The sequence below is a fragment of the Dictyoglomus thermophilum H-6-12 genome, from assembly GCF_000020965.1.
GTDB lineage: Bacteria > Dictyoglomota > Dictyoglomia > Dictyoglomales > Dictyoglomaceae > Dictyoglomus > Dictyoglomus thermophilum.
The window spans coordinates 1-461,373 of record NC_011297.1 but is presented as its reverse complement, the minus strand read 5'-3'; the positions used below and the strand labels follow the sequence as shown (position 1 = coordinate 461,373).

The 461,373-nt window shown below is 33.0% G+C and carries 441 protein-coding genes, 1 tRNA gene, 9 pseudogenes, 3 CRISPR repeat arrays and 1 riboswitch; of the genes and pseudogenes, 159 read left to right on the top strand and 292 right to left on the bottom strand.

Going from position 1 to position 461,373, the window contains the following annotated elements; genetic code table 11:
- Nucleotides 1-90 precede the first annotated feature (90 nt).
- Nucleotides 91-1,386: a glycosyl hydrolase gene (locus DICTH_RS02190; RefSeq protein ID WP_012547646.1), complete on the top strand. Its 1,296-nt coding sequence runs from the start codon at nt 91-93 to the stop codon at nt 1,384-1,386.
- A 79-nt stretch (nt 1,387-1,465) separates the two neighbouring features.
- On the top strand, nt 1,466-2,332 hold the full coding sequence (locus tag DICTH_RS02185; RefSeq protein WP_012547743.1) for a GH12 family glycosyl hydrolase domain-containing protein: 867 nt from the start codon (nt 1,466-1,468) through the stop codon (nt 2,330-2,332).
- A gap of 32 nt (nt 2,333-2,364) precedes the next feature.
- Here DICTH_RS02185 and DICTH_RS02180 read toward each other — a convergent pair whose 3' ends face one another.
- Genes DICTH_RS02180 through queD form a run of 6 tightly spaced genes read right to left on the bottom strand, consistent with a single transcriptional unit; the run spans nt 2,365 to nt 9,080 of the window.
- Nucleotides 2,365-5,523 (bottom strand): tetratricopeptide repeat-containing diguanylate cyclase, encoded by a 3,159-nt coding sequence (locus tag DICTH_RS02180; RefSeq protein ID WP_012548366.1) that lies wholly within the window; start codon nt 5,521-5,523, stop codon nt 2,365-2,367.
- 14 nt (nt 5,524-5,537) lie between these two features.
- Nucleotides 5,538-6,263: a creatininase family protein gene (locus DICTH_RS02175; RefSeq protein WP_012547600.1), complete on the bottom strand. Its 726-nt coding sequence runs from the start codon at nt 6,261-6,263 to the stop codon at nt 5,538-5,540.
- A gap of 43 nt (nt 6,264-6,306) precedes the next feature.
- Nucleotides 6,307-6,774 carry a 2-amino-4-hydroxy-6-hydroxymethyldihydropteridine diphosphokinase gene (gene folK, locus DICTH_RS02170; protein WP_012548184.1) on the bottom strand — a complete coding sequence of 156 codons (468 nt, stop codon included), beginning with the start codon at nt 6,772-6,774 and terminating at the stop codon, nt 6,307-6,309.
- Nucleotides 6,750-7,952: a dihydropteroate synthase gene (folP, locus tag DICTH_RS02165; protein ID WP_012548005.1), complete on the bottom strand. Its 1,203-nt coding sequence runs from the start codon at nt 7,950-7,952 to the stop codon at nt 6,750-6,752. The genes folK and folP overlap by 25 nt, the downstream gene beginning before the upstream one ends.
- A complete protein-coding gene (gene folE2, locus DICTH_RS02160; protein WP_012546920.1) occupies nt 7,949-8,722 on the bottom strand; it encodes a GTP cyclohydrolase FolE2 in 774 nt (257 codons plus the stop codon). The genes folP and folE2 overlap by 4 nt, the downstream gene beginning before the upstream one ends.
- Nucleotides 8,703-9,080 (bottom strand): 6-carboxytetrahydropterin synthase QueD, encoded by a 378-nt coding sequence (gene queD, locus DICTH_RS02155; protein WP_012547966.1) that lies wholly within the window; start codon nt 9,078-9,080, stop codon nt 8,703-8,705. Before queD ends, folE2 begins: the two co-directional genes overlap by 20 nt.
- Before the next feature lie 148 nt (nt 9,081-9,228).
- On the opposite strand from queD, the gene csx2 reads away from it, so the two are divergent.
- Together csx2 and DICTH_RS02145 are read left to right on the top strand one after the other, a co-directional pair.
- A complete protein-coding gene (gene csx2 / locus DICTH_RS02150; RefSeq protein ID WP_012548577.1) occupies nt 9,229-10,428 on the top strand; it encodes a TIGR02221 family CRISPR-associated protein in 1,200 nt (399 codons plus the stop codon).
- 57 nt (nt 10,429-10,485) lie between these two features.
- A complete protein-coding gene (locus DICTH_RS02145; RefSeq protein WP_012547224.1) occupies nt 10,486-11,358 on the top strand; it encodes a damage-control phosphatase ARMT1 family protein in 873 nt (290 codons plus the stop codon).
- Here DICTH_RS02145 and DICTH_RS02140 read toward each other — a convergent pair.
- A complete protein-coding gene (locus tag DICTH_RS02140; protein WP_012548138.1) occupies nt 11,339-11,926 on the bottom strand; it encodes a hypothetical protein in 588 nt (195 codons plus the stop codon). The genes DICTH_RS02145 and DICTH_RS02140 overlap by 20 nt on opposite strands.
- A gap of 82 nt (nt 11,927-12,008) precedes the next feature.
- On the opposite strand from DICTH_RS02140, the gene DICTH_RS02135 reads away from it, so the two are divergent.
- The 3 genes from DICTH_RS02135 to DICTH_RS02125 all read left to right on the top strand — a co-directional run bounded on the left by DICTH_RS02135 (nt 12,009) and on the right by DICTH_RS02125 (nt 16,799).
- The gene (locus DICTH_RS02135; RefSeq protein ID WP_012547367.1) at nt 12,009-15,086 is read left to right on the top strand and encodes a M6 family metalloprotease domain-containing protein; all 3,078 of its coding nucleotides are present in this window, start codon (nt 12,009-12,011) and stop codon (nt 15,084-15,086) included.
- Nucleotides 15,087-15,117: 31 nt separating this feature from the next.
- Entirely contained in the window at nt 15,118-15,990 is an 873-nt protein-coding gene (locus tag DICTH_RS02130) for a PorV/PorQ family protein (RefSeq protein WP_012548235.1), read from the top strand.
- A 101-nt stretch (nt 15,991-16,091) separates the two neighbouring features.
- The gene (locus DICTH_RS02125; protein ID WP_012548514.1) at nt 16,092-16,799 is read left to right on the top strand and encodes an SOS response-associated peptidase; all 708 of its coding nucleotides are present in this window, start codon (nt 16,092-16,094) and stop codon (nt 16,797-16,799) included.
- Here the strand turns inward: DICTH_RS02125 and DICTH_RS02120 are convergent.
- Genes DICTH_RS02120 through DICTH_RS02110 form a run of 3 tightly spaced genes read right to left on the bottom strand, consistent with a single transcriptional unit; the run spans nt 16,796 to nt 20,811 of the window.
- Nucleotides 16,796-17,557, bottom strand: a complete 762-nt coding sequence (locus DICTH_RS02120; protein ID WP_012547702.1) for an alpha/beta hydrolase — start codon at nt 17,555-17,557, stop codon at nt 16,796-16,798. The two genes, DICTH_RS02125 and DICTH_RS02120, sit on opposite strands and share 4 nt — an antisense overlap.
- A 24-nt stretch (nt 17,558-17,581) precedes the next feature.
- Nucleotides 17,582-19,345 carry an SLBB domain-containing protein gene (locus tag DICTH_RS02115; protein ID WP_012546966.1) on the bottom strand — a complete coding sequence of 588 codons (1,764 nt, stop codon included), beginning with the start codon at nt 19,343-19,345 and terminating at the stop codon, nt 17,582-17,584.
- Nucleotides 19,346-19,356: 11 nt separating this feature from the next.
- Nucleotides 19,357-20,811, bottom strand: a complete 1,455-nt coding sequence (locus DICTH_RS02110; RefSeq protein WP_012547647.1) for an SLBB domain-containing protein — start codon at nt 20,809-20,811, stop codon at nt 19,357-19,359.
- Nucleotides 20,812-20,975: 164 nt separating this feature from the next.
- Between DICTH_RS02110 and DICTH_RS02105 the strand changes: the two genes are divergently transcribed.
- Nucleotides 20,976-21,368, top strand: a complete 393-nt coding sequence (locus tag DICTH_RS02105) for a HEPN domain-containing protein (RefSeq protein ID WP_012547221.1) — start codon at nt 20,976-20,978, stop codon at nt 21,366-21,368.
- Nucleotides 21,319-21,681 (top strand): nucleotidyltransferase family protein, encoded by a 363-nt coding sequence (locus tag DICTH_RS02100; RefSeq protein ID WP_012548067.1) that lies wholly within the window; start codon nt 21,319-21,321, stop codon nt 21,679-21,681. The genes DICTH_RS02105 and DICTH_RS02100 overlap by 50 nt, the downstream gene beginning before the upstream one ends.
- Nucleotides 21,682-21,799: 118 nt before the next feature.
- Here DICTH_RS02100 and DICTH_RS02095 read toward each other — a convergent pair whose 3' ends face one another.
- From DICTH_RS02095 to DICTH_RS01990, 24 genes and pseudogenes are all read right to left on the bottom strand, one after another.
- Complete coding sequence (locus DICTH_RS02095; protein ID WP_012547980.1) at nt 21,800-22,432, bottom strand: hypothetical protein; 633 nt, start codon at nt 22,430-22,432, stop codon at nt 21,800-21,802.
- A 92-nt stretch (nt 22,433-22,524) separates the two neighbouring features.
- Complete coding sequence (locus tag DICTH_RS02090) at nt 22,525-22,722, bottom strand: PIN domain-containing protein (protein WP_012546905.1); 198 nt, start codon at nt 22,720-22,722, stop codon at nt 22,525-22,527.
- Nucleotides 22,723-22,775: 53 nt separating this feature from the next.
- A complete protein-coding gene (locus tag DICTH_RS09830; protein WP_236608289.1) occupies nt 22,776-22,925 on the bottom strand; it encodes an AbrB/MazE/SpoVT family DNA-binding domain-containing protein in 150 nt (49 codons plus the stop codon).
- A gap of 511 nt (nt 22,926-23,436) precedes the next feature.
- The gene (locus DICTH_RS02085; RefSeq protein ID WP_012547540.1) at nt 23,437-23,640 is read right to left on the bottom strand and encodes a toxin-antitoxin system TumE family protein; all 204 of its coding nucleotides are present in this window, start codon (nt 23,638-23,640) and stop codon (nt 23,437-23,439) included.
- Complete coding sequence (locus tag DICTH_RS02080; protein WP_041723173.1) at nt 23,637-23,819, bottom strand: hypothetical protein; 183 nt, start codon at nt 23,817-23,819, stop codon at nt 23,637-23,639. Before DICTH_RS02080 ends, DICTH_RS02085 begins: the two co-directional genes overlap by 4 nt.
- Nucleotides 23,791-24,081, bottom strand: coding sequence for a hypothetical protein (locus tag DICTH_RS02075; protein ID WP_012548651.1), 291 nt, complete (start codon nt 24,079-24,081; stop codon nt 23,791-23,793). Before DICTH_RS02075 ends, DICTH_RS02080 begins: the two co-directional genes overlap by 29 nt.
- A 565-nt stretch (nt 24,082-24,646) precedes the next feature.
- Nucleotides 24,647-25,246, bottom strand: coding sequence for a sugar transferase (locus tag DICTH_RS02070; protein ID WP_012548266.1), 600 nt, complete (start codon nt 25,244-25,246; stop codon nt 24,647-24,649).
- Nucleotides 25,243-26,400, bottom strand: coding sequence for a DegT/DnrJ/EryC1/StrS family aminotransferase (locus DICTH_RS02065; RefSeq protein ID WP_012547229.1), 1,158 nt, complete (start codon nt 26,398-26,400; stop codon nt 25,243-25,245). The genes DICTH_RS02070 and DICTH_RS02065 overlap by 4 nt, the downstream gene beginning before the upstream one ends.
- Before the next feature lie 131 nt (nt 26,401-26,531).
- Nucleotides 26,532-27,761: a glycosyltransferase family 4 protein gene (locus tag DICTH_RS02060; RefSeq protein ID WP_012548193.1), complete on the bottom strand. Its 1,230-nt coding sequence runs from the start codon at nt 27,759-27,761 to the stop codon at nt 26,532-26,534.
- Nucleotides 27,762-27,789: 28 nt separating this feature from the next.
- Nucleotides 27,790-28,911, bottom strand: a complete 1,122-nt coding sequence (locus tag DICTH_RS02055; RefSeq protein ID WP_012548337.1) for a glycosyltransferase family 4 protein — start codon at nt 28,909-28,911, stop codon at nt 27,790-27,792.
- Nucleotides 28,908-29,855, bottom strand: a complete 948-nt coding sequence (locus tag DICTH_RS09690) for a hypothetical protein (protein WP_158301528.1) — start codon at nt 29,853-29,855, stop codon at nt 28,908-28,910. Before DICTH_RS09690 ends, DICTH_RS02055 begins: the two co-directional genes overlap by 4 nt.
- A 371-nt stretch (nt 29,856-30,226) precedes the next feature.
- Complete coding sequence (locus DICTH_RS02045; protein ID WP_143707859.1) at nt 30,227-31,582, bottom strand: phenylacetate--CoA ligase family protein; 1,356 nt, start codon at nt 31,580-31,582, stop codon at nt 30,227-30,229.
- Between the two features lie 474 nt (nt 31,583-32,056).
- Nucleotides 32,057-32,293, bottom strand: a complete 237-nt coding sequence (locus DICTH_RS02040; protein WP_012547373.1) for a hypothetical protein — start codon at nt 32,291-32,293, stop codon at nt 32,057-32,059.
- Nucleotides 32,294-32,362: 69 nt separating this feature from the next.
- Nucleotides 32,363-32,947 (bottom strand): acyltransferase, encoded by a 585-nt coding sequence (locus DICTH_RS02035; protein WP_012547296.1) that lies wholly within the window; start codon nt 32,945-32,947, stop codon nt 32,363-32,365.
- Between the two features lie 12 nt (nt 32,948-32,959).
- Nucleotides 32,960-33,106 (bottom strand): four helix bundle protein, encoded by a 147-nt coding sequence (locus DICTH_RS09825; RefSeq protein ID WP_262370110.1) that lies wholly within the window; start codon nt 33,104-33,106, stop codon nt 32,960-32,962.
- 45 nt (nt 33,107-33,151) lie between these two features.
- A complete protein-coding gene (locus tag DICTH_RS02030; protein WP_012548096.1) occupies nt 33,152-33,361 on the bottom strand; it encodes a DUF2283 domain-containing protein in 210 nt (69 codons plus the stop codon).
- A complete protein-coding gene (locus DICTH_RS02025) occupies nt 33,348-33,629 on the bottom strand; it encodes a DUF4258 domain-containing protein (RefSeq protein WP_012547092.1) in 282 nt (93 codons plus the stop codon). Before DICTH_RS02025 ends, DICTH_RS02030 begins: the two co-directional genes overlap by 14 nt.
- Nucleotides 33,626-34,579, bottom strand: coding sequence for a Gfo/Idh/MocA family protein (locus tag DICTH_RS02020; RefSeq protein WP_012547151.1), 954 nt, complete (start codon nt 34,577-34,579; stop codon nt 33,626-33,628). The genes DICTH_RS02025 and DICTH_RS02020 overlap by 4 nt, the downstream gene beginning before the upstream one ends.
- Nucleotides 34,580-34,642: 63 nt before the next feature.
- Nucleotides 34,643-34,912: a hypothetical protein gene (locus tag DICTH_RS02015; RefSeq protein WP_012548307.1), complete on the bottom strand. Its 270-nt coding sequence runs from the start codon at nt 34,910-34,912 to the stop codon at nt 34,643-34,645.
- 25 nt (nt 34,913-34,937) lie between these two features.
- A complete protein-coding gene (locus DICTH_RS02010) occupies nt 34,938-35,210 on the bottom strand; it encodes a hypothetical protein (protein WP_201763766.1) in 273 nt (90 codons plus the stop codon).
- Between the two features lie 3 nt (nt 35,211-35,213).
- Nucleotides 35,214-35,618, bottom strand: a complete 405-nt coding sequence (locus DICTH_RS10400) for a UDP binding domain-containing protein (RefSeq protein ID WP_407919140.1) — start codon at nt 35,616-35,618, stop codon at nt 35,214-35,216.
- 129 nt (nt 35,619-35,747) lie between these two features.
- Nucleotides 35,748-37,967 (bottom strand): annotated as a pseudogene (locus DICTH_RS09820) (nucleotide sugar dehydrogenase); the annotation flags it as partial.
- Complete coding sequence (gene wecB, locus DICTH_RS01995; protein WP_012548010.1) at nt 37,964-39,049, bottom strand: non-hydrolyzing UDP-N-acetylglucosamine 2-epimerase; 1,086 nt, start codon at nt 39,047-39,049, stop codon at nt 37,964-37,966. The pseudogene DICTH_RS09820 and the gene wecB, both read right to left, overlap by 4 nt.
- A 5-nt stretch (nt 39,050-39,054) precedes the next feature.
- Nucleotides 39,055-40,938 carry a polysaccharide biosynthesis protein gene (locus DICTH_RS01990; RefSeq protein WP_143707857.1) on the bottom strand — a complete coding sequence of 628 codons (1,884 nt, stop codon included), beginning with the start codon at nt 40,936-40,938 and terminating at the stop codon, nt 39,055-39,057.
- A 187-nt stretch (nt 40,939-41,125) separates the two neighbouring features.
- On the opposite strand from DICTH_RS01990, the gene DICTH_RS01985 reads away from it, so the two are divergent.
- Entirely contained in the window at nt 41,126-41,803 is a 678-nt protein-coding gene (locus DICTH_RS01985) for a peroxiredoxin (protein ID WP_012548678.1), read from the top strand.
- A 30-nt stretch (nt 41,804-41,833) separates the two neighbouring features.
- Here DICTH_RS01985 and DICTH_RS01980 read toward each other — a convergent pair whose 3' ends face one another.
- Complete coding sequence (locus tag DICTH_RS01980) at nt 41,834-43,006, bottom strand: MFS transporter (RefSeq protein WP_012547822.1); 1,173 nt, start codon at nt 43,004-43,006, stop codon at nt 41,834-41,836.
- Nucleotides 43,007-43,124: 118 nt separating this feature from the next.
- Here DICTH_RS01980 and DICTH_RS01975 point away from each other — a divergent pair, with 118 nt between their 5' ends.
- On the top strand, nt 43,125-43,589 hold the full coding sequence (locus DICTH_RS01975; RefSeq protein WP_012547943.1) for a DinB family protein: 465 nt from the start codon (nt 43,125-43,127) through the stop codon (nt 43,587-43,589).
- A gap of 231 nt (nt 43,590-43,820) precedes the next feature.
- Here DICTH_RS01975 and DICTH_RS01965 read toward each other — a convergent pair whose 3' ends face one another.
- The 5 genes from DICTH_RS01965 to murJ are packed head-to-tail and all read right to left on the bottom strand — an operon-like array spanning nt 43,821 to nt 49,874.
- The gene (locus DICTH_RS01965; RefSeq protein ID WP_012547657.1) at nt 43,821-45,614 is read right to left on the bottom strand and encodes an ABC transporter ATP-binding protein; all 1,794 of its coding nucleotides are present in this window, start codon (nt 45,612-45,614) and stop codon (nt 43,821-43,823) included.
- A complete protein-coding gene (locus DICTH_RS01960; RefSeq protein WP_012548649.1) occupies nt 45,615-47,354 on the bottom strand; it encodes an ABC transporter ATP-binding protein in 1,740 nt (579 codons plus the stop codon). It abuts the gene before it with no gap.
- On the bottom strand, nt 47,341-47,889 hold the full coding sequence (locus DICTH_RS01955; RefSeq protein WP_012547403.1) for a hypothetical protein: 549 nt from the start codon (nt 47,887-47,889) through the stop codon (nt 47,341-47,343). Before DICTH_RS01955 ends, DICTH_RS01960 begins: the two co-directional genes overlap by 14 nt.
- The gene (locus DICTH_RS01950; RefSeq protein ID WP_012548475.1) at nt 47,889-48,239 is read right to left on the bottom strand and encodes an SMR family transporter; all 351 of its coding nucleotides are present in this window, start codon (nt 48,237-48,239) and stop codon (nt 47,889-47,891) included. The genes DICTH_RS01955 and DICTH_RS01950 overlap by 1 nt, the downstream gene beginning before the upstream one ends.
- A 27-nt stretch (nt 48,240-48,266) precedes the next feature.
- Nucleotides 48,267-49,874, bottom strand: coding sequence for a murein biosynthesis integral membrane protein MurJ (murJ, locus tag DICTH_RS01945; RefSeq protein WP_012547955.1), 1,608 nt, complete (start codon nt 49,872-49,874; stop codon nt 48,267-48,269).
- Between the two features lie 114 nt (nt 49,875-49,988).
- On the opposite strand from murJ, the gene DICTH_RS01940 reads away from it, so the two are divergent.
- The 3 genes from DICTH_RS01940 to DICTH_RS01930 are packed head-to-tail and all read left to right on the top strand — an operon-like array spanning nt 49,989 to nt 52,177.
- The gene (locus DICTH_RS01940; RefSeq protein ID WP_012547118.1) at nt 49,989-50,888 is read left to right on the top strand and encodes an ABC transporter substrate-binding protein; all 900 of its coding nucleotides are present in this window, start codon (nt 49,989-49,991) and stop codon (nt 50,886-50,888) included.
- On the top strand, nt 50,866-51,618 hold the full coding sequence (locus DICTH_RS01935; RefSeq protein WP_012547841.1) for an ABC transporter permease: 753 nt from the start codon (nt 50,866-50,868) through the stop codon (nt 51,616-51,618). Before DICTH_RS01940 ends, DICTH_RS01935 begins: the two co-directional genes overlap by 23 nt.
- A complete protein-coding gene (locus tag DICTH_RS01930) occupies nt 51,599-52,177 on the top strand; it encodes an ATP-binding cassette domain-containing protein (protein WP_012547619.1) in 579 nt (192 codons plus the stop codon). The genes DICTH_RS01935 and DICTH_RS01930 overlap by 20 nt, the downstream gene beginning before the upstream one ends.
- On the opposite strand, the gene DICTH_RS01925 is transcribed toward DICTH_RS01930, so the two are convergent.
- From DICTH_RS01925 to DICTH_RS01900, 6 genes are read right to left on the bottom strand one after another with little or no spacing between them, the layout of a single operon-like run.
- On the bottom strand, nt 52,164-52,820 hold the full coding sequence (locus tag DICTH_RS01925) for a redox-sensing transcriptional repressor Rex (protein WP_236608276.1): 657 nt from the start codon (nt 52,818-52,820) through the stop codon (nt 52,164-52,166). The genes DICTH_RS01930 and DICTH_RS01925 overlap by 14 nt on opposite strands.
- Nucleotides 52,780-54,780, bottom strand: coding sequence for a [FeFe] hydrogenase, group A (locus DICTH_RS01920; protein WP_012548684.1), 2,001 nt, complete (start codon nt 54,778-54,780; stop codon nt 52,780-52,782). The genes DICTH_RS01925 and DICTH_RS01920 overlap by 41 nt, the downstream gene beginning before the upstream one ends.
- 15 nt (nt 54,781-54,795) lie before the next feature.
- Nucleotides 54,796-56,670 carry an NADH-ubiquinone oxidoreductase-F iron-sulfur binding region domain-containing protein gene (locus DICTH_RS01915; protein WP_012547391.1) on the bottom strand — a complete coding sequence of 625 codons (1,875 nt, stop codon included), beginning with the start codon at nt 56,668-56,670 and terminating at the stop codon, nt 54,796-54,798.
- On the bottom strand, nt 56,663-57,148 hold the full coding sequence (gene nuoE, locus DICTH_RS01910) for an NADH-quinone oxidoreductase subunit NuoE (RefSeq protein ID WP_012548490.1): 486 nt from the start codon (nt 57,146-57,148) through the stop codon (nt 56,663-56,665). Before nuoE ends, DICTH_RS01915 begins: the two co-directional genes overlap by 8 nt.
- Nucleotides 57,149-57,161: 13 nt before the next feature.
- On the bottom strand, nt 57,162-58,301 hold the full coding sequence (locus DICTH_RS01905) for a SpoIIE family protein phosphatase (RefSeq protein ID WP_041723171.1): 1,140 nt from the start codon (nt 58,299-58,301) through the stop codon (nt 57,162-57,164).
- Nucleotides 58,288-59,916, bottom strand: a complete 1,629-nt coding sequence (locus DICTH_RS01900) for a [Fe-Fe] hydrogenase large subunit C-terminal domain-containing protein (protein ID WP_041723169.1) — start codon at nt 59,914-59,916, stop codon at nt 58,288-58,290. The genes DICTH_RS01905 and DICTH_RS01900 overlap by 14 nt, the downstream gene beginning before the upstream one ends.
- Before the next feature lie 245 nt (nt 59,917-60,161).
- On the opposite strand from DICTH_RS01900, the gene DICTH_RS01895 reads away from it, so the two are divergent.
- Complete coding sequence (locus DICTH_RS01895; RefSeq protein ID WP_012548328.1) at nt 60,162-60,752, top strand: carbohydrate binding domain-containing protein; 591 nt, start codon at nt 60,162-60,164, stop codon at nt 60,750-60,752.
- Between the two features lie 42 nt (nt 60,753-60,794).
- On the opposite strand, the gene mgrA is transcribed toward DICTH_RS01895, so the two are convergent.
- The 4 genes from mgrA to DICTH_RS01875 form a co-directional block, all read right to left on the bottom strand.
- Nucleotides 60,795-61,784, bottom strand: a complete 990-nt coding sequence (gene mgrA, locus DICTH_RS01890) for an L-glyceraldehyde 3-phosphate reductase (protein ID WP_012548195.1) — start codon at nt 61,782-61,784, stop codon at nt 60,795-60,797.
- A 13-nt stretch (nt 61,785-61,797) separates the two neighbouring features.
- Nucleotides 61,798-63,111, bottom strand: a complete 1,314-nt coding sequence (locus DICTH_RS01885; RefSeq protein WP_012548071.1) for a TldD/PmbA family protein — start codon at nt 63,109-63,111, stop codon at nt 61,798-61,800.
- A complete protein-coding gene (locus DICTH_RS01880; protein WP_041723167.1) occupies nt 63,111-64,475 on the bottom strand; it encodes a TldD/PmbA family protein in 1,365 nt (454 codons plus the stop codon). The genes DICTH_RS01885 and DICTH_RS01880 overlap by 1 nt, the downstream gene beginning before the upstream one ends.
- Before the next feature lie 68 nt (nt 64,476-64,543).
- The gene (locus DICTH_RS01875; protein WP_012548753.1) at nt 64,544-65,446 is read right to left on the bottom strand and encodes a GGDEF domain-containing protein; all 903 of its coding nucleotides are present in this window, start codon (nt 65,444-65,446) and stop codon (nt 64,544-64,546) included.
- A gap of 116 nt (nt 65,447-65,562) precedes the next feature.
- Here DICTH_RS01875 and DICTH_RS01870 point away from each other — a divergent pair, with 116 nt between their 5' ends.
- The gene (locus tag DICTH_RS01870; RefSeq protein ID WP_012546977.1) at nt 65,563-66,030 is read left to right on the top strand and encodes a peroxiredoxin; all 468 of its coding nucleotides are present in this window, start codon (nt 65,563-65,565) and stop codon (nt 66,028-66,030) included.
- Between the two features lie 3 nt (nt 66,031-66,033).
- On the opposite strand, the gene DICTH_RS01865 is transcribed toward DICTH_RS01870, so the two are convergent.
- The 4 genes from DICTH_RS01865 to DICTH_RS01850 are packed head-to-tail and all read right to left on the bottom strand — an operon-like array spanning nt 66,034 to nt 68,914.
- On the bottom strand, nt 66,034-66,435 hold the full coding sequence (locus DICTH_RS01865) for a DUF86 domain-containing protein (protein WP_012547851.1): 402 nt from the start codon (nt 66,433-66,435) through the stop codon (nt 66,034-66,036).
- A gap of 13 nt (nt 66,436-66,448) precedes the next feature.
- Entirely contained in the window at nt 66,449-66,907 is a 459-nt protein-coding gene (locus DICTH_RS01860; protein ID WP_012547737.1) for an arsenate reductase ArsC, read from the bottom strand.
- A gap of 10 nt (nt 66,908-66,917) precedes the next feature.
- Entirely contained in the window at nt 66,918-67,253 is a 336-nt protein-coding gene (locus DICTH_RS01855; protein ID WP_012548164.1) for a DUF4388 domain-containing protein, read from the bottom strand.
- Between the two features lie 47 nt (nt 67,254-67,300).
- A complete protein-coding gene (locus DICTH_RS01850; RefSeq protein WP_012547015.1) occupies nt 67,301-68,914 on the bottom strand; it encodes an alkaline phosphatase in 1,614 nt (537 codons plus the stop codon).
- A 146-nt stretch (nt 68,915-69,060) separates the two neighbouring features.
- Here DICTH_RS01850 and DICTH_RS01845 point away from each other — a divergent pair, with 146 nt between their 5' ends.
- Both DICTH_RS01845 and DICTH_RS01840 read left to right on the top strand, forming a co-directional pair.
- On the top strand, nt 69,061-70,179 hold the full coding sequence (locus tag DICTH_RS01845) for a glycoside hydrolase family 18 protein (protein WP_012547410.1): 1,119 nt from the start codon (nt 69,061-69,063) through the stop codon (nt 70,177-70,179).
- 2 nt (nt 70,180-70,181) lie between these two features.
- Nucleotides 70,182-71,345: a GNAT family N-acetyltransferase gene (locus tag DICTH_RS01840; protein WP_012548506.1), complete on the top strand. Its 1,164-nt coding sequence runs from the start codon at nt 70,182-70,184 to the stop codon at nt 71,343-71,345.
- Nucleotides 71,346-71,387: 42 nt separating this feature from the next.
- Here the strand turns inward: DICTH_RS01840 and DICTH_RS01835 are convergent, their stop codons facing one another.
- The 12 genes from DICTH_RS01835 to DICTH_RS01775 all read right to left on the bottom strand — a co-directional run bounded on the left by DICTH_RS01835 (nt 71,388) and on the right by DICTH_RS01775 (nt 81,165).
- Nucleotides 71,388-72,203 (bottom strand): ABC transporter permease, encoded by an 816-nt coding sequence (locus DICTH_RS01835; protein WP_012548780.1) that lies wholly within the window; start codon nt 72,201-72,203, stop codon nt 71,388-71,390.
- 10 nt (nt 72,204-72,213) lie between these two features.
- On the bottom strand, nt 72,214-73,071 hold the full coding sequence (locus DICTH_RS01830; protein WP_012547469.1) for an ABC transporter permease: 858 nt from the start codon (nt 73,069-73,071) through the stop codon (nt 72,214-72,216).
- A gap of 2 nt (nt 73,072-73,073) precedes the next feature.
- A complete protein-coding gene (locus DICTH_RS01825) occupies nt 73,074-74,180 on the bottom strand; it encodes an ABC transporter ATP-binding protein (protein ID WP_012546931.1) in 1,107 nt (368 codons plus the stop codon).
- A 63-nt stretch (nt 74,181-74,243) separates the two neighbouring features.
- A complete protein-coding gene (locus tag DICTH_RS01820) occupies nt 74,244-75,401 on the bottom strand; it encodes an ABC transporter substrate-binding protein (RefSeq protein WP_012547993.1) in 1,158 nt (385 codons plus the stop codon).
- Between the two features lie 255 nt (nt 75,402-75,656).
- Nucleotides 75,657-76,151: a hypothetical protein gene (locus tag DICTH_RS01815; RefSeq protein ID WP_012548623.1), complete on the bottom strand. Its 495-nt coding sequence runs from the start codon at nt 76,149-76,151 to the stop codon at nt 75,657-75,659.
- A 516-nt stretch (nt 76,152-76,667) separates the two neighbouring features.
- A complete protein-coding gene (locus DICTH_RS01805) occupies nt 76,668-77,153 on the bottom strand; it encodes an HD domain-containing protein (protein WP_012548425.1) in 486 nt (161 codons plus the stop codon).
- A gap of 320 nt (nt 77,154-77,473) precedes the next feature.
- Complete coding sequence (gene lpdA / locus DICTH_RS01800) at nt 77,474-78,865, bottom strand: dihydrolipoyl dehydrogenase (RefSeq protein WP_012547801.1); 1,392 nt, start codon at nt 78,863-78,865, stop codon at nt 77,474-77,476.
- 14 nt (nt 78,866-78,879) lie between these two features.
- Nucleotides 78,880-79,158, bottom strand: a complete 279-nt coding sequence (tusB, locus tag DICTH_RS01795; protein WP_012548555.1) for a sulfurtransferase complex subunit TusB — start codon at nt 79,156-79,158, stop codon at nt 78,880-78,882.
- A 15-nt stretch (nt 79,159-79,173) separates the two neighbouring features.
- Nucleotides 79,174-79,533, bottom strand: a complete 360-nt coding sequence (locus DICTH_RS01790) for a DsrE family protein (RefSeq protein WP_012547688.1) — start codon at nt 79,531-79,533, stop codon at nt 79,174-79,176.
- A 14-nt stretch (nt 79,534-79,547) separates the two neighbouring features.
- Nucleotides 79,548-79,901 (bottom strand): DsrE/DsrF/TusD sulfur relay family protein, encoded by a 354-nt coding sequence (locus DICTH_RS01785; RefSeq protein WP_012547402.1) that lies wholly within the window; start codon nt 79,899-79,901, stop codon nt 79,548-79,550.
- Between the two features lie 12 nt (nt 79,902-79,913).
- A complete protein-coding gene (locus tag DICTH_RS01780; protein ID WP_012548696.1) occupies nt 79,914-80,906 on the bottom strand; it encodes a YeeE/YedE family protein in 993 nt (330 codons plus the stop codon).
- A gap of 22 nt (nt 80,907-80,928) precedes the next feature.
- The gene (locus DICTH_RS01775; RefSeq protein WP_012547714.1) at nt 80,929-81,165 is read right to left on the bottom strand and encodes a sulfurtransferase TusA family protein; all 237 of its coding nucleotides are present in this window, start codon (nt 81,163-81,165) and stop codon (nt 80,929-80,931) included.
- A 124-nt stretch (nt 81,166-81,289) separates the two neighbouring features.
- On the opposite strand from DICTH_RS01775, the pseudogene DICTH_RS01770 reads away from it, so the two are divergent.
- The 3 genes and pseudogenes from DICTH_RS01770 to DICTH_RS01760 form a co-directional block, all read left to right on the top strand.
- Nucleotides 81,290-81,772, top strand: a pseudogene (locus DICTH_RS01770) (carbohydrate ABC transporter permease); the annotation flags it as partial.
- A 61-nt stretch (nt 81,773-81,833) separates the two neighbouring features.
- Entirely contained in the window at nt 81,834-83,885 is a 2,052-nt protein-coding gene (locus DICTH_RS01765; protein WP_012547067.1) for a beta-galactosidase, read from the top strand.
- Nucleotides 83,886-83,888: 3 nt separating this feature from the next.
- A complete protein-coding gene (locus tag DICTH_RS01760; protein ID WP_012548258.1) occupies nt 83,889-85,742 on the top strand; it encodes a glycoside hydrolase family 127 protein in 1,854 nt (617 codons plus the stop codon).
- A 27-nt stretch (nt 85,743-85,769) separates the two neighbouring features.
- On the opposite strand, the gene DICTH_RS01755 is transcribed toward DICTH_RS01760, so the two are convergent.
- From DICTH_RS01755 to DICTH_RS01740, 4 genes are all read right to left on the bottom strand, one after another.
- Nucleotides 85,770-87,083 (bottom strand): DUF3887 domain-containing protein, encoded by a 1,314-nt coding sequence (locus tag DICTH_RS01755; protein ID WP_012547223.1) that lies wholly within the window; start codon nt 87,081-87,083, stop codon nt 85,770-85,772.
- 23 nt (nt 87,084-87,106) lie between these two features.
- On the bottom strand, nt 87,107-87,871 hold the full coding sequence (locus tag DICTH_RS01750; RefSeq protein WP_236608275.1) for a hypothetical protein: 765 nt from the start codon (nt 87,869-87,871) through the stop codon (nt 87,107-87,109).
- A gap of 18 nt (nt 87,872-87,889) precedes the next feature.
- Nucleotides 87,890-88,885 carry a hypothetical protein gene (locus tag DICTH_RS01745; protein WP_012547570.1) on the bottom strand — a complete coding sequence of 332 codons (996 nt, stop codon included), beginning with the start codon at nt 88,883-88,885 and terminating at the stop codon, nt 87,890-87,892.
- A gap of 65 nt (nt 88,886-88,950) precedes the next feature.
- Nucleotides 88,951-89,658: an SDR family NAD(P)-dependent oxidoreductase gene (locus DICTH_RS01740; protein ID WP_012546995.1), complete on the bottom strand. Its 708-nt coding sequence runs from the start codon at nt 89,656-89,658 to the stop codon at nt 88,951-88,953.
- Nucleotides 89,659-89,835: 177 nt separating this feature from the next.
- On the opposite strand from DICTH_RS01740, the gene DICTH_RS09685 reads away from it, so the two are divergent.
- On the top strand, nt 89,836-90,900 hold the full coding sequence (locus DICTH_RS09685) for an Ig-like domain-containing protein (RefSeq protein WP_012548207.1): 1,065 nt from the start codon (nt 89,836-89,838) through the stop codon (nt 90,898-90,900).
- A 168-nt stretch (nt 90,901-91,068) separates the two neighbouring features.
- Nucleotides 91,069-91,725: a phosphate signaling complex protein PhoU gene (gene phoU / locus DICTH_RS01730; protein ID WP_012548021.1), complete on the top strand. Its 657-nt coding sequence runs from the start codon at nt 91,069-91,071 to the stop codon at nt 91,723-91,725.
- On the opposite strand, the gene pstB is transcribed toward phoU, so the two are convergent.
- From pstB to DICTH_RS01695, 7 genes are read right to left on the bottom strand one after another with little or no spacing between them, the layout of a single operon-like run.
- Nucleotides 91,726-92,484, bottom strand: a complete 759-nt coding sequence (gene pstB / locus DICTH_RS01725) for a phosphate ABC transporter ATP-binding protein PstB (RefSeq protein WP_012547466.1) — start codon at nt 92,482-92,484, stop codon at nt 91,726-91,728.
- 21 nt (nt 92,485-92,505) lie between these two features.
- Nucleotides 92,506-93,336 (bottom strand): phosphate ABC transporter permease PstA, encoded by an 831-nt coding sequence (pstA, locus tag DICTH_RS01720; RefSeq protein ID WP_012548012.1) that lies wholly within the window; start codon nt 93,334-93,336, stop codon nt 92,506-92,508.
- The gene (pstC, locus tag DICTH_RS01715; protein ID WP_012547660.1) at nt 93,333-94,241 is read right to left on the bottom strand and encodes a phosphate ABC transporter permease subunit PstC; all 909 of its coding nucleotides are present in this window, start codon (nt 94,239-94,241) and stop codon (nt 93,333-93,335) included. The genes pstA and pstC overlap by 4 nt, the downstream gene beginning before the upstream one ends.
- Before the next feature lie 53 nt (nt 94,242-94,294).
- Entirely contained in the window at nt 94,295-95,569 is a 1,275-nt protein-coding gene (locus tag DICTH_RS01710) for a M28 family metallopeptidase (RefSeq protein WP_012548238.1), read from the bottom strand.
- On the bottom strand, nt 95,566-97,113 hold the full coding sequence (locus tag DICTH_RS01705) for an MBL fold metallo-hydrolase RNA specificity domain-containing protein (RefSeq protein WP_012546903.1): 1,548 nt from the start codon (nt 97,111-97,113) through the stop codon (nt 95,566-95,568). Before DICTH_RS01705 ends, DICTH_RS01710 begins: the two co-directional genes overlap by 4 nt.
- Nucleotides 97,114-97,128: 15 nt before the next feature.
- Complete coding sequence (locus DICTH_RS01700) at nt 97,129-97,905, bottom strand: 4Fe-4S binding protein (protein WP_012547417.1); 777 nt, start codon at nt 97,903-97,905, stop codon at nt 97,129-97,131.
- A gap of 43 nt (nt 97,906-97,948) precedes the next feature.
- On the bottom strand, nt 97,949-99,079 hold the full coding sequence (locus tag DICTH_RS01695) for a hypothetical protein (RefSeq protein ID WP_012548404.1): 1,131 nt from the start codon (nt 99,077-99,079) through the stop codon (nt 97,949-97,951).
- Between the two features lie 107 nt (nt 99,080-99,186).
- On the opposite strand from DICTH_RS01695, the gene DICTH_RS01690 reads away from it, so the two are divergent.
- The 8 genes from DICTH_RS01690 to DICTH_RS01660 all read left to right on the top strand — a co-directional run bounded on the left by DICTH_RS01690 (nt 99,187) and on the right by DICTH_RS01660 (nt 103,607).
- On the top strand, nt 99,187-99,408 hold the full coding sequence (locus tag DICTH_RS01690; RefSeq protein WP_012547587.1) for a DUF1659 domain-containing protein: 222 nt from the start codon (nt 99,187-99,189) through the stop codon (nt 99,406-99,408).
- A 34-nt stretch (nt 99,409-99,442) separates the two neighbouring features.
- The gene (locus DICTH_RS01685; RefSeq protein ID WP_012548640.1) at nt 99,443-99,673 is read left to right on the top strand and encodes a DUF2922 domain-containing protein; all 231 of its coding nucleotides are present in this window, start codon (nt 99,443-99,445) and stop codon (nt 99,671-99,673) included.
- 49 nt (nt 99,674-99,722) lie between these two features.
- On the top strand, nt 99,723-99,953 hold the full coding sequence (locus DICTH_RS01680) for a hypothetical protein (RefSeq protein WP_012548036.1): 231 nt from the start codon (nt 99,723-99,725) through the stop codon (nt 99,951-99,953).
- Nucleotides 99,946-100,278, top strand: a complete 333-nt coding sequence (locus DICTH_RS01675; protein WP_012547749.1) for a YcbK family protein — start codon at nt 99,946-99,948, stop codon at nt 100,276-100,278. Before DICTH_RS01680 ends, DICTH_RS01675 begins: the two co-directional genes overlap by 8 nt.
- 2 nt (nt 100,279-100,280) lie before the next feature.
- Nucleotides 100,281-100,439 (top strand): YvrJ family protein, encoded by a 159-nt coding sequence (locus tag DICTH_RS09815; protein ID WP_012548603.1) that lies wholly within the window; start codon nt 100,281-100,283, stop codon nt 100,437-100,439.
- 99 nt (nt 100,440-100,538) lie between these two features.
- Nucleotides 100,539-101,795: an Nramp family divalent metal transporter gene (locus DICTH_RS01670; RefSeq protein WP_012547528.1), complete on the top strand. Its 1,257-nt coding sequence runs from the start codon at nt 100,539-100,541 to the stop codon at nt 101,793-101,795.
- The gene (locus DICTH_RS01665) at nt 101,792-102,628 is read left to right on the top strand and encodes a 5'-methylthioadenosine/S-adenosylhomocysteine nucleosidase family protein (RefSeq protein WP_012548372.1); all 837 of its coding nucleotides are present in this window, start codon (nt 101,792-101,794) and stop codon (nt 102,626-102,628) included. The genes DICTH_RS01670 and DICTH_RS01665 overlap by 4 nt, the downstream gene beginning before the upstream one ends.
- On the top strand, nt 102,597-103,607 hold the full coding sequence (locus DICTH_RS01660; RefSeq protein ID WP_012547261.1) for an SPL family radical SAM protein: 1,011 nt from the start codon (nt 102,597-102,599) through the stop codon (nt 103,605-103,607). Before DICTH_RS01665 ends, DICTH_RS01660 begins: the two co-directional genes overlap by 32 nt.
- Here the strand turns inward: DICTH_RS01660 and DICTH_RS01655 are convergent.
- Nucleotides 103,600-104,856 carry a glycoside hydrolase family 1 protein gene (locus DICTH_RS01655; RefSeq protein ID WP_012547332.1) on the bottom strand — a complete coding sequence of 419 codons (1,257 nt, stop codon included), beginning with the start codon at nt 104,854-104,856 and terminating at the stop codon, nt 103,600-103,602. The two genes, DICTH_RS01660 and DICTH_RS01655, sit on opposite strands and share 8 nt — an antisense overlap.
- Before the next feature lie 160 nt (nt 104,857-105,016).
- On the opposite strand from DICTH_RS01655, the gene DICTH_RS01650 reads away from it, so the two are divergent.
- Complete coding sequence (locus tag DICTH_RS01650; RefSeq protein ID WP_012547919.1) at nt 105,017-105,670, top strand: HAD family hydrolase; 654 nt, start codon at nt 105,017-105,019, stop codon at nt 105,668-105,670.
- On the opposite strand, the gene DICTH_RS01645 is transcribed toward DICTH_RS01650, so the two are convergent.
- The gene (locus DICTH_RS01645) at nt 105,667-106,866 is read right to left on the bottom strand and encodes an L-lactate MFS transporter (RefSeq protein WP_012547066.1); all 1,200 of its coding nucleotides are present in this window, start codon (nt 106,864-106,866) and stop codon (nt 105,667-105,669) included. The genes DICTH_RS01650 and DICTH_RS01645 overlap by 4 nt on opposite strands.
- 128 nt (nt 106,867-106,994) lie before the next feature.
- Entirely contained in the window at nt 106,995-107,438 is a 444-nt protein-coding gene (locus DICTH_RS01640) for a hypothetical protein (protein WP_012548026.1), read from the bottom strand.
- 187 nt (nt 107,439-107,625) lie between these two features.
- Here DICTH_RS01640 and DICTH_RS01635 point away from each other — a divergent pair, with 187 nt between their 5' ends.
- Entirely contained in the window at nt 107,626-108,648 is a 1,023-nt protein-coding gene (locus tag DICTH_RS01635) for an aldo/keto reductase (protein ID WP_012546962.1), read from the top strand.
- Between the two features lie 2 nt (nt 108,649-108,650).
- Here the strand turns inward: DICTH_RS01635 and DICTH_RS01630 are convergent, their stop codons facing one another.
- Entirely contained in the window at nt 108,651-110,291 is a 1,641-nt protein-coding gene (locus DICTH_RS01630; protein WP_081428026.1) for an MASE3 domain-containing protein, read from the bottom strand.
- A gap of 140 nt (nt 110,292-110,431) precedes the next feature.
- Between DICTH_RS01630 and DICTH_RS01625 the strand changes: the two genes are divergently transcribed.
- The 5 genes from DICTH_RS01625 (at nt 110,432) to DICTH_RS01605 (ending at nt 114,125) form a co-directional block, all read left to right on the top strand.
- On the top strand, nt 110,432-111,379 hold the full coding sequence (locus DICTH_RS01625) for an AEC family transporter (protein WP_012548517.1): 948 nt from the start codon (nt 110,432-110,434) through the stop codon (nt 111,377-111,379).
- 23 nt (nt 111,380-111,402) lie between these two features.
- Nucleotides 111,403-111,489: transfer RNA gene (locus DICTH_RS01620), tRNA-Leu, on the top strand.
- A gap of 20 nt (nt 111,490-111,509) precedes the next feature.
- Nucleotides 111,510-111,713 carry a hypothetical protein gene (locus tag DICTH_RS01615; RefSeq protein WP_012548121.1) on the top strand — a complete coding sequence of 68 codons (204 nt, stop codon included), beginning with the start codon at nt 111,510-111,512 and terminating at the stop codon, nt 111,711-111,713.
- A gap of 13 nt (nt 111,714-111,726) precedes the next feature.
- A complete protein-coding gene (locus DICTH_RS01610; protein WP_012547267.1) occupies nt 111,727-112,050 on the top strand; it encodes a YbjQ family protein in 324 nt (107 codons plus the stop codon).
- Nucleotides 112,051-112,235: 185 nt separating this feature from the next.
- Entirely contained in the window at nt 112,236-114,125 is a 1,890-nt protein-coding gene (locus tag DICTH_RS01605) for a carbohydrate binding domain-containing protein (RefSeq protein ID WP_012547404.1), read from the top strand.
- 81 nt (nt 114,126-114,206) lie between these two features.
- Here DICTH_RS01605 and DICTH_RS01600 read toward each other — a convergent pair whose 3' ends face one another.
- Together DICTH_RS01600 and ltaE are read right to left on the bottom strand one after the other, a co-directional pair.
- Nucleotides 114,207-114,914, bottom strand: coding sequence for a polysaccharide deacetylase family protein (locus DICTH_RS01600; RefSeq protein ID WP_012548158.1), 708 nt, complete (start codon nt 114,912-114,914; stop codon nt 114,207-114,209).
- 71 nt (nt 114,915-114,985) lie between these two features.
- A complete protein-coding gene (gene ltaE / locus DICTH_RS01595; RefSeq protein WP_012547255.1) occupies nt 114,986-116,017 on the bottom strand; it encodes a low-specificity L-threonine aldolase in 1,032 nt (343 codons plus the stop codon).
- A 128-nt stretch (nt 116,018-116,145) separates the two neighbouring features.
- Between ltaE and DICTH_RS01590 the strand changes: the two genes are divergently transcribed.
- Nucleotides 116,146-116,340: a YgaP family membrane protein gene (locus DICTH_RS01590; RefSeq protein WP_012547950.1), complete on the top strand. Its 195-nt coding sequence runs from the start codon at nt 116,146-116,148 to the stop codon at nt 116,338-116,340.
- 166 nt (nt 116,341-116,506) lie between these two features.
- On the opposite strand, the gene DICTH_RS01585 is transcribed toward DICTH_RS01590, so the two are convergent.
- The 14 genes and pseudogenes from DICTH_RS01585 to rfbD (DICTH_RS01525) form a co-directional block, all read right to left on the bottom strand.
- Nucleotides 116,507-116,707 (bottom strand): hypothetical protein, encoded by a 201-nt coding sequence (locus DICTH_RS01585; RefSeq protein WP_012547112.1) that lies wholly within the window; start codon nt 116,705-116,707, stop codon nt 116,507-116,509.
- Nucleotides 116,708-116,818: 111 nt separating this feature from the next.
- Nucleotides 116,819-117,688: an IS5-like element ISDith1 family transposase gene (locus tag DICTH_RS01580; protein WP_012547704.1), complete on the bottom strand. Its 870-nt coding sequence runs from the start codon at nt 117,686-117,688 to the stop codon at nt 116,819-116,821.
- 100 nt (nt 117,689-117,788) lie between these two features.
- Nucleotides 117,789-118,310, bottom strand: a complete 522-nt coding sequence (gene purE, locus DICTH_RS01575) for a 5-(carboxyamino)imidazole ribonucleotide mutase (RefSeq protein WP_041723448.1) — start codon at nt 118,308-118,310, stop codon at nt 117,789-117,791.
- A 399-nt stretch (nt 118,311-118,709) separates the two neighbouring features.
- The gene (locus DICTH_RS10320) at nt 118,710-119,198 is read right to left on the bottom strand and encodes a penicillin-binding transpeptidase domain-containing protein (protein WP_012547522.1); all 489 of its coding nucleotides are present in this window, start codon (nt 119,196-119,198) and stop codon (nt 118,710-118,712) included.
- Nucleotides 119,180-119,398, bottom strand: a complete 219-nt coding sequence (locus DICTH_RS10315; RefSeq protein WP_041723160.1) for a penicillin-binding transpeptidase domain-containing protein — start codon at nt 119,396-119,398, stop codon at nt 119,180-119,182. The genes DICTH_RS10320 and DICTH_RS10315 overlap by 19 nt, the downstream gene beginning before the upstream one ends.
- Nucleotides 119,398-120,525 carry a penicillin-binding transpeptidase domain-containing protein gene (locus DICTH_RS10310; protein ID WP_041723159.1) on the bottom strand — a complete coding sequence of 376 codons (1,128 nt, stop codon included), beginning with the start codon at nt 120,523-120,525 and terminating at the stop codon, nt 119,398-119,400. The genes DICTH_RS10315 and DICTH_RS10310 overlap by 1 nt, the downstream gene beginning before the upstream one ends.
- Complete coding sequence (locus DICTH_RS09810; protein ID WP_012547147.1) at nt 120,522-120,983, bottom strand: AIR synthase-related protein; 462 nt, start codon at nt 120,981-120,983, stop codon at nt 120,522-120,524. Before DICTH_RS09810 ends, DICTH_RS10310 begins: the two co-directional genes overlap by 4 nt.
- Nucleotides 120,952-121,269, bottom strand: coding sequence for an AIR synthase related protein (locus DICTH_RS09805; RefSeq protein ID WP_407919139.1), 318 nt, complete (start codon nt 121,267-121,269; stop codon nt 120,952-120,954). The genes DICTH_RS09810 and DICTH_RS09805 overlap by 32 nt, the downstream gene beginning before the upstream one ends.
- Nucleotides 121,270-121,319: 50 nt before the next feature.
- Nucleotides 121,320-121,508 carry a phosphoribosylformylglycinamidine cyclo-ligase gene (locus tag DICTH_RS09800; RefSeq protein WP_012546987.1) on the bottom strand — a complete coding sequence of 63 codons (189 nt, stop codon included), beginning with the start codon at nt 121,506-121,508 and terminating at the stop codon, nt 121,320-121,322.
- On the bottom strand, nt 121,480-122,394 hold the full coding sequence (locus DICTH_RS01550; protein ID WP_143707855.1) for a hypothetical protein: 915 nt from the start codon (nt 122,392-122,394) through the stop codon (nt 121,480-121,482). Before DICTH_RS01550 ends, DICTH_RS09800 begins: the two co-directional genes overlap by 29 nt.
- 207 nt (nt 122,395-122,601) lie before the next feature.
- Nucleotides 122,602-124,095 (bottom strand): phosphoenolpyruvate carboxylase, encoded by a 1,494-nt coding sequence (gene ppcA, locus DICTH_RS01545; protein ID WP_012547720.1) that lies wholly within the window; start codon nt 124,093-124,095, stop codon nt 122,602-122,604.
- Complete coding sequence (gene rplI, locus DICTH_RS01540; RefSeq protein ID WP_012548620.1) at nt 124,092-124,541, bottom strand: 50S ribosomal protein L9; 450 nt, start codon at nt 124,539-124,541, stop codon at nt 124,092-124,094. The genes ppcA and rplI overlap by 4 nt, the downstream gene beginning before the upstream one ends.
- A gap of 86 nt (nt 124,542-124,627) precedes the next feature.
- Nucleotides 124,628-125,501: pseudogene (locus DICTH_RS01535) on the bottom strand (transposase).
- A 103-nt stretch (nt 125,502-125,604) separates the two neighbouring features.
- Nucleotides 125,605-126,450, bottom strand: a complete 846-nt coding sequence (gene rfbD, locus DICTH_RS01525; RefSeq protein WP_012547775.1) for a dTDP-4-dehydrorhamnose reductase — start codon at nt 126,448-126,450, stop codon at nt 125,605-125,607.
- A gap of 248 nt (nt 126,451-126,698) precedes the next feature.
- On the opposite strand from rfbD (DICTH_RS01525), the gene DICTH_RS01520 reads away from it, so the two are divergent.
- Nucleotides 126,699-127,448: a glucose 1-dehydrogenase gene (locus DICTH_RS01520; RefSeq protein WP_012548160.1), complete on the top strand. Its 750-nt coding sequence runs from the start codon at nt 126,699-126,701 to the stop codon at nt 127,446-127,448.
- On the opposite strand, the gene DICTH_RS01515 is transcribed toward DICTH_RS01520, so the two are convergent.
- The 17 genes from DICTH_RS01515 to DICTH_RS01435 all read right to left on the bottom strand — a co-directional run bounded on the left by DICTH_RS01515 (nt 127,445) and on the right by DICTH_RS01435 (nt 146,645).
- Nucleotides 127,445-128,530, bottom strand: coding sequence for a zinc-binding dehydrogenase (locus tag DICTH_RS01515; RefSeq protein ID WP_012547388.1), 1,086 nt, complete (start codon nt 128,528-128,530; stop codon nt 127,445-127,447). The genes DICTH_RS01520 and DICTH_RS01515 overlap by 4 nt on opposite strands.
- 2 nt (nt 128,531-128,532) lie before the next feature.
- On the bottom strand, nt 128,533-130,299 hold the full coding sequence (locus tag DICTH_RS01510) for an FAD-binding protein (protein ID WP_012547615.1): 1,767 nt from the start codon (nt 130,297-130,299) through the stop codon (nt 128,533-128,535).
- Nucleotides 130,286-131,458: a 4Fe-4S binding protein gene (locus DICTH_RS01505; protein ID WP_012548399.1), complete on the bottom strand. Its 1,173-nt coding sequence runs from the start codon at nt 131,456-131,458 to the stop codon at nt 130,286-130,288. The genes DICTH_RS01510 and DICTH_RS01505 overlap by 14 nt, the downstream gene beginning before the upstream one ends.
- Before the next feature lie 12 nt (nt 131,459-131,470).
- Nucleotides 131,471-132,235 carry an IclR family transcriptional regulator gene (locus DICTH_RS01500; protein WP_012547703.1) on the bottom strand — a complete coding sequence of 255 codons (765 nt, stop codon included), beginning with the start codon at nt 132,233-132,235 and terminating at the stop codon, nt 131,471-131,473.
- Entirely contained in the window at nt 132,232-133,191 is a 960-nt protein-coding gene (locus DICTH_RS01495; protein ID WP_012548510.1) for a sugar kinase, read from the bottom strand. The genes DICTH_RS01500 and DICTH_RS01495 overlap by 4 nt, the downstream gene beginning before the upstream one ends.
- An 18-nt stretch (nt 133,192-133,209) precedes the next feature.
- Nucleotides 133,210-134,346 (bottom strand): hypothetical protein, encoded by a 1,137-nt coding sequence (locus DICTH_RS01490; RefSeq protein ID WP_012547956.1) that lies wholly within the window; start codon nt 134,344-134,346, stop codon nt 133,210-133,212.
- 12 nt (nt 134,347-134,358) lie between these two features.
- Nucleotides 134,359-135,741 carry an alpha-glucosidase/alpha-galactosidase gene (locus DICTH_RS01485; RefSeq protein WP_012547004.1) on the bottom strand — a complete coding sequence of 461 codons (1,383 nt, stop codon included), beginning with the start codon at nt 135,739-135,741 and terminating at the stop codon, nt 134,359-134,361.
- 15 nt (nt 135,742-135,756) lie between these two features.
- Nucleotides 135,757-136,596 carry a carbohydrate ABC transporter permease gene (locus DICTH_RS01480; protein ID WP_012548107.1) on the bottom strand — a complete coding sequence of 280 codons (840 nt, stop codon included), beginning with the start codon at nt 136,594-136,596 and terminating at the stop codon, nt 135,757-135,759.
- Nucleotides 136,596-137,504 carry a carbohydrate ABC transporter permease gene (locus tag DICTH_RS01475; protein ID WP_012547272.1) on the bottom strand — a complete coding sequence of 303 codons (909 nt, stop codon included), beginning with the start codon at nt 137,502-137,504 and terminating at the stop codon, nt 136,596-136,598. Before DICTH_RS01475 ends, DICTH_RS01480 begins: the two co-directional genes overlap by 1 nt.
- A 62-nt stretch (nt 137,505-137,566) precedes the next feature.
- Nucleotides 137,567-138,841: an ABC transporter substrate-binding protein gene (locus DICTH_RS01470; RefSeq protein WP_012547847.1), complete on the bottom strand. Its 1,275-nt coding sequence runs from the start codon at nt 138,839-138,841 to the stop codon at nt 137,567-137,569.
- Nucleotides 138,842-139,128: 287 nt separating this feature from the next.
- Entirely contained in the window at nt 139,129-140,136 is a 1,008-nt protein-coding gene (locus tag DICTH_RS01465; protein ID WP_012547760.1) for a pectate lyase family protein, read from the bottom strand.
- A gap of 137 nt (nt 140,137-140,273) precedes the next feature.
- The gene (locus DICTH_RS01460; protein ID WP_012548767.1) at nt 140,274-140,663 is read right to left on the bottom strand and encodes a class II SORL domain-containing protein; all 390 of its coding nucleotides are present in this window, start codon (nt 140,661-140,663) and stop codon (nt 140,274-140,276) included.
- A gap of 77 nt (nt 140,664-140,740) precedes the next feature.
- Nucleotides 140,741-142,222, bottom strand: coding sequence for a rhamnulokinase (gene rhaB / locus DICTH_RS01455; RefSeq protein WP_012546985.1), 1,482 nt, complete (start codon nt 142,220-142,222; stop codon nt 140,741-140,743).
- A gap of 11 nt (nt 142,223-142,233) precedes the next feature.
- Entirely contained in the window at nt 142,234-143,427 is a 1,194-nt protein-coding gene (gene rhaI / locus DICTH_RS01450; protein WP_012547977.1) for an L-rhamnose isomerase, read from the bottom strand.
- Between the two features lie 111 nt (nt 143,428-143,538).
- Nucleotides 143,539-144,384, bottom strand: a complete 846-nt coding sequence (locus tag DICTH_RS01445) for a carbohydrate ABC transporter permease (RefSeq protein WP_012547243.1) — start codon at nt 144,382-144,384, stop codon at nt 143,539-143,541.
- A gap of 3 nt (nt 144,385-144,387) precedes the next feature.
- Complete coding sequence (locus DICTH_RS01440; protein ID WP_012547238.1) at nt 144,388-145,296, bottom strand: carbohydrate ABC transporter permease; 909 nt, start codon at nt 145,294-145,296, stop codon at nt 144,388-144,390.
- A gap of 80 nt (nt 145,297-145,376) precedes the next feature.
- Nucleotides 145,377-146,645 (bottom strand): ABC transporter substrate-binding protein, encoded by a 1,269-nt coding sequence (locus DICTH_RS01435; protein ID WP_012548031.1) that lies wholly within the window; start codon nt 146,643-146,645, stop codon nt 145,377-145,379.
- A 191-nt stretch (nt 146,646-146,836) separates the two neighbouring features.
- Between DICTH_RS01435 and DICTH_RS01430 the strand changes: the two genes are divergently transcribed.
- Nucleotides 146,837-147,562, top strand: a complete 726-nt coding sequence (locus DICTH_RS01430; RefSeq protein WP_012546961.1) for an SDR family oxidoreductase — start codon at nt 146,837-146,839, stop codon at nt 147,560-147,562.
- Here the strand turns inward: DICTH_RS01430 and DICTH_RS01425 are convergent, their stop codons facing one another.
- The 23 genes from DICTH_RS01425 to DICTH_RS01315 form a co-directional block, all read right to left on the bottom strand.
- The gene (locus DICTH_RS01425) at nt 147,563-148,231 is read right to left on the bottom strand and encodes a class II aldolase/adducin family protein (RefSeq protein WP_012548754.1); all 669 of its coding nucleotides are present in this window, start codon (nt 148,229-148,231) and stop codon (nt 147,563-147,565) included.
- Nucleotides 148,221-149,210: a sugar phosphate isomerase/epimerase family protein gene (locus DICTH_RS01420; RefSeq protein WP_012548276.1), complete on the bottom strand. Its 990-nt coding sequence runs from the start codon at nt 149,208-149,210 to the stop codon at nt 148,221-148,223. The genes DICTH_RS01425 and DICTH_RS01420 overlap by 11 nt, the downstream gene beginning before the upstream one ends.
- 4 nt (nt 149,211-149,214) lie before the next feature.
- Complete coding sequence (srlD, locus tag DICTH_RS01415; protein WP_012547005.1) at nt 149,215-150,012, bottom strand: sorbitol-6-phosphate dehydrogenase; 798 nt, start codon at nt 150,010-150,012, stop codon at nt 149,215-149,217.
- Complete coding sequence (locus tag DICTH_RS01410; protein ID WP_012548570.1) at nt 150,005-151,276, bottom strand: zinc-binding dehydrogenase; 1,272 nt, start codon at nt 151,274-151,276, stop codon at nt 150,005-150,007. The genes srlD and DICTH_RS01410 overlap by 8 nt, the downstream gene beginning before the upstream one ends.
- A gap of 2 nt (nt 151,277-151,278) precedes the next feature.
- A complete protein-coding gene (locus tag DICTH_RS01405; RefSeq protein WP_012547723.1) occupies nt 151,279-151,983 on the bottom strand; it encodes a dihydrolipoamide acetyltransferase family protein in 705 nt (234 codons plus the stop codon).
- 13 nt (nt 151,984-151,996) lie between these two features.
- Nucleotides 151,997-152,257 (bottom strand): biotin/lipoyl-containing protein, encoded by a 261-nt coding sequence (locus DICTH_RS01400; protein WP_012548607.1) that lies wholly within the window; start codon nt 152,255-152,257, stop codon nt 151,997-151,999.
- A gap of 17 nt (nt 152,258-152,274) precedes the next feature.
- Nucleotides 152,275-154,659: an alpha-ketoacid dehydrogenase subunit alpha/beta gene (locus DICTH_RS01395; RefSeq protein ID WP_236608273.1), complete on the bottom strand. Its 2,385-nt coding sequence runs from the start codon at nt 154,657-154,659 to the stop codon at nt 152,275-152,277.
- Nucleotides 154,660-154,714: 55 nt separating this feature from the next.
- Nucleotides 154,715-155,089: a sensory rhodopsin transducer gene (locus tag DICTH_RS01390; RefSeq protein ID WP_012548455.1), complete on the bottom strand. Its 375-nt coding sequence runs from the start codon at nt 155,087-155,089 to the stop codon at nt 154,715-154,717.
- Nucleotides 155,090-155,111: 22 nt separating this feature from the next.
- Nucleotides 155,112-156,068, bottom strand: coding sequence for an ABC transporter permease (locus tag DICTH_RS01385; protein ID WP_012547601.1), 957 nt, complete (start codon nt 156,066-156,068; stop codon nt 155,112-155,114).
- The gene (locus tag DICTH_RS01380) at nt 156,065-157,072 is read right to left on the bottom strand and encodes an ABC transporter permease (RefSeq protein WP_012547000.1); all 1,008 of its coding nucleotides are present in this window, start codon (nt 157,070-157,072) and stop codon (nt 156,065-156,067) included. The genes DICTH_RS01385 and DICTH_RS01380 overlap by 4 nt, the downstream gene beginning before the upstream one ends.
- 15 nt (nt 157,073-157,087) lie before the next feature.
- Complete coding sequence (locus DICTH_RS01375) at nt 157,088-158,602, bottom strand: sugar ABC transporter ATP-binding protein (protein ID WP_012548227.1); 1,515 nt, start codon at nt 158,600-158,602, stop codon at nt 157,088-157,090.
- A gap of 71 nt (nt 158,603-158,673) precedes the next feature.
- Nucleotides 158,674-159,678, bottom strand: coding sequence for a rhamnose ABC transporter substrate-binding protein (gene rhaS / locus DICTH_RS01370; RefSeq protein WP_012547895.1), 1,005 nt, complete (start codon nt 159,676-159,678; stop codon nt 158,674-158,676).
- 233 nt (nt 159,679-159,911) lie between these two features.
- The gene (locus tag DICTH_RS01365; protein WP_012547076.1) at nt 159,912-160,850 is read right to left on the bottom strand and encodes an ABC transporter substrate-binding protein; all 939 of its coding nucleotides are present in this window, start codon (nt 160,848-160,850) and stop codon (nt 159,912-159,914) included.
- Nucleotides 160,851-160,919: 69 nt separating this feature from the next.
- A complete protein-coding gene (locus tag DICTH_RS01360; protein WP_012547907.1) occupies nt 160,920-161,906 on the bottom strand; it encodes an ABC transporter permease in 987 nt (328 codons plus the stop codon).
- 17 nt (nt 161,907-161,923) lie between these two features.
- Entirely contained in the window at nt 161,924-163,408 is a 1,485-nt protein-coding gene (locus DICTH_RS01355) for a sugar ABC transporter ATP-binding protein (RefSeq protein WP_012547072.1), read from the bottom strand.
- 44 nt (nt 163,409-163,452) lie between these two features.
- Nucleotides 163,453-165,273, bottom strand: a complete 1,821-nt coding sequence (locus DICTH_RS01350; protein ID WP_012548147.1) for an L-fucose isomerase — start codon at nt 165,271-165,273, stop codon at nt 163,453-163,455.
- A gap of 20 nt (nt 165,274-165,293) precedes the next feature.
- On the bottom strand, nt 165,294-166,322 hold the full coding sequence (locus DICTH_RS01345; RefSeq protein WP_012547342.1) for a LacI family DNA-binding transcriptional regulator: 1,029 nt from the start codon (nt 166,320-166,322) through the stop codon (nt 165,294-165,296).
- 520 nt (nt 166,323-166,842) lie between these two features.
- Entirely contained in the window at nt 166,843-169,608 is a 2,766-nt protein-coding gene (locus DICTH_RS01340; RefSeq protein WP_012548615.1) for an alpha-L-rhamnosidase, read from the bottom strand.
- A gap of 42 nt (nt 169,609-169,650) precedes the next feature.
- The gene (locus DICTH_RS01335; RefSeq protein ID WP_012547667.1) at nt 169,651-170,637 is read right to left on the bottom strand and encodes an ABC transporter ATP-binding protein; all 987 of its coding nucleotides are present in this window, start codon (nt 170,635-170,637) and stop codon (nt 169,651-169,653) included.
- The gene (locus tag DICTH_RS01330) at nt 170,634-171,650 is read right to left on the bottom strand and encodes an ABC transporter ATP-binding protein (RefSeq protein WP_012547882.1); all 1,017 of its coding nucleotides are present in this window, start codon (nt 171,648-171,650) and stop codon (nt 170,634-170,636) included. The genes DICTH_RS01335 and DICTH_RS01330 overlap by 4 nt, the downstream gene beginning before the upstream one ends.
- Nucleotides 171,647-172,513, bottom strand: coding sequence for an ABC transporter permease (locus DICTH_RS01325; RefSeq protein WP_012546956.1), 867 nt, complete (start codon nt 172,511-172,513; stop codon nt 171,647-171,649). The genes DICTH_RS01330 and DICTH_RS01325 overlap by 4 nt, the downstream gene beginning before the upstream one ends.
- Before the next feature lie 11 nt (nt 172,514-172,524).
- Complete coding sequence (locus DICTH_RS01320; RefSeq protein WP_012547767.1) at nt 172,525-173,526, bottom strand: ABC transporter permease; 1,002 nt, start codon at nt 173,524-173,526, stop codon at nt 172,525-172,527.
- Nucleotides 173,527-173,601: 75 nt separating this feature from the next.
- Nucleotides 173,602-175,491 (bottom strand): ABC transporter substrate-binding protein, encoded by a 1,890-nt coding sequence (locus DICTH_RS01315; RefSeq protein WP_012547279.1) that lies wholly within the window; start codon nt 175,489-175,491, stop codon nt 173,602-173,604.
- A gap of 332 nt (nt 175,492-175,823) precedes the next feature.
- Between DICTH_RS01315 and DICTH_RS09915 the strand changes: the two are divergent.
- From DICTH_RS09915 to bcp, 5 genes and pseudogenes are all read left to right on the top strand, one after another.
- Nucleotides 175,824-176,276: pseudogene (locus tag DICTH_RS09915) on the top strand (IS481 family transposase); the annotation flags it as partial.
- Nucleotides 176,277-176,503: 227 nt separating this feature from the next.
- A complete protein-coding gene (locus DICTH_RS01310; RefSeq protein WP_012548423.1) occupies nt 176,504-177,277 on the top strand; it encodes a DeoR/GlpR family DNA-binding transcription regulator in 774 nt (257 codons plus the stop codon).
- A gap of 69 nt (nt 177,278-177,346) precedes the next feature.
- Nucleotides 177,347-178,114 (top strand): enoyl-ACP reductase FabI, encoded by a 768-nt coding sequence (locus tag DICTH_RS01305; RefSeq protein ID WP_012547181.1) that lies wholly within the window; start codon nt 177,347-177,349, stop codon nt 178,112-178,114.
- Between the two features lie 25 nt (nt 178,115-178,139).
- Entirely contained in the window at nt 178,140-179,213 is a 1,074-nt protein-coding gene (locus DICTH_RS01300) for an NAD(P)H-dependent flavin oxidoreductase (RefSeq protein ID WP_012547557.1), read from the top strand.
- A 15-nt stretch (nt 179,214-179,228) separates the two neighbouring features.
- Complete coding sequence (gene bcp / locus DICTH_RS01295) at nt 179,229-179,690, top strand: thioredoxin-dependent thiol peroxidase (protein WP_012548387.1); 462 nt, start codon at nt 179,229-179,231, stop codon at nt 179,688-179,690.
- Here bcp and DICTH_RS01290 read toward each other — a convergent pair.
- On the bottom strand, nt 179,685-180,578 hold the full coding sequence (locus DICTH_RS01290; protein WP_012548430.1) for a fumarylacetoacetate hydrolase family protein: 894 nt from the start codon (nt 180,576-180,578) through the stop codon (nt 179,685-179,687). The two genes, bcp and DICTH_RS01290, sit on opposite strands and share 6 nt — an antisense overlap.
- A gap of 144 nt (nt 180,579-180,722) precedes the next feature.
- On the opposite strand from DICTH_RS01290, the gene melA (DICTH_RS01285) reads away from it, so the two are divergent.
- The 6 genes from melA (DICTH_RS01285) to DICTH_RS01265 all read left to right on the top strand — a co-directional run bounded on the left by melA (DICTH_RS01285) (nt 180,723) and on the right by DICTH_RS01265 (nt 183,751).
- A complete protein-coding gene (gene melA / locus DICTH_RS01285; protein ID WP_012547346.1) occupies nt 180,723-182,012 on the top strand; it encodes an alpha-glucosidase/alpha-galactosidase in 1,290 nt (429 codons plus the stop codon).
- Between the two features lie 112 nt (nt 182,013-182,124).
- Entirely contained in the window at nt 182,125-182,586 is a 462-nt protein-coding gene (locus tag DICTH_RS01280; RefSeq protein WP_012547961.1) for a tetratricopeptide repeat protein, read from the top strand.
- Nucleotides 182,587-182,753: 167 nt separating this feature from the next.
- Entirely contained in the window at nt 182,754-182,969 is a 216-nt protein-coding gene (locus DICTH_RS10090) for an ArsR family transcriptional regulator (protein WP_012547077.1), read from the top strand.
- Between the two features lie 19 nt (nt 182,970-182,988).
- Nucleotides 182,989-183,150, top strand: coding sequence for a hypothetical protein (locus DICTH_RS10085; protein WP_012548592.1), 162 nt, complete (start codon nt 182,989-182,991; stop codon nt 183,148-183,150).
- A gap of 14 nt (nt 183,151-183,164) precedes the next feature.
- Nucleotides 183,165-183,401, top strand: coding sequence for an ATP-binding protein (locus tag DICTH_RS01270; RefSeq protein WP_012547958.1), 237 nt, complete (start codon nt 183,165-183,167; stop codon nt 183,399-183,401).
- The gene (locus DICTH_RS01265; RefSeq protein WP_012548327.1) at nt 183,398-183,751 is read left to right on the top strand and encodes a hypothetical protein; all 354 of its coding nucleotides are present in this window, start codon (nt 183,398-183,400) and stop codon (nt 183,749-183,751) included. The genes DICTH_RS01270 and DICTH_RS01265 overlap by 4 nt, the downstream gene beginning before the upstream one ends.
- Before the next feature lie 273 nt (nt 183,752-184,024).
- On the opposite strand, the gene DICTH_RS01260 is transcribed toward DICTH_RS01265, so the two are convergent.
- Nucleotides 184,025-185,452 carry a right-handed parallel beta-helix repeat-containing protein gene (locus DICTH_RS01260; RefSeq protein ID WP_012547694.1) on the bottom strand — a complete coding sequence of 476 codons (1,428 nt, stop codon included), beginning with the start codon at nt 185,450-185,452 and terminating at the stop codon, nt 184,025-184,027.
- Nucleotides 185,453-185,781: 329 nt separating this feature from the next.
- Between DICTH_RS01260 and DICTH_RS01255 the strand changes: the two are divergent.
- The 4 genes and pseudogenes from DICTH_RS01255 to DICTH_RS01240 form a co-directional block, all read left to right on the top strand.
- Nucleotides 185,782-185,952, top strand: a pseudogene (locus DICTH_RS01255) (IS481 family transposase); the annotation flags it as partial.
- Between the two features lie 194 nt (nt 185,953-186,146).
- A complete protein-coding gene (locus DICTH_RS01250) occupies nt 186,147-186,689 on the top strand; it encodes a C40 family peptidase (protein ID WP_012546949.1) in 543 nt (180 codons plus the stop codon).
- Nucleotides 186,690-186,715: 26 nt separating this feature from the next.
- Entirely contained in the window at nt 186,716-188,542 is a 1,827-nt protein-coding gene (locus tag DICTH_RS01245) for a hypothetical protein (protein WP_012548054.1), read from the top strand.
- Nucleotides 188,543-188,657: 115 nt separating this feature from the next.
- Complete coding sequence (locus tag DICTH_RS01240) at nt 188,658-189,857, top strand: prolyl oligopeptidase family serine peptidase (protein ID WP_012548061.1); 1,200 nt, start codon at nt 188,658-188,660, stop codon at nt 189,855-189,857.
- Between the two features lie 59 nt (nt 189,858-189,916).
- On the opposite strand, the gene DICTH_RS01235 is transcribed toward DICTH_RS01240, so the two are convergent.
- The 7 genes from DICTH_RS01235 to mntA all read right to left on the bottom strand — a co-directional run bounded on the left by DICTH_RS01235 (nt 189,917) and on the right by mntA (nt 197,152).
- The gene (locus DICTH_RS01235) at nt 189,917-190,975 is read right to left on the bottom strand and encodes a radical SAM protein (RefSeq protein ID WP_012548741.1); all 1,059 of its coding nucleotides are present in this window, start codon (nt 190,973-190,975) and stop codon (nt 189,917-189,919) included.
- Nucleotides 190,976-190,980: 5 nt separating this feature from the next.
- Nucleotides 190,981-192,750 carry a glycoside hydrolase family 3 protein gene (locus DICTH_RS01230; protein ID WP_012547396.1) on the bottom strand — a complete coding sequence of 590 codons (1,770 nt, stop codon included), beginning with the start codon at nt 192,748-192,750 and terminating at the stop codon, nt 190,981-190,983.
- A 191-nt stretch (nt 192,751-192,941) separates the two neighbouring features.
- Nucleotides 192,942-194,060: a hypothetical protein gene (locus tag DICTH_RS01225; RefSeq protein ID WP_012547517.1), complete on the bottom strand. Its 1,119-nt coding sequence runs from the start codon at nt 194,058-194,060 to the stop codon at nt 192,942-192,944.
- A 322-nt stretch (nt 194,061-194,382) separates the two neighbouring features.
- Complete coding sequence (locus DICTH_RS01220) at nt 194,383-195,084, bottom strand: class II glutamine amidotransferase (protein ID WP_012548422.1); 702 nt, start codon at nt 195,082-195,084, stop codon at nt 194,383-194,385.
- 119 nt (nt 195,085-195,203) lie between these two features.
- The gene (locus DICTH_RS01215; protein WP_012547787.1) at nt 195,204-196,532 is read right to left on the bottom strand and encodes a glycoside hydrolase family 140 protein; all 1,329 of its coding nucleotides are present in this window, start codon (nt 196,530-196,532) and stop codon (nt 195,204-195,206) included.
- Nucleotides 196,533-196,590: 58 nt separating this feature from the next.
- Nucleotides 196,591-196,770: a HepT-like ribonuclease domain-containing protein gene (locus DICTH_RS01210; protein ID WP_012548638.1), complete on the bottom strand. Its 180-nt coding sequence runs from the start codon at nt 196,768-196,770 to the stop codon at nt 196,591-196,593.
- Entirely contained in the window at nt 196,757-197,152 is a 396-nt protein-coding gene (mntA, locus tag DICTH_RS01205) for a type VII toxin-antitoxin system MntA family adenylyltransferase antitoxin (protein WP_012548464.1), read from the bottom strand. The genes DICTH_RS01210 and mntA overlap by 14 nt, the downstream gene beginning before the upstream one ends.
- Before the next feature lie 221 nt (nt 197,153-197,373).
- Here mntA and DICTH_RS01200 point away from each other — a divergent pair, with 221 nt between their 5' ends.
- The 14 genes and pseudogenes from DICTH_RS01200 (at nt 197,374) to hepT (DICTH_RS01145) (ending at nt 210,240) form a co-directional block, all read left to right on the top strand.
- Nucleotides 197,374-198,636: an MFS transporter gene (locus tag DICTH_RS01200; protein ID WP_012547784.1), complete on the top strand. Its 1,263-nt coding sequence runs from the start codon at nt 197,374-197,376 to the stop codon at nt 198,634-198,636.
- A gap of 494 nt (nt 198,637-199,130) precedes the next feature.
- A complete protein-coding gene (locus DICTH_RS01195; RefSeq protein ID WP_012547285.1) occupies nt 199,131-200,030 on the top strand; it encodes a hypothetical protein in 900 nt (299 codons plus the stop codon).
- Nucleotides 200,020-200,949, top strand: a complete 930-nt coding sequence (locus DICTH_RS01190) for a DNA-methyltransferase (RefSeq protein WP_012548139.1) — start codon at nt 200,020-200,022, stop codon at nt 200,947-200,949. Before DICTH_RS01195 ends, DICTH_RS01190 begins: the two co-directional genes overlap by 11 nt.
- A 915-nt stretch (nt 200,950-201,864) precedes the next feature.
- Nucleotides 201,865-202,914: a glycosyltransferase gene (locus DICTH_RS09795; protein WP_012547867.1), complete on the top strand. Its 1,050-nt coding sequence runs from the start codon at nt 201,865-201,867 to the stop codon at nt 202,912-202,914.
- Between the two features lie 30 nt (nt 202,915-202,944).
- A pseudogene (locus tag DICTH_RS10340) lies at nt 202,945-203,443 on the top strand (ATP-binding cassette domain-containing protein); the annotation flags it as partial.
- Nucleotides 203,420-203,971 carry an AAA family ATPase gene (locus DICTH_RS01180; RefSeq protein WP_236608287.1) on the top strand — a complete coding sequence of 184 codons (552 nt, stop codon included), beginning with the start codon at nt 203,420-203,422 and terminating at the stop codon, nt 203,969-203,971. The pseudogene DICTH_RS10340 and the gene DICTH_RS01180, both read left to right, overlap by 24 nt.
- Nucleotides 203,968-204,762: an ABC transporter permease gene (locus DICTH_RS01175; protein ID WP_012547472.1), complete on the top strand. Its 795-nt coding sequence runs from the start codon at nt 203,968-203,970 to the stop codon at nt 204,760-204,762. Before DICTH_RS01180 ends, DICTH_RS01175 begins: the two co-directional genes overlap by 4 nt.
- Nucleotides 204,752-205,540, top strand: a complete 789-nt coding sequence (locus DICTH_RS01170; protein ID WP_012547544.1) for an ABC transporter permease — start codon at nt 204,752-204,754, stop codon at nt 205,538-205,540. The genes DICTH_RS01175 and DICTH_RS01170 overlap by 11 nt, the downstream gene beginning before the upstream one ends.
- Nucleotides 205,541-205,873: 333 nt before the next feature.
- Nucleotides 205,874-206,551 carry an ATP-binding cassette domain-containing protein gene (locus DICTH_RS01165; RefSeq protein WP_012548370.1) on the top strand — a complete coding sequence of 226 codons (678 nt, stop codon included), beginning with the start codon at nt 205,874-205,876 and terminating at the stop codon, nt 206,549-206,551.
- A gap of 8 nt (nt 206,552-206,559) precedes the next feature.
- A complete protein-coding gene (locus tag DICTH_RS10230) occupies nt 206,560-206,706 on the top strand; it encodes a hypothetical protein (protein ID WP_012548369.1) in 147 nt (48 codons plus the stop codon).
- Nucleotides 206,707-206,899: 193 nt separating this feature from the next.
- On the top strand, nt 206,900-207,349 hold the full coding sequence (locus tag DICTH_RS09905; protein ID WP_012547759.1) for a hypothetical protein: 450 nt from the start codon (nt 206,900-206,902) through the stop codon (nt 207,347-207,349).
- A gap of 329 nt (nt 207,350-207,678) precedes the next feature.
- The gene (locus DICTH_RS01155) at nt 207,679-209,388 is read left to right on the top strand and encodes an ABC transporter ATP-binding protein (RefSeq protein ID WP_081428044.1); all 1,710 of its coding nucleotides are present in this window, start codon (nt 207,679-207,681) and stop codon (nt 209,386-209,388) included.
- 7 nt (nt 209,389-209,395) lie between these two features.
- Nucleotides 209,396-209,824 (top strand): nucleotidyltransferase domain-containing protein, encoded by a 429-nt coding sequence (locus tag DICTH_RS01150; protein ID WP_012547512.1) that lies wholly within the window; start codon nt 209,396-209,398, stop codon nt 209,822-209,824.
- Nucleotides 209,824-210,240 (top strand): type VII toxin-antitoxin system HepT family RNase toxin, encoded by a 417-nt coding sequence (hepT, locus tag DICTH_RS01145; RefSeq protein WP_012547123.1) that lies wholly within the window; start codon nt 209,824-209,826, stop codon nt 210,238-210,240. Before DICTH_RS01150 ends, hepT (DICTH_RS01145) begins: the two co-directional genes overlap by 1 nt.
- Before the next feature lie 9 nt (nt 210,241-210,249).
- Here the strand turns inward: hepT (DICTH_RS01145) and DICTH_RS01140 are convergent, their stop codons facing one another.
- On the bottom strand, nt 210,250-211,761 hold the full coding sequence (locus DICTH_RS01140) for a hypothetical protein (RefSeq protein ID WP_012548237.1): 1,512 nt from the start codon (nt 211,759-211,761) through the stop codon (nt 210,250-210,252).
- A gap of 430 nt (nt 211,762-212,191) precedes the next feature.
- Between DICTH_RS01140 and DICTH_RS09675 the strand changes: the two genes are divergently transcribed.
- The 9 genes from DICTH_RS09675 (at nt 212,192) to DICTH_RS09660 (ending at nt 218,040) form a co-directional block, all read left to right on the top strand.
- A complete protein-coding gene (locus DICTH_RS09675; RefSeq protein WP_012547773.1) occupies nt 212,192-213,568 on the top strand; it encodes a ligand-binding sensor domain-containing protein in 1,377 nt (458 codons plus the stop codon).
- A gap of 13 nt (nt 213,569-213,581) precedes the next feature.
- Nucleotides 213,582-213,914, top strand: coding sequence for a hypothetical protein (locus DICTH_RS10080; RefSeq protein WP_012548660.1), 333 nt, complete (start codon nt 213,582-213,584; stop codon nt 213,912-213,914).
- A 585-nt stretch (nt 213,915-214,499) separates the two neighbouring features.
- Nucleotides 214,500-214,877: a 4Fe-4S cluster-binding domain-containing protein gene (locus tag DICTH_RS01125; RefSeq protein WP_012547242.1), complete on the top strand. Its 378-nt coding sequence runs from the start codon at nt 214,500-214,502 to the stop codon at nt 214,875-214,877.
- Between the two features lie 635 nt (nt 214,878-215,512).
- Nucleotides 215,513-215,752, top strand: a complete 240-nt coding sequence (locus DICTH_RS10395) for an ATP-binding cassette domain-containing protein (RefSeq protein WP_201763768.1) — start codon at nt 215,513-215,515, stop codon at nt 215,750-215,752.
- Nucleotides 215,753-215,789: 37 nt separating this feature from the next.
- Nucleotides 215,790-216,143 carry an ATP-binding cassette domain-containing protein gene (locus DICTH_RS10220; RefSeq protein WP_012547020.1) on the top strand — a complete coding sequence of 118 codons (354 nt, stop codon included), beginning with the start codon at nt 215,790-215,792 and terminating at the stop codon, nt 216,141-216,143.
- On the top strand, nt 216,131-216,481 hold the full coding sequence (locus tag DICTH_RS10215; RefSeq protein ID WP_012547800.1) for an ATP-binding cassette domain-containing protein: 351 nt from the start codon (nt 216,131-216,133) through the stop codon (nt 216,479-216,481). Before DICTH_RS10220 ends, DICTH_RS10215 begins: the two co-directional genes overlap by 13 nt.
- 6 nt (nt 216,482-216,487) lie before the next feature.
- The gene (locus DICTH_RS10390) at nt 216,488-217,249 is read left to right on the top strand and encodes an ABC transporter permease (RefSeq protein WP_012548579.1); all 762 of its coding nucleotides are present in this window, start codon (nt 216,488-216,490) and stop codon (nt 217,247-217,249) included.
- A 23-nt stretch (nt 217,250-217,272) separates the two neighbouring features.
- Nucleotides 217,273-217,683 (top strand): hypothetical protein, encoded by a 411-nt coding sequence (locus DICTH_RS09665; RefSeq protein ID WP_143707851.1) that lies wholly within the window; start codon nt 217,273-217,275, stop codon nt 217,681-217,683.
- A gap of 105 nt (nt 217,684-217,788) precedes the next feature.
- Nucleotides 217,789-218,040 carry a hypothetical protein gene (locus DICTH_RS09660; RefSeq protein WP_012548411.1) on the top strand — a complete coding sequence of 84 codons (252 nt, stop codon included), beginning with the start codon at nt 217,789-217,791 and terminating at the stop codon, nt 218,038-218,040.
- Between the two features lie 45 nt (nt 218,041-218,085).
- Here DICTH_RS09660 and DICTH_RS01100 read toward each other — a convergent pair whose 3' ends face one another.
- The 3 genes from DICTH_RS01100 to DICTH_RS01085 all read right to left on the bottom strand — a co-directional run bounded on the left by DICTH_RS01100 (nt 218,086) and on the right by DICTH_RS01085 (nt 219,814).
- Entirely contained in the window at nt 218,086-218,490 is a 405-nt protein-coding gene (locus DICTH_RS01100) for a HEPN domain-containing protein (RefSeq protein WP_012547197.1), read from the bottom strand.
- Entirely contained in the window at nt 218,487-218,831 is a 345-nt protein-coding gene (locus DICTH_RS01095) for a nucleotidyltransferase domain-containing protein (RefSeq protein ID WP_012547861.1), read from the bottom strand. Before DICTH_RS01095 ends, DICTH_RS01100 begins: the two co-directional genes overlap by 4 nt.
- A 572-nt stretch (nt 218,832-219,403) precedes the next feature.
- Nucleotides 219,404-219,814 (bottom strand): hypothetical protein, encoded by a 411-nt coding sequence (locus DICTH_RS01085; RefSeq protein WP_012547377.1) that lies wholly within the window; start codon nt 219,812-219,814, stop codon nt 219,404-219,406.
- Between the two features lie 219 nt (nt 219,815-220,033).
- Here DICTH_RS01085 and DICTH_RS10305 point away from each other — a divergent pair, with 219 nt between their 5' ends.
- The 12 genes from DICTH_RS10305 to DICTH_RS01030 all read left to right on the top strand — a co-directional run bounded on the left by DICTH_RS10305 (nt 220,034) and on the right by DICTH_RS01030 (nt 230,177).
- Nucleotides 220,034-220,165 carry a hypothetical protein gene (locus tag DICTH_RS10305; RefSeq protein WP_012548745.1) on the top strand — a complete coding sequence of 44 codons (132 nt, stop codon included), beginning with the start codon at nt 220,034-220,036 and terminating at the stop codon, nt 220,163-220,165.
- Nucleotides 220,166-220,251: 86 nt separating this feature from the next.
- Complete coding sequence (locus DICTH_RS10195) at nt 220,252-220,389, top strand: hypothetical protein (RefSeq protein ID WP_012547030.1); 138 nt, start codon at nt 220,252-220,254, stop codon at nt 220,387-220,389.
- 68 nt (nt 220,390-220,457) lie between these two features.
- Nucleotides 220,458-221,855, top strand: coding sequence for a radical SAM protein (locus DICTH_RS01080; protein WP_012547856.1), 1,398 nt, complete (start codon nt 220,458-220,460; stop codon nt 221,853-221,855).
- Entirely contained in the window at nt 221,798-222,499 is a 702-nt protein-coding gene (locus DICTH_RS01075; RefSeq protein WP_012546943.1) for an ABC transporter ATP-binding protein, read from the top strand. Before DICTH_RS01080 ends, DICTH_RS01075 begins: the two co-directional genes overlap by 58 nt.
- Nucleotides 222,500-222,501: 2 nt before the next feature.
- A complete protein-coding gene (locus tag DICTH_RS01070) occupies nt 222,502-223,194 on the top strand; it encodes a hypothetical protein (RefSeq protein WP_012548129.1) in 693 nt (230 codons plus the stop codon).
- Nucleotides 223,195-223,668: 474 nt separating this feature from the next.
- Nucleotides 223,669-223,857 (top strand): hypothetical protein, encoded by a 189-nt coding sequence (locus DICTH_RS01065; RefSeq protein WP_012548498.1) that lies wholly within the window; start codon nt 223,669-223,671, stop codon nt 223,855-223,857.
- Nucleotides 223,858-223,885: 28 nt separating this feature from the next.
- Nucleotides 223,886-224,071 (top strand): hypothetical protein, encoded by a 186-nt coding sequence (locus DICTH_RS01060; protein ID WP_041723147.1) that lies wholly within the window; start codon nt 223,886-223,888, stop codon nt 224,069-224,071.
- Between the two features lie 57 nt (nt 224,072-224,128).
- Nucleotides 224,129-225,541 carry a radical SAM protein gene (locus DICTH_RS01055; RefSeq protein ID WP_012547443.1) on the top strand — a complete coding sequence of 471 codons (1,413 nt, stop codon included), beginning with the start codon at nt 224,129-224,131 and terminating at the stop codon, nt 225,539-225,541.
- Complete coding sequence (locus tag DICTH_RS01050; RefSeq protein WP_012548569.1) at nt 225,525-226,214, top strand: 4Fe-4S cluster-binding domain-containing protein; 690 nt, start codon at nt 225,525-225,527, stop codon at nt 226,212-226,214. The genes DICTH_RS01055 and DICTH_RS01050 overlap by 17 nt, the downstream gene beginning before the upstream one ends.
- Before the next feature lie 568 nt (nt 226,215-226,782).
- Nucleotides 226,783-227,712 (top strand): ABC transporter ATP-binding protein, encoded by a 930-nt coding sequence (locus tag DICTH_RS01040; RefSeq protein ID WP_012546900.1) that lies wholly within the window; start codon nt 226,783-226,785, stop codon nt 227,710-227,712.
- Nucleotides 227,713-228,465 carry a hypothetical protein gene (locus DICTH_RS01035; protein WP_012547986.1) on the top strand — a complete coding sequence of 251 codons (753 nt, stop codon included), beginning with the start codon at nt 227,713-227,715 and terminating at the stop codon, nt 228,463-228,465.
- 2 nt (nt 228,466-228,467) lie between these two features.
- Nucleotides 228,468-230,177 (top strand): ABC transporter ATP-binding protein, encoded by a 1,710-nt coding sequence (locus DICTH_RS01030; RefSeq protein WP_012548611.1) that lies wholly within the window; start codon nt 228,468-228,470, stop codon nt 230,175-230,177.
- Between the two features lie 465 nt (nt 230,178-230,642).
- Here the strand turns inward: DICTH_RS01030 and DICTH_RS01025 are convergent, their stop codons facing one another.
- The gene (locus tag DICTH_RS01025) at nt 230,643-232,166 is read right to left on the bottom strand and encodes a hypothetical protein (RefSeq protein WP_012547732.1); all 1,524 of its coding nucleotides are present in this window, start codon (nt 232,164-232,166) and stop codon (nt 230,643-230,645) included.
- A 235-nt stretch (nt 232,167-232,401) separates the two neighbouring features.
- On the opposite strand from DICTH_RS01025, the gene DICTH_RS01020 reads away from it, so the two are divergent.
- From DICTH_RS01020 to DICTH_RS00980, 9 genes are all read left to right on the top strand, one after another.
- Complete coding sequence (locus DICTH_RS01020) at nt 232,402-233,040, top strand: hypothetical protein (RefSeq protein WP_012548323.1); 639 nt, start codon at nt 232,402-232,404, stop codon at nt 233,038-233,040.
- Nucleotides 233,037-234,233: a glycosyltransferase gene (locus DICTH_RS01015; protein ID WP_012547525.1), complete on the top strand. Its 1,197-nt coding sequence runs from the start codon at nt 233,037-233,039 to the stop codon at nt 234,231-234,233. The genes DICTH_RS01020 and DICTH_RS01015 overlap by 4 nt, the downstream gene beginning before the upstream one ends.
- The gene (locus DICTH_RS01010; protein WP_041723144.1) at nt 234,220-235,470 is read left to right on the top strand and encodes an RIO1 family regulatory kinase/ATPase domain-containing protein; all 1,251 of its coding nucleotides are present in this window, start codon (nt 234,220-234,222) and stop codon (nt 235,468-235,470) included. The genes DICTH_RS01015 and DICTH_RS01010 overlap by 14 nt, the downstream gene beginning before the upstream one ends.
- The gene (locus tag DICTH_RS01005; RefSeq protein WP_012547251.1) at nt 235,460-236,659 is read left to right on the top strand and encodes a tetratricopeptide repeat-containing glycosyltransferase family 2 protein; all 1,200 of its coding nucleotides are present in this window, start codon (nt 235,460-235,462) and stop codon (nt 236,657-236,659) included. The genes DICTH_RS01010 and DICTH_RS01005 overlap by 11 nt, the downstream gene beginning before the upstream one ends.
- The gene (locus DICTH_RS09785) at nt 236,649-237,734 is read left to right on the top strand and encodes a glycosyltransferase family 2 protein (protein WP_012547842.1); all 1,086 of its coding nucleotides are present in this window, start codon (nt 236,649-236,651) and stop codon (nt 237,732-237,734) included. Before DICTH_RS01005 ends, DICTH_RS09785 begins: the two co-directional genes overlap by 11 nt.
- Complete coding sequence (locus DICTH_RS00995; protein ID WP_012547970.1) at nt 237,728-238,753, top strand: ABC transporter ATP-binding protein; 1,026 nt, start codon at nt 237,728-237,730, stop codon at nt 238,751-238,753. Before DICTH_RS09785 ends, DICTH_RS00995 begins: the two co-directional genes overlap by 7 nt.
- Nucleotides 238,750-239,544, top strand: coding sequence for an ABC transporter permease (locus tag DICTH_RS00990; protein WP_012546939.1), 795 nt, complete (start codon nt 238,750-238,752; stop codon nt 239,542-239,544). Before DICTH_RS00995 ends, DICTH_RS00990 begins: the two co-directional genes overlap by 4 nt.
- On the top strand, nt 239,534-240,340 hold the full coding sequence (locus tag DICTH_RS00985) for an ABC transporter permease (protein WP_012547124.1): 807 nt from the start codon (nt 239,534-239,536) through the stop codon (nt 240,338-240,340). The genes DICTH_RS00990 and DICTH_RS00985 overlap by 11 nt, the downstream gene beginning before the upstream one ends.
- Nucleotides 240,341-240,674: 334 nt before the next feature.
- The gene (locus DICTH_RS00980; protein ID WP_236608271.1) at nt 240,675-241,172 is read left to right on the top strand and encodes a hypothetical protein; all 498 of its coding nucleotides are present in this window, start codon (nt 240,675-240,677) and stop codon (nt 241,170-241,172) included.
- A gap of 491 nt (nt 241,173-241,663) precedes the next feature.
- Here DICTH_RS00980 and DICTH_RS00975 read toward each other — a convergent pair whose 3' ends face one another.
- From DICTH_RS00975 to DICTH_RS00945, 7 genes are all read right to left on the bottom strand, one after another.
- A complete protein-coding gene (locus DICTH_RS00975; RefSeq protein WP_012548156.1) occupies nt 241,664-242,161 on the bottom strand; it encodes a hypothetical protein in 498 nt (165 codons plus the stop codon).
- 208 nt (nt 242,162-242,369) lie between these two features.
- Nucleotides 242,370-243,440, bottom strand: a complete 1,071-nt coding sequence (locus tag DICTH_RS00970) for a LamG domain-containing protein (RefSeq protein ID WP_012548512.1) — start codon at nt 243,438-243,440, stop codon at nt 242,370-242,372.
- A 345-nt stretch (nt 243,441-243,785) separates the two neighbouring features.
- Nucleotides 243,786-244,142 (bottom strand): hypothetical protein, encoded by a 357-nt coding sequence (locus DICTH_RS00965; protein ID WP_012547448.1) that lies wholly within the window; start codon nt 244,140-244,142, stop codon nt 243,786-243,788.
- A gap of 418 nt (nt 244,143-244,560) precedes the next feature.
- Nucleotides 244,561-245,715 (bottom strand): O-antigen ligase family protein, encoded by a 1,155-nt coding sequence (locus DICTH_RS00960; protein ID WP_012548728.1) that lies wholly within the window; start codon nt 245,713-245,715, stop codon nt 244,561-244,563.
- Nucleotides 245,716-245,752: 37 nt separating this feature from the next.
- Nucleotides 245,753-246,871: a hypothetical protein gene (locus DICTH_RS00955; protein ID WP_012547607.1), complete on the bottom strand. Its 1,119-nt coding sequence runs from the start codon at nt 246,869-246,871 to the stop codon at nt 245,753-245,755.
- A 280-nt stretch (nt 246,872-247,151) separates the two neighbouring features.
- Nucleotides 247,152-247,331 (bottom strand): type II secretion system protein, encoded by a 180-nt coding sequence (locus DICTH_RS00950; protein WP_012547983.1) that lies wholly within the window; start codon nt 247,329-247,331, stop codon nt 247,152-247,154.
- A gap of 247 nt (nt 247,332-247,578) precedes the next feature.
- Nucleotides 247,579-248,598, bottom strand: coding sequence for a transglutaminase-like domain-containing protein (locus tag DICTH_RS00945; protein WP_012547150.1), 1,020 nt, complete (start codon nt 248,596-248,598; stop codon nt 247,579-247,581).
- Between the two features lie 205 nt (nt 248,599-248,803).
- On the opposite strand from DICTH_RS00945, the gene DICTH_RS00940 reads away from it, so the two are divergent.
- Nucleotides 248,804-250,231, top strand: coding sequence for an outer membrane protein assembly factor BamB family protein (locus tag DICTH_RS00940; protein WP_012548672.1), 1,428 nt, complete (start codon nt 248,804-248,806; stop codon nt 250,229-250,231).
- A 355-nt stretch (nt 250,232-250,586) separates the two neighbouring features.
- On the opposite strand, the gene DICTH_RS00935 is transcribed toward DICTH_RS00940, so the two are convergent.
- The gene (locus tag DICTH_RS00935) at nt 250,587-251,225 is read right to left on the bottom strand and encodes a class I SAM-dependent methyltransferase (RefSeq protein WP_012547793.1); all 639 of its coding nucleotides are present in this window, start codon (nt 251,223-251,225) and stop codon (nt 250,587-250,589) included.
- Between the two features lie 260 nt (nt 251,226-251,485).
- Between DICTH_RS00935 and DICTH_RS10385 the strand changes: the two genes are divergently transcribed.
- Together DICTH_RS10385 and hepT (DICTH_RS10380) are read left to right on the top strand one after the other, a co-directional pair.
- A complete protein-coding gene (locus DICTH_RS10385; RefSeq protein ID WP_158301530.1) occupies nt 251,486-251,788 on the top strand; it encodes a nucleotidyltransferase domain-containing protein in 303 nt (100 codons plus the stop codon).
- Between the two features lie 28 nt (nt 251,789-251,816).
- The gene (gene hepT, locus DICTH_RS10380; protein WP_081428043.1) at nt 251,817-252,080 is read left to right on the top strand and encodes a type VII toxin-antitoxin system HepT family RNase toxin; all 264 of its coding nucleotides are present in this window, start codon (nt 251,817-251,819) and stop codon (nt 252,078-252,080) included.
- 5 nt (nt 252,081-252,085) lie between these two features.
- On the opposite strand, the gene DICTH_RS00930 is transcribed toward hepT (DICTH_RS10380), so the two are convergent.
- The 14 genes from DICTH_RS00930 to DICTH_RS09775 form a co-directional block, all read right to left on the bottom strand.
- Nucleotides 252,086-252,907, bottom strand: coding sequence for an NAD(P)-binding domain-containing protein (locus tag DICTH_RS00930; RefSeq protein WP_012547585.1), 822 nt, complete (start codon nt 252,905-252,907; stop codon nt 252,086-252,088).
- 145 nt (nt 252,908-253,052) lie between these two features.
- Nucleotides 253,053-253,502, bottom strand: a complete 450-nt coding sequence (locus DICTH_RS00925) for a GNAT family N-acetyltransferase (protein ID WP_012547235.1) — start codon at nt 253,500-253,502, stop codon at nt 253,053-253,055.
- 155 nt (nt 253,503-253,657) lie between these two features.
- The gene (locus DICTH_RS00920; RefSeq protein WP_012548201.1) at nt 253,658-254,881 is read right to left on the bottom strand and encodes a DUF438 domain-containing protein; all 1,224 of its coding nucleotides are present in this window, start codon (nt 254,879-254,881) and stop codon (nt 253,658-253,660) included.
- A gap of 135 nt (nt 254,882-255,016) precedes the next feature.
- On the bottom strand, nt 255,017-256,045 hold the full coding sequence (locus DICTH_RS00915; RefSeq protein WP_012547329.1) for a zinc-dependent alcohol dehydrogenase family protein: 1,029 nt from the start codon (nt 256,043-256,045) through the stop codon (nt 255,017-255,019).
- 20 nt (nt 256,046-256,065) lie between these two features.
- Complete coding sequence (locus tag DICTH_RS00910; protein ID WP_012548143.1) at nt 256,066-257,349, bottom strand: TM1812 family CRISPR-associated protein; 1,284 nt, start codon at nt 257,347-257,349, stop codon at nt 256,066-256,068.
- The gene (gene csm5 / locus DICTH_RS00905; RefSeq protein ID WP_012547494.1) at nt 257,342-258,418 is read right to left on the bottom strand and encodes a type III-A CRISPR-associated RAMP protein Csm5; all 1,077 of its coding nucleotides are present in this window, start codon (nt 258,416-258,418) and stop codon (nt 257,342-257,344) included. The genes DICTH_RS00910 and csm5 overlap by 8 nt, the downstream gene beginning before the upstream one ends.
- 19 nt (nt 258,419-258,437) lie before the next feature.
- Nucleotides 258,438-259,439: a type III-A CRISPR-associated RAMP protein Csm4 gene (gene csm4 / locus DICTH_RS00900; RefSeq protein ID WP_012548282.1), complete on the bottom strand. Its 1,002-nt coding sequence runs from the start codon at nt 259,437-259,439 to the stop codon at nt 258,438-258,440.
- 17 nt (nt 259,440-259,456) lie between these two features.
- Entirely contained in the window at nt 259,457-260,206 is a 750-nt protein-coding gene (csm3, locus tag DICTH_RS00895) for a type III-A CRISPR-associated RAMP protein Csm3 (protein ID WP_012548313.1), read from the bottom strand.
- On the bottom strand, nt 260,206-260,661 hold the full coding sequence (gene csm2, locus DICTH_RS00890) for a type III-A CRISPR-associated protein Csm2 (RefSeq protein ID WP_012547133.1): 456 nt from the start codon (nt 260,659-260,661) through the stop codon (nt 260,206-260,208). The genes csm3 and csm2 overlap by 1 nt, the downstream gene beginning before the upstream one ends.
- Nucleotides 260,658-263,090 (bottom strand): type III-A CRISPR-associated protein Cas10/Csm1, encoded by a 2,433-nt coding sequence (cas10, locus tag DICTH_RS00885; RefSeq protein WP_012547990.1) that lies wholly within the window; start codon nt 263,088-263,090, stop codon nt 260,658-260,660. Before cas10 ends, csm2 begins: the two co-directional genes overlap by 4 nt.
- 4 nt (nt 263,091-263,094) lie before the next feature.
- A complete protein-coding gene (gene crn3, locus DICTH_RS00880; RefSeq protein WP_012548748.1) occupies nt 263,095-263,400 on the bottom strand; it encodes a CRISPR-associated ring nuclease Crn3/Csx3 in 306 nt (101 codons plus the stop codon).
- 8 nt (nt 263,401-263,408) lie between these two features.
- Nucleotides 263,409-263,621 (bottom strand): DUF7424 family protein, encoded by a 213-nt coding sequence (locus DICTH_RS10445; RefSeq protein WP_456236220.1) that lies wholly within the window; start codon nt 263,619-263,621, stop codon nt 263,409-263,411.
- Between the two features lie 159 nt (nt 263,622-263,780).
- A complete protein-coding gene (locus DICTH_RS00875) occupies nt 263,781-264,890 on the bottom strand; it encodes a beta-alanine-activating enzyme beta-propeller domain-containing protein (protein WP_012547148.1) in 1,110 nt (369 codons plus the stop codon).
- A 261-nt stretch (nt 264,891-265,151) separates the two neighbouring features.
- Complete coding sequence (locus DICTH_RS09775) at nt 265,152-266,555, bottom strand: outer membrane protein assembly factor BamB family protein (protein ID WP_012548074.1); 1,404 nt, start codon at nt 266,553-266,555, stop codon at nt 265,152-265,154.
- A 206-nt stretch (nt 266,556-266,761) separates the two neighbouring features.
- Between DICTH_RS09775 and DICTH_RS09885 the strand changes: the two are divergent.
- The 4 genes and pseudogenes from DICTH_RS09885 to DICTH_RS00850 all read left to right on the top strand — a co-directional run.
- A pseudogene (locus DICTH_RS09885) lies at nt 266,762-267,024 on the top strand (IS481 family transposase); the annotation flags it as partial.
- 455 nt (nt 267,025-267,479) lie between these two features.
- Nucleotides 267,480-268,820 (top strand): ammonium transporter, encoded by a 1,341-nt coding sequence (locus DICTH_RS00860; RefSeq protein ID WP_041723142.1) that lies wholly within the window; start codon nt 267,480-267,482, stop codon nt 268,818-268,820.
- Nucleotides 268,817-269,155: a P-II family nitrogen regulator gene (locus DICTH_RS00855; RefSeq protein ID WP_012548317.1), complete on the top strand. Its 339-nt coding sequence runs from the start codon at nt 268,817-268,819 to the stop codon at nt 269,153-269,155. The genes DICTH_RS00860 and DICTH_RS00855 overlap by 4 nt, the downstream gene beginning before the upstream one ends.
- 232 nt (nt 269,156-269,387) lie before the next feature.
- Nucleotides 269,388-270,728 carry a glutamine synthetase family protein gene (locus DICTH_RS00850; RefSeq protein WP_012548659.1) on the top strand — a complete coding sequence of 447 codons (1,341 nt, stop codon included), beginning with the start codon at nt 269,388-269,390 and terminating at the stop codon, nt 270,726-270,728.
- A gap of 81 nt (nt 270,729-270,809) precedes the next feature.
- Here the strand turns inward: DICTH_RS00850 and DICTH_RS00845 are convergent, their stop codons facing one another.
- From DICTH_RS00845 to DICTH_RS10035, 17 genes are all read right to left on the bottom strand, one after another.
- Nucleotides 270,810-272,432 (bottom strand): NAD+ synthase, encoded by a 1,623-nt coding sequence (locus DICTH_RS00845; protein WP_012547725.1) that lies wholly within the window; start codon nt 272,430-272,432, stop codon nt 270,810-270,812.
- A 28-nt stretch (nt 272,433-272,460) separates the two neighbouring features.
- The gene (locus DICTH_RS00840; protein WP_041723409.1) at nt 272,461-273,201 is read right to left on the bottom strand and encodes a GltB/FmdC/FwdC-like GXGXG domain-containing protein; all 741 of its coding nucleotides are present in this window, start codon (nt 273,199-273,201) and stop codon (nt 272,461-272,463) included.
- Between the two features lie 20 nt (nt 273,202-273,221).
- Nucleotides 273,222-274,475: an NAD(P)/FAD-dependent oxidoreductase gene (locus DICTH_RS00835; RefSeq protein WP_012547829.1), complete on the bottom strand. Its 1,254-nt coding sequence runs from the start codon at nt 274,473-274,475 to the stop codon at nt 273,222-273,224.
- Nucleotides 274,476-274,488: 13 nt separating this feature from the next.
- On the bottom strand, nt 274,489-274,944 hold the full coding sequence (locus DICTH_RS00830; RefSeq protein WP_012548111.1) for a 4Fe-4S dicluster domain-containing protein: 456 nt from the start codon (nt 274,942-274,944) through the stop codon (nt 274,489-274,491).
- 3 nt (nt 274,945-274,947) lie between these two features.
- Entirely contained in the window at nt 274,948-276,456 is a 1,509-nt protein-coding gene (locus DICTH_RS00825; RefSeq protein WP_012547094.1) for a glutamate synthase-related protein, read from the bottom strand.
- Nucleotides 276,453-277,550, bottom strand: coding sequence for a class II glutamine amidotransferase (locus DICTH_RS00820; RefSeq protein ID WP_012547398.1), 1,098 nt, complete (start codon nt 277,548-277,550; stop codon nt 276,453-276,455). Before DICTH_RS00820 ends, DICTH_RS00825 begins: the two co-directional genes overlap by 4 nt.
- Before the next feature lie 268 nt (nt 277,551-277,818).
- A complete protein-coding gene (locus DICTH_RS10040) occupies nt 277,819-277,986 on the bottom strand; it encodes a hypothetical protein (protein WP_158301526.1) in 168 nt (55 codons plus the stop codon).
- Nucleotides 277,987-278,448: 462 nt separating this feature from the next.
- Nucleotides 278,449-282,886: a CRISPR direct-repeat array (repeat unit 30 nt; unit sequence GTTTCAATCCCTTATAGGCACGCTACAAAC).
- A 404-nt stretch (nt 282,887-283,290) separates the two neighbouring features.
- A complete protein-coding gene (cas2, locus tag DICTH_RS00810) occupies nt 283,291-283,554 on the bottom strand; it encodes a CRISPR-associated endonuclease Cas2 (protein WP_012547900.1) in 264 nt (87 codons plus the stop codon).
- Nucleotide 283,555: 1 nt separating this feature from the next.
- A complete protein-coding gene (gene cas1b / locus DICTH_RS00805; RefSeq protein WP_012546968.1) occupies nt 283,556-284,551 on the bottom strand; it encodes a type I-B CRISPR-associated endonuclease Cas1b in 996 nt (331 codons plus the stop codon).
- On the bottom strand, nt 284,548-285,042 hold the full coding sequence (cas4, locus tag DICTH_RS00800) for a CRISPR-associated protein Cas4 (RefSeq protein ID WP_012548102.1): 495 nt from the start codon (nt 285,040-285,042) through the stop codon (nt 284,548-284,550). The genes cas1b (DICTH_RS00805) and cas4 (DICTH_RS00800) overlap by 4 nt, the downstream gene beginning before the upstream one ends.
- A 16-nt stretch (nt 285,043-285,058) precedes the next feature.
- On the bottom strand, nt 285,059-287,464 hold the full coding sequence (locus tag DICTH_RS00795; RefSeq protein ID WP_012547526.1) for a CRISPR-associated helicase/endonuclease Cas3: 2,406 nt from the start codon (nt 287,462-287,464) through the stop codon (nt 285,059-285,061).
- A gap of 1 nt (nt 287,465) precedes the next feature.
- Complete coding sequence (cas5b, locus tag DICTH_RS00790) at nt 287,466-288,218, bottom strand: type I-B CRISPR-associated protein Cas5b (protein ID WP_012547538.1); 753 nt, start codon at nt 288,216-288,218, stop codon at nt 287,466-287,468.
- A gap of 16 nt (nt 288,219-288,234) precedes the next feature.
- Complete coding sequence (gene cas7b / locus DICTH_RS00785) at nt 288,235-289,188, bottom strand: type I-B CRISPR-associated protein Cas7/Csh2 (protein WP_012548538.1); 954 nt, start codon at nt 289,186-289,188, stop codon at nt 288,235-288,237.
- Entirely contained in the window at nt 289,189-291,153 is a 1,965-nt protein-coding gene (locus DICTH_RS00780) for a TIGR02556 family CRISPR-associated protein (RefSeq protein WP_012547930.1), read from the bottom strand.
- Entirely contained in the window at nt 291,143-291,925 is a 783-nt protein-coding gene (gene cas6, locus DICTH_RS00775) for a CRISPR-associated endoribonuclease Cas6 (RefSeq protein WP_012547353.1), read from the bottom strand. Before cas6 (DICTH_RS00775) ends, DICTH_RS00780 begins: the two co-directional genes overlap by 11 nt.
- Before the next feature lie 72 nt (nt 291,926-291,997).
- Nucleotides 291,998-292,696, bottom strand: a complete 699-nt coding sequence (locus tag DICTH_RS00770; protein WP_012548769.1) for a helix-turn-helix transcriptional regulator — start codon at nt 292,694-292,696, stop codon at nt 291,998-292,000.
- A 128-nt stretch (nt 292,697-292,824) separates the two neighbouring features.
- Complete coding sequence (locus DICTH_RS10035; RefSeq protein ID WP_012547031.1) at nt 292,825-292,989, bottom strand: hypothetical protein; 165 nt, start codon at nt 292,987-292,989, stop codon at nt 292,825-292,827.
- A 148-nt stretch (nt 292,990-293,137) separates the two neighbouring features.
- Here DICTH_RS10035 and DICTH_RS00765 point away from each other — a divergent pair, with 148 nt between their 5' ends.
- Entirely contained in the window at nt 293,138-294,142 is a 1,005-nt protein-coding gene (locus DICTH_RS00765; protein WP_012547449.1) for a glycosyltransferase family 4 protein, read from the top strand.
- Here the strand turns inward: DICTH_RS00765 and DICTH_RS00760 are convergent.
- The 15 genes and pseudogenes from DICTH_RS00760 to DICTH_RS09770 all read right to left on the bottom strand — a co-directional run bounded on the left by DICTH_RS00760 (nt 294,139) and on the right by DICTH_RS09770 (nt 304,842).
- Nucleotides 294,139-295,119 (bottom strand): glycosyltransferase family 2 protein, encoded by a 981-nt coding sequence (locus DICTH_RS00760; RefSeq protein ID WP_012548560.1) that lies wholly within the window; start codon nt 295,117-295,119, stop codon nt 294,139-294,141. The two genes, DICTH_RS00765 and DICTH_RS00760, sit on opposite strands and share 4 nt — an antisense overlap.
- Nucleotides 295,116-296,189, bottom strand: a complete 1,074-nt coding sequence (locus DICTH_RS00755; RefSeq protein WP_012548522.1) for a glycosyltransferase family 2 protein — start codon at nt 296,187-296,189, stop codon at nt 295,116-295,118. The genes DICTH_RS00760 and DICTH_RS00755 overlap by 4 nt, the downstream gene beginning before the upstream one ends.
- Nucleotides 296,182-296,856, bottom strand: coding sequence for a class I SAM-dependent methyltransferase (locus DICTH_RS00750; protein ID WP_012547418.1), 675 nt, complete (start codon nt 296,854-296,856; stop codon nt 296,182-296,184). Before DICTH_RS00750 ends, DICTH_RS00755 begins: the two co-directional genes overlap by 8 nt.
- Nucleotides 296,853-297,863, bottom strand: a complete 1,011-nt coding sequence (rfbB, locus tag DICTH_RS00745; RefSeq protein WP_012547318.1) for a dTDP-glucose 4,6-dehydratase — start codon at nt 297,861-297,863, stop codon at nt 296,853-296,855. The genes DICTH_RS00750 and rfbB overlap by 4 nt, the downstream gene beginning before the upstream one ends.
- Nucleotides 297,860-298,726 (bottom strand): dTDP-4-dehydrorhamnose reductase, encoded by an 867-nt coding sequence (gene rfbD / locus DICTH_RS00740; protein ID WP_041723403.1) that lies wholly within the window; start codon nt 298,724-298,726, stop codon nt 297,860-297,862. The genes rfbB and rfbD (DICTH_RS00740) overlap by 4 nt, the downstream gene beginning before the upstream one ends.
- Nucleotides 298,723-299,307 carry a dTDP-4-dehydrorhamnose 3,5-epimerase gene (gene rfbC / locus DICTH_RS00735; protein ID WP_012548442.1) on the bottom strand — a complete coding sequence of 195 codons (585 nt, stop codon included), beginning with the start codon at nt 299,305-299,307 and terminating at the stop codon, nt 298,723-298,725. Before rfbC ends, rfbD (DICTH_RS00740) begins: the two co-directional genes overlap by 4 nt.
- 3 nt (nt 299,308-299,310) lie before the next feature.
- A complete protein-coding gene (locus tag DICTH_RS00730; protein WP_041723401.1) occupies nt 299,311-300,036 on the bottom strand; it encodes a sugar phosphate nucleotidyltransferase in 726 nt (241 codons plus the stop codon).
- Between the two features lie 50 nt (nt 300,037-300,086).
- Nucleotides 300,087-300,863, bottom strand: a complete 777-nt coding sequence (locus tag DICTH_RS00725; protein WP_012548041.1) for an MBL fold metallo-hydrolase — start codon at nt 300,861-300,863, stop codon at nt 300,087-300,089.
- Entirely contained in the window at nt 300,841-301,209 is a 369-nt protein-coding gene (locus tag DICTH_RS00720; protein ID WP_012546969.1) for a NifB/NifX family molybdenum-iron cluster-binding protein, read from the bottom strand. The genes DICTH_RS00725 and DICTH_RS00720 overlap by 23 nt, the downstream gene beginning before the upstream one ends.
- A gap of 2 nt (nt 301,210-301,211) precedes the next feature.
- The gene (locus DICTH_RS00715; protein WP_012546976.1) at nt 301,212-302,033 is read right to left on the bottom strand and encodes an Mrp/NBP35 family ATP-binding protein; all 822 of its coding nucleotides are present in this window, start codon (nt 302,031-302,033) and stop codon (nt 301,212-301,214) included.
- On the bottom strand, nt 302,023-302,223 hold the full coding sequence (locus DICTH_RS00710; protein ID WP_012548248.1) for a hypothetical protein: 201 nt from the start codon (nt 302,221-302,223) through the stop codon (nt 302,023-302,025). Before DICTH_RS00710 ends, DICTH_RS00715 begins: the two co-directional genes overlap by 11 nt.
- Nucleotides 302,224-302,308: 85 nt before the next feature.
- Nucleotides 302,309-302,533: a DUF5320 domain-containing protein gene (locus DICTH_RS00705; RefSeq protein ID WP_012547174.1), complete on the bottom strand. Its 225-nt coding sequence runs from the start codon at nt 302,531-302,533 to the stop codon at nt 302,309-302,311.
- Nucleotides 302,534-302,537: 4 nt separating this feature from the next.
- Complete coding sequence (locus DICTH_RS00700; protein WP_236608286.1) at nt 302,538-302,921, bottom strand: PadR family transcriptional regulator; 384 nt, start codon at nt 302,919-302,921, stop codon at nt 302,538-302,540.
- A 237-nt stretch (nt 302,922-303,158) separates the two neighbouring features.
- Nucleotides 303,159-304,469 (bottom strand): glycerate kinase type-2 family protein, encoded by a 1,311-nt coding sequence (locus DICTH_RS00695; RefSeq protein ID WP_012547386.1) that lies wholly within the window; start codon nt 304,467-304,469, stop codon nt 303,159-303,161.
- A gap of 29 nt (nt 304,470-304,498) precedes the next feature.
- A pseudogene (locus DICTH_RS09770) lies at nt 304,499-304,842 on the bottom strand (NAD(P)-dependent oxidoreductase).
- Nucleotides 304,843-305,659: 817 nt separating this feature from the next.
- Between DICTH_RS09770 and DICTH_RS00685 the strand changes: the two are divergent.
- The 6 genes from DICTH_RS00685 (at nt 305,660) to DICTH_RS00660 (ending at nt 314,475) form a co-directional block, all read left to right on the top strand.
- Nucleotides 305,660-306,901 carry an ABC transporter substrate-binding protein gene (locus tag DICTH_RS00685; protein ID WP_012547405.1) on the top strand — a complete coding sequence of 414 codons (1,242 nt, stop codon included), beginning with the start codon at nt 305,660-305,662 and terminating at the stop codon, nt 306,899-306,901.
- 208 nt (nt 306,902-307,109) lie between these two features.
- On the top strand, nt 307,110-307,994 hold the full coding sequence (locus tag DICTH_RS00680) for a carbohydrate ABC transporter permease (protein WP_012547629.1): 885 nt from the start codon (nt 307,110-307,112) through the stop codon (nt 307,992-307,994).
- A gap of 14 nt (nt 307,995-308,008) precedes the next feature.
- A complete protein-coding gene (locus DICTH_RS00675; protein WP_012548457.1) occupies nt 308,009-308,830 on the top strand; it encodes a carbohydrate ABC transporter permease in 822 nt (273 codons plus the stop codon).
- Nucleotides 308,827-310,485 (top strand): amylo-alpha-1,6-glucosidase, encoded by a 1,659-nt coding sequence (locus DICTH_RS00670; RefSeq protein ID WP_012547459.1) that lies wholly within the window; start codon nt 308,827-308,829, stop codon nt 310,483-310,485. Before DICTH_RS00675 ends, DICTH_RS00670 begins: the two co-directional genes overlap by 4 nt.
- The gene (gene ebgA / locus DICTH_RS00665; protein WP_012548204.1) at nt 310,478-313,570 is read left to right on the top strand and encodes a beta-galactosidase subunit alpha; all 3,093 of its coding nucleotides are present in this window, start codon (nt 310,478-310,480) and stop codon (nt 313,568-313,570) included. Before DICTH_RS00670 ends, ebgA begins: the two co-directional genes overlap by 8 nt.
- Nucleotides 313,570-314,475, top strand: coding sequence for a DMT family transporter (locus tag DICTH_RS00660; RefSeq protein WP_012548233.1), 906 nt, complete (start codon nt 313,570-313,572; stop codon nt 314,473-314,475). The genes ebgA and DICTH_RS00660 overlap by 1 nt, the downstream gene beginning before the upstream one ends.
- Nucleotides 314,476-314,488: 13 nt before the next feature.
- Here the strand turns inward: DICTH_RS00660 and DICTH_RS00655 are convergent, their stop codons facing one another.
- Nucleotides 314,489-315,481 carry a LacI family DNA-binding transcriptional regulator gene (locus DICTH_RS00655; RefSeq protein WP_041723138.1) on the bottom strand — a complete coding sequence of 331 codons (993 nt, stop codon included), beginning with the start codon at nt 315,479-315,481 and terminating at the stop codon, nt 314,489-314,491.
- A gap of 295 nt (nt 315,482-315,776) precedes the next feature.
- On the opposite strand from DICTH_RS00655, the gene DICTH_RS00650 reads away from it, so the two are divergent.
- A complete protein-coding gene (locus DICTH_RS00650) occupies nt 315,777-316,757 on the top strand; it encodes a polysaccharide deacetylase family protein (protein WP_012547496.1) in 981 nt (326 codons plus the stop codon).
- On the opposite strand, the gene DICTH_RS00645 is transcribed toward DICTH_RS00650, so the two are convergent.
- On the bottom strand, nt 316,732-317,604 hold the full coding sequence (locus DICTH_RS00645; protein ID WP_012548072.1) for an SPL family radical SAM protein: 873 nt from the start codon (nt 317,602-317,604) through the stop codon (nt 316,732-316,734). The genes DICTH_RS00650 and DICTH_RS00645 overlap by 26 nt on opposite strands.
- 396 nt (nt 317,605-318,000) lie before the next feature.
- On the opposite strand from DICTH_RS00645, the gene DICTH_RS00635 reads away from it, so the two are divergent.
- The 4 genes from DICTH_RS00635 to DICTH_RS00620 all read left to right on the top strand — a co-directional run bounded on the left by DICTH_RS00635 (nt 318,001) and on the right by DICTH_RS00620 (nt 320,549).
- Nucleotides 318,001-318,279 carry an RNA recognition motif domain-containing protein gene (locus DICTH_RS00635; RefSeq protein ID WP_012547761.1) on the top strand — a complete coding sequence of 93 codons (279 nt, stop codon included), beginning with the start codon at nt 318,001-318,003 and terminating at the stop codon, nt 318,277-318,279.
- 129 nt (nt 318,280-318,408) lie between these two features.
- Nucleotides 318,409-319,332 carry an LCP family protein gene (locus tag DICTH_RS00630; protein ID WP_012548619.1) on the top strand — a complete coding sequence of 308 codons (924 nt, stop codon included), beginning with the start codon at nt 318,409-318,411 and terminating at the stop codon, nt 319,330-319,332.
- Nucleotides 319,332-319,682, top strand: coding sequence for a ribosome silencing factor (rsfS, locus tag DICTH_RS00625; protein ID WP_012547208.1), 351 nt, complete (start codon nt 319,332-319,334; stop codon nt 319,680-319,682). Before DICTH_RS00630 ends, rsfS begins: the two co-directional genes overlap by 1 nt.
- Before the next feature lie 3 nt (nt 319,683-319,685).
- Nucleotides 319,686-320,549 (top strand): Clp1/GlmU family protein, encoded by an 864-nt coding sequence (locus DICTH_RS00620; RefSeq protein WP_012548049.1) that lies wholly within the window; start codon nt 319,686-319,688, stop codon nt 320,547-320,549.
- A gap of 50 nt (nt 320,550-320,599) precedes the next feature.
- Here the strand turns inward: DICTH_RS00620 and DICTH_RS00615 are convergent, their stop codons facing one another.
- Nucleotides 320,600-321,040: a hypothetical protein gene (locus DICTH_RS00615; RefSeq protein WP_012548398.1), complete on the bottom strand. Its 441-nt coding sequence runs from the start codon at nt 321,038-321,040 to the stop codon at nt 320,600-320,602.
- Between the two features lie 247 nt (nt 321,041-321,287).
- Between DICTH_RS00615 and DICTH_RS00610 the strand changes: the two genes are divergently transcribed.
- Nucleotides 321,288-321,836 (top strand): DUF2202 domain-containing protein, encoded by a 549-nt coding sequence (locus tag DICTH_RS00610; protein ID WP_012548292.1) that lies wholly within the window; start codon nt 321,288-321,290, stop codon nt 321,834-321,836.
- Between the two features lie 34 nt (nt 321,837-321,870).
- Here DICTH_RS00610 and DICTH_RS00605 read toward each other — a convergent pair whose 3' ends face one another.
- Nucleotides 321,871-324,087 carry an ABC transporter permease gene (locus DICTH_RS00605; protein WP_012548704.1) on the bottom strand — a complete coding sequence of 739 codons (2,217 nt, stop codon included), beginning with the start codon at nt 324,085-324,087 and terminating at the stop codon, nt 321,871-321,873.
- Nucleotides 324,087-324,785 (bottom strand): ABC transporter ATP-binding protein, encoded by a 699-nt coding sequence (locus DICTH_RS00600; RefSeq protein ID WP_012547581.1) that lies wholly within the window; start codon nt 324,783-324,785, stop codon nt 324,087-324,089. Before DICTH_RS00600 ends, DICTH_RS00605 begins: the two co-directional genes overlap by 1 nt.
- A gap of 148 nt (nt 324,786-324,933) precedes the next feature.
- On the opposite strand from DICTH_RS00600, the gene DICTH_RS00595 reads away from it, so the two are divergent.
- From DICTH_RS00595 to DICTH_RS10375, 3 genes are read left to right on the top strand one after another with little or no spacing between them, the layout of a single operon-like run.
- Nucleotides 324,934-325,956 carry a zinc-dependent alcohol dehydrogenase gene (locus tag DICTH_RS00595; RefSeq protein ID WP_012548760.1) on the top strand — a complete coding sequence of 341 codons (1,023 nt, stop codon included), beginning with the start codon at nt 324,934-324,936 and terminating at the stop codon, nt 325,954-325,956.
- A gap of 4 nt (nt 325,957-325,960) precedes the next feature.
- Nucleotides 325,961-326,557: a sugar kinase gene (locus tag DICTH_RS00590; RefSeq protein WP_012547904.1), complete on the top strand. Its 597-nt coding sequence runs from the start codon at nt 325,961-325,963 to the stop codon at nt 326,555-326,557.
- Nucleotides 326,488-326,751: a carbohydrate kinase family protein gene (locus DICTH_RS10375; protein ID WP_201763767.1), complete on the top strand. Its 264-nt coding sequence runs from the start codon at nt 326,488-326,490 to the stop codon at nt 326,749-326,751. The genes DICTH_RS00590 and DICTH_RS10375 overlap by 70 nt, the downstream gene beginning before the upstream one ends.
- Nucleotides 326,752-326,755: 4 nt before the next feature.
- Here the strand turns inward: DICTH_RS10375 and DICTH_RS00585 are convergent, their stop codons facing one another.
- The 6 genes from DICTH_RS00585 to DICTH_RS00565 all read right to left on the bottom strand — a co-directional run bounded on the left by DICTH_RS00585 (nt 326,756) and on the right by DICTH_RS00565 (nt 332,109).
- Nucleotides 326,756-327,982 carry a class II D-tagatose-bisphosphate aldolase non-catalytic subunit gene (locus DICTH_RS00585; RefSeq protein WP_012548536.1) on the bottom strand — a complete coding sequence of 409 codons (1,227 nt, stop codon included), beginning with the start codon at nt 327,980-327,982 and terminating at the stop codon, nt 326,756-326,758.
- A 10-nt stretch (nt 327,983-327,992) separates the two neighbouring features.
- The gene (gene melA, locus DICTH_RS00580) at nt 327,993-329,318 is read right to left on the bottom strand and encodes an alpha-glucosidase/alpha-galactosidase (RefSeq protein WP_012547710.1); all 1,326 of its coding nucleotides are present in this window, start codon (nt 329,316-329,318) and stop codon (nt 327,993-327,995) included.
- 126 nt (nt 329,319-329,444) lie between these two features.
- The gene (locus tag DICTH_RS00575; RefSeq protein ID WP_012547379.1) at nt 329,445-329,921 is read right to left on the bottom strand and encodes a carbohydrate ABC transporter permease; all 477 of its coding nucleotides are present in this window, start codon (nt 329,919-329,921) and stop codon (nt 329,445-329,447) included.
- Complete coding sequence (locus DICTH_RS10075) at nt 329,878-330,027, bottom strand: hypothetical protein (RefSeq protein WP_012548542.1); 150 nt, start codon at nt 330,025-330,027, stop codon at nt 329,878-329,880. Before DICTH_RS10075 ends, DICTH_RS00575 begins: the two co-directional genes overlap by 44 nt.
- Before the next feature lie 100 nt (nt 330,028-330,127).
- Nucleotides 330,128-330,829 (bottom strand): carbohydrate ABC transporter permease, encoded by a 702-nt coding sequence (locus DICTH_RS00570; protein WP_162466978.1) that lies wholly within the window; start codon nt 330,827-330,829, stop codon nt 330,128-330,130.
- Between the two features lie 110 nt (nt 330,830-330,939).
- Nucleotides 330,940-332,109, bottom strand: a complete 1,170-nt coding sequence (locus DICTH_RS00565; protein WP_012548302.1) for an ABC transporter substrate-binding protein — start codon at nt 332,107-332,109, stop codon at nt 330,940-330,942.
- A 321-nt stretch (nt 332,110-332,430) separates the two neighbouring features.
- Between DICTH_RS00565 and DICTH_RS00560 the strand changes: the two genes are divergently transcribed.
- The 4 genes from DICTH_RS00560 to DICTH_RS00545 are packed head-to-tail and all read left to right on the top strand — an operon-like array spanning nt 332,431 to nt 336,447.
- Entirely contained in the window at nt 332,431-333,189 is a 759-nt protein-coding gene (locus DICTH_RS00560) for a DeoR/GlpR family DNA-binding transcription regulator (protein WP_012547297.1), read from the top strand.
- Nucleotides 333,190-333,201: 12 nt separating this feature from the next.
- Nucleotides 333,202-334,191, top strand: a complete 990-nt coding sequence (locus tag DICTH_RS00555) for an SIS domain-containing protein (protein WP_012547695.1) — start codon at nt 333,202-333,204, stop codon at nt 334,189-334,191.
- Nucleotides 334,192-334,228: 37 nt separating this feature from the next.
- Nucleotides 334,229-335,200 carry an N-acetylglucosamine kinase gene (locus DICTH_RS00550; protein WP_012548625.1) on the top strand — a complete coding sequence of 324 codons (972 nt, stop codon included), beginning with the start codon at nt 334,229-334,231 and terminating at the stop codon, nt 335,198-335,200.
- A complete protein-coding gene (locus DICTH_RS00545) occupies nt 335,197-336,447 on the top strand; it encodes a Gfo/Idh/MocA family protein (protein ID WP_012547079.1) in 1,251 nt (416 codons plus the stop codon). Before DICTH_RS00550 ends, DICTH_RS00545 begins: the two co-directional genes overlap by 4 nt.
- 5 nt (nt 336,448-336,452) lie before the next feature.
- Here DICTH_RS00545 and DICTH_RS00540 read toward each other — a convergent pair whose 3' ends face one another.
- The 13 genes from DICTH_RS00540 to DICTH_RS00480 all read right to left on the bottom strand — a co-directional run bounded on the left by DICTH_RS00540 (nt 336,453) and on the right by DICTH_RS00480 (nt 353,815).
- Nucleotides 336,453-336,788 carry a sigma-70 family RNA polymerase sigma factor gene (locus DICTH_RS00540; RefSeq protein WP_392389368.1) on the bottom strand — a complete coding sequence of 112 codons (336 nt, stop codon included), beginning with the start codon at nt 336,786-336,788 and terminating at the stop codon, nt 336,453-336,455.
- A 182-nt stretch (nt 336,789-336,970) separates the two neighbouring features.
- Nucleotides 336,971-337,555, bottom strand: a complete 585-nt coding sequence (locus DICTH_RS09645) for a winged helix-turn-helix domain-containing protein (protein WP_012547139.1) — start codon at nt 337,553-337,555, stop codon at nt 336,971-336,973.
- A gap of 2 nt (nt 337,556-337,557) precedes the next feature.
- Nucleotides 337,558-338,997, bottom strand: coding sequence for a BREX system Lon protease-like protein BrxL (brxL, locus tag DICTH_RS00530; RefSeq protein ID WP_012547430.1), 1,440 nt, complete (start codon nt 338,995-338,997; stop codon nt 337,558-337,560).
- The gene (gene pglZ, locus DICTH_RS00525) at nt 338,994-341,159 is read right to left on the bottom strand and encodes a BREX-4 system phosphatase PglZ (protein WP_012548521.1); all 2,166 of its coding nucleotides are present in this window, start codon (nt 341,157-341,159) and stop codon (nt 338,994-338,996) included. The genes brxL and pglZ overlap by 4 nt, the downstream gene beginning before the upstream one ends.
- The gene (locus DICTH_RS00520) at nt 341,156-345,337 is read right to left on the bottom strand and encodes a hypothetical protein (RefSeq protein WP_012547648.1); all 4,182 of its coding nucleotides are present in this window, start codon (nt 345,335-345,337) and stop codon (nt 341,156-341,158) included. The genes pglZ and DICTH_RS00520 overlap by 4 nt, the downstream gene beginning before the upstream one ends.
- 1 nt (nt 345,338) lies before the next feature.
- Nucleotides 345,339-345,854, bottom strand: a complete 516-nt coding sequence (locus DICTH_RS00515; RefSeq protein ID WP_012548712.1) for a DUF4007 family protein — start codon at nt 345,852-345,854, stop codon at nt 345,339-345,341.
- Nucleotides 345,838-346,107 carry a hypothetical protein gene (locus DICTH_RS00510; protein WP_012546925.1) on the bottom strand — a complete coding sequence of 90 codons (270 nt, stop codon included), beginning with the start codon at nt 346,105-346,107 and terminating at the stop codon, nt 345,838-345,840. The genes DICTH_RS00515 and DICTH_RS00510 overlap by 17 nt, the downstream gene beginning before the upstream one ends.
- Nucleotides 346,108-346,114: 7 nt before the next feature.
- Nucleotides 346,115-346,900: a DUF4007 family protein gene (locus DICTH_RS00505; protein ID WP_012547311.1), complete on the bottom strand. Its 786-nt coding sequence runs from the start codon at nt 346,898-346,900 to the stop codon at nt 346,115-346,117.
- A 70-nt stretch (nt 346,901-346,970) separates the two neighbouring features.
- The gene (locus tag DICTH_RS00500; RefSeq protein WP_012548159.1) at nt 346,971-347,153 is read right to left on the bottom strand and encodes a hypothetical protein; all 183 of its coding nucleotides are present in this window, start codon (nt 347,151-347,153) and stop codon (nt 346,971-346,973) included.
- Nucleotides 347,154-347,271: 118 nt separating this feature from the next.
- Complete coding sequence (locus tag DICTH_RS00495; RefSeq protein ID WP_012546922.1) at nt 347,272-347,883, bottom strand: hypothetical protein; 612 nt, start codon at nt 347,881-347,883, stop codon at nt 347,272-347,274.
- A 55-nt stretch (nt 347,884-347,938) separates the two neighbouring features.
- Entirely contained in the window at nt 347,939-349,405 is a 1,467-nt protein-coding gene (locus tag DICTH_RS00490) for a clostripain-related cysteine peptidase (RefSeq protein ID WP_012547715.1), read from the bottom strand.
- 174 nt (nt 349,406-349,579) lie between these two features.
- Nucleotides 349,580-351,958 (bottom strand): phosphoketolase family protein, encoded by a 2,379-nt coding sequence (locus DICTH_RS00485; protein ID WP_012548730.1) that lies wholly within the window; start codon nt 351,956-351,958, stop codon nt 349,580-349,582.
- A 33-nt stretch (nt 351,959-351,991) separates the two neighbouring features.
- Nucleotides 351,992-353,815 carry a DUF2207 domain-containing protein gene (locus DICTH_RS00480; protein ID WP_012547370.1) on the bottom strand — a complete coding sequence of 608 codons (1,824 nt, stop codon included), beginning with the start codon at nt 353,813-353,815 and terminating at the stop codon, nt 351,992-351,994.
- 98 nt (nt 353,816-353,913) lie between these two features.
- On the opposite strand from DICTH_RS00480, the gene DICTH_RS00475 reads away from it, so the two are divergent.
- On the top strand, nt 353,914-355,050 hold the full coding sequence (locus DICTH_RS00475; protein WP_012548452.1) for an acyl-CoA--6-aminopenicillanic acid acyl-transferase: 1,137 nt from the start codon (nt 353,914-353,916) through the stop codon (nt 355,048-355,050).
- Between the two features lie 17 nt (nt 355,051-355,067).
- Nucleotides 355,068-355,526: a COG2426 family protein gene (locus DICTH_RS00470; RefSeq protein WP_012547339.1), complete on the top strand. Its 459-nt coding sequence runs from the start codon at nt 355,068-355,070 to the stop codon at nt 355,524-355,526.
- Nucleotides 355,527-355,528: 2 nt separating this feature from the next.
- Here the strand turns inward: DICTH_RS00470 and DICTH_RS00465 are convergent, their stop codons facing one another.
- The 13 genes from DICTH_RS00465 to DICTH_RS00405 form a co-directional block, all read right to left on the bottom strand.
- Nucleotides 355,529-356,878, bottom strand: a complete 1,350-nt coding sequence (locus DICTH_RS00465) for a hypothetical protein (protein ID WP_012547999.1) — start codon at nt 356,876-356,878, stop codon at nt 355,529-355,531.
- Nucleotides 356,878-358,929 (bottom strand): efflux RND transporter permease subunit, encoded by a 2,052-nt coding sequence (locus DICTH_RS00460; RefSeq protein ID WP_012546950.1) that lies wholly within the window; start codon nt 358,927-358,929, stop codon nt 356,878-356,880. Before DICTH_RS00460 ends, DICTH_RS00465 begins: the two co-directional genes overlap by 1 nt.
- Nucleotides 358,930-358,947: 18 nt before the next feature.
- On the bottom strand, nt 358,948-359,535 hold the full coding sequence (locus tag DICTH_RS00455; protein ID WP_012547728.1) for a TetR/AcrR family transcriptional regulator: 588 nt from the start codon (nt 359,533-359,535) through the stop codon (nt 358,948-358,950).
- A 119-nt stretch (nt 359,536-359,654) separates the two neighbouring features.
- A complete protein-coding gene (ptsP, locus tag DICTH_RS00450; RefSeq protein ID WP_012547981.1) occupies nt 359,655-361,277 on the bottom strand; it encodes a phosphoenolpyruvate--protein phosphotransferase in 1,623 nt (540 codons plus the stop codon).
- Nucleotides 361,278-361,281: 4 nt separating this feature from the next.
- A complete protein-coding gene (locus DICTH_RS00445) occupies nt 361,282-361,551 on the bottom strand; it encodes an HPr family phosphocarrier protein (RefSeq protein WP_012546938.1) in 270 nt (89 codons plus the stop codon).
- 66 nt (nt 361,552-361,617) lie between these two features.
- Nucleotides 361,618-362,883 (bottom strand): PTS ascorbate transporter subunit IIC, encoded by a 1,266-nt coding sequence (locus DICTH_RS00440; RefSeq protein WP_012548429.1) that lies wholly within the window; start codon nt 362,881-362,883, stop codon nt 361,618-361,620.
- Nucleotides 362,884-362,914: 31 nt separating this feature from the next.
- The gene (locus DICTH_RS00435; protein ID WP_012547136.1) at nt 362,915-363,205 is read right to left on the bottom strand and encodes a PTS sugar transporter subunit IIB; all 291 of its coding nucleotides are present in this window, start codon (nt 363,203-363,205) and stop codon (nt 362,915-362,917) included.
- Between the two features lie 3 nt (nt 363,206-363,208).
- Nucleotides 363,209-363,670, bottom strand: coding sequence for a PTS sugar transporter subunit IIA (locus DICTH_RS00430; protein WP_049751853.1), 462 nt, complete (start codon nt 363,668-363,670; stop codon nt 363,209-363,211).
- 143 nt (nt 363,671-363,813) lie between these two features.
- Nucleotides 363,814-365,268 carry a BglG family transcription antiterminator gene (locus DICTH_RS00425; RefSeq protein ID WP_143707848.1) on the bottom strand — a complete coding sequence of 485 codons (1,455 nt, stop codon included), beginning with the start codon at nt 365,266-365,268 and terminating at the stop codon, nt 363,814-363,816.
- 7 nt (nt 365,269-365,275) lie between these two features.
- A complete protein-coding gene (locus DICTH_RS00420) occupies nt 365,276-365,656 on the bottom strand; it encodes a hypothetical protein (protein ID WP_012547554.1) in 381 nt (126 codons plus the stop codon).
- Between the two features lie 24 nt (nt 365,657-365,680).
- Nucleotides 365,681-366,133, bottom strand: a complete 453-nt coding sequence (locus DICTH_RS00415) for an HNH endonuclease (RefSeq protein ID WP_012548414.1) — start codon at nt 366,131-366,133, stop codon at nt 365,681-365,683.
- Nucleotides 366,134-366,159: 26 nt separating this feature from the next.
- Nucleotides 366,160-366,840, bottom strand: a complete 681-nt coding sequence (locus DICTH_RS00410; protein ID WP_012547200.1) for an RluA family pseudouridine synthase — start codon at nt 366,838-366,840, stop codon at nt 366,160-366,162.
- On the bottom strand, nt 366,825-367,325 hold the full coding sequence (locus tag DICTH_RS00405; protein ID WP_012548520.1) for a nitroreductase family protein: 501 nt from the start codon (nt 367,323-367,325) through the stop codon (nt 366,825-366,827). Before DICTH_RS00405 ends, DICTH_RS00410 begins: the two co-directional genes overlap by 16 nt.
- A gap of 61 nt (nt 367,326-367,386) precedes the next feature.
- Between DICTH_RS00405 and DICTH_RS00400 the strand changes: the two genes are divergently transcribed.
- Nucleotides 367,387-368,934, top strand: a complete 1,548-nt coding sequence (locus DICTH_RS00400; protein ID WP_012547202.1) for an MBL fold metallo-hydrolase RNA specificity domain-containing protein — start codon at nt 367,387-367,389, stop codon at nt 368,932-368,934.
- 95 nt (nt 368,935-369,029) lie between these two features.
- A complete protein-coding gene (locus tag DICTH_RS00395) occupies nt 369,030-370,217 on the top strand; it encodes an HD-GYP domain-containing protein (RefSeq protein ID WP_236608269.1) in 1,188 nt (395 codons plus the stop codon).
- On the opposite strand, the gene DICTH_RS00390 is transcribed toward DICTH_RS00395, so the two are convergent.
- Nucleotides 370,212-371,399, bottom strand: a complete 1,188-nt coding sequence (locus tag DICTH_RS00390; RefSeq protein WP_012548788.1) for a class I SAM-dependent rRNA methyltransferase — start codon at nt 371,397-371,399, stop codon at nt 370,212-370,214. The genes DICTH_RS00395 and DICTH_RS00390 overlap by 6 nt on opposite strands.
- Nucleotides 371,400-371,451: 52 nt before the next feature.
- On the bottom strand, nt 371,452-373,170 hold the full coding sequence (locus DICTH_RS00385) for a lamin tail domain-containing protein (protein WP_012546930.1): 1,719 nt from the start codon (nt 373,168-373,170) through the stop codon (nt 371,452-371,454).
- Between the two features lie 147 nt (nt 373,171-373,317).
- Between DICTH_RS00385 and DICTH_RS00380 the strand changes: the two genes are divergently transcribed.
- Entirely contained in the window at nt 373,318-373,755 is a 438-nt protein-coding gene (locus tag DICTH_RS00380) for an OsmC family protein (protein WP_012548018.1), read from the top strand.
- 54 nt (nt 373,756-373,809) lie between these two features.
- Here DICTH_RS00380 and DICTH_RS00375 read toward each other — a convergent pair whose 3' ends face one another.
- The 6 genes from DICTH_RS00375 to DICTH_RS00350 form a co-directional block, all read right to left on the bottom strand.
- The gene (locus DICTH_RS00375; RefSeq protein WP_012546892.1) at nt 373,810-374,433 is read right to left on the bottom strand and encodes a glycerol-3-phosphate acyltransferase; all 624 of its coding nucleotides are present in this window, start codon (nt 374,431-374,433) and stop codon (nt 373,810-373,812) included.
- Complete coding sequence (locus tag DICTH_RS00370; RefSeq protein ID WP_236608268.1) at nt 374,423-375,364, bottom strand: glycosyltransferase; 942 nt, start codon at nt 375,362-375,364, stop codon at nt 374,423-374,425. Before DICTH_RS00370 ends, DICTH_RS00375 begins: the two co-directional genes overlap by 11 nt.
- Nucleotides 375,365-375,486: 122 nt before the next feature.
- Complete coding sequence (locus tag DICTH_RS00365; RefSeq protein ID WP_012547182.1) at nt 375,487-376,788, bottom strand: cryptochrome/photolyase family protein; 1,302 nt, start codon at nt 376,786-376,788, stop codon at nt 375,487-375,489.
- Between the two features lie 12 nt (nt 376,789-376,800).
- A complete protein-coding gene (locus DICTH_RS00360) occupies nt 376,801-377,400 on the bottom strand; it encodes a glycerol-3-phosphate acyltransferase (protein ID WP_012548500.1) in 600 nt (199 codons plus the stop codon).
- Nucleotides 377,390-378,322 (bottom strand): glycosyltransferase, encoded by a 933-nt coding sequence (locus DICTH_RS00355; protein ID WP_236608267.1) that lies wholly within the window; start codon nt 378,320-378,322, stop codon nt 377,390-377,392. Before DICTH_RS00355 ends, DICTH_RS00360 begins: the two co-directional genes overlap by 11 nt.
- Before the next feature lie 187 nt (nt 378,323-378,509).
- Nucleotides 378,510-379,700, bottom strand: coding sequence for an iron-containing alcohol dehydrogenase (locus DICTH_RS00350; RefSeq protein WP_012547938.1), 1,191 nt, complete (start codon nt 379,698-379,700; stop codon nt 378,510-378,512).
- Between the two features lie 200 nt (nt 379,701-379,900).
- On the opposite strand from DICTH_RS00350, the gene cas6 (DICTH_RS00345) reads away from it, so the two are divergent.
- The 8 genes from cas6 (DICTH_RS00345) to cas2 (DICTH_RS00310) are packed head-to-tail and all read left to right on the top strand — an operon-like array spanning nt 379,901 to nt 388,014.
- On the top strand, nt 379,901-380,704 hold the full coding sequence (cas6, locus tag DICTH_RS00345) for a CRISPR-associated endoribonuclease Cas6 (protein WP_012548496.1): 804 nt from the start codon (nt 379,901-379,903) through the stop codon (nt 380,702-380,704).
- A 1-nt stretch (nt 380,705) separates the two neighbouring features.
- Complete coding sequence (cas8a1, locus tag DICTH_RS00340) at nt 380,706-382,382, top strand: type I-B CRISPR-associated protein Cas8b1/Cst1 (protein ID WP_012548304.1); 1,677 nt, start codon at nt 380,706-380,708, stop codon at nt 382,380-382,382.
- A 15-nt stretch (nt 382,383-382,397) separates the two neighbouring features.
- The gene (gene cas7i, locus DICTH_RS00335) at nt 382,398-383,297 is read left to right on the top strand and encodes a type I-B CRISPR-associated protein Cas7/Cst2/DevR (RefSeq protein ID WP_012547637.1); all 900 of its coding nucleotides are present in this window, start codon (nt 382,398-382,400) and stop codon (nt 383,295-383,297) included.
- Nucleotides 383,284-383,985 (top strand): type I-B CRISPR-associated protein Cas5b, encoded by a 702-nt coding sequence (cas5b, locus tag DICTH_RS00330; RefSeq protein ID WP_012548486.1) that lies wholly within the window; start codon nt 383,284-383,286, stop codon nt 383,983-383,985. Before cas7i ends, cas5b (DICTH_RS00330) begins: the two co-directional genes overlap by 14 nt.
- The gene (locus DICTH_RS00325) at nt 383,963-386,230 is read left to right on the top strand and encodes a CRISPR-associated helicase/endonuclease Cas3 (protein ID WP_012547914.1); all 2,268 of its coding nucleotides are present in this window, start codon (nt 383,963-383,965) and stop codon (nt 386,228-386,230) included. The genes cas5b (DICTH_RS00330) and DICTH_RS00325 overlap by 23 nt, the downstream gene beginning before the upstream one ends.
- A 20-nt stretch (nt 386,231-386,250) precedes the next feature.
- Nucleotides 386,251-386,763, top strand: coding sequence for a CRISPR-associated protein Cas4 (gene cas4 / locus DICTH_RS00320; protein WP_012548768.1), 513 nt, complete (start codon nt 386,251-386,253; stop codon nt 386,761-386,763).
- Between the two features lie 4 nt (nt 386,764-386,767).
- A complete protein-coding gene (gene cas1b / locus DICTH_RS00315; RefSeq protein ID WP_012547158.1) occupies nt 386,768-387,748 on the top strand; it encodes a type I-B CRISPR-associated endonuclease Cas1b in 981 nt (326 codons plus the stop codon).
- 2 nt (nt 387,749-387,750) lie between these two features.
- The gene (gene cas2, locus DICTH_RS00310) at nt 387,751-388,014 is read left to right on the top strand and encodes a CRISPR-associated endonuclease Cas2 (protein ID WP_012547976.1); all 264 of its coding nucleotides are present in this window, start codon (nt 387,751-387,753) and stop codon (nt 388,012-388,014) included.
- Nucleotides 388,015-388,230: 216 nt separating this feature from the next.
- A CRISPR array of direct repeats spans nt 388,231-390,356; the repeat unit is 29 nt; unit sequence GTTTGATCTGAACTATGTGGGATTTAAAC.
- 462 nt (nt 390,357-390,818) lie between these two features.
- On the opposite strand, the pseudogene DICTH_RS10370 reads toward cas2 (DICTH_RS00310), so the two are convergent.
- Nucleotides 390,819-390,986 (bottom strand): annotated as a pseudogene (locus DICTH_RS10370) (TetR/AcrR family transcriptional regulator); the annotation flags it as partial.
- Nucleotides 390,987-391,478: 492 nt separating this feature from the next.
- Between DICTH_RS10370 and DICTH_RS00305 the strand changes: the two are divergent.
- Nucleotides 391,479-392,465, top strand: coding sequence for a LacI family DNA-binding transcriptional regulator (locus DICTH_RS00305; RefSeq protein WP_012547047.1), 987 nt, complete (start codon nt 391,479-391,481; stop codon nt 392,463-392,465).
- Between the two features lie 20 nt (nt 392,466-392,485).
- On the opposite strand, the gene DICTH_RS00300 is transcribed toward DICTH_RS00305, so the two are convergent.
- The 4 genes from DICTH_RS00300 to DICTH_RS00285 form a co-directional block, all read right to left on the bottom strand.
- Complete coding sequence (locus tag DICTH_RS00300) at nt 392,486-393,943, bottom strand: glycoside hydrolase family 32 protein (RefSeq protein WP_012548155.1); 1,458 nt, start codon at nt 393,941-393,943, stop codon at nt 392,486-392,488.
- 45 nt (nt 393,944-393,988) lie between these two features.
- Nucleotides 393,989-394,825 (bottom strand): carbohydrate ABC transporter permease, encoded by an 837-nt coding sequence (locus tag DICTH_RS00295; RefSeq protein WP_012547747.1) that lies wholly within the window; start codon nt 394,823-394,825, stop codon nt 393,989-393,991.
- Nucleotides 394,825-395,700 carry a carbohydrate ABC transporter permease gene (locus tag DICTH_RS00290; RefSeq protein WP_012547878.1) on the bottom strand — a complete coding sequence of 292 codons (876 nt, stop codon included), beginning with the start codon at nt 395,698-395,700 and terminating at the stop codon, nt 394,825-394,827. The genes DICTH_RS00295 and DICTH_RS00290 overlap by 1 nt, the downstream gene beginning before the upstream one ends.
- A gap of 102 nt (nt 395,701-395,802) precedes the next feature.
- On the bottom strand, nt 395,803-397,086 hold the full coding sequence (locus DICTH_RS00285; RefSeq protein WP_012547482.1) for an ABC transporter substrate-binding protein: 1,284 nt from the start codon (nt 397,084-397,086) through the stop codon (nt 395,803-395,805).
- A gap of 265 nt (nt 397,087-397,351) precedes the next feature.
- On the opposite strand from DICTH_RS00285, the gene DICTH_RS00280 reads away from it, so the two are divergent.
- Both DICTH_RS00280 and DICTH_RS00275 read left to right on the top strand, forming a co-directional pair.
- Entirely contained in the window at nt 397,352-397,858 is a 507-nt protein-coding gene (locus tag DICTH_RS00280; protein ID WP_012548576.1) for a flavodoxin family protein, read from the top strand.
- Nucleotides 397,859-397,861: 3 nt separating this feature from the next.
- The gene (locus tag DICTH_RS00275; RefSeq protein WP_012548216.1) at nt 397,862-398,977 is read left to right on the top strand and encodes a hypothetical protein; all 1,116 of its coding nucleotides are present in this window, start codon (nt 397,862-397,864) and stop codon (nt 398,975-398,977) included.
- Between the two features lie 62 nt (nt 398,978-399,039).
- Here the strand turns inward: DICTH_RS00275 and DICTH_RS00270 are convergent, their stop codons facing one another.
- Nucleotides 399,040-399,546, bottom strand: coding sequence for a hypothetical protein (locus DICTH_RS00270; protein ID WP_012548330.1), 507 nt, complete (start codon nt 399,544-399,546; stop codon nt 399,040-399,042).
- Between the two features lie 118 nt (nt 399,547-399,664).
- Between DICTH_RS00270 and DICTH_RS00265 the strand changes: the two genes are divergently transcribed.
- Genes DICTH_RS00265 through DICTH_RS00255 form a run of 3 tightly spaced genes read left to right on the top strand, consistent with a single transcriptional unit; the run spans nt 399,665 to nt 402,317 of the window.
- Nucleotides 399,665-400,228 carry an anthranilate synthase component II gene (locus DICTH_RS00265; RefSeq protein WP_012548740.1) on the top strand — a complete coding sequence of 188 codons (564 nt, stop codon included), beginning with the start codon at nt 399,665-399,667 and terminating at the stop codon, nt 400,226-400,228.
- Nucleotides 400,225-401,559, top strand: coding sequence for an aminodeoxychorismate synthase component I (gene pabB, locus DICTH_RS00260; protein ID WP_012548068.1), 1,335 nt, complete (start codon nt 400,225-400,227; stop codon nt 401,557-401,559). The genes DICTH_RS00265 and pabB overlap by 4 nt, the downstream gene beginning before the upstream one ends.
- 5 nt (nt 401,560-401,564) lie before the next feature.
- Nucleotides 401,565-402,317 (top strand): aminotransferase class IV, encoded by a 753-nt coding sequence (locus DICTH_RS00255; protein WP_012548273.1) that lies wholly within the window; start codon nt 401,565-401,567, stop codon nt 402,315-402,317.
- On the opposite strand, the gene DICTH_RS00250 is transcribed toward DICTH_RS00255, so the two are convergent.
- Nucleotides 402,295-403,218, bottom strand: a complete 924-nt coding sequence (locus DICTH_RS00250; RefSeq protein WP_012547206.1) for an ARPP-1 family domain-containing protein — start codon at nt 403,216-403,218, stop codon at nt 402,295-402,297. The genes DICTH_RS00255 and DICTH_RS00250 overlap by 23 nt on opposite strands.
- 190 nt (nt 403,219-403,408) lie before the next feature.
- Between DICTH_RS00250 and DICTH_RS00245 the strand changes: the two genes are divergently transcribed.
- Nucleotides 403,409-406,192, top strand: coding sequence for a glycoside hydrolase family 3 C-terminal domain-containing protein (locus DICTH_RS00245; RefSeq protein ID WP_012548261.1), 2,784 nt, complete (start codon nt 403,409-403,411; stop codon nt 406,190-406,192).
- Between the two features lie 12 nt (nt 406,193-406,204).
- On the top strand, nt 406,205-408,532 hold the full coding sequence (gene yicI / locus DICTH_RS00240) for an alpha-xylosidase (RefSeq protein ID WP_012548151.1): 2,328 nt from the start codon (nt 406,205-406,207) through the stop codon (nt 408,530-408,532).
- Nucleotides 408,533-408,609: 77 nt separating this feature from the next.
- Here yicI and DICTH_RS00235 read toward each other — a convergent pair whose 3' ends face one another.
- Together DICTH_RS00235 and DICTH_RS00230 are read right to left on the bottom strand one after the other, a co-directional pair.
- A complete protein-coding gene (locus tag DICTH_RS00235) occupies nt 408,610-408,972 on the bottom strand; it encodes a fluoride efflux transporter FluC (RefSeq protein ID WP_012547085.1) in 363 nt (120 codons plus the stop codon).
- Complete coding sequence (locus DICTH_RS00230; protein ID WP_012547918.1) at nt 408,969-409,367, bottom strand: fluoride efflux transporter FluC; 399 nt, start codon at nt 409,365-409,367, stop codon at nt 408,969-408,971. The genes DICTH_RS00235 and DICTH_RS00230 overlap by 4 nt, the downstream gene beginning before the upstream one ends.
- A 57-nt stretch (nt 409,368-409,424) precedes the next feature.
- Nucleotides 409,425-409,488: riboswitch (Fluoride riboswitch) on the bottom strand.
- A gap of 67 nt (nt 409,489-409,555) precedes the next feature.
- Here DICTH_RS00230 and DICTH_RS00225 point away from each other — a divergent pair.
- A complete protein-coding gene (locus DICTH_RS00225; RefSeq protein WP_012548705.1) occupies nt 409,556-410,962 on the top strand; it encodes an alpha-L-fucosidase in 1,407 nt (468 codons plus the stop codon).
- 76 nt (nt 410,963-411,038) lie between these two features.
- A CRISPR array of direct repeats spans nt 411,039-415,060; the repeat unit is 30 nt; unit sequence GTTTCAATCCCTTATAGGCACGCTACAAAC.
- Between the two features lie 412 nt (nt 415,061-415,472).
- On the opposite strand, the gene DICTH_RS00220 is transcribed toward DICTH_RS00225, so the two are convergent.
- A complete protein-coding gene (locus tag DICTH_RS00220; protein ID WP_012546889.1) occupies nt 415,473-416,963 on the bottom strand; it encodes a response regulator transcription factor in 1,491 nt (496 codons plus the stop codon).
- Complete coding sequence (locus DICTH_RS00215) at nt 416,953-418,689, bottom strand: sensor histidine kinase (RefSeq protein WP_012547275.1); 1,737 nt, start codon at nt 418,687-418,689, stop codon at nt 416,953-416,955. Before DICTH_RS00215 ends, DICTH_RS00220 begins: the two co-directional genes overlap by 11 nt.
- Nucleotides 418,690-418,839: 150 nt before the next feature.
- On the opposite strand from DICTH_RS00215, the gene DICTH_RS00210 reads away from it, so the two are divergent.
- From DICTH_RS00210 to DICTH_RS00200, 3 genes are all read left to right on the top strand, one after another.
- Complete coding sequence (locus DICTH_RS00210) at nt 418,840-419,754, top strand: ABC transporter permease (RefSeq protein WP_012547413.1); 915 nt, start codon at nt 418,840-418,842, stop codon at nt 419,752-419,754.
- Between the two features lie 10 nt (nt 419,755-419,764).
- A complete protein-coding gene (locus DICTH_RS00205; protein ID WP_012548541.1) occupies nt 419,765-420,655 on the top strand; it encodes a carbohydrate ABC transporter permease in 891 nt (296 codons plus the stop codon).
- Between the two features lie 97 nt (nt 420,656-420,752).
- A complete protein-coding gene (locus tag DICTH_RS00200; protein ID WP_012547692.1) occupies nt 420,753-422,453 on the top strand; it encodes an ABC transporter substrate-binding protein in 1,701 nt (566 codons plus the stop codon).
- A gap of 44 nt (nt 422,454-422,497) precedes the next feature.
- Here DICTH_RS00200 and DICTH_RS00195 read toward each other — a convergent pair whose 3' ends face one another.
- Together DICTH_RS00195 and DICTH_RS00190 are read right to left on the bottom strand one after the other, a co-directional pair.
- Nucleotides 422,498-423,427, bottom strand: coding sequence for a calcium/sodium antiporter (locus DICTH_RS00195; protein WP_012547612.1), 930 nt, complete (start codon nt 423,425-423,427; stop codon nt 422,498-422,500).
- Nucleotides 423,424-424,632 carry a glucuronate isomerase gene (locus DICTH_RS00190; RefSeq protein ID WP_012548484.1) on the bottom strand — a complete coding sequence of 403 codons (1,209 nt, stop codon included), beginning with the start codon at nt 424,630-424,632 and terminating at the stop codon, nt 423,424-423,426. The genes DICTH_RS00195 and DICTH_RS00190 overlap by 4 nt, the downstream gene beginning before the upstream one ends.
- A 122-nt stretch (nt 424,633-424,754) precedes the next feature.
- Between DICTH_RS00190 and DICTH_RS00185 the strand changes: the two genes are divergently transcribed.
- Nucleotides 424,755-425,588: a hypothetical protein gene (locus DICTH_RS00185; protein WP_012546927.1), complete on the top strand. Its 834-nt coding sequence runs from the start codon at nt 424,755-424,757 to the stop codon at nt 425,586-425,588.
- Between the two features lie 55 nt (nt 425,589-425,643).
- Here the strand turns inward: DICTH_RS00185 and DICTH_RS00180 are convergent, their stop codons facing one another.
- The 18 genes from DICTH_RS00180 to DICTH_RS00095 form a co-directional block, all read right to left on the bottom strand.
- Nucleotides 425,644-427,212 carry an FMN-binding glutamate synthase family protein gene (locus DICTH_RS00180; RefSeq protein WP_012548799.1) on the bottom strand — a complete coding sequence of 523 codons (1,569 nt, stop codon included), beginning with the start codon at nt 427,210-427,212 and terminating at the stop codon, nt 425,644-425,646.
- A 194-nt stretch (nt 427,213-427,406) separates the two neighbouring features.
- Complete coding sequence (locus DICTH_RS10190; protein ID WP_012548559.1) at nt 427,407-427,559, bottom strand: hypothetical protein; 153 nt, start codon at nt 427,557-427,559, stop codon at nt 427,407-427,409.
- Nucleotides 427,560-427,722: 163 nt separating this feature from the next.
- Nucleotides 427,723-428,700, bottom strand: a complete 978-nt coding sequence (locus DICTH_RS00175; RefSeq protein ID WP_012547734.1) for a TRAP transporter substrate-binding protein — start codon at nt 428,698-428,700, stop codon at nt 427,723-427,725.
- A gap of 59 nt (nt 428,701-428,759) precedes the next feature.
- A complete protein-coding gene (locus DICTH_RS00170) occupies nt 428,760-429,941 on the bottom strand; it encodes a Gfo/Idh/MocA family protein (protein WP_012547354.1) in 1,182 nt (393 codons plus the stop codon).
- A gap of 12 nt (nt 429,942-429,953) precedes the next feature.
- Nucleotides 429,954-431,057: a M24 family metallopeptidase gene (locus tag DICTH_RS00165; RefSeq protein WP_012547394.1), complete on the bottom strand. Its 1,104-nt coding sequence runs from the start codon at nt 431,055-431,057 to the stop codon at nt 429,954-429,956.
- A 16-nt stretch (nt 431,058-431,073) separates the two neighbouring features.
- Entirely contained in the window at nt 431,074-432,549 is a 1,476-nt protein-coding gene (locus DICTH_RS00160) for a tripartite tricarboxylate transporter permease (protein ID WP_012548551.1), read from the bottom strand.
- A 22-nt stretch (nt 432,550-432,571) separates the two neighbouring features.
- The gene (locus tag DICTH_RS00155; protein ID WP_012547433.1) at nt 432,572-433,024 is read right to left on the bottom strand and encodes a tripartite tricarboxylate transporter TctB family protein; all 453 of its coding nucleotides are present in this window, start codon (nt 433,022-433,024) and stop codon (nt 432,572-432,574) included.
- A gap of 63 nt (nt 433,025-433,087) precedes the next feature.
- A complete protein-coding gene (locus DICTH_RS00150) occupies nt 433,088-434,059 on the bottom strand; it encodes a tripartite tricarboxylate transporter substrate binding protein (protein WP_012547168.1) in 972 nt (323 codons plus the stop codon).
- 317 nt (nt 434,060-434,376) lie between these two features.
- On the bottom strand, nt 434,377-435,546 hold the full coding sequence (locus DICTH_RS00140; protein ID WP_012548483.1) for a glycosyltransferase: 1,170 nt from the start codon (nt 435,544-435,546) through the stop codon (nt 434,377-434,379).
- Nucleotides 435,547-436,317 (bottom strand): ABC transporter permease, encoded by a 771-nt coding sequence (locus DICTH_RS00135; RefSeq protein WP_012546913.1) that lies wholly within the window; start codon nt 436,315-436,317, stop codon nt 435,547-435,549.
- On the bottom strand, nt 436,314-437,210 hold the full coding sequence (locus tag DICTH_RS00130) for an ABC transporter ATP-binding protein (RefSeq protein ID WP_012548225.1): 897 nt from the start codon (nt 437,208-437,210) through the stop codon (nt 436,314-436,316). The genes DICTH_RS00135 and DICTH_RS00130 overlap by 4 nt, the downstream gene beginning before the upstream one ends.
- A 1-nt stretch (nt 437,211) precedes the next feature.
- On the bottom strand, nt 437,212-437,412 hold the full coding sequence (locus DICTH_RS00125; RefSeq protein ID WP_012548591.1) for a PLD nuclease N-terminal domain-containing protein: 201 nt from the start codon (nt 437,410-437,412) through the stop codon (nt 437,212-437,214).
- Between the two features lie 116 nt (nt 437,413-437,528).
- Complete coding sequence (locus tag DICTH_RS00120) at nt 437,529-439,451, bottom strand: ABC transporter substrate-binding protein (RefSeq protein ID WP_012547721.1); 1,923 nt, start codon at nt 439,449-439,451, stop codon at nt 437,529-437,531.
- 352 nt (nt 439,452-439,803) lie between these two features.
- The gene (locus DICTH_RS00115; protein WP_012548343.1) at nt 439,804-440,820 is read right to left on the bottom strand and encodes an ABC transporter ATP-binding protein; all 1,017 of its coding nucleotides are present in this window, start codon (nt 440,818-440,820) and stop codon (nt 439,804-439,806) included.
- Nucleotides 440,821-440,832: 12 nt separating this feature from the next.
- Nucleotides 440,833-441,795 (bottom strand): ABC transporter ATP-binding protein, encoded by a 963-nt coding sequence (locus DICTH_RS00110; protein ID WP_012547729.1) that lies wholly within the window; start codon nt 441,793-441,795, stop codon nt 440,833-440,835.
- On the bottom strand, nt 441,795-442,649 hold the full coding sequence (locus DICTH_RS00105) for an ABC transporter permease (protein ID WP_012548275.1): 855 nt from the start codon (nt 442,647-442,649) through the stop codon (nt 441,795-441,797). The genes DICTH_RS00110 and DICTH_RS00105 overlap by 1 nt, the downstream gene beginning before the upstream one ends.
- The gene (locus DICTH_RS00100; protein WP_012547210.1) at nt 442,646-443,632 is read right to left on the bottom strand and encodes an ABC transporter permease; all 987 of its coding nucleotides are present in this window, start codon (nt 443,630-443,632) and stop codon (nt 442,646-442,648) included. Before DICTH_RS00100 ends, DICTH_RS00105 begins: the two co-directional genes overlap by 4 nt.
- Nucleotides 443,633-443,664: 32 nt before the next feature.
- Complete coding sequence (locus tag DICTH_RS00095; protein WP_012547530.1) at nt 443,665-445,452, bottom strand: ABC transporter substrate-binding protein; 1,788 nt, start codon at nt 445,450-445,452, stop codon at nt 443,665-443,667.
- A gap of 214 nt (nt 445,453-445,666) precedes the next feature.
- Here DICTH_RS00095 and DICTH_RS00090 point away from each other — a divergent pair, with 214 nt between their 5' ends.
- The 3 genes from DICTH_RS00090 to DICTH_RS10365 all read left to right on the top strand — a co-directional run bounded on the left by DICTH_RS00090 (nt 445,667) and on the right by DICTH_RS10365 (nt 447,494).
- Nucleotides 445,667-446,692, top strand: a complete 1,026-nt coding sequence (locus tag DICTH_RS00090) for a LacI family DNA-binding transcriptional regulator (RefSeq protein ID WP_269087849.1) — start codon at nt 445,667-445,669, stop codon at nt 446,690-446,692.
- Between the two features lie 293 nt (nt 446,693-446,985).
- On the top strand, nt 446,986-447,351 hold the full coding sequence (locus DICTH_RS00085) for a DUF996 domain-containing protein (RefSeq protein ID WP_012547254.1): 366 nt from the start codon (nt 446,986-446,988) through the stop codon (nt 447,349-447,351).
- The gene (locus tag DICTH_RS10365) at nt 447,318-447,494 is read left to right on the top strand and encodes a DUF996 domain-containing protein (RefSeq protein WP_081428042.1); all 177 of its coding nucleotides are present in this window, start codon (nt 447,318-447,320) and stop codon (nt 447,492-447,494) included. The genes DICTH_RS00085 and DICTH_RS10365 overlap by 34 nt, the downstream gene beginning before the upstream one ends.
- A 17-nt stretch (nt 447,495-447,511) precedes the next feature.
- Here the strand turns inward: DICTH_RS10365 and DICTH_RS00080 are convergent, their stop codons facing one another.
- Genes DICTH_RS00080 through DICTH_RS00070 form a run of 3 tightly spaced genes read right to left on the bottom strand, consistent with a single transcriptional unit; the run spans nt 447,512 to nt 450,578 of the window.
- Entirely contained in the window at nt 447,512-447,928 is a 417-nt protein-coding gene (locus DICTH_RS00080) for a secondary thiamine-phosphate synthase enzyme YjbQ (protein ID WP_012547877.1), read from the bottom strand.
- Between the two features lie 15 nt (nt 447,929-447,943).
- Entirely contained in the window at nt 447,944-449,713 is a 1,770-nt protein-coding gene (locus DICTH_RS00075; protein ID WP_012547187.1) for a YgiQ family radical SAM protein, read from the bottom strand.
- The gene (locus DICTH_RS00070) at nt 449,703-450,578 is read right to left on the bottom strand and encodes a cation diffusion facilitator family transporter (protein ID WP_012547565.1); all 876 of its coding nucleotides are present in this window, start codon (nt 450,576-450,578) and stop codon (nt 449,703-449,705) included. The genes DICTH_RS00075 and DICTH_RS00070 overlap by 11 nt, the downstream gene beginning before the upstream one ends.
- Before the next feature lie 138 nt (nt 450,579-450,716).
- Here DICTH_RS00070 and DICTH_RS00065 point away from each other — a divergent pair, with 138 nt between their 5' ends.
- From DICTH_RS00065 to DICTH_RS00055, 3 genes are all read left to right on the top strand, one after another.
- The gene (locus tag DICTH_RS00065) at nt 450,717-451,229 is read left to right on the top strand and encodes a flavodoxin (RefSeq protein ID WP_012548384.1); all 513 of its coding nucleotides are present in this window, start codon (nt 450,717-450,719) and stop codon (nt 451,227-451,229) included.
- Nucleotides 451,207-451,599 carry a MerR family transcriptional regulator gene (locus tag DICTH_RS00060; RefSeq protein ID WP_012547748.1) on the top strand — a complete coding sequence of 131 codons (393 nt, stop codon included), beginning with the start codon at nt 451,207-451,209 and terminating at the stop codon, nt 451,597-451,599. Before DICTH_RS00065 ends, DICTH_RS00060 begins: the two co-directional genes overlap by 23 nt.
- Nucleotides 451,600-451,676: 77 nt before the next feature.
- On the top strand, nt 451,677-453,086 hold the full coding sequence (locus DICTH_RS00055) for a glycosyl hydrolase (protein ID WP_012548519.1): 1,410 nt from the start codon (nt 451,677-451,679) through the stop codon (nt 453,084-453,086).
- Between the two features lie 51 nt (nt 453,087-453,137).
- Here the strand turns inward: DICTH_RS00055 and DICTH_RS00050 are convergent, their stop codons facing one another.
- The 8 genes from DICTH_RS00050 to purE (DICTH_RS00015) all read right to left on the bottom strand — a co-directional run bounded on the left by DICTH_RS00050 (nt 453,138) and on the right by purE (DICTH_RS00015) (nt 461,326).
- A complete protein-coding gene (locus tag DICTH_RS00050; RefSeq protein WP_012547152.1) occupies nt 453,138-454,145 on the bottom strand; it encodes a glycoside hydrolase family 5 protein in 1,008 nt (335 codons plus the stop codon).
- A 4-nt stretch (nt 454,146-454,149) separates the two neighbouring features.
- Nucleotides 454,150-454,887, bottom strand: a complete 738-nt coding sequence (locus DICTH_RS00045) for a tetratricopeptide repeat protein (RefSeq protein ID WP_012547788.1) — start codon at nt 454,885-454,887, stop codon at nt 454,150-454,152.
- A 13-nt stretch (nt 454,888-454,900) separates the two neighbouring features.
- Nucleotides 454,901-455,653: a class I SAM-dependent methyltransferase gene (locus tag DICTH_RS00040; protein ID WP_012548683.1), complete on the bottom strand. Its 753-nt coding sequence runs from the start codon at nt 455,651-455,653 to the stop codon at nt 454,901-454,903.
- A gap of 110 nt (nt 455,654-455,763) precedes the next feature.
- Nucleotides 455,764-457,656, bottom strand: a complete 1,893-nt coding sequence (locus tag DICTH_RS00035; protein ID WP_012548038.1) for an ABC transporter substrate-binding protein — start codon at nt 457,654-457,656, stop codon at nt 455,764-455,766.
- Between the two features lie 167 nt (nt 457,657-457,823).
- Entirely contained in the window at nt 457,824-458,561 is a 738-nt protein-coding gene (locus DICTH_RS00030) for an MBL fold metallo-hydrolase (protein WP_012547289.1), read from the bottom strand.
- Between the two features lie 17 nt (nt 458,562-458,578).
- Nucleotides 458,579-459,226: an MgtC/SapB family protein gene (locus DICTH_RS00025; RefSeq protein WP_012548270.1), complete on the bottom strand. Its 648-nt coding sequence runs from the start codon at nt 459,224-459,226 to the stop codon at nt 458,579-458,581.
- Nucleotides 459,227-459,843: 617 nt separating this feature from the next.
- A complete protein-coding gene (purC, locus tag DICTH_RS00020; protein ID WP_012547203.1) occupies nt 459,844-460,860 on the bottom strand; it encodes a phosphoribosylaminoimidazolesuccinocarboxamide synthase in 1,017 nt (338 codons plus the stop codon).
- Entirely contained in the window at nt 460,853-461,326 is a 474-nt protein-coding gene (purE, locus tag DICTH_RS00015; RefSeq protein ID WP_012548339.1) for a 5-(carboxyamino)imidazole ribonucleotide mutase, read from the bottom strand. Before purE (DICTH_RS00015) ends, purC begins: the two co-directional genes overlap by 8 nt.
- Nucleotides 461,327-461,373 lie beyond the last annotated feature (47 nt).

Sequence of the window (461,373 nt, the reverse complement as noted above, 5' to 3'; positions counted from 1 at the left end):
TTAGTTATATAATACAGTATAGCATTTAAAATGTCAACAACTTGGAGTATAATTTTTAAAAACCCTTAGAAAAGGAGTAAATAAAAGACTATGAGAATATCAAAATTTGAAGAAAAAAAGATAGATCTCTACTCAAGAGAGATAAGAATATTAGAAGCAGAATTCAAAATTGAAAGTTTTGGATATTATGACTTTTACTTAAATTATGAACCCATAGAAAATTTTTCAAAAAGCTATGTTTTTATAAACAATTTAGCTTATGGAGAGGTACAATTTTACGAGGGAAAGAATTATTCATACCTGGGAGAATTAAAATTAAAACCTGAAAAATATACATTTCAAATTGCATTTCCCTACGAGGATTTCAAAATAAATTTTCTTGAAATTAAAGAGAAAGATCAATCAAATTCTAAAATTAAAAATTTTAAGATAAGGAACAACCTTTCGGATAATGCTAAAAGAATACTAGAATTTTTTCAAAAAATCTATGCCAATTATATAATCGCAGGACAACATACAAATACATCAGCAGGTCCAGAAATAGCCTATATAGAATATATCACAGGAGAAAAACCAGCCCTTCGTGGATTTGACCTATTAAGTTATACTCCAGCCACAAAAACTCAAGAAATGACACCCCATGCCATCATTGAAATTGAAGGGAATAAGGGATCTATAGAAAAAGCATTAGAATGGGGAAGAGATTTTGGTGGTATCGTAACATTCTGCTGGCACTGGTACGCTCCTTTAGGAGGAAAAGACAAAACTTTCTATACCATAAACACCGATTTTGATTTAGAAAAAGCCCTTATAGAAGGTACAGAGGAAAACAAAGCCCTTTTAAGAGATATTTATATGATTGGAGAAAAACTTTCCATATTTAGAGGTCTTGACCTTCCAATCCTATGGAGACCTCTTCATGAAGCAGATGGAAGGTGGTTTTGGTGGGGTGCAAAAGGTCCAGAAAATTATAAAAAACTATACCATCTTCTTTATGAGATTCTCACTGAGAAATTTAAGTTAAATAACCTAATATGGATATGGAATGCTCCCCACCCTGATTGGGAAATTGAAGAAGACTTATATGATATAGCAGGCATCGATAACTATGTACCTCCTGGAAATCATGGTCCTATGAAATTCTCCTATGATCTATTGCTAAAACTCACTGACTATAGAAAATTGGTAGCTTTAACAGAAAATGGACCTATACCTGACCCTGATCTACTTTTTGAATATGAAGCCTATTTCCTTTGGTTTATGCCCTGGTTTGGAGATTTCGTCTTCAATGAAAGCTTCAATTCAAAAGAACACTTGAAAAAAGTCTATAATCATGAAAAGGTAATAACTTTGAATAAATTAAGAAAACTTTTTAGCATGAGATAACTTCCCTCATATTTGACTTTTCTTCTCTTTTCATAATAAAATAATTTCAGTAAAAAATTATTTATGGGGAGGCAAATTTATGAAAAAATCTTTACTTTCTCTTATCCTCATACTTCTTCTTATTACTCTCTCCTTTAGCCAAACTCCAAAATACAAAGACGCATTTATACTTAAAGCACCTTCCTCAGGCGATGTCATAACTAAAAATCTTCCTCTCACCTTAGAACTCAACTTTTGGAATATTGCAAACTATGAAGGAAATACATGGATGGCATTTTATAAAGAAGAAGATACTGTTGAATATTATGCCGACATAAAAAACATAGTACTTAAGGATAAAAATTCATGGGTACATGGATATCCTGAAGTCTACTATGGGTACAAACCATGGGCTGGCCATGGGAATTCCATTGAGAAATTGGCTCTTCCTAAAAAGGTATCAGAATTTCCAGACGTTCTCTTCAATCTAAAATACAACATATGGTACGAGAAGAATCTTCCTATAAATTTTGCTATGGAAACATGGATAACAAAAGAACCCTATCAGAAAACCGTTACTTCAGGGGATATAGAAATGATGGTATGGCTATATGCTAATAGACTTTCTCCTGCAGGGCGAAAGGTAGGAGAAGTAAAAATACCTATCATCCTAAACGGTACTCAAAAAGACATTATCTGGGAAGTATATCTTTCCCCTATGAGCTGGGACTACGTGGCCTATAAATCAAAAGAAAATATTCTTCAAGGACAGGTAAAAATACCAATAAATGAATTTTTGAAACACCTAAGAACAATTTTAGCCAACAATCCAAGTAGAATAACCCCAGAGAAATTTGATCAGATGTATGTGACAGTCTGGGAAATTGGAACAGAATTTGGCGATCCATATACTACTGAGGCAAAATTTGGATGGACTTTCTCAAATTTTGATATTGAGCTTAAATAAAAAAGGGGCCCCAACCTGGGCCCCTTCTTAAATTATTCTTTTTTGCTATTCTCTAAATCCTTTAATTTTCTAAACTTATGAGCATACATCTTTACATCTGCCCTATCTATAAGCTCCCTATAAGAAGACGTTTCTTTAGAAGTTGTCTCAATACCATAACTAATTCTTATCTCACCTTTACTAACACTTTCTATCCTATCTTTTATTCTATTTACCACTTTCATTGCCTCATTATAGTCTGCCCTTCTCAAAAGAATTAAGAATTCATCACCACCCCACCTTACGGCAGAATCACTTTGTCTTATAGAGTTCCTAATTGCAGTTGCAATCTCTTTTAATACATAATCTCCATAAGAATGTCCCAAAGTATCATTAATCTTCTTAAATCCATCTATATCTATAAAGATAATACTAAAGTCTTCATTTTCACGTACAAAATCTAAAAAGGCCTCTTCAAGTCTTCTCTCTCCATAAGATCTATTAAATAACCCTGTCAAAGGATCAAATATACCATACTTTCTTTCCCAGAAAACAATAAAACTCTTAAGAAGATTCCTTATAACAAAAAATAAAGAGGGAGACAAATTTTTAAGAGAGTAAACACTTACTGAAAATGGAGGCTTTTTATAGAAAAATCTGAATTTGTTAGTAGCAATAAGTTCATTACCCCTTTTCAAGGTTCTATCTCCAATCCTTAACACCACTAAAAAGTTATCTATAAAATCAGAAATAACCCTATATATAAGTTCCATAGCCTCCTCTTCAGTTTCGGAATCCATGATAGCCTTTCCTACATAATCCTCCAAAGCCTTTATCTTCGAATGCTCTTTAATCAATCCTGTATAATCTAAAGAGATCTCCTTTAACTGATCCTCCAATTCCTTTTCAAGACCTAAAAGAATAGCAAGCCCCACAACCTCAAGTTTTATGTATGGAACAAACACTTTCAAGTTTTTATCTCTTTCAAGGTTTTTCATTAAAAGTTTATAGGAATAAAAAGCATCTAAAAACTCCCATCTTTCCAGCATCAAATCTATGTAAGAGATAAGATTAAAGAAGCTTTCTCCCAAAATATAACCCTTTAAAAAATTATGTATTGGATAATCGGTTGGATAATCTCTCAAAGATTTGGAGATTCTTAAACCTTTCTCAGCCACTAATTTCATATAGAGAGTCATTATCTGCTCTTCTTTAGTTTCTAATACTTCCTCTTCTGTTATTTCAATTTCTCCAAAAAAGCTTCTTAAAATTCGCACCAAAATCTTACTCTCTGAAATGGTCTTTAAATCTTCTAATTTCTTAATAACTTTATCCAATTCCTCCCTTTTACCATAATTAAGATATGCAATTGCCAACCTCCTATATCCCGAATAAAGGAAATACTCTAATTCTATTTCAGATACCAGCCTCTCCAACTCAAGTAACAAATCCTCTACTTCTTTTAGATTAGAATATTGCATCTTGCTTTTAATTAAATTTCCAAGACTTATAACCATCAAATTCTTTGAAAGAGATTTGGATATATCGTAGGCTCTTTGATTAATTATTACAGCACTCTTAGGACCATAGAGATAATTTCTTAGATCTCCGAGATTATTAAGTAATTTATGTAAAACTACCTTATCTCCAGATTTTTCTGCCAAAACAAGTCCATTTTCAAATACAGAAATTGCTTTTTCAAATTTACCATCAATAAGATTTAGAAGACCTAAGGCGTTATAAAAATTGGCCAGGTATTTAGGAGAAGAAGTCAGTCGTAATATGTCTTCCAGATATTTATTTAATAAGAATAGCGCATCAGTAACCTTTTTAGTCAAAAAATGATAACTAACTATCCTTGAAAGAATTTGAGGAAGATTATAATCCATCTCTAAACTGTCAATAATTTCCTCTATTAACTTCTCCGCCTCTTCATACTTACCAAGATATGATAAGCACCTAACTTTATTGGCAAGATCAAGCAAGTTTTTATCTTCGATAAACTCAATTATATTAATAGCTTTATTAAATTTCTGAAAATCTATGAGAAGATTTATTAGTCTTCGCTTATAGATATTCCCATCATCCTTGCCCTTTTCAACAATTTCTTCTAAAATCTCCATTTTCCTTTGAATATTATAAGAAGATCTAAACTCTTTTATTTTGGCATATTTCCAATATTTCTCATCCTCTTCTGATAATAACGCTACTCTTCCCCATATGTCTGAATAATTAAAGGACGAAAGCTTTTTTACAAATTCTTCTTTTAATTGAGAAAAATTATAAGGCATACTTTCTCTCACATAATTCAAAACATCTTCAGACACAAACCTCCAAAGAGGATACTCCCATCTCATTAATTTAGAGTCAACAAAATCCCTAATAAACTTTAAAGGACCATAAAGCTCTTTCACTGCCTTTACAGTAGTGGAAGAAAAAGTTTTACCCACAAAAGTAAGTGTATATAGAGCCTTTTTCTCATTTTCTGATAAAGAATTAATTTTTTCCCACACAATATCCCAAAGAGACTTAAAATCATTCTTATATATCACTATGGCATTGTTCCAATTTCCATTGCTCATCTCAAAAAGCCTTACTGCTTCTTTATTATCTAAATTAAAGGCTTTCTCCATCTCTTTTATAGTGGTATCTACATTAAGAGGAACTAAGAGATCATCTATTTTTATCTCATAAGATTCCATATTAAAATCCTTTCCAGTGATAACAAATGCCATATTATATTTTTTACTCAAATAAGGTATTAGCTCTTTAAAAACATCGCCATAGTACAAAAATTCTTGCCAATTATCAAAAATCCAATATTTAATCTTTCTTTTCTCAAGAATAAAAGAGGCAATATCAGCTATTTGAGCTACCTCTACATCCAAGGATATTACTTCTTCAGCCTTGTACTTTTCCAGATGAGATAAAAATCTTGGATGAATATATCTTCTCAATATAGGGCCAACAATATCTCCTTTCTCTTTTAAAAAAGAGTTCTTATCTATTAGGGAAAGAAGTGTTATAAAAAACTCACCAACAGGAGTTCGATGAGATGCATAGTGGGTAAAAAGAGAAGAGGATTTATTTCTTTCAAAGAAAGATTTCAATAAATAAGTTCTTCCACTTCCAGTAGGAAGGTTCAAGTAGACTATGGGTTCCTTCTTTAAGACTTCTTCAATATAATTTAAATTTTCCAACACAGAATCCATTATTTATAAATAAATTAACTCTCTTTATTATAACATTTTAGAATCTTTTTAATAAGCTCCTCAGCCTCAAAATTAAATCTGCTTTCCCCAAGCTTTTCACTTATGTTTTCTAAATTACCCTTAGTCAAACCAACCTTTCTATCCACCTCCATACCTCCCACCCTATCAAGATCCACATAAGAAAGATCAATACTTAAGATCTCACTACTCTCCTCTACTCCTGCATGAAGGGGATTATTTGTAACAAGTTCTTCAGGATATTTTACCTTCCCCCAATGCCAAGAAATCACCTTCATACTTCTTTCCATATATTCCTCTTCAAGCTTTTCTACCACCTCTACCTGTGGTTTTGCCATATGTCCTGTGCACAAAACACATAATTTAAATCCTGTTCTCTCAAGAAAATTAAGCATATCCTTCAGTAAGTTATAAAAAGTCTCCTTTCTCACAAAAACACTTCCTGGTATCTTCTCCTTTGCAAACATCTCCATTCCCCAAAATTCCTCTCCATCTTCCACTATAGTTCCATCAGTACCTACATAAAGAGTAGGCATCATAACTCCACCTAATCTTTCCCAAACAATTTCCAAAACCCTTCTTGCTCTAAAAGGATCAGTACCAAAGATAAGATGTTCTCCATGCCACTCAATAGGACTTACAGGAAGATAAACTATAGGATTCTTCTCAAGCACCTCCCTAAGTTGATAGGGAAACATAACCTCATACCTATATTTAAGCATACCTATCCCCCTTTTGATAGAGTTAATATAAGTAAAACAATTTTTAAAAATTCCCTTCGATAAGTTTTAAGTATATATCCTTTACCTTTTTATTAAGAACAGGGTGCACAAAATCAGGATCTATTTCAGAGAGAGGCCCCATAACAAAGGTTCTGTTATGAGCATCGGGATGAGGAATTTTTAAGTTATCAGTATTAATAACCAGATCATCATAAAAAATTATGTCAAGATCAATATTCCTCGGCCCCCACCTTATCTTCCTCTCTCTTCCCATCTCCTTCTCTATATTCAAAAGAAGATTAAGAAGATCAAAAGGATCTAAATCAGTTTCTATTAAGATCACACCATTTAAAAATTTACCTTGCTCTTTAAATCCGTAGGGCTCCGTTTCAATAATAGAAGATTTTTTAATAATTCTTAAGCCATAATCTTCCATTTTTTTTAATGCGACCTCTATATTTTTCATTCTATCTCCAAGATTACTTCCTATTGCAATGAAGACCTTATGCACTTTATTTCCTCCAACACTTTAACCACTCTTTTGTTTTCCTTAACATCATGCACTCTAATAATATCCACATCATTCAATACACACAAAGCAGTAATCCCAAGAGTTCCTTCAAGTCTTTCCTCAGGAGGAAGATCGCCCAAAGCTTTTCCAATAAAGCTCTTTCTCGATGCTCCTATAAGTATAGGCTTCTTAAGACTCTTAAATTCCTTTAACCTTGCCATAATCTCAAGATTATCTTCATATCTTTTTCCAAAACCAATCCCTGGGTCAATAATTATTTTCTCCGGATCAACTCCATTCTTATTGGCATATTCTATTCTCTCTTCAAAAAACTCTATGATCTCTCTTATCACGTCATCATAGTAAGGATTTTTTTGCATATCCTTAGGAGTTCCCTTCATATGCATAAGAATATATGGCACCTTTAACTCAGCCACCACCTTAACAAGACTTTCATCAAACCTAAAAGCGCTTATGTCATTTACTATATCTGCCCCCTTTTCAACAGCCAACTTTGCCACCTGTGAATAATATGTATCAACAGAAATTAACACATCAGGATAATTTCTCCTTATATTCTCAATAGCAGGAATAACCCTTGATATCTCCTCTTCTAAACTTACAGGCTCAGATCCAGGACGAGTAGATTGTCCACCTATATCAATTATGTCCACACCATTCATTATCATATCTTCAGCAGTCTTTAGAATCTCATCAATTTGCATCTTCCTTGATCCACTATAAAAAGAATCAGGAGTTACATTTATTATCCCCATGACTAAAATTCTGTTGAAACTTATAACCCTACCCCATGGAGAAGAAATCTCTCTAACTTTCTCTTTTAATAAATATTCCTTTAACTCTTGAAAAACCCTTGGAAGATCAAAGTAATTATTTTTCTCTAACTTTTGAAGCAAAAGCTCATAATGTTTTTTAGTACCAAGAAGAATAATATCACTATTTTCTACTTTACAATTTATAACATTTTTATGGACTATAGCATCCCCACCTAAGGAAAGCATCTCCTGCTTAATTATGTTTGCAGTAGGAGAAGATATATTAAAAATCTTCAAAGGAATAATTTGAGCCTTTCTCTCAAAGATTTCAAAGGAAACTGGATGAGCCCCTACTCTTGCCATCTCTTTTTCCAAAAATTCAGGAGTAATCTCTACTATCATTTTTTAACCCACCCCTTTTCTACGCATGCAAAAGCATTATGATTATGAATACTTTCAAAACTTGTAACCTCAACCCTATACCAACTAATTTTAGGCTCCTTTTCTAATTCTGAGACAATATCCCTTACCACATCTTCAACAAACTTTGGATTATTATATGCCATCTCAGTAATATATTTTTCATCAGGCCTTTTTAAAAGAGAATATATGGGAGCACTGGCAGATTTTTCAGAAATCTCTACCAAGTCTTCAAACCATATTAACTTTTTGGATCTTACATAGATTTCGGCTACTCCTCTTTGATTATGAGCCCCATACTCACTTATCTCCTTGGAACAAGGACAAAGAGTATGAATAGGCACTTTAACCCCAATAATCATATCAAGCTTTTTACTAAGCTCAGCATCAATAACACACTCTACCATATTAGGAGAACTTATCTGAGAAACAGGAGCTTTTTTAAAAATAAAATAAGGAAAAGATATTTTGATATGACTGCTATCTGCTCTTAATTTCTCCCTTACTTCCTGCAATATCTTACCAAGATTTTCTGGATGAAGAGAATCAATACCATTTAAGACTTCTACAAATCTACTCATATGAGTTCCCCTTAAATCCTCTCTCAGATCCACAGAAATATCAATACTGGCAACAGTACTCTGGTAATCTCCGCTTTTGGTAACAATCTTTATAGGCCAATGTATATTCTTAATGCCTACTTTTCTCAAATATATTCCCCTATAATCTTTTTCATTCTGAACGTCTCTCAATTTTTTCACCCCTATAAATTACTCCACTATCTTCTGTCTCCCATACTTGAATCTCATAAAGATGACAGTTTCCTCTTTTCAACTTCTCTTCTAACCTCTGCCATATCCATATGGCTATGTTCTCTGCCGTCGGCTGCTTTATTATCTCATTGATATAAGAATGGTCAAGAATATCAATCACTTCTCTCTTAACAATATCCTTCAATTCTACAAAATCTATAATCATGCCTTCCGAATCTGGAATCCCCTCAACAATAACTACCAATCTGTAAGTATGCCCATGTAATCTTTCACACTTACCTTTATAACTCTCCAAATTATGGGCAGCATCAAATTTAAACTTACGTATAACAAACATCTTTTACTCTCTCCTCAATTTTTTGTAGATTATAACATTTAAAAAGATAAAAAATCTAAAGAAATACTAACAATAGCAGTATGTTTACACCTTTGCTTTTTTATGATATATCATCCTTAACTTAAATTTGAAATGATGCTTTTGGATTATGGGGGAAGTAAAAAACATTTTGTTATCCTTAATTGGAAGAGGAAAAGTATTGGAAAATATATCGCAAGGATATAAAAGGACTAGTTATAGATTTAAAACTGGTGAAATTTTTGAAACTGGATTTTTCGGATCTGCCTTATGGAAATATATCTCCCAAAAAGAAAAGATTAATTACTGGTATATATTTGGAACCTCTACCTCTTCTTGGTCTGAAATAATCTACGCTTTAGATGAACAAAAAATGTCTAAATTTCAAGACCTCGCTTATGAGATATATGAGGCAGAAAATATAGGTATTAAAGGAGATCTTTTGAAAAATTGGGAAGAGGCCTTATCATCGGAGATTCCAGGTATAAAACTCATCCTAATTGATCCTCTTGACTACAAATTTTTCTCAGAATTTCTATTGGAAAATTTACCTGAAAATGACGACTTAAAAATTATCCTGGATATAACCCATGGTTACAGATATTTACCTTTAATTTTAAGCTTCTCCATTATGTACGTAAAAAACTTTAAGAACATAAAAGAGCTCAAAATATACTACGGTGCTCTCGAAATGAGCCAAGATAACGCTCCTGTTTTAGAAATTGATCATATAAATGAAATTTTTCAACTCTCCACAGCCTTTGAGCTCTATAAAAATTCTGGCTACTTCCCTGAGCTCCTAAAAAATTTAGGCTTAAACAGAAGAGAAGATGTATATTTCTCCATCGAGATGAACGAAAGGCCAAGAGAGGAATTAGAAAAAATAATAGAGGAATTAGAAAGTATAAAAGAAAAACACAAAAAAGTACCTGCAAAAGCCTTGGTAGAAGACCTTATACCTCTTTGCAGAGAAAGATACTTAGAAGACCGAATGGTGGAGAGAGCAAAATTCTTTTTCAAAAAGAAGCAATATTTGAAAAGCCTTATCTTACTTTATGAAGCTCTAACCATAATTATTCTGAAGAAGGCAGGCTATAGAGATCTATCTAACATAATAAATAGAAGAGAAAAAGCGAGGGAAGTATATAGCAAAGTCCTCACCGAGGAATGGACAAGAGAGACCTTTAATAACCTTGAGAAAATAAGAAATTCTGCTGTCCATGGAAACTTAAGAGAATCCCAATCTTCTATAAGAAATTTTGAAGATTTCAGCAATCTCTTTCAAAAGTCCTTAGAATTATATCATCATCTTAGAAAAAGCCTAAATTAATTTTAAAATTATATTAATTGACTTTTAGGAAATTTTAAGATAAAAACTATTTTTGCTATGAAGACGAGATGGGAATGCTTTACCTGTTTTTTTAGACAAGCAGAATCTGCCTTAAAAAGAATAAATATACCTAATGAAAAAAAGATAGAGATAATTAAGGCGATAGCAAAAGATTTAGAGAATTTTTCTCCTGAGGACACACCCTCCTACAATACATATTTAATTTTTAAAAAGATATATGAGCTCTCAGGCTCAACGGATCCATACTTTGAAGAAAAAAAGTATTACAATCAACAAGGATTAAAACTTTACGAAGCCCTGAAAAATATAGTAGATAGTTCTCAGGACCCCCTCTATACAGCAGTAAAAGTGGCCATAGCAGGAAACGTTATAGATCTTGGCATCTTGAATATTTCAAAACTCAATCTTGGCGAATATATTAAAGAGATCATAAATATTCCCCTTGCCATTGATCATTATTTTTACTTTAAGAATGAATTATCGAAAACCAATGAGATTCTATATCTTTTGGATAACGCTGGAGAAATAGTATTTGACAGAATATTAATAGAGGAACTTTCTAAAGAGAAGAAAATAATAGCTGTAGTTAATGAATATCCTATAATTAATGATGCCCTCATGGAAGATGCCATTGAAGTAGCACTAAACAAATATGCAAAGATTATCACTACTGGCTCAGGCTCAGTAGGAAAACCCCCAGAACTTGGGGGAGAAGAGTATAAAGAAGTCTTCAACAATGCCAAACTTATAATATCAAAAGGACAAGCAAATTATGAAAGTTTAGAAGGAAGAGGCTATAATATCTTTTTCCTCCTTAAAGCAAAGTGCGAGGTAGTAGCAGAAAACTTAGGAGTAAAAGAAGGAGATTTGGTATTCTTATACGAAAAGGCTAAAAATAATTTAAAATAACATAACTTTTATCAAGAATTATAGTGAGTTTTTTATTGTCTAATATTATTTCCACCCTATAATTTTCACCATCTTTAACTACCTCATACTTCAACTCCTCCTTGTCTTTTATAAAACCCTTTGCCTTCAAAAAACTATAAATTACATCTTTCAATAATCCCTCATTTACCTCAATAACTCTTTCAATATCTCTTATAACCCAACCCCTTTTTGCTTCATCTCCCACAAATTCAATCTCTGCCTTTACCAAATCTCCAGGTTTTAAAAAGTAGCAGGTATAAAGAACTTTTTTCCTAAAATCATCAACATTTTCTAAATTAGCATTTAATGACAAAGGATAGAGAGGTATTATATCCCCAACTTTTGCAAAATTTTTAAAACCTTCTACACTCTCACTTCTCACAACCTCAACCACAATCTCTGAAAATGGAAACTCCTTATGAACAATTGCCTTAACCTTTGCAATTACTATACTCCTGTTTTCAACTACTGGTATCATATTTCCAAAAGCAACTTGAATAAGAATTAAAAAAATAATTAATATTAAAAAATATCTTAATATCTCCATAATTTATCCTCCAATTTTAAAACTCTTTCTTACTTTTATAGTATAATATCAGTTAAATATTCACAAACATAGGGAGGGAGATATGGGTAAAAAAATTGTACTAATTCTTAGCCTCTTTCTTGTTTTAGCTCTCATATTAAACACTTCCTTTGCCCAAGTATTACCATTAACAAAAGTTCACATTATGCCACCCCACGAAAAACTCCTTGAAAAAAAGGTCAAACTTCCAAAGCTTCCTGAAGTTTCACCATCTAACATTCCTCAAGGAATAAAAATTTATGGAACCATTGAAAGAGCTCAAGGCACAGGCAAAGCAATTGTAATACCAGTAGAGTTTACGGACAAGCCAAGACAACCTGAAAACGTAATACCATCAAACTACTTTGACATACTCTTTAATAGCATAGGTGCAGATTGGACTACTATAAATCCATATAATGTAGGTAGCGTAAGAGAATTTTATAAAGAAAACTCCTATAATCAATTTGACATTACAGCAACAGTTTTACCATGGTATACTGCAACGTATACATATGGATACTATATAAATGACAATAACTATGGATTTAATGGGGGAGTGTTTGTCTTAGTAAAGGAAGTTCTTCAAAATGCGGTAAATCAAGGGTATGATTTAAGAAATTACGACGTTATATTTGTTATTCACTCAGGACAAGGAGCAGAATGGACAGAAGATCACAATGATATCTGGTCTCACGCCTCTACTATATATGTCACCATTGATGGTCAAAAAGTGCCCATAAGATATTCCATTGAGCCAGAATATATGGAAGATTACGATTCTCAAGGAAATCCTGTAATTGTTCCTCAAACGGTAGGTGTATTTGTCCATGAAATGGGACATTCCTTTGGACATCTTCCTGATCTTTACGATAGAGACTACTCCTCCTTAGGACTTGGTAGATGGAGCCTTATGGCAGGAGGATCTTGGAATGGCCCGGCAGGACCTGGAGGATATAGCTTAGGTGGAGGACCTTCTCACTTTGATGCTTGGTGTAAAATCCAGCTTGGGTGGGTAACTCCTATCGTTCCTAAGGAGGATTTAAGTAATGTAAGCATACCACCTGTGGAGACAAATCCTGTGGTATATAAGCTCTGGACCGATGGAGTAGAAGGTCCTGAGTATTTTTTGATTGAGAATAGGCAAAAAATAGGATTTGATGAATATTTGAGGGGGTCAGGACTTCTTATTTATCATGTAGACGAAAATATGCGAAGCTTCCAAAATGATTATGAATGGTATCCAGGCCTTGATCCATCAAGACATTATTTAGTAGCCTTAGAGCAAGCAGATAGAAAATGGGATTTAGAAAAAAAAGTTAATAGTGGAGACAGTGGTGATCCATATCCAGGATCTACCAATAATACAACTTTTGATGAAAATAGTACTCCAAACAGCAAAGCCTATGGAGAGATTCCAACCAGCGTTGCTGTTAGAAATATACAACTTTCAGGAGAAAACATTATATGTAATATTTATGTAAAAACTCAAAATGCGCCACAATCTACTTCCTTTATAAAGCATTTAGCATGGACAGGAGATAACCCTCTCACCATAAGACCATTATTTAAATGGGAAGCCATTCCTTATGCTACCAACTATAGATTACAAGTTGCTACAGATAGTAATTTTAACAATATAGTGATAGAAGTAACTACAGAAAAAACAGAGTACAGGCCAACTCTTGATGAAACCTTATATCCTGGCAAAACTTACTTTGCAAGAGTAAGAGCAGAAAACGAAAGTGGTGCATCATCTTGGACAACTATATCCTTCACAACTCCAACTTCTTTTGAAGCTCTACTTGTTGCCGATGATGGTGGAGAATACGGAATAGCTCCATATTTTGAAAAAGCCTTACAAGATATAGGTGAGACATATTTCATCGTAGACGTATATTATGACAATGCTGTACCGTATGCATCCTTTATGAGTAATTTTAACTGGGTAATATGGGGTGGAGATTGGGGAGCAATCTATGATCCATCAGTCCAAAACGAGATAATAAATTATCTTGATAGTGGTGGAAAACTTTTCATCTCAAGCCAAGATTTAGGCTGGGGATATTCAGCAGGATATATAAGTAGTACTTTCTACAATACATACTTGAGAGCCAACTTTATACAAGATAATGTAGGAATATATTCTGTAAAAGGCACAAGCACGAGCGAATTTGCAGATTTATCCTTCACTTTGAATGCAGAAGGATCTCTCAAAAATCAAGCATATCCTGATGAGATAGATCCACTGGAAGGAGCAAGACCAATCTTAGTCTATAATCCTTCTGGAACTTCTCCTATACCTATAGAGATCAAACTCCCAGAAAAGATAAAGGAGCAAAAATCGCAGATAGTTATAAACAAGGAAATTGCATCTTCTGGAACAGCAGGCCTTTTCTATGCGGATCCTGAAAAACATTATGGAGTAGTATATTTTGCCTTTGGACTTGAAGGCCTTTCTCCTGATATAAGTGGTGAGGTCTTAGGAAGAGTAAAATATGCATTGTTCTCCTCTCCAGATATAACTGCTACCGTCACTTCAAGTTTTAATCCTAATAATAACGAAAACTGCAATATTAATTTAACAGTACAAGACAATGTAGGATACGCATATATTACAGTAAAAATCTATAGTACTTTAAATAATCAAAAGAAAGATTTAATAAGGACTCTTGTAGAAAATACAAGAGTTGATAATGGAACATATAATTTCGCATGGGATGGAAAGGATGAAAATGGAAAGGTAAATCCAGGAAGATATATGGTAGAAATCTCTGCAAAGGATGAACTAAACAACATTACTACAAAAACCTACTACATTACCATTCCTTATGGAGTCCCATTATCCTTCCTAAATGTAACAAAATTCTCAAAAACCTTTAATCCCAATAAAGAATTTGCAGAGATTTACTTTACAATAACCCAGGATGCTTCTGTAAAATTCATAGTATATAGCCTTGCTGGAGTAAAACTTTACGAAAAAGACCTTGGATATCTACCAGCAGGAGACTATAGCATAATATGGGAAGGAATCAACTTAAAGGGCGAAACACTTAAGAACGGACTTTATGTATTCCAACTTGTAGCAACATCCTCAGAAGGAGAAGCAAGAATAAACAGATTTATAGGAATACTGAAGTAATTAAAAGAATTCAAAATAGGAGGAGACTAAAATGAAAAAGAGTTTAATAGTAGGATTTTTAACGATAATATTTCTTCTGTCTATAACCTTTGCCAGCGATACTGGGGGAGTATTCTCCCCCATGATATTCAATGCAAGATCAGCAGGAATGGGAGAGGCCTTTACTGCCATATCCGAAGGACTCTCTGGCTTAGTTTATAATCCTGCTGGATTAACCTTTGAAGAAAAAGCAATGGTGGGTTTTAGCCATACACAACTTCCTCAAAGTTTCACAAGGGTAGAATTTGTAGGAGGAGCAATAAACTTTGGAGTCTTTAATGTAGGTTTAGGATTTCAAGCAACAGGAGTAACAAATCCCGATGAACTATTATTCCCATATTATGATGCTACCCTTAATCTCACCTTAGCTAAAAAAATTAATGAAAAATTAAGCATTGGAACATCTCTTCACTCATATATAGCTAAATTAGATACAGGCGAAGCTGAAGGATTAGGTGTCGATATAGGAACAATCTATGAGATAATTCCAAACTTAAAAATTGGAGCAGTATGGTACAATCCTATAAGTTATATCAAGTGGAACACAGGTACAGTAGAAACTGCAGGAAGACAAGATTTAGTTATAGGAGTCTCCTACAAACTAACCTTAGGAGAATTTCCTTTGAACTTTGCCTTTGATTTCAGCCTTTACGACAAAATATACTTCTACCAGAGGCTTCATTTGGGTTTAGAAACCCAAATACCAAAAACTCCAGTATTTATTAGAACAGGATATAACGGGGAGAAAAATACTATAAGTTTTGGCCTTGGGGTAAACATAAACAATATAGAATTCGACTATGCATTCCTCTATACAAAAGATCTATCAAATCAACACTTATTCAGCCTCTCATTAAAATTCTAAGAAATCTTTCACAAAGCCTCCCTCATATGAGGGAGGCTTTTTTGCTTTATTAAAATTACTTGTATAATAATCAAAACAAGCTCAAAAAGGAGATGAGTTAAATGTGCGGAAGATTTACCCTTGTTCAAGTTGAGAAAATTCCTACAAGATTCAATGCTCAGATAATAGGAGAGATAAACTTAAGAAAAAGATATAATATCTCTCCCAATCAGCCAGTGCCTATTGTTTTTCAAGAAAGTCCAAACAAAGTAGAAGAAATGATATGGGGACTAATTCCCCATTGGGCAGAAGATCCTAAGATTGGAAACAAGCTCATCAATGCAAGAGCAGAAACTCTTCTTAAAAAGCCAGCTTTTAAAGAGTCTTTCTTAAGAAGGAGATGTCTTGTACCTGCCGATGGATTTTATGAATGGAAAAAATTAGGAAAAGAAAAAATCCCCTATTATATAAAAATGAAAGATTCATCACTCTTTGCCTTTGCAGGCCTCTATGATGTTTGGAAAAGTCCTGATGGAAGATTAATAAAAACCTTCACCATAATAACAACCGAGCCTAATGAGCTGGTAAAAGAAATACACAATCGAATGCCTGTTATCTTAAGAAAAGAATATGAAGAGATATGGATAAATAAGGAAGAAACTGACGTTAAAAAACTACAATCTCTCCTTGTTCCATATCCTGCAGAAGAGATGGAAGCATACCCTGTATCAAAAAAGGTAAATAGCCCTTCTTATGATAGTGAAGATCTTATAAAACCCGTAAAAATTTATATCATTCCCAAAAACGAGCAAAGTCAATTTGATATTTAATTATGACTTTCTATCCAATCATAGATATTTTTATAAAACTCATCCTTATACTCTTCATCCTCAAAAAGCTCATGATATCCACCAGGAAATTCTATTAATTTTTTGTCTTCATGAGTTAACTTTTTAAAAAACTCTCGAGCTCCATTAGGATCCACATATCTATCCTCGGTAGGCACTAATATAAGTATAGGTACATTAAGACTTGAAGCCTTTTCATGAGCTATTTTTATGTTTTCCATCATAGAGAGTCCTAATCTAAAAGAAATTTTGCTATGCATAAGAGGATCATTCATACACTTTTCAATCACCTTTTTATTTCTCGACAGATATTGAGGATCTAACTTATTGTTTATAGTTACACTTGGAAGAATTTTTCCAAAAGCCTTTGCAATAAAATTTGTAACTGGATCTACTTTAACTCCCAAGGCAGGAGCAGAAATCACAAGAGATTTTATTTTATCTTGTCTCTCCTGAGCATATCTTGTAGCAATTAATCCTCCAAGACTATGCCCAAAAAGATGAAATTTAGGGATATCAGAGGTCAAATTATCAATTATCGAAACAATTTCTTCAATAGATGTATCCCCTCTTTTTCCATCACTTCTACCATGCCCTGGATGATCAAAACCAATAACTCCATAATTCCTTTCTACTAAATCATTTACTATCTTCTCGTATCTTCCAATATGTTCTCCAAGCCCATGTACAATTACAACCCACCCCTTCTGTGGCTTACCAATTCTAAAAGAATAAATCATACCCTTCTCACCCCCAAGGAAAAATTACCATCCTACAATAGGCTTAAGAAGTGAGTACACATAGAATATTCCACTCAATATGTTCACAATATCCTGCCATCCTTTTATAAAAACTTCAGGAACAAAAATTATGTCATTTTCTTCTATTGTAATGTCAAGATCACTTCTTCCTTTATTCACTATCTCATTAACATTTATAGGTATAACTTTTGTCTCGCCATTTATTTCCCTTACAATAGCAATCCTTGAAAGATCTGCCCTATCTTTAAATCCACCTGCCATACTGATATATTCCGTAAGTTTCCTACCCTCTCTGTACTCATAAGCAGCAGGATTATTTACCTGTCCAAGAACATATACCAATCTTCTTAATTCAGGTATATACAATGTATCTCCATCTTTTAACTCTAAATTATCTTTTTCTATACCTTGCAAAGCATTTACTACGTTAAACTTATAAGTTAATTTTTTCCCGTTTTCCAACCTAACAAGCTCTCCACCTTCTCTTGCAGCTTTTTCTGTAAGCCCTCCTGCTTTTAAAAGTATCTCTCTTATCCTATCTCCCTCTACAATTTCATAAACCCCCGGATTTCTTACCTGTCCCAATATCTTTACACTCTTCAATACAGGAGGTACATATATGACATCTCCTGGATTTACTTTTATATCCTCTTCACTTTCCTCTCCAAGTACAAGCACTCTATATAGATCTATAATGATCTTATCGCTTTCCTTTCCACCACGTCTAAGCTCAATTCTTCTCGTACTTCCATTAGGAAGAACTCCCCCTGCTTCTTTGATAAGCTCGCTTATTTTTGCCCCAACTACTGCCTGAGTTACTCCTCCAATCTCCTCCCCCTGAGGACCTGTTTTTATCTCCTCTACAAGTTGAATTGGTCCTGGATTTGCTACAAAACCAAGCACATATACCCTCTTCGTCTCTGTAAGCACAGTAATACTATCTCCATCTTTTAATTCAATATTTGCCTTATCTTTTCTTTCTTTATCTCCATAATATAATCCATAAAGGTCAAGATAAATTCTAGTACCATCTACTCTATCAAGAGTAGCATCAAATAAGGAAGCATTTATTGCAAGCCCCCCAGCCATATCAAGCACATCTTTCAATCTCTCCCCATCCTTTACTTCGTATTCTCCGGGGCTTTTCACTCTCCCAAGTATCTTTACTCTATCGCCCATAAGAGGTACGTATATAAAATCTCCTTCTTCTACATATGGATTCTGAGAGGTATCTCCATATTTCAAAAATTTTAGATAATCTAATTCTAATACTTTTTCTCCCCTCTTTATAAATATTCTCCTATAGGAAGCAGAAGCCTTTAATCCTCCAGCTATTTTTAATACATCATCTAAGGTACTTAAGGCAGAAACTTTGTAATTTCCAGGATTTGCAACCTCCCCAGTAATCAAAATATTTACTTTTTTCACATTAATCAAATCCACATAAATATTTGACCTGGGATAAAATCTAACAAGCTGTCTTGAAATCTCCTTTGTAGCATCGGAAAGGGTAAGATTAAGAACTTTAATACTACCTACAAGAGGAAGAAATATAAATCCTGTGGGAGACACTGAAACAGTAAAACTTTCTGTTTTATTATTTTCTTGCACTACAAATATCCTTAAAACATCTCCTGGCCCTAAGACGTACTTATCAGGTTCAATAACCTTCCCAGAATAAACTTCTCCTAAAGAAGGAGCTTCCTGAGCATATATTAAAGAGAAAGAAGCAATAAGTAGTATTAACACTAAAATGGCTCTTTTCATTTTTTCACCACCTACTCAGTCTTTATAGGAATGTTAATTATATCACCATCCTCAAGAATTATATTTACACTTTCATCTCCTTCTTTATAAAGTTTTGTTAAATCAAGTTGTATTACTTCTTTTTTCTCAGTAATATATCTTTCTACCGTTATATTCTTAAGATCTGCCCTTACTGTAAACCCTCCAGCCATCTCTATCACATCTTTTATTCTCTCTCCAGGCTTAATTTCATATATCCCTGGATCTTTCACCTCACCAAGGACCTTTACAGTCTTCTCTGCCAATGGCACATACACTATATCCCCAGGAACTAATTTAACTTTTTCCTCCTCCACATCTCCTTTTACAAGTACTTTAAATAAATCAACTTCTTTTATTACTTGACCATCTCTTATAACTTGAACTCTTCTTCTACTTCCATTAGGAAGCACTCCTCCAGCCTTACTGATAAGCTCACTTATTTTTGCCCCCTCTTTTATCTCACTTTCTCCTATAGCACTCTGTCCTCCAACCTCATTTTTAAATTCTCCAGATACAATAGTAAAAACCTGAGGCTTAGCCACGTATCCTATTACATAAACTTTATCCACTTTTAAAGGTATAACTATAGAATCCCCATCTTTAAGCTCTAAGTTTTCTTTGTCATCTTTCTGATAAATTAACTTAAGAAGATCTATACTTATTATCTGCTTATTCCCATCAATCTGTCTTTCTATATAGCTTCCGAAAAGATCTGCTTTTTCTGTAAGGCCTCCAGCCATATCAAGTACATCTTTTAACTTTTCTCCTTCCTTTATCTCATATATTCCAGGATCTTTTACTTCACCAAGCACCTTAACACTCTTCCCCATAAGAGGTACATATATAATGTCTCCCTCTTCTACATATGGATTTTGAGAGGTATCTCCATATTTCAAAAATTTTAAATAATCTACCTCTATAGTTTTATTTCCTCTTTTTATCTGAATACGACGTAAAGAGGCAGAGGGTTTTAATCCTGCAAGCTTAATAGCATCATCTAAGGTACTTAGTGCAGAAATTAATTGAGTTCCTGCCTTTTCTACTTCACCTAAAACATATATTTTAAACTTGCGAGGATAAACGAGATCTATGAATATAGTGCTTTTAGGATAAAACCTAATAAGACGCCTCGAAATTTCTTTTGTGGCTTCAGAGAGAGTTAAACCAGCAATTTTTAGCGATCCTACAAGAGGCAAACTAACAGCTCCCGTAGGTGAAACTACAGCATCAAAAGAAATAGGCTCTCCCGCTTGCTGAATTAAATAAATTCTTATTACATCTCCAACGCCAAGTATATACTTATCAGGTTCTGCAATTCTTCCAAAATATATTTCCCCCGTTACAGTAGTTTGGCTCTGAGTAGTAGTTTGCCCCTGAGTAGTTTGTGCAAAAGCACAAGAAAAAAGAAATAAAACAAGAGCCAAAATAATTCTCAACTTATTCATTAAATTTACCTCCCAAAAAGCCTCTCTTTTAATTTTAGCACATACCCTGAGAAATAGTTGACAAAAATCTAAAGAAAAGATGGATAAGGCTCTTTTTACAATTTTTGATGTTCTTCATCTTAAGCCAAACACACTCTAAAGTCAACCCATGTTATAATATAACCATGAATAGAGCTTTTGATTGGCTAAAACAGGCTAAAAGAGATTTAGAACAAGCGATAGATTCACAAAAAGCAGGAAGGCATGAATGGGCATGTTTTTCTGCACAGCAATCTGCGGAAAAAGCAGTAAAAGCATTACATCTATTTTTAAATCAAGAGGCATGGGGACATGTAATTGCAAAACTTCTCTCAGAACTTCCTGAAGAAATCTCTGTTCCCCAAGAGCTAATAGAAAAAGCAAAAGTATTAGACAATTTCTATATACCTACAAGATATCCTAATGGACATCCCGAAGGAGCACCCTTTGAACACTATGGACCATTGCAAAGTAAGGAGGCAATAGAATATGCCAGTGAGATCCTTGAATTCGTCAGTTCTAAAATGGGCAGACCGTAAAAAGATCGAAGAAGAATTGGAAAACTGGATAGATAAAGTAGTTAAGGAAAAAAGAGGAGTAATAAAAATAGGATACTTTGGCTCTTATGCTCGAGGAGATTATGGGGTAGGAAGCGACCTGGATATAATCATAATTTTAGAAAGTTCCTCCCTTCCTTTTGAAAAGAGAGGTATAGAATGGGATACTACAAATTTTTCTGTACCAGTAGACCTCTTAATATATACCATAGAAGAATGGCAAAAACTTGAAAAAGAAAATTCCTCTTTTTACAAAAAAGTAAGCAAAGAGGTTATTTGGTTGTTTACGGCTTAATATATTAAAACTTAGGACTAAGCAAATTAAAAGTAGGTTTTCTTTTCATTAACTCTTTTCTATTAAAAATTAACAAAAACCTTTACCTCTTTTTTAAGACTCGTTACTTATTACCCATCTAATCTCCTGGAGAATAATATGCAAATATTTTAACTACCTTCTTTTTCATCAATTCAAAACGGAGTCCAAATTCGGAAGAATACTTCTCATTTAGTACCTTATACCAAATTTCATTTATCTCTCCTTTATCATTATATATAACAAAACCTAACATTTTCTCTTCATTGTTTTTCTTAACTTCATATAATTTTACATTATGAAAAGCCCTTTCATAAATCTCTTTAACATCACACCTAAAACTTTCAATTACTCTTTTATAATCTTCTCCTATTCTTATCCCTCTCGGTCCAACAATCTTTTTACCTGTGATTTCTATTTCTTCTATAGGCCTTTCCAAATCCTTATGAGGAGCTGGAGGAGGAGAAAGCAAAACATATCCCCATTCATAATAGCAATATTCAACCTCATCTCCATATGCTCCCCAATACTCTTTCTTTGTATTTTTAGGTTTTCCTAATTTCCTTAACATTCTATCCTTGGTATCTAACAATTTAAGACCATTTATAATTTCTTCTTTCTCTGTAAAAACAGGTTTTCTATCCACAAAAGAGCTGAGAGATAAAGATACAGAAATATTAACTACGACTAAAAACAAAACAAATCCTAATAAAAACAATTTTCCTATTCTCACTAACTCTCACCCCCTATTATCTTACTCTTACCACTCTTTCTAAAACTCCTACTACTTCAACTCTTACTTGGAATCCTTTCCATAAGTGCTTCCTACTCAAATATATCCTTATAATCCAATTTTAAGCCTCTAAGATTTAATATAGGAATAAGTAAATCTCTAATCTCTTTTCTGGGAAGTTTATAATAACTTTGAAGCATAAAAATTGTCTCAAAAATAACTAAAGGACTCGTTAAAACCCTATCATCTTTAGTGAAATATTGCAACAATAGGTTATCCAAAAATTTCATACTTTAGACCTCTTTTAAAACCTCCTTAGCAACTTCTTTCTCTATAGCTTCTCTTATTTTTTATAATATTCTAGCTTCCTTTTAGGTTTTACTCTACCAAAACACTCATCTAACTTTGAATGTATAGGAACAAGTTTTACTATATCATTCTCTATAACAAACTCAACTTGATCTCCAGGCTTAAGATTTAAAAATTCCCTTATCTTTTGGGGTATGGTAATTTGTGATTTTTGGGTTAGAACTGTTTTATCCGTAATCTTAGGAATTTTTTTCTTACCTCCTCTTTAGTAATACAAAATCTTAAGTATTATTATAAGCTAAAAGATATTCAAAAATAAGAAATCTATCACAATAAAAGGCATAAATAACTACAAAAACAAGTAAAAAACTACTAATAAGGCGGATCATAAGAGGATAGAAGAATTAAAAATTGGATAAATAATTAAGATATTTTGGCTCTTATGCTCGAGGAGATTATGGGGTGGGATAGGTGATATATACCTTCACTCCAAAATACTTGCCATACCATGGTGGTGGCTATAAGCTTCTTTTTATCTACTCCAACACCAACTGAAAATTTTAACAGTTTAGGTATCTAAAAATTATTTTATAAGTTCACTCCAAATGTCCTTAAGCTCTAAATCAGAGTAATATTCAGATAACTTCTTTTCATCTACCTTTTTCACCTTAACTTAAATTATAGTATATCACTTATCATTCAAGTATTTTATCTCTTATAAAATTTAGGAACTCTCTTATTGCCTCCTCAGGATTATTAGAAATGTAGCTCTCAACTACATTTTCTTCTGTCCCCATATGAAAATGCTTTGGAAAAGTTTTTACTTTCTTCCAATTCTTATGAGGAGCATTATCGTGCCTATATATGGAACTATCAATAAACCTCCTCTCCAGATTCAACAATATTTTCCTGACTTTGAATAAAAAATATCCAAGAAACTTCCATCATAAAAGTATAAACGCAACTTCCATGGTTCTTGGCTCTGAGTATAGATTACCTCTCCAGATTCAACAATCGAATTATATTCCTTTAATACGGTATCTAATAAACTAAGATATACTTCTGATATCTTCTTCAATTATTTTAATAGTCTCCTCAAGATTTTCTAAAAGAATTAAGTCCTCCCATGCAGGATGCTCTGAAATTTCTCCTTTAAAAATCTTTTCCTCAAGTTCTCTTGAAGAAGAAACTTTATATCTATCAAGAATTCCTAAAATATCTATCTTCATCTTCCTCCTTTTCTCCTGCAAGAAAGCTTTCAGACTTTCTTTAGTAATCTCCTCAAAATCAATACCTAAATCATTAGCTATCTTCTTTATGAGATCTTCAGCTATACTCATTTTTCTCACCTCAACTTAAATTATACCACATCACCCATCACTTATTAGTTGCTTTCGACCTTTCAACTTTTTGCATGATAGAGAAACTAAACATACCTACCTCTTTTACATATCAAATTTTCCAACCCAAACGACCTTGAACTTCATACCAATAACATCTTCCATAAGAAGGGTCTTTCTAATTTCCAAATTCCTTTTTATTAGCTTTTAGATTATTTTGAATATTCATGTGTCATATGAGTTATATAAGTGGTAGCCATAAGCCTTAAAAATTTCATCTCAATTGAGAATTCTATATAAAGTTCACAAGATAAAAAGTATTCATAAACCCTCAACTTAAAGACTATACTTTTACAGTAAAGTTTCTTTTGTGTGAGAAAGCCTTAAAAAATTTATCTTAAAAACTCAGATCTAAAGTCTGTGAAAAATTTCTTTATAATAAGATCAATTTCTTATTCAAATTTACTTACAACTTTCTCCAGAACACTCACTACCTCTTCAACCTCTGCCTCACTCAAATTATTGTGAAAAGGCAAGGCAAGAGTACGCTTTGAAATATCCTTAATCAAATCTTTATCAAATTGAATATTGTTTTTAATATTACTAAAAAATCAGTCCATAAATTAGATCTTTCCAAGTATTTTAAACTTTGTTTGACTTTTAAAGGTAAAATTTCTTTTATATATTTTTCCTCTGGATCTTCAGCTTTGGCTAAAACTTCGCTTTCATCCAAAAAATTTAAAGATGTCGGATCTGTCATCCCTGGAACATACTCTAGTATTCTCCGCATTTCTTCATCGTAAAATTTTAAATACTTGGGAACCTCAGGCCTTGGTCCAACCAAACTCATTTCTCCTTTCAACACATTTATTAATTGAGGTATTTCATCGATCCTAAATTTTCTTAACCAAAAACCCACTTTAGTTATTCTCGGATCTTTACCAACTGTTATAAGCCTCCCTAAACTATCTGCATTTACAACCATTGTCCTAAATTTCCATATGTGAAACTCCTTCCCCTTATACCCCACCCTCTTTTGCTTATAAAATATAGGGCCATTATCCTCTAATTTGATGAGTAAACTTACAACTAGAAAAATTGGTATTGTAATGAACAAACCTAATAAACTAAGCATAAAATCAAATAATCTTTTACTCTTTTTCATCTTCTATATTTTTTAACTACATCTATAACAGCTTCAATAACATCATATACATCTTCATTTGACATTCTAGGATAAAGAGGAAGACTTATTATTTTGAGATAATTTTCATATGCCACAGGAAAGTCATTAGGCTTAAAACCATACTTATCTCTATAATAAGGATGAAGATGGATAGGTATAAAATGTACTGATGTCCCTATATTTCTGTTTTTTAATTCCTCTATAAATTGATTTCTATCTATTCTTAACATTTCTAAATTTAACCTTAAAACATAAAGATGCCAAGAATGTTCTACCTCAGGTCTTTCAATTGGTGTTCTCAAGGCTTCTATATCTTTAAAAGCAGAATTATACATATTGACTATTTCTCTTCTTCTTCTTTGAAAATTTTCTAATTTATTAAGTTGCCACAACCCTATAGATGCCTGTATATCTGTCATATTATACTTAAATCCTGGATATACTACTTCATAATACCAACTACCCTCTTTGGAATATCTCTTCCAAGCATCTTTACTCATACCATGAAGACTTATTATTCTTGCCCTCTCAATAAAATTTGGATCCCCTGTTAACATACCACCTTCTGCCGTAGTTAAGTTTTTAGTAGCATAAAAACTAAAGCAAACAGGATTATTTGAAGATCCAATAAATCTCCCTTTATATTTAGCATGAATAGCATGAGCAGCATCTTCAACCACATATAGGTTATATTTTTCAGCGATATCATATATAGTATCCAACTCTACAGGATGCCCAGAATAATGCACAGGAAGTATTGCTTTAGTTTTATTGGTAATAGCTGATTCTATTTTATTAGGATCTATATTTAAAGTATCTGACTCTACATCAACAAGTACAGGTTTTGCTCCAACATGCTCTATCACATTCACAGAAGCACAAAAGGTCATGGGAGTAGTTATTACCTCATCTCCAGGACCTATCCCTAAGGTTACTAAAGCAGTGTGTAAAGCTGCCGTACAAGAATTTAGAGCCAAAGCTGAAGGAGAATTAAAATATCTACAAAACTCTTCCTCGAACTTTTTAACCTTAGGTCCTGTAGTAATCCAATCTGATTTTAAAGTATCAACAACTTCATTTATTTCTTCCTCTCCTATCCATGGCGGTGAAAAGGGTATAAATTTATTTCTCATTTTTAACCTCCCAATTTAAAAATATCTTTATAACTCCTGTTAACCATCTTAACATATTTTAACTCTTTAAACCTAGTTTCAAAACAAACTTCAAAAAGTATAAAAGCACAATCATCATAGTAAGTGGAAAGTTAAATATTAATCACTTCCAAAAATTTCCTTGCTAATATTTTATAATCATGGTTTTTTATAACATATTCTTTACCTCTTAATCCCATCTTCTCTCTTTCGTCTTTTGACATACTTATAAGTTTTCTAATAGCATTTGCAATAGCAATAGGATCCTCTGGAGGAACAGACATGCCACAGCCACTTTCTGCTACCAGATCATTTCCTGCTTCTACTGCATGTATAATAGGCTTTCCTGCCATCATGTAATCAAAAAGTTTATTAGGGCTTACCCCAAATCGGTATAGAGGACTCCTTCTCCAACCAATGTAAAAAATATCAATTTTATCCAATAATTCAGGAATGGATTTTTTAGGCACAGGTGGTAAAAAAACTACTTTATCTAGTTTATTTTCCTCTACATATCTTTGTAGTTTCTCTTTTTCAGGACCCTGCCCAACAAGAACGAGCGCAACTGGTAAATCTTTAAGATACTTTGCTGACTTCACAAAATAATCAAGAGCATTTGCTACCCCCAAAGAACCTGCATATCCCACAAGAAATTTTCCCTCATTCTTAAATCTTTCAATTACACTCTTATGTTCCTCCGGTAACGGATCAGTAAAAGACTGCCACTCTTCTATATCGATACCATTAGGAATGTGAACAAACTTCTCAGGTTTTAAACCTCTGCTTACCATATAATCTAAAGCCTTAGGAAGAATAGAAACAACCTTATCACATTTTCTATAAGCAAAATCTTCTGCTATTTGGAGAATTATTATAAATGGATGCCATTTAGGCATTCCTCCAAGCTCTATAGGTGTTAGTGGCCATAAATCATGCACTTCAAAGATCAACTTTGCCTTTGAAAAACGAGAAATTAAATAAGCTGGGTATATATCTAAAGGATATGTAGATGAAGCAATAACCACGTCTGGTTTAATCTCTTTTGAAAACCTCCTACTATTTTTAATTAGCTTAAATACAAAACTAAAAATGTTTATAACTCTTTTAATTCCATTTCCCTTATATCTTGGAGTTTTTATCCAAATATATCTCATTCCATCAATTAGCTCCTCTTTTATCTCACTATCAATTTCTGGATTCTTGCTTCTTACATGAGAAAAAGAAGAAGCGATTATTGTTACTTGATGTCTATTCTTGACCCATTCTTTCCCCAAATAATAAGGCCGATACTCCATTCCATATTTAGGCGAACCTGCATAATGATTAATAAGTAAGATGTTCATTTTCTACCCTCATCTTGAAAATTTTAATCTATGTCTTAATCTCTCCTTTTAGTAACTCTTTATACAAATCTAATAACTTTTCACTCTCTTTTTCCCAATTATACTTCTCTAATACAGCCCTTCTTCCATTATCTCCCATTTTTTTTGCCTCTTCAGGATGCGCTATTATATACCTTATAGCATCTGCTATTTCTTTTGGATTTAAAGGATCTACACATATGCCACAATTGTCTCTCTCAACGATTTCTCTCCAAAGAGGAAAGTTAGATGTAATAACAGGAAGTCCAGCAGACATATATTCAAACATTTTATTAGGCTGACTATTAATATGATTAGGCAAAGGAGAAAAAATAACTACTCCAGCCTTAGATCTTGCCATAATTTCATAAACATTTTCTCTTCCTACAAACCCATAATAGTTCACTTTCTTCCAACCTTTCATACCTTTAATTCTCTTCTCTAATTCTGCACTTTCAAAATTTCCAGCAAGATTTAGTCTTACATTATCTACAAATTCTAAAGCCTTTATTAACTCATTAATTCCCCTTATTTGAGAAATGCCTCCAATATAACATATCTCATTCATTTTATTCTCATTGTAATTATGATATAAAAATTTAGATTCTTCCAGTAGTGGATAATTATTTACATTAACACTATTAGGATTAATCTTTAAAAATTTCTCTGTAATTGAGGGTGTTGCACAAACTATCCCATCAAAATACCTACAACTATATTTTTCAAATATGGAAAACACCTGGGATAACATTCTTAAAGCAAACCTATTAAGATATGGCTTTGACAAAAGTTGAAGAGGTACATCCTCGTGTGAGTCAAAAATTACCCTTTTCCCCAATAATTTTAATATTAGTCCTATAGGAATTAACTCAGGATCATGTAAATGATAAATACTTGAATTAGTCTTTAATGCCAATCTTAACGCTCTCCAAGGCTGTTTAATGACTCTCTCAAGTCTACTGCCTACCTTAGGTAAAGGCAGTATATGAACCCCATCAATAACTTCTTCCTTATGATGTTGAACAATAAGATAAACATAATACCCTGACTTTGCTAATGTTTTACACTCTTTGTGAAATATACGAACATCAAAAGAAGGGTGAACGGTTGTTATATGACAGAGTTTAATCATCCTTCACTCCTATACTTTATTCTATTTTTAGGTATTATTATTGAAAACAAAAGCAATATTAAAAACCCATGCGTAGTCATGACAGTCAATAGGGCGCTATTTGTAAATGCATTGGCAAATACAGCCAGAGGACCTATTAATACTTCATTTTTATCCATATCACAAAAACTATCTAAAATTTTAAAAAATAAAATTAAGACAAAACTCCATAAAATAGCTCCCAAAAAACCAAAATTCATATAGCTATCTCCTAAAATGCCATTATTAGCTCCCATCTCAGGTGTTCCAAAATAAACACTGCCTATTAAATGAGGAGGATTTAATGAGTAAGGATATTTTAAAAAACCACCAAATAATCTATGCTGAGCAAGATACGTAAAACCTCTAGAAGTAAAAAAATCATAATAATAAAATGACAATAAAGCAGGAACATAGAAAGTTCGCCTTGTCAACAACGAAGAAACCCATATGTCTCCCATTAAAAAGTAAGATAAAATACCTAAAGCTACAGTAAGTCCTATTAATAGTGTGGTTAACAAATAAAGTTTTTTACTACCATATTTTTGATATAACCAATTAACGCCTAAAACCAAAATGGGAACAAATAAAAAGCTTTTTAATCCTGTTTGGGAAAATAACAACAATTGAATAAATATAGAAAAAATAAAAGTAAGCCATTGTCTCTTGTTAAAAACATAACTTAAAAATAAGGGATTTATAGCATAACCAACCCAGTTAAAAAGATAGCCTGCAAACGGTATATTACTTTCTACATACCTAGATCTAATCTCATATACCAGTGAAAGATCAAAATTAAAAGAAATTCCAAGATATTTAAATATTAAAAATAGAACAGCCATATTAAAAAGAATAGTGCAAGTCAAAAATAGAAACTTAGAAAATCTAACCCTTCTAACCTTAAATATTGGAAAAACGTAATACATAAAAATAAGTAAAAACCAAAAAAAAGTACTATAATAGAAAAACAACCTTGGTTTATCACATAATGCGTACAAAGAACCTAACGGAATATATGTAAAAAGAAAAAGTAAATATAAAAGAAATTCGGAAGGAAAAACTCTAATCCGAAAATAAATAAAGACTAATATAAAAGCACCTAAAACAATTAAAAAAAGGTATGACTCTAAAACCTTAAGCTTATTGATAATCAAATAATACCCTTCATAGTTAAAAAATCTACTTATAACCAAGATATAACTCAAATCTAAAACTAACCTATAAAGTACTATAACTAAAAAGGATCTAAAAAAAACACTAAGTTCTATTTTATTACTACTACCATTCTTCATTTTTCTTAGCTTTCATTATAATCAGATAATTTATTTATTACAAATTTATATTTTCCACCACTAGTATAAGACAAAGATTCTTCATTAACAAGCTTAATACTAACTTTAAAACCTTTATTTTCTAATATTTTAGTAATCTTCTTTACATCAATTCTGTCAATATGGTCCCAATCATCGGGAACAATATTGATCAAAACTTCTCCAACATTTTCCTGAATAACCTGGAATTGTTTTACATTATCTATTTCCCAAAAAATATGAGTGAAAAACTCACCATGAACTTTACTGCCTAAAGAGGATACAACAAATTCCTGCGAACGCCCAACTAAACCCTTCAACAGATAACTTGCCCTACCGCATTTACAAAATTCAGAAGATATGATCCCTATATCTCCTGTGTCATATCTAATAAGTGGCATAGCAAAGTTATATAAACTAGTAGCTAAAATCTTCCCCTCTCCCTCTTTAAGCTGTTTACCAGATTCGTCTACTACTTCTAATATTGCTCTTTCGGTATCTATATGCAAACCATTATGCTGTTCACATTCATATGCCGATATTCCACCATCATTCAAACCATAATTATCAAAAACTTGAGTTTTAAATACTCTTTCTATACTTTCTCTCATCTTAAAAGTTAACTTCTCAGCAGTAGAAAAAATAGCCTTTGGCACAAAGGATAAGGTAATTCTATTTTGCTCAATAAATTTAGCCATAAGATAGATAGAAGAAGCATATCCTCTTATAAATTTAGGATTCCAACAATTCATATCTTCAATATATCTTAGTAAATTTTCCTCACTCATATCAAAAGATGAATAATAACGAAAGTTTAATAGACTCTCCTGAATCTTTCTCTTCATACTAAATCTCAAACTTGGGACCAATGACGAACCTCCAATAACAGCAACTTTGTCCCCCAATTGATAACCAGCAAACCCCCACCCTCTATACAACAAAGCTATACCTCTCTCATAATCTTCTAAAGACATCCTATATTTAAATGGCTCTCCAGTAGATCCTCCAGTTTTGCCTTTAATATATCTAATACTATTTAAATTCTGAGGGAAAAAATCTTCCCAATTACGTTTAATCTCTCTTTTAGTTAAAATAGGGAGTTTTTGTAAGTCCTCAACTTTGTTTATATCATCAGGAGATATAGAAAGAGATTTAAAAAGTTTTTTGTAATAAGGTACATTTTCATAAACAAATTCTATCATTCTCTTCAGTTGTTTCTCCTGATTTCTTATTAGCTCATCACGTGTCAAATACTGAGACTTTTTAAACTCATCGTAATAGTCTAAAACTTTACTACCCCTTAACTTATAATAACTCCTAAACAAAAAACTTCTAGTGCTCATTCTTGCCCCCTTCAAAAATAGAATTGCCTCCTAACCTTTAATCTAATAAAAAATCTTTCATACGACCTTTGATCTACAGATAAAATCCTAATAGTATCCAAGCAAAGAATTATTATGCGCTTAAAAATTTCAATTTACTTATTCAAGTTTACCATTAAGTAACTCATTAAAAAACCCTCCCTGTTTTTTAATTTCAATTAAATAAAAACCCTTAATTATTCACTTCTCATATATCTAATCAAACCTCAAACTTTTTCAGGTTCATGATCTTTCTTCAACAAAAACCCTATAAAAATCCTTTTGCCCAAAATTAAGTACTTTTTTATTAAAAATTTAATCATCACTTTCTAAAATTACTTTTTTAACTTTCTTTACAACTCTCAATATCTATGAGATTAATATTAAAATCTTCACTCATAGAAGTAACTTCAGCTACAGCATTAAGGTATAAGTCATTATAAATTTCTAATATAGCTATATTATTATCAGACCATTCATTAAAGGATAAGACATCTGTAAGAGAGCCAAAAAAACTATTACCTCTCTTACCTTATATTTTTCATAAAGTATTCTAGAAATTTCTTTTACTAATCCCCAAGTCTTGCAAAGTTTCCTCTTAAGAGCCTCTTTTCTTTTTACTTCCCTTTTTATTAAAGCTTCACGATATCTCTTCTCTTCCTCAGTAGTTAAATCCTTAAAAGTTTTTAACATAAGTATTTCCTTATACTGCCCTTAGTAAAAATTCTAACAAAAATTTTGATAAAAAAAACAAAATGTTTTTTAAAATGTTGTTTCCACTCTACCCTCTACCAACCTATACTTCTCCCCACAGCTCTTACAAAGCGCTTCTCCTTTCTCATCAAACTCAAGCCTTACACCACACTTGCATACCCATCCAATCTGCCTTGCTGGAACCCCTACAACAAGAGCATAGGGTGGTACATCCTTTGTTACTACTGCTCCCGCCCCTACAAAAGCATACTCCCCTATCGTTACCCCACATACAATCGTAGCATTTGCTCCTATTGTAGCACCTTTTTTAACTATTGTCTTCTTAAACTCATGCTTCCTCTCTATAAATGCCCTTGGATTTATTACATTGGTAAATACACAAGATGGTCCACAAAAAACATCGTCTTCAATCTCTACTCCCTCATATACACTCACATTGTTTTGTATTTTTACATTATTTCCTATCTTTACCCTTGGCCCTATCATCACATTTTGACCTATAACACAATTCTTGCCTATTACAGTATGAGGCAATATATGACAAAAATGCCAAATTTTTGTTCCCTCTCCTATCTCTACAGGCTCATCCACATAAGAACTTTCATGAACAAAGTATTTTTTATTTGTGAGCATGAAACACCTCCCTTAATAAATAGAAATAGCTGATCTCCTTATTTGTTGAATTATTCCATATATTTCATCTTTGGGGAAATCTTGAGTTAGTTTATAGATTTCTTTTACAAGCCCCATTGATTCTTTCCATACCTCTAAATCCTTATGAGTCCTAACAATATCCCCTCCTTACTCCTTCCCCGTCACCTATTACAGTTAACTTACTTATGGAATTATAACTTCCTCCTCTTTTAGTAAACTTGAAAGGGAATTTATTATAAAATCTTTAGCATCCAATATTTCTATAAGCACAGGTTCTCCTTCTTTAGAGAAATGAATTATCAATTGCCCTTCTTCCTCGGCATAATCTATAGGCTTATCAGACAACTCAATTAAAAGTATATCAACATCTTTACTATATTTAATCTTTCTCATACCTATCTCTCCTTCCTGGATAAAAGGTTATAACAATAATACAGTCTGGAAACTCCTCATAAATTACTCTTATTACATGCTCATTATCTAAATGCTTTTGAGCGATAATTCTTCCTTTATACCCTTTCTCAATCCTATCAGGATAAAGTATTGTATTCTTGACAAATTCTTCATTGATAATTATACCATGTGCTTCTAATACTTTAAATTTTAACAAGGCATGATTACTAAATCTTATCTCTTTCACTTTTCCCTCGCCATCTATCACCCGTCACTCGTTATCTTCTCAAGTACTTTAAGTACTCTCAATCCCTCATATCCATCTGTTCTTGGAGTTTTTCTCTCTTTCACACATTCAATAAAATGCAAAAGCTCTTCTTTCAAGGGCTCCTTTTTCTCCACAGGAATTACTTGCATTTCCTCCTTCTTAGCAACAGGTATCCCATTATTCCACTCTACTTTATGAGGATATAAAAATAGTTTCTCTTCCGTAGTGTCATCAAAAATAAGCATTCCTTTTGAGCCTATTGTCACCAATTTTTGTTCCTTATAGGGATGCCACCAACTTACAAAGATATGTCCCCTAATTCCATTATCAAATTCAAGAGAAGCCAAAGCAATATCATCTATTCCTTTTGTGATATATGATGAACCCTGATAATATATCCTCTTAGGCATCCTCCCAGTTAACATAAGAATTAAAGATACATCGTGAGGAGCAAGACTCCACCATACATTTTCATCAATTCTTATTTTACCTACATTAACTCTATGAGAATAAATATATATTATCTCTCCTATTAAACCCTGAGAAATAAGCTCTTTCAGCTTTGTTACTGCAGGATGATACTGCAATATATGTCCTACCATAATAATTTTATTTTTTTCCTCTGCTATCTTTACAAGTTCTTCTCCTTCTTTAACAGAAGTAGTCATTGGCTTTTCCACGAATACATCTTTTCCAGCCAATAGGGCCTTCTTTGCAAGCTCATAGTGAGTAACAGCCGGAGTTGCAATTGCTATAGCCTTTATCTCAGAATTGCTAAGAAGATCATTAAAATCTGTAGTATAACTTACCTCAGGAAAGCTTCTTCTTCTCTCCTCAACAACTTCGTGACTAAAATCACAAGCAGTATGAAGTACTCCAAGCTCATATAAATTTCTTAAAATATTCTTACCCCAATATCCAAGACCAATAAGTCCAATAAATCTATCCATATTATTCTCCTTCTTTCTACCCCCTCTATCACTTATAACTTATCACTAATCACCCACTATTAGTTACTTGTTACTTGACTTCTCATATACCTCTATATTTACACCATATCCAAGTCTTTCCAGGAATCTTTTACAATCTTCCCATGTAAGGCCAAAAGCAGCAACATCTGAAAGGCCAATATAGGCTAATATTTCTCTTATCGTATCAAAATGTTCTTCCTCAAATTCTTCTTCCATAAAAGCTCTTTCTGCCCAATCTACTAGTTCCCTTAAAGAGATCTTATTGTAAATATAGTCTATCAGTTTATTTGCCAAGTCTCTCGTTGTGATCATGTTAAATCACACTCCTTTTTTCTCATCAAGTTTTATCTTTGAGCCTAATGTGTCCCTCATCTATAGGATACTTATGATGAACCTCTATTTGCCTACCGTCATTATCATAAATTTCCTGGTAAAATCTTAATGTGTTTTCATTAATATCTACTTCTTTGACATATCTTGCTTTCCAACCTAACTTACCCTCTACTTCATACCAATATCTTCTCCCCCATTCAAATTCTTCCCAGTTTTTAAATTTCTTTTCGTTCAGTTTTCTTTTATCAACCATAAATAATGAATTATTACTTATCACTCGTTATTTTGACACCCCCAAAATAGTTACTCTATCATCTACTTTAATTCCCCTTTTTCTCAGAGCATTACGTGTGTCTACAATCAATTTTGAGTTTTTGAATATCATCTCATAATCAATGTTATCATGATCAGTTATAATAAGAACACAATCAGCATTTCTCACTTTTTCCTCATCCAACACGCAAGACTTCATATATTTAACTTCTTTTGTTTTGTTATTCTCAATCTTAATCTCTGAGATATATGGATCATAAAATTCTACTTCTCCATTAAGTTCCTCAAGTAAAGGAATAATTTTCAATGCAGGCGATTCTCTTGGATCTCCCACATTAGGTTTATAAGCAACACCAATAATAAGTATCTTAGATCCATTTACAGCTTTCTTATGCTTATTGAGAGCTTCCATTACTAGTTGAACTATATACCTAGGCATATTATCATTTATCTCTCCTGCAAGCTCTATAAATCTAACTCCTAAATCATATTCCTTTGCCTTCCAAGAAAGATAAAAGGGGTCAATGGGAATACAATTGTGTACATATATTCCACTTCCAACAGCAAAAGTATGCGTATTTTCAACCTCTAACGAATATACATCTATGTTATCAACGCTTTCAAATTCAATCTTTTTAACACTAACCAGAGGAATTGGGAAGTTATTTCTTTTATTATTTATCTTCTTTAAGCTAAATCTAAAGTAATTACTATATTTTCTTCCTTTTTCATCCAAAAACCAATCTGTAAGTTTCTTTAAATTATCATAGCCACTAATTTTGAGATGGTTTTTATTTTTAGAAATAGAGGGATATATACCCATCTCTTGGAGTAGGTATATAATCTGATAGAAAAGAACATCACTAATGGAGAAATATCCAATTACTAAAGAATTGTTGCGGTGATTATACTTTTTACCGTTTTTAATGTAATTTCTCCTCTCATTCCTATAATGGATATCGCCATCTCCTCTAAATAGACCTTTAAGTAATTCTTCCTTTAAATCCAAAGATGCAGACATTAACTCATCAGGTATTCTCATAGAATATGAATCTTTACCACATCTTAATCTATCAATTAATAACCATCCCAGAAGTGGTGAGTTAATACGAATAGTTTTGGCTTTAAATTTAGGAGATAAATATATAGAATGAGTCAGACCTAATTTGTTAAGTATAGATTCTATATCACTAAATAATTCTTTCTCATCTTTATTTATAGTTAATCTAATCCTATAATATCCTCTTTCTTTAGTAGCACAACCTTCAGATAGATAATATCCAATAAACCTTGCTAAATCTTTATCTATTTTAACTACTGCAGGAAATTTTGCGGTAGACGGTCCTCTTCCTGTAAGTAATATCAAAGAATCATGCTCTATATTTATCTTCTTCTCTCTCTCAAGTCTTCTGAAAATACCAAGAGGGAGATAATCACCTTTTATATAATCATATTTTCTATCGGTTTTGCATATAGAATATATCTCTGCCTTATAGTTTACCCACGAGCCATTTATTATCTTCACCCTAACCCTATTCTCCCACTCTTCACTTAGTTCCTTAATAAGATCAACAACAACTTCTCTAATTTCTATCTTTTCCTCAAAATTCTCTTTAAACAGAGGTAATAAATCTCCTACTTTTAAATCTCTTGCCTCTACTACTTCAACGCTTCCATTATCAAGACGTAGCATGGGATGCTTCTCAGTTACAATGAGTTTCCTATTATCTTCGGTAATTATCTTTACAAGATCACCCTTATATTTCCTTTTAAAAAGATAAGAAACAGGCATCCAAGAAGAACTTAGATTACTATCATTTAAACTATTAACAAAAAGATCATTGGTTTTTAAAACTTCTAAATCACCTATCTTATATACTTTATTTTCTTTGCTCTCTAACTTAAAAAGCTCTTCCAACGAATAAACATTCGATATCTTAGAATTTTTAACCAAGATTTTTTCTTTTCCTAATAAACAGTGTCCTCCCAAGCCTGGCCCAGGATAAAAAGGCATAAATCCATATGGCTTTGTAGATGCAGCTTCAATTACTTCCCATACATCTATACCCATTTTTCCACATAAAATAGCAAGTTCATTTATAAAGGAGATATTTACAAGACGAAAGATATTTTCCAAAAGTTTTTCCATTTCGGCAACCTTTGGAGAAGAAACTTTATGAACTTGCGGAACAATAAGAGAATAAAGCTCTGCTGCCTTTTCTGTAGAAACTTCATTTATTCCTCCTACAACCTTTGGAATATCTTTTGTAGTAAACTTTTTATTTCCAGGATCTACCCTCTCGGGAGAGAAGGCAAGATAAAAGTCTTCTCCTCCTTTAAGTCCACTTTTCTCCAAAATTGGAAGAACTACCTCTTCGGTAGTTCCAGGATAAGTGGTACTTTCTAATACTATCAATTGTCCTTTCTTTAAAAACTTAGAAATCTCATTAGTAACATTTACAATGTATGATATATCAGGCTCCTTGTGAGCCCCCAAAGGAGTAGGAACACAAATTATTACTGCATCAGAATCTTTTACCGACCCAAAATCTACAAAAGCTTTGAGAACACCCTTATTTACTACTTCTGAAAGTTCCTCACTTTTTACATCATCGATATATGAAATTCCTTTATTAACCATTTCAACCTTTTTAGGATTCTGCTCAATTCCATAAACTATAAGTCCAGCTTTTGCAAATTCCAAAGCTAAAGGAAGTCCTACATATCCGAGTCCTACAACGGAAATTTTTTCAAAACTCATCTATCATCCTCCCTTCTCCTCTCTAATTCCTTTATTAAAACTTCTCTCATCTTAGGTGATGCGTAGTCATTCTCAAAGCTTATTTCTTTTCCATTTTTTATATTCTTTATAGCCTCTAATATTCTTTCTTTATTTGAACCTACTAATATATTCCACCCGTATTTTAAAGTTTCTACCCATTCAGTTTCTTCTCTCAAAGTAATACAAGGTACTCTAAGCCAAAAAGCCTCCTTTTGTACTCCTCCAGAGTCTGTTAAAATTGCCAAAGCATTTTTCTCAAGCTCTATCATATCTAAGTACCCAACTGGATCTATTATTCTTACCCTTCCCCTTAAATAACCTTCCAAACCAAGCTCTTTTAATCTATTTTTAGTTCTAGGATGTATCGGGAAAATTACTTCCTTATCTAATTCTGAAATAGCAGAAAAAATATTCTTCAACCTTTCAGGATTATCAGTATTCTCTGCTCTGTGAACAGTAATCAAATAATAATCCTTAGGATTAAGAGAAAGCTTCTCTAAAATTTTACTTTTTTCTTTTGCCAATTTAGAAAAATGCATAAGAGCATCGAACATTACATCTCCTACTAAATATACACCTTTCTCTATACCTTCCCTTTTAAGATTCTCTACAGCAGTCTCTGTAGGACAGAATAAGATGTCTGATAAATGATCAGCCACAATTCTATTTATCTCTTCTGGCATCTTTTTATTAAAACTCCTAAGTCCTGCCTCTACATGAGCTAAAGGAATGTGAATCTTAGCACTTGCTAAAGCACCTGCTAATGTTGAGTTAGTATCTCCATATACTATTACTACATCAGGTTTTTCTTTTACTAAAACCTCTTCTATTCCTATAAGCATCCTTCCCGTTTGCTCACCATGAGAGCCTGAACCTATTCCAAGATTATAATCCGGCTCTGGAATTTCAAGTTCTTTGAAAAAAAGTTCACTCATATTTTCATCATAATGCTGACCTGTATGAAGAATGACTTCTTTTATCCCATTCTTCCTAAGTTCAGCCGAAAAGGGAGCAAGCTTTATAAACTGAGGACGAGCACCTACAATAGAAACTACTTTCATCTTCCTTATACAACCTCTTCTTTGCTCTTATAATTTTTTCTACTTAATTCCACAATCTCTTTTAAAGCCTTCCATATTTTTTCTTTATCTCTTGTTCCTGCTATTAATTCTAACTCTTTAATTTTTTCTCCTATAGAGTAATAGTCTATATTGTTATCAGCTAAAATTCTCAAAATCTTAGGATGCTCTGTTCTTTCCACAACTTCTTCCTTTTCCCAAAGATCCTCCTTTAACTTCTCTCCAGGACGAAGGCCTGTAATTTTTATTTCTATATCATCAAGAGAATAACCAGAAAGCTCTATGAAATTTCTGGCAAGATCAATGATTTTTATAGGTTTTCCCATATCAAGAACAAAAAGATCTCCTGACCTTCCTATAGCTCCTGCTTGAAGTACAAGGCCTACAGCCTCGGGAATTGTCATGAAGTATCTTTCCATATCCTCGTGAGTAACCGTAATGGGACCACCTTTTTCAAGTTGTTTTCTAAATACCTCCAGTACACTTCCTCTACTTCCTAAGACGTTTCCAAACCTTACTGCAATATACTCTGTTTTGGAATGAGAATTGTAATATTTAATTAGAATCTCACCTACCCTTTTGGTTGCTCCCATTATGTTTGAAGGATACACTGCCTTATCAGTAGAGATAAATATAAATTTACTTACTCCATACTCTTTAGAGGCATCCATTAAATTAATTGTGCCAAAAACATTATTAAATACAGCCTCATCAGGATTTTCCTCCATCAAGGGCACATGCTTGTGGGCAGCAGTATGAAATACAATATCAGGCTTTTCTACAGAAAATATATAAAAAATTCTATCTCTATCTCTAATATCTGCGATATAAGACTTAATGTCCAACTTTGGATAGATACTCTTAAGCTCTAATTCAATATTAAATATACTATTTTCACCTCTTCCAAGAAGAATTAATTTTCTCGGCTTATAACTTGCAACTTGTCTACAAATTTCTGATCCTATAGACCCTCCAGCTCCAGTAACAAGTACTTTCTTACCCCTTAAATATTCTCCTATTCTCTCAGAATCCAAATTTATAACATCTCTTTCAAGAAGATCTTCTATTTTTACATTTCTAATTTTGCTTATGGTTACTTTTCCATCTATAAGTTCCCATATACCTGGTAAAGTCTTTACAGGAATTCTTAATTTAGAAGTCATACTTACAATATTTCTTAAAAGAGAAGGGGGAGCAGATGGAATTGCAACAAGAATTTCTTGAACTCTTTTCTCCACTACAACCTTAGGTAAGGAAGATATAGGACCTAATATCTTCACACCATGAATAGTCTTTCCAATCTTCTTTGGATCATCATCCAAGAACCCTGCTACCTCATAATTTATCTCTCTATTAGTTTTTATTTCCCTTAATATCTTCTCTCCTGCATCTCCTGCCCCCACAATTACTACCCTTTTAGGTGAAGCATATATATTTTTGCTTTTTATTTTACTACTTTCATGATACCAACGAGAAAAAGCCCTCACCGAGAATAAAAACAAAAGAGAGGTAAAATAGGAAATAACTACAATTGACCTTGGAAGACCTGAAATTGGGAGAAGTAAATGAGATAAGAAGAATATAACTTTTTCTAAAGTAACGGCAAGAGTTAATTCTTTTAAAGCCTCTAAGCTAAAATATTCCCACAAAGTACGATGAAGTTTAAATAGAAAAGTATAAAGAAAGAAAAAAATAGCCAGCTCTCTAAAAATAGCCTGAAGAAGGATATTCCAATAATTGGGCGGTAAGGCAAACTCAAATCTTATTAAAAAAGAAAAAAATATGGCAAATATAAACAAACTATAATCTATTATCACTCTTATCAAAGTTGAAAATGGTACTCTTGAAGACTTATCTACATTCAATTTCATCCCTCATAGTCTTATTTTATAAATGTTCTTCCTATACATATATTTATATCATAAAAGCACTCCATATTAAACCTCTAAAAATAAAAATAAAAAACCCCTCTTGCAAAAATTTTTCATTTATAGTAATATAAAATCGAAAATGAAAATAATTATAAATAAGAATAACTTTTAAGAGGAGGTGTTCATAATGGAGAATTTAGAAAGAAAAGGAATTCCACTTTTAGGTGAGCCATTTCCCAAAATAGAAGTACAAACAACTCATGGAGTAAAAAATCTTCCCGATGACTATAAAGGAAAATGGTTTGTACTTTTTAGCCATCCTGCCGATTTCACACCCGTATGTACCACTGAGTTTGTAGCTTTTCAAAAAAGATACGATAAGTTTAGAGCTCTTAATACAGAGCTTATTGGACTTAGTATTGACCAAGTATTCAGCCACATTAAATGGGTAGAGTGGATTAAAGAAAAATTAGGAGTAGAGATTGAATTCCCAATTATTGCAGATGATACAGGAAAGGTTGCAGAAAAACTTGGATTAATTCATCCTGGAAAAGGTACAAACACAGTAAGAGCAGTATTTGTGGTAGATGACAAAGGTATAATAAGACTTATCCTTTACTATCCACAAGAGGTTGGAAGAAATATTGATGAGATTTTAAGAGCAGTAGAGGCATTACAAGTTACCGATAAATATGGAGTAGCAACTCCTGCTCAATGGCCAGATAGTGAGGTAGTTGGTAAGGATCATGTAATTATTCCTCCAGCTAAAGATGTAGAAACAGCTAAACAAAGATTAGAATCGGCTAAAAAAGGCGAAATTGAGTGCTTTGACTGGTGGCTCTGTCATAAAAAGTTAGAAAGGTAAACCCTCTCTTCCCAATTCTTTAAGGCGTCCTCAATTTGTGGGGACGCCTTTGTTTTTTGACTCTTTTAAAGAAGTTATTGCAAGTATTGTAGACACTAAGGCTACAAAGGTTAAAAAGCGATACATTCCTACAAGACCTGTAAGATCTGCTACAACTCCTGAAATTAGTGGCCCCAAAGTAGATGAAAGAGCCATAGACATTCCCAACAAACCTTGAGCTGTTGCCCTCTCTTCAGGAGGTACAAGATCATTCATATAGACTACAGGAATAGTTCCTATCACTGCAAAGGTTAGAGAATGCATCAGTTGAATAAGTATAATATGCCAAGGATTATTAGTTAGGGTATAAAGAAAGATTCTGATAGGAAGTATTATAGAGGTAAATACAAGTATGGGTTTTCTTCCTAATTTATCTGAAAGATATCCCCATATAAGCATAAAAGGAATCTCTGAAAAAGAGCTGGCAGAATAGGCAAAACTTATATGTCTATTCTCTCCTCCTAAAGATCTAATTAAAAGGTTAACATTAGAAGATGCTCCAAGAAGAGCAATGTAATAGATTATGTAAAAAATTAAGAAGTTTCTTATTTCAGGCCTAAATGTAAGCTTTTTTACACTCCTAAAATCTACTCTTGAGATACCACTTTTTATGGGTGGCTCTTTTATCATTACACTTACAATAAAGCCTAACAAATAAATTAAACCAATCATAGGAAACATAACTTTGGGCTCTACTAATTTTGGGAAAAATCCAGTTGCAAGCATAACAAGTAAAAATCCTATGCTTCCCCATATCCTTACAGAGGCATAATGACTCCCTGTATTATTTGATACCGCATAATCCATAACAAGGACATTTGCCAGAGTAGTAATAATACTTGTAGCCATGCCAGCAACAAAGTAAATAATTAAGAAAGACCAAAAAGTTTTTAAGTAAGGAAAAACAAAAGTGTATATAAATATAAGAACAACAAAACTTATAAGAATAAAGGGTTTTCTTTTACCTAATTTATCTGAAAGATATCCCACATAAACCTGAAAAATAGCACCCGCAAGAGAAGATATGGCAGACAATAATCCAATCATACCTATGGAAAAATTTATTACCTCTCTCAAATAAACAGGAATAAAAGAGAAGATAAATACCCATGCAGAGAAATATATAAAAAAGAAAATCTTTAATAAAAATATCTCTCTTTTCATGATGTATTATTTTACAAAAAAGAAGATTTTAAAACAATTATTCTTTTATTTATGTTAAACTATTAAAAGAATCTTCTCCAAAACCCGTAAATTAAATTTTAAAAGGAGGTTTAAAAAAATGACTACAAGGATTGAGAGAATCCTAAAATATATGGATGATGCCTTTAAAAAAGATAGAGGTCTTTGGTCTCACTCAGTTATGGACGTTTTAGAAAACGTCTCCTCAAAAGAAGCAACGTTTAAAAAAGAAAATACTCATAGCATATGGGAAATTGTCAATCACCTTATCTTTGGAAAAGAATACCTAATAAGTATACTTGAAGGAAAGGAACTTCCTTCCGAGGATGATTTTAAAACTCCTACAGATACTTCTGAAGAAGCATGGAAGAATACCGTTAAAAAACTTGAAGAAACTCACAACAAACTCATAGAGATTTTAAAATCAAAAACCGATGAAGATCTGGGTAAAAATTTGGGCGAGTACGGAACCTTAGAAGACAATCTTTATGGTATAATAAGCCATGATTGTTACCATGCTGGTCAAATTGTATTACTCTTACAGCTTATGGGTATTAATTTATAGTTGTTAACAATTTTTTAAAATATTTAATATAACTTTAACTCTATTTTATTGACACCCCCCTCAATATTTGATATCTTACTTAACGAAAGTTGACGGAAATATAAAAAAATTTTGGGAATAAAAAATAAAGTTTGTGAGTCTAAAAAATTGAAAAAAGAAAATAAATAAGCAAAGACACCTCCCCCTCTCACCCCCTCCCCCTGAGTCCCCCCTCTCAGGGGGTTTATTTTTTTAAGATACAACTTCTCTTTCTTCTTCCCAGAATTTAAACTGAGACATAAACATATTGTAGTAAATGCCTTTTCTTCTCATAAGCTCTTCATGATTTCCTTCTTCTACTACTCTTCCATCCTCTATGACCAAAATTCGATCTGCATTTTGAATGGTAGAAAGCCTGTGGGCAATAATAAAAGATGTTCTTCCCTTAAGTAGTTTTTCAATTCCCTTTTGAAGAAGTCTTTCCGTATGAGTATCGATACTTGCCGTAGCTTCATCAAGAATGAGTATCTTTGGATCAGCAATAAGAGTTCTTGCAAGAGAAACAAGTTGCCTTTGACCTGTAGAAAGTCTTAATCCCCTTTCTTGTACTTTTGTGTCATAGCCTTTCTCCAAGGACATTATAAAATCATGTGCATAAACCTCTTTTGCCGTACTTATCACTTCCTCATCAGAGGCAGAAAGCCTTCCATATCTTATATTTTCCTTTATGCTCCCTGAGAAGAGAAAAGTATCTTGAAACATCACTGCAACCTGCCTTCGCAAACTCTCAAGCTTTATCTTTTTAATATTTACTCCATCAATCAAAATTTCTCCTTCGTCAGGATCATAAAATCTGCAGAGAAGATTTACTATGGTGGTTTTACCCGCACCTGTATGACCTACAAGGGCAACCCTCTCTCCCGGATTTACCTTAAAACTTACATTCTTAAGAACTTTTTTCTTTCCATCATAGGAGAAAGACACATTTCTAAATTCCACTTCTCCCTTTATCTCTAAATCTCTGGCATCTTCGTCTTCCACAATGTTAGGATTAATATCCATAATCTCAAATATTCTTTCTGCACTCGCCATACTAGTTACCAAGTTGTTGTAAAAATTACTAAGATTCATGATAGGTCTCCAAAACATGGCAATGTAATTAGAAAAAGCTATAAGAAGTCCTACCGTTATGCTTCCTGATTTAATCATTTTTATTCCGAAATAGAAGGTTATTATAGAACCTATACCCCAAGAAAATTCCACCATGGGCCAGAATAGATCATTAATTCTTACAGCCCTTACAAAGGCCTGTCTTACATCCCAAGCAAGCTCAGAAAAAATATTTTTCCTATAATTTTCTGCATTAAAATACTTTACCACTCTAATGCCAGAATAGTTCTCATGGGTAAAGGCATTTAAAGTAGAATTCTTTTTTCTTACTACCTGCCACCTCTTTCTACTTATGGTCTGAATAGAAAAAAGAGTAATTAAAAGAAATGGAAACATCAAAAGACCATAAGTAGCAAGCCTTGCATTTAAATAAAACATAATTCCTGCAGTGGCAATTATGGTAAAAGTATCAGGAATAAGATTAGTCACACTCATATTAAAAAGGTTAGTTAAAGAGTTCACATCACCTATAACCCTCGCAAGTATCTTTCCTACAGGTCTCTCATCAAAGAAAGCAAAGGATAGTTTTTGAATATGATTAAAAAGATCTTGTCTTATATTTAAAATTACTCTATGGGTTATTCCTGCTATCCTCTCGGTTCTTTTCTTAGCACAAAAGGCTGAAATTAAATTCAGAAGTAGAACTACAAATCCAACAGTGATAAGTCCTCTTGGATCTTTATTTTTTATAAATCTATCAATAGCAATTTTCATAAGATAAGGATTTGCAAGATCTACTATCATAACCACAAAGATAAGAAGGAGAACAATTAATATCTCTTTTTTATAGGGTTTGAGATATCTAAAAAGCCTTCTTAATATATCAATACTTATTTTTTCCTCTAACTTTTCATCTTCTCTTAAACTATAAGGCATTTAAACAGGTTCCTCCTCCATAAATACATATTTTCCATATTGTTCTTGATATGTCTCATAATACCTTCCTTTAAGAGATAGAAGCTCCTCGTGAGTTCCTCTCTCTACGATCTCGCCTTTTTCAAGGACGATTATCTCATCGGCATTTTTAACAGCAGAAACTCTATGGGCTATGATAATCTTTGTAAGATTATACTCTTCCAGAGCTTTCTGAATATAAAGTTCTGTCTCCATATCAAGGGCAGATGTTACATCATCCAGTACAAGAATTTTTGCAGATCCAATAAGCACTCTGGCAAGTGCTCTTGCAATAGTTAACCTTTGTTTTTGTCCACCCGAAAGTCCTAATCCTCTTTCTCCAATTATAGTTTCGAGTCCCTCGGGAAGATTTCTCACAAACTGTAGAGCTTTTGCATCTTTTAATGCCTTTTCTATAATCTTTTCATCTAACTCTTTTCCAAGCTTAATATTTTCCCTTACAGTATCGGAGAAAAGAAAAACATCTTGAGGAACATAAGCTATATTCTCTCTTAAAGTTTTAAGATCAATTTTCCTTATATCCATACCATCAATTAAGATTTCTCCTTCCCAAGGCTCATAAAATCTCCCAAGAAGATTTACTATAGTAGTCTTTCCAGAGCCTGTAAGCCCCATTATGGCAAGAGTTTTTCCGGGCTTTATATGAAAAGTAATATTCTTCAGTACATATTCATCTTTGTATTTGAAAGAGACATTTTTAAACAACACTTCTCCTCTTATCCCTTTTACCTCTATTCTCTCCCCTATAAAATCTTTCTCTGGTCTCTCCCTAAATAATCTCTCAATCTTCTTTAAAGAAGCCACACATTGGGCAAGCATATTGACAATCCATCCTCCAAGTCTCACAGGCCATACAATCATGGAGACATAACCAGAGTAAGCCACCAAAGTACCCACCGACATCTTATCCCCTATGACCCATAAACCTCCAAGAGTTATGGCAAGAGCAATAGAGATATTGGTAAGAAAATCCATCCATGGAAAATATTTAGCAAATATCTTTGCTTGTTTTACGTTTAACTCAAAATTCTTCTTGTTTTCCTCAAAAAACCTCTCTATCTCATACTTTTCCCTGCCAAAGGATTTTACTACTCTTATTCCTGCTATATCTTCTTGAGCAGTAGTATTTAGTCTTACTCCCTGATCTGATATCTCTCCATAAACCTCATCGTTCTCCCTCTCAAGCTTATAAGCTATGTATCCTATAAAGGGGATAAGAGTAAGAACTATGAGAGTTAACTTCCAATTTATGGAAAACAGGATAACACTTGCAATTAAAAAGTAAAAAAGCTGTTCTATGAAAAACACCAAACCAAACCCAAAAGTAAACCATACATTGTCAATATCTTCCTTAATCCTTGACATAAGTTCTCCCGTATTTATGCCATCAAAAAAGGAGAAGGGAAGCTTTTGAAGATGCTCAAAAAGATCCACTCTCAACTCATAGGCAAGTCTTGATCCTCCAAGATCCATAAAATATTCCTTAAAGTACCCAAGAATGACTCGAGAGAAGGTTATAAGAGTCATAAATAAAAGAAGACGTGGAAGAAGCTCCATATTATTCTTTATGATCACCCTATCCACAATCAGCTCTACAATCTTAGGATTAAACATGTCTAAGGATAGGGCTAAAATGGCACAAAATATGGCAGATATAAAAAAATGTAAATTATGTCTTATATACTTTTTAAGTCTCTTCATAAGTACTCCTTATTATATCCTTTCTTATAAATAATTTATATCTCTTTCCTTTCCAAAAGTCTTTTCCTTTCAGACTATTAGGATTATAGGCATATATTAGTAAAAAACTATAACAATTTTGAAGAAATATAAAAAATTTTTGAAATATATTTCTTCCTTCTATAGGATACACCTCAAATCCTATTTTCTTCAAAAATCTTACCACTTTATACTGATCTTTAAAAAAGAAGGCAATCTCTCCCATAAACCAATCCGCATCTTTAAAGGAAGAATTTTCTATAAAAATCATCAATTCTTTCAAAGAATTGAAAAATAATTTTTGAAATCTTTTTCCCCAAAAAAGATCTGTCCCATCGGGAGGAACCTGAGGAATATGTTCATTCCAAAGATGAAGCTCAATTAATATCTTACCATCTTTTTTTATCACTTTATATCTCAAAATACATTCAGGATTATCTGTAAAAGTTTTTACTCCTTGAAGCTTGCTGAGAAAATGATCAAATTTTATTAATATCAATCTTAATAGTTTACCCATTATTTAGTCTTAACTAAGAAAAGAGTTCCAATAATTATGAGTATTATTCCAATCCATTGAGAAAAAGATATCTCTTCTTTAAAAAACCATTTTGAGCCAAAAACCTGAACAAAAATCTGCCCAAAAGCCGTTGTCAAAGCGTATCCTATATAAAATGGCACTAAGGTGAGCAAATAAGTATAAGCAATGACCGATAAAAATCCCGTTAAATTACCCACGATTTGCCAAAAGATAAAATTTTTGAGATCTCCTTTTTCCTGCACAGAAAGTTTGAAGCTCACATTGGAAACAACAGTAAATATAATACACAAAATAAAAGATATAAAGATAGCTATATATCTTTTACTCACACCCTCCCGCCCCTTTTATCTAATCTTCTACTTAACTAAGTGAACGATTAACTCTAAATTCTTCTTTATAATGTTAAATATCCTTTTTGACTCTTCTATGCCCCATCTAAGTCCAAGGAGAAGATAGATTACCACAGCTATGCCTACAGAGACAAGCAGTGAAATAGCAAGCCCTAACTGTCCATGAGAAAAGATATGTCCATAAAGAAAGTTAAAAGATAATAAAGCAACAATACCTATAAACAAGCCACCTAAAGTAAATTTAAAAACATTAACTAATAAATCCTTTGAAAACACACCTGAAATTTTACTTCTTAAAGATCTTATGAGAAGAACACTTGAGATAAGAGAGGCAAGTGAGGTAGCAAGAGCAAGCCCCATATGAGCAAGAGGCTTTATAAATATGGTATTTAATACTATATTGAATAGTAGAGCAATAATAGAATTCTTTACAGGAGTCTTTGTATCATGAAGAGCAAAAAACCCTCTTGTGATAATCATATTAATACTCATAAAAACTAATCCTAAAGAATAAAATATAAGAGATTCGGAAGTTCTCTTAGTGGCAAGAGCATCAAAGGCTCCTCTTTCAAAGGCAAGCCGAACGATAGGTTTGGCAAGAAATATAAGGCCAAAAGAAGCTGGAATTAAAAAGAAAAGCGCTGCTCTTAAACTCTTATTGAGAGATAATTTAAACTGATCTAAGTTTTCACTTTGGGCCTGAAAGGCAAGATCCGTGTATATAGCTGTAGCAAGAGCGTTTACAAAAAGATTTATAGGAAGTTGATATACTCTACTTGCATAGTTTAAAGCTGAAATACTACCTTCAGGAAGAAAAGACCCAAATATTCTATCTACAGCCATATTTAAAAGTCCTATACTTTGTCCAAGAAAGATTGGAGTTATAAGAACTAAGGCCTTCTTGAGCCCTTCATATCTGAAGTTTATCTCCCAAGTTATTTTCACTCCTATTCTTCTCAAAGCAGGAAGAAGTAAAAGATATTGTATAACTACATTAGCAAGATATCCCCAGGGAAGAATATATGCTCCAAAAGTATTGTGAAGGAAGAATATGGCAAGTATAAAAACAATACTCCCAAGAACCCCTGCTAAGTTTGGAATGACAAAACTTTTATGAGAGTTATATAAACCTGTAATAATACCATAAGTACCCCAGAATATAATTCCAGGAAGCATAATATAGGTAAAATCAAGGGCTAATTTTCTTGTTTCTCCAGAAAATCCAGGGGCAAGAATTTCAATTATCAAAGGAGAAATAACATAGGAAAAAACAGTTACTCCTAAAAGCAGAATAAATAAGTCCGAAACAAGGATAGATGCAAATCTTTCTGCCTCTTCTTTCCCTTTCTTCTCTCTCCATTCTGCATAAAGAGGGACAAACACCGAAGACAAAGCCCCTGCTACAAGTCCTGCAAGAATTCCTGGAATAGCTTGAGCCACCACAAAACTGTCTGTAAACTTCTTAGCTCCAAAAAAGGCAGCAATCATCATCTCCCTGAAGAATCCTATAACTCTACTTATCGCAGCAAGTAGGGTAATTAAGATTGCTGCCTCAGTAACATTCTGTCTTATAAATATTCTTTTTACTCTTTGGATAATATTACTCTTATCCATAAACAAAAGTAATTATAGCAAAAGAAGGATGGTGAATAAAGTTTTAACATATTTTAAAAATTTTCTTGCTATAATTTATCGTGAAATAATTAACGATTTAAGGAGGATGAAAAAATGAATAAAAAATTATTGCTCTTAGCAATGTTATTTTTATTACTTATTCTAAATCCTGTTTTCTCCCAAAACAAAAAGATAGAGGTGTTAATTCCTTTAGGCCCAACAGTTATACCCTTTTCTACAATGATGCTTGAAAATCCTGATTTTAACTTCACCATCTGGAGAACCATTGATGAACTCGTAATAAAAGCTAAAGATAATAAATACGATGTAATAATAGCTCCCTTTACAACCTTAGTTAATCTATATAATAAAGGTATTAATATAAAATACCTTGCCACCTTTAATTTTGCCTCCTTTTATCTGGTGAGCAATAAGGCTAAAAAATTTGAAGAAATTATTGGAGACAACGTTTATATTGCTCAAAAAGGATCTACCCAAGATATAATCTTTAACATTTACCTACAAGAAAAGAACTTAAAGGACAAGATTAATATTTATTACTCTACTCCTCAAGAGATAGCCTCCCTCTTTATAGCAGGAAAAATAAACAACGCATTACTTCCAGAACCTTTTGTCTCCATGTGTGTAAACAACGGAGGGAAAATAATTCTTGACATACAAAAAACCTATAGAGAGATAGCAAAGGCAAGACTTCTTCCCATCACCTCTATAGCTGTAAGAGGAGATATAGATAAAAAAGAAATAAAAAGAATTGATCTCATATTCAGAGAAAACTTTAAGAGACTTTCTCAAAATCCAAAAGACTATATAGAAAAAGCCTCAGAAATACTAAAATTAGATAAAAAAATTATAGAGCTTTCTCTAAAGAGATTATCCTTTATTTATCAAGGAATCTCCATCAAAAATGATCTAATGAAATATTTGGAATTCATATATGAAAAAGCCCCACAAACTATAGGGAATATACCTGATGAGAAATTCTTTAGTTTTTAAAATAAGTTTTTGGATAATATTTATTTTCATATGGTACCTTATGGGGAGTGCCATAAATTCCAAGCTTATTCTTCCCCTTCCCCATAAGGTACTATATAAGGTTTTAGAACTTTTTAGTGAGAGAAATTTCTACCATCATCTCTTTATAACCCTCTTAAGATCTGTAGGAGGGTTTACCCTTGCTCTATTTTTGGGTTTTCTCCTTGGATGTATTAAAAATAAATTCCTCTACAGTGCTATTAGAAATATCATTGATATTTTTCAGAGTAATCCACTAATCGTATGGATTACTATAGCTTTATTTTGGTTTGGCTTTGGAAACAAAACTATTGTGTTTACCGTATTCATTGTTCTATTCCCCAACTTTTACCTTATTACCTATAACGCTATAAATAATATTCCTAAAGAATATATAGAGCTTTTCAAAATATACCCGATAAGCAGAAAAAAGTATTTGACAAAATTTTTAATTCCCTACCTCAAACCCTTCTTGCTTCCCACTCTTGCCAATTCCATAATTTCCTCTTTAAAAATAACAGCAATGGCAGAATTTCTGTCGGGAGAAAGTGGAATTGGCTTCCTTCTGAGCTATGCAAAGACCTTTTTAAATACCGAAGAGGTTTATGCCTATGCAGTAATTTTATTTGTCTTTAGCAAAATTCTTGAATTTATCTTTATAAGGTTGGGCATTTTGAAAGGAGATAGGAATTATGGTTTTTCTGAGAGTTAATAATGTAAAAAAGAGCTTTGATGGAAAGAAAGTTCTTGACAGAGTATTTATGGAAGTAAATAAAGGAGAAAGAGTTATAATAAAAGGACCTAATGGAATAGGCAAAACTACCTTACTTAAAATTATTGCAGGAATCATTACCCCCGATGAAGGTAGTGTAGAGTTCTATGAAAAACCTAAGATATCCTTTCAATTCCAAAACGCTGTCTTTCTTCCCTGGCTCTCTATGAAAGAAAATTTAGCGCTTTTTGCTAAAGACACAGAAATGCTAAATAATTTAATAGAATATTTTTCCTTAAAAGATTTTCTACATCTTTACCCATCAGAGCTTAGCGGAGGATACCAGCAAATATTTTCTTTTGTAAGAACACTATCTGTCCCTCACAACCTGCTTATTCTTGACGAACCCTTTAAATCTCTCGATCCAGAAATGAAAAAGAAAGAAAAAAACATTCTAAAAAAACATCTTGAAGATAAAAAAATAACCCTCCTGATGGTAAGCCACCAGGAGGGAGAAGAGGATAAAGAAATTGCAGACCAAATTTTTACCCTTGCTTAACTTGGGTATTTTTTACTTCAAGCATATGTTTTAAAGTCAAAAGTCCTAAAGTTATATCCTCATTTCTGACTATCACATCTTCGGGCACCTTTATTAGAGCAGGAGCAAAATTCCATATAGCCTTTATACCATTTTCTACTAAAAGATTTGCTACCTCTTGGGCTGACTCTTTTGGAACACATATTACTCCAATCTCTACATCAAATCTCTTTATAACCCTTCCCAGATATTCCAAGGGTAAAACTACAAGATCCCCCACTTTTCTGCCAATCTTTGCAGGATCATTATCAAATATACCTACTATTTCAATGTTGTAATTGGAAAAACCAGGATAATTAGTAAGAGCAGTACCAAGGTTTCCTGCTCCAACTATTATTACTTTCACATTTTTGTCTAATCCAAAAAGTCTATTTAGTTCTTCAAGTAAACTCTTAACGTGATACCCTACCTTAGGCTTTCCCTTATATTCAAGATATGACAAATCCTTTCTTACCTGTTCAGGTGGAATGCCAAGCCTCTTACCAAGCTCCTCAGAAGATATATACTCTTCTTTCTCCTCAGAGAGGAGCCTATGATAGAGCTTAAGCCTTTCAAGGGTTGCTTTAGGAAACATCAGATACTCCTTCTTGCTTTCTCCTAACATACTCTCTTAACATCTCCTTCACTTTATTGGTGTCTGCCCCACTTATAAGTATATCATCTATAAGAACATTAGGGGCATTACTACAATTTTCGGTACAAAAAGTACCTACTACCTCCACATTTTTAGCCCAATCTTCTTTTCTTACAACTTCAATGAGATCAGAAAGAATCTTATAAGATCCTTTAATATAACAGGATGTTCCAAGACATATCCTTACTTTAATCTTTTCTTCCTCAGGAATTGGAAGAGGTAATATCTCTACTTCCTGTTCTGGTACTCTTCTCTTTGGAGAGTAAGAAGTATGCAATATCTCGTGGGTCTTGTGACTCAAAGGATGCTCTAAGTACTTCTCATAAAGCTCCATGAGATATGGATTTTCCTGAGGAGATGTTATAGGATTTATGTTCACCATATCAGAAAGAATCTTTGCCCTTCTTTGCCTTACTTTACTATCATTAGGATAAGGCTGTCCACCACCTCCAATACATCCAAAACTGCATGCCATAACCTCTATTATGTCCACATTAAGAATACCTTCTTTTATATCCCTCAGTACTCTTTTTGCCTTACCAAGACTATGCACGGCCATAGCTCTAACATTTCTACCATTCTCTAATTCCACATTAAATAGTCTTATTCCCTTTTCAATTTCCTCCTCTTTTACATTTTTAATCTTTACCTTATGATTTATTACTGCAAGTACTGTCCCAAGCACTCCTCCAGTTTTACCAAAATCAAGTCCTCCTTGAGAGTAGAGATTAAATGGCTTATCAAAAGGCTCAGGCTTTAAAGAAGATATGTCAATACCACTTGCTTTGATCATCTGAGCAAGTTCTTTTGTAGTAATTACAAGATCTACTACCCCTTTGTGTTCCTCCCTTTCAGCCTCGAACTTTTTAGATGTACAAGGCATTATAGATACCAAATAGATATCCTCTTTAGGAATACCTATTTCTTTAGAATAAATCTCTTTTATGACACTTCCCATAGCTTGTTGAGGGGATTTCACTGTAGAGAGGTTGTCAATATATGTGGGATAAAATTCCTCCACATATTTAACCCAAGCTGGACAACAAGAGGTAAACTGGGGAAGTTTCTCTCCCTTTTCCAATCTATCGAGAAATTCATGAGCCTCTTCATAAGCTACAAGATCTGCTCCAAAGGGTACTTCAAAAACCTTTGAAAAACCAAGCATCTTTAGGAAAGTATTTAATCTCCCAGCAATGAAAAGATCAGAATCAAGCTTAAATTCCTCTTGAATAGCAGACCTTACTGCTGGAGCAATCATTCCTATGACTACTTTTTTCTTACTCTTCAAAACTCTGTAGAGTTTGTCTATATCATTTCTTATAGAAAGAGCTCCTGTAGGACAATAAGCAACACACTGCCCACAATACACACATTCTACATCGGCAAGACTATGTCCAAAGGCAGGAGTTACCTTTGACTGAAAACCTCTTCCTGCTATATCTATAGCAGCAACACCTTGAACCTCTTCACAAACCCTCACACAATCACCACATAGAATACACTTTGTGTTATCTCTAACTATAGGTGATTTATCATCTACTCCGCCATCTTTAATGACATTATCAAATCTTATTTTCCTTATTCCAAAAGCTTCTGCATATTCTTGTAATTTACAGCTACCATTTCTCTCACAGGTAGTACAATCCCTATTATGGGAAGCAAGGAGAAGCTCAAGAATTCCCTTCCTTATTTCATATATCTCAGGAGTATTCGTTCTAACTACCATTCCCTCATAAGGTTTTAAATTACAAGAAGTAACTATGCTTTTTCCATCTACTTCCACAAGGCACAACCTACAAGCGCCATAAATTGAAGTTTCCGAAAGATAACATAGGTTTGGTATTTCAATACCTACATTTTTTAAGGCCTCAAGAAGATTTCTCTCATCATCTCTTATTATTACTTCTTTTCCATCCACATATATCTTCATAACTATTCTTCCTCCTTACCTAATTTCAATTGCCTTAAACTTACACTTTTCAACGCAAATTCCACATTTAGCACACTTCTCTTGATCAATTACATAAGGTTTTCCTCTTTCACCAGAGATGGCAGATTGAGGACAAGATCTTGCACAAAGACCACATCCCTTACAAAGTTCAGGATTTATCACATATTTCTTGAAGGCAGTACACATTCCACTAGGACATATTCCTTCAATATGAGCAATGTATTCATCTCTGAATAGTCTCAATGTACTTAATATAGGGTTTGGAGCTGTTTGCCCAAGACCACATGCAGATGCGGTTTTTATAAGCCCTGCAAGAAACTCCAGATTTTCTAAATCTTCATAAGTTCCCTTCCCTTGAGTAAATCTTTCAAGGATACGGTAAGATTGCATTAACCCCTCACGACATGGAATACACTTACCACAGGACTCTCTCTTTGTAAAATCAAGGAAAAATCTTGCAACTTCTACCATACAAGCCTTCTTGGAAAGGACCACAATACCTCCTGAACCTACCATAGCTCCAGCAGACTTTAAAGAGTCATAGTCCAATGGAAGGTCTAAGAATGCCTCAGAAAGACATGCACCAGAAGGACCGCCTATCTGCACTGCTTTAAACTCGTTATCATCAGTAAGCCCTCCACATATGTCATATACGATCTGTCTCAAAGTAGTGCCAAATTCTACCTCTATTATTCCTGTAAGTCTTACTGGCCCAGTTACAGAGAACATTTTGGTACCAGGAGAATTAGGAACTCCTCTCTTCCTATAATTTTCAGCACCGTCTCTTATGATCTTAGGTACATTAGCATAAGTCTCTACATTGTTTATAAGAGTTGGATAACCCCAAAGACCTACTTGAGCAGGATAGGGTGGGCGTGGACGAGGAACTCCTCTTTTTCCTTCAATAGAAGCAAGAAGTGCAGTTTCCTCTCCACATACAAAAGCTCCTGCTCCTTCTTTTATCTCTATATCAAAGGAAAAACCAGTGCCAAGAATATTTTCTCCCACAAGGCCTAATCTTTTTGCATCCTCTATAGCCTTTCGGAACATCTCCACTGCTACAGGATATTCTGCTCTAATGTAAGCATATCCCTTTTGAGCCCCTATAGTGTAAGCTGCAATAAGCATACCTTCTAAAACTGCATGAGGATCTCTTTCTAAAAGAGTCCTATTCATAAAAGCTCCAGGATCACCTTCATCTCCATTACACACTACAAACTTCCTATCTCCTTTACTATTTTTGGTTATCTCCCACTTTACTCCCGTAGGGAAACCTGCTCCACCTCTTCCACGAAGCCCTGAATCTTTAATAGTCTTTACTACCCAATCAGGATTCCCTTCTTTGAGAACCTTAATGAAGGAGAGATATCCTCCTCTTCCCATATAATCGTCAATACTATCACACTCACACTTTCCTATATCCTCCATAATATAGAAGGATTGTGCTTTATAGAATTTTGCATCTTCCAATCTTTCTACCCTCTCGCCTGTGGCAGGATCTGTAAAGAGTAGTCTCTCCACAGGTTTACCCTTAAGTATTGTTTCTTCATAAATCTCTTTGACATCCTCAGGTTTCACTTCAGAGTAAAAATATCCATAGGGCATAACTATTACCCAAGGCCCTGAGGAACATCTTCCACAACACCCTGTTTTTCTAACCCTTTCCTCATTATCATCTAATTTTTGTAAATTAACATTTACATTATTCTCTTTAAAAATCTTTTTCAGCGCTTCATAAACCTTTAATGATCCTTTTGCAGCACAACCTGTACCCACACAGACATAAACATTAAGATCTTCTAATTTCTTCTTTCTCTCAATCTTTTTCTCTTCGATATACTGAATAGCTTCATCTATAGTTCTAAGCATTTTCCATCTCCCTTTCTTTCAAATTTCTTAAAATTTCCTTTACTTTCTCAGGAGTAAGATTTCCATATACTTCTTCATTTATGACCATCACAGGTGCAAGAGCACAAGCACCAAGACACCCTACCTGATCTAAGCTAAACATTAAATCCTCTGTAACCTCTCCAGGACCAATGTTTAATTCTTCCTTTATTGCGCCAATAAGAGAAGTAGAACCTGCCATATGACACGCAGTACCATCACAAACAAGAATGGTGTACTTACCCTTAGGTTTCAAGGAGAATTGAGCATAAAAAGTAGCCACACCATAAATTTTTGCAGGAGAAATATCAAGAGCAACACCAATATAATTTATTACATCCTCTGGAAGATAACGATATTCTTTTTGTACATCTAAAAGGATTTTTATTAAATTATCTTTACGATATCCATGCTTCTTAAGAATCTCTTCTACCTTTGCAAAATTTCTTTTAAGCTTCACCTTTCTACCTCCTTTAATAAGCTTCAATATTAACGATCTTTCCTTTTCTTTCTAAAATCTTGGCAATATCATTAACAATCTTAAACTTTAAGGACATATCGTAGCTAAAAAGAGGATTCTGATAAGCAGGATTTATAGCTTTGCCTACAATAAAGCAAACCTCATCTGCTTTTTCTATAAAGTCAACAATAAGACTTGCTCCATAGCCAACCTTATTGGTTTGACCATCAAGATATCTAAATACCTGAGTAAGAGTAATTATTCCTTCGGTTACTAAATCTACTCCCTCCATATATCCCACAGGAGGAGAATCCTCTGATATAGTTTTTAGGTCAAGAGAAATCTCCCTACCTATCACCTTACCTACTATCTGTGCAGTAGTACCTCCGCATATCACCCTCCTTCCTGGCATATTTATAAATCTATTAACCACATACTCATCAAGATTAGAATCTGACGGGGGCCCAACCATAATATTCAACCTATTAAAAGTCCTAAAATGTAGAGCACAACAGAGAGCATCGTCACCTTTTATCCCTTTATCCAATCTTTTTGCCTTATCAATAAGATGATTTACAATCTCTTTTGGAGAAAGCTTATATCTGATAAGATTAAAAATTTCTCTTTTTATATTCTCTATTCCCAACCCTAAAGGATAAAGCTTACTGCCAAGGCCTGCTTGTGAAACCCCATCGGTCATTATAAATAATAGATCCCCCTCTTGAGGGGTAAAGTAACTTTCTTTTATCTCCCTATCCTCTACAAATAATCTTTCTTTTTTAAGTTCAATAAAGTCATCCTTTCTGAACAAAAGAACCACAGGAAACTCATATTCTGCTATATAGCAGATATTTTCTTTAGCTTTAAAAAGCACACTACAAAAGTTGGCATAACTTATATCCCTTACTTTACATTTGGGCAAAGTTGCAAGAATACTCTTCATTACCTCATCTACAGGCATATCGTTAAAAAGCATAGTAGTAGTTAAAGAGGCAGTAAGAGTAGAAAGAATGCTTGCTTTTATACCACTTCCAAGTCCATCAGATACGGTAACCACTACTCTATCCTCATTCCTCTTAATCTTAATGGAATCTCCGCAAACTTCCTCTCCCTCTTTACTTTTAAAGGCAAAATTCACATCACAAGTTAGCATCCTCTTCTAACACCTTCCTAAACTGAGCAAACTGACTCTTAGTCTCTGCAATAGATTCTCCAAGTAAACTTGCAATCTCCTGAGCAAGAAGCATCTGACGATTTATCAATTCTTCTATTTTCTCTGCACTTTCTTTCTTTAACTTATTCAGCTCATCTTCTCTCTTTTTCTCATTGGTGATATCTAAAAGTAATGCCACTTTACCGTTATCATCGGGTAAATTAAAAGTCTTTACAAAGAAGTAATATTCATCGCCATCAATACTTATCTCTAAAGGATTTTTTCCGCTATCTATTTCTTCAATGACAAAGTCTAATAAAGCCTCTTTGTTATAGAAGAAATCCTCTCCGGCTGGATTTAAATAAATAGGCTTTCCATTTTTATATATAATGACAATATTTGGAAACTCTTCAATAATTGCATTGCTTACCGAACTCACCTTATCAATAAGATAAGTAATACACATCTCTTTCTCTGCTTTTCCAAGAATCACAGCTATGGCTTTATCTCTACAAGTTGGATAACCACAAGCCCCACAATTTAATTCTTTTTTAGGATTGTCTTTTCCCATCTCTCTTAAAACTTTGCGTATTCTTTCCTCTGGAATCTCAATAATCTTTTTTTGAGAAGAGAAATTTCTTTTTATATCTAAATCAATGAGTTGAGGCTTTATTGACTCTCCTTCTACTTCCCTTAATTTTTCCATATAGGAAAGAATTCTTCTTCTCTTCTCTAAAATTCCAATATCTTTCCTTATAGCTGGTCCGTTTATACACCCTCCAAAACATGAAGAAGCTTCAATTACAAAACCTTCCCCATAGGAAGAGATATTTTCAAAAACTCTTATGATGTTTTCTACTCCCTCAACCACAAGATAATTTTCCCAGCTTCCCTCAAGAGTAGAATTTATCCCCCCACTTACTGGATAAACTCTTCCCCTTTGAGGATAAGGAGGTGTGGGAAAAGATTCTTCAAGTTCTTCTATATTAACGTTACTTCTTTCTATATAAGAAGAAAGCTCCTCATAAGTCATTGCAAGATCTACATAATCTTCCCCATCTCTCTTTTTAGCTATGCATGGACCAAAATAAACTACAGGGAAGTCACCAAAATAGTTCTTCATAAAAATAGCATGCACATTCATAGGAGAAAGAAAAGGTGCCAAATAAGGAATTACCTCTGGATAATATTTCTCTGCAAGTTCAAAAACTACCGGGCAAGCAGTAGTGATAAATGTCTTTTTTCTCCCTTCAATGAATTTTTTATAATGATGAGAAACTATATCAGCTCCTACTGCTGTTTCTTGTACTGCAACAGCCCCAAGATTCTTTAAAAAGGTAATAACCTTAAAAGGCTCATCAAAATGAGCAAAAAAAGAAGGAGCAATGGATACTAAAAAAGGCTTTCCCTTAAAACTATCTAACAAATGGGTACTTCTTACATAAGTCCTAGCCCTCTGAGGACATACTTCGATACATACTCCACATAAAATACACTCGTCATCAATAACATAGGATTTGCCCCTGTTGAACATAATAGATTTAACGGGACAATTTCTGAGACATTTATAACAATATTGACAGCTTATCTCTTGTGTTAAAATCAATTTTTTCATTTTTATACCCCAACATATCGTTCTAATTTTATCGTTATATTTTTCACGATATATTTTAAAAAGAGATGAACTCATATTTCAATTAAAGTTTTGTTAAAACTGCATTGAAGAAAATTTAAAGTTGTAATATACTTTAAAAAGTTAATAAGAGAGAGAGGTGAATTAATAAGGGGATATTTTAAATTTTATTTTTTTACTTATTTTTGTAACTAATTACAAATTTTTTTCAGAAGGGGGTTTTGTATATGAAGAAAATTTACATCTTTTTGTTGCTAATTAGTTTCATCCTATTTATTGCAGGATGTGCAGGCTCACCCCAAGTAACCCAACAAGAAACTGCTCCCGGAGTAACGGAAGTAACTACTCCTGAAGGAAAAGCTCAAGTAATTAACGTGACCAAACTTGGAGTCTTTAATGAAAATCTAATGTTTTCTGCTCCTTCCAATTGGTATATTGTGGTTCAAGGAACAGCAGAAGTAGAAGAATATGGAGCTAAAGGTGGATTTTTCTATGTAAAGATTAAAAATCCTGGGGATGCTTTCTGGCATATACAGTTTGGAACCCATGTTCCTCTTCCTGCTAACAAAAAATATAAGCTTACCTTTGAAGCAAAAGCAGATGCAGAAAGAGACTTACAAGTTAGGGTAATTCAAGATCAAACCTGGGAAATTGTAGAAAGCACAACCTTCAACTTAACTCCTGAGGTACAGAAATTTGAGTGGGAATTTACTCCTAAAAAAGATGGGCATATTATAGTTTTTGATATGGGGAAAATTAGTGAAAAAAGTATTGCAACAACAATCTATATTGCTAATGTAGAACTTGTAGAAGAGTAAAAAAATTAGGGGGGAGAAATAAATTCTCCCCCCTTTAAGGAATCATCCTAAAATCTCATCTATTCTCTTTAATTCCTCTTCTGAAAAATCTAAATTATAAATTGCCTTGACATTTTCTTCTATTTGCTCAGGCCTACTTGCTCCTATAATTACAGAAGAGACAACTTTATTTCTTAGAATCCAAGATATAGCAAGTTGAGCGACACTTTGCCCTCTTTCCTTTGTTATTTGAGATAATTTCTTAACTTTTTCAATCTTCTCAGGAGTTATGTCACTCTCTTTTAAGAAAATACCCGATTTTCTGACCCTTGAATCTTCAGGAATTCCGTTAAGATACTTTTCAGTAAGAAGCCCCTGAGCAAGAGGAGAAAATATGGTAGCTCCTATGCCCAGCTCCTCCATAACATTAAAAAGCTTTTCTTCAGGCTTTCTAAAAAACATGTTATACAGAATTTGATTTACAATAAGCCTTACTCCCATCTTAGATAAAGTCTCATAAGCGAGCCTTGTTTCTTCGGGACCATAATTAGAAATTCCTACATATAGAGCTTTTCCCTGCCTTACAATCTGATAAAGAGCCTCCATCGTTTCTTCCATTGGAGTCTCAGGATCTGGCCTATGATGATAAAAAATGTCTACATAATCAATTCCCATTCTTCTCAAACTCTGATCAAGACTTGCAATCAAATATTTTTTACTCCCAAAGTCACCATATGGTCCATCCCACATTTTGTATCCTGCTTTCGTAGAAATTACAATCTCATCCCTATAAGGCTTTAAGTCAAGTTTTAAAATTCTTCCAAAATTTTCTTCAGCAGAACCAGGAGGCGGACCATAATTATTGGCAAGATCAAAATGAGTAATGCCAAGGTCAAAAGCTTTTTTAACCATATTTCTCATATTCTCAAAGGAATCATTGTATCCAAAATTATGCCAAAAGCCTAAGGATATAACAGGAAGCTTTAGCCCACTCCTTCCACATGGCCTATATATCATATTCTCATATCTCTTAGGATCAGCAACATAAATCATTTTTTTATCCTCCTTATTCTCTTATGGCTACACTCACATCCTCAAAGATAGTAGATGGAAAAACTCCCATGTTACCCACATAATTTTTATTTTCAATAGCTACTACTTTCTTCATAACCTCATAAATATTTCCAGCCACCATTGCATCCTTTACATGTCCCACAATCTCTCCATTTTCCACATACAATCCTGGAGAAAGTCCAATGGAAAAATCGCCATTAGGAATATTTCCACTATGTGCTCCTAAGGCTTGTGCTATTATTATTCCTTTGTCTATAAGCCTTATCATCTCATGAAAATCCTTATCTCCTGGCTTCATATAAAGATGTTCCAGGGCTGGAGTAGGCCTTACTCTAATAATTTCACCACCCCAATCAGAAACTTTATAGCCATTCCCTGTGGATCCAATCCCCATCTTACTCCCATAATAGAGGTCATAATAAAAATTCTTCAAAACCCCATTCTCCACTATAGGAAGGACTCTGCTTTCTACACCCTCATCATCAAAAGCCCTTGCACCAGGTAGAGAATCATTAAAGGGATCATTATATATGGTGATGGAGGAATCAAAAATTTGAGTACCTATCTTGTCAATTAATGGAGTGGTTCTTTCGTACACATTTTTACCATTGGTACCATAAATAAGCCTCCAAATTAATACATACATGGTAGTAGGTAAAAACATTACTTTCATTCTTCCACTTTTCGCTTTTACTTCTTTTTTAGAATTATTGTAAAGAAAAGTTATATACTCAAAATCTTCTTTTGAAAACTCTTTGAATTTTTTATCTACAATTATCCTTGAGATTGAGGAATAAGATCCCGGATACATTGCAGCAGCATAACACATATAGGAGGAATTTTTTGTGCTATAATCAACCCCTTTGCTATTTATTATTCTTATCTCTGATACTGATTTAACAACTCCCACATTAATCTGTGTATTTGTAGCCTGCGATAATATCTCAGAGATTCTTTGGCCTTCTTCTACCATCTTTGTGTTTGTAAGATTTTCTATTTCAGGATCGTAGGTATTAAGTACTTTTAATTCTCTCCTCTCAGGAAAAGAGAATTCAACCCTTATATCTCCTTTTAAAGAATCAACAGCATTCTTTACTAATCCTTCTGGATCAAGAAGGTTTTTAGTATATGAAAATCCTAATTTTCCATCTTTAATTATCCTTAGCGATATCCCTGATTGGATAGAACTATCAATATCCTTTAATATCCCATTTTCAAAAGATACCCCTGATGAAAAACTATTAATTTGATATATCTCAACCTCATCAGTATATCTCTTGCCTATTTCAATTAATTTTTCAAGCATTATTTGACACCCCCTATAACTACATTTTTAACCAATATATGAGGACCACCATGACAAGATCTTATATTAAGCTGTCCTTTACCACAACCGCCAACCTCTGAAAGCTCAAAGTCTTTTCCAATAGCCACAATGTCCATTAAAGTTTTGTAAAGATTACCTGAGATGTTTATATCTCTCAGTAATTTTCCTATTTTCCCATTTTTAACCTCAAAAGCATATTGAGCACCAAAGGTAAAATTCTCACCAGAAGTCTGACCACCTTTTGCATCCAATATGTACAGACCATCGCCAAGAAGCTCTAAAAGTTCCTCAAAGGATTTATCCTTGGGTTCAATAAATATATTCCCCATCCTTACAATAGGAGGATATCTATAATCCTCTGCCACACAGTGTCCTGTAACAGGCTCACCAAACTCTGCCGCCGTTCTCCTTGAGTGAAGTCTTCCCACCAATACACCATCTTTCAATAGATAAGTCCTTCTTGCTCTAACTCCTTCATCATCGTATTTATAAAAACCTAACTGATTTGGTATAGTAGGATCATCGATTATGGTCAAAATATCATTGCCAAGTTTAGCCCCTATCTTCATTCTTTCCCTCATAGATGGATTATCTTCGATCAAATCCGCCTCAGAAAAATGTCCAAAGGCCTCATGAGTAAAAACTCCTGTCATATCTGGATTTAATATCACATTATATACTCCTCCTATCACTGGCTCTGCCTTTAAAAGGTCTAGAACAATTTTTGTCTTCTTTTCAAACTCCTCTTCTCTATTTCTCAATCTATAAAATCCATCACTTCCACCTATCCCTACCCTTACGTTCTGCACCAAAGAGCCATCTCTACTTATAAGCATTCCTCTTATTCCAGTAGTTATTAGATCTTCTCTTATCTCTGTGCCCTCCGAACTTACAAAATACTTCTCTCTTACAACTTCAGTGTACTGCATATTAGTAGTAATATTTTCAAACTTTAAGGGAATCTCATTATAGTGCATCAAAAGTTCAAGTTTTTCATCTATAGAAACGGCTCTTGGATCCTCCTTCAAGTTGGGTATAAAAGTGTCTTTTACAACCTCTACTTCTGCAAGCCTAACCTTTTTCTTTGAATTTTTTGAGATTAATTCAGCATTCTCAAGACAAATCTTCAGAGCTTTCTCTGCATCCTCAATTCTTGTAAATGCTACAGAAGAAAATCCACCATTTTTAAGTATTCTTACCACAAATCCGTCTCCCGTATTAGTACCTAACTGGAATATTTCTCGGTTGTTTAAAACAATCTTCGTCTCACTCATCTTCTCATATCGAATATCCACGTAGTCTGCACTAACCTTTGAGATCAACCCCCTCAAGACATCAAACATTCTTCTTTTTGCCTCCTTTCCTTTACTTTTTCTAAGAGTCATTTTAAGAGTATATCAAATATTAAAACTTACAAGGAAATCTTATATAAGTTTTTACCTTCCTTTTTACTCTGATACATCAGTTCATCTGCTCTCTTTAATAGGGTGTTCATTGTGTCATTTTCCCTAATTAAAGTTCCTCCAACAGAGACAGTAATCTTTATAATTCTTCCAGCCTCCTCTAAAAAAGAGTTTTCAATAAGATTTTTTATCCTCTTAGTTAAGCTCTCCAAAGTATTAATATCTCCAACCTGTAGGATAACTACAAATTCATCTCCACCATACCTAGCTACCATATCCTCTGTTCTCAAATTATTCTTTAAAGTTTCTGATAGCATTTTTAAAACTTTGTCCCCTACATTATGCCCATATCTGTCATTTATTTCCTTGAAATTATCAATATCCATAAACAAAACCCCAAAAGCCTTTTTATTTTTTTTAAAATTATTAATTTGCTTTCTAAGGAAAAAATTAAGTCCCCTTCTATTTAAAACCCCCGTGAGTTCATCAATATAAGTAAGCTCTCTCAACTTTTCCAATTCCTTCTTTAAATTTGTAAACTCTATCGCCTCATTAAAAATCTCTATAGCTCCAATGATTCTATTCTCCTCATCCTTAAGAGGCAAAACCCTAACAAAGACAGGAACTCTCTGACCATTTTTGTGGTGAAGATATACTCTCTTTTCTATATACTTATTATTTTCTATGGCATACACTAATGGGCACTTATCCTTACAAAGCTCTCTACCTTCGTCATCCATATGTCTTAAAATATTATCATAGCAATGAGAATTTATTATTTCTTTCCTTTTATATCCAGCTATTTCTTCTGCCTGTTTATTCCAATACAAAATCTTTCTCTCAGTATCTACAAAATAAACCCCATCAGAAACTCTATCAAAGATTTCTTGAAACCCTTCTGGCAGTTTCATTTAAAAAATTCCCCTTTCTAAACTTGCTAATATTTTACGTTATTTTAAATTATAACAACCATTAAATTTGTGGTAAAATAAAAATGATATTACTTTTTAATTTGGGAGGTTAAAAAATGCAAAAAAGAGGTTTAGAAATTGGCTCTCAAGCCCCTGATTTCTCTTTGAAAGATCAAAATGGAGATGAATTTAAACTTTCCAATTATAAAGGGAAAAAGATACTTCTTTCTTTTCATCCCCTTGCTTGGACTTCTATATGTTCTAAACAAATGTTATCCCTAGAAGAGAACTATAACAAATTCTTAGAACTCAATACTATCCCTGTGGGAGTAAGTGTTGATCCAGTACCTTCTAAAAAGGCTTGGGCAGAAAATTTACAATTAAAAAATTTAAAAATTCTCTCTGATTTTTGGCCACATGGTAAAGTAGCAAAGCTGTTTAATATATTCCGTGAGGAAGATGGATTCTCAGAAAGAGCGAACATAATAATAGATGAAGAGGGAAAAATAGTTTTCTTTAAAATATATCCCATAAGAGAACTTCCTGATATAAATGAGATAATAGAATTTTTAAGTAATAAATAAAAGCTAAGTAAAGTTCTTGACCTTACTTACGAAATCTCTAAAAAAGTCAAGCTTTTCTGTAAAAGAGTAGAGCTTCTCAAGATCTACATCAATGTAAGGTCTCTTTAACATATCTCTTATATTTACATAATTTATTAATTTTTCTGCAGACATTCTATCAAGAATATCATTATCCCCTAATATAGCAATACACTCTTTATAATTTTTGGCATTACCTAAATTTCTCTCATTCACAATACCACAGGCAATTTCCCCTATACCTGTTATACATAAATATAACCCATACTTCAAAGCCCATTGAATTATCTTATCTTTTTTAACATTCTCCAAGGAATACCTATTTTTAAAATCCTCAAGAATAGTAATATTCTCCTCAAGCTTCTTAACTCTATCCCTAATAACCATATTCTCTCCCCTTTTAAATCTTATTTATTGGGGTAAAGAAAGAGACTCCTTCATCTTTATTCTCAATAAAATAACTTTTTATCCAATCCATGATCTCATCCCTAACCTTTCTAAAAGCGTAAAGCTTCTCCTCATAACTTCCCTCCACGCTTGCAGGATCCATAAATCCCCTATGAATATATTTTTTACCTCCGGGAAAGAAGGGACAATTCTCCTTTGCATTATCACAAACAGTAACCACATAATCGAATTCCTGCCCTTTAAACTCTTCTATACTTTTGCTTCTGTGATGAGATATATCAATTCCAATTTCTTTCAATACCTCTATGGCAAGTGGATTTACCCCTCGTGGCTCTGTACCCGCAGAGTATGCTTCATACTCATCTCCATATAAAGCATTTACAATTCCTTCCGCCATTTGAGACCTGGCGGAATTATGGGTACATACAAAGAGTATTTTCTTCTTTGCCATTTTTTACCTCCTATACCAAAAGAAGATCTTTGTTATTATTTTCATCAAAAATCTTCATAAGTTCAAGTATTAGAACTTCAGACTTTTTATTGATTGTATTATTTCTAGAAATATTACTTTGATAAAAGCAGAAATTCACTGCTGAATGGTTTAATATAAGATGAACCAATGCTTCTTCTCCTCTTTTGTTCTCTAAAAAAGCATCAACTATTTCTCCATTACTAAAAAATATAGCTCCCTCGCTATGATTTGCATTCAACATAAGAATACCACTTTTATTAGAATAAGAAAGAAAACTTATTAGAGTAAGAAGATCAAGAATTTCTATGCTTCCCTGAACAATCATTTTAATACCCTCCTTTTAAAAAGGGGAGGAAAAATCCTCCCCCAAATTTACTTACTAAACACCAACTCTCTAACTTCAGCTGAAGATAATACATTGTCCTTATAAGGATCTTTTCCTATCAAACTCATTAGCTTTTTATAAAGATCAGTGTTGTCATAATATCCATTGAAGATATAAGATCCAGCACCAATAGCATAAACAGGTACAGGCATACCAGTGTGAGAATATGATGTCCAAGATATTCCTGCCTTTTGATTTAGAATACGAGTCACAGTAATAGTTAAAGGATCATAGCCACCATATAATAGATAACTCTTAGCATCGTTAGGTCTTTCTTTTGGATCCATCATGGAAAGTTTAAAGGCTTTTTCAAGCTCTTCAATTTCACTTTCATTCAATGCAAGTTGTAATCTTATTTTTGCCTCTTTATCTCCAGCTTTTGCCCTATTTTCAAGTTCCTTCCTTACCTCAGGGCTTAATATCTCAAGACCATAGTATTCTTTAATTTGAGGCAAAAGATCAGAAAGTTTAGCCTCTTCTCTTTTTACTTTGCTCTTATACTCGTTAACAACCTTTGTAAACTCATCGTAGGATATTTTTTGACGTGAAAGTACATCAAGGTATACCTCATATCTTGTTCCTGCATAACCTATACTCAAGCCTCCTGTTTCATGATCTGCTGTAACAATGATAACTGTCTCAAAGGGTCTCTTCTTATAGAACTCTAACGCCACTTTTATTGCTTCATTGAAATCTAAAACATCATATATAACTGAACCTGCATCGTTAGCATGAGCAGCCCAGTCAATTTTTCCACCCTCTACCATTATAAAGAAGCCCTTAGGATTGTCTAAAAGCTCTATAGCCTTTTTAGTAAAATCTGCAAGAGAGAGTCCCAAATTTGCTCCTCTTAAGCGGTTTATAGCATAAGGTAGTGCCTTTGAAGAATCAAGTATAGGATTGATAGCGACTATTTTATTATCTCCTTTTCTCAACTTCAAAAAATCCTCAATCTTATCCACAATCTTATATCCTTTTTCTTTTGCAATCTCATATACATCCTTTTGTTTTCCATCCTTACCCTGAGGCTGTAAGAATCCGCCTCCCCCAAAATAGTCAAAATTACTTTCAAAAAGTTCAAGAGCTATAGCATAGTAATTATTTCTACTTGGTTGATGAGCATACATGCCAGCAGGAGTTGCATGGTCAATAGATACACTGGTTAAAACCCCTACTTTATATCCTAAATCCCTTGCCTCCTCAGCAACACTCTTATATTTAAACTTAAGAGTTGGATCCATATTAATTACTCCATCATTAGTCTTCTTACCTGCTGCCATAGCAGTAATAGCAGATGCAGAATCAGTAATATAACTATCAGCAGCATAAGTTGTCATCAAACCCACATTAGGAAACTGAGTAAAACTTAACTTCTCTATAGATGGACTATTGGATTTCCTGCCAAGAAACGCTTCTGTCAGATATACATGATTTAATCCCATTCCATCCCCAATAAACCAAAAGATATACTTTACAGGCTTTCCTTTATAGAGGGAAGAGGAAGACTGAAGAGCTACCCCAAAAGAAGAGGAAAAGAATACAAAACCTAACACCAAAATAAATATTAGGAGAACTTTTGAAAACACCCTGTCAAACCTCACTTTTAAATACCCCCTTTCAAGTTTTTGGGAATTTTCTCTCCATAATAAAGCATATAAGTTTTGTTTTAAATAGCAGTTAAAACCAAATAAAAAATAAAAAAACATATGTTAAAATAAAATTAATATTTCATAAAGGAGGTTTACAAATGCCTCAAAAAAGAGTAGTTGCCTATTTTCCTGAGTGGAAAGTAAGGGATGAATATTTGGGTTATTCTATAGAAGATATTCCTTGGAAATTCTTAACTCATATTAATTATGCTTTTGCCAAGATAGTAGATGGAAAAGTACATCCCATTGACGAAAATCTTTTTTATTCAAATATGAAAAAGATAAAAGAATTTAAAAAAGAATACAAAAAAGTAAAAGTATTAATCTCAGTTGGAGGATGGACAGACTCTGGAGAGTTTTCTGATGTGGCGTTAACAGAAGAAAATAGAAGAAAATTTGCTAAAAGTGCCCTTGAATTAATAAAAGAATTTAATCTTGACGGAATAGATATTGATTGGGAATTTCCTGTAAGTGGCGGACTGCCCACCAATAAAGCTCGTCCTGAAGATAAAGAAAATTTTACCTTACTTCTAAAAACCTTAAGGGAAGTATTGAGTGAGGAAAATAAAGATCTTCTTCTTACCATAGCTGCTCCTGCAAGTTATACTCAAATTCACAATACTGAGCCAGACAAGTACCATGTATTTCTTGATTTTATTAATCTCATGACCTACGACTTTCATGGCGTTTGGGATAAATACACCAATCACCATTCTCCTCTTTACGGAACCCCAAAAGATCCTGATGAAAAAAGCCGAGAAAGAGCAAACTGTGACTCTGCAGTAAGAGAATATTTAAAATTTAAGGTACCTTCCGAAAAGATTGTTCTTGGAGTTCCCTTTTATGGAAAGGGATGGATTTGTGAGGATGAAGGCTATAATGGACTTTTTGCAAAAGTAAAGGGAATTCCCTATGGGATATTTGATAGTGAAGGCCATCCCTCAGGAAGTAATCCCTTTTTCTTTATAAGAGGAGTACTAGAAAATGATCCAGATTACATAAAATTTAGAGATGAGTACGCAAAAGTCCCCTGGCTATGGAATCCCAAAGAAAAAATTATGTACTCCTATGATGATGAAGAATCCATCTCAGAGAAATGTGACTATGTAATTAAAAATAACCTCGGGGGAATTATGTTCTGGGAAGTCACACAAGACTACCCCTTTAAAGGGTACACCCTTGTAGAGCTTATTCATAATAAACTTATGGAGGGATAAAAATGGAGATAATAAGATTAAACCCCTCATATATTGATGATTTAATTGAGCTTTGGAGCCAATCTTTTGCTTTTCCCTATGAACAGGTAAGTACATGGGTAAATGAGAAAAGTATAAGAAATTGTATAGGAGCAATCGAAAATAACAAATTAGTCTCAGCCCTCAGCATCATACCTATGGAGGGATATGTAAGAGGAGAGCTCTTTTCCTTCTCAGGAATAGGAGGTGTAGCTACCCTTCCAGAAAAAAGAGGAAAAAATTATGTACATTATTTACTAAGAGAGGCTATTAGAATATCAAAAGAAAATGGCAGTACTTTTTCCTCCCTTTATCCTTTCTCCTTTGAATTTTATAGAACCTTTGGATGGGAGCTCGGAGGATTTCAAAAAAGATATCGTAGAAAAACCTACTCCATTCCTAAATTTCCTGAAATGGAAAAGGTAAAAAGAATTCCTCTTGAAGACTGGAAACTTATAAAACCTGTATATGATAAATTTTCTAAAAACTTCTCTGGCTCCATAAAAAGAACTGATGAAAGATGGGAAAGCCTAATTTTTAGAACCCGCACCCTAACGTATCTTTATATTTATGAAGATAAAGAGATAGAAGGATATCTCCTTTATAGTGTAGAAAAAACGAATATAAATAGAATTGTTGTAAGGGAAATGATAACTTTAAACACCTCTGCATATAAAGGATTTTTAAGTCTATTTTCAAGACAGGCCATGACTATAGAAGAAGTAGAATGGACTGCCCCTCTTGATGATCCTCTACCCTTTATTCTTCCCAATCCAAGGGGAGAATGCTCTATTGAGCCAACCTTCATGATAAGAGTTATAGATGTAGAAAGGGCACTTTCGTCATTAAAATACGATGAAAATATAAATATCAAAATTGCATTAAAAATTAAAGACGAACATGGAGAATGGAATGATGGAATATGGAATTTAGAAATAGAAAATGGGAAAGGAAATTTAGAGAAGAAAGATGGTTTAGAGTATGACATAGCAATAAACATAAACACTTTATCTCAGATAATTACAGGAACCATATCTCCAAAAACGGCTTATAACCTCGGATATATAGAAGTTAACAACTTTAATGCTCTTAACGACTTTAATAAACTGTTTTCAGAGTATCCAACCTTCTGCTGGGACTACTTCTGAGAAGTATGATACTAAGGGGGAAACACCAACTTTGTCTCCCCCTTATTTTCCTCTATAAACAAATTGAGTTGGGCTTGCAAATCTCAAAGCAATTACAAGAAAAGTCATAGTAATTAAGAAGTATACAACTGCTAAAGCATCAATAGCCTGAGGAGGACGTGTTCCAGCAGCATAAGCATCATAGTAGAGAGCTACAACTACTGTTTGAGATTTTGGCCCTGCTACTAAAAACGTTAATTCAAACATAGCAATTGTCCTTACAATGGACAGAAGCGCAGCAGTAAAGATTCCCGGTACGGTTAGAGGGAGAAGTATCTTCAAAAAGGTTTGCAATCTGTTAGCCCCTAAAACTCTTGCTGCAGATTCATAACTGACATCTATCTGTTCAATAAAAGGAGTCAAGATTAAGGTTACATAAGGTACTACTGGTACAAGATTAGCAAGTATAACTCCAGGAAGCCTTGTAGCAAGTCTTAGTTTGTACAATAATGCAGCAAGAGGAATACCATAAGTCATCGGTGGTATAAGCATAGGCAATAATAAAAGAGATAAGATCACATTTTTAAATCTAAAATCATATCTTGCTAAAACATATGCCGTAGGAAGGCCAATTATTAAAGCTATCAAAGCTACTGATATTGCAACTACAAAGGTGGCATAAAGAAGCTGAGGAAGATCATGTTCTCTTGCCATATAAGCATACCACTCAAAAGTAAATATTTTGGGCAACAATTCACCATACCATTCTTTACTTAAAGAATTTAAAACCACTGTAAGAATAATACCAAGAATATTAAAAGAATAGATCACTATGGCAAACCAAAATAACGCTTTTGATAGACCTACTCTATTCCTCATCTTAATCCTCCTATCCTTTTCCTGCCACTGTAGAGCCTCTGTATAACCCTTGTCTAATAAACATAACTATAAGTATAAAAATTAACTCCACTATACCCATGATTATTGCCACAGCAGAAGACATATGAAAATTAAATTTCTCAAAAGCCCATTGAAAAGCAGAAATAGATATTACTCTTGTAGGACCAGAGGGTTGTCCTAAAAGGACCGCAGAAGGAAAAACTGTAAAATTCATAACAAAATTTAAAGACATGGCCATAGTAATCCCTGGAAGCCACAAGGGAAACATTACCTTCCAAAATATCTGCCATCTATTTGCCCCTAATACACTTGCAGCTTTTTCTAAATTAGGGTCTATACCAGAAATATAACCAAGTAGCATGAGAAAAACGAAAGGAAAACCTTGAATAATAAGAGCTATTAAAACTCCCAAATAATTATGAGTTAATTTTAAAGGTTTATCAGTTATTTTTAAAAATATTAAAAGCCTATTCAACCAGCCATTAGGCCCCATGTAAGTAAGCATACCCTCAGCAATAAAGACACTCCCCAGAGTTATAGGAAGAATCAATAACATAGTAATAAATTTTTCACCCTTTATACCATGTCTCATGTAATATGCAAGAGGGATGGCAATTAATATACTTAATAAGGTAGCAGGTATAGCGATTTTTAATGTAATCCAAATAGTATTAGCATCCCAAGGATCACTAAAAAAACGTATAAAGTTGTTTAAGGTGAAATTACCTCTTTCATCAGTTAGGCTAAGATTTAAGCCGTATAAAAAGGGATAAACAAATAAAAAAGTTAAATACACAAAGGCAGGAAGTAGAAATAATATTATAGTAAGAGTGTTACGTCTTCCCATATTTAGTCCTCCTCTGAGAAGATTAGAATTCTCTCAGGAGGTATCCATATTTTTACACTATCTCCAGGTTCTAAACTTATATTCGATTCCTTAGATACCTCTATATTTATCCCATCAGAAGTTACTCCCCAGAATTGTTTATGATGTCCCAAATATTCTATAACTTCAATCTTTATTTCTATATTATTCTCCAAACCTTCTCCTATTTCTATATCTTCAGGTCTTACTGAAATATATGCTCTTTTATTATTCTCAAAAATATTTCTTATATGACTCTTATATTTATCCTGAAGAGTAGCCTTTAAATTTACACTTCCAAATTTAATATAAGCCACATTGTCACCTTCAAGCTTTAATATCTTTACCTCCCATATATTCCTAAATCCTAAAAAGTTTGCCACAAATAAATTAGAAGGATAAGAATAAATCTCTTCAGGAGTACCTATTTGTTGAATTTTACCTTTATTAAGTACTACAATTCTATCAGATAAAGCTAAAGCTTCTTGCTGATCATGAGTAACATATATGGTAGTTATTTTTAACCTTTCATGAAGAGCCTTGAGCTCATATCTCATCTCAATTCTTAAAAGAGCATCTAAATTAGAAAGAGGCTCATCAAGAAGCATCACTCTTGGCTCCATAACAATACATCTTGCAAGTGCAACTCTCTGTTGCTCTCCCCCCGAAAGTTGCCTAGGATATTTATTAACATGCTCTTCTAAATGAACCATCCTAAGGGCACTTATAACTTTCTCTTTAATTACCTCCTTAGGTAGCTTTCTCAATCTTAGACCAAAAGCCACATTATCAAAGACACTTAAATGAGGAAACAAGGCATAATTTTGAAAAACCATTCCAAAATTTCTTTTCTCAGGAGGCACAAAATTTTTACCATCATCGAGACATTCGTCGTCAATGTATATACTTCCCCCATCTATAGGAATTAAGCCTGCTATACAATTTAAAACTGTAGATTTACCAGAGCCAGAAGGGCCTAATAAAGTTACAAATTCTCCATTTTTTATGGTCAAATTAAAATTGTCGACAACTTTTTTATTCCCATAATATTTATTTAATCCTGTAATCCTAAGCTCCTTAAATTCTCTCATCTTTTGCCCCCTATATTCCTAAGATTTCTATATACCCCCCTCCTTACTCAGTATACTCTTTTATTACTTAACTTTTGCCCCTATCATTCTATCCCACATATCAAAAGCTTCTACAAGTTCTTTTGCTCCAAGCTGTGTGGTAGATGGAAATTCCTTTATTGCTTTTTCATATTCAGGCCTCATTGCTGCTTTTATCTTATCTTGAGTTTCCTTTGGAGCACTGCTTAATGGTACACCCTTAATGGCAGGTCCAGGATAGAAATAACCATCATCATAGGTTAAAGCTTGCATTTCTGCTCTTAAAAGCCACGCCATAAGCTGTAAAGTAGCTTTCTTTCTTGCCTCATCAAGTCCCTTAGGCATACACATAAAGTGGGCATCTGTCACCCAAGTCGTATTCTTTAAGAAAAAGCCTTTAAAATTAGAAGGTATTACCCCTAAAATTCTCTGGTTCATGTCCCAACCAAGATGGCTTGCTATAATCCATCTTGTACCTTCTGCTAACTCTCTGAAGGTTATTGCTGTTCCTGTAGGATAATAATCTATATATTTATCAAGCTCTTTTAGATATGCCCATGTCTTATCCCAGGTTTTAGGATCCTTGGGATTCTTATCTCCAAGAATATAAGGTAAACCTTGTAAGAAAGCCCTTCCAGGTCCAGAATTGGCAGGTCTTGCATACATAAACTTTCCTGGATTCTGTTTTGCCCACTCCAGGAGCTCCTCAGCTGTTTGTGGAACCTTTTTAACCTTTTCAGGGTTATAGGTAAACATTGGACCACCAGGACAATATGTAACTACTATTCCATACCCCTTAAAAAGATCAAATGCAGCTTTTGCTCCTGGTAAATACCTACTTTCTAAATTGGGAAAATATTGTTTATAAGTAGGATAAATATTCTCCCAAAGATCCATTTCAAGACCAGAAGCCATAGCATCATATCCTGTAAGTACCATCGTAGTTGTAATATTCCCTGCCATTTGCTGTGCTTTTATCTTAGCTGGAAGTTCTGGAGCCGTAGCCTTTAAATACTCTATATCTTCAATTAAATCAGGATTTGCCTTTTTAAAAGCCTCAATAGCTGGTTTTGTTAATTGCAAATTACCTGCTACATCTATAATACTAAGTCTTACCTTTTTTGTCTGAGCTCCTAAATTGGCGATCATTAAAAAGAAAAGAATAACTGTAAGGACCCCAAAAAGAATACTTTTCTTTTTCATAGTACACCTCCCCAATTAATTTGTGTTAGTATACCACATTAACGAATTTTTAAAAATATACACTAAGAATTAATTTAAAGATGATAAAGAAAAAAATAAATAAAAGGAATAGACAGGATTTAAAAGAGTTTTTAAAAAATATTTTAAAGTAATAATTTTTACACAACAAGAAATTATTTTTTTACTTAAAGACAAAAGTAAGAAGATTAAAAGGGGAGAGAGTGTATCTCTCCCCTTCCATTTAAGAATGAGGAACTATCGTAAATTCATCCTAGAAGTAAGTATATTGATACAATCATTTACTGCTCCTTTTATTACAGAACTTCCTGATACAAAATCTCCAAAGAACCACATTCCGTTTCTTACAGCACCAGTTTGATCAAATAATACCTCATTCCCTGCTTGATCATATATCCTCAAAGCCACTATTGCTTCGCCCTGAACGGTAGTAAATGGTACAAGAGGCCAGGCAGGGAAAATAAGAATCAGCCAGTTAAAACTCCTCTTGCTATTTGCACTTACAATTACAAGATCAATTAAATAATTCGCTTCATCTTTTTTCTCAGTAATTACAAATCCCTTTCCCATCAACTTGTTAATTAGTTGTGACTTTGCAGGCTCAATTAATCCCCCATCTGGACTATTAACTTTGTTAATGTAAACCTTAGTCCCTGTTTGGGCAAAACCAGTAGTAAAGAGGAAAAGTGAAATTAAAAGGATACTGAGAAGAAGATTCACATACTTTTTCATAAACTCTCACCTCCAAATTTTAGTTTCACCCCCTATAATAAAACCTCACAAGGTCAAAATCAGTCCTTAAAAATTTTTAATTAAAAACTTTGGAATAAAAAAGAGAATCAGGTTTTAATTTACAAAACTCGAGATTTCTTGTGAACAATATAAAATCCTATAAATAGTCCACCCAGAATTAATTCTAAAATTAGAAGGATAGCCTCTTTATAAGATAAGGGGGTTCTTAAGAGTAAATATGGTGTAAATTGAAAAAGAAACAAGATTATTAGCTGTATACCCGTTACTAATAAAAATTTTAAATAAGATTTTACGCGCTCTCTTTTCCTATAAAAACTTTCAAAATAAATAATAAAACCTAAAGCAAAAAAAGAGAGAATAATAAATAAAAACTTATCTATCACGTTTATCAGATAAAAGTCTCGTACTAAAACAGAGAAAATTTTTAAATAAAAGCCTCTTGAATATAAAAGTAAGTATATGGTTATTACTGAGGAAATTAACCAAAATAAGTAATTAACCATACATTATATTCATTAAATACTTCCCTGTCTCAGTCTTAAAATACTTTTCTTTTATATACTCGACAGTACTTTTATCTATATTATCTTCAAAGATATTTACAAGAAAATCTGCTTCCACAAGAATTTGAAAATCTATATTATCAATCTTCTCATAGGAATGATGATTTCCTATGAGAAATAGCACTCTTTCTAATATCCTATTGTCTAAGGGATATTTCTCAAGAATTTTAATCGCTTCTTTAGGCCCTTCAAGTTCTTGTAAATTTCCTGCTGTAGAACCATATCTTTCCTCACAAACCTTTATACCAATGTCATGAAGTATTGCAGAAATTTCAAGTATTAGCTGAGTCTCTTCATTTAAGGCTTCTCTTTTCCCTATAATTCTCGCAAAAACCCAAACTTTAGTAGCGTGATTTATCCTTTTTACATCTTTTCCAAAATAATTCACTAAGTCATAATATATATCTTCGATTACCATTCCCTTTCCTCCCAAATAAAAAAGGTGCCACAGGCTCAACGGACCCTACTCAGCTTCTCCCTTGCACCCTCCCGAGACCTCTCATCCCAGGGTTTTACCAGATTTCACAGAGGTACCGGGCTTTTCCAATACCCCTGTTACCTTCTGGCCTCCAAGTACTTAGTAAGGATTTTACTCCTTACCTTTCCTTGGCCCCTGAGACTTACTCAGTCCCAGTCAGGCACATCAGGGAGCCTTTCGGACCCCTTGATGCCTGTGGCAATTATAATTTTAACATAGTTTTAAAATTTGTCAAGGGGTCCGAAAAAAATTTTTCTAAACTATCTTCTTAGGTAAATATGTACTACGCTTCCAAGAGGTACTTTCACAGCTTCCATTACAGCCTCTGGTAGTGTAGGATGGGTATGAACAGTATCTGCTACATCATCCAAAGTTAAATTATTTTGTATGGCAAGGGCAAGTTCAGCAATCATAACTGATGCCTCCGGACCTATAATCTGTGCACCTATTATTACCTTATCCTCTTTCTTAGCAACTACCTTTACAAAACCATCAGTAGCATTCATTGATACAGCCTTACCATTAGCAGAGAATGGGAACTCTCCCGTTACTACTTCTATACCTTGCTCTTTTGCTTCTTCTTCAGTAAGACCACAAGCAGCAATCTCTGGAGATGAGAATATAGCCCATGGAACTACTCTATAATCCATCTTTTTATTCTCACCTGCAATGATTTCCGCTACCACTTCTCCTTCCTTCATAGCTTTATGAGCAAGTAATAGCCCTCCTATCACATCTCCTATAGCATATACATTCTTAACATTTGTTCTGAGATACTCATCTACTACTATTCTTCCTCTATCCACATTTACACCTATATTTTCAAGCCCTATATTGTCGGAGTTCAATTTTCTTCCTATAGAGACTAAAACCTTTTCACTTTCTAAAACTTCTCCAGTAGACAAGGTAGAGTACACTTTTCCATCCTTTACTTCTACACTTTCTATCTTTGCTCCCACTTTTACCTCAATGCCTTTTTTATTCAATATTCTTTGAAGATAACTTGCTACCTTCTTATCCTTTAAAGTTGGCACAACTTGAGGCATCATTTCAACAATAGTAACCTTTGTCCCAAAGGTGCTATAAAAAGTTGCAAACTCAATACCAATGGCTCCCGCTCCTATAATTACTATGTCTTTGGGAATTTCTCTTAAATTCAAAGCATCATCAGAGGTTAATACATTCTTTCCATCGATCTTAAATGTGGGAATCATAGCTGGCTCAGAACCTGTAGCGATAACAATATTATCCCCTTGAACTATCTCTTTCCCTTCTGGGGTTTCAACCTCTATTGTTTCATTATCAATAATTCTTCCTCTTCCCTTCTTTATTACTACTTTTCTTGACTTCAATAAATACTCTACTCCTGATACTAACTTTTTCACTACATTTTCTTTCCAAGAATAGATACCATTTACGTCAAAAGAATAAGCATCAACATTTATTCCAAAAGTTTTTGCATCCTTTACTGTGTGAAATACCTCTGCACTCTTTAAAAGAGCTTTTGTAGGAATACATCCTCGATTTAAACAAGTACCACCAAGCTCCCTTGCCTCAATTATACATACTTTCTTCCCTAAATCTGCTGCTCTTATAGCCCCTACGTAACCTCCAGATCCTGCTCCCAAAAATATCACGTCAAACCTTTCCATTTTTACTGATCCTCCTACGAAATTATTTTTTCATTCTTTTCTATTAATTCTACCCATCCTTCATAATCTACACAAGAAAAAAGACTCAAACTTTCCGAATATCCTCTTGCTTCTAAATCTTCTTTTAAAACAAAAACCGAAACTCCATTCTTAACTAAGTTTTTAGTATTCTCATCTATGGCATGTAAAACCCCATCCTGAACAAAGAGAATAGTGTCTCCCTCCATAGCAAGATCTATCATTCTTCTACTAATATCTTCTGTTGGACTTTTCTTTACAATTATTAATGCCATCTTCATTCACCTCTTTTAGAAAAATATTACTCTGTCAAAGGAATGAATAAACTCAGAAAGCTCATTATTTGATATAATTTTTGCTTTCCACGTTGGCTCAATATCCTCTTCTTTTATTTTTCTCTTTTCTAAATCCTCTTTTACCACATAAATTGGTGTCCCGTATCTTTCAAGATATTTAAAGGACATGCTTAGAGAGAGACAACCTAAATTTTCAGGATGGGTATTCTTATTTACTGCTACCACAGCATCTCCCATAAAAAGAATGGAAGGCTCAAGATCTTCTCCATACATACCAAAAGCGCTTCTTAACGCCTCATTTACCCATATTGATCCAGCAGGGCTCTGATAAACTACAAAGAGCACTTTTTTCATTAAATTTTCCTCCCTTACGGCATTAAGTTCATATATCTATCTGCGTTAAATATCAAAGATGCCATTTCAGGTACCCCAGAAAATTTGGGGCCCTCCACTGTATTTTCAGAGTTGATTCCCCTGTACTCTGCACAAAGTCCACAAATGTGTACTTCAACTCCCTTTTCACACAGTTCCTTCATCTTTAAAGGAATGTTTCTATCAACTCTTAAAGGTTTTACTTTAGAATTTACAGAAAGCACAGAATCAGCAAATAGAAAGATAGAAACCTTATGCCCTCTCTTTAGTGCTGCCTCTGCAAGGTGTATAGCCGTATCTAAATCTTCATAAGTATATGGTGGAACATTTACTTGAATAGCAATATGCATTCTTTTTCCCTCCTACTTTCTTGCATATAAATACCAAAACATGAACCAGTTGCCAAGCACAAAGAAAATAGTAGCAAGAATAGAACTTAAAGCAAGGTGAGGAAGACCAGATAATATATGGCCTATATTACAACCCGCAGCAACACCTGCACCAAACCCCATCAATATTCCTCCAAGAATAACTTGCAAATATGTCTTAGGATCCTTTGGAACTCTTAATTTGAATTCCTTAGATATAAGAGCAGATACAAAGGCTCCTATTATTATCCCAAGGACTTCCATTCCAATCCAATTATATGCTACTCCTGAAACTGTACCTCTTAATAGATTTACCCATCCACCAGTAATTCCAAGAGCATAACTCTTTTGAGATAGATATCCAAGAATACCTACAATACCAAGAGCAACTCCACCTGTAAGCCAATTTAACCCTGAAACTTGTCTCTCAGTAGTCTTTGTACCCCAAATATAAATAGCAAGAAGCACTGCAAAAACAATAGCTACAATCCATGGATTTATGCCTAAAACATTTGCAATAGTTGGGCTAACTTTACCCTCTACTGCATTATATATACCAGGATCTTGCATAGTTACAGTAATTGGAGACCCAAACCATGAATTAACAAAGTTTAAAACTCCACCTCTTACTGCCGAAGCAGTAATTCCATAAAAAAGTCCAGCCAAAATAGCTGTGATGTAACCTTCGCCAATTCTGTAAGTTACACCACTAGCACATCCACCTGCAAGAACCATGCCCATTCCAAACAAAAATCCACCTATAATTTGGGCTAATGGAATAAAAGGAAGAGGATTAAGTTTTATCCATCCTAAAGATGCTACAAGATGAAAACCAAGGGTTTCTATAAGTATTGCCACAGCTGCCATCTTTACAAGGTAATTATCCTTATTGAATTTAATATCTCTTATAGCAGAGTTAAAACACATTCTTGATCTTTGTAAAACTACTCCAAAAAGAATACCAACTAGCAAGCCTTGCCAGATCATCAATAAATCCCTCCCTTTTCATTTATAATTTTTTAATTAAAATTCTCCACTCACTTGGTCCAATCTCTTCAATAGCTAAAACTTCTCCTCCTACTTCTTTAACTCCTTGAGGAATCCTTTCCTTTGAAAGGGGATAATCAATAAGCACTTCAAGAACCTCTCCAGACTGCATTGTCTTTAACTTTCTTTTGGTCTCCACATCGGGAACTGGGCACACCTCTCCTCTCACATCAAGAGTGTAGTTGGGCTTTACATCCATGAGAATCACCTCCAAATTGTTAAAAATTTAACGATATATATTATAGAGTATGCATATTTGTGAAGTCAATTTATTAATGAATTTAATGAATAGTATAAAACATAGTATTAGATTATAAAAGGTTATGATGATTCCCTTTGCAGCCCTTATGGTTCCACTATTTAAACTAATGACTTCCTTTAATCTGATTGATTCTCACTGGGGAGTAATCCTTCCCATGCTCTCCTCAGTATTTCTCATCTTCTTCTTCAGACAGAACTTCAAAATGTATCCTAAAGAAATCATTATGGCAGCAAGAGTCGATGGAGCAAACGAACTAAAAATATTTTTCTCTATTGTTTTTCCATCCATGAGATCAGCCTATGCTGCTGGGGCTATTTGGTCTTTCATGAATAGCTGGAACTCTTATCTATGGCCTTTAGTAATATTACAAAGCGAAAATAAAAAGACTATGACTCTACTTATATCCACATTAGCCTCTGGTTATACCCCAGATTTTGGTGTAATAATGACTGCAGTAGTTATAGCAACACTACCTATGATTATAGTATTCTTCACTTTACAAAATTACTTCATACAAAGTATATTAGGGTCAATGAAGCAATAAAAATCTTTACATTAACCTACAATTTGGTCTATTATCATTAAAAAAACAAGGAGGTAGCTCTATGATAAATCCCAAATTACCGTATATTTGGTACGGTGGAGATTACAATCCTGAACAGTGGGACAAAGAAGTATGGAAAGAAGATATTAGACTATTTAAACTCGCAAAGATAAATATTGCCACAGTAAATGTCTTTTCCTGGTCACTTTTACAACCCTCAGAAGATGTCTATGATTTTTCCATGTTAGACGAAATTATAGATAATCTATGGAAAAATGGTATATACATATGTCTTGCTACTTCTACAGCCTCTCAGCCTCATTGGATGTCGGTAAAATATCCTGAAATTCTCCCTGTAGATATCAATGGACATAAAAGAGAACATGGAGGAAGAGTAAATTTCTGCCCTAATAGCAAAATATACAGGTACTTTGCAGGAAAGCTCGTAGAAAAACTTGCAGAAAGATACGCCAATCATCCAGGAGTACTTGTATGGCATATTGCCAATGAATATGGAACATATTGTTTCTGTGAAAATTGTGTAAAAGAGTTTAGAGATTGGCTAAAAAAGAAATATGGAACTTTAGAGGAATTGAACAAAAGATGGTACACTACATTCTGGAGCCAGACCTTCTACGATTGGAATGAAATTAATGCCCCTACCCTAAGAAGTGTCATGTTTCATCATTGGTGGACAGGGAAATTATCTACTGTAGCACAGGGAATGGTCCTTGATTACTATCGCTTTATGTCAGAAAGTATTTTAGAATGCTATCTAAACGAATACAACATTATTAAGAAATATAATCCTGACATACCTGTAACTACAAATCTCATGGGAGCTTTTAAACCCCTAAATTACTTTGAATGGGCAAAGCATATGGATGTGGTCTCTTGGGATAGTTACCCCTATCTTACCGATGATTACGTAAATATAGCCTTCAGGCACTCCCTTATGAGAGGGCTAAAACAAGGAGAGCCCTTTATGCTTATGGAGCAAACCCCAAGTCAAACCAATTGGCAGCCTTATTGTTATATCAAAAGGCCAAAAGTTATGAGACTTCAAAGTTATCAAGCTGTAGCTCATGGAGCAGATACTGTGATGTTCTTCCAACTTAGGCAATCTAAAGGTGGACCTGAAAAATTCCATGGTGCAGTAATATCCCATGCAGGACATGAAAATACAAGGGTATTTAAAGAGGTGAAAGAGTTAGGAGAAGAATTACATAAATTAGGTGATACGCTTCTTGGAAGTAGAGTAAAATCACAAACAGCAGTGATATTTGATTGGGAAAATTGGTGGGCTCTTGAGAACTCTCAAGGTCCAAGTACTGCTATAAATTACGTAGAAGGAGTAGAAAAATACTTTAGAGCATTATTTGAAAATACCTTAGGAGTAGATGTTATAGGAATTGAGGATAATTTTGAAAAATATAAATTGATTATTGCGCCTCTCTTATACATGGTAAAGGAAGAATGGGCCGAAAAGATAAAAGATTATGTAAGAAAAGGTGGAATTTTTGTAACCACAACTCTAAGTGGACTTGTAGATGAGAATGATTTAGTTTATCTTGGCGGATATCCAAAACCCTTAAGAGATCTTCTGGGAATTTGGGTAGAAGAATTCGATGCTCTTCCCCCTGAAATGAAAAACGAGATCATTATACAAGATGAATATAGGAAAGAATTTACAAAGGAAAAATACGAATGCAACTTAGTATTTGATGTAATTCATTTAGAGGATAGCACTGCAAAGGCAATTGGGGTTTACAGTAAAGATTATTATAAGGAACAACCTTGTATAACAGTGAATAAATATGGAAATGGTTATGCCTACTATATCGGTACCTTTCCATCTAATGAGTTCTTAAAAGAGTTTGTAAGGTATCTATCAAAAATACATCAAATAGAGCCAATTTTAAAAGATGTACCTTATGGAATAGAGATTACCCAAAGGATAAAAAATGGAAAAACCTTCACCTTTGTATTAAACCACTCGGAAGAGACAAAAACCATAAATATAGGCCCAAAAAAGAAAGATCTACTTTCTGGAAGAGAGTTAGAAGGATTAATTGATTTACATCCAAAAGAGGTTTTAATATTGGAGGAATAAATTATGCCTAATACATTCTTAATAAATACTACCAATAGTCCTCATTCAAAGTTGCTTCCTGTAGCCGTATCGGAAGTAAGAATAACCAAGGGACTTCTTGCAGAAAGAATGAGAACAATAAAAGAAGTAACCATTCCGACTCAATATGAACTCTTAGAACAAACCCAGAGACTTTTCAATTTTAGAAGAGCAGCAGGAAAAGCACAAGGAGATTATTTTGGATTCTTTTTTAACGATACTGATGTTTACAAATGGGTTGAGGCAGCATCCTATTCCTTAATGTGGGAATGGGATGATCAATTAGATAAACTGTTAGATCAAGTGATTGAGGAAATTAAATCTGCACAAGACGAAGATGGATACCTTGATACTTATTTTACTTTTGAAAAGAAGAAAGAAAGATGGACAAATTTAAAAGACATGCATGAGCTATACTGTGCAGGACATCTTATTCAAGCAGGTATAGCTCATCATAGAGCAACGGGAAAGACCAATTTGCTTGAGGTAGCAATCAAATTTGCAGATCACATTAATTCGGTCTTTGGTCCAGGAAAAAAAGAAGGCACTTGTGGACATCCTGAAATTGAGATGGCTCTTGTAGAACTATTTCGAGAGACAAGAGATTACAAATATTTAGGGTTAGCAAGATTTTTTATAGACGAAAGAGGAAAAGGCCTTGTGGGAGGGGATTTGTATCATATAGATCATAAACCCTTTAGAGATTTAGACGAGATAGTAGGACATGCTGTGAGGTCTCTTTATTTAAATTGTGGAGCAACGGATCTTTATTTAGAAATAGGAGATAGAAGTATATTAGAGGCCTTAGAAAGACTATGGCATAGCTTTACAGAGAGAAAGATGTATATTACAGGTGGAGCTGGAGCAAGATATGAGGGAGAAGCCTTTGGAGAGGATTATGAACTTCCTAACGAGACAGCTTATGCAGAAACCTGTGCAGCTATTGCAAGCTTCATGTGGAATTACCGAATGCTTTTTGCAATGCCTGAGGGAAGGTTTGCAGACATTATGGAACAAACCCTTTATAATGGTCTTCTTTCTGGAATATCCTTAGATGGCATGCACTACTTTTATGTAAATCCTCTTTCTGACAATGGAAAACACAGAAGACAAAAATGGTTTGCTTGTGCTTGCTGTCCTCCAAACATTGCAAGACTTATTGCAAGCCTCCCTGGATATGTATATACAAAATCCTATGATGGTATATGGATGCATTTATATACCGAAAATAGCGCTAAGATAGAGTGGAATAACAATGTGATAGAATTAGACGTAAAAACAAATTACCCATGGGATGGAGACATTAACATAACAGTAAATAGTAATGCCAAATTTTCCCTATTTTTAAGAATTCCAGGATGGGTAAAAGAATATTCCATATTGGTAAACAATCACGAAGAAAAACCTGAAATAATAAATAGATATGCCAAACTTGAAAGAAACTGGGAGAAAGGCGATAGAGTAAAACTAAGCTTAAACATGAAACCAGAAGTTATAATCTCTAATCCAAAGGTAAAAGATAATGTAGGAAGAGTAGCAATAAAAAGAGGCCCTATCGTATACTGCATAGAACAAGCAGATAACAATTTTCCTATTTTTGACTTAGAGATTGATACAGAAAAAGAACTAAAATCAATATACTCAGAAAATTTAAAGGGCTTAGTAGTAATAAAAGGAAAAGGTTATATTCCTGAAAAAGATATTTGGGAGAAAAATTTATATCTACCAATAGAAGATTTAAGACTAAAAAGAAATGAGGTCGAATTTACAGCCATACCATATTATGCATGGGCCAATAGAGAACAGGGACCAATGCAAGTTTGGATAAGAAAGGCTTAACTTAAGGGGGAGGAAATAATTCCTCCCCTATTTTAAAGACTTTATCCACTCAGCAATATCTTTTATTACATACTCAGGAATATGCCCTTCCACATAGTACTCCTGAGGAATACTCTTTCCTTCTCCTTCCATAAAAAGATGATTTAGTTTTGGATATAGCTTAAGAGTAATCCTCTCCAAAGAAGAAAGCCTACTCCACCCCTCAAAATCTTTTAAAGTTACCTGATAATCTCTTTCACCCTGAAGAATTAATGCAGGAATCTCTAAATTGGAAAGAGTTAGCAAAGGATCATAACTCTTAAGATCAGCCCAATATTTAACGGGTGCTCCAAGAATCATTAAATTAGGTGGATATTTTTCTAAAAGATTAGGATCTTTAATTTTTTGGATCTCACCTTTTATGACATCAAGTTGAGCTTTCTCGTTCTCATCAATATTTCCGTCAATATTAGAAAGATATTCTGTTTGCTCAAGAATTAAGTCTTCTAAAGGCCTTGTAGGACCTGCCATTATTATCAATCCTGCCAAATCTTTAGTATAGGTTGCAATTCTTGGAGCCAACATTCCTCCAAGGCTATGCCCCAAAACAAATATTTTACTTTTATCAATATCTTCCCTATTCTTTAAAAATTCTATAGCAAAAAGCACATCCTCTATAACTTCTTCCCAAACTGTAAACCCATCCTTATATTCACTAAACTTCTCAGGATAAACTTTTGTTCTTTTGTCATACCTCAAGGTTGCTATGCCTAAAGTTCCAAGCCCCCAAGCAATATCTCTAAAAGGTTTATTAGGTCCTATACTCTCATCCATATCATTAGGACCACTCCCATGGACCAAAATAATCACAGGGAAAGGACCTTTACCCTTTGGAATTACAAGTTTTCCAGAAAGAGGAAACTCCTTTCCAATCTTAACATCCTCCTCCACGAAAGAATTAACATCCACATAGGATGGAGGAGTATAGGATTTGCGAGGAGGAGCAGGCTGGAAAAACATACCTACTATTTTATTATTAGCAAAAACAAGCCTCACATCTATGTCCATTGCATTAAATTCACAAGTAACAAAAACTATTTTATATCCTCCTGATTCTTGGGTCCTATAGCCTAATATGCTTTTAAAACTTCCTACCTGCTTCTCAAGAGATTTCCATACCTCTTCCAACTTATCCGCAGGAATCATGGGTTTTACAGAAGGATCAAACAAATTTACTGCCTCATCATATTTGCCGCTTACCAATAAATTAATAAACTTTTCTGCGATTACCTTTTCATCCTCTTGAGCATAAGCTATGGTCAAAAATAGAAAAAGTAATAAAAATATTAAAATCTTTCTCATACTTACCCCCTCAACTAAAGTATTCATTTGGATATATGTAACAAACTCTCACTTATGATAGCACATGCCAAAAGCAAAAAGGAAGCAAGATAAAAGAGATCTGCCCAATTAGAGATTCCATAATTTTTAAAGATATAAACAAAAATAACATCCGCAATAGTAGTCAAAGAAAGAGCAAGAACAAAATAAATATAATTTTTAGCCACCTTTCCTCCCCAAAGCTTCATTAACAGCATAAAAGCAAGTAGTATAAGAACAAAATCTCCTAAAATATAAAATATGTTCAAAAACTTTTCCCAAAAATCCATCTCTTTACTCCCAAAGATAGAAATTAAAATACCTTGGAGAAGAAGTACAAAAATTACAAGAAAAATTATGGAAATAAAAAACTTTTCTGAAGGATCAAATTCTAACTTCAAAAGCCTTATAAAATAAACAAGAAAAACAAAGGCAAAAACATAAAAAAGCACATAAAAAATATCAGATATACCTGGGAAAGGTGCCTCTTCTCCTCTAAATATGGCATAAAAATTCCATATAGAATCAGCAATAAATAGAAAAACCAAACTCAAAACAACCAAAAACCAACCCAACCATCCTCGCCACTTCTTTTCAATTTTCAAGAAATAATAAACAGCAATAATTAGTGCAATACCTTCTGATATCTGGTAAAAGATAGGATATAAAGCCTCATTCTTAAAATTACTAAATTCAACAGATAAGAAAATGAAAAATGGAATTAAAAAAAGAAAAACAAAAAAAATAGAAATCTTTTTTCCTAAACTCATACTCATCAGTACTCCTCCCTAAAACTCAATATTCTCTGGGTTTATCCTATCAAGAAGCTCCATAATAACCTTGTCATTTTTATACTTTTCCATAAAACTCTTATAACCTTGGATATACTTTTGATATACAAACTTCTTTCCCCACAAATCTGAAAGCTCCTTATTTATCCTCTTTATAAGTTCAACAATTTCGTTTTCAATTTCATCATAACTACCTATAATCTCCCTTTTAATGATAAATTTGTTATCTAAACATACTAATGAATTAAATAAAATATTAAGTCCCTCCAAAACCCTATTGAGATTCTCCACATGCATACCATGCTCATCGTAATATCCAATTATAAAGTTAACATACTCCAAAAGCCTTTCCACCCATTTGTTAATTTCATCCTCAATAAAACTAAACTTTAAAGACGAAACATCTAATCTCTCAAAATCCTTAATGGATGTCTGATAAAAGCTAACAAAAGTATTACCCTTGTTAAATAATTCAAAAAGAAAATTTAAATCTTCTCTAATAACTCCGTCCTTCTCAGAATAATACCCTTTAAAAATTCCATTATAAAAGAGAAAATGCACCTTATCCTCTAAATCCTCAATTAAAATATGAGACAAAGTATTCTCTTTCCTACTTTCATCAATCAGTCTTTCGGGAACAAATAAATAGGTTTCCTCATGGAGTATATTAGGAGTTGAAAAATATAAAATTAAGATAGGAGTTATTAACTCTTTATCATAAGAAAAAAGAGATAGAGAACTAACCCTTGCCAAATAATCATTTATAAATATCTCTATTGCCGAACAATCCTCTGCTAATACTTCTCCATTTCTTTCTGTAAAAGCCTTAGGAATTTTACCATCATAAACCAAAATTTCAGTAATTATATTGGATGTCTCCCCCATCAAAAGCCCATTAAATTTTTCCAACCTAAACCAGGATATGAGCTCTTTTAAATTTACAAGAGGCGCAGGCGTCTTTTTATAAATCTCCTGTCCCAAAGGAAATTTCATATAAAAGTCCCCTTCCCTTCTATCCTTATTTCCCTTAGTAAATATTATAACAAAACAAATCTAAATTAAAAGTTTATTTCTCTTCCATCTTTAAAAAACTTTCCTGTAACCTCAAAAGGCAAGGTAACTACTGCAAGAGCTCCCCTTGCAGAATCCTCTGGAGATCCTGGAGCATTTGGTCCTCCAAGATCCGTCTTAACCCAGCCAGGATCAAAAGCATTTACTGCTATCTTGCCCTTGAGTTCGTTAGCAAGAATAATAGTAAATCCATTTAATGCAAATTTACTAAGTCTATAACTTGCAATATCATACTTTTTTCTTATTTCATCAAAAATACCTGCCCCAGAACTCGTATTAATAATTCTTGGCTCTTTTCCTCTAAGTAAAAATGGCAACATTGCTTTTACAAGTTTATATGGAGCATAAAGGTTCACTTTAAATGTTCTTTCAAATACTTCATCACTTTCCTCCAAAAATCCACCATAAGCAAGCATAACTCCCGCATTATTGAATAGAACATCAAGGGCATTCCATTTCTTCTCTACCTTTTCCACTATCTTTGAGGTAAAGTTATCCTCTTCTAAATCAACGGCTACACCCTCAAAATCTCCCATCTCTCTTAAAAGCTTTTCTGCCTCTTTTAATCTTTTCTCATCCTTTGCCACTCCAATTATACTTGCACCCTCTTTAAGGAATAACTTACATATCTCAAAACCAATCCCTCTTGAAGCTCCAGTAATAACCATCCTTCTTCCCTCAAGAATTCCTGCCATACTTTCCCTCCTAAAAGGTTTTATTTTCTATATTCTACTAATTATTTTCAAGAAATAAAAACATAAGTATAATAATATTAATGAAAAGACTAAAATAAAAAATCAAGGTTTAAAGAAAAAAATAGAGCAATATTCTAACCAACGATTTTTATAACCTTATTTAAGGGGGTTAGTAAAATGAGGAGAAGCGTTTTTAATTTCTTAATTTTAATACTTCTTTTTTTATTTTATGGATGCGCACCGAAAGACACACAACCCCCAACAGTATCAATTCTCTCGCCTGCAGATGGAGAAACTGTAAGCAAAACAATAACAATAACAGTAGAAGCAATTGATGATAAAGGAATCTCAAAGGTAGAGCTTTACATAGACAGTAAAAAGATAATAGAAAAAACAAAAGCACCTTATACATATACATGGGATACAACCCAATATGATGAAGGGTTATACCTTATCTCTGCAAAAGCCATAGATTTAGCTGGAAATTCAAGCATATCCAAAATTATAAGGATATTCGTAAGTAATATGGATAAACTGAAGTGGGCATATCAAACTGAATGGTCTATCACTTCCTCACCAGCAATAGGATCAGATGGCACTATATACGTAGGAGATTGGGATAGATATCTTTATGCGATAAATCCAGATGGTACGCTAAAATGGAAATACGAGACTGAAGATCGCATTCATTCCTCACCAGCCATAGGGCAAGACGGAACTATATATGTGGGAAGTTGGGATAACTATCTTTACGCAATAAACCCTGATGGTACGTTGAAGTGGAAATATAAAACTGGAGACTTCATTAATTCATCACCTACATTAGGGAATAAAACTGTATATGTAGGAAGTGATGATGGTTATCTTTATGCAATAAATTCCACAAGTTATGGACTTGCAAAATCCGTATGGCCTAAATTCCGTTGTAACTATCAAAATACAGGATATCTTGCTCAAATAGTAGACATTATCCTACCAACAGTTTCCATAACATATCCCACAGATGGAGCAACTTTAACTGGAACAATAACCATAGAGGCAACTGCTACAGATAATTTGCATGTATCAAGGGTTGAGTTTTATATTGACGACGAATTAAAATATATAGACAACTTGCCACCATATGCATATACTTGGAATACCAACTTATGCTCTAATGGAGAGCACACAATAATGGTAAAGGCATATGATGAGGCAGAAAACAAAAGAAGCATAAGCATACTTGTAAACGTTAATAACTAAAAAGAGTACTAATTACAATAACTTTCTCTCACAATAAACAAGCAACTTAATATTTTTTATATTAGCGCTTATTTTCATACCTATGTGGTATATTTTGCCAATTTTTATTGTCTATAAAGAAAAATTTTTGTTATAATTTTTAAACTATAAAAATAGGGAGGGAAAATTTTGCTGAGGCATAGCTTTGTGGAAGAGTTAAGAAAATTAGAAAATTCCCTTTTGGAAATGGGGAATCAAGTTAAAGAAATGCTTGAAAAAAGCAAGAATGCACTATTAGAAAGAGATGAAAATCTGGCTAAAAAAGTCATTGAAATGGATGATATTGTAGACAAATATAATTGGGATATTGAAGATAAATGTTTAAAACTTCTTGCCCTTCAACAACCTATGGCCCACGATTTAAGGGTAATTGCTGCTGCAATGAAGATTATCAGCGATATTGAAAGAATGGGAGACTATTGCGTAGACATAGCAAAGTTTACCATAGAGCTTATAAAAATGCCGCCTCTTCCTACCAACGAAAATCTAATAAAAATGTTCCAACTTGTAGAAAAAATACTCTGTGATTCCTTAGAAGCCTTTGTAAATAGAGATATAAACTTCATAATAAGCGTAGTGGAGCAGGATGATGCTATAGACAGAACCTACTATAAGATCTATGATGAAATAGTAGAAGAGATAGAGCATGCCCCTGAAACTGCACCTCAACAAATAAGATTGCTTATGATAGCAAAGTTCTTAGAAAGAGTTGCAGACCACGTAACAAATGTGGCAGAAAGAATCTACTATATGGAAACAGGAGAATTAAAAGAGCTACACGAGTAATTAGCCAAACTTTCCTGTAATGTAATCCTCGGTAAGCTTTTGTTTCGGATTGGTGAATATTTGAGGAGTTGGACCTGCTTCAATAACTTCACCCATATACATAAAAATGGTATCATCAGAGACTCTTGCTGCTTGCTGCATATTATGAGTAACAATAATAATAGTTATGTGTTCCTTTAATTCCCTTATAGTTTCCTCAATACGATAAGTAGAAATAGGATCAAGGGCAGAGGTTGGTTCATCCATAAGAAGTACTTCTGGTTTCACTGCAAGAGCCCTTGCAATACAAACTCTCTGTTGCTGGCCTCCCGAAAGAGCAGAGGGATATTCTCTAAGCCTGTTTTTAACCTCCTCCCAAATTCCTGCAAGCTTCAAGCTTTGCTCTACTATATTATCTAATTCATCCCTTGGCAGTTTTTTACTGTTAAGAATATATCCAGCAATTACATTATCATAGATGGTCATGTGATTAAAAAGATTAGGTCTTTGGAATACCATTCCGATTCTTCTTCTTACCATTACAGGATCTACATCCTTATCGTATATATTCAAATCATCTAAGAATATTTTACCTTCTACTTTGGCTCCTGGCGTTAGCTCATGAAGCCTATTAAAACATCTCAAAAGCGTAGTCTTACCACATCCAGAAGGGCCAATTATTGCAGTAATATGCTTCTCTTTCATAGAGACATTAACATCTTTCAAAACTTTCATATTTCCAAACCATGCATTTAACTTTTCAACCCTTATCTTCTCCAACTCTTATTCTCCTCCCTTGATCTATTTCTTTCTTCCACCATAAATCCTAGCAATAATATTTAGGATCAGGATAAGAAACACTAAAACAAGGGCAGAAGCATAAGCCATATTCCTCCAGTCATCATAAGGCGATGTAGCATAATTAAAAATAGTCACCGTAAGACTTCCTATTGGCTTTGTTAAACTAAGGCTCCAGTACACATTATTCAAAGAAGTAAAGAGAAGAGGCGCAGTCTCCCCCATAACCCTTGCTATAGCTATCATTATACCTGTAATAATTCCACTGGATGCAGAAGGGATGACTACTTTTAGAATAGTTCTCCATTTTGGAACTCCTAAAGCATAAGCAGCTTCCCTTAAAGAGTTAGGGACCATTTTTATAGATTCATCGGCAGATTTTGCAATAATAGGCAACATAATAATTCCTAAGGCTATTCCACCTGCAAGGGCAGAGAAAGACTTCATAGGAACCACCACAATAAGATAAACAAAGACACCGATAATTATGGTAGGAAAGCTGGTTAAAACCTCTGAAAGAAATTTAGTCCACCAAGCAAGTTTTCCTCTTCCATACTCATTTACATAGACTCCCACCATTATTCCTATAGGAATACCAATAATACTTGCAAGTATGGTGAGGATAAGTGTACCTACAAGAGCATTACCAATACCTCCTCCGGGAACCCCTGGAGGTTTAGGAAGCTCAACAAACATTCGTAAGTTAATATGTCTTATTCCTTTTAAAAATATATCTCCAAGAATCCAGAAAAGAAAGAAAGCTCCTATTAAAAAGGTTAGTATGCTTATAAATATCATTACCTTATTTATAGCTTTCCTTCTTTTATAACTCATCGTCCTTCAATCCTCTTTAAGATATAATATCGGGCAAATCCCATAACAAAGAAAGTAATGATAAAAAGTATTAATGCAAGTTCCATAAGAACTGAAATCTTCAATTGTCCTGTTGCTTCAGCAAACTCATTTATAATAACACTGGTTATAGTAACACCTGGAGAAAATAAAGAGATGGATATATCATAGAAATTACCTATCACCATAGTAACTGCCACAGCTTCTCCAAGAGCCCTTCCTAATCCTAACATTCCTGCCGCAAAAATTCCCGATTTTGCATTACCAAGAACTACTCTCCATATTACTTCCCATTTAGTCATACCCAAAGCATATCCTGCCTCTCTTTGATCCTTAGGAACGGCCATTAAAATTTCTCTTGAAAGAGAAGAAATAGTAGGAATTATCATTATAGAAAGAACTATACTCGCAGTCAAATATCCAACTCCTATAGGATATCCCTGAAAAAGAGGCAAAAATCCTAATATCCTTTGCAAAAAAGGACCAACCTTAAGCTGAATTAATGGAGCAAGGGAAAAAAGTCCCCACATACCATATATAAGGCTTGGAATTGCACCTAAAAGTTCAATAATAAAAGAAAGAGGCCTCTGCAAAAGAGGAGGAGAAAGTTCAGATATAAAAATCGCAATACCTATACTTAAAGGAAAAGCAATTAAAAGAGCAAAAAAGGAGGTAACTAAAGTTCCATAAATGGCAGGGAGTGCTCCATATTTTTCAGCTACAGGATCCCATATCTTTTCAATTAAAAACTTAATTCCAAATTTTTTAATACTAGGAACAGAATAAATAACAAGTTCAACAAATAAAAAAAGCACAAGCGAAATTAAAGCCAAGCTTGACAGGACAGCCAATATTTTGAATATTATATCTCCCAAATTTCTTTTCATAGCTCCTAATCGCAATATTATCCTATTATAATTTTAAGTTAAAAAATTTAAAACTAATTTAAAGAATCATAGGATAAACTTCTTAAAATTTTAAAAAACGTATCTATAGTGGAAGAAACAACATCCTTTGAAATCTTATCAACAGTATCAGTCTTCTGGTGCAGATCTGAAATTTTTTCATCTTTTTCTACCCTTATGAAAAATAAAAAGGGTTTTTCGTGAACATGAAAAGGATATTGATCTGACTCATTAAGATAATAATCCTTCGCAAAATACACATTATTATTCAAATTAATTGATTTAATCTTACTTACCAACTTACTTGCATAATCATTATAACTTATTACCAGATTTTCTCCCCTTCCCAAACAGTCAAAATTCACCTCTAAAACTATATCTTCAAGAGGGATTGGAGGATAGTCTACAAAATATTCAGAACCAAGAAGTCCCTTCTCCTCACCATTGGTGATTAAAAATAAAAAATTATAAGGATAATTATTACCCTTTTCAAAGATCTCCTTTGCAATTTCTAAAACTACACCAACCCCTGAAGCATTATCATTTGCCCCAGGAAAATAGCTACCATCATAATCATCTCCAACATGATCAATATGAGCAGTAAGCACTACAGTTTTCTTTGTTTTTCTCGAAGAAGGAATAAAGAAATATAAATTAAAAGCTTTTGCCATCTCTTTTACATATCCAATTCTATAATAAGCCCTTAATTTATTCTCAGAACGCATATAATTTGAGATCTCATTAAAAACCTCAGAAGTTACATACACTACAGGCATATCTTCTTTTAAAAAGAACATTGATCTTTGTAATATCAATTCAGTTCTATCCTCAGGAAGCCCTAAAATTACTCCTTTTGCCCCATATATATGCGCTAAAAGCATATTTCTATCTGCATATCTATCTTTTACAAGATAAAAAGCACCCTTAATCTCCCTTACATTGTTTTTTATTACTGCCTCTACCTTGTAATTTCCCGAAAACCTATCTCTAAAATCTTTTCTATACTCATATCTTTTCAAAACCCTTCCTTCAGTCTTTAAGAGAAATTCAGGAGCCCCATCATAATAAAAAACCTCTACAGGAAACTCTTGATAGAATATATCTTTTAAACCTAAATTTTTTAATTCTCCTTCAATAAATTTTAATGCCTCAAGATTTTCAAAGGTTCCTGCTTGCCTTCCCTTGTATTCTGCACTGGAAAGTTCTCTTATAATCATCAATGCATAATCTCCTCTAACGTTAGATCTTACTGAGGAGAGCAAAAGTATAATGAGGCTCAAAAATATTATTACCCTATTAATCTTTTTCATAAACTTTTACCCCTATCACTTACTTCTTTTAAAAGATGAAGAGCAGATTTTAATAAAGAATAAGTTTCTAAATCTTGGGGAACAGTGGAGGATTTCAGCTTTACTGCATAAGAGCTAAGTTCCTCAAGTAAAGATTCTATATCAAAGGAAGGCGCAACCTTAGGAGCTACAATCTCTTTCTTCTCAAGATCTAAACTTTGAGCATAAGATGGAATAATAGTTCTCTTGCCCTTTAACTGCAAAATCTGACTTAAGGCTTGAGAAGCTTTTGGTTCTCCATGAACTATTACGAATATTGGATCATTCTTAAAGTACTCTGTCCATTTTACAAGATCACTCTGATCAGCATGAGCAGAAAAACCGTTTATAGTATGAATCTTAGCCCTTACAGTAATTTCCTCTCCCATTATATGTACTGTCTTTTCTCCATCTACAATTCTTCTTCCTAAAGTCCCCTCTGCTTGATATCCCACAAATATGACATGGGTATTTTCTTTCCATAAGTTGTGTTTTAAATGGTGTAAAATTCTTCCTCCCGTACACATTCCAGATCCTGCGATAATAATTCCCGTGTCAAGTTCATTTATACTTTTCGACTCATCAGGAGTTACCAAGTACCTTAAATTCTTCAATTCAAAGGGATTTATACCTTCAAGAAAGTATTTCTGGATTTCTCCCGATAAAAGATTACTATGTTTTTCATAAACCTCTGTCACCTTTTTCCCCATAGGGCTATCAAAAAATATAGGTACCTTAGAGAGAAAAGGATACTTATAGGTAAGGAGCATAAGCTCATACATAACCCTTTGAGCCCTATCTACCACAAAGGACGGTATAAGAATCTTGCCTTGAGACTTAATTGCGTCAAGTACTACACTTTCAAACTCTGATCTTGTTTCTTCCAAGCTTTTATGCAATCTATCTCCATAGGTGGACTCTATAATTACATAATCTGCTCCTTCAATAATAGATGGTTGGCCCTCCATCACATTATTTTGTGGGCCTATATCTCCAGAAAAAACAATCTTTGTCCCATCACTCCAAAGTTCTAAAGAGGAAGCCCCTAATATATGAGCAGAATCTCTAAATCTTATCTTTATATCTGAGAGATCTACAACCTCATCATAGGGTACTGGTTCAAAAAGTTTCATGGCCATCTCCACTTCTTTCTCTGTATATAAAGGCTCCACAAGAGGTTTTCCTGACCTTAAATTCTTTCTATTTATTCTTTCTACTTCTTCCTTCATCAACTTTACAGTATCCAGCCATAAAATCTCGCAAAGCTCAATGGTGGGATAAGTAGCATAGATTTTGCCTTTAAAACCTTCTTTAACAAGCTTTGGAATTCTACCTGAATGATCTAAATGGGCATGGGTTAAAATAACCGCTTTTATCTCCTTTGGATCAAATAAAAACGGGCTTTCATTCTCCCTCTCTGATTTACCTTGAAAGATACCACAATCCACAAGATACTTAAAATTATTCTCAAGAAGATAGCACGATCCTGTAACTTCTCCAGCGGCCCCATAAAAAGTAATTTTCATAATATATCACCCTTTTCACTTTATTTTCCAATTAACCTGCCCACAGGAAAAACACTCATGACATCTTATACAGTGAGTAGAATTAGGATCCTCATAAACCTCAATATTTACAGGACATTTTGGCTTGCAAAGACTACACTGAGAGCAGGTTGGCTTTACCTCGAGTTGATAAAAGGAAATCTTATTAAACACAGAAAGGATAGTCCCAAGAGGACATACAAACCTACAGAAAGGTCTGGAGATAAATATGCTCGAGATAATAAAAATAGTAAGAATAAAAATTTTAATTGCAAAAAGAAAACCAATCAAACTTCGTAATGGTGGATGAAGCAATATTTGAGGAATACCTGCCTCAAGAGTTCCTGCAGGGCAAAGCTTACAAAACCATGGCTCAAGGGTTATGTAAGGAATAATTATCACCAAAATTATGAATATACTCCATCTTATAAAAGTAGCAAACCGATTCTCAATAACCAACTTTTTCGTAGGAATTTTATATAGTAGATCCTGGATAAAGCCAAAAGGACATAACCAACCACAGAAAAATCTCCCTAAAAGAATACCAGCAAGGAAAAGAATCCCTAATGTAAAGAAAGGAAATTTATGGAGCACAATGAAGTGCTGTAAGGTACCAATAGGACATGCAAAACTTGCCAAAGGACAAGAATAACAGTTAAAAACTGGTATAGGAATATACTTACCCCATGGTGCTAAAAAATAAGAATTAATAATAATCAAACTTATAGATTGCCAAAGACTTCTTAACTTTAAAAATGACCTCCTTCTTCTCATAGGAAAAATTATAACTTATAAGAAAGCAAAAATTAATACTAAATCATTTTAAATTCTTAATAGTACATACGTAGTTCAAAACAGAGCTTTTTTGAGAATCTATTCCCACATAAAATCTAAAATTGTTTTTATCAATCTTCTCATAATTAAAATTGCTACTCTTTATTTCTATCTCTCCCCCAGAAATATACTCCCAAACCTCTACCACAACTTTCTCCTTTTTAGCATTCTTTATAGTTATAGCTACAGTTCTTTCCGTAATCTCATACTTTCCTTCTACCCTTTTCTTCTCCTCAAGCACCTTTCTATCAGCAGTGATATCAAAATCTAAACCTTGCACAACCTCTATTTTCTCCCCCTCTGGAATATTTTGAATATTAGTACTACCTAAGAATACTACTTTGCCATTATCAATAGCAAAAATGCTTAACTTACCTGAGGGAATGGGAACACCAAGACCCTTTTCCTTTTTATTCTCAACATTCCAAAGAATATAAGCATTCCTCATATTTCCCCCATATCCTAAAACATATCTTTTTACAGGATCCTTTATCCAAGTATCAATAAGAGGAATCAACTTTATAGTACCTTTGGATATACTCCACTCCCCTGGAATATCAAAAATCTTATATCCTTGTACAGACTCTGCAGTGGGCAAAGAGAGATTATACTCTTCCTCCGTAGCTGGAGCCATCTTTGTAAAAACCCTATATTCATCTCCTCCTGCCATATTTAAGCTCCCTGAAAGAAGCGAAATTTTAACCCTTTGAAAATTTACCTCAGAAGAATTCTGTATAGCTACACGAGTATTAAATCTTACCCTATCTCCATCAATCAAGAACATATGATCTGCACTCCATCTAATATTAGGAACTATAAGATAAATCTTCAATACATCCCTACAATCTTCCTTTGCCTCAATCCAAATCCCTAAGGATGGATAGACTATCTCCTTTATAAGATTCCCGGAGGTAGAAAGAATAAACAAATTGTTATAAGAGATATTTCCTACAACCTCGTCAAGAGGAACAAAATTCAACCCCTTTTTTAAATCTACCTCTTTGTCAAAAGATAAAACCCCCATATTTTGCTGATAAATTACAAGAGAAGTCTGAGAAAAAACAGTAGTAATAAGAAAAATTAAAAAAGCTAAAACAAAAACTTTATATCTCATTTTATACCCCCTACTTTTTTACTCATTATATCACAAAAACAATTTTCCCTCTGTCACCCACCCTATGGATTTATTTATTGGAAAACAAAAAGAAAGGAGGTGAAAAAATGGCATTACAATCTCTACCTTACAACTCTCGCCTTATTTTAAGAGTTCAGATCGGAGTCCAATCTGGAAATCCTGTATTAAGAAACAGGAGCTTTAACAACGTAAAACCCAATGCTCCTGACGAGGCAGTATACGTTGTAGCTCAAACTTTAGGAAATTTGCAGAAATATCCCGTAGTGAAAGTAGTAAGAACCAATGATGAAGAGCTTGTAGAGGTCTAAGCCCCTAAAAATTTAACTTAAAGGAGGTGATAAGATGGCAAATTATAGCTCAAGAAAATATATAAGAATGATCTTCAAAGACAATGGCGGAAGCAATTTTACCTTAAGGATTCCAGACCCAAAGGATGACATAACTGAACAAGAGATATTAAACGCTATGGACACTATTATAAATCAGAACATATTTCAGGGAAGAACAGGAGATTTAGTAGAAAAGGTCGATGCAAGAGTTATAGAGACTAACATAAGTGATTACTACGATTAAAAATAAGGGGCGGATTATAATCCGCCCCCACTAAAAAGGAGGAGATAGGATGTTAGAGAATATCATTAAAAAAGTACAATTTAAATTTAGTTTTCTCTATGAGATATTTCCAGTTTATTCTTGCAAAATATGTGGTAAAAAGAAAAACTTCATATTTTTTATAGATGAAACTCCCATATGTCCAGAATGCTTTCCTACTTTTTTAGAAAAACAATTCCTACCCTTACTTATCTCAAAGATTATTTTAAGCATGGAACATAGGGAGGACAAAAATGCCTAAGGTAAATGAGATTAAGATATCTAAAAATTTTTACTTGAAGGATTTTGAATGTCCATGCTGTAAAAGGGTAATGCTTCATCCTGACCTTTTAGAGAAGTTAGAGAGACTAATTTTAAGCGGAGTAAAAATAAAAATTACCAGTGGATATAGATGCGAAAAGCACAATACAGAGGTTGGAGGAGTGCCAAACTCAAAGCATATGAAGGGAATGGCTTGCGATATAACCAGTCCTGAACTTGAAAAGGCTTATGAGATAGTCCAAAAGCTTGGTTTTTCCTATGTGAAGATTGATAAATTAAAAAAATATATCCATATGGAGGTGTAAAAATGAATGAGATCGCTCAACTCATAAGTAATTTAGGATTTCCTATTGTGGTTTCTTTAATCCTTCTTATAAGAATAGAAACAAGACTTGAAAATCTTACTAAGGCCATAAATGAACTGTCTCAAGCAATACTTAATCTCTCAGGAAAAGCATCTACATAAACGTTAAATCTACCAGCTGGGGACTAACAACTCAGCTGGTAGATTTAGTTTAATTAAAATAGTTGAAAAAATTACCAGTTATATATTAAATTTATAATCATGAAGACCTTTTTACAAAAACTTTTTAAGGGACATAAACCTAAATTAGGGGCTCTGGAGATATTAAAATACATAGGCCCCGGATTTCTTGTAACTGTTGGATTTATTGATCCTGGTAACTGGGCATCAAATATGGCAGCAGGTTCGCAATTTGGTTATAAACTACTTTGGATGGTAACTCTTTCTACCATAATGCTAATTTTCCTACAACACAATGCAGCTCACCTTGGAATTGCCACAGGACTTTGCCTTTCTGAAGCCATCTCAAAATATTTTCCAAAATTTCCTCGCTATTTCGTACTTATAACCGCTATGCTTGCCTCTATTTCTACCGCCCTTGCAGAAATATTAGGTGCTGCCATTGGACTTAACATGCTTTTCAACCTTCCACTAAATATAGGAGCATTGATTACTACTTTTGTTGCAATATTAATGCTTATTTCCAACAATTACAGAAAAATTGAAAAATATATAATTGGATTTGTGTCCATAATTGGTCTATCTTTTCTTTTTGAGCTTTCCTTAGTAAAAATAAATTGGAAAAGCGCCATAGAGGGATGGATAATTCCTTCTTTTCCGCAAAGCTCCATACCCATAATTATGAGTGTTTTAGGAGCAGTAGTTATGCCCCACAACCTTTTTCTACATTCAGAGATTATTCAAAGTAGACAATGGAACTTAGAGGATGAAAATACTATAAAGAAACAGTTAAAATATGAATATTTAGACACCATTGGGGCAATGCTTGTGGGTTGGGCAATAAACAGCTCTATGATCCTTATCGCTGCTGAAACATTTTACAAAAATGGTATCATCATTACAGAGCTTCCCCAGGCATATGTTACCCTAAAACCTATACTTGGGCATCTTGCATCCTATGTTTTTGCCATTGCCCTTATCTTTTCTGGATTCTCTTCATCCATTACCGCAGGAATGGCAGGAGGAACTACTTGGGCAGGAATGTTCAATGAGCCTTTTGATATCAAAGATAACCACACCCGCATAGGTATAACCATCACCTTGTTAGGAGCCCTAATTGTAATATTCTTTGTATCCAATCCTTTCCAAGGCCTTATCTGGAGCCAAATAATGCTAAGTATTCAACTCCCTCTTACTGTATTCTCTTTGATCAGACTTACCTCCTGGGAAAAAGTTATGGGAAAGTTCAAAAACTCAAGATTAGATAATATTATCCTTCTCATCATCGGAATAATTGTAACAATATTAAATATAACCCTCTTTCTTAGCTTCTTATGATCTATATTGTGACGGCCTCCTACACCGAAGGAAAGGTCTTTATAGACCACTTTAAACTTGAAAAATTAGACAATCCATCAAAATTTCAAGTCTTCAATAAAGACGAGCTTTTTTTGATCATAAGCGGAGTTGGTATTGTAAACTCTGCCATAGCTACCACTTACCTATTAACTAAATATGGATGGAGAAGTGAAGATATTGCTTTAAATATAGGTATTTGTGGAGCTATAAAAACACAGTTTTCAAAAGGTGACTTAATATTATGCAATAAGATAATAAATCATAACTCAAAAAAGGCTTTTTATCCTGATATCTTAATAAACCACAGTATGAAAGAGGCAGTATTAGAAAGCTTTGATTTCCCAGTAAAAAAAGAACATCAAGAATATGTAGAAGGAGATATAGTAGATATGGAGGGTGCTGGATTTTTTGAAGCTGTTTCCTCCTTTCTGCCCCCTCATAATATCCATTGTATAAAAACAGTATACGATTTTTTAGAGTATGATAAAATTGATCCCAAAGATATAGCCAATATTTTAAGAAAGAATATTCCTCATATAGAGGATTTTATGAATTCTCTTTTAGCCTTCAACGAGAAATATTTAAAAATTCAGAAAGAAGATGAAAAGCTTAATGAAATCTTACAAAAACTAAAAGAAAACCTACATCTTACAAAATCCATGGAAAATGAACTTAAAAGAATTTTGAAAGGATACCTGGTTAGAAATAAAGAATTGCCTGAGGAAATAGCAGAATTCATAAATATAAAGGTAAATTCTAAAAAGGAAGGAAAGGAATATTTTGAAAAACTCAAAAAAATTCTCGCTCTCTAAACCCTTTTCCCATATATATGTGGAAAAAGAAGTAATCTCCCACCATATAACCCAGGAGATTTTAAAAAAGTTTACCCATTCAAAGGTCATACCCATTAACCATTATAAAGAGGTATTTTCAAGACCAAGACAAAGCTATAAATTGCAAGAACTAAGCAAAAAATTAATACTTGCAAAAAGAAGAGATACTTTCCTCTCCCCTGCCTCCCCTCTCTGTCAAAATTTTGGCTATCATTACTTCTACTACACAAACCTTATAATAAATTGCATCTTTAATTGTGATTACTGTTTTTTAAAAGGAATGTATAGCTCTGCTAATATAGTTATCTTTGTAAATATAGAAGATTATTTTCAAGAAATAGAGAATATGTTAAAAAAACACCCTCTTTATCTCTCTATATCCTACGAAACAGATCTCTTAGCCATGGAGGGAATTGCGCCATTTTTTAGCCAATTTGTTAACTTCACCTATTCTAAAGAGGATTTAATCCTTGAAGTTAGAACAAAAAGTGTAAATTACATGGTACTAAAAAGCCTAAAACCTTCCCCCAATGTGATCTTAGCTTGGACTCTTCTACCCCAAGAGATTATTGAAAGATTTGAGCCTCAAACCCCAAGGCTTCCTATTAGGATAAACACAATAAAGAAGGCAATTCATGATGGATGGAGGGTAAGACTAAGCTTTGATCCCATAATTTTTGTAGAAGATTGGAGAGAGATCTATGAAAGGTTTATAGACTACGTTTTCAGAAAAATACCTTCTTCCCAAATTCAGGATATATCTGTAGGTGTATTCCGAATACCTAAGGAGTATTTAAAAAAGATGAGAAAAACCTTTGAAAATGAAATCACCCTTTTCCCTTATATAGAGGACAAAGAAGCCTATACCTATCCTTCCCCTATAAAAGAAGAGCTTTTAAACTTTATAATTTCCAAAATTAAAAATTACATCCCAGAAAATAAGATCTTTACTATTTAAGAAACTCTTTCTCCATCTCTTCCGTTATTCCATTGTTCTTTGCAATTTCACTATATATTCTCGCACTTTTACGCCATTTCCTTTCAAAGTTATTAAAATCAGTCTCAAAAAGTCCAAACCTCTGGAGAAAGCCTTCTGCCCACTCAAAGTTGTCCACCAATGACCAGTGAAAATACCCCTTTATATCTACCCCATCCTCTATAGCCTTATGTAGCTGAATAAGGTGAGATATAAGATATTTAGGCCTTTTTTCGTCCTTTGCATCGGATATACCATTTTCCGTAATATATATAGGCTTCCCTGTGAGTTTATAAAATCTTTTTACTACCTTATATATTCCTTCAGGATAAATCTCCCATCCAAAATCTGACTTCTCTCCCGAGGGGGGTGTCATTCTTAACCCCATTAAAATCCTTGTGTAATAATTTACTCCAAGATAATCTAAAGTATCCTTTGCATAGGGAATTTCTTCTTTAATAAAAGGAGAAGAAAATCTTCCTGTAGTCAAAGTTTCAATAAACACCCTATTGTAAATTCGATCTGCAAAGTTAGTAAGCTTTCTATCTATGAAAGACTTTGGATTTTTAGGCTCAAAATAAATTACATTATATGCAATACCCACTTTAGAATTTGGGGATATTTTATGGATAACCTGGTAAGCTTTAGCATGAGCCTTTACCATATTATTTAAAACCCTAAGCATTTTCATAAGGCTCCTTTTTTGAGGCGGAAATTGTCCATAAAGATATGCCATAAAGGCATAAGCATTGGGCTCATTTATAGTCATCCAGTAATTCACAAGATCCTTAAACTCGCTCACAATTCTCTCCACATAACGTAAATAATAATCAATGATTTCTGAATTTAACCATCCACCTTTTTTGGCTATCCACAAGGGATTGGTAAAATGGTGCAAGGTAACAAAAGGCTCTATATTTCTCCTCCTCAAAGAAAGTAGCATAGCTCTATATCTTTCAATAGCCGATTGATCAAACCTTCCTTCCTCTGGTTCCACTCTACTCCACTCTATGGAAAACCTATAAGCATTATTATTAAGCTTTTCTATAAGATCAAAATCTTCTTCGTATCTATTCCAGCTATCACAAGCCTTGCCTGAAATTTGCCCATTTTTAACCTTACCTTTCTGCTCAAACTCCCACCAATCGTTGTAAAAATTATCACCTTCAATTTGATGAGAAGCAGTAGCAGTCCCCCACAAAAACCCCTCAGGAAACCTGTATTTAAGCATATATACCTCCCACATACTTCTAAAATTAAAATTTTAATTTTCTAAAATACTTTCACCATTAACAATTTTATCAGTAAAACAAGCTTTAAAAAAACTTAAATTGAAAAACAAAAATCAATATGCTTTACTATAAAATAAAAAATTTAGGAGAAAAGGGAGTATGAAAGTTTCGGCAGTAATTTTTGATATGGATGGAGTCATATTTGACACAGAAAGGCTTGGATACATCCTCTGGAAAAAGGCCTGTGAGGAATTTGGCTATATAATGACTGAAGAGATTTATAATGAAACTGTAGGAGTGAATATTTTAGAGACCGAAAGAATATTTAAAAAATATCTGGGAGATATACCCTTCGATAAAATTTATAAGAGAAAGATAGAGCTTACAGAGGAATATATTGAGAAAAATGGTATACCTATAAAGGATGGACTCTTTGAACTTTTGGACTTTCTTGATGAAAAGAAGATGCCGAGAGGCATTGCCACCTCTACAGAGAGAGAAAGGGCAATTCCCCTTCTTCAAAGAGCAAATATATTAAATAGATTTGATGTAATTGTATGCGGAGATGAGGTAGAAAAAAGTAAACCAGAACCTGATATATTCCTCCTTACCGCCAAAAAGTTAAAAGTAGATCCCAAAGAATGTATAGTCCTTGAAGACTCCGACAATGGAGTACTTGCAGCTACAAGGGCAGGGATGACTCCTCTACTTATTCTTGACTTTAAGCCACCCCGCCCCGAAACTTTAAGCCGAGCCTATAAAGTATTTAACTCCTTAATAGAGGTAAAAGAGTATTTAAAAGAGATAATTTAATTCTCCTTTAATAAAGCCAAGGTAATTAAAATACCAACAATGCTTAAACCAATTATTACATAGAATACATAAAAATAACTTCCTAAAAGATCTCTCAGTATGCCCGATATGGTACCTCCTAAAATTGCTCCAACTCCATAAGCAGTGAAAACTATACCATAATTTTGGCCGTAATTCCTCTCACCAAAAAGAATTATGGTAGAAGCAGGTGCAATAGCAAGCCAAGATCCTAAAATCAACCAGAAAAGAGAAAAAGAAATAATATACACCCCTAAATTACTACCACCAGTAGAAATCATAAGTAAAGAAGCCAGCATAGCTAAAAGATATGAGACAATACTTGCCTTTCTCGGAAAAATTCTATCGGTAATCCAACCAAAAAGAGGCCTTCCCACAGCATTGAAAATTGCAAAAAATGAAACCAAACTTGCAGTAAATTTAGGATCAAGCCCTACTATCTCCTCCCCTACAGGACTTGTTATTCCTATTATCATCAATCCTATTAAAGTACCTAAGGTGTAACATAGCCAAAGACCATAAAATTTAGAGCTCTTTAACATTTCCCTTGTATTTAATTCTGCCAATATCTTCCTTTTCGTAGTTTTCAAAGCTCCAACCGAGAAATCTAAAGGAGGAAGTTTAAACGCCAAACTAAGAAGAGATAGTAATATTAAAAATATTAAGCCTAATATCTTAAAGGTCTCAAAGGGCCCATATAACTCAATTAAATACCTTGCAAGAGGGGCAGTAATAAGGGGAGACAGTCCAAACCCTGATATCACAAGGCCCATAGCCAGCCCTCTTTTATCAGGGAACCACTTAGAAATTACAGTAATAGGTACTCCATACACTATTCCTACTCCACTTCCCGCAATAATTCCATAAGTTATCGCAATAATTTTTATATCCCTAAAAAAACCTGAAAGAATCCAACCCAAACCAACTATAAGACCTCCTATAAAAATAATCAACCTCGGATATTTGCTAACATATTTTCCAGAGAGTGCCATAAAAAGAGCAAAGAAAAATAAAAATAGCATATAAGGTAAACCACTCTGAAAAGCTGAAATCTGCAAAATATTCTCCAAAGGTTTTCTAAATACACTCCAAGAATAAACAGTACCAAGACATATGTAAATAATTATTCCTAAGGGTATAAGAAACCATCTTCTCTTTAAAAGATTAGTACTATTCATGAAAACACAACACCCCTCTCTGTAAAAATTAGTTCTCAGAAATTATAACAAAAAGTAGTATTAAAAAAAAGGGGAAGCCTTTAAAGGCTTCCCCTTAAGAATTTGTAAGTTTATAACTTGGCTCTAATTTAATTGGTTTGTAAGTTCCAGCATGGACAATTTGGATAATTTTGAAGGCCTCTTCCTCTACCTCTTAAATTGCCATAATTTGGATTCCCCCAAGCTGTATTCTTTGACAAGTTTAATACTTCCTTCCCATCTACCACAACTCTTACCGCTTTAAAATTCTTGGTTACAGGAGACTCAAATCCCTCTATCTCTATCTTACTTCCTACCTTTAGTTCCTTTATCTGTAGCCAAGCAGGTCCAAGGATTACTTCCTTATCTCCAGATGTGGTTTTTACTGTTACAGTCAAGGCAGGATTATTGGCTATTTTGGTAACTGTGCCTGATATTTTTGTTAGCTGTACATTATTAGCAAGATAACCTCCAAATCTTGGGCCATAAGCATAGGATAAAGAGAACAAACCTAAGATCACTAAACTTAAAATTGCCAATCCTTTAAACTTCATGGTACCACCTCCACTTTTTATTTTTTTCTCAAGGTTTCCCTTGAGTTTGGTTTTAATTGTAAATAAGTATTCTTAAGCAAAATTTAGAAGAACCTTAAATTTTGCTTAGAAATTTGTCTTTACTTAGAGTTAACTCCAAAATCTATAATATAAACAAAATGAACTAATTAAATTGGAGGGAAAATAAATGAAACTGAGAAGACTTGGAAGAACAAATCTTGAAGTATTTCCTATAGCCTTTGGAGGAATTCCCATCCAAAGGGTAGATGAAGATACAGCTATAAAGATTATAAGAAGAGCAATAGAGCTTGGAATCAATCTTATAGACACTGCCAGAGGCTACACCGACAGCGAAATAAAAATTGGAAAAGCTCTAAAAGGAATTGATAAAAAGGTATACCTATCTTCTAAATCTCAAAACAGAACTAAAGATGGAATATATGAGGATGTAAAAACCAGCTTGAGGAATTTAGGAGTAGAAAAGATAGAAATTTACCATATCCATGGAGTAAACAACAGAGAGGCCTTTAATAAAATATTCGAACCTGATGGCGCCTATTATGGACTTTTAAAAGCAAAAGAGGAAGGACTCATTGATTTTATAGCAGTATCAAGTCATAGCAATGATATTCTTGCCGATCTTATTGCCACCGATAAATTTGATGTAATCCAGGTAAGTTATAATTTTATTGAAAGAGAACCAGAAGAAAAAATATTTCCCATGGCATTGGAAAAGGATATTGGAATCATTGCTATGAAACCTATGGCAGGAGGAGTAATACCTAACCCAAAACTTGCATTGAAGTTTGCCCTTCAAAAAGAATTCTTAGTACCTGACCCAGGTATAGAATCTATCAAAGAGTTAGAAGAAGATGTAGAAATAGCCATGAATCTTACACCCTTAACCGATGAAGAATGGAAAGAGATTGAAAAGACAATAGAAGAAATGGGTTCAACCTTTTGTAGAAAATGCGACTATTGTCAACCATGCCCTGTAGGTATACCTATATCTACTGTGATAAGATCAGAATCATTCTTAAAAAGACTTCCCGATGAAACCATAAGAAGAGGTTGGTTCTATGATGCCTATTTGAAGGCGCAAAATTGCACCAAATGTGGGACCTGTATGACAAGATGCCCCTATAACCTTCCTATCCCTGACCTTATTGAAAAGAATATAGCTACTGTAAGAGAATACTTGGGGGAGTAAATTTACTCCCCCTCCTTATTTTTTGTTTTTTTCATTTCATACATCTTCATATCTGCTTCCCTTACAAGATCATCTATACTCTTACCCTCTTTGGGATAAAACACTGCAATACCATAACTAAAAGAGAATTCATAGGGTTTATTTAATTCTTCCCTTAACTTCTTTAAATTTACCAAAATCTTTTCTATAATCCTCTCTGCTGTCTCCCTATCACAATGAGGCAAAATTAAAACAAACTCATCTCCTCCAAATCTAAATAGAGTATCTGTTTTCCTAATATTCTTTTTAATTGCCTCCGTTATTATTTTTATATAAACGTCTCCCTCATTATGTCCAAAATTATCATTCACTTTTTTAAGATCATCAATATCTACAAACACCACAGCTAAGGGACTATTTCTCACTAAAGATAAGCCCATTTCTTTTTGAAAGATTTCAAAACCAACCCTTTTGTTGTATACACCTGTAAGAGGATCTACTGAAGCTAAATATTTTAGAAAATCCTCTTCCTTCTTCTTTTCTGTAATATCCTCTCCCGATGAGATTACTCCTACAATTTTGCCTTTTTCATCCCTTAAAATAGTGTTATACCATCTTATGATTTTAATCCCATCTCTTGTCTTAACTGGATTCTCCTTGAATTTATCCTCTTGCTCAAAGGCATTATTTCTTATTAAAAACTCAAAATATTTTCTCAATTCATCCCTTATCTCCTCAGGGACAAAATTTTCAAACCAGTTTCTACCTATAATCTCTTCTCTTTTATAACCTAAAATCTCTTCTCCCCTTTTATTTATAAGAATAATATTTCCTTTGGTATCCAATATCAAAAACATAATTCCTGCATATTCTATATAGTCCTTAAAGCTTTTTGATTCTTTTAAAAACTCATAAAAGATAGTTCTATAAGGACTTCTTAGAGAAGTCTCCACAATGGACATATAAATGAGATAAAAGGAGATAAGCTTAAATATATGCCCCATAGCATTCATCATTCCATAAACATCTACATAAAGAGTAAAAAACATCTCGCTTATAATGGTTGAAACAATACTAAATATTAAAAGTTTAAGTACATAGGGATAAAAGTAATCTTTATTCTTCCAATGATTATATATGGCAAGAAGAAGTATCAAAGAGATAATATACTCGCTTGCTATTTTAAAAGTAGTAAGTCCAAAACCTTCAATGTAGCATGCTGGGAAATTCTTAAAATAGAAAATGGAAAGAAGTGAAGCAATAAAATAAAGAAAATAGCCTAAGTAGGTAGGAATTAGTTTTAGTTTTCTTTTAATAAAAAAGGGAGATAAAAATAAAGATACAGCCTCTAAATATCTTGCAGAGATCCAAAACTGGGTAGCATAATTTGCAGTATTCACAAAAGGAAAAATATTCATTCTCTTATAGGCTAACGTGTGCACAAAATCTAATAAACTAACAAATAAGTAGGAAATACCAATAAAAGTAAAATAATTTGTCTTAACAAATTGATAAGTAGAAGTGGAAAGGATAAAGATCATTATTCCTATGAGGATAGAATAAAGCTCTATTATTACATGAAAGAGAAGAAAATTGAAACGAGAGAGGAGAATAAAAAAGAGGATAACAGCTAAAACCAATAAACCTTTCAAAAAGTTTTTCATTTAAGAGTTCAAGTTTCTAAAAAATCTTTAAAGGAAGTAAACATGCAATAATCATATATAGCTTCAAGTCCTTCTCTTATTTTTTCATCTTCATTTAAAAATTCAATTTGTGTTATTCTTTTCAAAAAAAGGAGGAGTTTATGAGGGTATTTTTCTCTGCGCTACAAGGAGTATTAGAGATAGTTATCATCATAGCTATAGGATATCTATTAACTCATAAAAGATGGTTTGAAGAAAAAACAGCAGATCTTTTTGCAAAAATAGTTTTGAACCTCAGTCTTCCCTTGGGTATGATTGTAAACATATCATCCTTTTTCACCAAAAATGATCTCATCAATTCTGCAAAAGGTCTTATTATACCCTTTTTATCAATACTAATATCCTATTTCTTAGGCTATTTTTTAGCCCTCATTTTTAAAACAAAAAAGGGAAGAAGAGGTCTTTTGGCAGGAATCTTCTCCCTCTCAAACTCCATTTTTATAGGACTTCCCATGTCTCAAGCCCTCTTTGGAGAGATTGCTACCCCCTATACTCTCCTTTACTATATGGCAAATACTACCATATGGTGGAGTCTTGGTGTTTATGGAGTAATCCTTGATACCCAGGAGAAAAAAGAAAAAATCTTTAATATAGAAACATTAAAGAGGATTCTTAATCCTCCTTTCTTGGGATTCTTAGTAGGTGTAGGTATAGTTATCATGGATCTTAAACTTCCCAAATTTTTATTTGATAGCTTCAAACTAATTGGAAATCTTACTACTCCCCTTTCTCTATTCTATGTAAGCATCATAATGTATAACATGGGGTTTGAAAAATTTAAGCTTGATAAAGATGCTATCTTAACCTTCTTAGGTAGATTTTTAATAACACCACTCCTTGTAATACTTTTGGAATTTTTTATACCTATACCTAAATTAATGAGAGATGTATTTGTCATAATGTCTGCAATGCCAGTTATGGTAAACTCTGCCATTGTAGCAAGGATGTATGGAGGAGATTATGAATTTGCCGTAAGTATGATTACATACACTACTTTATTTAGCATTATCATAATGCCCCTCTACATGGTATTACTTTCTAAAATCTGATAAAATATAAGATAGAGATTTTTGCGGATGTGGCGGAATGGCAGACGCGCAAGATTCAGGATCTTGTGGGGTAAAACCCCGTGGGGGTTCAAGTCCCCCCATCCGCACCAACTCCTATGGAGGTTAAAATATGGAGAGAATAGCCTATTTAATATTATCTATTATTGTAATAATATGGCTCCTTGCTATAATTTTTGGTCTAATTCTCGCCTTTCCTGTAGGCTTAATTGGCCTTTTATTAATTCTTGCCTTTGGCCTTCTCTTTATAAAGGTCTTGAAAGATAGGATTAAGAGTAAAAGTGAAGATGAGAAATATAAAGATGTAAGATGGTGAGGGAGGTAAAAATATGATTATTACTACAACTGAGTATGTTCCTGGCTATGAGGTGATTGAAATTTTGGGAATTGTTAAGGGGAGTACAGCAAGAACAAGGCACGTAGGTAAAGATATATTGGCAAGCCTTAGAAATTTAGTAGGTGGAGAAGTAGTCGAATACACAAAACTAATAGGAGAAGCAAGAGAACAAGCATTAGATAGGATGATTGAAGAGGCAAAAAGATTAGGGGCTGATGCAGTAATAGGAGTAAGGTTTGGTACAACTCAAATTATGCAAGGAGTTGCAGAAATACTCGCATATGGTACTGCTGTAAGGCTTAAAAAGAAGGAATAACCTAAGTTGTAATCGGTTTAACCCTCTATTGACAATAAAGTTTACTTTATTTAAACTAATATTAAAAGAAATTGTTATTTTCTGAAATCAAACAAAGAAAGGAGGGATATGGTAAACAAAACTCACTAAAACAAATTAGTTTTTTCTTACCCTCAAACCTTTATTAAAAGGGGGAAACAAAAAATATGAAAAGATATTTTTCTATTCTACTTCTTACCTTATTGATCTTACTGATTGCCGGCTGTGCACCAAGGACTCAAGCTTCAACAGAAGTAAACATTCTCCAAAATGGAGATTTTTCAAAACCACTTATTTATATAAGTGACACTTATCCTGAACTTCCTAATGGTGATTTCAATACCCAAGGAACATGGCTCTTTAGAACTGGCGATGGGGCGGTAGCTACAGGAACGGTTGAAAATGGAGTATTAAAGGTTGAAATAACTAATGGTGGGCCAAATACTTGGTCAGTACAACTATTACAATCGCCAATTACTGTAGAGTACTTAGGAATATATAGGGTAAGCTTTGAGGCATGGGCAACCAAGAATAGAAGAATTGGAGTAAAAATAGGAGCAAATGGATATAAAGGTTGGACTCCATATAATCCACCACCAAGTGGACAACCTGCAGATCAATCAGGAGGATATGCCATAGATATTACCCCCCAAAGACAAACTTATACCTTTGAATTTACTATGAAACAAGCCACAGATACAGCAGCAAGATTTGAATTCCAACTTGGACGAGATGATGGAACAATTTACATTGATAATGTAAAACTTGTAAAAGTTGGTACTGCTGAACCACCTCCTCCACCACCAGCATTAGGACAAAAATACTGGTATGCAGTAGTATGGGAACAGAATTTTGATAATAATACAATAGACGAAAATACTTGGAGTTTCGAAATTGGTAATGGTGGACCAAACCTTCCAGGATGGGGTAATGGAGAATCAGAGTACTATAAGAGAGAAAATGCCTACGTAGAGAATGGAGTCTTAGTAATTGAGGCCAAACAAGAGACTGTAACAGCAGACGATAACCAAGACGGAACCCCTGAAACATACAATTACACCTCTGCGAGGATGAAGACCCAAGGAAAATTTGATGTAAAATTTGGAAGGATAGAGTTTAGAGCAAAACTTCCAAAAGGTAAAGGAATATGGCCTGCTCTATGGATGCTTGGCGAAAATATCACACAAGTAGGATGGCCTACTTGTGGCGAGATAGATGTAATGGAACTTGTGGGACATGAACCCAACAAGGTATATGGTACAATACATGGACCTGGGTACTCTGGAGCAAGTGGTAAGGGAGGAAACTATACCCTTCCATCGGGAGACTTCTCCCAAGACTTCCACATCTTTGCCATAGAGTGGGATCCAATAGGAATATCCTGGTATGTGGATGATCAGAAGTTCTTCACTATAACAAGAACAGAGGTTCCCGGAGATTGGGTATTTGATCATCCATTCTTTATCATAATGAATGTAGCAGTAGGTGGCTACTGGCCTGGATACCCTGATAATACTACCGTATTTCCACAGAAAATGTATGTGGATTATATAAAAGTATACAAAGGTGTAACCATGGAAGAAATAAACAACGGAACATTTGAATTCCCATTCACAAATGATCAAACAAACTGGCCCGATGACTGGTTCTTATGGTATGGATCACCATACGGTATGGGTGGAACTGCTACAGCAACAATAGATACCGCAAACAAAATGGCAATAGTAGATGTGACAGACACAGGCTGGGAATCTTGGCATGTACAGTTCAATCAATGGGTAGGACTTACAGCAGGAAATACCTACAGATTAACTTTCCAAGCTAAAGCAGACACTCCAAGAGATATTAATGTAAAATTCCTTAACCCAACAACCTATGCTCTATATGCAAACACAACTTGCAATCTAACTACTAATTGGCAAACCTTTACCCTTGAGTTCACCTTTAACAATAATCAAGATCCAAGAGCAAATCTCTCCTTTGAACTTGGAAAAACTTCAAATCCTGCCACAGGAAAAGTCTACTTCAAAGATGTTAAGTTAGAAAAAATTCAATAAAAATAAAAAAAATAAAAAATATAAGGAGAGAGAGGATAAAAATCCTCTCTCCCCTTTCCTTTAAATCCCCCTACCTCGCTTTTATGGCTCTACATAAACCCACATCTTATTTTTATACTTAGGATCTGTAGGATCTACACCCTTTCTCTTGAAGAGCTCACTTAGGGTTACAAACTCATATCCTCTCTTTTTTAACTCTGGTATTAAGATATCCAAAGCCTCGGGAGTAGGATGAGGTTCTGGCTGTACATCGTGTAAGAGTATAATAGCACCATCTCTAATACCTTTTAAAACATTATTTGCAATATTTTCAGGAGTTCTATCACATCCTGCCCAATCAAATCCAAGAACCCCACTTGCGAAGGGCATATTTATAACCTCAAACATAACAGGACTTACTGCAAGATTTGGTGGACGGAAAAAGCGAGGAGTTTTCCCTGTATATTTTTCTATAGCTTCATTAGTCCTTTTTATGTATTCCTTAATCTTTTCAGGATCCATCTTATCCATCGGATTATAATCCCAAGAATGATTGCCAAATTCACATCCCATAGCTACCATTCTGTCAAGCACAGGCTTTACACTATCATTTATTCTCTGCCCAACAAGGAAAAAGGTAGCAACTACGTTATATTTTTCAAGCTTATCAAGTACTCGTGGGGTAAGCCTTGCATCAGGTCCGTCATCAAAAGTTAATGCACAGAGTTTATCAGGCTTTGGATACTCTTGGGTAGCAAGGGATGGGACAAAAAATAAAGAAAGAAGTAAAACCATGACTAACTTTTTCATAGCAAACCTCCCCACTTATTTAATACATAAAAACGTTTTGATAAACAATATACTACCCAAAAAACCATTTGTCAATCCATCAATTTACATACTTTATATATAATTCCTTTAGCCTTTTCTATATCCTCAAAGGAAACATCTTTATGAGTAACAAATCTTAAAGTTTCATCATCGAAACTTGTGGCAAGAAGCCCATATTTTTTAAACTCGGCTAAAAATTCTCTTGCCTTTTTATTTATTTTAATTTTTACCTTTAAAATATTAGTATCAGGCCTTTCAACATTAAAAATCTCCATATCTTTCAAAAATTCATATAATATCTTAGCCTTCTCATGATCCTCTTCTAATCTGTCAATCATCTTTTCAAGGGCAACAATTCCACATGCAGCAACCACACCAGCCTGTCTTAACCCACCACCAAGCCTTTGTCTTTTTCTTCTTGCTTCCTCTATGAATTCTTTAGGACCTACAAGAAGAGAGCCCATAGGACAAGAAAGTCCTTTAGAGAGGCAAAACATAACTGAGTCTGCATATTTTGCAATCTCTTTAGCAGAAACTTTCAAATGGATAGCTGCATTGAATATCCTTGCACCATCAAGATGGATAGGTATATTATGTTCTCTACTTAACTCATAAACCTCTTTCATATAACCAAGAGGCAAAACTTTACCTCCAGCTCTATTATGAGTATTTTCAAGAACTATAAGAGATGTATTAGGAAAAACTCTACCTTTAGGTCTTATGGCTTTTCTTATCTCCTCTATAGGCATCATTCCATCTTTTCCGTCAATCAAAAAGGGCTGAACCCCCGAATTAGCAGCCATTCCTCCTGCCTCATAATAGTAAATATGAGATTCAGACTCTAATATAACTTCATCTCCGGGGCGGGTCCAAGTTAACAAAGCTACCTGATTTCCCATAGTCCCAGAGACTACAAAAAGTCCTGCCTCTTTGCCTAAGATTTCTGCTGCCTTTTCTTCTAAAAAATTTACCGTAGGATCTTCTCCATATCCGTCATCTCCAACCTCAGCAGAATACATCGCTTTACGCATCTCTTCCGTAGGTTTTGTTACAGTATCACTTCTCAAGTCTATAAATCCCATAAAATATCACTCCTTTTATAAAAAAATTATTTAGTTAAAATTATAAGCCATAATTATTAAATGACATATTGAAATTTTTTACATTTGTATGTATAATTATTTCAAATTCAAAAGGGGGGGTAAAAAAAATGAACGTAGGGAAGACTGATGCCATCATAAGAGTTATTATAGGTTTAATCCTTCCTCACTTAACAAAATGGGGAGTATTGTCAGGAACAGCTTGGGCAGTTATTCTCCATATAATTGGTACCATCCTTGTTTTCACAGCCGCAATAAGATATTGTCCTCTTTATAGATTAATAAACAAATCCACTGCTAAATAAGAGATAGTATCATCCAGGGCCAAAAGGGGGGAATGATTCCCCCCTAATTTTACTTGATTATTTCTATATATTTTACTTCTACTTCTAGTAATGTAATAGTCTTATTTTCTCCTTACAAGTATAGCATCATCCCAATAGAAATCTTTAAAAGTTACATTAACTCTCATCAAAGTCTCTCCCCAATCTTACAAGGTATAAACACACATTTTTTCTTAAACTCTGATGGAGATTCCTCTTTTACAGGAGTGATATTCTGACTAACAGTCTTGGTTGCGTAAAAAACTTCCAAAAAGAGAATCTTTTTCTCTTCACTTCTCATTTCGTACTCTTTTGAAATTTTTTCTTCCCAGAGAGATAGATCAAACATAAAAATACTCCCCTCTAAAACCATATTCTATAGGGAATTTTTAAAGACTATTATATTACGTTTTTAAATTTTCAATTGCTTTTCGAGAGTGTTCAAAAATTCACTTCTTCCTTATACTCCTAACAATACTAAATTCTTACTTACCTCTTTATCCTTTGTATTCAAATATGTACCCATAAACCTCTTTATGTTCCCTATCTTTTGCTCTATCTTGTACCTATTCCTATTGTACGCATGCCTCTTCCGATTATACGACTCCTTAACCCTCTTCCTCTCCTCACTCTTAACCTTGTTATGTATCCCATCCTCTACCGGCAATATCATCTCAACCCCCTCCTTCTCAAATTCCCTCAATAACTCTATATCCCTGTTGTATAACCTATCCCCATAAACCTTCCTAAAATCCACCTCCTCCTTTAGCTTCTTAACCTCCTCAAACTTACTCTTCAGTATCTTCCTCTCGTCCTTATACCCATCATCCACAAATACACCCACTATATAACTCTTACCCCTCTCATCTACTAACACTAACAATTCACATTTCACATGATCCCTCTTCTCCCTTATCTCCCTACCAAAATATAACCTCTGCTTTATCTTAAAATTATACCCAAATCCCGCACCATCTACTAACAAACCCCTACATCTACCCTTCACCTTCTCTACATTTATACTCCTTATCACCTTATTAACTACCCCCTCTAATCCCTCCATCTCCTTCAACCTATAATATATATTCGATATGTGTATCTTAACCCCTAATACCCTATTTATCAACCTAGCAACCTCCCTATATGTAAATCCACACCCTATCATTAACATACCCGCTAATATTATCAATCCATCATCATATTTCTTCTTCCTACCTCTTCTCCTTTCCTCCTTAACCTTTATCATCTCCTTAATATTCCTATAAATCCTCCTAAAATCTATAATAAAATCTACCTTACCCTTATCCTTTATCCTCTTCTTCACTTGCACTAAATAACACTTCTCCTAGCCTCTTTTCTCCTCATCTCCCTTCATTTTTTGAACAGCCTCAAAAAAGGTAAACCAAATAGTTTTGCTAATCTCAACAATTTTAAGATTTCTTAACTGAAGAGAGGTAGTTTTTGTATCCTAGTGATTGCAATTTCTCATCTTTAGAAGTAACCTCTTCTTTCATCTTATCTTTGAACTCTTTCAATTTTTGTTTTATCTCTGGATATTTTATTGAAAGGATTTGTAATGCTAATAATCCAGCATTTTTACTTCCGTTTATTGCTACTGTGGCTACAGGTATTCCTGAAGGCATTTGTACTATTGATAACAATGAATCAAGTCCATTTAACGAAGAAGTTTTTATAGGTACTCCTATAACAGGAAACGTTGTTAGTGCAGCAATTACACCAGGTAAATGTGCAGCTCCTCCTGCTCCCGCTATAAATACCTCAATACCTCTTTCTTCAGCCGTTTTTGTATAATCAAAGACTTTTTCTGGTGTCCTATGTGCTGACATCACATGTATCTCGTAATCGACACCAAACTCTTCTAGTACTTTAGCAGCTTCTGACATAATCTCTAAGTCGGAATCGCTGCCCATTACTATTCCTACCCTCATAATATACCTCCTTAAATTTAGGACTATAACAAAAACAAAGAACAAAACTCTTGTCAGAAAAAACCATTACTAAAAGAGTATTCTACAATGTCTGCATATTTTATAGAAATTTTAAAAACAAATGCAACTTAACTAAAAGTATTCAAAATTCATTTTTCTTCCTTTCTAAAGAATTATATCCTTCTTTAATACCTAAATACCTACAAAGGTAGTTCTTTTACAAAACGGGATTAGTTACATAAGGTGCGAAACCTCTTGTACGTAGAACTGCGGATAGGATGTCCCTAACTAAGAAAATAGAGACTAAGAATGATAGGAGGCGTTAGCCCCTACACATAAAATAGCAGACAGGAGGTCCACAAAATAAATAAACATAGAGGTCCAAAGTTAAATAATGAAAAATTATTTTTTGTATCCGTACTTATCAAAGTAAGCATCAATCAATTTTGCTGCAACTGGTCCCGCATAAGCAGATCCAGATCCGACATTCTCTATTATCACACTAACTACTGCATCATTTGGATCCACTCCGTCTGTAGGTCCGTAACACAAAAATATAGAATGAGGTTTACCATGTGGATTCTCAGCAGTACCTGTCTTACCAGCTATTGGGTATTTGGTTATATACTTTAGTGCTCTTGCAGTTCCTGATTCAAACACGTTAATCATACCTTCTTTGATAATGCTAAAAATTTCATGAGATATATCTGTACTTTTTCTTAAAACCTCAGGTTCAATTCTTTTTATAACTTCTTTTCCATCACTTGATAATATTTCTTTCACTATGTGCGGTTTAAATACAACACCTTCATTATAAATAAAAGCCCCAACTAAGGCTAGCTGCAGAGGAGTCAGTAGCCAGTCACCTTGCCCTATTGCCAAGTTTGCCATGTCCCCCCTAGTATATCTCTATTGTATTTTCTTTTGTGCGCCTCTACCGATATTCTGTAACCTAACTTTTCATTTGGCAGATCTATAAAGGTTGGTTCTCCTACACCAAATTCTTTTGAAGTTTTTATAAGGTCATCGGGATCTAAGGAAAGTCCCACTTTGTAGAAATAAACGTCACAAGAAACTTCTATCGCCCTCACTATATCCTTAACAAAACCATGTATCGCCCAATCATTGAATATCTTTTACCTATCCTTAGCGCCCCTGTACAATTTTCGCTCCTATTAGGATCCCATTTATTATTCTTCAATGCGGTAGCAGCTGTCACCAACTTAAAAGTTGAACCTGGTTGATATGTCCCTTGAATTGATCTATTGAACAATGGAAAATTCTTATTATCTGTTGATAAAGATAAAAAGTAAGCATTATCCCCTATCGATAATCTATTTGGATCAAAGGATGGCGAAGATACTAATGCTATTATTTCCCCCGTTGCTGGCTTCAACATTACTAAACTACTTCTGTAATTCTTAAGAAGCTTGTACCCAAGCCTTTGGATATCAATATCTATTGATAATCTTATTGAATTACCTTCTACAGGTATCTCTGCTATTTCTGTCCCTACTATATTATTTTTAGCATCAATATATCTAAATAATTTACCATCTTTACCTCTTAGTATTCTATCATATACTTTTTCAATTCCATCCTTACCTATCATACTGCTTGAGTGATATATTTCTTTGTACGCTTCCGACAACTTTTTCATTTCATCTTGGGATATAGCTCCCAAATATCCCATTAAGTGCGCTGTTTCATAAGGGTAATAGTTATATCTAGAGTATGTAGTATCAACCACTATTCCAGGTAACTCCCCCTGCTTCTCTAATATTTTTATCGCCTGTTCTTTTGTTATTTCACTTATAAATATAGGCCCATAAAGGTCCCATTTTCTCCTTTCAATGTTTTGCAAAATAACCTTTATATCCTTATCTATAATAGCTGATAACTTAGACAGAACAACTAATTTTTGCGCTTCATTCTGCGGTAAATATTTTTGAATTACAAAAACTCCTATTATCTCATCACTTAGAGATATAATCTCACCATTTCTATCAAAAATCGTACCTCTTTTTGCGGGAATGTAAATTTGCTGAGCCATGTTTATTACCATGGCTAACTTAACGAACTTTTCTCTATTCAATATCTGCATGTCTATTACTCTTATCGTTACTATGCTAACAATAATCCCAACTATTAACAAAAATACAATCAACCTTAACCTACTTATTCCTAAGTTCGCTTCAATAATTCTGAAGTTAATCATACCACCTTACCTACTAGGTAAAAGTCATAATCTAGGTTTTGATTTTTAAGTTCCTCTAGTAACCTATCTTCGTTGTTTGTAGTTATTACCATCCCAACCCCCATATTAAATACCCTCATCGCTTCCTCTTCAGAGACATTCCCTTCCTTTATTATAAATTTCATGAATTCTTGAGTTTTTATCTTTTCTTTGAATAACTTTACTCCCCTACCCATAGTTACCCTTAGGGTATTTTCTACTATCCCTCCACCCCTTACGTGAGAAAGTGCCTTAACTAATCCCTTTTCAATCAATGGGTATACAACATGGCAATAGATTCTAGTAGGTTCAAGCAAAAGATCTACTAAAGGTCTTCCAAATCCATAATCTTTCGTTGGATCTATCTCTTTATCCTTTAAAATCTTTCTTATTAGCGAATAACCATTACTATGAAATCCACTTGATTCCAGTGCTACCAAAACATCTCCCTTCCTTTATGTTTTTAGGCAGAATGTTATCTTTTTCAGCAATTCCTATAGCCGTCCCGTTTAGATCAAAATCCCCTTCGGCATACATTCCTGGCATCTCCGCAGTTTCACCACCCACCAAAGCAACCTTAGCTATTTTACACCCTTCAACTATACTTCTTATTACTTTTGAGTAAACTCCTTCATCAAGTTTACCACAGGCATAATAATCAACAAAAGCCACTGGTTTTGCTCCAGTACACACAACATCATCAACATTCATAGCAACAAGATCTATCCCTACCCCTTCAAGTTTATTGTACTCCTTAGCTAATAATAGCTTAGTACCTACCCATCCGTGGATACAGAAATTATTGGATTTTTGAATTCTTTTAAATTCACATCAATTATCGCTCCAAATCCACCTACACCAGTTATAACATACTCATTATTTGTAGATGAAATTTCCTCCTTTAGCTTATTTATCAAGCTATTCGCTTTATCTATATCAACTCCTGCCTCTCTGTAATCTGCCATAATAGTCTACCTCTCTATTAAAAACCAAAAATAAGCAAAATCTTTTATACAATAACCACAAAATGTAAAGAAAAAGTAGTATAAGTAACAATCTAACCTTCAAAACTATATATACACCAACTATCAAAGCAAAAATTAGTATAGAATATTTCAAAAAAGCATTTGAAGTTATAAACTTATCAATCTTTCTAAAAGTATCAACCAGCCTATAAAACCAACCTTTTGATGATAAAAAAACACCTACAGATTCTGTCAATTGTACCAATAGTTTGTGGAAAAAATTAATAGATCCCTTTTGTAAGTTTATACTCTTTATACTCCATCTACCCCTTTCATATTTCAGAAGGTAATAATTCACCTTACCGTCAATTATCAATTTAATTGATAATAATATCTTATTCGGTAAAATATACTTACCAAATTTTTCTATTTTTAGTTCAAGTTTTTCAAAGTTCTGTGGTATGTTATCCTGCAATAAGGTACTTAGCTTCTCAACAAGTAAATCTGAAGGTACTATTCCTATTTTGCGGTAAATCAGAAAAGATATTAGTTTTGAAGTATACTTAGGATTTCTATATACTACCTCAAATTTGTTGTCCTTTATTTCCATTCTATAATCCTGTGCCAACTTACCTAAGGTTGGTATTTCTTTAGTCGCTAATGACCTAAAATTTTCAGATACTAACATTATTGTTCCATTAACTATATTATCATTTAATAAAATCTCAATATCTTCACCATTTATCAATATTAAATTATCATTTTGCTTCTTATACTCCACTTCTTCAACAAGATCAATTGCTTTTGTGTTGGCTGAAATAAAATTTTCTAAAACTAGAGTTTTAAATTCCGGACTTTCTAAAATAACCCCTATTATCTTGTTCACCCAGGCATCAACCTTAGAAGTAAAACAATATTCTCCCTCTATTTTCTCAACTTTTAACATACAAGTAAAAACTATTATAAATTAGCAATTTGTTTCTTATCAAAATAGCTTGAAGCATTGCAGGCAGCACCATACTTATAGAAACAGTAATTTCATGCTTCATTATTTACTTTTGCAAGAAGATAAAAAAGTTGGGTATACAACAGTTTAACCTAGAAAGTTTCTTACTTTTGCTGATGCAACTATAAGATCAGTGATTTTGGTATCAAACTTATTTTCCTTTATTCGTTTAACAAGATCCTTTGAGAAAGATAAATGTTCTTGGTTGATTTCAAAGTCAAACCTTTTCACCGTTTGCTTTATCTCACTCCTTATGCTAACTGGAAGTAGATCAAGAACATCTTCATTCCACATTGACAATATTTCAGACATTTCTTCTTTAAACCTTGGGAAAACCGACTCAACATATTTTATATCTTCATCTGTTAAGGCACTAAGACCTAGAATATCTGGAGGCAATCCCAAAGAGTATAAAACAGCACAAAACGAAATTACTCTTGGCAAGGTTATACCTTCATCAGTTTGTCTTGAATAACCAAACAATCCAACATGTATTTTCCTAGCTCTTCTTTTTGGTACAAAAACAGCTATATTATTAACTAAAGGTGCAATTTCAGCAAGCTGTTTCTTGTATTCCGAAGAAACTTTGTACATTATACTTTCAACTCTGTCTTTTGAACTTATTGAATTTGGTGATTTTACAGGAGTTAAGTTTATATTTTCTATTGCTCTTTGAACTTCTTTAACTGGGAAATCATATTTAAAAGCCGACTGGATGGTAAATGTTGCTACACTAGGATAATTATTTATAACATACCTATAGGTATTAGGTGAAAAATTTCCTCTAAACGGAGCTGTACCACAGCCAAGTATAGGATAAATAGGTAGTTTTAAACTTTCTTGAAGTTCATAAAGTTTCTCTAGAGCAAGCTTTATGGCAATTATAACACTTAAAGAAGAATAATTCATTGCAGGATCAGATCTAGCTAAAAACACCCTCTGATATTCAACTTCATCAAGTTTATCCTTTAGAAACTCCTTTAGATTTTTGTCAACATTGATAATATTATCAATATCTTCAAAAAGAGGTATAACATTTATCTTTTTGGGTCTAAACTCTCCAATCCAATCCTTAAGTTTTAGCTGAGGATTTGTGTCACAAAACGGTTTATCTTCCTTACCAGCAACTACATTCTTATAGTAGTAGTACACTCTGTTACAGGTCTCAGTATCTGCCATTGGCACTATAACCTCAAATATAGGTACAACACTTTCATCTTGGTAGAAGACATATGCTGTATCGTAAGACCTAGGAATACTTTCAAGAGTTTCTATAAGTAATTTACCTTCAGCTTTCTCGTAATTAGGATTTGGTACCCTTAAGGTTATAAATATATCTTTTCCTATTACTTTTTGTTTAAAGAATTCTGGATAATCAGATACCAATTTTCTGATTACAAACTCATCTGTCTCCTTACCTTCAACATCCCACATCACCTCATCCACGCCAAGATATGAAAAAGCATAATACGCTTCTTTTATTTCATCATCACCTTGAAGAACGGGATTATTTGAGAAAAAAGGTACATTAGCATTATCAGGATGCTGTGTTGACATTGTTCTAGGTATTTTTCTAGTCATGGGCAATCACTCTCTATTTTTACTTTTAATTTTGCAATTACATTCATTCCGAGCCTAACATCAACGATATATTCACCAACAAGTTTTATAGGTTCAGTCTCAATAATTTTCTTATCAATTTCTAAGTTATGTTGCTCTTTCAAAGCTAGAGCTATATCTTCAGAAGTTATAGAACCAAAAAGCTTTCCACTCTCTCCAGCTTTGGCTTTTATCACAACATTTAAAGACTCTATTACCTCTTTAAGCTCCTTAGCATTCTCAAACTTCCTTTCATTCTTCTTCTGTAATGCATCTAATTGTGACTTTACATATTTAATATTACTCTCTGTTGCCTCTAGTGCTAGCTTATTCTTTATTAAGAAATTTCTAGCATAACCATCTGCAACATTTTTGATTTCCCCTAACTTACCCAAACCTTTGACATCCTTAAGAAGAATAACTTTCATAAATATACCTCTATAAATTTTATTTTCAAAGTTAAACCAACTGTCTTTCAATATTTCTTGAGAGTGTTCAAAAATTCACTTCTTCCTTATACTCCTAACAATACTAAATTCTTACTTACCTCTTTATCCTTTGTATTCAAATATGTACCCATAAACCTCTTTATGTTCCCTATCTTTTGCTCTATCTTGTACCTATTCCTATTGTACGCATGCCTCTTCCGATTATACGACTCCTTAACCCTCTTCCTCTCCTCACTCTTAACCTTGTTATGTATCCCATCCTCTACCGGCAATATCATCTCAACCCCCTCCTTCTCAAATTCCCTCAATAACTCTATATCCCTGTTGTATAACCTATCCCCATAAACCTTCCTAAAATCCACCTCCTCCTTTAGCTTCTTAACCTCCTCAAACTTACTCTTCAGTATCTTCCTCTCGTCCTTATACCCATCATCCACAAATACACCCACTATATAACTCTTACCCCTCTCATCTACTAACACTAACAATTCACATTTCACATGATCCCTCTTCTCCCTTATCTCCCTACCAAAATATAACCTCTGCTTTATCTTAAAATTATACCCAAATCCCGCACCATCTACTAACAAACCCCTACATCTACCCTTCACCTTCTCTACATTTATACTCCTTATCACCTTATTAACTACCTCCTCTAATCCCTCCATCTCCTTCAACCTATAATATATATTCGATATGTGTATCTTAACCCCTAATACCCTATTTATCAACCTAGCAACCTCCCTATATGTAAATCCACACCCTATCATTAACATACCCGCTAATATTATCAATCCATCATCATATTTCTTCTTCCTACCCCTCCTCCTTAACCTTTATCATCTCCTTAATATTCCTATAAATCCTCCTAAAATCTATAATAAAATCTACAATAACCTCTACCTTACCCTTATCCTTTATCCTCTCCTTCATACCTATATTATACATCCCACAACTTAATCCTTCATATTCCAGAAACCTATTCTCTCCTTCACTTGCACTAAATAACACTTCTCCTAACCTCTTTTCTCCTCATCTCCCTTCATTTTTTGAACAGCCTCATTGCTTTTCTTAAGGATTCTTCATAATAAGGCAAATCATCCATATTATATATCTCCAGCATATAGTTTCTTAGCACAGAATAAAGAGGTCTTTTAGCAGGAGCTTTAAAAGTTTCGGAATTTAAAGGAATAACTTTTTCCTTTGAAAATCCTGCAATTTCTGCAACTTTGCAAGCAAAATCATATCTTGTTATGATTCCCTTATTTACTATGTGATAGGTTCCGTAAAGATTTGTAAAGGATAGTTCTTTTACTTTTCTTACAAGATCTTTTGCATAGGTACAGGACGCAAAATGGTAATTACTAAGTTTTATTTCTTTTCCTTCTTTCAAGCTATTATAGATTTGAGTTAGTGCATTGTTTCCGTATTCTCCAAACACATAAGAAGTTCTTATTATAAAATGCTTTTTACAGAACTCTTTTGTAAAAATCTCCCCATAAAGTTTTGTTTTTCCGTAAAGATTAATAGGATTTGGAGGATAAAATTCAGTATAAGGAGTATCTTTTCCCCCTGAGAAAACATAATCAGTACTTATATAAATTAATGGTATATCTAAAAGGGAACAGGCTATAGCAACATGTTTTGTCCCTACTGCATTTACTTTCCAAGCTTTTTCTGGATCTTCTTCGCATATATCAGGAGATCTTATAGCTGCAGGATGGATTACAAGATCAGGCTTTAGAGAGGTAATTTTTTCAATAGCATTTTTATCTTCCAAGTTTATATCTTGATGGGTGATAGGTATAACTTCCTCATCCTCAAATTCTTTTACAAAATATTGCCCTAAAAATCCTTTTGCTCCTGTTATTAAGATTCTTTTCTTCATAATAATCTACACCATCTCCATCCTACTTTTCTAATTTTTTATCTTTTCTTCCTCATCTTCCAGTATTACTACAAAGTGCCTACCTATTGGGTTTTTAAGAAAGTCGTCACCTTTTTTCTTTACTGAATAACTTGTTTTTATTTTATAATAAACTTTTTTGAATCTCCACATTAAAAAGGTGAAAGCATAAGAAGGAGAGTCAACTCAATGCTATAATCAATCTAAAAGAGTATAGGGAGGTATTTAGTATGGATAAAGTTGCCATAGTTACAGGAGGAGGTCAGGGTATAGGAAAGGCTATTGCAAGAAGATTTTTGGAAAATAACATCTCAGTGGTAATTGCAGAGATAGATGAGGAAGCAGGTAAAGAAACAGAAGAAGAATATTCTTCCTTAGGCAAGATAAAATTTGTCAAAACTGATGTTTCCAAAGAAGAAGATGTAATCAATATGGTAGAAGAGACGGTAAAAACTTTTGGTAAAATTAATTACCTAATAAATAATGCAGGGATTAGTATAAACAAACCCATATCAGAGCTCACATTAGAAGAATGGAATAAAGTTTTAGGTGTAAATCTAACAGGAGCCTTTTTATGTGCAAAATATACCTCTCCCTATTTAAGAAAAGAAAAAGGAGTAATAATCAATATTAGTTCTACAAGAGCCTTTATGTCAGAGCCTAATACTGAAGCCTACTCAGCCTCAAAAGGTGGCATATATGCCTTAACCCATGCCCTTGCCATAAGCCTTGGACCTGAGGTAAGAGTAAATTGTATAAGTCCCGGCTGGATAGAAACCTCTGAGTGGAAAAAGAAAGCCTTAAGAAGAAAGCCTGAATTAACAGAACTTGATCATACACAACATCCTGCAGGAAGAGTAGGTAAGCCAGAAGATATTGCAAGCTTAGTTATGTTTTTGATATCGGAAGAAGCAGAATTTATTACAGGGGCAAATTTCATTGTAGATGGAGGTATGACAAGAAAGATGATTTATCTCTAATATGTAATAACTACTTTACCTGCCTTTCTTTCTCTTACAAGATCAAGACCGTAATTTATTTCATCTAAGGAGATCTTATGGGTAATTAGAGTAGCAAATAAGTCTTGATGCTTCTCAACAAAAGAGACTGCTTTTTTAAAATGTTCTGCATCACTAACCCATACTCCTTTTATAGTAATGTTTTTTGAAGAAACCTCATAAAAATCTATAGGGACCTTTTCTTGAGGGGATGCTACTCCAGCTATAATATATGTTCCACCCTTTCTCAAAAATCTTAAACCTTCAGGTACAGCCTTATTAGTTCCGGTAGCCTCTATAACTACATCTGCACCTCTACCATAAGTTATATCAAGAATTTTATTTAATCTCTCTTCTGCCGACGTATTTCTATCAAGAATCATATCTATTCCTATCTTTTCCGCAATCTCCTTTCTAAAACTACTCCCTGTAATAAGGATGGTGTTTTTTGCCCCCTGAAATTTAGCAAGAGATAAAGCAAATATACCAAGAGGACCTCCCCCTTGAACCACTACTGTTTTATCAAGCAAATTATCCTCAAGAGCATCAATTGCGTGTACAGCCGTTGCTCCAGAACATCCTGCCATTACTATTACATTAGGATCCGTATTAGGAGACAATCTTAAAATCTCAGTTTTCTCTTCAAGAATTATAAACTCAGCAAAAGCCCCAGAAAGATGAGGATATTCTTTAAAAGACCTATTAATCCCATAAATTTTTCTATTTTCACATAGATAAGGCATTTTCAAAACTTTACAAAAATAGCATTCACCACATACTACTCCCCTATTCCATATAATTAGATCTCCCTTTTTAAGAATTTCCCCATTTAAATCTCTTTTATCCCCATTTATCTCTACTATCTCTCCTACTCCTTCATGGCCTAAGATTATAGGTACAGGAACCCTCGGATCCTCTCCATCAACCATATGAATATCGGATCCACATATACCCGAAGATACCATCTTAACCAAAATACCCCCTTCAAGAAGAGGGGGTATGTCTACATACCTTATTACAAGAGGTTTTTTAAATTCCTCCAGAATTGCAGCCTTTGCCTTCATATTTATAATTTAGGCCTCACAGGCTCTCTTATTTCAAACCTTAATTCTCCATCCTTTTTAGAGAAGACTATATATTTATTCCACTCAGGTTTTTTGGGAACAAACTCCATAATGGGAGGAGAAAATCTATAAAATCTCAAATGAGGGCCTCTACTTTCATCTCTTATCAAAATTGCATGAAGAATTACCTCTGCGATATCTAACATATTTACTGTCTCATAATAATAGGCGAGTCCTTTTTCATCAGGAAAAATTCCCTTCTCCCTAATATTCCTAAGCTCAGAAATTCCTTTCTTTATATCCTCTTCAATCCTTACCAAAAATCCATATTCAGAAACTATATCCTTTATCTTCTTTCTTGCAAAGGTTGCAGGAATTTCGCCCTCAATTTTTTCTTCCTCTATTTCAAAATCCACAAAATCGTTGTTTTTAGCATAATTTACAGCACTCTCACCAGCAATCCTCCCAAAAACCTGTGTATCAAGAAGAGAATTTCCTCCAGGTCTATTGGCACCATGCTGTCCTCCTGCCACCTCTCCTGCTGCAAAAAGTCCTTTAAGAGATGTTTCTGCATTCTCTCTTATCTTTACCCCTCCTTGGAAGTGCTGCAGAGCATTCTGAATAGGCAAAAGTTCTTTAGAAAGATCAATATTGTACTCCTTCAACCACTCTATAATTTGAGGATTAATCTTTTGAAGTCTCTCATAAGGAGTAGTACCTTTAAAAACTTCCTTTCCTATTTTCTCACTCCATTTAAGAATTTCTTCAGGAATATTTTCATAGTCTAAATACGACGGATTTTCCATAAAGTTCATAAATACCTTATGCCCATTTTTGATATGATAATAAACTGCTAAATCTATTACCTTTGTGGGCGACTCATAAGAAACAGGCCAATGAGCTCCCTTTTTAAATTCAAGTACACATAGGTTTTTCCTGTCTTCTTTAAGATAATCCAGTAAAAATTCTCTTCCATTTTCATCAACAATCTTAGGAAGAGCTCTAAACATACTTCCTGACTCAGCAAAGAGAATGTTGGGATGGCATATACCTATCTGCATAAACTCTATATTGACAAGTTCTGCACCTGCTCTTAATGCTGCTGCATAACCATCTCCTGTCATCTCTGAGGTAAAAACATTTTGATGATAAAGTTCTCCTGCTCCTCCCGTTGCCAAAATAAATGCCTTTCCTTGAATTAAATATTTTTCTTGAGATAATACATTTATCGCCTTTGCTCCGATTACCCTATTATCTTTAACAATAAAATCATAAACCATTATATTCTCATAAATTTCCACCTTTGTTTCCCTTAATCTCTTCATTAATGCCTTTGAAATCTCAATAGCAGTGTTAGGACCCACATAACAAGCTCTTGGATACTCCGAACCATCAGTTAAAAACTGATCTATTTTTCCATCTTCTCTTCTGACAAAAGGTACTCCAATAGAGATGAGATAGTTAATCTCTTCTTCGCTTCTCCTTGCTAAAATCTCTGCCAGATTATAATCCGAAACCTCTCCCCCTATTTTGTATATATCAAGGGCATGGTACAAATAGTTATTTTCATAAGGTAATGTGTAAGACAGAGTAGCATGAAAAGCCATCCTATCAGAAAAAGCATTAGCAGTAACACCACCAACCCCAATAGGTTTCTTAGAAATAAGTAAAATCTTTAAAGACGGATCCTTTTCGTAAGCAGAAATAGCAGATTTTAAACCTGCCCCTCCAGCTCCAATTACTATTACATCGCCTTTAATTTTTTGCATTTTCTCTTCCTCCCACAAAAACCATGCTTATAGCTCTTACAGGACAGAGTTTTACACAAAGCCCACAACCATCGCATAAATCAGTAATGATATATTTGCCTTCTTTTTCTACTGGTGCGTCATAAATACAAACTTTTTTACATATACCACAAGAAGTACACAAGTCAGGATTTATATATGCCTCATATAAATGTCTTCTATCAATCTCATTATTACCAAGAATAACCCTTCCAGAAACTTTTCCTCTAAATTCACTTAAAGTGTTATAACCCTTCTTTTCCATAAATCTCTTTAATCCATCAATAATTCGTGGGATAATTTCATATCCCATAAGATACACAATACTACATATCTGCACCACGTCAGCCCCAGTAAGTATATATTTTGCTACATCATCCCCACTTCCAACTCCTCCAGAGCCTGCTATGGAAAGCTTTAAGTGAGGACGAGAAGTAGATATCCACCTTAACACATAATTAAATGCCCAAGGTCCTCCATGCCCTGCATAACCCCCATGAAGGATAGGCTTTTCTGTCTCTAAATCTATATCAAGTCCTGTAAGTCTATTGAACATAACTACCCCGTCTATTCCAATATTCTCAAGGGCTTTTGCCACAGCAAGAGGTGAAGAAAGTTGCATTGGTAGCTTTACAATGATTGGAATTTTAACATTATCCCTTACAAGCCTTGCCACATGAAGAATAGTATCATCCACATCTTGTCCTCGAAAGGATATAGAAGCATGAGGACAGGAAACATTTAACTCCAAAGCAGGAGCACCAGCTTCCTCTGCCATCTTTGAATATTTTAACCATCCCTCATCGGTGATGCAGTTTATGCTTGGGATAACAGGAATAGATAAAACATCTAAGGCTTTATTTATCTCCTTAAAATACTCTTCAGGCCCAAAGGGACTTGCCTGTTCAAAAGAGTAAAAAGTCTGAGACCTTAGTGGCCCCATACTTCTGTTTATTATTTCAAAACGTGGAGTAGGTGAAACTCTACATACCTCTTCTTCAAATAGTGATTTTACTACTAAAGCACCTGCTCCGTTTTCCTCACATTTTTTCATATTCTTCAAATTCTCTGTAAGGCCTGAAGATGCAATAATTACAGGATTTCTAAGCTTAAGTCCCACATAATTTACGGATAAGTCCATATAAAAACCTCCTTAAGCTTTGCTTCTCATAGCAGAACTTATCTTTTCACAGGTATTTAGAAGTTCTCTAAGAAGCCTCTCCCCATTCTCCCCTTCAAAATTCTTGTAATAGCCTGAAATGGAAACTGCAGCAACTACATTTCCAGAAAAATCAAATATAGGTGCCCCCATACACTTAATTCCCCTCTCATTTTCCTCATTATCAAAAGCGTATCCTTGTTTTCTCACTTTTAAAAGTTCCTCTCTCAATTTTTCAGGATCAGTTATAGTATTTTCTGTCCTTGGAATAAGAGGAACCTTCTTTAGATATTCATTTATGAAACTTTCAGGACTGTATGCAAGAAGCACTTTACCAAAACTGGTAGAGTATAAAGGCATTCTCATTCCAATTCGAGACATCATAGGAAGAGTACCAGGACCTTCAACCTTATCTATATAAACTCCCTCATAACCATCCCTAATGGTTAAATGTACCGTTTGTTTTGTATTTTCCATAAGTTCTATAAGATAGGGACGAGCAATTTCTCTCAAATCAAGACTCTGAAGAATATATGAGGAAAGTTCCAATATTCTAAATCCAGGCTTATAAAGTCCATTGGGAGTTCTTCTCACATATCCCTTTTCCAAGAGGGAAGAAAGATAACGGTGTACTGTGGAAACATGAAGCCCAATCTCTTCTGCAATCTCCTTTAAGGATACTTCTCTTCCTGAAAGAACAATATACTCTAAAATCTCAAGGGTCTGATTTGCAGAACTTATACCTATTTTTTGTTTCATCTTTCAACACTCCTATTATTTTCTGACTCTAAAAGCTCTAAAAGAGTCTTTCTATCTAAAGTAGGAAAATCACCAAAAAGGCTCATTTTAATTGAAGCAAGCAAACTCCCATATTTTGCAGATTCTTTTAAGGTCTTTCCTGTAAGATAACCATATAAGAAACCAGCTACAAAAGCATCACCTGCTCCAATTCTATCTACCACGTCAGTGTTATATGCTTGTTGAGAAAAGTACTCATCCTTAAAGAGCACTGAACACCCTTCTTCTCCTTGGGTCAAAATGTAAATCTTCTCTTTTCCGTAAGATTTTTGAAGCTTGGAGAGAATCTTTTCTTCATCATTTTCTTCCTCAAAAAGGAGATTATAGTCTTCTTTTTTAACAAACAAAATATCTACAAAAGGAAGGATGATATCAAGAAATCTCCTACACTCTTTCTCACTCCATAATTTTTTTCTATAGTTTATATCAAAGGATAAAATCTGGCTATCTTTTTTGGAAGTACATATCTTAATAACATTAGTCTTACAAATATCACTTAAACTTGGAGTAACTCCTGTAAGGTGTATAAGCCTTGCCTTTCTTATGAATTCAAGGTCTGTATCCGAAAGAACTCCTCTGGAAAAAGAGGAGTCTCTTCTATCATAAAGAACCCTTATACCTTTCGAGCGATGATGTAGCTCCACAAAATAAAGCCCCATTCTTCCTTCTTGAACAAGCCTTACTTTATCAACCCCAACTCCATACTTCTTTAGTTCACTAATTGCTTTAAAGCCAAGAAAATTATCAGGAAAAAAGGATATAAACTCAGTCTTTAATCCTAAAAGAGAAAGCGAAGCAAGAACATTAGCCTCTGTACCTCCAACCTCTACATTCCAAGTATTGCTATTTAAAAAAGTACGATATCTTTCAGGAGTAAATCTCAACATTACCTCACCATAAGAAATTACATCAACCATAATTCCTCCCTCAATAATCTATTCTCTAAATTTCACCACATAAAGTTCACTATTAGCAGTACTAAAAGATTCTGATCTGCCTACCACCACAAACCAACCATCGTCTAATATTATTCCCCAACCCTCATCAAGATCTGCACCACCAAAATATTTCTCCCAAAGAAGTTTTCCATTATTATCAAGCTCAACTATATAAACATCGCTATTTCCTGCACCTTGAGAATTTGAACCACCTACAATTAAAAATTTATCATCATCTTGTAAAACGAAAAATCCAGTATCGTATCCCTTACTCCCATAGGTCTTTTCCCAAATCTTACCACCATTTTTGTCAATTTTTAACACATATAAATCCACCGAATCAGAAAAAGAATTAGAGTTGCCTACCATTAAATATCCATCTTCGCAATTTGTTACATCATAAGCATAGTCATAACCTTTTCCACCATAAACCTTTTCCCACGAAAGATTGCCATTTTTATCCACTTTAACCACATATACATCTTGTCCTTCTGAAAAGGAGTTTGTAATTCCAACTGCTACATATCCATCATTATCAGCACATATCCCATAACCATACTCACTCATTTCTCTCCCATAAGCCTTTTCCCAAATAAGATTCCCATCTTCATCTATCTTTAAAAGGTAAAGATCATATTGACCATTTCCAAAAGAATTAGTTCTGCCAACCACTACATAATTTCCTTCATTATCTCTTGTTATCCTCCAACCCTCTTCAAATCCCTTTCCTCCATAAGTTTTTTGCCAAAGAATTTCTCCATCCTCTTTCACTTTAACTATATACACATCACTATTGCCAACCCCAAAAGACCTTGTAGCACCCACTATGAAATATCCTTCTTTTCCCTCAAGTATAGAGAAGGCATAATCATCCTTTTGTCCACCAATAGCCTTTTCAAAAATTTTATTTCCATTCCTGTCAATCTTTAAAAGATAAATATCTTTCCCACCGCTTCCAAAAGATGTAGTCTCTCCAACCAATAAGTACCCATCTTTGACCTTTACAATTCCATATCCCTTTTCACTCTTTGGTCCCCCATAGACCTTATCCCACCCTCCCAGGAACTTGTCCTGGGACAGGGCGGGAATTAGGATTAACAATATAAAGAGCGACAGAATTAGTATTCTTTTCATAAAATTCACCTTCTAATCCTTCTCTCCTCCAAAATATTTAGGAAGGTATCTCTTAGTACCCTCTATCATCTCTTTGAATAGTTTTCTTGCAGTATCAAAATCTAATTTGGATTCTACTATTGGATCATTGTAAAAAGCTCGAAAAGCAAGCTCTAAATCTTTATTCAAAACTGCCTCAAGAATCATCTCTTGATTCATTATGTGTCTCAAGACCCAGGAATTTACATCATTGGGAAGTTTACCTGCGTATATTGGCCTTATACTATCTCTTGTGATGTACACATTAGTTTCTACTATTACATCTTGAGGAACATTATCCATCTGTCCTACGTTAGGATAGTTTACATTAGTAATGAAATCAGAAAGACCAAGAAGTGCCTTCATTATCTGCACTCCAACTTCCCCTGACGGCTTTATTGGAAACTCCATTTCACCTTTTGCAAGTTTTTGGCTCATCTCATATAATTCCTTTGCCTGCTCTCTGCGGAATGAAACAGGAGTTAAGGAAAACTTCCACTCTCTAACCTTTTCAGGATTTTCTAAATACCAATTAGCAGGGAAAAATTCAGCAAGATGCCTATCTCCTGCTGCAGCTATAATTTTATATCTTCTATATAGATCAAATTTAACCCTATTGGCCGAGGCAAAATAATCTCTCTTCCATCTATCTTTCTCTTCTTCAAAACCTTCTTCATAATATTTCTCTGCAAATTCTCCATAAACAGGAAGAAGATCTTTATTTTTATATGAAATCTTATCTACCCATGTGAAATGATTTATGCCAAGAACATTTTGTTTTATCTCTGATGGATCTGCGTTTATTCCTTCCTTTTCCTTTAACATAAGAGATAAAATCTTTGGAATTTTAAATACTTCATGGCAACACCCTATAGCTTTTACCTTTGGAAAGGTAACATAGAGAGTTCTGACACAGAGAGCCATAGGATTGGTATAGTTTATTACCCAAGCAGAAGGTGCATATTTTTTTATAGCCTCTGCAAATTCTATATAAATAGGTATGGTTCTAAGACTTCTTATAACACCACCAGGACCCGGCGTATCTCCTACTGCTTGATAAATACCATATTTTTCTGGAAGATGAACATCTACCTCCATTTCATCAAGAGTTCCAGGAAGTATAGAGATAATCACAAAATCGGCACCATCTAATGCCTCTCCTATCTCTTTTACAGCTCTATATCGCCACTTACTTTTAGCATCCTTTTGTTCACTGATTCTGTTTCCAATAATTTCATTAGTCTTCGCAGCCTCAAAATTAATATCATAGAGCCTTACCTCACCGCTAAAGCTTTCTTCCAAAGCGAGATCTGCCATAAATTTCCATGCCCAACCCTTTGAACCACCACCAATATATGCGATCTTTACATTATCCATTTTTATCCTCCTTTCCTAACCTCTCAACCCAGTAGTCGTAACACCCTGAACGATATATTTTTGGAATAATACAAATATCACCAAAACTGGAATAAGAGACAATGTGGACATAGCAAATACTGCACCCCAGTTAGTTACAGCAGAAGGATCTGAGAAAGCCCTAAGGGCTACTGATACAGGATACTTTTCAGGACTATTCAAATATACCAAGGGTCCCATAAAATCATTCCATGCCCAATAAAAAGCAAAAATTGCTGCTGTAGTTATCACAGGCTTTAAATTGGGAAGAATAATATGGTAGAAAATCTTAATTCTGTCAGCTCCATCAATAAAAGCAGATTCATCAAGCTCCTTTGGTATTCCTCTAATAAATTGCATTACCATAAATATGAAGAAGGGCCCTCCTAAAAAGGCAGGAACAATTAAAGGATAAAAGGTATTTATCCAACCAATTTTAGAAAAGAGTATATATCTTGGAACAATCTGGACTTGCATAGGAAGCATAAGGGTTAATATAACTGTTGTAAAGATTATTCTCCTTCCTGGGAAAGGTATTCTTGAAAGTCCATAGGCAACAATAGTTGAAGAAATTACTGTTCCGATAGTGTTCAATCCTGCAATAATAAAGGAGTTCTTAAAGAAGGTTGCAAAAGTTATACCACCAAATCCTTGCCAACCCTCTTTATAGTTATTTAAAGTAGGCTCCTTTGGAATAAGATTTAAAATATCTCCAAATATTTCCCAGGGCTGTTTAAAAGAACTGCTCAACATCCAAAGAGCAGGATAAACCATAAAGATAGCAATTAAGGTAACAACAGTATAATAAATTATGGTATTCAAAGTTTTTCTTTTCACTATACTCCCTCCTCTGCCTCATAATAGACCCAACGATTGGAGGTCTTAAATATAATAACGGTAAATATTCCCACAAGAGCAAGCATGAACCAGGCAAGAGCAGATGCGTAACCCATTTCAAAGTCATTAAAGGCTTTTCTATACATATAAACTGCATAGAATAAGGTGGAGTCCAATGGTCCACCCTGAGTTATAATATAAGACTGTGTGAAGGCCATAAAAGCATGTATCATCTGATTTATAAGGTTAAAAAGAATCACTGGAGTTACCATTGGAATGGTAATCTTAAACAATCTACCCCAGAAATTTGCACCATCAATAGTTGCTGCCTCATATAACTCAGTAGGAACTTGCTTCAAAGCAGCCAAAAATATAAGCATGGGGGATCCAAACTGCCATACTGCAAGTAATATAAGAGTCCATATAGCAGTACGAGTATCTCCCAGCCAATTTATTCCTCTAAGTCCGAAGATAGATAATATGGCATTAACTATACCATCAGGATATCCCCATATTTGTCTCCAAACCACAGCAATTGCCACACTTCCACCTATAAGAGAAGGAATATAGTAAATAGCACGGTATAAGTTTAATATTTTACTTTCTCTTTGGCTAAAAATAAGAGCTACAATAAAAGCAAAAAGAAGTCTTAAAGGCACCTCAAATATTACATACTTAAACGTTGCTTTAGTCGCATTCCAGAACCTTGGATCTTGAGTAAACATTCTTACCCAGTTTTGCAAACCTATCCACCTTGGAGCAGATAGAATGTCATATCTTGTAAAAGAAAGATACAAAGAAGTCACCAAAGGAAATACAATAAAGAACAAAAAGCCTAATATCCAAGGACTGGTAAAAAGATATCCCATCAAAATATCATGTTTCTTCTTCTTAGTAAGTTTCTTCATTCAAACTTAACCTCCCTAAGAATAAAACTTCGAGGGGAGGGATAATCCCCTCCCCCTCTACTTTACTTCCTCAATATCTGAGTTACCTGCTCTCTAAACTTCTTTGCAGCCTCTTCTGGAGTAATCTTCTTATACATTATCTGATCGTAAAGTGGAGTATAGACATTATTATAAATTTCTTGCCATCTCTCTGGATCTGGTGGAGGAGTTGGAGCCCCATATTTCTCAACAGTAGCTATAAAATTGAACATTTCTTTCTCAACTGGAGTTAAGAGTGGCTTTAAAGCAAGCTGTACTCTCTTGGATACTGGTACTCCTCTTTCTGCCATTAATATCTTAGCAGCTTCAATATCGTTGATGAAGAAGTTTATAAACATGGCTGCTTCCTTAGGATATTTTGTCTTAGCATTAATTGCAAAGAACATTGATGGTTTCAAGAAGTTTCCAACCTTTCCATTCAGAGTTGGAAGCATATATAGCTTTAATGGTTTACCCTTCAGAGCAGTACTCATTGCTGTGAGCTGATTGCTCCAGGTAAATTGCATTGCAGACTTTCCAAGGCAGAGAAATCTTTGCTCAGGGCTTACACTACCTCTTGCTACTTCCACATCTCTGGAAGGAATTACACCTTCATCTTGAAGTTCAAGAAGCATTTTATAAAAACTTGCATATACATTATCATCTTCATAGCCTAAAGATTTGCCATCCTCACTAAAGAGATATCCACCATTTTCAATAGTCCATACTCTAAATACATTGTGGTCACCAAGGTTTTCTGCTGCTCCATATATTCCAAGCTTTCTATGGATTATTCTTGCAATTCTCTTGAAATCATCCCATGTCCATAAAATTGGTGGAAGAGGAACTCCAGCTTTTCTAAATAACTCTGGATCAATTGCAAAAGCTTGAGAGTTATTACCCAAGTTTATTGCGTAAAGTTTTCCACCCAATCTTCCAGAATCAACTATGCTTTTTGACACATCCTTAAGATTGATAACACCTTGAGCTACTAAATCATCAAGGGGTAGAAGGAGCCCTTTCTCTACCCATCCTCTAATATAGGCATGATCTTGTTGCATAATATCTGGAAGGTTCCCACCTGCAGCCATGGTGGTAAGCTTGGTATAATACTCAGACCATCCTGTGTACTCTGATACGATCTTAATATTAGGATATTTCTTTTGGAAAAGATCAATTACCTTTAAAGTTCTATTGTGTCTATCCTGAGAACCCCACCAAATAATTCTTAATGTAATCTGCTGCTGAGCAGGAGAAATTACAAGGATAAAACTAACTAAAATCAACATTAAAACTACTAATTTAAAGTATTTTTTCATATCTTTTTAGCCTCCCCCAAACGAATTTTTAAGATAAGAGAAACAAAAGCAAGAAGGTATAAATTTTTGTTTTTCTCTACTTAATGTCACCTCCTTTGCATATAATAAAATACTTTTGTATATTATACACAAAATTTAAAATTTTCTTCAACAAAAAAAATAAAAACCTCTAATGGATTAAAAAGATAAGGGGAAAAATTTCTTCTCAAAGGGTAATAAATAAAAAATTGTGGACAAAAAAATAAAGGGGGAGAGAGCAAATGCCCTCCCCCCTAAGATTTATAAAGTTACTTAATCTCTACCTCTTTTCCTGCTCCAGCACCTTTTTCAAGAAGGTAAGAAAGTACATCAGCCTCATCCAATTCATAATTATATGGTACCTTTAGCTCTTTTAATTCTTGAGTTATATTATTATCTCCACAATCCCAGTATAAATTTCCTGATTCTTTAACATACCCATCTTGAGGACTTTCGAACTGAGTTGTAATAGGAAGAGCTACAGTATCAAAATAGTTATTCTCCACAAGAACCTTTGCTCCCATTCTGGATGCTATAGCATAAAGAAGTATATTCTGGTAATAGTTATTGTATATATGTACTACTCCAAATCTTACACTGGGATTTCTGGAATTTGTATTTCTAAATATGTTATGATGATATGTAACTCTCGCCTCTGCATCTATTGTAGAACTATCACTACTTCCTACCTGAGTACATTTCCAGCTATTCTCAAAGATATTCCAAGAAACAGTTATTCCTTTAGAGCCTTTTATTATATCAAGGAGTGCGTCCACCTTATCTTTATCTTTTTCTCTTTCTGGAACAACAACCATATCACTAGATAATGTGCAGTGGTCAATCCAAACATTTTGAGAGGCTTCAACAGTAATGGCATCGTTTTTGGGATTCTCAACTTTATTTTTTATGGTTAGATTTCTTATTATCACATTATTTACTTCTTTTAGATATAATCCCCATCCAATTATGCTTGCATCAGGGGTAATTCCAATTATCGTCTTGTTTGACCCTATCTTTACTTGACCTTCTTCTTTACTGGTGTCTATTACTCCTTTCACCAGTATTATGTAAGGTTCCTGAGCTTGCGCATACTTCTTAAAATCACTTATATTATCAACAGTTACAATCTTTCCACCTGCACCACCTGTAGTTGATTCTCCAAAACCTACTGGTTTGTCATTTAGGGTAAGCACATTCTCTTTAAACTCTTCTTGAGAAAAACCCAAAGTAAGAATTAACCCTAAGAGAATCATAAAAACGATTAAGTACTTCTTCATACTCAACCTCCTCAATTATAATCTTTGCAAATATATTTTAGCACAGGAGTATTTTTTCATAATAAATAAAAAAGGAGGAGAGTTTAAATTCTCTCCTCCTTATTCTTAAAAAATATTGAAGAATAAAATATTTACCTTTATAGTTTTAGCTCAGTAGAATTTTCCCAAAGACCATGTATATTACAATAAGATGTTGCGAAGATTACACCATCTTTTTGGGTCTTGAATACAAATTCAACTACAGGTTCAGAATATACTGTACTGGTATCAGGTCCCTGTACTGTGGCCCCATGGGCTACAAATTCAAATCTTCCTACGTGGTATGGATATTTATCGCCCTCTGGTTGGAAATAGACTTCTATCCAAACAATATGATGAGCAGTGGTATTTGGATGAGGAATTTCTTTCCCTACAGAGACTCTAACTCTAACTCCCTTCTCTTTATCTTTTTCTAATATCTCAATGACAGGAACATGCTTTTCCTTTGTCCAATCGGCACTTTGGAAAAGATCTTTTACGCTTGCCATCTTTATCCCTCCCCTAATTAAAATTATTTCAATTTGATTTTATACCAAACTGAGAGGGATTGCAACTTTTGAATTTTTTAATTTTTCTTTTCTGTTACTTCTTTATATTTTTCATAATTTCTAATCCATTCCTCAGTATTCTGTGGCTGATAAACTTTCATTTCAGAGGAATCCCTTATAATCTTTCTTGCTTCTACAACATCTTTAATAGCTCCTTTTGTTATAGCTTGAACCACAATATTTCCAAGAGCAGTAGCCTCTATAGGCCCTGTAATAACTGGTATTCCAAGAATATTAGCAGTAAATTGTGAAAGCAGTTGATTTTGAGAACCGCCACCTACAATATGCAATACACTAATCTTTTTATTCAATATTCTCTCCAAATCCGTAAATACATCTTTATATCTGAAAGCAAGTGACTCTAATATGCATCTTGCAATTTCGCCCTTTTTCTCTGGAATCTCCTGTCCAGTTTTCTTACAGTAATACTGTATTGCCTTAATCATACTGGGAGGATTTAAGAAAGAAACATCATCAGGATTTATAAAATATTGAAAAGACTTTTCTTGTTCTGCAAGTCTTGTAATCTCGTTATAAGATAAATCTTCGCCCTCTTTTGCCCATTCTCTCTTTACTCTCTGTAATAACCAAAGCCCCATAATATTTTTCAAAAATCTAAAAGTCTTGTTATATCCTCCCTCGTTAGTGAAATTAGCTTTTAAAGATTCATTATTTATAATTGGAGATTTTAGTTCAACTCCCATCAAAGACCAAGTACCAGAACTAATATAAGCCCAGTCCTCACCTTCTCCTGGGACTCCCACTACCGCACATCCTGTATCATGTTCACAAGGAGCTATAACAGAAATATTCTTAACTCCTAACTCTTCTTCTATACTTTTATTTAGATTCCCTATTACCGTTCCTGGGGGTAAGACCTCAGGCATAAGATCCTTTGGTATACCGAATTTTTCCAATATCTCTTCTTCCCATCCATCTCTTATAGGGTTATACATTTGAGAAGTAGTAGCTATAGAAAATTCAGTTTTCATCTCTCCAGTTAGCATAAAATTGAATAGATCAGGCATAAACAATAGTTTATAAGCAGAGTTAAAAAGAGAGGATTTTTCAAGAACCATGCTGTAAAGTTGAAACAGTGTGTTAATCTGCATTATTTGTATTCCCGTCAATTCATATATCCTTTCTCTGGACATAACCTCAAAAGCTTTTTCAAGAATACCATCAGTCCTATGATCTCTATAACATACAGGTATGCCAGCAAAGTATCCCTCTTTGGTTACTAATCCAAAATCAACCCCCCATGTATCAATACCTATACTTTCTATATCTCTATACTTAGAAAATGCCTTTACTAAACCATCCTTTATGTCTTGAAATATTTGAGTTACATTCCAATATAATCTACCTAAGATATCTACAGGTCTATTTATAAATCTGTGAACTTCTTCAATAGTTAATTTTCCATCCTTTAATATCCCTACAATTACTCTACCACTTTCTGCTCCAAGATCGATAGCAAGAAATTTCCTATCTTCCATATGCCTCCCCCTTATCCTCTCTCTTTAATCACTTTTTCCATGTATCCACTTTCTCTAAACGCTTTAAGAGGATCAAGAGGAACTCCCATCTCCTCTCTAACCTTGTAGATTAAAGGCATTACATCAGTCTCAAAAGCCTTAACCAAAGTATTCTCAGCCATAACTATATCTTGTTCTTCTTGATATTTTCTAAGAACTTTTCTGTTAACAATTAAAGCTTTTGCATAGGTTCTAAATATATTTTCTACACTTTGTATCATTTCCTCTATCTTATTTTTTAAATTATGAGACTCATCTATCATATAAGCTATATCCATCTTTAAACCATCTTGCTCTGCAGAAACAAGTTCGTTAAAAATCAAAAACAACTCATAAGGATTAATAGAACCAGTAGTTAAATCATCATCAGCGTATTTCTTATTATTAAAATGAAAACCACCAAGTTTTCCTTCATCAAGGAGAATAGCAACTATCTGTTCAATATTAGTTCCAAGAGGATGATGCCCCAAATCCACTAGAACATAGGCTTTATCTCCAAGCTTTTTAGAAAGTATGATAGCAGTCCCCCAATCAGAAATATCAGTGTGATAAAAGGCAGGTTCAAAAAACTTATATTCTATTAGAAGCCTCATATTAGGTTCTAAATGAGAATAAACCTCTTTTAGACTTTCTTCCAATCTATGTTTCCTTAATCTAAAGTCATCTTGGCCTGGATGGTTAGTCCCGTCAGCAAGCCATAAAGAAATATCCCTTGAGCCAAGTTTTTTAGCTATTTCAATGCAATCTAAAATATGCTTTATAGCTTTTTCTCTCACTCTTTTATCAGGATGGGTTAAACTTCCAAACTTATAATCATCGTCCTGAAAAAGGTTAGGATTAATAGCTCCAGGTCTTACTCCAAGAGACTCAGCATATCTTAAAAGTTCATCCCAATCATCGTACATATCCCATGGAATATGAAGAGCTACAGTAGGACATATCCCTGTCAGTTTATGCACCATTGCAGCATCTTGGAGCTTTTCCTTTACATTTCTTGCAGCTCCTTTCTGTTTAAAAACGTAAAATCGAGTTCCCGAATTACCATACCCCCAAGAAGGAGTTTCCACTTTGAAACTTTTTAACTTTTTCTCAACTTCATCCACCTCTATACCCTCTTCTTCCAGCATTTTTCTCAGGATTTCATATCTCTTTTCATAATCTTTCATAAAAAATTCCCCCTATTAATTTTTATTTTTTATCCATTATTTTTAATTTTTATTTTCATTTTTTATTACTTTAAAAGTATCACAAAAGTCTTTAAAGGTCAACAATAGAGTCTATAACTTTGAAACTGAAGTAGTAGCAATTCCAGCTTCCATATACTTTTGGAAGAACACAAAAATAAAGAATATAGGAACCAATGAAAGAACCGACATAGCAAAAACAGCCCCCCAATTTGTGATTGTAGTAGGATCTGCAAAAGCCTTTAGAGCAAGAGCTACGGGATAAAGTTCAGGCTTATTTAAATATAAGAGAGGCCCCATAAAATCATCCCATGTCCAGTAAAAAGCAAATATAATACTTGTTATAATAGCAGGTTTCAATCCAGGAAGAATTATATACCAGAATATCTGATATTTACTCGCACCATCAATAGAGGCAGCCTCGTCATATTCATAGGGAATACCTCTAATAAATTGCATCATTAAGAAGATAAAAAATGGTCCCCCAAAAAAGGCTGGGATAATTAAGGGCTTAAAAGAATTTACCCAACCAAGTTTATAGAACAATATATACCTTGGTACTATGAGTACTTGTCCCGGCAGAAGAAGAGTTAGCATAATAGTAGTAAACCAGAAATTTCTTCCAGGGAAAGCTATTCTTGAAAGTCCATAAGCAATCATAGTAGAGGAAATTAAAACACCAATTGTAACTCCAGTAGAGAGAATAAATGAATTTTTAAAAAAGGTGGCAAAAGTTATACCTCCAAAACCCTTCCAACCCTCAATATAATTTTCAAAAGTTATTTTTTTAGGAATCAAAGATGTCATATTAGAAAAAATTTCCTGATGAGTTTTGAAAGAAGACCCGATAAGCCACAACAGAGGATAAACCATGACAAAAGCAAAAATAGTTATTAAAATATAATAAATTATATAGAAACTCAAAGATTTTTTTATCATAAATTATTTAACCTCCCCTGCCTCATAGTAAACCCACTTTTTAGAACTCCTAAATAACAAGAAGGTCACTATAGCAACAATAACCAACATAAACCATGCCATAGCTGATGCATATCCCATATCATAATCTCTGAAGGCTTTTTGGTATACATAGAGAGCATAAAACAAAGTAGTATCAAGAGGTGCTCCTCCAGTTATAATATATGCTTGAGTAAACACCATGAATCCTCCAATAGTTTGCATGACAAGATTAAAAAAGATTACAGGACTTAAGAGGGGTATGGTAATTTTAAAAAGTTGTCTCCAAAAGCTTGCTCCATCAATAGAAGCTGCCTCATAAAGTTCTACAGGTATCTGTTTCAATCCTGCTAAAAATATAAGCATGGGAGATCCAAACTGCCACATTGCAAGCAAAATCAAAGTCCATATAGCAAAGCGAGGATCACCAAGCCACATAATCTTTTCTGAAAAACCAAAAAAGTTTTGCAAAATATAATTTACAAGTCCATCCATTCCAAAGATTTGTTTCCACATTACAGCAACAGCAACACTTCCCCCAACAAGAGATGGAACATAGTATATTGCACGATATAACCTTATAATCTTATGTTCAACTAAATTTAAAACCAATGCTACTATAAATGCAAACAATAATCTAAAAGGTACAGCAAAAACCACATATTTGAAAGTTGCTCTCAAAGCATTATAAAAACGTCTATCTTCAAAAAACATTCTCTGCCAATTTTCCAATCCTATGAATTTAGGAGTACCTAATACATCATATTTAGTAAAGGACAAAAGGAAAGAAGCTACAAGCGGAAAAAGAATAAAAACTAAAAATCCAATAATCCACGGAGAAATGAAAAAATATCCTGCAATAATGTTAGACATCTTTTTCTTAGATAATCTCATATTCCTAATACTCCCCCTATTGATTTAGGATAAAAAATAGGGGGGAAGAATCATATCTTCCCCCCTTAATGAAATTAGAATTATCTATTTAATATTCTTTCTGCCTCTTTCTTTAGATTATTGTAGGCATCCTCTATACTGATCTTTTTATATCTAATCTGTTCCCAGATAGGTGCTATGACGTTATTAGATACCTCAGCATGTTTTGGAATATCAGGAGGTGGTGTAGGAGAACCTTCTTTCTCGGCAAGTTTTACAAAAGCAAAAGCCTCTTTCTGAGGCGCTTCAAGATATGGTTTTAAGAAGGTTTGGACTCTGCTTGATATAGGTACTCCTCTTTCTGCTTTCATTATTTTATGAGCTTCTAAACTATTAGTAAAAAAGTCTATAAACATAGCTGATTCTTTAGGATATTTTGTCCTTGCGTTAATAGAGAAAAACATTGAGGCTTTAAGGTATGTACCAGATTTTGACTTTTTATCAAGTCTTGGGAAAAGAACCATTTTTAAAGGTCTACCTGCTGCTCTTGATATAGCAATAAGTTGATTACTCCAAGCAAGAGACATAGCAGATTTCTTGGTTACAATAAACTGGTCTTCTACTCCAAGACCACTTCTTGAAACATCTACAGCAATATTAGGAGCTGCACCTGCATCTTCTATATCCAACATCATCTTCCACCATTTTACAAATGTATCCTTGCTAAATCCTATTGATTTTCCATCAGAAGCATATAACCACTCTCCATTTTCAATTAACCATATTTTGAAACATTCTATCTGACCTGTAAAACCTTCTACACCATAAATTCCTAATTTATTTTTTATTCGAATTACTGTATCCTTAAATTCATCCCAAGTCCAATCGTTCTTTGGGGTAGGAACTCCTGCTTGTTTAAAAATCTCAGGATCATATACTAATCCTAATGCATTTACTCCTAAATTAATACCATAAAGTTTACCATTCACTATCCCAGGTTTTATGTAATTAGGAGCTACATCTTTGAGGTTAATAACATTATTTTTTACAAAATCGTCCAAAGGTAAAAGAAGTCCCCTATTTACCCATTCAGTTATATATTGATAATCATGCTGTATAACATCGGGTAAATTCTGAGCAGCAGCTTGAGTATTAAGTTTAGTCCAATAATCACTCCAAGAAGTATACTCAGGAGTTATCTTTATGTAAGGATACCTTTTCTCAAAAAGCTTTATCACTTCTAAGGTTTGGTTATGTCTTGTTTGACTCCCCCACCAAGCAACTCTCAAATTTATAGGTTGTTGTGAATAACTTACAGTAAAAACAATAAGAAGGAGAAGAAATAGAACAATAAACTTTTTAAACCTCATTTTAAAAATCCCCCTTTAAAGTTATTTTTAGATTACCTTAGAAAAAACTTTTATCTTTTAATCACCCCCTTTGTATATTATGCAATAGCTTTGCACTTTTTTGCATTATATTTTATTTTAATTTTTCATTAATGTCAAGTTTTAATCAGAGAACCATTTTAGAAGATAAATAGATTTGTTATAATAAAGACATGATAAGTCTTGAGAATAAAATAATTCTAATAACTGGTGCAAGCAGAGGGATAGGCGAAGAGATAGTAAGAAGACTCTCAAAAGAAAGAGCTAATCTTGCTCTTATAGCAAGGGACGCAAAGAGACTAAAAGAACTCAAAGAAGAATTAGAGAAGGAAAATACAAACGTCTTCACACTGCCTATAGATCTAAGGGAGAAAAATGCACCAAGGATTGTGGTAGGAGAAGTAATAAAATATTTTGGAAAATTAGACATACTAATTAACAATGCAGGAACAGCCCTATCTAAACCTCTTATTGAAACCTCAGAAGAAGAATGGGATGAGATAATGACTATTAATGCAAAAGTCCCTTACTTTTTATGTAAGTATGCTATCCCTTATCTGAAAAACTCAGAAATTCCAACAATTATAAATATATCTTCGGTGGTAGGATATAAGGGTTATGTAAATCAAAGTGCTTATACAGCCTCAAAGCATGCATTACATGGGTTTACAAAAGTTCTTGCTCAAGAAGTATATGAATATGGGATAAGAGTACACTTAATCTCGCCAGGTGGTGTAGCAACAGATCTTGTAAATAAAGTAAGACCTGACCTTCAAAAAGCATCACTAATTCAGCCTTTTGAGATCGCAGAAATAATTGTCTTCTTATTAAAATTTAGAAACAATGCTGTTATAGACGAGATCCAAATAAGAAGAAAAGATAATATTCCTTGGAGATAATTAACCCTTTTCTTTTAATAGTTTTCTTCTATATTTTTCCACCTCTAAGTTATCAATTTCTTCAATCTGCTCTTTTGTAAAGAAGCGCATATTACCAAATAATTTTGCTATGAATATGGTCTTTATAGAATTTTCAATTAGAAGAGTCCTGTAAAGCGCCTCTTTAAGATTACTTCCTACAGTTACTAATCCATGATTTTTAACAAGAACACCATTATGATTTTTTATAACCTCTCCAACTACCCTTGCAAATTCTTTACCACCAGGCACCACATATTCCACCACAGGAATCTCTCCTCCAAGAAGAGCTACCATGTCAGGTGTAAATAATTTTAAAGGTTCATCTTGAAAAGCATAAGCAATTGAATATATAGGATGAGTATGCACCACTGCCCTAACATCTTCTCTTACTTTATAACACTCAAGATGCATCCATATTTCGGAAGATGGCCTTTTATCACCTTCAATTACTCTACCTGAATTCAAATCAACACCAATATAATCATCTTCAGTAGCATCCTCAAAAGAAACACCACTTGCCTTTATATATACTTTATCTTCGATTTTTGCACTAATATTTCCTCCAGGTCCCACAATTAAATTTTCTTGCGCTATTCTTTTTCCTATCTCTACAAGCTCCCTTTTTATTTTTTCTACCTCAGAATTCATAATAAATGCCTCCTTGCGGAATATATTTTCTTAAATATTCAGCAGTCTCTTTAAGCTCCTTTAAAAGTTTTTCCTCAGTTTTTGTAGATGAAGGAATAACTTCAACAATTAGAATAATTTCTTCTACAGGCCTCAAATATTGAGAAACAGGATTTTCCTTATAATGCTTAAAAGAGTATTCAATTGCAGAGAGAACTTTATCGATCTTTACATGACCTATAGCATTATATTCTTCTGTAAAGGGCCAATGCGCACTAGCATCTCTTGTAGTCTGTTGTAAATGAATTATAGGAGAGAATACTGCAAACCTTTTTAGCCATTCCTCGTAGGACAAATCTTCTCCAGAAAGACCATAATGCATTCCAGCTTGATGTCCTACATCAATGGTTATATATACAGGAACACCATCATTTTCCTTATTTACCTCAATAAGAAATTCCTCAGCCTCCTTAAGAGTCCAGGGCTTTTCACTGGGTATATACATCTGTTCATTAGATATACCTAAAAGACCTTTTTCTTTTGCTATCTTCGCAAGTTCCTTAAAAGTCTTATAAACATATTCGATCCTTTCTTTCGTCTTTTCTAGATCTTGCAAAACTTCCACCGACAAAGCATCCCAGTGCCCTCCGAGATATTTTGCCCCCATTTCTTTAACAATATCCATAGCAGATATTATCCATTCCTTCATCCTCTGTCTTACTCTTTCATCACTGTGAGATAGACCATGAAACCTATGAGTTGCCATTCCAGTATAATAATCCCATATCTCAACCTTATATTTCTCCGCATACTCTCTTACCTCTTTAGCAGTTTCTATTTGATAAGATTTATCACCACTAAAGAATGGATCTAAAACATCACTGCAAAAGGAATGATAATCATATCCCAACTCTTTAGTGAGTTTTATAAAATTTTCAGGATTCTCCCATCTTCTTGTCAAAAAAGCCCCATTAATACCAATATCTATATGTACCTTCATCTCTTCACCTCATTTCTACGCCACCGCTTACATTTACTGCATCGCCAGTAATGTAAGAGGCCTCGTCACTAGCAAGAAATACTACCACATTTGCTACATCATCATAAGTACACGCCCTACCAAGAGGCACCTGCTTTAAATATCTTTCTCTTACTTCTTCTTTACTTATTCCTAATCTCTTAGCATACTGATCATAAAGGCTTTCCTTCCATAGTGGAGAATCTAAAAGATCCCCTGGACATACCGCTACCACTCTTACGTTATAAGGTGCAAGATCTAATGCAATACTTTGAGTAAATCCTATTCCTCCAAATTTTGATGCGGAATAAGCAGAATTTCTAAAACTTCCTTTTTTTCCAGATTTTGAATTGATCTGAATTATTACTCCAGACTTCTGCTTTACCATAACTTTTGCTGCCTCTCTTGCACAAAGGAAATATCCTGTCAAATTAACATCTATTACCTTCTTCCAATCCTCAAGAGGAAACTCCGTAATATCATGAGCAATCAAAATACCAGCATTGGCTACCATTATATCAAGCTTTCCAAAGGCCTCAACAGTTTTTTCTACCATATTTTTTACATCTTCTTCGCTGGTAACATCACACTTCACCGCAAGAGCCTTTCTGCCATATTCTTCTTCAATCCTTTTTGCTACCTCTTGAAGTTTTTCTATTTTTATATCAGCCACAGTTACATTACATCCCTCTTTAGCAAGTCTATAAGAAAGAGCCTCTCCAAGCCCCTGAGCTGCACCTGTAACAATCGCAACCCTATCTTTTAATCTTTGACATTCACACATCTATTTTCTCCCCCCTTGTCAATAAATATTCTTCAGCTTCTTTACACCACCAGCCGTTATTACTTCTCACTATTTGAGCTAAATCTCTATATATATCTCTCAACTCTTTAGGTCCCTCTACACTTAATCTCTCAAAATCCTCTATTTCTGATAATGGAAATCTTATATGAGTATAGATCAACTTTTTACCACCCGGAATGTTAGGAAAGTTCAAAAGCACATCCTTTGCCACATTCAAACCACCTACATGAGTAATCATAGGAGAAGGATCTATTATTTTTCTTTGCACAAGATCTAATGCTATTTTCATATCATCAGCATTACCACCAGATGTAGCCACAAAATGATGTTTATCATAATGGACTTTATAAAAGTTAACACAAGCAGTAAAGTTATGATCGGTAGGCCCCGCAAAGAAATTTAAACAACCATCTCTAGCAAGAAGAGAATCCGCTTCTTCTACTAATTTAGGACTTGGATATAAAACAAAAATGTCATCATATCTTATATCTTTATAAGATTGATCTTTCGTTGGATTTACAAATCTAATATCTATTCCTCTTTTATTCACTTCTTCCTTAGGAAAAGCTCTCATAGCTCTTTGTAATTTCATATCATCAATATCAGTAATAACCAGTAAGCTTGGATTTTGAGGACCATAGATAAGATAAGCAAGGAAAGCAAGTCCCATAGGTCCTGCACCACCAAGAATTGCAGTCTTACCACCACGTTTTATCCCCATTATATGCTCATAAGAATTTTCCTTAGTATGATATTGAGCATTTACAGCACCTACGACACAAGACAAAGGCTCTACTAAAGATGCTTTATAAAAGGCATCTCCTTCATAAATTAAAAGGCAATCTTGTTCCATAACCTCGTTAGGAATAATAACCTTTGTGGCAAGACCTCCCAAATATTTATATGAATAGCCTGGAGCGCTTAACACTCCTACAGGACCCTTTTCATACAGTAAGGCAGGTTGAATTGTAAACTTTTGACCCTCCTCATATTTACCCTTCCATTTAGATCCTACCTTCAAAATTACCCCTGCCATTTCATGTCCTACAATAACAGGATTCTTGTCCACATCTTTTGGAACTCTTGGATGATCTGGCCCTTGTAAAATTTCTTTATAGGTTGAAGGACAACTAGTATCTGAAATTATCTCTGCAAGTATTTCATCTTCCTTAATCTGAGGAAGTTCAAATTTCTCAAGTCTCAAATCCATCTTTCCATACATTCTCAAAGCTATTGTCTCCATCTTTATTCCTCCCTGCTTACTAATAAATCAGGACTTTCTAAAAATTCCTTTATTTTCATAAGAAACTTAGATCCATATGCTCCATCTATTACCCTATGATCTGCTGAGAGAGTTATATCCATCATCTTTCTGATTCTTACTTCCCCATTAACTACCACCACTCTATCCTGAATAGCCCCACATGTAACAATAGCTACTTCTGGAGGATTAATTATAGCAAGTATTGATCTCACTCCAAATACGCCTACATTATTCACGGTAATACTTCTATCAGAGATATCTTCTACTCTTAATTTTCTATTTCTTGCTTTTTCTACAAGAGAAATCCTTTCTTCAAATATTTGAGTTATAGCCTTTTTATCAGCATCTCTTATAACAGGTACTACTACACCCTCTTCTCCTAAGGCTACGGCAAAACCAATATTTATGTGTTCTAAAAGCTCTATTTCTGTTTCTCTAAAACGAGCATTTATCAATGGAAATTCTTTCATAGAAAGGGCTGTAGCTTTAATTATGAAATCATCATAAGAAATCTTTATATTTTTCTCATTGACAAAATTAGCTCTTGCTTCAACTAAATTTGTAGCATCAACTTCAGCTACAGCATAAAAATGAGGAATTGATTGCTTGCTTTTTGATAATCTTTCGGCAATAGTTCTTCTTACAGTATTTAAAGGAATTCTCTTGCTTACATTGTTCTCGTTCAAAGTTTAAACCTCCTTACTCAGGTATATTCTCATCTAAGGTATCAGTAATATAGGCTAAAATGGTACCTACAGGTACTGTTTCACCCTCTTTTACCAATATCTTTCTTAAATAACCGTCATATTCACTTTCTATCTCCATTATTGCTTTTTCTACTTCAATCTCTAATAAAGGCTCGCCTTTTTCTACCTTATCTCCCTCTTTTTTAAGCCAAGAAGCAACAGTACCATTTTCCATCACATCACTAACTTTAGGCATAATGACATTTTTCACCATAAATTATTACCTCCTTCTTAAAATAACTTCTTAATTTCTTCTATAATCCTTTTATCATTAGGTAAATACGCTTTTTCAAGAACAGGAGAAGCTGGTGGAGGGCAGAAAGGAGCACCTATTCTTATCGGTGGCCTAACAAGAAAAGACGAAGCTTTTTGATAAAGCTGAGTTATTATCTCAGAAGATAAGGACATGAATTCTACAGCTTGAGTAACAACAGCAAACCTTCCTGTCCTTTTTACAGAATCAATGATGGTATCTATATCTAAAGGATATAAACTTCTAAGATCTACCACCTCTAATTCAATCCCTTCTTTTTCTAATTCCTCTGCCGCCTTAAGCACAGCATAAATCATAGCAGACCATGAAACTACAGTCACACTTTTATCATAATTTTTAGCTTTTCTCTTAATATCTGCTTTTCCAATAGGGACTATGTAATCTTCTTTAGGAACCTTTCTCTTTGATAAAGATAGTAATAAAGGATCTTGAAGTAGATTTTGATGCTCTATATAAATTACAGGATTTTTATCTCTTATGGAAGCTATCAATAAGCCTTTTGCATCATAAGCATCTGAAGGAGCAACAACTTTCAATCCTGGGAAATGAGTCAGAATTGATTCGATACTCTGAGAATGCTGACCTGCATACCCTTTACCACCACCAATGGTGGTTATTATAGTGAGAGGTATTTCTGCTTGTCCTCCCGACATATAACGCATCTTAGCAGCCTGATTTGCTATTTGATCCATAGCAATTAAAATAAAATCGATATACATTATTTCTACTATAGGCCTCAAACCTCTCATTGCTGCTCCAACCCCTGCCCCTACTATTGCCGCCTCAGAAATGGCAGTATTGAATATCCTATCCCTTCCAAATATTTCTAAAAGTCCCTTCGTCTCTCCAAAAGATCCACCATAATCAGCTATATCCTCCCCCCACATTAATACTCTTCCATCTCTTTTCATCTCTTGATACAATGCTTCAATAATTGCTTCTTTGTAGTTTATTTCTACATCTGGATCTCTATCTTTGAATTTTGGTTCCTTAAGCACAGTAACGTTTCTAAACTTTTCAGGTACAAAACTATCTATGGAATCCTCTTTAAAAACATATTTGGTCATATCCTTAGGATCCGGATTAGGAGATTCTATTACCTTTGCAGCAATATTTTCATTTCTCTGTCTATATTCTTTTTTCAGATTCTCAATTTCTTCAGGAGTAAGCACTTCTGCATCTATCAACTCTTTGGCATAAAGCTCTAAGGGATCATATTTCTTCCATGCTTGTAGTTCATCATAAGTCCTATAAGTACCATCTTCTGGTTTTTCTAAGGTATCACTTAATGAATGTCCCATAAATCTATATCCCCAAAATTCAAGAAGAATTGGTCCCTCTCCTTTTCTTGCCTTTTCTACGGCTCTTTTAACTGCATCTCTTACTGCAAGTACATTCATAGCATTTACTATTTCTGCATTCATACCATTCTTGCTATATGCAAAACCCCTCTCTGCAATATAATCTATCCCTGTTACCTCGCCCCTTTGTTGCCCTGATTCTCCATATTGATTATTCATAACCATAAATATTACAGGAACTCCAAATCTTTTGCTCATAAGCCCATTGGTAAATTGCGACATACACGCCATATTTATTGCCTCATGAGCTATTCCTGTATTCATTGCACCATCCCCTATGAAACACAATGTTACTCTACCATCTTCCATGTATCTTGAAGCCATAGCAGATCCTACTGCTATTCCCATACTGCCACCAACAATGGCATTTGCGCCCAAATGCCCCACACTAAAATCTGCAATGTGCATAGATCCTCCTCTTCCTTTGCAAGCCCCCCATTCTTTCCCAAAAAGTTCTCCTATTGCCTTAAACAATTCAATATCAAGAGCATATTGATAAAGAGTATTTCTATCTTTATTCTTCCACTCATAGCCCAAAAAACTTGCAATCTCCCTATTATTCTCAATGAAAGCTATCAGTTCTTCTTCACTCATATCTTTTAATCCAAAATAGCTTTTGGCAATAGCATCACCATGCCCTCTATGAGTACTGGTGATATAATCATCCTTTTTAATAACCGAAATGCCTCCTGTAGGAACTGCTTCTTGTCCAATGGAAAGATGAGTAGCACCTATGTATAAATACCTAATATTTCCATATTTACCTTTATTAACTCTTAACTCATAGATCATTTCCTCAAAATTTCTAATCATAAGCATGCATTTAAAGAGATCTATACTCTCTTCTTTAGTTATATTTCCTTCTTTTAATTCTTCTTTTAAAGATTTTCTGTATTGAAATTTAGGTATTTTTCCACCTACCTCAATATATCCTGGTTCAAATTCCGGAAGTATAGGTATTTCCTTTGGCAATTTAAACACCTCCTATTTTTTAACTAGCTTTTATTTTGTTATTTTGTCTCAATATTAAATAATGTTAATCAACATCCCAAGCTATAGCAGTCATATATGAAAGATTAGGTTGCCGAGTATCCAGCCTGGAATGTTGAACTACAATCTTTACATCACTCTCTACTTTTATTGCAAAAGGTACATTTCTCTCAAGTTTAACCCCAAGAATTTCCTCTGACTTGTCAAGTCTTACGTGCCAAGTCCTTTTTGGAGGTACAATTATCTCCTTGGACTCTATGGGATCCTTATCTTCAAAATAAAAAGTAAATTTGACCTTAGCAGGCTTGTCATTGACATTTAAAATACAAGTAGATTCGTGACTTGGCAAATTAGGATCACCAATTTCAGGTAAATAAGCATCAGGAATAAGCCAAATCCTTGCTCCTATCTCTCTATCCATCTTCTCTACACCACCTTTCTATTTATTTACCTACTTTTACTCTCCTTTGTTCTAACAAATTAGATATGAGAACAGTCCCTACAAGAAGTGAACCCATAATTATGGTTATCACCTGGCTTGGTATGTTTAACAAATTCAAACTATAGGTTAAAAAACCAATCAAAAACAAAGATAAGACAACCCCAATCATATTTCCAGATCCTCCAAGAATACTAACTCCTCCAAGAACTACCGTTGCAATAACCTCAAGCTCCAAGCCACTACCAATATCTGGTCTTATACTACTCAATCTAGAAGTAAGAAGAATAGCTCCTAACCCAGACATAAAGCCGGTAATGGTAAAAAGAATTATCTTTATCTTCTCTACCGGAATTGCTGAAAATTTACATGCCTGTTCGTTATTTCCAATGGAATAGACATATCTTCCAAAAGTAGTTTTATGTAGGATAAAACCAAAAATGATTGCAAAAATAATGTACAAAACCAAAGAAAAAGGAATAGGTGTTCCTGCAATATAACCCTGACCTAAATACATAAAACTCTCTGAGTCAACGCCTACAGCTGTATCTTGAAGCAAAATATAAGCTATTCCCCTATATAGTGCATAGGTACCTAAGGTCACTGCAATAGCGGGAAGCTTAAATCTTACAATCAAATATCCATTTAAATAACCCCCTAAGGTAGCAATTATAAGTCCTATAAGGGCACAGATCCAAATATTAGTTCCCATTCTATGAAGAACTCCCATAAAAGCAGAAGCCATTCCCATATTAGATGCTACCGAGATATCTATATTGCCACTTATGATAATGTAAGTCATTGCAAGGGAAATAAGACCTTTTTCCATAAAGTTCGTAGTAGTATCTAATAGATTAACAATATCTAAAAAGTAAGGTGAGAGAAAACTACTTACTAAAAAGACCAGTATAATTAATATGAGAAGTATTATTTCCCATGTTATTTTTAGTTTTATCTTCATGCTCTCCTCCTATATCCCTTCTGGTATCTCTCTGCAATTAAAGAATCTACAATTACGGCAATTAAGAACATTAAACCTTGAAGAGCAAGCTTATAAAAAGGTGATATCTTCATAACGTTCAACCCATTAACAATCATTGTCAAGAGCAAAGCTCCTAAAACTACCCCACCTATCTTACCAGCTCCACCTGTAGTTTTTACTCCTCCGATAACCACAGCAGAAATAGCAGAAAGTTCAAACCCCATTGCAGCACTGCTTTCTGCAGAGGCAAAACGGGATGTATATAAAACTCCACCAAGTCCAGCAAGAATGCCTGAGATAAGATAAACCAAAAATAAGACTTTCACCCTATTAATACCAATATATACTGCTGACTGAGGATTATTTCCAACAGCATATATACTCCTTCCAATGGCCTTGTAGTTCAAAAGATAATAAAAAAGCAAAAAAACAATGATTGCATAAATTACCAATATAGGGATACCTAATATCTCAACTCGGGTAAGAAGTTTATAGCCTTCGGGCATCTCATGAGCATTAACCCATCTTCCCTTACTAATTATATACACAATCCCCCTAAATATATACATAGTCGAAAGAGTAGCAATTATAGGAATAACTTTTCCCTTTGCCACAAAAAGGCCATTTATAGTTCCACATATTCCTCCAATTAAAATTCCAATCAAAGGAGCTAATATTACAGGGAAATTGGGTAAGTCTCTATAAAGCATTGATACTATCATTCCAGTTAAAGCAAGATTGGAACCTACGGAAAGATCTATTCCACCAGTAAGTATAACCATCATTTCCCCTACAGCCACAATAGTTAATATAGATGCGTCAAGAAAAATATAACGAAGATTTTCCCAGCTTATAAAATAAGGATTTCTCAATGCTATAATTAGTCCAAAAAGAAAAAGAGGAAAGATTATTCCGATCTCTCTTAACCTTGAAATATCATAAGTCTTCTCCTTTAGCTCATTTACAGAACCCACTCTTCCCATCTTCTCCTCCTTAAATTACAAACTTTTCGAATATATCTTTCTTCCTAAAGCCATAGACAAAATCTTCTCCTGAGTTGCTTCCTTTCTTGAGATAGTACCAACTATTCTTCCTTCGTGCATTACAAGTATCCTATCACTCATTCCAATAATCTCTGGCATCTCAGATGAAATGAGAATTATACCATAGCCTTCCTGGGCAAGCTTATTTATCAGCTGATATATAGCCACCTTTGCTCCTACATCTATTCCTCTCGTAGGTTCATCAAGAATAAGAACTTTTGGCTTAGTAGCAAGCCATTTTGCAAGTACAACCTTCTGCTGATTTCCTCCCGAAAGACTCATTACCTTCTGCCTTATTCCAGATGCCCTAATATCAAGAATTTCAAAATATCTTTTTGTAAGTATTTCCTCCTCTCTTCTATCTATTATTCCCCTACTCGCCAAACTTTCTAAAACAGGAAGTGTAATATTACAAACTATATCCATAGGTAAAAGTAAACCATGCTGATGTCTATCTTCAGGGACATATACAATTCCAAGACTTATAGCATCTTTTGGACTCTTTATATCTACTTCTCTCCCCCTTACATATATCTTTCCTTTATCCTTCTTTCTTATACCAAATATAGTTTGAGCAACTTCGGTCCTACCCGAACCAACAAGACCAGCAATACCTAAAACCTCTCCTTCAAAAAGTTCAAAAGAAACATCATAAAATTCTCCACTTCTTGTCAAACCATCAACCTTTAATAAAAGTTCTCCTCTTTTTGCTTCTACCTTTGGATACATATCTTCTAACTTTCTTCCTACCATCATCTGGATAAGTTCGTCTACATTAGTCTCTGACACATTTTTTGTCCCTATATATTGCCCATCCCTTAAAACCGTTACCCTATCTGCTATTTCAAAAACTTCTTCCAATCTATGAGAGATGAAAATTATGGATGTTCCTCTTTCTTTTAAGCTCTTGATAATACTAAAAAGCCTCTGAGTCTCTTCTAAGGTTAAAGAAGATGTAGGCTCATCCATAATCAAAATCTCAGGATTTATAGATAGAACTCTCGCAATTTCTACTATTTGTCTTTCTGCAATACTCAAATTCTTAACAGGAACCTTGGGATCTATTTCAATACCTAAGGAACTTAAAAAATCCTTTGCCTCTTTGTATAAATCCTTCCAATTAATACTTTTAAAAGGAGTCTTATACTTATAATGCCCAATAAATATATTCTCTGCTACACTTAACTCAGGAAATAAAGCAAGTTCCTGAAAAACTGCTGCAATACCATGTCTTTGAGCATCTAACGGATTACTAAAATGTACTTTCTTACCCTTTAATAGAATATCTCCATGGTCAGGCTGTAGAACCCCACTTATAATTTTTATCAATGTAGACTTTCCAGCTCCGTTTTCACCCAGTAAAGCATGGATCTCGCCCTTTTTTAAGCTAAAACTTACTCCTTCTAAAACTGGTTTTGTTCCTGTAAAAGATTTATATATATTTCTAACCTCTAAAATATACTCTTCCATAATCTGAAAACTCCTCTCAATTAAAAATAAAAGGGGGAGAATTAACACCCTCCCCCTTTAGAATTTTTCTATTAGTAGACCTTAGACCAATAATCTATATTAGAAGCATCAAATACAAATGGAGGTCCAAGAATTATCATTCTTCCCCCGTTTCCTTCATCTACAATTGTTCTTTCTCCAAGTTTTCCCAAATTAACCTTTTCTCCCACATTCCCTTTAATTTCTCTAGTTAACAAACGATAAGTAGCATAAATTGTTGCGTATCCTAAATCTATAGGATTCCACAAAGCAAATGCTTTACAAGTACCTCTCTTCACATACTCCGCCATTTCACTCGGCAAACCAAGTCCTGTAAGTTGAACTTTTCCAGATAATCCAGCATCTTCAATGGCACGAGCAGCTGCTGCAATACCAACAGTAGTAGGAGCAATTATACCCTTTAAGTTAGGATAGGATTTAAATAATCCCATTGCCTCATTATAACTCTTTTCCCTTATATCATCCCCGTAAACTATAGCTACCAATTTCATCTTACTATATTCTGGTTTCTTTAATTCTTCCTTCATCCAAGCAATCCAAGTATTTTGGTTTGCCATTGTGGAGGCAGCACTCAGTATAGCAATTTCACCTTCATAGTTGATCATCTTTGCCAAAAGTTGTACTTGAATTCTTCCTATCTGTTCCATATCTGCTTGGTTTACAAATAACTTCCTTCCCTGTGGTTTTACTGCTGAGTCAAAAGTTACTACCGGAATTCCCCTAAGTTGTGCCTTTCTGCATGCAGGTACCAAAGCATCAGGATCATTTGCAGAAATACAGATTGCACTTACCTTTTGAGCAATCATTGAGTTAATTATATCAATCTGACCTTGTACACTTGATGCTGCAGGAGCTTGATGTATCACAGTAATACCTAATTCCTTTGCTGCTTCTTGTGCCCCCTTATTTACTGCCTCAAAGAATGGATTACCAGCTGTCTTTGTTACTAATCCAATTACATACTTCTTTTGAGCAAAACTCTCTGTACCTAACACAATTAGCAATACAAGAAGTACAAAAATTAAAAACTTTTTCATATAGCTCCCCCCAAATAAGATTTTGTAGTTAAAAGGTACAATTAAAGGCTTATTAATTTTACACCTCCTCCTTAGTAATTTTTTTCATTTTTGATTATTTTTTACTTTCATTTGTTTTTATTCTACATAAAAATATATGATTTGTCAAAAAGAGACAAAAATAAAAGGGGAGGCTTTTTAGCCTCCCCTATGATTTCTATCTTCTATTTATCAATTAGCAGTCAGATTTGTAACTATTCGTATAAGCACTGTTTTATCTTAGGATCATCTATATTAGTCTTATCATACCAATAGAAACCACTGTCGATAAATTTTGGTAATTTCTCGCCTTTGATTGCCTTTACAGCTGCTTCAACAGCCATATAACCCATTCCTACTGGGTTCTGAGTAATAGCTCCTGCCATCAAGCCAGATTTTATAGCATCAATTTGCTGTTTACCAGAATCGTATCCTATTACCACTATTTTTCCAACTTTGTTCATCTCTCTCACAGCATTAATAACTCCTATAGCTGATCCCTCATTAGCACCAAATATTCCCTTTAATCTTGGATGAGCCTGTATAATAGCCTTTGCTAAATCAGTAGACTTAAGATGATCTCCTCCACCATATTGAATAGCTACAATCTTAATTAATGGGTATTTTTGTTTAATCCTATTTACAAAACCATCCCTTCTATCAATTCCAGTTCTACTTGTTTGGTCATGAACTACTAAAGCCACCTCTCCCACCCTGTTAATAAACTTTGCCATCATATCGGCAGCATATCCTGCTGCTTTAATATTGTCAGTTGCTACAGTAGTCACAGGAATATCGCTGTCTACTCCAGAGTCAAAACCAATTACTGGAATTCCCATAGAATGTGCCTTTTCAAGATATGGTATAACTGCTTTACTGTCAAGAGCTGCAATACAAAGAGCTGCAGGTTTCTTAGCGAGAGCAGCTTGTAACATCTCAATTTGCTTATCTACCATTGCTTCAGACTCAGGTCCCTCAAAAGTAATAGTAACATTCAAATCTTTTGCTGCCTTTTCAGCTCCCATTTTCACTGCTTGCCAAAATTGATGTTGGAACCCTTTTGAGATCATTGCAATATATGGTCTTTGAGCTGATGTAATTGAGAAACCAATTAGGAAAAGAGAAATTAAGGTTACAATTAGAAAACGCTTCATTTTGAAAACCTCCCCCAAATTAAGATTTTTATAATATTTGCCAGAACTGGCAAATATTACCTAATTTATTCATACTTCTCTGCTCCTTCTTATGATATCAAGATAAACAGCACCGATAATTATAATTCCACTTACCACAATCTGCCATTCCTGAGGTACAGATAAGATTCTTAAACCATTAGTAAGAGTGCTCATTATCAAGGCTCCTATAACAGTTCCAATTATTGAACCTTCTCCCCCTCTCAAAGACGTCCCTCCTATTACTACAGCAGCTATAGCATCAAGCTCATATCCTTGGCCTAAAGCAGGTTGGGCTGAATTCAATCTGGAAGCCATTATAACTCCTGCTATACCCACAAACATTCCACATAAGGCATATATTATGGTCTTCCATTTATCTACATTTAACCCTGAAAGTCTTGCAGCTTCTTCATTACTTCCAATTGCAAAGGTATATCTACCAAGAGCAGTTCTTGTAAGAATAATATGTGCAATAATTATAAATAGAATAAACCATAAGATTGCATTAGGAAACTCACCTAAACCAGGAAATATACTACCCAATATAGATCCCATAGCAATCTTATTAAAAATAGGAGCGTCATTAAAATATATAGGTTTACATCCTGAAACTACCAAAGCTAAACCTTTAGCTATCATCATCATACCTAAGGTGGCAATAAAAGGTGGTAATTTCATCTTAGAAATAACAGTACCGTTTATAAACCCCGCCAAAACCCCAGTTAGAATTCCCCCAAGAACTCCAACAAAAACAGGTAATTTCCAGAAAGTTATAAAAACACCACTCATAACAGAAGAAATCGTCATAACCGTTCCAATAGAAAGATCAATACCTCCTGTAATAATTACAAAAGTTACACCAAGAGCAAGAAGCCCATTTACACAAGTTGCAAGTAAAATCGCAATTACATTCTCATAAGTTAAAAAATTAGGCGAAGCTAATGAGAAAAAAGCAAAAAGCAAAAACAGACTTGCAAACATTAATATCTGTCTCAAGCCACTTTTAGAAAATAAAGCTGATAATTTTTCAGCCATCTAAATTAAACCTCCTTTTAATCCTCATACATGGTAGCATATTTTAAAATCTTCTCTTCCGTTGCCTCATTGGCATCTAATATTCCGGTAATTCTTCCTTCACACATCACCACAATTCTATGACTCATTCTCAAAATCTCAGGAAGCTCTGAAGAAATCATAATTATCGATTTTCCCTCAGCTATCAATTCATTCAACAACTTATATATTTCATTTTTTGCACCTACATCTATCCCTCTGGTGGGTTCATCAAATATGAGAATATCACAGTTTTTAAGCAACCATTTTGCTACTACTACCTTCTGTTGATTTCCTCCAGAAAGATTCTTAACTTTTTGCTTTACCGATGGGGTCCTTATTTTTAATCTTTTTACATACTCATTACTTACACTTTCAGCCTTTTTATCATCCACAAAACCTAAGGCTCTGAGAAAATCTCTCATCGAAGGTAAAATAATATTAGATTTGACATCAAGATCAGGCATCAATCCATATCTCTTTCTATCCTCAGAAAGATATGCAATTCTATGATTAATAGCATCCCATGGATTTTTTATACTTACTCTTTTACCTTTAACATAGATCTCGCCAGAATCTATAGGATCAGCCCCAAATATAGCTCTTGCAACCTCCGTTCTTCCTGCTCCTATTAAACCTGCAAATCCTAAAATTTCTCCTTTTCTCAAACTAAAACTAATATCTTTAAAAACTTTACCTCTTTTAAGATTTCTTACTTCTAATACAACCTCAGCATTTTCATCTACTTCTCTCTCCCGTAAAGTCTCATATATCTCTCTACCCACCATCATGCTTATAATCTTCTCTATAGTTAAATTTTTCATGTAATCAGTAGCTATGTATTGTCCATCTCTCATAACAGTAACTCTATCAGCTATTTCTTTTAATTCTTCCAACCTATGAGAAATATATATTATTCCTATTCCTTGACTTTTAAGCTTTCTTATCACATTAAAAAGTTCTTCAGTTTCTGCTTCACTCAACGCAGCAGTAGGTTCATCAAAAATGATAACCTCTGAATTAAAAGATAGTGCTTTTGCAATTTCTACCATTTGCTGCTTCCCTACACTCAAATTCGAGACTTTAACATTAGGTTCTACCTTTAAATGAAGCATATCAAGAAGCTCTTTTGTTCTCTTGTTTATCTCATTATCATCTAAAAATATAGGTATATTTTTTCGTTTTGGTTCTCTTCCGATGAATATATTTTGTGCCACAGTTAAATGCGGCATTAAGTTCAACTCCTGAAATACCATACTTATTCCCATCTCTTGAGCAACACGAGGATTAGGAATATCTACCTCTTTCCCCTTGTAAATAATCCTTCCAGAATCTTTCCTGTAAGCTCCTACTAAAATTTTCATTAGGGTGGACTTTCCTGCACCATTTTCCCCAACTAATGCATGTACTTCTCCTCGATTAAGTTCAAAATAAGCATCTTTTAAAGCCTGAACTCCAGGAAAGCTTTTGTTTATATTCTCCATTAAAACTAAGGTTTCAGTACTTATAGTTTCAGTCCCCCTTCCTTTTACTTGGCTACCTTCTTATATAAAGGACCAAAATTCACACAAGCCCTAAAATCAGCACCTTCTAAATCCTCCGTACCAAACATAGACCAAGCACTAGGCCTAAATATTCTTTCTTCTTCCACATTATGCATATTTACTGGAATTCTCAAAATAGAAGCGAGAGTAATAAACAAATCTCCTACATGTCCATAGGTTATGGCACAATGATTAGCTCCCCAATTTTCCATCACAGAGTAAACACTCTTAAAGGCACCTTTACCTGTTAATTTAGGAACAAACCATGTGGTAGGCCAAGTTGGATCTGTCCTTCTATCGAGAATTTCATGGACATGAGGAGGAAGTTCTACTGTGTATCCTTCAGCAATTTGTAATACAGGCCCAAGTCCCTTAACTATATTTAATCTGCTTATAGTTATAGGCATTCCACCTCTTGTGATGAATTTAGTAGAGAATCCTCCACCCCTAAAATAACCTAAATTAGCATAGCAGAACTTAGTTGCATCTAAACATTTTATAACTTCCTCATCGCTTATCTCCCAGAATGGTTTTATTGCTGGTCTACCTTCAATCTCTTGCTGACCTGTTCCATCAAGTGCTGCAGGTCCAGAATTTATCAAATGAATTATTCCGTTTTGAGCTAACCCTTCTGGCTTCCAACCTGTAACCCTATAAATCGCTTCAGGACTCCAATAGGTTCTTACATCAGCAAAGATTTGGGCAGTATTTGTCAATAAATGCCCAAAAAGCATAACCACACCATTAAGACTATCATTCTCTGTAGCCAATATATATGGCTGTCTAAGCCCATTCCAATCAAAAGAAGTATTTAAAATTGCCTCTGTAAAATCACCATTAGGGAAATGATCTGTCCATTGACGTTGTCCTTGAAAGCCTGCAACTATTGCGTTGTGACCCAAGCTTTCTTCAGGATAACCTAATTCCTCTAACTTTTTATTTCCTACCATTAAATCTCTTATAATTAAAGTCATCTTAACTACAAATTCCCAAACCTCTTGCTTCTTCTTTTCATCAACCCTCTTATCAGGAGGATTGGGATCCTCTCCCTCCTTACAATATTTCTTCACCCACTCCATTGCCCTCTTAAATTCTTCTTCATCATAAATTTTTCTCTCTATTCTCCTAATAATCTCCGTCATATCCACATATTCAACTCTCATCCCCAAATAATCTTCAAAGAAGTCAGGATCTACAATAGATCCAGCAATACCCATGGAAACACTACCGATAGAAAGATAAGATTTATTCTTCATAATTGCTACTGCAAGAGCGCTTTTGACGAACTTTAAAATCTTTTCTTTTACATCTGAAGGTATACTGTAATCATCTTTATCCTGTACATCTTTTCCATAGATCTTAAATATAGGTAGACCCTTCTGATTATGCGCAGCAGAAACAGCCGCCAAGTAAACAGCCCCAGGCCTTTCTGTCCCATTAAATCCCCACACTGCTTTCGGTACATCCAGACTCATCTCCATGGTTTCTGCGCCATAACACCAGCAGGGTGTAACAGTAATAGAAACTCCTACTCCTTCTTTTCTAAACAACTCATCCGCCATTCTTGCTTCAGCTACCCCTCCAATGCACCTTTGAGGAATCACACATTTAACTTTCTCTCCATTGGGTAAATAAACATTGTTTTCAATAAATTCAGCAACAGCCTTGGCTAAATTCATGGTTTGTTCTTCCAACGATTCTCTTACTCCTCCATATCTACCATCGATGGTTGGACGAATTCCCACCTTAGGATATTCCTCAATAAACCTTTTTTCTCCAACTCTCACAGGAAAAATCCTGTTCATTATAAATTCCTCCCCTCTATCTATATTTTTCTTTTGGGTGGAGCAGTTGACTTTCTTATGATTAACTCAGGGGTAAGAAGTATCTCTCTTTTTTCCTTAATTTTATCTCTGTTCTCTATTCTCCTTATTAAAATCTCCGTAGCAATAACCCCCATAGTATAAGCAGGTTGTTTAACAACCGTTAAAAAAGGATAGACTTCTGATAAACTTTCAATATCATCAAAAGAGACAAGAGAGATATCTTCAGGTATCTCTAATCCTCTTTCTCTTATCGCAAGAAGTGCTCCTACAGCCATAAGGTTGTTTCCTCCAAAAATGGCAGTAGGAGGATTTTCCAAATTCAAAAGTTCCTTAGTTAATCTATAGCCATCCTCTTTAGAAAACTTAGAGTTTTCATTGATCTTAATTAATGATTCATCTATCGGTATATTTGCCTCATTAAGAGCTTTTTTATATCCTTCTATTCTGTCCCTTGCTGTTGAAATAAAATGACTTCCTACAATAATTCCAATTCTTCTATGTCCTAAATCAATTAAATGTTTAGTAAGAAGGTAAGCCCCTAAAACACTGTCTCCTCTTACAATATCTAAGTCATTTACGCCTTCTATAGTTCTATCAATTAAAACAATAGGAATCTTTTTTAAAAATAAAGATTTTAAAGGAGCTTTTTTGCCAGAGGCAGAGGCATAAATAACCCCATCAACTTTACTCCTAGCTAAAACCTCAGCATACATCATTTCTTTTTCTGGATCTTCGTCAGTATTACAAAGGATAACAGTAAAATGTTTAGAAATTGCAGTATCCTCAACTCCCCTTGCAATGGTTGTAAAAAATGGGTTTGTTATATCTGATATTACAAGTCCTATAGTTAAAGTTTTATTTAAAATAAGACTCCTTGCTACTGAATTAGGAACATAACCTAACTCTTCGATCGCCCTCAAAACCTTCTCCCGAGTACTTTCCTTTACATTCTTACTCCCATTAATAACTCGGGATACGGTCATCACTGAAACCCCTGCTTTTTTAGCCACATCTTTTATGGTGACCAATATAAATCCCCCTAAAACTTTTATTTTAATGTTAACGATAACATTATACTATAAAAATTAAAAATAGTAAACACCCTATATGTATAAAGATAAGCATCAGCATAAAGAATAACTGTATTACTTCTTCCTTATAATTGCAACATCTCAAAAACCGCTAAGATTTTAAAATTGGCTTATCCTTCCTCCTCCTGATATGTATAATCCCATGATTAAGTTTAACCTTTATTCAAGAGAGCGCATAACGTGAGATATGAAATGGATATAAGAGTAGATAATAGTGAGGAGCTCTGTATGGAAAATAAAAAGGTGTAGAAATAAAATCAATAACAAAAGGAACTGAATATCTCCTTTTTATCTATTATTTTCTTATAGAAGGACTTTCTTTAATATGGTCTTTTACAAAGAACTTATATTTAATTATTTAAAATAGTATTTAAATCCTTACCAAGTACCATTAAAAACAGGGGGACATTTATAAAAATATCCCCCTGTTAGGTAGAAGCTTAAATTATTTTTAGTTTTATATCTTTTCCATATAAAAGTTGTATGATCCGGATCCAACTCTTATGACTATATACTTCTCATTTTCTTCAAGATCACCCTTTTTTTCATAAATTATATTATCTCCTTCTTTCACTACAAATCTCTCAAACAACTTAGGTACATGCACTTCTCCCTCAGAGTTCACTGGTACAGATATCCTCATACTAAATATATTTTCAGTTTTCTGCCAATTTATCTCCACTTCCCCTTTAATGGTATTTAATCTCGCCTTGGCGTACTTTAGATCTCCAACTGGATGAGGCTCAAATATTATTTTATTCCACCCTGGCTCTCCTACTCTTACTCCAGCAATAACTCTATAGAACCAAGCATCTACACTACCAAACATAATATGATTATGAGAATTCATACCTGTAGATGTTAATTTCTCCCATCTTTCCCATAAAGTTGTAGCACCCTCTTCGATCATATATCCAAAACTCGGATATGTTTTTTGATTAACTATTTTATAAGCCACCTCGTCATACCCATAACTAGTTAGAACATCAAATATATATCTTGTAGCAACAATTCCTGTATCAAGATGATAATCATGTCTAATAATAATATCCTCTAATAATGTCTTTAAAACATCTTGCACCTTATCTTCAGGAACAAGATTTAAATATAGAGGCAGAGTATTCAAAGTCTGACTTGTAAACATCCCTAAAGACGATAAAATAGTAAATTGTTGCCTCAGAAAGTCTTTTATATCTTCAGGATACTTTTCTAAGAGTGCTTTTACATTTTCTTCACTCAACTCTGTTGGAATAGACGCATAAGCCTTTTCTTTTAGAAACTTCTTATTAAAGGCGCTCTTTATCTTATCAGCAAGTTCTGAATAATATTTATAATCCGCCTCTTTACCTAACAGTTTTGCTATCTTTGACAAAGTAATGACATCATGATAAAAATAAAAAGTAGAAGTTAGTTCTCCTGAATTATCCTTAGGTCTTACTGTCCCGGGTTGACACCAATCACCATATTTATAGAAACTAACTATGTAATCTGGTGCCAATTTTTTCAAAAACTCTACATATTTCTTGAATCCTTCATAGTGTTCCTCAAGAACATATTTATCTCCATAGTACTGATATAAATACCAGGCTATAGTAATATATGCAGTGCTCCAAGCAGGATCACCAGGATATATGCTCCAATAAGGTGGTATGACATCAGATAAACTACCATTTTCTTTTTGAGCATCTCTAATATCATTTAGATATTTTCTATAGAAACCTATCATGTCAAAATTAAAAATAGCTTCTTCTGCAGAAAGCTGAGCATCCCCCATCCATCCCATTCTTTCATCTCTTTGTGGACAGTCCGTAGGGATACTCATCAAGTTACTAAGCTGTCCCCAGATAATATTGTGATGAATTTTATTTATTAACTCATTAGAACATATAAATTCTCCGTTAGATTCTACCGCTGTGTGAACCACTTTTCCTTCTATATCTTCCAAGGTAGGAACACCAGGATACCCTAATATTTCTACATATCTAAACCCATGATATGTAAATCTTGGTTCATATTCTTCGTATCCTTCTCCTTTAGTGATATAAACATCTGTTGCAAGAGCAGTTCTATTTGTTGAATAGTTTAAGGTACCATCCTCATAGGTCAACTCAGCATGCCTTATTCTTATTTCTTTTCCTGACTCGTTAGTTCTTACTTTTATTTTTATCCATCCAGTATAGTTTTGTCCAAAATCATAAACATAAGTGCCAGGTTCTGGACTCCACATTTTTATAGGTTTAATAGTTTTTGTTATTCTTATAGGTGGGTAAATCTCGGAATATAGTTTGCCTCCAGGAGGTTCTGCTAATATTGCATTCTCCCACGTAGAATCATCAAAATCTGGCAAATTCCATCCTTTTATTTCCTTTCTACCATCATATATCTCTCCATGATATAAACTGTTTAAAGTAATAGGTCCATAAGTCGTTTTCCAAGATTCATCACTTACAATCCATTCAATAGAATCATCTTCATACTCAACAAGAACTTGTATTATTAATTTGGGAAAATCATAACCATATTCCTTCACATACCTTCCGTTTCCTAAGATAACCCCAATAGCATTCTTACCATCTCTTATATTTTTTGAGACATCATAAACAGTATAAAGGACTCTCTTCTTATAATCAGTCTGCCCAGGATCAAGGACTCTATCCCCAATTCTCTCTCCATTAATATAAAGTTCGTAGAGCCCTAAACCCGCTATATAAACTCTTGCTCTTTTTATTTTTTTAGAAATACTGAAACTTTTCCTAAACATAGGAGCATAAGCTATTGTATAATTTAAGCCGAAAGGAGCCCCATCTGGAGAATAAACTTCATACTTATGTTCCTTTTTGGTTATCCATTTTGCTTTCCAATTTTCTTCATTCATAAGCCCAGTTTCAAAAGTATTAACTACACTGAAAGGACTTTCCTGATCTTTACTATCCCACCATCTAACTTTCCAAAAATAAACTTTACAAGGTTCTAACTCTTTTCCCTCATACTTAATTACTTGCTCAGATGATAATACTTTTCCTGTATCCCAGACATCCCCAATGTTATCATTTATTGTCTCCAATGAACTAGAAACGATTACTTGATATGCAGTTTGTTTTTCGTTCTTCTCTAAATGTCTTAATTTCCATGAAAATATAGGATTCTTCTTGTCTACGCCTAAAGGATTCGTAGTAAATTCACATTTCAGATCAAAGGGTGAGTAAATATTACTTGACTTCATATAAAATTTACCCTCCTTCATTTTTATTAAATTTATTAAGCTTTAAATAAACTTATGCGAAGAATACATATGACACTTAACAATTCTCTCGTCCACAAAGCTTTCAATAGGTTCTCTCTCGAAACAAATATCACTAGCCTCTGTACATCTATACGCAAATTTACACCCTCCCAAACCAAATTCTTTTTCCTCTAAAACTGTAAGCTTTACTTCTTCATCCCAGGATAATTCAGCTGTGGGCTCAGGAATGGAGGACTTCAAAAGCTTTGTATATGGATGTAATGGATTTAATAACACCCTTTCCACAGGGCCTAATTCAACTATATTCCCTCTTAACATTATTGCTATGCGATCACTTATGTAATAGGCAGTTGCAAGATCATGAGTTATATAAATCACTGTTACATTAAATTTCTCTTTTAATTCTTTAAACAGGTTAACTATTGACATTCTAAGAGAAGCATCAATCATAGATACAGGTTCATCAGCTATTAAAAGAGTTGGTCGTGTAATCAGAGCTCTTGCTATAGAGAGTCTTTGAAGCTGTCCCCCTGAAAATTCATGTGGATATCTATTTTTAATTTCTTCTAAAGTTAAACCTACAGTTATTAATATTTCTTCAATATAATCATGTGAATTGAGAGAACTCACAACTTTATAATTTAAAGCTGTATCATACAAATATGTTTCAACTTTAACTAATGGATTAAAAGTTTCAAAAGGATTTTGAAAAATAGGCTGAACTTCTTTAGAAAAATTATACCAGTCTTTTTGAGAGGACAGCTTGGTTATATCTCTTCCTTTATATAATATCTCTCCAAAGGTCGGTTTAATCAATCCAAGAAGCATACGGGCTAAAGTGGATTTTCCACTCCCACTTTCTCCGGCTAAAGTAAAAATTTCAGGTCTGGTAAGATCTATCTCAAAAGAGACATTATTAACTGCATAAATATTAGTTTTTAACAGTAAACTACCAACAGAGAAAACCTTTTTGAGATTTCTTACAATAAGAAAATCTTCTTGTCTCATAATTTTCCCCCTTTGACAAAGTGACATGCAACCTTATGGTTATTACCAACATCTTCCAATAAAGGTTCTTGTTCCCTACATACATTTTGTGCTTCAGGACAACGTTCATGAAATCGACATCCCATAGGAGGATTAGCCAAAGAAGGGGGCGTTCCTGGTATACTTGCTTTATAAGACTTATCTCCAATTCTAGGAAGTGAATTTATTAAGTATTTAGTATAAGGATGAAGTGGATTAGTGTATATCTCTCTTTTATCAGCAATTTCAATAATTTTTCCTGCATACATAATAGCAATTCTTTGACTCACATATGCATGAATTCCCATATCATGAGAAACAATCACTATAGTATTCTTTTCTTCTCTCTGGATTTTTTTTAAAAGCTGTAAAACTCCCCGTTGTACTATTACATCAAGAGCAGTCGTAGGCTCATCAGCAAAGATTATCTTAGGTTTGAACAACGTAGACAAAGCAATAGTTACTCTCTGTTTCATTCCTCCAGAAAGTTGATGAGGATATAAATCCAACACCTCAGAAGGTAAACCTAGAGATTCTAAATGTTCTTTTATAAGTTTATTAATATTAACCTCTTCAAATTCTTCTTTAAAATGTTCTTTTATAAAATCTCTAAAAGTATTTTTTATTTTTCTTACAGGATTAAGGACATTCATAGACCCCTGAGGAATATAAGACATTAACTTCCATCTCAAACTTTTAATTTCTTCTTCTCCTAGACTTATAATGTTTATATACTCTTTATCTTGAAGAAAATAATTAACAGAACCATCATATACAAATAAAGGCGGTTTTATAATTCTAAGTAAAACCTTTAACAAAGTAGATTTTCCACAACCACTTTCCCCAGCTATCCCTAAAATTTCATTCTTATAAATCTCAAAAGATACATTATCCACAGCTTTTACTATTCTATTTATCCCGTATAATCTAGTTACATAATAGGCTTTTAAATTATCAACATCAACTAATAAGTCTTTGCTATCTCTACTCATCATTTATTTTCCCCCACACTTATCTTTTGTAATCTAACCCTTGGATCAAGGAATGTACCAATACTTACAGATAATAAATAAAAACCTAATACTGTAATTATCAATATCAATACTGGGGAACTTATCCACCACCATGTGCCATTTAGCATAGATTGATAATAATTTGCCCAGAAAATCATAGTTCCAATAGTAGGAATATCTAGATTAGTGAGTCCTAAAACTGAGAGAGTTATTTCCATTCCAATAGCAAATAAGAATCCACTAATACTATCTGCAAGGAGGTACGGTATTAAAAATGGCATATGCTCTTTAAAAACAATTTGAAAAATTCTTCTACCAGAAAATTTTGCAGTATTCGTAAATTCCATTTCTTTCAGGCTTAAAATTTGCGATCTATATCTTTTCGAGGGCCAAGCCCAATCAAAAAAGGCAATTAATAATGCCATTGTAATGAAGTTCATATTTCCCTTTATGGTAAAGGATAAAAGAATCAAAATGGGTAATCTTGGAAGAACAATAAAACTATCAGTTATTGTAGTAACAATTCTGTCAAATCTACCCCCTAAATAACCTGAAAGAAGTCCAACTACAACTGCAACGGCTCTTCCAAGAATTACAGCTAATAAACCTATAATTAGAGAGTTCCTTATTGCAAAGGTTAAATACCAAAATACATCTTGCCCTAAAGAATTAGTCCCCAAAATATGACTAAAAGAGGGGGGTTTGTCCCTTTCTACAACGTATCTTTCTTGTGGACTATATGGGGAAAAAAAAGATAAAATCGCAAGCAATAAAGCAAATACTAAAAAAATAAACCCCACTAAAAAATTTTTATCATATTTCAGTAAGTCTCTTATTACCTTCATAAATTTTCCTCCTACTTGACCCTAATTCTTGGATCTAACAATGGATAAATAAGATCCAAAATAAAAGCAGCAAAAGCAACACCTACCACGGAAAATATTGATATACCCATTATAAGATTAAAATCAGATTGTAAAATAGCCGAGTATAATATTTGTCCTATCCCTGGATAAGAAAAAACTATCTCAGTCATTAAAGCTCCACCAAAAATACCACCCAAAAACAGTGCAAGATCAGTTATTTGAGGAAGCATACTATTCCTTATTAAATATAAGAATATCCTCTTTCTTGAAAGACCTGCTACTTCTGAAAAAACAATAAAATCGCTCGCTATCAAAGTAGAAACTAAAGCTCTTTGAGTCATAAATATAAAACATGTGGTTCCAATAATTAAAGACAAAGCAGGTAGAAATCCGTGTTTTATTACACTTAAAATATAAGTTAAACTAAAAGAGGGTTTTAAACCAATTTGAACTCCTCCCATGAGAGGAAAGATAGGAAAAATATAACAAAATATGAATATTAAAATTAGAGCAATTATATAATAAGGTATGGGATAAATACAAGTAATAATGATACTTAAGATCTTAGAAAAGCTTTTATTTGGAAAATATCCTACTAACGTACCAAGTATAATCCCTAAAAGCCAAGCTATTAAGGTGGATGTCAACAAGAGCCCAATTGTCCATGGCAAAGCTTTAAATATTATTTGAATAACCGGAGTTGGAAACATTGTAAAAGAAGGTCCTAAATCTCCCTTCAACAAATGCTTCCAGAATCTAATATATTGTTCCCATATTGTTCCTCTTAGACCATATAAATCTTTTAAGGTTTCAACAAGACCTTGTATAACTGAGGCATCTACCGTACTTTGAGAATAAGCTCGCATAATAACACTCTGTACAGGATCCATAGGAGTAAACCTAGGAGCAAAAAATACTATTGTTATCCCTATAAATATTACAATTAGTGTCTGAATAAACCTAGTTATGATATATTTCACATAATTCTCCATATACTCTAAACTCCTTTCACTTTATATACCCCCGGGAACTTCTCCCGGGGGTATCAAAAATGAGCAGACTATTATTTATTTTCTTCCAGTGGGTTCAAGATATGGGAAAGTAAATTTACCCCCCATAAACCAGTAATTAGGCTGTACCTTAGGAGATTCTGCAGTTGGATATCCAGTCCAGTAGTAAGTGTCTATTGTTATAAATTTCTTAAATCCATGTGTTATTATTCCATACATATTTTCAACCCAAAGTTTCATAAATTCTCTTCCATACTCAAGAGTTTTAGGATCATTAGGGCTAATCTTAGATAGCTTTTCAATTATTTCATCCAATTTTTTATCCTTTACTCTTAAAGAATTGCCTGTCAAAGAGCGTTGACCTATAGGAGCATAGTATGTAGAATGCAATCCTTGTATATACTGCCATTTATCGATTACTGCGTTTGCTGCACAGGCAGAGCAAGCATCAGACCAGCTTGAACTTACATCAAAATCTCCTAACTGGACTCTTTCATAATATGGTGTTCTCTCAAGAGCTTCTACCGTAACATCTATTCCAAACTTCTTCCATTGATCAGCAGCTCCAAGTGCTAATCTAAAAGCATCCACTTCATCAGGTGCAGCAACTATACTAAATTTCCAAGGTTTTCCATCTGGCAAATACCATTTTCCTCCAACTTTTTTAAATCCATTCTTTATCAATAATTTTTCTGCCACGTCAGGTGCATATTTCCACCAACCAATCCCAAATACATCCTCAGGATTACCACTCACAGTATATCCCTGTTTTTTAGCCCAATCAGCTATTTTTTGAGGAATTGTATCATCAAAAGGCTTAAAGTATTGTCCGTCTCCTAAATCCAACCTAAATGCCTTCAACCAAGTCTTTAAAGGTTTATGATAATATTTCATCAAAAATGGAACTGGAGGCTGTGGTATTGGATTAACTTTAGAAACTCCTCCTACATATTCTGTATTTAGTTTAACTATATCTAAAGCTAATGTTAAAGCCCATCTTACATCTTTCAAATTAAACGGATATTTCTCATTATTAAACGCAAAAATTCTTGAATCTAATTCATCTGGCCATGCCCATGGAAAATCTTTATACCAAGAACGAGCATACGGATTCCTCTTAATTAAAGCTAAGAAGGCTTCTATGTCCAAATCCATTAATACATCTAAGTTATGCCCTAACATTGCTGCTACTTTCTTTTCATTAGGACCATAGAAAATTTGCAAAATATATTTAGGACCAGACCTTCCTGTAATTATCCCAGAGGTAGTTCTTTTCCAATCATCTCTCAATTGATAGAGTATCCAATACCCTTGAGGATCAGCATCCTTTATTACATATGCCCCTAGAGACACAGGAGGCCAGAAGGTAAATTGCAATGGATCCTTTACTTTTTCCCAAACATGCTTAGGCATCATATAAACGCCATTCCATCTAACAGTGAAATAATAATGAAATCTTGGGTTAGGTTCCTTTAATTTAAATCTCACTGAAAAGTCATTAAGTTTTTCTACAGACTTAACGTACTTTGTTAATTCTGCATTCCAAAGCATTCCAGGCGTATTCATTATAGTTTGCACAGTAAAAACTAAATCATCAGCTGTAAATCTCACTCCATCACTCCAATAAATATTATTTCTTAGATTAACTGTCATTTCTGTAAAATCTGAATTATATTTTGGAGGCTCTTTTGCGAGAGAGTTAATCCATTTACCAGTCTGTTGGTCTACAAACCATAAAGTATCAGTAAGTAAAGCATGACTTATGGGTGTCTCTCCACCATTGGGAACCCAGACATTATATTTTAGAGTATTACTATGTCTATATATTTGATCAACAATAAAAGTTTCTGTTCTCTCTATACCTGCTGGTAAACCCTGAGAAAAAACATTACCCCCCATTAAGAATAAGAAGGTTAAGAGTAAACTTGTAATTAAAAATTTTTTCATTAAAATTCCCCTCCCTTAAGAGATTTAAATTTAACAACAAAAACTAAGCTTTACTTTAAATATAACATCTCAACCCCTTTCTTTTATTTTCATTTTTTTTCTATTTCTTTGTTTATATATTAACTTTTTTAAGACTTTTTGTCAATAAGAAACAATTTCAATCAACCATATAGGTATGGAGATAGGTACCAGTATGAGGAATATAGGAATAATAATGAAGATAAGAAGATAAAAAGAATTGAGGCTGTATCTCGTCTCCTTGGTATAATTAAGAAATTAAATCTCAGCTTCTTTAGATCTCTCAATCCTTTCCAAGGATGAGGATACAGCCTATGATCTTATCTTACCACGAAATTAGAAATTTGTCTCCTGAAAAGGCAAGAGAAATTGTAATAAGAGCTATAAATGGCCCCCTTCATGACCTCCATAAAAACCCTTATTCCTCTCCTAATAAACTCCTCCTTCCCTCGAAAACTTGATAACTCTCGAGGCTAAAAGAACTGGCTTCTCCTATAGAAGACTTAAAGCTCTTATCCTAAGAAAATATTCCCTATCTATTTCTGAAAATACTATCAAAAAGCATCTCCTTGATAAAACTTCCCTTCCTACTGACGTGTATAATCATTTGGTTAAGTTTAACCTACCTCAGTATGAATGGAATATCATTGATGCTAAAACAAGAACAAGATTCACTGCTTACTCTTTTATTATCTTTGTGGTTTTGTGGTTGAGAGCTCATAATGTGAGACATTAAAATAAGTATAAGAGTAGATAATAGTGAGGAGTAAAGATCTTCTTTTTCAATATGGTCTATTTACAAAGAATTTATCTTTATTTCTTAAAAGTGGTACCTATGTCCTGACCAAGTGCCAATATCTTTTACAGTTTATTAAGTCTTATTATTTTAAGATTAATAAGAAAATACCATAACAGTCTTATAGACTTTTTTGACAAAAATCCAAATTCTATGATATTATTTTTCAACAAAAAACGATTTAATAAAGGTGAAAATATGTTACCAGAAGAAAGAAGGACAAAAATATTAGAGCTGTTAGAAAAAGAAAGAGGAGTCAAAGTCTCTGATTTAGTAAAAATATTTAACGTTACAGGAGCAACTATTAGAAGAGATTTGGAGACCTTAGAAAAAGAAGGACTCCTTAAAAGAACTCATGGTGGTGCAGTTTTACCTCATAGTTTTTCTTTTGAACCTTTATACATAACTAAGAAGCGTCAAAATCTTAAAGAAAAACAAGCCATAGGAAAAGTAGCTGCAGAATTAATAAATGACGGAGAAAGCGTATTTATTGAGACAGGAAGTACTACCTTACAAATTGCTAAAAATATTAAACATAAACATGATGTTACGGTAATTACAAACTCTATAGAAGTAGCAAGAGAGCTTTTGAGTGCAAGAGGAGTAGAGGTTATACTAACAGGAGGGTTACTAAGAAAGGAAACTGTGGCTCTTATTGGTCCTCTTGCAGAAAGAGTTTTAAAAGAATTTAGAGTGGATAAAGTATTTTTAGGAATATCAGGAATTATTCCCTCAAAAGGAATGTATACAGCAAGTATAGCTGAGGCTCAAATTAAAAAGTTAATTATAGAGATGGGAAGAGAAATAATAGGAGTTAGTGATCATAGCAAATTTGGTAAGGAGTGCTTTGCATTTGTTGCCCCAACAAAAGCGATGAATAAAATAATAGTGGATGAAAAAGTACCTACTCACTATATAGATGAATTAAAAAACCAGGGTGTAGAAGTAATAATAGCCCCTGTAGAAGATTAATTTCCCTATTCTCTCAATCTCTTGCATGATATAATCTTTAAAAAACTCAAAGGAAAGGAGTGTTCCTTTATGCTACTTCAAGGGAAAAAAATAGCTGTTTTCAACGTAGCCAATAAAAAAAGTATTGCTTGGGCCATTGCCCAATCCATAATGAAATTTGGAGGAGAAGTAATCATTGGTTATCAAAATGAGAGGCTAAAAGAAAATGTAGAGGAACTTATAGCTGATTTAAATCCAAAGCCTCTAATTTTAGAATGTGACGTCTCTAAAGATGAAAATATTGAAAAAGTAGTAAAAGAAATAGAGAGCAATGTGGGAAAAATAGATGGATTTGTCCACTCCATAGCCTTTGCCCCCTCAGAAGCCCTAAAAAACCCCTTCATAGAGACATCAAGAGAAGCCTTCCTTACAGCCATGGAGGTAAGTGTTTATTCCTTTGTTGCCATGAGTAGAATCTTTAAGCCCATTTTAAATACAAATTCCAGTATCATTACCCTTACCTACTATGGTTCTGAAAAGGTTATTCCTAATTACAATGTAATGGGAGTTGCAAAAGCAGCCTTAGAAGCTTCGGTAAGATATCTTGCTTATGATCTTGGCAGTGAAAACATAAGAGTCAATGCCATATCTGCAGGACCATTAAGTACCTTAGCAGCAAGAGGTATAGCAAGATTTACTGATATGCTGGAATACCATAAAGAAAGAGCACCTTTGAGAAGAAATATTGAACATAGAGAGGTAGGAGACACTGCAGTATTTCTTTTGAGCGATCTATCTTCTGGAATTACAGGTGAGGTTATATACGTGGATGCTGGATATAACATAATGGGTATGTAAAATCTTACTAAAAAGGAGTTTTAAAATGAAATTACCAAGCTTAAAGATCGGCAACCTCATAGCCTCGGTGCCTATCGTACAAGGTGGAATGGCGGTAGGAATATCTCTTTCAGGATTAGCATCGGCAGTAGCCGAAGAAGGAGGAATAGGAGTTATAGGCACCGCAGGAATAGGAATGGAAGAAGAAGACTTTTTTGAAAATTTTATAGAAGCAAATATTAGAGCCTTAAGAAAAGAGATTAGAAAAGCAAAGGAAAAAACAAAGGGAATAATAGGAGTAAACATATTAGTTGCTCTTTCTAACTTTGCAGATATGGTTAAAACGGCCTTAGAAGAAAAGATTGATATTATTTTTTCAGGAGCAGGCCTTCCTTTAGATCTTCCTAAATATCTTAAAAAGGGAGATAAAACAAAACTCGTACCCATTGTATCTTCAGGAAGAGCAGCAAGAATCATAGCCAAAAATTGGATTGAAAAATACAACTATATCCCTGATGCCTTTGTAGTAGAAGGCCCTTTAGCGGGAGGACATCTCGGATTTAAAAAAGAAGAATTGAAAGATCCCGAGATTACTCTTGAAAGTAGGCTCAAAGAAGTATTAGATGAGGTAAAAATATTAGAAGAAAAATACGACAAAGAAATTCCTGTTATAGCAGGAGGAGGAATATACGATGGAAAAGATATCGCCAAATTCTTAAAATTAGGAGCAAAAGGTGTACAAATGGCAACAAGATTTGTAGCAACTTACGAGTGCGATGCAGACGAAAAATTCAAAGAAGCCTACTTAAAATGTAAAAAGGAAGATATAGTGATAATAGATAGCCCAGTAGGACTTCCTGGAAGAGCTATAAAAAATGAATTTCTTGAAGCAGTAGAAAGAGGAGAGAAAAAACCATATAAATGTCCATTTCATTGTATAAGAACCTGTGATTACCAGAACTCTCCCTACTGTATTGCCATAGCCCTTCTAAATGCTAAAAAAGGAAATTTTAAATATGGCTTTGCCTTCGCAGGTGCAAATGCCTACAGAATCGAAAAGATAGTAAAGGTAAAAGATCTCATGGCAGAACTGGTAAAAGAAGCAGAAGAAAACATGTGAAAGGGGGTCTGAATAATGGAGAAAAAAGCTCCAAACTTTACTCTTCCTGATCAGAATGGAAAAGAAATTTCCCTTTCAGATTACAAAGGAAAATGGGTAATATTATACTTTTATCCTAAAGATATGACTTCAGGATGTACCAAAGAGGCCGTAGGATTCTCTGAAAAGATCGATGAATTTACAAAAAGGAATGCAGTAGTAATTGGAATAAGCAAGGACTCTGTAGAAAGCCATAAAAAATTTGCCGATAAGTACAATTTAAAAATAACTTTGCTCTCAGATAAAGATGCAAAGGTAATAAAAGAATATGGGGCTTGGGGAAAGAAGAAAATGTATGGCAAAGAAACAGAAGGCACTATAAGAAGTACTTTTATTATCTCACCAGAAGGAGAAATTCTTCACGAATGGAAGAATGTAAAGGTTGATGGACATGTAGAGGAAGTTATTAAGAAACTTGATGAATTAATTGCATCATAAATCTTCCTTGACCACTTTATTTCTTAAAACTCCAATCTTTTCTACAATACATTCCACTACATCTCCTGGATAAATAGGAGCAATTCCAGAAGGCGTGCCTGTTGCTATAATATCTCCTGCCTCTAAGGTGAGATGCTTGGAGATATAGGAGATTATTTGAGGTATCTTAAATAACATATTTTTAGTATTATCCTTTTGACGTACCTCTCCATTAACTCTTAACTCTATATTTAAATTATGAGGATCCTTTATACTCTCTTTTAATACTAAGAATGGGCCAACAGGACAAAAGGTATCAAAACTCTTTGATCTAAACCATGGATTGGTATTAGAGAAATCTTCAGCTTGCATATCCCTTGCCGTAACATCATTTACCACTGTATAACCTAAGACATAATCGAAGGCTTCATCCTCTTTTATATATTTCCCTCTTTTCCTAATAATAACTCCCAACTCTACCTCAGGATCCACCCTTGTCAAAAAGCTAGGATAAACGATCTTTCCTTCATGAGCCAAAAGAGAGGAGAGAGCTTTGCTAAAAAATACAGGTTCCTTAGGCACTTTATGCCCTAACTCCTTAGCATGTTCTACATAGTTTCTTCCTAAGGCAAGAATCTTTTGAGGTTTCAAAATTGGAGGCAAAAACTTATATTTCTCTTCGGCCAAAGAATATATTAAATTGTGTTCTAAAATAAAATCCTGCACTTTATTTAAATACTCATAAAGATTATCTATGTAAAGAAGATCATCTATCTTTTCCATATGCTTTAGAGTTTTATCATAAATAGAAGAGTACATTAAAATAGCCTTTGTAAGATTTAGAATTTTATCCTCGAAAAGGAGACCTATAAAAAATCTATCTCCTGATATTAAGTTAGCTATCTTCATTTATAGCTCCTCCTTTTGACAAAAACCTTAAAGTTAATTATATCACAAGCTACATTATAAAACTGTTTTGAAAATTTACAAACCTAGTAATAATGCTAAAATAAATTCTAATGCAATGTACGAAAGAAAGGGGGAAATTATAAGATGCCTAAAATTGCGTTTATCGGCGCTGGAAGTGTCGTATTTGCCAAAAGACTTATAATGGACATACTCTCATACCCTGAATTGTCAGATGCTGAAATAGCCTTGATGGATATAAATAAAGAAAGATTAGAGCTTATCTATGAACTTACTAAAAAGATAATAGAAAAATTAAACTCACCTGCAAAAGTTATAGCCACATTAGACCGAAGAGAAGCTCTTGATGGTGCCAATTATGTGATAAACATGATACAAGTTGGTGGCTTAGAAATGTTTGAAAAAGATGTGGAAATACCAAGGAAATATGGAATAGATCAGACAGTAGGTGATACCATTGGGCCAGGAGGAGTTTTTAGAGGGCTAAGAACCATACCTGTACTTCTTGATATTGCAAGAGACATGGAAGAATTATGTCCAGATGCTCTTTTTATAAACTACAGCAATCCAATGGCTATTAACTGCTGGGCTCTAAACAAGGCAACTAAAATAAAAAATGTAGGGCTCTGCCATAGCGTTCAAGGAACTGCTATGCAGCTTGCAAGTTACATAGGAGTACCCTATGAGGAAGTTTACTACTGGGTGGCTGGAATAAACCATATGGCTTGGTTTTTAGAGTTTAAAAGAAATGGTGAAGATCTCTATCCAAGACTTTGGCAAGCAATGGAAAACCCTGAAATATATAAAAAAGATGCAGTAAGATTTGAAATTATGAAATATTTTGGATACTTTGTCACCGAATCAACCCACCACATGTCCGAGTATGTTCCATACTTTAGAAAGAATCCTGAAAGGATAAAAGAACTTATACCTGAGAGATGGGATTATTTAGAGATTTGCAAAAACGGATGGCAACCCCACTATGAAAGGATAAAAAAGGAAATTAAAGGAGAGGAACCTATAATCATTGAAAGATCCCATGAATATGCATCATCTATTATATATTCCATGGAAACAAACAACCCCTGTAGAATAAATGGCAACGTAAATAACGATAATCTCATTACAAACTTGCCCAAAGACTGCTGTGTCGAAGTCCCTTGCTTGGTGGACAAATCAGGAATTCATCCATGCTTTGTAGGAGACTTACCACCTCAACTGGCAGCCTTGAATAGAACAAACATTAACGTACAGGAATTAGCAGTTTTAGGGGCATTAGAGAAAGATCCCAATAAAATTTATCAAGCAATTATGTTAGACCCATTAACATCTGCAATCTTAGAGCTAAGAGAAGTTAAAAAGATGGTAGATGAAATGCTTGAGGCAGAGAAAGAATGGATAAAAATATTTGAGTAAAAATTAAAAATAAAATTATTAAAAATCCTTCCTTATTCTGGGAATAAAATAACAACTATAACCGTCAAATCTTTCTAGAAGGAGAAATATACTCAAAAGGAGGGATAAATAAATGAATAACAAAATTCGTAAATGGCTACCCTACATAATTGTAGCAGTAATTGTTATAATTGTTATTGGAGTAATAGTAAGCACCTCTAAAAAACCTGCTGAGCAAGTAACTACTACTCCTGAAACTCAAACTCCTATAGTCCAAGAAACTACAACAACTCCTACAGAAGAAACCAAAACTGCAAAAACACCAGATGAAGAAGCATATGAAAAAGCAAGAGATCTGTATTACGAAGGAAAATACAAAGAAGCTATAGAAGCTTATAGGAAATTCTTAAAGGACTATCCAAAAAGTGAGTATGCCGACGATGCACAATACGAAATCGCATTATGCTATGAGTTCACAGAAGATTACAAAAAAGCAATTGAAGAATATGAAAAGCTTATAAAGAATTATCCTAATAGCGAATATGTCGAAGCTGCAAAATCAAGTATTGAGTACCTCAAAGAGTACGCAAAATAAGCAAAAATAAAGGGGGCTAACACCTCAGCCCCCTTCAAATCAAAAAATTTTAATCTTGTAATTCACCTTTAAAAAATCTCTTTTAATATTAAATTTTAATTAAAATTTCAGTTTTTAACTTGCTTTTCCATAAATCATATGCTAATATAGGCAAATGGGAAGATAAAATGAAAAGATATGAGAGAATTCTAAAAGCTTTATCAGAAGAAAAAAGATTAAAAGTTTTTGCTCTCCTCCTACATATGGGAGGAGAATATTATGTTTGTGAAATTGCAGACGCTCTTGAAGAATTTCACTATAACGTATCTAAATACTTGAAAGAGCTTAAAATGGTAGATCTTGTAGAAGAAAATAGAATAGTAAAGGAGTTTTATATTCAGTAAAAGAGCTAAAGATGAGTTTTTGAAAAACTTATACGATGCAATTTTATCTATTAAAAATGAAGATCTCGAAAAGGCTAAAGAACTTCTTAAGTTAAGAGTCTCTCTAAGAGAAGAAAACAAGTGCGTCATGAGAAAACACCCTAAATGGGAAGAAATAGTAAAAGAGGTTAAAATTAAATAAGGAGGTTATAAAATATGTCCAAGACTTGGTATCCAGTTATTGATTATGAAAAATGCATTTCTTGTCTTGCTTGTGTTAATTTTTGTCCTCATGGAGTATACGACGTGCAAGATGGAAAACCAGTTGTGGTAAGGCCTGAGGAATGTGTGGATTTCTGCAAAGGATGTCTTAAGGGCGCATGCCCTACAGGAGCTATAAGCTTCGTAGGAGACAAAGTTAAAACTATCACCGATGGAGGTGAAGCACAATGAAAGGACTACTTCTTTGTGTATGTCAAGGGACCTGCCCCTCATTCCAAAATATGAATATTTTTGAAATTTTAAATACATTAAGAAGAGAGGGGCTTGTAGACTTTGTGGCTATTCATCCACAGCTTTGTGCTGATGATGGAGATAACTTCTTATCTCAAATAGCAAAAGACGGAAATAGTATAGAGAAACTATACATAGCAGGATGCGATCCTAAGATGCAAGCAAAAATGTTTAGAGATGCCTTTGAAAAAGCAGGTTTTGACAGGATAAAACATGTAGGTGTGGATATAAGAAATATGAACACAGAGCAGGCTCTTGAAGCAATAAGAAAATTAATTCAAGAGTCTTAAGGAATTAAAATATAAAAAAGAAGGAAATTATCTATGCTAAGGTGGGGAGCAAAAAGCCCCACCTTATTTTTTTCTATAAAAAATTTAAAACCACTTAAACCTATTTTTTTCCTATTCTAAAAAACCTTGAAAAGGAAAAAAGTTTTAAGATAAGGGTATAAACCTCAACTCCATATTAAAGGGGAGAGAAATTGGAATTTGCAATCTCTCTCCCCTTCGATAATTAGATTTTTTTATTAGTATCAAATTTTAACCTATCCTTAAAATTTCAATTTATCTCTCATAACAACCCATATCATAGCCATTCCCTTGAGGCCTCGAGTTTTTATCTAAGTCCTTATTGGGTGCACCTTCTGAGGTACCACTATCAATTGCAGGGCTTCCATTCCGTAAGTGATAATCTCCTACCTGTCCCAATATGGCAGGATTTTCAAATAAAGGATCACCATATTTATTCCCTGGACCTAAACTTGAAATATCCTGAGATGTGTATTGGTTTTCTCCATGCTGCAAAACCCAAAGCGAATTTGGAAAATAGAATAAGTTATGATCTATAGTAGGAGTTACACACTCTCCCATATAAATTGGACATTCAGGCCCTCTTCCACAGAAGATATTATTTCGCAGTAATACTGGGATAGGTAAAAGTGTATTAGGATCACTTTCATCAGGATACTGGAAATACATAAGATAGTTTTCTCCAACACAATCATCTACTGTAACATTTACAATTTCAAAACGTGCGTTTGACCTAGATACACTACTAATTACAATAGCTGCCCATGGTGCTGGAGTAGGATCTCCATATCTTCTTCCATAAATAAGAGTATTTTCAATTCTACTTCCATCTCCCCAAAGCTTTACTCCATCACAAGTATTATTTGCTACTATACATCCAGAAATTAATGTCCTTTCTGCTTTAGAATCTAAGCCGTCTCCCTTGTTATATTCTGCTATTATAGTATCTATAATGTAGATTAGTCCTTCTGAAGATTCAATTCCAAAGCCGTCAGACCTATCATAAGGATTTTCAGGATTATCAAACACTCCTTGATAGTAACGACCACTATATGCTAATCTACATTTTTCAATTCTTACATTTTTCCAACCACCATATGCTCCTTCTGGTCCACCAATTGCTCCAAATCCGCAATATTCAATATTACAATTTAATATTTGTAAGTCCTCTACATCCTGAAAATTCATACCCATCCCATCTATATGATGAATATAAAGGTCTTTTAAAATAATGTGAGAGGCAGGTGATCCTTGGATTAAAATACCATCCCAAAAGTATACAGCTTCTCCTTGAGCATTAGGATCATGGGTGATTTCAAGGTTTTCAATCCTCACATAAGAAACACCAGAAAGATCTATAGCGGTAGCTAAAGCTTCTCTTCCTGCAAGGATTGGTCTATTATTTTCTTGTCCTTTTATGGTTATCCATGCATTAGGATTTCCTGAGGGTGGCTTTATTATATCATCGTCATACTGTCGTAAAATGTAAGTTCCTCCAAGAATTATTAATGTATCGCCTGGTTTTAGCTGTCTTGAAGCATAGCCTGGATTTCTCCAAGGTTGATCATAGGTACCAGGATTATTATCATTTCCATTAAGAGATACATAATAAACGTTACCAGTAGTATCTCCAGGAGGCGGTGGTGGAGGGGGCTGATTTTTAGAACAAGAAATACTACTCAAAGCAATTAAAAAAATTAAAAATACTAAAAAAAGTAGTCTTTCTCATTCTTAGTACCCCCTATTTTAGATTTAAATATTTTATTTAATTTATTAATTATTATTGTATATAAAATCTCTTTAATGTCAAGAAATATCAAAAAGACTTAACCACATAGGTATGGAGATAGGTACCAGTATGAGAAATATAGGAATAATAATGAAGATAAGAAGATAAAAAGAATTGAGGCTGTATCCCTTCTCCTTGGTATAATTAAGAAATTAAATCTCAACTTCTTTAGATCTCTCAATCCTTTCCAAGGAGGAGGATACAGCCTATGATCTTACCTTTCTATGAAGCTCTTCTCCCTTTCCAAGAATTTCAACTGGATACTAAACATCTCCTTGATAAAAATTCTCTTCCTACTGATGTGTATAATCATTTGGTTAAGTTTAACCTACCTCAGTATGAATGGAATATCATTGATGCTAAAACAAGAACAAGATGTAATGCTTACTTTTTTATCATCTTCCACCATATTGAATATTTATAAATAATTTATCTTCTTATCCTAAAAGTTTGTATATACTCATATTGATCATCAGCTAACTATAAAATGATATATTAAGAAAGCCATCCTCAAAGACAAAGCTAAAATATTTTATTTTTCATAAAAAGGTGATATTATAAAAAAGACCTATGAAATTGGGATAAATTATGAGAAAAAAAGAGTATTTTTTTTATTTTTTTCTCTTAGTTATCTTGCTCCTAATCTCTGGATGTGCTTTAAAGTACTCCTCCAGAGAGGTAACTTATGAAGAAAGCAAAAAAGCTTTAGAATTTGCACTAAAGCAAATTGGGAAACCCTACGTATATGGTGGTCAGGATCCTAAAGTGGGATTTGACTGCTCAGGTCTTGTTATTTGGAGTTATCAGCAAGTAATTCCAAATGCTATGTTTTTCAATAATGGAAAGTTATATCCTGATGCTACGGTAGAGGCTTTATATAATGAGAATACAAGACATATTGAGACTGATGAATTAAGAGAAGGTGACATCGTCTTTTTTGCAGATGAAGAAAATAACATAGAACATTGTGGTTTATATGTGGAAAGAACTAACGAAAATAATATAAAAGTTATTCATGCATCAGGAGGACTTAATAAAGTGGTATTAGAAGAATGTAACCCTAATGAACCACTAAGAGGTTACCGTATTTGTGGCTTTGGAAGATTGATAGTGTCTTTAGTCCTTAGATAATTTAAATTACAGGGGGGTGTGTAGAAATGTTAAAAAAGTTTTTGATAATCTCAGCATTATTTTTAATCTTCAACCAAATGGTTTATTCCAATCAAATTTCATTACCCCAAAATCCACCATTGAAAATAACTCCTTCCGATCCTATACTCTTTGAAAAGGTTGAAATATCAAATGATATAAACATGCAGTATACAATAAATTTAAAAAACAACAGCTCTTATACCATTTCTGTGAAAGATCTTAAGGTAGAGATATATCACGTAGGATCAAATTTCAGAGGTGCGTGGGCTCCTTCCATTGAGCTTAGAAAACCATCTTTAGATACTCAAATCCAGCCTAAGGCTTCTTTTCAGCTAATATACAAATGTAATAATAGTAGAGAAGAGATTCTAAAACAAATGGACGAAGGAATACTCATATACAACTCTCCAAATCATTTTCGCATAAGCATTAAATATAAAGATAGATACTATACATACGAGGGCGATTTCTTATGGAAACCACAACTTGCAGATTTAAAGGTTAACAATGTAGAAATTGAGGATCTACATGAGATAAAAAGTGGATTTCACTTTAATTACTTAAAAGTATCCATTGAGTTAGAAAATATTGGCGATATGTCGCCCATATTCCTCAAGGATAAAAACAAAAAAACCTTAGAGACTTCTTTTGTTAAAATCATTGTTAGAAGAAAAAGTGATAAAAAGATTGTTGCAGTTCTTAACGCATATCCTGAAATAAACAATGAAAGAGAAAACAATTTGAGCATATACATTGACACTAATTTAATGATACCTCCTAAAGAAAAGAGGAAATTAACTTTTAAGGCAGAGTACTCTGATCCATTTTCTCTAATCGGCGATTTTGACATTACCATAGGTTTTGATGCCAAGATAGAGGAATCAAATATTATCTACTATCACTTTTTTGGGGATAAAAACTGGCAAAACAATATAGTTACAAAGAGTGTTTCTTTTGGTAGTAACTCCTTTGAAATAATCTCCTTCTACCCTGAAAAATTATCTTCCATATCACCTGCTCCCGCCACTCCCAAGGAGTTTCCAAGAAAAGAAAACAATTTAATGTACATAAGAGTCAATAGCTATTTACCATTAACTTTAGCCAATGAGAATGAAATAAAGGTCTATTTCAACAATGAACCCTTAAGAATTTTTAGTATAAAGTTCTTAGACTTTACCAAAAATTACTCTAAATATCTGATCTGGATTGAAAAACCAAGAAAGATTGAAAGAGGCCAATTTAAAATTGATATTTTAGGCATATCAAAATTTTCTAACTATTTAGAGATTGACAACAAATTCACAGGAATAACAACCTCTTCCTCTGCACCTTTTTACTTTGATTCTGTACCCATATACTACGCTTCTCTAGATGATAGCAAATCTCCTTACGGATTATGCCCTATATCAATAGAGGATATCAATTTAAGAGGAAATGCTCCAATGAATTTATCCATAATTCTAAGGCCTAAAAATCTTATATGGCTCGAACAAGGAAAGGGTTGGAGTGATGTTCAAAAAGAAAATCCCAATGCAGACTTATCAAAATATGTAAGTAGTATGGCATCGGTGTATAAGGTTTATGTATATGTAAGACCAAAAGATAAGATAGCTTGGAACTTTATCGATGGTGCAGAATCTCCTATAACGTTAGGTCCTGATAAAAGAAATATCATCAACTTTTCCATTGACGAAGTTAAAAATATCCTCAAAGGAAATCTAAAGGGTGGTGTAAACGAAATTTTAATCTTCGTCACATATACCTACAAAGATGAAGAAATAGTAAAAGAGGTAATCTCAGATATGTACTGGACAGAGTTTACTATTAAGTGAATAGAAAGATTTTTTCTCTATAATAAGCTAAATATTTTAGTTATTGATTTTATAAACCTTTACTTCATATAATAAAATCGTTTTTATAAATTCATAAAAGGGGAGGTCTTAAAAGATGAAGTCTTCATTATTAAACTTTTTAAATCGCTTCCTACCCTTCTCTATCACTTACGCTCAAGAGGTTCCTAAAGCAACCATCGTAACAAGAGTCATGCCTATAGGTGAAAGAGTTGTGGCAGTAACTCTTGAATACAGCAGTGAGATAAATGCCAACAACTTAAAACCAGACATGTTCTCAGTGGAAACAAAACTCGAAGGAAATTTTGTAAAAAGAACCATAAAAAAAGTTTATGCCAACAACAATGGAGCATTACTTCCTGCCCCATTTACCAATCAAGGAAAATTTTTGGTGCTTGAATTAGATCCCTACGAACCATCAGCCGTCACTGCCACCCACGATCCCCAAAGGCTTATCTCAAAGAGATTAAAACTTGAGTATAAAGTAGAGCAAAAAGTAAGTATAAGAAGTGTTGATGGAAAAGAATTTTCTCCATTCTCTTTGACTACCTCCGAGGAAAAACATCTCATAATAGATGAATTTAAAGCTTTAGTCTATGAGGATAAAGAATTAGGCGTCACTATACCTTATAGATTCTATGTGCCTAAAAACGTAGATAAAAACAAAAAATATCCATTGGTGGTATTCCTACATGGTGCTGGTGAAAGAGGAAACGATAACTTCCTCCACATAGCTTGGTATAGAGGTGCAGTAACCTTTGCAGAACCAGGTCAACAAGCAGAGCATCCTTGCTTTGTCCTTGCTCCTCAGTGCCCTGCAGGAAGCAGCTGGACTGAACTACTTACTGGAGGAAATCCTTTCAAACCTACAAGAAATCTCATTGCAGTAGCCAACCTAATCAAGAAAATCCTAAAGGAAGAAAACATAGACCCAGATAGAGTCTACGTAACAGGACTTTCTATGGGAGGTTTTGGAACCTTTGCCATCCTCATAGAATATCCAGAACTTTTTGCAGCTGCTATTCCTATATGTGGCGGTGGTGATGTAAATAGATTAGAAAGGATCAAAGATATACCTCTTTGGATATTCCATGCAGAAGATGACAATGTAGTACTTGTAGAATTTTCAAGGGCAGTAGTAAGAAGGCTTGTAGAAATCGGTGGAAAAGTAAAGTATACAGAATTCTTATGGGGTGAAATGGAAAGACAAGGATATCATCCTCACGCCTCATGGATCCCAGTCTACGATAATGAGGAAGTAATAGATTGGCTTTTCCAACAAAAGAAAAGTAAATAAAAATAGGGGGCTACAAAATTGTAGCCCCCATAAATCCTTACTTATTCTGTATTTTTAAGCTAATAGTAATTAGAAAGAAGAAACCTATTTCCAATATTTACATATTTTAAACCCTTTTCCTTTGCAACTCTAAAACTTCTTTCTGCATGCCTCTTCGAAGTAGTAGGAAGATTATCAAAGAAAAAATTAGGAGAAAAACCAAGAAGAGAATAAGGAATATCAGGATTGATCCTTGCGATAAAATCTGCTATCTTTTCTACTTCCTCCTCATTTACATAGCCAGGAACAAGTAAAGTACTTGCCACCACCACTACCCTATCCTTAATCTTTTTACTTTCCTCTCCTGCCCATCTAAAATTCTCAAGAGTATTCTTATTAGCGACCCCTGTTAATGCAATATGAATCCTCTCATCAAATGCCTTCAAATCAAATTTTATTATTCCCCCACTTTCAACAGAGATATAAAAAATTTCTTTCAGAATTTTAGAATCCATAGAACCATTAGTTTCCCAACATACCCTTACTCTATCTTTAACCTTTTTAGCCAAGGCTAAAGCATGTGCAACCTGGGTAGTAGGGTCCCCTCCAAAAAAACATATACAAGAAGTTTTGCTATCTATCTTTTCTATCAAGTCTTCCACAGAATAAAGAGGAGACTTTCTTTTTAAATAATCATGGAAGTGCCAATTTTGACAAAAAAGACAATTAAAATTACAACTCGCATAAAAAACAGCCAAGTTTTTATAACCATAATGATCCTTTTCAGGACAAACAAAACTTGCCACACAATTTGTAGGAAGAGGATCATAATACCATTCTAATAGACCCTTTTCAGAGCTCCCAGCCCATCTACTACCATTTTCAATAAGCCCACAAAAACTCTTTTCAGAATTAAGAGCACACTTATGAATACAAAGATTACAGTAGGGTTTCTGAGAATAAGCAGGATAAGAGAGATTAAAGTAAGCCCTTGCCCTCTTATGGGCAGATTCAATAATGGGTAAAGCCTCTTCAAATCTATTTAAAATACAATCTCTACATATCCCCAAGAAGGAGGATATCAAGATAGACTCTTTACCACATATTTTACATCTTCCTTCTTTAGGGAAATCCACCATCTCTTTTAATAAGAAAGTCCATAACCATAGGGAAAAGTAGCCTTATTTCTATCTACAGTATACCAAGTGAAGGACAACCTCCCCTTAGGATTAAAATCGCCAAAAAGTATATCTGTTATCCCTTCTCCTTCTGTTCCAGGAAGCCAAGCACAAATAACCCCAAAAGTTTTACTAAGATAATTTTCTATATCTACTGGTCTTCCCACTAAGAGGATCATTACTATAGGCTTTTTCTCTTTAAAAATATTTTGAAGGATCAAATGATCGGAATATTCTATCTCAGGCTTAAAAGTGTCTCCCATAGATTCAGCATAAGGTTTCTCCCCTACTACCGCTACAATCACTTCAGCATCCTTAGGTATATTATCCCCATAAGGAGAAAAAGTAACTTTTGTATTATTACTTACACTCTTTTTAATAGCCTCTAAAATAGTAGTTCCTACCGTGATGTTGCCCTTTTGACCCTGCCATGAAATAGTCCAACCTCCACATTGAGATCCAATATCATTAGCTTTTGGACCTACTACGCAGATATGTTTTAAATTTTTAGAAAGAGGAAGAATTTTGTTTTTATTCTGTAAAACCACAACACTTTCTCTCACTGCTCGTCTTGCTACTTCTCTATGTTCTTTTGAACCTATCTTATTGATCAAATCTTTATTAGCATAAGGGTTCTCAAAAAGTCCTAAAAGGAACTTTACTTTTAATATTCTTCTTACAGCATCATCAATACGAGATATAGGTACCCTACCCTTTTGGACACAAGATATCAAAGTATTTATGAACCTTACATAGTTATCTGGCACCATTATCATATCTATTCCCGCATTTATACTCATAGCCACCTGATCTTCGTAATTTCCAGGAAGCTGTTCTATAGCCTTCCAATCAGAAACTAAAAATCCATCAAATCCAAGCTCCTTCTTTAATACATCTGTTAAGAGATATTTATTAGCATGCATCTTTATACCATTCCAACTTGAAAAAGAGACCATTATAGATTTGGCACTATTTTTAATGGCAAAAATATAGGGCTTCAAATGGATATTCCTCAATTCCTTTTCAGAAATTCTTGTATCTCCTTGATCTAAAAGTCCGTTTATACTTGTACCAAATTTTGTCCCTCCATCTCCCACAAAATGCTTAGGACATGCTAATATACTGTCTTTATTACTTAAAGAGCCTCCCTGAAAACCTCTCACTACAGCAGAACCTAAAAGAGCAACCACATCTGGATTTTCTGAAAAACTCTCATAAGTTCTTCCCCACCTTACATCCTGTACCACTGCAACACAAGGAGCAAAGCTCCAACGTATTCCTATGGCAGAGGTCTCTATGGCTGTTATCCTTGCACAATCTTCTACCAACTTCTCATTCCTAGTGCATCCAAGACCAATATTGTGAGGAAAAACTACCGCAGAATAAACCTTTGCATTCCCATGCACTGCATCTATCCCATAGAGAATAGGAATTCTCAGCCTTGTTTGAAGAGCATAATATTGAAATCTATTCACATACTCTACCCAATTTGCAGGAGTAGGATTTGAAGGTCCTGAATTTCCTCCACTTAATACAGAGCCTATAAAATATCTCTTCACATCCTCAGGATTATATAAATAAGAGCTATCAACTTGAGTCATCTGCCCTACCTTTTCCTCAAGGGTCATTTGAGATAACAATCTCTCTACTTTTTCCTCTATGGATTCTTCTGAGGAAAAAATAAAGGATACAAATAAGAGGAAAATTAGTAAAAGTAGAAAAGTTTTTTTAATCATAATATTCCCCCTTAACAATCTTTTTCTTGTATAAATCATAACACAGAAAATTAACTATTCTCTCTTTTACATACTCTTTACTAAGAAGTTCTTCGCTATCAAGTCTTTGAGTAAAGATTGTAAAAAGCAAATTTAAGGCGTTATTAATATCTCAGTTTAAAGTAAGAAAAAAATCATAAAATACCTAATCATTAAAAGTATTTTGAGATAGCTTTGTTTATTAAATCACAAACTATAAGTCTAACCCAATTCATATCTTCAAGCTCTACATCCAAGATAGTTCCTTCGTGAGCAAAAAGATTTCTCTTCTTCCACAAAGCATTTATCAACTCAGATAAGATATTATCATTATGGTATAAACTCTTAAGAAAACTTATAAATTTTTTGTTTTCTCCAAATATTTTTTTAACGATTTTTTCAATAACACTCCATAGTAAGCCGTAGGAATAGGGGTAGTCTACACCTGTCAAATCTAAAGCTATACAATATAGCCAGATACACTCTAATAAGATTTCTTTTATTTTTTCTTCTTGAAAGTCATCAAACTTATTGACAAAGTCTATAACTTCTCTCATCTTATCCACATTTAAATATGTAGTTCTAAATTCATACTCTCCGCTATTTAAGCCATGAGTGCAGTATTTTTCATTATCATCAAGGACAAAATAAAATTTTGAAGGGAGTATTACAGACAAAGGTTGAGGAGGAAATTGGTAAAGAGCATAGGTATTCTTTGTAAGAAAAAAGTTAGCCAAAGATCTTAGATTTTCTGCATATCTCCATCCACACTTAAGAGCCTCATTAATACTATGTGCTTTCACTTTAATCTTGACCCAAAAGTCGTTATAGTATCTTCCAGAATATTTAACAAAGCTTTGACAATGGTTAAGAATAAACCTGTAATCATCAAATTTAACAATTTCAATAGGTATTTGCATAAATTTTACCCCAGAAAGTAACTGCATATCCTCTTCTGAAAGATTATAAGTAAATAATACAAAAAAGCTCTGGAACTCAGGTTCAGTTCTACGAACTTCCTTAAGCTCATCTAAAACTTTATCATAAATATTATCTAAAAACTTCTCAGAAGTATCGCCATATTTTTGTGCTAATTGATTTATAGCCTCTTCTAATATAGATCTCTCTTCTTCGGTATTTCTCTTTAAAAATCCTTTTTCGTGTAACAAATGACCTAATATATAAAGTAGCTCTCTATATCTGATAATATTCTCATTAAATATCCCCTCTTTAATTACCCTTAAAATTTCGCTAATTAATTTCTCAATAAGCTCTTCTTTAGAATTTCCCATAATTAAAGAATACTCTTGAACTCTCTTTCGATTTTTCCAAAAAGATCATTATCCCCCTATATGTTTTTATTATAACAAAGTTAAAAATTATAAATATCAACAGAAATACTAGATCCCCACTTTACAGAAAAGCTGTCTAAAAATATCCCACAAGATACTGTCATCACTTAGATAAAATTCAAATTTAACTTTTTATATTTTCTCTCCTAGGATAGCTCTTTCCCCTCCAGAAACATTGTAAAAAGCAAAATTTCAATAAATTTACATTAAGTTCTAAAAAAAATTATAAACAGACTAATAGATTTTCAATACAAATCCAGTCCTACTCTATTTTTATCTCTCTCAATTCTAAACTCTTATCCACAACCAACAATAAGCCTTCTTCAAATTTTTTCCATCTATTTTTATCCCTCCCTATTATTTCAGAAGACACAATTAAGCAATCTTCCATTAACGAGTAAAATAAACTTCTCCCATATTTAAATGCATAAAGCCTCTCTCCATCGGACAGTAAAAAATTAGCAGATCCAATATTTAAATAAATAATCTTCCTTATACCTTTTTGTAAGCCTAAAATAACATCTTTTTCATTTTTAATGTTCTGCACCAGAAATCTAAAATAAATCTCTGAATCGATCCCATCACTGGTAAAATCCTTATTATAAGGATATTCAAGCATATCAAAAATCTTATCCTTTTTATGTAGGGTTCCATTGTGGGCAAAGATAAAATTTTCATATGAGAAAGGATGAGAATTCTCTTCTTTTATAGCCCCGTCTGATGCATCTCTTATATGAGCTATTATAATTTGAGATGAGACCTCCTTTGCCAATTTATCAAAAAGATCCGATTCTAAAGCTTTTTCTCCCGACTTTTTTATTTTAGGAGCCCCATTCTCATACCAGCCAAAACCAAACCCATGAGGATGTCTCTCTGACTGCTTTTTGAAATTATTCCTTGCATATAGCATATAATATTCAACCTTTTTCTCTATTGGAGATATCAATCCAAATAACCTACACATTTTTTTGCCTTCCTGATTAAATTAAAACCTTAATTCAAAAAATGTAAAATTAAAGATAACAACCTCTTTACCAATTTTTCCTCCATACCTTATACTTCCATTCATCCCAACAAATCTACTTAAACCTCTAATATCAGCACCCAGTCCGGACCACCCAGAGGAGATGTAAATTTCAAAGTTCCCTTAGAAAACTCTCCAATATAATACCGCTCACCTGTTCTTGGATCAAACCAACTTGCTTTTATTACATGTCCCAAAAGAGAACTTGTATCAATGTTAAGGGTTTGATTGGCAAAAGTAAAATATATCAAGGCATAACTTCCCTCTTTATCACGAGTAGCAACGGGATAACTCGCTCTTTTATCATTAATTCTGTCATCTATATCCTTTGGGGAAGGGGGAGGTGTTATCCCAATTAGCATATCTTGAGCAGGAATTCTAGTGAAATAAGGGAAGGAAAGAAGAAGATTTTTTAAATGTATCATCTGCTTTGCACCTGGAGCATATATAGCTTCGTACCAATAAACACTTGGGAAGGTTGTTGGTTTATACCTTTCATCATACATTTGCCAAACTGAATGATGTCCATAAGTATGTCCACAAGCACCTGAAAACACTGCTCTGTATGCTTGTTTTCTTACTTCATAATCTGTAAACCTTCCATATTCGGGTTTCCATTTACGTAAATATGGATCTATAGGGTGACCTTCATAATTAGGCTCTCCATCAATAACTGGTTTTATAGGGGTCTTATCGTAATCACTTCTTATCATATCCCAATTGGGAGCATCTACGAGACAGTGTCCAGATTGCCACATGTTAAAGCTTAGCCATTCCATATTATGAAACCACTGAGAAGAACTTTGTCCTCCTGTTGGATGATAAGTAATAATAGGCTTTCTTCCTAATCCTTCAGAAATTCCCTTTGCCATAGATGTCCAAATATCTTCATAGCCCTCGCCAGGTCGATCTCCTCCTAAAATCCATATTATATTATTAAAATCTCTATAGCGTTCTCCAAGAAATTTACCATATAAATAAGCATTACTCCTATCAAAAATCGCAGGACCTATTCCCCAAAGTTCACTATGAACCTTATCACCCCAGGTAGGAAGAATACCCATATAAATCCCTTTCTTCTCTGCAAGTTTTATAATACTATCAACATGCCTAAAATAGTACTCATTAGGCTTTGTAGGATCATCTCCAATAAGAGGTATATGTCCATTGGCATTAGGAGTATGAAGGCCATCAAGTTCTGCGAGTATTACTGCCTGAATCACATTGAATCCCTGATTACTTCTTACCGTCAAGTATAGATCAGCTTCCTCTAAGGTTAATCTATGGAATAATTCCCATGCAGTATCCCCTAAATAAAAGAATGGACTTCCATCCTCTGTTATTAAAAACCTTCCATTCTCAGAGACTTTTACAGAAGGTAAAGACATAATTAACCTCCTACATATATAAACCTATTTCTAAATTTAACCATATTTCTCAAATTGTTCACAAGATATCTATGGCAGATTCAATAGCAAGTATGAAATTATATTTGGCACTATCAATCTTGTCTGGATTGCTCAAAAACTCCTCTTTCTCAATTTTACTTATGGAGTCCAAACGGTTTAAGGCTTTTTGCATTTCAAAAATTAGTTTAGAAACTTTATCCTTATTATATCGAAGCATTTTTAATCTCCCTTAGATATTCGTCTATTAAATGTTGATAATCAAAATACTTTCGAAATATTAAACTCTCAAAATCAGACCTTAGAAGACTATCCCTATCTAAAACAATAATTTTATTTTTCAAAACATTATATACAAATCCAAGGGGAGCTTCATTTATTATCCTTACATCAAAAGGTATCTTCAGTTTATCCTCTAATATCCTCTCTAATTCAAATTCCATATCCAAAACTTTTTCTCTATTAAAGTCAGAAACATAAATTGCTATATCTATATCATTGTATTTCTCAGAATCAACAAAAGAGCCAAATATATAGGCAAACAAAATATTTTCTCTCTTCTCTAACTCCTCTTTTATAATTTCAATAATTTTCTCCTTCATATGGAGATTATAGCACATTAGGAATAATAACATTAGTTAATAAGTAATCTATGAGGTGAAACGTTTTATCTTCAAAATTTTTAAAAATATAAGAATTTTGACCACTTGAAATAAAGATTTCATCAGCGTTCCCGATTAGGGTAAATTGGAAAGTCATATGCAAAAAGTTAAAATACATCTATATGCTCTTATGAGAACATCTCTATCAAGGAGGGATCTTTTTGCGTAATTTTAAACTGTTTCGTTTTGTAGAATTTTTGAGAGAAAATCCTTCTTTCTTTAAGGTGTGGCTTGGCTATTCTCAGAGTACTATAGGTAGTACATTCACCATGATCGCAAGGACTGTTTTATTTTATCAACTCACTAACTCTCCAAGTGCTGTAGCTATTTTTAGTATTTTTTCCATGTTGCCCTCTATTTTAATGAGCCCCATCGCAGGATGGCTTTCAGATTTTATTTCAAGAAAAAAAATCTTAATATTTTCTCAAGCAGTAAATGGATTTTTAGTATTGGGTTATATCATAGCAAAAGATCCTGTAGTATTTTATATTTTGGTTTTTCTTCAGGGTATTTTGGGAGTCTTTTTCTCTACTTCCTTTTACTCAGTAATTCCTCAAACTGTAAAAAATAAAGATGATATAGTAACAGCAAATTCGCTAAACAATTTCAGTGAGAATTTAGTAGACGTTTTAGGGCCATCTTTAGGTGCAATTATAGTGAAATTCTGGGGCTTGATCCCTGCTTTTATCATTGATTCTATTACCTTTTTTATAAACGCATTTTTATTATCAATAACCTTCATCTCAGAGGAAGAGGCAGTTGAGAAGAAAGTTAAAATCAACTCTGTGATATCATCTTTTTATAATGATACAAAAGAGGCTATAAAATTTCTTGTAAATGAAGGAAAGTATGTAAATTATATACTTGTTACTGAATTTTTGTTACTTTTAGCAGGTGGTACTATAAATAGCCTACTTGTGGTTTTTACTAAAGAAGCTCTTCATAGTTCTGAAGTCATGTATGGTTATTTACTTTCTGCAGGAAGTATAGGAGCCTTAATAGGTTCTTTTATTTTGGGGAATTTAAATATGAAAATTCCAAGTTATAAATTGTATTTCACGGGGCTAATAGCTATTGGAATTTTTTTGACTATGTTTTCCTTTGCTAATAATATTCTTTTAGGTTTAATAATTTTCCTTTTAAATGGTATAGCCAACGCTCTTTTACAAATAGGCTTCATGAGTGCCATAATGGCAAATGTTCTCTCTGAAGTGAGAGGAAAGATATTTTCTTTTTACATATTAGCCTCTACCTTGGGTAGTGTGATCTCATTACTCATAAGCCAAAAATTGCTAACCATATTTAACATTCAAACTGTTTATAGAATAGGTTCGATCATAATTCTTATTATAAGCATTATTAGATTTATCAGGCTTCAAATTTTCTTGAAGAGTAAAAAAGAACCATGGATAAGTATAGAATAAACGCAAAATTAATCTTATGTGGATTACCTAAGAACTCGGCTTTTTATGAAAAATTTCAAGGAGCAGGGAAAAACCCTGCTCCTTGTTGATAAATTCTTGGTAATTGGAAAAGATTAAGGAGAAGGGATACAGCCTCAATTCTTTTTATCTTCTTATCTTCATTATTATTCCTATATTCCTCATACTGGTACCTATCTCCATACCTATGTGGTTCTTCTACTTGATTTTTATTGAGAGAATTAATATACTTTCATATACTATTGGATATAAAAACAGGTAATTTTTACAGAACAAGATGAACAAATTAAGGACCTTCTGACGCTTTAAGAAGTTTTAAAATGCTTGAAAATAATCAATTATGCTCTTTACGAGATGCTTAGGAAAGCTAAAGCCCTGCGGACTTAAAATAGCCAGCTAGTAGAGAGTTAGAAAGTTCAATATTGTGGGGATGAATTAAAGAAACAGAAAAAATTAACCGTAAAAGGAGAATCAAGGTGATAAACATATCACGGCTTTGGAGTAAGAATATAGAAAAAGAATTTTTTACAAAAACACTAAAAGTTGCTGTTCCTGAACAACTTTTTTATATAACTGAGGATGGTAGATATATAGCCTATTGGCCTAAAAATTATAAAGGGATTAAAGCCACACTTCAAAGTAGAAACGCTTTTATTGGAAGTTTTACAGAAAAATGGACTAAAGAACTCTTAGAAGAAACAGCAGAAGAATTAGGAGCGTTTACGGTACAAGGTGTAATTTGTGAAGATATAGGATTGTCAGCAAAATCCCCAGCGGATGTAGCAATATGTAAGACAAGAGATCAGCATCAGAAACCCGAAAACATTTTAATGATAATAGAGGTAAAAATGTCCATCGTATGGAATTGGGAGTATAATCCTTCTACTGGAGAGTTAAAAAGTATAGGAGATTATACAACTCATCAAGGTAATCCTGGACTATTGAGATCAGATACAATATTAAAAGCCATTGGAAAAAGCATAAACATTCGGGTTTCTAGTTTTAAATCAGCCCAAATTCCCATTGTTATTTTAGGTAATACTCCGATAACGGATAGTTATTATGAAAAAGTTGATCATTTGAAAAAGACTGGTGTCATTCAAGGCTTTTACTCCACTAATCCGCAACCCTTAGATGATCCTATTCATAAGAACAACATTAAATCAACACCTGGGAGAGGGTTTTTAAGATTTGATTCTTATGAGGAAATGAAACAGGAGTTAATTAATCTCATTTCTGAAGAACAAGAATTCTTTTCTGGGATGAAAACTAAGAAAGAATTAGGAAAAATTATAGAAATAGCTAATCTTGAACCTACTTATGAGAAAAAGGCAGAAATGTTTTTAAAGTTATTGAGGGACGAAAATGAAAGATAAAAAATACAAAAGAGGAACTAAAACAAGTTCTTTTGGTGCTCCTGGAAGAATTAACCATGACTCAACTCTTTTTTATTCAAGTAATTTATACAAAGATCTTCCTAAAGAAAAAAAGGTCAAACACCAAGAATCAGAGATCCCTAAAGAAGCTCTAAACCAGATATTTTGTAAAAGTAGTGAAAAAATGGAGGAAATACCTGATAATAGCATTCATCTTATGGTTACCTCTCCTCCTTATAATGTAGGTAAGGAATATGATGAAAATCTTACCTTAAAAGAATATAGAGAATTTCTAAAGCGAGTATGGAAAGAAGTCTATCGCGTATTAGTACCCGGCGGGAGAGTTTGTATAAATATAGCCAATTTAGGAAGAAAACCCTATATTCCATTACATTGTTACATTATTGAAGATATGCTAGAAATAGGTTTTCTTATGAGAGGAGAAATTATATGGAATAAAGCCTCTAGCGCCAGTCCATCGACTGCTTGGGGAAGTTGGTTATCACCAGCAAACCCTACCTTAAGAGATATTCATGAATATATTTTAGTCTTTTCTAAGGATACATTTACTAGAAAAAATCTCCGAAATAGAAAAAGCACAATCACCAAAGAAGAATTTCTTGAATTTACAAAAAGTGTTTGGACATTTCCTGCAGAATCAGCTAAAAAAATTGGTCATCCAGCTCCTTTTCCAATAGAACTCCCCTATCGTTGTATTCAGCTCTATACTTTTGAGGGTGAAGTGGTTTTAGACCCATTTATGGGTAGTGGACAAACAGCAATTGCAGCTTTAAAAGCTAAAAGGTTTTATATTGGATATGAGATAAATAAGGTATACGTGAACCTTGCCAATAGAAGGATAAGGGAATTCTTAAGTTCTCAAAACATTTTATCTTTATTTGAGGAAACAAATAAATAAGACTTACAATTTATATTATAAAATCTACAGAAGAACAGACAAATAAGAGAGTAAATCCCCTTGATGCCAACAAGATTTGTTTGAAGTTTATTATAAAAACATAATTACCAATCTGTCAGATATCTGCAAGGAAGAATGTCTTTTAGGAACAAACATCAAAAATTGTCCTCAAACAAATCAACTTTTTAGAGACCACATTGAGAAAATTCTAAATAGTAATTGTCACAGATCTTGATGGCACAATCAGAAATTTAAGAGATCTTCCTTGGTATACAACGGTAGATATTTAAACAAAGATAGAATCAAATTAATTACTATAAAACAAGATATTAATACATCTACTATTTTAGGATATAGGTATTTTCCCATCAGCTAATGGTTTTCCTGAGCTTAAGAGTAAAACGAACAAACAGTAATCTTAGCAAAAAGAAAAATTTAAATTAAAAAGAGTGAACTGTATAACTAAAATGTCCTTATAGGCTTTGATTATAACAAAAAAGCCAAGATATTAATTCTAAATAAGAAAGAAACGTAGCTTATAAATTTAATTCTGATCTTTACCCTGAAAGAAAAGTTTTGGAATTGTAGCAAAAAAGGATAATAAATTTGGCGAAGAAAATTACTTTTAAAGAATAATATCAAGACAATATTAGAGAGTGTCCTCTATATAGGGAGACATAGATATAAGGATAATACTCACAGAGAATAGCACGTAGATTAGAAAAATTGAATGTTTCACTCAAACAAACATCTAATCTGCCTTGAAAGATGGTGTTTAGTTATAATTTTTTTATATAATAAAAGCAATAACTTTTTTAAAAAGGTGGACAAAATTATTATTTGAGAATTTTAAACGGGAGGGGATTTCTAAAAGAGTGATTTTTTTCCTTTACATAAATTTAAATTATTTTAACCATGTTCCCTGAAGTTAGTATTATCATTCCCACATATAATAGAGAAAGACTGCTTCCTCGTGCTATAGAGTCTGTGAGAAGGCAGACCTATAAAAATTGGGAGCTTTTAATTGTAGACGATAGAAGCACTGATAATACTGAAAGCTTAGTTAAAAAATATATTTCTTTAGATGATCGCATAATATATTTAAAGAACGAGAGAAAAAAAGGACCAGCAGGAGCAAGAAATTTTGGCATATTAAACTCTAAGGGGAAATATATAGCATTTTTGGACTCAGATGATGAATGGTCAGAGATACATTTAGAAGAGAGCATCGACGTTTTAAAGAATTATGACATAAAAGTTTCTTTTGCATTATGGATAGCAGTTAAAGAAGATGGGGAAGTTAGAAGAGTCTTTGATCCAGAAATATCAGAGGAACGTGCAAGATTAGAAAGAACAATCTCCATTTTTAATCCTAAAATAGAGGGAAAGTATATCTTCTTTGGAGACAATTTCTATGAAGAATCGTTTCTTAAAGGTGGTTCTTATTGTACCAATATTAATACATTAGTTATTGAAAGGGATGTTATTGAAAAGGTTGGATTGTTTAATGAGGATTTACTTGTATGTGAAGATTCAGATTTTGTATATAGGGTTATACTCGATTATCCTTTCTGTTTAATAGACAATTATCATCTTTATTATTACCAAGGTTCCGATAATATCTATAACTTCTTTGATAGGAGAGATGTAAAAATTGACGATGTTTTGGAAAACAGAAAATTTATAGAAAAATTTACTTTTGTAGGTTTAGGTCAGATAAAATTAAATTCTATTCATAAAAACCTTATAAAAAGCTCCCAGAAAATAGTAAGAAAGAAGGAATGTATTAATAGGATAAAGGATATTATTGGAAGAAAATATTTTACCTTTGGTTTTATGAATCATAAGATCAACAAGTTTAAGGCTATTCTTTTTGTTTTTAAATCTCTATTTTATAAGTTCAATTTTACAAGATTATTATTCTTAATAAAACTCTTATTTCCCTTATATTCCTATAAAACTTGAAGAGGAAAAATTAAGAAAGGACCTAAGCCTATGGTAGATAGTGTTATAAAAGTAAATAATTTGAGGAAGTATTTTAAAGTATTAAACAGAAGAGAGGGATTTTGGGGTACAGTAAAAGACCTTTTTTCTCAAGATTATTTCTATGTAAAGGCTGTAGACGGAATTTCTATGGAAATAAAAGAAGGAGAGATAGTAGGCTTCTTAGGACCTAACGGAGCTGGAAAATCTACAACAATTAAGATAATGACAGGAGTCTTAGAACCAGATGGTGGAGAAGTTTTAATAAATAATGTTATCCCTTATAAAGATAGGATAAAAAATGCAAAAAAATATTGGGGTAGTTTTTGGTCAAAGAACTCAACTTTGGTGGTCACTACCCCTTATTGAATCTTTTAAAATATTGAAAGAGATTTATGAGATAGATGAAAGAACTTTCAAAGAGAATTTAGAGCTTTTTGAGGAAATCATCGGTATAGAAGCTCTTTACAGAAAACCTGTAAGGCAAATGTCCTTAGGCCAACGAGTACTTTGTGACATCTTAGCCTCTTTTCTCCATAATCCCAAAGTAGTATTTTTAGACGAACCTACTATAGGACTTGATATCTTGATAAAGGATAAGGTAAGGAAATTAATAAAAGAACTAAACAGAAGAAAAAATACAACCATCCTCCTCGCAACCCATGATATGAACGATGTGGAAGCTCTTTGCCCTCGTATTATTGTAATAGATAAAGGGAAAATCATATACGATGGTCTTTTGGAAGATCTAAAGGAAAAATTCAAGATGTATAGAAAGGCAAAAATAAGAATAAAAGACGATGTAAATGAAGAAGAGATCAATAAGATAAAAGTACTTCTATTGGAAAAATTTAACGATGTAATATCTGACTGTGCGATTAAATCTTATTGGTTAGACATAAGTTTTAAAAAACAAGATGTAAATTTGTTAGAAATACTCAGGTTCATTACAAACTTCATACCTATAGAGGATATCCATACAGAAGATATACAGACCGAAGAAGTAATAAAGCTTATTTATGAGGAGTCAAGGAAATGAAAAAGTACATTTATATAGCCAAAGGATTTCTCCTTGAAAGGATGGTTTATAGGTTTTCTCTATTTTTTAATGCCTTAGAGAAGTATATTTATATTTTACTGATTTTCTTTTTGTGGAAGGCTATATATAAAAGCTTGGGACAAGAAAATTTAAGTATGAATTTTGAAAGTACTTTTACCTACCTTTCTTTAGCTACTGCAATCTTTGGATTATTCCAAACATGGGTAGATTGGGATATATCTCAGCTTATGATAAGTGGAAATCTCTCCATAATTTTGACAAAGCCCTTAGACTTTCAAATTTATATGTTTTTTAAGAGAATAACATGGGTCATTCTGAATTTACTAACTATAACTCTGCCAGTTTTAGTTCTCTTAAAGTTTATTCTTAGAATGCCAATTAACATGGGTATTAATTTTGTATTCTTTGTGATCTCTATAATCATTTCATACTTAATATATTTCAATATTGATTTTATTGTAGGAGTTACTGCCTTTTTCACCGAATCTATCTGGGGACTCTCTGTCACAAAGGATTCCATAATATTATTTCTTTCAGGAGGTATAATACCTATTCCTCTTTTTCCAGAAAATCTAAGAAGAATCTTAGAAATTTTACCTTTTAAAACCATATACCATATGCCCATAGAGATCTTAATCAATAAAAATCTTACTATATTTGATTATTTAAACTCTTTGGTGGTACAAATCTTTTGGCTTTTTGTCTTTTTAGCTTTAAGTAGAACATATTACAAACTAACCGAGAGATTTATTAAGATAAATGGTGGTTAAATCCAGATTAAAGTACTACATAAAGGTATATTTTTGGTTTATTGCTCAAGATATAAAAGGAAGGATGCAATATAGGGTAGACTTTTTTATTAGCACTATTGGTATGGTAATTACAAATCTTTTGGGACTACTATCCATATATGTAATCTTTCAATCTATTCCAAATATTTTAGGATGGAGTTACTATGAGATTTTATTTATATATGGTTTTTCTTTACTTGCCTTATCTCCCTTGCAACTTTTCTTTGATAATCTTTGGAACTTACCTTCTTATTTAATTTCAGGTGACTTTATAAAATATTATCTAAAACCTCTTAATATATTCTTCTTTTATTTTGCAGAGGTTTTTGACATGAAGGGCTTGAGCCAACTCGTCATAGGCATAATTACTCTCTCCTATGCATGGGTAAAACTAAACTTAGAGTTCAATCTTTTGAAATTTATTATTTTAATAATTTCACTAATAAGTAGCTCACTGGTTATGATATCCCTTATGGTAATGGGATCTGCCGTAGCTTTCTGGGTGCTAAACGTTACTCCATTATTAAACTTTATCTTCAGACTAAGAGAGTATACCAGATATCCAACGGACATATTTGATCCATTTTTTAGATTTATTTTCAGCTTTGTAATTCCTATAGCTTTTGTGGCTTTTTACCCCTCTCAAATATTTTTAAGGCCAAAAAATAGCAATATATTAGTTTTTATCTCTCCTTTTATAGGTATATTTCTATTCATTATTGCCTATAAACTTTGGATAAGAGGTACCAGAATATAAAGGAACTGGAGTATAAATCTTCCTAAAAAGATAATTCATATATACAAACATTTTTCCACAAAAAACACTCAAATTACAAAAAATTGAAAAATATAAAAAAAATAATACTTTGAAACCAAGATCTCATCAACATTCTCAAGTAGGGTAAATAGGAAAGTCATATGCAAAAAGGGTAAAGTAAACGTAGAAAGCTTAAAGGGAAGAAATATGTGAGGCTAATATTTACTATGATACACATAAGGATCCTTTAGGAGCTCTATCTCTTATTTTTAAAAAAGGATATATTCATGCTCTCAAAAAAACTAAAGTGAATTTAGATTAGGAGGTCTTGCCATGAGAGATGAGACTATACTTAAGGTGGAAAATTTGGAAAAAACTTTTGGGAAAGGAAATAAAAAAGTAAAAGTGGTAAATGAAGTTTCTTTTCAAGTAAAAAATAATGAAATATTCGCCCTTCTTGGCCCTAATGGTGCTGGAAAAACGACAACCATAAAAATGATTCTTGATCTTGTAACACCTGATAAAGGAGAGATAGAAATATTAAGTATGAAAATGCCAAAGTATAAAAAAGATATTATGAGAGAAATAGGAGTAATCTTAGAAGGATCAAGAAATCTTTACTGGAATACGTCTCTAAGAGAAAACGTTTACTATTTTGCTAATTTAAAAGGAAGCGGAATGCAACAAAAATCAGCTATCATATGTGCTATTTCAACAAGTCCAAAGATATTAATTCTTGATGAGCTTCTTCTTGGACTTGACATTTTAACAAGATTTGAAATAGAAAAGATCGTCAAAGAATTGAGAGAAGTATCAACACTAATAATCTCATCTCACGATTTAAGATTTATAGAGAAAGTTTCTGATAGGATTCTTATAATTAACAAAGGTAGCGTAGTGGTAGAAGGGACCACAAAAGAGTTAATAGGAAAAATATCTTTCGCAAAGTATAGGTTAATCCTAAATAACTCCGGAAATAGAGAATATTTAAAAGAGATCGAAAAAGATTAGATACAGATTTGTTAGAGATCACCTTATCAAGTCCTGAATTAATATACAATCTTTTTGATGAATTAAAAAGAAATTTGGTAGTCCCTATTGAAATACATAATTTAGGAGAGCCTTTTGAAGAGATATTTAGAAGCTTTGTAGAGAGGAGGAATTAAGAGTGAAATATTTACTTCAGACGGAGTTAAGAAATTTTGTAAAATTTCTTAAAAAATCACCTCTTTCTCATCTTCCCATTTTTTATTTTTCTCTACATCTTCTTTTGGCTTATCTCAATGTCCTCTAACTTCCTTATGGGAAGTTCAGGAATGGTAAAATCTGTAATAAGCTATATCTGTAATAAGCTATAACATGATAGGATATATAATATGGTTCTTCGTAATATCTGCTATAGACTCTATCCCAGAAGATATAGGAAAAGAAGTAAATTATGGCACTTTTGAGCATTTACATTTATCCTGTTCAGATATAAAAAGTATTCTATTGGTAAGAGCTTTTATTAATGCGTTAAAAAATATCTTTTATATAGCCATAATAGTCTCTCTAATTCATAGAGTAACTATAATTAGTAATCCCCTTAGTTTTCTTATCTTCTTCATTCTTGTTTTTGGATTGTATGGGTTTGCTTTTATGCTTGCAGGACTTGTATTAGTTGTAAAAAGTATGGGAAATTGGCTTGGAGTTTTAAATTTGATTCTTTTAATTCCTCTAATTATTCAGGAGAAATTATTAACTCCAGAGATAAAAGAAATCCTTTCATATTTTCCTATACATCAAGGAGCTTCATTATTAAAAAAATAAATAATGTAGAGAATATACCCTTTAGCTCGTTAAGTCTTGATATTTCAAAGCTCGTCATAAGCTCTCTAATCTTCTTCATATTAGGAATTTTGATTTTTGATATAGCTGACAAAAATGCAAAAAGAAAAGGAACATTAGGAATGTATTAAGGGGGAAGCTTTGGAAGATTTTCTCATTTCCTTTAATAATGTGGTAAAGAAATACGAAAAAATTTTCGCTTTGAACAAAACAAGTTTTCATGTTAAAAAAGTTTAGTATTGTTTATTATTTCCTTTTATCTTGTTAAAAATAAGTATAGAAAAAATTATACAAAAAGGGAATTCATAAAAATGAAAGAGGATTTTAATTTCCTTACTCCCAAGAAAGAAGATATTTCCTTAGCAAAACTTAAGATATTGTTACCTTATTTCAAAATTCATCTTGGTAGTTTTGTAATCGCAAGTATATTTCTTATAATCTCGTCCTTTATTACAATTCCTGTTCCCTATTTAACAAAGATAGTAATCGATAAGGTTTTATTAGGAAGTAAAAATGCAAAGTTACTTGTTAATTTGGTCATTATTATGGCAATTCTTCACATAGCAAGAAGTATATTCTCTGGTATGACCCAATATCTTTTTACAAAGTTAAACCAAGAAATTATCGCAACTTTAAAAAGTGAGTTATTTAAAAAGATTTTGAAACTACCTTTCTCTTTTTACGATCAAGCTCAAACAGGCTATCTTTTAAGCAGAATTGGAGAAATAGAAGGATTAGGATTCTTCTTCTCTTCTACATTAGTAAGCCAATTAATAAGATTAGGAGAATTTATTTTTGCCCTTTTTATGCTCTTTTATCTTAATTGGAAATTAACCTTAGTTGCTCTTTCAATTTTACCCTTTTATTATCTAGCTCTTAAACCTTTGTCTCAAAGAATTACATATATTACAAAGGATGTTTTAGAATCCTCTGCTAAATTAATGGGCAAAGTACAAGAAAGAATTTCAGGAGCAGAAGTAATTAAACTTTTTGCTACCGAGGAAAGAGAGGCTATGGAAATTGAAAAGGGATTTAAAGAAATTAGCAGAAAAAATGTTCTACAAAGTATAATCTTTACATTATTCTCAGAATTTAATATCACTCTTATTGCTTTAGGCGGACTTCTTATCCTATGGAGAGGAGGTTTAGATATAATAAATGGATCCTTTACTTTAGGAAGTTATATTGCTTTCACAGCCTATGCGCAGAGACTTTATGGTCCTATTCAAAGTTTAGCTACTTTTAATTTTACTATTTACCCAGCTCTTGTCTCTTTAAAAAGAGTTACTGAAATTATGGAGATGGCAAAAGAAGAAGAAGGTGAAATAACAATTAATAAATTAAAAGAAGGAATATCTTTTGTTAATGTCTACTTTTCCTATGATGGAAAAAATAAAGTTTTAGAAAATATAAACTTAGATATAAAAGTAGGAGAAAAAGTCGCAATAGTAGGTCCTAATGGTAGTGGAAAAACTACTCTAATCCGACTGCTTCTTAGAATGTATAAACCTTCGGAAGGAAAAATTTTTATAGACAGTATCGACTTAGGTAAAATAAAGCTTTCCTCTTTAAGAGAAAAAATCGGAATTGTTTCCCAAAATATCTTCTTATTTAATGATACTGTTAGAAATAACATTTCCTATGCAAATCCCAACATCTCTGATAATGAGATAAATAATCTCCTAAAAGAGATGGATTTATACCAATTTTTAATGGAAGGATTCCCCAATGGGCTTGACACCATAATAGGAGAAAGAGGAGTAAAAACATCTGGAGGACAAAACAAGATAATTGCTTTTCTCAGAGCTATATTGAAAAATCCTGAAATTCTCATACTTGACGAGGCAACCTCTGAAATAGATACAAGGGTAGAAGAAAAGATATTTAAATTTATAAAAGAAAAGATGAAAGATACAACTTGTGTCATCATTACTCCTAAGGATTTACCTAAGGAAACCTTTATAAATAAAATTGTTTATTTGGAGAATGGAAAAATCGTAAATATAGTAACAATGATATAATATTTTTATGAACAAGGAATTTTACTCCCTTGATGAAAAAGAAAGAAAAAGAATTATTGATGAGATTAGAAAAATTCTTCAAGAGGAAGAGAATATAATTTTTGCATATTTATATGGATCTTTCTTAAATGCTCTTTCTTTCAGAGATATTGACATAGGTATTTATCTCAACAAAATTGACGAAAAAAACATTGAGGAATTAGAACTTAAAATGATAAAAGAAATCTCCAAAAAGATTAACCTACCTTTTGAGATTATTGACTTAAGGGTATTAAATTATGCCAAAAATTCTTTTTTAAACAACATTTTTAGAACAGGTCTTCTCCTTTTTACAAGAGACGAAAAATTCCTTACAGATTTAATAGAAACAACATCCCTTGAAGCCATTAGTAATGAGTATATATCCTACTTATCTTTAAAGGAGCTTCTTCCTTGATGCAGATAGATATTGAAAAAATAAAACAGAGAATTTCTGACATCAATGAATCCTTAGAGGAGATTCAAAAATTAACCTCCTTAGATGTAAATGAATTCTGGTCTGACAAGAGAAATATAGCAGCCTTAAAATACTTCCTTCTCCAGGCTATAGAAGCCTTAGGAGGGATATGTGTTCACATCTGTGCTAAAAGATTCAACAAGGGAGTTTCCAGCTTAGGAGAATGCATAGAAATCCTTGAAAAAGAGAAAGTCTTAGATAAAGATCTCTCGGAGAGATTAAGAAATATGATAAGATTCAGAAATAAACTTGTTCATAGATATTGGGAGATAGAAGATCAAAAAGTTTATGAGTATGCCAAAAAGGATATTAAAGACTTCACTGATTTTATAGAGGCAATTAAAAGGATTTTTTAAACTGTAGTATTAAGCATTAACCATCATTTCATTAATTATTTTATTGAAATTTCTTCTTTCTCTCTTCTCAAAGCAAAAATAAGCTAAAGAAGAAGGCAGTTCCTTCAGCTGAAATTCTTTAACAAAAGGAACTATTTCCTCTGGAGTAGGTATTTTAATATGCCAATCTCTATCATATCTTACATAATTCCTCACAAAAGTGTCTATAAACTCTCTTCCTTTCTCTTCCAAAGAGAGATAAAAATCTATAAAAAGATCTCTTTTCTCAGGATATAAATCTTCCAAAAACTTTTTAGCCAAATCCATTCTTGCTTTAAAGAAGGGATGGTCATTAGAAATATACGATAAGAATTTCATAACTTCAAAATCCCTCTTCGCAAAATTAATGAGTCTTTTAATATTCTCTGAGAAATCCAATATATCTTTAATCTTCTTAGAGGTAGAGGGGAATAGCTTCTTTCTATTACAAAGACTCATAAAGGCTGAGAGGATCAAAATTTTTCTTTCTTCCTTTGATATATTATTTAGTAATTCTATGGTTCTCCAGAAATCCTTAAATATGCTTATTCTCTTTAATTCAGCCAAAATATCCAAAGATAGATTATTAAAATCAGGCTTAATATCCTCGTTTAAATCCAACCATTTTTCATTGTTTTTAGAAGAAGACAGATCAAAACAAAATCTTTTGGAGAATTCAAGGGTTTTTTTGTAGTGCTGTTTATTGTAATTTCCAGAAGAATCCGACAAAAAGTTATAATAGTGCTTAATAATCATAGAAGTCTCACAAATAGAAAGATCATTATTAATCTTCTGTACTTCAAAAAGAGTATCAAGAACAGCAAAATCATAAGATAGATCTTCCCTATATAAAGCACAGTAATAAACAGCCTTTTTAGCTAATGATAGAGAAAATTTAGGATGTCTTTCTTTAAGATTCCAAGAGATATTGTTTAAACTATTGATAATTCCTGTTGGATGGGGAATAGATAGGGATGTTCTAAAAGCTTTAACATAGTAAAATATGGCTCTTCTAAGGTTTCCTTTTCTTAATTCCTCTCCTGCCTTACCTAAGAAGACAAAAGCTAAAGAAGAAGGATTAGAATAATATCTATTACTCCAAATACGAAACTTTGAAGAATTGGAAGAAAGAAATGAATTGTAGTAATTAATAAGGGTTGAAGATGTAATATTCCTTACGTAAGATGGAATATAAGGGAATTCTCGTTTTAATTTGTGAAAGAGCTCTACCCCTTCTTTACTATTTACTCTTGATAAGAATGCAAGCTTTTGCGTAAGAACAAGATAATATAATGTTTTACTATTATTGCCCTTATTAAGGGCTTTTTCTAATTTACTTAAAGCTAAAAAGTATTCCCCTTTCCAATATAATTTCAATGCCCAAAAATAAGCTTTCCAAGTTGAAGAAATTTTGCCTGTTTCCAAAATCCAGTTTAAAAACGGTTTCGCATAAGATCCATATGTGGATATGATCTTATTGATATAAGAAATTTCCTTGGGCATATCTCAAAATTGGGAAAAAACTTTTTGTTAATTATATCATATCCTTTAATCTAAGCAATTTACTACCAAAACGCTTTATCTTCAAAAAAAATTTAAAAACATAAAAATTTTGCTTTATTAAAATAAAGATTTTATCAATTCACACAAGCTATAGAACAGAAAAACTCAAAAATTATTTTTACAGCTTATTGATGGTCAATTGAGCTTGATCCTTTGATGACAAATATCCCATTGTGTCTTTTGCATAAAAAACTAAAGTGAAAATAGTATATGATAGTATATGAATATTGAAATTTTTTTAAAATTGATTAAAATAATAACAAAAAATTTAAAGAAGTCAAACTAATAGCCAAGAATAAAATGTAATAACATCTCTTACAACTATTCATTCTCCTTTCTCTCTCAAATCTTTAAAAGGGGGTAAAAGAGAATGAATTTAAAAGGGTATATTAAAATTATTCCATTAATCTTAATCCTTCTTTTGTCTTGTGGATTTTCAAACCCCACTCAATCATCTTCATCACAAGAAGGAATAACTTGGCAAAAAGTTTTTGGGGGAAAAAGTGATGATGGGGCATATTCAATTCAGCAAACATCAGATGGGGGATATATCATCGCAGGAGTTACAACCTCCTTTGGTGCAGGAGGAAACGATTTTTACATAATAAAACTGGATAAGGATGGAAATAAAATGTGGGAAAAAACTTTTGGGGGAAAAAGTGATGATGTGGCAGCTTCAGTTCAGCAAACATCAGATGGCGGATATATCGTCGCAGGAGGCACATATTCCTTTGGTGCAGGAAGAGCAGATGTTTACATAATAAAACTGGATAAGGATGGAAATAAAATGTGGGAGAAAACTTTCGGTGGAAGTGATAATGATTTGGCATGTTCAATTCAACAAACATCAGATGGGGGATATATAGTTGCAGGAGGTACATATTCCTTTGGTGCAGGAGAAGAAGATGTTTACATAATAAAACTAGATAGCAATGGAAATAAAATGTGGGAAAAAACTTTCGGCGGAAAAAGTGATGATGTGGCAAATTCAATTCAGCAAACATCAGATGGCGGATATATCGTCGCAGGATATACACCCTCCTTTGGCGCAGGTGGAGAAGATATTTACATAATAAAACTGGATAGGAATGGAAATAAAATGTGGGAAAAAACTTTCGGTGGAAGTGGTAATGATTATGCAAATTCAATTCAGCAAACATCAGATGGGGGATATATAGTTGCAGGAGGTACAACCTCCTTTGGTGCAGGAGGAATCGATGTTTACATAATAAAACTGGACGCAGGTGAATCTTCAAAACCTACTCAACCATCTTCATCACAAGAAGTGATAACTTGGCAAAAAGTTTTTGGCGGAAAAAGTGATGATGGGGCATATTCAATTCAGCAAACATCAGATGGGGGATATATTGTCGCAGGAGGTACATATTCCTTTGGTGCAGGAGGAGTAGATGTTTACATAATAAAACTGGATAGTAACGGAAATAAAATGTGGGAAAAATATTTCGGCGGAAAAGGTGATGATGGGGCAGCTTCAATTCAGCAAACATCAGATGGCGGATATATAGTTGCAGGAGGTACAACCTCCTTTGGTGCAGGAGGAATCGATGTTTACATAATAAAACTGGATAAGGATGGAAATAAAATGTGGGAAAAAACTTTTGGGGGAAAAAGTGATGATCGGGCATGGTCAATTCAGCAAACATCAGATGGGGGATATATTGTCGCAGGAGTTTACAACCTCCTTTGGTGCAGGAGGAAACGATTTTTACATAATAAAACTGGATAAGGATGGAAATAAAATGTGGGAAAAAACTTTCGGTGGAAAAAGTGATGATGTGGCAGCTTCAGTTCAGCAAACATCAGATGGCGGATATATCGTCGCAGGAGGTACAGCCTCCTTTGGTGCAGGAAGAGTAGATGTTTACATAATAAAACTGGATAAGGATGGAAATAAAATGTGGGAGAAAACTTTCGGTGGAAGTGATAATGATTTGGCATGTTCAATTCAGCAAACATCAGATGGGGGATATATAGTTGCAGGAGGTACAACCTCCTTTGGTGCAGGTGGAATCGATGTTTACATAATAAAACTGGATAGCAATGGAAACACAGGACCATATCCAACTAAGTGAGAAGTTAGTCTGTTAAAATCTTTCTTTTAAAAATTTCAAGGAGCAGGGCAAAACCCTGCTCCTTGTTTTTGTATATTTATATGGATCTATGTTATTACTTTTCTCCTTTTGGAGGTACCAGAAGATATAAAGGAACTGGAGTATAAATCTTCTTAAAAAGATAATTCATATACAAATATTTTTCTACAAAAAACACTCAAATTACAAAAAATTGAAAAATATAAAAAAATAAAACTTGAAAATAAGATCTTAACAACATTCCCAAGTAGGGTAAATTTGAAAGTCATATGCAAAAAGGTAAAGTGAAAACAAAAGGTTTAAGTGAAAGGAATATGTGAGGCTCATATTTACTATGAGAATTGCATATGAGGATCCTTTAGAAGGTGATAACAAGAAAAAGAATCCAAGATACTACAAAGGTTTCACTTGGTTTTAATAATTTCCGGAGCCTTGATTGGATTTTTGGAGATTTTTAATTTTAAAGGAAGAAAGGAAGGGAAAAGGATACTACCTATTTTTGCAAAACAAGTAATAGAAGGGCTTATATGGAAAAAGTATGAATACTATCATAATACTTAAAACAAAATGAATCTTCCATTATATTTGGACTTTGATAATAAAAAAATACATCCTAATGGATGGGAAGTTGTTTATTTCCTAAATCCTTCTTGTAGCGGGAGTTGTGCTCATTGTTGGTCTTATAATAAATTTTTAGGTTTTTACTTACCTACAGAATGGCACATTAATTTTTGGAGGAAAGTAGATTTTAATAAACTAAGAGAAATAAGACTTACTGGGGGTGAACCATTAGAATATAAAGGATTATCAGAAGTTATTAAAATTTTGACTTATAAAAATTTCGAAAGGTCTATTCCAATATATATTTTTACAAGTGGTAGAAGGTGTCATCTCTTTAAAAAAAGGAAAGGAAGGAGTAAAAGAGACCATAGAAAATTTAGTTAACTTGGGAATAGTAAAGGAAAATGTAGAAATTCATCTATCTTGTGACGAACATCATGCGGGAAGCTTATATAGATATGTAAATCACATTAAAAAAACTGTTCTCACGCGTGAAGAAATAGAGTCCCATAATACGTTAGGTATAAGTCTAATGAGAGACATGGTTAAAAAATTTCTTAACTGCGTGTAAAATTTTGAGGGAAAAAAATTTTAAATTCCGAGGAGTAAAACTAAAAATGCATTGTGAGTTAGGCAGAGGAAAATTTCATAGAGATATATAATTTTCTCTCCGAAAAGGAATGGAAGGAATATGTAATTATTACTGAAGGATTATTTAATTCGGGGAAAGCGATATCTTTAGGAAATACCATTGAGGTTCCACCTGATAAATATCCACCTTTATTTATCATTCCAGGAGCAGAATTTTCACTTTCTAATTCTAACGAAAAAGATGGGAAGAATATCATATAATAGAGAACGGAAAGATTATAGGAAGAGTTTATTTAGTTGGGAGACATCAAAACAGTAAAGGAGCTTCTATTATTGGGTTTCATAATCTTATCTATAACATTTTTTGTGGAGAAAGTGCTGATGATGCTTTGAAGCTTATTGGTTGAGGGAGGTCATAAAAGGAGTCAATAATAGAAGTTAAGGATTTATATAGGAAATACTTAATAAAAATAAGAATATTTGATTTTAAAAAGAAACCAGAGAAAATAATTGCTCTCAAAGGAATATCCTTTCAAGTAAATAAGGGAGAAATTTTTGGAATCTTAGGACCTAACGGGGCAGGAAAAACTACCACTATAAAAATTCTTAGTACCTTACTTTTACCTACCAGTGGTGAGGTAAAAATTTTAGGCTACGACATAACATAAAGAACCTGAGAAGGTTAGAAAGAGTATAAATTTTGTTATGGGAGGAGAAAGAAATCTTTATACGAGGTTGTCCGCTATTGAAAATTTGGAGTACTTCGCTGATCTATACGGTGTACCCTATAAAAACAGAAAAGAAAAAATAAAGGAATTACTTGAAATTGTTGGCTTACCCAGTAATAGATTAAAAGATAAGGTAGAAACATATTCAAAAGGAATGAAACAAAAATTACAGATTGCAAGAGGACTTATTAACGACCCTGAAATCATCTTTTTAGATGAGCCTACTATTGGTCTTGATCCTATAGGAGCAAGAGAGATCAGAAATATAATTAAGAGATTAAAAAATATGAAAAAACCATTATTTTTACGAGTCATTACATGCAGGAAGTAGAAGAACTTTGTGATAGAATTGCTTTTCTTAAAAGTGAAGAAATTATAACCATAGACACGCCAGCCTCTTTAAAGAGTAAATATTCGGAAAGTTTTGAGATTAAGCTATTAATTGATAAACATTTTAAGGCAAAATTAAATGAACTTGAAAAATTAAAATATGTCAAAAATTTAAAAATACATGAAAATGAAAACTTCTTAGAAGTTATCCTAGTTATTACTCCAGAATCTACAGCTATATCTAATATTTTCACAAACTTGAAGGGAATTCCAATCCATGACCTTATTGTAAAAAAGATATCTTTAGAGGATGTATACTTAAAATTGTTAGGAGAGTAGTCTGAAATGACCTATTTTAGGGCTTTGTTCTCTATATTTAAAATCCACTACAAAATATCTTTCTCGAGAAATTTATATAAATTTTCTATCTTTATTATGCCCATATTCTTTTCCACTCTCTTATACTTTATATATTCAGGCAAAGAGATGGTCTATATAATCTGGGGAAGTGGAATTGCCTCTTTGTGGGGACTTGCTTGTTATTCATCCGCTATCGAGATTGAGAGGGAAAGACTATCAGGAACTCTTGAGGCTGTATCAGTTACCCCGATAAGATTTGAATTTATAATCTTTTCCAAAATTTTAGCTAATACCTTAATAGGTTTTATCTCTTTTGCAATAGTTATAATTTATTCCATATTAATTTTAAGAATCCCTTTAATAATCTCTCGTATTGACTTATTTTTGCTCTCATTATTTTCCCTCTTACTCTCCCTTTTAGCAATTTCTTTCTTAACTGCAACTTTATTTACATTATCTAGAAATGCTTTTGCCCTGATATCCTCTATTCTATATCCAATATACTTTATATCTGGAATTCTATTTCCTGTGGAAATTCTTCCTTCATGGGTCCAATATATTTCTAATATCCTTCCCATTAGGTGGAGTGTGTCATTCCTAAAAAATTCTGTGCAAAAATGTAATAGTATTGAAAAAGAATTTTACTATTCTATTATCTTAAGTGTACTATATCTACTTGTAGGGCATTTTCTCTTTAAATACATAGAGAGAAAAAATAGGAAAGATGCAACCTTTGGAGGTATTTAAAGCTCAAAAGAGTGTGGATTTTTTTGAGAAATTCTTGGTTAGCTTACAAAGGAGTCTCATTGTGGCTAAATCCAAAGGCTTATATGATTGAAAAGGTAATTAATCCTATATTTAGGTTTCTTTTTTATTCCTTCTTAATATTGTATGGATATAAAGAAAAAACTAATATTGCAGTTTTTATTTTAGGTAACGCCATCCTTCTCTCCTCAATAAGTGCTTTAAAAGGAATAGGCATCATCTATTTCTCCGAAAGGCAACAAGGTACTTTGATGTATTTTATTGTAAGCCCTCGATCTCGTTTAAGAATCATCGCTCAAAAAATATTTTTCCATATTATCAATGCTTTCATTACAGTATTAATTGGGCTTACTATTATCCTTACAGGATTCAAATATACTATCCCCCATATCAATTTGTATTTATTTTCTTATTGATAATAATAGGAGTTATATCAGTGAGCCTTTTTGGAAGTCTTATAGCAAGTTTGGGACTATTAACCAGAGATATAAATTATGCTTCTTAACGGAATGGAGATTTTAATGATTCTTTTAAGCGGTGTTAATATACCCATCTCTAGATTTCCAACATTTTTGAAATATCTATCTCAGATTTTTCCTCTATCCCATCTTATGGAAGGTCTCAACTTAATAATACAGGATAAAATATCTATGGCAATACCCTACATAGTCTCTGAAATCGGATTACTTATAATGTATTTCCTTTTAGGCCAATTTATAATTAAATTTTTAGAACGTAAAGCAAGGCATATTGGAAATATTAATCTTTACTAAGTAAATGCTAGCTTTTTTAAAAAGCTCAATATTCACAAAGTTAAACTATAACAAACCAACTTTTGCGAGATATTTTTCAATCTCACTTGCTAAAATTTCAGCTTCTTTCCTATAGTTTAAAAAATCTTCTTTAGAAAATACATAGAAAGGATTATAATCTGCCTCTTCTCTATACTTCATAAGTCTTGAGAAGATATGAGCAATCTCTGGCTCAAATATTCCTTCTTTAACAAAATACAAACTCAAAAGTCTTAAAGCCCCCTCGTGACTTTTAGGTTCAAATCCCCTTGTAAAAAGAAGGGCTCTTACCATATGTAAAGCATAATAATACAAACGTGATATGGCATCCTTTATAAGATCATTTTCAAACAAAATATTTGCGGATTTATAAGCCTCTTTAGCTCTCTCTATCTCTTCTTTCACACTTATCCTTATATTCTCCTCTTTCATATTTCAATTCCTTCTCTTTCAATATCAAGAGCAATCCTTCTTTCCCTTTGTTTCAGATACTCAAAATCCTCCTTAGAAAGTATTAAGGTCGACAAAACTATGCCATATTTAGTCTCTAACTCCGTAACCTTTAAAAGAATTTTATCCTTTATGTCTTTATCTAAATAATTCACAATTATTACCACATCTATATCAGAATCCTCATCATAATCACCGCGCGCTTTTGATCCAAAAAGAACCATAGATATAAAATTAGAACCCAAAAGTTCTAAAAGCTTCACTTTCAGCTCTTTAAGTATGGCTTTTTCGACTTCATTTAAATAATTAATTGTTTTATCCATAATACAAAAACCTTCTACAATTATAGTGACTCTCGCTTTAATTTTCTAAGATTTTCCAAACACAATTTTACCATCTCTAAAGCCGGAAATCTAAGATTTTCATACTCTATTATATACCATTCTGTTCCACCTATAGTTTCACAAAGCTCAAAAATCTCTTTCCATCTTATCTTACCCTCTCCAATAGCTCTTGCAGAAAATGGATATTCTTTTAAAGGTATAATTCCTTTGCTTTCGTGGTTCTTTCTACTCTTTGCACCCGTATATTACTCCACAGATAATTTACATCCTATATATACTTCGGTATTACTTATAAATCCTATAACTCATTGTTTAAATTTGGTAAGATCTACTTTAGGTTTTAATTCCATAATTAGTATATTTTGGTCATTTATATATCTTATGATTCTTATAGTTATTTTAGGTATTTATTCTTTGAAGACCTTTAAAAGCGTATATATCCTTGAAAAATTTTATTGATTTATTAATGTGAAGGTTTTTTAGAGTTAGAGTGGTGTAGTCAGCATACTTTCTCAGTTAGTAAAATTGATCAAAAATCAAGATTTTGCATTTTATGTCCAAATACGAAACTTTGAAGAATTAGAAGAAAGAAACGAATTGTAGTAATTAATAAGAGTTGAAGATGTAATATTCCTTACGTAAGATGGAATATAAGGGAATTCTCGTTTTAATTTGTGAAAGAGCTCTACCCCTTCTTTACTATTTACTCTTAATAAGAATGCAAGTTTTTGCGTAAGAACAAGATAATATAATGTTTTACTATTATTACACTTATTAAGGGCTTTTTCTAATTTACTTAAAGCTAAAAGGTATTCCCCTTTCCAATATAATTTCAATGCCCAAAAATAAGCTTTCCAAGTTGAAGAAATTTTGCCTGTTTCTAAAATCCAGTTTAAAAACGGTTTCGCATAAGATCCATATGTGGATATGATCTTATTGATATAAGAAATTTCCTTGGGCATATCTCAAAATTGGGAAAAACTTTTTGTTAATTATATCATATCCTTTAATCTAAGCAATTTACTACCAAAACGCTTTATCTTCAAAAAAACTTAAAAATACAAAAATTTTGCCCCATTAAAATTAAGATTTCATCAACATTCCCAAGTAGGGTAAAGTTGAAAGTCATATGCAAAAAGGTAAAGTGGAAATTAAAAGTTTAAGTGGGAGGAATATGTAAAATGAAAAAGAAGGATAAAAATATATTTCTTTCAATACTTTTAATAATTTTCATGTTAATACTTTCTATTAAAGTTATATATGCAGACCCTTTAGAAGATGATAACAAGAAAAAAGAATCCAAGATACTATGAAGATTCCCTTGGTTTTAATAATCTCTGGACCCTTGATTGGATTTTTAGAGATTTTTAATTTATAAGGAAGAAAGGAGGTGAAGGAAATGCCTGAACCTCAAATTATTGGGGTAGAAAAAAATTGGTGTGCTGGGTGTACTGGATGTGGATTTTGTAGGTGGTGTCCTGGCAAAGTACAAGCTGCATGGATTGCCACTTTTGTAGGATTTGTAGGGTTAAGATAGGTTATAGCTTTAGGTGCCGCTGAAAAAGCGGCACCTAAAATAAGAAAAGGAGGTTAAGATTAAAAGGCATGAACCTGGATAGTAATGTTTATCTAAAACTAGACGTTGATAATCTAAGGTTGCATTTACAACCTCAGTATGCTTTTTTATGTTTTGATTCTAAAAAACTTCCTAAGAGAGGTCGTCTTAAACAACAGGCTGCAATCAAATTAAATAAAGTTGCTGGTGAAATTATTGAAAAGATGTATGAACCTTTAAGTCTTTCTGAGATAGTAAATTATTTCTGTAGAAAATATAATGACACAGAGGAAAATGTTTTTAGAAATATATCAATATTTTTTGAACGTCTTTATAATAGATACGGTATTTCTGTGATTGAATGCAAAAATAAATATGAAATAAAAAATTCTTGTTTTACAAAAACAGGAAGTTGGGATTATTTAGTTCCATTTGGCTTAGTCTTAGAATTAACTTACAGATGTAATTATCAATGTAAACATTGTTACAATAACTCTTCTATATATATGTTATCTGAAATGAAAACAGATGTTATTCTTTCTATACTTGAAGAAGCATATAAATTAGGAATACGAGAAATAGAATTGACAGGAGGAGAACCAACTGTTTATTCAAATATAGAAGAATTTCTCAAGAAATTGTTTACTTATAATTTCGAATTAATTGGCTTACTTACTAATGGGAGTAATCTCTCTGAGGAGATATGTCAACTTTTATACTATAATAGAGAAAGAGTAGTTGTACAAATAGATCTTCACGGAAGTTCTCCAGAGTATGTACGTTGGTTTACAGGTAATGAAAAAGCTTACTATTCAGCGATTGACAGCATAAAAAAGTTATCAGATTTAGGAATAGTTGTGAGAGTCGTATGTAATGTAACTTCACTTAATGTTGAGCAAATGGCAGATGTTGCTGAAATTGCTTATAAACTTGGAGCTACCGCAGTCGCTTTTGGTCCTATTGCTCCTATTGGGCGAGCTAAGTCTAATAATGATTTAATAATATCTCTTGACGATAAAGCCTTTGCTATGTTTGAAAAAAATATAGAAAATTTAATCGAAAAATATGGTAAGAATTTTATATCAGTAATTGAAGAAGAAATTATGTCAGATTCGATAAATTGTGGTGTTGGAAGATCTGGCATAACTCTCTCTCCTAATCTTGATGTTAAAATTTGCCAAATGTCAGATATGAGTATAGGCAATTTAAAGTTTTCTGGGAACTCTTTAAAGAATTTTTTACAAACTTATTCGATGTATTTCGAAATTATTTCTCAAATTCCTGCACCAAATAAAAGAATATGTAAAGAATGCGAAAATTTGTGGTTTTGCAATAATTGTCTAGTTAGAGGTTTAATGAAAGCATATGGGGAAGGAGAAGACAAATGTGTATGGAGAAAAGAATTTCTGAAAAACTCATTTCTATTAGAAATCTTTCAAAAGAAATAAATGGAAAGAAAATTTTAAAAAATATTTCCTTTGATATAGTAAGAGGAGAGATTACAGCACTTTTGGGTCCAAATGGAGCAGGAAAGACTACTATTCTTCGCTGTTTAACAGGGATATTCAATGTTACTTCTGGGAATATAGAAAAGGTTAATAATTTAATCATCTCTGTAATGCTTGAGAAAGATCTTTTATGGGAAAAGTATTCAGGATGGGAGAATATAAAGATATATGCTGAACTTCTTGGAAGAGGAGTAGAAAAAAATGATATTGAAGTTTATGCAGAGAAGTTAGGAATTTTAGATTTTCTGTCTCAAAAGGTCTATACTTATTCTAAAGGGACAAAAAGAAAACTAAGTTTTCTTTTAGCTCTTTTGAAAAATCCAGATCTCTTAGTTTTGGATGAACCTATGAGTGGGCTTGATCCTATTTCTCGAAAAAATATGAGAGAATTAATTCTTGATTTAAATCAGAAAGGAAAAAGCGTAATATTGACCTCTCATGATTTGGGAGAGCTAGAAAAACTTGCTCATAGAGTGATTCTTATAAAAGAGGGAAAGATATTAGTAGATGATATGAAGAGTGAAATTCTTGGAAAATATAGAGATCTTGAGGAATTATTTCTTGATGTAATAGGGGGAGGTTAAAAATGGGTAAAATTATCAAATATAATTTACAAAATGTGTTTAAAAATAGTACTTTTTATTTTCAAGTTATTTTCCTTACAGGAGTTGTGAGTTATACTCTTTTTGCACTTTTGAAGGATATGCCCTTTAATGTATCTTATTTCATATTTTCAAGAATACTTTTGCTTATGGGATCTTCTATATTAGCTTTTACAACGAGTATGATTCTTTCAGATCTTATAGTTTATGAAAAAATTACAGGTAGGATAGAGTTTTTACTATCTAATGGGGTTGGGGTTAGGTCTTATCTTTTTGGTTCTATAATATCTCTATGGATAATAACTGAGTTTATATTAATTTTCTGTGTATTTATAGCTAATTTTATTCTTTTTTTGCTTCTTAAAAAATCTATTAATTTTTTTGATTTAATAAAGATATTAGGTATTATTTCTATTTTTAACATAGGACTTGCGAGTATGATGTGTACTCTTGTTTTGAGGATAAGAAAGGTAAACTTAATTAATAACTTGCTGTGGATAATTGGATTTTCAATCATATTTGGATGGAATTATATAATGCAGAAAATTCCATTGAATGCGAAATATGATAGTTTTATCTTTCTGGGTTTAGCTTTATTAGGGATAATTTTAATTTTAGTCTCTTTTGTGTTTGGAAAAAGAATTAATAATGAGACCGTAGTTTTGACAATTCCATAAAGTTGTTCTGTTTTATTTAAGTTCCCTTTTTTGTTTATTCTTGAGGACCAAAAAGTTTATGAATATGCCAAACATGATATAAAAGATTTTATTGAGTTTATAGAGGCGATTAATTTACCCCTCAATATTAACAGATATTTCCTTATTTTCAAGTTATTTTTTTTAGTAAAACGTTTTATCTTCAAAAAATTTAAAAATAAAAAAAATTTGCCCTATTAAAATAAAGATTTCATCAGCGTTCCTAAGTAGGGTAAAGTTGAAAGTCATATGCAAAAAGGTAAAGTGAAAATAGAAAGCTTAAGGGGAATATGTGAGGCTCATGTTCACTATGAGAATTACATATGAGGATCCTTTAGAAGAGGATAACAAGAAAAAGACTCTAAGATGCTACGGAAGAATTTAAATTTGGTATCAAATCTAATAACATTTTCATTTATTTTAGTCTAGTAAAATTATTTTTAGGAGGTGTGAAATATGGAATACATAGTAAAAAAAGAAGAGGTATCACTCGCGAGTAAATGGTGTCCTTTCGTTTGTGGTTTAGGATGCGGAGCTATATGTGCTGCAGGATGTTATGTGGATACTCCTGGTATACCACTAATGGATGTTGTAGCAGGAACACGTGGAAGCTACGCTGCTTATGGTAAAGCAAAAGTACTTTAGCAAATTTTAAAATATAGGAGGTGTGGATATGGAAATTTTAGCGTCCAGAAAAGAAGGTACAGACAAAGGATGGGTGTGCTTTTTGGGTTGCGCAGGGGGATGCGCCGGGGGTTGTGCCGCTATTTGTATGATGGATGCTACTTCTCCTGTAACTGATCTTATAGGTAGCAGACTCGCTGCTAACGCTGCTACCGCGTGGGCAGTTAAAAGTTAATTTATGAGGGGGCGTCTTTAAGGACGCCCCCTTCACTTAAAGAGGAGGGGTAAGAATTTGGATAATATTAAAATAATAGAGTTTTCTACAGAAAATACTACTTATATTTATAATGATGATACAGGATTGACATTTCCCAAAAAAGATATTGATAAACTAAAAGAAATAATAAATTTGCTTAAACATAATAATATGAAAGAAAAACCTGTATTAAGAGAAGTAGACATACAACATTTTCTTTTATATGAGGGTTTTACTCAACTTATTTTAAGTGTTACTGAAAATTGTAATTTTAGATGTAAATACTGTTATTATTATTCAGGCATGTACGATTATGCTCCAATTTTTAATAGAAAAAATATGAATTTTGATATTGCCAAAAAGGCTGTAGATTATTATTTCAATAATATTTTTCAAGTATTAAAGTATAATCCATATAGGAAACCTTGTGTTACTTTTTATGGGGGAGAGCCCTTACTAAATTTTGATTTAATAAAAAGCATAGTTACTTATATCAGAAAAAAGTTCCCTAATATTAATGTTTTATATAATATAACTACTAATGGGTATTTGTTGACTAAGGATATCGTAGATTTTTTAATCGATAATGATTTTTATATTGCTGTAAGCCTAGATGGATATAAAGAAAATCATGATAGAAATAGAACAACAATAAAAGGCCAAAAAACATTTGATAAAATACTACAAAATCTTGAATACATACGATTTCATTATCCACGATATTTTTATGAAAATATATCATTAATTTGTTGTTATGACTGGAAAACAGACTTATTTAAACTAGAAGAATTCTTTAGTACGAATAAAAATTTACCTCCTTTAGTAAGAGTAAATGCCGCAGCTCCTTACTTTTCTAAATATTACCAAATTTTTACCAAAGAGGACTTTTTAAACCATCAATGTCAAATTCAAAAATTGAAGGATGTTTATTTTGAACAAATTAAAAAGAAGAAAAAAACAAGTGCGTTTTTAGATATTTTTTTTGGATCAAATTATAGAACTCTCTTAATTCGGGAAAAAATAACAAAATCAAAAGGTGTTTTTAATTTCTTACATGGAAGTTGTGTCCCAGGTGTAAAAATTTTTATCGACACCGACGGGAATTTTCACATTTGTGAGAAAGTAAACTATTCTTTTCCAATTGGTAATATAGAAGAAGGCCTAAATTATAAGAAAATAATTCAGGTACTTAATAAATACAAAGAAGAAATAACCTATGAATGCAAAAAATGCCCAATATCACGTTTATGCACTATGTGTTTTGCTACTTTTATGACTAATAATAGATTTTCAAAAGATCCAGAGAATATATGCGAATTATTAATAAAACAAACTTTGTCAGATTTCTCTGAATTATACTCTCTATTAGAAAGTGATCCTTCATTCGAAGAAAAACTGTTTCATTTAAATACCAAAAACAAGAGGAGGAATTATGAGCACATATTATAGACTATCTCCAGAAATCTATTTTGTTAAAGGAAGAAAAAAAAGTGCATTATATAATACCCTTCAGGGGGAAATTATTCATCTTTGTGAAGAAAGAACAAGAATTATAGAACTTTTAGACAAAATGCCCTTTGAGGAGATACTAAATATAATAAATGGACTATCTAAGACCGAAATTATGGAATTTGTGAGAGTTCTAAAGCAAAACGGAATAATAAGAAAATATGAAAATAAAGCTTATATAGATAAATTAAGTTTAGGCTTTCCTCTTTTTATGCAGAAACATCTATTTAACAAACCTGCTCCTAATTTAGATATTGCCTTTATAGAAGTGAGTAGTACATGTGATTTTTCTTGTTATTTTTGTAAAAATTATCCTATAAAATTCGGTTGTTTGGGATGTACTCAAATAAGCTACAAAAAAAGAATTAGTGAAGAATTATGGTTAGAAATACTACAGGAAGTAAATAATTTGAGATGTAAGACATTAGTAATTTTAGGAGGTGACCCATTTTTAGAAATCACATCTTTAGTCAATTTTTGTAGAAATTTAGACAAATTCAATTTTGAAAATATTTTTATTCTAACTCATGGAATAAATATAGCTACGAAAAAAAGTAGAAATTTAATAAAGCATTACAATTTAAAACCTATCATTAGCATTTTTTTGCCATAATCCCTCTATAATACTATCTCTCAAAAGAGTTTTGCTTTTCTTTTAAATAATTTAAGAAAACTAAAAGAAGAAGATATTCAATTTTATATCAATTTTCGATTTTGCGATTTAGAATCTTATAAACAAAAAAATATAATAATAGAAAACATGACTACAGACCTAAATATTAATAAACAAAATATTTCTGAAAGCTATATGTTTGATCACTACATTGAAAAAAATGACATTCTACCAGTATTTGTCTCTGACTTTGAATTACGAAAAATTTACAATCCTTGTCTTAAAGGGAAAATAACAATTACCCTTGAAGGTAAATATCTCCTTTGCCCAATGCTTAGAAATTTAGTATTGGGAAGCGTTAAAGAAAGTAAAATACCAGATCTTTTCATAAAGGGAACAATTGACAGATTTTACGAACTATCCAAAGAGAAGCTTTATCCATGTAAGTATTGCGAATTTAGATATGCTTGTCTAGATTGTAGAGCCTTCGAATTACTAAAAGGGAGTAGCCTAGGTGAAGTGAAATTTTGTAAGTATAATCCATTGGAAGGAATATGGGGGTGAAGCTTTGGGAGATTTTGTCATTTCCTTTAATAATGTGGTAAAGAAATACGAAAAAACTTTGGCTTTGAACAAAGCGAGTTTTCAGGTTAAAAAAGGAGAGATTTTTGGGTATATAGGTCCTAATGGTGCTGGAAAAACTACCACTATAAGAATACTTCTTGGACTGTTAAAACCCAATGACGGAGAAGTAAAAGTATTTGGCTACGACATTAGTGAATTGGATAAGATTAAAGGAAGAATAGGTTTCATGCTTGAAGAAAGAGGGTTATATGAAAATCTCACTGGATATGAAAACTTAGAATTTTACTCTATTTTATACAAAGTGCCCAAAAAGATAAGAGAAAATAGAATAAAAGAATTAATAGAACTTGTAGGACTTTCTGGTAGAGAAAAAGAAAAGGTTAAAAATTATTCAACAGGTATGAGGCAGAGATTATGCTTAGCAAGATCACTTCTTCATGAGCCAGAACTTCTTCTTTTAGATGAGCCAACTACAGGTTTAGATGTGGAAGGACAAAAATTTATAAGAGATTTCTTAGTCAATCTTGCTAATAATAAAAATGTTACTATTTTTATAACGTCCCATAATCTCTACGAAATATCCCAAATATGTACTAGAATTGGAATAATAAATAAAGGAGAAATTGTAGCCTGTGGGACTCTTTCTGAATTGCAAAGAGCCTTTGATAGAAAAGAAGTAGAAATCTCCATAGATAAACCCTTGCAAGAAGTAGAAGTACCATTAAGAAACCTGCCTTTTGTTCAAAATGTAAAAGAAGAGGAAGGTAAGATAATTGTTTCTTTGGAAAATAAAGACAAATTACCAGATCTATTATTATGGTTTACACAAAATAACATAAAAGTATGGAAAATCAATGAGATTAAAAACTCTCTTGAAGATATATACCTATCTATAGTAAAGGAGGAAAAATAAATGTTAGGAATTTTATATAAAGAGATGAAGCAATTCAGAAAATTTCTTTACATCTCTCTATTCTACTCTATTTTCTTTTTGTTCGTCTTCAACACAACTATAGTAAAGGGGGAGGATAATCTATTTAGAATTCCTCACATAGTAAGAGAGATGGCAAACTCGCCCAATACAAAGATATTTTTCAGCAACTTCGTTAGTAAATTGATAAATTACATTCCTATAGGTACAATGATATTTGTTGGAACATTTCATATAACTTTGTTATTTATCACAGAATATTATACTAAGAACATAATACCTCTTCTTTCTACTCCTCTTACTCTTGTAGATTTTTGGCTGGGAAAGGTCATTTATGTATCACTAGCCATATATGTGATGAGTCTGTCTTCTCTCTTTGGGCTTCTCCTTTATTTAATATTGTTGGGTGTATCTGTTAGAATTACTTTACAGAATGTCTTTCATATTATTGTTGTAGCTCCCATAATCAACTTTGGAATATTAAGCTTTATTGGATGTTTGTCCTTGTTATTTGTAGATAAACTGATTCCCACGAGAATTTTGATAACTTATGCTTATTCAATACTTTTCATCGCTTTCTTTTATTTTATGGAGCCAGATAAATTAGAAAGAATACACTTCTTGTTAAAACCAAACTTAATTTTCATACTTGCAGGTTTAGTATTGTTTATTATTTCCTATTATCTTGTTAAAAATACTAGTATAGAAAAAATTCTACAAAAAGGGAGTTCATGAAAATGAAAGAGGATTTTGATTTCCTTATTCCAAAGAAAGAAGATATTTCCTTCTCAAAACTTAAAATATTGTTACCTTATTTTAAAATTCATCTTGGTAATTTTATAATTGCAAGTATATTTCTTATAATCTCGTCCTTTATTACAATTCCTGTTCCCTATTTAACAAAGATAGTAATCGATAAGGTTTTATTAGGAAGTAAAAATGCAAAATTACTTGTTAATTTAGTCATTATTATGGCAATTCTTCACATAGCAAGAAGTGTATTCTCTGGTATTACCCAATATCTTTTTACAAAATTAAACCAAGAAATTATAGCAACTTTAAAAAGTGAGTTATTTAAAAAGATTTTGAAACTACCTTTCTCTTTTTACGATCAAGCTCAAACAGGCTATCTTTTAAGCAGAATTGGAGAAATAGAAGGATTAGGATTCTTCTTCTCTTCTACATTAGTAAGCCAATTAATAAGATTAGGAGAATTTATTTTTGCTCTTTTTATGCTCTTTTATCTCAATTGGAAATTAACCTTAATCGCTCTTTCAATTTTACCCTTTTATTATCTAGGTCTTAAACCCTTGTCTCAAAGAATTACATATATCACAAAAGATCTTTTAGAATCCTCTGCTAAATTAATGGGGAAAGTAGAAGAAAGAATTTCAGGAGCAGAAGTAATTAAACTTTTTGCTACAGAGGAAAGAGAGGCTATGGAAATTGAAAAGGGATTTAAAGAAATTAGCAGAAAGAACATTCTACAAAGTATAATCTTTACATTATTCTCAGAATTTAATATCACTCTTATTGCTTTGGGCGGACTTCTTATCCTATGGAGAGGAGGTTTAGATATAATAAATGGATCCTTTACTTTAGGAAGTTATATTGCTTTCACATCCTATGTGCAGAGACTTTATGGTCCTATTCAAAGTTTAGCTACTTTTAATTTTACTATTTATCCAGCTCTTGTCTCTTTAAAAAGAGTTACTGAAATTATGGAGATGGCAAAAGAAGAAGAAGGCGAAATAACAATTAATAAGTTAAGAGAAGGAATATCTTTTGTTAATGTTTCCTTTTCCTATGATGGAAAAAATAAAGTTTTAGAAAATATAAACTTAGATATAAAAGTGGGAGAAAAAGTCGCAATAGTAGGTCCTAATGGTAGTGGAAAAACTACTCTAATCCGACTGCTTCTTAGAATGTATAAACCTTTGGAAGGAAAAATTTTTATAGACGGTATCGACTTAGATAAAATAAAGCTTTCCTCTTTAAGAGAAAAAATTGGAATTGTTTCCCAAAACATCTTCTTATTTAATGATACTGTTAGAAATAACATTTCCTATGCAAATCCCAACATCTCTGACAATGAGATAAATAATCTCCTAAAAGAGATAGATTTATATCACTTTTTTATGGAAGGATTCCCAAATGGGCTTGATACCATAATAGGAGAAAGAGGAGTAAGAATATCGGGAGGACAAAAGAAGGTGATTGCTTTTCTTAGAGCTATATTAAAAAATCCTGAAATTCTCATACTTGACGAGGCAACCTCTGAAATAGATACAAGGGTAGAAGAAAAGATATTTAAATTTATAAAAGAAAAGATGAAAGATACAACTTGTGTTATCATTACTCCTAAGGATTTACCTAAGGAAACCTTTATAAATAAAATTGTTTACTTGGAGAATGGAAAAATCGTAAATATAGTAACAATGATATAATATTTTTATGAACAAGGAATTTTACTCCCTTTATGAAAAGGAAAGAATAAAGAATTATTGATTGAAAAATTCCTTACAGATTTAATAGAAACAACATCCCTTGAAGCCATTAGTAATGAGTATATATCCTACTTATCTTTAAAGGAGCTTCTTCCTTGATGCAGATCGATATTGAAAAAAATAAAACAGAGAAATTCTGGTCTGACAAGAGAAATATAGCAGCCTTAAAATACTTCCTTCTCTAAGCTATAGAATCCTTAGGAGGGATATGTGTCCACATCTGCACTAAAAGATTCAATAAGGGAGTTTCCAGTTTAGGAGAATGCATAGAAATCCTTGAAAAAGAGAAAGTCTTAGATAAAGATCTATCGGAGAGATTAAGAAATTTATGAGTATGCCAAAAAGGATATTAAAGACTTCACTGATTTTATAGAGGCAATTAAAGGGATTCTTTGAACTGTAGTGTTAAGCATTAACCATCATTTCATTAATTATTTTATTGAAATTTCTTCTTTCTCTCCTCTCAAAGCAAAAATAAGCTAAAGAAGAAGGCAGTTCCTTCAGCTGAAATCCTTTAACAAAAGAAACTATTTCTGCAGGAGTAGGTATTTTAATATGCCAATCTCTATCATATCTTACATAATTCCTCACAAAAGCATCTATAAGCTCTTTTTCTTTTTCCTTTAGAGAGAGGTAAAAACTTATGAAAAATTCTCTTTTCTCTGGGAGTAGAGTTTCCAAAAATTTTTTTGCTAAATCCATTCTTGCTTCAAAAAAAGGATGGTCATTAGAGATATAGGATAAAAATCTTATAACCTCAAAATCCCTCTTCGCAAAATTAATGAGTCTTTTAATATTCTCTGAGAAATCCAATATGTTTTTAATCTTTTTATAAGTAGAAGGAAATAAACTTTTTCTATCACAAAGACTCATAAAACTTGAGAGAATTAAATTTTCTCTTGCGTCCTTTGATACATTATTTAATTTTTCTATGGTTCTCTGAAAGTTTTTTAATATGTTTATTCTTCTCAATTCAATTAATACTTCAAGGGGGAGATTATTAAAATCAGGTTTAATATTTGAAACTTTATTTAAATCTCTCAATTCTCCATTATTTTTATAGAAAGAAGGTTCTAAATCAAAACAAAATCTTTTAGAGGATTCAAAGGTTTTTCTGTAGTGCTGTTTATTGTAATTTCCAGAAGAATCTGACAAAAATTTATAATAGTGCTTAATAATCATAGAAGTCTCACAAATAGAAAGATCATTATTAATCCTCTGTACTTCAAAAAGAGTATCCAGAACAGCAAAATCATAAGATAGATCTTCCCTATATAAAGCACAGTAATAAACAGCTTTTTTAGCTAATGATAGAGAAAATTTAGGATGTCTTTCTTTAAGATTCCAAGAGAGGTTGTTTAAACTATTGATAATTCCTGTTGGATGGGGAATAGATAGGGATGTTCTAAAAGCTTTAACGTAGTAAAATATGGCTTTTCTAATATTTTCTTTTTTTATCTCTTCTCTTGCCTTACCTAAGAATATAAAAACCTGGGAGGAAGAGTCTAAATGATAACTATTGCTCCAAATACGAAACTTGGGGAGATTAGATGGGAAGATAGTAGCATAGTAATGAAGGAGTGATGAGACTGCAATATTTCTTACATAGGATGGAATATAAGGGAATTCTTGTTTTAACTTGTGAAAGAGCTCTACTCCTTCTTTACTATTTACCCTTGATAAAAATGCAAGCTTTTGAGTAAGAACAAGATAATATAATGTTTTACTATTATTGCACTTATTAAGGGCTTTTTCTAATTTACTTAAAGCTAAAAAATATTCTCCTTTCCAATATAATTTCAATGCTAAAAAATAAGTTTTCCAGGCTGAAGAAATTCTGCCTGTTTCCAAAATCCAGTTTAAAAATGGTTTCGCATAAGATCCATACGCGGATATAATCCTATTGATATAAGAAATTTCCTTGGGCATATCTCAAAATTGGGAAAAATTTTTTTGTAATTATATCACATTCTTTAATCTAAGCAATTTTTTAGTAAAACGTTTTATCTTCAAAAAATTTAAAAATAAAAAAATTTGCCCTATTAAAATAAAGATTTCATCAGCGTTCCTAAGTAGGGTAAAGTTGAAAGTCATATGCAAAAAGGTAAAGTAGAAATTAAAAGTTTAAGTGGAAAGAATTTGAGGAAGATTTTTTAGAATCTTTATGAAGGAAAAAGGAATAGTTATTGTTACAGCCGGCAGTTATGATATACTTCATCGTGGACATAGAGATGTCCTTAAACAAGTATGGAATCTGGCTCAAGCTTTTGGAAATTCTTTTTTCCATACTCTTGTTTGGTCTGTAAACCCTTCTAAGGTATATTTGTTGACCCCTAAAGAACGGGTTTATATTATAAAGAATTTTTACATCAGTGAAGGAATTAAATCTAATATTCATATTTTTCCTGTTTTATATGAAGAACATGATCCTGAAGCTGATAAATATTTTAAAGAATTAATAGGACTAAGTAGATATGATTCAAACTTGTTGTTTATTACTGGAATAAAAGAAGAAGATGTGAAATCTTTTCAGGTAAAGTTAAATAAATTTCATAGAAACTCTGGAATAGAAAGCGCAAAAATTGTTTTTGTTGTCTCTGGCTGGGTAAATCCTATCTTTAATAGTTCTAGTAAAATTAAAGAGTTTTTGTATAAACATGCTTTTTCTCATAAGGCTTATTTAGAAGCCATTGAATTTTTACTTAAAGAAGACATCATAGACACATACACTGCCAATATTCTTATAAATTGTAGAATACGCTTATTAAATATGAGGGAATTCAAAAATAAAAGGAGCTTATGAGTAGGAGTAATCTTGAAATAACGATAATCGTCTCACCAAGTCTACCTGTTCCTCCATTTAAAGGGTATGGGGGAACACAACGAGGAGTTTGGGAATTAATAAAATATCTTAGAGAAGATTATAAAATTAGACTTTTTGCTCCAGGTTCGTCATCTGTTGAAGTCGATACTTTAATGACAAATATCCCATTTGGACTTTGGGAAGAAGGAATAAACTTATCTAAAGAAGAAAGAGCTATTTTGCAAAAGAGTTACGACAGATTTGTAATAGATAGTCTTAATTCTAATCCTCCTCAATTGATAAACATCCATTATGATAGTCCTTTTATTATAAGACAGATATTACAGAGGTTTAATTGCCCTATTATTTATAGCCCTCATAATCAAATAAATACAGAAATAAGGTTGATTTTAGAAGATCTTATAGCAGGAAGAATTAAACGAGAGGCTCCATTTATTATTATTGCTTTGAGCTTATCACACTATCATGAAATAATAAAAGGAATACCTATGAATTTTAACAAAAACAAATATATAAAGATTATTCCAATATATTATGGATGTGATGTTGAAGATTTCCCATTTTCTCCTTTTGTCTTAACTGACTCTCCCGAAGAACCAAGTATAAAAATATTAAAAAGTTTAAAGAGAAAAAATATTAACTACTTTATAACAATAGGTAGAATTTGCAAAATAAAAGGACAATTGACAGCTATAAAATTAATCAAAGAAATAAAAGGATGTCTAATTATAGCAGGCAGCGTATTTGAGCGAGAAAAGGAGCAAGAAATGGATTATTACAAGAAAGTCCTTGAACAATGTGATGGGAAAGATATTATTTACTATGGTACTGCAAATGAAGATGAAAAAAGAGAATTAATGAAATATGCCGTAGCATCTCTATATTTTGGAGGTTCCGAAGACCCATACTGGAGAGAACCTTTTGGACGTGTACTAGTAGAATCTTTAGCTGTAGGAACACCAGTCATAGCCTGGAATCAGGGTGCAATCACAGAAGTCATAATTGATGGTTTAGTAGGTTTTGTTGTTAAAACTTTTGATGAATGTATTTTAAAAATTAATCACGTTAAAAGTATAGATCGGTACTTATGCCGAATGTATGTTGATAAAATTTTTTCATCACGTCGAGTTGCAAGGGAATATAAATCATTAATAAAAGATGTCTTGGTATAAAGCTGCAAAAATAAAAATTTTAGATAAGAATGAGAATAAAACTTTTATGTGGGACTCATCTATATTTATAGAAAAAATTCGGACTAAAAGAAGTATTATTTATTTTTCCACGGATGGATTTTATACCGCTAAGCAATATCTAGATTATAGTTACCAAATTTCACATACTGATATAGGCACATATACGAGTATTAGTAATTTTCTTAAAAATTATCGCTTATTAATCCAGTTTAAAATCTATAATATTCCAAGAATCTATGGATTTAGTTTAAGTAATAAAATAATAATAATGGAGAATATTAAAGCAAGAGTATTATCTGAAATACACAATCCTACTTCTTATCTTGGAATAATTTTAGAGACACTTTATTCTTGGGATAGGGCTAAATTACTTCATGGTGATTTATCTAGAAATAATATTCTTATTGATGAAAAAAATTGTTACATTATAGATCTTGATAATATTTGTTTTTTGGGGAATAAATACAATATTGGTCTTCTATCTAATATTTTGGATTTTGAAAGAAAATCCCTTACTAAATATTTATTTACAGACAACCAGCTAACTAAAGAAGAAAAAATTAATCTTTTAAAACATTACTGTGAGATAGTCTCGGTTATACTAAGCAGAAATTGGTATAAATTTAATGCCGCATCTGAAGTTATAGAACTTGCTAAATGGTATAAAGAAATTTCAAACTCTAAATTTCTTGTAGAAATGTTTTACAAAAATTTACTATGTACCTACGGAATTTTAAAAGCAATCTACGTTTCAGGAATAAAACGGTCAGAGTTGCAACTATATGAAGCTGAGATAATTTGCAAACTACTAAAATTACTTCGAGAAGATAAAGATATTTTAAACAATCTACACTTTAACCTTGTGATAAATTTTAGCCCTTGGAACACTGTAAAAGATTTGAACACAGCAAAACTAATTTGTCCATTATCTTTTATTGGAACTAGATCTTTATTATTAATAATATTTTATGGTAAATTATATAGGTATCTAATGAAATTTCTGTCTCTTATTGATAAAAAAACATGGAAAAGTTATTACAAAGCCTTCATAATAGACATGAATAATTTCTCAGATCTACTTTCTCAATACAACATAAATGATATTATGCTTGTTATTAATTACAATAATTATTCTATTAATGAATTTCTTAAAAAGTGGGCAAAATTATTATTTGAGAATTCTAAAATGGGGATCTTTCTAAAAGATGACTTCTAAGGTAGGTATAACCGCTTGTATTTTGGCTAAAAATGAAGAAAAAGTTATAAGTAACTGTCTAAAAAGTATTGTTAATTATGTAGATGAAATAATATTGGTTGATAATGGTTCTAATGATAAGACCGTTGAGATTGCTAAAGATTTTGGAAGTAAAATTATAAATGCAGAAAGTTTTACTTTTGATAGCGCAAGGAATCTATATATAGAAGCAGCATCTTATCCATGGATCTTTGTAATTGATGCTGACGAAGTTATAACTCCTGAAGGAGGATTAGAACTACGAAAGCTTGTAAGAGAGGTCTCAGATAATATAATGGCTTTTTATTTACCCCATCTAAACTACTTTGGAGAAGGAAAGTGGGCAAATTTTTTAATGTGCAGACTATTTAGAAAACATCCTCAAATTAAATATAATGATAGACCTATACATGCATCAGTGGTTCCTTCTATAAAAGCCTTAAATGGAGCTTTTGCAAGAGGTAGTGTTTTATTGCATCATTTTGATTTGTTATACTGCGAAGAAAAATCTTTAAGTAAAAGATTTAGAAACATAAATCTTTTAGAGTCTGAAATAGCTAAAAATCCCCAAGATCATAACTTACATTATTATTTAGGACTTGAATATTGGGCTTTAGACAGATTAGACGAAGCAGAAAGGGAATTTAAATTAGCAATTTCATTAGACCATAATCGTTCTCCATTAGCTCAGTTTTTCCTTGCTCAACTTTATTTAAGTATGAATGAGATTGAAAAATCTGAAACTATAGTTGAAAACTTGCTTTCCTTTGACATAGGTATTAAAGATAAGATCTACACTTTACTTGCCGAGATCTCTCTAAAAAGACAAGAGCTTGATAAAGCTTTGTCATTTACTAAAGAAGCTTTATTGTATGATCCCATGAGTCCTAATTTAAATTTAAATTTTGCTTCTTTATTAGAAAGATTTGATCCGATCAGTGCTATAAGGCATCTTCAGATAGCTTTAAAGTATAATCCCTTTTTGCTTAATTCAATTATTTATAAAGAAATTAAGGTTGCCAATATATATAAAATACAAAAATCTGGAACCTTTTTATCATCAACAAAAACTATTTTTGATCATATGATAAATTGTTGGGAAAGAATAGGAGATTATGAAAAAGCTCAAGAATGGAGGAAGAAGAAAATTAATATAACTTATGCAACCTGAAGTCAGTATTATCATCCCCACATATAATAGAGAAAAGCTCCTTCCTCGAGCTATAGAGTCTGTAAGAAGGCAGACCTATGAAAATTGGGAGCTTTTAATTGTAGACGATAGAAGTAGTGATAACACTGAGAGTTTAGTTAAAAAGTATCTTTCCATAGATAATCGCATAAGATATTTAAAGAACGAGAGAAAAAAGGGACCAGCAGGAGCAAGAAATTTTGGCATATTAAACTCTAAGGGAAAATATATAGCCTTTTTGGACTCAGATGATGAGTGGTCAGAGCTACATTTAGAAGAAAGCATTGACGTTTTAGAGAATTATGATGTAAAAGTTTCTTTTGCATTATGGATAACCGTTAAAGAAGATGGAGAAGTTAGAAGAGTCTTTGATTCAGAAATACCAGAGGAACGTGCGAGATTAAAAAGAATAATCTCTATTTTTAATCCCAAAATAGAAGGAAAATATATCTTTTTTGGAGACAATTTCTACGAAGAATCCTTTCTTAAAGGTGGTTCTTATTGTACCCATATTAATACATTAGTCATTGAAAGGGATGTTATTGAAAAGATTGGATTATTTAATGAAGATTTACTTGTATGTGAAGATTCAGATTTTGTATATAGAGTTATACTTGATTATTCTTTCTGTTTAATAGACAATTATCATCTTTATTATTATCAAGGTCCAGATAATATCTATAACTTCTTTGATAGGAGAGATGTAAAAATTGACGATGTTTTAGAAAACAGAAGATTTATAGAAAAATTTACTTTTGTAGGTTTAGGTCAGATAAAATTAAATTCTATTCATAAAAAGCTTATAAAAAGCTCCCAGAAAATAGTGAGAAAAAGGGAATGTATTAATAGGATAAAGGATATTATTGGAAGAAAATATTTTACCCTTGGTTTTATGAACCATAAGATCAACAAGTTTAAGGCTATTCTTTTTGTCTTTAAATCCCTCTTTTATAAGTTCAATTTTACAAGATTATTATTCTTAATAAAGCTCTTATTTCCCTTTATTCCTATAAAACTTGAGGAAGAAAAAATAAGAAAGGATTTAAGCCTATGGTAGATAGTGTTATAAAAGTAAGTAATTTAAGAAAGTATTTTAAAGTGTTAAACAGGAGAGAGGGATTTTGGGGTACAGTAAAAGACCTTTTTTCTCAAGATTATTTCTATGTAAAGGCTGTAGATGGAATTTCTATGGAAATAAAAGAAGGAGAGATAGTAGGCTTCTTAGGACCTAACGGAGCTGGAAAATCTACAACAATTAAGATAATGACAGGAGTCTTAGAACCAGATGGTGGAGAAGTTTTAATAAATAATGTTATTCCTTATAAAGATAGGATAAAAAATGCAAAAAATATTGGGGTAGTTTTTGGTCAAAGAACTCAACTTTGGTGGTCTCTGCCTCTTATTGAATCTTTTAAGATCTTGAAAGAGATTTATGAGATAGATGAAAGAACCTTCAAAGAGAATTTAGAGCTTTTTGAGGAAATCATCGGTATAGAAGCTCTTTACAGAAAACCTGTAAGGCAAATGTCCTTAGGCCAACGAGTACTTTGTGACATCTTAGCCTCTTTTCTCCATAATCCCAAGGTAGTATTTTTAGACGAACCTACTATAGGACTTGATATCTTGATAAAGGATAAGGTAAGAAAATTAATAAAAGAACTAAACAGGAGAAAAAATACAACCATTCTTCTCGCAACCCATGATATGAACGATGTGGAAGCTCTTTGTCCTCGTATTATTGTGATAGACAAAGGGAAAATCATATACGATGGTCTTTTGGAGGATCTAAAGGAAAAATTCAAGATGTATAGAAAGGCAAAAATAAGAGTAGGAGATAATGTAGATGAAGAAGAGATCAATAAGATAAAAGTACTTCTATTGGAAAAATTTAACGATGTAATATCTGACTGTGCGATTAAATCTTATTGGTTAGACATAAGCTTTAAAAAACAAGATGTAAATTTGTTAGAAATACTCAGGTTCATTACAAACTTCATACCTATAGAGGATATCCATACAGAAGATATACAGACCGAAGAAGTAATAAAGCTCATTTATGAGGAGTCAAGGAAATGAAAAAGTACATTTATATAGCCAAAGGATTTCTCCTTGAAAGGATGGTTTATAGGTTTTCTCTATTTTTTAATGCCTTAGAGAAGTATATTTATATTTTACTGATTTTCTTTTTGTGGAAGGCCATATATAAAAGCTTGGGACAAGAAAATTTAAGTATGAATTTTGAAAGTACTTTTACCTACCTTTCTTTAGCTACTGCAATCTTTGGATTATTCCAAACATGGGTAGATTGGGATATATCTCAGCTTATGATAAGTGGAAATCTCTCCATAATTTTGACAAAGCCCTTAGACTTTCAAATTTATATGTTTTTCAAGAGAATAACATGGGTTATTCTGAATTTACTAACCATAACCCTGCCAGTTTTGGTTCTATTAAAGTTTATTCTCAGAATGCCAATTAACATGGGCATTAATTTTTTATTCTTTGTGATCTCTGTAATCATTTCATACTTAATATATTTCAATATTGATTTTATTGTGGGAGTTACTGCCTTTTTTACTGAATCTATTTGGGGACTCTCTGTCACAAAGGATTCCATAATATTATTTCTATCAGGAGGTATAATACCTATTCCCCTTTTTCCAGAAAATCTAAGAAAAATATTAGAGATTTTACCTTTTAAAACCATATACCATATGCCTATAGAGATCTTAATTAATAAAAGTCTTACTATTTTTGATTATTTAAACTCTTTGGCAATACAAATCTTTTGGCTTTTTGTCTTTTTAACTTTAAGTAGAATATATTACAAATTAACAGAGAGGTTTATTAAGATAAATGGGGGCTAAATCCAGACTAAAGTACTACATAAAGGTATATTTTTGGTTTATTGCTCAGGATATAAAAGGAAGGATGCAATATAGAGTAGACTTCTTTATTAGTACTATTGGTATGGTAATCACAAATCTTTTGGGGCTCCTCTCCATATATGTAATCTTTAAATCTATTCCCAATATTTTAGGATGGAGTTATTATGAGATTTTATTCATATATGGCTTTTCTTTGCTTGCCTTATCTCCTCTACAACTTTTCTTTGATAATCTCTGGAACTTACCTTCCTATTTAATCTCAGGTGACTTCATAAAATATTATCTAAAACCTCTTAATATATTCTTCTTTTATTTTGCAGAAGTTTTTGATATGAAGGGCTTGAGCCAACTTATCATAGGTATAATTACTCTTTCCCACGCATGGGTAAAACTAAACTTAGAGTTTAACCTTTTAAAATTTATTATTTTAATAATTTCACTAATAAGTAGCTCTCTGGTTATGATATCACTTATGGTAATAGGATCTGCGATAGCTTTCTGGGTGCTAAACGTTACTCCATTATTAAATTTTATCTTCAGACTAAGAGAATATACCAGGTATCCCACAGACATATTTGACTCATTTTTTAAATTTATTTTCAGCTTTGTAATTCCTATAGCTTTTGTAGCTTTTTATCCTTCTCAAATATTTTTAAGACCCCAAAATAGCAATATATTAGTTTTTATCTCTCCTTTTGTAGGTATATTTCTATTCATTATTGCCTATAAACTTTGGATAAGAGGTACCAGAAGGTATAAAGGAACTGGAGTATAAATTTCTAAAAGAGATAGGTCATATAACTGAAATACTCTCAATATATTTTCATAAATAGTTTTTCACAAAAAACGTTCAACTTACAAAAACGTTAAAATATAACAAAAATAACACTTTAAAAACAGGATTTAACCTACATTTCCAAGTAGGGTAAATTTGAAAGTCATATGCAAATAAGATAAAATTGAAGCAAAATACTAAATAGGGAATTTATATAATGTCAAAAAAATTTTATATTATAGGGTTGAGGGGAAAAACTTTAGTATGTTTTCTTTTAGTATTTTTACTCTTGGGGACAATTGTTTGGGGGAATGCAGAAGAGGTCAAAACAATAATGCTGAACGGAAAAGTATATAATCTTATACCACTAAGCCAAATTCCAACTGGTAAGAAAGTTATATGGGTCAACTCTATAGAAGAAGCAGAAAGAATATTATCAGCAATAAGCAATATTAAAGTTACTTATAAAAAAGACCCCCAAAAGAAAATATTAACATATGATCTTTCTTCTCGTACAGGATATGGAAGTTTGTATGATAGCGCAGAATATGTTGGTAATATTGGACCACTGCAATATGGAGGATCTGTCGTACTTGTTGGTAGCTTTACTTACAACTATGATACTAGAAAAGTAATATCGGTTAGGGCTAATGTTGTCGCATCTTCTGGAATATTCACAGAAGTTAGTACTTCTTGTTCATACGGAACTGTAGGAAGCAATACTGCTTGGGCAAGAGGTCAGGCAAATTTTAGGGTTTATATAGCAATCCAAGGAGTAGGTATTACCATAGGAACTTTTTCCCTGAGTGTCTCCGACTCGGTAAGTCTGTAAAAAGGAGGGTTTTAGAATGAAAAATTTACAATCTTTAAAAGACATATTTGGTCCAATAACTATAAAGAGACCTATAAGGTTTTTATTCAGATGGTAATTTTATTAATATGTTCAGTCACTATACTTAGAATTGTTTTAGTTTTCTTGACTTTTATTCTCACCCAATTAGGAACATGGACAGATAAACTCTTAAAAATGTTAGGATTAGGGAGTTAAATAAGACTATAAGATAATCAAGAAAAAACTATAATTATTCAAATCAAAAACAAAAAGGGAACTGCACAGGGGGGAAGAAAATCTTCCCCCCTTAAAATTTTTAATTTGTTGTAATCAAAATCCTTTTCACATTCCTTTCTTACAGAATAAAGTTGCAAAGCAATAGGAATTTCCCTTATATATTAACCCCTAAATACTAACTTTTAACAATAATTAATTATACTTCATATCTTCAAAAAGCACAGAGGAAAGAGAGAAAAAATTTATACAAAATACTAATAATATGCTACGTAATCCAAGTCACACCAATCCGTTAAGTCAACTCCATGCCAGTATATAATTTTTGTACCTGATTTAAATTTGATAAGCAGATCCCTGTCACCATAAGTTTTATTATAAATTTTTCTATTCTCCCTTAAAACTATTTTTAAGATCTTTCCTTTAAAACCTTGTTGCAGGTCCACCCACTTAAAACCAGCATAATCAAAACTTTCCCCAGTAGTATAATAATTTTCTTGTAAAAATAAATATCCTATCTGTTTCCCTGTATTGTTATCAATAACCTCAACAGGTGTTTCACCTTTTCTTGTCATATAGTAAAATCCATTATAGCCTTCTGCACATTCAAATATTACATAATCTCCATCATGCAAAAATAGAGCACCCTTATATGGAAAATTTGAACCGGTATAGTCTTTATTCTTAAAGGTTGATGCAAAAACAATAATTGTTAAAAATAAAATAACAATAAGGAACTTAATTAGTCTTTTCATGTCGCCCCCTCCCTATGAAGAAAGAACACGATTTTTAGGGAATTTAAGATTTTAAAGGTGTAAACAAAATTATGATTTCAAAATCTTAAATTCCAATTTTATTGTATAACAATTTAAAAAATCGTCAATAAAGTGGATTAAAATCAAAGAATAAAAGGGGAGAGATTCAAGCAAACCTCTCCCCTTCTTTTTATCCTATCTTAAAATCTTACTTCACCTTAAAAACTCTAACGTTATTAACATAAGCCCAATCCTCTCCTCCAAAACCTATTCCACCTACCCTCAAAAGTGGATCATCATCAACTATATCTATCATTTTTACTCCATTTACGTATATTGAAATTTTACTCCCAACAAGTTTGATAAGAAACACACTCCATTCTTTATAATCAAATGTTCTCTTTACACTCGCAATAACCTGTTCATCTTTTCCTGAAAATTTTACAACTTTTATATCACTCATCCATCCAGAGTAAAGATAATAACCTGCGTCAGCAGTCTTTGTTACTTTAAAGTAGGCAAAAACATCTTCTCCTTTTGCCTCAAATTGTAAGAAATAATTTTCCCACATTTTATCGATATAAACCCCAAACTTCTCTCCTAAACTTTTAAAACTCAAAACTTTACCGAGCTTTTTATTTTTTTCAACAACCTGTTCTATACGTCCTCCTCCTTTTTTCTTCCAATAACCAAAGGGAGCTTCTTGACCTAACCCATAATCTTCAAAGTCATCAAAGAAGAGAAGCTCAATATAAGTCTTACTAAGCGAACCTCCAGCAAGTATTTCTTGAGCATTAATAGTAGTACTTACTCCAAAAAGAGGATCTCCATTTCTGCCAAAAACTAATAGGATACTACCTTCTATACTCTCATATTTCTTTGCAATATATCCCTTATCTTCAATGCTCGCTTTAATTTTCGTAATATCATCTTCGCTAACCAATCTTGGAAGGATATATGTTAAAAGAGGCACAAAAGCTTTAATTCCGAAAGCAGGAAGATCAGTATATGTAATATCTATTAGTTTTGCTTCTCCAAAGATTGAGTTAAAAATAGGACGAAGAAATTCATGTAGCTCTCTCTCTATTTCTTCTTCAGGCTCAATCTCAATAGCTTTCTGATATCTATTTCTTATCTCCTCTCTTATTTTAGCTTCCTCTCTAACTTGTTCTTTAGCAATTTCCAAGCCAACCGATACTATTTCTCTTGGTGTACATCCTGCAATAAGAATAATAAGTAAAATAAGAATTAAAATTTTAGTGGTCTTATTTGGTCTCATCTTTCACACCCCCTGGAAACTGGTATCCTTTGGATTCATTATAACAAAAATTAAAAATAAAAAAGTGATGTATATCACAACTCCAGAAAAATTGACCTTACAACATTAAATGAATACAAGACGCTTTTACCAAAAACTCTATAAATACATTGAAACTTATACAAAGAAGCCAAAAGCCACCAATTTGTTCTCTATACTATCAAAGTTCCACTAAACTTAGAATTTTATACCCCCAAAAGAACTTTTTAATATATAAAAAACGACTTATTTATAAAGTAGCTTTTTATTTTTAAAGGAAAAAAATTTTATTTAGAAAGTATGTTACTATTTCATTACATTACAATTTTAACCCAATAATTTTTTAATATCCTCCTGATTTAAGCTTCTTATATAGCGATTAAGATAATAATAATCTGGTTCACTCTTAACTGCCCTTGTTCTTATAGTAAATTTAGGATTCTCAGGATTTTGTGGATCAAAAAGTACTAAACCAATACCAAAAATTAAGCATAAAGACTCTATTCTTCCCACATCTTGTTCAGCATTAGGAATAACAAGATAAACCTTATGACTAAAGAGTTTATAAGCACATGCCTGACCAAAAGCTGTAATTAACTGATTCGTATCTGTCTTAATCTCTGCACTCACTATTTCTAGAGAGGCTTTTATAGGATCTATCTCAGAAAACTTATAGACACCCAAAACATCTGGAGTACCCCATTTATCACCAAACTTGTTACCTCCAAGAGGAATAGCTCTTGTGCACTCCTCTAAGTCATTTACGAGATAATCAGCAAAAAGTTCATAAAACTCCTCTTCTTTTACCTTAGTTTTTTCTTTAGAAACTTTCTCCTATTTAAGATATTTTGCTAAAATATATACTCCTTTTTCGGGTTGGATTTAACAGTTTAAAAAATTTAACCTTCTCTTTCAATTTTATATTTTCTAATATACCTTTGTTTTGTCATTTCCCATTACACCATTAGAATAAAATTCACAAAATTAGCTATTTTCTTAGAAGTTGAATTAGTTCTTTCTCCTTCAAAAAATAAAAAATCTAAAATCTTAAAATCTAAAGAAGTTTACAATACATAAAAGTATATAAAACAATATCCTAATACTACTTTATTCCTTTTCTATTTAATATCCCAATTAAAAGAGGAATGTGAATAGAAAATAGATCATCCAAAATTATATGTCCAAAGTAAACCATCAAAATAGCTAAAATCAAATGCTTTTCAAAAGAGTATTCATATTTCATACCCTTATAAATTTTTCTAAACAGCCACCAAAAGAATAAAAAGGTCCCCATAATTCCCCATCCTGAAAGAAAATATAGGTATATATTATGAGTAGTCACCGCATTTGCCAACTCTTCTTTAAGTTCTTCGGGAATATAAGGAAAATCTTTTAAGGCATATTCAGGATAAACATATACAAAGCAACCCGGACCAACCCCAAATAGTAGATGATCTTTTATCATTCTCAAAGTACCTAAGTAAATATATACCCTCTCATATATAGAACCTACTCTACCCTTTTCAAGAGCTACAGAAAGTCTTTGAGAAAACTGGTTAAATACTGTAAAAAAGAGTACTAATAACAAAAGTAATATGATTAATACAAATCCTAATCTTTTCTTTATCTCTCTAAAAGATTTTTCCGAAAATAGTATGGTTAAAAATCCAAATATCAACCCCAAAATTCCACCCCTAGTCTCTGCAATCATAAAACCAATTATGCAGAAAATCAGCAAAAACAAAATTTTAAAAATAGATTTTTTATCTTTTTCTATAATTAATAAACCTAACCCTGCCAAAATACCAAATTCTAAAAGTAAGGCAAGACCTTGTGCTTTTACCCCCATAACTAAGCCCCGAGGAACTTTTCCATCAAATATGGCAAAACTTCCAATATACCAAGAAAGATCTAATAACTTTGAAAAAACTAACACGAAACCCAACATAGAACTTCCAATTAAAATATAATACAAAATACTCTTAATATTTAACTTAATACTGTGCTTTCCCAGTACATAGAACCATACAAAGACAAAAGGTATGAGAGAAGCAAGAAAGGCTTCAAGCTTTTTAACTGAGAGGAGAGAGCTTATAATACCCGATATAAATAATAAACCAAGAATGATTTTATCTTGCCTATCCTCAAAAAATTTTTCCCAAAAATTCTTTACCTTCGAAGTTAAATAAAGAGCAAAAGGAATTTGGAAAAAATAACTAAAAGAAGATAATACCGTTCCTAATTTTTCAATAAGCATAGCCTTCCTCCTATGTAAATCTAAATCTCTATTACTACTAAATATCTACATACTCCGGTTCTATGACAACATAAGAAATATTATACTCCTTTAGTCTTTTCTTCACATAATCGGAAAAATATGGAGTACAAATAAATATCGAAGAATCTACTTTTAGCTCCTCCATTTTCTCAAGCAAGTTTTTTACTATTTTAATTGAGCGCACTTTTGAGAAATCAGGAAACTTAATCAAAGCCTCAACAAGCTCTAACAACTTATCATATTCACGAAATGGAATCATATTCTTAAGATCATAAAAGATCTCTCCTAAGGTCTCTAAACCAACATCTATTTCTTCAAGTTTATAATAATAAGAATCTAATTTTGATATATCAATTCTTATAAATTTTACTTTTTCCTTGTTCCTAGTTTTAAACATAATCTCAATGTTCTTATAGAATAAATCTGTAAGAAATATTACGATAAGCCAAATCACTACTAATGTGACTACCTGATGAAAGCTGTTGGTATCCACAACAATTTTATCCCTTGCTTCTGTTAAACTATAATATTTAGCCCTTAGAAAACCAAGTTCCTTTAAATACCAAAATTCTCCATACAAAACCTTTAAAACTTCATGATAAAATCTTTTCTCAAAATTTTTAGCATTCTTGTATTTTTTAAATAATCCCAAAGGAGTCCAATCCTCTTTCATAGATTTTTCCATATAATAAGTTATATCGTTATACACAAAGAATAATTCCAAGCCTTCTAAATAAGAGCTTGCTTCTTCTGGACCATACAGAACAAAGGGTATATCATCTAATATGTGTAGATACTCTGCAGGAGTTAATAAGCCTCTTCTAAAGAATTTTTCTACAATTAACCTTTTAACTTTATTATCAGGTATTGTCTTAAAGAGTAGTGAATTCAATTCAGCCGGAAATTTCCCCTCAACACCCCCTTCTATTGCTATAAGCCCAATAGGACACATATTAATGAGATATTTTAAAATCGGCAAAATAGAAAAATATACTTTAATATTTTTAGGATTTTGTTTAATTATTATGATCAATCTTTCATCTTGAGTATTATTTGATTCAACTATTTTACCATATTCCTTAGGATAGGTATCTAAAATTGTTAATATAAAGTCTTTAGCCCCATAAAAATCCAACCCCCAAAAACTATTTTAAACCATAATAACTCCCCTAGTCTACTAAGAGTGATAGGTTAAGGCATAACCATAGGTAGGGTTTTCTGATTTGTAATAGAGATGATAATAGTTATTACTTACCTCAATCCAATTCCAAATATAATCTCAATCAGTGTAATAGGGTTGCCACTGAATAGCTTTATAAGGTTGATTATTTAATGGACATATCAAAATCTCGTCAAAATAAGTGGGATTGCAAAGTACATAAGTTGTAAAAGACCAAGCATCAATTGGATAATGTTTATTTTTTTAAATAGTAAATTTCTAAAGCTTCCTTAATTAGCTTAATATTATAAAAATGAACAGTTCTCTTTGCCTGCCTCACAGCTTCAAAATACATAAAAATACCTACTGCTACTAATACCCCCAATATGCCTATTACTACTAAAAGCTCAATAAGAGAAAAACCCCTTTTACTCATTTTTTAAAAATTATTATTAATTTTTTTTATTTTATATTATACTCTAAAAACATCCTATGCATAAATAAAAAATTAAAAGATTTTAAATCTAAAAATCTCAAAATAGCCTCCATTTTACTCTTTATAACTCTATAAAAAGGACACCATAAAGCTATTTTACTATTATTTATTAGACCACGCTCCCCTCATCTTCTAAGATAGATATTTGCTCTTCCAAGATAACAATCTGACAATTTATAGGAATAAATCATTTTGCTAAATTTAAAATAATTACTAAATCCTCTTGTAATGCGTCTGCTCTTACAAAGAAGTACTTAAAGTTTTTCATATTCTCAAGAATATTTTTATCATCCAAAATTTCGCCATATAAATAATCAATAAACTGAAAATGAAAAATAGGATTGTAATAATCTAAGAATTCTGGAAATTGAAAAGAATAGATCTTTCCTTGAGTATAACCTCGAGGTAAATATACTAATTTATCTAAAGAGGCGATTTGAGGATCTATAACCAAATTTTTAAAATTATCCTTTATCTTCAACATAAGATAACCACCTATAGCTTCTAAATCTCGAGTACTAAAATCGTAATCAAGCCCCATAAATACTTCTTTATCTACTCCATATTTCTTTACCACTATATCTTCTTCATAACTAATCTCATACAAGGTAATATCTTTAATAATCTTTCCCTCATGCTTTAGCCAATATTTATAAAACGTTCCTGCATCCATAACTGGTGGATGTTGATCTAATATAAACAACCAACCGTTAACTATTATCCCCGTAACCACATGTTTAATAGGATCATTCTCAAACTCAATATCTAAAATATATACAGGCTGGTAATCCATTTTTAATAGTAAGCCTGCAGTAAGAAGAGCATAGTCTCCACAAATTCCTTTTCCTTTACTTATTGTCTCAGAAGGCAGTTGAAAAACATTTTCTTCTCCTTGTACTACTTCAATCCTTCCTGTGGAGTATATACGAATCAAAGATGGAGGCAATTCTGCTTTTTCAATATCATACTCAATATTTTCTTCCTCCCACTTTAAAATATTCCAAGCACTCTCTTTTATATCAGAGCCCTTTAATTTTATTGCCAAATTTGAAATACTAGAAAGATTTTGAGGATTTAGAGCAAAAAGTATAGCCTTCTCCAGATTATATCTCCAAAGATCTTCCTCCTTTATATACTTTGCCTCAGAAATTATAGGAGAAGTTAATAAAAGAACTGAAAGGAGTATTAAAAAGAACCTCTTTTTCATAATAGTCCCCCTACTTGTTCAAATATTATAAATAATTATATTAAATTTTGTGATAACTCAAAAGCTGACTATTAAAAAACATATATAAATTTCTAAAATGGCAAAATTGTGATACAATTTAAAATACAAAAAGGTTAAAAATATAAATTAGCACCGTTAATTTCTATTTTTAACCTTTTAAACATTCTCGAAAGGAGAGCAAGATATGAAGGGGATTTCAAGAATTTTCTTAATTACTCTTATTTTAACTCTTTTCATTGGTGGATGTGTAACCAAAAAAAATCCTCAAATATCAATTCTAAACCCAAAAAATGAAGATATTGTCTCTGGAACAGTAAACATAGAAGTACAAGTAACAGTAGATGAGAAAAATAGTATAAGTTCTGTAGAATTCTATGTAGACGATACAAAAATAGGCACAAAAACCCAAGCACCATATACATGCAGTTGGAATACAGAAGGATTTGAGACAGGAAATCATACTATCACCGTTAAAGCATACGACAATAAAGGAAACACGTCATCTGCAAGTATCAATGTAGGTAAAAACGCATTCTTGAAATGGATCATTGGAACAGGTTACATATATGCTTGCCCTGCCATAGGAGATGATGGAACTATTTATGTAATAGGAAGTAAACTCTACGCAATTAATCCTGATGGTAGCATAAAGTGGGGAAAAAGCCTCGAGAATGAATATTTCAATGTTCAATGCTCTCCTGTTATTGGAAATGATGGAACCATTTATGTAGTAAGCAGTGGGGACAATGCACAATTATACGCTGTAAATCCAGGAGATGGATCAACAAAATGGAGTACTCTTATAAGTAAATTAAACAATCATATTGGAAATATTTCTCTTACTCTTGACTCTAAAGGAAACATATATCTTGGAAATGCAGCAGGCTATCTCTACTCATTAGATTCTAATGGTAATATAAGATGGACTTACACTTGTGGACAAGGTATAACCTCATACCCAGTAGTAGATAAAGATGATAATATTTATACATTTTGTAAAAACACTGGTTCTGGAGGTGTCTTTTACTCTATTAATTCTGATGGTAATTATAGATGGTCTTACAGTTTTCCTATAAATGAATGGTGCACTGCTCCACCCTCAATAGATAGTGAAGGAAATATATACTTGCCAATATCAAGCGGAACCTATGGAAAGATATATAAGTATGATAAAGAAGGTACTCTACAATGGACTACTCAGGTTTCTGGAAACATCTATTATTCTCCAATATTTGATAATTCTGGCTATCTATATGTTTGCGATGAAAGCAAAAATATTTATAAAATATCAACTAATAATGGCTCTATTGTTGAATCTACAAATATAGGTTATCATTCTTCGTTAGTTATATCTAAAGAGGGTATAATCTATGCCATAGGTATTGATTCAAGCAAATACGTCATTAGAGCTATAGATGCATCAGATCTATCTATAAAGTGGAACTACACTGCCCCACAAACATATTACACTACTTTATCTAATGATGGCATTTTGTATTTCGGAACCCTTGGATCAGAACTATTTGCCATTAAAGTTGATAGTACTGGACTCATGGATTCACCCTGGCCTAAATATAGAAAGGATTTAAAAAACACAGGTAAAGCAGATTAATCTCATTTTAAAAGGGCTCCTCTTATAAAAATAGAGGAGCCTTTTTAAAATTAATACTTACTTTGCTACGTATACTATAATACCGTCATTTTCCCTTCCATGGAGCCAACCAATCTTTCCTTTACAAGGTCTTGCAATTACTATATCAAAGGTCATATAGTGAGGAATATTTATATTAACGCTACTATTAGGACTTACTTCACCTTGATAATAATTCCTTTTGGTTCACATTGGCCATACGGCCCACACTCTATGATGGGAACCTATGATGAACTTGAGATATACAATGTAGATATTTCAAAACTTTACTAAAAACCACTTCAAGGCAGGAGATATATTCTCCTGCCTTTTTATATTATTTTTTAGTTGCAAGTACAAAGAATTTATTACTTCTTTTAGGAAGTATTTCCTCTACATATTTAAAACTAATTATTTCAAAATTGTTCATCAACTCAAGAACTTCCTCTTTATCTACGTAGTAGTGAGGTATTCCTGCCTCAATTCCTTCCTTTTTTATCACGGTGCCGTCCTCAAGAAGTATGTTATTAGGATTGTTAAAGCTCTTACTAAATTTGGAATTAAAGGTCAAAAAACATTCTCCATCCTTTTTCAAAACTCTATATATTTCAGATATTACTCTTCTTATTCCTTCTCTATTGGTGTGATATATTACATGAAAGGCTAACATACAGTCAAAGAATTCATTGGAATATGGTAAATTGTGCATATCACATACTTCAGCATTTATATTCAAATTTTGTAATTTAGCTTTCTCTTTTAAAATTTCAATACCACTCTCAGAGATATCTGTAGCATAAACTTCAAATCCATGTTTTGCGAAGAATATAGAATGTCTTCCCCTTCCACACCCTAAATCTAAAAATCTTGATTTTCCCTGATCTTTCCAACGATTTAGTAGATAATATACCTCTTCTGCGGGTGTATCCCATCTTTCTTCTTTTATTTCTTTCCAATCCCAACCTTGATGTTTCATATTTTTGATTATACTGCAAAAGTTATTTTTTTAAGAAAATAAACTTTTCAAAATTTTACCAAAATTGGAATTAAAATAGGACATAGTTTTACTTTATATCTCTGTAAGGTACATTTTTATGTTAAACTTAAATCAGGAGGTATAAGAAGAAGAGTTATGTTAGAGAATTTAAGAGAAATAATACCAAAAATAAAAAAGGCTCTTGAAAAACACAAGGATATAGCTTTTGCATATGTATTCGGCAGTCTTGCAAAGGGTGAATAACCCCTTTAAGTGATATCAATATTGCAATATATTTAGAAGATTCCAAAAATATAGATCTTTTTAATAAAAAAATTCAAATTCTAAGGGATTTAGAAGAAGAAACTCATATAAATGAAATAGATCTTGTAATTTTGAATGAAGCTCCCATATCATTAAAGGGTAGAATTTTAGAAAATAAAATTGTCATAGTTGATAGAGATCCATCTTTTAGATATTCCTTTGAGTCCATTACATTAAGAGAATTTCTTGACTTTTCTATCAAGGAGAAACAAATTCTTTTTAGGAGGTATAAGGTTTGATAGATAGAAATTTAATTTTAAGAAAAATATTACCGTAGAAGAATATTCTCGTGATTGGAAAACTCAAAGAATAGTAGAAAGAACTTTACAAATAGCAATTGAGATATGCATAGATATTGCAAATCATATAATCTCAGATGAAGGATATAGAACTCCTGTAAGTTACAGTGATACTTTTAAAGTAATATATGAAAATAAGGTAATATCTGAAGAGGTTTATAATATTATGGAAAAAATCTCTAAGTTTAGAAATATCTTGGTTCATAATTATACTAAAATTAATCCCGATTAATTTCATCAACTTTTAAAAAGTTCATCTGCTTTTTCTTTTATCATTCTTCTTTTTTCAAGAGTTTTTTCAAAAACTTCATCAAAAATTGGAGTAAGATGTTTCTCCAAAACCTTAACTCCTTCTTCCGTTATCCCGCCCTTTGTCGCAACCTTCTCAATTACATCTTCAAAAGCCAAATTCCTTTCATAAATTAATTTTGCAGTACTATATATGGTATAGACTAACATATCTTTTACTTCGTCTTCTCTTAGAGTTTTATTATGCTTCAAAGAAGATTTCATAAATTCATTAAAAATTGAAGACAAAAATCCTGGTGCACAACTTGTTATCTCTACAGCAAAAGGAAAATCTTCCTCTGTTATCCTCTTAACTTTACTTATCTTCTCAAATAAAGACTCTATATACTTCTTGTTTTCTTCTTTCACTTTTTCGTTATGCGCAATAAGTGTTACTCCTTCGTTTATTTCCGAAAGTACCGTAGGTGTGACTTTTGAGACTTGGCCTGGAAATATTTTTTCAATGTTCTCAATGGTTATAGCACCTGCAAGAGAAATAATATGCCTATCAGAATCAAGGAAATCTTTAATCTCATCTAGAACTCCCTTAACTTCTGGCTGTTTTACACAGATAAAAATGTATTTTGCTCTTTTTGCAAGATCTTTATTATCCTCGGCAATATTAATATCTTTATAAATTTCTTTTAAATTTTGAAGTTTACTTTTTGTTCTTGTAGATACAATTATCTCTTGTGGTTTTAAGGCTTTTTCTTCAATGAATTTTCTAATAAGCATACTTCCCATATTTCCATAGCCTATAAAACCGACCATATATTCCCAACCTCCTTTTTAAAAAATTTTTGTATATTAACATAAAAATCTCAAAAAGGGGTAGATAAGATTAAAAAATATCTTTTTTGAGGATGGAGATATATTATTTATGTCACTTTTTTAGGCTTTAAGAGGGGTGTAACACTTATAAATCCATTTCCAAAAGTATACCTTTTTCTTTAAATCCAATACTTTTATAAAATTCTCTCGCATTTATATTAGTTATCTCAGTACTCACTTCAATTTCACCTATATTTAATTCTTCACATTTTTTTATTACTGCCTCAATCAACCTTTTACCTATACCTTTTCCCCTATAATTTTTGTCAACAACTAATTCTTCTATCAATGCAGAAGGTAATGTATGTAGAATTGTTTTCCTTATAAAAACGCTTATAAATCCTACTATATTACCTTCCCACTCTGCTACAAAAGTAAGATTATTATCATTGCTTATAAAAAATTGAAGATTTTCATAAGCTCTATCAATGTCTAAACCGCTTTTATCCTCTATTGTTTCATAAAGCTCTTTAAGTAAATTGTAAATTGAATCAATATCTTTTTTATTAACAGCTCTTATCAATACTTTTTCCATCTTTCATTAAGCACGCTTTATCAAATTATCTCTATATGCTTAGATTTTAATTATATCATAAAAAATCAGCACTTGATGAGTACAAATTTTAAATGATAAGGATAAAATTAGTTAAAAAAGCTGTCCTCCCGTAAAAGAGAGGACAGCTATCCCATTTACCAATCTAAAAGTCTTCTTTCTCCTTCAAGCTTTTTGATTTCTGTTACGTCCTGTGTGACCTCTAAAGTACCTAAATAGTTCCCTTCTCTATCTCTTACAGCAAAATACCTTATATATATTAGCCTTCCATTCATATTTATCCAGAACTCTGCATGATCCTTTGTACCCTTCTTAAACTCTTCTAATATCTTTTCCACTATATGAACGCTTTTCTGAGGATGACACTGCTGGACCTTTCTACCAATCACAGCTTTTGTCCTCACAAAAATTCTATCCTTTGTCTCACTGAAATATCTTACCTCATCATTCTTATCCACAAAGGTTATATCCACAGGAAGGGTATTTAGAATTGCCTCCAACTCAATAAGACTTAGGCTTCCTGTAGGTAAATTAACCATACCTTGCTGAACACTTGATACCTCTTTCTTCTCTACTTCTATAGGAGTTATCACATCAGGAGGAGTAAAACAACAATACCCTATTTCATCAAATTGTAGCCTTATATCTTTCCACTCCTCTTCGGATATTACGTGAAGTCCCATAGGGAATAAAATATTATTTTCTTTGTAAAAGTGAGAAGCTAACATATCTCCAAGCTCAATAGCCACAACCCCAATTCTTCTTATAAACTCATCAAAACTCATGCTATTATAGTTATCCACTATTTTATATAAATCCTTTTTGATTGCTCTAATCTTATCATGATCCATCCACATAATAGCAGGTGGCTCTGTTATCCCATGCTTCTCTAAATAGGGGAAGAGAACATTTTCTTCCCTCAAATAATGCTTTTCTGATTCCTTAAAATGATCTGTAATTTCCTTGATTTCTAATATTTTATCTTTACCTCTATCATAATCACCTATTTCTCTAAGCTCCTCTATGGCTTTTTTCAATTTATCTGAAAACTCTATTAATTTTTTGTGCTCCTCCATCAAAATATTCACAGGATGTCCCAACTGAGCAGAAGGTTTATCCTTATCTAAAGCCTCCTGAAATACTGCAAGATGTACTTCGCAAAGCCTCATTACTTCCTCTCTTGGCATACCTTCTTGAATCAACTCTTGTTCAATTTGTGCTATCTCTGTAGTTGTAACACTACCAAAAAGTTCCCTAAATTGAGCTTTTAATTTTTCGGGATCTTCTCCCTTATGAATCTTTCTAATTAATTCTTTTAGCATTTCTTTTCTATCTTTTCTGAAACCAAAAAGCTCACTCATAAAAATATCTCCTCCTTAAGTATTAAACTATTTTGGCCTAAAAATATAAACAATTCATTTTTTATTTTATACTATTTAAGTATGAATTTCAAGCATAAAAATTTAAGTTTTAGAATTATTAAATAATAAAGAAAGTTAGCTCATTTTCAAAACTTTTGCCCCTCTTATCCTTCCCTCTTTAAGATCTCTCAATGCCTTATTAGCCTCTTCCAGCTTATATACTTCAACCACTGGTTTTAAATCAACCTTTTCTGCTAATGTTAAAAATTCTTCCACATCTCTCCTTGTTATATTAGCAACACTTTTTATCTCCTTCTCCATCCACAAATCTCTTTCATAATTCAAGTTAATGAGAAAGTCTTTGTCTTGATTTTCCTTTCTTATGGCATTTATAACCAATCTTCCTCCCTTTTCCAAGTTCCTAAGTACTAAGACTATAGTTTTCCATACAGGAGTAGTGTCAATAATAGCATTTAGTTTAAAGGGAGTAACTTCACCAAAATCTCCTGTCCAGTAACTTCCCAATTCCTTTGCCAACTCTCTTTCTCTTTCACTTCTTGCAAAAACAAATATCTTAGAATCTGGATAAAGATACTTTATTATCTTCAACACTAAATGGCCTGAGGCTCCAAATCCAGAAAGTCCAATATTATCCCCATTTTTTATATTAGAAAGCTTAACCGACCTATATCCTATTGCACCGGCACATAAAAGTGGTGCTGCTTCTTCATCAGAATAATTTTGAGGAATTTTATAAGCATAATCCTCCGAGACAACCGTATACTCTGCATATCCTCCATCCACATCTTTTCCCGTAGCTTTGAAATCATCACATAAATTTTCCTGACCAGATCTACAAAACCTACACACCCCACAAGAATGATTTATCCATGCAACTCCAACCCTATCTCCAATTTGGAATTTATTAGCATCTTTCCCCTTATCCACAACCGTGCCCACAATTTGGTGTCCCAAAATCAAAGGTAATTTAGTAGGAGGAAGTCTCCCCTCTACAATATCAAGGTCAGTCCTACAAACTCCACAAGCAGAAACCTTTATCAAAATCTCTTTCTCCTTTGGAATAGGGATAGAAACCTCTTCAAGAGAAAGAGGATCTTGCCATACAGTAAGATCTTTCACTTCTCTAAGGAGCATTGCCTTCATTTTTCTCACCCTTTTTAAATTCAACTTTTATATGTTTCAATTTCTTTTTGCCATTCCCTCAAAAAACTATTAATCTTGTTATGTATTTCTTTCTTATAAGTTATAGCACCTTTTTTAGGATCTTGTTCCAAAAAGTCCAATATGAGTCCTGCATGAGCATTAAAGTTTCTCAAAATATCCGAATGTCCCCCTTTACTTTCTCTAATTTCTCCTCTTTTGAAAGAAAACTCAAACTTTTCTAACTCATTGCATAGAATCACATTTGTTCCATATTCTTTAAAAACACCATTAATTATCCTTTCGTTAAAATCTTTAAGCGTCTCTATCTTTACCCATTTCAGATCATTTTCTATAAAAATTTTATCTCTATACTCATAATAAATCTCCAAGAAAGCCTTTAATAGGTTTATATAAATCCAGAGATTTCCCAAAGGATAATTCATGGCATATTTCCTCTTAATAATTTCTTCTCCCTCCGAAGTTTTCTCCCATTCTGAGAGCTCAGAATCTAAATCCATTAAAGCTAAGAAATTTAATTTATCCTCTGCCTCTTTCAAGAATTCCTCAACCTTTTTCCAATCTATAATGGTTAGAAAAGCCAAAACAAAACCTCTTTTTACAGTGTATATACAAGTGTTTACTATTTGAGTAATGTACTTCTTTATGAAATTAAATTTCATGCACAATTCTTCCTTCTTTTCCGTCTCAAAATCAAAAGGCAATCTATCATAATTTTTAAAATAATCAAAAAAGAAATGAGCATCAATCTTCTCTAACCTTATCTCGCTTAAGCCTCCTCCCTCTCCCAAAGGAGTAAGGTATACATATTTGAAGTTAGGTATGTTTCCTCTATTCAAAATATTTTTAGCTTTAATAGCAACAATAAATCTTCTATAAGCTTCTACAGCACTAAGGACTAAGAAGTTTAACCCCCTTGATACATCTAATATAACTTCCTTTTCCTCTTTATAATTTTCCTTTAAAGCTAAGAAAATAAAATCTGAAATAATTTTAGGATCAGTAATAAACCTTTTTCCCTCATAACTTCCATTGGTAGGAAATTTACAAACCACAATATTCTCCTCTTTCATTCCAATGCTAATTAACCTGCTTTTTAAATCTTCTTCCCAAGACTCGTCTAAAGATTCGGGTCTAAGAAGTAATATCCTAAAATTTACTGAGTCTTGTAAAAAATAAGAGGCCAAAGCCTCAATAGTAGAATACCCTTTATACTTTTTACTATCTACTACATATGCAAACTCTCGGCTATCTTTTGGTACAAAACCAACAATTAATTTATTCACTTCTTGTTAGTGCACACCATCCTAAGGGATAATACTTTTCATTTATCTCCACTGCCCATCGCGTTGAAGGGTAAAACTTAAGATCTACATTTTTTCTACGAATAGGCACATTACTACCTAAAAAATATCCTAAAGAATTAAAATAGTATGTCTTTCCGAATCCTATAGGAATAAAGATGACATCTTTTTGAGACATCACCTCTTTGACTTTTTTGTAGTGCTTAATAAAGTCATCAAATATCTTCTTTCTTTCCCCATCATTTTCATTTCCTGAATTCTTTCTTCTTAAGTTTTCCAATATTTCTAACTCTTTATCAATAAGCCTGTTAGAATAATCCTTTAGATATTCCCATAACTTAACTTCAGGGTCTTTCTCAAAAAACTCTTTCCAAAAATCTGGTCCATTATAATTTTTGTCTTTTTTAATACATATTTCAATGGAAAATTTTCTTTGAGGAGGTATTGCAATTATAATTTGCCAAAGTTTCCTATGAGGAATTCTCTGAATTTTGTATGCTCTTAATTCTTCAAAATTTATACTACTGCTATCTCTAACTATTACATATTTCATTATATCTGTAGATATTTTATTTTCGTTTCTTAACACATCTTCCCCTATATAAGGAGAATTATCTTTTTTAGAATCTCCTCTATGAGGTGGTTCTTTTTTAGTACTAAGATAATAATGAAAAAGTAAGGCACTTCTCAGTATTCCCTTTATAGTACTTCCAGGAATAAAAGCCCTTTTTAAAGAGGTCATTGGCAAATATACACTTTTCCTTCTATAATCATCCATTCTTTCACTCAATTTTAATGGTGGTTCACATACTTCATTTATAGGAATATTATTCTTATCTAAAAAGCCTTTTAAATTTTGGCCTTCAAGCACTGTCTTAGAAAGCTCCTCTATTATCTTGACATTATCCTTTTTTGTTTTCAAAAAGTTTATCAATTTATCTTTGTTTACAATATAAAGATTATCACCCTCTATTATGCACTCTGAAACTGTAGAGATTTCTTCTCCACTTCTTACTATCGTAGGGGTTATTGTAGTAATATTCAGTTTCATTTAATCTTCCCCCTTTGAATTAAGAAAATTTGTAACCCAAATTCTTTCCATAAGATATTACCCTTAACTCTTCCACTGGTGAGACATCAATATTTTCTCCAATATAAGGAGACTTCACTAAAGCGCCCTCTTTTACTTTATAGTGTACCTTTTTCCTAAAGCCTTTAGGAGCATTGTAAAAAACAAATCCATCTCTTTTTATAATCTGATAATAAATCAAATTATTTACTTCTTCCCTCATTGGTGTAGTAAGAGAAAGAGTAATTTCCAAATTTCCTTCATCAGGCAAATCGGTAAGCTCTTTTTCGTAATAATCAAAAGTACCTTTTCCTGTACTCCTTTCTCCGCCTATCCCTTCCTCAATGAATAGGTTTAAAACAGGAATAAAAATGCTATCTAAATTAGGTTCCTCTTTTTTAAAGAAGTACAAAAATGGTCTTATCTCTACATTATCAGAAGTCTTTATAGGCCATAAAATAAGATTTTCTTGGAAGAATAAATTTTCTGAAACACTACTCTCCCTATTTACACTTACCTTAGGTTCAAGAATAGTACCTATAAAGTCTATCTCTTCTTTTATCTCCTCAAACTCTTCTTTCGCTACTAAAAATTTGCTATTCAAAAAACTAAAATCATCTAAATTTTCCAAATTTATAGAAAGATTTTCTTTATCAAAGAAGCTTAAAATTTTCCCAAGAGCCTTTAAAGATATCCATTGAATCTTCTTGTACCTTTTATGTTGGTCACTTCTATCACGGGGCAATTTAATAAATATATCGGGCATAGGTACAAATAAAATGTCAAAATTAGGCATCCTTAAACCTATGAAAAGGGAGGATATAATCAGTTTCTCCTCAAAAGTTTTAAACTTCTCCTCGCCCAAAAGCTTAACAAGAGAATTACTTAGAGCAGAAAACAAAGTATCTGAGTGAACTATAGTAGAAGTTCTATCCATTCTACGGAGCCCTATATGTAACAAAATAGGACCCTCTTTGAATAATTTAAAAATCTCAACCCTCATTACTTATTCCCCTCTTTTCACTTCTTTAACACTTCTTTGAGCTCTTTTACCAATTCTTCCACTATATCTTTATCTGTCAATGCTACACTTTTACCTATTTCCTTTCTCTGATTATCTTTATAATAACTCTCATAGGGCTTTACATAAAAAGAAAGATTTTCAAACTTTATATGTCCATATCCACGAGTACCACTACCCCCCAAATAATCGTCCTCCAGCATTCTCATTCCCTCAACAAAAGTTTTAACTAACTTTTCCACATCATCACCCTCATAAAAAGCTATACTACTTGAAAACTTAAACTTTGCCCCAGCAGGAACCCTTTCCATGGTTCTTGGATACCTAGCAGTACCAGCTATCCTATCTATTATGTTTTCCGTCTTTTCCTCTGTATACTCAATGTCTCTATCAAAATATTTACCAAAATTGTTTTTAAAATCTTCTTGATCTAAAAACGAGTCTCTAATAATGACTCTTGACAAGGTCTTTGTCTTATCATTATGAGATCCAAAGAGTAAACATACTTCACATTTACCACAGCCACATGGCTCTCCTTCTTTAGGATTAATATTCCTTGCTCTTTCCAACAAACATCTTATTTTCCCTTTTAAAGAGGATCCTGGAATATAAGGTATTCCCTCTATGGTCTTTATAACTGGATTATCAAGTCCTCCTATCTCTACCGTCTCCCTTGATCCTCCAATATGTAAACCTGTTAATAACCTGATATCTCCCTCTATAAATAACCTTCCTATAAATTTATTCATTATCTCTCCTCCTTCCCCCCATATAATTTTTGATAAGCCACCAAAGCTTCCGCAAATTTTTTAATATTTCTTACTTGTCTTTCATCTTTAATATTCTCTATAGGATCTTTAAGAGCTATGTATAACTTACCTAAAGCCTCTCTCTTCGCATCCTTTTCTTTTCCTACCATGTAAACCATATAGGGAAGTTTAAAAACTAAGTCTGAAGCATCTTCAGAGTTCTTTATCAAATCATAAATCTTTCTAAGACTGGATGTAGTAATATTGTTTGCTATATCTTCAACAAATTTCTGTATTTTATTATTAAAATCCTTAAATTCTTCAATTTCTAAATCATGGAAATTTAAAACTCTCTGTACAAAATCTTTTCCTAAAAACTTCTCAACCTCACTACGCCAGCCCTCTTCTGGATTTACAGAACTTTTTCTTTTCTGAGGAAAATTTCTTTCGTTCATTTACTCTTTCCCCCTTCCAATTTCCTAGTTTTCATTCTCGCAATCTTGGTAGCTACAAGGATAAGCCTGGGATTTCTAATCTTCTCACCCTCCCCTAATAAATTCTTTAGGAGTATATTTACCAATCTTTCTCCAATATCTTTATAATCCCTCAAATAATACATGAATCTCCAAACAGCAGGAGGGCTAATCTTTCTATTTAAGCTCTGTTCTAAAAGCGGATTAAATCCCTTAATTGACCTTTCTATTTTTGTAATTACTGCACGAGATGTTTGCCCCTTTGACTTGCCCTCTTCAGATTCTTGTCTCTCCTCTTTATTTTCTAATATCCTTTTAGTTAATTCATTAGCAATATCTAAAGCTTCTTCATATTCCCTATAGCTTAATACTTCACCATCCACGCATATCTTATTCTTCTTAGGCTTTTCCTCCTCGGGGTAGACAAAATTTTTAGCTTTCTCAAGAAATTCCTCTACTATACGAGCACCCCTTATTAAAGGAAAATTATCAGGGAAATATCCCATACCTGTCGATATAGTGAAGATTTCTTGAGAGCCTGTGTATTCTGAATACTTTTCCCTTATCTCCCTTACCAAATTATTTATCTCATTATAGGTACCTATTATAAATAGATCGTCTCCTCCTACAAACACTGGATATAAATAACCTTTCTCCCTTTTATCCTTTATTAAATCAAGTACTCCTTTTCCAAAGAAAAGTTCCATTCTTCTACTCAATATTCCATATCTTGTTAAGGCTAATCCCTCTCTCTTCTTTTCTTTATCCCCTAATTTTTTGAAAATTTCTCCCATATTATCCGCATCCATTTTTAGATAAGCAAGCTTTTTATCGCCATAGTCTCCTACAATATTTCTTTCAGCAATCTCCTCAAAATTACTTTCTATAATCTTGAAACTTCCAAGCAAAAATCCATCAGGTATAAATCCATCTTTTATATGAACATCTTCTAACTGATATATCTTTTTACTAGTTTGCCCTAAACGGGAGAAATTATTAACAAAATCAATACAGTATCCTAGCTTTTCAAAGAATTCGTCCCAAGTTTCAGGATCTTTTGAAGGTATATTTACTCTCTCTTCAATTAAAAAGGAGGCATCTCTTAATTTACCAGTTAGCTCTACAAAGGATTTACAAGTTTTACACCATCTATCTTGCGAACTTGCATCTTCTACTTTTTTCTTACCACATATAGTGCAATATTCTCCTTCTTTTATGTCTTCACTTTTAGGAACAAAAATCAAATCGTAAAAATTCTCCAAAGTACTGTATCTCTTCTTTTTCCTCTGATTAGCTTTTAACATAACTTCTTCTCTTTTGTTGATGAAGTTCAGAAGGTCATTTATTGATAGATAATCCCACTCTATACCAAGATAAAGATCATCTCCTACAAATTTCCACAAGGTCTCTATAATATGGTTTCTTAATCTTGTTAATTCGTCTTCAGGAATATAAGATAGTAAGAGTTCAAAGTTTCCTCCTCCAAGGTATAGAGTATTTACCCTTGTAAACCCTGTACTATCCAATATAAATTTGGCAGAATACCTAGATAGAAGATCTATGAAAACAGATTTACCTTTTAACATTCTACCTGCTCTTTCTGAAGAGACATTAAAGAGAAAACTTTGTATTCCAGAAATATCCCCTACTATGAAGGTAAATAGCTTTCGGTTGAAAATCTCTTCGCCTGCCGTATCAATCTTTTTCCTATCTCTTAAAAGATCTTTTATTTTGTTAAGATCATTTTTATTCAACAAATTATTTTTATAATCTTTATATAGAGCATGGGCTAATCCTGCTGTTATTCGAGAATGGTCATAAATAGAGATATCTGGTTCATAACCTGTGGTTTGAGCAGGAACTTGTGACAAGTAAAATTCAAACAAGGTTAACAACTGATCTATATTATCAACTTTGGGAAATAGTTTTAAAAGGGAATTTACTAATCTTTTATAACTTTCATCACTAGCCTTAACATCACCAGAGCTTGGGAAAATATTTTCTAAGGTAGTTAACGGATATTTTATATCTTTAGCATTTTCATCAACCTTCTTAAAAGGTCCACTTAGAACCACATTTACATAATGCTCTTTTTGACTTTGATTCTCTTCTCTTTCTGATGACGCAAGCCAATCAGCAATCTGAATTATCTGTCCATAATCATTTTGTGGGCTATGATGAAATAAAACTAAATCTATAACTTCCTCTGTGAGATGCTCCTTTAAGAAATTAGATAATTCTGATTTTTCTTTGCCTAAGGTTTCTAACAAGAAAGCAGAAAATTTAGGATGAACATATTCAACTTTAGCAAATCTCTCTGGAAGTTCCTTCGTATAATACTCTTTTGTTCTCTCAAGTACTTTTCCTAAATCATGAAAGAGAGCAGAAAGTAAAATCTTAACGTCATCCAAGTTTTCACCCCTCCCCTAAATAAATATCCAAAACATCACCAGGCCTAAATTCTGGAACGTGCGATGCTATAACTACTGCTCCCACCCTCGGATCATAAACTGCCAAAAATGGAGTTGGATGATAAAAATGAACTAAAAATGCATACAACCATATAGGTCCCCTACCATTCAATATCAGCCCTTTTCTTGTATTTACATTTGGAGGAGAAAGATTATAAAGTGCAGAAGGAACTAAATTTTTCTCCATACGGAAAGATAAAATAGTGTATTTTTCTTTTTCTTCTAACTCAAAAAGAACATCCTCTTTCATCTATCCCCTCACCAATAGATCTTCACAAAACTCACTTTACCTTCTTTTATCATATAATCTTTTAGAACATTTGAAAAGGTTATTACCAATTTTTGTCTATTTTTTAAAACTATCTTCTCCAAAAAAGGATATGGCCTACCATTAATATAAACCCCTTGAACTTCTATATTTATGTCTCTCTTCATATCATTAATTAGGGTTATATTAAAAAATAAAACCACATAGGTATGGAGATAGGTACCAGTATAAGAAATATAGGAAGAATAATAAAGATAAAACTTTTCTTTCCACTAATGTGTATAATCATATGTTTATGAAAAACAAAAAAGGAGCAGGGGTTTTCTCCCTGCTCCTCCGTTAATATTAACTTATCCCATTTATTATTTCACTCTTCCAGTATTTTGATTATCATGGCGGAACTTAGGCCATGGTGAATTTGCTAAACCTTTACTTTTAGAATTTATTGCATAAAGATAATTATCATAACTTCCACTCCCCACATATATAGTTCCATCTTGACCTATCGCGGGGGAGGAATCAACACAATATCCAGTTTCAAATTTCCATTTCAATGTGCCATCAGGATTTATCGCATACAAATGATTGCCACTTCCCACATAGACAGTTCCATCCTGACCTATAGCTGGTGAGGAATCAACCCAACTTCCAGTTTCAAATTTCCATTTCAATTTACCATCAGGATTTATTGCATATAGATAATCATCCAAACTTCCCACATATATAGTTCCATCTTGACCTATAGCTGGTGAGGAATGAACCGAACCTCCAGTTTTAAATTTCCATTTCAATGTGCCATCAGGATTTATCGCATATAGATAATGATCCATACTCCCCACATATATAGTTCCATCTTGACCTATCGCGGGGGAGGAATGAACAGGACGTCCAGTTTCAAATTTCCATTTCAGTTTACCATTAGGATTTATTGCATAAAGATAATGATCATCACTCCCCACATATATAGTTCCATCTTGACCTATAGCTGGTGAGGAATGAACCGAACCTCCAGTTTTAAATTTCCATTTCAATGTACCATCAGGATTTATCGCATATAGATAATGATCCATACTCCCCACATATATAGTTCCATCTTGACCTATCGCGGGGGAGGAAAGAACCGCACGTCCAGTTTTAAATTTCCATTTCAGTATACCATAAGGACTTATCTTATAAAGATAATGATCATTACTCCCCACATATATAGTTCCATCTTGACCTATAGCTGGTGAGGAATGAACCGAACCTCCAGTTTTAAATTTCCATTTCAATGTGCCATCAGGATTTATCGCATATAGATAATGATCCATACTCCCCACATATATAGTTCCATCTTGACCTATCGCGGGGGAGGAATCAACACAATATCTAGTTTCAAATATCCATTTCAGTTTACCATCTGGCGCACATCCACAAAACAAAAGAAGAATTAAGACTAATGGAAGAAATTTGAAATACTTTTTTGCATTCATTCTCTTTTACCTCCTCTTTTAAAATTTGAGAGAAAAAGAAGAGTGAATAATTGGGAGGAATGATGTTATATTTTATATCTTGATTACTAATTTCCTCCTTTCACCTTTTTGTTATTATTCTAACTTCTTTTAAAAAACTTCAATAGTCTTTCCCCTTTCTTAATCTCTTTCAGCAAAAGAATATTAGAGAAGCTCACTTATGAAAAAAAGGAGCAGGGGTTTTCTCCCTGCTCCTCCGTTAATATTAACTTATCCCATTTATTATTTCACTCTTCCAGTATTTTGATTATCATGGCGGAACTTAGGCCATGGTGAATTTGCTAAACCTTTACTTGTTAAGGTTATTGCATAAAGATAACCATCCACACTTCCAACATAAATAGTTCCATCAGGTGCTATTACTGGCGAGGAATCTAATCCATAAGGTGAACAATAATACCTCCAGCTAAGAGTTCCATCTGGGTTAATTGCGTACAAATAACCACTACTACTACCTACATATATCATCCCATCAAGACCAATGGCAGGTGTAGACCATATATAACCGTCAGTTTGAAATTTCCATTTTAAACTTCCATCAGGATTTACAGCATAAAGATAACCATCCTCGCAACCAATGTAAATTGTTCCCTCAGAATCAATGATAGGAGATGAGTACTTTACTCTTGAATTGAGATTAAATTTCCATTTTAATGTTCCATTGAAATCAATTGCATACAAATAACCATCTTCACTCCCAATATAAATAGTTCTGTCTGGACCTATAGCTGGTGAGGAAGAGACTTTACCATAAATCTCATATTTCCATTTAAAAAATCCATCAGAATCTATGGCATAAAGATAACCATCTTCACAACCCACATAGATTGTTCCATCCCAATCAATAGCAGGAGATGAGCTTATAGGGTTTCCAAAATAATACCTCCATCTTAATTTTCCTTCTGAATTAATTGCATATAAGTATCCGTCAATACCTCCTACATAGATCGTTCCATCAAGACCTATAGCTGGAGATGACTCTACAAAATTCTCAGTTTTATATTTCCATTTGAAAGATCCATAAGGAGTTATTGCGTAAACATAATAATCGGTACTACCTGTATAAATACATCCGTCCTCCCCTATTGCAGGAGAGGAAATAAAAGAATGAGGACCATATTCAGTCTCAAACTTCCATTTTAAAGATCCGTCAGGATTAATTGCGTAAATAACTCGATCATTGCTATTAATATAAATAGTTCCGTCTTTACCTATTGCTGGAGAAGAATATATTGAACCATTAGTTTCAAAATACCACTTCAGAATTCCTGGTACTAGATTTTTTACAATTACTGTTATACTTGCACTTCCTATATTCCCTCCATTATCGTATGCTTTTGCTAAGACTGAATGTTCACCATCGCTCACTTTTGCAGTATCCCAGCTATACTTATAAGGTAATTGAGTGTCTTCTCCTACTATTATTCCATCAATGTAGAAATCTACTTTTAAAATTGACCTATCATCAGTAGCTTCAACAATAATTTCTACAACTCCACTTACTGTTGAACCATTTGTTGGCGAAATAATTATAACCGTTGGAGGCTTATCCTTTAATGTACATCCCCCAATAATAAACAGAGCTAAAATTAAAACCAGAAACTTATAAAATCTTTTGCTTCTCATAAAGTTTTTGTTTAAAAATCGATTAAAATCCCCAAATTAAATTATATCTACTTTCTTAAATTTTTCAATAAAAATTTTATTTCTCCTCCACATAGGTATTGAGATAGGTACCACTATGAGAAATATAGGAATAATAATGAAGACTTCACTCCCTTAATATGAGTGTAATATCATTGGTGTTGAAACAATAACAAGAGTCACTGCAAATAGGTATAAGAGTGGATAATGGTGAGGAGTTTTGTTTAGGAAGTGAAAGATTGTAGAGCTAAAACCAATACCGAAAGGAGCTAAATATCTTATGGGTATAGTTGAGAATTCTCATAGGCAGGATGATGAGTATTTCCTTGGTATTCATGCAGAAAGATGTAAAAATGTAAAGGAGTTTCTTGTTAAAGCTCAAAGATGGCAGGATACATGGAACATAACAAGACCAAGTTTTGGAATTGGTATGGATGGTAAAACTCCTTTCTGTCAATCCCCCGGGGTTTTGGGGTTATTGGAGGTTGCCAGAAAAATGAACTTTTATTTTTTCTCTTTCTTGAATTGTTTATATATACGCTAAAAACCTAACAGGACGCATAACTCTGGATTAAGCGTACTGCCATCTTCAAATCCTCATAAGTATGATACAAACAGCTATCTAAAATTTGTTTCATTTTACTACGAACTTCAACTTTAATCCTTATAAAATAAAAAAATTTATTTTGTCGGCAATAACTTTCCGTTTGCCTTTTAAGAAATTAGATGTTGACAAAAAATAAATTTTAAGATATTATTTTATCCAAACTAATCCTTAGACAAGGGCGTCAAAAACAGCAAGGAAACAAATTTTCTATAAAAGGAGGTGATTTGCAAGTCTATTAAAATCAGGAACTTTAAAAATTAAGAACCTTTCCAAAATCTAAGAATTTGGAGGTGAAGGAAATGGAAAACAAAGTTATTCTTGATACTATCTGGGTTTTATTTACAGGTATGCTTGTATTTTTCATGAATTTAGGTTTTGCAATGGTTGAATCTGGATTTGCCCGGGTAAAAAATACTGTGAATATTCTTTCTAAAAATTTTATAGTTTTTGCCATATCTTCTTTAGGATATCTCATCCTGGGATGGGGATTAATGTTTGGAGATGGAACACCCTTCGTAGGCTTAAAAGGATTGTTCTTTCTCTCAGGCCCTGACAATTCTCCCGCAACAGGAGAGGCATATAGAGGTGTATATTCTTCCATATCTTGGGCAGGAGTTCCTCTTCTCGCAAAATTTTTCTTCCAGCTTGTTTTTTGTGGAACTGCTGCAACTATAGTTTCTGGAGCGGTAGCAGAAAGAATAAAATATATTTCTTTTATAATATTTTCCTTTATTATGTCCATGTTTATATATCCTATAGTAGGACATTGGATATGGGGAGGGGGATTCCTTTCTAAATTAGGGATGCTTGATTTTGCAGGTTCTACAGTGGTTCATTCTGTAGGAGGATGGGCAGCTTTAGTAGGAGCTATATTATTGGGCCCGAGATTTGGCAAATACGCTGACGATGGTAGCATAAAACCTATCCCTGGTCATAATCTGTCCTTAGCAACCCTTGGGACCTTTGTTTTATGGCTAGGATGGTTTGGATTTAATCCAGGCTCTACTATGAGTGCTGATCCTCAAGCAATCTCACATATTGTTATTACAACAAACACTGCGGCAGCTTCAGCAATATTAAGTTCTACTATTACCTCATGGATCTTATTGGGGAAACCTGATTTAGGAATGACTCTGAATGGCTGTTTGGCAGGTCTTGTAGCTATAACTGCTCCTTGTGCTTTTGTAGATATTCCAAGCTCCATTGTTATAGGACTAATAGCAGGATTTTTAGTAGTAGTCTCAGTAATATTCTTTGATAGGATAAAAATAGACGACCCTGTGGGAGCTTTATCTGTTCATTTGGTAAATGGAGTCTTTGGAACATTAAGTGTAGGAATATTCGCAAAAGAAGGTGTAACAAGTTTCTCTACTGTAAACGGCCTACTCTTTGGTGGCGGTTTAAAGCTCTTTTTAATTCAACTAATAGGTGTTTTATCTGTAGGAATATTTGTATTATTGACTTCCTTAATAACTTGGTACATACTAAAATCGACCATAGGAATAAGGGTGAGTCTACAGGAAGAGATTGAAGGATTAGATATTGGAGAACACGGAAACTCTGCATATCCAGAGTTTTTAATCCGTAAACCCAATATCTCTTTTATAAGTGTAGTAAAACCTGAGGAGGTGAGAAAATGAAAAAAATTGAAGCTATTATTAGACCTGAGAAACTAGACGATGTAAGAAAAGCATTGAATAAAATAGGATATTCTGGATTGATGATTAGTGAGGTAGAGGGTCATGGGAAACAGAAAGGAATTGTTCAGCAGTGGAGAGGAGAGAAATATAGAATTGAGTTAATACCAAAAATAAAAATAGAGATGGTAGTAAAAGATTCTGAAGTAGAAAATATTATTCGAGTAATAATAGAAAGCGCAAGGACTGGAGAAATAGGTGACGGAAAGATTTTTATTTCAGAAATAGCCGATGCAATAAGGATAAGAACTGGAGAAAGAGGAGAGAACGCTATATAAAAATTTTTTAGATATATTCGGAAATATATTGCCGTTTGCCTTTTTAAAAAGTAGATATTGACAAAAAATTAACTTTAGAATAACATATTAAAAGCTTTCAACAAGGACGTTTGGGGGGCGACGATGCCCTACTAAGGAAGTATCAAATTCCTAAGGAGGTAGGAAGGGATAAAAATTTTTAGTATCAAAATTTTTTAATAAATAAATCTTAAGAAAAAGGGAGGGAAAAAATATGACAGGTAGTTTTCCAAAGACAAAAGAAGAGGTTTTAAAGTATGTTAAAGATAATAATGTCTACTTCATAGAAATCTGGTTCACAGACATCTTAGGGTACCTAAAAAGTTTTACTATAACTGCCCATGAGTTAGAAAAGGCCTTCGAAGAAGGATTGGGTTTTGATGGCTCTTCTGTTAGAGGATTCACAAGAATAGAAGAAAGTGATATGATTGCTTTTCCTGAACCAGAAACCTTTACCATCCTTCCTTGGAGACCTAAAGACAAAAAAGTGGCAAGAATGTTTGCAACAATCTTAGAACCAAACGGAAAACCCTTTGAAGGAGATCCCAGAAATGTCCTAAGAAGAATGCTTGCAAAAGCAAAAGAATTAGGCTTTACTTATTATGTAGGACCTGAATTAGAATACTTCTATCTCAAAGCTCCAAGCTCTAACCCTGAAGTTTTGGATTGGGGAGGATATTTTGACTTAATACCCAGAGATGAAGCTATTGATTTAAGACATCAAACAGTATCAATATTAGAAGAAATGGGTATTGAAGTAGAATTTACTCATCATGAAGTGGCTCCCTCTCAACATGAAATTGACTTTAGGTATAAAGATGCTTTAACTATGGCAGATATTGTGATGACTGCAAGATTAGCTGTAAAAGAAGTGGCATATCTTAATGGAGTTTATGCCACTTTTATGCCTAAACCCCTCTTTGGCCAAAATGGATCTGGAATGCATGTTCATATGAGTTTATTCAAAAATGGCAAGAATGCCTTCTTTGATCCCAATGATAAATATCATCTTTCTGATACTGCAAAACACTTTATCGCAGGTCTTTTAAAACATGCAAAAGAGATAACCCTTATTACTAACCAATGGGTAAATTCTTACAAGAGATTAGTACCTGGATATGAGGCTCCTGTTTATATATCTTGGGCTATGAGAAATAGATCTGACCTTATAAGAGTTCCTATGTATAAGCCTGGAAAGGAAGAAGCAACAAGAATTGAGTACAGAGCTCCTGATCCTGCTTGTAATCCATACTTAGCTTTTGCTGTAATACTTGCTGCAGGTCTCGAAGGTATCGAAAAGAAATATCCTCTTCCTGAACCTATAGAAGAAAATGTTTATCATATGACCGAAGAAGAAAGAAGAAAAAGAGGAATAGAAAGCCTTCCTGGAAGCTTAATTGAGGCCATAGAAATAACAGAAAAAAGTGAGTTAGTAAGAAAAGCATTAGGAGATCATGTTTTCACAAACTTTATAGAGAACAAAAAGATAGAATGGGACAATTATAGAAGACAAGTTACTACCTATGAATTAGAAACCTATTTACCTGTACTATAAAAAAGAGGGAGACATTGCGTCTCCCTCTTTTTATATCAAAAATATTTTAAATCATGTTCAATTATACAAGAGTGAGAATAACTACCAATTTCTTCTCCAGGCTATTGGCATTCTTCTACCAACCCCAAAAGCTTTTGAGGTTACTTTCAATACCGGAGGTGCTTGTCTTCTTTTGTATTCCATAGAGTCTACTTTTTTAACTACATTTTCAACTAATTCGGAATTGTAGCCAAGTTTAATTATTTCTTCAACTGTCAAATTGTCTTCTATATAAGATTTTATGATAGGATCAAGCACATGGTATGGAGGTAATGAGTCTTCATCTTTTTGGTTTGGTCTCAATTCGGCTGATGGAGGCTTTCTTAAAACTCTCTCAGGAATTATTTCTCTATCTCTGTTTATATATCTAGCAAGTTCGTATACTAATGTTTTTGGTAAATCTCCTATAACAGATAAACCTCCAGTCATATCACCATAAAGAGTACAGTATCCCATTGCAAGCTCTGATTTATTCCCTGTACTTAATACTAAGTAACCTTCTCTGTTGGATATAAACATTATAATATTACCCCTAATTCTTGCTTGAAGATTTTCTTCTGCATTGTCCATGAATACCCTATTATTAGGGTTCAATGTCTCTATGAAGGAACTAAAAATCTTCTCTATAGGAATAACCCTATATTCTATACCAAGATTTTTGGCCAGCATTTCTGCATCTATCGCACTCTCTTTAGAAGAATATCTAGAAGGCATATAAATACCTAAAACATTCTCTTTTCCCAATGCAGCCACTGCTAAACAAGCTGTTACCGAAGAATCTATACCTCCACTTAAAGCCACAAGAGCCTTTTTAAATCCTGTTTTTATTACATAATCTCTTACACCTAACACCAAAGCCTTATATATGAAAGATATATCCTCATTTATAGTAATATTTTCTCTTGAAAGTTTATTTGTATCTATAACTACAAAATCTTCTTCAAATTCTTTACCTATCCATGCTAAAGAGCCGTCTTTATTCATCACCAAACTTGTTCCATCAAATATTAGCTCATCATTTCCTCCTACCTGATTCACATATATTATTTCTTTTTTATATTTTCTTGCTATATGTCTCAGCATATCAATTCTAAGAGAGATTTTCCCATGATAATAGGGAGAGGCGGATATATTTATTATGATATCTATCCCTTGCGAAGCAAGTTTTTCTAATGGGTCGATCTCATAAATTTTTCTGTTCCAATAATCTTTATCATTCCATATATCTTCACAGATAGTTATCCCTAATAATTTGTTTTTAAACTTTATAGGAATATTATTTGAAGCTGGTTTAAAGTACCTTTTCTCATCAAAAACATCATAGTTGGGTAATAAGGTCTTGTCCTGTCTAAAGTAAAGTTTACCTTTATAAAAGAACAATGCAGAGTTGTATATATTTTTATCTTCGTAGTATGGGCTTCCTAAAATTATTCCTATATCATAACTTCTTGGGGCTATTTTTTCTTTTAGGCTCGTTTCTATAGCTTTTGCCAAATCCATATTGTAAATTAGATCCCTAGGAGGATATCCTATTATTGATAGTTCAGGAAATATAATAAGGTCAGCAGATAAATTTTTTGCTCTATCTATTTTACTAATTATTTTTTCTAAATTTCCCTTTAAATCTCCTATGGTTGGATTTATCTGGGCTATTGCTACTTTCATTTTTAGAATATGAAGTATTTAATTTCTCTTAATATGCATATAATCTTCCATAAGGTCTTTTATCATATGGGATAACCTTAAAAAAGTCTTTTTTCATTATAAGGTCATATTCAATATTGAAATATTCAGAGAAAATTTTGACATGTTCCTCTATAAATTTTCTATCATTATCATCTATTTCTAATAATTTCCCTTCTTTTCCCAACTTGTAGTCGGGAATTCTACCCCTCAAATATATTACTCCCCCATGAATTCCTGTAGCGCAAAATAATCCACATATATTTTCGTCCTTATCTTCATTCAAACCTAATATAATAATTCTACCTCCTGCCATATACTCTCCTAAGAAGTCACCAGCAGTTCCCCCAATAACAATTACAGGAATCTTCTCTTTATATTCCTTCATATGTATTCCAACCCTATATCCTACATTTCCTTTTACAAATATCTTTCCACCTCTCATCCCATAACCCATAATATCTCCAGAAGATCCATAAATTAATATTTCTCCATCGTTCATAGTATTTCCTACACCATCTTGGCTGTTTCCATATACTTTTATTTTAAGTCCATTCATAAAAACTCCTAAATCATTTCCCGGAGTTCCATATATCTCTATTTCTCTATCTGGAAAGGTGAGTCCTGCCCCAATATATCTCTGTCCATTGATATTAATAAGTTTTATTCTCTCATATCCTTCTTTTAACTTCTCTTCTATCATCTCATTAAGAACTCTATAATGTAAGCCCTTTCCATCTATGGTAATCATATCTTCTATCATCTTCATATCTATACCCTCCATATCTTCTCTCTTCTTACTTCTTTTGGAAGATCTAAGAAACCAAAATTGTCCAAAAGAAGCCTTTCTTTAAAACCTGACACGTCCACTTTGTTTTTCATCAAATCTACAATCATTCCTGTCCTATCAAAGGAATTTATAAATATAAATCCCAAAATTCTTCCATCCTTTAAACATATCTTTCTATATATCTTCCTATCCCTTTCTAACCTTTTTAATACCTCACAATCTTCTTTTGGATTCACTATTCCTCCTGTCATCATATGAATGTCAAAAAATCCTATGGAATTTATGGGAAAACTCCCTTCATACTCAAAATCTCCTCCTGCCATATTTATACCTGCAACTTCTCCCTGAATATATGCATTGGGTAAAATGGGAATTACTCTCTTTTCCCCCAAAATTAAGTCAAAAGCCTCTACAACATCTCCTGCAGCATAAACATCAGGTATATTTGTTTCCATCTTTGTATTTACAATTATTCCCCTGTTAATCTTTAAAGGTGTATCTTTAAAAATATCCACATTAGGAACTACTCCTATGGAGAAGATAACTAAATCGGCAGGAATCTCTTCTTGGGTTTGAAGTTTTATCTTTTCTACTCTTTCCTCCCCAAGTATTTCTATTACAGAATTCTTTAAAACAAATTTTATCCCATATTTCTCCAATTCATTCTGGACCAATTTTGCCCCTTCATCATCTAAGATAGAACCTAAAATTCTTTCTGCAAGCTCTATAACAGTTACTTCACATCCTCTCTTTATTAATGCTTCTGCCGCCTTTAATCCACTTAGCCCTCCACCAACTACTACTGCCTTCGCTCCAGGACAGATCGCTTTATCTATTGCCTTCACATCGTCAAATTTTATAAAAGTAAAAACATTTTTCTTAGCAAGTCCTAGAATATTAGGAATAAACGGTTTTCCACCAGTGGCTATTAACAATTTGTCATAATAAATTTCGTCATTGTTATCCAAATATAATTTCTTTTCATCAAAGTCTACCCTTTCTACCTTCCTTCCCAAAATAGGCTTTACTCTATATTTTTCATAATAATCCCAAGGACGATAATAGATTTTCTCCTCATTTATCTTCCCTGAAAGCCAATAAGATATTAAAGGTCTTGAATATATATGGTATGGTTCTTGGGAAATCACAATAATCTCATTCTCATTATCTATTTTTCTTATTCCTTCTATACAACCTGCAGCAGCAATGGAATTCCCTATTATTACATATTTCAAAACAATCCCCTCCTTAAACTTCAACTAGTTCCAATGCAGAGTTAGGGCAATTTTGAACACAAATAGGATCTCCTTTCTCAATACAAAGATCACATTTTGACGCTACTTTCTTATTCTCTCCTCTTCTTATTGCTCCATAGGGACATACCAAAATACAAGACCAACACCCTACACATTTTTCTTCATCACATAAGATGGCTCCTGTGTTTTCATCTCTATGCATGGCACCCGTAATACAGGCTTTAATACATAAAGGATCATCGCAATGGCGACATTGTAATGCAAAAGTCACATGTACTCCCTCTTTTTCTTCTACAATAACCCTAGGAGAAGGTCTATCTTTCTTTTTAAAAGCCTTAATTAAATCTCGAGTCCCAGAATGAGCAAGAACACAATATATCTCACAAAGATGGCATCCAATACATACTTCTTCCTTAGGATATATTCTCTTTTTAGTTTTAACTAACATTTTTTACATTCCCTCCCCAGCATGTTTTACTCCCAATATGGAAAGCTCCTTTTCTGTCAAACCAACTCCTCTAAGCATTAATCTATTTCCCCTTAAACTTTCTATGGCATTAATCCCCATGCCACCTAACATCTCTTTTATCTCGTGCGCCCAAGCTTTTAAAAGATTCGCTGCTCTTCTTGCTCCTATCTCTGGATTTAGCCTTTTTACTAATTTAGGGTCCTGAGTCGCAATACCCCAATTGCATTTCCCTGTATGACAATTTTGACAAAGATGACAACCTAAGGATATAAGAGCGGCAGTACCAATGTAAACCGCATCTGCTCCTAAAGCAATTGCCTTAATCACATCTGCGCTATTTCTTATAGACCCTGCTACTATTATGGATACCTGATTTCTTATTCCCTCTTCTCTTAGACGAGAATCTACTGCTGCCAAAGCAAGTTCAATAGGAATTCCTACATTATCCCTTATTCTTGTAGGAGCTGCTCCTGTTCCCCCCCTAAATCCATCAATAGCTATAAAGTCTGCTCCTGCCCTTGCAATTCCCGAAGCAATTGCTGCCACATTATGAACTGCAGCAATCTTTACTCCTACAGGTTTTTCATAATTTACTGCCTCCTTCAGTGCAAAGATAAGTTGCCTTAAATCCTCAATGGAATAGATATCATGCTGAGGAGCAGGAGATAAAGCATCAGTCCCTATAGGAATCATACGTGTAGCAGATACCTCTTCTCCCACCTTTTCTCCGGGAAGATGTCCTCCTATTCCAGGCTTTGCTCCTTGTCCAATCTTTATCTCAATAGCAGCTCCAGAATAGAGATATTCTATATCTACCCCAAATCTTCCTGAAGCACACTGAACTATAGCACGATGTTTATATGGGTAAAGCTTTTTATGAAGTCCTCCTTCACCTGTATTCCAATAAGTTCCCACTTCTACTGCAGCCCTCGCCAAGGACTCGCATGCATTGAGACTAATAGAACCAAAAGACATGGCAGAAAACATAACAGGAACTTCTAATTCCAATTGAGGAGGCATCTTGGTTAATAATCTTCCTTCCTCATCAAATTCTAATTTTTCAGGTTTTCTACCTATAAAGGTCTTTATTTCCATAGGTTCCCTTAGAGGATCAATGGAGGGATTTGTCACTTGACTTGCATTTATCAAAAGCTTATCCCAATATATAGGATAAGCTTTATCATTTCCCATTCCTGTGAGAAGAATACCTCCGGTTTCTGCCTGCTTATATATATCTTTTATAGCTCTTGCATTCCATTGATAATTCTCCCTAAACTCCAATGGATTCCTCATTATTGTTATTGCCTTTGTAGGACACAAAGCTACACATCTATGGCATCCCACACATCTTGAATTATCAGAGATTATTCTATCTTCTTCTTCATCATACTCATGAACATCATTAGCACATTGTCTTACACAAACCTTACACCTAATACATTTAGTTTCATCTCTTATTACTATAAAATCAGATTCATACAATGTCTTCATACTAAAACCCCCACTTCTTCCAGAAGTCCTATTACTGGCTCTCCTCCCTTAGGCATCCAGACTTTATCAGGATTACTGCAAATTTCTCTTATGGCAGCTTCTTCAGAAGCCACATATAAAACTTCCCCTTTTTCCGCTGCCACCAAAGGTCTCAACTTAATTCGATCATTAAGGGCAACTATTCCCTGAGAAAATCCTACAATAATAGCAAAAGGCCCATTAAGAAGACAACTCTGATATACAGCCCTCATAGCCTTCATCTTCTTCTTTTCTTCTTCATCCATCCTCTCAATAACACTGTAAAAGGGAGCAGAAAGTATTTTCGCAACAATATCCCATGGTAATTTGTGCTTTCTTATTAGTAGGTCAATAATATATGTAATGACCTCTGTATCTGTCCTTAAGGTACATTTGTATCCAAACATTTCCACATATCTTGCGTTAGTCCCATAAGAAGAAATCTCTCCATTATGGACCACACTCCAGTCTAAAAGGGAGAAAGGATGTGCTCCGCCCCACCACCCTGGAGTATTTGTAGGGAAACGGGTATGAGCAGTCCAAATATATCCTTTATATTCTTCTAATCTGTAAAATTCTCCTATATCTTCAGGATAGCCTACTCCTTTAAATACCCCCATGTTTTTCCCACTGGAAAAGACGTATGCTCCATCAATCTTAGTATTAATCTCCATAACCTTTTCTACTACAAAATCCTCCTCCAAAATTTCCTCTTCTGCTAAATATTCCTCTTTAGGTTTTAAAAAATATCTCCATATAATAGGCGGATTTTTAATAGTTTTAACTTTCCTTGTGGGGATTTTTTCTTCTTGAACTACATCAAAATATTCATAAAGAAATTTGGAAGTTTCTTCTTTTGCCTTTGTATCTTCATAGAAAAGATGAAAAGCATAATAATCCTCTCTGTCTGGATATATTCCATAACCTGCAAAACCTGCTCCTAAACCATTCCCTCGCTCTCTCATTACAGTCATAGCACTAACGATATGATATCCTGAGATAAGTTTCCTTTTTCTATTAATATAGCCTATTAGTCCGCAGGCAGATGGGATTCTTATCTCACCTTCTCTAAGCATAATATCTCCTCCCTTTGTTTTCCCGAACAACCTTGTTTTAAGGAATATAATATATAGTGTGTAAATTATAATTTAAACATTAAAACTTGTCAACTACTATATTTACAAAAGGAATACGGTAAAGCATTACCGATAATATTAACTATAATTTAATTCTTAATTCAGATATGATAAAGATGAAAACTTTACAATGAGTACTCAAATGAAAAAATGCTTATAAATATACCTTTCTTCCCCCTTTGACATATTTCCTAATCTAAATCAAAATTTAGTCAAATAATTTTTTATGCAATTTCAAATGTCTATTTTTCTCTTTCAGAAATTTCAAACTCTTCTTGTACTTCCAAGACTCCTTTATCGCTAGATCAATACCAACAAAAGCAATAAGCTTTTTAGCAGCAAGAGAGAAGGAACTTACCAAACTTATCCTACTCATCCTCCCAAGAAAGAAGATAAAAAATACCCTTAGTGAAAAGATTAACAAAATATTCCAATTCAGGAAAAAATAGGACATCCTCAGAAGGAAAAGTAAAGGAGTTAGATAATCACCAATGCTACTTTTAGATTTTTTTATCATTGGAAGAAGATCTGAGGTTAAGGAAGAGGTTAAAAGATGAAAACCCTTAGAGGATTGAGGAAAAGATTTGTGGAAGAGAATATTTATTTTAGAGTCTTTAATATAAGATAAATAAGGATTTTTTAGATATATCAACATCAACAAAAAATTCAAAAAATAAGTTAGATACCTCCTTTTAAGATTAGGAAAACCGGGAAAGAGCTTCTCAATCTATCCTTCACATTTACATAAGTTTTGCCGATCAACCAATCTATAGGAACTTAGCTAAGCATGAAATAGACTCTTTTTCAGGTTTAATAAGCCTAGACGCTTATCTTATCTCTTTCAATCCCTTATAGGCACGCTACAAACTATCTTAAAGATTTCATTACTTTTGAAGCTTGGAAAGAGAGTTTCAATCCCTTATAGGCACGCTACAAACCTTCATCTCCTCTATAACCCTTTGCTCCTGTAAGTTGTTTCAATCCCTTATAGGCACGCTACAAACAAGCAACTCCAAAACAAATTTCTTACATCCATTCTTGTTTCAATCCCTTATAGGCACGCTACAAACTCTCAAATTTTCTTAGCTCTATTACGTCGTTTCCTTGTTTCAATCCCTTATAGGCACGCTACAAACCTTCATCTCCTCTATAACCCTTTGCTCCTGTAAGTTGTTTCAATCCCTTATAGGCACGCTACAAACAAGCAACTCCAAAACAAATTTCTTACATCCATTCTTGTTTCAATCCCTTATAGGCACGCTACAAACTCTCAAATTTTCTTAGCTCTATTACGTCGTTTCCTTGTTTCAATCCCTTATAGGCACGCTACAAACCTTTGTAGACGAAACTAAGACAAAGGAATGGGAACCTGTTTCAATCCCTTATAGGCACGCTACAAACAGTTTTTAAGGGGAAACTCATTACACTTCCAGCAAGGTTTCAATCCCTTATAGGCACGCTACAAACTTATTTATTCTTTCTTTTTATTCTTTCTTTTCTACTAGTTTCAATCCCTTATAGGCACGCTACAAACTATATTGTACTCATCTTCTATCTCTTCCCACTCCTGTTTCAATCCCTTATAGGCACGCTACAAACGTTCAGGGATGTCTCGCTCAGTTTCACTTTATGTTATGTTTCAATCCCTTATAGGCACGCTACAAACAGTTATAAAAAGAAAGAATACAATAATAAATAAGGAGTTTCAATCCCTTATAGGCACGCTACAAACTCCACAGAACAAGAAGGAGCTACTGATAGAGTGGTGGTTTCAATCCCTTATAGGCACGCTACAAACGAGATTTTGGAATGGGACGCAGACAGCGTTGTAGGAGTTTCAATCCCTTATAGGCACGCTACAAACCTTGAGCAAAATATGGAATGTATACATATTTACCTCGTTTCAATCCCTTATAGGCACGCTACAAACTTGAGATGTTTGAGAGGCTTCTGCATTTTTTTCCATGTTTCAATCCCTTATAGGCACGCTACAAACGCGTGAATTGGAAAAGCGTGCTTTGGAAAAGAGAAAATGTTTCAATCCCTTATAGGCACGCTACAAACCTTTGCAATTGCTTCTAATTTCGCAAGCTGTATTGCAGTTTCAATCCCTTATAGGCACGCTACAAACAAATTATATGGAAATTTGGTCATTATCCGCCACAAACGTTTCAATCCCTTATAGGCACGCTACAAACCTTAAGAGATTTTCATATAGTCTTAACGTCCTACCAGGTTTCAATCCCTTATAGGCACGCTACAAACGAGGGGAAGATATCATTCTCAGTGGCGAGGGAGATAAGTTTCAATCCCTTATAGGCACGCTACAAACAGATTTTAAAAATTGTTTAGATTATTGCCAGCTAAAGTTTCAATCCCTTATAGGCACGCTACAAACAAGAGAGGCATAAAAACATGGGTAAGTATCGAGCCTGGTTTCAATCCCTTATAGGCACGCTACAAACAGTTTGCAAACGATGTTGTAGAACTCCTAGAAAAACGTTTCAATCCCTTATAGGCACGCTACAAACGGAGGTGCGATATCCATGGGCTTCTATAGAAATATGTTTCAATCCCTTATAGGCACGCTACAAACAAGCAAAAACCTGAAAGCTAAAAAGCGATTAAAAAACGTTTCAATCCCTTATAGGCACGCTACAAACAGATAAAAAGGCTACAAGATGAAGCTTCCTTCAAACTGTTTCAATCCCTTATAGGCACGCTACAAACACTCTATTTGCCTTGAGGAGATGCTTAAGAAAGATTCGTTTCAATCCCTTATAGGCACGCTACAAACTCACGATGTCTATCATTATTGCGGTTGCCTCTGCTGCGTTTCAATCCCTTATAGGCACGCTACAAACTGGGTAAAGCGCTCTTGCACCAGAACCAAGTGTGAAAGTTTCAATCCCTTATAGGCACGCTACAAACAAAGATACTCCTAATTGCGCAGCAACAGGCAAGACGGTTTCAATCCCTTATAGGCACGCTACAAACTTACTACCCTCCTGAAGTTTATCTTTTTCTGTATTGGTTTCAATCCCTTATAGGCACGCTACAAACTGCAGAGAATATACGACGACTTTAAGACCGCACGCTCGTTTCAATCCCTTATAGGCACGCTACAAACCTCTTAGGTCTGAGACTCGGAAAAAGTTGGGAGTGTCGTTTCAATCCCTTATAGGCACGCTACAAACAGCGCTTGGCGTGTCAAAATATTCGTTTGCTATTAGGTGTTTCAATCCCTTATAGGCACGCTACAAACGATAATTCCTTGTGATTTTTCCACCAGCCTGAGAGAGTTTCAATCCCTTATAGGCACGCTACAAACTTGGATTTTGGAGAATGGGATAGAGAATGGAGAGGGCTGTTTCAATCCCTTATAGGCACGCTACAAACCTTTGCAATTGCTTCTAATTTCGCAAGCTGTATTGCAGTTTCAATCCCTTATAGGCACGCTACAAACAAATTATATGGAAATTTGGTCATTATCCGCCACAAACGTTTCAATCCCTTATAGGCACGCTACAAACCTTAAGAGATTTTCATATAGTCTTAACGTCCTACCAGGTTTCAATCCCTTATAGGCACGCTACAAACTATGCCACTAACATATAATGTTTGGTCAGTGGAAAAGTTTCAATCCCTTATAGGCACGCTACAAACTGTTTAAGCTTGATATTGAAGGCATAGACATCGTATCGAAAAACTGTTTCAATCCCTTATAGGCACGCTACAAACGCTCCATGCCATTTTTTTGCTTTTTGCATCTTTTTGGTGTTTCAATCCCTTATAGGCACGCTACAAACTTGCTCAGAATGTTTTACCAATTGTCTCAGACGCAAGTTTCAATCCCTTATAGGCACGCTACAAACAAGAGATTAAGGAAGCAATTAAAGAACTTATAGAAGGTTTCAATCCCTTATAGGCACGCTACAAACCAATCATATGTTTTAGCTCTTTTTGGTTCTCCAAAAGTTTCAATCCCTTATAGGCACGCTACAAACAAAAGAATAGGCTACACAATCTTTTGTACACACGGAGTTTCAATCCCTTATAGGCACGCTACAAACTTTAAAGCCTACAATTAGAAATTTACCTGCATCCATCCGTTTCAATCCCTTATAGGCACGCTACAAACTACAAAAAATATTCGAGCAGATAACGGAAGAAGAATGTTTCAATCCCTTATAGGCACGCTACAAACGTTAAAAGTGCCTTGCATATTCATTCCTAACTGTACCGTTTCAATCCCTTATAGGCACGCTACAAACTTGCTCAGAATGTTTTACCAATTGTCTCAGACGCAAGTTTCAATCCCTTATAGGCACGCTACAAACGATGATAGTAAGAAGAGAGAGAGAATTGGATCAGTGTTTCAATCCCTTATAGGCACGCTACAAACTCACCTTGTCTCTACTTACTTCAAACTCTACCTCCAATGTTTCAATCCCTTATAGGCACGCTACAAACGGAGGTAGAGAAAAACAGTGAATAGAATGGTGAATTCGTTTCAATCCCTTATAGGCACGCTACAAACTAATTAATTCTCCAACTATTTCTTCAAATTTTAGCTGTTTCAATCCCTTATAGGCACGCTACAAACCAGCTTCCTTCAGTTTTTTGCAACAAACCTTCGAAGGTTTCAATCCCTTATAGGCACGCTACAAACGGGGCCAAGTGGCTAAGATTTTATTAATGCTAATGTTGTTTCAATCCCTTATAGGCACGCTACAAACTTGGCAAACTTGTTGTGGATGTAGAAGAGGATGGGGGTTTCAATCCCTTATAGGCACGCTACAAACTAAAACTGAGCAAAACTAAGGATGGGAGGCGATACAAGTTTCAATCCCTTATAGGCACGCTACAAACTTCCAGACATTCTTGTAGGGGAGAGAGGTGTAGAGGAGTTTCAATCCCTTATAGGCACGCTACAAACGCTTCTTTTTCAGCTTTATATTTCTCTGTTTCACTTTGGTTTCAATCCCTTATAGGCACGCTACAAACGGGAAGCTGGACGAGCTAGAGCAAAAAATAGACAACATGTTTCAATCCCTTATAGGCACGCTACAAACAAGAAACAGAAACTATTCTTGATTATTTCATTTTATAGTTTCAATCCCTTATAGGCACGCTACAAACGATTATTTCATCGAAAGGAGGGATAGCAATGACAAAGTTTCAATCCCTTATAGGCACGCTACAAACTTAAAAAGCTTTGTATTTATCATCTTTTCACCTCACAGGTTTCAATCCCTTATAGGCACGCTACAAACCCGTTAACACTACATAAACGCTACAAAATTTGTTTTAATACCCTCATAGGAAAGCTACAATTTTAAGGATAATATATCACAAAAAAATTAAGTAGTAAAGAGGATTTCATGCAAAAATTTACCTTTCTGTCGATCCCCCGGGGTTTTGGGGTTATTGGAGGTCGACAGAAAAATAAACTTTTAAGAATAAGATAAAATAAAGTCTAAGTTAGATATCAACACAATTTATGACATTTTAGGGGTTAAAATTAAATGAAAAATAGTATTTACCTACATTTTATCCGTTTTTTCCTTAAAATTTTTGTTACATTTTCTGTCGACCTCAAAAAATATAGTAAAATACAGCATTTAATAGATTTCAATTGTAACAAAATGAGGTGGGTAAAATGAGGAGGAATAAAAAACTACAGTATCTGTTCTCTCTTATTTTTTTCTATACCAAGTATTTGTCTCTCACTATATTTAATAGTTCTCATTATGTAAAAGATGACTGAATCCTCTTCTTCATCAATAACAAGTTCAACTTCCCTTTTTAAACGCTCAAATTTAGCTTCGGTTAACTCTCCTTCTAACACTGAATTTTGAATCCATTCCAAATATTTTCTTGCTATGTTTAGTACCTTTGCTACTCTTTTCTGATTAACATCATAAACCATAATCACATACATTCTACCACTGGGAAATATAAGGCTGGTATTCTTCTTCTCCCATTAAATGTTTTTCAAGTTTATAAAGTTCCAGTCTTATTAACCTTCTATAAGAGACTTTACCTAAATTCTTGTATTGAATAGTAACCTTCATTCTTTCTTCAAAATTTTGGACAAATAATTTTCTTCCTTTTTCCTTCAAATAGATGCCTCCAAGTTTTTCTTCGAAATCTCTTGGGGTTATTGCTCCTTTATTCACTAAAGAAAAGATAACTCTGTCCACAATTACTGGTTTAAAGATTTCAGCTATATCTAAATTTAAAGTGAACCTTCGAAAATTTGTAGTATGCAAATAACCAATCCTCGGATCCAAATGGGTTTTATAGATTTCTGAAAGTACAGCAGTATAAAGTAGAGAATTTCCAAAGCTTATTAAGGCATTCATATTGTTAGAAGGAGGCTTTTTGGTCCTTTCATCTATGAAAAATTCTTCCCTTTCGGTTATTTCATTAAAGCATGAATAATAAATATCTCTCACATTTCCCTCTATACCCATTAAACCTTCTACCTGATCCTCGGCATACGCACTTTCTTCTAAAAACTCTATTCTTTCTAATTTTTCTTTTAAGCTTTCTTTTCCTCTTGAAATATAATATCCTAAAACTTTCTTGATATTTTCTATTGCTCCTACCACGAATTTTCTTGCAAGCAAAAGTCTTTTCTCGTAATCTAAATAATGTTCTGCTTGTTTTAGTATCATATACCCTGAGTTATAGTGCTCCCGTGGATAATAACTTCCTACATAATAGTCATAGTAGTTATAAAAATGCAGTATTACATTTTTCTGAGAAACAAATTCTAAAAATTCCTTATTCAGAGTAACCTGTCCAAAGAAATGTATATCTCTTATGTTTTCTATAGGAAGATACTTCTGTTCTCCATCTGAAGTCTCAAAGTATACTGTATTATGCTTTCTTTTCAATTCTCCACTAGAAAATATGTAAATACTCTCGCTCATGCCCAACAAAACTCCTTATATGCACAATGATTACAATACTTTATCTTTTCAGGTTTTGGAGGATAAGGCTCTGAAATGATCATATTTATATCTTTTATAGCTTCAATTAGCCTTCCCTCAATTTCCTCATTGATTTCAACAGGAATCTTTTTTCTCTCCTTAGGGATTAACACTTCTCCTTTAGCTACGATGCCATATTCTCTTAACCTCATTAGATAATATGAGAGTTGCATTATTCCAGACAATTCAGATCTACTTGATTTTTTAATTTCTCCGATAATGATATTTTCGTCTCCTTGTTTTACTATATCTATTTTCATCTCCCCAATTAAAAATCCCTTTTCTTCGTCCCTATAAGCTTCCTCTTCTATAAATCTTCCCATCTCTAAAAATGAGTTTTCCTGATCAGGAATCAACTCATGAGCCATTAACCAAAGCTCCCTTTTGCATATAAAATAACTTGCTATTAAAGTACCATTTATAAAAGACATTTTCCCCTCTCAAATATTAAAAAATTACTGAGCTTAATTCAGTTTTCTTAAAACCTGTTTCTGAATCATAATATTCAGGAATATCTTTATTAGCCACGTACCCAATATTTTGGTCGAAAGCTATATCAAAAATCCATGGTTCGTTTTTATTTACCCTAACGTTTACAATATATTCTTCAAGTTGAGACTTTATATTAAGAAGCAGTTTTTTCTTTTCCCACCTATCTATAGAGTCATCGGAAATGATGCTCTTAAATTTGCTCCAAGTTTCCATAGCTTTTTCGTCAACTTCTATAAATACTGGATAGACAATTCCCTTCTCTTTGATGAGCTCAAAAGAGCTAACTGATATGATCTCTTTACCCTCATAAAATCTTAAATTATTCAATGCAGATATTATCAACTCTGATTCTTCCTGAGATTTTTCAAATCTTAATCTTTCGAAATATTTGTTTATTATTTTTATAAATTCACTTTCTTTTACACTCTCTAACTCACTAAAGAGTTCAAAAGTTATTCTTGGAGTAAGCTTTTGATAAACCATATTAGCATAAGATCTCCCTTTATCGTCTTTCAAAAAGAAGACAAAAATTTCGCCATTTTCTTTTTTGAAATTTCTATTACATCTTCCAGCAACCTGCACTACAGAATCCAAAGGTCCTAAATCCCTTATCACCACATCAAAATCCAAATCTACGCCAGCCTCCACAACTTGAGTTGAAACAAGAATTGGTTTTTTATTGTTCCCTAAATCTTGCTTTATTCTATGTATCCTATCTAATCTTTCTTTAGGAATAATATTAGCAGAAAGGTAGTATATGCTTTTTTCTTTTAAGGATAATTGTTCTTTTAACATTCGATAAAATTCTATAGAGGACTTTATGGTATTTAGCACTATCATATAAGATTTTTGGGGATCATATATATCAATAAACCAAGAAAGGAGTGAGTCAAGCCCCTTCTGCTCCTTTACATTACTATAAAGTACTACTCTATTTAATTTTTCAAAATATACCTCATTGTTATCGAGAATTTCTAAAGTATCCCCATCAGAGAAAATTAAGGGTTTTGTGGCAGTCATAAGAATTATGTAACAGTTTAAATATTGGCTCATGAGTTTGAATATTCTCTCGGTCAATTTCCAATATTCTGCAGGAATATTCTGAACCTCATCAAGAATAATAATGCTTCTTGCAATGTTATGATATTTCTTAAGAAAGCTATTTTTAAAACCTATAATAGTGTGGAGAAGTTGGACAAAAGTTGTAACAATAACCTCCGACTCCCACGATTCGATAAGAGCTAAAGATTCATCCACTTCTCTTAATTCGTCTCCCTCTTCATATTCTACCTTAGATAAATGATGATGGCTTATGATATAAGCAGAAGAGTTTCCTTCGAAATCTGGCAGTTTAGACAGCACATTTCTTAACACATCATAATTTTGATTAATTATTGAGATAAAAGGAAGAGAATATATAATTCTTGGAGTGTAACCAAATTCCTTTTCAATCCTTTTTCTAAGTTTTACAGCAAAAGCAAAACCAGTGAGAGTTTTTCCCGATCCTGTAGGAGAAGTAAAGGTGAAGATCTTATTCTTACTTATATCTATTTCTTTAAGCTTATTAATAACCTTTTGAAATATCTCTTCTCTCAAAAGGTTTATCTCATCGGAGTTATCTTTAAATGTTTCTCTCTTATAAACCTCTACTATATCCTCTGGAATATCTCTCCTCTCCACATCCCTTACCTTTCCTGCTGATTTTTTATCTGCATCTATAAGGGCAGAAAATAATACTAAGCAAAATATTGCTATCTTCTCTTTTATCTTTTCTTCTAATTTATTTTCAAATTGATAAATTCTCTTCCGTAGTAGATTAATAACATCATCTAAATCTCTTTCGAATTCCTCTAACAGTGGGAGTTCTAATTCTTTTAAGTCTCTATTTATTATCTCAGAATTAGATTTCATGTCCTCAATTTGTTTTAATATGAGCTCCTTTTTGTCAGAACTCTCAAGATTAGATTTCAATTTAGAAAGAGAAGAAAGATCTAAATGATGATGATAGACAACAAAGAATGCCACGAGAGGTAGAAATTCCTTTATATCTTCTACATTTTTAAATTCTTCCAATTTCCTTGAAATCAAATAGGCAGAGTATAGGGAGGAGATAAAACCATGATTAGCAAGATCACCACAATGCTCAATTTCGAAAAGTCTCTTCTGAAAGTAAGTAGTATATTTTCCAAAGTCATGAGTAATACCAATGTAATATCCTATATTTTTTAAATCTCCTCCCTCAAAGAAGAAATATTCTATTGTTTTGAGACCTACCTCTCGTAGGTGATTTTTTAACAAAATGGATCTTTCAAGATCAACCTCTTCTCCTCTTCTCTCCAAATGGGAGTAGAACCTGTCCATACTAATCCTCCATAAAGATAACGTTCTGAACCAAATCCCTTACTTCCACTTTATAATATTCAACATTCCCCTTTAAAGAAATTTTTCCAATCTTTATTTCTCCAATAAATTCTTTGGGTGGATCTTCTAACAACCTATCCTTGTTGAAGGAAAGTGGCATTTTCTCTTTTACATATTGAGCCCCCACTTGAGGCTCCAAGATTAAGGAATTCTTCTTTATGTAATCTACGCTTACCACTGAATCAATTAATACCTTATCTGCCCTACTTATTTCTGCCATTCCCTCCCCAATAAAATCTACTTTTCCTACAAATTCTGTAATTCCTAAATACGGAGGAAAGCAGAAATCAAAATTTACAAGCTTATTTTTAAGATCTTCCATAATCTTCTCATCTTTATGGTGGAAAAATATTCTATAACAAATATCCTCCTTCATATCTTGAGGAAATATGATCTCCAGTGGAATTTGAGTATGCTGGCCTCTGCTTTGATTTAATTGTTTAACATTTTCTGCCCACACATAATTCACTACTTGTAATATTTTTCTCAATGGACTTTTGACCCCTATGGTTATTTTTGCCTTATCTGTAGAAAAAATTTCATAATAGGTATCTCTTTCATACCCAAGAAGCCCTGCAATCAACCCAACTATGGTAGTTCGAGGAGGAAAATGATAAGAGAGAGAAGAGGAGTTTGTATAAAACTTCCTAAAGTGCGCCATCTTTCCCAATAAATCAAATACTATCACTTTCATATTATCACCATTCTTTCTAAACAGTAAGTTCTACAACCTTATTCCCCAATACCTCTTTCAATTGGTCAAAAAGTTTTCCTCCCTTAATTCTAAGTTCGGGATCTTGAAAGACATATACTTTATCAATTCTATCTTTATTTTGCTCTAATACTTCTTTAAGATTAGTTATATCTAATTCATAATCAGTAATATCCCTAAGCCCTTCCTCTTTATCTATTTTTACTTTGTTTCTGAGATCACCTAAGAAATAGGGCTTTGAATATTCTATTCTTAGTAACAGACGAGGCTTCTGTCCAATCTTACTTCTTGTAGATGCCATCTGAGGAATAGCTTCTAACAATGCTTTGTCAAGAAGAGCAACATCCTCTTCAGAAAGATTTGTATATTTAGCCCTATAACCACTCACTATACCATAGAAAGCAATAAGTGAATAATAGAGTCTCCAATCTTTTCCAAAGGTTCCATATTGCCCTTTTCCTGCTTCGTCTCTTCCTGCAAAAGTAGATGTTATAGAATTAGAGGTAACAAGCTCTACTTTATTCAAAGAATAACCCCAAGTAAATTGGACAGGGCCTGTAAAGTTAGAACTCGCTCCTTTTCCTTCTTCTCCAGCTTTAATAGGCATTGTGGCTCCAAAAAGCCTCACATCTATTAGTTTAGAAAGTATAAAGTCTACATCTTCTTTGGTTAGCTTATTCAAATTCACTTTTTTATTCTCTTTCTCAAAGAATCTTCTTAACCTTTCCGTTGCATCAACAATTTCCCCATCTACCTTAGCCACAAAAATTTCATATCCAATACTTTCTAAGTAATCTCTTATATATCTCTTTAACCTTACGTCACTTACTAAGTTTATCTCTTTTTCATAGTCTATTCTTGGTTTATTTTCATCATCAGGATCCCCATTAGGATTTGTTAATTTAGCATCATAAAGGAATAAGATTTCAGAATTTTTAGAATAGACTCCCATTTATTGATCCTCCTTTCCTTTTACACTTTTAACTCTTTTATATGTATTAAAAGCATAACCTGAGAGGATATAATATACATTCTCTTGTTCACTCAATTTCCAAGACTTTATGTGTTTGTCCATTAGGGATTTCATCACCGAGAATGTCTTCTCATTGTATCCTCTTATTTTGTATTGATCTAATTTTTCAAATACTTCATTGGCAAGATTTATAAGGTTTTTAGCACTTATACCATTAAAATTGATCTTATTAAGGATAGGCTTTTTGGCACTTAAATCTGCACCTCTTATTTGTTCATAACCAATCTCCCCAATAAGATAACCTAAGAGAAAGAGTGCAGCTTCTTCTTCGCTGTATTGCATTTTTGAAATATATTCCTGTAGATCTTTGTCTAGAACATCATCTGCAAATTCAGGCATTCTATCACCTCCTGTAATAAGGTTTAATTTCTCAAAGAGTTTTAAGAGAAGGTTAGTTTTGAGTATAGAAAGAGACATCCCCATATCCGTATTCTTAACCATCTTTATGTTGTATTGAGAAAACTTTTCAAACCTATAAACTTTTGCAAGATCAACAAAGTAGTCTATAAGGATATCCTTATCAATTCTATGCTCTAAGAAAATATCCTCATAAAGATCAAGCATCTTTTTGTATTCCGAAACCTTTCCCCTTCTTATTGGAATCAAAAAGTAAATATCTTCCAAACCTAAGAACCAATTTTCTCCCTCTCCAAATATTTCTCGTCCTAAATTCTCCACCTCCCTTATACTATTTCTAATCTTCTCTACCCGTCTTAAATGTACATCTTTTATATATTCTTTAATCTTAAAAGCCTCCTTACTTCTCTCATAAAAAAGTAAATCCACAGTACCATAATCAGCAATCTCTTCAAATTCTCTATATTCATCAAGGTTTCTCTGAATCCGTTCCTCAAAACTTAAAAATTCCTGCAAATTGAAAGTAGATTTTACAAACTCTCGAGAAGTCCTAATCCAACTCTCTTTTAATTCCTTTCCGAGAGGATTGAAGAATAGTCCAGGAATAATCCAAAGGTCATTATTCCCAAGGCGAGTGTCTAAATTATTCTGTATAAATTTAATTCCCAAAATTATGTCTTTATAACAATCTCTACATAAACTAAAATTCTTAGAAAAACCTTTTTTCACGCCTTTTCCTTCAAAATCAGAAGAAAATGTAATAAGCTTTGTTATGTAAAACTTGACAGGAAATTTTGTAGTGTCATATGTTATTTCGCTTCTCTCTCCACAAACATGACATGTGCCCTCAAAACTTTCTTCAAAACTTTCCTCTATAAGGGAATTCTCAATATATTCTTTGTAATCTTTAAACTCCGAGGGCTTCATTCCATTTATTGTCACTGTAAAGAGAGAAATTTCCTTCTCTTTTAAGCCTAATTTTTCTTCAATAATTTCCAAAAATTTTTTCTTCCATAGGTTTTCAATATCCTTTAGATATTTCTTCTCATCACTACTCTCAGGGGGTTTAATGTCTATAATTTCACCATTCCCAATCTTGCTCAAATCCAAACAATATCTTACTTTCTCTAAAGGCAAACTCATAAAAAACTTATTTTTTACTTCTTCCAAAAGATTTTTCAGAGTACCACCTTTCAGATTATTGAGAAGATTTACAATAGAGGAACCATTTCCAGCTCCAGCGCTACAGATCAGATAGCTTACATTATTTGTTGTTAACCTATCCTGAGGATTATTTCCCTTTGCATTTCCTACCCAAAGATATTCCTCTAATACTTGCCTATCTACCTCTCTCCTATAAAGGTTTATCTTTTCACTTTCTAAGTCAAAATCCATTATAACCAAGAACTTTCTATTTTCCTTTTCATCAACCATCAAGTCCTCATCGTATTCCACAAGATTAGAGACAAAATCCTCCGCTGAAGTGGTTCTCACCATTTTACCTATTTCTTTAATATTAGTCAGCATCTTTACTCTCCTCCTTTTCTCTCCAGATCTCCCACATTCCAAACCCTTCTGAGTTTTTATTTCCTAAACCTGCCTCATAAGTTATAGCTATTAAGGCAGGATCTCCTGAAAGTTCAAACACACCTGTCCACCCCTCTATAGGAGTATTTTTGAAAATTACCACCTTTCTATTCTTCTCCAAAGAGAATTTATAAGGTTTAATGGACAAAGAACCCCCATCATAAGAATTCTGGTGAACAATCTTTAATTTTTTCTTTGCATTTTCTTCTATTAGCTTAGAAAACTCGTTTTCATAAGGTCTATAAAAATGAACAATCCGTGATCCATTTTTTAAGAATGTGCTGTATATAGTAAGGGGGGATAACATTTTTATATAAACCTTCTCCTCAATCTTAGGAGGAAGAAGAATTTCTAATTGAGATATATAAACTTTATTTTTACCTATGGAAAATTCTCTTTCCCTAAAGGATCTTTCTCCTAAATTTCCTACAATATCATCTATGGGGGAGGAAAAATAAAAGGTTATCTTCCTTCCAAAATTTAAGTATTTGTTATCATTATCCTTAACAATAATCTTTCCTTTTTCAAGAATTCTGGAAAAAGTAAACAGTTTAAATTTTCTTTTTCCCAATAAAAAGCCTACATCATGTAGCCATTTAGCTATCTCAGGAGAGAAGGTCTGATATATCAACCCCTGAATAGCATAATTATAATGGCATGGAAGAATTATATCTTTACCATCTAGGGTTTCGTAAACTATTTTTATCCTCATTTATTCACCCCTTTTTATCTCCTACTCTTAGCATACAAGTTGGTAGGGTCAAAATAAGACCCTACAAAATTTTTATCCATAATTTTTTAAAACCTCTTTCAATTCTTTTTTTAGCTCCTCTCTAAGCTCTTCAGGCTCTAAAACCTTTGCATGCTTTCCATAGCTCAATATCCAACGTTTTAGCTCCTCAGAATTACCTTCTATCTCCAGAATAACCTCACCTGTTTCTAGTTCTTCTACTTTTTGATTGGGATGCCAAATTCTCTCTTTTATCCATCTTGCTTGATAAGAATCAAAAAGGACCTTCATCTTAATAAAACTTCCCTTATATATCCTAAAAGGCTTAGAGAGATATTCTTTAGGATTGAAGTCCTTGGGAAATTCAAACTTCTCCGAGGTGATATCTATGCTCTGAATTCTATCTAAAGCAAAATCTCTGAGCTCTTTTCTTAGATGGCAAAATCCACAAAAATACCATACTCCTTCGTAGTTGTATATATGATATGGATCTACCTTTCTCTCAGTTAATTCATCCCTTTCTATGGAGTAGTATTTTATTATGATCCTTTTTCTATTCTTTATAGCAGAGAATATTTTCTCAAAGGTATCCTTAATATCAACCCTCATCTTTATAGGAGAAAGAGAGACTGAAAGCATCATCTCCAACTCTTTTCCTCCTATTGTGACCTCCTCAGGGAAAAGAGCTTCTAACTTTTTAGCAAGTTTTTTTAAAGAATCTTCTAAAGGAGTATTTCTAAATTCCTCTACCAACTTTGCAGATATTAAAAGGGATAATAATTCTCCTTCCGAAAGCTTTGGAATGGGAAAACTTACCTTTTCAGCTAAATAATATCCCTTTTTTACCCTATCGTATTCTATTGGAATATTAAAGAAGTCTCTTAATAAGATATATATCTGTCTATAGTTTTCTCACTTAGCTCAAGACTCTTTTGAAGATAAGAGATAGAAGGATAACTACCATTTTCTATAAGAAGATAGAGTTTATAAAGTTTAGCTAGGACAGAAGGACTATTAATTTTATTTCCCCTTTTATCTCTCCCCATCTGAGTACTTTCTTATATATTTTTCGACTTATTAACATTATATCAAAAGATCTTAAAAATAATTAGTTTAAAATAAATAAACAAAATAAACTTTTATTTCTGTCCATCAATTCACCTCAATATGTTAGAATAAAATGAAAAAAAGACTATGAAAATAGCTTTAATTACAGGCTCATTACCACCCGAACCTTGCGGTGTAGGAGATTACACCTACAACCTCAGTAATGCCTTAATTAAAAAAGGATTAAATGTAACAGTTTTATGTCCCAAAAAATGGAAACCAAAAGATATTTACCACCTTTATAAAGAGCTTAAAAACTACTCTATTACTCACATGCAATATCCTACCTTAGGGTATGGATACAGTATTGGTCCTCACTTTCTGAGTCTCATAAAACCTATGGTGATCACCTTACACGAAGCAAGTCAAGCTCATATTCTAAGATTTATTTCTCTTTTTGCATTTACTATAAACTCTCAAAAGTTAATCTTTACCTCTAAATACGAAAAAGAATATTTTGAAAAATTTTACCCATACATAAAGAGCAAAACATATGTGATACCCATTGGAAGTAATATTCCTTTTTGCGATAAAAGCAAAGAAAGAAGAAAAGAAATTGTTTACTTTGGTCTCATTGCCCCTAATAAGAACTTAGAAGATTTTATAAAACTTGCAAGCTTAATTAAAAACTCTAACTTAAGTTTAAATTTAAGAATAATCGGAAAGATAAAAGATAATAAGTACTACCAAGAGTTAAAGTACATTTCAAAAGATCTAAATATTATTTGGAACATAAATCTAAATGAGAAGGAAGTATGTGAAATCCTTTCAGAAACATTATTTGCCTATCTTCCTTTTCCCGACGGTGCTTCAGAAAGAAGAGGTACACTACTTGCAACCCTTGGAAATGGCGTAGTTACAATAACAACTGAAGGAAGACACACCACTGAAGAGATAAAAGATACAGTCTTAATTGCTAACAACCCGCAAGATGCTTTTGAGGTTATTAAAAAAATATTGAATGATTATAATCTAATAAAATACCTCTCAGAGAAAAGTAGAAAATACGCAGAAAAATTTACTTGGGATAAAATTGCAGAAGAGCATATTTCTTTATATCAAAGTATATTAAGAAATAACTATTCTGGTTAATTCTCCTTTGGTATATCTTTTATTGCCTCAAAAACTAATTTTATCCTATTAAACTGTCTTCTCTTTACTCTATTTAAAATAACCCCCAAAAGGCTTAGATATACTGTGAATAAATACTGAGGATAAAATTTTTTAGTAAATACAATTCTATTTCTTATTCCATAGTAATCTGCAAGCTCACTTTTTTTCTCCCCTTTAGAGCTTGAGCCTATACTTGCCCCTTCCTTATGATAAACCTTACTTTTATAACAACAGGTAATTACATATCCTTTTCTCCTCGCCCTTTCACACCAATCCACATCCTCAAAATATAGAAAATATCTTTCATCCATAAGTCCCACATCCTCAATAAACTCTTTTGGCACAAACATTGATGCTCCTATTACATAATCGATTTCTATATTTTCTCTATCATATTGACCTTTATCTTCTTCAAAGCCTCCTACATGTTTAGTAAGTGCAAAATACTTGTTATATTTTCCTCCTATTCCTTGTAAGATCTGAGGAGAATGATAGTAAAGAAGTTTCGATCCAATTATACCAACCCTTTTACCTTCACTTTTTAGCTTTTCTGCAAAATTTATTAGCTCTCTTAATGAATCTGGAGCAAGAATAAGATCATTATTTAAAATCCATAAATAAGAAAAATCATTATATTTTAAAGTATATCTAATTCCAGTATTAACTCCACCTGCATACCCTAGATTTCTTTCTTGGTTAATTAAAACTACAGGATATTTAAACTTATCAATACTTAACGTTATATAATTATCTTCTACCTGTTCGGTAAGCAAATTCCAACCCCTTGTGATTATAAAACTTTTCAAATTTCCAAATAAATTTTCTTCAGGATTATTATTTACAAGAATCACTTGAAAATCTTGATAGTCTAATGATAAGAGATTATCAAGAAGACTAAAAGTATCTTCAAGACCTTTATAATGAATAATAATGATGTAAACTTTGTTATTTTTCATCTAACCCATTCCTTTATTATCATCCTTAGTTTTAATTTATCCTCTATCGAATATCTGTATCTTAGAGATTTATAAAAAAACATGATAGTTTCATTTAACTTTTTAAAATATAAACTACTAACAAAAAGTCTAGAAATAATATATAGAATTTTAGGTAAGTTTCTAATTATGAGATTAGAAGGATAGTATCTTATCAAAATAGACAAGTAATTTCTCAACGAAAAGTAAGACTTCATTGATATCGTCTTATCTTTTCCTCCAGAAATTCCTCTTTTGTGAAATACCATAGAATCTACAATTAAATATGATTTAAAACCTGCTAATCTATTTCTAAATGATAAATCAACATCCTCATATATATAAAAAAAGTCCTCATCAAAAAATCCTATTTTATTTAGGACCTCTGATCTATAAATAGCTGCCGCACAGCAAGGACCAAAAATTTCGGCATCTTTAATATCCTTGTAATTACTTATTTTTTCTCCCATAGCTTTATCACTAATTTGAAGGCCCCTCATTTTCAATTCTTGTCCTAAAGAGTCTATAGTCTCACAATCTTTTCTTAAAAGCAAAGACTGCGCACTTCCTATAATTGAATTATCCTTGATCTTTCCTACAAGACTCATTAAAAATTTTTCATCTACGACCGTATCATTGTTTAAAAATAAAATGAATTCAGGCTTTAAATATTTCATTGCAAACCTTACACCAACATTATTACCTCCAGCAAATCCGTAATTCTCATCATTTTTAATTAAGATCAACTTTCTATTAGAAGGTAAATTTCTAAAATCAGGATCTATAGAACAATCCTCAAGCTCGTTCTTTTCGTATTCTGCTACCATTATAGGTTTATTATTGGGATTGTATTCAAAAAATTTTGATTCTACTTTTATCTTTCCATCACAATACTCTTTTATCTTTACTATAGAATCCTCAGATGATGCATTATCAACCAATATAACATCATAATTGGGATAGTCAATCTGATAGACCGACTCTAAACACTCTATAGTGTCTTGCCAACCGTTATAATTTAATATTACTATTGCAACTTTTTCATTAACCATATTTTTGGGAAATCACTAAGTATTGCACAGTTAATAAATCAGAAAGATAACCAAGACTTATTTTGTTTAGGATATTACTCTTGCTCCTTTTATTAAGTTCAAAATTAGATATCATTTTCACAACTTTTAAATTATTTGCTTCAAATAAATCAATAATATTCTTTCGACAGAAAAATCTTATATGAGTTTTATCAAGAATTCCAGCATTATCATACCTAAAATCCTTATCCATAAAAATTTTTTTTAAGACAGAGAAATGACCAATGTTAGGAATACTTGCAATAAAATATCCATTTTGCTTTAAATATTTATATAGCTTTTTCACAGCATTCCAAGGATCATACAAATGTTCTAAAACGTCGGCACATATTATAAGATCAAAGTAATTCTCTGGATAGGGAAGCTCAAATTTTTCAATATTTCCTACAATAAAATTATCCATTAAAGGATCATCTTGATAACTACTTACTAACCTTACAATATCTACCCCTACAACTTCTTTTGCTATACCTAACCTTTTTAATTCAATTAATGTATTTCCACCTCCTGCCCCTATCTCAAGAATAGAGAGAGGCTCTTCTAAGTTAAGTTTTTTCACCAAGTCTATAATATCTTTACGAACTCTCAAAAAATATTCTACATTTTTTTCTTCATAAAATTTACTCAAATTATCCCCTCCCACCTTTCCATATACCACTTAACAGTAAATTTCAAAGCCTCTAAAAAATCACTCTCAGGCTTCCAACCAAGCTCACTCTTTATCTTCTCAATACTTAATGCATATCTCCTGTCATGTCCTGGCCTATCCTTTACAAAAGTAATTAATCTTTTATATCTCTCTGCGTCTTCTCCTTTTATTTCCGCTATTATCCCACATATTAGATTTACAAGATCGATGTTCTTCCATTCATTTCCTCCACCTATATTATAGATCTCTCCTATCCTTCCTTTGTGAAGTACTAAGTCTATACCCTTGCAATTGTCCTCTACATAAAGCCAATCCCTGACATTTTGTCCATCTCCATAGACTGGTATAGGCTTCCCTTCTAAGGCTCTTTTTATGGTTAAAGGTATTAATTTCTCTGGATATTGTCTTGGACCAAAATTATTTGAGGATCTCGTAATTATTACTGGAAAGTTATAGGTAATAAAATACGATCTACATATTAAGTCTGCCCCTGCTTTTGTCGCTGAGTAAGGACTGTTAGGCCTTAAGGGAGATTCCTCTGTAAATTTCTCTTTACTTTCTAAAGGTAATGATCCGTATACCTCATCAGTACTTATCTGTATAAATCTTACATCTTCCATTTTTTTATTTTCCCAGTATTCTTTTGCCACATCAAGAAGCACATGAGTTCCATATACATTGGTCTTTACAAAAATTTCAGGCCCCTCAATGCTTCTATCTACGTGAGATTCTGCTGCAAAATTTACTACATATTGGGGATTGAATTCTTCAAATATATGCTCTACTAGCTCTCTGTTTGTGATATCTCCTTTAACAAAGTGATAATTTTTATTGTTCTCAACCTCTTTTAGGTTTTCTAAATTTCCTGCATAAGTTAGTTTGTCGAGATTGACTATCTCATATTCTGGATATTTATTGAGCATGTAGTGAATAAAGTTTGAGCCTATAAAACCTGCACCGCCTGTAATGAGTATTATCTTTTTCATTCTTTTTCACCTAAAAGTATATCTTTGTATGTATTCAAAAAATCTTCAAGGGCAATTTCCCAATCTCTCATTATATTTATTCCTTCAAGCTTTAAAAGGAAATTATCAAGAACAGAATATTTAGGCCTTTTTGCAATACTTGGATATTCTTCTGTCTTGATTGGTAGAACTTCTACATCTTTTATTTTTAATATCTCAATAATTCTTTTCGCAAAATCATACCATGTAGTTTCTCCTTGATTGGAGGAATGATAAATCCCTACTTTATCTTTTTTTATAAGCTCATATACTTGTTTTGCTACATCCAAAGTATAAGTAGGAGATCCCTTCTGATCGTTTACAATAGTTAGTTTTTTCCTTTCTCTTGCAAGATTTAATATTGTTTTTACAAAATTTCTTCCATATATGCCATAAAGCCATGATATTCTTAATATTAAGTGATTAGGATTATGCTCTATTGTTAATTTTTCCCCATAAAGCTTAGAAAGTCCATAAACTGATAATGGATTTGGATCATCAAATTCTGTGTATGGAGTACTCTTTTCACCATCAAATATATAATCTGTACTAAAATATACTATTTTAGCCCCTACTTTATAGGCTAAAAAGGAGACATATTTTGCACCAATAGTGTTTACTTTTATGCATTCATCTTTTTCTTCTTCTGCCTTGTCCACTTTTGTATAGGCTGAACAATTTATCACCACATCTGGTTTAATCTCTTGAAGCTTCTTCTCTAAAAGGTCATAATTTAATATATCTAATTCTTGATGAGAAAAAGAATATATCTCTTCTTTATCTTTTAAGTATTCATAAATTTCAGTACCTAATTGGCCTTTTCCTCCAAGAATTACTATTTTCATATCTTTATCCAATTTCCCTCTTCTTTTAGTTTGTCTATAATATCCTTCAATTTGGGAAGGTTTTTATCCTTCTCTGAAATTATTAATTCTTCTACTTTTTCTAAAGGCCATTTTATATCTATATCAGGATCGTTCCATATTATTCCACTGTCATACTCTGGATAATAAATCTCAGTGCATTTGTAGAAGAAATAGGTATCATCTTCGAGAGTGAGAAAACCGTGAGCAAATCCTTCAGGGATATAAAAGGCAAGGCCATTCTCTCCTGTAAGTTCTACTCCATACCATTTACCAAAGGTAGGAGAGTTTATCCTGAGATCAACGGCCACATCATAAACTTTACCTTTTATAACTCTTATTAATTTACCTTGAGGATATTTGAATTGGAAGTGAAGCCCTCTTAATACTCCCTTCTTTGAAAGTGAAAGATTGTCTTGTACAAAGTTAAGTTTTAATCCTATCTCCTCAAATTCTTTTTGATTATATGTCTCCATAAAAAATCCACGATTGTCTCTAAATATCTTTGTCTCTATGAGAACTAAATCTTTTATCGGTGTCTCTATAATTTTAAATTTTCCCATGTTTTATTCAAAATCAAGAATTATATTTCTTGCAAGCTCGTTCGCCCTAAAGAGAGATTCAGGAGTTCCTGCATCGGTCCACCATCCCTTTAAAATATCATAGGTTAATTTCCCCATCTTTAAGTATGTATTGTTTACATCAGTTATTTCCAGCTCTCCCCTTGCCGATGGCTTTAATGTCTTTATAATCTCAAAAACATAAGAATCATACATATATATTCCTGTTACCGCAAAATTACTTTTTGGCTCTTTTGGCTTCTCTTCTATAGCAATTATTCTTCCATTCTCAAATACGGGAACTCCAAATCTTTGAGGATCGGGAACTTCTTTGAGTAAAATCTTAGCCCCTTCTTTTTGTTCTTCAAATTTCTTTACGTATGGAGTTATATCATCTTCAAAAATATTATCTCCAAGTATTACTACGCACTTATCGTCTCCTACAAAATGCCTTGCAAGTCCTAAAGCCTGAGCTATTCCTCCCGCTTCATCTTGCACTTTATAGGTAAATTCCACTCCAAAATCTCTCCCACTTCCAAGAAGCTCAATCACATCTCCCATGTGCTCTCTTCCTGTAACTACTAATATCTCATATATACCAGCCTGCTTAAGTTTATATATGGGATAAAAAATCATAGGATATCTTCCTACTGGTAGAAGATGTTTATTAGTTACCTTTGTAAGTGGCCTAAGTCGAGAACCTGTTCCCCCTGCTAAAATTACTCCCTTCACAATATCTCTTCCCAATTATTAGTTTTTCCTCTTATTATAACTGTTAATTTTTAATTATGTAAATCCAAAAGTTTAATTGCTATCTCTCCCGTACAATGGTAAGGTAATATTTTCCCTATATTAAAGCCCTTTAAGCTATCAACTACCTTCTTTACTTTCTCCTCAGAAGATTTATATAAATGGAATCCTCCAATAAGAAGATTTATCCTCTTGTTAAATTTGTTCAGAGTATCATCCACAATATTTACAATACCTCTGTGAGCACAACCTGTAATTAGTATTATTCCCTCGCCCTCATCTATAACAAGACTTAGCTCATCTTCAAATTTATCTTTTACCTTCTCTCCCTTCTCATTTATTACGTAAAAATTAGGATCAATGCTGTTAAATTCGCTCCTTAAAGGTGAAGAGCCAAAAATATAAATCCCTTTTTCAAGCTCTTCTATGTCTTTCTCAACAAATATAAAATCAAAGTCTTTTTTTATACTATCCCAGTCTATACCTGTAAACCTATCTCCACTATACTTAGGTAAAAGTGCCTCTCTCCTAAGATATACTTTATACTTTTTATCAAATTTAGCTAAGTACTTTAAACCTCCCGCATGATCATAGTGTCCATGACTTATAACTATATTTTCAACCTTTGTTAAATCTTTTCCTAAAATTTTTGCATTTTTTATAAATACATCACTACCTCCAGTATCAAAGAGTAAAGCTTCCTCTCCCCTTCTTTCAATAAGAACCGAAAATCCATGCTCTGAAAAAAGAGGAAAGGAAAGCCTATCATCACAAAGTATCGTGATATTAGTCAAGTAGCTCTGAGACATTCCTCAATTCTCCCTTGATGTAAAGTTCTATAGCCTTATCTACATCGGTTTCATCGGTAACATATACTTCAATACCTGCAGAGGTTAAATCTTCATAAAGTCTTCTTCCCATTCCATGAGAAATTACTGCTTTACAGTCCCTTAGATTTTCAATAATCGTAGCATGACTATCATAATGGTGATGTCCTGTATGATGTAGTCCTCTTGCATGTCCCGTAAAAGTATTTAAAATATATTCCCTACTTTTTATCTCTCCATCTTCAATTTCAAAAATAACAAAACCTCTTGATCTCCCAAAGTGAGAAGAGATTACCTTTCCATCATCTGAAGCAACAGCAACTTTCATTTTTACTTACCTCCTTTTAAAAAATCTTCAATTTTTTCCACAATCTCCATAAATGATTTTGATACCTCAGAATCCTTATGGGCAAGAATAAAAGGAATTCCATTATCTCCACTTTCTGCTACCCTTGGATCTAAAGGAATTTTCCCAAGAAGAGGTACATTTAAATCTTTCGCAATCTTTTCTCCTCCGCCACTATTAAATATGTCAACCCTTGCACCGCAATGAGGACAAACAAATCCACTCATATTTTCGATTATTCCTATAATCCGCATGTTTAATAATCTTGCAAAATTTACAGCTCTTCTTACCACTCTCTGAGAAAGATCTGAAGGTATAGTCACAATAACAGCCCCACTTATATCAGGTATATCTTGCGCTATACTCAACGGCTCATCTCCTGTTCCAGGAGGAAGATCAATTATAAGATAGTCAAGATCTCCCCAAATAATGCTCGATAGAAATTCCTTTATTAAAGAAGCCTTTAAGGGACCACGCCATATAATAGGAGTTTCCTCACTTTCAGTGAGAAAACCTGCTGAAGCCACTTTAATTCCCATAGTAGTCTCTGCAGGAAGTATTCCTTCGTCAGTATTATAAAGCTTTTCAGAACTTAAATTTAAAAGTTTTGGCACACTATAACCTGTTATATCTGCATCAAGAAGCCCTACTTTATATCCCTTTAGGTTAAAAGAAAGAGCAAGATTTACTGCAACAGTACTTTTACCAACTCCACCTTTACCACTCATTACCACAATTTTATTTTTTATCCTGCTCATCCTTTCCTTAATTTTATCTCTCTGCTTAATAATATCATCATTTCTCATCTTTCCTCTTCCTTTCTTCTATTAATTTGTGATGATAAGATCCCTCTCTTATTAAAGCAGATCCACAATTAGGACATCTTTCTTCTTTACAAGGAATACCTGGTGTATGTACTTTTTTATATCCACATTTTGGACATATACAATAACCTTCAGGGCCTAAACCACTATGTTCATGATCATGAACATGCATCTTAATACAATCCTCCTTTTGATCAAACCTTTATTAAAATAAAAAAAGTATTTATGCGGGGTGGATTTTTATCCACCCCACTTCTTTACTTAAGCTCTTCTAATCTCTTCTTTATCTCTTCTAGCTCAGCTTCAAGATCATTTTTCCAAGCTTCAAGAATTTCTTTTTCTTCCTCTTTTGTAATTCCATAGTAGGGATATAATCTACCCCTCCACCATCTACGTCCCCAAAAAGACCATGGGCACCAAGGAGCACCATAACCTCCAAATCCTCTAAAACCCCATCCATATCCTCTATGCCACCATCTCATTTTTTTACACCTCCTTTCCTCCTGCAAATTCTAAAAATCTTTCAATTCTATCCTTCATTTCCTTCACATATTCCAATATCTCTTCTTTAGCTTTCTCTCCCTCGGAAGTTAAAGAGTAAACTCTCTTTGCTGGACCTTCTCCAGTCTCCCAACGAGATTTTATTAGTCCTTCCATTTCAAGCATTCTTAAAATCCTATAACCAGTACCCATTCCAGAAAGACCCTTACAAAAACAGAATTCTGGAAAATATTCATCAATCATATTTAAAAGCTCATATCCATGAAGCTCTTTTTTAGAAAGAGCAACAAGCACAAAAGCTCTAAGCCAAAAACCTGGAGCAAATCCCATACCTTTTTGCCATCTACCAAATCCTCTCAATCCATCCACCTCCATATATATGTCTATTACATATATACACCTAAAAAATATATCTGTCAAGAATAAAGTGGACTATTAAAGAATTTCAACATTAGATTTAGACAAAGTAGGGAGAATAAACAAAGACAAAAAGTAAAACCGAGAAATAATTCTAAAGCCAGAGTTGATAATAAGAGAATCTATAAAAGAGTTAAATAGCGTATAATCTCAAATTGTTAATCCTTTAAGTATAGAAGAAATATAACATCATTCTACTAAAACCACAACCATATCATTTACATTAGTGTGTGTTGGTCCTGTCTTTATCAAACTATTTATCTTTTCAAAAAAGTGATAAGAATCATTATTTAAAAGATAAGATACTGGATCCATTCCTAACTCTTCTGCCCTTTCCACTGTATTTCCATCAGCAAAAGCTCCTGCAGAATCTGTGGGTCCATCTCTTCCATCGGTGGCAAAGGATACTAAAACAACACCATCTATTCCCTGAATCTCTATAGCAAAAGAAAGGGCAAGCTCTTGATTTCGTCCTCCCAAACCATCACCTTTTAAAGTAACAGTAGTTTCTCCACCAAAAATTAAGGCACAAGGTGGTGAGATAGGATTTTGGGAAAATTTTATTTCCTTAACAATTCCAGCAATAACCTTTGCAACCTCCCTTGCTTCTCCCTCTAAAAATCCTGTAAGGAAGAGAGTATTGAATCCCAGCTCCTTTGCTCTTTCTATGGCTCTTTCAATGCAACTTCTATTGGATAAAATTACCTCTGTAAAATGTCTTTCATTGATAAATTTGGGTGTCTCAGGAATTTCCCCTAAAATTCCTTTCTTCACAAGTTCCCTTACCCTCTCTGGAACTTTTTCCCATAAATCATATTTTTTTAATATAGTAAAAACATCTTGATAAGTAGTAGGATCTGGAACTGTAGGACCTGAAGCAATACTATCCAGTGGATTCCCAAGAACATCAGAAACAACCAAAGTTATTATTGTCCCTTTACACTTTTCTGCAAGCTGGCCCCCTTTAATTTTACTTAAATGCTTCCTTACTGCATTTATCTCCTGAATCCTTGCAGAACAAGACAAAAGAAGTTTTGTGGTCTCTATTTTATCTTCAAGGGTAATTTCTTCCTTTGGCAGAGGAAGAAGAGCTGAGCCTCCTCCCGAAAGTAAAAAGACTAATATATCATCTTCCTTTAGACTTTCTACAAAATTAAGAATTGTCTTTGCTGCTCTTTCTCCATTTTTATCAGGTATAGGATGAGAAGAATAAAGAATCTCTATGTTTCCTGTAAGCTTCCCTTCATATCCATAAGGAACTACTACGTATCCCTTTTTTACTAAATCTCCTAAGATTTCCAATGCCCCTTCAGTCATAGGAAAAGAAGCCTTTCCTACAGAAAGAAGATATATATCTCCTTTTATCTCAAATTCCCTATCTTTTACCTTTATCTTTCTCTCCTTTTCATCATAAGAAAGATAATTTTTTACTGCCAATTTAGGATTAACTACCTCTAAAGATGATTTAATGATCTTCCACGCAATTTCTCTAAGATTCACTTTTAATCCTCCTTATTAAATTACCTTTATTATTTTTGAAGAACTTCAGGATTCACAAGACTAGGTAGAACTTCTCCTTTTGACGCCTTTACTAAATTTTCGGCTGCCACAATAGACATTTTTGTATGAGTCTCAAAAGAAGCAGAAGCTATATGAGGAGCAAGAACTACATTATCTAATTTAAGAAGTTCTGGTTCCATTTCTGGCTCTCTTTCAAATACATCTAAAGCTGCACTTCTTATCCATTCTCTTTTAATACCTTGCAAAGAGCCTTTTTATCCACAATGGGACCTCGAGCGGTATTTATAAGATATGCTTCTTTTTTCATTAACTTTAATTCCTCTCCACTAAGAAGGTGATAGGTCTCGTCTATTAAAGGTACATGAAAGGAAATAAAGTCTGACTCTTGCAAAAATTACTCCAATGGACTATACTCTGCACCTAATTTCTCTCAAAAATCCATTCTCCTAGAGAGAGTTCTTCTCTCAAAATCTTTCTATTTAAGCTTTTGATAAATTTCTTCCTTAGTTAAATTTACCCTACTCATCGTATCCCACCAGTATAATGTTGGTATATTGTCATTATACCAATAAAAATTTCCATGTCAGTATAGTTTGAGAGAGGAGGGAAAAGCTTATACCAGTGGGGTAAATCTATTAAAATCCCTACTTAAGTAAACAAAGGAAAGAGGCGAAGAGATATTCTATGAGGGAAGATCTTTATAAGATAAGAAAATTATGAGATAACAACAAAATAGAATATAGCAAGGTTGTATGCAACCTCTTATCCTTATTGTAGTTTCTCTCTTGACTATAATTTTGATTTTTTTAAACAGTCTCAGAAACCAAAAAATTCCTAAACTGTATAAGTATGAACACAGGTAAGACTAAAAGAATATAAGGCTAAAGTTTTCCAACTCCTCAAAGCTATGCTTTTTCCTTAATAAAAATCTCCTTATTTATTAAAATCAGTGCTTAGTTTCCTAAAATAAGGATAAATTAAATAAAAAACTAAACCGACTTTTAAACTTTATTTAGCTTCTTGAAAGCAAAAATCTTTAAAAAAGAAGATTTTATTAGTCAACAAGGCAAAACAGGAAAACCTAAATCAAAAATTTTTATTAAAATTATTGACATTTAAGTAAAATTTTTTTAAAATAACATTAACAATTATAAAAAGGAGGGTGTATAATGAGAAGACTTAACACTTTTTTCTTAGTGTTCCTACTACTTTTAGGTATTTCTATCTCCTTTTCACAAAAAGTTGTCACAATTAGATTTGCAACTTGGGATACTGGAGAGCTTTATAAAATAGAGCAAGAAATAGCCAAAAGATTCGAAAGGGAATACCCCAACATAAAAGTACAAGTAGAAAGCTATGGAGATTCTTTTGATCAAAAATTAGCTGCCTCCTTCGGAGCCAAAAATCCACCAGATGTAATGTATATGTGGGATTTCCCTACCTACTACGAATCTCTAATTCCTCTAGATGACCTATTAAAACAAGATAAAAGTATAAATTTAAATGATTATTACCCAGCATTATTTAACTATTGTAAATATGAAGGTAAATTATATGGACTTCCTGTTGGATTTACAAGCCACGTAATATACTACAACAAAGACTTATTCAAGACCCAAAAAATAACAACACCATCTACTAATTGGACTTGGGACGAATTTATAGAAAAAGCAAGAAAATTAACAAACCCATCCCAAAAAATATATGGCTTTGCATTCCCAGTAAGTCCAGATCCTTATGACTTTGAACAATTTCTTTGGAGCAATGGAGGATCATACTGTAGTCCGGACGGTAAAGAAATAAACGGATATTTAAATAGCAGAGAAATGGTAGAAGTCTTGAGTCTTTTTACAAAGATGTTGAAAGAAAAAATCGCAGTTCTTACAGGAACTCAACAAATACAATCAGGAGGAGATCTCTTTAAGGCTGGGAAACTTGGAATGCTTGAAAGTGGTATATGGAGACTTCCTGAATTCATTGAAGCCAAACTTAATTTTGGAGTTCATATACTTCCTGCCTTTAAAGGGAAACCAGTTAAAAGTATATTAAATGTTTCTGCTATCTCAATAGCAAAAGACACAAAGAATCTAAAAGAAGCTTGGGAATTCGTTAAATATTATAGTTACAATAAAGAAGCTATAAAGATGAGAAAAGGAGATTTACCTACTAGGAAAACCGTTGTTGCTGAGCTAAAATTAAACTCTAATCCTTATTATAAGCCTTTTTACAAAATGATTGAGGTTTCTGCAGATAAGATTCCATCATTCTATTTGAATAAAAACATGAGAAGAATATATGATGAATTAGCAATTACTATAGAACAAATATTCAGTGAACAGGCTAACGAGGAAAAGATAAAAGAATATCTTGACAATCTCGTCAACCGTACTAAAGATTGGTTAAAAGATTAAATTTTATAAGTTAAAGTTTAATATAGGCCAGGAGTATTACTAAGATATTTAACAATATTTTAAAAGGGGGGAACAATAGTAAACTATTGTTCCCCCCTTAATAAAATCGAAAAATAAATCAAAAATTTAAAAAAGTTAAAAAAGATGAAATCTCGCAATTTATAAGTAATTCCAACCTTATTCATAAGAATAAAAGAGGTGAATATTTATGAGGATTAAAAACAAAAAAGAATATATTCCTTTTCTATTTCTCATGCCCTGGATTTTAGGTTTTTTAATATTTACCATAGGCCCTCTCTTTTTTTCTTTAGTGATGAGCTTCTATAAATGGCCCATTGTGGGGAAACCAGTCTTCATTGGTTTAAAAAACTACTCAGATATGTTCAAAGACCCCCTTTTCTATCATTCCTTGAAAGTAACCTTTAAATATGTACTCTGGTATGTACCATTAAATACTATATTCGCTTTGCTCTGTGCAATATTAATTAACACTAATTATAAATTTACCACTTTATTTAAAGCATTATTCTTTCTTCCTACCGTTGTCTCTGGAGTTGCAATAGCAATAGTTTGGTCTTGGATATATGATAAAGAATATGGAATCCTAAATTATATTCTATCTCTTTTATTAAAAATAGAAGGCATCAATTGGCTTGGAGATACTAGATGGAGCGTTTTCTCTCTTGTAATTGCAAGTTTATGGACTATGGGTAATACCATGTTGATCTTTCTCGCAGGATTAAAAGGAATTCCCAAGGAATTATACGAAGCAGCATATATTGATGGAGCTACGTGGTGGCCTAGGTTTATCAAAATTACAATACCAATGCTTTCTCCAACCATATTATTTAATCTGATAACTACCCTTATAAGTGCCTTCCAGGTTTTAACACTTGCATTACTATTAACTGGAGGTGGCCCTGCTAGAAGTTCATATGTTTATGCTATGTATGTATACCACAATGCTTTTAGATATTCAAAACTAGGCTATGCTTCTGCTAATGCTTGGATAATGTTTTTAATAATACTAATCTTAACTTTGATATTATTTAAGAGTTCAAACAGATGGGTATATTACGAAGGGGAAAAATAGGAGGTGTATTTTAAATGAATAAGATAATAAAGATAGGTTACTATTTAGTAATGATTGTGTTATCAATATATTTTATCGGTCCTATTTATTGGATGATAATAAGTGCTATAAAACCCCCAAATGAAATATTTACATACCCTCCAGTATTTTTTCCGTCAAAAATTAATTTTAAAAATTTTGTGGATGCTTGGAATGCTCAACCATTTGCTCTCTACTTAAAAAATTCACTAATCATTGTTCTCTTTAATACCTTAGGTCAGGTTTTTTCCTGTACCCTTGTAGCTTATGGTTTTGCAAGATATAAGTTCAAAGGCCGAGAGCTTCTATTTACTATTCTACTCGCCACCATGATGATTCCTTGGGACGTAACTATGATTCCTCAATATGTACTTTTCAAAGCTCTAAAATGGATTGATACTCTAAAACCTTTTATTATTCCAGCATGGTTTGGAAGTCCATTTTATATATTCCTTTTAAGACAATTCTTGCTTACCATACCTAAAGAACTAGAAGAAGCCGCAGCAATAGATGGGGCAAATGATTTTCAAATATTCTTAAGAATATTTATTCCTTTAATAATTCCAGCTATTATGGTACTAATCATATTTAACTTCTTAACTTGCTGGAATGATTTTTTAGGTCCTCTGATTTTTATAAACAATCCCCAAAAATACACTTTAATGCTAGGAGTAGCTCAATTTAGAGGCTTACATCATATTGAAATAAATAAAATTATGGCAATTACAACTATAGCTTCTATTCCACCGTTAGTATTGTATATTTTTGCCCAGAGATATATTACCGAAGGAATTGTAAGTGTTAGTGTAAAGGGGTGATTTTTCTGTCTGTAGATTTATTAAAAAACATACCTTTTAGCACAAGAGGGTCTTATATTGTAATAAGCTTAGATGAAAGAAAAAGCTTATGGATAAGACACATCTCAGGAGGAGACAATGATTGGGGTAATCTAATAAAAATTGAATGGGATACAGTAAACTCTGATATATTTTTTAATTTCTATGAACTAAGAATAAACAAAAATGATTCATCCATAAACTTTACTTTTTATGATGATAATACCCTTGTTATTAAGAGCATAAATCATCCTGTAACCCTTAAATTTGCAACAAGAGGTTATGATAACTTGATTGAAAGAGATAAAAATATTTATGAATTTAATTGTTCTCATAAAAACAACGTAATACTTTTAATCGAGGTATTAGTAGGAGAAACAAAAATATACACAAAATGGAATGGTTTAGGATGTGAATCTGCAGAATTATATATATATCCCCTGAATGGAATCTCTCTGATAAAGATAACCGACAAAATAGACAAAGTTTCTCTAAACATAAAACCTACCTATGAAGAAGCTTTAGAGAAAAACAAGAAAAAGTATGACAATTTTTCCTCCAAATTCAAAGGGAACAAAACTTTTGAATACGAATTAGCTCAATATATACTATGGTCTAATATTGTATCTCCAAGAGGACTACTTAAATATGAGACTATTTATTCTTCAAAAAATAAGATGACAAATGCCTGGAGTTGGGATAATCTTTTTATAATATTACCACTCGTCAATAAATTCTTCGATTTATCTATTAATGCAATAAAAACATTTACTGAATTGCAAAGAGAAGACGGGCTGATACCTGATTTTGTAAATGATGTTTATTGTTGTTATAACTTTTGTAAACCTCCTATTATTGGCTTCATTATTGAATATCTAAACAGAAATAAATTATTAAGCTACGAAGAAATAACAGATTTATATGAACCTTTAAAAAATTGGGCACTATGGTGGTTAAATTTTAGAGATGACGATAAAGACTACCTAATACAATACAATCATGGAAATGAAAGTGGTATGGATAATTCTACAATTTTTATATCTTCTCCCCCAATAGAATCACCAGATCTCAATTCATACTTAATTATCCTCTTTAGAGTACTTCAAAAGATGGCTATCTTAAAATCTAAAAGATTTGAAATGGATTTATTTAGAGATATAGAATCAAGACTATACCTCTCTCTTATAAATTTATGGGATGGAGAAGATTTTGTAGCATATGATAAAAATCATAATAAAATAAATTCTGAAAGTTTACAAAAATATATACCCTTAATATTAGAAGATCTTAAACCAGAAATTATAAATCAAATCCATAAAACATTAATTAAAAAATACTTGTCTCCGTATGGAATAACTACCGAGGCTCAAAACAGCAAATATTTTAATGAAACTGGATATTGGAGAGGTCCAATTTGGGCTCCAACTACTTTTATTTTCTATGAAGCCTTGCAAAAGCATGGGTATTTAAAGACTTCACAAGAATTGAGAAAAAAATATTTGGCTATGATTAAAAATAGCTATTTTAGTGAAAATTACAATCCAAAAACAGGAGAGGGACTCTGTGACACAGATTTCAGTTGGACTGCTAGTATATTCCTTACATTCTATGAAGAGGAGGAAAGAGTAAATGATTAAGACTTGGGAAAATCACAAAATAACTAACATAAATAGACTACCTGCAAGATCCTACTTCTACTCGTACCCAACTCTAGAATCTGCCTCTTACTTCGAAAAAAAATTATCCTTAGGATATAAATTATTGAATGGAAAATGGAAATTTCTTTACTTAGAAGCTCCAGAATATTCGCCAGAAGGATTTCAAAAGAAAGATTTTGATGACTCTAATTGGCAAGAAATCTACGTTCCTGGAAGTTGGGAGATACAAGGCTTTGGAAAACCCAATTATACTGATCTATTATATATTTTCCCATTAAATCCCCCTTATGTTCCTACGGAAAATCCTTGCGGAATTTACAGAACCTGGTTTTTTATTCCTGCAAATTGGCTTGATAAAAGAATAATAATCAAATTTCATGGAGTCTCTTCAGCTTTCCACTTATGGTTAAACGGCTTTGAAATTGGATATAGCAAAGGTTCAAGATTAACCTCAGAATTCGATATAAGTAAATATGTTGTAGAAGGCCCAAATTTACTTACAGTAAGAGTATACAAATGGTCAGATGGGAGTTATCTGGAAGGCCAAGATATGTGGAAACTCGCAGGAATCATAAGAGATGTTGAGATTGGAGTCGAACCTTTAGATGGTATATTTGACTTCTTCGTAAAAACGGATTTAAGCGAAGATTATAAGAAGGGGAATATAAAACTTAACCTAAAATTCTGGAACTTTGTAGAAGAAATTACTTTCGAATATATTCTTGCGGATGAATATAATAATATAATATATTCAGATAACTTTAAAGTATCTGGTAACGAACTAAACATTATTTCTCCTTATTTTGATATAAAAAAATGGTCTGATGAAGAGCCATATTTATACAATCTTTTTCTAATTCTTAGGAAAAACCAAGAAATAATACAAGTAATTCCACAAAAAATTGGATTTAGAAAAATAGAAATATTAGGAAATAAGTTTTTACTAAATGGTGTTCCAATCAAATTGAAGGGAATTAATAGACATGAGTTTTATCCTAGTTTTGGATATTTTACCCCCATGGACATTGCAGAAAAAGATATAAAACTTCTAAAACAGTACAATATAAATTCCATTAGAACATCACATTATCCAAATTCTCCTTACTTCTATGATCTATGTGATAAATATGGTGTATACGTGATTTCTGAATGTGATATTGAAACTCATGGTTTCGAACTTGTTGACAAGCATAACTACCTTGCTAACAACCCTGAATGGGAAAATGCCTTTATTGATCGTATTGAAAGAACAGTTCATAGAGATAAGAATCATCCTTCTATAATAATGTGGTCCTTAGGTAATGAATCTTCTTTTGGAATAAATTTTGAAAAATGTGCAAAAAAAATACGAGAAATTGACAATACTCGAATGATTCACTATGAGGGTGACAAAGAAGGCAGAGTCACAGATGTATTTTCTACTATGTATACATGGCTTGAACCTGAGAATGAAAGTAAATCTCTACTAGAAGTTATTAAGAACTGCAATAAACCATATATTCTGTGTGAGTACGGACATGCAATGGGCACAGGACCTGGTGGATTAAAGGATTATCAAGAATTATTTGAAGCACATGAAAACTTTCAGGGAGCCTTTATATGGGAGTTTTGTGATCATGGATTACCTATCCAAAATAAAGGTTATGGATATGGAGGGGATTTTGGAGATGAACCTAATGATAGTAACTTCTGTATAGATGGAATACTTTTTCCTGATAGAACTATTAAACCAGGCTTTTTAGAGTTAAAAAAAATCTTTGAACCAATAAAAATTGAATTGCTTAATATTGAAAAAGGCATCTTTGTAATTAAGAACTTATATAATTTTATTTCTTTAGATCACTTGTTAGTTGTTTATTCGATTTGGAACAATAATGGCATAATTAAAAGTGGAGAAATTACACCATCTAACATTCCTCCAAGGTGTAAAAAAGAAATAGAAGTAGAAGATGTCATAAAAATCAGAAATAATGAAAACATAAAACAGGAAACTTTCATTGATTTTTATGTTATTCTAAAGGAAGATACACCTTGGGCTAAAAGAGGGCATATTGTTTCATACTTTCAATATAGAATTAAAGAAGAAGAAATTAAAGAAGAAACCTCTCTCATAAATAACCATACTAAAACTCCCATATCTGTCATTGAAAAGGGAGATATTCTTGAAATAATAGGGGAAGACATAAAAATAACATTTGATAAAGTAAAAGCAAAACTAATAGAAGGAGAAAAAAACAGCAAAAAAATCAGACTCTTCGGTCCTTTCTTTAATTTCTGGAGACCACCTATTGACAATGACAAAAATATCACAAGTGACTATATAAATAAATATCATTTACCTTTTATAAAAGAGAGAGTTGATAAATTTGAGATAAAAGACTTTAAAGATTTTTTAAACATAGAGACTCAAATCTTATATGGAACAATAAACTCTACTTGGTTCTATGTGATAGATTATTCATATCATATATATCCTACAGGAGACATTATTATAAAAATATCCGCGAAAACTAAAGGAGATAAAGACAAAGCCCCCAATATGCTCCCTAAACTTGGTTTCAAATGGTATCTTTCTAGAGATCTAAGAAACGTAAGATGGTTTGGAAGAGGACCGCACACAAATTACATAGACATGAAAGAATCAGCACTTATAGGATGTTATGAGGATTATGTCGAAAATCTCATGGTAAGTTATATAAAACCTCAAGATTCAGCTAATAGAAGCGATTGTAAGTATGTGAGTCTTACAGATGATTATGGGGTTGGAATTTTTGTTAGTACTAGTAAATCTTTTGATTTCAGCGCATATCCTTATGAAGATACTGAAATTCAGAAAGCAAAGCATAATTGGGAGTTAAAGAAAAGCAATTTCATAACTCTAAACATAGACTACAAGAATAATGCATTAGGAACTAACTCCTGCGGACAAAACCAACTATTAAAATATCGTTGTAAATACGAAGATTTTTCAATAGAACTTTTTATTTCAATATTTAACCATTATGAAATTTCCGAAAACCTGAAATATCTTATTTCAAAGAAATTACTTAGGAGGGACAAATAATGCATAATTTGTCTTTTTCGTATATAAGTTCGTATATAAGCTTAATTTTAGCAACGACCATATGGGGATTTGGCTTTGTAGCTGTTAAAGAAAGTGTAACACATATTACCCCTATACAAGTATTGTTTATCAGATTTTTCTCTTCTGCCTTTTTCCTTATTATTATTTACTATAACTCTATCAGGAGTTCTAGATTACAAACAATAAAAAGAGGATTTATATTAGGCTTTTTTCTTTTTCTTGCTTTTTGGACTCAAACTATAGGTATATTCTATACTACTCCTGGAAAGAATGCCTTTCTTACAAGTACTAACGTGGTTATAGTACCATTTTTATATTGGTTAATAAGAGGGAAAAAACCAAAATTCTTTCACATAGTTTCAGCCTTATTATGTGTACTAGGAGTTTTTTTATTATCATATTCTGGAGATGCTTTTTATCTAAATAAAGGAGATTTTTTTAGCCTATTATGCGCTCTGTTTTTTGGATTTCACATAGTTTTTACTGATATTTTCATAAAAAATGATGACCTGATAAATTTATCCTTTTGGCAATTTTTAACTGTTTCTTTAATCTCTTTGCTCCTTATCTTAATAAAATATAATTTTGTTTGGTTTAAAAATCTTGTATTTATTATTATAGGAGAAAAAAACAAAAGACTTTTATTTAGCTTGGTCTACATTTGTTTATTCAGCACCTTATTAGCCTACATATTACAAACCTACTCCCAAAAATTCATAAAACCTTATATTACTTCAATTATACTAAGTACTGAAGCTATTTGGGGATATTTAGCTTCTTACCTTTTATATAAAGAGGATATAAACTTACCTACTATACTTGGGTGTGGGCTCATTTTATCTAGTGCTATTATCGTATCTCTAATCGATCTTAAAACAAATTAGAGTTATTTTTCAATTAAACTTCTTTACAACTTTCCCTCACTAGAAGCTCTGTTGAAATAGTAACTTTCTTGCCAATTTTACGGTTTCTCTTTAGTCTATCTTTAAGCAAATATAAAGATGTCTCAGCCATTTCTTCAACTGAAACATTAACTGTAGTTAAAGGAGGTGTCATAAAACGCGAAATTGATATATTATTAAAACCAACAATACTTATATCTTCAGGAATTTTCAATCCCAATTCATAAATTGCCTTATAACATCCAATAGCCATAGAATCATTAGAAACAAATATTGCAGTTGGTTTATCAGGAAGATTTAGCATTTCCTTTGCAGCCATATATCCCCCATGAGGGGTAAAATCTCCATAAAATATATAATTCTCATTTAATAAATTTTTCTCTTGCAAAAATTTGCGAAAGTATAACTCTCTCATATCCATGTTCCCCGTATTTTCTCTTCCGCTTATAATTCCAATTTTTTTATGTCCTAAAACTAGTAAATATTCTAAAGCCTGCTTAACTCCCAATTTATAGTTTACTACAACACTATCCACATATGGATTGTCACAAGAAAAATCTACTAAAATAATATTTAGATTCTTAGACAAAAAGCTATAAAGTTTTTTTTCTTCTAAATTTCCTAAAATTATTACCCCATGATAATTTTCAAGCTCTTCTAAACTTAAATTATCATCTTTAATCTCCGCAAAAAATTCGTTCATTCTAAGCAACCGCTCAATAGTTACACGAAGAGATAAGTAATAAGTATCCTCTAGCTCGACTTTTTCAGAGTATGCTTTAACAATTAATATCTTTTTATAGGTTTTAGTTCTCCTATATTTTTTAGGATAATAGTTTACTTCTTCTGCAGCCTCAAAAATCTTTCTTTTAACTTCGTCAGAAACTGCAAAATTCTCATCATAATTCAAAACCCTAGAAACTGTTGCTATAGAAACCCCAACTTTTTGAGCTATATCTTTCATTGTAATTGACTTTGTTTTCTTCATGTTTTTAATTATAACCTAAAAAATACACATATTACAACTTGGATTCATACTCCATAACCGCATAGGTAGGGAGATAGGTACCAGTATGAAGAATATATAAACAGAAAAACTTAAAGCTCTCCTTAAAAATTATTCTTACTTCATTAATGAAGATTTCTTTATTCCTCAGTAGCGTCATCTCTATCCATAATTAATTTCAAACAGTTTCTTGGATATCAATTGACTTAAAAAATTTTTAAGGTATAAACTTAGTACAACTTAAAAACAAAGATAATAAAAGAGGAGTAATTAAAGAATGAGGAATATGAAAAGATTAAATATTATTAATAAAATGATTTTTATTATAATCCTAATTTTCTTTTCCATTTCCTATAGCTATTCTTATGTAGAGTTGAGAGCTGATATTAATTCTCATAATGAGATTAATCCTGGTTTTATTCCCTATTACTCCAATGAGGTCTTAGTTTTAACTTATCATGTACTAGATAAAAAAGTAAAAGGCCCTATTAGTATTTCTCCCCAACTTTTTGAAGAGCATATAAGATATTTAAAAAATGCGGGATTTCATCCAATAACTCCAGAGACTTTAAGAGAGTTTATGGAAGGAAAAACAGATATCCCTGACAATGCAGTACTCATAACTTTCGATGACGGATATGAAAGTTTTTATAAACTTGCTTACCCTATTCTGGAAAAATATAGAGTACCTGCAATAAACTTTATTATTGTATCCATGGTAGGCAAAGTTGGTGCTTTTCCTCATCTTACCTGGAATGAAATGAAAGAAATGCTAAAAAGCAATCTTATATACTTTGGATCTCATACTTATGATTCCCATCATCTTGTGAGAACAGGACTCTTTAGTCAAGCCCCAGCCCTTGTAGGACATATCTATAAACCTCTTTTCTACAGAGAAAGTGATGAAGAATATAAATCAAGAATCTCTGGAGATTTATGGTACTCAAAATATCTTCTTGAAAAGAACTTAAATATTGAAGTAAAAGATCTTTGTTTCCCATATGGAGCTTATAATTCTACTGTGTTAGAGATCGCTAAAGAACTAGGATACGAAGTTTTCTATACTACTAACAAGGGAATTAATAAACCTGGAAAAGATAAATATATAATAATTAAGCGATTGAATGCAGGAAGTTATAATATGAGTCTAACTAGGTTTCAAAGTATGCTTTTTAAATATATAATATTAAGCCATCCCCAAATTCACACAAATAAGTTCATCAAGAATTCATTTAAACATCATAAGAAGATGAGGTAAATGTAGTTTCTTTAAATTTACTGTGACCTCTGCCAAAATATATGTTTATTTTTATTCCATACTGCTTTGACAGTTCAAATAAGTTTTCTCTTATGAGAGAATAAAAATTATTAAAGTTATCCTTATTAAAAAGAATCTCCTTCATTCTTGGAAGAATATTGGGATAATACTGAGCCATCCTATCTTCTACTTCGGTAAAAGTCCCACCAATAGTATTGAAACTTTCTGTGTATATCTCTTCTATTCCAAGAACCTTAAAGGTTTTAATTAATTCCTCTGCGTCTGAAAAGAAGGGCCAAAAAGGCCCCATCATTGCATATACTTTTATATTCTCTTCTTTTAATTTACTTATAGCTAAAATTCTATTTTCTATAGGAGGAGAGTTTGGCTCTACCAAATTTTTCCAATCTTCATCAAGGGTATTTAATGTGAAATTTACATCAACATTTTTAAACCTCTTAAGAATATCAATATCCCTTAATACAAGATCAGATTTTGTAAGTATGCTTACAGGATAAGGATACTCTGACAAAATCTCAAGAACCTTTCTAGTAATCTCATACTTTTCCTCTAATGGTTGATATGGATCCGTAACTGTACCTACATAGATGTTACCATTTTTGTATCTTTCTTTTTTAATCTCTTTGCTGAGAATTTCAGGCATATTTATTTTTACATCTACAAAATCTCCCCATCTCTCAGTATGTTTTGTAAATTTTTTCATAAACCTTGCATAACAATAAATACATCCATGAGAGCACCCAATATATGGATTTATTGCCCATCCACCATCAGGGAATTTACACTTAGAAATAGCCGTCTTACAATTTATTTCTTTTATAACCATAAAAAATTTAACCTATCCTTAAAAATATTGTCTTTGAAAAATAAATACACTTTAATTTCCCCCTATGGATAGATTATATCAATCCTTATAAGAATCAGCAAGACCAAAAATTTCTAAATTACCATATTTACAACTCTAATCTTTTGTGATATGATAACTTTCACTAAAAGGTTGTTTGAGTATGTTTGAGTTTTTAAAAAGAAATTTTGAGTTCGTTAAGAAAATACTTGAGACTCCTTGGGAATCCCCTAAAAGAGCTCTCAAGTATTTTTATTTTCCCAGAAAGAGAGGTGAAGTGTACCGAGAGTATCCTAAGAGTGTTCTTTTTTCAAGGGTTCCGGAATGCTCCCCAAAAGCTTCCCCAGAAACTCTAAAAAATTTCCATGAGGTGAAAAAATGAGCAAGACTTTGTATGTAGGTAATTTACCTTGGTCAACAACAGAAGAGGAACTAAAAAATATCTTCGCAAGCCACGGTACTGTATATTCTGCAAGAATCATATCTGACAGAAATACAGGAAGATCTAAAGGATTTGGCTTTGTAGAGGTAGATGAAAGCGAAGCTGAGAAAATGATCTCTGCTCTTAATAACACAGAGGTTAAGGGAAGAAGAATAATCGTTAACGAGGCAAAACCAAGGGAAGAAAGACCACGTGAGAGAAGAAACCGTGGTTAATTTATGAAATCAAAAATAAATTAAATTTAGAGAATAAAAAGAGGCCCCTTTGAATTTGAGGGGCCTCTTTGTTTGGTAATATAATAAAATTAGTAAAAATGAAACTAAAGGAGGCAAAAGAAGAAAAAAATGAAAAAATGGAAGGCAGTTGTAATAGGAATTTTAGTACTCCTTATAGTCTTAATAGCTGTAGGAGTAGGAGGATATTACTACATCCAAAATAGCTTCAATTACACTCCTACAAAGAATTATCCTGTTTTAGAAAAAGTAGAGCTTTTAGATGTAGCCTTTAATAAAATCGAAAAAATAAACGTTGCTCTCTTAGGAGTAGACGAGCGAAAGACGGATCCGGGAAGAAGTGATACTATTATAATTATCTCCTTAGATGTTAAAAATAAAAAGGTCAATATTCTCTCTATTCCGAGAGACACAAGGGTATATATACAAGACCATGGTTTTACCAAAATAAATCATGCTTATGCCTATGGAGGAGTACCTCTTTCACTAAAAACTTTAGAAAGTTTTTTAAACATTCCTATACACTACTATGTAAAAGTAAATTTTCAACAATTTGAAAAGTTTATTGATGCCATCGGAGGTGTAGACATAGAAGTAGAAAGGAGAATGTATTATAGAGACAAAACTGATAAATTTCTTGTAGATCTTACCCCAGGGGTACATCATTTAAACGGTAGGGAAGCTCTTGGTTATGTGAGATTTAGACATGATCCAATGGGAGATTTAGCAAGAGTAGAAAGACAGCAAAAATTCCTTATGGCTCTTTTTAAGCAAATGAAAGAAAAAATAAATCTTCTAAACATGCCCCAATACATATCTTTGGCTGGCTCTATTTTTGAAACCAATGTATCCCTTATGGAAGGTATTGTAATAGCTTCAAAGTTTATGGATATAAGTGAAGAGGATATACATACTTTTATAATGCCAGGCACTACTGAGACTATAAATGGCATAAGCTATGTTATTCCTGATGAAAGTAAATTAAAAGACATTTTAGAGCAATATTTTAAACCTAATAATATAAAGGAGGGGTGATGAATTTCTTGGAGAGTAGAGAAAAAGCCATAAGAGTTGCCCGTATTGTGTTGGAGAAGAAAGCAGAAAATGTAATAATAATTGATGTATCCCAAATATCAGGACTTACCGATTACCTTGTTATATGCACAGGACTTACTAACACTCAAAGAAAAGCAATCCAAAGAAGTGTGGAAGAGGAAATGGAAAAATTAGGTTTTACTCCAAGAGGTATCGAGGGAAGAGAAGGCACTGGATGGACTTTACTTGATTACTATGATCTAATAGTACATATCTTCTCACCAAGAGCAAGAGAATTTTACGACATAGAATCTCTCTACGAGAATGTTCCTAAAATAACTGAATTTTAAAAAATGATAGATATACCTCCTTTATGGCAACAAACGGCAGACGATATTCTGCTTAAAAAGGGAGTCGTTATTGTTATAGGATTGCCCAATTCTGGAAAAAGTACCTTTGTAAAATTTCTTGCAAGTTATGGAGTAAAAAACAATTTAAAAGTAGCCATCATTAATTCTGACTTAGGACAGGCAGATATTGGTGTACCAGGAACCATATCTTTAAGCCTTTTAGAAAATGAACTTTTCTCTTTTGAAAACCTACCTATAAAAAGCTGGTATTTTATTGGAGAGATAACTCCTACAGGAAGATTTCTACAAGTAATTACGGGAGTAAGAAGACTTCTTGATGAAGCTAAAAAAATGGCTGACATAGTAATCATAAACACCTGTGGCCTTGTAAAGGGTAGATTAGGGAAAATCTTAAAATATTATAAAACCTTTGTAATAAATCCTGACCATATAGTTGCTATACAGACTGATAATGAGCTTGACCCTCTTTTAAAAATCATAGGAAGACTTTCTAAAAATGTGTATAAAATACCCAAAAGCATTCTTGCAAGAGAAAGACCTCCTGAAGAGAGAAGAGAGTTTAGGGAAAAAAGATATGAGATGTACTTTCAAAATGCAAAAACGTTACTTTTTCCTATATACTTGGTACATTCTATAGACAAGTATATAGACTTTCAAAAAGAGGACTATACAGGAAGACTTGTAGGGCTAATTGATGAAAAAGAAAACCTATTAGAACTTGGAATAATTCAGGAGGTAAATTTAGAAAAGAGAAACCTGCTAATTTTTACCCCTTTAAAAGAGATAGACAAAGTAAAAAGAATTGAAATAGGAAGTATCAAATTAAAAGTGATAAGAGAAATGTAACGCCACAGGCTTTCTAGAATAACATTGCCTGTGGCGTTATTAAATTATATTTAGAAGTAATATCTAAAACCAAAAGCTCCATCTACGTCAATACTGGTTTGAGGAACCAATTCTAATGTTGGAACAAGTTCAAAGAAAAAGTCTAAATTCATTCCTTTAGGAATGTAAACGACCCCAAGAGGAATCCTAATTCCAAAATTTGTATTATCAGCTGCTAATATTCTTACTCCTACCCCATAGTAAAAGGGCATTGAACCTGAGCTAGGTTTAAATATTCCATAATTATGAGTCACCATATCAGCAAAAAGATGAAGAACATTAGCATTCAAACTCCAAGCTAAGCCAAAATCAAAAGCCTGAGCTTTACCCTGCCAAAGCCTAAAAGACAGTCCTGTAGGTTCTCCTATAACTACGCCAACTCCAAAATTACCAGCATAAGTGATGGAAAAAGATAATAAAACAACCAAAAGCACAAAAATGAACTTCTTCAATCCCCTTCACCTCCGATACAAGAATTTTTAAGATTTTAATATTATACCACAAAAAAGAGGTCTGCTATTTCTCTTGGCAGACTCCCTAAGATTTGAAGAATGAGTTATAGGTAATCCATATCACCACATTCCCCATAACTAAAAAAATAAAATTTTTAAGTAAAAATTAAGCTAATTCTTAAAAAACTTTAAGTATCAAAGACTATAATTTAAAGCAAATAAAAATTTAACTTGGAGGTGACCAGAAATGAAAAGATTTGTATTGATGTTAGGAATTCTTCTTATGTCCTTCACTCTATTTAGTAATTTAGGAATTTCTGCAGTAAATCTTAGTTCCCAAGAAATTAAAGATATACTTCATATGAGGGAGGAGGAAAAATTAGCAAGAGATGTATATACAACTTTATACAACCTTTACAAAATTCCTACTTTTTATAACATATCAAAATCAGAACAAACTCATATGAATGCTGTAAAGACTTTAATTAATTACTACAATCTAAAGGATCCAATAACAGATGATAGTGTCGGAAAATTCTCAGATCCTAAATTCACAGAACTTTACAATAATTTAATAGAAAGAGGCAAAAAATCAGTAATTGAAGCCTTAAAAGTTGGAATTTTAATTGAAGAACTTGACATAAAAGATTTACAGGAGGCAATAAGTAGAACCAATAAAGCCGACATAATAAGGGTTTATACAAATTTATTAAAAGGATCCCAAAATCATAAGGAAGCTTTTATAAAGGTTCTACAAAGATATGGAGAAAGCTATACTCCAACTTATACAAATTAATTAAATTGGGGCTCCCCTTCGGGGAGCCCATGTTTTATTCGGATTGCTCTTTCAATATTACGGCTGGAGAAATAGACTTTATTTTTCTTCTCCCAAGATATCTTGAAAGTAAAAAAGCTGCAAAAAGATATACAAAGGAAAAGATTACATCCTTAAATTGAGCTTGCATTTTAAAAGAGAAATCTACATCTTTTAGTACTTCCTTTATGAGATAACCTATAAGCATGTTATAAAGAGGAATTCCTAAAAGAAAACCAATCATAAAAGAGAAATTATTAAAACCAAGAAACATAGAACTCAATTCTCCATCTCTAAATCCAAGAATCTTAAAGATAGCAAGAGGTTTTCTATTTTCTGTAATCACAAGAGAGGCAAGAACATAAATTATGGTAAAAGCAAGGAAGAAGGATATAAGATACATCACCTGAAGCATTTGGTCTATACTTTGTGCAGAATCCCTAAATACCTTTATTGCATCCTCTTTACTCATATAAGTAACAAGATTTTCCTTTGGAACATCAAGTTTATCAAGAGAGTAAAGCCCTATAAAAGAGCCTTCTTCTAAATCAAAAGTCTTATTAAACTCTTCTAAATTCATATAGCCACTATTTCCTACATAAAGATCTGCAATACCTGTAATCTTCAAACTATATTCTTTACCATTAATGTTGTTTACCAGGGTCAAAACATCTCCAACCTTGAGGTTGAATTTATCTGCTAAAGATTGGGAAATTACAAGACCCTCTAAATTTATCTTATTTCCTTTATTATCTTTCAGAATTATCATCTGAGAGTCTTTTAAAATTCCATAGATTACTACCTTCGATTTAGTACCCTTAAGATAGAAAGATAACATATTAAAAGGTTCTGCATTAGGATATTTATTCTCTTTTTCGTAATAATTAAAGATGTACATGTAGTTATATTTAAAAATATTTTTGAATGTATCTTCCACAAGGTAAGATAGGGCAGATTTTGCTACGACTCCATAGAGAATAATCAAAGTAGCAAAAGCGACTCCTACTATCAAAACAAGCTCTCTTGAAGGATGCAAAAGTCCCTGTTTTAACATTATTCTTCTCTTAAAAGAAAATCTATCAAGAAATTTCATACGAAATCTTGTTTTAAAACTCTTTTCCGACTCTCCTCTTATTATCTCCACAACTCTTTTCTTAAGAAGGTCTCTAATAGCTATGTATCCAGAAGGAATCATAAAAAGAGCAGGTACAAAAAGAGCAATAAAAAGATCTTTCACAGGGATAAACTTTTCTACTACAGGTACACTTATAAAGGACACATAGAAATCTGTAAAAGGACCAGAAAGGGCATAACCAAGAGCACTTCCTGGAATGGCCCCCATCAGCCAGATATATATGGGGAAAAGAATATATACACTTACAATCTCTTTACTACTGTATCCCAAGGCATAAAGAGTACCAATCTCAGCATGCATTGAGTTTATAAGCCTTCTCAAAACAATAAAAAGAAGAATTGAGGAAATAATCAAAATAGTACCAGCAATAACAAAGGACATAGGTCTTGCACTCTTCATTTTCATCTCTGTAACTATAATTCTAAAGTTTTCATCCTTCTCCACAAAAGAAAGAAGAGTATACTTAGAATTTAACTCTGTCTTAAAAGAATCAAGATCAGAAATACTTCCTCTTACCATGTAATATCTATAGGCAACACTGCTCAAAAACTTTTTCATATCTTCAAAATTCATTATTCCAATTCCAAAATGCAAGGGATCAGGAAGAAGATCAGTTTCATTTTTAGTTATATATATGTAATCGGGAAGAGCTACATATCCTGAAATATGAAAATCCATACCATTTATGTTGATTACATCACCTATCTTTAGTTTATTGGTCTCTGCGAAATTAGGATCTACAGCAATTTCTCCTATCTTAGGAAGGCTTCCCTCAAGAATCAAAGGCTTATTTACTTTCTCTGTTACATTAAAAAACCTTATTACTTTATCACCATATTGAAAATCCCATGTAAACTTCTCCTCAATAAGCACATTATATTTTTTCTCAAGAGCCTCTATATCTATAGGAAAGAAGGTTGTAAAGTGGAAATTCTCTTGATTATACTTTTCAACAAAATTTTGATAATTGGTATCAATATTTGTAATAAGAATACTAAATAGGGCATAGCCAAAAGAAGCAAAAAGCACAAGAAAAATTATCCCTAAAAAATGAGACTTATCCCTCCACATTATTCTGAGGGGAATTTTCTTAAGCATTACCAAACCACCTCCTCAGCAGGTACAGGAGATGGATTATCTTGATATTCAACTAACTCACCACTTCTTAGCCTTATAATCTTGTGAGACATCTTAGCGATAGCAGTATTATGAGTAGCAATTATAATTGTGGTACCATATCTTTTATTTATATCCTCAAGGAGTTTAAGTACTCTTTTCGCATTTTCAAAATCAAGAGCACCAGTAGGCTCATCACAAAGAATTATAGCCGGATTTTTCACTACTGCCCTTGCTATAGCTACTCTTTGCTGTTCACCTCCAGAAAGCTCAAAGGGAAATTTATCCTTATGTTCCCACATTCCCACAATCTCAAGTACTTCTTTAGGATCTAAACCATCCTCTGAGAGATATTTTGTAGAAAGTACATTTTCTAAGACCGTTAGAGAATTCACAAGATTATAAAATTGAAAGATAAAACCAAGTTTCCTTCTACGATAGTTAGTTAACTCTTTATCACCGTAATTAGTTATATCTTCTTCCTCAACTATAACTTTCCCTTCATCAGGTTTATCAATTCCTCCAAGAATATTAAGAAGAGTGGTCTTTCCAGAGCCTGAAGGCCCAAGTATTACATAGATTTTACCCTTTTCAAGATCCATAGAAACTCTTTTAAGAGCATTAATTTTAGTTAGTCCTAACTGATAACTCTTAGAGAGATCTTTGATTTGAATAAACATAATATTCCCCCTTTCTTAAAATCTAACCTATTATATGACTAATCAGTCACAAGATCAATATAAGAATGATTCTATGCCTTGAAAAAAGCTTTTAATTGTAATAACCTTTAACTAATAACGTTAATAAATAACTTTAGGGGGATCTACCATGAAAAATATGGGATGGCTTCTTAGAGATATAAGAAGACTTGAACTTATCGAAACACCTATAGAGCATCCTAAAGATAATGAGGTTCTTCTTGAAGTTATCTATGCGGGAATCTGTGGCTCTGACCTCCATGCCTATCTTGGAGAACATCCTTTTGTAAAACCAGGTATTGTCTTAGGACATGAGTTTGTAGGAAAAGTAATTGAAAAGGGAAAGGATGTAGAAAATTTAGAAGTAAATGATTTTGTTGTAGTAGAGCCGAGTTTAACCTGTGGGACCTGTTATAACTGCACCCACGGAAGATATAACATATGCAAAAACCTTGATGTAATAGGATGTACAAAAACCAACGGCGGATTTCAGAAGTATATAAAAATTCCAGCCCACAAAGTTTATAAAATAAATGATATTCCTTTAAAAAGAGCCGTATTAACTGAGCCTCTTGCAGTTGCAGTACATGGAGTAAGAAGATCATCCTTCAAACCAGGGGATGAAGTACTGGTAATAGGAAGTGGTCCCATCGGTCTCCTTACCACCATAGTTTTATATCTATCATCGGCTAAAAAAATAGTTCTTGTTGATGTACTTGATAAGAGGCTTCATCTTGCAAAAACTTTATGCCCTGGAATAATTACTATAAAACCAGAAGAATTAAATTCAAACCTCTTTACCCAAGAAGGACCTGACTTAGTATTTGAATGTGTAGGAGTAGATCAAACCATAAATATGGCCATTGAATACGCAAGAAAGGGAACTGACATTATCCTTATGGGAGTACCAAAGGAGATTTCTACAGCAAAACTCATTTATATTCAGGATAGAGAATTGAACCTAAAGGGATCCTTAATGTATACAAAAGATGATTATCTCATTGCTATTGACCTATTAAGAAAAAACCAATTAAATTATGAAGCTTTGATTACCCACCTATATCCTTTTGATAAAGTCTCTGAGGCTTTTGAAGATATACTAAAGTATAAAGAAGAATATTTTAAAGTGATAATTGACATTAAAGGGGAGTAGAAAAATGGAACTTGATGTGTTAACTATAGGTGAGATTCTTTTAGAAATAATGGCAAAAAATATTGATCAAGACTTCCTAAGCCCTGGAGAATTTTTAGGACCATATCCAAGTGGTGCTCCTGCAATCTTTATTGACCAAGTAGTAAAACTTGGACTTAAAGGAGGAATCTTAGGGTGCGTAGGAGAGGACGACTTTGGTAAAAATGTATTTGAGAGACTGAAAAGAGATGGTGTAGAAACTAGCTTAATAAAGAAAACCAACCAATATATCACTGGAATTGCCTTTGTAACTTATTTTTCTAATGGGGAAAGGAAATTTATCTTTCATTTACCACATTCTGCAGCAAGCAATATATACCCAGAAGATATCACCGATGATTTAATAAAAAACATAAAAGCTTTACATGTGATGGGATGCTCTCTTGCCATAAAGGATAATGTAAGAGAAGCAATAGAAAAAGCTGTAGCTCTATCTTATGAGTATGGTAAATTAATAAGCTTTGATCCAAATATAAGAGTAGAGCTTGGACTATCAAAGGAAAACATGGGGCAGAAGCATATTACAAAGGTAAAGTATATAAAGTTGATCCCATTAAGGTAGAAGAGGTTGATCCAACCGGAGCAGGAGATTGCTTTGATGCCGGATTTGTAACTAGTATTTTACAAGGTTATGATATTGAAAGAGCATTAAAAAGAGCAAATATAATAGGAGCTCTCAGTGTAACCAAGAGAGGTCCCATGGAAGGTGTGGTTGATAAAAACATATTAGAAAAATGGGAAAATACTATTAAATAAAATTTTATAAGTTTACAGCATAGTGATAGTCCTCCAAGACCTTCTTTATTTCATTCTTTATTAGCTCCCTTGGATCATTTCTTATTTTTCCTTCTCTTACTTTAAAATACGAATCATAAAAATATTGATAGATGTATCTAATATCAACCCCTTCCGAAAAATTTTCAAAAAGCCTATTTAAAGCTATTTTTATCTCTTTATATTCCCAATAATATCTAATCCTATCAAGTAAGTTGTACCAAATATCTAATTCTAATCTTTCTGAATCCTTATAATACTTTCTCCAATATTTATCATCTTTTAACATAGTCTCAAGCACAACTTTCTTAATATTAGACCTTTTATCTTCCGATATAAGCTCATCCTCAATGCTACTTAATAAAAATACTCCCCTTCTAAAACTTGCTGTTAAAGCAGGACCAACCTTAAGAATTCTTACTCCATCCTCTACCATATCTCTCAATGCACGTTTTGTCTGATAGTCAGTAGAGTGACCTTCAACAAAAAGATTCTCTTTCTTTACCTCCTCTAAAATTTTTCTCACCTTAATCCTGTCATACTCAAACACTTTTTCATAATTAAAACCTATACCAAGCATTATTACAAAACCAATTATCCTATCCCATATCCTTGGAACATCCTCAAAATATTTTTTTAAAGAGGAGATTGCTACTCTAAAATCCTCCACTGAGGTAATACCTTCCTCTTCGCCTCCTCCAGCTACCGGTACATCAGTTCCCACCACATACACAGGCTGAAAATTGTACTTTCTAGCAGTCTCTTCTGCAACCTCAAGAAGTTCCCTCTCCCTTTCTGCTATCTTCTCGGGAGAGAGCACTACAGGATCATCAGAAAGAGACATACTACAATCAAGGTGTATCTTCTTATAACCACTCTCCACAAAGGCCCTTATAAGGTCTTTTGCCTTTTTCATTGCAGAAGAAGAAGGTTCATCTTGCCAAGGGAGAGGGCCTAAATGGTCCCCTCCAAGAATCACCCTATCCTCTTCTATTCCCTTTTCTTTTATTATTCCCATTACAAAGTTTTTAAAATCTTCGGGAGTCATACCTGAATATCCACCAAACTGGTTTATCTGATGAGGTGTCGCCTCAATTAAAATATAATCATTCTTCTCCTTAGCAAATTCAACACTTGCCTCAATCACATATGGATTAGAGCTACATATAGAATAAACTCCCTTTTTTCTCAAATAATCTTTACTAAGCCACATAAGCACTCACCTACTTTATAAAGAAATCTTTTAAATATTCCTTATGAGCTTTTAACAGTTCATCTACCATCATATGTATTTTTTCTGGAGATAACATGGAGGAAGCTAAAGGATCTAAAAGTGCAGCATAATAAATATAATCCTTATCCCTTTCTACAGCACCTCTTACTGCAAGTCTTTGTACATTTATATGAAGAAGATTTAAACTTGCTAACTGATCAGGTAAATACCCTACTTTTAAAGGAGAAACCCCATTCTTATCCACATAACATGGAACTTCAACCATACAGTCCATAGGTAAATTATCTATAATCCCCTCATTTCTAACAATGCTATAAACAAGCCTTGAATCATTAGTTTCCATACCATGAATAATTTGAATAGCATACTCCTTAGAAGTGTCTTCTTCCTCTTCTCCATAATGTTCTTTTACTATCTCATAAGCTTCTTTATTTCCCTTCAAATAATAGTCTTTAAAAGTATTAAAAACTTTTTCATTCTCTTCTACTCTTCTTATGTATTCTCTAATAGGAATATTTAGCTTCTTAATTAGCTCCTCATCTTTAATAAAATATGGAACATATTCCGCATTATGTTCTGAAGATTCTGTTACAAAATAATGAAACATTCTTAATATCTCAAACCTTACAGGATCTCTCTCCCATATTTCTTTTCTTTCCATAGCCTTAAAAAGAAGAGGATATAAATTCTCTCCATTTCTTTCAAAAGTCAAAACCCATGCCATATGATTGATGCCTGCTACTTTGTAGTTTACCTCCTTTGAAGGAACCCCCACATAACTTGATATCTGCTCAATGGTATAAGGAATAGAATGACATAAACCTACGGTTTCAATTTCAGAAATATCATTGATATACCATTGATTCATAGACATAGGATTTGTAAAATTCAAAAGTAAAGCTGAAGGAGCATATTCCTCTATATTCCTAACAAGATCTTTTAAAAATGGGGCTGTCCTTAAAAATCTCATTATACCACCAATTCCGTGAGTGTCTCCAATGGTCTGTTTTAATCCATATTTTTCAGGTATATCAAAGTCTACATAAGTAGCCTCTTTCCCGCCTATCTGAACAGTATTTATCACATAATTAGAGTTTTCAATAGCAGATTTTAAATCCATATAACCTTTAATCTTCCAATGCTTATTTTTCTTTTCATTTATCTCTTCGGCTATTTTTCTTGCTACTTCTAATCTCTCAGGATCAATATCCATAAGAGCTATCTCTATTCCCTCAGACTCAGGAAATAATGCCAAATCCTTTAAGAGATTTCTTGTAAAAACCACACTTCCAGCTCCAATAAAACTAATCTTCATTTCCTAACACCTCTATTTTTCTGTATTATTTAAGTCCACTAAAAGCTATAACTTCCACAAAACTCTTTTGAGTTAAGAGGAAAAGAATGATAGGAGGAAGCGAAGCGATAACACCACCTGCCATAATTACTCCCCAATTACTAAAATATTGTCCTTGAAGAGAGGCATCATAATTTTCCAAAATATATTCCACATATTAGCACCAGCTACTATAGCAGCCTCTTCCATTTCAATAGGCATGGATAGAAAATGTTGCCTATAAAGAAAAATACTAAATTCACTAAATATCTTCAGGATTATTACTCCCGTTAGAGTATTTACAAGACCTAAATTCTTCAAAATTAAATATCTGGGAATTAATAGAACAATTCCAGGAAGCATTATCACCGATAGAAAAATTAAGAAAATTACATTTTTAAATGGGAAATAAAGCCTTGCAAAGGCATAACCTGCAAGAGAACAAAGCACAATTTGAGAAAAAACAAGACTCAAAGTAACAATTAAAGAATTTAAAAAATACCTTCCAAAATCAAGTTTTACAAATATTTCTTTGTAGTTATTAATTATAGGATTTAAAGGGAAAAAAATGAGGAGGTACCGCAAAAGCCTCTTCAATAGTCTCAAAAGAAACAATTAACATGAACCAGTAAGGAAGAAATATAATCAGAGCACCAATTATAAGTAAAAAGGCTATAATTTTATTACTCATAATAGACCCATCTCCTTTGAAGATTAAACTGAATTATTGTTAAGATTAAAAGAATAAAGTAAAGGATCCAAGATAAGGCTGTTCCATATCCCATGCGGAATCAATTAAAACCATTACGATAGATGTAATATACTAGAGTATAAGTAGAATATCCAGGACCTCCCCTTGTCATAATAAAAACACTTTCAAACATTTGCACTGAGCTAATAATTTGCATAATAAGTACAAAAAAGATGATGGGAGTCATAAGCGGAAGAGCAATATGAAATAGAATATCCTTCTTAGTTGCACCATCAAGAGATGCGGCCTCATAATAAGTTGATGGAATATTTTGCAACCCTGCCAGAAAAAGAATAATATTATAACTCAAACTTCCCCACATGCCTACAAGAGCAAGAGAAAATAAAGCAATCTTAGAATCTGTCAACCAATATATCTTTTTAATCCACAAAAATCCTAATATAGTATTTAAAAGTCCGTATTCAGGATTAAAAAACCAAAGCCATACAAAGTTAATAGCAACAGAAGAAGTTACTGTAGGAATAAAGTAAAAAACTCTTAAAAATCTAAAAAACTTAGTATCCTTATTTAGTCCAACCGCAATAAGAAAACTTAAAATTACTACTGTTGGTACCACATACAGAGCATATAAAAAAGAGTTCTTTAAAGAAATCCAGAAAATCTTGTCTTGAAAGATCTTTCTAAAATTTTCTAAACCTATATATTGAGGCTCAGAAACGGCATCATATTTAGAAAGAGCAAGCTTAAAAGAAATTCCAAAAGGAATATAATAAGAAGGCAAAAAAATAAATTGCCTGCCTATATTTTGGAATTCCTCCAAGAACCCTCATAATTCTAAAACCTCCATCTTAAAAGGGGAGAGATTAGCTGATCTCTCCCCTCAAACTCAACTTATTGCGATGCCTTCTCAATAATACCATTTATCTCTTCTGTAGCTTGCTTTAACCCTTCATCTACCCCTAACCTTCCCGCTATGATCTCTACTATGTAGTAGGTCTCCCATCTATCAAACCACTCACTAGAACCTCTTGTCTGTGGCCACGGATTTGTATACTTCACAGAGTCTATAAATACTTGTGCATCTTTCTCCTTCTTAAACTTCTTGAAACTTTGTACCCACAAATTATCCGTACCTTTATATGCAGGAATCACAGTACCAGATTTACCAAGAATCTCTGCCGCCTCTTTGCTCGCCATCCACTTAACAAAAGTCCATGCAGCATCTAAATTCTTAGTCTTACTCCAGATAACATTACCTAAGGAATCAGAAATATTTGCTCTCTTACCTGTTTTTGATTTTGGAATCATCACAACTCCAAAGTCAAAAGACTTAATATTCTCAGCATAGTAACCCATCATCCATGAACCACTAAAGTTTATAGCACTCTTCCCTGCTATAAATAAGTCTCCACTAGTTACTCCAGGCTTTGGAGCATAACCCTTCTCAGTTAACTCCCTGGCAAAACTTAATGCTTCCTTTGCTTGAGCACTGTCAAAAACTACTTTGCCATCCTTTACTAAATCTCCTCCAAGAGATAAAATCATTGGAAATAGAAAAGCCTGTGATACGGAAAGAGGACCACCATCTACAGTAATTCCATACCTTAATATATTACCCTTTGCATCTTTCTTGGTTAACTTGGCAACTGCATTCTTTAAATCTTCCCAGGTCCAATTCCCATCAGGATATTTTAACTTCAACTCATCAAAGGCTTTCTTGTTGTAAAACATCCCAATAGTATCGTAATCCCTTGGCAAAGAATAATACTTCCCTTGAAAATTGTGTAACTTTAAAACACCCGCTGGATATACACTTAAATCTACCTTATCCCTGTTTATATATGGCGTAATATCAATTAATGCATTCCTTGCCACATAATCGGGTAAATAAAAACCTGTATCCATTGTAAACACATCCCAGCAATCTCCACCAGCCATCATAGTCTGAAGTTTCGTCCAATAATCCTCCCAAGGCACATGCTCAAGTTTCACCTTTATATTGGGATATTTCTTTTCAAAAGCAGCAATTTGAGCTTTTATACCATCTAACTGTTCACTCATCTATACACCATATCTAATAGTTACTGTTTTCTGCCCCAAAGCAATCATAAGCAAAATTAAAAGGGAAATAGCTAAAAGAGTAAAAATCCTTCTCAATTAAGACACCTCCCTTACTTTTTTTACGTATTATATCATTTATAATCAAAATTTACAATTAAGTAGATTATATATGATTAATTTTGATTCTTAATAGATAAATCTATTATCGCCTTAGATCAATAAAGAAAAATAAAAATTTACATAGAGATTCTGATCTTTGACAATCCATAATAATCTATTATAATAATAAAAAATTCACATAAAGATCTAAGGTGAACAAAAATGAAAGAATATAGATTTGAAAAGATTTTAAAACTAATAAGAGAAAGGGGCTTTCTTACTGTCCAAGAGATAGCAAAAGAACTTTCCATCTCAGAAATAACTGTGAGAAGAGATTTAAAATTTTTAGAAAAGCAAGGATTAATAAAGAGAGTAAGAGGTGGGGCAACAGCAACGAGTATATCTTCAGAAAACTCTTTCTTCTTAAGACTCGAAGAGAATAAAGAAATTAAAAAAGAAATAGGCAAAAAGGCCATATCTCTCTTAAAAGATAATTCTGTCATTGCCATGAGTGGGGGAACTACTATATATTACATGGTACAAGCTTTAGATCAAAGTCCTATCACTGATTTAACCATTTTAACTAACTCCATCACTACTGCATGGGCAGTAATAAATTTAAGAAAAAATTTTAGATTGATCCACTCGGGAGGAACAGCAAAGGAAAGATCCTTTGAATGTATTGGAGGACATGTAATTAAATTTTTCCAGGAAATAGGAAAAATAGACTATTATTTTTTTGGCGCTAATGGTGTAGATATAAAAAATGGCATCACTTTCTTTGATATGGAAGAGGCGGAAGTAGCAAAAACAATAATCTCAAAAGCAGAGAAAAAAGTACTTATTGTAGATAGTTCAAAGTTTAACAATTCAGCACCCTTTAAAGTATGTGACTTAGACGATTTAGATTATATAGTCTCAGACTCTATACCTGAAGAGTTCAAAAAAATTCCTGAATGGAGTCAAAAATTTATCTTGTAGGAGGTTAATATTATGTATATTGTAGAGAAAGAAATTAAAGAGCAAATTACAGAACTTCCTAAAGTTTTTGCATATGTTGAAAATTACTTAAAAAACAATAATCTTCCTAAATTCATTTTAAACTCCGATATAATCTATTTTATAGGGTGTGGGACTTCTTTATATCTAAGCCTTTCTGGAAGCAGATTCTTTACCCATAAAACTCAAATAGAAACCAAAGCTCTACCAGGAGGAGAAGTATGGTTTGCTATAGATGAAAATTTAGGGACTTCTAAAAATATAAAAAAATCTGCCATATTGATATCTCGTTCAGGAGAATCTACAGAAGTGATTAAAGCGGGAGAAAAATTCAAAGAAATAGGAATTCCAACTCTTGGTATTACTTTAGAAGAAGACAGCTCATTAGTTAAAATATCTCAAAGTTCAATTATATTACCAATAAAAGAAGAGGCTATTGTTATGACAAAGTCCTTCTCTTCTATGCTTCTTACCCTACAGTTAATAGCAAGCTTTATCAAAGGAGAAGATATAAATATATATAAGGACTTAGTAAAAGAAACCGAAAGGATAATAAATAGTGCTAATGATTTATCCTTAAACCATACATCCTATAAACATTATGTGTTCTTAGGACTTGGAGCAGAAGAGGGTATTGCCAGAGAATCTGCATTAAAATTAGAAGAAATGTCCTTATCTAAAATAGAAGCTTACTCTACTTTTGAATACAGGCATGGTCCAAAATCCCTACTTGAGGAAGGCTTTTTAGTTTCCATATATACCAAGGGAATAGAGGAAGAAAAACCCTTAGTTAATGAACTCAAAAACTATGGGGCAGATGTGATAACCATAGGCGGAAAAGATACAGATTTATATATATCTGACCTTCCTGAAAGCCTATTTTTAAAGGTTATATGGGGTCAAATATTAGGACTAAACATCGCAAAGAGTAAAAACATAGATGTAGAAAATCCAAGAAATCTGACCAAGGTAGTAAAGTTCTAGATTTTAAATCTAAAAATTAAAAAATTTGGTGATTAAAATGTACTTTTTAGGTGTAGATGGTGGAGGAACAAAGACTATTGCTTATCTTCTAGATGAAGAGAGTAATCTTATCTTTAAAAATACATCGGGTCCTACTAATATCTTAGAAAATGGTGAAGAAGTTTTTAGAAAAAATCTAAGAGAACTTCTCTATCCTGTACTAAAGAATATAAATCCTAAAGATATTAAATCCTGCTTTGGGCTTCCTGCAGTAGGAGAATTCAGAGAAGATATAAAAATTTTAAGAAAAATAATAAAAGAAGAATTGAATATAGAAGCAGACACCATTGTAAACGATGTAGTTATAGGATGGGCTGGAGGGAATTTAGCAAGAGATGGAATTCATGTAGTAGCAGGAACAGGAACTATAACCTACGGAAGAAAAGGGAATAAAGATATAAGAGTTTCAGGATGGGGTAGTATCATTGGAGATGAAGGAAGCGCATATTATATAGGCTATAGGACACTGAATGAAGTAAGCAGAGAACTTGATGGTAGGAAAAGAAGAACAGATCTTACAAAACTAATCTTTAAAAAACTAAATTTAAGAGATCACTTAGATTTTATTGAATTTATCTACGATCCTCAAAAAGATAGAAGATCAAATATTGCTTCTGTAGCTAAGATTACCTACGAGATTGCTAAAATAGGTGATAAAAAGGCTTTAAAGATATTAAAAGAATCAGCAAAAGAGTTAGCCCTTACTGTAACCACAGCAAACAAATTTTTAAAAATCGAAAAACCAATTACTGTAACCTATAGCGGAAGTGTTTTAGAAAAAAATGAGATTGTAAGAGAAGAGTTTATAAAGCTATTGGCAAAAGGAGGATATGAGGTAAAACCCCCAAAACTTTCCCCTGTACTCGGTGCTGTGCTTCTTGCTTTTCTAAATTACGAAAATAATGGCCAAAAGAGAGAAGATTTTATAAATAAACTTTTAAAAATTTATAAGGAGGAGGAAAAACAATGAGACACGTTGAAGTCATAGTTATTGGCGCAGGAAATAGAGGGTATGAAGCCTATGGAAAGATAATATTAAAGAGACCTGATATAAAGGCAGTTGCTGTAGCAGAGCCTAATGATGTAAAAAGAGAAAGATTTGCAAAAGAACATAATATACCTCCTGAAAGACAGTTTAAAACTTGGGAAGAAGTCTTTGAAAGAGAAAAATTTGCCGATGGAGTAATCATAACTACCATGGATAGAATGCATGTGAAACCTGCTATTGCAGCCATTAAAAAAGGATATAATATACTCTTAGAAAAACCTATAGGAGTAAATCTTGAAGAAATAAAGGAATTATACAAAGTAGCAAAAGAAAATAAAGCAAACATAACAGTAGCTCACGTATTAAGATACACTATGTTTTTCCAAAAGCTAAAAGAGCTTTTAGATAAAAAAGAGATAGGAGATCTTATTGGTATAAACCTTGTGGAAAATATTGGATTTTTCCATTTTGCCCACAGCTTTGTAAGGGGGAATTGGAGAAATTCAGAAACATCCGCCCCTTCAATTCTTGCCAAAAGTTGCCATGATCTTGATATTTTAACCTTCCTTACAGGAGAAAAATCTCAAACCTTATCATCCTTTGGAGAATTACGATACTTTAAAAAAGAAAATGCTCCAGAGGGAGCAAAGGAAAGATGTCTTGACTGTAATATAGATTGCCCTTATGATGCAAAAAGAATCTATTTAGGAGATTATACAGGATGGCCTGTATCTGTAATCTCTGAGGACCTATCTTTAGAAGGGAGATTAAAAGCCCTAAGAGAGGGCCCTTATGGAAGATGTGTTTATTACTCTGATAACAATGTGGTAGATCATCAAATAGTTTCAATAAAATTTAAAAATAATGTATATGCTTCCTTCATAATGACTGCCTTTACCAATAAAATTACAAGAAAAATATATCTTTATGGAACCCATGGAGAAATTTATGGAGATCTTGACGAGAATAAAATTCATATCCAAAAGTTTGGAAAGGGAGAAGAATTGATTAATCTTAGCCTACCCTTTAAAGACTTAGTAGGGCATGCAGGAGGCGACGAAGGAATAATGGAAGAATTCGTAAAAGTACTCAAGGGAGAAAAAGAAGAAACTCTTTCAAATATTGAAGAATCTATAGAAAGTCATCTTATGGCTTTTGCCTCTGAGGAAGCAAGATTAAATAATAAAGTAATAAATATGGATGAGATGAGAGAAAAGTTTTATAGTTAATTTTCTTACCATACATCTCTTTGCTGTAAAATGTGTCTTAACTTACGTAGGGCTCTCTCTTCAATTTGTCTAACTCTCTCCCTTGTTATATTAAATAATTTACCAACTTCTTCTAAAGTTCTTGGCTTCCCATCTTTAAAACCATATCTCCATTTTAATATCTCTCTTTCCCTTTCTGAGAGGGCATCAAGTGCCCTCTCAATCTCTCTTCTAATATCTATTTGCTCTATTGTCTCTTCTATGCTTCTTGGATCCTCAATTAAATCCTGAATAGCATAAATATTTTCTTCCTCAAAGTACTCATAATGATCAGAAACTTCTTCGCTCTCCTCTATATGCAATTCCTCTAAAGGTGTATAGCGACGAGAAAACTTAAACTTCTTTATCCTTACTCTATAATCTTTTTTCTCTCCCTTCCTCGACGCTTTCTCTAAATCAGCTTCCTCTTTGGCCTCTAATTCCTTTAAAAGCTCCTCTACCCTGCTAAAAAGCTCCTCTTCATAAAAATCATAATCAGGCATGGCTAAGAACCACTCTTCTTTTTCTCCATTAAAAATTTATATCCTTTCTCAGAAAGCTCCCAGACCCCATTAGGAGAGTTATTCTTTAACAAACCTTGGTGAACAAGTTCAAGCCTTGTCCATTGAGCACGATTCCTCCAACGAATATTACCAGATTGCAGAAACTCATAATCATATTCGTTCAAGACATATTTCATCTTTTCTCCAACTCTATCAAGAACTTCTCCAATAGTTCCCCTTCCACCTAACTCGTAAAGACTTTCAAGAATAGGGATATAATATTCTTCTTTTGGTGTTGCTAAACCTCTTGAAGGTCTTTTTCCTACATTTCTTTCTTTCTCAATAGGTTTATATTCTCCCTTATAAGATAAAACCTTTTTGAGCTTTTCCTTCAAATACTCTACCCTTTTAGAGAGATTGTTAATATCACGTGACATTTTCTCAAGTTCCTCAGTGAGCATCTCAACAATTTTATAGAATTGATCTTTTCCAAAATTTGTCAGAGTTGATTCCTCTATCTTATCCTCTCCTTTAAGAATTTCTTCTATCTTTTCAAAAAGTTCATCCTCATAAAAATCATATGACATTTTTATCTCACCCCTATATCTGGTAATTCTTCTTTGTATTCTTGATCCAAAATATGTAATTGTCTTCTAATTATTCCTCTTTTCTCAATAGCAGGTTTTAAACAAAATCTCTCAAAATCCTCCTTACTAATATCACCAGGCCTTCTAACATGAGGAAATAGTAATCTCAAATAAGCAGAAGAAAGCCTTTTTATAGCATTGACATCTCTCGTATCTGCCTTAGGAGGTATATTTATAAGATCTTCTACTATAGCAGAAAATTCTGGACAATCCCTTAAAATGTGAAGTATTTCAGAAAAGTACTCTACATTTAGAGTATATCCTTGCACTTTCATATCTTCGTTAATTCTTGGCAATTTCCACCCTTCGATAAAGCCATGGAATCTGTCCAGCAAGGCTGACTCTCGGAAAATTTCAGGAAGTTCTTCAAAATAACTTCTGTTTATAGGTTGCATATTTGAATCTAAAAGAATATTTCCAAGTAACATCAAACCTGCATTAGAAATACCGGTAACATTTGCAACGGTAAATTTGCCAAATTCCAGATAATTTTTTAATGCTCCTTTCATTTCATCATCGTTGGAAAAAGTTATTGTTTGCACTTCATCTAAAGCCACAAAATCATACTTAGTTATGAATCCAAAAACGTTTCTTTTCATATCATAGAACATTTTGGCTCTAGTAACGATTCCCCCACTTACACACCAACCATATTTACTTAAATTATTAAATATATAGGACTTACCAGTTCCTTTAGGAGAAAGCTCTATCATATTTAATCGGGGTTCAACAAATATCAAAAGTCTTGAAATAAAGAGTAACTTTTGTTCTAAATCCGCAAAACCATCAGGATTATATTCCATGGCTCTTATTAATACATCAATCCACTCTTCAAGAGTAAATTCTTTCCTTCCCTCTCTAAAGTACTCTAAATCCACTTCGTAAGGTTTGAAGGGTTCATAATCTACTAACTCAATGAACCCTTTTTCATCTAAAGCATCTTTAGGAACATAAGTTAAAGTAAAAATTCCCCAAACTTCTCCTCCCTTAAGCTCATTATGCTCCTCCAAGAGATGCTCTGACACTCTACCTTCTCTAAAGGTAATTCCTAAATCGGGAATAGAAAATCTAAAAATCCCCTCATTCACATCTGGCTCTACCACAATCCTTGTAAGAACTCTATGTACACCTTTATCATACATAATTCTTCCTTTAAAAGTCTTCTCGGACTCTTTTTGGGGAATATGCTTATTCATGTAATCCATAAGATTATCTAAATCAACTACATCATCCTCTCCAGTGAATTTCTTAACCAACCAATCCTTGATAAAAGAGGGAATATTTTTTCCATGAAATACACTGTAAACCTCTTTCTTCTTCAAAACCGATTCCTGAGGAAATACTCTTTTAATCTTAAAATCTAAAGGTTTTAACTCCCTCATAATATATCTCTTTCTTTGAAACCTCCTTTCAAAGTAATAATCTTAGTCTCCTCCCAAGCCCCAATAATAATGGTAATTTTATACTCTCCTGGTTTGAATTTAGAAAAATCTACCTCATATAAATCATTTACGCCATCATAACTGACTGTTAATTCCCTATCTTTACATCTTATAGAAATTCTATTTTTAGGCTTAGGCTTAACCTTAAATCTCAAAATCGGTTTTCTATAAGAAATTACCTCATCAAGGAGCGTGATCTTGTAAACTATATCCTCCCAAGACCTTTTAGATGCATATATTACAGGAATTAAAACCTCTTCAGGAGCTGACTTTTCCTGAAAACTATCAACCAGATCTTCTTTGTTAAATTCATAAGTAAAACTTCTAAAACCTCGATTGGAAAATATTACAAATCTATCCCTAAACTCAGAAATTTTATCCACTACTTTTCTTACAATTTCTATCTCTACTATTAAATTTTCGGGATATTTATACCCATTGCTCTGGTTAAAATCATCCAAAAGTGATATTCTCTCCATATTTTCAAAATCATTAAACCTATCATTTAAAAAAGGATTAGATATCGCAATTCTAAAATCTACGTAATATTTCTTTTCTTCGAGGAGTGAGACTACAAGAGGTAAAAACTCTACTCCTAATCCATCAATCCATATTTTTTCATCTTCATCTTCTATCAATTTATCTACTTCCTCAAAGGAATGATAGCATTTGTAAAGAGTATCTAAATTAATATTTTTATTAGAGATTATCTCAATAAGTTTTTCAGAAGGACTATTTTTTATTCTAGAAATACGATATTCTTTGAAATAATCTTTGAGCCATAAGTTTTCTTCTGCCAAATTATTAAAGCTTAAATCTCTTAAATAGAATTCTAATTCTGGATAAACATTCTTCAAATTCTTTACTAAATCTAAATTTTCTACAATCCATTTTTTCTCAAAGAAAGTGATACCTGTAAGGTATTTAGGAATTTCCTCTTTAGTTAATAAACCAAATCTTTCTTCTAAAGGATTCTCAAGGAATTTAAAGTCCATATCCTTTTTTTCTAAGTAAAACTCTCGAAGAACTTTTCTTCTTTCATCAAACACATCGGAAGAAAACTTTTTATCGAAAATTTTAAAAAAATAATTCTCAAGAAAATCCCTAAAATCATAACCTCTTATAGAAGAAACCACTTCTCTTATATAAGCGTTCTCAAAGTTAGGATCAGAAAGATAGTAATTTTTAATAAGCCAGTGCGAAAAATCACTCTCTTTTTTAATCCATAAAGATATAGGATTTTCTGTTTCTAACCTCTTTATATTAAGGTACTCTCCTATGAAATCATAAAGGTTATGTAATTTCCTATTTTCTAATTCCCTAAGTAAGATTTTCCAGAAGTTTTCATCTTCATCTTTATAAGAAAAAGGAACTTTAATTTTTAGAACCTCTGATAAGTATTCTTTTATATTGTTGATCCTTGTTATTTCAAAAAATTCATCGCTAAAAACTTTTGAAGAAAAACACCAAAGAGTTTTTGATTTAGAAATTAACTTATTATTTATATTCGGCTTCTTCCATAGATCTAAAAAATCCTTTGAAGAATTAATTAGTGTGAATTCTTCAGGATTTACCTCAAAGTCAAAACTCACCAGGAATAAATTATACCTGTCTTTATTTCCTAAAATCTGCCATACTGGGCTAAATTCTTCTCTTCTATTATACTTATCCCAAAAGATATTTATAAATCTTTGAGTAATACCTACCAAGGGAATATATAAACGTCTCCGGTAATAGGATATATCCAAATTTTCTATACTCATCAAACCACTAAAAAAACTAAAGAACTCTTCATCAGAAAGAAATCTTACAATCTCAGAAAGCAAAAGTATAAGATGGTCACTATTGGGGGTAAGACTTTTAATTTTATTTATAATCGCATTAGGGGTTATCCACCCATCATGGTTTTTAGCAAAAATCTCAAGATCTGTAATATCAAAAATATTAGCCTTATCCTTGAAATTTTCCACCACATCTCTTAAATCTTCAAAATTTTCTAATAATATAAACCTTACAGGGAATCTGCAATAAGAGGGAATTCTATTTTCCTTATCTTCTTCTACTTTGTCCCTAAATTCCTCTTTATGAAGGACAGAGATCATTTTAAAATATCCTCCAATATACTACAAATTTGAGGATATTTATCAATAAGCTCTATCAAGATCTCTCTTAGGTCTTTCTGTGTAGTCTTTATTTTCTCTTTTACCCTCTCCTTCTTCCTTTCAGAGATGAGATTTCCTAGATTCCTTCGTATCCAATTCTCCACTTTATCTTTATTCCAATAATAATCTTCAGCAGACATACTTCTTCTTACTTCATCAGCAATCTCATCCACATTTTCGTTAAAACCAAGAATATCTTCTAACCATTTTAAGAATAGTTCTTTAGATCGTTGTTCTTTTATAGCTTCCTTAAGAGAGTTCCCTTTCCTATTAATCATTTTTGATAATCTTTCAATTTCACTAATATCTAAGTTATGAATTGAAGTCAGAAAATTAATAATTTCTTCAACCAACTCAACATATTCTTCATCCCCTTCCAACAAACTAAAACTCCAAAACGGATACAAAGAATCCTGAACCTTTTTCTTAATATTTTCCCTTAGCTCTGTAATAGAATTAGCAAGATCTACATCAAAAACTTCTGATAGTTTCTTTGAAAATTCATATTTCCTTAAAGTATCCTCTAAATCTTTCTCTCCCCACTGATATGGGTCTTTATTAAGATTGGCTTTTAGATAAGAATAAAAAGAATCCAAATCTATATTAAAGACACTCTTCTCCTTTACCCATTGAGAAAAACCTTCTTTTAATACATCAGTACTAAGATTTTTAGAAAGCAAGCTTTCATAAGGTCTTATATTCTCCAAAGACTCTTTAAGAATTTCCTCTGATAATTTACGTTCTCTTTTGATAAAGTCCTCAATATTCTTTAAGGCTTCCCCAATTTCAACCCTAAGCACATATCTCAAAAGCCACAAAGGATAACCTAAATCATTTATACGAGCTTTTATTTTTTCACGCAGATCTTCTTGGGTTTTAGAAGTTTGAATATTAAATATCTCTTCTAATGAAGATATGAATTCTCTTTCATTCTTTGTTTTTTCCCTTATTTTTTCCCAGTCCTTCAGTTTTATTATTACTTTATCCTCCTTCCATAAAACTACTTCCTCTTGCATATTCTTACGAAGGTAACCAATTACCTCTTCTACTTCCTCATCTTCAATCTTTACCTCCTCTAAACTCTTTAACCATATGACAAATCCCTCTTTGAGCTTATCTTTGTTTAAAAGAGGTTTTAAATTAGTTTGATTCATCTTAAGCAAATTTATAGATCTTTCAATAATATTCTCATTCAAATATTTTTCCTTACTTATTAAAAAATCCAAAACTTCTAATGAAAGATTCAAACTTTTTTCTTCCTTTCCAAAACTCTTTAAAGACCACAGAGGAAAACCTGCTCTTTCCACCCATTCTCTAATTCTCAACCTTATACTACTTAAACTGTCCTCTTCTCTAAGACCAAACATCTCCTTCAATACTCCTATTAGTTCTTCCTCAGCAGGAGTACCAAGTCTTACTTCTAATTTTTCTTTATCTTTTCCATTATCCCAGTATTTAAACAAGTCTACGACTTTATCCTTTAAGGTTTCACTTGTTAACTTTTTCCCAGTATTTGCCTCGTATAATTTACCCACAAATGGCCTTAAAGCAAAAGAAAGTACTGCATAATTTATTGGATTGTGGTAAAGCCCATAAGGTGGTTTCCTTAAAAATACCAAAGTATCACCAAGATTAAAGACTTTGCTTTTATTTTTCTCTATCTCATTTTCTACCTCTCTGCATATTCTCACTGTAGGATGATCTATATCAACATTATTGTGGAACCTTAAATTTTTATCTACAATATACTCTCCTCTATTGTTCATAAATATACCTCTCAAATATCTATAAGGAGCACTTTTTGTTTCTTCTTCCAACTCACTTAGTGTATTTGTAGAAAGAAAAATGCCCGCAACCTTTTCAGAATGGCTTGTTTTCCATATATTAATATTTTTAGTTAGCTCTTCTATGTTTTCTAACCCAAATCTAAATATTTTAGGAGATATCACTTTATTTAAGCGATCTTCTAAACTTACTACACTCAACCTAGGATAGGACTCGAGTGTACCACTTTCATTTTGATGATATACATCAAAATAACCCCTCTTTATTTTATTTACCCAATCTTCTATGAGCCTTTTCACATAATCTCTATTAATATCTGCTTCCTCTTTATAAGAGTGGGTATTTGCAACTTTCTCTCTCGCAAGATACTCAATAATCTTTTCATAATTATCTACCCCTAAATCAGTATCAGAAATAATAAAAATTAAGTTTCTTTCAGTTATCCCCTCTTCTTCAATTAACTTTTTTATAGTGTTTTTAATATCACCAATTTCTCTTTTATCTTTGGATAAGAATAGAGCAATATGTAAAGAGTGAGGCTTACGAAAGTCAATTTTAAATTTTCTCTTTAAATCAAAATCTTTAATTCCACTCCAATATATCTGAAATTCAACCTCTCTTAGAATATTTCCAAAAAGAGCTTTTTCTAATTCATCTTTTAACTCCTTATGTATAAGTTTTGTGACATCTTCGTATTCTCTCTTTAATATTTCTTTTTCAGTATTAATTTCCTGAGGAGGAAGTGGGGTTAAGGATATCAAAAATAGCCCATCGGGTGTTTTAGAAACATAACCCAATTTATCAATGTCAATCAAAACTTCATCCACGTAATTTTCATGGCTTGTTCCTAAGAACATATCTTTTATATTTTCCTCAGAAGGAGAATAAAACCCACCTTTTAATGAAGATATACCGATAAAGGAATGCAATAGATTTAAAAGCAGAATTCCTTTAAATATAGCAGAATGATGCGGACTCTTTTTCTCTAAAGCATCTCTATGTAAAGAATATTTACTCAATATAGGCCCTACTTTTTCTGGAGGTTTTCTTTCAAAATCATCAAGAAAAAAGTCCCACAGAAAATCAGCTGTTAAGAAATATTCTTTGCCATTATTACCATCAGGGTATTCAGATATAAACTTTTGAAATCCCTTTTCTTGGTCATACAAAAAGTTAAATATACTTCTCTCTGAAGATCCAATATACTGAGAAATAGCAGTAGCAATAGTAGCTGTATAAGGATGAATGGGAAAAAGATTTTTAGTTACATTTATCAAAGAGAGGTCTATTCCAATCAATTTCTGCATTATTCTATTTAATCCAGGATTTTTGTTATGTACTTCCTCTCGAACCTCTCTCCACCTTTTCTCGTCCTTTTTTCTTATGGCATTAGATATTATATGAAAGGTAGTTATGTTCTCCATAGAATATTCTATAAAATGAAATCTACCCAAAATCTTCTCATAATCCACGTTGGAAATTTGACTCTGTTCAGGTCTTCTGTGACTTATAATAAGGAGGAATATATTCTCGCTAAGACTTTTTTCTGCAATATTTTGAAGAATGTTTAAGATAGAAGAACTTATGGAAAGCTCCATCAAAGGAGTAAACTCATCCCAATAAATAGCAATAGAACTTATTCCTTTCCCCTGTAACTCCTTTAGAACTTCTCCCAACCAATTTTCTATCTTAGGATGAGGAATATTGAGATCCCAAGATCTATCTAAAGCCCTTAATACATCAACATTTCTATTCTTTAGTTCTCTTAAAAGACCTTCAAGATCCCCTACAAGAGCCTTTAATTCTATATTTTTTTCTATAATCTTATCCCAATTTATAGAGTCATCATACATTTTTTCAATATATCTTTCAAATTCACTTTGTGTACGTACCTCTATACCTTCTCTCTTTAAGGCTTCCTTTACAGCTTCCTCAATAGCAAGGCTTAAAGTTTTTGGATCACTTATCCCTGATACTCCCTTTAAAGTAACAGGAAAAACTTTATTTTCTCTTCTAAAACTTCGTAATTTTTCTCTAAGTTGTACATCATCTATCTTCTCAATAAAATCCTCAATCTCCTCCAAGTCATCCCATAAAAGATGTTTTATTACTCCTGTAGCATGACTTTTTCCCGTACCATAAGCTCCCTGAATCCAAATAGACTTTCTATTTGGAGAACCTTTTTCTGCTTCCAAGGAACCTAAAAATCTTTTTAATGTTTCTAAAAAGGTTTTAGTTGGTATAAACTGTTTCCAATAATTTCCGTATTCTGAAGTTATATCATACACGGGCTGAAAATATTCATAAAGCTCTATCACATCCTTATACTTCATCTTATAAGCCCCCCACATATGTTTTTAATAGACTAATACTATTAATGCCTTTGTCTAAAAAAATACTAACCTTCCTCTCCTCAAACCCCACCCTAAAGAAGGAGTCATAGATGGAATTCTTCAAAATATCCTCTACCTCAAAAGAGGAAATAGTAAAAATCTTTTGAGGAGAAAGTTCATCGTTTTCTATCTCTTCTAAATTAATCTTATAAACCCCTCTTTTTTCAGAAAATCTATACAAGTTATATAGAACCACAATAGAAGATATATCCTTTCCTCCATTTTTAACAACACTTATTACTCTTTTACCTTTTCTTTCTACTAACCCTTGTCCCAGTAGTTCTCCTATAGGACTCTTACCAAGAGTTTCTACAATACTTGAGTAACCATTTAAAATAGTTTTGTTCATTTTTCCATAAGAATTAGCCAAAAGATTAATAATATTTTCTCTTGAATATTTTCCTACAGGTACATTAGCCCACCAATTGAAAAGAGGAGCATTAAAGCATAAATTCACCCAAATTATCCCCCCATAAAACTTTAGAATTAATTCCTTCTATTTCAAATATCTTTTTAAGTATACAAAAAAGCTCAGTTAAATTTAACTTCCCATCTATAAGCTCCGTATCTCTAAGGTACCAAATAAAGGCTTCAATTTGTCTTGGCCCTAAGGAGTTATTCTCAAAAAACTCCCTCCCTCTACTTAGAAAGCTACTTATCCACTCCCTTCTCATACCAAAAGTTCCATATCTAAAACCACTTATTCTCATGATTTCCCTAGTAATAGTCTAATAGTTTTTTATAATCTTTAATATCTTCAGAAAGATAGATATTGTCTAAATCAGCCACAAGATCCACCCTTATAAAGCCTTTTTTACTCTCTTGTAGCCAGCGTAAAATATTTTCAAGAGCTGGCCTCGAAATACCAAAAATTAAATAAGGTCCTCCATCTTTATTTTCCTGTCTATAAAGTTCAGAGACAGTAAGTTTATATTTATTCTTGGAGATAGCATACCTATACAAAGAGTAGAGAACAGCCAATGGATGAACATTGTTAGTGCCTATTTTTTTGACATATACCTCTTTACCTCTCTTTTCAATAACTCCAAGATTTAATTTATTAACAAAATTATTCGACCTAAAAGTGTTAATTAAGCAAGAAAAAGCAGTATCAAGAGTTTTATCTTTAAAAGATGGAAAACTTTCTTTGAGATTATGCTTAAGATCACTCCTCTTTATAGAGGTCGACCACGGAATACTTGTTAAATACCACTTCATAATGATAGAATTGTAAAATAAGTTTGTCCAGATAATTTCCCATACCAAAAGTTCGTCATTGTTAAATATTTCCATGAGTTTACGTCCTAAATATGTTATCTCATTTTTGTTTAATATTTCCGAATCTCTCAACCATTTAACAAAAATTTTATATTGAAAAGAGCTCAAATTATTATTTTTAAACCACTTTTTTTTCTTATTGAGAAAGGATCTTAACCAATTTTCTCTAAAACCGATTGTTCCATATTTACTAATTCCGCAAACTGACTGTTTTTTAGAACTCATTTAATTCTTCCTCCTGTAATTTTCTTAAAAATTCGTAAATATTTAGATCCATTCCTATATCACTCTACCTTTATAAGCCTACTCTTAACCCCCAAAGTAGCGGTTCTTCACACTTAGGATAATCCCAATATTTATCAAAACCAAGAAGATCTAATTCTTCAAAATATACAGGACGAGGCGGTATGATTGTATCTTCTGGGGAGTCTGATAATAAAATACCAGAGGTTTCTTTATCCCATTTTATTTTGTACATTTACTAACTCTTTCCCCCAATATTTCTTAGATACATTTTTCCTTATTAAGCATTTAATAATATTATAACCCTAAAATCTCAATTTTAAAATAATTAGAAAATTAAACTACCTCCTTTATTAATCTCCCAGGTAGGTATAATTTAATTGTGTTCCTACTACTATTTTTCCTTCGTCAAGCATTAAAACAGGAATAGTATCAATCTTTATCTTCTTTTTACTTCCATCAGGCATATTTACCTCTGTAAAGCTCTCAAAAGGTTTAGGTCCTGGAAAAGTAAAGGCTATTTGATATATCTTAGAAAGATCCACCTCACCTACAACTATCTTTCTCCCCAGAATATTAAAGGCAACTTCAAAAGCTACTTTTTCCACTTTAATGTTTATTTTATTATTTCCATGATCATACTTTACTGATACCTCTCCATAAGCAGGCGTAGAATAGCTTAAAGGTGGCATCTTCAGAGAAACAGTAACATCTGCTTGAAATCTTGCTTTGTCCTTACTCAAAATTATTCTTGGATTCCTAACTATCCATGTATACTCTCCTCTAACTCCTGAAATATTAAATTTATCAGTCTTTTTTACTTCACCTATTACATCTAAAAACTTATTCAATGTATTTTGGCTAATAACAATACTTGCATCAGGTTCAGAATAATCTGCATAAGATAAAACATTTAAGAAAACAAAGAAAACCACAAAGCTCAGCAAGAATGTTAACTTTTTCATGCCCCCTACCTCTCTTATTTTTTGCTTAAATTTATAACATAAAAAAAGGCATAAATCAAAAGCCAGGAAGCGAAACTTGGAAATAATAATACAATTCATTAACGATAAAGGAATACCAACTAAATCCACCTGAATTGTTATAGAATTTTAGCTCTTTATATTTATTGTAACCCTTTAAAAAATCTTCAACAGTAGCAGGAAACCAAATAGAAAGACCACAAGTATAATTAAATCCACTATATCTATGATACAGAACAGCACTACTTACATAATTGACTAAATTATAGGCAGAATTTGTAAGTTCATTGTAGTTGGAATTATTAATAATTTTGTAAGCAAAATCATTTATATCAATATATTCTTTATTTGAGCCACCATAAGGCTCAAAAGATAAAGTATTCAACCTTATATTCATTATTGCACTTGCAGAATCAGGTAAAGTATTCATCAAATAACTGGAAAAGTAATAAAGTTCACCTAAAATTGCACTTATCTTACTTAAGTCAATTAAAGACATGGTAATAGGTTTGATAGAATAATTACTATAATATATATCTATAATCTTTCTTCCTAAGCTTTCTGGAGTTGTTGATGGATTACTTAAAATATAACTCATTATTTGATCCCATCTTGTTTGTCCAATAACATTAGCCTCAGAAAATACTAAATAATTAGCCACATCTTTTAATTCATAGGCAACTTCTAAATTTCCCATCACGCAAGCATCAAAGTAGAGAAGATCAATCTTTTTCCCTATATCGGTAAAATAACTCAAACCTTCTCTCAGCTCAGGAATAGTCAAAGAATCTCCAGATATCTCATCAAAGCATATGTCTCTATCTTCCCTTGCTGGAGCCCTCCAACCACTACCATGATTTTCCAAAACCACCAAATATCTTTTAGCAGGAAAATTACTTACACTATACTTTAAAAAGTAATACAAAAGATTACTATTCCCAAAATTATAGAGTCCAGATTCGAGAATATCTAATTTTCCATTATGAAAGTAATACAAGTAAGATTCAGCAACATATCGCTTAGGACCAGCTAATATGACTATATTTACACCGTCAGTCCTTGAAAAAGAACTTATATAAGAAATATCTTGTTGAATGTAATTTTCAAGGTCATTATGTCCATCAAGATACATTAAAATTGTCCATTCCACATTTATATAACAAACTATGGAGGAAGAACCAATAACCTTTCCACTACCATCCAACGCCTCTACTTTTATAGTGTGGGCTGTACCATGTTTATAATAACTAGTATCCCAAGTAGCCTTATATGGAGTAACAGTTTTCTCAGCTAAAAACTCTCCATCTACATAAAATCTTACCCTGCTTACGGACACACTACTATTTACTTCTGCTATTATATCTACAAGTCCTGAGCCAGGTACAGAGGAGCCATTTACTGGAGTCAATATGGTAACTTGAGCTTGGGTAACATTAGTCTTTGGAGCACATCCGGAAACAATTAAAAGAAGAACCATAAAAACTACTAAAATTTCTTTTCTCATTTCATATCCCCCCTAAATCCCTATTTCACCTAATTATTTTACCTGTTTAAAATATTATTACTACCACAGGGTCAAAATCGTACCCTTCAAAAATTATTTTTTAAATTAAATAAAAAGGGGAAGGCGCTAATTCCTTCCCCTTTTATTAAGCTTTAGATATTATTTACTTTCTAATTAAAGTTCTATTTCATCAAATTCTTTATCAACACCATGATTGTAAGCATATTCCAAGGCTTCAATCTGCTTATTTTTCAAAAGATCTTTGTAATATCCACCTTCATCCTGCAACGCTTCAACCCTTTCTATAACATCCATAGCAATACTGAACCTATCTATCTGGTTAAGAATTGCGAGTTGTAATGGAGTAGTTATTCCTCCTCTTCCTTTCAAGAAGGGTGCTAAGTATCCCGCATCAATTCCTATCTTTCTATTTTCTCTATACCCTCTAACATGAATATTTTTATGATTATTTCTTCTGTAAGTTAATCGATGAATTAGCCATGGATAGCCATGGAAGTTAAATATTACAGGCTTATCTTTGGTAAAGTAGGAATCAAATTCTCTATCAGAGAGTCCATCGGGATGCTCTGTATTAGGGGTAAGAGTAAATAGATTGAGTACATTAACAAATCTTATCTTAAGTTCAGGGAACAACTTCTTAAGCATTCTCACAGCATAAATAGCTTCTTTAGTAGGTATATCTCCACAGCTTGCTATGACCACATCAGGTTCATGCTCAGGATGATTGCTTGCAAAGTCCCAAATTCCTATACCTTTCATGGCATGCTTAAAGGCATCTTCTATAGACAAGTATTGGGGATGTTTCTGCTTATCTATCACAATGATGTTTATTCTATTGGTGGTTTGGAAGCAATGCCATGCAGTGCAAAGAAGTGTATTAGCATCGGGTGGGAAATATACCCTCACCACATTAGGCCATTTATCTACAATAGAGGTAATAAATCCTGGATCCTGATGGGTAAAGCCATTATGATCTTGCCTCCACACTACAGAAGTAAGAAGAAGGTTTAAAGAAGATATGGGAGCTCTCCATGGAATATCTGAGGATATATCCAACCACTTTCCAAATTGGTTTACCATAGAAGAGATAATGGGAGCAAATCCCTCATAGGTATTTAAAAATCCATGTCTTCCTGTAAGAAGATAGCCTTCAAGCCAACCTTCGAGGGTATGCTCTGAGAGCATCTCCATGGTTCTCCCAAAAGGAGATAAATATCCTTCATCCTCATCTTCAGGAAGTACTTTTGCCATCCATGCTTTTCCAAATTCAAATACTGCATCAAGTCTATTGGACTTTGTCTCGTCAGGACCAAAAACCCTAAAATTGTCAGGATTCAATCTAATTATCTCTTTTAAAAACAATCCAAGAGGGCGAGTATTCTCTGCTTCATCTTGAATAGGAGTTTTAACTGAAACTGCGAAGCTTTTCAAATCAGGAAGCTTTAACTCTCTCCTCAAAAGTCCTCCATTAGCATAATGGGTAGCACTCATTCTCTTCTCGCCCTTTGGAGCAAGATCTCTCAGATCCTCTCTCAATTTACCTTCTGGTGTAAAAAGTTTTTGAGGCTCATAACTTCTAAGCCATGCTTCAAGGACTTCAAGAGACTTAGGGTTTTCTTTTGCATCAGAGAAGGGTACCTGATGAGCTCTCCAATAACCTTCTACATAATGATTCCCAACTTTTCTTGGAGCAGTCCATCCTTTTGGAGTTCTCAATATGATCATAGGCCAATAGGGTCTAAAGGGCTTATTTTTTGACCTTGCTTCCTCCCATATACTTATAATTTTCTCCACAGCGGAATCCATAGCACTGGCCATTTTTTCATGTACTTCAAGAGATTCCTCACCCTCTACTATATAAGGCTCATATCCATAACCTTTAAAAAGACTTATTAGTTCTTCATTTTCTATCCTAGAGAGAATGGTAGGATTGTTTATCTTATAGCCATTAAGGAGTAATACAGGAAGTACTGCTCCGTCTCTTACGGGATTTAAAAATTTATTAGAATGCCAACAGGTTGCAAGAGGTCCTGTCTCTGCCTCTCCATCTCCAACCACAGTTATGGCAATAAGATCTTTATGATCAAACACCGCTCCAAAGGCATGAGCTAAACTATATCCAAGTTCTCCACCTTCTTGAATAGATCCTGGAAGCTCTGGGGTACAATGGCTACCAAGACCTCCAGGAAATGAGAATGCCTTAAATAGATTTTTCATTCCTTCTTCATCTTGGCTAAATTGAGAATAAAGCTCACTTATGGTTCCCTCTAAGTAGGCTGGTGCAATTACACCAGGAGCACCATGTCCAGGACCTGCTATAAATATACAGTTTAAATCATATTTATTTATTACCCTATTTCCATGAATATAGACGAAAGAAAGTCCAGGACTAGCTCCCCAATGTCCAAGAAGCCTCTCCTTAATATGCTCTGGCTTTAAAGGTTCTTTTAAAAGAGGATTATCCCAAAGATAAATCATACCTGCAGCAAGATAACAACAAGCCTTCCAATAATCATTTAACTTTTCTAACATATTAAGTTCACCCCTTTCTTTAAGATATTTATTTTAACCAGCACCTCCGCCACCTCCGCCTCCTCCCCCACCTCCTCCTGAGGAGGAGCCAGAAGAGGTAGAAGATGCGACACTACTTGTGAAGGCATTACTAAAACTTTCAAGAGACGAACTAAAACTCTGAATAGATTCTGCTATATTCATAGAAGAGATAGTTGAAGCAGGAACATACCAAGTAATTTGGTCTACAGGCACATTAAGCATTTGCATCACCCTCAAAACTTCCTTCGCTACTCCAAACACTGTTGCATAAACCAAATATCTCTCCCATAAAACTAAGGATGAAGGAGGACGTTCAGATAATAAAGAAAAATCTTTAAGATATCTCTTAAATGCCTTCCATCGGAGAGCTAAAAGTTTCCCTTCTGGAGAGTATCTTTGCACAGGGTGAATAAATATTGCAGAGATCACAATATTTATAACCAAAATAAACCAGAAAAACACCATAAGGAAAGAAAGCTCATTTTTCAAAAAAGATGAAAAGGAAAATACCATAAATAACAAAATTCCAACTACAATCCAAAGAGCAATTATCCCATAAAGTTTATACTTGCCTTCTTCGTTAATCCATTTTTTCTCCTTAAACACATAATTCTTAACAATCCTATCAAATTTTCTCTTAAATCCCCTAAGATCTTTCTTTTTCAACTCGGAAATATAAAACTCTTCGCCAAAACTCTTTAACTCCTCAAGAAGGAGTCTTAATTCTTCAGAAAGATCATTCTCAAGCTCCTTATCAAGAATTATTATTTTATATTCCTTATACTTTACGCCTAATAATCCTTTCTTCTCTTCTTCTTGAATTTTTATATACCCCCTTCTTGCTAACTCAAGAGTTGAAGTCACTATAGAATTAGCAGAAAGGCTTGAAGATTGATTCACCAGAGCCTCAACCCAAGCAGGAGGTATATCCGCTGGAGGTTCTTGTTCATAATCCCTGTAATATTCTACCTTTGGCTCTCTTCCATATTTAAAATATATCCGCAGAGGTAAGAATATCCCCAAAAAGAGTAATAAAATAGCTAATATTGATAAAACTTTTATAAAAAGATTTACTCTCTCTTGTCTTGCTAATTCTTCCCTCTGCCACTTCTGCTCCTCGTCTAAAATAAGCGCTTTTCCATCCTTAGGTATTAATTCCACTTTAGAAGGATCAAGATTTGACAAATAACTTTTTGGGAACACTACTCTTACCTCCACCCACTGATGGGGTGGAATATTACCTGCAAAGGCTACAATCCCTTTATAATCTTTCCTTATACCTATTTTCCCATCAATTTTAGGATGAAGCCAATATAAAACATCCTCGGTAGATTCAATCGAGGATGGCAAATTTACCTCTACCCATAAAGCAGGAAGGCCTATATCCCAATCTCCTCCCCATACCTTCCAATAAAATTCAGCCACATCATTGTAAACCTTTAAGGCCTTTACTAATTTATACTTTATTACAAAAGTCTTATTAGTATCATTAGCCCTATAAAACCAGGTTATTTTGTACTGATTATTATCTTCTACTACGTCGAAAGTTTGAGGAATTTTTTCGGAAGTTTCACGATGATAAGTATAACCCAAATAAACTTCATCAATGATCTCTCCCACAGAAATCTCTCTAATACTATACCCTCCCTTAGGGATGGTCATCCAAGCTCGGGAGAAAGATCCAGAGAAATCGTAAGTAAGTTGATTCTTTACCTCTATTTCGCCTGTAGGTAATATATCATAAGTGAGATTGGCCTCTCTTATTACATATTCCTTAGCATAGGTAAGAGATAAGAGGAAAAAGATGATCAAAAAAATTTTTAAAAATCTTTTCATATCCCCTCCTAAAGATAATACCCATTTTTCAGGATTCATTATAACATTATTTTGTTAAAAGATTGAAAAAAGAAGGTTAAAAATTTTAAAATTACAGTATGAAGAAGAAACTTTTTCTTATTATACTTCTTAGTCTAATATTCCTTCAGGGTTGCTCAAAACCTGAGCCAGCTTTTCCTAAAAATAGTGGCATAAGGATCATAGAGCTTAGAGGTACTCCCTATGAGATAGGGTATCAACACGGAAAAATGCTAAAAGAAGAAATTCAGTATTTCAGTCATAAAATTGAAAGAATTATATTATATAAATCACTAATAAAGACAGCAAAAGAATTAGAGGAGAAGATTCTAAATACCTACCCAGAATTTAAAGATCTTGTAGAAGAGATGAAGGGAATTTCTAAAGGAGCAGATGTACCTTATGAGAACATTCTTCTTTTTAACCTTATGGACGAAATAGTACTCCAACATTACTGGAAGCTTCCCATTAGCGGATGCTCTGCCTTTGTTTTTAGAAACAAAGATGGAAATTTAATAATAGGGAGAAATCTTGACTACGGAGTATTTGTAGACGAATTACCTCTTTGCCCGGTAATATTCAAATATTATCCCCAAAAAGGAAACTCTTTTATTTCTGTCTCCTTCCCTGGTCTTGTAGGAGCTTACACTGCCATATCTAAAAATCTTTACCTCTCCATAAACGTCTCCCAAAGCCATAAAACTGAGACAGGAGCTCCCGAATGCCTTCTTACAAGAAGAATAATTCAATATTCAGATAATATTAGTGAGGCAATAGAAAATGCCTTATCTCCTTACCAAGGGCTAAATATTCTAATAGCTGACAACAAAGATGCCGTTGTATTAGAAATTAGTCCAAAGAGAAGAGAATTAAGGAATATTAATGAAGAAGGATTTTTAATTGTAACCAATCATTATCAACATCCAGAGATGATCTCTGAGCAAGCAGAAAAATTAATTGAAGAGCTACCTATTCCTATTGATGGTACTTTTGTACGCCAAATAAATACCAAAGAAAGAGAAAAAATAATAAGAGAAAAGATTCTATCAAAAGAAGAGATAAGTATAGAAGATGCAAAAGAAATTTTGCAAAGCGTAAGTACAAGACTCACCCTACAAAGCATAATATACTTACCACGAGAAAAAATATTATTAGTCGCTCAAAATAAAACTTCTCCTGTAAGTTATGGAATATGGCTTGAATTTAATCTAAATTAACTAATATAATATTCCCTATGAAAATAGAGTTATTATTAAAAGTATTTTTGCTTTCTATGACTCCTGTGGGAGAATGTAGAATATCTATCCCTTATGGCATTTACAATGGACTTTCCCCTACCGAAAGCTTTATTGTAAGCTTTATTGGAAACACCTTAATGGGCATAATTATATATTACACTATTGACTTAATTAGGAGATACATTTTCAGCAAAGATCCATTAAATAAATATTATAAGAAATTTGTAAAAAACAAGCTTAAAAGATTAAAATTATACTCCTTGGGAATTGTATTTTCCCTTGCAGTTTTCATAGCAATTCCCCTTCCTGGAACAGGAGCCTTTACAGGAGCAATTTTAGCAAGAGTCTTAGGTTTAAACTTAAAAGAAGCCATTGTTTCTATCATCTCTGGTGTTTTTACAGCATCCCTTATTGTAACCATATTAACCCTCTCCTCAAAAGCAATATTAACATAAATTTACTTCATCTCTTTTAGTTTGAAGTAAAATCTTACAGTAGAGCTTGCTCCCTCAACTTTTCCTATAAAGGTGTAATCTTTTAACTTATTTTCCCAATCCTTAAGCTTCTTTTCCCCTTTTTCTAATTCATCCACATTTTTCTTTAAAGTGTCCTTTGCTTTTTTCATATCCTTTTCCACATCTACAAGTCCTGGAAGTTTCTTACCCTCAATCTCTCCTCCATAAAGCATGGTATTTAATAAATCTTCCATCTTTTGTAACCCTTCAAGAGATGTACTCAAAAGATCCATGGCTTTTCTACTTTGGAAGTTCAAATCTCCTATAAAATCTCCAATCTTTTTAATATCTTCAGAGAGAGTATTTTCTTCTACCTCTTTCTTTACATCATTAGCGAGATCTAAGGCTTTCTTCCAATCTTCGTCATTGCTATTTTCTGCTTTACTCTTTATAAACTCATAAAGATTATTAAAACTCTTAGGATAAGTCTTTAAATTCTCTGAGATAAAATAAGCCTTATTTTGGTAAGACAATAAAATAAAAGGAAGAGTAAGAAATTCCTGAGGCACAGATGGAGTATTTTTCTCAAGACCATCCAATATCCCCTTTAATATCTTCTGATGAGCCTGATTTAGCATGAGAAATCCATCTAACCCATTGTAAAACTCCTTTAATTTTTGTCCCATAGAAAGATCTACAGGAGGAAGAGATGGAAGGGCAGTAAAGGTGATATCCGGAACCTTCAATTTATTACTTCTTAAAGATAAAGTCATCTTTGCATCAGGTATAGGATAGGTAAAACCTGTAACTCTTACTGTTTTACCCAGCACCATCACCATAAAATCTTCAGGATTTCTTAAAATAAAATCATCAGAAGAAAATTCTGTAGACATTACAATTCTAAAAGGTATATCTTCCAGCGGCTTAATATATACTTCAATGTCTAAATTTCCTGATTTTCCTAAGAATTCTTTAGGATTTGAGACTTTTCCATTATACTTATAAGTGATCTTAAATTCTAAAGGAAGCTTTTTATTAACCTCTGCCTTGTAATAAATATTTTTAACTTCTTTGACATTACCATAAAAACTTAGTTTATCTCCTGTAAAATCCATCTTTACTCCTTCAGAATAGAGATCGGGATTTTTAATATACTTTGCATCCTTTACTACTTTAAAATTTCCTTGTCCTTGCACTTCAATCCAATTAACAAGATCCATCCTTTTTATTTTTCCATCATAATCTAAAAGAACATAAATAGTCTCATCATTTTTAACCTTTAAAGAACTTCCAAAGGAAAGCCCTAAAAGTATTATAAATATAAGTCCTAAAATAACTATCCTTTTTTTCATTATTTTCCCTCCTTCCTAATAAAGGTTAACTTTTCAATAATAGGATCAAAGGTAACAAGCAGGGGAATAATAAACATTGTAACAAAAAGTACACTTATTATTGCGCCCCTACTCACAAGCATAGCAAGATTTTGTGCCATAAAGATCTCTGAAAAAATTCCTAAAGGTAGTGCTATAAAGAACATGGTACCTGCACTGGTTAAGATACTGTTTATACCCTCAAAGGCAAAATGTGCCGCTGAAGCCTTATCAAAACCCTTACTCTTTGCCTCAAGATATCTAGAAGTAAGTAGTACTGCATAATCTATGGTAGCTCCAAGCTGAATTGCACCTATAAACAAATTGGACGAGAAAAACACAAATCCATAGGTAAGATAATCTATAAGAAGGTTAACAGTAATAGCCATCTCAATAACTAACACCAAAAGAAAAGGCACAGGAACAGATAAGAAGGATAGAGCAATTATAAGGAATATGGCCAAAATAGATAATAAGTTTACTCTGTTAAGATCATTAGTGGTAACATTTCTTAAATCATAATTTAAAACAGGAACTCCAGTAATTTTCACGTTATATTTTTTCTCAATATTTTCCCTCAAACCCTCTACAAATTTGTAAGAGTCTGAAGTGCCATATTCAAACTTTGTATCCAAAGCCATGTAAGACAAACCATCCTTAAAAAAGTTCTTAACTACATTTTCGGGCACCATATATTCAGGTAAAAGAGGATCTACCATATCGTAGTATCCAATAATTCCTGTAATATTATTTTCATTCTTTAAGATTTTTAAAATTTCTTGCCAATTCTTTGGAGTTTCTTGTCCCACAAGGAAAATAGTAGATTTCTTTTCAAATATTTCTTCCATTTTTCTCTGGCCTACCATAGAGGAGACATTTTCTGGAAAACCTCTCAAAAGCTTATAATCCATGGGAAATCTAGGAGCTAAAAGAATGGCTAATACACCAACAATAAACATGGCAAAAATTACTGGTCTTGCCTTTACTATAAAATTAAAAAGCCTTTCTCCAGAAAGTCTTAAAACCCATCTCTTAGCATTTGCCCACTTATTATAAAAATGATAAAAGAGAACAGGTAAAATAGTTAGAGAAAAAATAAGAGATATTAAAACTCCTCTTGCAAGAATAAATCCCATATCTCTTCCAAGGCCAAACTTCATCTGAGTCATAGCAAGAAATCCTGCTATAGTCGTTCCTGCACTTGCAATAATACTTGTAGCAGTAGTCTTTACAGCAATCCAACCAGCCTCTTCTCTGCTATGATTCTTTGCTTCTTCTTCATATCTGTGATATAGAAAAATAGCATAATCCATAGTAACACCCATCTGAAGAATGCTAACAAGCATCCTTGTCAAAAAACTTATCTCTTGTCCTATAAGAGTAGAAATAGCAGTGTTCACTAAAATGGCAAGGAAAATATTATAGTAAATAAGAATAGGCACATACATAGAAGGCAAAAGAAAAAACAAAAATATTATTACAAATATACTTCCAATTAAAAGATACTTCGCAGTCTCTCTCTGAGTTAAATTACTTAAATCCTCAGCTATAGCAACGTTTCCTGTGAAATAGGCACCCTTAGGAAGAATTTTTCTTATCTCTTGAGAGGCTTTCTTAGTAAGAGGGCTTTGAGAAGATTCCAAGAAGTCAACCTTTAAAAAAGTATACCCATCTTTTATAAATTTTTCTTTTAAATTCTCGCTCCAAAAATATTCAGGAAGAAAAATATCTTGATAATCAGATATCCATGAAACTTTAGAGACTCCCTCTATTCTTGCAATTTTGTTTTTAAACTCGTCTACTTCTTTTGGATCCTTAAAAGGAATTAATATATAACCTTCTTCACCTAATTTGAAAACATTTCTTAAAGTATTTAAAGCTTTTACCGATGACAAATCCTGAGGAAGAAGAGAATATAAGTCATAGTTAACTTTTAAATTTAAAGTAAGATACAGAGAAAAAGCAAACAAAGCTAAGGAGAATAGAATAACAAGCTTAGAATGCCTAAATGCCCAAAGATAAATCCTCTTCATGTGCCATCACCATCCCACCTAAACCTTTGTCAATCCTAAAACTTTACTCGTAACATCAAGAATAAAATCCATTATATTTTGAATAACTTTAGGTTCTCCTAACTTTTCTGCATCTTTATGCAATAATCCATACACTCCATAAAGAATAAAAGTAGCAGCCCTTTGAGAATCAAGATTCTTATCTTTTTTAATCTTATCTATTAACTCTCTAAATGATTCCTGTAAACTATCGAGAATTCTAAAAGATATCTTAACCCTTAAAGGAAAATATTGAGGGCTGTAATAAATATCAGAGAGAGATTTCATATCCTCAAAGGCCTTTACCACTGCATTGACTACTTTTTGATATTTCTCTTGGAGAGATAAATTTTCATCCTTAAAAATATGAGAGAGCTCTTTTATATAGTTCTCTACATAATACTTTATAGCCTCCTCAAAGATCTCCTCTTTGGAGGAAAAGTAATAATAAAACATACCAGGAGAACCTTTTATCTCTCTCAAAATATCCCTTACAGAAGTGTTCTCATAACCTTTGGTTAAGAACAATTTTAATGCAGTCTCAACTAATTCTTGTCTCCTTACTTCAGGATCCTTACTTATTCTCATCTCAACCACTCCTTATTTTTGAGCGAACGTCGTTCGGCTAAAAATTATAATAAAAAGTTGGAGAAAAAGCAAGGAATATAAAAAACTTAAATTTTTATATAAAAAAACATTTTATATTACTATAATTCTATTATCTTCTTTTTTATCACAGGTATCTTGGAAGGAGCCATACTAAGCTCATCTACCCCTAAATCAACAAGGAGAGGAACATATTCTTCATCCCCTGCAATTTCTCCGCAAACCCCCACCTCCTTACCAAACTTATGACAAACATCTACAACATTCTTAATTAAACTAACCACTGCCCTATGATTGGGAATGTATAAATATCTTAATTTTTCGTTTGTCCTATCGGCAGCAAAAGTGTACTGTATAAGATCATTAGACCCAATACTTACAAAATCAATAATATCTATAACCTCTTCAAGAGATAGAGCTATGGAAGGAATCTCTACCATAATACCTACCTTAATATTCCTTACAAAGGTTTTACCCTCATTTTCAAATTCTTGTTTAACTTCCTCTAATATCTTGTTAGCTTCCTCTACTTCCTCTTTTATAGCAACCATCGGATACATTATCCAAATATTGCCAAATACTGATGCTCTTAATATAGCTCTCAACTGAACTTTAAAAAGTTCTCTCTCTAACAAACAAAGTCTAAGTCCTCTTACTCCTAAGAAGGGATTTTTCTCTTTTTCTAATTTCAAATAAGGTATTTCTTTATCTCCTCCTATATCAAGAGTTCTAATTATGACAGGTTTATCCTTAAAAATTTCAGCTACTCTTTTATATATTCTAAACTGTTCTTCCTCGGAAGGTGGATCATTTCTGTCTAAAAAAATAAATTCGGTCCTAAAAAGCCCAATACCCTCAGCTCCCATATTTATAGCAATCTCTGCCTCTTTTTCACTACCAATATTCGCAAAAACTTTAATCCTTCTACCTTTAGATGTAATTGCAGGAAGATCTCTAAATTTTATTAATTCTCGAGAAATTTTATCTTTTTCATCTTTTTTAATAGAATAAAAGTGCTTTTCTTCTTCCGTAGGATTTAATATTACTAAACCCTCACCGCTATCAATTATAATTTCTTCGGCTTTTTTTACCTGATCAATTATCCCTCTAACTCCAACAACAGCAGGAATATTGAAAACCTGAGCAAGTATAGCCGTATGGGAAGTTATACTTCCCTCCTCTGTTACAAATCCTAAAAGATTTATAAAATCTAAATTAGCTGTATCCGAAGGAGTCAGATCTTTAGCTACAACAATACAAGGATAAGGTAAACTTGATAAACTAGAAGTGTTTATATTTAGAATTTTTTTTAACAATCTTTCCTCAACATCTTCAATGTCTTTAGCTCTCTCCCTAAAAAGTTCTTGTTCCATTCCTTCAAACTCACTCTTTATCTCATTAAAGGCCCTCTCTATAGAATAAACTAAAGAGTAACCCTCAGCTAAATAAGATTTAATTTTTTCAATTACATACTCATCCTCTAATATACCTTTATGAAAAAGGAAAATCTCTGCTTCTCTAGGAAAAGTCTCTTTTATACTCTTATAAAGTTCTTCTAATTCTCTCCTAACATCCTCTATTGATTCTTCTAATTGTCTAATTTTTATCTCGAAAGGAAGTTCGTCTTTTTCTTGTGAAAATTCTATTTTTTCTTTATTGTATAAAAAAACTTTTCCAATAGAGATTTTATTACCTATTCCAATACCTTTTAAAACAATACCCATAAAACTACTCTCCCTCACCAAGGCCAGAATCTATCATTCTCTTGAGCTCTTCAAAAGCCTCTTTTTCGTCAGGTCCTTCCACATGAATAACTATATCTTGGCCTTGCTCCACCCCTAAGGATAATATACCTATTAAACTTTTAGCATCTACTTTTTTCCCTTCCTTTTCTACTAAAATTTTTGATTTAAATTTTTTAGCAGTCTCTACAAACAAAGTAGCAGGCCTTGCATGAAGTCCTGTTTTATTCTTTATAGTTAATTTTTCTACAATCATATAATCCCTCCTTAAACTCAAAAGGGGGGAATTCGAAAATCCCCCCCTTAGGAATTTTAAATTATATTACTTAAAAATCTTACCAATTAAACTAATCAATATACCTAACCATTGAAAATCTGAATCTCCAAATGTAGTATTCTCAAATCCTAAATTACCAAGAGCTGGTAGTAGCAATGCAGCACCAAAACTTATGATTATTCCATTAACAAATGCTCCAAGCATTGCTCCCTTTTTACCACCAGTTGCGTTACCTATCACTCCCGCAGTACCCCCTACGAAGAAATGAGGTACCAATCCAGGAATTATGACAGGTAAACCTAAAAGTGGCATAACTAGCATAGATAATATACCACCTAAGAAGCTAAAAATGAAACCTATTATTACTGCATTAGGAGCATAGGGAAAAGTTACAGGACAATCTAAAGCTGGTTTAGCTTCAGGAACAATCTTATCTGATATACCTTTAAAAGCAGGAACAATTTCTGCCACAATCATCCTTACTCCATAAATTACTACTCCTACACCAGCTGCAAAAGTCAATGCTTGAACTATTGCATATACTAAGAAATTCTGCCCTCCACTAAGCTGGCTTTCTACATAACTTGGACCAGCAGCCAAACTAGCAATGATAAACACAATAATCATTACAAATCCTGTAGCTACAAGAGATTCTCTTAAGAAGCCAAAGCTTTTAGGAAAGGATAAATTCTCAGTACTATCTTCAGGTTTACCTACAAGACTTCCAACAAAACCCGAAACAAAATATCCTAAAGTTCCAAAATGTCCTAAAGCTATCTCATCTGTACCTGTAACCTTCTTCATATAAGGATGTATCCAAGCTGGCATCAATACCTGCATTAACCCAAGAATTATAGATCCTACTATTATGAGCCCTACTCCAGAAAGTCCTACAGTTCCTAAGGTAGCTGAAATTAAACATGCCATATAGAAGCTATGATGTCCTGTTAACCATATAAACTTAAAAGGAGTTATTCTAGCAAGTAATATGTTTACTAAAAAACCAAAAACCATTATTAAAGCAGTTTCTCTACCAAGAGTTTTCTGAGCTATAGCTACAATTGCCTCATTATTGGGGACAACTCCTCTTATAGAAAACCCTTTTTCAAGCATTGGACCAAGAGCATTAAGAGAACCTATTAATGTAGCTGCACCGGCTGAAAGAATTAAGAAACCAAGAGTACTTTTGAAGCTCCCACTGATTACTTCAGAAAAACTTTTCTTTTGCACAACTAACCCTACAAAAGCCACAACACCTACAAGAATAGCAGGAACACTAAGAATATCTTGTATGAATTTTAAGAAACCCACAAAAAAACACCTCCCCTTTTAAAATTTATCTTTAGAGGTTTAGAACCCTTTTTAACCCCTCTACAAATTCTTTTACATTTACGTAATTTTTTACAGTTACAATTGGAACTTTAACCTCTCCAAGCTGCTCAGCAAGTTCCTTTGAAGTTATAATAACATCTACATCAAGCCCTGCGCCCTTTGCTGTAACTATATCAGCAGTTTGAACATCCCCTTCAAGACCTAACTCTTTTAAAGCCTTTTCAATAGTCATCTTTAACACTAGAGAACTGCCCAGTCCCATACCACATACAGCTAAAATTTTTATCCTTTTCTTATCCATAGATCACACCTCTCTTGGTCGATAATTTATTAAATATTCATATAATTCTTCTTCTGTAGAGGAACACATCATTTTCTCCACAACTTCCCTATCAGAGAGAATATCTGCAAGGACTTTTAAAGCCTGAACATGTTGAGAGTTATCCACAGCTGCAAGAGCAATAACCATCTTTACAGGATCATTTTCAGGATTTCCAAAATTAACAGGATCTTTAAGAGTTATTATTGCAAAACAGGGTTTTATAACTCCATCCTCTGGTCTTGCATGAGGGAAAGCAACTCCTGGAGTAATTACTATATAAGGTCCCAAACTCTCTGCAACCTTCTTCATGGCCTCAACGTAGGAGGGAAATACACAAGAATCTTTAACCATTAATTCTCCAACCTTTTCTATACTTTCCTCCCAATTCTTAACCTCAACGTTAACCTTTATTCTGTTCACTGAAATCATATCCTTTAAATCCATGTTCTTTTCCTCCTTGAAACTTGTAATTTAAAGTTAAATTAAAAATAAAACTTTATCAACTAAATAAATACACCAAAAGACAAAATAAATGAGGTAAATTTTAAAAAAATTTAAAACTTGTCAAAAAGTAGTAAAAATGGAGACTAACTCAAAAGTATCTTTCTTAATACTTCAACCTCATTTTTAGTTAAAAGAGGAGATACTATAACATAAGGAATCACATTAACGGGGAGAGGAGCTGTGGATACTATCAAGTCTACATTTAATAAAGTATATTTCTTAATAAAATCTTTGTAGGATAAAACATCAACTATCTCTAAATTTGGAAACTCTTGCTTAAGTTTCCAGTAAAGCATATTAGAAGTAGCAATCCCCATTGGACAAACTATTGCTATTTTCTTTCTTTTAGCATTCTCTTTAAGAATGTTAATATATAACGTAACATAACCTACCTCATTCTCGTCAAGCTCTATTGAGAATTTCTTATTCACTTGACCAATTATATACCTTCCCACATTAAATTCATCAGCATAAGTCTCTTTTATAAGCTCCAAAAGAGGATTTTCAATCTTCGCTCCTGATCTTACTTTCTGTATAGATCTCAATAAATGATATGCAAGAGTTTCTAACAAATGATAGTTTTCATATAAATTATCCAACAAGTGCCTATCCAAAGAGTTTAATAATATATTCATAATATTATTAAAATCAACATCATAATTACCATACCTTATGAACATAGAAATTGAGTAAAATAAATAAGAATATTCACTTTCCGGTATATCAATTCCCAATTCTTTCTTAATTTCAAGAACAATCTTTTTGACCTCTTCTTTAAATTCTCTATTCAAACTCAATTTAACTTTTTCTTTAATAATTTTACCCATCCTTATCCTCTGTAAAGCTACCACAAAACGTAAAAGAAGTTTTACAAAATACATATCGTCAAGCTTAAATTTATAAATTTCCTCAACTCTCTCCAAAATGGATATCAATTTCTTAATATCCAAATCTATTAATAGATCCCTCAGTATATTAATGTTATTTCCAAGAATTTCTTCCCAAAGCTTAAGCCAATCGTTATAGTAATAGGATAATATTAAGTCTATAGCTATCTCTCTAATTTTTTCCTCTTCTCCTAATAGATAATATCCTCTCCTAGAATACCCCCTTAAAATAATCCCAAATTTTTGAAGATATTCTTTAACCTTTTTCACATAGTTATAAGCAGAAACACTAGAAACCTCTAACATTTCTGAAAGCTTCTCAATAGTAGGAGGTTCATTAGAAAAAAGAAAAATAAGTGCGGTTTTAACAAATCTTTCATTTTTGTCATGAATTATCCCTATTTTTTCTTTCAACTCTTTTTTGAAACATTCAATATCCTTTAAATCAGCCTTAACAATTATACCTACACGAGGTTTTTTAATCAGTTTTATATTCTTCTCCTGTAATAGACTTTCTATTAAGGGTAAATCTTTCTTTAAAGTGTTAACACTATAACCTAATTCTTTTGAAATTTTAGATAAAGAAACAGGAAAGTTATGCTCTAAAAGATAATAACAAACTTCTAGATGTCTTTTTTTAAGATCCTTCATAGATAATTTATACAACTCTTACTCCCAAAATTATTGTCACTATCAAAACCACAAGTCCAATGAGGGTAATTGATTTATGCAATCTTCTAATTAAGATCTTATTTTTAATTTTCGAATTTTTATAAATTATTCCTAAGATGAGAGAGATGAGAAGAATCACAAAAAAGGAAAAAGCAAAGTAAAAATGAGTAAAGAATGGATAAACAGCTTGAGCCATTATAAGATGAAATATGCCAATAATAAATAAAATCCCAGTAGTAGTTCCCAACTCCACGTGAAGATTTATTTTCTTATCTCCCTTATCAAAAAACCCTACACAGGAAGTAACAAGATAAAAGATAGTCCCTAAACCCATAATCGCAAGATGTAAGATTCTGAGATCAAGCATTTATTTAAACCCCCTTTTTCATTTTTAATTATTATAACTTTTCAATACAGAGATATCTAATAGCCATTCATATCTTGATCTTTCATGAAACTTCTTAAAAGCCTCTCTTTTATGTTCTTCAAAAGTTTTTCTATCACAATTATTTACCCTCATAAAATGTCTAATAAGTTCTTCTAAATTTATCTTCCCCTCAGAAGCCAAAACTCCAGCCATACCAAAATGCTTAACCAAATGACACTTTTCACACAAAGCCATAAAACCCTTCAATTTTAATATATGATTCTCGTCATCAAATTCCCATACCTCATGACATTGAAGCTTTTCTGAACTCCCACATATAGCACATTTATAACCAGACTTTTTAAAAACCTCCTTTCTAATCCTGTCCCAAACCTTTTTAGGAAGATATTTCCTTAAATTCTCTCCCCAAGCACTTTCAGGTATAAGTTCTATGGTCAATTTTAAATCCTTCTCCAACTCCTACTTTACACCTCAAAATATTTCTAAATTTCAACCTTAAGAAATTCACTCCAGAAATCTGGAATTTTTGCTTCAAATTCCATTATATCTTTTCTTACAGGATGAGGAACAGCCATTTTTTTACAATGCAGGAAAATTCTATCTTTAAATATTCTTCCTCCTCCATATTTTTCGTCCCCTAAAATAGGATGACCTATATAGGAAAGATGAGCTCTCAATTGATGTTTCCTTCCCGTCTCAGGTATTAGCCTAACAAGAGATAGATTTTTAAATTCCTCCAATACCTCATAATGAGTAATAGCATTTTTACTTTTATCATCCTGAGAAACTCTTGCTTTTCTCTCTTTTTCCACCCATAGGAGGCTTTCACTTATAGTTCCTTTCTTTACCTTAAAAATTCCCTTACACAAAGCTATATACTCTTTTTCCACCTTTCTTTCTCTAAAAGCCTCAGAAAGTCTTCCTGCAGATTTTGAATTTCTCGCAAAAATTACAACCCCAGAAACTGGTTTATCCAATCTATGTACTATGGCAAGAAAAACATTACCAGGCTTTTTGTACTTTTCTTTAATATAAGCCTTAGAGATCTCAAGAAGAGTAGTACTCTTTGTGATATCACCCTGAACTAATATACCAGCTGGTTTGTTTACCACAAGAAGATGATTATCTTCATATATCACTTCAAGGTTTAGAAAGTCTGCCACCTCAATACCTCAGAAAGAGACTTCTTAGGAGGCCTTTGAGGAATTTCTGCGGGGTAACCTACAGCAAGCATAACCATAAGTTCCATATTCTCTGGACATTTTACAAGTCTTTTCACTTCTTCTGAATGGGCCTTCTTGTAAGAATTAATCCAACAAGTTCCCAGACCATAAGATTGGGCTGCAATGATTATATTTTCTGCTGCTGCACAAGCATCCTCAAGAGCAGTCTCTGCATCTTTTTCACAAAATATAAGAATGCCTGCTCCAGCCTCCCTCAAAAATCTTCCCCAAGGAGTAACCTCTGCAAGCTTATTTTTTAACTCCTTATCTGTTACTACCACAAAAACCCATGGCTGTTTATTATATCCCGATGGAGCAAGCCTTCCACAATCAATAAGATCCTCTAAAATCTCCTTAGGGACCTCCTTATCCAAATACTTCCTTATGCTAACTCGAGACTTAATAGTCTTTATAGTCTCATTCATCTCGCCTACTCACCTCTAAACATAAATTTCTTCTATATTCTAACACATGATAAAATAAGATATGACTGTAAAGCTTACCTTTTATGATGGGGTAAACTGTATAGGGGGAAATAAAATACTCTTAGAAGATGGAGAATATGCTATATTTTTGGATTTTGGTATTAATTTTAATGAAGAAAACAAATATTTCGATGAATTTCTAAAACCAAGACAAATATTTGGAATTTATGATCTCCTACACTTAAATCTTCTTCCTCCCTTGAAAGGTCTTTACAGAGAGGATTTAGAACTTCCTAATATATGGGAAAATTTTGAGGGGCATTTTCTTTACAGAAAAGTAGAACCCATTGCCATATTAATATCTCATGCCCATCTTGACCATTTAGGCTATCTACCATATATAACTCACCAAGTTCCGGTGATAACTTCTCTAACTTCCGCCCTCATAATTAAAAGCTTAGAAGACACAAGCAAAAATCTCTCTGACCTATGCTTTGTAAAACTTAAAAATGAAAGGGATGGAATTTTAAAAGCAGAAGAAAATATTATTTTTCAGAGAAAATATATTACATATTCAGAAAACCATAGTGATAAGGTATTCGAATTCTGGAAAAGAATAGAGAGAAAAAGGATAAACGAACTTCACGAAAACCCATTAGAAGTTAAAAACCAAAATTTAAAGATTGATCCCTTTGAAATTATGTTTTTCCCTGTAGACCATTCCATACCAGGAGCTGGAAGTTTTGCTATAAAAACCTCCTCAGGGTGGATTGTATATACAGGAGATCTAAGACTCCACGGAAGAAATGGTCATCTCACAAAAGAATTTATTAATAAACTAAAACATATTGATGTAAAAGTACTCATATGTGAAGGAACTCACCCTAACATAGAAAAAATTTACACTGAAGATGATGTGAAAGAAAAAGCATTAGAAATAGTTAAATCTTGCCATCACTATGTGATTGCTGACTTTGGACCTCGAAATATTGATAGATTAATGAGCTTCTTAGAGATAGGAAAAGAAACAGGAAGAAGATTGGTTTTAACCCTAAAAGACATATATCTCCTTGAAAGCCTATCTTTTATAGGATATCCAGATCCTAAAAGGGATGAATTCATAACCTTCTATGAAAAACCAAAGGGAAACTATGACCCTTGGGAGAAAAATCTATTAGAGAGATACAAAGATATTCCTGGAAAGGCTGTAAACTCTAAAGATATAAGAAAAAATCCACAAGATTACATCTTATGTATCTCCTATTACGATTTTCATCTTCTTTTGGACATATTACCTGACATGGGAGTATATATTTTCTCCTCAAGTGAAGCCTTTAACGAAGAAATGAAAATAGATCAACAAAAGATAGAAAATTGGCTGAAATACTTTAACTTAGAAATAAGAGGTAACCTTGTAGAAAAAAGGGAAGAATCACCTCTCCATGCCAGTGGACATATTCACGGAGATGGTCTTTTAGAATTAATTTCTAATGCAAAACCCGAAATATTGATACCTGTACATAGCGAAAAGGCTGATTTTTTTGAAAAATTTAAAGATATTTGTAAGATCATTTACCCTGAGAAAGGTAAAGTTATTTACATTGATTAAAGAATAATTGTATAGCTTTTAGGGTAGAATAATTTAATAGTAAGGTTTATTATTTTTGACAAAAAAAATACTTTGTGTTAAAATTAGCTGAAAAAATGGAGAAAACTGTGTCGGTACTTGGTTTTTTACTTGCATTTTCTGAACATCTGGATAGTCAGCTGCCTGAAAATCGGAGACATTCCTCTCGGGTAGCCAACATATCCCTCGCTATAGCGAACTATTTAAATCTTTCTGAAAAATCAAAATATGACCTCGTTATATCTGCTCTTTTACATGATGCAGGCAATGGAAATAAAAACCATAGTAACAATAATAACCACAAAGAAATTTCTGATCACGCTTTAAAAAGTAGTCTGTTTTTATCGGACATACCATTCTTAGAAAGAACAGCTACCATAATAAAATATCATCATTTTCCTTGGAATTTAGGAAAAGGTGAATTTTATCAGGATGAGAAGATTCCCATCGAAAGCCAAATATTAAATCTTGCAGAACATATAGATGAAAGTTATGACAAAAGTAAATATATACTTAAGGAGAAAAATAAAATAATCAAAAAAATTAAAGAAAAAGGAGAGAAAATATTTAACCCTGATGTGCTCAATGCCTTCTATGATCTTTCCCAAAAAGAATCCTTCTGGTTTGAGATAAATTATGACGACATAACTCCCCAAAACTTTTCATGTGATATAAAGCTTGATATAGATTCCTTTTTGCTCCTCTCTAAAGCCATTGCAAGAATTGTGGATTACAGAAGTAAAATTCAGGTAAGACATTCAAGGAATGTAGCAAATATAGCATCCTTTTTGGCAGGAAATTTAGGTTTTAATGATGAAAAAATAAAAAGAATAAGAATATCAGGGTATTTACATGATATTGGAAAAGTAGCTTTATCTTCAGAAATTCTACTTAAAGGTGACAAATTAACAAGAAGAGAGATTGAATACATAAAAGTACATCCCTTTAAAACTTTTGTAACTCTTAAAAAATCTGTGCCTTTTGAAGATATAATAATATGGTCTTCCTACCATCATGAAAAATTAAACGGAAAAGGATATCCCTTTAGATTAAAGGGAAATGAAATTCCTACTGAAGCAAGAGTTGTAGCTATTGCAGATATATACTCTGCTCTTTTAGAGGATAGACCTTATAGAAAAGGAATCTCTGAAGCAAGAGCCATAAATTATATGAGAAAACTTGCAAGAGAAGGCTATATTGACAAAGAAATTTTTGGGGTTCTTTACGAAAACCGAGAAGAACTAAAATCAGTCATAAGATTATAACTTCTTAAAAACTTGATAAATACCACATTTAAGATACAAAGACTCAGGATGAGATAAAAGAATAGGATGATCTTTTGCTTGATATCGAAACTCTACCAGACGAAGAAGCCTATTGGCATCAAAACTTGCAGACTCTATAACCTTTTCAAAAAGCTCCCTAGTAACATGCTGAGAACAAGAACAAGTAATCAAAAATCCACCATCTCTAATTATCTTCATAGCCCTTAAATTTATCTCCTTATAACCTCTCAAAGCACCATCAAGATTTTTGGAGGATTTGGCAAAAGCAGGAGGATCAAGAATAACCACATCAAAGGTTTTTCCCTCTTTATGAAATCTCCTTAAAAGATCAAAAGCATTCTCTTCAATAAACTCTATTTTATCAATAAATCCATTAATTTTAGCATTCTCCTTTGCCATTTCTAAAGCAGTACTAGAAGAATCTACTGCTATAACTTTACTCGCCCCATATTTTAATGCATGAAGAGAAAATCCTCCTGTATAACAAAAAACATCAAGAACCTCTGCTCCATCTACCAATCCTTTTAAACTCGCTCTATTTTCTCTCTGATCCAAGAAATATCCTGTCTTTTGCCCATTTTCCACATCCACAATCATCTTTACCCCATTCTCTAATATCTCCACCTTTGTATCAAATCTCCCCTTCAAAAAACCCTTAACCTGAGGAAGTCCTTCTAATTCTCTTACCGAAACATCATTTCTCTCATATATCCCTATAGGATTAAAAATCTCATCTAATACCTCCACAATAACCTCTTTGAATCTATCTATACCAAGAGCCAAAGTCTGAATCACAAGCACATCAGAAAACTTATCTACGATAAGTCCCGGAAGAAAATCTGCCTCTGCAAAAACTACTCTACAAGAATCTACATCTACAACCTTTTTTCTATATTCCCAAGCCTTAAGGATTCTTTCTCTAAAGAAATCTTTGTTTATTTCTTCTTCCTTTCTTGTAACCACCCTTACTCTAATCTTTGAATTAGGATTTATAAAGCCTCTTCCTATAAAACTCTTACTAGAATCATAAATATCCACCACATCCCCTGGAGAAAAATCCCCCTCAACCTTTAATATCTCATTGTCATAAATCCAGGGATTTCCCCTAACTATCTTTGTATGTACACCCTTTTTAAGCAAAACCTTAGCCCTTTCTGTCAAACTGACATCACCTCAAAAAGATTAATAATTAAGATTATATAAAAAGATTTAGTTATGGTGAAACAGAATTTTTAGTTCCAGGAGTGCAGTAAACCTCGAACCTTTTTCCTTGATTGTTATTTTCCCACGAAATAAATACACTGTAACAAAGTTTAGTTGAAGAAGAGACATTCTGGACATAATTATCTCCTCTTCTAAATAAACCAAGAAGTCCTAAATTTTTAATCTCAATAGAATAATATCTATCGAGAGAATAAGAAGTATAAGGATAGCCTCCTAAAGAAGGAGAATAATAAAAATAGTCAATAGTATAAGCCTTATTAGGAGTATTATACTCACTTCTTCTTTGTAAAAGAGTGATAGTAAAGGACGTATCAGGAAGATTTGTATAAGTAGGTGAAGCTAAAGATTGACCATTTGTCTTCATATAAATAATATTACTACTTAAGCCATAATACTGTTGTATATTTGCAGCAGAACTACTCACTACAGCATAGTCTCCTGGAGCAAGTGTCCATTTAGTCGAGTCGTAGATATAATTTGAAATTGAGGTTGAATAAACACAATAAGCATTATCCTTACTCCAATCTATAGTTAAATCTATAGAAGAGTATGTAGGATTATGAATCTCAATATATTCACGCTCGTTTTGATTTGTATTTGACCAACCCAAAATAACATAAGGACAAGGGAAATACATAACTTCAGTAATCACAAGCTTAGGGATTAAGCAATAGCAAACATAATCCACATTACCTTGACAACTAACAAAATTCAAATTCTGAGAATCTCCCCAATTATTAGGATCTTGAGAACTCCCCATCAAAGACTTTCTTACAAGAGAGTAATAGTCTCTATATTGTCCAGAAGTACTTTTAGGATAGCCGCCCCATGTATTAGAATATGAAACTTGATCTATCACATTACCTAAGCTATCCCTTATTGTTATCGTATTAGTACCCCAAGTAGGTAAGGCATTTCCACCTGTTCCTAAACCTGAGCTCGATGTTCTTATGTATGTAGCATACTGAGGTAAGGGGAAATAGTAGGTATCAATAAGATTTGATCCAGAGGATCCTATAACTGCTGATTTTCCTGGATAAAGAGTCCAAGTGCCACTCACCAGTGTAGAAAAGGCATTTCCATTTATACTCCATCCTCTAAGATCTACAGGACTATTTGAATTATTATATAAAACCACAAATTGACAATTGGAGGGAGTCGTTCTATCAGAATTTTTATCTCTATCTGGAGGATAATACATTATCTCCGTTATAACCACTCCTCCTGCCACCTTAGGCACTTCTGCCCTCAAAGCTATTGTACTTGACATATTTCTTCCATCAGCCATGGTTATAGTAAAAGTCACTACCCTTACATCATAGGCATTAGTAGTATAGGTAAGATCATCTTTCCTACCAGAGAATACAATTTCATTTATTGGGCCCGCAAGAATTTGTCCATCAACCCCAAAATATTTCTTCCCATCATTTCCTGTTATTAATGAATAAGTATGGGTTACCCCAGTACTAAGTTCTATAGTAAGGGTATAAGTACTTATTGATAAAACCCTTCTTCCCTGCCTTATATCTCGAGCAAGTCTATCCATTATCATATCAAGATTTGAGATAGATTCTCTTTCATCGGTTTTAAAGAGGAAAACATCGGTATATAGTGATAAAACATTGACTAACCCAAGGATAATTATCCCGATTATGAAAACGGTTATTAAAACCTCTATAAAACTTAAGCCTTTTAACCCATTTCTCATAATCTAATATATCCCTCTATAAAACCTTTTTTAATTATTATAACATTTAAAAAACAGAAATTTTACTCTCAATCTTTACTTTTTTAGTATTAAATTATATAATGAATAGCTGAAATAAAACAAAGATGGGAAAAGGAGGTTTAAAAAATGGCAAATCTAGTAACCTTTAAAGCAAAAGGACAATGGAAAGGCAATCTCAAAGTAGAGGTAGATATCAGAAACAAGTTCACAATCAACATGGATGAGCCACCCTCTCTTGGAGGTGAAGATACCGCTCCCAATCCTGTAGAAGTTGTTCTTGCTGCATTAATTGGATGTCTTGGAATTGTAATACCAGTGGTAGCAAAAGAAAAGAACATACCCTTAAACAGTATAGAGATTGAAACCGAAGGAGATTTAGATCCAAGAGGATTTATGGGAGATCCTACAGTTAGAGCAGGATATCAAGAGGTAAGGGCAAAAGTTAAAATCAATGCCCCTGTAGAGAGAGAAAAAATTGAAGAACTAATGAAAGAAGTAGAAAGAAGATGTCCTGTCTCCGATATAATAAGAAATCCCGTAAATCTTAAAATCAGCTTAGAGTAAACTAAAGGCAGTCCTGATGTATGTTGGTATCAGGACTGCCTTAACCTCAAAACCTCATAACTTATTACTTTCTCTTTCCCTAAAATATCCCCACAAATCCTTATAGTGTTTGTATAAGATAATAGCAAAATTTCCTATATAAAAAAGAAGAAGATGAAGATCTTTAAAACCTGATAAAAAGATTTTGTAAAGCACATAAGGTAAGAGAAAAATATATCCAAGAAAAACCCTATAGGCATCTTCTCCCACGGTGGTACCTTTTGGTCTTATGAGAGTAAAAATAGTAAAAACAGTTCCAAGGATTGTTGGAGCCTCCCACTTAGTAAGAACAGACCAAGCTCCAAAAGAAACAGCTACTGCTTTACCACCTTTAAATCCCAACATAGGAGAGAAAGCATGCCCCATAACTCCAGAAAGAGCAGATAAAGCAATAATCAAATTATCCTTGACAATTCCCAAGGATATAAAAATCGCAAGAGGAAAAACCCCTTTAAGATAGTCAAGTAGTAGTGCCAAAACTCCATACTTCCAACCTAATGCTCTCCATAAATTAGAAGCCCCTGGATTTCCATCTCGTATCTTCGAAAGATTTACCTTCATTATCCTTGCTATAATGTAAGAGTACATGATGGAGCCTGAGAGAAATTGTAATAATATCACTAAAAGATTAACCCACACGAATTTTTCTCCCCTTCCATACTACAGTCTTAACAAAAAATACTCTTAAAATTGAATAAGTAAATACTAAGAGAAAAAACAAAAAATGTAATGGATAAAAAAGAAAATCATACCACTTATAGTCTCCAAGTCTTCTCTGAATGACCGAAAATTGTATAGCGTAGAGAATATACAAAAAATTAAAAATCGTGTTTCTAAAATAAAAAATACTTCCATATACTCCAGTCATGTAAAGAAAAATTAGAAGAAAATTAACAATATTGATAGAAAAAGCACCCTTTGCCATATTTTTGCTAAATCCTTGAAATAGATCTTTAATCCCATGAGGATACATTCGAAACTTAATGTATTCTCCTCCCAAAAAATTGTTTACAGAAATACCCTCTTCTAAACATTTTTTAGCAAACTCCATATCCTCTACTATCTTATTCCTAACTTCCTTATGTCCTCCTATCCTTTCATAATCCTTTCTCGAAATCATCATGGCTGGACCAAAAGCTCCCTCTTTTTTACCTAAAAACGCCATAGAAAATACAGAGACTAAATTGAAAGCAAAATTTAGATGTTCATAGAATTTTTCAAATCTCTGATAAGGCCAACAGGAAATTAAACCCCCATACCTCTCATAACTACTTAGCATTACCTCTATAAACTCACTACTCGGCTCTACATCGGCATCTAAAAATAATAAAATGTCCCCTCTCGACTCTAAATATCCATTCCATATCGCCCAGTTCTTTCCTACCCACCCCTCAGGTGGTTCCTCATATAACGATATCACCCTCGCTCCATTCCTCTCACCTACTCCCTCTGTATCATCTTCCGAATTGTCATTCACTACTATTACTTCATAAGGCTTATAAGTCTGCTTTTTTAATAAAGAAAGTAATTTACCTAAATTCTCCTCTTCATTCCTCGCTGGAATTATCACCGAAGTTTTATAATCCCCTGAAATTTCCCCTTCCCTCTTGAGAAATCTCAGATTCCTGTAATATATCCAACCTATAAGCCAAGAAAATAAAAACAAAATAATTCTCATTTAAAAAAATTATATCAAAAAATTTTTTTGTACTTTCTTATTGCTAATTCTTTTTGAGCATAAAAATCAACCATGGGAGTATAATATTTCAGCTTGTACTTCAAAGGATCATGTATTTTTCTACAATCTTCATCCTTTAATTCAGGAAGATATTTTTTAATAAATTCACAATAAGGATCAAATTTTGAGGATTGTATCATAGGATTAAAAATCCTTAGAGGTCTTGGATCTGCACCTACCGAAGCAGACCACTGCCAATTTTGAATATTAAGAACCTCATCATAATCTACCAGATAATCCTTAAAAAACTCCTCTCCTATTCTCCAATCATGAAGAAGAGTTTTTGTAAAGAAAGAAGCTAAGATCATTCTTAACCTATTATGTAACCAACCCTCAGTCTTAAGGCACCTAATACCTGCATCTACTATAGGATATCCTGTCTCAGCATTCTCAAATTTCCTAATCCAATCTTCTCGATATAACCACTCTATATTTCTTGTTTTTTCTTGAAACTCTAAATTTCTTGTCTCTGGAAAATGCATTCTAATGTGATACCAAAACTCACGAAAAGCAAGCTCCCTTAGAAATTGAGAACTCTTAGAATTTTTAACCTTCTCGTAAACATCATAGATAGAAATAACTCCATAGTTTATATAAGCTGAAAGTTTTGAAGTTCCATCACAGTACAACAAATCTCTTTTCTCATCATAAACATCAAAATCAAAACTCTCTAACCTTTTAAATCCCCACTCTATTAAATCTAATCTTACTTTTTTAGAAAATTCAAAATCTTCAAATTTACTCAATTCTAAAATAGGAGTATTCAACTTTGAAAAATTAAAATCTTTTCTTCTTATCTCACCCAAATAAGCTGACCACTTTTTAAAAAAAGGAGTAAAAACTTTAGTTTGTGAGATTAAATTAGGAGAGACTAAAAAATTACCCTCAAAAAACCTCAGTTCAATTCCCTTTTCTCTACAGAAATTTCTTAAAAGTTTTTCTTTCTCTTCAAAACTCCATAAGTAATCTTTACTAAGATAAATTGCATCAAATCCAATCTTCTCCCTTAAAAACTCAAAAGTCTCCTCGTTAAAGCCCCTCTCAACTAAGTACAAAAAAGAGCCTAACTTATTTAGCTCAAAATTTACATAACCTAATGCAGATATTACAAATTCAAAACTATATTTATTAAAGTTATGTCTTTCTAAAATATACAAGGGAACAATTTCTTTAGAATCCTCACAAGCCTTGATAAATGCAGTATTGTCTTTTATTCTCAAATCTCTATAAAATAAAAATAAGACTCTATTAAACACTTTTGCAAAGGTTTATGCATTTGCAAAAACTTTTAGAAGTTCATTTCTATGAGAATATGCTATTATTCCAAAATTCCCAAGATAAAGAAGAAGTATATAAAGATGTCCTGTAAAGACTTTATATACAACATAAGGAATAAGACACAAAAATCCATAAAGAACTTTCAAAGCATCCTCCTCAGGAGTTGCACCATGCATCTTAGCAAGATTAAATATGAACATAGAAAGGCCTAAAAAAAGGGGTCCCTCAAGCCCTGTTACTACCGTCCATGCCCCAAAAGAAACTGCAACCCCTTTTCCGCCTTTCCCTCCCATAAAAGGAGAAAATACATGGCCAAATATTCCTGCAAGAGCAGATACTGTAATAAGCCACTTATCTTTTATATCCTTATATCTCACAAACCAAAGAAGAGGATAAATACCTTTAAAATAGTCAAGAAGCGCTCCTATCAAACCTATTTTCCAGTTAGTAGAAATCCATAAGTTGTAAGCTCCCGGATTTCCATCCCTTACTTTTCTCAAATCTATGTTTAAAAGTTTTGCAATAAGATAGGAATACATAATGGATCCTGAAAGAAATTGCAAAAAAATAATTATAACTTTATCCCACATTTATTTTTCTCCCCTTCCATGAGACTGATTTAAAAAGAAAAGTTTTTATCGAAGAATATATCAAAACCGCAATAAAGAACATAAAATGAATAGGATATATTACTGAGTCTATCAGATTGTAATCTCCTAACCTACGAGTCATTACATAAAACTGAAAAGAAAACAAAAGATAATACAAATTTATAGGATTTTCAAAAGCAAAACTCCCAAAAACCCCATAAAACCATATTAGGAGATACAAAAACTTACTAAAACTAAGAGACATAACTCCTTGAGAGGAATTTTTAGAGAATCCCTCAATAAGATCCATCAACCCTTTAGGATACATCCTAAATTTAATATACTCTCCCCCCAAAAAATTGTTTACTGGAATACCCTTTTTTATACAAAGATTTCCAAAATGAAGATCTTCAACCACCTTATCCTTAACCTCTTTATGTCCTCCTACTCTTTCATAATCCTCCCTCGAAATCATCATGGCTGGACCAAAAGCTCCCTCTTTTTTAATAGCACACATAGTGATTACAGCTCCGATGTTAAAGATAAAATTTAGATGTTCATAGAATTTTTCAAATCTCTGATAAGGCCAACAGGAAATTAAACCCCCATACCTCTCATAACTACTTAGCATTACCTCTATAAACTCACTACTCGGCTCTACATCAGCATCTAAAAATAATAAAATGTCCCCTCTCGACTCTAAATATCCATTCCATATCGCCCAGTTCTTACCTACCCACCCCTCAGGTGGTTCCTCATATAACGATATCACCCTCGCTCCATTCCTCTCACCTACTCCCTCTGTATCATCCTCTGAATTGTCATTCACTACTATTACTTCATAAGGCTTATAAGTCTGATTTTTTAATAAAGAAAGTAATTTACCTAAATTCTCCTCTTCATTCCTCGCTGGAATTATCACCGAAATTTTATAATCCCCTGAAATTTCCCCTTCCCTCTTGAGAAATCTCAGATTTCTGTAATATATCCAACCTATAAGCCAAGATAAAAAGTATAAAACCCCTCTCATTTGACTTTTATTATACCATAATAAAAAAGGCTCTCTCCCTTTTGAGGAGAGAGAGCCCTAAAAGGATATTCAGTTAAATTTACTTATAAGCTTTTCGCATTATCTCTACAACTTCTTCAAAACTTAACTTATACCTATCCATTTCAAAGAGTCCGCCCATAGTCTCCATAGCATTCTTAGCCAATTTCTCAATTTCATCTTCCTTTATACCATAGTCAGACATCTTCAAATTTGCCACTCCACACTCTTCTTGAAGCTTTTTCAGTGCTTTAACAAAAGCAAAAGGTCTCTCCTCTTCAGGAAGAGAATCCACATCAACACCCATTGCCCTTGCAAGGTTTATATACCTTTCAGGAATCTTTGAGGCAAAGAAGGTATGATAAGCCTCTGAAAGCATAATCAATCCTGCCCCATGGGGAAGCTCTGGATGAAAAGCAGAAAGAGCATGCTCCATAGAATGCTCCGAAGTACAGCTTGATGTACTTTCTACAAATCCTGAAAGGGTATTAGCAAGAGCCACATAAGTTCTTGCAGTAAGATCGCTACCATTTTTTACACAAACAGGTAAATATTTAGCAATCAATTCTACACTCTTTAAAGCATAAAGATCACTCACTGGAGTTGCAATATTTGCAATATAGCCCTCTACTGCATGGAAAAAGGCATCAAATCCTTGATAGGCAGTAAGATGAGGGGGAACACTCAACATAAGTTCAGGATCTACAATGGACAAAGTAGGAAAAGTATATTCATTACCATACCCGATTTTCTCATTAGTTTCCTCATTGGTTATTACTGTCCATGGATCTGCCTCAGTTCCTGTACCTGCTGTAGTGGTTATAGCCACAATAGGTAAAGCTCCTTTTTCTGGCTTTTTACCTTTTCCAGTACCACCTACAATATAATCCCAATAGTCACCATCATTCTTTGCCATCAACGCAATACTCTTTGCTGAATCAATACTACTTCCTCCTCCAAGTCCAATTACAAAATCACATTTCTCTTCTCTTGCAATTTGAGCACCTTCCATTACATGCTTCTTAATAGGATTGGGAAGAATTTTATCAAAAACTACATATTCTACACCTTTACTTTTTAGAATATCTGTAAGCCTATCAAGATAACCAAGTCTTTTCATGGAACCCCCAGCAGAAATAACTATAAGTGCTTTCCTACCAGGGAGCTTTTCTTCTCTTAATTTTTCTAAGCTTCCTGGACCAAACCATATCTTAGTAGGAATAAAATAGGAGAAATTTAAATTTTCTTTCATTCTTTCACCTCCAAAATAATTCTCTATATAATCCTAATTTATAATTATACTACTTAAAAAAATAAAAAAATCAAAAATACTTTTCTTCTAAAAGTAGAGGGACAAGAGTTGTCCAAAATACCCCTTATACTGAAAAAGACTATAGACTAAAGAGAATTTTTAGAAGTAAAATAAAAAAAACAAAAGGGGGGATTTTAGAATTGAGAATAAAAGTAACCTTAGAAGGGGATCTACTTCCTATTGATTATCGTAACCACTTTATGAGCTTTATAAAAGAAGCACTAAAAGCAACAGATTTTGGAAAAGAATATTTCAAGAAAATCTACCAATATGAAGAGGAAGGAGAAATAAAAAACAACAAAGCAGGAAAACCCTTTTGCTTTGCAGTAAGATTCCTACATGACAAAGAGGAATTCAAGAAAGATAAGGATGTTTTATATATCAAAAGCCCTATAGAACTTTATATTTCAAGTGTAGATTATGAATTTTTAATAAACCTCTATAATGGTCTTTTGAGCAAAAAACTATATCCTTTTAAGATGGGGCTTGGAGGAATCTCCAAAAGAAACAATATTATACTTCTTCGAGAAAGAAAAATAAAAGAAGATAAAGTGATATTTAAAACTCTCTCTCCCATACTTATAGAGGATAAAAATGATAAACCACTTCTTCCTATAGATGTAGAGAATAATCAACCTTTACCTGAAGAAAGCGAAAAATTTGTTTACTTTTTAAAAGAACTTAATTATATCTCTGACTCCATATTGAAAAGTATAAGAGGACAAGGATTAAAAATAGGACTCAAATTTAAACCTTTAAAGGTCAGAAAAGAAGTTGTCAAACATAGAGTAAGGGAAAAGAATATAGAGCCAAAGCTTTATACCTTTACTTGCTTCTCTGGAACTTTTGAGCTTTCTGGAGATCCGGAAGATTTAAACTGGTTATATCAACTGGGAATGGGACTACGAAGAGCTCAGGGCTTTGGTATGGTGGAGGTGGTATGAAGTGGAAAGAGTCTACCTCTCGGACTGGCTTTTTAATGCAGGTATAATTGGTTTCTTATCAATCTTGTTTGAAGGAAAAGAAGATTTAAAAGAGGGAGAAAATACCTTCTCTAATGGGAAAAATATTTATATAGGAAAAAACTATATAGAATTTGAAAGAGAAGTATTGGAAGGTTTTTCAGATAAGTATTTCAATTCTGCATATGAGAGGTATAGAAGAACCGATAGATTCATAGATTATTGTAGGGAAATATTAGAAGATATAAAAAAAGAAACATTATATAAGGACATAGAAAAAAGTTATGAAGAGCTCAAAAATCGAATAGACAACTTCTCAAAACTTAAGGATTTCTTAAAGAAAGATTTTCAGTTACCTCCTCTAAATGAGGTTAAAAGAAATCCTGAATTATTTAGAGAATATATATTAAAAGTTTTAGAAGTTGCTGAGAAAAACAAACAAATCCTTATAGAGAATGATGTAAAGATATACTTAGGAAAGATATATGGTCAAAAAAGCTTCCTAAATAGAACAATTACTTCCAACTATAAGAATAAATTTAAAGAAGACTTCGAAGATAAAATAATAAACGATACAAAAAAAATTAAAAGATCTATTCTATGTATAAACTGTGGTGAAAGATATGCTAAAAAGGATACAAGTTTTGATACAGGGATCTCTCCTTTTACAGGAGTAAACACCGATGCACTAAACTTTTTTTGGAATTTTAACGCAAAACTTCCTTTATGTGAAATATGTGAATTAATATACTTTTGTACTTTTAGAGGCTTTACTGAATCTGTATTAGAAAATAAGTATTTCTTTGTAAATAGCGATACTTCAGTAATTGATCTTTACAAAAAGAATTTACTATTACAAGAAAAGCTTAAAAAGAATCTCACTGAAAATATTTTTGTAGAATTTTTCAGCGAACTACTACTACGGGAGGAATATGAAAAAAGTACTCATAGACTACAAGGTATAGCTTTTATAGAAATTGACTTAACTAATAAAGACGTACTTCCAAAAGTTTTTTCTTTTAACATAAGCAGAGCAAAGGCTGAATTTCTAAAAGAGCATGCTGAAAAAAACTTTAAAAATCTTATTAATATAAGATATAGTATTAAAAGATATAGTATTAAAGATAGTATTAAAGAGATAATCAAAAACGTAACTTTAGAATTCTTAGAGAAAATTCTCTCTAATACTTTAAGTTACGGTTATTTAAGCTTTTTAGAGTACCTTCTTTTAGAAAGTATAAAGGGGAATAAAGATGTTAAAACCTACTACTCTCCAATACATTTAAACATCTTAAACATAATAATTGAGGATTACATCCAAAAATTTAAAAAATATGAAAGGGGTGAAAAAATGAGTTCTAAAAATGAAGAACAACTTTGGTTTATGTTCAAGAAGGGAGAAGAAATAGCTAATAAACTCATTTCTGAAAACTCTGAAAATAAAATTCCATCTCTGACTTACAAACTTCTTTCTTGTCTAAGAACAGAAGATGTACATAGTTTTATGAACATCATATTAAGGCTCTACATGACTTATTCTCTCGAAGTTCCTTCTTTACTTGTCAAAGCTCTTAATGAGAAAGATCTCTTTCTTGCTTATGGATATAGTTTTGTAAATGGACTTTTATCCAAATATACTTCCCAAAATAACGAAAACTAAAAGGAGGGGAAAAATATGAAAAAAGGTGGTTTAACCCTAACCATAATTTTTGAGGCTATGAGCCTAAATTACGGTGAAGGAGTAGGAAATATCTCCGAATTAAAAAAATTAAGCAGAGAAGGATACAGTTTAACTTACATGTCTCGTCAGGCTTTAAGGTATGAGCTTTTTAAAACCCTTAAAAATATGTTTGGAATGCAAGATGCACCACTAACACCAACTAAGGAAAAAGGAGTTATTCAATTTAAAGAAGAAGCTAATATAAAAGATTATGAAGAGGTTGATTTCTTTGGATACATGAAAACATTAAAAGGAAAAGGAGCTTTAACCCGTTCTGCAGTAGTAAAATTTTCACCAGCAATCTCCTTAGAACCTTACTACAACGATCTAGAATTTGGATCTAATAAAAATTTTGCTGATAGATCAAATTCTGATCCTAACATTTTCCAACTTGAGCAACACTATTCTCTATATACCTATACTGTAACCATAGATCTAGACAGGTTAGGTAAAGATGAAAATGAAAACATAGAATTAGATAAAAAAACAAGAATTGAAAGAGCACAAAAAATCCTAGAAGCCTTAAAAGTTATGAATAGAGAAATTAAAGGACGTATAGAGAATTTAAACCCTATATTTGTAATTGGAGGAATATATCCAGTTAAGAATCCATTTTTCTTAAATAGAGTCAAAATTTGCTTAGACAGTTCTACCAAAAGATTCAAAATAAATACAGAATTAATTAATAGTGTTTTAAATATCAGTATTAATGGGATTTCGATTAAAGATTACACGCATATTGGTTTATTAAAAGGGTACTGGGAAAATGAAAAAGAATTTGAAAATGCAAAAGACATAAACACTTTCTTTAAAGACATAAAAGAAGGAGTACAAGAGTTCTATGAAAGTGCTTAAGTTAAAGGTGTATCAACAGTTCGCCAATTATAGAAAGCCTCTATCTTACAGTTTTATAGATACTTTTCCTCTTCCAACTTATTCCAATATAAGAGGTTGGATTCATAGAATCTTACAAGCTCAAGAATATATTCCTCTCAGTATCTCTATACAAGGAACATATGAAAGCATAGTATACGACTTACAAACTTTCTATAAATTCGATAGACCTCGTCCTGAAAAAAAAGATTTAATATTTCTTCCAGAATACAAAAAAACTATAGTCAAATCTCCCTTCTATGTTGCAAATCTACAGAATGTATCTCTAATTCTACATATTAATATGGAGTATAGTCTTTTAGAAAAAATAAAAACAATGTTGCTTGATACATTTCCTTCTATAGGAAGACATGAAGATATGGCACGGATTGACAAAATAGATTTCGTAGAAGTCAAAAGAAAGGACATTGGTATTGATTTCTATAAAATAAAGTATCCTATATATCTTAAGAAGGAAACTGCAGATAAATACAACCTAATTGGCATCAATTTCAAGATACCTTTCAAATACAGAATTGAAGAAAATTTGAGATATTTTGAAAAAATAGATGTAGTCTACATAGAAGAAGGAACACTTTTTGGCGAGGTAATTTTAGATTCCGAAGGAGACTTGGTAGAGCTGGTAGGTGATTTCCCTGGGGAATCTTGATATTGTTTATGCGAAAACATATTATGAAAACGGAAAGATCGTAGCAGAAACCCTAGAAGAGCATACTTCTTTACTTCTGAAAAATCTTGAACTATTAAAAGAGCGCTATTATGAAGAAATAAAAAGAGTACTTGAGAAAGAAAACTACAATTCAGAAAAGTTTTGGGAAATTCTAAAAATTGCAGCACTTTATCATGATCTAGGTAAAATAAATTCTTTATTTCAAAATAAAATTAGAGAACTTTTAGGAAAAGAAAAGATAGAGTCTAGATTTTCTCAAGAGATACCTCATAACTTCCTATCTCCAGCGCTTCTTCCTAAAGAGACATTATCTAAAAAAATCGCAGAATATGAAGACATATTTACACTCATATATGCAATAATATACCATCACTATAGAGATTTAGACTTTAATGAGGAATATTTTAAAGACTATATAAAAGAAGAAGTTCTAAATAAAGTAGATCACCTTTCTTGGGTAAAAAAGTATGATGAAAACTTTGGAAATAGTGAGAGTTTAGGAAATGAATATCTATGGTTACTCAGAGATCGAGGAAAAATCGAAAATTTAGAAAAGAAATTAAAATTCATCATGTTAAAAGGTCTTTTGTATAGATTAGACCATTCTTCATCAGCTCATGTAGAAATAGAAAAAGAAAGAATTAGAAATTGTGAAAAACTTTTAATTTCCTATTTAATTAAAAAACCAAATTCTATTGGTTTAAAACCATTTCAGAAAAAGGCTATTCACCTAAGAGACAAGAATATATTACTCGTTGCTCCCACAGGAAGCGGGAAAACAGAATTTGCAGTTAACTGGATAGGTAATGATAAAGCAGTTTATACTCTTCCTTTAAGAGTTTCTGTCAATGCTATGTATGAAAGACTAAAAGAGATTTTTGGAAAAGACAAAATAGGACTTTTACATGGTGACTGCGCCTATTATGGTCTTGATGAAATAAGAACATTAGAGAATGATTTTCAAGAACACTTACATCATGTAACTTCTTCTAGGCAACTATCCTATCCTATAACCGTTAGCACTGCGGATCAAATCTTTATATCTTTCTTCCACTTCCCTGGCTATGAAAAGATATTCTCTATTTTCCCATACACAAAAATAGTAGTAGATGAACCTCAAGCATATACTTCGGAATCCTTAGCTGTGATTGTGGAAGGCCTAAAAAGAATAGATAACGTAGGAGGGAAATTTTGCTTAATGAGTGCCACCTTTTATCCAATTTTAAGAAATGAATTACAAGATATTTCCGAAATTATAGAAGTTGAAGCCTCTAACAACTCCTCTCACTTTATAAGATATTATCCTGAGAAAGATATAGAAGACATGATTAGCGAAATAATTGAAAATTACAAGAAAGGAAAAAAAGTTTTAGTTATAACAAATACTGTGAAAAAGGCTCAAAGTATATATAACCTTTTACGTTCAAATAAAGAACTTAAAGTTAATCTTCTACATTCAAGGTTCATATGGAAAGACAGAAATATGAAAGAAAAACAAATTTTCCTAGATGAAAAATCCCATGCTCCATGTATATGGATTTCTACACAAATTGTAGAAGCATCACTAGACATAGATTTTGATATTCTATTTTCAGAACTTGCTCCTTTAGATACCTTAATACAAAGAATGGGAAGAGTATATAGAAAAAGAGAGTATTCAGAAGATATCCCTAATATTGTGATTGCTGGAAGTTTAGGAAAACCCTCAGGAAAAAGCCACGTCTACGATTCTGCATTAATTGATGCTACCCATAATATTCTTTCCGAGATTAACACAAAAAAGCTAGATGAAAGAATTAAAAAGATGTTAGTAGAAAGGCTATACTCTCTTGAACAATTAGCAAACACAAAGTATTACAAAAAATTTAGAGATTATCAAAAGTTGCTTAAATTGGAATATAAAGCAGAAAATAAACTAGAAGCCGAAAGAATTTTCAGAAGAATTTCTAATATAGAAGCAATTCCTGTAGAAGTTTATGAAAACAACAAAGAAAAATTATTGGAAATACAAGAAAAAATATACTCAAAAGACGCCCTGAAAAAACTCCAAGGGCTAAGAGAACTTAAAGATTTGACAGTAAATATTCCGTTGGAGATTAAAGATTATGCTCAAAATCTAATCTCCTTGGAGAAAGACTTAGAGCTAAGAATATTTTTAATAAATTTGAACTACGACACAGAATTAGGACTTCTACCAGACAAAAACACAGAAAATATAATTTAAAAATTTACAGAAAGTTTGAAATGGTTGATTTACTTCAAAATTTAAGAATAACTGGAATAAAAATAAACTATCTCTTTGTTTGTGAGAGAAAACTCTGGCTTTTTGATAGAGGGATAGGAATGGAAGAGACTTCTGAAAAGGTATTTCTAGGAAAACTATTAGATGAATTTAGCTATCCCAAAGAAAAGAAGAAGAAAATTCTTATAGACAACCTTATATGTATTGATATATTAAACGAAGAAGAAATAAGAGAAGTCAAATATAGCGATAAATTAGAAGAACCCAATAAAATGCAGATTCTTTATTACCTATACTACTTAAAAAAGTTAGGAATACGCAAAAAGGGAATATTGAATTATCCAAAACAAAAAAAGCGTGAGATTGTAGAACTTACACCAGAAAAAGAAAAGTTGATAGAAGATGCCATTAAAAAGATAGAAGAAGTTGTAGGAAGAGAAAATCCGCCCCCTGTAGAAAAGAAAAGATATTGTAAGAAATGCGCATATTATGAATTTTGCTTTATAGGTGAGTAATCCCATGAGTAGAGATCTATTTATTTTCTCAAGTGGAACCATAAAGCGTAAGGAAAACACTATCTATCTTGAAACTAATAATGGAGAAAGAAAATTTTTTCCCGTTGAAAATATTGACTCTATCCATCTTTTTGGAGAAATAGAGTTAAATACAAAAGCTCTGAACTTCTTTGCTCAGAAAAATATAGTTATTCACATATACAACTACTACGGATACTACTCAGGATCCTACCTCCCTCGTGAAAAAAACGTATCTGGAGAACTCTTAGTTAGACAAGTACAACACTATTTAGATGAAGAGGAAAGAATGTATCTTGCATATTCATTTGTTGAGGGAGCTCTCTTCCATATGCAAAGAAATCTAAGAGAATACGAAAATACCAACGAATTTGTAATAAAAATAAGTCAAGAGCTTGAAAATGCAAAGAATTGTAAAAGTATACAAGAGCTCATGGGATGCGAAGGACGAGCAAGAGATGTTTATTATAATGCCTTTAACTTAATACTAAAGAGTAAATTTTTCTTTGAGAAAAGAGAAAAACGTCCTCCCACTAATCCTATTAATGCTTTGATCTCCTTTGGAAACTCCCTGATCTATTCAACAGTACTTTCAGAAATATATAAAACTCAACTCAATCCTACCATAAGTTATCTCCATGAACCAAGAGAAAGACGATTTTCTCTTAGCCTTGACCTTTCCGAAATTTTTAAACCTTTAATCGTAGATCCTATCATTTTCAAATTAATAAACAACAATATGCTTAAAGATGAAGATTTTGATCAAGATGTTAATTATTGCTATCTCACCGAATCTGGAAGAAAAAAGTTTTTAAAAGAGTTTGATAGTAAAATGGAAACTACAATAAAACATAGAAAATTAGGAAGAAGTGTTTCTTATAAATTCCTTATTAGACTCGAATGTTACAAATTGATCAAACATCTACTTAAAGATGAAATATACAAACCATTAAAAGCCTGGTGGTAATAGTGTTCGTAATTGTAACCTATGACATAAACGAAAAAAGAGTAGACAAAGTTAGAAGAATACTAAGAAGGTACCTTAGTTGGGTACAAAACTCAGTCTTCGAGGGTGAAATAACTATTGGAAAATTAGAAAAGTGTAAAAAGGAATTACAATTCGTAATAGTACCTGAAGAAGATTCAATCTATTTTTATATTATCGAAAATAAAAACAACTACATAAAAAATGTGTTAGGAATCGAAAAAGATTTGGACTCTTATGTTTACTGACTTATTAATCCGCAAACCTCATTTTATAACTCTCTTGGAAAAATACCTTAAAAAATCAGGCCTTTTGTTAAAAATTTTGTACCTACAAAAAATCCTATCCAGGGGTTACTGCAAAAAATTCTCTTACAAGAGTCTATAATCATAAGAATTTTTAAGCAAAAACAAAAGTAATTTACTTATGTTATAATTAAAAGTACTCATAAATATTAACGCTGGGTTTGATCTGAACTATGTGGGATTTAAACTGTACTAAGGGAATAAGGGCAACCTTAAAATCGGAAGTTTGATCTGAACTATGTGGGATTTAAACGTGCGTAATGTGGAGGGTGGAAAGAACCACCTCTGAGAGTTTGATCTGAACTATGTGGGATTTAAACCTACTGTCCTCGCCACTATCTCTCCACTCTCAAGCCTGTTTGATCTGAACTATGTGGGATTTAAACTTCTGCAAACATACCTTAAGGAAGTTGCTTGTTATCGTTTGATCTGAACTATGTGGGATTTAAACTCTTTTTGCCTAATCGGGAATTGTGGTAGTTCCTCTGTGTTTGATCTGAACTATGTGGGATTTAAACGACATTTTGATAACCGCACCAGGTCTAACAAAAGCAGTTTGATCTGAACTATGTGGGATTTAAACAATGATCAAGAAAAGAAAGTTTATTTCACATTTCAGTTTGATCTGAACTATGTGGGATTTAAACGTCGTGATATTTGTTTTTTGTTCTTGTCTTCTCATAAGTTTGATCTGAACTATGTGGGATTTAAACGTAGAGGGCGGGGATGTTTTTATGTTGCCATATAACCGTTTGATCTGAACTATGTGGGATTTAAACGCAGAAAGCATTAACTGCCGTTGTACTCTCGCAGCAGTTTGATCTGAACTATGTGGGATTTAAACTCATGAAGTGAGAGTGAAAATTTGTGGAATTGTTGGAGTTTGATCTGAACTATGTGGGATTTAAACATTATTTCTCTACTCGATAACGGAAACGAGTATATGGTTTGATCTGAACTATGTGGGATTTAAACTTTCTTCTTTTTCTGTAAAGTCTTTTGGTTTTGGCAGTTTGATCTGAACTATGTGGGATTTAAACCGAGTAAGCAATGAAAAATATCCCTCCTGAATTACTGTGTTTGATCTGAACTATGTGGGATTTAAACCTTTACAAAAGCATTCTTGAGATTATGGAGAAGGACGTTTGATCTGAACTATGTGGGATTTAAACTCAACGTTAGGAGTTCCGTATTTATCGAACTCGCTATGTTTGATCTGAACTATGTGGGATTTAAACTTGGAAACCACGATTGATTTTGTTTCTTTTTCTTTCAGTTTGATCTGAACTATGTGGGATTTAAACCTGCGTTAGAAGTACCAATTGAGTATCTTTTAGGCAGGTTTGATCTGAACTATGTGGGATTTAAACTTTTTCTTTTTAGGTAGAATAAAGCTCTTTAGCTCTGGTTTGATCTGAACTATGTGGGATTTAAACATCTTTATAAACATTTAACCACCCCCTACAATGGTAAGTTTGATCTGAACTATGTGGGATTTAAACAAAACTTACTATGCTTGATGACAAGATTTATTTGAAGTTTGATCTGAACTATGTGGGATTTAAACTTCTCCAACACCTTCATGTTCAAAATTTCCATCATCGTTTGATCTGAACTATGTGGGATTTAAACAAGAAAGAGAAGACTGGAAAGCGTACCATTACACAACGTTTGATCTGAACTATGTGGGATTTAAACTACCTGCAACAAAAAGTTTTAGAGCATCTGCAGTCTCGTTTGATCTGAACTATGTGGGATTTAAACTGCTACAACAAGCGCTTCAGGGTTGGCAGGTACTGGGTTTGATCTGAACTATGTGGGATTTAAACAATTTTGACACTCTATATATAGAAGGGGATGTTAACGTTTGATCTGAACTATGTGGGATTTAAACCCTGAAATTTTAGGAATTATAGAAAACTCAAACCGCGCGTTTGATCTGAACTATGTGGGATTTAAACTTTGCGTCTTCAAAAACCTTGTTTACACGCTTAGAAGTTTGATCTGAACTATGTGGGATTTAAACGCTGTTGCAAAGACAATAGACTTGCGAGTAGAAGGAGTTTGATCTGAACTATGTGGGATTTAAACTCCTTTTCTACAGAGGCTTTTATTTTTTCTCTCCCGTTTGATCTGAACTATGTGGGATTTAAACGTGATTGGAAAGATGCTGATTGGGATGAAGATGAAAGGTTTGATCTGAACTATGTGGGATTTAAACCACGAATTGCTGAATATTGAATTAATCGATAGTGTGTTTGATCTGAACTATGTGGGATTTATTTTTTCCCTATTCCTTCTTCCAAAATTTTAAGATAATAATTTTGAAGATCTTTAACATATTCCTTAGACAAATCTTTCATTTTCATGCCTTTACTTCGAGTAAGGCTTACTAAAAATTTCTTAAAAGCCCAAGAAGTTCCTTCGATAAATGTCATTATCATCTCAGGAGGAATATCATCTCTTATAAATCCTGCCTTCTGATTTTTTACCACAAAATCGTACAAAATATTGTGAGTAAGTTTTTCATAGTACTCTCTAATTTCCTCTCTATAAGGTGAATCATCATAAAAGGCTGATTTTTCTAAGAGTATATACTCATAGGGATATTTCAATAAGAAATCCCAATTAAATTCAAAGGATTGCTTAACATATTCCAAGAGACTTATATTTTCAAAATTTACATCCTTTAATATTTCCAAACTCCTCTTTGTTGCACTCTCTATAGCATAGAAATACATATCCTTTTTATTCTCAAAATATTGATACATACTTCCTTTTGCAATTCCACATTCCTTAGCAATATCCTCCACATCAACTTTACTATAAGGTTTTTCAGCAAAATATTTTATGAGAGTACGAGTTATTTTCTCTCTTTTCTCCTCAGGAATGTTATAAAAGGTCTTCTTAGGCAATGTTTATCACCTTTTTTACAAAGCTAATCAATACTTCAAACTTACCCTCAAAAAATTAAACCAAAAAATAAAATTTATTTTCATAGCAGTAAGAGTTTGTCCTACTTCATCATGAAGCTCCTTGCAATCTTTTTACGCTCTTCCTCTTGAGCTCTTATAAGAAATTTACTTATATCTTGATCTCTATTCATAGCTAATACTTATTTTAAACTCTCCTTAATGTTATGATACCATAAGTAAATATTAATCCCAAGAACCATTGTTAAAATCAGGAGAAAAGAACTTTGTTTAAAAGTTAAGCTTCCTAAACACGTAGTATTGTAATTTTTCTATATTTTATCTCTTTACTACTTATTTTTTGTGATATACTTTTTTTTACAAAATCTTAGCTTTTTCTCATAAAGGAAACTTAAATAAAATTTGACCAATTAGTAGCGTAGTTATAAAATCAATTCTGAATTACTCATCCTTTTTAGGAGGTCAAATGATAAAATGCCTAGCTTAAAGGACGTAGCCAAAAGAGCAGGAGTTAGTCCTACAACAGTTTCAAGAGTTTTAAACAATAGAGGCTACATAAGTGAAGAGACAAGAAGAAAAGTCTACAAAGCAATGGAAGAACTAAATTACCAGCCTAATGAGATCGCAAGAGCCTTGTTTAAAAAAAGATCATATTTTTTAGGGCTTATAATTCCTGATATTTCTCATCCATTTTTTGCCGAAATTACAAAGTACATAGAATATTATGCATATCTGAAGGGATATAAAGTTCTTATCTGCAATTCTTATTTGGATGGTCACAAAGAAAAAGAATATATTAAAATGCTAAAAAGGCATCAAGTTGACGGCATCATAATGGGAAGCCACACCCTCAATGTGGAAGATTATAAAAGTATAAATTTACCCATAGTAGCATTAGATAGATATATTTCTGAGGATATTCCATGTATCACTTCAGACAATTTTACTGGAGCTATAATGGCAACTAAACTCTTAATAGAAAGAGGTTGCAAATATTTAGCGCACATCAGTGGACCTCTGGAACTTAATACTCCAGCTAATGATCGATATTACGGCTTCTTAAAAGTAGTAAGAGAAAAGGGGATCAAACATGTAGTGGTAGAAACAAAACTTAATAAGTTTGAGATTGAAGAGTACCAAAAAATAATTAAAGATCTCTTTGAAAAACATCCTCAAATAGATGGGATTTTTGCAAGTAGTGATCTAATAGCAGCTACAGTTATAAGGATGGCTGACCGTTTCAAAAAAAATGTGCCTAAAGATCTAAAAGTTGTGGGCTTTGATGATATAGGCCTAGCCTCTTTACTTAGGCCATCTCTTACTACTATAAGACAAGATAAAGACAAAATGGCCCAAAAATTAATAGAAGTATTAATAGATAAGATTGAAGGCAAAAATGCAGAATCCAAGTATATACTCCCTATCTCTCTTATAGAAAGAGAATCTACTAAGATAAAGTAAAAGACAATCTTTGCCTGACTCTAAACCTCCAGATCCCACTTTCTTAAATAAACTTTGCAATTTCCCTCAGAATTTATTTTTAGTGTGTTGTATTTTTCTAAGGGATAAACCCTATTAGTTAAAACTTTCTCTCCTTCATTGACAAAAATTTCTATGGAAGATTTATCTAAGAAAAATCTTAAATTTAGTTTATCTCCTTTTAGGTCTATCTTTACTTCTTGCCTTTCGTCACTAAAAACCAAGTCGTTTATAATTAGTTGAAGTTTTTTAGATACATTGTTGTATAAAATTTTTATACTGTTATTTGAGGAGGCATTTAAATTAGAACAAAGCTCAATTTCAATCTGAGCTGGTGTTATAAAGAACAAATCAACTTCAGTCTCAAGACATTCTGAATCAAAAGTTAGATAAATAGAATCATTACTCAAAAATTTTTCAACAATCATTCCATTTTTCCTATACTTTTCTATTTCTCTTACAGGTTTTATACTTAATCCGTCCCCTCTTAAAAATAGCTCACGAGGTAATATAAAAGCTCCTGCCCAGTTATGCTCCTGTTGGGTAGGAAAGGGACAATTCCAATTATCCATCCATGCAATCATTAATCTACGCTCTTGCTGGTCTATAGTGGTTTGAGGGGCGTAAAAATACTTACCCCAGTCTAGCTTTTCACAATTATATAAATCGAATAAGCCTTTTTCAAAATCCATTTTTCCTGTGCAATAAAATGTTTCACTGCTTATAATTTTACTATCCTCTTTCTTTTGAGCAGAAAAAAGTAAAACATCTTTCTCTCCTAATCTGAATAGATCTGGACATTCCCACACATCTCCCTCTAAAATGTTATCATTTCTAAGAATTACATTCACATACTCCCAATGAAACAAATCTGAAGACCTATATAAAAGAATTTGCCCTTTTCCTTTTTGACTCTGCGAAGCAATAACAACATAATAAAAATCATCTCTTTTAAAAACCTTAGGATCTCGAAAATCTCTTTTACTTGCATTCTCAGGTATATCCTTTGTACTTATAACTGGATTTCTACGATACTTTACAAAATTTACCCCATCTATAGAATACGCTATACATTGAGTTTGATAATATTCACTTGATCCAACTTCAACATGGCCTGTATACATTAAATATATTTTTCCATCCTTTTCTATAGCACTTCCCGAAAAACACCCTCCCTTGTCGTATTCCTCATCAGGTGCCAAAGCAATAGGTAGATGCTCCCATTTAACCAAATCTTTACTTACCGCATGTCCCCAATAGGTAGGTCCCCAAAAAGGCTCAAAAGGATTATATTGAAAAAAACAATGGTATAAACCATTAAAAAATATAAACCCATTAGGATCATTTACCCAACCACACTCACCCATTAAATGAAACTTCAATCTATACTTGTTATTCACCTTATCCCTATTGTTGGAAACAAAATATCTTGCATATCTTAGAATCTCAGAGTTTTTCATTTTCTTCGATTTTTCCTCAAGAAACTAGTTTTTTATCCAGATTTATTATCTAATTGCACCTCTTACAATTCCTGCAATAATATATTTTTGCATAAATAGAGAGACTACAATAATAGGAAACACAGTCAATACCAAAGCAGCCATTGCTAAACCATAATTAGATGTAAAGGTTCCATAGAAATAAAAAGTTGACAACTGTAAAGTTCTTTTCTCAGCAGAAATCAAAATAAGACTTGGCAATAAGAAATCATTCCATATCCATAAAGCATCTAATATTATAAGCGTTGTTGTTACAGGTTTTAGCAAAGGGAACACAATTTTCCAAAATGCTTGAAAAGTGGTAGCTCCATCAACAAGTGCTGCTTCTTCTAACTCCAAGGGTATACTCTTTATAAATCCATGATATAGAAATACTGCAAATGCAGTCCCAAATCCCAAATACATATATATTAAACTCCACATATTGTTTAACATGTTTAATGAGCCATAAATTTTAACAAGAGGTATCATAACTGATTGGAAAGGAATTATCATAGATGCAGCCATAATACTAAAGAATATCTTGTTAATAGACCACTTTTTCCTTGCAAAAATATAAGCAGTCATAGATGAAAAAATCACAATTATTGCTATACTAGCGACAGTGATAACAAAAGTATTAAAAAAACTCCTAAAGTAGTTCATTCTCTCAGCTGCCTCAAAGTAGTTACTAATTTTAAACTCTTTTGGTAAAGCTAGAGGATTTAAAACCACTTCTCCGGTCTTTTTAAAGGAATTAATTACTACTATAGCGAAAGGTAGAATATAAAAAGAGGAAAAAATCAAAATTATTAAAAATTTCAATACATCAAAAATACTTCTTACTCTTAAGTTACCCTTCATTACAGCTCTACCTCCGCTTTTTTACTTAAATAAACCTGAATCAAAGTTATAATCGCTACAGTTATAAACAACACAAAAGCTTTAGCTTGTCCTATACCATAGTTCTGCGACAAAAATGCCTCATTGTAAATATGCATAGAAATAAGTTCTGTGCTCTTAAAAGGTCCACCCTTAGTCAATGCTAAATTAAGATCATAAACCATGAAGCTTCTTTGAAGAGACAAAAATAGACATACTGTAAAGGAAGGAGCCATCAAGGGCATTATTATTTTGGTCAAAACCTTGAATTTATTAGCCCCATCTATTATTGCAGCTTCTATCAAATCCTGAGGTATGCTTACTAAACCTGCTATATATATCATCATCATGTATCCTGAATATTGCCATACTGTCACTAGTACTAAGGCCCAAAAAGCCTTTTCAGGAGTAGCTAACCAAGACTCAGAAATTAGACTTATACCTAAATGTCTTCCCAAGTAAGGCAAAGCGTTATGAAAAATGAATTGCCAAATAAAACCTAATATAATACCTCCTATTAAGTTAGGAGTAAAGAAAATAACTCTAAATATACTTTGTCCCTTTATTCCGCTAGTTAGTAAATAAGCTAAGAGGAACGCTATTAGATTAGTAAAAATAACTGTGAAAAAGACATACTTTAGAGTCAAAAGAAATGAATTTTTAAAAACTTGATCTTTAAGTAAACCAATATAGTTCGAGAACCCTATAAACTCATACTTTTTGTGAATCCCATCCCAGTTTGTAAAAGTGAGATAAATACCATAAATAAATGGAACTATTACTACAGTTAGAAAAGCTATTATTGAAATACCACAAAATACCACAAAAAGTTTAGTTTTTGAAAAGTAGCTGCTCACCTAAAATTCCTCCTCCTAATAACAGATATATCAACATTTGTGGGGCTGTCAAAAGAATTTTATGACAGCCCCACCTAACTTAGTTTATGCTCTTAGTTTGTATTATTTTGCTTTAGTCCAATAGTTCATAATCTCAGTTAATAACTGTTTACGATCCATCCTACCTGCAAGATACTTCTGCATATATGCTCCTATAATAGGCCAATGATCAGATGGCAATATAGCATATGGTATTTTAAAGGTTCTTCCTGCTTTTGCATACTCAACGATAGATTTTGCAAGAGGGTCATTAGGAGTAATTTTGACGTTACTAAATGGAGCTATTATGTTCAAACCATAAACCCAATTCTTTTGCCCATTCTCATTATATACAAACCAGTTCAATAGAGTCTTAGCTGCTTCTTGTTGTTCCTTTGAATTATTCTTTGTATCAATACAAAGCATTTTTGTAGGCAATGCTACTATAGATCTATTAAAGAAGTTATTTGGATTATTATCAAGGGGAACGGGGACAAATCCATAATCTCTATTTTTAGGGTTTACCTCCTCAATTAGAGGCCATGCCCAATTACCCATAAACCAAAACGCTACTTTGTCTTGAGCTAATAATTGGGCACCTTGTTCATATGTTCCAGCTAAAGGTGAATCCTTGAGGTAGTTATACTTCCTAAGCATATCAAACGTATCCAATAAATCATTAAAGACCTTATTATTAACTAAATCCACTTTCCCTGCTCTCAGATCAGCTATAAACTTTTTAACTGCCCCGTAATCTCTAGATTGAGTAGCATAAGCAATTGTTATAAAATGTGCTCCTAATGACCAATCTAATGGAGAAATAACAACTGGAGTAACTTTCTTTGCTTCTAAGTTCTTAAACAACCTCTCTAAACTAAATCTCGTTCTTATTGTATTAGGATCAAATTTTCCTACTGCTTTCTCTATCAATTGTTTATTATAGATGAGCCCATATCCTTCTAATGCAAAAGGAAAAGCATATACCTTTCCTTCGAATGTTACATCATCTAATACTCCCTTAAGTGCATCTTTTGTCCACTTTTCATTGGATAAATCTAGGAAGTTATCCTTAAATTTTTCAACATCGTTTGGATCAATCATGGCTATGGTTGGCGCATTACCAGAAGCATACATAGTTGAAAGTTTTTCAAAGGGCGATTGTCCTGCCCCAACAGGTATTAGCTCTACCGTTATGTTAGGATAGTCTTTAGAGAAGTTTTTAAAAACCTCCTCTAGTTGTTGGTTTATTTCTCCCTTTGTACTCATAAATGTGATCTTAACTTTTGTAGAGCTTGCAAATAGTCCACCACCTAGGTTAATTAAAAACAGTACCAGAAATATGGATATCAATAACCTTTTATACTTCACTTTTTATCCCCCCTTAATTATTTTTTGACTTAATTATATATCGGCTTTACATATATGTCAATCGGTTGACATATAGAAATTTAAACAAAAAAAATAAATTTAAAATCTAGAAAAAATTGTAATAACAAAAATTTATCAACATACTCTACTCTTTGTTATAAATTTTCGACTATTATTTATACTTCAAGTCAAAGATTTTTCTTTTATCGAATTTTTAATATAAAATAAAGTCAGCTGACAAATACAAAATAAAAGGAGGGATTCCATGCCTAAGGTTCTAATTTTATACGATAGTGTAACAGGAAATACAAAAAAGATGGCAGAAGAAGTTGCCAAAGGAGTACAAGAAGTGGAAGGAGTAGAAGTAGTAATCAAGCATGTAGATGAAGCTGTTCCAGAGGATCTTTTAAATTTTGATGGTATTATTGTAGGATCTCCAGCCTACTGTGGGACTCTTACCTGGAAATTAAAAAAGTTTTTTGATGAGAGTGTTAGAGTTGCTTGGGGTAAGGTAAAGGGTAAAATTGGTGCTGCTTTTGCATCATCAGGAGGCCTTGGAGGAGGTAATGAAGCCACTCTTTACTCCATATTGACTGTACTTATGAATTATGGGTATTTAGTTTTTGGACTTCCCGATTATTCTGCCCCTGGAGTTACTGCCCACTATGGAGCTGTCTCCGTAGGCTATCCTAAAGAGGCAGAACAAAAAGCCTGTAGAATGCTTGGAAGACATATGGCAGAATACGTTAAAAAATTTTGCAAAGGAGAGTAATTTATGAAAATAAAATTTCTTTTAAGTCCAATAGCCTATAAAGTAGATGAGAAATTAAAAGAAGCCAAAGAATATTTAGGAAAATATATAAATTTAGAGGAAAGTGAAGATCCTGATGCAATAGTACTTCTTACAGGAGGAACCGAAGAGGAAGCTTTAAAATACCTAAAAGATGGACTTTTCATTATACCTTTTGGAAAAGCAAATGGCCTTGCTGCAAGTTTAGAAGTTCAGGCATATGCAAAGGAAAAAGGCATAAAAACAATTTTAATTACAAAACCCAACGAAAATATAATGAATATACTAAAAGTTCTTGATGAATTTAAAAATAAAAAGGTAGGAATCATAGGAAAACCCAGTGATTGGCTAATAAAAAGTGGAAATTATGATGTACTAAAAGACTTCGGGTTGGAACCCATAGAAATCTCACTAAAAGAAGTAGAAGAAAATTTAAAAGAAGATCCTTCTCTGACAGACAAAATATGGAACTTATCAAAAGAAAAGAAAATAACAAAAGAAGAACTTTTAAAAGCGACAAAAGTTTATACATCTTTAAAGAAAATTATAGAAAAATATAATTTATATGCTCTTACAATAAGATGTTTTGATCTTGCTATAAACTTAAAGATCACAGGATGTCTTGCCCTATCCCTTTTAAACTCTGAAGGTATAATTTCAAGTTGTGAGGGAGATACAGAAGCCCTTGTTACCATGCTTTTTGTTAATAAATTAACCAACAAAACACCTTTCATGGCCAATCTTGCTGATATAGAAAAAGATGAATATACTTTTGCTCATTGCACTATAGCTATCAATATACCTGAATATTTCAACTTAAATACTCATTTTGAAACCTTAAGCAGTGTAGGTATTGAAGGATATATAAACTCTGAGAAGATTACCCTATTAAGGATTGGAAGAAACAAAAAATTTACAGTATTTACAGGAGAGGTAGTTAAAAGGCCTTTTGAAGAGAACATGTGTAGAACCCAAATAACAGTAAAAATAAAAGATGATTCGTTTTTGAAAAATCCTATAGGAAATCATTTCGTAATTGTATTAGGAGATGAAGAGGAAAAGATAAAATCTTTAGAAAAATTAGGGTGGGAAAGAGTTTAAAGAAGAGGTTTTAAAAAGAACAGGGCTTATTTACTCTAAGCCCTGTTCTTTTCTCATTTATTTTATTCTTCCATATCGTCGTCATCTTCATCGTCGCCAAAAAAATAGTTTATATACTCTTCACCCAATATCATTTCTTCGGACTCTTCTTTATAAAATTCAAAAAAATATTCAGTAAGTTTTTTCTTTAGCCTTTCAATATATTTGTTCATCTTCTCCAAGATCTGAGTATATTTTTTACGAGTAAGACTTAAATTCTCTGCCTCATCCTCCGAAAATTCTTGACCCTTAACCTCGATATCATAGCCAAAAATATCCATACTCCTATAAAACAGAGCATTAAATTTATATAAGTTCTTACTTTCCAAAGCCTTATACACTTTGAGGACTACATCAGAATTGCGTCCAACTACACTTTCGACAATATGTAAGAGAAAATTAGGTTGAAACTTAAACATCCCCTTAGGAAGAGGAATGTCATCTTTATAATCCACCTCTGTAACTATCACAAAAAAATCTTTATCATTAATGTAGCCTTTATCAAGGAGCTTCTTCACAAAGATTTCCATTGAATTCCACCTCTTTTCTTACAAAGTCTACTGCCTTTATAATATCAAACAATTCTATCAAAATTTAGATCCTTTTTCTATAAAATTTATTTCAAAATATAAGGAGGGTGAAAAACAATTGCTACTTATTGTTGACAACTTCGACTCCTTTACTTACAACTTGTACAATTACTTTCAAAGATTAAAAATAAAAACCCTTGTTAAAAACAGAGACAAAATCAATATTTCTTATATAAGTAAATTAAATCCAGACTACATAGTACTTTCCCCTGGACCTGGAAGACCAACCGATGATCATATCCTTCTTGAGATAATAGATGTGTTTAAAAATACAAAAAAGATCTTGGGAGTTTGTTTAGGACACCAGGCAATTGGAGTATATTTTGGGTTAAAATTAGTAAAAGCTCAAAAACCTATGCATGGAATGATCGATGAGATAATTCATGATGAAAAAGGTGTTTTCAAAAATATCAAAAATCCTCTTAAAGTAGTAAGATATCACTCTCTTGTTCTCGAGAAAGATAAAGAAGGTGATAATATAGAAATAACAGCCTATACTAAAAACAAAGAGATCATGGGAATAAGGCATAAATTTTATAAAATAGAAGGAGTACAATTTCATCCTGAGTCCATAGGAACGGAGGATGGAATAAGATTATTAAAGAACTTTTTAGAGATATGATAGAATTAGATCTTCGTAAGGAAAAATTTTTTATAGAGCCTTTTTCCCTTTATTTCTTATTAAAAGAGGATTACTCTATCCTCCTCGAGAGCAATTATTTTCACAAAAATTTTGGAAGATATTCCTTTATCTTTTTATCTCCAAAGGAAATTCTAATTTGTAGAGATAATGATGATGCAGAAGATTTTTTAAACAAACTTTCCGCAGAAATAGAAAAAAAGAAAAAGAAAAACGAAGATTTAATATTCAATGGGGGCTTTGTAGGTTTTTTATCTTATGATTTTGGAGTAGATCTCTACAAAATACCAAGAAAGAAAAATCCATTAAACCACAAAGCCTTCTTTGGATATTATGAAAATTTTATAATCTTTGACCACCTGGAGAAGAAAATTCTAATACCCTCAGAAATATATAAAGATTTAAAAGAAATAATCAACTCTCTGAAAAGTTCATCTTACAAAGATTATAAATTCAAAGAGCACATAGTATATAACTTCTTTACTAATTTTAAAAAAGATGAATATATAGAAGCTATAAGAAAGATTAAAAACTATATATACGAAGGCGATGTATACCAAGTAAACTTATCTCAGAGATTCTATTTCAATGGAAAATTTGATCCTTACTACATTTATTATAAATTAAGGAAGAAAAACTATGGAGCATTCCATGCCTTTATTAAATTAAAAGATAGTTATATCATCTCCACTTCTCCAGAACTTTTCTTATACAAAAAGAAAAACAAAATAATCACTCGACCTATAAAAGGTACCATAAAAAGAGCCCAAAACAGAGAAGAAGACAAGAAAAACAAACGTATCCTCATGAATGATACAAAGTGCAGATCTGAACTCCTCATGATTGTAGACTTAGAAAGGAATGATTTTGCCAAAATTTGTATTCCAGAATCTATCCACGTTAAAAAGCTCTTTGAGATTGAATCATATTCCTCGGTCTTTCATTTAGTATCCACCATAGAGGGTAGTTTAAAAAAAGACATAGAGTTCAAAGATATAATCAAAGCAACTTTCCCTGGAGGATCCATTACTGGTGCTCCAAAGCTCAATGCCATAAAAATAATTGAAGAGTTAGAAAAAGATCCAAGAGGAGTATATACTGGATCAATAGGTTTTATTAGTAATAATCTTAATATGGCCTTTAATATAGCTATAAGAACATTAATAGTAGAAAAAGATATAGCCTATTATAATGTGGGTGGAGGCATTGTATGGGATTCTAAGGAAGAAGACGAATACGAAGAGACCTTAGCCAAGGGAAAACCCTTACTTGAAGTACTTCTTTCCTCTAAAAATTATGTAACAAAGAGGTGATCCCTTTGGAAAGAAAAGAATACATATACAATTTCGGCTTAATTCCCTATGAAACACTATACTTTGAGAATAACAATATACATCTTGTACCTGAGCATTATAGAAGAATGAAGAGAGCCTTTAAAATATTGAATCTTCCTTTTTTAATAACCCTAGAAAAGTTTGAAGAACATCTAAAAGAGTATTTAGCAAAAATAAAAAAGCCTTTTGGAGCGCTAAGAATATACTTTAAAGAGGATAAACCTATCATAAAAGAGAAAGAAATAAAGTATAACAAAGAGATATATAATAAGGGACTTTCTATTAAAATATCAAAAGTCAAAAAACACTCCAATAATATCCTTAATTATATTAAAACCTTTAACATGGGGATAAACGTAATAGAGGAAGAAAGAGCCCAAAGAATGGGTTTTGATACCTGTCTTTTTCTCAACGAGAAAGAGTTTATAACCGAGACTGCTTTTGGAAACATCTTTTTCAGAAGAGAAAAAAATATCTACACTCCCCACATTCAAAATGGGCTTTTACCTGGTACTATGAGAAAAAAAGTGATTGAAACAACTAAAATTTTAGGCTACAAAATACACATATCCTTCCTAAAAATAGAAGATATAAAACATATGGAAGAATGCTTCATAACCACAAGCATAGCTGGAGCATTCCCTGTAAACAATATAGAAAATATAAATTTTCCTTCTAGAGAATTCTCTTTAAAATTGACAGAATTTGAAATCTTCAAACGGCCTTGGAATACATAGTCCTTCTTAAAAAGTTAATGTGTATAGGCTTGTTTCTATAAACCAGCATTGAACCTATATATTTATCATCGCCATAACGAAGATCCCATCCAAGCCCTACAGATTTAAACTTCAATGGCTCAATCTTACTTATCTCATCAAATATTTTTTCATTTTCATCCTTAAAAAGATTATTCTTTTTCTTTAAAGGACGTCTAAAAATATAGCTTTTTATTAATTTTTCATGCAGTTCTTTATAAGCAGAAGTAAGGGGCACTATATCCACTCCCTCAAACCTTCCATCCACATAAACCAGGATACCATTTTGCCCATCAATATAGGGGAATTTATTAAGTCTATCCTTTAATTTATCTTTCTCTTTTTCATATACATCTCTTATGGCAGAAGTTTCTGAATCGACATCATAATCCATGTGATACCTATTTATCATATCCCAAATCAAACCTTGATCTGATTTAAATTCACCCTTCGAAAGTAAATTTCTCAATAAACTCTCAGTCTTTCCCTTTCTAATTTCTATAGGAATTACATCTGGATCTTCAAAAACATCGGAAATATAATGCCATCTGTGAGCCTCCGTACAACTTACAGGAATAACTAACTCACTATTCTTCTTAACAAGAATGGAAGTATTTACTACCCTATTCTGTTTACCACCTCTAAGCTCTTCTCCATCTAAAATTAAAACTTGTTCCGACAAATGGTTTATAACTTTTAAAACAGGTACCTCTCCAAAGGTATGTACCTCTTTTATTAAGAATTTTCTTGTTTTTAGGGCAGAGTCAAGAGTAATAAAGTAAGGTATATTATCAATCTTAAGGCTTAAAGGAAAAACAACCATATCTTCAAAACTCTGAGGCTTCATAACCTCTAAATTTGAAAAGATTTTATCTATCTTCAACCTTAAAACCTCCCCTTAAAATTTTTCAAGATAATTATAAATACTATGTGGGGTCAAAATTAGACCTTTCAAAATTCAACATAAACTATTCAATTTTGTGTTAAAAAATAAAAATATTGTGATTTAGAAAGATATTGTAAAAGTTATATAATCAAGCATTAAAAAATATCACAGGGAGGATTTCTTAGTTATGAATATTGAAGAGAAGGTAAAAGAACTTATATCTAAACTTACTCTTGAGGAAAAGATAAAACTCCTTCCCACAAGACAAGCAGAAATTCCAAGACTCAATATTAGAGAATTTTATATTGGGGGAGAGGCAGCTCATGGTGTTGCCTGGCTTGGAAAGGCAACAGTATTTCCTCAACCTATTGGTCTTTCCTCTTCTTTTGATAGAGAACTTATGAAGAAAATAGGTAATGCGGTTTCTCAAGAGGCAAGAGCCTACTATTATATGAGGGGAAAGATTGGAGGCCTAATGCTTTGGGCTCCTACCGTAGATATGTTAAGAGATCCTCGCTGGGGAAGAACCGAAGAAGGTTATGGAGAAGATCCTTTTCTTGCCTCTGAAATGGCAGGTGCCTATATACAAGGTATGCAAGGAGATGATCCTGTATATTTAAAAACCGCAATGACCCCCAAACACTTCTTTGCCAATAACAACGAAAAAGATAGAGATAAGTTTTCGGCCGATATAGACCCAAGAAATATGTATGAATATTATCTTGAGGTGTTTAGAAGAGTAATTGAGAAATATAGGGCCCAATGCATTATGACAGCCTATAATGCAGTTAATGGAATCCCTTGCATTATAAATCCCATTGTAAGAGAGGTAATAAAAGAAAAATTTGGACTTGAAGGATGTGTTGTAACCGATGCTGCAGACTTTAGCCAAACAGTTACCTCTCATAAAACCTTTGGAAACCATTATGAAACTCTTGCCTATGCTTTAAAGGCTGGGATAGACGCCTTTACCGACAATCCAGACCTGGTCATCGAGTCTGCCTGGCAAGCTTTAGAAAAAGGATTAATCACTGAAGAAGATATAGATAGAGCCATATCAAACTCTCTTAAAGTAAGATTTAGGCTGGGTGAATTTGACGAAGAAATAAGTAAAAGATTTTATGTACCACCAAACCAAATTTGTAATAATGAACATTCTCAACTCGCTTATATGGCGGAATTAAAATCAGTTGTTCTTCTCAAAAATGAAAATAAATTTTTACCCCTTAAAAAAGAAAAAATAAACAAAATTGCAGTAATAGGTCCCCTTGCAAATAAAAACTACAATGACTGGTACAGTGGAACATATCCTTACAAGGTATCAGTATTACAAGGAATAATAAACAGGCTTTATAACAAAGAAATTCTATATCACGACTCATATGATATCGTAGCAATAAAGTCAGTGAAAAATAACAAATACTTAAGAGTTATAGAATCAGGAATAAGTCCTGTCTGGGCTGTAAGTGATAACATTACGGAAAAGGAAGTTTTTAAATACATAGACTGGGGATGGGGAAAGAAAAGTCTCCAAGGAATAGCAAATGGCAAATACCTAACTGCCGATGATTCTACCTCTGCTATCCTTTCCTCTGCGGAGGAAGTATTTGGATGGTTTGTAAAAGAAGTTTTTAATATTGATCCTATCGGAGATGGTACCTATTTAATTAAAACCTGGAATGGAAAATATGCTTACATAGATGAAAAGGAAGGAAATATACTCAAGTTTAAAGATAGCTTTGAAAACCTTCCTGAAGAAAAATTCATCTTCGAAAAAGTAGAAAAGGGTATAGAAAAAGCCTGTGAAATTGCCCAAAATTCCGATATAGTAATACTCTGTGTAGGAAATAACCCTTTAGTAAACGGGAGAGAAGATGAAGACAGAATTGACATTGTACTTCCTGAACACCAAGAAAACTTGGTAAGAGAGATATTTAAAGTAAATCCCAATATAGTCCTATTGGTAATAAGTAGTTATCCCTATGCTATTTGTTGGGAAAAAGACCACATTCCAGCAATTCTTTGGTCATCCCACGGAGGACAGGAAATGGGAAATGCTATAGCAGATATACTCTTAGGCAACTTTTCACCTGCAGGAAGATTAAATATGACATGGTACAGATCCATTCACCATATCCCTCCCATTACTGACTACGATATAATTAGAGGCAAAAGAACCTACATGTATTTTGACAAAGAACCTCTTTTCTCCTTTGGTCACGGGTTAACCTATACAGAATTTGAATATAAAAACTTAATTTTAAACTCTAAAAACTTCAAATTAAATGAGGAAATAAAATTAAGTTTTGAAATAGAAAATATCGGAGACATGGACTCTGAAGAAGTACCTCAAGTATATATAAAAGCCTTAAACTCAAAAGTTAAGAGGCCTAATATACAACTAAAAGGCTTTACAAGAGTTTTTGTCCCCAAAGGAGAAAGGGTAAAAGTAGATATAACAATTCCCATATCAGAACTTTTTATATGGGATGTGAGAGAAGAAAGATATATGGTAGAAAAAGGAGAGTATGAAATCTTAATCGGAGCATCTTCTAAGGATATTAGATTAAGGGATAAATTTCACATAGATGGAGAGGAGATTAAAAATAGAGATCCCTTTAAAAGTACAAAGGCTATAAATTTTGACGACTACCATAATGTATCCTTTAATACCAAAAGAAGCTTTAAAGAAACATACGTAATTTTCAATGATAACGACTCTTTCATTCTTTTCAAGGATTTTGAGTTTAAAAACAAACCTAAAAAGGTAGTCATGGAACTTTCCTCAAATCACTCCAAAATAGTTTTAATTTTCAGCAAAATAGGAAAAGAATTTTCCTTTGAAGTTTTAGATACTAATAATGAGTGGAAAGAAATCGTTTATCTTTTAGGGGAGCACATTGAGGGTATTCAAGATCTATATATAAAAGGAGAAAAGGGACTAAAAATAAACTGGTTTAGATTTGAATAGGAGGAGGAAAGTATGAAATTTACTGATGGACATTGGAGAGTAAGAGAGGGCATTAGAATTCACTATCCATGTATTTTGTGGGATTATGAAATAAAAGAAAAAGAGCTTGTTGTTTATGCTCCTTCAAGTTTTGTCAAAAATAGAGGAGAAACTCTATATGGTCCTCTCTTTGAAATTCATTTTTCTTCACCCTTTCCCAACATCATAGAGATAACATCTTATCATTTTAAAGGAGTAGTAGAAAAAGGACCTAATTTCGAAATAAATAGAGATAAAAACTATAAACCGGAGATATTAGATGAGGAAGATTCCATTACCTTAAAGGCAGGAAGCCTAAAAGTAAAGATCAATAAAAAAGGCACTTTTCAATATACTTTCTACTGGAAAGACAAAAAATTAACTTCTTCAGGCTACAAACATATGGCATACGCCATAGATGAAAGTAAAAATAAATATATGGTGGAAAGCCTTGACCTTGCGGTAGGAGAACTAATATATGGACTTGGAGAAAGATTTGGACCTTTTATTAAAAATGGCCAAAGTATTGAAATGTGGAATGCAGATGCAGGTACAGTATCTGATCAAACCTATAAAAATATTCCTTTTTACGTAACAAATAGAGATTATGGAGTCTTTGTAAATCACCCTGAGAAAGTATCTTTTGAGATCGCTACGGAGCATGTAGAAAGAGTACAATTCAGTATTCCTGGAGAAAAAATCAACTACTTTATAATCGGAGGAGATAATTTAAAAGAAGTTCTTGAAAACTACACTTTACTTACAGGAAGACCCTCCCTTCCTCCTTCCTGGTCTTTTGGGCTTTGGCTTACTACCTCCTTCATAACAAATTATGATGAAAAGACTGTAACAAGCTTCATAGAGGGAATGAAAGAAAGAAATATTCCCCTTCATGTTTTTCACTTTGACTGCTTCTGGATGAGGGAGTATCACTGGGTAAACTTTGAATGGGATGATAGGGTATTTCCAAATCCAGAGGAGATGCTAAAGAGATTAAAGGAAAAGGGATTGAAAATATGTGTATGGATAAATCCATATATTGCCCAAAGATCAAAACTCTTTGAGGAAGGAAAGGAAAAAGGATATCTCTTGAAAAAGCCTGATGGTAGTGTATGGCAAACCGATGAATGGCAACCTGGCATGGGAATTGTGGACTTCACTAACCCCTCTGCAAGAGATTGGTATTCCAAACATCTAAGAAGATTAATTAAAATGGGCGTTGATGTTTTCAAAACTGATTTTGGAGAAAGAATACCTACCGATGTGGTTTACTACGATGGCTCAGATCCAGAAAAAATGCACAACTTTTATACATATCTTTATAATAAGACTGTTTTTGAGACTCTCAAGGAAGAACTTGGAGAGGAGAATGCTATAGTATTTGCAAGATCTGCCACTGCAGGAAGTCAAAAATTCCCTGTGCATTGGGGAGGAGACTCCCTATCTACCTATGAATCCATGGCAGAAACCTTAAGAGGAGGTTTATCTTTAAGTCTTTGTGGCTTTGGCTTTTGGAGTCATGATATAGCAGGATTTGATAGCTCTGCAACTCCTGATTTATATAAAAGATGGGTTGCTTTTGGACTTCTCTCCTCTCACTCCAGACTTCATGGAAACCACGATTATAAAGTACCATGGCTATATGATGAAGAGGCAGTAGATGTATTAAGATTCTTTGTAAATCTAAAATGTAGTCTCATGCCATATTTATATGCAAAAGCGATAGAAGCAGTTGAAAAAGGAATTCCAATGTTAAGAGCGATGGTACTTGAATTTGAAGAAGATCCCACATGTCATTTCTTAGATAGAGAATATATGCTTGGAGATTCCTTGCTTGTGGCCCCAATATTTTCAGAAACTGGCGAAGTAGAATACTATCTTCCCAATGTAGGAACATGGACAAACATCTTAACTGGAGAGAAAAAAGAAGGAGGCAAATGGTATAAAGAAAAATTTGACTACTTCTCCCTTCCTCTTATGGCAAGACCAGGAAGTATTATTGCCGTTGGAGAGAACAAGGAAAAACCTGACTATGATTATGCTGATAACGTAACTTTACATGTATTTGAGCCTCAAGAAGGAAAAAATATATCCTGTGAAGTTTATAACCAACAAAGAAAAATAGATTTAAAAATAAATCTCATCAAAGAAAATAACATAATAAAAATAGAAGTAGAGAAAGACTCTGGGAAGCCTTACTCCATACTCCTCTTCAACATAAATGGAATCAAAGATGTCAAAGGTGGGAAATTAGAAAAAACAGAAAAAGGGACAAGGATTATTCCTGAGAAGAAGATAAGAGAAATTATCATAGAGTTGTAATAATTACCTTCCTCCCCCCTCTTCCCTTAAAAGTCCCCAGGAGGAAATCCTGGGGACTTAATAAGAACATTAAAAATCTAAGCTTTCCATATACCATTTGCTAAAGCAATGCCCAGTCCAGCAGCTATTATCCCTAAAAATATAGAAAAAAACATGTAAACAAAAGCCTCAAAGTGCTTTCTTTCTCTTAAATATTTCACGATATCAGACATAAAAGTCGAATATGTAGTAAAGCCTCCAAGAAGACCAGCTATCAAAAAATACCTAAACTCTTCCGGAATTTGCCTTGTAGAAAAATATCCTATTAAAAAACTCCCTGTAATATTTATAAAAAACGTAACAATACCATGCTTCTCTGTAAATTTCTTAAATATATTCCCCACTAAATATCTTAGTATAGCTCCAATGGTCCCTCCCAAGCCAACAATAATATAAATCATATCAGTTCACACTCCTCCTTTCTCTGCTTTACAGAGATAACCCCTGCCATCCTAACCCCTAATATGAAAGCCAAAAGTCCCAACAAAATAGAAGAAATAGGATATAAAATAGCAATTGTAATTTCACCCCTAATCAAGAGTTCTATAATTTCAAGGATAAAACTAGAAAAAGTAGTAAAACTACTTATAAAACCTGTTATTATCATATGTCTCAATGTCTCTGTCATCCTTATATGCTCTAATATTATTTCTGTAATAAGTCCTAAAATAAAGCTACCTAAAACATTTACAAAAAGTGTAGTAAGAGGAAAAGAACCAAAATTTAACCGAGATATAGCAAATCTACAAACAGCTCCAAAGAAGGCTCCAATAGAAATTGCAATAATATTTTTCACCCAGTTAGCCTCCTTTCCAATAAAAATAAAAAACTCCTACCTATGTTGCTTTACACAACATAAGTAGGAGTCATCAGCCTTTATCGGCAATTATATGGCGGACTCCATCGCCACTTGTGATATTATATAATCAAAATAAGAAGATAACAATTCTATTTATATTAAAAAATTTTAAAGGAGGACAATGTATGAAATATAAAATGCCAGAAGGTCCTTTTGAACCCACTTGGGAATCATTGAAAAACTATAAAATTCCCGAATGGTATAAAGATGCTAAATTTGGAATTTTTATACACTATGGAGTATATGCTGTCCCTGCCTTTGGAAGTGAATGGTATTCAAGAAATATGTATGTAGAAGGAAGCCCTGAATATGAACATCATTTAAAAACTTATGGTGAACACAAAAAGTTTGGATACAAAGATTTTATTCCCCTATTTAAGGCCGAAAAGTTTGACCCCTACGAATGGGCAGATCTGTTCAAAAAGGCAGGTGCAAAATATGTAGTACCAGTAGCAGAACATCATGATGGCTTTGCCATGTACGACTGTAGTTTTACAAGATGGTGCGCAAGCAAAATGGGACCTAAAAGGGATATTATTGGAGAACTAGCAAAAGCAGTAAGAGATAATTTTCTTACCTTTGGAGTATCTTATCATAGAGCAGAACATTGGTGGTTTTTTCATGAAGGAATGAAATTTGACTCTGATGTAAGAGACAAAGAGTACTTTGACCTCTATGGGCCTGCCCAACCAGAGTCTATGCAACCTAACGAAGAATTTTTAGAGGATTGGCTCCTTCGCCTCTTTGAGATAGTAGATAAATATCAACCTCAACTTGTATACTTTGACTGGTGGATAGAACAACCTGCCTTTGAACCATACCTTAAAAAGTTTTTTGCTTATTACTACAACAGAGCCCATGAATGGGGAAAAGGAGTAGTAATAAACTATAAATTAAATGCAGTACCAAGAGAATGCGCTGTTTTTGATGTGGAAAGAGGAAAGTTAGGAGATATTGATCCTATATATTGGCAGACCGATACATCCATATCCAGACTATCCTGGGGATACATAGAAAATGACATTTATAAGCCTGCAAAAGAAATAATATGGGAACTTGTAGATATAGTAAGCAAAAATGGGAACCTTCTACTAAATGTAGGACCAAAAGCAGACGGTACAATACCAGAGCCTGCTCAAAAGACCCTCCTTGAGATAGGAGAATGGCTACTTATAAATGGCGAAGCCATATACGGCTCAAGGCCCTGGAGAATTTACGGAGAAGGACCTACCAAAGGGAATGTAGGATCTTTCAGTGAAAAAGAGGTTATTTACACCGACAAAGATTTTAGATTTACCACCAAGGGAGATATTCTTTATGCAATTCTTATGAACAAACCAGAAAAAGATGAGGTAATAATAAAATCTCTAAGTACTGACCTTACCCTTTATCAAAAGGAAATAGCAAAGGTGGAAATTTTGGAGTTAAAAGGAGAAGTTGGATTTGAGAGAAGTGAAGAAGGATTAAAGGTGAAGATTCCTAAGGTAGAAAAATTAAACTATCCTATAACATTTAAGATCTTAGGAAGATAAGGAGATTTGCCCTTCTTATATTTTTACATTCTATCTTTTTTTTACATTCAAGAGACCACAAAAGGTCAAATTTTGACACCATATCCCTTATAGGCACGCTACAAACAGATCCTAAATTTGCCGATGATGTGCTTGGTTATCCGTTTCAATCCCTTATAGGCACGCTACAAACAAGGAGAACAAAAGAAAAGCTTAAAGATTTCATTATGTTTCAATCCCTTATAGGCACGCTACAAACGTTTTCTCCTTGGGCTCTCCTTCCCCTCTTTTTCTTGTTTCAATCCCTTATAGGCACGCTACAAACTTATGTCTTATTTGCTCGATACCCAAGTCCCATTCAAGTTTCAATCCCTTATAGGCACGCTACAAACCCCCAGACATCCGTAATCCCTTCCCTATATGCCTTGGTTTCAATCCCTTATAGGCACGCTACAAACTTTTGTTTAGGTTCTCCTTCTTGGCGCCGTATGCAAGTTTCAATCCCTTATAGGCACGCTACAAACGGGAGATGAGGTTGATATTTATGGTAGGGTTGAGGTGTTTCAATCCCTTATAGGCACGCTACAAACGACTATTAAATAGCATACCGCTACTTGCAAACGTAGGTTTCAATCCCTTATAGGCACGCTACAAACTAGCAGGATTTCCTTATGAAGAAGCACAAAGGCTTAGTTTCAATCCCTTATAGGCACGCTACAAACAACGATTGGTCTTACCTTGCATATTCTCAAATCATAGTTTCAATCCCTTATAGGCACGCTACAAACACTTCTCCAAAAGCTTGATGTTTTAACTGCCAAAATGTTTCAATCCCTTATAGGCACGCTACAAACGGACGAAAGACCTGAAGCTCCTATTGGCACAATGGGTTTCAATCCCTTATAGGCACGCTACAAACGCTTTAGCCATATTTTTAAGAAAATTTTTCAAGTTTTGTTTCAATCCCTTATAGGCACGCTACAAACAAAGAATTAAAAGAAATGATAGAGTATTGTCGGGCAAAGTTTCAATCCCTTATAGGCACGCTACAAACTGAAAATTTCTTTTTTCTCAGGGTCTGGATAAGTAGGTTTCAATCCCTTATAGGCACGCTACAAACAAATAAGAATTTGTTTAGGTTTCATAAAAAGATGTCGTTTCAATCCCTTATAGGCACGCTACAAACGCCTATAACGTACGTTTTGTCTTTCTGCGGTTCCTCGTTTCAATCCCTTATAGGCACGCTACAAACAGTAGGCAGAACGCTCTCGAAAGCAAACGAAGAGCGCAGTTTCAATCCCTTATAGGCACGCTACAAACAACAGGCTGGTATCTACATAAAGAGCGTACAGAACAGTTTCAATCCCTTATAGGCACGCTACAAACGATTTTGCTCCTGAGTGGTGTAAACCAGGAGCAAAGAGTTTCAATCCCTTATAGGCACGCTACAAACGCTCTAAACTTCTTTTCCACTCCTTCACCTGTTCTACGGTTTCAATCCCTTATAGGCACGCTACAAACTCCCATATGTGCTGTCTATCCTCCAAAATCCTACTGGTTTCAATCCCTTATAGGCACGCTACAAACTAGTCTATCCAGAGATCATAGAGCTATTAGAGAAGCTGTTTCAATCCCTTATAGGCACGCTACAAACTTGAATTCAGTTCTGCATACACTGGCAAGATCTTGAGTTTCAATCCCTTATAGGCACGCTACAAACTTGTGAATGAATTTAAGGCATATCGAGAGAACTTCCGTTTCAATCCCTTATAGGCACGCTACAAACGTTTTTGTTCAGCCATTTTTTACATTCCTCCTTTTTTTATTGTTTCAATCCCTTATAGGCACGCTACAAACTGTGAGTTTTAACTTGGGACGGCGCAAGCCGTCCCAGTTTCAATCCCTTATAGGCACGCTACAAACTCTACCTCCCCCCTATGAAAACTCTTAGAAGCGCAAGTTTCAATCCCTTATAGGCACGCTACAAACCCCTTTCGTAATATGTATATTCTCTACCAGTCCATCGTTTCAATCCCTTATAGGCACGCTACAAACCTGGAAAAACACTCCAATTTTGACCCTAACACTCCGGTTTCAATCCCTTATAGGCACGCTACAAACCTCCTCGCAATGTATCGTTCAGAAAGATTTATCTCTGTTTCAATCCCTTATAGGCACGCTACAAACTTATCACTGGTTTAGTTTAGAACTTCCCACACCACTGTTTCAATCCCTTATAGGCACGCTACAAACACCTACGGCACAATTGACCTTACACTACGAAAAGCAAGTTTCAATCCCTTATAGGCACGCTACAAACCAGTGCTACTTCTATTTTTATCTTTTGCCAAAGCTTGTTTCAATCCCTTATAGGCACGCTACAAACAAGGAACGGCGCAAAAGGAACTGCAAGCTCTACCTCGTTTCAATCCCTTATAGGCACGCTACAAACTTTGTATTCTTCGCAGATTGGGAACGCATGTCCAACCTGTTTCAATCCCTTATAGGCACGCTACAAACAAGGGTTACAAAAAGCTACACCTAAAAAGAAGAGACGTTTCAATCCCTTATAGGCACGCTACAAACCGCAATTTTTTTGGTTGATACGGGAGGTTTTGCACCGTTTCAATCCCTTATAGGCACGCTACAAACGATATAACATTCTTTTTCACCTACTTTTTTTATTTTTGTTTCAATCCCTTATAGGCACGCTACAAACATTACAAAAATAGAAAATGAAAGGAGAAGGGTAAAAGTTTCAATCCCTTATAGGCACGCTACAAACTGCCTTCTCGCCTTCTCCCATTCCTCATCAGTCAAATGTTTCAATCCCTTATAGGCACGCTACAAACAGGAAAAATAAGGAAAAGAATAAGGGCGGTAGAAAAAGGTTTCAATCCCTTATAGGCACGCTACAAACTATGCGGATCATCTCAGGCTTCTGAATAGGCTTCTCCGTTTCAATCCCTTATAGGCACGCTACAAACGGAATTGCAACGTTGGGATTGATTTTGAAACGATATAGTTTCAATCCCTTATAGGCACGCTACAAACAAGTTAACTTGTTATGTGATAGGGAGGTGAGAGGACAAGTTTCAATCCCTTATAGGCACGCTACAAACCTTCTAGGCTTACTCATCTTTGGAAAGCTGGGGGGCTTGTTTCAATCCCTTATAGGCACGCTACAAACCTACGTGGTGTCGCTCTTCCCCGCATAAGAGAGATATGTTTCAATCCCTTATAGGCACGCTACAAACTGTGATCTTTCTTATCCTCACCTCTATATCACCTCCTGTTTCAATCCCTTATAGGCACGCTACAAACCGCAATTTTTTTGGTTGATACGGGAGGTTTTGCACCGTTTCAATCCCTTATAGGCACGCTACAAACAAAAATAACGTCAGCTTCGTACATAAAATCAGGGAGGTTTCAATCCCTTATAGGCACGCTACAAACAACGATTGGTCATTTGTAGTTTATTCACAAATTATAGTTTCAATCCCTTATAGGCACGCTACAAACGCCAAATGATTTATTAGACTCTTTTTGGTATTACACGTTTCAATCCCTTATAGGCACGCTACAAACGCAATTCATAGGATACGGGGCTAAAAAAAGTTTCCAGTTTCAATCCCTTATAGGCACGCTACAAACAAAAGTAAAAATCTTGCTTCTTATTCCTGTAAATTTGTTTCAATCCCTTATAGGCACGCTACAAACTTTTCTAACCCCCTTTATTAGCCATCTTGGGAGAGCTGTTTCAATCCCTTATAGGCACGCTACAAACGAGTTAAAAGTGCCTTGCATATTCATTCCTAACTGTACCGTTTCAATCCCTTATAGGCACGCTACAAACAGGTTTAACTTTTTTAAGAATGAACTTCGCAACTAAGTTTCAATCCCTTATAGGCACGCTACAAACAATTACTGTTACATATATATCACTTATGTTTACATTGTTTCAATCCCTTATAGGCACGCTACAAACTCTAGGACAAGAGCATATCAGATTTTTGAAAAGCTGTTTCAATCCCTTATAGGCACGCTACAAACGAACAAAGATCCACTTTGTACTTTTCCACTATCACTGTTTCAATCCCTTATAGGCACGCTACAAACTCGTTAACACTACATAAACGCTACAAAATTTATTTTAATACCCTCATAGGAAAGCTACAATTTTAAGGATAATATATCACAAAAAAATTAAGTAGTAAAGAGGATTTCATGCTAAAAATTACTTTTCTGTCGATCCCCCGGGGTTTTGGGGTTATTGGAGGTCGACAGAAAAATAAACTTTTAAGAATAAGATAAAATAAAGTCCAAATTAGATATCAACACAATTTATGACATTTTAGGGGTTAAAATTAAATGAAAAATAGTATTTACCTACATTTTATCCGTTTTTCCCTTAAAATTTTTGTTACATTTTCTGTCGATCTCAAAAAATATAGTAAAATACATAATTAAAATAGATTTCCAATTGTAACAAAATGCTCAAGAGGAAAAATTCAGAAAATAAGCACAAATTTTAAAGTGAACCTGTTATCTCTTTAATATAGTTTTTGGGAGTTTTTCCCGTATATTTCTTAAACTTCATAATAAAATAATCTATATCTTTATAGCCTACCCTTTCTGCTACCTCTCCTACCTTTCCTCCACTTATTAGGAGTTCTTTTGCCTTATTTACTCTTACCTTATCTAAATAGGTGTTAAAATTCTCTCCCATATACTTTCTAAAAATCTTTCCAAGATAACATGGATTATAGCCAAATTCTTTAGCAATTTCTCTTAACCTTAAATCCTTATAATAATTAGCCTCTATATATTCCGCAATCTTTCCAAGAGGAGAAGTTCCCAAAATATCAAAAAGATCTTTTGATAATTCTAATAGTAGATCTTTTACATAATTGTGTAAATCTAAAAGAGTTCTTTTAGAATAAAATCCTTCAAACAATCTCTTTTTCAAATATTTTGAAGAATATTCCTTAAATTTGGGATATTTTTTTAGAAAGGCAGTAATTACATTTATATATAATTCGAAATAACTTAATTTAATCTCTTGTTCCTGTTCTTCTCTCATCATGTGGTATCTCATTTTTTTCTCTAATAAAGTTTCCAATTTAATAAAATCACAAGATTCCAGAGCACAGATTACTTCATCAGTTATATCAACATGGGTAAAATTATTTACGTTAACTTTCTTACATGGGTATAATAAAAAGCCTTTATTTTCCCATAAAAATCTTTTACGAAGCAAAGAAAGAGCGGTTTCATAAGAATAGTTAATTTGAGAAATAGAAAGAACCTTATCTCCAACTGAAAAGATAAAATACTCTTTGAATTTATTTTTTAAGTGATTTCTAAGAGATGTTATTTTTCTATTATCCTTTTTAAAGTCTTCTATCACAAAACCTAAGGTTCCATCTATCATGAAAGAAATAGGAAAAAATTTTTTTAATTCTTGGGAAATTTCATACTTATCTACATTTTCATTATCTGAAGACATCAAAACTACCTGATAAGAGTCCCAAGAAAGGTCAAAATTAAGTAACTTGCTTACATCTTTCTCAGTCAAGCTTATCTGACCCTTTAAAAGTTTCTCCAGAATCTTCTCTTTAGATCCCTCAAACAAAAATTTTTTCCTTTCTAAATCCTCATAAATTTTTGTTAATTCATCCTTAAGAATCTGCGGATCTACAGGCTTTAACATATAACTCTGAACTCCTAAACTGATTGCTTTTTGGGCATATTCAAATTCGGGATACCCTGTAAGAATAATTATCTTAATCTCGCTTTTAGATTTTCTTATCTCTGAAATCAATTCAAGCCCATCCATACCTGGCATTCTTATGTCTATAACACATAGATCAGGATCAAGCTTACGCACCTTATCCAAAGCTTCAACCCCATCCTCTGCCTCCCCCACAATTTTAAATCCCAGAGCATTCCAGTTCACAATCTTTTTTAAACCCTGTCTTATCACAGGCTCGTCATCTGCTATAAGAACTTTATAATACATCTCCCATCTCCCTCCTAGGTGGATACGGCAGAATTATATCTACCCTTGTACCATTACCTTCAGAGCTTTCTATATTAATCCCATACTCTTCCCCATAAAATAACTTGATTCTTTCTAAAGTATTTCTCATACCGATTTTAGAACTTTCACCATCAGAATTAGATAATAAACTTTCGATTTTTTCTTTACTCATGCCTATCCCATTATCTTCTACTGAGATTATAAGTCTTTCATCCTCTTTAAATATCTTTATCTTTATAAAGCCACCATCTTTTTTATTTTCCAGACCATGAATAATAGAGTTTTCTACTATCGGTTGAATCAAAAAAGGTAGAACATAGATTTCACTTATATCTGTAAGAATTTCTATATCATAATTCAATCTTCCCAATCTATACTTTTGAATTTCTAAATAGCTCTTAACAAGCTCTATTTCAGATTCAAGCTTTATAGGAGTACCTTTTGATTCTATTGTTTTCCTAAGAATTTTTCCTAATTTTAAAACCATATCAGCAATTTCTTTTTGTTCATTACATACAGCCATCATATGTATGGTTTCTAACGTATTAAACAAGAAATGAGGATTAAGTTGATTGGTTAAAACCTTAAATTTCATATCTTTTTGTTTCATCAGAAGCTCATTTAATCTTTTAATATTCTTTGCCATCATCTTTACATTTTCAGAGAGTCTTCCTATTTCATCTCCACCCTGCAAAGGAATATCTAAATCCCAATTCCCATGAGATATTTTGTCTACTGCTTTGTTTAAAATTCCTATCCTTCTACTTACACTTCTCGAGAAGATGCCTGTAAAAAACATTGATCCAGCAAAAGCAATAAAAACCATCGTTAAAGCAAATCTTTGCATTCTTTGAGGCTCTCTCATAATTATCTCCATGGGAACCATAGAAACAAGGTAAAAATCTTTATTATAGCCCGTTAATGGAAGGTATACTCCAAAAACTAGATATTTTTTATTGTTTAAATCATAAGTATATCCTTTGTCCGATAAAATTCTTTGAAGATCTATATCAAAAGTCTTTCCTATAAAATCTTCCTTATTACTGAAAATGACAAGACCATCACTATTAACTAATAGAGTGTCATAAGAAGTATGATTAAGTATACTTTTCATCTCTAACTTATTCAAATTAATTACCAAAACTCCAAATCTCTCATTATAAACATCCCTTAGTAGCCTTATAAGGCTAAAATAGTAATCCGAATAAATGTCCTCATCCTGACGAACCAAATCCCATATAATAAAACCATTAAGATTAACTGCAAGTTTATACCAATCTTTTTCCTTAATTTTTTTAGTAGCCTTATAGAACACCCCATTTTCTAAAATAGTAGGATTTTCGGAATATATCCTTATACGATAAATAGAGTTTGCATATAAGGTTTTATAGTTTTCTATATCTTTATACTGAGAGTACTTTAAATAAGCTTCTAAGGGTGACTTATATCGGTAAAGCAAAATTTCCTTTAATCTTTGATCAATCATTAATTTATTTGCTATATTTACTGCCTCATTAGTCATTTCCATAATCTTAAATTTTGCAAAACTTAGTTCATTGTAAATTTCTTTTGCAGAGGAATTTAAGGCAAAATTCCTAAAATGAATAATTGTTACAGCACCTAATACTAGTATTGGTATAAAAGATACCACTAAGAAAGATAGTATTAACTTTTCTCTTATTTTTAAGTCTTGAAACTTAAACATTTGATATTAGTATAGAACTTTTAATTATTTCATGTAAATTATAAAAAATCTATTTTTACGGGATAAAAATGTCAAATTTTTAGGGTTATTTTGTTTGATTTTTTATGTTAACAAATAACTTAAAAGAAATACCTAAAAGGGGATTAAAAAATGAAATTTGCACAAGTATTAAAAATAATAAGAAGACAAAAATACTTAATATTAATGATTTTTCCCTTTGTGGTATGGCTTATTATTTTCAGATACATACCTCTATGGGGCTGGATTACCGCTTTTCAAAACTATAAACCTGGTATTCCTATATTTCAACAACAATGGGTAGGCCTAAAATATTTTAAAGAGATGTTTTCCGACCCTGAATTTTACCTTGTAATGAGAAATACATTAGCCATGAGTCTACTAGGCCTTATCTTTGGATTTCCTCTTCCTATTATTCTCGCTATTCTTATTAATGAAATAAGGCATAATACTTTCAAAAGAACAGTACAAACTATCTCTTATCTTCCCCATTTTGTCTCTTGGGTAATAGTAGCAAGTATTGTACATGCCATGCTTGCCCCTGACGGTGTAGTAAATTACGCCTTATTAAAATTGGGACTTATAAAACAACCTATTCTCTTTTTTGGAGAACCTAAATATTTCTGGTGGATTGTAGTATTTTCTGATATATGGAAAGAGTTAGGATGGAACACAATCATATTTTTAGCTGCAATGACAGCTATTAATCCTGAATTATATGAGGCAGCAGAGGTTGATGGAGCAAGCAGATTTAGAAAAATATGGCATATAACCCTACCTGGAATAATGCCAACGGTAATTATGATATTAATCCTAAGTATAGGCAACATTATAAATATAGGTTTTGAAAGACAGTTCCTTTTGAGAACCTCTGCAGTAAGGAATGTATCCGATGTGATAGACCTTTATGCTCTTGATTATGGAATAAGAGCCGGAAGATTCTCTTTTGGTACTGCAGCAGGAATATTTAAATCAGTGATAAGCTTGATCTTACTGTTTTCAGCTAACAAAGTAAGTAAAAAAGTAACAGGTCACAAAATTATTTAGGAGGCTTACTATGAAAAGAAGCCTTGGAGAGAAAATATTCGATGTCATAAACTACAGTTTAATGATTCTTTTAGTAGTGATCACTTTATACCCTTTCTTATATGTATTAGCAGTATCGCTAAATGATCCCTTTGACACCATTAAAGGCGGTATTACAATCTTTCCAAGAATTTTTACTCTAGATAACTATAAAGAAATTTTTAACTATCCCAGCATAGGAAGAGCTGCTTTAATATCCACATTAAGGACTGTAATAGGTACCATAACAGGTGTCTTTTCCACCGCTATTGTAGCTTACGTATTAAGTAGAAAAGACTTCTTTGCAAGAAAACTTGTTACAACCCTATTCATCATAACTATGTATGTAGGAGGAGGGTTAGTTCCTGAATATCTTTTGATAAGAGGCCTTGGGCTTATGAACAATTTTCTTGTATACATCCTTCCAGGACTTATAAATCCATTTAACTTAATTGTAGTAAGAGCCTACATTGAAACTCTTCCTTCGGAATTACAAGAGTCAGCCATGATTGATGGGGCAAATGATTTTGTAATATTTCTAAAAGTGATCTTACCTCTCTGTATTCCAGTTTTAGCAACGATCGCATTATTTATAGCAGTAGGACATTGGAACTCCTGGTTTGATACCTACCTTTATTGTGGGGGAAACAAAAACTTAACCACTCTTCAATATGAACTTCAAAAAATCTTAGCCAATGCAGCAGCAAGCTCTACCACTATTGATTACTACAGTAACTTAGATCCTACAAGAACCATGAGAGTAACTCCCCAATCTTTAAGAATGGCAATGACTATAATAACTACTCTACCTATAGTGCTGGTTTATCCATTTCTACAAAAATATTTCATAAAAGGAATGACTCTCGGAGCTATAAAGAACTAATGATACATAATAAGAAAGGGGGTGTTTGAAAAAAGATTTCTCTATTAAAAAATCTCTAAGATCTAAGTAATAAAACATCTTTAAGGGGGGATACAAATTGAAAAAATTTGAAAGATTTCTAAGCTGGTTTTTAGCTTTTACATTGGTATTTAGTCTTATAGTAAGTGTAAGCATAAGAGAAGTAAGTGCTCAAGCTAAATTATATAAGCCTATGAATCCCACACCAGAAGCAAATAAACCTATAACCTTCAAAGTATATATAGGAGAAGTAAACCCTAATGATGATCAATTCAAGAGTCCTGTTGCCCAAAAAATTAAAGAACTTACAGGAGTAACATTAGATATAGAGTATGCTCCTAACCAGGCCGCTGTAAGAGAAAAAATACAAATAATGGCTGCAAGTGGAGATTATCCAGACATAATATATGCAAAAGGAGATCTATCTCTATTAAAAGATGCAGGAGCTTTAATACCTCTTGATGATTTAATAGAAAAATATGCTCCAAATATCAAAAAAGCCTATGGAGAAAATCTAAAAAGGTTAAAATGGAGTAAAGAAGATCCTCATATTTACTGCCTTGGTCTTACCACTGATAATGATCGAACCTTAGATGTAAATGGAGGCTTCATGCTTCAACACAGAGTAGTAATGGAACTTGGATATCCAAGAATTAGGACTCTAAGAGATTTCGAAAATGCTATAAAAGCTTACTATAAGAAACATCCTACTACTGATGGACTTCCTACCATACCTCTTACCCTATGTGCTGACGATTGGAGAACAGTGATTAGTGTTACAAATCCTGCTTTTCAGGCTACAGGAGCACCCGATGATGGAGAATTATATGTGGATCCAAAAACCTTAAAATGCACTTTCCACTACAAGAGACCTATAGAAAAGGAATATTTTAGATGGTTAAACCGTATGTGGAATGAGGGACTCTTAGATAAAGAAACCTTCATACAAAAGGAAGATACCTATAAAGCTAAAATTGCCAGTGGAAGAGTACTTGCTTTGATTGACGCTGGTTGGGCTATAGGAGAGCCTATAACTGCCTTAAGAAGAGCAGGAAAGTATGAATACATGTATGGATACTATCCTGTAACAGTAAGTGAAAGAATAAAACAAGCACCGCCCGACGTAAGAGTAGGATATACAGGAGGCTGGGGAATAGCCATAACTAAGAGCTGTAAAGATCCAGTGAGGGCAATAAAATTCTTAGACTGGTTATGTACAGAAGATGCCAATATATTAAGACAATGGGGAATAGAAGGCGTACACCACATATATGTTAATGGTAAAAGACAATTCCTGCCAGATGTGGATCAAGCAAGAAGAACTGATCCATACTTTGGTAGAAAAACAGGAATAGGAGTATACGTATATCCATGGCCAAGACTCCCCAACTATTACATAGACTCTACCGGAAACCCCGTAGTACCAGATACCACCAAAGAGGATATTAGAAAGAATTACACCGAGGTTGAGAAAAAAGTACTTGCAGCGTACAAAGCAGAAATTTGGAAAGATCTATTCCCTAAAGCAGAAGAGTATCCAGTAAAAACTTGGGGATACTTATGGATGTATCCTACACCTGATGAGGATATGCGTGCTATAGGTAATAAACTATTTGACTATGTAATTAAAAACATTCCAAAGGTAGTAATGGCACCTACAAAGGAATTTGACAAAGTATGGAACGAATTCCTAAAAGGATTGGACGATCTAGGAGCAAAGAAATACGAGGAATATAAGACAAAACAAATAAGAGAAATGGTTGAGTTCTGGAAAAAGTAAAAAGTAGGGGGGTAAAATCCCCCCCTACTTTAATTCATTCACTTTCATATTCTCCAATTTAGTATAAAAAACAGAGCATACAAAACTAAAAAGATTAAACCAGTTTTTCTCCCAATAATGTTATCTCTTTTTAGAGAAATTGTTAAAGCAAGAACTATTAGTAAAATAATAGGTAAGGCTAAATATAAAAATTTCTTAGCCAAGATTACTGGATTTATCAAGATTGCAACCCCAGAGACAATTAAGATATTAAGAATACATGCTCCTATTATATTTCCAACCCCAATATTGGGAGTTTTCTTCCTTATTGAAGTAATGGTATTCACAAACTCAGGTAAAGAAGTGCCAGAGGCTACAATGGTAAGCCCAATTATCATCTCCGAAATTTTTAGCATCCTTGCAAAAAACACAGCACTATCTACTAAAAGTTTAGATCCTAAAACTACTATTCCTCCCGTGATGAAAACATAAACAATATCTCTTACCAAAATTTTTTTCTTATGCTCTTTTTGATTTGCCCATTCTCCCTTTAAAGTTCTTTTTACAAAAATCCCATACAAAATTAAAAGAATTAAACCCTCCCACCGAGATAAATATCTATCTATAGCCGCAAAACCAAAAATAATAGATATGCAAAAAAGTAATAGAGAATTTTTCCAACCCTTTTCATCTACCTTAATAGGCATAATCAGTGAAGAAACCCCAAGAATAACAGAAATATTAAATAAAACACTACCAAGAGCATTACCAATCGCCAAAGAACTTTCCCCTTGAAGAGAAGATATTATAGAAACACTTATTTCAGGAAGCGTAGTTGCAACACTTGCAAGTATAGCACCAACAACAAACTCGCTTACTCCCATTTTTTTAGCTATTAATTTTAGCCTTTCAATAAAAAGATCAGATCCTCTAATCAAAAAGATTAGTCCTAAGATAAATAGAAGAATGTTAAATAGTATACTGCTTAAAATCATTGTTTTGAGAAGATAAAATCTTCAAAATTTTTCCTAAATAGTTGAGTTATATCTCTTTCTATATCTTCTTCTTTTAAGGTCCACCCTGATCTTATCAAAGCCAGATATTTATCATAAAGCACCTTTTTGATAATTTCTTTGCTATGTTTCCATTTATAAATAAGCTGTTCTAACACCCTTGCATCGGAATGCTGAGGAATAAAAGAAAAGCCAAGAAGTTCAAGTCTCATCTTAGTTATCTCCTCAATAAGACTTGGGGTATTTAAGAACCACCAACATCCAAAGATCATTAAATTTTTAAACTTTCTTGCAGTTACACAAAGTTCATGTTGATTCTCCCTAGAAAGCATCGTAACCATAAACTTATTGTTAGGAAAACTTCTACAAAGATTTTCAATACTCTCAATATTACTTTTACCCACACTATCTCCTGCCAGTCTTAGGGAAGGATTTACCGAACGTTTTGCTCCAATCATTAAAGCTATAGGAACTTTTCTCTCTTCAGCATAAAGCATGATCTCTTCTAACAATCTACTTCTAAGCATATCATCAGGATACCTAAAATCGGGAGGAAAGGATAAAGCAATATAAAGAGGTTCTATCATTAAAAACCATTTATCAAGATGATCCTTAATTTCTTTGTAATCTTTAACTTTTAAATATTCACGAATATTCTCCCAGTCATTTATTAACCTATCAAGCCTAAGCGATGGACGAAATCTCTTATCCTTAAAAATATTACATTTCCAATATTTCATCTCATTTTCATCAAGAGGATCATTGGTCATCACAACATAATCAATTTTTGCCTTCTCAAAAATTAAGTCCACATAGCTTTCCATATCAATCTTATCAAAATATGCTCTTATTAAAGAAAGATCTTTCTTTTCAAAGTCTACCCCAACTTCAGTTAATATAGTAACTATACCTCTTGCAGACTCACTTATAGGAGATCTATCTACAAATAGAGTCTTCCATACTAATTCTGCTTGCTCTTTCAAAGAAAGATTATAAAAATCATCGGGAGAAATAGGTAAATATCTTACAGTCTCTGCGATAAGGTAATGATAGGTAAGAAGATAATCTATACCATAGAGGAATAGATCCTTAAAAGAAGGAGGAAAAAGATGGGTATGTATATCTATAATTTTTATTTTTTCTAAAACTTTATTAATTTTCTCTTCTAAATTTCTTTTATCAACCATAACAAAAAATATCATACATTATCAAATTAAGTTTTACAAGAAAAAGAAAAATACAAGGACCTAATTTGACCCCATTAATTCTTAACATCATCTATAGCAATACTTCAGGGAGGTGAGAGTGCATGATTAAAAATCTTAAAATCAAAAAGACACTCCTGATTATATTTACCACAGTTATACTCTCTTCCTTTTATTCTTCTAAAGCCTTTGGATTTGATTGGGATAGTTTTTTAGAAAACCTCTATCACTGGAACTTAACATTACAAGGAAATATATATGGAGATACCTACATCTATAACGACTCGTTAAATACATCTTTTACAGTAATTGACGAATATGGTGACGACTATACTTTTTACATTAATCAAAATGCCAACCATACTAAGACTTCTTATATGCCTCTAACCCTAAGAATACCCTTATTTTACAATGATAATCTGAGCATTGGATTTAGCAGTTCTCAACGATACTTTCAGACTAAGATTTTTGAGGAAATAGGATCTATAACTCATGACTACGATTATGATAATCTAATGGGAGTCGCAGTAGGAGTATATCTAAGTGTAAAGGTCTTACCTAGATTGTGGATATTTACTACTTTAGGTGGAGCATACTATTATCTCAATACCACAGCCGATACCTTAAAACCTTCCTGGTATGGAGATCCAGGATTATATTGGGATGGGTACTTCTATGAGCCGGGAACACCTTTAAAGGTCAGGGGAGAAACAGATTATAAGTTTTTCTTTTCTATAGGTATGAAGTACTACATATACTCTGGAATATTTTTGGAATTAACTTACTATCATTTTCCTGGAGCTACTATAAACAACATGAGCTACATTTTAGAAGGACCTGTAGACCTAAAGATAAATGTTTCTCCTGAAAAACTACCAAAACCAATCACTATAGAAGAATCTCATGTATTTACTTTAGGAATAGGTATAGGATTATAAAAAATAAAAGGGGAGAGAAATACTTCTCTCCCCTTAGTCTCTGGAGAATATAAAACTAGTCGAATAAAATCTTCATACTCTCCTCGTGGTCTAAATCCATTACGTAAGGTATACCTGTTACTTCTGCTGCTTCCTTAGTCAAAGCTACAATATCATCCCTTGTAATATACTCAAGCTTGAATTTTCTTGCACCAGCCATAAATTGTTTCAACCCCACTGCAAGTCTGTCAAAATATCCATACACTGAAAGAGCAGCAGGTGGAACTTTCTTCCAATCATCTCCAAGAATTTTCTTTATTTCTGCTACTGCTACAAATATCTCTTCTATATCGTTTCCATACTCTGCATACTCCTTAGGTATAGTTCCTTTCTTAATCCATTCACCAAGATTCTTTCCCACCATTGCCGCAGTTAAAGTTGCTCTACCCATAGCTACAAGCTTTACATAAGGAGCTCCTAATGCAAGACCTTTGAAGATATGATCTTCAAGAGTAAAACCACCAGCAATAGCTATTGTTGGAACATGTTTTCCTTTCTCAGCAAGCATCTTAGCATATTTGTAAGTTAATGCTTCTAAATAAACTGTTGGAATTCCCCACTCATTCATCATTCTCCATGGGCTCATTCCTGTACCGCCACCTGCTCCATCTACAATTAGAAGATCTGCTTTACCCTCAGAGGCAGCTCTCAAAGCAAGAGCAAGATCTTTTGGCCTATACGCACCTGTTTTCAAAGAAATATATTTTGCTCCTCTCTTCCTTAACTCCTCTGCCCTCTTGACAAATCCCTCTACCGATGCCATTCCAAGTCTGGAATGTCTCTCAAATTCCTTAATTCCACCCTTTTGATATAGATCCTGAATTATTGGATCATCGGGATCAGGAAATACAATATATCCCCTATCTTTTAGTTGCTTCGCTCTCTTTATATCAGAAAGTTTAATTTCTCCTCCTATATCTTTTGCTCCTTGTCCCCACTTTATTTCTACAAATTCAATTCCAAGTTGCTCAATTACATACTCAAGAGTACCAAGTCTCGAATCTTCAACATTTTCCTGAACTATAACTCCGCCATAATTGTCTCTTTGCCACTCTTTAAATAATCTTATTCTCCTCTCCATCTCAGGAGATCTAACTACTTTACCATTCTTAATTTCTGCATCAGGATCTACACCACATACATTCTCTCCTACTCCAACCATTGTTCCAAAAAGAGCAGATCCAATTGCTACACCCTCCCAGTTGTCTCTTGCAATGAAGGTAGAACCAAGACCAGTGGTAAACCAAGGACCTCTTAATTTAATATCTCCAATTCTTGTCTCAATATCTACAGCAGGAAAAGTAGCTTTGTCAGGATCTGGCTCTACTCCTAAAGCTCCTACACAAGTACCGTTTATATTAAAATGAGAGAAATCTACAGGATAATCTTTTTCTGAGGCTGAAGTTACTTTTCCATAGGGTTTTGGGTAAATATATTCTCTACCACGAACACCTGATTTTGCTATTTCGCAATAGCCAGGACAACCATCAAGACAAGTTACACACATCCCACTAAATGGAGAATAGTCCTTTAAACGTAAACGAGTAAGGGTGGCTTCTGAAAAGTTAGGCTTTGAAAAAGACATTAAAATGCACCTCCCATTTTTGATGTTTAATTATAATTAACATAACCAAATTCAATTGTCAATATACTATACAATATGCCATTTTTCAAAAATACAAAGGAAGCTTATTTCCGTTAATATATTAAAAAATAAAAAGGGGGAGACTTATAAGTCTCCCCCTTAAAATTATTAATTTTTAATTTTTTTACTCTGCTTTAAAAAGTCTTTGTCCTTAAATATTCTACTATAGGAGAGTTATTTATAACGGTTTCTGATCTAAGAGTAATATCTTCTACTTTATTAACATTTACCCTATTTTGTTTGGTTTTAGACTCCTTTATCTTAACTCTTCCAAGAGTTATCTTCATCTTACATCCCTCCCTTTTTTATTCATTTTCATTTTTCAATAAGAATTATAACTAACCTGTGTTAATTTAAATTTAAGAATAATTTAAATTTATATTAAAAAGGTATGAATTAAATTTTAAAAAGAGGGAAAGAGCGCTTAAGCCCTTCCCCTCTAATTTATATTCACTGTTTAAGAATCTCTTCCCAAGTAGTCACAGGCCAGGTAGTCCTAAAAAGTTCCTCTACGGCAGGTTTTGCCTTCTCTCTTATTTGTGTCATAGTTTTGTCATCCAAATATATAACTGTCATACCATTTTTCATAAGCATTCCTAGAATATCATTCTCACTAGCAATAAGCTTCTTAGTAGCTGTATCGCATACTTTTTCGGCAGTTTTTACAAAAAGCTCTTGATCTCCTTTAGATAGTTTGTCAAAAGCAGGTTTGTACATATGTACCCAACCAAAAGAAACAAGATGATTCGTGATAATTAAGTATTTTTGTACCTCGTAAAGTTTATATCCAGAAATTTGAGTCAAATCTCCCTCGGAAGCCTCAGCAGTACCATCTTTAAGAGCTTGATACAAACCTGTTAATGGAACAGGAACTGCTTTTACTCCCAGAGCTTCCCAAACTTTAATCCATGTAGGTACTACAGGAAGTCTAAGTTTCAGCCCCTCAAGATCTTTTAGACTAAGTATAGGTTTATTAGAGGTCATCTGTCTATACCCTCTATAGAGATATCCAAGAGTATACATATTGCCATTTTTAAGAATCTGCTCTTTTGCTTTTTCCCCTATAGGTCCTTTCATTATTCTAAAGAAGTGTTCATAATCCTTCAATACAAAGGGCGCATTAATAAAGAAATATTGAGGGGCAAATACTTCTATAGCTCTTCCTCCTGTAAATTGCATGTCTACTTCGCCCTTTGAACATCTTTCGTTAGCTTGTTCTTCTGTATCCTTTGCAATAGAAAGTTCAAATTTAATTCTTCTTTGTGTTTCTTGCTCAATTATATTTTTAAACTCTATCATCGTTTGGGTTATTATATGTCCTTCAGGAAACGGTGATGTGGCCTTTATAAGTATATTGCTCTGGGCAGATCCAAAAGAGCTAAGAGGAACTAGTAAAAAGAGAATTAAAAGTGTAAAATATTTCTTCATAAGAAACCCCCCTACATGTATTTTTTCTGGGGAAGGGATTCTCCCTTCCCCGAGATATCTCACATTAATTCAATCTTTCTCCCCTCTTCACTAGAGTAATAGCCGGCATATAAAACTTTTGCAGTTTCTTTTGCTAAGTCAAAATTAGATACTGGTTCTTTATTTTCTTTTACTGCAAGAACGAAATCTTTAAGTTCTTGAGGAAAACCCCTAGTCCAGAAATCATCAGGTGAAGGGAAATTCCAACCTGCTTTTGTCTCAATTTTTTCGGCTACGTACTCATCTTTCCACACCGTCTCTTCAGGAGCATAAGCTACCATCATATTATTAGGATTAATGTTGGCATAAATCATACCTGAGGAAAGGTTTACCTGCACCCAATTTTTAAGTCCTCCAAGGCTAACATCATTAGAGAAGATTATGCCCTTTGTTCCATCTTCAAAATCGATCACAAGAATAGACCAATCTTCTACGTCCTCCCAAGAGGTTGCCACATAATGTTTTTCTTCCTTCAAAAATTTCTCCGTCTTCGTCAAATTCGCCACTTCACTCCATACTGCTTTTGCCCTTATAGGCTTTCCATCCCTAAGCAATCCTTCATAATGTTTTAAATGAAGCACTACAGCTACTGGATGAGACCCAAGTCTCATTAAACTACCACCACCAGAAGTTTTCCATTTTTTAGCATAACTTGCATGAGAGCCAGAATGACTACACTCTGCTCTAATTTCAAGAATAGGAGAAGAAGAAATATAAATCATCCTCTTCATCTTCTCGATAGAAGGAGCATAAACCAAATTTTCTCCATACATGAACTTAATGCCACTTTCTTTTACAGTCCTTTCGATCCTTTCTATTTTTTCTAAAACCTTTTTATACATAAAACTTTTAGGCACTTCTATCCCTACAAGTTCCTTATCTGTATCCTCCCCAAAATAGCCTGTAAGAGGTTTCTCACATATAACATGCTTTTTATTCTTAGCAGCACAAAGAATAACTTCATCATGAAGATTTGTAGGAGTACATACATCCACAATGTCAATATCAGAAGACGCACAAAGTTCCTCAAAATCACCAAAAACTTTAGGAATTCCAAATTCTTTTGAAAATCTCTCTGCATTCTCTCTTCTTCCAGAGCAAACCCCAACTACTTCCACATATGGAGATATCTCCCTATATGCAGCCATATGTATTCTTGCTATAAAACCCGCTCCTACAAGACCAACCCTTACTTTATCCATAAAAATCCCTCCTTATAGTATTTCCAGGATATCAGGTTTTACAAAAGTCATACCTTCTACTTCTACTTTTAGAGTAGGGAAAATAATAGGTTTTGTAATCATTATTGGTCCTTTTTCAGTTATAATAAATCCATCTTCAGATTTTGTACCAGTTATGGAGGGGTTCCAACAGAAAGCTTGATTCCTACAAACCTTTTCCGTAGTTGTAGGCGTTACCCTTATATCCCTAGGATAGTATCCCATAGATCCACCTTGATGATGTAATTTCCATTCATCTTTGTATCCTCTCTTTTCATACTCTTCTATGGCAGAAAGAACTGGAATTCTCATCTCTTCACCAATCTTTGTCTTAGCTATCATAATGCACTCGATCTCTACATTATCCCTATATTGCTTCCTTAAATTTTCTGAAATTTCTCCAAAATAAGCCATTCTTGTTATTGTGGCTATCAATCCTCTATACCTAGCATTTACCGATGCCATTACTAATTTCTCGATCTTCTTGTTTTTAGATATGGGATGCCTATAATTTCTTATTCTATCGTCAGAAGCAATCATAAAAGCTGTAGGCTCAATACCATCCTTCCAGAGTCTTGCAGATATCTTACCTGCAATCTCTATCTCTGTCTCACCTGGCTTTATCTCATACATAAGTACCTCTTCCACAGTCCTTGAAAGTTTCTCCCCTAGATATAAATATCTTTCTATCTCACCTTCTGTTAATTCATACCTCAGTTTTTTAAAAGTATTGTCTACAAAATGAGTCCCTGGAAGTACAATGTCACACCCTACCTTGCCATTTCCAACAATACTCTTAACTATTTCCATCTCCTTATCCTCATACCACTCATATTCGATCACTTCAAACATATCATCTACTTCTTCTTCTCTCATTCTTCTTGCTTCAATCCTATTAGCAATGACAAACTGCTCCTTATCAGTAATCAACACTGATGTTACTCCTATCTCCGTAGCTATACCTACAAAATTTACTCCACCAGCAGTAATCCACGAAAAGTTTGGTTGCTTCTTTATAAGCATAGCAGAAAGATCATTTTCTCTTAGAAAATTTCTTACCCTTTCCAATTTAATCTTTACTTCATCTTTTCTCTCCATTTTTTTACTCCCCCCACTATTTACCTTCTCTTTTGCCTGAAATGACACCTAAAACAATCGATAAAACCGCAAGAATTAGTAAGGTTAGAGATATGGGACTTTTAAACATAACAGTATAATCATTTCCTGATAGAATTAATGCTCTATTTAAGTTTTGTTCAGCCATAGGCCCAAGAATAATTCCAAGTATAAGAGGAGTTGCCGGAAAATTATGTTTTCTCATAAAGTAACCAAATAATCCAAAAATAAGCGCAATTGCTACATCATACAGGCTATTTCTTATAGCAAAGGATCCAATTATCGCAAAAATAAGTACTATAGGCATTAATATCTTTTTGGGTATTTCTAAAATATATGGGGCAGTTAAGGTAGATACAAAACCCACTACAAGCATCATAAATTGAATGATAAACCATCCTGCAAAAAAGGAATAAACAAGATCAGGAGTAGCTTGAAATAAGAGTGGACCAGGTCTTACCCCAATAAGTATCATGGCTCCAAGCATTACTGCAGTAACCACATCTCCAGGAACCCCTAATGCTAAAGTTGGCACCATAGCTCCTCCCGTAACCGCATTGTTAGCACACTCGACCACTGCAACTCCTTCTACTGCACCTTTACCAAATTTCTCTTTCCTCTTTGATATGTTTTTTAGTACGTTATAGGCTAAAAATGTAGCAATGGTTCCTCCAGTTCCTGGAATTACTCCTATAACTATTCCAATGATTGCTCCTACTAATATAGGTATAATTATAGATTTAAATTCTTCCTTTGTTAGAAAAACCTCGGATATTCTATGCTGAATCTTTGTCTCTTGTCCTTTTTGTTCCAGCTCCATTAATATTTCGGTTATAGCGAAGACACCAATAAGCACAGGTAAGAGTTCAAAACCAGCAGAAAGCTGAGATATACCGAAAGTAAATCTTGTAGATCCTCTTATATTTTCAATTCCAACTGTAGAAATAAATAAACCTAAAAGTCCTGAAATTATACCTTTTAACAAATGCTTCCCTGAGACACTAGCAATTATCGAAAGACCAAAAATCGCAAGAGCAAAATAATCAATAGGAGAAAATCTCAAGGCAAAAGAGGCAAGAATAGGAGCCAAAAACACTAAAACAATACCACTAAGAATACCTCCTGAAAAAGAAGCTATTAAGGCCGTGAATATCGCTTTTCCAGCCTTACCTTGCCTTCCCAAAGGATAACCATCAATTAAAGTTGCTGCAGCCGAAGGAGTCCCTGGAACTCCTAAAAGCACAGCAGAAATAGATCCTCCAAACATAGATCCAGAATACATCCCTGCAAGCATCAATAAAGCAGATTTAGGATCTAAATAATAAGTGAAAGGAAGGAGAAGAATTATTCCCATCGAAGACGTAACTCCAGGCAAAGCTCCTACAATAATTCCCCCAACAGTACCTATTAACATTAGAAGCAAATTATTAGGCTGAAGCGCTATCTTTAAACCTTCTACCCAATAATTTATCATTTTGGACTTTTATCCCTCCTGTTTAGAATAAAGAAAACTGAGGAAGAGGAACTTTAAATATTCCATAGAACACATAATATACCAAAAGAGTAAAAATAACACTTATAACAATTGCGTAGGGTAATTTTTTGTATCCAAAAAGATACATTGTAGCCAACATAAGAAAAGGAGTAAGATATAAAAAGCCTATATATTTTACGAGATATACATATAAAAGCGAAATAAATATAAGAATTAAAACATCCTTCACAGAACTCTTAGAGTATATCTTTTTAGTCTTTTCTGAGATGAAAAAACTCTGAAAAGTTAGGATAAATCCACAAATAATTAATCCAATACTCACAATCTCAGGAAAATCCCCAGGCCCAAGCCCTAAAGGCATGTCAGGCATATTTAAAGCATTAAGGAGTATGAAAACACCAAAAAGTATTATTCCTATCCCTATGCCAGTATCCCAAGAAAATTTAAGTCTCATTAACATTTCCCCCCAAGTAAAATTGAGAATCTCCCCCTACTGGTTAGGTAGGGGGAGATTAATTTAATACTTGTATTTGTTTCCTAATTTATTGCTCTTTATAAGATCTTCGTAATATTTGTCATAATCTTTAATAAACTTAGCAAAGGATGCTGGCCCTCTATATTCTAAAGTCAAAGATAGCTCTTTTGCTTTCTTCTGAAAGTCAGGATCCCTCATAGCTCTATAGAATATAGTGTGTAACCTGTCGACAATTTCCTTAGGTGTACCCTTTTGTACTGCAACTCCTCTCCACATACCAAATTGGAAATTAAATCCTTGCTCTTTTGCTGTAGGAACATCAGGATACTTCTCAAGACGTTTAGAGCCAAAAATACCTAAGATTCTAAGCTGACCAGAATCTACATTAGCAAGTCCTTCCGGAGCAGCACCCATATAGGAGTTAATATGCCCCCCTACAAGAGCAGTAACAGCAGGGCCTCCTCCCTCAAAAGGTACATGAGTAAGCTTTATCTTAGCAAAACTCTCAAAAGCAAGAGCAGCAAGATGAGTTCCTCCTCCAGCCCCTCCATTACCAATAGTGATCTTTCCAGGATTTTGTTTGGCATATTCCACATATTCCTTTAAATCCTTCCATGGAGCATCTTTTCTAACCAATATGTAACAAGGATCATTTACAATAAGAATAACCGGCTCAAAAGAATCAGCATTAAATTCCACAGGATCCATATGAGATTTAATCAAAATAGGAGCAGCAAAGGAAAGAAGAGTATATCCATCAGGTTTTGCCCTTAGGAATTCCATGGTACCAGGAACAGCTCCACCACCAGGAATATTATTCACTACCAAAGGCTGCCCATTGGCATATTTAGGAAATACCGAGGCTATAGCTCTAAAAAGAACGTCTGTTGCCCCACCAGCAGACCAAGGAACAATTATCTGTACTGGTCTTGTTGGAAAATCAATTCCACTCCCAACAGTAATCAAGAAAATCAATACCAAAGCTATAGTAACCAATAACTTTTTAGAAAACATAATTTACCCCCCTTCAAAGATCGATTTTTATAAAACATTTTTTAGTCCCACCCCCAATTTAAAATTTTTTAATTTTTCTTTTTACGTAAAATTTTGTTTTGTGCTTTATTTCTCAAATATCATAACTAATGCTGATATATTTAATTCACATCCTCTTCCAATAAAAAACAAACTTTACATCTTTTTTTATAGCAAAAAATAATAAAATTGACAAGTGATATTTTAAAGAAAATTTAAAGGATAAAAATATTGAATACAAAGTACATTTAATATTTCTAAAATTAAGGGAAAGACATTTTTTAGTTAGAGTGAAAAAATTATTGTTTTCCTTTATATTTATCAAGCAACCTTTTATAGTTTTCCACTACTATATCCACTATCTCTTCCCAATGCTTATAAAGAGTTACCCTTGCATTTTCTCCAACTTTTTTCAAAAGCTCCCTTTGAGACAATATCTCTTTCATCTTCTTAGCATAATTAATATAATCATCCTCTGACAAAAATCCATTAAGACCATCTATTACCCCTTCGCCCTCAGCCACCGTTGACCCCTTAATAAGAAGAGATGGACACCCTAAAGCGGCAGCTTCCTTTACCACAAGAGCAGAAGTATCGTAAAGAGAAGGAAAAGCTAAAAGATCAGCCCTAGCATAATATGCCTTTAATAGTTCTCTATCAAGAACCTTTCCTGTAAAAATAACTCTATCCTCTATTTTTAACTCCTCAGCAAGCTTTTTGAAATAGTCTTCATCTTTCCCTGTTCCAATAAGTATAGCCTTGAAAGAGATATTTTCGTCCTTCAAGACCTTTAAAGATCTTAAAAGCATCTCTACATTTTTTTGCTTTACCATTTGCCCCACAAAAAGAATAACCACTTCTTCTTTTGACAAATTATGAAGTCTTTCTATTTTCTCTCTATACTCTTCAATATTCCTAGGGGGAATAAAATCACTGCCATTAGGAATTATTTTTACCTCTTTTTTGAATCCATAGTCTCTAAGAGTTTCTGCTGTAGCAGAATTTACAGTCCATACCTCGTCAACTCTATTATAAAATTCTACTATTATCTTTACCCCAAGCCTTGCAATAAAATCTGACTTTGTTGCCTCTTTAAAATCATCATAATATTTTGTGTGAAAAGAAGCCACAATTGGAATTTTTCTTTTCTTTGCAATATAAAGGCCTAAAACACCAGAAGAAAAGGGAGAATGCACATGAATAATATCAAAAGGAATACTCTCTATCTTTCTCATTGCTTTGAGATCCAAAAAAGGTATCCCAAATCTATAAGGAGGTCTTAAAACAACAGGAATGGAAAAATATCTTATTACCTCATATTCTTCCTCATCTTTGTATCCTGGAAAAGAGGGGGTCACTACATAAGCCTTACCATATTTCTTGTTTATATAATAAGCATAATTTTTTACTGCAATAGCTACACCATCCATCACAGGGGGAAAGGAATCATTAAAAAGCCCTACAATCATTTACAACTCCTGTTTTTCAAAAAGAATAATACTTACTAAAACCAAGACAAAAGAGTAAAAAAGAGTAGAGAAGATATTTTTAAAAGCATCACCCCATAATACTTCTTTCGAAATCCAAAGATTTTCTAAAGAAGAAAGATTCATAGGATTATAACTAGATAAATTAGGGAATATTAAAAGAAGATTGAAAATTATAAAGACTACAAAAAAAATCCCTGCAGTCTGAAGAGGATTCTTAGCAAGGGTTCCTGAGAAAGTTAGTAAAGACAAAATAAAAAGGTTATATACCAAATAAAGTAGAGTCGCAGATAAGGAGTTATAAATAGAGATCTCCTTAAAAAGGAAATAAGTATAGTAAGCACAAATTAAGTAAGAAGATATTATCAAAATAAAAGTTGAAAAAACCTGAAAAAAGAACTTTGATAGTAGCCATTTTTTTCTTTCAACACCAAGAGAAAGTAATATACTTACCGTACCTTTATTTTTCTCTTCCGAAATACTTCCCATAAAAACTATCACAACTACTATAAAAATTATTTGATTTAAGTTTTTGAAAAATTGCAAGAAAGCGTCCTTCCAGGTAGGAGGTGGAAGTTGAATAATAAATCCCTGCATTTCAGAACTCGAAGCTAAGCTCTTTATTATATCGGGTGTAAATTTCGCAACTACAGGACTTCCTATAGAGAAAAAGAGAAAAACAAAGAGAAGTGCATACAATTTACCTGTTTTAATAAGTTCTTTCCATTCTTTTTTCATTAATTTCAATATCATGAAATCACCTCAAAAAATATATCTTCAAGGGTTGGCTCCAAAACCTCAAAATGCATAAGGGATAAGCCCTCTTTTACAATAATTTCAGGAATTCTCCTTTGGGCCATTTCAAGATCTCTTACTTTTAATATTAAAGAATTTTGATTTTCTTCTAAAACTTCTTCAACAAAATCTTCTCTCCTTATTTGCTCAACTATTCTCAAGGGATTATCAACTTCCAGTCTTATGATTCTCCTTGAGAATTTTTTCTTAATATTCCCTAAAGTATCATTTAATAGAAGTCTTCCATCTTTTAAAATTCCCACTCTATCACACACTCTTTCTACATCAGCAAGAATATGGGTAGAAAAGAATACTGTTTTTTCTCCCCTAAAGGAAACTATTAAATCAAGGATCTCTTTTCTTCCCTGAGGATCCAACGAAGAAGTTGGCTCATCCAAAATGAGGAGTTTTGGATTTGGAAGTAAGGCTTGAGCAACTCCAAGCCTTTGTTTCATTCCCCTTGAAAAAGTCCCAATCCTCTTTTTTTCATTTTTAAGATCAACCATCTCTAAAACTTCATCTACCCTCTTTTTGTCTACGCCTATTATTTCACAAAGAGTTACTAAATACTCTTTAGCAGTAAAGTAATTATAAAAATTAGGTACATCAGGAAGATAACCTATCCACCTCAAATATTTTCTACTTTTAGTTATATCTTCTCCCAAAATTACAGCACTACCTTTTGTAGGTTTTGCGAGATTTAAAAGAACCCTTATGGTAGTTGTTTTACCTGCCCCATTAGGCCCTAAATACCCAAAGATTACTCCCTCAGGAACTTCCAAATTTAAATCATCTAAAGCCTTCTTATTTGGGTAATACTTGCACAAATTATACGTTTCTATCACATTCATATTACTTTCTCCCAAAGACAAAATAAGCCATAGGACCTAAAATTCCAAAAGCAAGAATAATTATAGCCCATATTATTTTATTTTCCCATCTAATTTCTTCCTTATTTCTCTTAATAAGATCAACAATAGCTAAGATTTGAAAAACTAATTGAATCAGAAGAAGTGGTAAAAACAAAATAAAATTCTCTCTCAATCCTTCCATTTACAGTCTCTCCTTTACCAAATTATCTTTGAATATTATATCAAAGTAGAGCTAAACCTTAGAAAATAAAAAGGGGGAGAGGTGATTTGACCTCTCCCCCATAAAATCAGCTTGAACTATTTAATAAAGAACTGTTCAGGAAATGCGTTCAAAGGAGTAAAGAGTGGAGCATCACTTATTAAGTATTCTGGAACGTTCCTAAAGTTGTTCTTTACTATACAGAGAGATGGAAGTGCTCCCACGGTACCTATAATCCATATGTTCTTTCTATGGAGAGCAACAATTTGCCTAATAAGTATATCTCTCTTTGTTGCATCTGTAGTTTGATTAACTTGATCCCACAACTCATAAAGCTTTCTTATATCTCCTGTAGGTTCTTCTCCTTCCTTGCCCTTGGTCCAATACCATCTGGCATAAAGAGGAGCCCATGGACCGTCAGTTATAGTTCCTAATATTCTTCCAGGGCTTAAAATAAAGTTGGAGCACCTATCCATAACCCACACACCAATCTCAATATCTCCAGAGTTACAATTGGTAACATACAAACTTCTATCTACTTGCTTGATTATGGTCTTGATCCCTATCTTTTCCCAATAGCTCTTAATCAACTCCATAATACTCATATTTGCATTTCCTGGATAGGTGGTAAAACTAATAATCAGCTCAATAGGTTTACCCTCAGGACCAATTCTAAATCCATCTTTTCCAACCTTAAGCCCCATAGCATCAAGCAATATTTTGGCCCTTCCAGGATCATACTGAGCATATGCCTTTTCCCAAGAAGGATCATAATAAGCAGCACCCTTAGGAATTGCTGCTTGCATTGGAGTACCAAGTCCCATATATAGGATCTTATTTATTTCGTCCCTATTTATGGCAAGGGATAGTGCTTGTCTAAATCTTACATCTTGGAAGAGCTTCCTCTTTACAGGATCTTTTACATTTTGATTAAGGAATATCGCAGGATCAGCCCCAACAGCAGATGCCCATTTTAAAACTCTGTAGTTTCCTTTTTGTGCATTTTCCATGAATAGCGAGTAGTTAGAAACTCTCATATGCCTGTCTTGACAATCAATCTCTCCTGCCACTGCCTTCATATTAATCATTTCTGCATCGCTTACTAAGTAATGTACTACCCTATCAATATAGGGAAGCTGATTTCCTTCAGGATCTACCACATGGTAGTATGGGTTTCTCTCCATTACAAATACAGGCTCATTGGGGCTCTTGCTTACAACTTTCCATGGTGCAGTCACAGGAAGTTCAGGATTTTGTAACCAATCATCTTTAAACTTGAAAAGCTCATACCATTTGTTGAAGCCTGCATCCTTAGCCATCTTCTCAAGTTTCTCCATAGGTGTATATTTAGGATGAAATTGCATTAAATAATGTTTTGGAGCATAGTAGGAAAGAGAGCCATGAGTAGTATCCATATACCACCCTTGAGCAGGAATATCATAAATGAATAGAGGCTTAGGTTCGGGGAAAATTATTCTAAAAGTATATTTATCAATTTTTTCAAACTTAGCAATAGATTTTCCATCAGAGCTTACAAATTGAGAAGGCATATTAGGAGTTAAATCCTTATTACAAATAATATCCTCATACCAGAATATTACATCATCGGTAGTAAAAGGCTCTCCATCGGACCACTTAATCCCTTCACGTATATGGAAGGTATATATTTTACCATCTTTTGAAACTGTATACTTGTCTACAAGCCAAGGAAGAACCTTTTTACCATCAGAACTAAATCTTAAAAGATTACAGGCAGACATAGAGATCCTTGCAATTCCCCATCTATCACCCGCTCCAAGCCAAGCTCTCCTCCAAGTCCCCCCATATTTACCAATTTCTTCGTAGGGTTTTAAAACTACAGGATTTTTAGGAAGCCTCTCTTCTACAGGAGGAAGTTTACCCTCTTTTACCAGTTGAGCAAGAGAAGGTGCCTCATTATATTTTGTTGCTGAAAAAGTATTACCAAGAAGAATAATGAGGAGAAAAAGAATAATAAAGATTTTAGTGTAATTTAACCTCATAAAATACCCCCCTTTTAATTTTGCAAACGCTAATATAAACGTTTGCTTAAGTAAATTTTTACTTACTCATAATTTTTTTGTCAAGCAGAAAAATTTCTACACCGTGTAGGTATTGGGATAAGATTAAAAATTCGCTATCTCTTACGAGTAATAGGTATATGCCTAATTATAACTTATCTCGGAAGAGCTAATAATATGAAACATATAACAAGCCCAATAGTATATATATAAGGAAAAGTTTTAGAAGAAAAAGCAATACTTATGAGAACATAATAGTAACACCCTTTTTAACTAAGACTCATTTTTCCCCAAAATAAGTTACAACAATATCAAGATTTAAACTAAAAAATCTCTACTCCTTGCTCCATGGGGGAATCCACTTAGGTAATCTATTCCAGAAGAAGCATGCAACTTCATGTTTATCATTTACATTTTCAAGCCCAGGATCTTTATTAAAACAAATATCCTGAGAATATAAGCAAGCATGAGAGAAGGGACATAATTTTTTCCCCAACTCTCTTTTTGGAGGCTCATAAGATTTTAATTCTATAACTTTTTTTTCTTGAGCTAGATCTGGATCGGGTATAGGACTTGCAGATATTAGTGTTCGAGTATAAGGATGTAAAGGATTATTTACAATTTCGTCACACTCTCCTTTTTCTACAATCCTTCCACCATATAGCACTGCTATTTTTCCTCCATTAGTAGCAAAGAATCTTGCTGCTCCAATATCATGTAGGATAAGAATTATGGAAATTCCCAACTCTTTATTAAGAATTTTCAGAATCTGAATAATAGTAGCTCTAAGAGACATATCTATCATGCTTATAGGCTCATCTGCAACAAGAACTTCAGGATTTGCGGTAAGAGCTCGAGCAATAGCAAGTCTTTGTCTTCCACCTCCAGAAAGATGATGGGGATATTTATTTAAAAAATAAGAAGGAGGCGTAAGACCAACCAAATTAAGAAGTTCCTCAACCCTTCTCTCCAACTCTTTTCCTCTGATATTATTGTTTCTACTTAAAGGATCTGCTAAAGTAGCATATATTGTTCTTGAAGGATGTAAAGAAGCATAAGGATCTTGATGAACATATTGAACTCTAGTTCTAAGATAAGATAATTCCCTCCTTGAAACATTAGAAATATCTTTCCCAAACCATTTTATTTTTCCTTGAGTTGGGGTTTCTAAAAGACATGCAATTCTAGCCAAAGTAGTTTTTCCCATTCCACTTTCTCCAATAATAGCTAATCTGTCTTGCTTATTAATTCTTAAATTAATATTTTCTAAGGCAATAATATATTTTTTCTTAAAATATCCTCGGGAAAATATTTTCGTAATCCCTTCTAATTCCAATACTGGTATTTCCATCCTATTTTCCCCCTATTTATAAAGATAGCATGCTACTTTTCTGTTACTATTTAGAGAATACATAGGTGGTTTTTCTTTTTTACATTCCTCCCTAACATACGTGCATCTTGGGTGAAATCTACATCCAGAAGGTGGATCTAATAAACTAGGAGGATCTCCTGGAATTCCTTTTATCTTTTCTGGATCTGAGATTAAGCTCATTATAGAGTTAACTAAGCCTTGAGTATAAGGATGTTTTGGATCTTTTAATACGTCTCTCGTAGGACCACTTTCTACAATATTTCCTGCATAAACCACAGAAATTCTATCAGAAAGTTCTGCAGCAACAGCTATATCATGAGTAACAAAAATTAAAGTGAGTTTAAGTTGTTTCTTAAGATCTTTTAAAAGCTGAATAATATAAGCCTGAGTAAGAACGTCTAAAGCTGATGTTGGTTCATCTAAAATAAGAATTTTAGGCTTGAATACTAAAGAAAGAGCAATAAGGACTCTTTGTTTCATTCCTCCTGATAATTGATGAGGAAAAGAATAAAGGACATTTTTAGGATCAAGTCTCACAAGAGCTATTAATTCTTCTGCTTTTTTAACTATCTCATTGTTTTGCCAATTTTTGTGATGAGCATACACCGTGTCAAAAAAATGATCAATTATTCTCATTGTGGGATTTAAAGATTGTTGAGCAGCTTGAGGAACTAATGCGATTTCAGACCATCTTATTTTTCTAAGCTCATTTTCAGAAAGTTTTAAAAGATCTCTCCCATTATAAATTACTTCTCCTTCAAGAATTTTCGAGTTAGGAGGTAGAGTTAGAGTCATTGCCTCAATTATAGTACTTTTTCCAGAAGCACTTTCTCCTACAATGGCATACACAGTATTTTCCTCTATATCAAAAGAGACCCCATCGCAAGCTTTAATAGTTCCCTCCCTAACTAAATATACAGCTCTGAGATTATTTATAGATAATATAACTCTCACTATTCATACCTCCGTAATTTGGGATTAAATATTTCCTCTATTCCTTGAGCAAAAAGGATACCCCCATATATTAACAAAACTATATGAAGCATGATAATTATAGGATAATGAAAGCCACGAGGAGTATATAAAGCACCTGCTTGATATAATGCGTAATTAAGCATTACTCCCCAATGAGTTGGATCAAATTTTGCAAGACCAAGAAACATTAATCCTACACTAAATTCCATGGCTCCTTTTAGTTGAGTAATAAAATTTATAAAAATATAAGGAATAAGTAGCGGTAGTATGTCTTTAAAAAGGATATAGTTTGTTCCTAAATTTAGCATTTTTGAAACCTCTATAAATTCCTTTGACTTTATGGAAAGAACTTGGGCAGAGATTTGTTTTGCCAAAGGAGCCCAAAGCCACATGGCAATAATTAGTGCTACTGCAATTATGTTTAAAGATTTATCAGCAAAAATCGCAGCCATAATTAAAAGAGCAGGAAAAGAAGGAATAACTAAGAATATAGTTATAATTGTGTCTAAAAATTTAGATATAAATCCTCCTAAGTAGCCTCTAGCAATACCTATAACAGACCCTATTATAACTGCAAATAAACTTGAAAGAACAGATAATCCTATCACCGAACGAGACCCATGCACTATCTGTTGAAAAATATCTATCCCAAAATAATCGGTTCCATAAGGATGTTTCCAAGAAGGAGGTTGGTACCTTTCTGCAAAATTAGAACTTAAATTTAAGGGAACAACCACAGGACCTAAAATTGCCATTAATATAAAAATACTTAATATAATAAGACCAACAAATGCCTTTCTATTCATTAAAATTGGTCTTATAAAGTCTCTCATTGTACCTTCACCCTTGGATCAATAACTGCATATAGAAGCTCAGTTATAAAAGTAGCTAAGATAACACCAATAACAATTAGAGAAAAAAGTCCTGTTAGAAGCCCAAAATCCCTCGCACTTATTGCTTGTCCAAAATAGTAGCCTATTCCCGGATAATTAAAAATAACTTCTACTAAAGTATGACCTCCTAACATGTATCCAATTCCAATAGCTAAGCTTGCTACTAATGGCAGAATAGCATTTCTTCTCACATATCTACGGGCAATAGTAGAATCAGGAAGACCTCTTATTTTAGCAAATCTAACAAAATCTTCTTCTATTACATTAGAACAATTTCCCCTCATAGCTAAGCCCCAAGAAGCCATTTGGGGAATAAAAGTAGCAATTAGCGGCCCTAAAGCATGATAAATAACAGCTAAGATGAACCCGGGGTAAAACCCCGGGTTCATCTCAATAGGATATGCTCCACCTAACGGAAGAAGTCTTAATCTTACTGCTCCCAAAAAGAGTATAACTACTGCTAATACAAAGGCTGGAATTGCTTGTATTATACTAAATATCGTAGAGATAAATGTATCAATAAATGATCCTCTCTTCTGTGCTGAGAAAGCCCCAATAGAAACACCTAAGAAAAATCCTATAACAGTTGCTAAGGATATTACAAAGAGAGTCCAAGGTAATGCTTTTCCGATTATTTCGTTAACACTTGTTTTAAAATATGTAGAATACCCAAAATTTCCTACAATTATATTTCTAAGAAATTTCAAATATTTCAATACTATTGATTCTTTGGGATTGTATCCTATTATGTTGTGAGCAATTTCTAAAGCCTTATCTAGAGGCATATTTCTGCTTTGAGCTATAGAAACTGCTAAGCCAAAAGCTGGATCTCCTGGCATAGATTGAACGATAAAGAATACTACAGTAAGAGCCAAAAATGTCATTATAAGTACTTGTACTAACCTATTCAATATATATTTCATGAGTAAGACTTCCTCCATTTATAATTAAAATTTTACAATTTAGGTCTTAATTTACCCTCAGAAAGAAGTAGTACATAAACTCTTTCAATTCCACCAGGTGCTAAACTCCAGGTAGAATCATCTGGTTCAGGCCATCCTGTCACTCTTTTTCCATCTAAATAGAATATAGGTAGAACTTTTTCTAAAAATGGAATCATTGGTAGATATTCATTAGTAATATAGGCAAGTTTCATTACATAATCTTTAGCTTCTGCAGGTTTTGTGGTAACTTCTTGTAGTTTATCTGTCAATTCATAAGGTACTAAGTCTCCCCATGGAGTTTTGAACTTACTCTTTGCAGGAAATCTTGTAAAGTCTGCAACTTCACCTTGATATATTCTTGTATAACCCATTGCAGGATGAGGATAACCCCACCATGCTGTTCCAAATTCTACTGCAGCCTCATAATCTCCACCACGCATCACTGTATCTCTCATTCCCTCAGGTATTATCTTTAAGTCTACTTTAAATCCAAAATTCTTTAGTTGTTCTGTGATCTCTCTTGCCGCTAATACCCAATCACTATGAGGTCCATATACTGAAACAGTAAATGCAACTACTTTTCCATCAGGAGTCCTCCATAAACCATCAGATCCCTTAGTATATCCTGCCTCTTTCAGAATTGCTTCAGCTTTTGCTGGATTATAACTATAATTTGTTAAAGTCTTTAGAAAATCTGCTGATAACCACGTTTTCTCCATACTTTTTAATACTCCATGAGCATAATCACTGACATCCTTTGCTTGCCATGCAGCAACATCTCTAATTTTTGTCCTGTTCAATGCATAAGCAATGGCTTTTCTAAGAGTTAAATCTTTAAATAATAGTTTTTCAAAATTGAATATTAATGCAAACTCAGAAAGATCTGATACTGCTTTTAGCTTTAAGTTAGGATTTAACAAATTAAATTGGTCTACCACATCCTTAGGAATTGAAGGATGAGCTGCATCAATTTCTCCTGCCACTAATGATGCCCATACAAACTCATTAGATGACCATCTTCTAAATACTACCCTTGGTATTCTGATTTTTCCTGCCGCCCAGTGATATTTATTCTTTGTTAATACCATCTCTGTCTGAGTGACGTTTGTCGGTTCGTAAGTACCCACAACAGGCATTCTACCAATCTCTTTAATAGGGCTAAAATTGTTTACTTTTTCTCTAAAAGCTGCTGCTTTCTTATCATAATCTTTCTTTAAATCTTCAGGTACTATTTTCTTTTGCTCCCTGAGTTCCCAGATTTTTCTTCCCAATGATGCTACTTCTTTTGCTTCAGACAAGAATTTCCCATATATATGATATGGTGCTAATGTAGAAATTGCACCATCAGTTAGAAGGGAATGAATTAAGAAGGGATGAGTACTGCTAAGAACTAATGCAACAGTATTTTCAGACCTTACTTCTACTCCAGCTATCTCATAGGGCCATTCCCACATAGCATGCAAGAATGCAATATTACATTCAATATCCTTTGCAGTGAAAGGAGTTCCATCACTCCACCTTGTTTTTCTCAAATTAACCACCAATTTATTACCTTCAAGCTTCCACGAAGTAGCAAGCCTTGGAATATACTCTCCTGTAGCAGGGATATAATATGCAAAGGGTTCATAAGCAAACCACCAGGCACCACCTATAGCCCCAGGGCCAAAAGCATTACCATGAAAAGGATAGGGCCAAGTTGTAGCAAATCTAATTTCTGGTTCCTTTATTGCAGCAGAAGATAGAGTTAGAGTAAGCGACAAAAGAAGAACCAAAATTAAAATGAGATTTAATTTTTTCATTATCTTTACCCCCCTATTATCTTTAAATTTTTAAAGAAAAAGGCAAACTAAAGAAACAAAACTTCTTTTTAAATCCTCACCTCCCTTTAATTTTTAACCTACTGTTTTAAGTGTATCACGCCTTAAATTCTTTGTCAAATTTCTGTTTCATTGACAATTACTATATTTTAGTCTATAATATTTCAAACGATTTAAATTTCTTGTAAAAAAAAGGATAAAACAAATGGTAAACATAAGAGACATCGCAAAAAAAGCAGGGGTCTCCCCATCAACAGTATCTCGAGCTTTGAACGATGATTCAAAAATAAGCGAGGAAACAAGAAAAAAAATTAAAGAGATAGCTAAAAGACTAAAATACAAACCCAATCAGGCGGCAAGAGCCCTAATAACCCGAGAGACAAAGACTATCGGTTTTCTTATATTGAAGAAAGAAAAACCACTGGTAGCTGATCCTTTTTATTCTATAATTCTTTATTCTGTCCAAAATGAACTTCACGAGATGGGATATCACTTATTATACGGAATAATCCCCCATGGAAAACTAAATCCCAAAAAACCACCTCGTATGATTCAGGAAGAAAGAGTAGATGGGCTTATTTTAGCAGGACCTGATATGCCTAAGGAATTTATAGAAACTATCAAAAAAACTGGTATACCCTTAATATTAGTAGATAATTATTCTGAAGACATAGATAGCATTCTTGCAGACAATATTAGAGGAGCATATATTGCTACAAAATATCTTATAGATTTGGGACATAAAAACATTGCCTTTGCTTCAGGACCTTTAGATCATATCAGTGTTTATGAAAGATGGGAAGGATATAAAAAGGCATTGGCAGAAGCAAACTTAGAATATAATCCAAATTATATGGTGGAAGAAAAAGAATTAACTATGAAAACAGGAAAACATGCCTTTCAAATTCTTTGGAAAAATGATCCAAAACCTACAGCAATATTATCTGCCAACGATCCCATGGCATTAGGAGTAATTCAATGTGCAAAAGACATGGGAATAAGAGTTCCTGAAGAGCTTTCTGTAATAGGGATAGACGATATCGACATTTCCTCTCAATTTGATCCTCCCTTAACCACTGTAAAAATTTTTAAAGAGGAGATGGGAAGTATCGCTGCAAAAAGATTAATAGATAGAATTAAAAATCCAAATCAACCTCCTGTAAAAATAATTGTAAGTACTGAACTAATTATTAGAAGCTCTACTGCTCCATTAAAGAAATAAATCCAACAACTTCTATAACAACTTTTATTAAAAATCTTATTATAAGTTTTTGACAACATCCTAAGATTATTAAATTTTTCTCCTATTTCTCCTTTATCGATACTATTTTTCATATACATCTCTTCATTATTACAAAATTCTGATCTAACTTTTTATTGTAAAAAATGTTTTTACTATATTGGATATGGACAAATATACTAGACTAACCACATCGTAGTAAAAACATTATAAATATTTAAAAAATCAAAGTTCCACTGTATAATAACCTAAAAATACTTAGGGGGATTTGAAAAATGAAAGAAATTAAAACTTTAGGGGGAATAGGTGCAATTTTAGGACTATTAATTTTCCTTCCTTATATTGGTTTTGTTTTGGAAATAGTCTCAATAGTATTGCTATTAGTAGCCATGAGCAAGCTATCCACATATTATAATAACAAAGAAATATTTAACAAATACCTCATAGGATTTATCTTATCTATAATAAGCGGTGTAGTATTAATAATCTTCTTAGGTAGTGCTATACTCAGTATTTTCACTTCCTCACAAGAGAGCCTTTCTATTTTAAAAGGAGGACTTACCTTCTTAATAATAGGATACATATTAATGATTATGGGAATGAATGACTGGAAAAAAGTTTCTCCTTATTATCTAATTTAACTAATATCAATTATTTTAATACTGCAGGGAATTTATATCTTTGGGGAGCCATAACCGCCCCACTACTTATTGGAGGAATATTATTCATTGCTGCAGATATAATTCTTGCCATTGCGTTTTTCAACCTACCAGATCAGCCTTAATATAGCAAAGATTTTATTCATTCTCCTATTATTTTCACAAGTACCCTCTTTCTTCTCATACCATCAAATTCCCCATAAAACACTTGTTCCCATGGACCAAGGTCAAGCTTACCATTAGTGATTGCAATAACCACTTCTCTTCCCATTATAGTCCTTTTTAAATGCGCATCTGCATTATTCTCTCCCACATTGTGATAATATTGATTATAAGGTTTTTCTGGAGCAAGCTTCTCAAGCCATATTTCAAAATCCTTTAAAAGACCTGGCTCATCATCATTTATAAAAACACTTGCAGTAATATGCATAGCATTACAGAGAAGAAGACCTTCCTTTATACCACTCTCATCCACACATTTTTGTAAGGTATCTGTTATATTCACAAATCCTCTCCTTGTGGGAAGCTCAAACCAGAGTTCTTTTCTATAGGATTTCATACATATCACCTCCTATCAGCCTAACAACTTTTCTAAAGGGAATGGAATTTTCTTTTTATTTTTAACCAAAAACTCTCTATTCTTCTTGTCTTTATACTGTGCAAGAGCTCTTTGAAGTCTTCTATCTTCATAAGTTTTGGCAACATAGATTTTCTCTTTTCTCAAAGTATGATATTCGGTATAAAAGGCACAAGAAGCAGGAGTTAAGGGAAGGGGTGTATAATCTTGAATCTGCTCCAGATAATGGCCAAGACCTTTAATATACATAGCAAGATCCCATGCATCCTTTATGGTTGCACCAGGATGAGCAGATATGAAATAGGGAATTATATAGAGTTCTTTTCTGTATTTTTTCAGATTCCTTTCAAATATATCTACAAATTCTTCATAAACTTTAAATTTAGGCTTCTTCATAATTTCAAGTACATGATCCTTTACATGCTCTGGAGCAGCAGATAAATGCCCACCAATATATCCCTCTTTAATAATCTCTCCAATATAATACTCATCCTTTAATGCAATATCATACCTTATCCCCGATGCTATAAATACATGTTTTACCTTTTCTATCTCCTTAATCTTTTTTAAAAGATTAAGCTGAGCAGAGTGGTCAACCTCTAAGTACTTACAAACATCAGGGAAAAGACAATCTCTTTCCGGGCAAGATCCTGGAATATTATGAATTTTACACCTTAACCTATACATATTAGCTGTAGGGCCCCCTACGTCAGAGATGGTACCTCTAAATTCTCTATGCTTTGTCAGTCTATAAATCTCTTCGAGGATTGATTTCTCACTTCTTGAAATTACTTGCCATCCTTGATGAAGGTTCAAGGAACAAAAAGTGCAACTCCCAAAACATCCTCTATGAGAGACAATAGAGGTTTTCACAGTCTCAAAGGCAGGAATCTTTTCCTTATATGAGGGATGAGGAAGCCTCATAAAAGGTAAAGAATAAATAAAATCAAGATCTTGAGACGTATAAGATGGAGGAGGATTTTGAATAATAAATCTTTTTCCATCTCTTTGTACTAATATTTTTTTCCTTTTCATCCCCTCCAAAAGCAATCTTTGAAAATCATAATATCTATCTTTGTCTTGAGAAACTTCTTCAAAGGAAGGAAGAAGTATATAATCTTTATCTTTAATAAAAGTATCAAATTCTTTCTCGCCTAAAGAAAATACAATACCAGGTATCTGATAGATCTCATACCAAGACTTACCTTCAGAAAGCATCTTAGCAATTTGCAAAGTTTGTTTTTCTCCCATTCCATAAACTATTATCTTTGCCCTTGCGTCAAGAAGAACAGAATGTCTTACTTTATTATCCCAAAAATCATAATGAGAAAATCTACGAAGACTTGCTTCTATTCCTCCAAGAACTATAGGAACATCAGGAAAAATTTCATGTACAAAATTAGCATACACAATGGTGGCTCTATCAGGCCTTTTTCCAGGAAGACCTCCAGGTGTATACGCATCTTCCCTTCTCTTGAATTTATTAGGAGTATAATTGGCCACCATAGAGTCCACAGATCCTGCGGTTATACCAAAAAAAAGCCTTGGTTTCCCTAATACTTTAAAACTTTCCTTATCTTTCCAGTCAGGTTGAGGAATAATCCCTACTCTAAATCCAAAATATTCTAAATACCTTCCTATAACCGAAGCCCCAAAAGATGGATGATCCACATAGGCATCACCAGTAACAATTATTATATCGAGTTCATCCCATCCTCTCTTTTTTGCCTCATATAAATTTATGGGAAGGAATTTATCAATATTCACATTGGCACTCCTTCTCTTTGAAATAAGTTTCTGACTCTATCTCAAGAGTTGAATGATTAATATTAAATTTCTCTCTTAATGTATCTTTTATCTGAGAAACTATTTTCTCTGCCTCTGAAACTTTTTGATCTTCCACCACCACATGGGCAGAAAGAAGATAATCCTTTGTAGAAACCTGCCAGACATGAATATGATGTATATCCCTAACACCAGGAATTTTACAGATCAACTTTTGAATTTCATTAATATCAACTTCCCTTGGAGTCCCCTCCATTAGTATATGTAATGTCTCTTTTATAAGATCTATAGAGCTATATAGTATAAATCCAGCAATAAGAAGAGAAATTATAGTATCCGCAATATAAAGCTTATAAAAAATAATAAACATAGCACCTATAATTACTCCTACTGAAGATATAGCATCAGAAATAAGATGTAAAAAAGCTCCTTTAATGTTTAAATTATGGTGAGAATCCTCATGAAGAAGCAAAGCTCCAAGAATGTTACCTACAAGTCCTATAACTCCAATTATAACAGTCTGAATACCCTCCACTTCTTTTGGAGATTTTATCCTATGGAAAGCTTCCACTATTAAAAATAAGAATACCCCCAAAAGCAAGACACCATTCAAAAGAGCAGACAATATCTCAACTCTTCTAAATCCAAAGGTATGTTTCAAATTACTCTTTTTATTTTTTGAAATTATCTCTGCTAGGTAACTAATAAGTAAGGCAAAAAAATCATTGATATTATGAAGGGCATCACTTATAAGAGCTAAACTCCCTGAAAATATACCCCCAATAACTTCTAAAAGGGCCATCAAAAAATTTAAAAACATAGCTCCTAAAATTTTTTTTGCTTCCATTTTTTACCTCCAAAAAAACTAACCTATACTCTTAATTAAACTCAATAAATTATACCACTACATTTACATTCTCTTTGACCTGGAGTAAACTCTAAGTTGTATACTCCAAATAAAAACAAAATAAGGAGGGAAAAATAAATGTCTCACATACTTATCATATATTACAGTTGGTCAGGAAACACTAGGAAAATTGCTCACATAATTCAAAAAGAAGTAGGTGGAGATATGGTAGAGATAATTCCAGAAAATCCCTACCCTTCTTCTTATAATGCTACTGTTGAACAAGCCAAAAAAGAGATAAAAATGGATTACAAACCCCCAATAAAGACTAAGATTGAAGACATAGAAAAATATGACATAATCTTCGTAGGAACCCCAAATTGGTGGAGTACCATAGCACCCCCTGTAGCCACATTCCTAACTCAACATAACTTATTAGGAAAGACTATTATACCCTTTATAACCCATGGAGGTGGAGGTCAAGGAAGAGTAGTAAGCGATATAAAAAGACTGTGCCCAGAATCAAAAGTATTAGAGCCTCTTTCTATATATGAAGGTGGATCTACTGATCTTCGTGAGAAAATATTAGAATGGCTAAAAAAATTACCAATAAAAAGAGGTGAAAACAATGAGGATAAAAGAAGTATGTGAAAAATATGGTCTAACTCCCGACACATTGAGATTTTATGAAAAAATAGGACTTCTTCCCCGAGTAAGAAGAGATAAGAATGGCATCAGAGACTATTCAGAGGAAGATTGTAGATGGATAGAGTTTATAAAATGCATGAGATCAGCAGGAATTGAAATAGAAGCATTAGTTAGGTATGTAAAGCTCTTTCAAGAAGGAGATGCAACTTTGGAGGAGAGAAAACAAATTCTGATTGAACAAAGAGATAAACTCCAAGCAAAGATAGAAGAAATGCAAAAAGCTCTTGAGAGGTTGAATTATAAGATACAAGTATACGAGACTCACATCAAAGAAGCGGAAAGAAAACTTAAGAAAACAGTTACAAAAGTTTAATAAACTATATTTACTCCCTTCTTTTAAAGATGTAAAATAAATTAATTACAAAAAGAAGGGAGGCTATATTTTAACTTATGAAATTTACTCTACCTCTTCTTATCCTTCTCCTAATTATTTTTTCTATTAATTTTTCTAGTGATGAAATTACTATTGAAGCAGAAAATGGGGTATTAAACGGAACCTATGTAGCAAGACAATTTCCTGGATATCAAGGCACAGGATATGTGGATGGATTTGATAAGGATGGAGATTCTTGTAGTGTAACTTTTGAAGTAAAGGAGTCTGGAATGTACGAATTAATAATTGGATATGCTGCACCCTATGGATATAAGGAAAATTCCCTTTATGTAAATGGAGAATTTCAAACCAATGTCAAATTTCCCCAATCTCAAAAATTTACAACCGTATATGCTGGTTTAATTCCTTTAAAAAATGGAAAAAATACAATAAGTATAGTAAAAAGCTGGGGATGGTTTCTTCTTGACTACTTTAAAATCAAAAAGGCAGAAATTCCTACCATGAATCCTACAAACAAATTAGTAACCCCTAATCCATCAAAAGAGGCCCAAAAATTAATGGACTATTTAGTGAGTATATATGGAAAGTATACTCTCTCGGGTCAGATGGGATATAAAGATGCCTTCTGGATTTGGAATATTACTGATAAGTTTCCAGCTATATGTGGTTTTGACATGATGGACTACTCACCTTCAAGGGTTGAAAGAGGAGCATCTTCAAGAGATGTGGAAGATGCTATAGATTGGTGGAATATGGGAGGAATAGTTCAATTTCAATGGCACTGGAATGCTCCAAAGGGACTTTATGATACTCCAGGAAAAGAATGGTGGAGAGGCTTTTACACTAATGCTACCAGTTTTGATATAGAATATGCTTTCAACCACCCTGAATCTGAAGATTACAAACTTATAATAAGGGATATAGATGCTATTGCAGTACAATTAAAAAGACTTCAAGAGGCAAAAGTCCCCATACTATGGAGACCTTTACACGAGGCAGAAGGTAGATGGTTCTGGTGGGGAGCAAAAGGTCCTGAAGCTTGTAAAAAACTATGGAGACTACTTTTTGATAGGCTTGTAAATTATCATAAAATAAATAATCTTATATGGGTTTGGACTACTACAGACTCTCCTGATGCTCTCAAATGGTATCCTGGAGATGAATATGTAGATATTGTAGGAGCAGATATATACCTTAAAGATAAAGATTATTCTCCATCTACAGGAATGTTCTATAACATTGTAAAACTATTTGGTGGGAAAAAACTCGTAGCTCTCACAGAAAATGGAATTATTCCAGATCCAGATTTAATGAAAGAGCAAAAAGCTTATTGGGTATGGTTTATGACCTGGTCAGGTTTTGAAAATGATCCAAACAAAAACGAAATCTCTCATATTAAAAAAGTATTTAATCATCCCTTTGTAATTACAAAAGATGAGCTACCAAATTTGAAAGTTGAAGAATAAAAAAGAATCCCCCAAAGCCCTTTTTTTCTAGGCTTTGGGGGAATCATATTCTTACATCTTAGTTTCTGGTATTAGAGCTTTTAATAGAGGTTTTCTCCATTCATTTTTTACAGGATCAAAGGCGCCAAATCCTGCGCAAAACTCCCAATATGCCCAAGCTATTCCCCTTTTTTCTGCTGACCTTGCCACATAACTCGTCCATCTTACCCTTGAATCCATATCTGCTTTAGAATATGCTCCAAACTCTCCCATATAAAGTGGCACCTTTCCATTTCTAATAGACCAATCTAATGCCATGTCCAGCTCTCTATCAATCTCAGCTTTTTCATCCTCTCTTCCCCACCATCTTACCCCTACAGGAGGAGATGGTTGCACCCATTCTGCTCCTTGATGAGTAAAACTGAAAGGATTATAGTAGTGAAAGGTTACTATAATATTCTTTTCATCTTTCGGCAATTTTAAATCTTTTAATGCATAAATACTATTCCAATTTACAGGACCTACCACTATATATCTATCAGGATTACTCTCTCTTATTACCTTTATAGCTTCCGCCAAATACTTATTCCACAAATTTGCAGTCAAATTCATACAAGGCTCATTTAATAGCTCAAAGATCAAAGTTGGAGGATAATCCCTATAGTGTTCTGCTATTTGTCTCCATAAAGCTAAAAATCTATCTTTATGCTTCTCTGGATACTGCATAATTTCTTCATAGTGATGAATATTAATAATTACAAAAAGCTCATTTTTCAATGCCTCATTTACCACATGATCTACCCTATCAAAAAATGCCTTTTCAATAGTATATGGAGGATTCATATCTGCGTGAGCATTCCACCTTATAGGGATTCTAACATGAGAAAATCCTGCCTCTTTTATAATTTTGAAATACTCATCCTTTATTACTACTCCCCATTCTCCCTCTCTTGGAGCTTCAAGAGCATTCCCCATATTTATACCTCGAAGAATGGGGAGCATCTCCAGTTTAAACTCATAGGAAGAACAACCTGCTAAGAAAATTAGTAACACTAAAAGTAGTAATATTTTTAGCCTCATATCTCTACTTTCCTCCTAATTTTTCTAATTCCTTCTCAGCAAGCTTAACTGACTCCTCATGAGTCTTTACAAGCCATGGATGAGGTTCAGAATTTATAACTTTAAGAAACATCTCCTTAGCAAAATCCTTTTTACCCATTTTTAGATACAAATATCCAAGTTCAAGATAAACATTAGGGTATATTGGGGTATATTTTAAAGCTTCTTTCATATAGCTTTCAGCCTTTTCATAATTATAAAGAGGCCATGGAACATCTCTATATCTCATGCCCATGGCAAGTAGAGCAAAAGTCTTGTAAAGGGGATCATTCAAAATCTCTATGGCTTTGCCGATATATTTATCAAAATCTTTAAGCATAAACAAACTTTGAACTATCCCTTTATATTGAGCAAGCCTTCCAATGGAAGCCCCTGCTATATACCATGCTCTTCCATTATTAGGATCTATCTGTATAGCCTTTTCAGCGTAACTTCTTGCTTTCTCATACATTTTTTCTTTTTCTTTACCCTCCACTCCCCAAAGTCCATATTCTAAGTAAGAATCAGCAAGAACAGTTAAAAGCTGAGAATTTTTTGGGAGATCTTTATCACTTTCAAGAGAATTTATCAAGGATTTAATCTTTTCTACATTCCTATCTCTTCTTGCTTCAAAAAATATTCTATTAGCAGAATCAAATTCTACGCCAAAAGTATTCATAATAATGAAAACAAAAAGAAGTAAAAAAAGAAAAAATCTCCTCATATTAAAAAACCCCCTATATTTTTTCAGATATCACAATCATTCTCCTAGAATAAATACTTAAAGGACTACTGTCGTATCCTCCATAAAACCTCAAAACTTTTAAACCTACAATTTCAAGAAGAAGCCTTATCTCTGTAGGAGTATATAGCCTTATAAAAAAGGGCTTCTCCTTTTTAACCCCATCTCTTATTACTACTCTCTTGTTATATATTCTGCCCTCAGTTATATCCACAATATTAAAATCAATCATGTAATTACCATCTTTCTCAATAACTACATAAGGCAAAAAATTTCTTAATATGAAATCCCTATTACTTAAATCCAGCAAAAATTTACCACCTCTTTTTAGGGATTTAGACACATTTCTAAGTATCTTCAAATTATCTTCATCTTCGTAGTATCCAAAGGAGGTAAACATAGATATAACAGCATCAAATTCTTCATCAAAATTTATCTCTCTAATATCTCCTAATATATAATTAACTTTCACATTTAATTTGTCAGCATCTTCTTTTGCCATCCTCAAAAACTTCTCACTTAAATCTACACCTACTACCTCATGCCCATAAAGAGCAAGTCTATTTGCATGTCTACCATATCCGCAAGCTATGTCAAGAATTTTCTTGGGTTCTTTAAGATCGAGTTCTCTTCTAATAAAGTCTACTTCAATTTGAGTTTGTTCATCCGTTAACATATCTTCATAAAAATAGAGGTAATCTTCAGGTTCAAAAACTGCTTCCCAGTTTGCCTCAAATTTTTCTTCCATAAAAATTCCTCCGCCCTTAAAATACTCAGTAAAATTATACAATTACAATACCAAAATAAAAAGGGGACCTTTCGGTCCCCTTTTTAAATATTTGTTTGTTTATAACTAGGTTACTTTCTTCCTGTTGGCTTTAAGAATGGAAGCATGTACTTGAAGTTAGGCCAATGATGATATGGTATACAATATGGATTCTCTGCTGTAGGATAGTTAGTCCAATAGTATTCATCATATCCTACAACACCTGGATATGTAAAGGTTGGAATTGTTGGCATCTCTTGTGCCAAGATCTTTAATCCTTCCATACCAAGAGCCTTATTCTTTGGAGAATCCCAACTAACTGATTGCATTCCTTTTATTATTTCGTCCATCTTGGGGTTAGTCCATCTGCATTGATGTCCTGGATAGTACTCTCCAAGAGGTCTATAGTAGGCCGAGCTGAATTGCTCCATTGTTCTGTATAAGTCTGGATGTCCACCCCATGGTTCTCTTGCAGGCCATTGACCAGAAGTAGATACTTCAAAATCTCCTACATTCATTAGTGTTCCGTCATTTTCAGTAGCATATACTTCGGTTTCAATTCCAAACTTCTTCCAAACTTGAGATAATGCAAAGGCATTTCTATAGTTTACAGAAGCTGGGTTAGGTGGAGTAAGAATTGTGATCTTCCAAGGCTTACCTTCAGGAGTTAGCCATTTACCATCTTTGTCTCTCTTGAATCCATTCTTAATGAGTAACTTTTCTGCTACATCAGGTGCATATTTGTACCAGCCAATTCCAAAGATCTCTCTTATTTGCTTTGGATCAGTAGGAACTTTATATCCTCTCTTCCTAGCAGCCTCTGCTATTCTCATTGGTACATCAGGATCATATACCTTGAATGGTTTACCATCTACCGTAATTGTTAAGTTCTTCAACCATGGTTCTAATGGTTTAATATACCAATTCATGTAAGCAGGAGTTGCAGGTATATGAACTGGTGAGACAGTTACTGCATAGTCATAAGCAAGTCCTACATACTCTACAATATCTATGGCAAGGGTTAACGCCCATCTTACTTCCTTATTATTCCATGGAGCTTTTGCATTGTTGAATATTACACCACTTACACAAGGATCCACGTTAACAATGTATGGGAACTCTTTCCTATATGCTCTTGCATATTTGTTAGTTTGGAGTACAGATCTCAATCCTTCCATGGTTAGATCTGCCATATCAAGTTGATGGTTATTTTGTGCAAGGACTTGTTTCTCTGTTGGTCCATAGTAGTAGAATAATACATATTTAGGTTGAGGCATTCCAAAGAGTTTTCCTGTGGGAGTTCTTTGCCAATCTTCTCTTCTCTGCCAAAGGGTCCAGTATCCACCTGGATCATAGCTATGGAGCACATAAGGACCAGTACCTACAGGAGGTTTAAAATCAAAAGTAATAGGATCTTTTACTTTTTCAAATACATGTTTTGGAAGAGGTCTGCAAGCACCCCATCTATCTAAGAAGTAAGCATGGAATCTTGCATTGGGTTTCTTTAACTCAAAGACCACTGTGTATTTATCGGTTTTATATACCCTCTTTACATATTCGTTGAAACTTGCATTGTAGCCTAATTCTTGATATTTCATTATAAGTTCTACAGTATACACTAAATCATCTGCTGTAAATTCTACTCCATCGCTCCAATAACAACCCTCTCTTATTTTTACAACCATCCTTGTAAAATCACTATTATAAATTGGCTTATCCTTTGCTAAAGCATTAATCACTTTACCTGTTGCAGGATCTACAATCCAAAGAGGCTCAAGGAGTAATTGCTGAATACCTCTATCAGGAGATCTCCATGTAGTAGTCCATACATTAAAATTATCAGGTGAACCAACCCTTCCACTCAACACATTAGCAATAATAGTTTCTTCTCTTGGTACGTTAACTGCAAGTTGCGAAAGTCCTAATTGAGAAAAACTAATTAAGGATAGCATTAATAAAATTACAAACAACAATACCTTCTTCATAAAAAATCCCCCTTACAACTTAAGACTTAAAATCAATGAAAAACAAAGATGATTTAAAAATTTTTTGTACTTATCCTCACCTCCCTTTAAAAAATCATTTACGAAATCGTTTGTTAATATAAATATAACAAATACATCTCTTTGTCAATAATTATTTATTAAAATTTTTATTTAACATTTTGAGGATTATAGACAAGGGTAGCCATACCATAAGTTACATACAGTCCACCAAAATTACCATAGGGATAGGGTTCACCCACAAGCTCCCCAGAGATAACCTTTTCTACAGCTTTTATAAGATCAAACAAATACTCCCTTGGAAAAGGCTTAAAATCTGTTCCAGCTAAATGTCCATGGTAAATTTTTTCGAATTCGTTACTTCTTTTTGAAAGTCTATATAAACTTTCTAAATATTGAGTTAAAGGAAGACATCCTGGAAGTTGCATCCAGGTATGTCCAGCACCTATAGCATCACCACTAAACAAAAGCTTATTATCTTTATCCAACAAAACAGTAGATCCAGGAGTATGTCCTGGAACTTCTATAATCTCCAACTTTCTTTTACCTAAATCTATAATCTCCCCATCTCTAATATCTAAAAAATTAGTATAGTCAATGTTCATATTAAACAATTTTATGATTTCTATATCCTTATGATTCATATACACTTTCTCAAATTGATTAGCTTGCATTATATGATCCCAATGAGCATGAGATATTATTACCTCTACCTCTTTATCAGTAAGATTCTTTATATATCCTTTCAGATCTCCATTCCCCATACCTGTGTCAAAAAGTATTGCTTTATTATCTCCAAATATCAGATAAAAACTATCACCCCTATAATCCGAAATATGATGAACTCCATCCTCAACTAACATTGAAGCATATTCATTACTCTTCATAAAAATATCCTCCTTATTTAAATTATTTCTGCATCAACAACCGATGGCAGTCCGGAGAGTCTCAACAGTAAATCATTCTTTGAAATTTTCTGAGGAAGTCTGACAAGAATTTTTAAAGAAACCTTCCCTCCCCAAGAATTTCCAAGCTCTATCTGCTTTATATCTATATTTAATTCTCCAAAAAGAGTACCTATTTCTCCTATAGATCCAGGTCTATCTTCTATTATCAAATTTAATGCCACATCTTGATGAGTACCTAAAAAAATCTTTTCAAGTTTAGTTGCCAAAACAAGTACGGATATAATAAATAAAGTAGAGACAAAGGCTGGAAGATATAATCCTGCTCCTACCGCAAGACCAACTCCAGAAACCGCCCATATACTGGCTGCAGTAGTTAAACCCTTTACAGTAAAACCAGTTCTCAAAATTGTTCCTGCCCCTATAAAACCTATACCTGTAACAACCTGAGCCGCAATTCTTCCTGGATCACTTTCTCCAGGAAAGGCATAAGCAGATACAATCATAAAAAGAGTTGAACCCAGAGAGACTAATATATGAGTTCTAAGACCAGCTGGTTTCTCCTCTTTTTCTCTCTCCCAGCCTATAATTCCAAAAAAAATAGTAGATAAAAGAAATTTTATTAATACATCCCACACCGTTATCATAATTTGAATTATATCAAAATCTCATAAAAAATATTATTTTTTACACAACAAAAAATTAATTTAATAAAGCATTTAAGGTTAATTAACACGATTTTGTTTAAGATTATTAAATTTCTTTTTGAAAATATTGCAAATTTAATAAACAAGATATATAATTTTAAAATAAAGAATAAACTCTACCCCCAGTCAGAATTTCCTTTCTCAAAGGGAGTCCCTTTAAGGGGGCTCCCTTTTTCCAAAAAGTTATCCACACTTTACTATAATTAGTACAAAGACGGTTATTATAAAAAAACAAAAATTTGTTGTTGTAGTAAGGGCTGTGGATATTGTGGATAAAAGAAAAATGATTAATTTTTTAAAGGTTTTTGTTTGTGGATAAGTTTTCCAAACTTTTCCACATTATCCACAATTCACATTTTATCCACAAAGTTATCCACAATTTACTAAAGTTATCCACAGAGTTATCCACAACCTATGCACAAAGTTATCCACAATTGTGGATAAAGTTAAATACTTACTGATAGGATGATTTTAAAATTGAGTTTTGACAAGGATTTACAATGGGTAGAGAGTTTATTATAAGGGGGCATCTTTTGCCCCCTTTAGGCATAAGATGTTTAAATTAATTCTCTTAATCTAGTAAGTAAATCTTTCATGGGGGGAGTTTCAAACCATTCTATTTCTGTTAACTCATTAACATAGGCTTTATAAATTAGAGATATCAAGTCTTTTATTTCTTTAGGAAGTTTGGGAGGGGTACTTACATAATTTTTCCAGTTAAAACGATCCTTCTTTTTTGCTTCTTCTACCTCCTTATACCAGTCAGTTTTTCGGTAATAAATTCTTGCAATTTCTTTGCTTACAGGTATACCTTCAAAGGTAAATCTACATTCGTCAAGGGTACCAAGAGCGTCTACAAGCATTATATTACGTTCTAAGTCGAGAGCATATTCTACTTTTCCGTCTTCGTTATTTAGATTTATCTTCCTTGTCTCTTCTGTTATTAAATCATCTATAAATAAAGTAAGATTTCTAAGTTTTTCAAATTCTGTTTCAGAAAGTCCACTTATTTCTAAGGCTTCTTTTTTCGATAAATATCTATCATTTACCTCCAATTTTGTAGAAAAGTCTACAATGGGTTTTTCTAATTTTTGCCCTGGTTCTGGCATTTTATCAAGTCCTATCTCTTCTAAATTTAAGCTTCCCTCTTTCAGTCTTTTAAACACGGAGGATCCTTCGGGGAGAGCATTCCTATAAATAACTTCTAAAGGAATCAAGAAGTTTGATCTTTCTTTTTTAAATATGGAGTAATTATAAATATTTTCTTGGAGCTCTGGTTTTAGAACTCTTACCATTTTAAACTCCATAACATTTGTTGGTTCCTTGAGTTCGTATAGTGTTTTAATCTTATCATCTTCTACAAGTCCTATATAGTGGGTTTTAATCCCTAAATTTTCTAATTTTTCAAAAAAATAGGCTGTGGCTATACATATAGCTTTACCTTTATCGTCGATGAGATCAGGCATTTCTCCGTAGTCAAATACAGAGTATCGGTCGGAGAATAGGAACCTTCCTCTTCCAAGTTTTTTTTCTGTTGGTTTTTCTATTACTATTAAATCTTTCACACTACCCATTGTTTTTCACCTCTTCATCAGCTTTTTCTATTTCTCGTCTCTTTTCTTCCTGATATTTTTTGATCTTATCTATTAAGTTTTCATATTTTATAGCTAACATTTTTACAGCAGCAAGGGCTGCTTCTTCAGGCTCCAAAATGGTTAAGGGAGCTACACCAGAAGGCATTCTTAATGTGGAAAATATGTCTGCTCCTGCAAATTTATCACTATAGGGAGGACATGCAATAACTGGTTTTGTGGTATTGGCATCGGTAAAACCTGAAAGGGCATTACTTCTTCCTGCTATGGTTATGAAGACCACATCTTTATTTTCGTACTCTTTTATTATCTCTAATACTTTCAATGGGACTTTATGGGCAGAGGCAATCCTCATTACATATGGGACCTCAAATTTTTCTAAGGTTTGGGCTATTTTTTTTGCATGTTCCAGATCTCCCTTTGATCCCATAAGGATGACAACTAACATAGGGATCCCTCCTTATGATTAGTTTAAGGTATTATAAAAAAATTGCT

What these genes read in the sequence shown, in the direction of transcription:
- DICTH_RS02190 (WP_012547646.1), top strand. Translation starts at nt 91, where the DNA reads ATGAGAATATCAAAATTTGAAGAAAAAAAGATAGATCTCTACTCAAGA.
- DICTH_RS02185 (WP_012547743.1), top strand. Translation starts at nt 1,466, where the DNA reads ATGAAAAAATCTTTACTTTCTCTTATCCTCATACTTCTTCTTATTACT.
- DICTH_RS02180 (WP_012548366.1), bottom strand. Translation starts at nt 5,523, where the DNA reads ATGGATTCTGTGTTGGAAAATTTAAATTATATTGAAGAAGTCTTAAAG.
- DICTH_RS02175 (WP_012547600.1), bottom strand. Translation starts at nt 6,263, where the DNA reads ATGCTTAAATATAGGTATGAGGTTATGTTTCCCTATCAACTTAGGGAG.
- folP (WP_012548005.1), bottom strand. Translation starts at nt 7,952, where the DNA reads ATGATAGTAGAGATTACTCCTGAATTTTTGGAAAAAGAGATGGCAAGA.
- queD (WP_012547966.1), bottom strand. Translation starts at nt 9,080, where the DNA reads ATGTTTGTTATACGTAAGTTTAAATTTGATGCTGCCCATAATTTGGAG.
- csx2 (WP_012548577.1), top strand. Translation starts at nt 9,229, where the DNA reads ATGGGGGAAGTAAAAAACATTTTGTTATCCTTAATTGGAAGAGGAAAA.
- DICTH_RS02145 (WP_012547224.1), top strand. Translation starts at nt 10,486, where the DNA reads ATGAAGACGAGATGGGAATGCTTTACCTGTTTTTTTAGACAAGCAGAA.
- DICTH_RS02140 (WP_012548138.1), bottom strand. Translation starts at nt 11,926, where the DNA reads ATGGAGATATTAAGATATTTTTTAATATTAATTATTTTTTTAATTCTT.
- DICTH_RS02135 (WP_012547367.1), top strand. Translation starts at nt 12,009, where the DNA reads ATGGGTAAAAAAATTGTACTAATTCTTAGCCTCTTTCTTGTTTTAGCT.
- DICTH_RS02130 (WP_012548235.1), top strand. Translation starts at nt 15,118, where the DNA reads ATGAAAAAGAGTTTAATAGTAGGATTTTTAACGATAATATTTCTTCTG.
- DICTH_RS02125 (WP_012548514.1), top strand. Translation starts at nt 16,092, where the DNA reads ATGTGCGGAAGATTTACCCTTGTTCAAGTTGAGAAAATTCCTACAAGA.
- DICTH_RS02120 (WP_012547702.1), bottom strand. Translation starts at nt 17,557, where the DNA reads ATGATTTATTCTTTTAGAATTGGTAAGCCACAGAAGGGGTGGGTTGTA.
- DICTH_RS02115 (WP_012546966.1), bottom strand. Translation starts at nt 19,345, where the DNA reads ATGAAAAGAGCCATTTTAGTGTTAATACTACTTATTGCTTCTTTCTCT.
- DICTH_RS02110 (WP_012547647.1), bottom strand. Translation starts at nt 20,811, where the DNA reads ATGAATAAGTTGAGAATTATTTTGGCTCTTGTTTTATTTCTTTTTTCT.
- DICTH_RS02105 (WP_012547221.1), top strand. Translation starts at nt 20,976, where the DNA reads ATGAATAGAGCTTTTGATTGGCTAAAACAGGCTAAAAGAGATTTAGAA.
- DICTH_RS02100 (WP_012548067.1), top strand. Translation starts at nt 21,319, where the DNA reads ATGCCAGTGAGATCCTTGAATTCGTCAGTTCTAAAATGGGCAGACCGT.
- DICTH_RS02090 (WP_012546905.1), bottom strand. Translation starts at nt 22,722, where the DNA reads ATGAAATTTTTGGATAACCTATTGTTGCAATATTTCACTAAAGATGAT.
- DICTH_RS02075 (WP_012548651.1), bottom strand. Translation starts at nt 24,081, where the DNA reads ATGAGTATAGCTGAAGATCTCATAAAGAAGATAGCTAATGATTTAGGT.
- DICTH_RS02070 (WP_012548266.1), bottom strand. Translation starts at nt 25,246, where the DNA reads ATGAAAAAGAGTAAAAGATTATTTGATTTTATGCTTAGTTTATTAGGT.
- DICTH_RS02065 (WP_012547229.1), bottom strand. Translation starts at nt 26,400, where the DNA reads ATGAGAAATAAATTTATACCCTTTTCACCGCCATGGATAGGAGAGGAA.
- DICTH_RS02060 (WP_012548193.1), bottom strand. Translation starts at nt 27,761, where the DNA reads ATGAACATCTTACTTATTAATCATTATGCAGGTTCGCCTAAATATGGA.
- DICTH_RS02055 (WP_012548337.1), bottom strand. Translation starts at nt 28,911, where the DNA reads ATGATTAAACTCTGTCATATAACAACCGTTCACCCTTCTTTTGATGTT.
- DICTH_RS09690 (WP_158301528.1), bottom strand. Translation starts at nt 29,855, where the DNA reads ATGTATTACGTTTTTCCAATATTTAAGGTTAGAAGGGTTAGATTTTCT.
- DICTH_RS02045 (WP_143707859.1), bottom strand. Translation starts at nt 31,582, where the DNA reads ATGAGCACTAGAAGTTTTTTGTTTAGGAGTTATTATAAGTTAAGGGGT.
- DICTH_RS02040 (WP_012547373.1), bottom strand. Translation starts at nt 32,293, where the DNA reads ATGTTAAAAACTTTTAAGGATTTAACTACTGAGGAAGAGAAGAGATAT.
- DICTH_RS02035 (WP_012547296.1), bottom strand. Translation starts at nt 32,947, where the DNA reads ATGCTCACAAATAAAAAATACTTTGTTCATGAAAGTTCTTATGTGGAT.
- DICTH_RS02030 (WP_012548096.1), bottom strand. Translation starts at nt 33,361, where the DNA reads ATGAGAAAGATTAAATATAGTAAAGATGTTGATATACTTTTAATTGAG.
- DICTH_RS02020 (WP_012547151.1), bottom strand. Translation starts at nt 34,579, where the DNA reads ATGGATAGATTTATTGGACTTATTGGTCTTGGATATTGGGGTAAGAAT.
- DICTH_RS02015 (WP_012548307.1), bottom strand. Translation starts at nt 34,912, where the DNA reads ATGATCACAACGAGAGACTTGGCAAATAAACTGATAGACTATATTTAC.
- DICTH_RS10400 (WP_407919140.1), bottom strand. Translation starts at nt 35,618, where the DNA reads ATGGAAGCTCTCAATAAGCATAAGAAAGCTGTAAATGGATCTAAGATA.
- wecB (WP_012548010.1), bottom strand. Translation starts at nt 39,049, where the DNA reads ATGAAAGTAGTTTCTATTGTAGGTGCTCGTCCTCAGTTTATAAAGCTT.
- DICTH_RS01990 (WP_143707857.1), bottom strand. Translation starts at nt 40,938, where the DNA reads ATGAAATTGAATGTAGATAAGTCTTCAAGAGTACCATTTTCAACTTTG.
- DICTH_RS01985 (WP_012548678.1), top strand. Translation starts at nt 41,126, where the DNA reads ATGGAGAATTTAGAAAGAAAAGGAATTCCACTTTTAGGTGAGCCATTT.
- DICTH_RS01980 (WP_012547822.1), bottom strand. Translation starts at nt 43,006, where the DNA reads ATGAAAAGAGAGATATTTTTATTAAAGATTTTCTTTTTTATATATTTC.
- DICTH_RS01975 (WP_012547943.1), top strand. Translation starts at nt 43,125, where the DNA reads ATGACTACAAGGATTGAGAGAATCCTAAAATATATGGATGATGCCTTT.
- DICTH_RS01965 (WP_012547657.1), bottom strand. Translation starts at nt 45,614, where the DNA reads ATGCCTTATAGTTTAAGAGAAGATGAAAAGTTAGAGGAAAAAATAAGT.
- DICTH_RS01960 (WP_012548649.1), bottom strand. Translation starts at nt 47,354, where the DNA reads ATGAAGAGACTTAAAAAGTATATAAGACATAATTTACATTTTTTTATA.
- DICTH_RS01955 (WP_012547403.1), bottom strand. Translation starts at nt 47,889, where the DNA reads ATGGGTAAACTATTAAGATTGATATTAATAAAATTTGATCATTTTCTC.
- murJ (WP_012547955.1), bottom strand. Translation starts at nt 49,874, where the DNA reads ATGGATAAGAGTAATATTATCCAAAGAGTAAAAAGAATATTTATAAGA.
- DICTH_RS01940 (WP_012547118.1), top strand. Translation starts at nt 49,989, where the DNA reads ATGAATAAAAAATTATTGCTCTTAGCAATGTTATTTTTATTACTTATT.
- DICTH_RS01935 (WP_012547841.1), top strand. Translation starts at nt 50,866, where the DNA reads ATGAGAAATTCTTTAGTTTTTAAAATAAGTTTTTGGATAATATTTATT.
- DICTH_RS01930 (WP_012547619.1), top strand. Translation starts at nt 51,599, where the DNA reads ATGGTTTTTCTGAGAGTTAATAATGTAAAAAAGAGCTTTGATGGAAAG.
- DICTH_RS01925 (WP_236608276.1), bottom strand. Translation starts at nt 52,820, where the DNA reads ATGTTAGGAGAAAGCAAGAAGGAGTATCTGATGTTTCCTAAAGCAACC.
- DICTH_RS01920 (WP_012548684.1), bottom strand. Translation starts at nt 54,780, where the DNA reads ATGAAGATATATGTGGATGGAAAAGAAGTAATAATAAGAGATGATGAG.
- DICTH_RS01915 (WP_012547391.1), bottom strand. Translation starts at nt 56,670, where the DNA reads ATGCTTAGAACTATAGATGAAGCTATTCAGTATATCGAAGAGAAAAAG.
- DICTH_RS01905 (WP_041723171.1), bottom strand. Translation starts at nt 58,301, where the DNA reads ATGCTAACTTGTGATGTGAATTTTGCCTTTAAAAGTAAAGAGGGAGAG.
- DICTH_RS01900 (WP_041723169.1), bottom strand. Translation starts at nt 59,916, where the DNA reads ATGAAAAAATTGATTTTAACACAAGAGATAAGCTGTCAATATTGTTAT.
- DICTH_RS01895 (WP_012548328.1), top strand. Translation starts at nt 60,162, where the DNA reads ATGAAGAAAATTTACATCTTTTTGTTGCTAATTAGTTTCATCCTATTT.
- mgrA (WP_012548195.1), bottom strand. Translation starts at nt 61,784, where the DNA reads ATGATTTATGTTGCTGATCCTAAGAGATATGAGAATATGATATATAGG.
- DICTH_RS01885 (WP_012548071.1), bottom strand. Translation starts at nt 63,111, where the DNA reads ATGCTTGAAAAATTAATTGAAATAGGCAAGAGATATACTGATGAGGTT.
- DICTH_RS01880 (WP_041723167.1), bottom strand. Translation starts at nt 64,475, where the DNA reads ATGTTTGATGTCTTGAGGGGGTTGATCTCAAAGGTTAGTGCAGACTAC.
- DICTH_RS01875 (WP_012548753.1), bottom strand. Translation starts at nt 65,446, where the DNA reads ATGAAACTGCCAGAAGGGTTTCAAGAAATCTTTGATAGAGTTTCTGAT.
- DICTH_RS01870 (WP_012546977.1), top strand. Translation starts at nt 65,563, where the DNA reads ATGCAAAAAAGAGGTTTAGAAATTGGCTCTCAAGCCCCTGATTTCTCT.
- DICTH_RS01865 (WP_012547851.1), bottom strand. Translation starts at nt 66,435, where the DNA reads ATGGTTATTAGGGATAGAGTTAAGAAGCTTGAGGAGAATATTACTATT.
- DICTH_RS01860 (WP_012547737.1), bottom strand. Translation starts at nt 66,907, where the DNA reads ATGGCAAAGAAGAAAATACTCTTTGTATGTACCCATAATTCCGCCAGG.
- DICTH_RS01855 (WP_012548164.1), bottom strand. Translation starts at nt 67,253, where the DNA reads ATGATTGTTCAGGGAAGCATAGAAATTCTTGATCTTCTTACTCTAATA.
- DICTH_RS01845 (WP_012547410.1), top strand. Translation starts at nt 69,061, where the DNA reads ATGCCTCAAAAAAGAGTAGTTGCCTATTTTCCTGAGTGGAAAGTAAGG.
- DICTH_RS01840 (WP_012548506.1), top strand. Translation starts at nt 70,182, where the DNA reads ATGGAGATAATAAGATTAAACCCCTCATATATTGATGATTTAATTGAG.
- DICTH_RS01835 (WP_012548780.1), bottom strand. Translation starts at nt 72,203, where the DNA reads ATGAGGAATAGAGTAGGTCTATCAAAAGCGTTATTTTGGTTTGCCATA.
- DICTH_RS01830 (WP_012547469.1), bottom strand. Translation starts at nt 73,071, where the DNA reads ATGGGAAGACGTAACACTCTTACTATAATATTATTTCTACTTCCTGCC.
- DICTH_RS01825 (WP_012546931.1), bottom strand. Translation starts at nt 74,180, where the DNA reads ATGAGAGAATTTAAGGAGCTTAGGATTACAGGATTAAATAAATATTAT.
- DICTH_RS01820 (WP_012547993.1), bottom strand. Translation starts at nt 75,401, where the DNA reads ATGAAAAAGAAAAGTATTCTTTTTGGGGTCCTTACAGTTATTCTTTTC.
- DICTH_RS01815 (WP_012548623.1), bottom strand. Translation starts at nt 76,151, where the DNA reads ATGAAAAAGTATGTGAATCTTCTTCTCAGTATCCTTTTAATTTCACTT.
- DICTH_RS01805 (WP_012548425.1), bottom strand. Translation starts at nt 77,153, where the DNA reads ATGGTAATCGAAGATATATATTATGACTTAGTGAATTATTTTGGAAAA.
- lpdA (WP_012547801.1), bottom strand. Translation starts at nt 78,865, where the DNA reads ATGGAAAGGTTTGACGTGATATTTTTGGGAGCAGGATCTGGAGGTTAC.
- tusB (WP_012548555.1), bottom strand. Translation starts at nt 79,158, where the DNA reads ATGGCATTAATAATTGTAAAGAAAAGTCCAACAGAAGATATTAGTAGA.
- DICTH_RS01790 (WP_012547688.1), bottom strand. Translation starts at nt 79,533, where the DNA reads ATGAAAAAAGTGCTCTTTGTAGTTTATCAGAGCCCTGCTGGATCAATA.
- DICTH_RS01785 (WP_012547402.1), bottom strand. Translation starts at nt 79,901, where the DNA reads ATGCATATTGCTATTCAAGTAAATGTTCCACCATATACTTATGAAGAT.
- DICTH_RS01780 (WP_012548696.1), bottom strand. Translation starts at nt 80,906, where the DNA reads ATGATCTGGCAAGGCTTGCTAGTTGGTATTCTTTTTGGAGTAGTTTTA.
- DICTH_RS01775 (WP_012547714.1), bottom strand. Translation starts at nt 81,165, where the DNA reads ATGGATGTAAAGCCCAACTACACTCTTGATGTGAGAGGAGAGGTGTGC.
- DICTH_RS01765 (WP_012547067.1), top strand. Translation starts at nt 81,834, where the DNA reads ATGATAAATCCCAAATTACCGTATATTTGGTACGGTGGAGATTACAAT.
- DICTH_RS01760 (WP_012548258.1), top strand. Translation starts at nt 83,889, where the DNA reads ATGCCTAATACATTCTTAATAAATACTACCAATAGTCCTCATTCAAAG.
- DICTH_RS01755 (WP_012547223.1), bottom strand. Translation starts at nt 87,083, where the DNA reads ATGAGAAAGATTTTAATATTTTTATTACTTTTTCTATTTTTGACCATA.
- DICTH_RS01750 (WP_236608275.1), bottom strand. Translation starts at nt 87,871, where the DNA reads ATGAGTTTAGGAAAAAAGATTTCTATTTTTTTTGTTTTTCTTTTTTTA.
- DICTH_RS01745 (WP_012547570.1), bottom strand. Translation starts at nt 88,885, where the DNA reads ATGAAATTTCCTTTGGGACAGGAGATTTATAAAAAGACGCCTGCGCCT.
- DICTH_RS01740 (WP_012546995.1), bottom strand. Translation starts at nt 89,658, where the DNA reads ATGGCAGGAATTCTTGAGGGAAGAAGGATGGTTATTACTGGAGCTTCA.
- DICTH_RS09685 (WP_012548207.1), top strand. Translation starts at nt 89,836, where the DNA reads ATGAGGAGAAGCGTTTTTAATTTCTTAATTTTAATACTTCTTTTTTTA.
- pstA (WP_012548012.1), bottom strand. Translation starts at nt 93,336, where the DNA reads ATGAGTTATAAAAGAAGGAAAGCTATAAATAAGGTAATGATATTTATA.
- pstC (WP_012547660.1), bottom strand. Translation starts at nt 94,241, where the DNA reads ATGAAAAGAAATTTGGGAGATATAATATTCAAAATATTGGCTGTCCTG.
- DICTH_RS01710 (WP_012548238.1), bottom strand. Translation starts at nt 95,569, where the DNA reads ATGAAAAAGATTAATAGGGTAATAATATTTTTGAGCCTCATTATACTT.
- DICTH_RS01705 (WP_012546903.1), bottom strand. Translation starts at nt 97,113, where the DNA reads ATGAAAATTACTTTTTATGGGGCCGCTGGAGAAGTTACAGGATCGTGC.
- DICTH_RS01700 (WP_012547417.1), bottom strand. Translation starts at nt 97,905, where the DNA reads ATGAGAAGAAGGAGGTCATTTTTAAAGTTAAGAAGTCTTTGGCAATCT.
- DICTH_RS01695 (WP_012548404.1), bottom strand. Translation starts at nt 99,079, where the DNA reads ATGAGATATAAAGTTTTTGTTTTAGCTTTTTTAATTTTTCTTATTACT.
- DICTH_RS01690 (WP_012547587.1), top strand. Translation starts at nt 99,187, where the DNA reads ATGGCATTACAATCTCTACCTTACAACTCTCGCCTTATTTTAAGAGTT.
- DICTH_RS01685 (WP_012548640.1), top strand. Translation starts at nt 99,443, where the DNA reads ATGGCAAATTATAGCTCAAGAAAATATATAAGAATGATCTTCAAAGAC.
- DICTH_RS01680 (WP_012548036.1), top strand. Translation starts at nt 99,723, where the DNA reads ATGTTAGAGAATATCATTAAAAAAGTACAATTTAAATTTAGTTTTCTC.
- DICTH_RS01675 (WP_012547749.1), top strand. Translation starts at nt 99,946, where the DNA reads ATGCCTAAGGTAAATGAGATTAAGATATCTAAAAATTTTTACTTGAAG.
- DICTH_RS09815 (WP_012548603.1), top strand. Translation starts at nt 100,281, where the DNA reads ATGAATGAGATCGCTCAACTCATAAGTAATTTAGGATTTCCTATTGTG.
- DICTH_RS01670 (WP_012547528.1), top strand. Translation starts at nt 100,539, where the DNA reads ATGAAGACCTTTTTACAAAAACTTTTTAAGGGACATAAACCTAAATTA.
- DICTH_RS01665 (WP_012548372.1), top strand. Translation starts at nt 101,792, where the DNA reads ATGATCTATATTGTGACGGCCTCCTACACCGAAGGAAAGGTCTTTATA.
- DICTH_RS01655 (WP_012547332.1), bottom strand. Translation starts at nt 104,856, where the DNA reads ATGCTTAAATACAGGTTTCCTGAGGGGTTTTTGTGGGGGACTGCTACT.
- DICTH_RS01650 (WP_012547919.1), top strand. Translation starts at nt 105,017, where the DNA reads ATGAAAGTTTCGGCAGTAATTTTTGATATGGATGGAGTCATATTTGAC.
- DICTH_RS01645 (WP_012547066.1), bottom strand. Translation starts at nt 106,866, where the DNA reads ATGAATAGTACTAATCTTTTAAAGAGAAGATGGTTTCTTATACCCTTA.
- DICTH_RS01640 (WP_012548026.1), bottom strand. Translation starts at nt 107,438, where the DNA reads ATGAAGTTTAAAGGATTGGCAATTTTAAGTTTAGTGATCTTAGGTTTG.
- DICTH_RS01635 (WP_012546962.1), top strand. Translation starts at nt 107,626, where the DNA reads ATGAAACTGAGAAGACTTGGAAGAACAAATCTTGAAGTATTTCCTATA.
- DICTH_RS01630 (WP_081428026.1), bottom strand. Translation starts at nt 110,291, where the DNA reads ATGAAAAACTTTTTGAAAGGTTTATTGGTTTTAGCTGTTATCCTCTTT.
- DICTH_RS01625 (WP_012548517.1), top strand. Translation starts at nt 110,432, where the DNA reads ATGAGGGTATTTTTCTCTGCGCTACAAGGAGTATTAGAGATAGTTATC.
- DICTH_RS01615 (WP_012548121.1), top strand. Translation starts at nt 111,510, where the DNA reads ATGGAGAGAATAGCCTATTTAATATTATCTATTATTGTAATAATATGG.
- DICTH_RS01610 (WP_012547267.1), top strand. Translation starts at nt 111,727, where the DNA reads ATGATTATTACTACAACTGAGTATGTTCCTGGCTATGAGGTGATTGAA.
- DICTH_RS01605 (WP_012547404.1), top strand. Translation starts at nt 112,236, where the DNA reads ATGAAAAGATATTTTTCTATTCTACTTCTTACCTTATTGATCTTACTG.
- DICTH_RS01600 (WP_012548158.1), bottom strand. Translation starts at nt 114,914, where the DNA reads ATGAAAAAGTTAGTCATGGTTTTACTTCTTTCTTTATTTTTTGTCCCA.
- ltaE (WP_012547255.1), bottom strand. Translation starts at nt 116,017, where the DNA reads ATGGGATTTATAGACTTGAGAAGTGATACTGTAACAAAACCTACGGAA.
- DICTH_RS01590 (WP_012547950.1), top strand. Translation starts at nt 116,146, where the DNA reads ATGAACGTAGGGAAGACTGATGCCATCATAAGAGTTATTATAGGTTTA.
- DICTH_RS01585 (WP_012547112.1), bottom strand. Translation starts at nt 116,707, where the DNA reads ATGTTTGATCTATCTCTCTGGGAAGAAAAAATTTCAAAAGAGTACGAA.
- DICTH_RS10320 (WP_012547522.1), bottom strand. Translation starts at nt 119,198, where the DNA reads ATGGCAAACTTGGCAATAGGGCAAGGTGACTGGCTACTGACTCCTCTG.
- DICTH_RS10310 (WP_041723159.1), bottom strand. Translation starts at nt 120,525, where the DNA reads ATGATTAACTTCAGAATTATTGAAGCGAACTTAGGAATAAGTAGGTTA.
- DICTH_RS09800 (WP_012546987.1), bottom strand. Translation starts at nt 121,508, where the DNA reads ATGGCAGATTACAGAGAGGCAGGAGTTGATATAGATAAAGCGAATAGC.
- ppcA (WP_012547720.1), bottom strand. Translation starts at nt 124,095, where the DNA reads ATGACTAGAAAAATACCTAGAACAATGTCAACACAGCATCCTGATAAT.
- rplI (WP_012548620.1), bottom strand. Translation starts at nt 124,541, where the DNA reads ATGAAAGTTATTCTTCTTAAGGATGTCAAAGGTTTGGGTAAGTTAGGG.
- rfbD (WP_012547775.1), bottom strand. Translation starts at nt 126,450, where the DNA reads ATGAAGAAAAGAATCTTAATAACAGGAGCAAAAGGATTTTTAGGGCAA.
- DICTH_RS01520 (WP_012548160.1), top strand. Translation starts at nt 126,699, where the DNA reads ATGGATAAAGTTGCCATAGTTACAGGAGGAGGTCAGGGTATAGGAAAG.
- DICTH_RS01515 (WP_012547388.1), bottom strand. Translation starts at nt 128,530, where the DNA reads ATGAAGGCAAAGGCTGCAATTCTGGAGGAATTTAAAAAACCTCTTGTA.
- DICTH_RS01510 (WP_012547615.1), bottom strand. Translation starts at nt 130,299, where the DNA reads ATGCAAAAAATTAAAGGCGATGTAATAGTAATTGGAGCTGGAGGGGCA.
- DICTH_RS01505 (WP_012548399.1), bottom strand. Translation starts at nt 131,458, where the DNA reads ATGGACTTATCCGTAAATTATGTGGGACTTAAGCTTAGAAATCCTGTA.
- DICTH_RS01500 (WP_012547703.1), bottom strand. Translation starts at nt 132,235, where the DNA reads ATGAAACAAAAAATAGGTATAAGTTCTGCAAATCAGACCCTTGAGATT.
- DICTH_RS01495 (WP_012548510.1), bottom strand. Translation starts at nt 133,191, where the DNA reads ATGGTTGATGTAATTTCTTATGGTGAGGTAATGTTGAGATTTACTCCT.
- DICTH_RS01490 (WP_012547956.1), bottom strand. Translation starts at nt 134,346, where the DNA reads ATGAAAAGAATACTAATTCTGTCGCTCTTTATATTGTTAATCCTAATT.
- DICTH_RS01485 (WP_012547004.1), bottom strand. Translation starts at nt 135,741, where the DNA reads ATGGATAATGTAAAGATCGCATATATTGGTGGTGGTTCAAAGGGTTGG.
- DICTH_RS01475 (WP_012547272.1), bottom strand. Translation starts at nt 137,504, where the DNA reads ATGAAGAAACTTACTAAGAAGAAGAAACATGATATTTTGATGGGATAT.
- DICTH_RS01470 (WP_012547847.1), bottom strand. Translation starts at nt 138,841, where the DNA reads ATGAAAAAATACTTTAAATTAGTAGTTTTAATGTTGATTTTAGTTAGT.
- DICTH_RS01465 (WP_012547760.1), bottom strand. Translation starts at nt 140,136, where the DNA reads ATGAAGAAGTACTTAATCGTTTTTATGATTCTCTTAGGGTTAATTCTT.
- DICTH_RS01460 (WP_012548767.1), bottom strand. Translation starts at nt 140,663, where the DNA reads ATGGCAAGCGTAAAAGATCTTTTCCAAAGTGCCGATTGGACAAAGGAA.
- rhaB (WP_012546985.1), bottom strand. Translation starts at nt 142,222, where the DNA reads ATGGAAGATAGGAAATTTCTTGCTATCGATCTTGGAGCAGAAAGTGGT.
- rhaI (WP_012547977.1), bottom strand. Translation starts at nt 143,427, where the DNA reads ATGAAAGATTATGAAAAGAGATATGAAATCCTGAGAAAAATGCTGGAA.
- DICTH_RS01445 (WP_012547243.1), bottom strand. Translation starts at nt 144,384, where the DNA reads ATGATAAAAAAATCTTTGAGTTTCTATATAATTTATTATATTTTAATA.
- DICTH_RS01440 (WP_012547238.1), bottom strand. Translation starts at nt 145,296, where the DNA reads ATGAGATTATCTAAGAAAAAGATGTCTAACATTATTGCAGGATATTTT.
- DICTH_RS01435 (WP_012548031.1), bottom strand. Translation starts at nt 146,645, where the DNA reads ATGAGGTTTAAAAAGTTTATTGTTCTATTTCTTCTCCTTCTTATTGTT.
- DICTH_RS01430 (WP_012546961.1), top strand. Translation starts at nt 146,837, where the DNA reads ATGATAAGTCTTGAGAATAAAATAATTCTAATAACTGGTGCAAGCAGA.
- DICTH_RS01425 (WP_012548754.1), bottom strand. Translation starts at nt 148,231, where the DNA reads ATGAATTCTGAGGTAGAAAAAATAAAAAGGGAGCTTGTAGAGATAGGA.
- DICTH_RS01420 (WP_012548276.1), bottom strand. Translation starts at nt 149,210, where the DNA reads ATGAAGGTACATATAGATATTGGTATTAATGGGGCTTTTTTGACAAGA.
- srlD (WP_012547005.1), bottom strand. Translation starts at nt 150,012, where the DNA reads ATGTGTGAATGTCAAAGATTAAAAGATAGGGTTGCGATTGTTACAGGT.
- DICTH_RS01410 (WP_012548570.1), bottom strand. Translation starts at nt 151,276, where the DNA reads ATGGAGACAATAGCTTTGAGAATGTATGGAAAGATGGATTTGAGACTT.
- DICTH_RS01400 (WP_012548607.1), bottom strand. Translation starts at nt 152,257, where the DNA reads ATGGTGAAAAATGTCATTATGCCTAAAGTTAGTGATGTGATGGAAAAT.
- DICTH_RS01390 (WP_012548455.1), bottom strand. Translation starts at nt 155,089, where the DNA reads ATGGATAGAGAGATAGGAGCAAGGATTTGGCTTATTCCTGATGCTTAT.
- DICTH_RS01385 (WP_012547601.1), bottom strand. Translation starts at nt 156,068, where the DNA reads ATGAAGATAAAACTAAAAATAACATGGGAAATAATACTTCTCATATTA.
- DICTH_RS01380 (WP_012547000.1), bottom strand. Translation starts at nt 157,072, where the DNA reads ATGGGAAGAGTGGGTTCTGTAAATGAGCTAAAGGAGAAGACTTATGAT.
- DICTH_RS01375 (WP_012548227.1), bottom strand. Translation starts at nt 158,602, where the DNA reads ATGGAAGAGTATATTTTAGAGGTTAGAAATATATATAAATCTTTTACA.
- rhaS (WP_012547895.1), bottom strand. Translation starts at nt 159,678, where the DNA reads ATGAAAAAGTTTTTAATTTTTGTACTTCTTGTATTGCTAATTGTGTTA.
- DICTH_RS01365 (WP_012547076.1), bottom strand. Translation starts at nt 160,850, where the DNA reads ATGAAGCGTTTTCTAATTGTAACCTTAATTTCTCTTTTCCTAATTGGT.
- DICTH_RS01360 (WP_012547907.1), bottom strand. Translation starts at nt 161,906, where the DNA reads ATGGCTGAAAAATTATCAGCTTTATTTTCTAAAAGTGGCTTGAGACAG.
- DICTH_RS01355 (WP_012547072.1), bottom strand. Translation starts at nt 163,408, where the DNA reads ATGGAGAATATAAACAAAAGCTTTCCTGGAGTTCAGGCTTTAAAAGAT.
- DICTH_RS01350 (WP_012548147.1), bottom strand. Translation starts at nt 165,273, where the DNA reads ATGAACAGGATTTTTCCTGTGAGAGTTGGAGAAAAAAGGTTTATTGAG.
- DICTH_RS01340 (WP_012548615.1), bottom strand. Translation starts at nt 169,608, where the DNA reads ATGAAGTCAAGTAATATTTACTCACCCTTTGATCTGAAATGTGAATTT.
- DICTH_RS01335 (WP_012547667.1), bottom strand. Translation starts at nt 170,637, where the DNA reads ATGAGACAAGAAGATTTTCTTATTGTAAGAAATCTCAAAAAGGTTTTC.
- DICTH_RS01330 (WP_012547882.1), bottom strand. Translation starts at nt 171,650, where the DNA reads ATGATGAGTAGAGATAGCAAAGACTTATTAGTTGATGTTGATAATTTA.
- DICTH_RS01325 (WP_012546956.1), bottom strand. Translation starts at nt 172,513, where the DNA reads ATGAAGGTAATAAGAGACTTACTGAAATATGATAAAAATTTTTTAGTG.
- DICTH_RS01320 (WP_012547767.1), bottom strand. Translation starts at nt 173,526, where the DNA reads ATGGAGAATTATGTGAAATATATCATAACTAGGTTTATTCAGACACTA.
- DICTH_RS01315 (WP_012547279.1), bottom strand. Translation starts at nt 175,491, where the DNA reads ATGAAAAAATTTTTAATTACAAGTTTACTCTTAACCTTCTTATTCTTA.
- DICTH_RS01310 (WP_012548423.1), top strand. Translation starts at nt 176,504, where the DNA reads ATGTTACCAGAAGAAAGAAGGACAAAAATATTAGAGCTGTTAGAAAAA.
- DICTH_RS01305 (WP_012547181.1), top strand. Translation starts at nt 177,347, where the DNA reads ATGCTACTTCAAGGGAAAAAAATAGCTGTTTTCAACGTAGCCAATAAA.
- DICTH_RS01300 (WP_012547557.1), top strand. Translation starts at nt 178,140, where the DNA reads ATGAAATTACCAAGCTTAAAGATCGGCAACCTCATAGCCTCGGTGCCT.
- bcp (WP_012548387.1), top strand. Translation starts at nt 179,229, where the DNA reads ATGGAGAAAAAAGCTCCAAACTTTACTCTTCCTGATCAGAATGGAAAA.
- DICTH_RS01290 (WP_012548430.1), bottom strand. Translation starts at nt 180,578, where the DNA reads ATGAAGATAGCTAACTTAATATCAGGAGATAGATTTTTTATAGGTCTC.
- melA (WP_012547346.1), top strand. Translation starts at nt 180,723, where the DNA reads ATGCCTAAAATTGCGTTTATCGGCGCTGGAAGTGTCGTATTTGCCAAA.
- DICTH_RS01280 (WP_012547961.1), top strand. Translation starts at nt 182,125, where the DNA reads ATGAATAACAAAATTCGTAAATGGCTACCCTACATAATTGTAGCAGTA.
- DICTH_RS10090 (WP_012547077.1), top strand. Translation starts at nt 182,754, where the DNA reads ATGAAAAGATATGAGAGAATTCTAAAAGCTTTATCAGAAGAAAAAAGA.
- DICTH_RS01270 (WP_012547958.1), top strand. Translation starts at nt 183,165, where the DNA reads ATGTCCAAGACTTGGTATCCAGTTATTGATTATGAAAAATGCATTTCT.
- DICTH_RS01265 (WP_012548327.1), top strand. Translation starts at nt 183,398, where the DNA reads ATGAAAGGACTACTTCTTTGTGTATGTCAAGGGACCTGCCCCTCATTC.
- DICTH_RS01250 (WP_012546949.1), top strand. Translation starts at nt 186,147, where the DNA reads ATGAGAAAAAAAGAGTATTTTTTTTATTTTTTTCTCTTAGTTATCTTG.
- DICTH_RS01245 (WP_012548054.1), top strand. Translation starts at nt 186,716, where the DNA reads ATGTTAAAAAAGTTTTTGATAATCTCAGCATTATTTTTAATCTTCAAC.
- DICTH_RS01240 (WP_012548061.1), top strand. Translation starts at nt 188,658, where the DNA reads ATGAAGTCTTCATTATTAAACTTTTTAAATCGCTTCCTACCCTTCTCT.
- DICTH_RS01235 (WP_012548741.1), bottom strand. Translation starts at nt 190,975, where the DNA reads ATGGTGGATTTCCCTAAAGAAGGAAGATGTAAAATATGTGGTAAAGAG.
- DICTH_RS01230 (WP_012547396.1), bottom strand. Translation starts at nt 192,750, where the DNA reads ATGATTAAAAAAACTTTTCTACTTTTACTAATTTTCCTCTTATTTGTA.
- DICTH_RS01225 (WP_012547517.1), bottom strand. Translation starts at nt 194,060, where the DNA reads ATGGGAAATTCTAAAGAAGAGCTTATTGAGAAATTAATTAGCGAAATT.
- DICTH_RS01220 (WP_012548422.1), bottom strand. Translation starts at nt 195,084, where the DNA reads ATGTGTAGGTTATTTGGATTGATATCTCCAATAGAGAAAAAGGTTGAA.
- DICTH_RS01215 (WP_012547787.1), bottom strand. Translation starts at nt 196,532, where the DNA reads ATGTCTTTACCTTCTGTAAAAGTCTCTGAGAATGGAAGGTTTTTAATA.
- DICTH_RS01210 (WP_012548638.1), bottom strand. Translation starts at nt 196,770, where the DNA reads ATGCTTCGATATAATAAGGATAAAGTTTCTAAACTAATTTTTGAAATG.
- mntA (WP_012548464.1), bottom strand. Translation starts at nt 197,152, where the DNA reads ATGAAGGAGAAAATTATTGAAATTATAAAAGAGGAGTTAGAGAAGAGA.
- DICTH_RS01190 (WP_012548139.1), top strand. Translation starts at nt 200,020, where the DNA reads ATGAAAGATAAAAAATACAAAAGAGGAACTAAAACAAGTTCTTTTGGT.
- DICTH_RS09795 (WP_012547867.1), top strand. Translation starts at nt 201,865, where the DNA reads ATGTTCCCTGAAGTTAGTATTATCATTCCCACATATAATAGAGAAAGA.
- DICTH_RS01180 (WP_236608287.1), top strand. Translation starts at nt 203,420, where the DNA reads ATGTCCTTAGGCCAACGAGTACTTTGTGACATCTTAGCCTCTTTTCTC.
- DICTH_RS01175 (WP_012547472.1), top strand. Translation starts at nt 203,968, where the DNA reads ATGAAAAAGTACATTTATATAGCCAAAGGATTTCTCCTTGAAAGGATG.
- DICTH_RS01170 (WP_012547544.1), top strand. Translation starts at nt 204,752, where the DNA reads ATGGTGGTTAAATCCAGATTAAAGTACTACATAAAGGTATATTTTTGG.
- DICTH_RS01165 (WP_012548370.1), top strand. Translation starts at nt 205,874, where the DNA reads ATGAGAGATGAGACTATACTTAAGGTGGAAAATTTGGAAAAAACTTTT.
- DICTH_RS09905 (WP_012547759.1), top strand. Translation starts at nt 206,900, where the DNA reads ATGATAGGATATATAATATGGTTCTTCGTAATATCTGCTATAGACTCT.
- DICTH_RS01155 (WP_081428044.1), top strand. Translation starts at nt 207,679, where the DNA reads ATGAAAGAGGATTTTAATTTCCTTACTCCCAAGAAAGAAGATATTTCC.
- DICTH_RS01150 (WP_012547512.1), top strand. Translation starts at nt 209,396, where the DNA reads ATGAACAAGGAATTTTACTCCCTTGATGAAAAAGAAAGAAAAAGAATT.
- hepT (WP_012547123.1), top strand. Translation starts at nt 209,824, where the DNA reads ATGCAGATAGATATTGAAAAAATAAAACAGAGAATTTCTGACATCAAT.
- DICTH_RS01140 (WP_012548237.1), bottom strand. Translation starts at nt 211,761, where the DNA reads ATGCCCAAGGAAATTTCTTATATCAATAAGATCATATCCACATATGGA.
- DICTH_RS09675 (WP_012547773.1), top strand. Translation starts at nt 212,192, where the DNA reads ATGAATTTAAAAGGGTATATTAAAATTATTCCATTAATCTTAATCCTT.
- DICTH_RS10080 (WP_012548660.1), top strand. Translation starts at nt 213,582, where the DNA reads ATGTGGGAAAAAACTTTCGGTGGAAAAAGTGATGATGTGGCAGCTTCA.
- DICTH_RS01125 (WP_012547242.1), top strand. Translation starts at nt 214,500, where the DNA reads ATGAATCTTCCATTATATTTGGACTTTGATAATAAAAAAATACATCCT.
- DICTH_RS10220 (WP_012547020.1), top strand. Translation starts at nt 215,790, where the DNA reads ATGGGAGGAGAAAGAAATCTTTATACGAGGTTGTCCGCTATTGAAAAT.
- DICTH_RS10215 (WP_012547800.1), top strand. Translation starts at nt 216,131, where the DNA reads ATGCAGGAAGTAGAAGAACTTTGTGATAGAATTGCTTTTCTTAAAAGT.
- DICTH_RS10390 (WP_012548579.1), top strand. Translation starts at nt 216,488, where the DNA reads ATGACCTATTTTAGGGCTTTGTTCTCTATATTTAAAATCCACTACAAA.
- DICTH_RS09660 (WP_012548411.1), top strand. Translation starts at nt 217,789, where the DNA reads ATGATTCTTTTAAGCGGTGTTAATATACCCATCTCTAGATTTCCAACA.
- DICTH_RS01100 (WP_012547197.1), bottom strand. Translation starts at nt 218,490, where the DNA reads ATGAAAGAGGAGAATATAAGGATAAGTGTGAAAGAAGAGATAGAGAGA.
- DICTH_RS01095 (WP_012547861.1), bottom strand. Translation starts at nt 218,831, where the DNA reads ATGGATAAAACAATTAATTATTTAAATGAAGTCGAAAAAGCCATACTT.
- DICTH_RS01085 (WP_012547377.1), bottom strand. Translation starts at nt 219,814, where the DNA reads ATGCCCAAGGAAATTTCTTATATCAATAAGATCATATCCACATATGGA.
- DICTH_RS10305 (WP_012548745.1), top strand. Translation starts at nt 220,034, where the DNA reads ATGAAAAAGAAGGATAAAAATATATTTCTTTCAATACTTTTAATAATT.
- DICTH_RS10195 (WP_012547030.1), top strand. Translation starts at nt 220,252, where the DNA reads ATGCCTGAACCTCAAATTATTGGGGTAGAAAAAAATTGGTGTGCTGGG.
- DICTH_RS01080 (WP_012547856.1), top strand. Translation starts at nt 220,458, where the DNA reads ATGAACCTGGATAGTAATGTTTATCTAAAACTAGACGTTGATAATCTA.
- DICTH_RS01075 (WP_012546943.1), top strand. Translation starts at nt 221,798, where the DNA reads ATGGAGAAAAGAATTTCTGAAAAACTCATTTCTATTAGAAATCTTTCA.
- DICTH_RS01070 (WP_012548129.1), top strand. Translation starts at nt 222,502, where the DNA reads ATGGGTAAAATTATCAAATATAATTTACAAAATGTGTTTAAAAATAGT.
- DICTH_RS01065 (WP_012548498.1), top strand. Translation starts at nt 223,669, where the DNA reads ATGGAATACATAGTAAAAAAAGAAGAGGTATCACTCGCGAGTAAATGG.
- DICTH_RS01060 (WP_041723147.1), top strand. Translation starts at nt 223,886, where the DNA reads ATGGAAATTTTAGCGTCCAGAAAAGAAGGTACAGACAAAGGATGGGTG.
- DICTH_RS01050 (WP_012548569.1), top strand. Translation starts at nt 225,525, where the DNA reads ATGAGCACATATTATAGACTATCTCCAGAAATCTATTTTGTTAAAGGA.
- DICTH_RS01035 (WP_012547986.1), top strand. Translation starts at nt 227,713, where the DNA reads ATGTTAGGAATTTTATATAAAGAGATGAAGCAATTCAGAAAATTTCTT.
- DICTH_RS01030 (WP_012548611.1), top strand. Translation starts at nt 228,468, where the DNA reads ATGAAAGAGGATTTTGATTTCCTTATTCCAAAGAAAGAAGATATTTCC.
- DICTH_RS01025 (WP_012547732.1), bottom strand. Translation starts at nt 232,166, where the DNA reads ATGCCCAAGGAAATTTCTTATATCAATAGGATTATATCCGCGTATGGA.
- DICTH_RS01020 (WP_012548323.1), top strand. Translation starts at nt 232,402, where the DNA reads ATGAAGGAAAAAGGAATAGTTATTGTTACAGCCGGCAGTTATGATATA.
- DICTH_RS01015 (WP_012547525.1), top strand. Translation starts at nt 233,037, where the DNA reads ATGAGTAGGAGTAATCTTGAAATAACGATAATCGTCTCACCAAGTCTA.
- DICTH_RS01010 (WP_041723144.1), top strand. Translation starts at nt 234,220, where the DNA reads ATGTCTTGGTATAAAGCTGCAAAAATAAAAATTTTAGATAAGAATGAG.
- DICTH_RS01005 (WP_012547251.1), top strand. Translation starts at nt 235,460, where the DNA reads ATGACTTCTAAGGTAGGTATAACCGCTTGTATTTTGGCTAAAAATGAA.
- DICTH_RS09785 (WP_012547842.1), top strand. Translation starts at nt 236,649, where the DNA reads ATGCAACCTGAAGTCAGTATTATCATCCCCACATATAATAGAGAAAAG.
- DICTH_RS00995 (WP_012547970.1), top strand. Translation starts at nt 237,728, where the DNA reads ATGGTAGATAGTGTTATAAAAGTAAGTAATTTAAGAAAGTATTTTAAA.
- DICTH_RS00990 (WP_012546939.1), top strand. Translation starts at nt 238,750, where the DNA reads ATGAAAAAGTACATTTATATAGCCAAAGGATTTCTCCTTGAAAGGATG.
- DICTH_RS00985 (WP_012547124.1), top strand. Translation starts at nt 239,534, where the DNA reads ATGGGGGCTAAATCCAGACTAAAGTACTACATAAAGGTATATTTTTGG.
- DICTH_RS00980 (WP_236608271.1), top strand. Translation starts at nt 240,675, where the DNA reads ATGCTGAACGGAAAAGTATATAATCTTATACCACTAAGCCAAATTCCA.
- DICTH_RS00975 (WP_012548156.1), bottom strand. Translation starts at nt 242,161, where the DNA reads ATGAAAAGACTAATTAAGTTCCTTATTGTTATTTTATTTTTAACAATT.
- DICTH_RS00970 (WP_012548512.1), bottom strand. Translation starts at nt 243,440, where the DNA reads ATGAGACCAAATAAGACCACTAAAATTTTAATTCTTATTTTACTTATT.
- DICTH_RS00960 (WP_012548728.1), bottom strand. Translation starts at nt 245,715, where the DNA reads ATGCTTATTGAAAAATTAGGAACGGTATTATCTTCTTTTAGTTATTTT.
- DICTH_RS00950 (WP_012547983.1), bottom strand. Translation starts at nt 247,331, where the DNA reads ATGAGTAAAAGGGGTTTTTCTCTTATTGAGCTTTTAGTAGTAATAGGC.
- DICTH_RS00945 (WP_012547150.1), bottom strand. Translation starts at nt 248,598, where the DNA reads ATGAAAAAGAGGTTCTTTTTAATACTCCTTTCAGTTCTTTTATTAACT.
- DICTH_RS00940 (WP_012548672.1), top strand. Translation starts at nt 248,804, where the DNA reads ATGAAGGGGATTTCAAGAATTTTCTTAATTACTCTTATTTTAACTCTT.
- DICTH_RS00935 (WP_012547793.1), bottom strand. Translation starts at nt 251,225, where the DNA reads ATGAAACATCAAGGTTGGGATTGGAAAGAAATAAAAGAAGAAAGATGG.
- DICTH_RS00930 (WP_012547585.1), bottom strand. Translation starts at nt 252,907, where the DNA reads ATGGTCGGTTTTATAGGCTATGGAAATATGGGAAGTATGCTTATTAGA.
- DICTH_RS00925 (WP_012547235.1), bottom strand. Translation starts at nt 253,502, where the DNA reads ATGGAAAAAGTATTGATAAGAGCTGTTAATAAAAAAGATATTGATTCA.
- DICTH_RS00920 (WP_012548201.1), bottom strand. Translation starts at nt 254,881, where the DNA reads ATGAGTGAGCTTTTTGGTTTCAGAAAAGATAGAAAAGAAATGCTAAAA.
- DICTH_RS00915 (WP_012547329.1), bottom strand. Translation starts at nt 256,045, where the DNA reads ATGAAGGCAATGCTCCTTAGAGAAGTGAAAGATCTTACTGTATGGCAA.
- csm5 (WP_012547494.1), bottom strand. Translation starts at nt 258,418, where the DNA reads ATGAAACTGAATATTACTACAATAACCCCTACGATAGTAAGAAGTGGA.
- csm4 (WP_012548282.1), bottom strand. Translation starts at nt 259,439, where the DNA reads ATGAGGGTTGAGATTTTTAAATTATTCAAAGAGGGTCCTATTTTGTTA.
- csm3 (WP_012548313.1), bottom strand. Translation starts at nt 260,206, where the DNA reads ATGAATAAATTTATAGGAAGGTTATTTATAGAGGGAGATATCAGGTTA.
- csm2 (WP_012547133.1), bottom strand. Translation starts at nt 260,661, where the DNA reads ATGAACGAAAGAAATTTTCCTCAGAAAAGAAAAAGTTCTGTAAATCCA.
- crn3 (WP_012548748.1), bottom strand. Translation starts at nt 263,400, where the DNA reads ATGAAAGAGGATGTTCTTTTTGAGTTAGAAGAAAAAGAAAAATACACT.
- DICTH_RS00875 (WP_012547148.1), bottom strand. Translation starts at nt 264,890, where the DNA reads ATGAATGCAAAAAAGTATTTCAAATTTCTTCCATTAGTCTTAATTCTT.
- DICTH_RS09775 (WP_012548074.1), bottom strand. Translation starts at nt 266,555, where the DNA reads ATGAGAAGCAAAAGATTTTATAAGTTTCTGGTTTTAATTTTAGCTCTG.
- DICTH_RS00860 (WP_041723142.1), top strand. Translation starts at nt 267,480, where the DNA reads ATGGAAAACAAAGTTATTCTTGATACTATCTGGGTTTTATTTACAGGT.
- DICTH_RS00855 (WP_012548317.1), top strand. Translation starts at nt 268,817, where the DNA reads ATGAAAAAAATTGAAGCTATTATTAGACCTGAGAAACTAGACGATGTA.
- DICTH_RS00850 (WP_012548659.1), top strand. Translation starts at nt 269,388, where the DNA reads ATGACAGGTAGTTTTCCAAAGACAAAAGAAGAGGTTTTAAAGTATGTT.
- DICTH_RS00845 (WP_012547725.1), bottom strand. Translation starts at nt 272,432, where the DNA reads ATGAAAGTAGCAATAGCCCAGATAAATCCAACCATAGGAGATTTAAAG.
- DICTH_RS00840 (WP_041723409.1), bottom strand. Translation starts at nt 273,201, where the DNA reads ATGATTACCATAGATGGAAAGGGCTTACATTATAGAGTTCTTAATGAG.
- DICTH_RS00830 (WP_012548111.1), bottom strand. Translation starts at nt 274,944, where the DNA reads ATGTTAGTTAAAACTAAAAAGAGAATATATCCTAAGGAAGAAGTATGT.
- DICTH_RS00825 (WP_012547094.1), bottom strand. Translation starts at nt 276,456, where the DNA reads ATGAAGACATTGTATGAATCTGATTTTATAGTAATAAGAGATGAAACT.
- DICTH_RS00820 (WP_012547398.1), bottom strand. Translation starts at nt 277,550, where the DNA reads ATGCTTAGAGAAGGTGAGATAAGAATCCCATCTGCCTGCGGACTAATA.
- DICTH_RS10040 (WP_158301526.1), bottom strand. Translation starts at nt 277,986, where the DNA reads ATGAGTAGGATAAGTTTGGTAAGTTCCTTCTCTCTTGCTGCTAAAAAG.
- cas2 (WP_012547900.1), bottom strand. Translation starts at nt 283,554, where the DNA reads ATGTATGTGATTATGGTTTATGATGTTAATCAGAAAAGAGTAGCAAAG.
- cas1b (WP_012546968.1), bottom strand. Translation starts at nt 284,551, where the DNA reads ATGAGCGAGAGTATTTACATATTTTCTAGTGGAGAATTGAAAAGAAAG.
- cas4 (WP_012548102.1), bottom strand. Translation starts at nt 285,042, where the DNA reads ATGTCTTTTATAAATGGTACTTTAATAGCAAGTTATTTTATATGCAAA.
- DICTH_RS00795 (WP_012547526.1), bottom strand. Translation starts at nt 287,464, where the DNA reads ATGGACAGGTTCTACTCCCATTTGGAGAGAAGAGGAGAAGAGGTTGAT.
- cas5b (WP_012547538.1), bottom strand. Translation starts at nt 288,218, where the DNA reads ATGAAAGTGATAGTATTTGATTTATTGGGAAAGATGGCGCACTTTAGG.
- cas7b (WP_012548538.1), bottom strand. Translation starts at nt 289,188, where the DNA reads ATGGGAGTCTATTCTAAAAATTCTGAAATCTTATTCCTTTATGATGCT.
- DICTH_RS00780 (WP_012547930.1), bottom strand. Translation starts at nt 291,153, where the DNA reads ATGCTGACTAATATTAAAGAAATAGGTAAAATGGTGAGAACCACTTCA.
- cas6 (WP_012547353.1), bottom strand. Translation starts at nt 291,925, where the DNA reads ATGAGGATAAAAATAGTTTACGAAACCCTAGATGGTAAAGATATAATT.
- DICTH_RS10035 (WP_012547031.1), bottom strand. Translation starts at nt 292,989, where the DNA reads ATGGGGAGAGATAAAAGGGGAAATAAAATTAATAGTCCTTCTGTCCTA.
- DICTH_RS00765 (WP_012547449.1), top strand. Translation starts at nt 293,138, where the DNA reads ATGAAAATAGCTTTAATTACAGGCTCATTACCACCCGAACCTTGCGGT.
- DICTH_RS00760 (WP_012548560.1), bottom strand. Translation starts at nt 295,119, where the DNA reads ATGAAAAATAACAAAGTTTACATCATTATTATTCATTATAAAGGTCTT.
- DICTH_RS00755 (WP_012548522.1), bottom strand. Translation starts at nt 296,189, where the DNA reads ATGGTTAATGAAAAAGTTGCAATAGTAATATTAAATTATAACGGTTGG.
- rfbB (WP_012547318.1), bottom strand. Translation starts at nt 297,863, where the DNA reads ATGAAAAAGATAATACTCATTACAGGCGGTGCAGGTTTTATAGGCTCA.
- rfbD (WP_041723403.1), bottom strand. Translation starts at nt 298,726, where the DNA reads ATGAAAATAGTAATTCTTGGAGGAAAAGGCCAATTAGGTACTGAAATT.
- rfbC (WP_012548442.1), bottom strand. Translation starts at nt 299,307, where the DNA reads ATGGGAAAATTTAAAATTATAGAGACACCGATAAAAGATTTAGTTCTC.
- DICTH_RS00725 (WP_012548041.1), bottom strand. Translation starts at nt 300,863, where the DNA reads ATGTCTCAGAGCTACTTGACTAATATCACGATACTTTGTGATGATAGG.
- DICTH_RS00720 (WP_012546969.1), bottom strand. Translation starts at nt 301,209, where the DNA reads ATGAAAGTTGCTGTTGCTTCAGATGATGGAAAGGTAATCTCTTCTCAC.
- DICTH_RS00715 (WP_012546976.1), bottom strand. Translation starts at nt 302,033, where the DNA reads ATGAGAAATGATGATATTATTAAGCAGAGAGATAAAATTAAGGAAAGG.
- DICTH_RS00710 (WP_012548248.1), bottom strand. Translation starts at nt 302,223, where the DNA reads ATGCATGTTCATGATCATGAACATAGTGGTTTAGGCCCTGAAGGTTAT.
- DICTH_RS00705 (WP_012547174.1), bottom strand. Translation starts at nt 302,533, where the DNA reads ATGAGATGGTGGCATAGAGGATATGGATGGGGTTTTAGAGGATTTGGA.
- DICTH_RS00685 (WP_012547405.1), top strand. Translation starts at nt 305,660, where the DNA reads ATGAGAAGACTTAACACTTTTTTCTTAGTGTTCCTACTACTTTTAGGT.
- DICTH_RS00680 (WP_012547629.1), top strand. Translation starts at nt 307,110, where the DNA reads ATGAGGATTAAAAACAAAAAAGAATATATTCCTTTTCTATTTCTCATG.
- DICTH_RS00675 (WP_012548457.1), top strand. Translation starts at nt 308,009, where the DNA reads ATGAATAAGATAATAAAGATAGGTTACTATTTAGTAATGATTGTGTTA.
- ebgA (WP_012548204.1), top strand. Translation starts at nt 310,478, where the DNA reads ATGATTAAGACTTGGGAAAATCACAAAATAACTAACATAAATAGACTA.
- DICTH_RS00660 (WP_012548233.1), top strand. Translation starts at nt 313,570, where the DNA reads ATGCATAATTTGTCTTTTTCGTATATAAGTTCGTATATAAGCTTAATT.
- DICTH_RS00655 (WP_041723138.1), bottom strand. Translation starts at nt 315,481, where the DNA reads ATGAAGAAAACAAAGTCAATTACAATGAAAGATATAGCTCAAAAAGTT.
- DICTH_RS00650 (WP_012547496.1), top strand. Translation starts at nt 315,777, where the DNA reads ATGAGGAATATGAAAAGATTAAATATTATTAATAAAATGATTTTTATT.
- DICTH_RS00645 (WP_012548072.1), bottom strand. Translation starts at nt 317,604, where the DNA reads ATGGTTATAAAAGAAATAAATTGTAAGACGGCTATTTCTAAGTGTAAA.
- DICTH_RS00635 (WP_012547761.1), top strand. Translation starts at nt 318,001, where the DNA reads ATGAGCAAGACTTTGTATGTAGGTAATTTACCTTGGTCAACAACAGAA.
- DICTH_RS00630 (WP_012548619.1), top strand. Translation starts at nt 318,409, where the DNA reads ATGAAAAAATGGAAGGCAGTTGTAATAGGAATTTTAGTACTCCTTATA.
- rsfS (WP_012547208.1), top strand. Translation starts at nt 319,332, where the DNA reads ATGAATTTCTTGGAGAGTAGAGAAAAAGCCATAAGAGTTGCCCGTATT.
- DICTH_RS00620 (WP_012548049.1), top strand. Translation starts at nt 319,686, where the DNA reads ATGATAGATATACCTCCTTTATGGCAACAAACGGCAGACGATATTCTG.
- DICTH_RS00610 (WP_012548292.1), top strand. Translation starts at nt 321,288, where the DNA reads ATGAAAAGATTTGTATTGATGTTAGGAATTCTTCTTATGTCCTTCACT.
- DICTH_RS00605 (WP_012548704.1), bottom strand. Translation starts at nt 324,087, where the DNA reads ATGCTTAAGAAAATTCCCCTCAGAATAATGTGGAGGGATAAGTCTCAT.
- DICTH_RS00600 (WP_012547581.1), bottom strand. Translation starts at nt 324,785, where the DNA reads ATGTTTATTCAAATCAAAGATCTCTCTAAGAGTTATCAGTTAGGACTA.
- DICTH_RS00595 (WP_012548760.1), top strand. Translation starts at nt 324,934, where the DNA reads ATGAAAAATATGGGATGGCTTCTTAGAGATATAAGAAGACTTGAACTT.
- DICTH_RS00590 (WP_012547904.1), top strand. Translation starts at nt 325,961, where the DNA reads ATGGAACTTGATGTGTTAACTATAGGTGAGATTCTTTTAGAAATAATG.
- DICTH_RS00585 (WP_012548536.1), bottom strand. Translation starts at nt 327,982, where the DNA reads ATGTGGCTTAGTAAAGATTATTTGAGAAAAAAGGGAGTTTATTCTATA.
- melA (WP_012547710.1), bottom strand. Translation starts at nt 329,318, where the DNA reads ATGAAGATTAGTTTTATTGGAGCTGGAAGTGTGGTTTTTACAAGAAAT.
- DICTH_RS10075 (WP_012548542.1), bottom strand. Translation starts at nt 330,027, where the DNA reads ATGAGTAATAAAATTATAGCCTTTTTACTTATAATTGGTGCTCTGATT.
- DICTH_RS00565 (WP_012548302.1), bottom strand. Translation starts at nt 332,109, where the DNA reads ATGAGTGAACAGTTAGATGGTATAAAAGCTCAAATTGCTGCTTTTGAA.
- DICTH_RS00560 (WP_012547297.1), top strand. Translation starts at nt 332,431, where the DNA reads ATGAAAGAATATAGATTTGAAAAGATTTTAAAACTAATAAGAGAAAGG.
- DICTH_RS00555 (WP_012547695.1), top strand. Translation starts at nt 333,202, where the DNA reads ATGTATATTGTAGAGAAAGAAATTAAAGAGCAAATTACAGAACTTCCT.
- DICTH_RS00550 (WP_012548625.1), top strand. Translation starts at nt 334,229, where the DNA reads ATGTACTTTTTAGGTGTAGATGGTGGAGGAACAAAGACTATTGCTTAT.
- DICTH_RS00545 (WP_012547079.1), top strand. Translation starts at nt 335,197, where the DNA reads ATGAGACACGTTGAAGTCATAGTTATTGGCGCAGGAAATAGAGGGTAT.
- DICTH_RS09645 (WP_012547139.1), bottom strand. Translation starts at nt 337,555, where the DNA reads ATGTCATATGATTTTTATGAGGATGAACTTTTTGAAAAGATAGAAGAA.
- brxL (WP_012547430.1), bottom strand. Translation starts at nt 338,997, where the DNA reads ATGAGGGAGTTAAAACCTTTAGATTTTAAGATTAAAAGAGTATTTCCT.
- pglZ (WP_012548521.1), bottom strand. Translation starts at nt 341,159, where the DNA reads ATGATCTCTGTCCTTCATAAAGAGGAATTTAGGGACAAAGTAGAAGAA.
- DICTH_RS00520 (WP_012547648.1), bottom strand. Translation starts at nt 345,337, where the DNA reads ATGAAGTATAAGGATGTGATAGAGCTTTATGAATATTTTCAGCCCGTG.
- DICTH_RS00510 (WP_012546925.1), bottom strand. Translation starts at nt 346,107, where the DNA reads ATGAGAATAAGTGGTTTTAGATATGGAACTTTTGGTATGAGAAGGGAG.
- DICTH_RS00505 (WP_012547311.1), bottom strand. Translation starts at nt 346,900, where the DNA reads ATGAGTTCTAAAAAACAGTCAGTTTGCGGAATTAGTAAATATGGAACA.
- DICTH_RS00500 (WP_012548159.1), bottom strand. Translation starts at nt 347,153, where the DNA reads ATGTACAAAATAAAATGGGATAAAGAAACCTCTGGTATTTTATTATCA.
- DICTH_RS00495 (WP_012546922.1), bottom strand. Translation starts at nt 347,883, where the DNA reads ATGAAAAAGTTAACATTCTTGCTGAGCTTTGTGGTTTTCTTTGTTTTC.
- DICTH_RS00490 (WP_012547715.1), bottom strand. Translation starts at nt 349,405, where the DNA reads ATGAGAAAAGAAATTTTAGTAGTTTTTATGGTTCTTCTTTTAATTGTT.
- DICTH_RS00485 (WP_012548730.1), bottom strand. Translation starts at nt 351,958, where the DNA reads ATGTTAGAAAAGTTAAATGATTATTGGAAGGCTTGTTGTTATCTTGCT.
- DICTH_RS00480 (WP_012547370.1), bottom strand. Translation starts at nt 353,815, where the DNA reads ATGAAAAGATTTTTAAAAATTTTTTTGATCATCTTTTTCCTCTTATCT.
- DICTH_RS00475 (WP_012548452.1), top strand. Translation starts at nt 353,914, where the DNA reads ATGAAGAAGAAACTTTTTCTTATTATACTTCTTAGTCTAATATTCCTT.
- DICTH_RS00470 (WP_012547339.1), top strand. Translation starts at nt 355,068, where the DNA reads ATGAAAATAGAGTTATTATTAAAAGTATTTTTGCTTTCTATGACTCCT.
- DICTH_RS00465 (WP_012547999.1), bottom strand. Translation starts at nt 356,878, where the DNA reads ATGAAAAAAAGGATAGTTATTTTAGGACTTATATTTATAATACTTTTA.
- DICTH_RS00460 (WP_012546950.1), bottom strand. Translation starts at nt 358,929, where the DNA reads ATGAAGAGGATTTATCTTTGGGCATTTAGGCATTCTAAGCTTGTTATT.
- DICTH_RS00455 (WP_012547728.1), bottom strand. Translation starts at nt 359,535, where the DNA reads ATGAGAATAAGTAAGGATCCTGAAGTAAGGAGACAAGAATTAGTTGAG.
- ptsP (WP_012547981.1), bottom strand. Translation starts at nt 361,277, where the DNA reads ATGGGTATTGTTTTAAAAGGTATTGGAATAGGTAATAAAATCTCTATT.
- DICTH_RS00445 (WP_012546938.1), bottom strand. Translation starts at nt 361,551, where the DNA reads ATGATTGTAGAAAAATTAACTATAAAGAATAAAACAGGACTTCATGCA.
- DICTH_RS00435 (WP_012547136.1), bottom strand. Translation starts at nt 363,205, where the DNA reads ATGGATAAGAAAAGGATAAAAATTTTAGCTGTATGTGGTATGGGACTG.
- DICTH_RS00430 (WP_049751853.1), bottom strand. Translation starts at nt 363,670, where the DNA reads ATGGATTTAAAGGATATGATTTCAGTGAACAGAATAAAGGTTAACGTT.
- DICTH_RS00425 (WP_143707848.1), bottom strand. Translation starts at nt 365,268, where the DNA reads ATGAAGGATCTTAAAAAAAGACATCTAGAAGTTTGTTATTATCTTTTA.
- DICTH_RS00420 (WP_012547554.1), bottom strand. Translation starts at nt 365,656, where the DNA reads ATGCTTGATCTCAGAATCTTACATCTTGCGATTATGGGTTTAGGGACT.
- DICTH_RS00405 (WP_012548520.1), bottom strand. Translation starts at nt 367,325, where the DNA reads ATGAATGAGACTATAAAGACTATTAAGTCTCGAGTTAGCATAAGGAAG.
- DICTH_RS00400 (WP_012547202.1), top strand. Translation starts at nt 367,387, where the DNA reads ATGACTGTAAAGCTTACCTTTTATGATGGGGTAAACTGTATAGGGGGA.
- DICTH_RS00395 (WP_236608269.1), top strand. Translation starts at nt 369,030, where the DNA reads ATGGAGAAAACTGTGTCGGTACTTGGTTTTTTACTTGCATTTTCTGAA.
- DICTH_RS00385 (WP_012546930.1), bottom strand. Translation starts at nt 373,170, where the DNA reads ATGAGAAATGGGTTAAAAGGCTTAAGTTTTATAGAGGTTTTAATAACC.
- DICTH_RS00380 (WP_012548018.1), top strand. Translation starts at nt 373,318, where the DNA reads ATGGCAAATCTAGTAACCTTTAAAGCAAAAGGACAATGGAAAGGCAAT.
- DICTH_RS00360 (WP_012548500.1), bottom strand. Translation starts at nt 377,400, where the DNA reads ATGTGGGATAAAGTTATAATTATTTTTTTGCAATTTCTTTCAGGATCC.
- DICTH_RS00350 (WP_012547938.1), bottom strand. Translation starts at nt 379,700, where the DNA reads ATGAAAGAAAATTTAAATTTCTCCTATTTTATTCCTACTAAGATATGG.
- cas7i (WP_012547637.1), top strand. Translation starts at nt 382,398, where the DNA reads ATGAAAAAAGGTGGTTTAACCCTAACCATAATTTTTGAGGCTATGAGC.
- cas5b (WP_012548486.1), top strand. Translation starts at nt 383,284, where the DNA reads ATGAAAGTGCTTAAGTTAAAGGTGTATCAACAGTTCGCCAATTATAGA.
- cas4 (WP_012548768.1), top strand. Translation starts at nt 386,251, where the DNA reads ATGGTTGATTTACTTCAAAATTTAAGAATAACTGGAATAAAAATAAAC.
- cas1b (WP_012547158.1), top strand. Translation starts at nt 386,768, where the DNA reads ATGAGTAGAGATCTATTTATTTTCTCAAGTGGAACCATAAAGCGTAAG.
- DICTH_RS00305 (WP_012547047.1), top strand. Translation starts at nt 391,479, where the DNA reads ATGCCTAGCTTAAAGGACGTAGCCAAAAGAGCAGGAGTTAGTCCTACA.
- DICTH_RS00300 (WP_012548155.1), bottom strand. Translation starts at nt 393,943, where the DNA reads ATGAAAAACTCTGAGATTCTAAGATATGCAAGATATTTTGTTTCCAAC.
- DICTH_RS00295 (WP_012547747.1), bottom strand. Translation starts at nt 394,825, where the DNA reads ATGAAGGGTAACTTAAGAGTAAGAAGTATTTTTGATGTATTGAAATTT.
- DICTH_RS00280 (WP_012548576.1), top strand. Translation starts at nt 397,352, where the DNA reads ATGCCTAAGGTTCTAATTTTATACGATAGTGTAACAGGAAATACAAAA.
- DICTH_RS00275 (WP_012548216.1), top strand. Translation starts at nt 397,862, where the DNA reads ATGAAAATAAAATTTCTTTTAAGTCCAATAGCCTATAAAGTAGATGAG.
- DICTH_RS00270 (WP_012548330.1), bottom strand. Translation starts at nt 399,546, where the DNA reads ATGGAAATCTTTGTGAAGAAGCTCCTTGATAAAGGCTACATTAATGAT.
- pabB (WP_012548068.1), top strand. Translation starts at nt 400,225, where the DNA reads ATGATAGAATTAGATCTTCGTAAGGAAAAATTTTTTATAGAGCCTTTT.
- DICTH_RS00245 (WP_012548261.1), top strand. Translation starts at nt 403,409, where the DNA reads ATGAATATTGAAGAGAAGGTAAAAGAACTTATATCTAAACTTACTCTT.
- yicI (WP_012548151.1), top strand. Translation starts at nt 406,205, where the DNA reads ATGAAATTTACTGATGGACATTGGAGAGTAAGAGAGGGCATTAGAATT.
- DICTH_RS00235 (WP_012547085.1), bottom strand. Translation starts at nt 408,972, where the DNA reads ATGATTTATATTATTGTTGGCTTGGGAGGGACCATTGGAGCTATACTA.
- DICTH_RS00225 (WP_012548705.1), top strand. Translation starts at nt 409,556, where the DNA reads ATGAAATATAAAATGCCAGAAGGTCCTTTTGAACCCACTTGGGAATCA.
- DICTH_RS00220 (WP_012546889.1), bottom strand. Translation starts at nt 416,963, where the DNA reads ATGTATTATAAAGTTCTTATAGCAGATGACGAGCCTGTGATAAGACAG.
- DICTH_RS00215 (WP_012547275.1), bottom strand. Translation starts at nt 418,689, where the DNA reads ATGTTTAAGTTTCAAGACTTAAAAATAAGAGAAAAGTTAATACTATCT.
- DICTH_RS00210 (WP_012547413.1), top strand. Translation starts at nt 418,840, where the DNA reads ATGAAATTTGCACAAGTATTAAAAATAATAAGAAGACAAAAATACTTA.
- DICTH_RS00205 (WP_012548541.1), top strand. Translation starts at nt 419,765, where the DNA reads ATGAAAAGAAGCCTTGGAGAGAAAATATTCGATGTCATAAACTACAGT.
- DICTH_RS00195 (WP_012547612.1), bottom strand. Translation starts at nt 423,427, where the DNA reads ATGATTTTAAGCAGTATACTATTTAACATTCTTCTATTTATCTTAGGA.
- DICTH_RS00190 (WP_012548484.1), bottom strand. Translation starts at nt 424,632, where the DNA reads ATGGTTGATAAAAGAAATTTAGAAGAGAAAATTAATAAAGTTTTAGAA.
- DICTH_RS00185 (WP_012546927.1), top strand. Translation starts at nt 424,755, where the DNA reads ATGATTAAAAATCTTAAAATCAAAAAGACACTCCTGATTATATTTACC.
- DICTH_RS00180 (WP_012548799.1), bottom strand. Translation starts at nt 427,212, where the DNA reads ATGTCTTTTTCAAAGCCTAACTTTTCAGAAGCCACCCTTACTCGTTTA.
- DICTH_RS10190 (WP_012548559.1), bottom strand. Translation starts at nt 427,559, where the DNA reads ATGAAGATAACTCTTGGAAGAGTTAAGATAAAGGAGTCTAAAACCAAA.
- DICTH_RS00175 (WP_012547734.1), bottom strand. Translation starts at nt 428,700, where the DNA reads ATGAAGAAATATTTTACACTTTTAATTCTCTTTTTACTAGTTCCTCTT.
- DICTH_RS00170 (WP_012547354.1), bottom strand. Translation starts at nt 429,941, where the DNA reads ATGGATAAAGTAAGGGTTGGTCTTGTAGGAGCGGGTTTTATAGCAAGA.
- DICTH_RS00165 (WP_012547394.1), bottom strand. Translation starts at nt 431,057, where the DNA reads ATGGAGAGAAAAGATGAAGTAAAGATTAAATTGGAAAGGGTAAGAAAT.
- DICTH_RS00160 (WP_012548551.1), bottom strand. Translation starts at nt 432,549, where the DNA reads ATGATAAATTATTGGGTAGAAGGTTTAAAGATAGCGCTTCAGCCTAAT.
- DICTH_RS00155 (WP_012547433.1), bottom strand. Translation starts at nt 433,024, where the DNA reads ATGAGACTTAAATTTTCTTGGGATACTGGCATAGGGATAGGAATAATA.
- DICTH_RS00150 (WP_012547168.1), bottom strand. Translation starts at nt 434,059, where the DNA reads ATGTTTTCTAAAAAGTTATTGGTTACTATAGCTTTGGTATTGATTTTC.
- DICTH_RS00140 (WP_012548483.1), bottom strand. Translation starts at nt 435,546, where the DNA reads ATGATTGTAGGGCTTTTTAATGATTCCTTTCCCCCTGTGATGGATGGT.
- DICTH_RS00135 (WP_012546913.1), bottom strand. Translation starts at nt 436,317, where the DNA reads ATGATATTGAAATTAATGAAAAAAGAATGGAAAGAACTTATTAAAACA.
- DICTH_RS00130 (WP_012548225.1), bottom strand. Translation starts at nt 437,210, where the DNA reads ATGAATGTGATAGAAACGTATAATTTGTGCAAGTATTACCCAAATAAG.
- DICTH_RS00125 (WP_012548591.1), bottom strand. Translation starts at nt 437,412, where the DNA reads ATGGAAGGATTGAGAGAGAATTTTATTTTGTTTTTACCACTTCTTCTG.
- DICTH_RS00120 (WP_012547721.1), bottom strand. Translation starts at nt 439,451, where the DNA reads ATGAGGTTAAATTACACTAAAATCTTTATTATTCTTTTTCTCCTCATT.
- DICTH_RS00115 (WP_012548343.1), bottom strand. Translation starts at nt 440,820, where the DNA reads ATGGAAATACCAGTATTGGAATTAGAAGGGATTACGAAAATATTTTCC.
- DICTH_RS00105 (WP_012548275.1), bottom strand. Translation starts at nt 442,649, where the DNA reads ATGAGAGACTTTATAAGACCAATTTTAATGAATAGAAAGGCATTTGTT.
- DICTH_RS00100 (WP_012547210.1), bottom strand. Translation starts at nt 443,632, where the DNA reads ATGAAATATATATTGAATAGGTTAGTACAAGTACTTATAATGACATTT.
- DICTH_RS00095 (WP_012547530.1), bottom strand. Translation starts at nt 445,452, where the DNA reads ATGAAAAAATTAAATCTCATTTTAATTTTGGTTCTTCTTTTGTCGCTT.
- DICTH_RS00085 (WP_012547254.1), top strand. Translation starts at nt 446,986, where the DNA reads ATGAAAGAAATTAAAACTTTAGGGGGAATAGGTGCAATTTTAGGACTA.
- DICTH_RS00080 (WP_012547877.1), bottom strand. Translation starts at nt 447,928, where the DNA reads ATGAAATCCTATAGAAAAGAACTCTGGTTTGAGCTTCCCACAAGGAGA.
- DICTH_RS00070 (WP_012547565.1), bottom strand. Translation starts at nt 450,578, where the DNA reads ATGGAAGCAAAAAAAATTTTAGGAGCTATGTTTTTAAATTTTTTGATG.
- DICTH_RS00065 (WP_012548384.1), top strand. Translation starts at nt 450,717, where the DNA reads ATGTCTCACATACTTATCATATATTACAGTTGGTCAGGAAACACTAGG.
- DICTH_RS00060 (WP_012547748.1), top strand. Translation starts at nt 451,207, where the DNA reads ATGAGGATAAAAGAAGTATGTGAAAAATATGGTCTAACTCCCGACACA.
- DICTH_RS00055 (WP_012548519.1), top strand. Translation starts at nt 451,677, where the DNA reads ATGAAATTTACTCTACCTCTTCTTATCCTTCTCCTAATTATTTTTTCT.
- DICTH_RS00050 (WP_012547152.1), bottom strand. Translation starts at nt 454,145, where the DNA reads ATGAGGCTAAAAATATTACTACTTTTAGTGTTACTAATTTTCTTAGCA.
- DICTH_RS00045 (WP_012547788.1), bottom strand. Translation starts at nt 454,887, where the DNA reads ATGAGGAGATTTTTTCTTTTTTTACTTCTTTTTGTTTTCATTATTATG.
- DICTH_RS00040 (WP_012548683.1), bottom strand. Translation starts at nt 455,653, where the DNA reads ATGGAAGAAAAATTTGAGGCAAACTGGGAAGCAGTTTTTGAACCTGAA.
- DICTH_RS00035 (WP_012548038.1), bottom strand. Translation starts at nt 457,656, where the DNA reads ATGAAGAAGGTATTGTTGTTTGTAATTTTATTAATGCTATCCTTAATT.
- DICTH_RS00030 (WP_012547289.1), bottom strand. Translation starts at nt 458,561, where the DNA reads ATGAAGAGTAATGAATATGCTTCAATGTTAGTTGAGGATGGAGTTCAT.
- DICTH_RS00025 (WP_012548270.1), bottom strand. Translation starts at nt 459,226, where the DNA reads ATGATAACGGTGTGGGATGTATTAATAAAATTTCTTTTATCTACTATT.
- purC (WP_012547203.1), bottom strand. Translation starts at nt 460,860, where the DNA reads ATGGGTAGTGTGAAAGATTTAATAGTAATAGAAAAACCAACAGAAAAA.
- purE (WP_012548339.1), bottom strand. Translation starts at nt 461,326, where the DNA reads ATGTTAGTTGTCATCCTTATGGGATCAAAGGGAGATCTGGAACATGCA.